Genomic DNA, 344,187 nt, shown 5'->3' on the forward strand with positions numbered 1-344,187 from the left:
TCTCCCGAATATTTGTCCCGTTTTTTTATGAAGCATGTAGGGATGACCCTATTTCAATATGTCAATGCCATCCGTCTGGAGAGATCTTTTCGAGTTCTCATGAATACGGATCATTCCATCATACAAATTGCGCTGGAGCATGGATTTCCGAACGAGAAGTCTTTTGCTAGGGTATTTAAAAAGGTTTATCAGGCAACACCGCATCAATATCGAAAACAGAACAAGAGGTATTCTGGAGCAAGGAGTCAGTAATTGACCTGAAATAGGCTAATAAAAGACAGGATACAAATAAAAAAATCATTAAAATAAATAATGTAAGCGTTTTATTAATGGACCCGGGAGGTAAGACATCATGTTTAAACGGTTTCAAAAGGCTGCTAAAACAACTATGTTATTCACTTTAGCTATCGGTACGACCCTTGCTTTCAATTCCGGTGCATGGGCCAAGGATGTAAAGATACAGTCCACCTCGTACCGGACGGTTGCGGAGGTTAAGGATTGGGGAGCAGCCATTACGAAGATCATTGTTAACCTGGATAAGCCAGTACCTAAAGATGCGATAACAAAGGATACATTTGAGGTGCATGTGGGAAGAAGCGACAATAGACTGGTAAATCCCTTTATTGAGAGTGGCAGCCGGAAAGTCACCAAGGCCTATGTATCGGACAAAAGTGGCAACCCTGTAAATAAAACCGGAAGCTACGTTGTATTAGAAATGGAAGTCGGCCCAGCCTTAACACTAAGCTCAGCTATTCATTATGATGCGGCAGGTTCCGGGTTTAACGCATGGAATGATAACAAATACACAATCACGCAGCAAAAAGCTATTAAAACCACATCAGGAACGATTTCCAGCTTGAAAATTGATACTTCCGCAGGTCAGATACGGAAGCTAGTTGATCAATTTGCAACCGGCAAAGCTACTTTTGACGGGATTACTTTAACCTATGCGGACTATGCACCGTCAAAAGACAAAGTGAAAAATCCCTTGGTGATCTGGCTGCATGGTATGGGTGAGGGAGGTACAGATCCGACGATTCCGATTTCCGGAAATAATGCAGCGAATTTTGCATCTAAAGATATTCAATCCTATTTTGAAGGGGCTTATGTGCTGGCACCTCAGACTCCAACCTACTGGATGGATGGTTTTACAGGCTTCGGAGACGGCACCTCCAAATACGAGCAAGCATTGATGTCCTTAATTAAGGAGTACGTGGCCAAGAACAAAGACATTGATACAAATCGAATTTACATTGGCGGAGACTCCAACGGCGGTTACATGACTATGCTGATGATCCGTGATTATAAAGACTATTTTGCAGCCGCTGTGGTGGCCTGTGAAGCCTTGAAGGACAGCCTTATAACCGATGAACAGATTAACGAAATGAAGGACCTGCCGATCTGGTTTGTGGCTGCCAAAACCGACACCGTGGTTCCGCCCAACGATTATACGGTTCCGACCTACAACCGTTTAGTGAATGCTGGAGCAAAGGATGTTCATATGTCGTTATTTGATAACGTAGTAGATACCTCTGGTTTGTACAAAAAGAGCGACCAAACACCGTATGAATACAATGGCCACTGGTCTTGGATTTACATTTATAACAACGAAGTATCGAAGGTGATTAACGGAAAGAAAATAACGATGATGCAATGGCTAGCCTCCAAAACATTGGACTGAAAGGTACAGCTAGCAAATGAAAATAGCAATATGATGTAATAGGCTTCTTTAAAGTTCAAGCCAGCTATACCGTACATTCTCTGAGCCATTCGTTAATAACACATTATCGCTCGGAGAATTATCAGTTCCTTATTAGGTTTTCGCAAAACCCTCATGTATAAAACTCCGTCAACAAATAATTGACGGAGTTTTATTCTCTTTTACTTATTCACTTCAATGAGCCCATCCGGTTTTTCCCGATTAGAGAGCAATTCGGATACCGTAACGAAGGTAAACCCTCTCTTCTTGAGCTCCGGTAAAATGATTTTCAGGGCTTCGACGGTTTGTGTACTTTGATGTACATAATCGTGCATCAGGACAATGTCGCCATTACGGGCGTTGCGAAGCACCCTATGAGCGATACGGTGTACACCTGGTTTTCGCCAGTCCAGGGTGTCCTGATGCCAGGACCATAAAATAATTTTGAACCCCTTTTCCTTGGAAAGCTTGACGAGCGAATCGGTGTAGGAGCCGCCGGGGGGTCTAAAAAGATGGGTTCCTGCACCAGTTGCTTGAACGATGCTCGCTTGGCCTTGATCCAATTCTGACAGAGCTTTGTTACGGGAAATATACTGAAAAGATGAATGATAAAAGGTATGATTGCCCACTTCATGCCCTTCTGCTCGTTCTCGTTTCACAATATCAGGAAGCTTTTCTACACGGCTGCCGACGACAAAAAAGGTTGCTTTAGCATTGTACTCTTTAAGCAAATCCAAAATGGCAGGCGTATTGCTTTCGTCCGGTCCGTCATCGAATGTGAGAGCGATAAGCTTACGATGGGTAGGAACTTCCCACACAATGTCGCCCCGTTCTTCGTAATAGGCCCTTCCCTTTGTAGGAGTGGGGGAGGCGTATGATGAGGCTTGTGCATTGGTAGATGGAGTGGGACAAGAGCTGATACACAGTAAAGAAACAGCAATTCCAGCGCACAGCAAACGGTTATATTTCATAAGGCTTCTTCTCCGTTCTAACGTATTCTCACATTAGCTTGCCAAGAAGAAGCGTATACCATTCCTCGTTTCTGAAATTCATCCATTCCAATCACTTAAAATTAGATATAATTGCTTCTTCAGCAATGCGCACATTACGAAGTTATGCTGAAAAAGAGTGATAGCTTGCTTGTTGATAACATCCTGTACCCATGTTAAGTTGTACATATCCATCCTTGGTTTCAATGTGCAGTTAAGGTAGGTCATTGTCCAGTTCGTGAGAGTCTTAATCTGACGAAAAATGAAGAGGTCGGCGGGACAAGCCGCAAAAGCTGGTCTGAGGTCAAGGAGCTGCGACTCGTTCCTGAACTTCGAACAGGAGATGAGACGGGATGCAAACAAATGAAAAAGAGTTGAGAGCTATTAGTCTGACGTTAGAAGCGGGCGAACACATCCGATCATGTATGGGGTGTACGTATGATTTGCAACAGAGCTCTCAGAAGATATCGCATCATGGAATGCTGGCAGTGACATCCCAACGAATCATCTTTTATTCCTGCACTATGGGTACTCCTTGGGTCAAGTTCATCAATTATCACCATATTTCACTGGCTAAGCTGGATAAGGGTTTGTCGGATTCTAGGGGGAACATCACGCTGATCAATCAGGGTGTGAACGAGGTGTTCACCCACCTGCCGAGTGGAGATTGTATAGAAAGGTTTATAGCTGTGCTAGAGCAAGAAGCAGGTATCTCTTGTGAGAACTAATGATTATGAAAAACAAATAACTAAAACCTCCAACTTCGTAATGTGCCAGGAAGGCCCCTTACAGAATTTGGAGGTTTTTTTGTCTTTTAATTAGAGAGATGTGGATCGAGCGTCAGCTCAACAGAGTTATAACCAATAAATTATATAACACCAACGGCAGAATGACATTGTTGTAGGCATAGGAGCGATCAGGCGTGGTGGTGCCTGGGAAGGGTGAGTGATATTGCTGAGGGACTCTCAGATACAAATGATCCGCATCGATGTGTACAATCGTTCCTTCATATACTTGATGATCCATCGTTTGCACCCTAACCGTGTGATTCATGTAGGGGCTTAATTGATAATGCAAATGATCGCGGATATTTTTGAGTTCGGCCTGTAATTCCGGTCTAGCTTGATATAACGTTTGCGGACTGACGGTGTTGTATGGCATTCGCCTCTAACCTCCATACCCTGTATTGATGCATTATATGTAGGAGTCTATGTCCTTGTGCTTATACCTATAGAGAGTTGCTTTTACAAAATGAAAAAACATTAACATTTTACTCCAGTCCACTTGACGTTCCCTTTACATCAAAACGATACACTTACTGAGGTTGGTTTGAAAAGAAAGGGGCGCTCCGTTTTGGGTGAGCTTAACAAATCTATGGGACTAGGGACGAGGAGTCAGCAACAGATTTCGTCTAAAGCCCGCATACGCACGGGTTCGCTAAAAATTCAAAGATTGCGCGAAAACGCGCTGGCGTATACCTTTTTGGCTCCATCGCTTATTTTGTTTGCTGTATTTATGTTTTACCCGATGATCAAGTCCGTATATCTCAGCTTGCATTCTACAGATCCCGCAGGAAACGTTGCAGCTTATGTGGGGTTAGATAATTTTACTACACTTTTCAGCTCGGGACTGTTTCTACAAGGAATTAAGGTCACACTCCTGTTTGCACTGTTAACAGTACCAGTAGGTATTTTATTGGCGCTGGTACTGGCTGCACTTACACACAGTAAATTGCGGGGAATGCGTATCTTCCAGTTTGCCTTTTCGCTGCCGATGGTGTTGTCGGTCGGTTCATCTGCGGTCATTTGGAAATTTCTTTTTCATCCGACACTGGGGATGTTCAACTATGTGCTTTCCCTGCTACATATCAATCCGGTTCCGTGGCTGACCAGCCCGGATTGGGCGTTGTTCTCAGTAGCCATGATGACCATCTGGATGAATCTTGGCTTCAATTACATTATCTTATCGAGCGGACTTCAAGGGATTCCAGATGACATGTATGAAAGTGCCAAAATGGACGGAGCTGGCCCGCTCGTCACGTTCTGGCGTATCTCCCTGCCACTGTTATCACCGACGATCTTTTTTGTAACAGTAGTCTCCATCATTGGAGCCTTCCAGTCTTTTGCTCAAATTAACATTTTGACCAAAGGAGGTCCGGTGAACAGTACGAATGTATTCGTGTATTCCATCTATCAGGAAGCTTTCGTTAATTTCCGGTTTGGAACGGGGAGTGCGCAGGCCATTGTCTTGTTTGCCGTCATTCTGCTGCTCACGATGATTCAGTTCAAATGGGTGGAAAGAAAGGTGCATTACCAATGAAACGACACCTGAATTCAACATTGCTGTATGTGCTGCTTACGATTGCAGCTGCTCTCATTTTGTATCCGGTTATATATACGTTTTTTATGGCAGTCATGTCGCCGGAGGAAGCAAGCGCTTATCCACCAAGCTTTCTTCCACATTCTTTTCATATGGCGAATTTCACTGAAGTGTTTGAAATTGTTCCGATTGCAGCCTTTATTGGAAATACATTTCTCATTTCCGGTCTGACGATGATTGGGCAGTTGATTACAGCGAGCTTGGCGGCCTACGCCTTTGCCAAAATGGAATTCAAGGGAAAAAACTTCATCTTCAGCATGTTTGTAGCGACGATGATGATCCCTTGGGAAGTGACCATTATTCCAAACTACCTGACGGTACGAAGCTGGAACTGGCTTGATACGTATCAAGGGTTGACGGTTCCTTTTCTGGCGACGGCATTCGGAACATTCCTGTTAAGACAATTTTTTCTCCAGCTTCCCAAGGAACTGTTTGAGGCGGCTCGTATGGATGGGTGCGGACATATCCGTTACTTTGTGTTCCATGTGCTTCCGTTATCGCGCCCTGCGCTCGGAACACTGGCTGTATATTCGTTCCTGAATATGTACAATTCGTATCTCTGGCCTTTACTGATCACCAATAGTGAGAATATGCGTACGGTACAGATCGGAATATCCATGCTCGAATTTCAGGAATCGACTTCATGGAATCTGGTGTTTGCGGGTACGGCACTTGTCATTTTACCGTCTCTGCTCTTGCTGATCTTTGGACTAAAGCAGTTGGTACGTGGAATGGCAGCGGGTGCGCTTAAAGGCTGATCACATATTTCAAATGAAAAGCAACACCTGCGCAAGCAGCCCATATACAGAGCTTCAACACACAAGAATATCGCAAGAGAATGCCAATTCAAGATCATTTAATCAAAGGGAGAGAAGAGAGATTATGAGATTTTTTCGTCTGAAAAGTACATTGACCCTGCTTATTCTGACTGCCATGGTGGTTGCAGCAGGTTGTAGCAATAATACTGCTGCAGAGAAGCCGAGTAATGGTAGTGATGGGGCAGCAGCGACTTCTCCAGTGAAGCTGACTTGGTGGCATTCGATGTCCGGTAACGGTGAAAAAGCAATCAAGCAGATCGCTGCTGACTTTAACGCCAGTCATAAGGACATTCAGGTAGAGCCAGTATATCAAGGCAAATATGATGACAGCTTGAACAAGCTGAAGGCATCACTTGGTTCCAACAGCGGCCCGGACATCATTCAAGTATACGAAATCGGTAGTAAATTCATGGTCGACTCCAAAATGATCACACCTGTACAACAATTTATTGATGCAGACAAGTTCGATCTGTCGCAGTTAGAGCCAAATATTACGCGTTACTACACGATTGATGGTAAATTAAACGCTATGCCGTTCAATACGTCAAACCCGATACTATACTATAACAAGGATGCATTCAAAGCCGCAGGACTTGACCCAGCTAATCCTCCGAAAACGTATGATGAGTTCGAAAAGGCTGCAAAAGCCTTGAGCAAGGATGGTAAATCCGGTGCTTCCATTGCCATCTACGGCTGGTTTATGGAGCAACTGTTTGCCAATCAGAACGCGGATTATGTGAATAATGGCAATGGTCGTGACCAAGCGGCAACGGAATCCATGCTGAATTCGGATGCCGGTGTAAAAACGCTGACGTGGTGGAAGAAAATGATCGATGAAAAGGTTGTATCCAATCTGGGACGTAACTCAGACGATACGGCAAAGGCTTTTTCCGCAGGACAAATTGCGATGACGCTGGATTCCACCGCTTCGCTGCGTAATATTGTGGAGCAGGTTGGCGATAAATTTGAAGTAGGCACAGGATTCCTGCCAAGAGCCAATGAAGCTAAAGAAGGCGGCGTGGTTGTAGGCGGCGCGAGTTTGTACATTATGAACAACAAGCCTGAAGCCCAACAGAAGGCAGCGTGGGAGTTCATTAAATTCGTCGCTTCCCCAGCTGTACAGGCACAATGGAGTGTAAATACCGGGTACTTCCCGATCACGAAAGCAGCCTATGACGAGAAGGTACTCAAAGACAATATGGTAAAATATCCGCAATTCCAGACGGCGGTTGACCAATTGCACGCATCGGCACAATCCACCGCTACACAGGGCGCAGTGATGGGCGTATTCCCAGAAGCGCGCCAAATCGTCGAGGGTGCAATCGAGGCCGTTCTGAGTGGCCAGCAACAGCCAAAACAGGCATTGGATCAAGCTACACAAGAAATTACAGGCAAAATTGCGCAATATAATCAAACGGTGAAAAAATAGTCGGCCTTCCCTTAAAATCGGTTGATAATCTGTAGAATGGCCCCCTTATCATCCGATTTTATGACATAGCGGATCGAATGAGTGACCCCCTCACTTATTCGATCCGTTTTTGCATTTTTATTTTTTAGAATAAGCGTTTAGACGAAATGTCTAAAATGAATTATTTTCATTTTTCCTATTGCTGGGTTACTAAAGATGGGCTTATAATAAATACATAATTTTTGTACTGGACGGTCAGTTCAAAAAGGAGGAAGCATGAAACAGCAAACGAAGGAAATTATTTTTAACGGCGCACTTAAAGCTTTTTCCGAACGAGGATTTAACGAAACAAACATGGAAGAAATTGCTAAGGTTTGTGGCATAGCCAAAGGAACCCTGTACTACAATTTTAAAAACAAGCAAGAATTGTACATTTACATTTTGAAGATGGGGATGGAGCGATTTGTGCAGGATATCCATGAAGCGATGGCTCAGGTTCCTATGGATCAGGTAGAACTGAGGGTTCACAAGCTGATCCAAGTACATATTGAGTTCATTGGGAGAGAGCCGGATTTCTGCCGTTTACTGGTTAGCAAGGGATGGGTCTCACAGGAACAGCATTTTAATATTAGGCAGGTGCTGGCAGACTATTTTGATTTTATGGAGGCGGAGATCGATTCCGGTAAGTTATATGGGAAAATTTCAAGTAAGCTGGATGCCAAAACAACAGCCAATTGCTTATTTGGGATTTACATTTTCGCTCCGATGCGGTCCATGGTTTGGGGTGAAACGATGAATCTGCAAGAGGTTCGAGAAAGTATTGAAGTATTTGTGTGTAATGCATTGGGCATGCAACATTAATAGACAGATGGAGTGATGAAAACATGAAAGCTAAAAAATATACGATTTACGTCGTACTTATTATTTTAATCGCGGTAGGAATTTATGCCTTGACTGCTTTCCCACGGGGTGGAAGCAGCTTGTCTGCGGATCAGTCTTCTTCCATACCTACGGCTTATGTGGAGTCGGATACCCTCAATGCCAGCTTTAAAATGGCAGGACGGATTGACCAGATGCTCGTCAAAGAAGGCGATCAGGTTAAAAAGGGGCAGGTGTTAGCCCATCTGGAAAGTCGCGAGTTGGAAGATAAGGTGAAGCAGGCACAGGCGGCGTTGCTGGCAGCTAAGAGTAATGTATCCAAAGCAAAAGCCAGTGTGTTGCAGGCTCAAGCAGGCGTAGGCCAGGCACAGGCTACTGTAAGCGCCGCTCAGGCCAAGAAGAGCCAAGGTACGACATCGGTCAGTGTGACCGCTGAGGCATCCTCCAGCCAGATCGAACAGGCCAAAGCGGCTGCGAACGCCGCCAAGGCAAAACTGGATGCGCTCAAGAGCGGGGCAAGACCGCAGGAGCTTGAGCAATTGCAAGTATCTGTGAAGATAGCCAAGGAAACGCTGGATCTGACCGTTAAAAACCTGGAGCGTGCCAAAAAGCTTCAAGAAGCCGGAGCAGCAACCCAGGCATCTTTGGATCAAGCGACATTGGAACATCAACAGGCAGTGGCCAAGTATAATGCAGAGTCGCAAAAATTGGATATGGCACGGGAGGGAAGCCGCAAGGAGGAAATTACGGCGGCTGAAGCTCAATACCGTCAAGCCTTGGCTGCGGTGAAGGAAGCACAGGCAGGAGCGGGCAAAGTTGCTGTGCAACAGGAAGATGTCAAAGCTGCTCAGGCTTCGGTAGAACAAGCGCAATCTGCTGTGAAGGCGGCGCAATCCACAGTTGAGCAGGCTCAATCTGCGGTTGCAGGTGCCAATGCTCAGGTAGCCCAAGCGGAAGCTGCGCTTCAAGAGGCTCAGACCTATTTGAGTTACACGACGCTATATGCGGCCGAAGATGGAATCGTAAAATCCAAGTCGCTTAGCTTAGGTGAAATGGCTAGCGCAGGATTCCCAGTCTATACCATTGAAACTTCGACACAACGTTGGGCTAAATTCTATGTACCTGAAACGTCTCTGAATGGCCTTCAAGCAGGGGATACCGTCCAAATTAAATTGCTGTCTGGCGGTAAGGAGCTGAAGGGTAAAGTCATTCTGTTAGAGTCGGCTGCTGACTTTGCCATTCAAAAACCGAGCCAAAGCTCCGGTGACAAGGATGTCCGTTCCTTCGGTGTTAAAGTAGCATTGCCGGACCTTGCTGCTTCGGTTCCAACAGGCTCCACGGTCCTGTTTACAGGCAAAGGGGCGCAGTAATATGCAGGATTCACAGGAAAGACTTCGTATCCGTGATGTGTTTCGCGAGGAATGGCTGAGCATCTTCCGGGACCGCCGCTTTATGGCTATTCTGCTGATTACGCCGATTGTGTATACGATACTATTCGGCTTCCTATATTCACATCAGCGGATTACCGAGATGCCTGTCACAGTGTACGATGGAGATAATTCACAGCTCAGTCGCCAGATCATTCAGGCGTTCGATTCGACCGACTCATTTGCCGTTACACGGCAAGCGACCAATCAGGAAGATGCTGTCCGTCAGGTAGAGACCGGGGAAGCTAAGGTCGGAATCGTCATTCCCGACAACTTTACGACTCGGCTTAAGCATGGGGAGAATCCACCCGTGCTCACGCTGATTGACGGCAGTAATATGATGTATTCCAATAGTGCCAGTCGGATTGCGAATCAGGTCATTAGCAGCGTGAGCGCTGGAGTATCGGTCAATTCCATGAAACAAAAGGGAATGAACGCCGATCAGGCTGCGTCGACGCTGACTACCATCCCGTTCCGATCCAGAGTGCTATTTAACCCGGTATATGATTATAAGCTTTTCATGCCACTAGGGGTTATCTCTGCGGCTCTCCAGCAGTGTTTGCTGCTTGGTATCGCGTTGTCCTGCACGCGTGATAAGGAAGCAGGGACTTGGGGAAGATTTGGTACATGGAGAAATACCCCTTGGCGGTTGGCTATTGCCAAACTGGCACCGTATTATGCAGCGGGAGCTTTCAATGTGCTGACTGTATTTAGTATCAGTGCTTTATGCTTTGATATTCCGTTTAGGGGACAGGTACTGCCGTTAATTTTGGTGTCGCTGGTCTTTAACTTTGCCTTGTGCGGATTAGGCTTCCTGTTCAGTCTCTTTTCCAAGACCAGAGTGGATGCGACTCAAACGCTGATGCTGATTGCTGTTCCTTCCTTTATGTTGTCAGGTTATACGTGGCCATTAGAGGCAATGCCCGGCTTCTTGCGGGGGCTTGCTGAAATATTGCCACTGACGTATTACCTGGACGCTGTACGGAACATCACGCTCAAAGGACTGGATATCACCTACATCTTCAAAGATATGATTGCTCTAGGCGTCATTGGTTGTGTGAGTCTGCTGGTGTCCTTTGTGATCTATCCGTTATTCTTTAGACAGCACCAGACGACAGGGCAGCATGCCGATGTGCCCGCTCAAGAAGGATTCACGCTAAAAGGCTGAGAGCAACTTTAAATCTGGATATCATAAAAAGGCAGATCAGGATTTACCCCTGATCTGCCTTTTGCTTATTCGTATGGTTTAAAAGCGGAAAAAATATTATTGCTGCGCTTTAAGATCCTCGATAGAATCAATCGGTACATAGGATGGAACGACAAGCCCGGACATAACGCCAGTCATGCTGGTTCCGATGTCATCCACCTTATCCTTGTATTGAGCCCAATAATCAGCATGCGTCAATGGAAGCCAAGCGGCAGCAGTAGCATCTACACTTCCGCCGGCCACGCCAGTCCACATCGGGCCGATTTCCACTTGCAGGGCTGTTACTTTATAGCCCAATTTTTGTTCCAATACATATTTCAATACGTTCGTACTGGCAATTTCAGAATCCCAAGCAGCGTAGCTCAGCTTCAAAGGATCACCGTTGACGGGCTGTAGGCCCTTGATCCATGCCTGTACCTTGTCAGGATGTTTATCAGCCCAGTTCTTGGCAGCCTGCTGTGGGGCAATACCGTCCTGAACCGCGATCATCACTTCACCCATATCTTCAGCAGTCCACTTAAAGCGGCTTAGAAATTCATAAGCCACAGGAGCATCCTGCTTTAAACCTTTGCGGGCGATTGTATGAATTTCTTCCTTATCACCGTACGCTTTTTTAGGATCTTTCAAGTATTTCAAATCATATTTGTTAAACATCCAGTGAGGAGTCCAACCTGTTACGACGATAGGCTGCTTGGCTTTGATAGCTTTATCCAGTGTAGCGGTCATAGCAGCTCCAGAGCTTTCAAGCAGCTTCCAGTCGGATAAGCCATAGTCATTAATAGCTTTAGCGGTCAGCTTCATTAGTCCGGCGCCAGGGTCGGTACCGACAATGCGGTAACCGACCTCTTTGCCAAAGTCCTCGGTTGTGGCGGAAGCCGGAGCCGCTTCGGCTCCGTTATCCTGCAAATCAGTAATCGATTTAACATCCATGTAAGCTGGAACGACCAATCCGGTTTTAACACCGCTCATATTAGCCCCAAGATCGTCGAGCTTATCCTTGTATTTAGCCCAGTAATCCGCATGTGTTAACGGCAGCCATGCAGCCGGTGAAGCATCTACATCACCACTAGCGACACCCGTCCACATAGGACCTGCTTCCACTTGAAGTGCGGTTACTTTGTAACCCAGTTTGTTCTCCAAAATATAACTTAGCAAATTCGTACTGGCAATTTCGGAATCCCAAGCGACATAACTCAGCTTGAACGTGTCGCCATTGACAGGTTGCAGTCCTTTAGTCCATTCCTGAACCTTATCGGCATGTTTCTCCGCCCAATCCTGGGCAGCTTGTTCAGGACTGGTTCCGGCTTGAATGGCAACCATCATTTCACCCATATCTTCCGGTGTCCATTTGAAACGTTTTAGAAACTCATAAGCGATAGGAGCATCCTGTTGCAAGCCTTTACGGGCAATCGTATGAATCCCCTCGGCTTCACCATAAGACTTCTTAGGGTCTTCCAAATATTTGAGATCATACTTGTTGAACATCCAGTGAGGAGTCCAACCTGTAATAATGATCGGTTTTTTCGCTTTAATGGCTTTGTCCAGTGTGGCCGTCATAGCTGCACCGGAACCTTCAACCAGCTTCCAATCAGACAAATTGTAGTCTTGAATTGCTTTGGCAGTCGATTTCATAATGCCTGCCCCGGCATCAATACCGATAATTTTGTAATCGACTTCTTCGCCAACCGGGTTGGCAGCAGCGTTACCTTTTCCAGATGCGGAATGATCTGTACCAACAAAATATTGGGAAGCACCAGCGATCAAAATGACAGCTGTAACTGCAGAAGTAATCCATACTTTTTGCTTGCTGGATACGCGGCTTTTGCCTTTTTGCGTAGGTTTAAACAGGTTTTGCGTAAAACGGTCAAGCACAATAGCCAGAACGACAACAGCTAAGCCGGCTTCAAAACCTTTACCGATTTGCAGCTGTGTCACAGCACGGTATACAACAGCACCGATGCCTTCTGCACCGATCATGGAAGCAATAACAACCATGGATAGTGACAGCATAATCGTCTGGTTAATACCAGCCATTAAGGTAGGCAATGCCAGTGGAAGCTGAACTTTGAACAGCTTTTGCGCAGAGGTTGAACCGAAAGCATCTGAGGCTTCGATGAGCTCACCTGATACTTGCATAATCCCCAAGTTAGTCATGCGAATGGTTGGGGGGATAGCAAAGATAACAGATGCGATAACACCAGGTACAACACCCAGGCTGAAAAAGGTAACCGCTGGGAGCAAGTACACGAACGCAGGCATCGTCTGCATAAAATCAAGTAAAGGCGTGATAATGCGGGATGCGGATTTACTGTATGCACACCAGATCCCGATGGGAATACCGATAACAATGGATACGAGCGCAGACGTGATGACTAGTCCGAGCGTATTCATTGTTTCACTCCAATAGCCGAGATTATCAATCAGCAGGAAGCCGATGACAGTAAACAGCGTAAGCTGAACCCGCCCGATCATAAAGGCGATAATCCCGATGATCACGATGAACACCAGAGGGTGCGGAAGCATGAACAGGCCTGAGAAAAAGCCTACTACAGCTTCTATAATAGAAGAAATAACATTAAACAATCCAGCCAGATGAATACCCATCCAGTCGACAATGGATTGAATCCACTCAGCGATTGGCAGTTTCGGTATCATGGGCATTCACCTCCTTTGTAGTGGTAACATCTCCACCAAGTGCGCCAAGCAATGCTCCACGGACGATAACGCCCAGCAGCTTTTGCTTGTCATCGACCACAGCCAGCGGCACCTTGGACGAGCTTGTAATTTCAAACAAATCATTAATGACAGTCTCGGCAGCAACCTGCGGTCCGTCAGTAATCAAAATATCTTCAATTTTCAAATTATTGCGCAGTGCATGAACAGCATCCTCAGCGTTAATAACACCCAGTAGCTTTTTAGTACGGTCAATGACGAACAAATTGGAAATCCCACGCTCCCGCATCAATTCCAGAGCCACACGCGGACCACGATCCATGGTGATGGTTTCTGGACGAAGCATGACATGAGCAGCCGTCAATACCTTGGACAGATCCACATCCTCGACGAAGCGGGCTACATAAGAGTTAGCCGGTTGGATCATAATTTCTTCCGGTGTACCGATTTGTACGACCGCACCGTCTCGCATCAATGCAATCCGGTCACCAATCCGCAACGCTTCATCCAGATCATGGGTGATAAACACAATTGTTTTCTTCATTTTATCTTGAAGTTCCAACAGCTCATCCTGCATGTCACGGCGAATGAGAGGGTCCAATGCACTGAACGCTTCATCCATCAGGAGCACTTCAGGGTCATTAGCCAGCGCCCGTGCCAGGCCGACACGCTGCTGCATACCGCCACTCAATTCATCGGGCATTTTATCGCCCCAGTTTTTAAGACCAACCAGTTCCAGCGCTTGTTGCGCCTTTTCCTGACGCTGTGCTTTTTCTACCTTTTGAATTTCAAGACCATATTCTACATTTTCTAATACAGTCCGATGTGGGAACAGGGCGAATTTTTGAAAAACCATGCTGATGGTTTTACGACGAACTTCGCGAAGTTGTTCTTTGTTCATCTTACGGAGATCTTTGCCGTGGACCAGAATTTCACCGGAGGTAGGCTCAATCAAGCGATTTAGCATTCGCACCAAAGTGGACTTGCCACTGCCCGATAGCCCCATAATTACGAAAATTTCACCTTGCCTAATTTCCATGTTGGCTTTATTGACACCAACAGTAATCTGCTTTTCTTTGGCCAACTTTTCCTTGCCCCAGCCTTGCTCCAGGAGCGGAACACCTTGCTCTGCGTGAGGACCAAAGAGTTTGCTGACATTTTTGACTTCCAAAATCGTCATACATACACCTCTTCTTTCTATACTTTGCTTGGTATTAACCCCTTGTTGCATTAAGGATTGAGTATAAAAATCATAATTCTGAACATCCTGAACGGTTAATGACAAAATTAATTGTAACAGAAGCACTGCTTACATTTCAAACAAAAAAACTGTTCATAAAGTACGTACAGAAAAAACTGTACAAAGTTTCCTTTGATATGCTCCTTCGTTCTATAGAATGCTCAAACATTCGGAACTTTACAACCGATAGTGCTTTTTTTAAAATAGACAATGAAATATAACCATAAGAAAAAGATTTATGTATATCCATAATTTTAAAAGTTTACTATCATTAGCAATTTTGCGAATTATGATTTTGAACGATCCATGCTGTTGTAATATAGACAGAAGCTTTGTTTTTGAAACATTTCATTTATTATTGAAAGATTTCATACATTGCGTCAAAGCTAATCTTTTACGGGTAAATCGTTCATACTAGGTTGTGCAAAATGCTCTAAAATTAGGAGGTTGCAAGCATGAGCTTGTACCAGTTAGGTGATGAGCAGCAGGCTTCGCTGCAAAAAATTCGCAAACGTGTTATAGAAGCTATAGGTAAAAACATGGACCTGTATGGGATCACTTTGTCTGCGGGGCATTTATACGGTTTGCTTTTCTTTGCGGATAAACCGATGACGCTGGACGAGATGGGCCGTGAAATGGAAATGAGCAAAACGAGCATGAGTACAGGAGTTCGAACATTACTGGATCTGAAAATGGTAAATAAGGTTTGGAGCAAGGGCTCACGCAAAGACTTGTATGAAGTCGAATATGACTGGCATCAAACCTTCACTGATTTCTTCGCTATTAAATGGAGAAAAGCGGTAGAAACAAATTTACTGGTGTTGCGCAAAGCCATTGATGAGCTGGACAGATTGATGAATCAGGGTGAAGAGTACGAGGAATTTAAGGCGATTCTTCAGCAAGATCGTATGAAAATGAAGCAGGCCGTCGCTTATTACAAGTGGCTAGACCGACTAATTGACTCTATGGAAAGCGAAGAAATTTACAAGTTGATTCCCAAAGAAGAAGTTCGGGATTAATCGCTATTTCCCTATCTTGTTTATAAAAATGCCGGAGCGCAAAAGTGCTTCCGGTATTTTTTGGTTTGGCCGTGTGCAAAGGGTATAATAGAGATATGTAAAGATTGATATTATACCGTTGTGTTGAAGATACGAAATAAAGGAGGCTTCATGATGGAGAGTATTACGGTACATACTCGTTTAGGTCAATTACGTGGGGAAACGGGGAATGGATATCATGTATGGAGAGGTATCCCATATGCACAGCCTCCTGTTGGAAAACTACGTTTTCATGCGCCCCAGCCTTTGGAGTCTTGGGAGGGTGTACGGGCTGCGACGAGTTTTGGGCCAATCTGTCCGCAACCTATGCCATCCGCTGAAAGTATGACTGGAAATCTGGTGGAACCGCCTGAGCAGTCAGAGGATTGCTTATACCTGAACATTTGGACACCTGCTTCGAAGGCTCCTGAGAAGGGACGTCCGGTGATGGTGTGGATTCATGGCGGTGCCTTTGTCACGGGGTCCGGGATTATACCTTTATATGACGGGGAACGCATGGCGAAGAATGGCGATGTTGTGGTTGTTACGATCAATTATCGATTGGGGCCGTTAGGATTTTTGCATCTGACTCCAAAGGGAGATGGCCTGACCTCTAATGCGGGACTGCTGGATCAGATCGCTGCGCTGGAATGGGTTAGGGATCACATCTCTGCCTTTGGCGGTAACCCGGACGAAGTAACGGTGTTCGGTGAATCGGCAGGCGCCATGAGTATTGCCGCTTTATTGGCGATGCCATCCGCTGAGGGACTGTTCCAGCGTGCGATTTTGCAGAGCGGTGCGTCGCAGGTATTGCCAACCTCACAGGCCGAACAAGTGACGGCTGTGTATCTGCAGCAGCTGGGTGTGGACACTCAGCATCCAGAACGGTTGTTTACGCTGCCGACAGATGCGCTGATGCTAGCTATGGCGAAGACGCATGAAGTCATCGGACCAGGGATGGCGATGATCTATCAACCCGTCGTGGACGGTGTGACCTTGCCAGATGAACCGCTGTCTGCAATCGCGCAAGGTTCAGCAAAGCAGGTATCCGTTTTGATTGGAACGAACTTGCATGAGGGGGCCTATTTCATCCGAAAAGAATCCCATCTAATGAACAAGTCAACAGCGAGTCAGGCATTGGAAATGATGACGGGCATGTCAGACATCGGCGACCTGATAGAACCATTTCCTGTTACGATTGAGGGACAGGCACAAATGTTGACTGATCTATTTTTTTGGCGTCCTGCATTGGCTCTTGCTGTTGCGCAGTCGGCGCATGCGCCTGTATGGATGTATCGTTTTGATTGGACATTGCCGGGACATCCTACCTTTGGACAAGCGGTTCACGGTGCCGAAATTGCGTTTGTTTTCGATAATCTGGAGCTGCTAGGTAAGCTTGGATTAGAGATTCAACCGTCGATGCAGAAGCTCGCTCAAGCTATGCAGCAGGCATGGGTTGCTTTTGCACGTGATGGGAAGCCTGTGCTGTCCGAGGAGGCTTGGCCGATGTACGACAGGGAAGAGCGGACTACAGTTATTTTCCATCAGGATATTAAAATGGAGCACGACCCCGAAGGAGATAGACGCCGTCAGTTAACCGGTCAGATGACCCTATAAGTAAACAAGAGAGATCACCCCAAATACTCACATGGAAAAAGCCTTCGCCCGTAATTTGTATACGGACGAAGGCTTTTGTTAGTCATTAGATGTACTGCCGCTCATTCTTACTTGCATGAAATTACAACGATACGATGTGTAACTTAAATCTTAAATCGCTTAACCAGCTGTTGCAAATCCTGCGCCATGTTGGACAACTCCTGAGACGAAGATGCGATTTCCTCCATGGCCGCCATTTGCTCCTGAGCGGCAGCAGAGGTTGTCTGCGAACTGTCCGCCGAATTGCGAGACAGACTTGCCAAATGGGTGACAGTAGCCGAAACTTCCTCTGTACTGGCTGAGATTTGTTCAGCCGCAGCGGACACACTTTGGATTTGTTCCACAATATGAGATGTAGAGCGTTCAATATTCGTAAATGCACCTTCTGCATCTTGGCTAATACGTAATCCTTCACCTACCTGGTTACGAACATTACCGTTCATGGTAGCGGTGGAGCGTTGAATCAAATCGAGCATCTGAGTAATGATCTGACTGATGGAATCTGCACTTTCCTTGGATTGCTCAGACAGCTTGCGTACCTCTATAGCGACTACGGCAAATCCACGCCCGGCTTCGCCAGCTCTGGAAGCTTCAATAGACGCGTTCAGAGACAACAAATTGGTTTGCTTGGCAATGGCGGCAATAGCTGTATTCATCTGCTTCGCATCGTCTGAGAGCTGGGATAGCTCATCCATCAGGCTAGCCGTTTGGCTTACAGCTTCCAGAATACGGTCCATTTGTGTCCGCACATGGCTGATCATTTGACTGCCTTGAGCTACATCATGCTCGGTTTGTCCTGCTGAATCCACGATGGAGCTTGCTGATTCGGCAATGGTGCTGACACCCTTGGCCATTTCTTCAACGGCATTAGCGGTTTGCTCGGATGCCTCGGCGCTGGTGGCTGCATTTTCTGCGGATTCCATAACCGTTTCCGCTACGTGTTGTACGGACTCCGTCGTTTGTTCTGTGCTTTCCTTGATCATCAGAGAAGAGGAAGCAAGTCGGGAGGACGTTTGATTGACCTCGGAAACCATCGTATGCAAGGAATGAGTCATCTGGTCAAAATTCTGTGCCAGTTCGCCGAACTCATCCTTGCTGAATAGGTTAACACGTTCGGTCAGATTTCCGTCACGGACGATGCGTGTTCCTGCCTGCAGCTTGCGCAGCGGAATTAAGAACGAGCGGACCATAAGCACAATGATGATCGCAGCGGCAAGTATGGAGATGACAATCACAATCAGGCTTTGCTTCAGAATCGGTTGGGCTGCATCACTGTAATCCTCCAGATCCGACAGTGCGACAATGCTCCAACCAGTGAGAGGGTCCTTAAGTGTAAAGGCCAGCATATCTCGATTCATAAATTGAATTTGCGACATGGAAGGAGTATCACTTTCGACGGTTGTCGCCACTTCGGGAAGTCCCTCTATGGCGTCAGCCGGTTTTTTGCCTGTCTTGTTAAAGGCTGTTCCAGTCCCAGATACAACTTTATGTTCAGAATCAACAATAATGAGTCCTCCGCGTTCACCAATCTTAACAGACTGCAGACTTTCACCCATCTTGTCCAGATTCAAAGCCAATGCAACAGCTCCTTCACCGTCCTCCAGCGTTCCCGATATATTAACGACTAAATTCCCTGTCGTGACGCTGGCAACTGGAACACCGACGAATACTTTGCCCTTTTCCAGCATCGCATTTTTGTACCATTTTCTCTCCCGGGGGTCATAATCGGCCTCCTGTTTTTTCGGTGAACGTATGTATTGCCCTTTCGCATTACCTAGAAGCGCGGCATCTAGCTCGGGATGAGCCTTAACGATGGCATCCAACTTTTTCTGAAGGGCCTCTTGGTTGGTACCAATGGAATCAGAATTGATTTCAGTGGTAAGCACGTCCAGGTCTTTCATAATGGGTGCTACATACTGATTGACATTGCTCCGGATCAGATACAAATTCGTGTATACGGAACCGCCCATTTGCTGACTGAGTTGTGTTGTAGCCCCCTGATAGGAAAAGTACCCGATAAGTACGCTCGGAATCAATAACACAGCCAAAAAAGATATTATTAATCTTGTCCTCATTAAATAAAACTGCTTGAGAAACCTGTTCCACCACGGAACTGTTTGTTTTGTTTTAGTCATAGTTCTTGCTCCTCTGTGTCTGATAATCACTACATTGTTTTATTCGACAGAAACCGACTAATTTTATAGATGTAATCTTTGAGAAACGAAGAATAATTACATGTTTTAGACACTTTTTCTGAAAGATGGGTCTAAAGAACTATATTTTATATGAATACGAATACATAAAAAAGCCAAATCGGAGATGCAAAAGCATCTTCACGATTTGGCTTGGGTGAGTCATGAAAGGGACGTTGAACTGTTAATTTTTTTGCTGACGTGAAATCATAAAGAGCGTAATCCAGATGAGCATAAAACCAGTCAATTGCGCTATAGTGACAATTTGCTGAAAGACGATCCAGTTAATCACGACACCAACCATGGGAAAGCTCAGTTCTGCCATCGTAGCATAAGACGCTTTGGTCGTACTTAAGCCTTTGTAATACAGCAGCAAGCTGAGAAGACCCGGAAGCAATGCCTGCAATAGCAGATTGATAATCACAGCTGCGCCCGCCCATGTACCGGCAGGCATATTCCATGGCGCATGCTCTACAGAGGTGAGGACAATCAGCAGAGGGAGCGCCACCATGAAGCGGAGGGAGGTTACTGTTTCATATTTCATTGAACGAAGCAAGTAACTTCCCATGACTGTCGAACCGCCCCACAGAACTGCTGCACCGAGTGCAAGCAGACTACCAACCTGAACAAAATCACGAACATGTCCGAAGGGGAGCGACCAACCGAAGGTCAGAAGATACGTCCCGAACAGAGCAACGACAATTAATACTCCAAAATGACGCGGCAACATTTCCTTCAAAATAATACGGGCTAGAACAATAGCGACCAAGGGTTGAAGCTTCTGGAGTAAGAGTACAGCATTCAAATCACCATTGCTGAGTGCCATAGTGAAAATCACGCTGGCCAGAGCCGAGCCGCCCCACGAGACGAATAAAATAGCGAAAACTTGACGAAGCCGTACCGCTTTGAGTTCCTCACGATGCTTCCACAGCATCGGTGTCAGAGCGAGGAAGAGCAGCACATGCTCCATAAGTACAATTTGTGTTGAAGTAAATGACTTTAGCAAAATAATACGAAAAAGCGGGTCTGCGCCCCACAAGGCTGCTCCAATTGCGACCAGCCAAAAACCGCTTTTCATGTGGGAGCTACGATCAAAACCTTTGGATGTTAGTACAGTAGAAGATTGACTCATACTCAATTAGCTCCTTGCGAATACAGGACCGGTGGCACAAAAACCCCCGTCCATGGCGAAAGGCCATGCAAGACGGGGGTTGATCAAATAAACTTGCCGCTTTATGCAAGTTAAATGAAGTTGCTGCAAAACTAATAACGCAGTATTCATCCACTTCGCGGCATGTTGATATTTCGATCTTCTTCCATCCGGACTTTACCGTCGGCTTTGGCATCTCACCAAATCAGTCCGTATCCTGTTGCCAGATACAGAGTCGCGGGCTTAGCTCCATGAGCCATACCGCCGGTTGGGAATCTCACCCTACCCCGAAGATCCTTATTCCGTTTTTAATTTCTCCTATAGGATATACCTGTTTTAGAATGAAGTCCAGTGAAAAATGTGTGTATATCTAACAATGATTTTCATCTTTTTTTTGAAAGCGCTCTACGAAATTACATATTACGAGGTAATATCCTTATACTCAATACGTCGAATCGCCGCATAAGCCACAAGCATTCCTAGTAGAGAGAAGCCAATTTGCACGGGGGCTATGGAACTAAGTGGAGCACCGTTATTATTGGAGAAAAGCAATGCTACAATCAGGATTGAGGTCACAATGGTGGTGGGTACAGAGTATCTTCGCATCCCCATATACAGCGGAACCAATCCCATAAAGCTGGCAGCAACGGCATTGATCAGCGTTCGTGCTGATTGTTGGCCCAGTATGGAAAGAGTAAGGTTATCCGGTACAATCAAGACAAACTGGTTGAGCAGATGAATAGCAGCCGTAATGATTATTTCCGAAATAATAATAGACAAGAATGTAAACAGCAGCACAACCAAGAGCTTGGCGATCATCAGCTTTTGACGGTGAATCGGGTACATGAACAAGATCGTAATCGATTTGGATTTAAATTCTCCGACGATAAAGCGGCATAGCAAAACGGAGGAAAATACAATAAATGTTGCTCTCACAAAATTGTCTATTAGATCCAAGAGTTGGGTGTATTGTGTGAATTCGGGTATTCCTTCACTTTGACTGTCCAGCGCGATAATACAGAGCAGCCCAAGAATGCATGCATTGGCGATCAGTGCTGAACGGATATAACCCGCGAGATGAAATTTTTTCAGCTCCAACTGCATCAATTTAAGCATGGAGATCACCTCCGTTTAACAGGCGCAAAAAGTAGTCTTCCAGCGTGCTGCTTTTCTGATGAATGGAATCCACCTCTATATCATTTAAAATGAGCGTTTTCGTAATTTGTTTCTGTGGTACATTTGAATCGTAAATACGTATACTCTGTTCATTTAGTACCTTTATATTATTCAGATTCAGATGATGGGAGAGGACGTAGGTCGCTTTTTTACAATCGTTGGTCGTAAATTCGATATATTCCGTATTGGTTTCCCGCACCTGCTCCATCGATACTTCCTCAATCAGTCGTCCGTGATTAATCACGCCTACCGTATCCGCAATCTGCTCTATTTCCGCTAAAATATGACTGGACACGAGCAGAGTCATCCCATATTCCTTGCATAGCATGTGGAATAATTGGCGGATTTCCTTGATACCCACGGGGTCCAGACCATTAATGGGTTCATCCAAAATGAGTAGCTCTGGCTTAGTTGCAATAGCGCGGGCAATCCCAAGACGTTGCTTCATTCCCAGCGAAAAATCCTTTACTGGCTTGTCATCCGCATTTCGCAAATTCACTAATTCTAGGGCATCCCGAACCGCCTGCTTATTATAGTAGCCCATGTATTCACAATGAAGTTCGAGATTTTGCTGTGCCGTCAGCCTGTCATAAAAAATCGGGTATTCAATAATCGAACCCATCCGTCCGAGCAGATGATACGATTTTGACGTTAATTTCTCACCGAATAATTCAATTTCACCCGAAGTCGGCTTGAGTAAATTCGTAATCATTTTCATCATCGTTGTCTTGCCTGCCCCGTTAGGGCCGAGAAAGCCATAGGTTTCTCCCTTGCGCACATTCATACTGACTCCCGCTACAATTTCATTGCCCTTCAGGGCCTTGGTCAACTGATGTGTACGTATTACGTAAGTCATGGATGTTCTCCCTTCGTATACTGCTGATAATTCAAGGATAAAGGGCGAAATGTTCATTTTTCTTTCGTGATTCTTACAAATTTATTAAGTTGAGCACAAATCGAATTATGCAAAATGCTGAGTTCGATTAATAGTTGATTTTCTTCAATGTAAAAGAGAAGACTGTCCGCTCATAAGGTCTACTAGTCAATTGAATTTCTCCGTTCATCGTTTCAACCAGGCGTTTGGCAATCGTAAGGCCCAGTCCGCTGCCTTGTACCGCCTTATTACGGGAGTCCTCCAGTGTGTACATGCGTTCAAAAACTTTATCTTGCTCAGATTCCTGTATGCCTTTGCCACGATCCCATACCTCTATACGCACTGTATCCTGCTGTTCCAATAGAGCCAGACCCAGCGTCCGTCCATCTGCCCCATAACGAATGGCATTCGAGATCAGATTGTTCAGCACCCGCCCAATCGCTCCTTCGTTCCCCAAGGCATGAATGGGGTGCTCCGGGATCTCAATATGCACAGTAAATCCCTGTGCGGTCAGCAGGTCATAAAACTCCAAAATGCTGCGTCTGCACAGTTCTCCCACTTCCAGTCGAGTCAACGGAATATTCGTATCATTAGCCTCCAGCTTCGCCAAGCTAAAAAAGCTGCCGATCAGCTCAATCGCTTCGCTTGTCTTTTGATGAATTTTGGATAGTAGCTTTATACGTTCTTCCGGCAAAATAGTCGGATCGCCATCCAGCATCTCGGCATATCCAAGCACAACCGTAAGCGGGGTCTTGAGATCGTGGGAAATGTTCGAAATCATTTTGCGCATGGCGATTTGGCTACGGTTGTAATCTGCAGACACTCTGAGATTCAAGTCCAGTAGTCGATTAATTTCCGTCATGAGTCGTTGCAGTTCAACGTCACCTGTGACATATAGCAGCTTTTCCGCATGATTCACCGTCACAATCCGCTCTAGTAGGGCTCGGATATCCTTTATTTTACGCTTATAGGCCATACGCTCCCGCCAAAGCCATACTATAACGACTGACATGATGAGGCCGACAATCCATTCAGAAATGTTTTCGATGTTCATATCAACCATTCTCCCATTTGTAGCCAATGCCCCATAGCGTTTTAATGTGGACAGGATGAGAGGGATCTTCTTCGATTTTCTCACGCAGGCGGCGAATATGGACGTTAATCACGTTCTCGTCGCCCATATAATCGTCTTTCCAAATAAATCCGTATAATTGTGCTTTTGTAAATACCCGATTCGGATTGGCTACAAACAGCTTCAAAATATCGGACTCTTTGGCTGTTAGCTGAATTTCATTTTCATTGCGTATGACTATAAAATGATCAAAATCAATGCGCAGACTGCCGTAGGTCAATACTTGTGCTTGCGGCTGTTCCTCCTGCTGTTGCTGACGGGCATATGTAGTAGATCTGCGGATCGCGGACTGAATACGAGCCGTCATTTCCAGCATTGAAAAAGGTTTGGCAACATAATCGTCTGCCCCAAAGCCCAGTCCAAGCGCTTTATCCACATCGCTGTCCTTGGCTGACATAATCAGAATAGGTACGGCGCTGTGGGTACGGATCCGGCGGATCACCTCCATACCGTCCACCTTCGGCATCATCAAATCCACCAGTACCAGATCATAGGTATGACGTTCAAAGGCAAGAAGCCCCTCTTCCCCGTCATAGGCGGTAGTTAAATTGTAGCCTTCCTTGCTGAGTGCTTTGAGTAGCATTTCGGCAATGGATAGATCGTCTTCAATTAGTAAAATATGTTGTGACATAGGTGTGGTACACCCCTAATTTTTAGATTAAGCTCGTGTGACGAACTGTACCTGAATTATATAGAGCAGTGGAGCGGATTTCCATAATAAATATCCAACGAATTTGAATAGGGAATTTTCGAAGGAGGGTTAAAGGGCTGTTTTTTCCTAACCTCTCAAACATGATGAAAAGTTGAAAAACCTAAGAGAAGCAAGGCATACAGCCATTTTTGTATATGACAGGTGGTGAGAAGTTGACTGCGGGTGGGCAAAAAATTCGAAACCCTGGTGGCTGTAATAAAAATTGCTAAAACTGAAAAGTTGATTCTAATAACCTTTAACTGCAATATGGAATGTATTGGTTTGTCTGAAAAGTGCTTGGTGTGAGTAATACTTTATAAATTTCGTAATGAATGTCTTCGACTACTACTCTTCTGGGCGAACTAATGATTTGATAAACTTTTTAGTTTCTTATATCTATAGTTCCTATAGCTGGTTCAATACCGCATTCACCCAAAATTATTCTTCTCAGAAGGCACAATCGGTGGCTGCCCATGAGCTAGGACATGTCTTAGGACTAGATGAAGACTTTAGTAAATGCTATGTATCCAACTACACCACAACGCTATGATAATTGGGGAATTTACACTCCACAGCCTAGCGAAGATGTGTTTGGTATTAATGATCTTTATTAATAAGGGAGGTAAGTTAAATGAAGAAATATATTATTACAACAATAGCTGCCGTGGCCATTGTGGGGGTGGTTGGGTATTTAGTAAAAAGTGATGTTCTCCAATCAACAACCAATAATGCACCAATCGTTGCAGACTCAAAACAAGCGACACCGAATAAATCTGAGCCTGAAAAAAGCGGAAAAACCAAAGTTATTACAAGCCTAAGCCTAAGTAAATCTTATGATACACTTGATGCTTTGACTAATGCTGTAGATTTGGTTGCACAGGTAAAAATAACAGGTATCCAGGGGACTTTACCAGAGGAGGATTCTACACGGTATAATGCAGAATTGACTGATGTGATTAAAGGAACAGAATCAGAAAAAAATATTGTTATTACCCAATTAGGAATAAAAACAGACGATATTGTTGAAAAAACAGACAATCCCTACCTTAAGCAAGGCGATGAACTCGTTTTATTTTTGAAAAAGGGCCAAGATCCTAAAATTAATCCAATTTACTTTGTGGCTGGTGAATATCAAGGTAAGTTTGACATTAAAAACGGAAACGTTTATGCGGTCAATCAGGCGTTAAAAGAGCAAGCTAGTCTTAATAGTATTGACGCAGAAAACAATCAATATATTGATGGGCAAAAACTAAGTACATTTAAAGAAAATATTAAAAGTATAGTTAGTAGACAAGAATAAAAAACTCTATTTAAACCGCAATCCATTTGTGAATAATCAGAAAAGGTCTTGGCCTAAATCGTAAAAAGCTGACTTCTTATCCCGAGAAGTCAGCTTTTTAATACAGATTTTCTTATGATTTTGGCTTAGAGCAGTTAATCTGATGATATGCGACTTAACTCTACTATATTCTTTACTCAGTTAGAATTAACTATTCTTTTTTAGATAAAAGAGAAAACCTTGTAGAGGCAAGGCTTTCTCAAAAATAACTATTAATATTCTCTAACATGTGCCGTTAAAAGTAATGAAATCAGTCTCAAATATAATCGATTACTCACACTTAGGTAATTGCTTTAACCACCTCATGAAATGATCTAAATATTCTTAACCTGAAGGCACTGTAGTAATTTCATCTCCACTCCTAACAGAAGATGTGATCAAATTACTGGCAACTGCTAGCCCCTATATTATACTGAAAGAGTTTATAATCCGATGTTTGAAATACGGTGTTATGATATCCGGGACATGCCTCATATGAGATATTAGGTATGTCGAATCACGCTGCGGTACAGGACCGTCAATAAAGGAGAGCAATGATGTTTGTCATACGAGGAACACAAAAACTGCTGAAGGAATGGGAGACTGAACCACTTCAAGTTGATATTTATCCGCTTTTGAATAGTTGGCATGCCAGCTTGTTTTTACTGAATCGAAGAAAAAATATAGTATTTATGCATGATATATCCCGCTTAAGCATCACGCTTTTTGGGATTAAAAAATCGCAGTACAAAAACTTGCCAGCTCTTTTTATGCAAGCCTTGAAGGAATTTATGATCAGCGAAGGCTTTGATGAACAGATCGTAAAGGCCTACACACAGGAAGGCGAGCAGATGCTGGCTACGACGACGAATAGTCATAGTGTAATGGGAACCTTGGAGGAGATTATTTTTATCATGAAGGAACTGGATATGGAGCATGGGTGCGAGCTGGAAAAAAACCAGTGGAATAACCGGATTGTTTTCAAAACAGTCGAATACAAGTACCCTGTTGATGTTTTTAAAGAAATGCTAGAAAAGCATTATAAACTAGAGAGTATTTGAGAATTTTATGATTTTACGAAATGAGTTCCATTTATTCCCTCTGTCCTATATAATCTAATATAGTTCTAAAAGACTATATAAAGAGAGGTAAGGGGTAAATGAAGATTAAATTGAGAAATAAAACTGGAATGATCAAGGAACGCAAAGTAGGTTTTTCATGGACTACGCTCTTTTTCGGTTTTTTCCCTGCGTTGTTTAGAGGGGATTGGAAGTGGGCTGTTATTATTTTTCTGGTATCGATCCTTACGAGTGGGGCGTCCAACTTTGTATTTTGCTTCATATATAACCGCTTACATATTAATGACCTGCTGACCCAAGGCTATGGTCCTGCTACTAAGAAATCCCAAGCTATCCTGATTTCTAAGGGATTTATTGCTGAAAATTACGCTGCTAACTTTGCAGGTTAATTTGAGAGCTGCTTGTTAAAACGAGACGTGTCAAAAGAGCATTCACCGAAGTCCATGCGGCCGGGGAATGCTCTTTTTTTATAACTCACATGATAGCAACGCTTGCGATGAAATGAATCATAGCGCAATAAGCGGCACACTTTGGTAAAATAAAACGATACAGGGTTTGACACCATCGGTCAGACTTATAAAACGGGGGGTACATAACGAAAGATGAAGAGGATTATTGATATAGCCAAGGAAGCAGGAATTGAAGAAGAACATCTGGAGACGTATGGAAAATATAAAGCGAAGCTGAATCCGTCCCTGTGGGAGCAGTTAAGGGATCGCCCGAATGGAAAGCTGGTGCTGGTTACGGCGATGAATCCCACGCCGGCGGGAGAAGGAAAAACGCTGACAACCATCGGGCTCTCACAGGCGCTGAATGCGCTGGGACATAAAACCGTTGCTGCATTGCGTGAGCCGTCCCTCGGCCCTTGCTTCGGCATGAAAGGAGGAGCAACCGGGGGAGGACAAGCCCAGATTGTTCCGGCAGAAGACATTAACCTGCATTTTACAGGTGATATTCACGCGATTTCGGCAGCGCATAATTTGCTGGCAGCGATGATCGATAACCATTTATTTCATGGAAATGCTTTGCGGTTGAAACCGGAGCGGATCGTGTGGAAACGCGCTGTTGATATGAACGACCGGAGTTTACGAAATATTGTGACCGGATTGGGGTCAGGTAATGGAGCAGTGAGAGAAGGTGGCTTCCTCATTACCTCGGCTTCAGAAGTGATGGCGGTATTATGTTTAAGTGAAGATATGGACGATCTTAAAGTGCGATTGGGTCGGATGGTGATTGGTTATAACGAAGATGGCGAAACGGTAACAGCTGAGGAACTACATGCGGTGGAAGGTATGGCTGTGCTGCTTCGGGAAGCATTGAAACCCAATCTGGTGCAAACGTTGGAGGGAACTCCAGTTATTGTGCATGGCGGACCTTTTGCGAATATTGCGCATGGATGCAGTAGTTTGATCGGTACGAAGCTGGCCCTGAAGCTGGGAGAGGTGGTCGTCACGGAGGCTGGATTCGGGGCCGAGCTGGGAGCGGAAAAGTTTTTTGACATCAAGTGCCGTCAATCCGGTTTGCAGCCAGATGCGGCCCTGTTGGTCGTAACCGCCAAAGCGCTGAAATATAACGGCGGTGTAGCTAAAAATGAGCTGGACGCAGAAAATCTGGAGCAATTGCAACTTGGATTAGTCAACATGAATCGGCATGTACGGAATTTGCAAAAGTTTGGCGTGCCAGTACTAGTAGCAGTCAACCATTTTGTAACAGATAGCGATGCCGAGCTGGAACTGATTTTCTCGGAATGCCGCAAGCTGGGTGTACCCGTAGAACTGTCACAGGTGTGGGCACAGGGAAGCCAAGGTGGAGAGAAGCTGGCCCAAAGCCTGCTCAACCTGCTTCAGGAGAACAAAGCCCATTTTGCACCATTGTATGAGCATACACTTGATTTGCAAGCGAAAATTAGTGTTATTGCGAAGGAGCTTTACGGTGCGGCAGAGGTAGCTTACACTCCTGCGGCCAAACGGGCGTTGGCCGGTATGGAGCAGCTTGGTTTTGGACAACTGCCTGTATGCATGGCCAAAACACCGTATTCTTTCTCAGATCAACCTTCTCAGCTAGGTGCACCGGAAGGCTTTACCATTCACGTAGCCAGCGTTTCTTTGTCCGCAGGGGCAGGCTTTGTGGTCGTGGAAACAGGCAATACCATGACGATGCCAGGATTGCCCAAATCCCCAGCAGCTGAGCATATGTCGCTGGAGGCAGATGGGAGTATTCAAGGTCTAATGTAGTATCTTTAGAAAATGGCAGCTTATCAGGATGAAGTGACGAGCAGTTTGGGCAGTGCAGTAAGCAGTTTTTGCCGGGTCATGGCATCGCTCCAGTTGAAGACGGAGGCCGTTTCTCCGGCTGTGATTTGCGTACCGAGCTGCTGCCACATTGCCAGATTACGGGCTGTGAAGGTAGACAACCAGCGTTCGGCCTCCCGCTCCTTACCGAGCCAGGTGCCAAGTGTACGCATCCGTTCCTCCAGCGTGGCGAAGGAGTTGAAGGTGACGGTGGGAGCGATACTGGCAATGCGCTCATATTCCTGTTCATCTGAATTAGCGATGATAATTAGATCAGGATCGAGAGCACTGGTCAAGCGGGTATCCAGTGGAAGGCCCACATCGGCGACATTTCACAAGACGATGTTTATAGACGCTGTATTCACTGAGTCGCAGACTTCCGCCGCTGGCTTTGGCCCCTAATGCCAATAGATCGCCCATCGTTTCTCCATGATAGATGATGCGGCTTGCTCGGCGCGGAATATGAATATGGTGACCCGTCCAATCCTTGACGCGCACAGAACCGGAGACAGAAAGCGCGTACTTGCCCGGGGGAATCCCGGTCAATTGCCTAAACCGCCGATTAAAATAATATTCGTCAGAGAATGTCCACCATACCTGTCCCACCGATGAACATAAGCAGACAGTGATATGAATTGGGACGTGATAATAATTCATCGGTAGGCTCACCAATCAACGCAATTTCTTTAAAATGAAAAAGCAGTGAACTGAACGGGGGAGGTTCTTTTTATTTCCTGTATGAATTTATTATCACTCTCCAAAAGATTTTATAGCATTACGCAAGGATACGCGCAAGCTTGTCATGCCAGTCTGCATAAATCGAACAAGTCCTTCATAGACATGTACTAATTCATTTAAAACATGTGCTGAAGGGGTTGATGACATGCGCCGGATTTCATGGATGCTTGCCATGGTCATGTGTGTAACGCTGCTGCTGGCCGGGTGCGGCAAGAAGAGCGCGGACGATGTGGTTAAAGATTTGAGTGACGTGGTGAGCGACCTGAACAGCTACCACGGTACAGCTTTGATGACGCTGCATACCGGCGACACGCCGCAGGAATACAAGGTGGATATTTCCTACCGCAAGCCGTCCTATTACCGAATTGCCATGACGAACGAGAAAAAGGATGTTACGCAAATCGTGCTTCGTAATGATGAGGGTGTATTTGTACTGACACCCAGCCTGAACAAAAGCTTCCGTTTCAAAAGCGACTGGCCAAACAATCAGGGTCAAGTATATTTATATGAAACGTTGGTTCGCAGCATTATCGGCGATGCCTCCCGTCAGTTGGCTACCGACGATAAATCCTATGTGTTTGATGTGGCAGCGAATTACAACAGCCATGCGCTGGTGAGACAAAAGATATGGCTGTCCAAAAATGACTATGCACCCACTCAGGTACAGGTGTCTGATGCGAATGCCAAGGTAGTTGTTGATCTAAAATTCGATCAATTTGCTTTTGATACGAAGTTTGACAAAGACTCTTTTGATATGGAGCGGAACATGGCTTCAGGTAAGACGAGTACGGGTAGCGAAGGGGCGCCATCTTCTGGAGCAGTGGAGCCCAGCGGTCAGCTTGATCCTTCCGGTGCGATGGATGGGACGACTGGCGTGACGTCTGGCGAACCCGGACAAGAGCAGGGAACAGCAGGGGATGCAGTCCAGCAGCCGTCAGGGGAAGCGAAGGTGGACGGTACTGCCACAAATGATACGTCCAAATCGGACGCAGCAGCCAACGCAGAGGCGCAGCAACAAACCCCGAGCACATCGGATGCCGCAAACGGAACGTCAGCGGGAACAGATGCGGCAGAAGCTGTGATGGGTGAGTTTGGCTTGATCGAACCATCCTACACGCCAGCCGGAGTACAGATCAAGGATACGCCGGAGCTGGAGGATAATGGTACACATGCCGTGATGCTGCGGTATAGTGGAACGTATAATTATACCATTGTGGAGGCGCGTCCAAAAGATCGGGCAGTCGCACTAGCCGCAGGCGAACTGGTTGATATTGGAGGAAGCTTTGCCGTTCTGACCGGAAGCGAACAGCAGACGATGACCTGGATGAATGACGGAATCGAGTTCAGAATCACCAGTGCTGACCTGCCTGTGAGCGAAATGATACAAATTGCCGCTTCTATACAGGATCAATCGGGTAAATAAAACTTTATAGACGGATGCAGACGGTCTAGAGTGTAAAAATGCTCTGCTGCCGCCCGTATCCGTCTTTTTATTCATTCGCAGTCTAAGATGTGCATCGCTTGTATATCCTGTTCTATTGTAGATATGGTAGAGGAGGCTGGCAAAGTCCCCCTGCCATTGACAGCCACGTTTTTGAACATTACCATTAACCTTTGGAAGCAAGAACTTTGCCACACTCCGAATGGTAGAAGGTTATGTTACAGGCTAACAATTGAAGAAGGTGACTGGATTTGCAAGCACAATACAGATCGACCCGGGCCGAAATCAACCTGGATCACCTTGGCGCCAACTATGAAGCTTTTCGCAAGGCATTGCCAGAGGATAAGCTGATGCTGGTCTGTGTCAAGGCTAATGCCTACGGACACGGTGCCGTGGAAATTTCAAAGGAATTGGAACGCCTTGGTGCGGATTATTTGAGCGTCGCTTTTCTGGATGAAGCGTTGGAGCTTCGTCATGCGGGGGTTCAGCTACCAATTCTAGTACTCGGTTATACCTCACCGGAAGCTGTACAAACGGCTTGGGAGCATGATATCTCATTGACAGTGTTCAGTGAGGAAGTGCTGGACGGTATCCGTAGACTGGACCGCCAAGGAAACGAACGCAAGTTGAAGGTGCACATCAAAATAGACAGCGGCATGGGAAGACTGGGTTTGCTGCCTGGAGAAGAGGCTATGGCTTTTGTCCGGCAGGCTTACGAATTAGAGCAAGTGCTGCTGGAAGGCATGTACACCCATTTTGCCCGCGCGGATGAAGAAGACAAAAGCTATACACTGCTACAATATGATCGGTTTCGGGGCGTGGCGGAAGCGCTAAGGGAACAAGGTATCACCATTCCCATTATACATACGGGCAACAGCGCCGCCACCATTGATACCCCTTCTCTTTCCCCCAATATGGTGCGGATTGGTATCAGTATATACGGTCTGTACCCGTCTGATGAGGTTAACCGGCAAGCTATTGAGCTGCTGCCTGTATTGTCATTGAAGACGGCGGTGGTTTATACCAAGACGCTTCCTCCCGGCTGGGGAGTTAGCTATGGCACCCGGTATGTAACCTCCACTGAAGAACGGATCGGTACATTGCCAATCGGCTATGCGGATGGATACTCCCGCATGCTGAGTGGGAAGATCGAAGTGTTGATACGCGGTCGCCGCGTCCCGGTACTCGGTACGATTTGCATGGACCAGTGTATGGTATCCTTACAATCTTTCGCAGAAGATGCGGAAGAAATCCAAACCGGCGAAGAGGTTGTTCTCATCGGCCAGCAGTCCGGCGAAACTATCGCGGCGGATGAGCTGGCATCCAAGCTTGGTACGATCCACTATGAGGTGATCTGCATGATCGCAGACAGAGTACCACGTGTATACACACGAGGTCATGTTCCTGTTGTTCGAGTGAACTCGCTTCTTCCAACCCGCTGGAATTAATTTCATAACGCAAATTACCGAATAAAAGCAGGAGTTTTCGCAGAACGTCCCGAAATATGTACAAAGGAAAGAAAAGAGCGCTATAACTGTCAAAAGACGCATTAGGCTCCGCTGACACTTGTATTTCGGGGATCAAACGCCTGTACGAAAACGAACTGCGTAGTTTATAATGGAATGCAGCATAGATGATATACGAATGTCATATACATTCTCTTGTATTCCGTTTGAATAAATTACCGGGAATAACGTTATAATGGTACAATGGCGACAAGGTTTTGGGGGTGGAAGAGAAGTTGGCCAATTTGCAGAACACCAAAAGAATAATGATCAGTTTGCCAGATCATCTCTTGCAGGAAGTGGACGGGATCGTAGCTATGGAAAATTCCAACCGCAGTGAATTTATCAGGCAGGCCATGAAGCTGTATGTAGGTGAACGAAAAAAACGTTACATTCGTGAAGCTATGCAGCGTGGATACATGGAAATGGCTAAAATTAACTTAACCATGGCATCCGAAGCCTTTCACGCGGAGGAAGATGCAAACAGCACCTTGGGCCGTACAGTTAGCGGGGTGTAATCCATATTGATCGTAAAGCGCGGCGACGTTTTTTTTGCAGACCTTTCACCCGTAGTCGGTTCCGAGCAAGGTGGCGTCAGACCTGTGCTGATCATTCAAAATGATATCGGCAACCGGTTTAGTCCTACTGTGATCGTAGCAGCCATCACCGCCCAGATTCAGAAGGCAAAGCTGCCTACACACGTGGAAATCGACGCGGCGACGCATGGCTTTGATCGTGATTCTGTTGTTCTTCTGGAGCAAATTCGGACGATCGACAAGCAGAGGCTTACCGACAAAATCACCCATTTAGACGAAGAAACCATGCGCAAAGTGAGCGATTCGCTACAAATCAGTCTCGGTTTGATTGATTTTTAGCGTGATGGAACGACGAGTGAAACGGGAAAAGGGCAGCGCTTGGGCGCTGTCCTTTTGCGTGTCCAATGAAAAATGCAGGTAGGGCTTGCTTTAACGTCACCTGCTGGCGCTTTGAATCATTTTTTGTGATAATGAAAGACATGGTGTAAGACAAGAGCTGTGAGGAAGAAGGGATAGGTTTGTCTAACGAGGAAACGAAGACGGAAATCCGGCAGGAGCCGAACGAAGCAGAACGCCAAGAGCGGATTGTCAAACAAGTGGCGAGAGAGCTGTCGCTGGCACTCAAGCAAATCCGGACAACGATCAGTTTGTTGGATGAAGGGAATACAATTCCTTTTATCGCGCGTTATCGTAAGGAAATGACAGGAGAGCTGGATGAAAATCAGCTACGTGAAATTGAAGATCGTGTGGTGTATTTGCGTAATCTGGAGGATCGTAAGGTAGAGGTCATCCGCATTATTGATGAGCAGGGCAAGCTGACGGAAGACCTGCAGGCTGCTATCACCTCTGCAATTAAACTTCAGGAAGTGGAGGATCTGTACCGTCCGTATCGGCAAAAGCGTAAAACCCGCGCCAGTGTAGCAAAGGAACGGGGACTGGAGCCGCTCTCCATCTGGATCTGGAGCCAGCCGAAGCAGGGCGATGCTTTGAAAGAAGCGGAATCCTATGTGAATGCTGAGCTGGGAGTTGAAAATCCCGAGGCGGCCATCCAAGGTGCCTTAGATATTTTAGCTGAAAATATAGCGGATGATGCGGCTATTCGCCAATGGGTACGCCGATATACGCTGGACCATGGTATGTTGACCTCCGAAGCGAAGGATGCGGAGCAAGAATCCGTGTATGAGAACTACTATAGCTATCGTGAACTTGCTAAGAAAATGCCACCTCACCGTATTCTGGCGATTAATCGCGGAGAGCGGGAGGGCATTCTTAAGGTTGGTCTGGAGGTAGTGCCAGATTCCATTTACAATTACGTGGCAGGTCAAGTGATTAAAGGATCATCAGTCGTGGAGGAACTGCTGCGCAGTGTCATTGAGGATGCGTATAAAAGACTTATCGCGCCATCTATCGAGCGTGAAGTACGCGCTGAAATGACAGAGAAGGGCGAGCAGCAGGCCATCTCCATCTTTGCAGGCAACTTGCGCAGTCTGTTGCTACAGGCTCCGATCAAGGGCCGACGTGTGCTCGGTGTCGATCCGGCCTATCGGACAGGCTGTAAGCTGGCGGTTGTCGATGACACAGGCAAGCTGCTGGAAGTGGCAGTGACGTATCCGACACCGCCGAACAACAAGAAGCGCGAGGCTGCTGAAAAGTTCAAGCAGTTGATTGCCCAATACGGGATCGAATTGATTGTCATTGGTAACGGAACCGCTTCGCGCGAGACAGAGCAATTCGTAGCGGAAGTCATCGCGGACATTGGTGACAGCAGTCTAGCGTATCTGATCGTCAATGAGGCGGGCGCGAGCGTATACTCTGCCTCCAAGCTGGCACAGGAGGAATTTCCCGATTTGGACGTGGCTGAGCGCAGTGCGGCTTCCATCGCACGTCGTGTGCAGGACCCTCTGGCTGAGCTGGTCAAAATTGAGCCGAAGGCTATTGGTGTAGGCCAATACCAGCATGATGTGTCGCAGAAACATCTGGATGAAAGCTTAAAGGACGTTGTCGAATCAGCCGTTAACCATGTCGGTGTGGATGTGAACACGGCTTCCTCTGCGCTGTTATCCTATGTAGCAGGGATCAATGCGACGATTGCCAAAAACATCGTTAAGTACCGTGAGGAAAACGGAAAATTCAGCAACCGTCGTCAATTGCAGAAGGTGCCGCGTCTTGGTGCAAAAACCTACGAGCAATCTGTAGGCTTTATCCGTATACCGGGTGGAGAAAATCCGCTGGACCGTACACCGATTCACCCTGAATCGTATGCTGTCGTAGACCGCCTGTTGGCGGAACTGAACATCAGCGCTCACGATCTGGGTACTAAGACTGCAATGGAAGCACTGAGGGTGTCCAACATTGACGAACTGGCCGCCAAGCTGGAAGTCGGCGTGCCGACACTGAAGGATATTCTGGACAGCCTCCAGCGTCCGGGCCGTGACCCACGTGACGAGCTGCCGTTGCCGGTATTCCGCAAGGATGTGCTGAAGATCGAGGATTTGGCACCGGGTATGGAACTTCAGGGAACCGTCCGCAATGTCATTGATTTCGGCGCGTTTGTCGATATCGGTATTAAAAGTGACGGGTTGGTTCATATTTCACAGCTGCGCAGTGGCTTTGTAAAGCATCCGATGGATGTCGTATCTGTCGGTGATAACGTAACGGTGTGGGTGTTGAATATTGATTTGAAAAAAGGCAGGGTTGGTCTGACGATGAAACCTCCTGCAGAGGCGCAATCGCAGGCATAATACTTTAAATAAAGCTGTACAACCTTCTTGTGAAGGTATAACAAAAGCCGGAATCTCCGAACTGTATCGGAGATTCCGGCTTTCATTTTTGGATGCCTTTAGCTTTTACCCGTTGTTGGCATCGAACTCCACGCCAGGTGCTTTATGATAAAAAAACCAACAATCGTTCAACAGTTTAATTTGACGCCGGTCCTTTTTGTAAAAGGCCCGCATGAGCTGGTTGCTGAGCCATTGAGGCAAGCCGATCTCCTCCTCTGCGTTACATCTGTATGTTTAGCATATGGGGTGGGTACCTAAAGTGTGCTTATGAATTGGGGGTTAGACTTCGGTCGTTATTTTATAATATGCTTGTCAGTAAGGAGCAAAGGAGGAGAGACCGTTAGGATGGAGTCCAAGTCCCTGAGCAATTCAATGAACCATTCAATGAACCATTCAATGAGCCGTTCTATGAGTAATGAAGAGCTTCAAGAATGGGTAGAGCGCATTTCGCTGGAGAGCTTCGGCGTGCCGTTTCGACATCAAGCCACCTTTAATGCGCGCTTGTCTTCCACAGGTGGTAGGTATTTTATGAAAAGTCATCATATTGAAATTAATCCACATCAACTCGCAGCTTACGGACGTTCTGAGGTGGAGAAAATTATTAAGCATGAGCTGTGCCATTATCATTTGCATTTGCGCGGGATGGGCTATCAGCATCGAGATGCTGACTTCAAAGCATGGCTGGCCCGTGTAGGAGGAAGCAGGCATTGTCAGACTCTGCCGGGAAGAACGGAACGTAAGCCTCAGCCTTATCGTTATAAGCTAGTATGCGTTTCCTGTAAACAGGAGTATATGCGCAAGCGTAAGATGAATCCTCAGCGGTATCGCTGTGGGAAATGTGGAGGGAAGCTTCGCCTGTTGGCACTTGACGGCACCCCCTGAATCATGGTAAATTAACCATACTGTAAGATAATTTACAGTAATGTTCCCTGATAGCTCAGTTGGTAGAGCACTCGACTGTTAATCGAGTTGTCACAGGTTCGAGTCCTGTTCGGGGAGCCATGGAGAGGTACCCAAGTGGCTATAAGGGGACCCTCTGCTAAGGGGTTAGGCTGCGAAAGCGGTGCGAGGGTTCGAATCCCTCTCTCTCCGTTGGTATTTTAAGTAGAAAAAGGACGCTCGTATGCATTGTAATGATGCTTGCGAGCGTCCTTTTCGTCTATATCTGCTTTGAGAATAACGGTGGACTGAAATCGTTTAAATGGAGAGGGGACGTGCTGCGTACAGCTTGAAGCGGCGTTAGCCTGTCTTGTACGCAGCCATGACTTCTATTTCACGGTGTCAGCCTCGACTGTCTTGAGTATGTTCAACAGAGCATGAGCGACGCCATCTTCCGCATTAGTCAGAGTCACTTGGGAGCAGACGGCCTTGATGTCGTCTTTTGCATTGCCCATGGCAATGCCTGTTCCTACCATCGTCAGCATGGAGATATCATTGTAGCTGTCCCCAATCGCTACGGCTTCCTGCATGGGAATGCTCAGATGATTCGCCAAATAACGCAATGCATTACCTTTAGACGCATCCCTATGCTCGACTTCAAAGTTGCGGTCTGAAGAGATGACCATGTTTAGGCCCTGAAAACCTCGGTAACGCTCACGGCCCCGCTCTAATTTGGCTTGATCAAAGGAGAAACAGAGCACGTTATAAATCTCTACATCCAGTGGAATGTCCTCATATGAAGCGATGCGGGTATGTCCGGTCTGTTCATATTGTTTTTCAGCTGCATGTAATAAAGTATCCAGCGAAATATCCGGGTTGGAGCTCAGCAAGCGGTCCATTTCAACAGCAAGCAGCTGATGTCCGTTTTGTGGAGAATAAATAGCGCGGTCTGTCATGACCTCATAGTAAAAGTCGTTGTCATGCAGCCAGCTCAGCACTTCAAACGTTTCACTGCGGCCCATAGGAGTAGAGGTTAACTGACGACGATGCACATCGTGTACGGTTGCGCCGTTTGCTCCAATGACGGGAGTTACAAGCTCTGCTTCCTCTAGCTTCGTCCAGGCGTCATAAGCGGCTCTACCAGTGGCAATTGTCACCTGAACGCCTTGCTGCTGTGCTTGGCGTATAGCCTCCGCGTTCACTTTGCTTATTTTTCCTTCCTCGTTCAGCAGTGTTCCATCCATATCAATCGCAAACAGTTTCATTTCTCTCCAACTCCTGTCTTTCGATATCTCTGTGATAAATCTTGAGTTCTAGCTAAGCAGTTTCATATTTTATGAGGGTACAACAACTTCAACATCATAATGTTGCAAAATTTCCAGCATCGCTGGTTCTGGCAATCTGTCGGTAATCACGATATTAACTTCAGACAGATCGGCAAAACGATATGGAAAATTGATTCCGAATTTCGAATGGTCCGCAAGGATGATCACCTGATCTGCCTGCTTCATCATCTGATGCTTCAGCATACCGTCTTCTTCATGAATTAGGCTTAGTCCGTGGGCAGATATACCACCAATCCCGATAAAGGCTTTGTCTACAAAATAGTGAGACAAAGTGGCGATCACGGAGGAGCCATATACATATCGGTGTTCTTTTTGCAGGCGGCCTCCCAACAGATGTATGGAGACACCGTCTTTTCGAGATAGCACGTCAGCCTGATTGATTGAATTGGTGATGACCGAACATTCCTGCACATTCAGTCTTTCTGCACACGCCTGTACGGTGGTAGAGGAATCCAATATAATACGATCCTTATCTCGTACCATGCTGGCAGCCAGCTGTCCGATCACTTGTTTCTCCTCGGATACAGTAAGCAGTCTTTCGTTATAATTTCCAATTGGATCGTGATGAAGTGTAGGGAGAAGAGCGCCACCGCGGGTGCGAATAATTTTTTGATGTTCTTCAAGTTTTACGAGGTCTCGACGGGCCGTATCTCGTGAAACATTAAAAAATTCACAAATATCATCCACCGAAATACGTTTATGAAGCTGTAAGTAATCAACGATTTTTAACATTCGTTCTTCCTGATACATAGAAAGCTCCTCTGATATATAATTATTTCGGTATCTTGTAAGTGATTATAAGTAAATACAAGTGATATTGCAATCATTTATCGCTATTTTCAGGATTTTAATGATTTGATATAAGGGATTGTAAGTTAATATGCATTTTGTACTTATAAAAACTGCTTTTTTTAAAATTTTAGAAATAAGTATTGCCATTCGTTATTCTATTTGATATACTCTTTCTTGTCGCCAAGTTGGCGCATAATAATAAGGCCCGTTGGTCAAGGGGTTAAGACACCTCCCTTTCACGGAGGTAACAGGGGTTCGAATCCCCTACGGGTCATTGTTGTCTTTATAGACTACATGTTGCATGCTTAAGGGAAATTCCTGAGGTCTGGTCTAATGGCGGACAGCTTGGATGAACAGCATGAGCCATTAGCTCAGTTGGTAGAGCACCTGACTTTTAATCAGGGTGTCGAAGGTTCGAGTCCTTCATGGCTCACCATTTATATTTTGTTATGCGGTCGTGGTGGAATGGCAGACACGCTATCTTGAGGGGGTAGTGAGCGTACGCTCGTGGAGGTTCGAGTCCTCTCGACCGCATCAATGGAATAAACGGAAAAGTCTCTCGCGGTAGAGGCTTTTTTTATTTGTGTAGTGATGTAATAAAGTAATGATTATGATGAAATAATGATTCCATAGTATAATATAATGCCATAATGTTATAGAATGATAAGTATAAACTTGTGAAGTGACGGTGAAAAATATGGACACTCAACTGTTAGGAAATATATCAGAAAATATTTTGGGCTTGTTTCCGATTGTGAAGAAGAAATTTTTCACCTACGGTCCGCTCGATTTCCCATTACATTTGTCGCCTAATAACTTTCAGGTATTACTGCTTCTGCGTGAGGTGCGCTTGTCTACGGTATCTGATTTATCCAAACAGCTCAATGTCTCACGTCCGAACATGACTCCTCTTCTGGACAAACTGGTGGAGCATGGGTTGGCTGACCGCCAGTCGTGTGATTCGGATCGCAGAGTCGTGAATGTGGCGATTACACAAGAAGGCGATGCTTTTTGTGAACAGGTATTTCATACCTTCTCCAATAAAATTCAAGAAAGACTGGTGTATCTGCCAGAAGAAGATTTATTGCATCTGAGTGAAACTTTGAATGAATTGAAGCATATCTTACTTAAAATCGACAACGCTGCTACGTGATTGGCGTAAGTGAACTGGCTTAAAGACCGCCCTTTCTTCGGAAAACAGGCGGTTTTTGTTGCGTGTTGTGGTATAATGGAAACCAACATACATAATTCGGTAATTTTAGCATACGTGATCTTTGAAATGGGAACAGAGAACATGATATCGTTATTTGAGAGCCTGCTAGGGAGGAAGGAACTTCTATGCAATCTATTTACCATCGCATTGAGGAACTCATCAAGGAACGGGGAATGACGAAAAAGGCGTTCTGCCAGCAGTTAGGCATTAGTACAGGGAACTTCGGGGATTGGAAAAGAGGAAAAACGACGCCGGGCACGAATAAACTCATTGAAATCGCTTCTTTTTTTGATGCCAGTCTGGATTGGATTATGCTGGGTCGAGATGTACAGGGTGAGGTGCTGAAGGAGTCGCAAGACCCTTATTTTTTTGACGCTTCAGGGCAACTGAATTGCCAGGGGGAACCGCTTAGTGAGACGGAAAGAAATTTTTTACTTGAGTATATTGAATTTACCCGCTTTCGTAAAGAGAAAAACCAGCGCAATTCTACTATGGGGTAATGGTTGCTTAGGATTTGATGAGGATTACTAATGAGTAAGGCTGAAAAATGAAAATTAATTCAGAAAAAGTTACTGTGTCGGAGGGGAAACATTTTGGGAGATCAAACTATTTATCAGCGGATTGAAGCTTTGATTAAGGATCGCGGAATGACCAAGAAGGCATTTTGTGAAAAACTTAAAATCAGTTCAGGGAATCTCGGTGATTGGAGAAGAGGTAAAACAACGCCGGGTACCGCCCATTTGATTCAGATTTCGGACTTTTTTAATGTATCGCTTGATTGGTTAATGAAAGGAATTAAGCCAGGGGAAGGCGTACTTCAGGAGCAGAAGGCTGCTTATTTTTTTGGAGTGATGGGGCCACTGAATTGCCAGGCAGAAGATCTTGAGACGGAAGAACAGAATTTTATTTTAGAATATGTTGAATTTGCGAAATACCGTAAGCAAAAAAGTGACAAGGATAAAACAAAGCCGGAATAATTTTTTGGCTAAAGATCGTCTGGGTTGAAAACCCGTAAACGAACTGGAGGGGTTCGCTTTACGGGTTTATTTGGTTTCTTGGTGATATGGAATGACCTATATGTAACTGGAATGCTTGTTGAATTTAGAGTGGCGGTGCCTCCTTATAATCGTTATCTTCGATGTTCAGAATTGCAGCAACTTGTTTTCTGTACCTTTGTGCTTTGCGGGTGCCGTGAATCAGATTGGACAAGCGTGAAGGCGGAATATTGTGTGTCTCACAAAATGTTTTCTGATCCAGTCGAAGTTCGACAAGCCGTTGTTTGATGGCCCACCCGAAGGAGGTGACAGGCATTTTGTTGTTCAAGAGAAATCGCCCCTTACGGATTCTTGCGGAATAATTGGTGTGTTATAATAATCATCAGTAAACATGTTAGAATTAACCATCTGAAACTATGATACACTTTTATACGTGTTTTTACAATCGTAAATACGTTATTTTGTTGAATTAATTACTTAATTAAGTGCTAGGTGGTTCTGATAACCCGTCTAGAGTCTACTAATAGTGTGAATTTCGATTATATGTGGATAAAAAACACTCTGCCACCTGAGGAAAGGGACAGAGTGTTTTTGGTGTTGCTGCCACATTAGCGAAACGACGCATCAGGGGGATGCTGGAAGGCGTTTGAATAGACCTGAGGAGGAAAACAGTCTAGGCTCATCCAATTGGCTATTATGGCTCATATAAAGCGGTAGAGTGATGTAGGAGCTGGACCAATGTCTGTGAAGAAGGCGACGCTGAAATGCAGTTGGCTCAGGTTTGTTAAGCTTCTTCCATGCGGAGAGCAGCTCGCTGGTCATACGCTCCATAAAAGGGTTCTTTTCCTCATAGGGAGGATTGAGTAGTTTGAAGGCATCTTCCACACAGAAGGACACCGCTGCGCCAAGATAGCCGTGAACGGTCTGTTCTACATCGTTTACGAGAAGGAAGTTAATCCAGGTGTGAACGGTAGCGAGTGTGCCAATTGCATTGTATTGAATGAGTATGGATTCCAACTGGTCAAATTCAAGCCAAGGATAAAGAGCCTTAGCGAGCTTAAGTAGACGCTGACCGGATAGACGCAACTCCTTCACATGCTGCAAGGAGGGACGTTGGGTATGCAGCATCTTATCAATGAGAGCGATCCGCCAACCGTCATTCTGCTGGATGGCGACATACAGACTTTTGATAGCCATGCCGTCAACGGTTGTAAATTGAGGATACAAATCATTCAGCATGTAATGTTCCAAGTCTTGTAGACTGTTCAAATGTCCGTTGCGGAATAGTTTCTCCAGTCCGTTAAAACGGGTGAAGCCACCAACAGGTAGGGAAGGGTCCAACAATAATGCATAGTTCAGCAAACGGTTGCCTTTATGCAGGGCGGTTCGCCTCCTCGAAGTGAATCCTTATGTTATATTATTTTACTCTTTACTTAGGGATAACGAAAAAATTCGAAATGTATGTAATATATATTTACATTTTAGTAGCCTTTTTGTCAAATTAAATATTATTATCGCTCATATATGTTAGATAAAATAACATATAAAATAATTATTATATTTGTGTTTACAAATAGTTGATGAGAGAGTATAATAAATCTGTTGCCTCAATACATTATGATTTGCGGTCGTGGTGGAATGGCAGACACGCTATCTTGAGGGGGTAGTGGGCGTACGCCCGTGGAGGTTCGAGTCCTCTCGACCGCATTATATGCAAGACCTAGTTAAAAAAAGCATCCTGACACGCTTTACGTGAAGGGATGCTTTTTTTGTTTTAATAACTGTGATAAAGAAGAATATCAGTTTTGCTGCAAAAGCTTCTCTATATCTCCCGCCAACTTATCTGGAGTGGTTTGCGGTGCATAGCGCTTAAATACGTTACCTTCTCGTGTAATTAAGAATTTAGTAAAATTCCATTTGATCGCTTTGGACCCTAATACCCCCGGAGCTGTTTGGGTCAGGTAGCGAAATAAGGGGTGCGCTTGATCGCCATTGACATCTGTCTTGGCGAACATCGGAAAGGTAACACCATAATTGATCTGGCAAAACTCGGAAATCTCCTCGCTGGACCCTGGCTCTTGTTTGGCGAATTGGTTGCTGGGAAATCCCAAAATTTCGAGCCCCAGTTCATGGTACTGGTCATATAGCTCTTGTAACGCTTTGTATTGGGGGGTTAACCCGCATTTGCTGGCTGTGTTCACAATAAGCAGAACATTCCCTTTATATGTGGATAACGGAATTGGTTTCCCTTGCAGGGTTTGCGCATCATATTCATAAACGGTCATAGTATCTCTCCTTATTCAATATTCAGCAATTAAATTGTAAGCAATTCAAAGTGAGGTTGCAAGTCTGGAAAAGCTGTATTAAGCCTTCTGCCGCTGTAAAATCGTATTTTGTTCAAAACAGTAAATCGCACCGCAAATGGAGCGAATTAAGGTGTTTCTTCTTATAAAAGCGGGTTCAATCGGTGCTTAGCTGGTACATATAGCGTATTTTCTTCTCTTTTTACAAAAAAAGGCCAAAAACGCTCTACCCTACGCCAATATTGACATGCTTGTCATTTTCAAAAAGGGATGAAAAACAGAGATTGAATGAGCTGTGAGAAGCATAGTTGCATTGTAAGCGTTATTATTAATCTTCTATGCTCTAAAGGCCGATTTATAACCCCGCAGTTGAGCTTTACAGTCTTCCATGCGCGGGTGTATGATTCAAGACGTAATTTCAAATTAACTTGAATGAAGCAACAACGAAATGTCTATAGCGCTGAATTTTGCAGTTGCAAAAGCGGGGGAACCAATCGAGACTGTACGGCTTGCCGTGTGTCTCATGGGGTGAATTTTCCGGTCAAGTGCCAGAAATAGGGCGACTCTCACGTCCGAATCCGACAGCTAACCTCGTAAGCGTACAGGGAGAGGCAACAAACCGCCGTGTGCAGCCATGGTTTATTTTATCATGGATATGTCAGAAGCCGGAGGAAAGCCTTTTTCCTTCGGCTTCTTTTTGTTGTCTTTTTATACCGGGAGAGGAGCTACTGATGGAAGGTCGGTTAATTATTGTCACTGCACCGAATGAAGCGGGCAGAAGTTTTGTGAAATTGCTTATTTACAAAAAATTGGCGTTTGCAGTTCTGACGAATAGCGCCCAGGAGGAACGACAGCTCAAAAAAATGGGTGTGGAGCACATTGTCCGCATCAATACCATGCAAGCGGGAAAATGGAATTTTCCAAAAAAAGAAATTGGTAGTGTGTATTTGTTTGAGAACAGCTTGAATCTGACTTGCCGTTTCCTGCAAATATGTCGGCCGCTAACATCGGAATCGATCTATGTTATTACACACGGCTGTAATCCACAAGGAATTTATCGGGGATTGGGAGCGGACCATGTGATCTACACATTGAACGGAGAGGTGGGTTTTCTGCTGAACGGATAAGCACTTATAACATAGTTGTTTTATGATTTTATGATGAAATAAGAATGGCGATCTGAAGACCGATACGGAGGGTATAAACATGATGGATATATACATGCTGCTCGTCATGGCTGTGAGTTATGGAGTGATACTGCTGTTTGTACGCTGGTGTGATGCGCAGACCTCTAAAGGAGGACGAAGAGGATGATCGTTATACTCGGGCTTACGGCTATTGTGTTTATGTATTTAATCTACGCACTCCTGAACCCTGAAAAGTTCTAGTCACTGGTAGGGATAGAGTGGGCGGGAACAACAGATCTGAACATTAAAGCATCATAGGTAGCAGGTTTTCGCAAACGTGTGCACACAATTGGTGCTCTGGAAGCAGGTCTGTTGTTCCAAACGCAGGAGCATTTTGAAGGAGGAATAAAGGATGGAGCTGCTTCAAATTGGAATTGTGATCGTTATATTGCTGCTCTTGGTAAAGCCAATGGGTACATATATGTATCATGTATTCTCGAATGAACCCAATCGGACGGATCGGATTTTTGGCAGAACAGAAAAGCTGATTTATAAGGTAGTAGGCTTGAAGAAAATGGAGAGCATGCGTTGGACTACGTATGTTATGAGTTTCATTGCTACGAACGCCGTGCTTGTGGCAATCAGCTACTTGCTGTTGCGTTTACAGGGAATGCTTCCCGGTAATCCGGCTGGAAACAGTAATATGGAAGCATCACTAGCTTTTAATACGGTAATCAGCTTTATGACGAATACGAATCTCCAACATTATAGCGGAGAAAGCGGGCTTACGTATCTGACGCAGATGGCGTTCGTCACGATGATGATGTTCACTTCGGCTGCTTCCGGTTTTGCGGTTGCTGCGGCTTTTATGAGAGGATTGACGCGGCGCGGTGAAGGAATGGGCAATTTCTTTCAAGATTTTATTAAAGCCATCATAAGAATTTTCCTGCCGCTGGCCTTTGTGCTTACGCTGGTGCTGGTTGGATTGAAGGTGCCCCAGACGCTACAGCCTACGGCGGATATTACGACGCTGAGCGGAACACAGCAGCAGATTTCTATGGGACCCATTGCTTCTCTGGAGTCCATCAAGCATTTGGGGACAAACGGGGGTGGTTATGCGGGAGCTAACTCTGCGCATCCTTTTGAAAATCCAAGTCCTTGGACGAACGTGCTGGAAATTTTGGCAATGTGGGTAATGCCGGCTTCGTTGCCGTATACCTTTGGATTGTTTGCCCGTAATCGTAAGCAGGGCTGGATTATTTTTAGCTCCATGATGGTATTGTTTCTTATTTTTCTATCCATTACGTATGTGTCTGAGAAGACAGGTAATCCGTTAATCCAGACACTGGGTGTGGATGCTTCTCAGGGAAGCATGGAAGGGAAAGAGGTTCGTTTCGGCATTGGACAATCGGCTTTATTCACTGCGGTCACAACAGCGGCAACGACAGGTTCAGTCAATAATATGCATGATACACTAACCCCACTGGGTGGCATGGCTGCTTTGGGAGAAATGATGCTAAACGTCATTTTTGGCGGCAAGGGTGTCGGACTGATGAATATGCTGATGTATGCGATTCTGGGTGTGTTTATATGCGGACTGATGGTCGGGAGAACTCCGGAATTTATGGGGAGGAAAATTGAAGGCAAGGAAATGAAGCTGATCGCGATTGCCATTTTGGTACATCCGTTTCTCATTCTCGCCCCAACTGCACTTGCATTTATGAGTCATTGGGGATACGATGCGGTCACGAACCCTGGCTATCACGGGTTGACTCAGGTGCTCTATGAATATGCGTCATCTGCCGCAAATAACGGTTCGGGATTTGAAGGTCTTTCGGATAACAATGTATTCTGGAACATGACGACGGGGATGGTTATGTTCTTCGGACGATATGTATCTATGATTGCATTGTTGGCTGTGGCGGCTTCGTTGAATGCCAAAGCACCGACTCCGGTGACGACGGGGACACTGCGCACGGACAACAAGTTATTTGGAGCCATTCTGATCGGGGTCGTGCTGCTGATTGGTGCGTTGACCTTTTTACCCGTCATCGTATTGGGACCTGTTGCTGAATTTTTGACCATGTAAAGAAGAAAATGAGAATGGATGAACGGGGTGTTTGATCATGAAGGAACAACGCAAACACATGCTGGACAGAGGCATCTTGAAGCATGCGATCAAGGATAGCTTTATAAAGTTAAATCCGATGATTATGATGAAAAATCCTGTCATGTTCGTCGTGGAGATCGGTACATTGGTCGTGCTGCTCATGTTACTGTTTCCCGGTTATTTTGGAACTGGCAAGGAAATGGGCTTTAACCTGGCCGTGTTTGTTATTCTGTTGTTTACGTTGCTTTTTGCTAATTTTGCCGAAGCACTCGCGGAGGGGCGGGGTAAGGCACAAGCTGCCTCTTTAAAAAAATCCAAGCAGGATACACAAGCTAACAAGCTCATCGGAAATGACATTCAGGTGGTTAGCTCAACCGAATTGCGTAAGGGGGACGTGGTTATTGTCTCCCAGGGCGAAATGATTCCAAGCGATGGTGAGGTCATTGAAGGTCTGGCTTCGGTGGATGAATCTGCAATTACGGGAGAATCGGCTCCGGTCATCAAGGAATCGGGTGGTGATTTTTGCTCGGTAACCGGCGGGACACGAGTAGTCAGTGACCGGATTAAGGTGCGAATTACGACAGAGCCAGGCGAGACATTTATTGATAAAATGATTTCGCTCGTGGAAGGCGCACAGCGGCAAAAGACGCCGAATGAGATTGCACTGAACACTTTGCTGATTAGCTTGACGATTATTTTTCTAATTGTGGTGGTTACGCTAGCGCCGATTGCCCGTCATTTTAACATTGATTTGCCTGTTCCTGTGCTGATTTCGTTGCTAGTCTGTCTGATTCCAACCACGATTGGAGGACTGCTGTCAGCTATCGGGATTGCTGGTATGGACCGGGTCACCCAGTTTAACGTACTGGCCATGTCAGGCAAGGCGGTAGAAGCTTCTGGGGATATCAACACGATGATTCTGGATAAAACAGGTACAATCACCTTCGGTAACCGAATGGCGAGTGAATTCGTGCCTGTGGAGGGCGTGGAGAAGGCAGAGTTAGTGAAGTGGGCAGCGATTAGCTCTATGAAGGATGAGACGCCAGAGGGCCGCTCGGTTCTCGAATTGATGCGCAAACAGGAGCATACGTTGGATGCATCCTTGGCAGCAGGTGGAACCTTTATCGAATTCAAGGCGGAGACACGGATGAGTGGTCTGGATCTGACCGATGGACGAAAGGTACGCAAGGGCGCGGTGGATTCTGTTCGGCAATGGATTGTATCGCAAAACGGCAGTATTCCAGCCGATCTGGAGGAAAAAGCCAATCAGGTAGCCTCTGAAGGAGGTACACCGCTGGCAGTCGCGCTGGATGATCAGATATACGGCATTATTTATTTGAAGGATACAGTGAAGCCAGGTATGAAGGAACGGTTTGATCAGCTCCGGGAAATGGGTATCCGTACGATCATGTGTACCGGAGATAATCCGCTGACAGCAGCTACAATTGCACGAGAAGCGGGTGTGGACGACTTTGTAGCTGAGAGCAAGCCGGAGGACAAAATCGCGGTTATCCGACGTGAGCAGGAACAGGGAAAGCTGGTTGCCATGACCGGAGACGGCACGAATGATGCACCTGCACTGGCGCAAGCGGATGTCGGTCTGGCCATGAATAGCGGCACAGTCGCGGCCAAAGAAGCAGCTAATATGGTGGACCTGGATTCCGATCCGTCCAAAATTATTGAGGTGGTTGCGATCGGCAAGCAGCTGCTTATGACGCGCGGAGCATTGACAACGTTCAGCATTGCGAACGATGTTGCCAAATATTTTGCTATCATCCCGGCGATGTTCATGCTGGCCATTCCACAAATGGGCGCTTTGAACGTCATGGGGCTTGGCTCCCCGCTGTCCGCTATTTTGTCGGCGCTGATCTTTAACGCGGTTATTATTCCGCTTCTGATTCCGCTGGCCATGAAGGGCGTGAAGTATAAGCCGATGAGCTCGGATCGCTTGCTGGGACGGAATTTGCTGATTTACGGTCTGGGCGGTATGGTCGTACCGTTTGTCGGTATTAAGGCCATTGATTTGCTGGTGCATTTGTGGATTTAGTGCAGAAAGGGTGAACGACATGAGTGGTTTTTATCGGATGATGTCTGGACGCAGATTTGCTGCGCACGAAAAAGCCGAATCTGGCGGGCAAGGTCATAACAAACGTACAGGGACCGGGACAGTGTCGGAAGGACAACCGGAGAGACAAGAGATGCGAGGAAGTACAGTTATTGGAGTAGCTTTGCGAACTTCGGTGCTGATGATTCTCTTGTGCGGTTTGGCATATCCGCTAGTCAGTACAGGAGTAGCGCAGGTTCTGTTTCCGCAGCAAGCAAACGGAAGTATGCTCCGTGACGCAGAGGGACGGGTGGTCGGCTCCGAACTGATTGGGCAGTCCTTTGCCGATTCGGCATTTTTCCAAGGTCGGGTATCGAGCGTTGATTACAATGGGGCTGGTTCAGGCTCAAGCAACTACGCGCCGTCGAATCCGGCCTTGATACAACGAGTCAAGGACTCAATTGCGGATTGGCAGAAGCATAACCCGGATGTACCCGTCAGTCAGGTTCCGGTGGACCTGATTACAAACTCCGGCTCCGGTCTGGACCCGCACATCTCGCCACAGGCGGCACGGGTGCAAATTCCGCGCATTAGCGGCTTGACGGGTATCCCGCAGGATCAACTGAGAGCACTGGTGCAGGAGCAGACAGAAGGCCGCAGCGCCGGGGTATTCGGCGAGCCGCGTGTGAACGTGCTCAAGCTGAATCTCGCGCTTGAGGCGCAAATAAAGGTAGAGCCTGCCAAGCGTTGAGTATTCTTTATGTATACAGGACAAATAAAATAGGATGAACAAAAAAAGGTATCTCGCTGCCATTGGGGCTAGTGAGATACCTATTTAATATATTCATATTTTGGCTACCGATTAACCTGAAATCGTTTGGATGATGAGCACTACATTCAAGATGATAATGACAGCGGTCACGATCCAGGTTAATACTTTTTGCCACATTTTATTTGCGAATTCACCCATAATCTTTTTGTCGCTGGTAAAGAGCAGTAATGGAATGATGGCAAAGGGAAGCTGGATGGATAGGATGACCTGGCTCAGCACAAGTAGTTCCTCCGCACCTTTTTCACCTGCGATAGCAGTGACGATAACCGCTGGAATGATCGCGATGAGGCGGGTCACCAGACGACGCAACCAAGGTGAAAGACGAAGATTCAAAAAGCCCTCCATCACGATTTGTCCAGCTAAAGTGCCTGTAACGGTTGAATTTTGACCTGAGGCGAGTAACGCAACCCCAAATAGTATGCTTGCCAGCGTGGTTCCCAGTAGTGGCGAAAGCAGATAATAGGCATCACTAATTTCGGCTACATCTGTTCTTCCTGCCGTATGGAATACAGCAGCTGCCACGATCAAGATGGCCGCATTAATAAATAAAGCGAACATCAGCGCTATACTGGAATCCCAAGTTGCAAATGTAATAGCTTCCCGTTTACCTGCTGAAGTCTGCTCAAATTTGCGAGTTTGTACAATAGAAGAATGCAGATACAGGTTATGCGGCATTACAGTAGCACCCATAATACCGATGGCAATATACAGCATGCTTGGATTCGTCAAAATTTGCGTGTCTGGTACAAAGCCGCCCAATACGCCGCCCCATTCCGGTTGTGCCAAAATGAGATTAATCCCAAAACAGCCGGCAATCGTCGCCATCAGCACAATGACAAGTGTTTCCAATGCCCGAAAACCTTTGTTTTGCAGCAGTAAAATAAGCATGACGTCAAATGCGGTAATGATGACTCCGTATAGTAACGGTAGACCAAACAGCAACTTCAGCGCAATGGCTGAACCGATGACCTCGGCCAAATCCATGGCTGCAATAGCAATTTCGCACAAGAGCCATAAGCCGATGGCGACAGGACGACTGTAAGCATCACGGCACATTTGAGCCAAGTCTTTACCTGTGGCAATGCCAAGCTTGCCAGATAAGGCTTGTAGCAGGATGGCCATCAGGTTGGAGATTAGAATGACACTAAGTAACGTGTAGCCGAATTTCGATCCGCCAGCGATGTCTGTGGCCCAGTTGCCGGGGTCCATATAGCCGACTGCGACCATATAGCCGGGTCCAGCAAAGGCAAGAAACTTCCGAAACCAGGTTCCGTCTTTCGGGACGCTCAAGGAACGATTCACTTCCGACAGTGAAGCGATTTCCGCGAAGTTACCCTTTGTATTTTTCATACGCTTCACCTTCTTTATTGATGTTGAAATATATTATTAGTGACATAACGATTGTGTTATCCCTATTGTACACTCACAATAGTTTTTGTCTAGTGCAACTTTTGTGTGGTCAAGCAAGTTAATCGTATTTTTGAAGCAATATGGCCATCCTATAAAGCTGAACACTAGAAAAAACCAAGCTATATCGCTCTGAGGGGAGCGGCTTGGTCGTTTTGGATTTTTTTAAATTGTTGTCCATCTTCCGGGTGAACGCTGCTCCATATTTTATCAATTTCCTTGTAGTTATTCGGACTGAAACGATAAATAGCCCGGTGAATCGGAAGCATTTTGGTCATTTTACGCCTGTAAGCTTTTCCAACGCTTTGGCATAGGCCATCACATGGACTCCACCCCGCACCAACAAGTAGCCTACGATCTCGCGTACGACAGGGTTGTCAGTCATGGAAGTCTGAGCAGATACAATAAAATGATGCGAGTGAGCCTTCAAGACATATGTTGACGGCCCATCAAGCTAGGGGCTTATAACATATAGTGTAAACAAGGTGAGGTGGAACTAAACGGTAAATGTACAGGTTAACAACCTTATTTCAAATGATTCATTTTGTGTAGTTCGTTTAAAGTACATACGAGAAGGAAATCATGTATTAACATGACGATAGATTCCTGCGGAAAACATATGATATAGAGAAGGAGAGATGAAATCATGGAAGCATTATACACAGCATCAGCAACGGTACATGGTGGAAGAGACGGTTCAGTCGCTTCATCCGATGGAGTTTTGAAGCATAAGCTCAGCACGCCGAAGGAACTGGGTGGCGCAGGCGGAGAAGCTACGAATCCGGAGCAATTGTTTGCGGCAGGCTATGGTGCCTGCTATGAGAGCGCATTGGCTAATGTGGCCCGGAAGGCTAAGGTGAAGGTAGACAATGTTGAGGTCACCAGCCACGTATCTATCGGCAAGGACCCAAGCGATGGCGGCTTCCAGCTGGCGGTACGTCTGGATGTGAAAATACCCGGTATTGAACGCGCCCAGGCCGAAGATCTGGCACGCCAAGCGCATGATTTTTGTCCGTATTCCAAAGCAACACGCGGTAACATTGATGTCGAGCTTAATGTCATTTGACTGCATTTCTATAACTTTTACACTCTGGCCGCCGATTTATCGGTGGCTTTTGCACATAGATCTTGATTCGCTGAGATTTGCGACCATTTGACATCATCGCCAAAATTCATTAAGATGGCTTAGGTGATTCTGGTCATCAGGTACGAAACAAATTTGAAAAATACGGGTGATATGATGTCTTACAGACCGAATATTGTTAATTTCACGCTGGCTGGCAGCAACGAAAAAGAAGGGCTTTATGAGTTTAAAATGAGTTTGGCCGATGGAACGGAGTGCCGCGTTTTTTCTCAACGTAATCCGGAGTGGACCTTGACGAATATTAGTCGACTGCTAACGACGCCTTGCCCGGTATGCCATAAGGATTTTATCTGCAAGTGTATGGATAAGTTCCATGAGGAGTTTTTAGAGCAAATTAATACGAAACAGCTGTTTGAGAAAGCATTGAGCTAGTTTTTCGAACAGGTAAAGACTATACATTTCTAAACAAGCGTCGGATACTTTCGGCGTTTTTTTGTTTATATTCATATGGTTGCGTTGCTGGTATTCATGCCGTTGATTTTCTTGGAGGTGAAATGCATTTATGAACCAGACTGATCATGCTCATTCAGATCATTCCATTGTGTTGGTGGATGGGGTATGCCACTTTTGTCAGGGAGCTGCCCGCTTTATTATCAAGCGTGACCCTAAGGGAACATTTCATTTTGGTTCCCTGCAATCCGAGGCAGGACAAGAACTATTACGTGCAGGAGGACTATCTACAGATCAGCTGGATACGTTCGTGCTGATTGAAGACGGTACGTATTATACAAGGTCCACTGCGGCTTTGCGAATTGCCAAACGTCTTCGTTTTCCATACCCGCTGGCCTATGTGTTCATCCTGGTTCCCCGCTTTGTGCGCAACGCTGTCTATAACTGGGTGGCGCGTAACCGATATCGTTGGTTTGGCAAGGATGAAGAGGATCAGTGTCAGATCCCCCCACCAGAAATCAGACAACGATTTTTTTAGTTGCTTTTTTAAGTTTCTTTTTTGGAGCGATGTCTACGAATTAGTAAGATCACAGCGATCACGATTAGTATCAGGCTCGTAACAGCTACATACACGATATGTCGTACATTGGGTACGTTAACAGACAATTTTAGCTCGTTAGATTCCAAAGGAGCAATGTCCCAATACAGTGTTTTTCCGTCTTCCGACACACGGTCCGCATTATTGGTAGCAGGTTGGATGGGTAAGGATAGGCTGAAGTTAAGATCCAGCTGCCGCTCCAGTAATTTGCGCGCAAACACATTCATTTGCTCAAATTTATCACTCAGTCCTTGAGCTTCTTCAGGAAGCATCCGTGGTAGATCGAGCTTCATGGTAAGATCAATATTCGTTGTGAAAAAATGTTGGCTCACAGCGCGCTTTATTTCTAATCCCTCAGGTAGATTTAATCCCTGACTGGGATTTTTTTTGTTTGTGCTCCAATCTCCTTGATAATGCCCCTTGATTTGATATCCCTTTCTTCCCTGTTCAGCTAGCGGCTGTACATCTACATTGTTGCTTTGAATACGCTTGACTAATCGATCTAGCAGCCCGGGATTGTCCAACATCATCAGTGTCTGGTTGTTTACACTGAACGTTGCATCCAGATCTACACTTTGATCGAGATGAACATCTACATGGATGTCACCTCGAGCACAGGAAGTTAGGGCAAGCAGACAGCACACCAGCATAAAAATAAGCAGTATTTTTCGTATCCGAACTTGCCGACGTTTGTTCCGATAAGGGCTGTATCCTGTTGGCTCCATGACCTGCACCTCTTTATATGTATTCTTTGGTTTAACGATTGGATATCTTCTATATATTACACATTGGGAGAACGAAAATCGAACGGTATAACGAAATACATAAGAATTATATTTTTTAAAAGTGTTTCCCTAGGTAAAAACTTTAGTGTATACTCTAAAATATAGTATTGATAAAAAATAATTGAATCAAGGAAATAGTTTGTCCCAAAACGAAGTTCAAAGGAGGATTTTAAAACATGAACAAGCAGTTTAAGAAGGCTTTGCCGCGATGGGTAACGACAGTTGGAGTATTGTCTCTAGCTCTGGTTTTAGCGACTGCATGTACCGATGCTAAGAAGAAGGAGCAGGGAACTGCGAGAGAAACAGGACAAAAAATAAAGGCTACGGCTACCATCGGTATGATCTCTGACATTGTCGGCAAGGTCGGCGGTAATCATGTAGAGGTCACGGGAATTATGAAGTCAGGCGTTGACCCGCATTTGTACAAGGCTTCTCAGGGAGATATGCGCAAGCTGGATCAGGCCGACGTTATTTTTTATAACGGGTTGCATCTGGAAGGAAAAATGCAGGACATTCTGGAGAAGATCAGCAAGCAAAAAACCGTCATACCCGTGTCCAAAAACATCGCACAGGATCAGTTGCGTGCAGGTAGCCCGGAAATGGAATCTGAGCATGATCCGCATATCTGGTTTAACGTACAGAATTGGATGTCTGCGGTAGAAACCGTCAGAGATGAATTGTCGGCGCTAGACGCTGTTCATGCGGAGGAATATAAGGCCAACGCAGAAGCCTATCTTACTGAGCTGCGAGAGCTGGATGATTACACGAGAGAGCAGATTGCCAGTATACCGGAAGCCCAGCGCGTGCTTGTCACGGCACATGATGCTTTCGGCTATTTCGGAGATGCCTACCACATTCAAGTGAGAGGACTTCAAGGTATGAGCACAGAATCAGAAGCGGGTTCTCAAGATGTGACCAAGCTGCGAGATTATCTGGTCGAACATAAAATCAAGGCTATATTCGTAGAATCTAGTGTTCCGAGAAAGGCCATAGATGCGGTTATTCAGGGGGCCGCTCAGCAAGGTCATACAATTAAGGTTGGTGGCGAGCTGTATTCGGATGCCATGGGTGAAGAAGGCACAGAAGATGGCACATATATTGGAATGGTCAAGCATAACGTTAATACGATTGTTAAAGCTCTAAAATAAGGAGGCAAAGATACATGGGGCATTCACCACTTGTCGTTCGTGATTTATCGGTAGCTTATCAAAAAAAGCCCGTTTTGTTCGATGTTTCCTTTGAGGTGCCGGAAGGCAAGCTGATTGGTATTATCGGCCCGAACGGGGCTGGGAAATCTACGTTGATCAAGGCAGCGCTTGGACTGATTCCAAAGCTTAGGGGCGAGGTGCTGGTCTACGGCAAGCCCTATAAACAACAGCTGCTCAAGGTTGGCTATGTACCACAGCGGGAGTCGGTGGATTGGGATTTTCCGACGAACGCGCTGGATGTGGTTATGATGGGACGGTATGGCAGATTGGGCTGGTTTAAGCGTCCGGGTGCAGCAGATCGTCAGGCTGCGATGGAGAGTTTGGACAAGGTTGGAATGAGCAAATATGCAGACAGGCAGATTAGTCAATTGTCTGGCGGTCAGCAACAACGTGTTTTTTTAGCCAGAGCACTCGCGCAGGATGCTCAGCTTTATTTTATGGATGAACCGTTTGTCGGTGTGGACGCTGCAACAGAAAAAGCCATTATTTCGCTGCTCAACGATCTGAAACAGCAGGGTAAAACCGTGCTTGTTGTTCATCATGATTTATCTACAGTCACGGATTATTTTGATCAGGTTATACTGTTGAACGGGCATCTTATGGCGTTTGGAGAGACGACAGATATTTTTACCGAGGAAAATCTGCAGCGTACGTATGGCGGGCGTCTGAGTATACTCAAAACAAGCCCGGATTCCGGTACGATACTCGGAGTGAGGTGAGCAGTATGACAAGCTTGGCAACGCTTTTGACCGACCCGAATATGCAGTGGATTTTGCTGGGCTGCATTTTGCTCGGTTTAAGCAGCGGAGTGATTGGCAGTTTTATGTATTTGCGCAAGCAGTCGCTCATGGGAGATGCTTTGGCACATGCGGCTTTGCCGGGGGTATGTGTGGCTTTTATGATCACAGGTACAAAATCCGTGTTTGGATTTATGATTGGGGCCGCCATTGCAGGAATTGTTGCGACCTTTGCCATCAGTGCGTTAACCCGGTATTCACGAATTAAAAGCGATTCCGCGATTGCAGCAGTGCTGTCGGTATTTTTTGGCTTCGGCATTATGTTGTTGACCGAAATTCAGCATAGTGGCGCAGGCAATCAAAGCGGACTGGATAAATTTCTATTTGGTCAAGCTGCGGCAATGGTATTGGCTGATGTCTATACGATGGCGGTAATTTCGGTGGTACTCATCGGAATATGTATATTATTTTTCAAGGAATTTAAGTTGCTCAGCTTTGATCCCGGCTTTGCCCGTGGACTTGGTTATCCAGCAGGGTTGCTGGATAAGTTTTTGATGCTATTGATTGTCATTGCGGTGGTTGCTGGCATTCAGGCCGTGGGAGTCATTATGATGGCTGCCCTGCTGATTACCCCGGCTGTGTCGGCAAGATACTGGACAGAGAAGCTGGGTGTCATGGTGTGCCTATCAGGCTTATTTGGTGCTATAGCGGGACTTGGCGGGACGGTCATTAGCTCTCTGGGGCAAAATCTGCCTACAGGACCGTTATGCGTGTTGTGTGCGACTGTGGTGTTTGGAGTGAGCTTGATTTTTGCGCCGCAGCGCGGGATGATCTCCAAGGCTATCGTTCGTTTGAACGCCAGAAAAAATCTGGTGCAGACAGTCGGAACACAGCCAAGGGAGGAGCGTGCCCTATGAGTTCATTTTATGTAATTTTGACGGGAATGTTAGTGGCAGGGGGATGTAGTATCGTTGGGTGCTTTCTCGTGCTTCGAAAAATGGCTATGATCGGTGATGCAATCAGTCATGCGGTATTGCCGGGGATTGTCATTGCCTTTCTCATCAGCGGATCGAGGGATTCGGTGTGGATGATGTTTGGTGCGGCTGTGCTGGGTCTTCTAACGGTGTACCTAATTCAGCTATTCCAACAAAGCGGTCTGCAAAGTGATGCTGCCATTGGCGTGGTGTTTACGACATTGTTTGCTATCGGTGTTTTGCTGATCAGTGTGTTTGCTTCCAATGCCCATCTGGATATGGATCACGTTTTATATGGGGAAATTGCTTATGTGCCATGGAATACGTTCGAGATTGCTGGCTTCGATGTCGGTCCGAGGGCTGTGTGGATTACGGGCGCGATGTTTTTGATCAATTTGCTCGTGATAGGGGGTTTTTTCAAGCAATTTAAAATCACTTCCTTCGACCCCGCCCTGGCAGCTTCATTAGGCATTCCAGTTGTTTTTTTTCATTATCTGCTGATGAGTCTCGTCTCGTTAACGACGGTGGCGTCATTTGAGAGCGTGGGTGCAATTCTGGTGGTTGGCATGCTCGTTGTACCGCCTCTTACCGCTTATCTGCTGACGGAGAAGTTGTCCCGTATGATTGTATACAGCGTCGGATTTGGAGCCATCAGTTCGGTCGTAGGCTTTTACACAGCAAGTGTATTGGATGCTTCTATTGCGGCATGTATGCTATGTGTATCGGGTGTGTTGCTGCTTTTGGCTTTTCTCTTTTCTCTTTTCCCCGTCTCACGGTGTGATATGGCAAAAGTTATTTCAACAACGGGGGATCGTTGGCGAAGATAGCAAGTGATTGTAGGAAGTGATCCCATATGAGTTACCTAAAATAGCGTGTATTCAGGCATAAGAGACCTGAATGCACGTTTTTTTGCGCTTATACTGCCCTGCGCGGCTTTTTTTGGAGCAAGCTTGATTGATCATCTTGAATTGATTGGGACACGGGAGTACATTCATTACAACCATATAAGAATGAACGGAATGAGCGGTTACGCTGGGGGAGGAACGAAAGTGGAGAGCTTCAAACGTAAATCACCAGAGGAAATACTGGATTCGATTAACAAACTGCATCGAGGCAGACTCAAAATTTACATGGGTGCGGTCAGTGGCTCGGGCAAGACGTATCATATGCTGCAGGAGGGACAATCGTTGCAGCATGAAGGTATTGATGTTGTGATTTGTGCGGTCTCAACCATGCAGCGGCCTGTGACCGTCGAACAGGTCGGCACGCTGGAGCGCGTGCCTAGTATTCATTGGATAAAAGATGGTGAGGAGCAAAAGGATCTGAATGTGGAAGCTTTGGTGACACGAAATCCCGAGGTGGTACTGGTGGATCATTTGGCACATCATAACCGGAAAGACGCCCCATTTCCAACACGGCTGGAGGATATTCGGTATTTGCTGGAGCAGGGAATTAGCGTCATTACGACGGTTAATGTTTATGAACTCGAAGGAATTACGGAGTGGGTATATCAGCTAACAGGCTTTGAAGCGGAATATACGGTTCCGGTTGATACACTGGAACTGGCGGATGAAATTCGTCTGATCGATGCCACCCCGGAGATGATTTTGGAACGGCTGGCGAAAGGCTACATGCATACGCCCAATCCTGAGATGTTTCACCGGGGAAATCTCGGTAAATTGCGTGAGCTTGCTCTGCGATTGGTAGCAGAGGATGTGAATGATTCGCTGGAACGACACCGGGAGGAGTTAGGCTTGCACGGGGCGTCAGGAGCGGCAGAGCGTATTTTGGTACCTGTTCAATATCATTGGAATGGGTCTATTTATGTACGTAGGGGAGAACAGGTCGCCAAGCGGTTGGGTGGAGATATGCTAGTGGTCTCCTTTGTCAGCTCGAAGCGCAGGCTGTCCAAGGAATCAGCAGCCTTCAAGCGTTCGATTGAGCAGTTGGCTGACAAGATCGGATCAACATTTGAAGAAATCCCGCTTTTTTCCCGCAGAAGGTTGCCTCGTCAACTGATTCATTATGCGGTGACGCACAATGTTACCCGAATTGTTATGGGGCATTCTCGGCAGACTCCGTGGCAGGAGCTGATGAAAGGATCGCTGGTGAACGGGATTTTAAAACGAATGAAAAATATGGATTTGCTGCTGATTGCGGACCGGGCCGAGCAGGAGGGTGAGCGAATCTTGCCAACAATGAGACAGGAAGAGGGAGATAATGATCCGTATCATCGTTTGAGCGTTGAGGAAGCACAGGCTGAGGCAGCCAAAATCCTGCGGGGCAAGCTCAAGGTATACATTGGCGCTGCTCCGGGGGTCGGCAAAACATACACGATGCTGAGAGAGGGGAATGATCTGCTGGAAAGCGGGATCGATGTAGTTATCGGACTGCTGGAAACGCATGGAAGAGCAGAAACATTGGCACAAGTAGGCTCTCTGGAGATGATTCCCCGTCAGTCCATTGAGCGTCATGGCGCACATTTGGAAGAGATGGACACCGAAGCCATTCTCAGGCGTAATCCCGAGGTGGTGCTTATTGATGAGCTTGCACATACCAACGTGCCCGGAAGTATGAGATCTAAGCGCTATGAGGATGTGCTTACCATTTTGGAACAAGGTATTTCTGTGATATCCACAATGAATGTACAGCATCTGGAGAGCTTAAATGATGCGGTAGAACAGATTACTGGCATACGTGTGAGAGAGACTGTTCCCGACCATATGATGCGTCTGGCCGATGAAGTGCAGCTTGTTGATGTGGCTCCCAAATCGTTGCAGCAGCGTATGCGTGAGGGCAAAATATACGATCCTGCGAAGGTGGAACAGGCACTTAGCCACTTTTTTAAACTGGGCAATCTGATTGCGTTGCGTGAACTTGCTTTGCGGGAATTGGCAGATGACGTAGATGAGCGGCTGGAATCCTGGGATCGAAACGAATCACTTCGGGGACCGTGGCGCAGGGAGGAAGTGATCTTCGTAGGCGTGACGCTAAGCGAAAATGCTGAAAGGTTGATCCGCCGTGGTTTTCGTATCGCCTTTCGGCTAAAGGCTGTGTGGATTGTGACGTATGCTCATGTCGGTGAGTGTATACCCGAGAGACTGAACCCTCGTCTGGAACAACTAAAGTTGCTGACCCACCGACTGGGGGGAACCTTTGAGATGAGGCTTGTTTCCAGCCGACGCGAGATTGCCGACATTTTGATTGCTCCGGTGGAAGGATATTCAGGTACGCAGCTCATCGTGGGGCAGTCTTCCCGAAGTAGCTGTTGGGGGAAGTCTGCGGTTGTGCCGAGGATTCTCCGTCAAGCACGTCATATGGATGTTCTCATTGTGGCGGATTATGATCCGGATATTAAGCTGGAGGTAGATCATTAATTCGCCCAGTAAATTCATAAATAGTCATATGCTGGTTACCGATGGTTCGCTGCTTCCATAGTATATTCTATCTCAAAGAAATGGAGGCGAATTTGAATGTATAAACATCGTAAGCATGATTGTCATTTTCCAAAGCCAAAAAAACGTGTCTTTAAGAAGATCATTAAGGTGACTGTCATTAAGTTTAAACCTAAATTTAAACGTGATCACTGGAAACATGAAGATTTTGATAAGAAATGTCATTGCCGGAAACGTCATCATCGCCATCATCGCCATCATGACTGTCATCGTCGTCACCACAAATTCTACTAAGATGAAGATGGTAGGAGGCGGGGCTAGACTGCCCGCCTTCTCCTAGTACGAGGATTTTGGAAGATGATACTTGCACAAAAAATACTTGCTCTAATATAAGCGCTATGCTATTCTACCAGTAAATAGATTGCACGTGACGGAAGCACCGTTCACCAACCGTATGTACTTACGGATGGATGAACGGTGCTTTTTTGCGTTGTTGTGTTAGGGAAAGGGATGAGCGTTATGGTTCCAGTGAAAGTGGTATTGGCTGTAGAAGGCCGGGATTATATTGAGCCGCTGCTGAATTATGTTCACGGAAGCGAGTACGCCAGAAGGCTGAGAATAACGGCTTTTTCGCAACCGGAGGCATTTCATCAATACATGATGGAAACCAGCGGAATGAAAAGACCGGACGTGGTGGTTGGTGAAGCGGCTTTTTTGAATCTATGGACAGATAGGGAAGCTGCTGATATTCCTTGTTTGGTATTGCATGAGGGAGAACAAGTGAGCGAATATGGACAGCCTTTATTAAAATATCAGCCCTTATCTGAGCTGGTCGGTTTTATTTTGGAAACGGCGAGACAGAAGTCGAACGGTCGGAAATGTGTAAACAGCCGGGAAGGTGGACTGATTATCGGCATGGTAGCAGCTTCCGGCGGACTGGGCAAGACAACGGCCGCGTTGAATATGTCCAAACAGCTGGGGAATGAGGGATATTCGGTATTCTACCTGAATCTGGAGACGGTGGATTCAAGCTCGTTGTTCACTGGTTCAGGAAGTGCTAGCGGAGCAGAAGGAGAGGGGCTATCCAGGCTGCTCTATGATCTCAAGGCGGAGGGGAATGAGGGCATTCCATTATCTGTGGCAGCCTATTGTGTTCGCCGCCCTGAAATTCAGGCGGATACTTTTCAGCCTGTCTATAATCGTAAGGAACTGACGGACATGACTTGTGATGAAGCGAAGGAACTGATTCGAACGGTTGCCGAAAGCGGACAGTATGATGTAGTGATCGTAGATGGCGATTCTGAAAAAGGTGACCGGGCTCAAGCTGTGCTTGAAGCTAGTCATAAGCTGATCTGGCTGCTGGCAGACGATTTAATGAGCATGCACAAGTGCGGATTATGGCTGGATGTTTTAGAAACCACGCAGCCTGAAGGGCTTGAAGATATGATATGCAAAACCAGCTTTGTGGTGAACCGCTATATGGGAACTATGATCAACTCGTTACCTCGTGACTTCATGGAGCTAAACGGAGCGTTACCCTATATACCTTCATGGAAGCAGATGCAGCACCGTGAGCTACTGCTTAGTTCACCGATTTATCAGCGGGAAATTCGTCATCTGTGCCACGAGCTGCTGAATGTGGACAATGTAACACATCCGCCCGCCGTTTGGTCTTAAAAGGGGCTGATGAACATGAATGAGGAACGGTTTAAGGCATTGCGAGCAGATATACGAAACGGGCTGGACGTAACGTCTTCGGTAAAGGATACCGATCTGGTTCGGCATATTGAAAATCGAATTTTACACGATGTAGAGCTGGCGGGCTTAACTTCCCGTGAGAAGCACGCACTTGTCCGCAAGATTTTTAACTCTTTCCGTGGGCTAGATGTACTCCAGCCATTGATTGACGACCCGACCGTTACGGAAATTATGATCAACAGTCACCGGGAAATCTTTGTGGAGCGGGCTGGTGAGGTGATGCAGGTACCCGATCAATTTGAGTCCCGCGAGCGACTGGAGGATTTAATCCAGACGATTGTAGCCGGGGTGAACCGAATTGTGAATGAGGCTTCCCCCATTGTGGATGCCCGGTTAAAGGATGGGTCACGCGTAAATATTGTGCTGCCTCCAGTTGCTCTCAAGGGTCCGACGATGACAATACGGAAGTTTCCCGAGCGTCCTATGACGATGGATGACTTGATACAAATGGGTGCGCTGGATGCAGAAACCGCTGCTATGCTCAAGGACTTGGTACGTAGCAAGTACAACATTTTTATCAGCGGGGGAACGGGTTCTGGTAAAACAACTTTTCTGAATGCATTATCCCAGTTTATCCCGTCGTCTGAACGGATTATTACTATTGAAGACTCAGCAGAGCTACAAATTGTGACGGTCCCTAATCTGGTTTCCATGGAAACAAGGAATGCGAACACCGAGGGAAAGGGAGAAATCACGATTCGTGATCTGATTCGTTCCTCCCTGCGTATGCGGCCTAATCGCATTGTGGTGGGTGAGGTCCGGGGAAGTGAGGCGCTGGATATGCTGCAAGCCATGAATACTGGCCATGATGGAAGTTTGTCAACTGGGCATGCGAATAATATCCGCGATATGGTCAGCCGGCTGGAAACGATGGTGCTCGCAGGGGCAGAGCTTCCGCTTGGAGTAGTACGGCAGCAGATCAGCTCGGCCATTGATATATTCGTTCATCTGTCACGGATGCGCGACAAATCCAGACGAGTGCTGGAAATTAGCGAAGTGATTGGTTTTGAAAATGGTGAGGTGACGCTTAATCCTCTTTATCGTTTTCAGGAACGAGGAGAGAGTAAGGGGCGAATCGTGGGAGGTCTGGAAAGTTGTGGCGAGGGTCTGCAACATACTTTGAAGCTGCAAATGGCTGGGATCAATCCGGAAAGCTGGCACAGGGGAGGAGTATCAGCGTGAAGTCAGGAAAAACGACTGCCAAGCAAGTATCACGTGAGGTCCCTTCTCTGCCAGATTATACGATATATACATTATCGACAGTACAAAAAAGTCTGTGCATATTGTTTAGTGGCGTGCTGTTTGCGATGATCGGCTATCTATTTTATCACCAATGGATATTATCATTGCTGTGCGCTGCCGGGGCTGTGGTGACGCCTCGTTATTTTAGGCAATTTTTGCTGCAACGACGCAGATCTGCTCTAAGCATCCAATTCAAGCAGGCTTTATATTCACTCTCATCTTCTCTTTCAGCGGGAAGGTCGGTGGAGAATGGTTTTCGTGAGGCTGTAGAGGATTTGAGATTGCTTAGTCCAGATGGAGATCACGACCTGATTTTTGAATTTAACATCATTACCGCCTGTCTCGAAATCGGACAGCCTGTAGAGGCTGCTTTGCAGGATTTGGCCCGTCGGGCGCAGATGGAGGACATTACGAATTTTGCGGACGTATTTGCGGCTTGCAAACGAACCGGAGGTGATCTGGTGGAAGTCGTACGACGAGCTTCAAATGTCATTGGTGAGAAGTTGGAAATTCAGCAGGAGATCGGTGTAATGATTGCGCAGAAACGTTTTGAATCGAGGGTTATGTTTGCGGCCCCTTTTTTGTTTGTATTGTTTATGACGATGACGGCGGGTGATTACATGATGCCCTTATACAGCGGTACAGGTATGATTTTATCAACCTTTTGTTTATTGGTGCTTGGTGGGTGTCTTGTGTGGATCAACCACATTATGAAGATTGAAGTGTAAGGAGAGATGGGTGTGGTGATGTTGGTTTGTCTGGTCATGCTGGTTCTGCAAGTGGGAGGTTGGGTGGTGCTGAACCAGATGCATAGTGCTAAGTATGCGCATTTTCGCCATATGAAGCTGGAGGGACTGCGGCTGCAAAGACTTTCAGTCCCATTTGTACACATGATTCATGCTTCACGTGCTACTCACCGGCTGCCTTTGCTGATGTTCAAGCTCCAGCGTTCGGTGCAGAAGCTGTATGGTATGCGCAACAGCGGAGAAAAAACGATGCTTTTTCTGGCAGAAATGTTGGGTTACGGATATATGATGGCTGCTGGTGGAGCTTTAATATCGCTTATGCTGGGCGGGGATGCGACTGGGCTGGTGCTCGGATTGGGACTTGGTATTCTGGTACCCATCGCGCTGATCAAGGATTTGCATGGGAAAGTACAGAAGCGGGATCAGCAAATTTTAATGGAACTGCCTGAACTGTTGAGTAAAATGATGCTTTTAGTAGGTGCAGGTGAGACGGTACAACGGGCATTGCTACATTGCGTGGAACGTAAAGGGGCGGATACGGAACATCCGTTGTATCGAGAACTGAGGCAGACGGTGGCGGAATGGGAAAGTGGTTTTTCCTTTCAACAGGCATTTGAGCACCTGAGCAAACGTTGTGGTATTCAGGAAATGACGGTATTTACGACGACAGTTTTGTTGAATATGAGGCGCGGCGGGAGCGATTTCGTGATGGCTTTACGTGAGTTATCCCAGACGTTATGGGGCAAGCGGACTTCAATTAGCCGCACAAGGGGGGAGCAGGCTTCATCTAAGCTAGTATTCCCGATGGCGCTGATTTTGCTAACGGTAATTGTGCTGGTGGGCGCTCCGGCTTTAATGATGATGAATATGTAGGAGGAATACAACGATGATGACATTAGTAACAGGCAGTATTCGTAAATTGTACAAGGATGAGGATGGCCTGGGTACGTTAGAAATGATCCTGATCATTGCCATTCTGATTGCGGTGGCAATTATTTTCAAGGATCAGATCAAGAAAATTGTAGAAGGGCTTTTGAAAAAGGCGGATAAGAAAAGTAACGATTTTATGGATTCATAATGCTGCGCAAATTGGCACAAAAAGAGGACGGGAGCTTCTCCTTGGAAGCTTCCCTCGTCTTTCCCATTCTACTGCTGGTCATTTTTGTGATGTTATTTTTTTGCCTGTACATATATCAAAAATCTATATTGGTGCAGGTCGCTGCTACTGCTTCGGAAAGGGCCGCTTACAGTTGGGATAACAGCTTCAAGGACCCGCGTACGGGAGCATTTACACAAGGGCAACGGGATTCTCTCTATTGGCGCTTGAAGGATGATGTTATGCTGGGAGCCCTGTTTGGCTGGACCGGAGCCAACAATCAGGAAAGTGTACAGGTGCCGGGCGGAAATGGGGGAGGCTCGTTACCTGCTCAAAAGCTGTCCAATGCAGAAAATAATATGCCTGCGGGCATGCAGGGGCAGATGACATATGAGAACAGTATGATTCACCGTAAGGTGACCACAAAGTTAAATAAGATAGTGAAGGTACCTTTGCTGAATCAGTTTTTAGATCAGACAGATTTGCAAGGGGAAATGAGTTCTGGCGTGGTCGAACCTGTAGAATGGATTCGTACGGTGGAGTTGGTCCGTTATTATGGTGCGAAGTTTATGGGCAGAGGATCAGGTGAAAAGGTAGATTCGGCAGTTGTAGGGAAAGTATTGATGCAATATGGTCAAAACGGTCAGTGAGAAGTAAGTAATGGGAATGTAACTAGAAAGGAGGAAGCGGGTGTTTGATAAGGGACACAATACAAAGGACGGGGAATCAGGTGCTGTCACGGTCTTTTTAATTCTGATTTTGGCGGTCATGTTCGGTTTTATTGCTGTATTTATTGATTACGCGAGAATTGCTGCACTGCATGTGCAGACCGAACGGCTGACCCATGCGGCGGTTCGTTCAGTGATGTCTGCTTATGATCCGACATTACAACAAGAGTACGGTTTGTTTGCTTATGGCGAAGGCGGCGGAGAACAAATTATGGTCAAAGTGCTCAATGACAGCGCGCGGCGTACGGCACGCGCAGAAACGCTACCGCTTATGAATATGAAGCTGGATTCTAGTTCCCTGCAAATGGAAAGGGAGCTTGGTAAATATGCCATATTTAACGAGCAGATCCGTGAAGAGATGAAGTATAAAGCACCTGTCGATTTTACGTTTGAAGTGCTCGAAAAGCTAAAGCCGCTCTCTCAAAATATGAAAGAGGCTTCTCATACGGTAGATTTGCTGAAACGGCTGCAAAAGCTGTACGACAGACGAGAGGCCAAACTAGATGACATGCTGGAGAAGCAGCGTAAGGCAGGAGCTTATATGGAAGAGGTACGTAAGCGGATTATTAAACAGAGGGGCACCTATATGCCCAATCAGTATATATGGGACCCGCTTGAGGTTGTAGCCGATATTGCCGCTCAATATAAGCATTACGTACATGTATATGAAGACAATAAGAAGAGTGTGGATGACGTTAAAATCATGCAGATGGAAAAATATGCACGTAGAGCGAGGGCAGCGCTTGATCGCCTGCGTCAGATCATGGCTCAGGCTGGAGAAGAACATGATAAGCTGCTTCTGGAAGCCAAGGAACCGTTAAATGAGGCCCGGCAGATTAATGAAGAGATGCGCAAAGTCATTGCCCAGTATAAGCAGAGGGCGGCCAATGCAGGCTACGATGAGGTTTCAGCAGCGCCTACTCCAAGCGGAGCAGGCTCCAGCGCAGATCCGTCGGTAGGAAGCGCACGGCAAAAAGCAGAGGATTTGTTGATTCCAGACAAGGAATTTGAGCAATGGGAAGCAGAAATTGAAAAGCAACGGACTTCTATAAATACTGCTAACAATAGAATAACGAGTATGATGCGCACATTATCTTTTTATACAGATCCATTTTTGAATGCAGACATGCTCAAGCAAGAAGTCGCTTCAACGCTCAAAGAGATAGATAAATACTTGAGTGCGTATGCTTGGACGGGACCTGCGAATGTACTCGACGGTGAAGCCAAAATGATGGATACGCGACGTGGACCGGACAAAGAACGCAAGAAAATGGAAAAAGAGGCGAAAAACAAGCTCAAACAAGCCTATCGGATCATTGAGGTTCTTTCCAAAGGTAAACAAAGTGCAGAACAATTCAGAAATCTGGAGCGGTATTACAATGAAAGTATTTCGTTTAACCAGTCTACATCCAGTCCAGCTGTATCCGCTGATTTGTCCTATGACACCTATGATGCAGCGGGAGCTTCCATGGATAGTATGGATGGTCTATACAGGTCGGCATCCAATTTACTGACTCAACTGGGAGACGAGTTTTACCAGAATGAATACGGGCTTTCTTACTTCCATCATGTGGATTTTAGCCGTTTTGGCAGTTTGGCCGGATCGGGTGGAAATGTGGGGAATGCTGCACAGATTTTGGGAGATCAGCTGGAGGTGAATAATCAGGAAGTTGAGTACATCCTGTATGGGTTCCATAATCCGACGGGTAATCTGGCATCCGCCTATGGAGAAATTTTTGCTATGAGACTTGCCATTCGAACAATGGAGGGATTGGTTAAAAACAGCTCAAAAGGTAATCCGCTGGTCGTTTTGGCGGCAGCTTTGTTATATGGAGTAGAAAAAGCGATAGAAGATATGATTATGCTGGCACAAAAGGGGGACGTGCCATTGTCTGATTTTCTAAAATTTCGAATGACATACAAAGATCATTTGCGATTGTTCCTGATGCTCCATAGCAATAATGAACGAAAAATGTCCCGTATGCTTGCTCTGATCCGCCTGAATACAGATGTCAATCCTGCTGAGCGGCAAACGTATGCAACGGGTGAGGTCAAGAATGGGATGAGGCTGTGGTTTCTACCTGGGGTAATGAAGATGCTCGGGACCGCCTCAAAAGAAGGCGAGAGTATTAAGGGAAGTGTGTACTATGTCACGAAAACAGCACATTTTTCCTATTAATCAGTATCTACGGCAGGTTAGTGGGCAGGAGCGGCGTGAACAAGGAAGTATTGTTTTAGAAGCGTCACTCGTGTTGCCAATGTTTCTGTTTTTTATTATTTTTCTCATTTATATGGTTCAGATGACGCTGGTATCCACAGCCTTGCAGACCACCGCTTCAGAAGTGGTTAAGCAGGTTTCGACTAAAATCTACCCAGTTTCTCTAGCCGTGGAGGCGGCGTCCGCGAAAATAGATGCAGTCCGTGAACCGCTGGATGAATTGCCCAAGTTATCTGTGAGTGAATATGCAAGCCAATTCGCTGCCCAGTTGCCACCTCCAATTGGTGATTGGGTAGAGAGCGCTGTTCAGGGCGGTCAAAAGCCGATGGAGGAGCTGCGGGGGCGATTTACGGAAGCTGCACTTGACCCTGTTCTGAAGCCGATGCTAAAGCCTTTTATGGAGGAAAACATTCTGGAGTATGACCGTATTCATATAACGAGCGTACATGTACCTGCTCTTACAGGAACTAAGGACCCTTATTTTAGAGTAGAGCTGTCGTATGAACTGCCGATGAAGGTCCCCTTTCTGTATCGTAGCATTGTGCTTCAGGCGGCGGCAGAGGAACGTCTTTGGATTGGCGACACAGGGGAAGGAGCAGGTACAGGAAATGCGACAGGAGATAAGGATGCGCAGCATTCCATACAGTTGCTCGTCAAGCCTGAACCTGCTGTGAAAGGTGTGTACAATTTGATCAAGGCCAAGGTTGAGCCTGGGACGACTGCTAACCTTTCTGTACTTTATAAGTCGGGTGAGAGCACAGCTCAGCACTTGGGCTGGACCTCTGCCAATGCGGACGGGATTATTGAATGGAACTGGTTTGTGGGAACGAATACAACACCCGGTCAATGGAGCTTTGTGATTGAAACGGAGGACGGTCAACGTATAGAAGTTCCGTTTACCGTGGAAAAGCCAGCTGATGGATAGGATGGATAAGACGTGTAAGGGATGGCTACGATGGAAAATGATTTGGTAGTCTGCTAGTTCTATTTTTTAAAGGGGGAAGATCGCATTGACGTGGATGTATATTGTATGCGGAGTACTACTCGCGATTGCGTTAGTTACGGATTTACGTAGCATGAAAATCCCTAATAAGCTTACATTGCCCGGTATAGTGGTAGGCTTGGTGTTCAATACTCTGTTTGGAGGGTGGCACGGTTTTTTATTTGCTGTTGCTGGACTGGGTACCGGATTTGGGTTCATGCTGATTTTGTACTGGATGGGAGCTGTTGGTGCAGGAGATGTAAAGCTGTTCGGCTTGATTGGAGCATGGACAGGTGCCGCTTTTGCATGGCAGTCAGCTTTATATTCGATTTTTTTTGCAGGTATTATTGGCATAGGAATTTTGCTATGGAAGAGGGAAACGATCATGAGACTGCGGCGCGTGGCTTTTAATTTAGGAGGATTTTTTCTATTTCGCAGCGGCAAAGCGCTGACCAGTGGAAATGAAGCGCACCTCAGGTTTCCTTTTATGACGGCAGTCATTCCGGGAGCGATCAGTGCTTATCTTTACTTCTTGCCATGACATGTCCGCTGGGGGAGATCATGCTACCTCACGGAGATAGGAAATTGTTAAGGAGGTCATGAATTGTTGGGTTTAAGCAGGGATTTTGCCCGGAACGGCGGGACATTTATGATTCTAAACAAGGAAGACGGGCTCAAGACCGATGATTTAAATTCCGTACAGACCGGAATGATGACAGGTAATCGGATTCCCGGTCTGCTGGAACTTAGAATAAAGGAAGTCGATTTTCAGATTGAGTTACATTACGACATTTCGGGGCAACGCATGCTTTCCCAGTTATGGAAAGGTGGGGGCGTGTCGACTTCTGATTTCTACCGGATTCTTTATGAAGTGGCAGATGCCCTCCATCGCAGCCCGCAATATATGTTAGATATCCGCCAGTTTATTTTGCATGAGGATTATATTTTTCTAAGTGGTTTAGGTACTAGGGAAACCGCCAGTTTAACCTATGTTCCTTTACGCAGTGTACAGTATGCAGGGCAAACAGGCAGTCAATTTAAGCAGATGGTTATTCGTTTAATGACTCGTGTGGCCCACTTTCAGGGAGAATATATACAACGCATACTGGATCTGTGTGATAGAAATGAATTTGAATTGGGATTGCTAAAGGAACTGTTATTACAAGGAATGAAGGCCGGTACAGAGAGTGCTAGCGTGCAGGGAGAAAGTATGGAGGGGCGAGCTTTTTCATCAGCCGACCCTATCATATCTGCTCATACCTCTCATGTCTCTCATACCTCACAGGGGAACTATACTGATCGTGGCGGAACATACGGGCAAGAGCATCGGGAGACTCTGCAGGAGATTCAGGAGCTTAAACGGATCAATCGGCTCAAACCGTCCATGAAACCAGAGGAGAATTCTGAGCTTGTAACAGAAAACGAAGTAGAAGATGTGGAGCCTGGATTGCAAAAATATAAAACGTACATTGCTCTTGGATGTCTGCTCGCTTCGGCCATCGTGTGGCGTTATATTTATCTGGATCATCCAGAGACGGTACCTTTGATCATTTCCGTGGTGCTGACCTTGGTACTTGTCGCCGTTGCTTATATAAGCTGGACGGGGAAATGGGAGCGCAATAGAACTTCATCTCATATGTACAGCGATTCAGTACCTGTATTGGATTCGGAATGGTTAGGAACTACTTCTTCCCCAGCGCAGCGGAAAAATGATCGTTATCAGGTAGATAAACTGACCGGATTTGTAGCGGGACAGCATCATCAAGACAAGCGATCTTCCGATTTGAGTGATCAAGGGCAGGAGAGCTGGAGATGGACTTTTCCAAACTCAGAATCTAAAAGCGTGGGAGACCGAGTTACGGAAGACAGGGAGAAAACTTCAGCAAATTTTGACTTACACGAGCCATCGTGGAAAGGTGCGGAGCGGGGAAATGAATTGGAAGCCAGTGATACCAGTGAGGCTTATTATAAGTCTCTCTCCGGGGTAACGGAGCTGCTAAATGCTGCATCTAAGCAGGAAACCATGCTGCTTCGTCCAGATCAAGAGATACAGATTTCACCTGTTCAGCAATCACCGATTGCTTGCCTGGATCGCAAGCCACCAGGTAGTGGAGGGACCGAGCGCATCCGGTTGCAGCCAGACCAATTCGTTGCAGGCAGCTTTATCATCGGGAGAGACCCGCAACTGGTCCAGTTTGTGGAGCATACGGATGGAGCCTCCCGTTCTCATATTGAGCTTTGTATAGTTACAGGAGAACATAGCCACATTGTTAAGGATTTATCCTCGACGAACGGAACTGTTCTGAATGGAGAGCCTATGGTGCCTTATAAGGAGTACACAATGAAGGATGGAGACACTTTTAAAATCGCCGGGGTATCTTATACTTATCGGTTGGACACTTTTAAATCCTCCAATGCATCATAAATAAAGGTTATATGGATATATGTCAAGAAGAGGCCTGTTATGTTCAGGGCTTCTTTCTTTGTAATAGGGGCTATTCATAGGAATAAAATGAGCATCTTAAAAACTTGCAGTCTGCTTGAGAGATTGTGTCGGACTAAAAAAGAACTCTAAGCTGGCAGTGACACTACCTACCGGCCTGGAGTTCCTCTTTTTAGATTCAATGCTGTTTTTGGGAAGAATGGAGTTCCTCTATAGCGTCCTTAAGTGAAGGATAGTTAAACTTAAATCCGTGCTCCAGCGCTTTGCGCGGTAGTACCTTTTGACCATCCAATACAAGCGTGCTCATCTCACCAACTAGCTTTGAAACGAGAATGCTGGGGACGGGAAACCAGTGCGGACGGTGATATACCGTAGCTACTGTCCTCCCAAACTGGTCGTTCGTCAAGGGATGTGGTGATGAAGCATTCACTGCCCCGACGATTTCTGTCGTATGGATGCAGTACGTGATCAGACGAACGATATCTTCAATATGAATCCAGCTCATCCATTGATGACCACTGCCTATTTTGCCGCCGAATCCGAAGCTATAAGGCATCTTCATGAGGGGGAATGCCCCTTTTTTTCTGTCCAGCACAAGGCTAATGCGTAACTTAATTAAACGGGCATCAGAAGGGTAGGCATTGGCGGCTTCCTCCCATTGCTCAACCACCTGAGACAGAAAATCTCCCGAACGACGTGGGCTCGTTTCATCGAATGTTTCGGTCAGGGAAGTACCATAGGCGGCAACAGCCGAAGCCTGAATGATAACTTTCGGCTTTTTTTGTAGAGCATTCAATGCTTGAGCCAACCGGGCAACAGATAGCAGTCGAGATTGAAGAATTCTTTGTTTGGATTTATCCGTCCAGCGCTGATTCAGCGTTTCGCCTGCTAAATTAACGACCGCATCGGTGCCTTCCAGTACTTCAGGCTTTTGTTTTAATTCGTTCCAACTCATATATTGCAAACGGGGGCTCGCTTCGTGTCCTACCAGTGGCTTGCGGGTAACGACTTTCACAGTGTATCCGTCGTCTAGCAAGCTTTTGACCAGTGCACTCCCCACCAATCCAGTTCCTCCACATACGATGATGTTCATGGAGCCAGCTCTCCTTCCGATTCACAAAAAAAATACATCTGTTATAGAATATAACCCTTTTCGAGAAAAAAACTTCATATGAATGTACCTTTATACGGTTAAGGATGTCAATCCATGATTTTATTTACCCTCGTATGACTAACATATATTCGGATGTGTACTTTATCTACGTGTTCCCTTAATAGAGTCATTTAAGAAAGCTGCCATAAAAGCTATGTTGTTTGATTTCAATAATCACGTTAAAATGATTAAATTAAAATAAGACAAGCATAACAGGATAAGGGGATGAATCAGAATCATGCTGAAAATTGGTTCTCATGTGTCCTTCTCGGACAAGGGTCTGCTCAGCGCTACAAAAGAAGCGTCTTCTTACGGGTCCAGCTCCTTTATGATATACACGGGAGCACCGCAAAACACGCGCCGTAAGCCGATGGAGTCCATGTATTTGGAGGAAGGCAAGCAGTTAATGGCTGAGAAGGGAATGGAAGATATCGTGGTGCATGCCCCGTATATCATCAACCTTGGCTCTTACAAAGAAAATACCTATGAGCTTGCGGTCAGCTTTCTTCAGGAGGAAATTCGACGCACACACGCGATTGGTGTGAAAAATATCGTGCTGCATCCAGGCGCTTTTACCGATAAGGATGCAGAATACGGAATTGGGCGTATTGCTGATGGTTTGAACGAGGTACTAAACGGTGTGAAGGAGACAGATGTTAACATTGCGCTTGAAACGATGGCAGGCAAAGGAACGGAAATGGGTCGTAGCTTTGAGGAGATTGCCTCCATTATAGATAAAGTAGAGCATAACGAGCGTCTTACAGTTTGTATGGACACCTGTCACATTCACGATGCGGGTTATGATATCGTAAATGATCTGGACGGTGTATTAGAGCAATTTGACCGCATTGTCGGCTTGAATCGCATCGCAGTTGTTCACATTAATGACAGTAAAAATCCAGTTGGCGCTCATAAAGACCGACATACTCCGATCGGATCAGGCTGGATTGGCTATCAGACGATTCATAATGTGGTGCATCATGAAGCACTTCAAGGACGTCCGTTTATTTTGGAGACGCCATGGATTGGGAAGGAAGCCAAAACTCAGCGTCCGATGTATGAGGTTGAAATTGCCCTGCTCCGAGGAAATGTAAAGGAGCGCTTTGGGGATGAGTTTTTGGGTCAGGTAGAGCAATTGCATTCGTTTTTCAAAAAACAGGATGTGGATGTCCGTAAATTTGTGCTGGACACCTGGACTCTGCTGAAAAATGATGCCAAAGCAAGAAAAGCCGATCCACGTGAGCCGTTGGAGCGTTTGTATGACATGATAACGGAAGCAGCACTATTTCCAGATTTGAGCGAAGAACACATTAATCAACGGTTGATTGCCTGGTTTGCCGGCAGTCATTTGCCAGTGACGGTATAAGCTAAGGGGGATTAATAGCCACATGGAAATTCACGTAAAACATCAGCCAAATAGCACTCTATCAGCCCATGAAAACCGCGCGCGTATGCTTGTATCTTGTCCAGACGGACCAGGTATTGTAGCGGCCGTGTCCCGTTTTTTGTATGAGCATGGGGCCAATATCGTTCAATCTGACCAATATACAATGGACCCGTCCGGCGGTATGTTTTTTATGCGGATTGAATTTGATCTGCCGAATTTGAGTGCAACCCAGCCACAGTTGGAGCAGGATTTTGCCGCTGTTGCTGAGCAATTCCGTATGGAGTGGACGATTTCTGCGGTCAGCCGCAAGAAAAAACTGGCTATTTTCGTTTCCAAAGAAGATCACTGTTTGGTAGAACTGCTGTGGCAATGGCAGGCAGGAGATCTGGACGCGGATATTTCATTGGTAGTTAGTAATCATCCGGATATGAAGGAGTATGTGGAATCATTTGGCATCCCGTATTACCATATTCCGGTAACCGCCGATACCAAACCGGAGGCGGAGCGCCGTCAACTAGAGGTCATTGGCGAAGACATTGACGTTATCATTTTGGCCCGTTACATGCAGATTATTTCTCCCAAGTTTATTGAGCATTATCGCAACCGAATTATCAATATCCATCATTCCTTTCTGCCTGCATTCGTGGGTGGGAAGCCATATGCCCAAGCCTATAATCGCGGTGTGAAAATTATTGGTGCTACTGCGCATTATGTAACTGAAGAATTGGACGGCGGCCCGATCATTGAGCAGGACGTGCAGCGGGTAAGTCATGGAGATGATGTAAATGAGCTAAAACGGATCGGTCGCACCATAGAGCGGGTCGTTTTGGCAAGAGCCGTGAAATGGCATGCAGAGGATCGTATTCTGGTGCATGAGAACAAAACGGTCGTTTTTAACTAATCTTAAAATTTTAGAAGAAAATTTGTGAATATATATTTTTTTGTTAAACAAAGCCCGCCGCATAACGGGCTTTGTTTTTTTATGTGAGTTATTTGCCTTATAAATGGTCAGTACATAATATTTTTTTGTGATTTTATAATTTTTTAAATGAGGTTAATACATTACGGGTATATTTATATGAGGACTCGGTACAACATTTCCACAATCATCTTTATAAACGATCTGGCAAACTTTCACGGCAAATGGTACAATACTTAAGAATGTATAAGTCATATTGAAACATTCAAGCAGATTCACTCACTTCAACAGACATCGTTTTTGTATCAGACGGTGATGTTGAAGAGTATGACCGAATGCAATTGACATACTTTTTACAATATGAGGAGGCTAACCATGACTGACCAGAACCAAGCGATCCAAAAGGATGAAAACTCCACGATCGACAATTTGTCCATCACAACTATTCGTACGTTGGCAATTGACGCCATCGAGAAAGCAAACTCGGGACATCCTGGTATGCCGATGGGCTCCGCGCCAATGGGATACCAACTTTTTGCTAAAACGATGAATCATAATCCCGATCAACCTACATGGGTTAACCGTGACCGTTTTGTATTGTCCGCAGGACACGGTTCCATGTTGCTATACAGCCTTCTGCACCTGACCGGCTATGATCTTCCTATGGAAGAACTGAAACAATTCCGTCAATGGGGAAGCCTTACACCGGGACACCCTGAGTTTGGCCACACTGCTGGTGTAGATGCTACAACCGGACCTCTGGGACAAGGTCTCGCAATGTCCGTTGGTATGGCAATGGCTGAAGCTCAACTGGGCGCAACATATAATAAAGACGAATTTAAAGTTGTAGATCACTTCACATATGCAATCTGCGGCGATGGCGATCTGATGGAAGGTATTTCTCACGAGGCTGCTTCGTTGGCTGGTCGCTTACAGCTGGGCAAGCTGATTGTATTGTTTGATTCCAATGATATTACACTGGACGGCAAGCTTAATCTGTCCTCTTCCGAGAGTGTTGCCAAACGTTTTGAAGCTTACAACTGGCAAGTACTGCGCGTAGAAGATGGTAACGACCTTCCAGCCATCCAAAAAGCCATTGAAGAAGCGCAAGTCGACTCGACACGCCCTACGCTGATTGAAGTGAAAACAGTTATCGGCTACGGAAGCCCGAACAAACAAGGTAAAGGCGGACACGGTGGTACTCATGGTTCCCCGCTGGGATCAGAAGAAGCTAAGCTGACTAAAGAATTCTACAAATGGGTATACGAAGAGGACTTCCACGTACCACAAGAGGTTCGCGAGCATTTTGCTAAAGTAAAAGAGCGCGGTATCGCGGCGAACAAAGCATGGGATGAACAGTTTGCGAAATACAAAGCAGCTCACCCTGATTTGGCAGCTCAGTTCGAAACAGCTGTAAACGGCGATCTTCCAGAAGGATGGGATCGTGATCTTCCGAAATACACGACTGGAGACAAAGCCGTTTCGACTCGTGTAGCTTCTGGTAATGCTCTGAATGGATTGGCTCCAAACGTACCTTTCCTGACAGGCGGATCTGCCGATCTGGAGAGCTCCACGATGACACATTTGAACAACCTGACGAACTTTACGCCAGAAGACTACGCCGGCCGTAACATCTATTTCGGTATCCGTGAATTTGGTATGGCTGCTGCGATGAACGGTATGGCGTTGCACCAAGGTGTAAAAGTATTCGGCGGTACATTCTTCGTATTTACAGACTATCTGCGTCCAGCCGTTCGTCTGGCAGCTCTGATGGGATTGCCTGTAACCTACGTTCTGACTCACGACAGTATTGCTGTAGGTGAAGATGGTCCGACTCATGAGCCGATCGAACAATTGGCTTCCCTGCGTATTATCCCGAACCTGACAGTAATTCGTCCGGCGGACGGTAATGAAACTTCTGCTGCTTGGGCTTATACATTGGAAAACAAGAAAAACCCGGTTGCTCTGGTATTGACTCGTCAAAACCTGCCAATCCTGGCTGCTAGTGCTGAGCATGCACGCGAAGGTATCAAACGTGGTGCTTATGTGGTTGCAGATGCAACAGACGGCAAACCGGTTGCTCAAATTCTGGCTACAGGCTCCGAAGTGCAATTGGCTGTTAAAGCTCAGGAAGCACTGGCAGAACAAGGTATTCAAGTACGTGTTGTCAGCTTCCCAAGCTGGGATCTGTTCGAAAAACAAGACAAAGCATACAAAGATTCCGTTCTGCTGCCAGAAGTGAAAGCTCGTTTGGCTGTCGAAATGGCGTATCCACTGGGCTGGGAAAAATATGTTGGCGATCAAGGCGACATTCTCGGTATCAGCACGTTCGGTGCATCCGCACCTGGCGACCGCGTAATTAAGGAATACGGTTTTACAGTAGAGAATGTTGTTAGCCGTGTGAAAGCTTTGTTGAAATAAAACACTGAGCATCTAAAACAGACAGTCGTAACCTGAGAAAGGCTTACGGCTGTTTGTTTCATACAGTTGATGCTTTGCAATGAAATCACTATTGAATTCCAATGTATAGGATACGGTGATACAGTGTGTATTTTCATACTGAAGCTGGAATCAAATCTATGTTATGATGCACCAATATTCATTCAACCATTGAGAGCAGATGAGGGGATAACGAATGACACAGTTCGATGGAGTAAGCGTAGTTAAAAAAGCAAACGTTTATTACGATGGTCAGGTTACAAGCCGTACAGTCATCCTGGGTGACGGCAGTAAGGTTACACTGGGTATTATGCTGCCAGGAACGTATGAGTTCGGCACGGATTCCCGTGAGATCATGGAGATTTTGGCAGGGGATTTGAGAGTGTTGCTTCCAGGTACTGAGGAATGGCTAGAAATACAAGGGACGGCAACCTTTCACGTACCTGCAAAGTCTTCATTCAAGCTGGAAGTACGAAGTGTAACTGATTATTGCTGTTCTTATCCCGAATAAAAGCTAAAAAGGGTAAGTACACTCAGCCTTCAAGCCAAGTGTGCTTACCCTAAAGCTATGCCATATGTACACAAGCACAGCCGTATGGTTACAAAGAAAGGTGCAGCTTATTCGAGAGGTTGACCACCAATGGTGTGGCCAATCCATGCTTCGTATGTCTTCACGACAGCGGATAGGTCTTCATCGCCGTAGCCTTGTGTTTGCCCGGCTTGAAACAGGCTTTTGGCAATGGATAACATAGGTGCAGGGATGGACAGGCTGTCTGTTAGTGAGGAAGCAAGCTTCAAGTCCTTAAGCATCAAGGCAAGTGAGAACTGGTTGCTAAAATCATGTTCAATGATTTTGCGCCCTTTCAGGTCAGCGGCCTTGCTGCCTGCCGATCCGAGTTGTACCAATTCAAGGAAGCTGTCTGCCGGGATGCCGGATTTAGCCGCGATAGCAAAGCCCTCAGCCAGAGCGAGGTTATGAATACCCACCATCGTATTATGAGCGAGCTTGGCTACGGCCCCGCTGCCATTAGGTCCCATATGAAGTACCTTTTTGCCCAGGGTATCAAAAACATCTGATTGTGCCGCAATGGCTTCTGCATTACCGCCAACCATGAACACAAGTGTACCGTCTACAGCAGCAGGCTTACTGCCTGTTACGGGTGCATCAATGAAAGAGCAACCCATCTTGTCCGCTTCGGCGGCCAGTTGCTTGACCAGTTCAGGTGAAATCGTACTGTTGTCCATCACGGTCATGCCAGCCGTAAGTCCGGCAAACACGCCGTCATCGCCGTAATAGATGTCACGAATGGAGTGATCATCGCTGACCATGGTAATGACCAAGTGCTGACCTTCAGCTGCTTCACGAGGAGTTGAAGCTGTACGTGCACCTTGCTCTGCCAGTGGTTCGCAGCGCGAAGCGGTACGATTATAAACTGTGACTCCGAATCCCTGCTTTAGCAGATTGGATGCCATCGGGGCGCCCATGGTGCCCAGTCCGATAAATCCGATATTTTTCATTGCTAATCACCTTTCTTGTTGGAAGTTGCCGTCCGATGCAGATTGCGAGTTCGGCTTGAAATGAATATAAAACAGGTTGATCTCAGTTAATTGTAGCATGGGCATGCTACCCTATCTACAGGAGGGGCTGTCAAGCACAGGATACACAGGTAACGCAAGCTTGTCAGGCCCCGCAAATTAAAGTATCCTATTCCTAAGTCCTTATGTTCGTATTCATGGTCTTAGTAATACCAAACAGGAGGTTCCAAACATGTCTAAAAAAGTTAATTTTGATTACACTAAAGCGCTCTCCTTTATAGGTCAGCACGAAATTGATTATTTTGCAGAGCCCATCAAGCTGGCTCATGAGCAACTGCACAACCAAACCGGTGTAGGGTCCGATTTCTTGGGTTGGATTGACCTGCCTACCAATTATGATAAAGAAGAGTTTGCGCGCATCCAAAAGGCTGCTGCTAAAATTCAAAGCGATTCCGAAGTATTGATCGTAATCGGTATCGGTGGTTCCTACCTTGGAGCACGTGCTGCGATCGAAATGCTGTCGCATTCTTTCTACAATGCGCTGCCTAAAGATCAACGTAAGGGTCCAGCTATCTATTTTGCTGGTAATAACATCAGCTCTACATATGTGAATCATCTGTTGGAACTGATTGAAGGTAAAGACTTCTCTGTGAACGTCATTTCCAAATCAGGTACGACAACAGAGCCAGCGATCGCATTCCGCGTATTCCGTGCAGCTCTGGAGAAAAAATACGGTAAAGAAGAAGCACGCAAGCGTATTTATGCAACGACGGATAAAGAACGTGGCGCTTTGAAAAAATTGGCTAACGAAGAAGGCTACGAATCCTTCATTATTCCTGATGACGTGGGTGGTCGTTACTCCGTGCTGACAGCAGTAGGCTTGTTGCCGATTGCTACTGCAGGCATTAACATCGAGGAAATGATGCAGGGGGCGGCAGACGCTTCCAAAGAGTACAGCAACCCGAATGTAGCTGAGAACGAAGCTTATCAATATGCAGCCGTTCGTAACGCTTTGTACCGCAAAGGTAAAGCAATTGAAATTCTCGTAAACTATGAGCCGTCTCTTCATTTTGTATCCGAGTGGTGGAAACAGTTGTACGGAGAAAGCGAAGGCAAGGATTACAAAGGCATTTATCCTGCTTCTGTTGATTTCTCGACAGATCTGCATTCCATGGGACAATTCATTCAGGAAGGCAGCCGCAACATTTTTGAAACGGTAATCCAAGTAGAAAATGTACCAAGTCACATCACCATCGAAGCAGATGAGGATGATCTGGACGGACTGAATTTCCTGGCAGGCAAAACTGTGGATTTTGTAAACAAAAAAGCATTCCAAGGTACATTGCTGGCTCACACAGACGGACAAGTACCGAACTTGATTGTAAATATTCCTGACTTAAGCCCTTACTCTTTCGGCTATCTTGCTTATTTCTTCGAAAAAGCTTGCGGCATCAGCGGCTACCTGTTGGGTGTAAATCCGTTCGATCAACCGGGCGTAGAAGCTTACAAGAAGAACATGTTTGCGCTGCTCGGCAAACCAGGCTTCGAAAAAGAAAAAGCTGAGCTTGAAGCGAGATTGTCTGAATAAGAGTGCTGTAATCTCTGATTCGAAACAGGATTTCGGTCAGAAGTGTTATAGTGTATAGCATCAATTAAAGTACAGGAAAGCAGTTCACCAGCTGCCAGAAGCGGGGGACTGCTTTCTTGTAAAATGAAGTAAGGAAGGTTATACGTGTATGTTGGAACAATACCGAACCGTACGCGGTGCCGGCAACAAGGAAATTGTGATCCGAAAATCCCGTTTTATCGGCCATATTCAGCCTGTTCAAACTGAGGAAGAAGCAGTTGCTTTCATAGAGCGCATCAAAAAAGAGCATTGGAATGCTACCCATAATTGTTCTGCTTACATGATTGGGGAAAGAGACGAAATCCAAAAGCAATCGGATGACGGAGAACCGAGTGGTACGGCTGGAAAGCCTATTTTGGAGGTGATCCGCAACCAGAAGCTAAAAAATGTCGCTATTGTTGTTACCCGTTACTTTGGTGGGATTTTGTTGGGAGCAGGCGGTCTGATTCGCGCGTATTCCGATGGTGCTGTTGCAGCAATCGAGGCAGGAGATGCAATTACACGTGTGCTGCATCGTGAAGTTTTTGTAGAATTGGATTATACCTGGTTGGGCAAAGTGGAAAATGAATTACGCAATCGCAGCATCCGCACTGGAGAAACAATGTTTACGGATAAAGTTACCTTAACCTGTCTGCCGCTGGCTGGTGATGCGGAATCCTTCAGCAACTGGATAACAGACTTGACGCAGGGGCAATCGCTTGTGTCGGAGGGAGAGCAGCTTTACTTTATTGAAGGGGAATAAATAATATGGCTAGAAGAGCAGTAGAACAGGAGTTGTCAAGAGGGCGGATTCTGGAAGCGGCCAGGCACTTGTTTATTACCAAGGGCTACCGTGCGATTTCAATGCGCAGCATTGGCCAGCATCTGGGTTACAGTCATGGTTCGTTATATTATCATTTTAAAGAGAAGGCTGAACTGTTCTATGCCATTGTAATTGAAGATTTTAATACATTGCGTGGGATTCTACTGCAAGCAGCAACAGGTACGCCTGATGATGGCTTGAGCAGGTTGGAGTACTTGATGCTGGAATTTATCCGTTTTGGTTTGGAAAATCCATATCAATACGAAATTATGTTCATGATGCACGATGAAGAACTATTTGCATACTGTCGCACAGAGCAAAACCGTTGTGTGGAACTATTTGCGTCCATGATCCGTCAAGAATTGAGTGGTCAGGGGCATTCGGAGGAATATTGCTCTAGGGTACCGAAAAGTCTGTTTTTATCCATGCATGGCTTTGTATCATTTTATATTCAGGACGGTTTAACATTTGAAGAAATTAGGCCCGCTGCTTTAGCACATGTAAAGCTGCTGTGCAGACACCTATGAGCGTACCTGCATTCACACACTTCAGCCATGAACATGTAGGGCGCTTTTCTGGGTGTATGCACTTCATGACGGTGACTTATCATTACGGTACTTTGCGAAAGCGACTGAGAATTTAACAGACGATGATGCATCCAGTAGGAAAACATCATGGTCTGTTTTTTTACCCGGTCCGTCAGCCCTTCATGATCTTTACATGGTATTGGCGTCTGCGTGGTCCGTCGAATTCACAAAAATAAAGTCCCTGCCATCGTCCGAGCAACAGCTTTCCATCATGGATGATGATCGTTTGTGAGGGGCCTGTCGTAATGGATTTTAGGTGGGAAGCTGTATTTCCCTCCATATGGCGATATTGAGGATGCTCCCACGGATAAACTTCATCTAGTCTTAATATCACATCATGTTTGACGTCTGGGTCTGCATTTTCATTAATGGCGATGCCGGCTGTCGTGTGTGGACAATAAACAAGTGCGGTTCCTTGTTGTACCCCGCTTTTTTTGATCAATGAAGCAACCTCTCGTGTAATATCGCGCATTTCATCTCGCCGTGTAGTGGATAATTCTAAAGTATGCAACAATAACTCCATCTCCTTTCTTCCTAATACTTTACCCTTTTAATTCCTAATATAATATATAGTTGACGAAAATTACTTTCCTTTGATAAAGTATCACATAAGAAAAAACATAGTATATACATTGGAATAATTAAATGATTTCAAATGAGGTACGTGCTTTGCGGGAAGCAAGGCTGCTGCTGTTCCTGAACAGGTCCAGAAGCGGAAAGGAAGTGTACGGATATGCATGTGGAAGTAAGAGGATTAAACAAGCATTTCGGTAATTTTCATGCAGTAAAGGACGTATCTTTTGATATTCAGGCAGGCCATCTTATTGGCTTACTCGGTCCAAGTGGTGGGGGGAAAACCTCCATTCTTCGCATTTTGGCGGGTCTGGAGCAACCGGATGCGGGAGAAATTCATTTTCATGGAAAAAGGGTAAACGAGCTGTCCCCGCAGGAACGTGGAATCGGATTTGTATTTCAAAACTATGCGTTGTTCAAGCACATGAGCGTCTACGACAATATTGCCTTTGGCCTGAAAGTGAAAAAAAGCTCCAAAACCCGCATCAAGGAACGGGTCACAGAGTTGGTCGAACTAACGGGGCTCAAAGGATTTGAGCATCGTTATCCGCATCAGTTGTCAGGTGGACAGCGACAGCGGGTTGCCTTTGCGCGTGCTTTGGCACCAGAGCCTCAATTGCTGCTGTTGGATGAGCCTTTTGCAGCTATTGATGCCAAGATTCGTCAGGAGCTGCGCACCTGGCTGCGAGAGTTGATTGAGCGGGTGGGTATTACTTCAATTTTTGTCACCCATGATCAGGATGAGGCGATTGAAGTAGCGGATGAAATTATGGTGATTAATCAGGGACGACTGGAGCAGAAGGGAACACCTTGGGATATTTATAAAAAACCGGGTACTCCGTTCGTGGCTTCCTTTATTGGGGAATCTACGGTGATTGAACAGGCAGGCAGTCTCAGAGGCTTCGAAGAAGCTGCTGGACTGGGAACACGTGCCTTGATCCGTCCAGAGTATATTGATGTCGGGCCAAGCGAGGAATTTACGCTTCTGTCGGCGACCGAGGAAGGCACAGTGAAGCATTTGCATTTTCGTGGAAGTGAGTGGATGGTTGAAGTACAGGTCGGGGATCATCGTCTCATGACATACCGCTCGCTGGAGAAGTCTACGCTGGAACCTGGTCAGCAGGTGCGAGTGTTGGTGCATCGAGCCTATCTCTATAATGACCAGTCCAGCTGGATGGTGGAAAACCGCCTGAAGGAAGATCCAATGCCTATCATCATTTGAAAATAAATACGATCACGCATGAGGGGATGTCTAGCCGGATTTCACGGCTTTGGGCATGCTCCTTTTGGCGTTGGACGCTGGAAGGATTTACGCAGATGATTTACGTAGAATCGGTCCGTTCGTTATAATAGTAGTAAAAAGACCCAGGTAGATAGGAGTTAAACCATGAATCGGCTTATTTTTCTTGGCACGGGGGATGCAATGGGGGTTCCGCGTGTATATTGTGATTGTCTCGTATGCACAGAAGCTCGCACGACAGGGGCGAATGTAAGATTGAGATCGTCTGTGCTGATCGAAAGCGAGACGGAGGACTTTATGATTGATTGTGGCCCGGACTGGCGCAGACAGCTAGAATTGCGCGGTCTGCGTTTTATCTCTACGATCCTTGTGACACATGCACATTTTGACCATATTGGAGGATTACCAGAATGGGCAGATGCCTGTCGCTGGACTGGGAACAGAGGTCGCTTGTACGCGCCACAGGAAGTGATCGACACGATCTTGCGTCAATTTTCCTGGCTCTCTGGAAACTTGGATCTTATTCCAGTAGACCAGGGAGCCCAACTTGGCGGGTGGAATATCCGGGGATGGCGTGTGAATCACGGGAAGAACGGATATGCCTACGCTTATCGTCTGGAAAAGGACGGTTTCTCGTTGGCTTACTGTTCGGATTCGATTGGATTGAATGAGACGGAAATTCTGCCCTTGCACAATCTGAATTTGCTCGTCCTGGGAACGAGTTTTTATCATGAGGAGGCCGAGTATGCCACCCGTTCCGTATATGACATGCTGGAGGCTCAGGAGCTTATAGGAAGGCTTAAACCCGAAAGCACAGTGTTTACACATATGTCCCATGATGTGGATGTCACACGCAACTATGGGCTTCTGGAAGGGATTAGCTTGGCACACACCGGCATGAGTTTGCCGTTAGAATAAAGGTGACCTTTACCTTTGCATCGTTTGACTGATACGTAGAAGTGTGGAGATTCCTTCTTTGATTTGTAGCTCGTTGGCGTATGAATAGGACAGCCGTACATGCGTTTTACCCTCTGCGCCGATGGGATCAAATACATTGCCGGGGACAAAGGATACAGACTCTTGTAAACTTTTGGCAAGTAATTCATTAGGTTTCAACGTAGAAGGCAGCTGGAGCCACAGGTTGAGTCCCCCTGCCGGGCTGGTCCACGTCCAACCGGAGTCGCGGAGACTGTCTTCCATCGTTTCCTTACGAATCTGGAGCGCGATACATAGCTTTTTAATATGCTGCTGCATACGTGGAGATTGAAAGTATTCTAAAAACAGCTTTTGATTCAGCAGTGGCGATCCATTGTCCACTAACGCTTTGACGTTCAGCAGGCTGTTCATGAGCTGTGGTCGGCAGGTCACGGCTGCGATTCGTAGACCGGGTGCGACATATTTACTGTAACTTCGAATGTAGACGACGCTTCCCGAAACATCATAGGCGAAAATCGGAGAAGGGGGCTTTTGCCCAAAGCTAATGTCATAGGTGCTGTCATCCTCAACAATGAGGCACCCATAGCGCTCGGCTAGTTCAGGCAGTCGTTTGCGCTGCTCATCGGGGACTGTAAAGCCCGTCGGGTTGTGGAATGTTGGATTCATATAAAAGAGGCGTGGTCTTTCCGTTTTCATGCACCACTCAATCTGGTCCAGATCATAACCTTCTGGTCGAATATCAGTCATAGTCAGACGTGCGCCGAGTCTACGGAATATTTCCATAGCGGGGCCATAGGCAGGGCGTTCGATCAATACACGGTCTCCTGTACGGAGCAGAGATCGGCCAATTAAATCAATGGCTTGCTGTGCTCCGGAGGTAATCAGCACTTCATCCGGTGATAAAGCAAAATGCTTATCCACGCTAAAATGCTGCGCCATGGCCTCCCGAAGCTCGGCATCACCCTGCACAGCGGAATAGGTGGCTGCTACTTTCGGATGCTTTTCAAATACCTGTATCATTAGCTCTCCCCAAAATCGATTGGGCAGGAGAGAGGGGTCAATCAGCGCTTTGGAAAACTGGAAATTCGTATTTACGGATTGAACGCGGCTAAGTCCATCCATTCCTCTCCAGGCTGAAACTGACGGATCATCTGCCGCATGGGCAGATTCGGAGTGAAACGTGAGGTCAATGGACGAATGTCCCGAGTAGCCAGCATATTTTGCATGCCCAGTCGCTTGGGAAGCATGAACGTAATATCCTGATTTGTCCTTTACATAGACCAGTCCCCGTTGCTTCATCTCCTGATATGCCCGGAAAACAGTTAGCCGATGTACACCCAGCTCCTGAGCCAAGCTTCGTACGGACGGCAGCTTCATGTCTGTTTGCCAATCCCCGCGATCAATCCGCACAGTTACATAATGGATAACCTGCTCATACAGCTTTAAGGCATGATCGGCTGCAAAGAGTAGTTCGCTGTTGTTCTTAACCATGCTATCCACGCTCCTTTCTGTGTATTGTACTATATAGCACTTCAAAAACGTATACAACTGTTCTGTAGTTATACATCTGTTCTGTTCGTCTCCCTGTATGCTTAAAAGCAACTGAAGGGAGAGGGACGTATCATGATAGGTATCGCGTTTACAGTAATGTGTCTTATTTTTGGCACAACGTTTTTGGCCATAAAAGTGGGAGTGGAAGCCGGACTTCCGCCATTCCTATCGGCAGGGGTACGTTTTTTCGCGGCAGGGGCGATATTGTTCATTGCTATGAAGCTGACCGGAAAAGTACGATGGTCGTTATTATGGCGGAAGGAAATGTTGCTAATTGGAGCAGGAACGACCTTCGGTACATTTTCAGCTTTGTATTGGGCAGAGCAATATGTCAGCTCCGGGATCGGAGCTATTTTGTCAGCTACCGGGCCGATGATGATCGTCATTTTGCAATCTGTACTGCTACGGCAAAAAACGTCACGGATTACGGTCGTTGGCTGCATGATCAGCTTTCTTGGTGTGGTGCTGGTTGTGCTGCCCGGATTGGCGGTTCAAATCAGTGGTCTGTGGCTGGCGGGATGCCTTGTCATTTTGCTGGGGGAGCTGTGTTATTCCGGGGGAGCTCTGTATTCCAAGCGAGTGATGGATGTATTTCGTGAAACGAACCCGATTGCCCTGAATGCGGCGCAAATGATCCATGGGGGATGGATGCTGCTGTTACTGTCTGCGAACACGGAACCGTGGAGTTCTGAGGGGTGGCAGTACCTTCCTGCCATGGGGTCTTTACTTTATCTGATCCTGTTTGGTTCGATGATTGCACATACACTGTTCTACTGGCTCATGGAGCGTACAAATCCCCTGTTTCCGACGACGTGGCTGTATATATCACCGCCGATTGCGGTGGGCTTGGGAGCGTTGTTGTATGGAGAGCATGTAAGCTGGTGGATGCTGGCTGGGGTGCTGCTCATTGTGACCGGATTAATCCTTATGAACAATGGAATCATACGTCTGGTGAACAGGCGTAAGGTACGTTCTGCTGCCTGATATTTTAAAGGGGGCAGGTTATTATATGATCTGACAGAAAAGGCCTCCAAACTGTCGTATGTTACTGGACATGCGACGTTTGGAGGCTTTGTTGTTGTACTACTTCATTTAAGTATTATGGGAACAGTCACTTTTTACTTTATTCAACGTTGAGTACGAATTTGTCGATGGCGTGCTTAACACCGTCTTCGTTATTGCTGCGAGTGATGTAATCAGCCAGCTTTTTCAAATCGGGAATGGCATTCTCCATCGCTATGCCGAGACCAGCGCATTCAAGCATCTCGTGGTCGTTCCAAGAGTCACCGATAGCAATTGTTTCCGACAGTTCACAGCCAAAATGATTTGCAAGGAAGGTAAGCGCATGGCCCTTAGTGCCTTCATGATGCATAATTTCCAGAAAATGAGGCTTGGATTTTGTAATGTGAACTTCATTGCCAAGCAGTTCGCGAAGTTCAGGAATTAATTCATCCAACACTTCAGGCTCGTCGATAATCAGCAATTTAGGAGCCGGCTGCTCTATAACTTTACTGAATACAGGCTCTACAAAATATTCCGTGTTGTTCAGCTCCGTGTAATCTTTGATTTTCTGATTATCTTCACGTGTGTACAATTTGTCATCAATATACGTTTGCAGATGCAGATTGCGTTCCACGCAGAATTCAAACAGACGACGTGCAGCCACGAGTGGAACATAACGCTCATACAGCACGTTTTCGTCCAGCAGGTTTTTAACCAAAGCTCCTTGGTACGTAATGATCGGCACGTTCAAACCCGTCTGGCGAGCAATTTTGTGTGCAGAGGCATAAGCTCGTCCAGTAGCGAGGGTAACCACCACACCTTTTGCTACAGCAGCTTCTAATGCCTGTTGTGTCGCTGGTGTGACTTCTTTCTGGTCGTTAATGAGTGTATCATCAATATCAATGGCAATTAATTTATACATATCGGTATTCTCTCCTTTATCTCTATCATGGGGCAATGCTAAAATTGTATCTTATAATATTCAAAATGACAATATCGCAATGAAAAGGGGACAGCTCATATAAGAGCCTGTCCCCTTATAACCACTGAAGTATTGGCTTGAAACGATGGGGAAAAGTAACGGTTAGTCTTCCAAAAATACAAGTCCAACAAAATCGTCCAGCTCAATATTACCAAAATAGTGCTTCAAATCGAGAGAGGATAAGGCTTGACGTACCTCACCTTCATCATAGCGCTTGCCGCGCAGGATATTTTCAATATCAGCAACGTCACCCACACCGAAGAAATCCCCATAGATTTTAATATCACGGATGTAGCCTTCCTTAAGATCCATGCGGATATCAATAATACCGACCGGAAATTTACGTGTGTGCTTGATATTGCTCTCGGGCGATAGACCGTAGTTCCAATCCCACGATTGGTAGCGTTCTTTGGAAATTTCATGGATTTTGGCCCAATCGGTATCGGTGAGCTTATATTGAGGTACCTGATCCAATTCTGAACCGAATACGAAACGCAGCAGTTCCTCACGAAATTGCTCTATGGTCATCTCACGGTCCATCAGTTCGCTGATGTTAGCCACGCGACTGCGGACGGATTTTGTGCTTTTGGATTTAAACTTTTCGGGATTGGCATGCAACGATGCAGCCACATTGTCCAGATTCAGGTTAAACATCAATGTACCGTGGCTGAACATACGTCCGCGTGTGGCAAATTGGGCGTTTCCTGAAATTTTACGTTCTCCGACCTGTAGATCGTTGCGGCCTGTCATTTCAGCTTCTACTCCCATTTGGCGCAGGGCATCAATCACAGGTTGCGTAAATTTGAGGAAATTATGAAAGGACTCCCCGTTATCCTTGGTAATAAAGCTGAAATTTAAATTACCGAGGTCATGATATACAGCACCGCCGCCGGACAGGCGACGAACGACTTGAATATTGTTGTCCCTAACAAACTCGGCGTTGATTTCTTCAATAGTGTTTTGATGCTTGCCTATAATAATAGAAGGCTGATTAATGTAAAACAGCAAATAGCTGTCGTCCAGCGGTAGATGCTTGAGCGCGTATTCCTCAATAGCAAGATTAATGGCTGGATCGTGTATCCCCTGGTTGTCGATGAACAGCATGTCCATTCCTCCGTATATAAACTGTGTAATTTATGTGTGCCTCCTTCTATTGTAACCCAAGTGAGCCATGTACAAAAGCTCATTTGCATTGACGGGACGCAAAAAGCAGCCTCATAATGGAGCTAAATGATTGGAAACGGGCGGAAAGGATGAGAGGCAATGATAGAGGTTTACGGTCATGGTGGAGACAGGGAAACAGCTGCCGCGACTTTTGGCGGAGCTGCTGCGGATTTTGTAGATTTTAGTGCAAATATTAATCCGCTTGGTCCACCGCCAGAGGTGCTTGAGGCGCTGCAACACTCATTTGACACTGTGATTCGCTATCCAGACCCTGGGCATCGGAATTTTAAAAATATGCTCGCACGGCGACTGCATGTTCCACCGGAGTCGCTAAGTATCGGAAACGGAGCGGCTGAAAGCATGGCGCTCCTACTATTGGGACTAGCTCCTAAGCGTGTGGGTACAGTGGAGCCGTGTTTTTCGGAATATGCCGAGCTGGCGGGCAAATTCGGAGCCGAGGTCAACCGGGTGTATGGGAAGGCCTCGCTTCAATGGAAGGCGGACGTGGAGGACATCCTTCAGCTCATGGAGCAGGTAGATGTTTTGTTCCTCGGACAGCCGAACAATCCAAATGGCGTGCAATATAGTGAGCAGGAGCTGTGCGAGCTGGCAGAGGCGGCTGGCACAACGGGTACCGTGCTGGTGGTGGATGAAGCATTCATTGATTTTATTCCGCTGGAACGGCGAATCTCACTGCTGCCTGTGCTGGATCGCTATCCTCATGTGATTTTGATCCGGTCAATGACCAAATTTTATGCCATTCCTGGCTTGCGATTGGGCTATGCGATTGCTCATCCGGACTATATCCGGCGAATGACGGCCAAACAGGTGACCTGGAGTGTGAATGGATTGGCGTTGCTGGCTGGGGAGGCGTGTTTGAGAAGTGGGCAAGCATATGAGCGCCAAACACAGGAGCTGATTGCTGCGGAGCGCAACCGCCTGTTGACCGCCTTGGCGGAATGGGGCTGCGGTGTCGTTCCCGGTGAAGCCAATTACGTGCTGGCAAGGGCGCCGGGTACGTGGAGCGCATCGGCTATTCAGCAGGCGCTTGGACAACGCGGAATTCTTATACGTAGCTGTGCTATGTATCCGGGACTGACGACGAGCCATTTTCGGATTGCGGTCAAGGACGCGGAAGCCAACGACAGGCTGCTGTCTGTATTGGGTGAAGTGCTGGAGGAGGAGCAGCGGCGTGACAGTTAGCTTGATTATCCTGGCAGCTTACCTTTTGGACAGGCTGATCGGTGATCCGAGGTGGTTGCCGCATCCAGTCATCGGTATGGGACATGCCATTTCAGCATTGGAAAAAGCGATTCGTCGCCAGGTCCGCAGTGATCGGGGGCTGAAACGTGCGGGTATACTGCTTCCGCTCATTGTGGCGGGAGGCTCCTTTGCGCTCGCCTGGGCGCTGTTGCACTTGCTTGCCTGGATTCATCCGTGGTTATCTGTCGGCGCAGAAATGGTGCTGATTGCGACCACGATTGCTTCCAAAGGACTAAAGGATGCAGGAATGGCAGTATATCGAGCGTTGCAGGCGGATGACCTGGCTGCGGCACGGCGGGAGCTAGGCATGATTGTCGGGCGGGATACGCAACAGCTTGATGAACCTGAGATTGTACGCGGTACGGTTGAAACGGTCGCTGAAAATATCGTGGATGCGATTATTTCCCCGCTTTTTTATGCCCTGATCGGGGGAGCACCCTTGGCGCTGGCTTATCGTGCTGTGAATACGCTAGATTCCATGGTTGGCTATAAAAATGAAAAGTATCTGCATTTAGGCTGGGCTTCAGCACGTCTGGATGATGTGGCTAACTACATTCCGGCACGCCTGACAGCGGCAATGCTTGTGGTAGCGGCGTGGATATACAAGCGAGATGCTGCTAGAAGCTGGCGCACAGTCAAGCGAGATGCTCGTCTGCACCCAAGCCCGAACAGTGGCTTCCCGGAATCAGCTGTTGCTGGAGCACTGGGGATTCGTCTTGGAGGCTATAATGTGTATCATGGCGTACGCTCTTTTCGTGCATACATGGGCGATTGGATACGACCGCTAGAGTCGAAAGATATACGGTATACAATCCAGCTGATGTTCGCCGTGTCCAGTATGTTCGTAGGATTGTGTTTGTTAGGAGCCGCAGGTTGTTTTGCCTTGGGATGGGTGCGGTGAGGGTGAGGCGTGACACACTGAATAATGATCGAGCAGGAAGTGACATGATCTTGAAACAAGATATAGCAGCAAAAAGGACGGTAGAATACGTACAAAGTCCGAACTCACAGGAGGATAAGGTGCCGTATGATGCTAAAGAAGATCTGCATTGGGACATGGAGCTCGTGTTAGTTCGTCACGGCACAACCTTATGGAATAAGGAACGTCGATATATGGGACACTCCGACTTAGGTTTGCTACCAGGAGCAGAACAAGAATTAAAGCCTTTGCAAGAAGAATTGCAGGGGCAGTCCTTTGCTCGAATCTATTGCAGCGATTTAATGCGATGTTGCCAGACCTTGCAGATCATTGTGCCGGAGTCAGAATTGACGTCTGGAGGTTCCCTATCCACTATGTCTCCTATGATGGAACCACGTCTGCGAGAGCTTCATTTTGGCGAGTGGGATGGAAAAACGTATGACATGCTCAAGGATGTGTCATTGTATCGCGCTTGGATTGATGAGCCGCAACGGATAACCCCTCCTGGAGGAGAGTCTTGGACAGATTTTGTGAATCGTTTGCGGAAATTTCTTGACTCTCTGTATGAATGGCGTGTTGCTATGGAAGTTCGACCCATGGATTTGACTGCTGGGCCGCTCTCTGTTTTGGTCGTTACGCATGGTGGCGTAATTCGTCAGTTAGCTTGTATGCTGATACCGGGCCATGATTTTTGGAGTCTGAATCCGAAGCCGGGAGAAGCATTTAGGATTCAATTGAGGCTGGCAGGACCGCACAATTACATAGCCGAAATGCTCCCTCATTAGGTTAGACACCAGTGGATAAAGAGGCTGTTTGGGTTGTAAGCCGCCTCATTTTAACCTATAATCATCAAGTAAAAGAACGGCTTGACTACCACTACATCAAATATCCAGCAGACGAGGTCGGCGCAGTGTGATGAAACTATGGTTTCCCTTGCCTGCGCTGTTAAAAGGGAAGTCGGTGTAAGTCCGGCGCGGTCCCGCCACTGTAAATGGAAGCATGCCCGTTAGTCCTGCTTTATGTGCTACTAAGCATATGAAGGAATTTCAGGACATGCATCTTACCATAAGTCAGGATACCTGCCCGTCCGCCTGTCACCATAATCCTTCGAGGAAAGGATGACGTGTTCGCAGTGACTGTCCGTGCGGAAAGAAGCTGCCGCCTGCGCACGATCTGCGCTAACGTGACCCCTGTGTCCTGATATAAGGATGCGGGGGTTTTTTGATAGGAAAAGAAGGCTGGATTTAGAAGATATCTGATGATGCTCAAGTAACGCTCTTAACGATTTTTTTATGAAGGGGTGCAAATCATGGCAGGAAAAAAAATAAAGGTTTGGACAACAGGTTTATTGGTTCTGATTTTGGCAGTTGTGCTGAGTGCATGTGGCGCTAATGGGAAAAATGCTGAAAATAAAGAGAATCAGACTTCTGCACAGCAGCCGGGAAAGACCGTAACCGCACAAGAGCCTCCGGGCAAAACAGTTTACCCACTCACAGTTAAGGATGCAACAGGACAGGAATTTACATTCAAAAAAGCGCCGGATAAAATCGTTTCCGTCTCCCCGGCAGAAACCGAGGCGCTGTTCGCCATCGGACTGGATAAGGAAATAGTTGGCGTCTCCGACTACTCTGATTACCCGGAAGCAGCTACGAAAAAGCCTAAAGTAGGCGGTATTATGAAACCGAACGAAGAGGCGATCATTGCTGCTAACTCGGAAGTCGTTTTTGCAGGGATATCACTTAGTGAACAGGCTACGACCAAGCTGCGCGACATGGGAATTATGATTTTTAAAACGGAACCGAAGACAGTTGAAGATGTCATAGCTAACATCGAATTGTATGGAAAAATCACCGATCATCAGAAAGAAGCGAGAGCGGTGACTGACAAGATGAGAGCAGATGTAGCGGAAGTGAAAGAAGGAGTTAAAAATATCGGTAAAGGGCAGAAGCTGCGGGTATACGTCGAGTTTTCACCAGGCTGGACAGTTGGTAAAGGCGAGTTTATGGACGAGCTGATTACGTTGGCGGGCGGCGAAAATGTAGGTGCCACGCAGAAGGGGTGGTACCAAATTAGTGAAGAAAATATTATTGCTGCGAACCCTGACGTGATTTTGTACAGCAAAAGTGTCAAGGACGACAAAACTGGCCAAACGCTCGGCGAAATCATTAAAGCTCGCAGTGGATGGGATCAAATATCGGCTGTTCGCCACAACCGGGTGTTTGCCGTGGATGATAATTTGATCAGTCGTCCGGGTCCACGCGTAACGGAAGGTCTCAAGGAAGTGGCCAAGGGCGTGTATCCTGAAATTTTCAAATGAACCGTAAACTGATCGGCTTTGGAGGGACAGGTCTTGTCCTGCTGTTGCTGACGCTGCTGCTCTGTCTTGGCATCGGCTCGGCCAAGCTTCCGGTCAGCCAGATCACGGGCATTCTGGTTAACCACCTTCCGTGGTTAGGCGATACGTTTACACCGGATTGGAATACATCCTCAGAGCAGATTATTTTGAAGGTCAGATTGCCACGAGTGTTACTGGGAATGTTGGTAGGAGCAGCGCTGGCGCTGGCGGGAGCCGGATTTCAGGGTGTGCTGCGTAATCCTTTGGCTGATCCGTATACACTGGGGGTATCCTCGGGGGCTTCGGTAGGAGCGGCAGTACTGATCTATTGGGGCCTTCAATTTTCATTTGTTGGCATATGGACGCTGCCGCTAGTGGCATTTACGACCGGAATGCTGACGCTGTGGATGGTGCTGACGTTGGCACGGGAAGGTGGAAAAATTCCGACACAAAGTCTCATTTTGTCGGGTGTGGTGATGCAATCCTTTCTGGGAGCGGTTGTTTCCTTTCTGACAGCCATGTCGAAGGAGACGGTCAATGAAATATTGTACTGGACGATGGGAAGTCTTAGTCTGCGCGGTTGGTCATATACAGGAATCCTTTTACCTTATGTGGTCATAGGACTGGTATTTCTATGGAACCGGGCACGGGTGCTGAATATTTTGGCTTTGGGTGAACGTCAGGCGGCTCACATGGGAGTTCATGTAGATGCGACGAAGCTATCTGTCCTGATCATTTCCACGCTGCTGACAGCTGCCGCTGTCTCGGTATGTGGAGTGATTGGCTTTGTGGGACTTGTTGTACCGCATATCATTCGTCTGGTGACAGGTCCTGATTACCGGATGATTGTTCCATTATCTGCGCTCGGTGGAGCCATTTTTATGGCTTGGGCAGATACGGCGGCTCGCACGTTGTTAGCCCCCACGGAAATTCCTCTGGGCGTGATGACGGCCTTTGTTGGGGCACCGTTCTTCGCATATCTCCTGTATCGGAACAAGAAGCTGCGCAGGGGGGAACTGCTGTGACAGAACAAAGTGAATCACAGAAAGTGCGTGATCGGGCATTAGAGGTAGCGGGTCTGACACGTGCCTATGGAGAGTTCCATGCGTTAAAGAATATAAGCTGGAGCGTCGACGAAGGAACTTGGTGGGGGATTATTGGTCCGAACGGCAGTGGAAAATCGACCTTGCTGCATCTGCTTTCGGGTGTAGATCAGCCAACTTCGGGAAACGTTCATATCTATGGCAAAAAGGTCGGTAGCTACAGCAGAAAAGAGCTTTCCCGACTCATAGCCGTACTCCAACAGGAAGGGCTTCCTCCGGTGGGATACACCGTCAGGGAAGTCGTAGAAATGGGACGTTTTCCTCATCAGGACTGGTTAGGCAGGGAAAAGGGTGTTGATGTGGAGGCGATCACAGATCGCGTGCTGGAGCGATTAGGTCTTACCACGTTGGCGGACAGAGCATTGGACCGCTTGAGTGGGGGACAGCGACAGCGTGTAGCTTTGGCAAAAGTAATGGTGCAGGAGCCACGAATATTGCTGCTGGACGAGCCTACGACCTATCTGGACTTGCGCTATCAGCTTGAATTTATGGAACTGCTGGCAGATTGGCGCCAAGAAACGGGTGTGACGATCATTGCGGTCTTGCATGATCTTAACTTGACAGCCCAATTTTGCGAAGATTTGCTTGTACTCAAGGATGGAATGGTTGAAGGATTGGGAGCTTCATCGAAGTTATTAACCGAGGATCGGATTCGACGAGTATACGGTGTTGAGCCTGTGATGCTTCCGCATCCTGATAGCGGTGTGCCGCAGCTCTTGCTGCGCAGAAGTGCTTCGGATACAGCAGATTAAATAAACGATGAAACACACTTAAAAAGAGCAGGGAGTGGAAGATATGAACAACAAGCTGCGTCAGCTGATCGATAGCATTGCCCAGCCGGATGGGGTGGCGGCCTCGGCAGCTTCAGCCCATTTGGACCAATTAACAAAGCCACCGGGAAGTCTTGGAAAGTTGGAAAGTGTGGCCATCAAGCTAGCAGGAATTACAGGAGTGGACAAGCCTGAATTTGATCTTAAAACGGTTATGGTCATGGCTGCGGATCACGGGGTGTGTGAAGAGGGAGTCAGTGCCTTTCCGGCTGAGGTTACACAGCAAATGCTGTATAACATGCTGTCAGGTGGCGCGGCAATTAATGTGCTGGCACGCCATGCGGGCGCAGATGTCAAGGTGGTAGATGTTGGCGTGAATGCGGATGTCGCTCACGCGAATCTGGTGGACCGTAAGGTACGCATGGGTACTTCGAATATAGCTAAAGGGCCAGCGATGCTACGTACGGAAGCGGAACAGGCGGTTTTGGCCGGAGCTGAAGCCGTAGCAGAAGCGGTCAAAGGTGGCACACGGCTATTCGTTACCGGAGAACTGGGCATCGGGAATACGACAGCCAGCGCTGCGGTCGTATGTGCTCTTACCGGGCTAGAGCCGGAAGTTATCGTAGGCCGGGGAACGGGTGTAGATATGGCTGGGCTTACCCGTAAAATATCGGTTGTCTGCCGCGCATTGGACGTAAACCAGCCAGATGCAAATGATGCGCTCGATGTGCTCACTAAGGTCGGCGGTCTGGAGATTGCCGCCTTGGCAGGAGTCATCCTCGGCGCAGCCGCACATCGCTGTCCAGTCGTGTTGGACGGCTTTATTTCAGGCGCAGCCGCCCTTGCAGCGCGTGCACTTGCGCCTGCTAGCGCTGCGTACATGCTCGCTTCGCACGCCTCGGACGAGCGCGGGCACGCGGCGGTGCTCCGCCAGCTCAAGCTGGAGCCCATGCTTTATTTGGACATGCGGCTCGGGGAGGGCACAGGCGGTGCGCTTAGCTTGCACCTGATTGATGCGGCGTGCCGCATCATGCGCGAAATGGCGACCTTTGCCGATGCAGGCGTATCGGACGGTCAGGGGGCCGCGCAGCGATGAAAGCGCTGGTGACCGGCGGGGCACGCAGCGGGAAAAGCGGCTTTGCCGAGCGATTATGCATGTCGCGCGCTTCGCGCGCCTGCTACATTGCAACGGCGCAAGCCTATGACATGGAGATGAAGGAGCGCATCGCCCTTCATCGGGTCCAGCGCGAGTCTGCTGGGTACGACTGGCAGACGCTGGAGGAAGCGCAGGCGCTGCCGGAGCTGCTGCAGCGGCTTGGTGGCGATCGAGCGTCGCAGCCCGCGCCTATGTTGCTGGTCGACTGCCTGACCCTGTGGCTGTCGAACGTACTGCTGGCCGCAGGCGAGGACGGCGAAGCTGCGTCCAGAGCTGCCATTAATGAACTGGCGGCAGCTGTGGAGCAGTATCCAGGGCAGCTCGTCATCGTAACCAACGAGGTTGGTGACGGTATTGTGCCCGAATATCCGCTGGGTCGGCTGTATCGGGATTTGAGTGGGGTTATGAATCAGCGGATTGCCCGTCTTTGTGATGAAGTATTTTTGGTGACGGCGGGGATTCCCGTAGAACTCAAACAGTTGGAATATAAGCTATGAGCCGCGAACGTCAGGCTGTTGCGGCGGCTTTTCAATTTTTAACGCGTCTTCCGGTGAAGGCGGAAATAGATTTTTCCCCGGATTTGCTTAAACGCAGTGCAAGTTATTATCCGCTGGTGGGAGTGGTTATTGGCATCATTGTCTGGGGCTTTGCGGCGCTTACTTCTATGGTGTTGCCGCCGTTGCCGTGTGCGATTCTTACGCTTGTTGTCTGGGTTTGGTTGACGGGCGGGTTGCATTTGGACGGGTGGATGGATGCGGCTGATGCCTTATTCAGCTACCGATCCCGTGAGCGGATGCTGGAGATTATGAAGGATAGCCGTGTAGGAGCAATGGGCGTTATTGCTTGTGTGCTGCTACTTATGCTCAAGGCTTCTTTGCTGTATACGGTGCTGGTTGAACGGAATGTGTCTGGCTTGCTACTGCTTCCGATGGTTTGGAGCCGCTGGTTTATGGTACATGCAATGAAACGCTGGCCTAAAGCCCGTAATGATGATGGGCTGGCTGCGCGTTTTGCTGATATGAGTGGTGGCCGCGTAGGGTTGGCCGTATTCTGGGCAGTATTAGTGACCCTAAGTGCTGCCGTAGGACAATATCTTCTGGCAGATTTGGCTACAGCAACAAGGGGGACTGGGAATCTGTCGTTGGCAGGATCCTACTTACAGACGTTCCTTTCATATTCTGAGAGCCTTCCAATCTCGCTAGGTTTTGTGTTGCTTCCGGTCTTGGCTTACGGTGTTGGAACCTTCACGGCAAACTGTATTAACCGCCGCTTGGGTGGACTTACAGGAGATATATACGGAACTTTAAACGAATTGCTGGAGGCTGTTTTATTGTTGTTTATTGTCATTTTGTACGGGTTGTGACCAGATTTGAAATGAATTCGTTAAAGGGGAAGAGGCAATTGTCAACTTTCGAACCGTCCTGCACGAACCCGGCAGCCGTATTAATGCTTCAAGGAACAGCGTCGGATGTGGGCAAAAGCGTGGTGACGACTGCGCTTTGCCGTATTTTTACGCAGGACGGATATCGTCCCGCACCGTTTAAGTCGCAAAATATGGCGTTAAACTCTTATGTTACCGAGGACGGCAAGGAAATTGGACGCGCTCAGGGGGTGCAGGCTGAGGCCTGCGGTATTGAGGCCACAACTGACATGAATCCGATTCTGATTAAGCCGGTCAAAGATATGCACTCACAGATTGTTGTACACGGTGTACCTTATGCCTATATGAGCGCTTCCGATTACCGGAAGGATTTTTTGCCAAAAGCCAAACAGACCGTTATGGATGCTCTGAATCGGTTGCGTGATACCTATGATATTGTCCTTATGGAAGGGGCAGGCAGCCCGGCAGAGATTAATTTGAAGGACCGCGATATCGTAAATATGAATCTGGCAGGTTGGGCGGATGCTCCAGTGTTGCTTATTTCAGATATCGACCGGGGTGGTGTTTTTGCCTCTCTCGTAGGAACTATCGAATTACTGGAACCCCATGAAGTACAGCGTATCCGCGGATTTATCATTAACAAATTCAGAGGCGATCTGTCTCTGCTTCAACCAGGATTAGACTGGCTGGAAGAACGGACAGGCATTCCTGTACTCGGTGTATTGCCCTATCTGCCAGACATTCGTATTGAAGCTGAGGATTCGGTAGTACTGGATAAGAAGCCCAAACAATCTGCAAAGGATAAAGAACTGGATATTGCGGTGATACGATATCCGCGGATTTCCAATTTTACAGACACGGATGCTCTGGCCGCAGAACCGGATGTGAGTGTTCGTTATGTCACAGAAGCCGGACAGTTGGGCGTACCGGACGCCATTATCTTACCGGGGACCAAAGACACCATTGGAGACCTGCTGGAATTGCGTGAGAGAGGTCTGGAGAAAGACATTCGGCAGGCTATGAATACCGGACGCACGCAGCTCGTTGGCATTTGTGGAGGTTATCAGATGCTGGGTACCGCACTATTTGATCCCGAAGCCGTCGAATCTGGGTTGCCGCAGCAGGCAGAAGGGTTAGGTTGGCTTGCTCTATCCACGACCTTTTTAAAGGAAAAGCAAACCGTACGCGTACAGGGAACCCTGTCTAATCATTGCCCGCTTTTGCTTAGCACTGCGACTGATTCAGGTTCTGCCTGCAAGCCAAGCATTGAAGGTTATGAAATACATATGGGCGTTACGGAGTATGTTACGGAACCATGCGCACCTACAGATAGAACTTTAAACCTAAGCGAAATGAAAAGGTTATTCTATATCCGGCGTGGCGAAGGAACAGCTTTTGAGGAAGGCTGGGGTACAACAGACGGTAAAGTATGGGGAACCTATTTGCACGGTGTGTTTGATAATGACCGTTTTCGCCGGTGCTGGCTGGATGGATTGCGACAAGCCAAGGGTTTGGCACCTTTAGAAAGCACTTTTACTGTACGTGAAGCCAAGGAACGAGAGTTTGACCGTGTCGCAGAGGTGGTCCGGGCTCATTTAGATATGGAGCAAATTTATCGTATTATGGGAATGGATTCATAAACTTCATGGATGATTATTAAAATCGCTTTTAAAAAATAAAGAGGTATCTCTACAGCCATTTTCAAGACTGTGAGATACCTCTTTGTATTGTATCGGCTTACGTAATTTTAAATTTTTGGACAGCCTTTTGTAGTTCGGTTGCTTGTTTGCTTAATTGGCGAACAACCTCGCTGTGGCTTTCCATTTCATTCAGTTGCTCATCGGCATTTAAACCGATTTCTTGAATCATATGCTGTGCATTGGCTGCGATGAGTGCTGTCTCTTCCACGGAAGCAGATACTTCCTCCGAGCTGGCAGATACCTGCTCTGTTGCTGCAGATACCGTTTGAATCGTAGCATTGATCTTTTGCATAAGCTCACTTAGCTGGTTAAAGGCTGAGCTCGCTTGTTGAACCATTTCCGTTCCCGAATGAATTTCACGGCTCACCTGGGTCACAGAGTCCACAGATTGTTGCGATACTTCTTGAATGGTAACCAAATAGTCGGAAATTTCTTGTGTGGCTTCTTTAGATTGCTCGGCAAGCTTACGTACTTCTCCGGCTACTACGGCAAAGCCCCGTCCATGTTCGCCCGCACGGGCAGCTTCAATGGAGGCATTCAGGGACAACATTTGAATTTGCTTCGTAATATCGAAAATAGCCGAAACGATACTGCCAATGGCTTCTGAGCGCTCATTCATACTATGGATGTATCGAAGCGATTCATCGGCAGCATGTCCTACCTGTGACATTTGAGCTACAGCCTTTTGAGCGAGCGTATTACCGTTAACCGTTTCTTTTGTCGCTTCACTGATTTGATCGGATACATCATTGGCAGAGGAGGCGATGTGCTGAACACCTTGAGCGATTTCCTCCATAGCCTGTGCATTTTCAGCAGCAGCTGTAGCTATGCTGGTACTGCCCTTTGCTACTTCCTCTGCGGCAACTGTAGAGTCCTGCACTTTTACACTGATAGCCTCAGTCCGACGAAGTAGCTCGTCCGATCCTTCAACAACCGCACCGGATGTAGAAAGTACATGGCCGATCATTTCTTTCAAGTTATGAGACATGGATTGGAAGCTGCGGGCAAGTTGGGCAATTTCATTAACTCCATGAACCTTCGCTTCTTGTGAAAGATCACCTTGAGCAATTTTTTCGCTATGACGAACCAATTCAGCAATGGGTTCTACAACTTTACGTATCACGAGGGTAGAAATAATTCCGCCCAGCAGGAGCGTTGCCACTGTAATACCTATGCAAATCCATAGAATTTGTTGGGATTTTTCCTGTACAAATCCGACGTCTTCGTTCACACCCAGAACTAGATTACTACCTGATATAGCAAAGAAGGCGGTTTTGTGTACTCCGTATGAATCGCTGTAAATTTCACTGATATTCATCTCGCCTTGTTTTGCTTTTTTAATATCCTCAACAGGAATGAGTGCATCCTTGACCTTGTATACTGATTTTACATTCCGTGCGACGACTTCGGCTTTATCATCCTTCACTACCGTGATATATGCCGATTCTAATTTGAGGGTATCGACCTTGTCCTGAAGATAGGATTCCATCTGTATAGCGGAGCCGGAATCAGAACCGCTTCCTTGCCCAGCCTGAACAGCTAAGGAAATATTGAGATCCTGATACACATTTTTAGCTCCAGTTTCTAGCAATTGGTCTACCTGAGGCATGACACTGTTATTAATGATACTCATGGATATTGCATAGAAACTGATGCTGAACAAAAGGGACGCAAAGAGCTGAATCAGCAAAAACATAATTCGTAATTTCGCGCCAATGGAACGATTAAAACGCTTCATGAAAAATCTCCTCTCACATGATGGTAATAAAATCAGACGAATTCCCTGCTTGAAGTAGGCCGCTTGTCCAATAGATACTTGACACGCCATGATCTACTTGTGTTCCTTTCCTTGCTTGAAGAAAAGACTGAAAATGTTCGGATTCTATGTATATTTCAGCTGAATTCAAGGGACAAGAATATGAAAGGGAAGTAATCCATGATTTACTAAAAAGTAGGTTAGACCTATTTTACATAATTAACAGACGGTTGAATAGTCATATTTGCCCAAAAACAAACAAAAAATATATAACTATGGTCTTAGGTGTTTAGATGTAAGTTAGATGTAAATTATCTGGTGCATAAAAACGAATAGATTACTCCTTCTTTAAAACTATTGTAAAAAAGAAGTAATATAAGTAGCATAAGGAATACGGCTTTTTTACAATATTCTTCTAAGCTTGGTTTGTAAGTTCGAAAGTGGTCTTCAATATACATATAAAAGGGGAAACGGTTGTTATGAATCGGGATTTACTTTCCAAAGAAGTGATTTCGCAGGTCAGAGGAGAAGATACACAGGAGCTGACTTCCGGCAGTTATAGAGCTGCCACAGGGAGAAATCCGATAAGTCGACTATTAGATTATGTATCAGGCGTATTTACTCCGATCTTGCCGGCAATGATTGGTGCGGGAATGGTTAAGGTAATTATATTAGTTTTAATATCCTTCGGTTTATTGTTGTTTGATCCGCAGGTATATACTATTTTAACGGCTATCAGCGATGGGATATTTTATTTTTTACCTATTTTCGTTGCGGCAAGTGCGGCAAGAAGGCTGCGCAGCAATGTGTTTGTTGCGGCAGCCATCGCAGCATCCGTATTCCATCCCCAATTAACAAGTTTACTCCAGTCTGGTGAGGAGGTACGTTTTGCCGGTCTGCCAGTTATAGACCCACAAGCTGCTTCATCTATAGTACTCATACTTGTTGTCGTCTGGATAGCATCGTATGTCGAAAAATGGTTAAACAGGTATATCCCTTATTCACTTAAATTAATGGTTGTCCCGACTTTGACACTGATGATCACTATACCTTTAATGGTGTTCGCTTTCGGGCCACTGTGGAGTTATCTCGGCCAACATGTATCCGATGGACTAGGCTGGTTGTTTGACAATGCAGAAGTATTTACAGGGTTGTTGCTCGGAGGCACGATGTCTTTGCTTATTATTGCAGGTATGCAATATATAATGCTACCGATTATGATCAGCTCGCTTACAACATTGGGTTATGATCACCTTTTTCCCGTGGTCATTGCAGCGGCTTTCGCTCAGGCTGGCGCAACATTTGGCGTATGTGTTAAATCCAAAAATGCCAAAGTCAAAACGCTGGCTGCGTCCACAGGTTTGTTGGCCATGCTGGGAATCATTGAACCGGCCATGTATTGTGTCAATATCCGTTTCAAAAAACCGTTAATAGCAGTTATGATCGGTGGAGCCGTTGGTGGGGCTTGTATGTGTCTGTTTGAAACGGAGCTTACTAGTATTGGTGTCTCTGCTGGGCTGCTCAGTTTGCCTTTATTTTCTGAACCCACGCTTGTGTACGGTATTGTGGGTATGCTGATTTCGTTTGTTACGGCTGGCGTAATTACGTATTTTGTGGGCTTTGTGGATGAAAAAGACGAGCATTCGCAAGGAGTATCTACATCTGGCATGAATGCTTCTCCGAACTCGGTTGTGGAAAAGAGCCCCGGCAGCTAAGTTGAATACATGTCGTTCTGTTCAGGACAAAAAAACAGCAAGCCCTCGAAAGATGAAGGCTTGCTGTTTGGCGTTTTCGATAAAATCCAAATTTGAAGCTGCTTAACTATTTTATTGTTAGAAAACCTACAAAAATAGTTGGTTTTGTGATATAGTATTCTTCGGATTGAAGGATCACCTTATAAAACATATTAAGTATAAGTTTGGAGGAAATAATACATGGATACCTTCTTTATTATTTTAAATGTAATCGTGCTGCTTTTGCTGCTAGGCGTATTGGTCTGGATGCAGAAAAAGCACATCTCCTTTACAAAAAGGGTATTTGCCGGACTTGGCTTCGGACTGATCTACGGGGCTATTCTACAATATGCTTATGGCGCAGGATCAGAGGTCATTACAAAATCGGTTGATTGGTTCAACCTCGCAGGTAACGGTTATGTCCGTTTGCTGCAAATGGTCGTTATTCCGCTTATCATGGTGTCGATTATTTCGGCTATTATGAATTTGAAGGGAAGACAGAACCTTGGCAAAATCAGCGTGTCCATTATTGCAGTACTACTGATTACAACGGCAATTGCTGCTTCAGTTAGTATTGTAACCAGCCTGTCGTTTGACCTAAAGGCAATTGAGATTCAAGGTGGGGAAAAGGAACAAGCACAGGGCTTGAAGATGGAAGAGCGCCTTGGAACAGTTCAGGACATGACCATTCCACAGCAGGTGCTGGAATTTATTCCTTCAAATCCTTTTGAGGATATGACGGGAGCACGTCGTACGTCGACGCTGGCGGTGGTTATTTTCTCGGCCTTTATCGGGGTGGCTGTGCTCGGATTGGATCGTAAAAAACCGGAACAGGCGCAAACCTTCCGTAAGGTGATTGATGCAGTGTACGCTGTAGTGATGCGGATTGTAACGCTGGTGCTGAGATTGACTCCTTACGGCATTTTAGCACTGATCACTAAAGTAGTAGCTACGACCAATCCAGATGAAATTTTGAAGCTAATCAAGTTTGTGCTCGCTTCTTATGTGGCTCTGTTGGTCATGTTTATCATTCATCTTATTTTGCTGGCCTTGTTCGGCTACAATCCGGTGACGTATGTGAAAAAGGTATTGCCTACACTGGTTTTTGCTTTTACTTCTCGTTCCAGTGCGGCGACCATTCCGTTAAATGTTGAAACACAAACGAAAAAGCTTGGTGTGTCCGACGGCATCGCGAATCTGTCTGCGACCTTGGGAGCGACTATTGGGCAAAACGGCTGTGCTGGTATTTATCCGGCAATGCTGGCGGTTATGATTGCTCCAACCGTGGGTATTGATCCAACGAGCTGGGATTTTATCCTCACGCTGATTCTGGTCGTTACGGTCAGCTCGTTCGGCGTGGCGGGTGTAGGCGGTGGTGCCACTTTCGCTTCCCTGATCGTGCTTTCCACCATGAATCTTCCAGTGGCATTGGCAGGATTGCTCATCTCAGTCGAACCGTTGATTGATATGGGACGCACAGCGTTAAATGTCAATGATTCTATTACTGCAGGTCTCATTTCAGGCAAGGTGCTCAAGGAGAACGATCAAGACGTATTCAATAATCATGGTATGGATTTGGATGCAACGGCACACTCTTAAGTAATGATAAATGAAGGGTGTACGATCAGTCTCATATCACATCTGTAGCCTATATAACACACGTACTGTATGTACGCTGTACAAAGAGCCGGCCATAAGGTCGGCTCTTTGTATTGAGTTTAGGGCAGTGTAAATTATGGCTGTTCACAAATCCTAATCTATGATACATTAAAATAATGTTTTTCCGGCTTGCTTCGGATGAACCGCGGTTCGCAACCATCCCGCGCTATCAAAACTAGGAGGATTTCATGTTTAATCTGTTATGGGGGGCAGCTTTTGTCCTCGTCAATTTTATGTTCTTTTTGTTATGTTTTCGGTTGTTCGGTAAAAAAGGGCTGTACGCCTGGATTGGTGTTGCTACTGTACTGGCCAACATTCAGGTAACCAAAACGATTGATCTGGTCGGCATTACCACGACATTGGGAAATACGATGTATGTTTCTATGTATATGGCCAGCGACTTACTGAATGAAAAATATGGGCCTAAAGAAGCGCGTAAAGCTGTGTGGTTCGGCTTTTTCACTCTGATTATGACGACGATAACGATGCAGATGGTGCTGCAGTTCCAGCCTACTGCAACGGATTTTGCCCAGACACCGATGCAACAGCTGTTCGGATTGTTGCCAAGACTTGCGCTTGCCAGCTTGACAGCCTATGCGGTCAGTCAATTGCTGGACGTGCGTCTGTACGCCTGGATTCGCAAGTTCTTCCCGGAACGTCATCAGCTCTGGATTCGCGGCAATGGCAGCACGATGATCAGCTCGTTTATAGATACGCTCATTTTCTGTACTATTGCCTTTTACGGTTATGCGTGGGGGATATGGCTCGAGATATTATTCACCACCTACATCTTAAAATTTGTACTGACCGCGGCGGGTACACCCATTTTGTACATCGCACGCAATTTCCGCTTTATAGAAGAGGAGGGGCAAACCCTCAAGCCATGATGGCTTGGGGTTGCCCCTCCTTTTTTTCATCCTTTTTTACATACCAATATAATGAATAGCGATGGGTTTATCCGAGCACTGTCAGTTCTTTTGGAAAAGAGGTAAGCACTTCAACACCATTAGAGGTGACCAAAACGTCATCTTCAATCCGCACACCGCCGAGGCCTGGCACATAGATGCCGGGTTCGATTGTGAACACGAAGCCTTCATGAAGCAGATCGCTATTGCCTCCGTGTACAGATGGATATTCGTGAACACTCATACCAAGGCCGTGTCCAACTCGATGGTTAAAGGCAGGGCCGTATCCAGCGGCTTCAACAACAGCCCGTGCTGCCTGATCTACGGATGCGCAGGAAACTCCCGGGCGAATGGCGGCAATTCCCGCTTCGTTCGAGCGAAGAACCGTATTATAAATCGTTTCCAGCTCAGCCGTCAGCTTTCCAAAAGCAAAAGTACGCGTAATATCCGAAGCATAGCCATCGGAATATACGCCCATATCAAACATGAGCAGATCACCAGGCTGTAGCTTGCGGGTGCCCGGAACACCATGAGGCAAGGCTGTTTTGGGTCCAGATAGCACTGTCGTGTCAAAGGACGGGCCATCTGCGCCGATTTTTTTCATCTGATATTCGATTTCGGCCACCAGCTCGACTTCCGTCACTCCTTCGCGCACATGGGTGAGGCCGTGGCGAAGAGCATCTTCCACCAAACGAGCTGCATGTTTCAGACGTTGTACTTCCTCAGGAGTTTTTCTCACACGCATTTCTTGAAGCACAGGACCCAGATCCACATATTGAGTCGCGCCAATAGCAGTATGTAACTGTTCATAACGGAGGACGGAGACGTGCTCCTTTTCCAGTGCGAATGTTTTCACTCCGGTGCCTGTACGTTGACGCAACAGATCATATGGATTGTCCGTATCGGTGTGGGTGGATATACGAGTCACAGAAGAAGCAGCTTGGGCGGCTTCTGCATCCAGAGCGGGTACGATCAGTTCTGGTTCTTGGTCTCGAAGCAGCACGAGACCAAGAAAACGCTCATGCGGATCACTGGCAAAGCCCGTCAGATAGTAAATATGTTTGGGATCGGTCACAAGCAGGCCATCCCAAGATTGTGATTTCAGTTCATCATATAATCTTGTAATTTTATCATTCATAGAGTCTCATTCCTTTCTGTCCATGTATTCATTATAGCTCTTATTACATCATAATTTATAGCTTTGAATGGCTTACTCTCTTGCCTGACTTAATGTTTGCAGACGTGCTTGTACGTTCTGATCATAGTAGCCGCCATGGTAGCAGATTACCTTTTCAACATCCAATACCGTCAGCTTTTCGAGGCTCTTCAGAGCCAATGGCATATCCGGCGTAGCCGACTCAGCAGGACCGACCAGTTCACCTTCGACTACCAGCAGTTCATCTGCTGCCAACAGTAGCTTTTGTGCGGGCACATACAAGCTGATATGCCCGGGCGTGTGACCGGGTGTATGAATAATCTGTATGCCCCCACCATAAGGCAGATGCTCACCGTCCTCAAGAATATGAGCAAAGCGCAAATCTGGCAGGCGGCGAATCATATCCTCTGCTTGCTGCTTGAGCACAGTATCCATTTGTTTAATCCGTTCCGACGTCAGCTTCACAAACGGTCGCTCTCCTGTCATGTAAGGAACGTCATCCTTATGGGCTAACAGGGCAGTATTCGGCAGCAGATCCAGCAGTGCATGAACATTTCCGATATGGTCAATATCCTGATGTGTTAAAATAATTCTTTTCACGCGGCTGATATCCTCACCCACATCTGAGATAGCCTTGCGTAATGGCTCAAATTGGCCGAGCATTCCCGTGTCAATCAGTGTAAGTCCATCCTCGTCCTTGAGCAGTACAGGATAAATAGTCGTTTTTCCAAAAAAAGATTCCATAGGTATTTCCAAAATCAAGAGTTGAGTTCCAATATTCATATTAAGCTGCTTCAGAATCCTTGACTCCGAAACATACCTCCCGTCTCATCGTGTTAAATCGTTTTCCCCGTTTTTATTTTTCCTTATCTTCAAGCTCTATTATAAAACCCTTTGGGACTAATCCGCAAAACAACTCGATATGGCTGATCGGGCGCTTGTCTTGTACAATAAATAAATCACACCATAGGAGGCGGATACGAATAATGAATCAGGACCAATCTTTTTCCATTGAATTTGCGTGCAGAGAGGATCTTCCCGATATTGTGGATATTTATAATTCTACGATTGCAGGACGAATGGTCACCGCAGATCTGGAACCGGTGACAGTGGAGAGCCGCATTCCATGGTTTGAGGCTCATCAGGAGAACCACCGCCCTTTGTGGGTTTTAAAGCAAAAGGGGACCATTGCCGGTTGGGCCAGCCTTCAGTCCTTTTATGGGCGTCCAGCTTATAACGGTACAGCAGAAATTAGCATTTACGTCCATGAGGATTCTCGTGGAACCGGAACAGGAAGTCGACTGGTACAGCATTTGCTAAATGAATGTCCGAGACTGGGGATTACAACGTTGTTGGGATTTGTTTTTGGTCATAATGAGCCAAGTATTGGGCTGCTGCGGAAGTTTGGTTTTGAGCAATGGGGGTACTATCCGCGTGTAGCTGTGCTGGACAGCATAGAGCGAGATTTGGCGATATTGGGCAAGCGAGTGGATGAATAATAGTTTATGACAGTTAAATATTTTTTTGTAATGTGTACAGAAAAAGGCTGTTTTCAAAATCGTCTCTACACTGCGGATGATTTTGGGAGCAGCCTCTTTTATTTTGCTATTTTCATCGCTTTTAACGCTGAGGTCTAAAACGTATGTTGTGAAAAATTTGATTAAGCACCTCAGAGAGCACCAAACCGACAGCAATAGCTCCTGCGATCATCAGCGTGCTCAGGGCCAGCTCCAGTGCCTGAGGATAATGTTGTTGTACGAACTGGCGCATGGCATTATAGGCCATTCCCCCTGGAACGAGCGGAATCATGCCTGCTACGCTGAAAATAATCACAGGCATTTTGTACAGCCGCGCAAAGCCTTGACTGACGATGCCGATGAGGATCGTTGCTAAAAGGCTGGCGCTCACAGGTCCCATGCTGTCCGTGGTTGAATAATAGACCAGCCAACCTAGCATACCAACAAAACCACATTGCAGCAGCGAGCGCCGGGGGGCGTGGAAAAGTATGCCGAAACCAGCGGTGGCAATAAAGCTTGTGAATAATTGTGCAAGCATAGACTTGAATCTCCTCCGAATCACATATAAGAAATGATAACCGCAACGCCAGCTCCAATGCCGAAAGACGTCAGGCAAGCATCGGCTCCCTTGGAAAGACCCGAAACAAGGTGCCCTGACATTAAATCACGAATGGCATTTGTAATTAACAAGCCTGGAACCAGTGGCATGACGGAGCCAATTATAATTTTATCCATCATCTGTCCCCAGCCTACTATCGTTAACAGAGCCGCCAGCAAGCCGATTAGAAAAGATGCAGAAAACTCTGAGAAAAACTTGACCTTAACGAGCCTGTGAAAATACTGTACGGCTGCAAATCCGATACCGCCGCATAACACAGCTGCGGGGAAGTCTCGCCAGACACCACCAAACATAATCATAAAGCAACCGCTGGCCAACGCAGCAGCCATCAGCTGTACACGGTTGGAATAGCGGAGGGGGCCACGCTCAATCTCCGCAAGCTCCTTGACGGCAGCGCGGGGAGACAAATCACCTGTGCTGATTTTACGTGAAATGGAATTGACCTCTGTCACCTTGTGCAAATCGGTGGTCCGCTCTACGATGCGGATGAGCTTGGCAGGCTCCGAATCATTAATGGCAAAAAAAATCCCAGTTGGTGTTACATAGCTATGGGACTGGGATATGCCATAGGCTGAAGCAATGCGGGACATCGTGTCTTCAACACGATAGGTTTCGGCTCCATTTTGCATCATCAGTTTGCCCGCCAACAGACAAACTTCAATGATTTCAGGAGTAGGATAGGAATGATTATTCATACTCGCTCTCTTTCATTCGTACCGGGCCGTTCGACCCTATTATTTTCATTTATTGTAGCACAAAAAGCCGCCTTTTCAGAGGCGGTTATGTTAGGGGGGATCGAAGTTTTCGTCAAGATTCTATCATATCGGGAATAACGGTATAGTAGGACTCTTCCAGATATGTTGCGGCCTCAGATAGGCCCATCAACTTAAGCTGTCCAGCTACAAAAGCACGAAGGGCAGAATGGGTGAACAGATGCCGTGTCTGGGCATCCCGAATAAAGGCCAGTCTGGCTTCACGCGAACCGTTATAGAACAATTCACGTACAGCTTCGCCTTGTTGTTCCCAAAGGAAAGGCTCCGTTACGGTCAAGAGGGTACTTTCCATAGAAGAGCTATGTTTCGCGGAAGAAGATACCTGAATGCCCAAGCCGTTCAGCGTAGGAGCTGCTTCATTGTGCTTCCGTTCTGCTCGCAAGCTGTCGATATAGGCAGCCATATCCTGAATCGGTTCGATACCAAATCGTTCCCGAAAGCATTCGCGTACAAACGCGGTGCGTTCATCTACAAGCTGAGGCAGTCGCTGACCTGCATGTCCAGAATAGTCGTCTCCGCTGGCGTAGTATCGTTTTAATGAACTGTTCTCTGTATAAACAACGCTTAAAAAATCCTGCAAATGACGGGCAACCACCCATACACCCGTCCAATCGACGGGAGATACGCATACGATAGGGGCCTGTGAAAGGTCCTTTTCAAGACCAAAATCCGTTAAAAAGCCATAATGTATTCCGTCCACTCCTGCGTGGGCAAAAGGAATAACATCTGGTGGTGTAGCCATATATCGTGGCGCGCGGCCCTGCTCCATAATCAATCCCAAATCAAAACTCAGAGAATGCCGGTTCGCTTCGAGCTCCTTTTCAAATTCTATAAGTGCCTCAATCAAAGGTGTAGCTGATCCATAGGCTAGGTTAGAACCGGAATCCATCGTGTATGCCTCCCTTATCCAATACATCCATTAAAGCGTTCATCCCTAAAAGGTACGTGATTTTACACGAAATGTAAACCTGTATGACGAATATTTTCAAAAATGTGACCTTTTACCCGTGTGTTGTCAAATAAAACGCTTTCGAGCAAAGCAGGACAAGATACCTATGTTAGCTCGGTAGAGAAGTAAAGTGGGTTTGCGAAAATGCGGTCTTTTCAGTGTATGTTAGCAACCGTGAAGTGTGATTGCAGGATGCGCGGTGTGAAGGACAAGGTGCAACGTAACAGGCCAACGGGTATAATATCAGGACAAGGTGAAAAGGAGCGTCATCCGAAGATTTAACAGAAAGAAGTGGGCATATGAACTTGCAAAAGAAGGCTGTTTTTTTTGATGTAGATGATACGATGTACGATCATTTGCACCCTACACGCGATGCATTGCGTACAGTATTAGGATTGAATGAGCGTTTTCCTTATGAGAAAGCCTACCATCGTATTCGCTATTACAGCGACGCACTATCGGCTAAAGGAGGACTATTGGAGGGGAAGGCAGGGCCGGATGAACTGGATGAGATGAGGGAAGGCCGTTTCATTCTGGCTTTACAAGAATTCGGGGTAGAAATCACCCGTGAGCAGGCAGTACATGTTCAGCAAGAATACTTGGATCGTCAGTACCGAATTGAGCCTTTTGAGGGGGCTACCTCGTTAATAAATGAATTGAGCTCGGCTGGCTTTTTAGTTGGATTAATTACAAACGGTCTTGAAGAACACCAGATGAGCAAGATCAAGGCGATGGCGTTGGAAAATCATGTTGCGGCAGAGCATATCTTTGTATCTGGGACTGTTGGCTATGCCAAGCCTGATCCGCGCATCTTCGAAGTAGTGAATGAGCGGACAGGAACGTTAGCAGAGCACTGCTGCTACATTGGGGATTCCTGGCGTAATGACGTGGCGGGAGCTATAGCTGCAAATTGGCAGGTGATCTGGTTCAATCACAGGAATGCTCCCCCGGAAACTGATGTGCTGGGGAACTATAAAACAGCAGCAAGCTATGCAGAGTTAAGAAGGTTGCTGCTGCCGGACGCTCGTTAGACACGGTACATACCGTATTTTTTAAAAGAATCAACCTATTTTGAAGCCATTCCAAAAGATAACCCGTAATACTATTTATCTGTTATAGAACTAACTTCATTGGTAAAGGTTTAGAACAGAGAAGGAGGGGATCGCGCATGGTAGAACAATGGAGGCAGGCAGAAGACATCATAAGTCAAGTGACCGTATACAGTACGGAGGATAATGATCCGGTTACCATTAAAACAGCCACTCAAGACGTCCGCTGTATTGGCATCGGGACAGATGCGGCCGTATTTACGCTCGATACGTTGCCAGGCTACGCGTTCAAGGTGTACTCAGACATGGCGATCGAGAAAAAAGATGCGGAGGCCGACGTATATGAGCGTTTGCGAGGGTCTGACTTTTTTCCTCATTATTACGGAAAAGGCGACAAGTATATTGTCATAAGTTATGAATCCGGTATTACGCTGCTGGATTGTTTGCTGCAAGGAATTCCTGTGCCAGAGCAGGTCATTCTGGATGTGGAAAAGGCGAGGGAATTTGTCCGGTCCAAGGGGCTGAATCCCCGTGATATTCACCTCAAGAATGTACTTATGCAAGATGGGCGTGCCAAGGTATTGGACGTATCGGAATACGTGAAGGAAGGCGATGACAAGCGCTGGGAGCATTTGGTGTGGGCGTATCATACGTTTTATTCCGGTATCTCGGAGGTTAAGGTGCCCTCATGGATTTTGGATACGATTAAAAAATGGTACTACAAGCTGGATAACTCCAACTTTAATCTGGAGGAGTTTGCTCAGCGTGCCAGTCAATTGTTCTCTAAATGGAGGTCATAACCGCTGTAAAGATAACGGATATGAAGCTTGATCTCTCGATAGCAAAAAGGATTGCACCCGCATTTAGGGGAGCAATCCTTTTCTTTTATCTGAAATCCCGAGGCACTCTTCTGGCTGTACCGCTCGCAATCGCGGCTTGAATTACCTTTTCACGTACCCGTTGAACCGCACTCTCGTTAAATACACCTGGGATAATATACAACTTGTTTAGTTCTTCAGGACGGATCGTGCCTGCGATGGCCTCTGCGGCCGCCAGCTTCATCTCTTCGTTGATTTCACGAGCACGGCAGTCGAGCGCCGCTCGAAAGATGCCAGGGAAACAAAGCACATTGTTAATTTGGTTAGGATAATCCGAACGTCCGGTGGCGATGACACCTGCAATGTCCTCGACGTCCTCTGGCGCAATTTCAGGAACCGGGTTAGCCATAGTGAACAGCACCGGGGCTTCTTTCATACGTTTCACGTCTTCTCGTTGCAGTATTCCACCTGCCGACAGACCGATAAACACGTCAGCGTCCTTCAGAACCTCGGACAGCGTGCCAGACAGCCGTTCAGGGTTGGTATGCTGCGCATACCAGTTCCACATCGGATGCTCGTATGTTTCATCAGCTGTAAGAGCCCCATGGCGGTCTACGCCAATGATGTTGACAGCCCCTGCAGATAGCAAAATTTTGGTGCAAGCCACACCCGCAGCCCCGATACCACAGACGACAATTTTGACGTCAGACAGGGCTTTGCCGACAACTTTGAGCGCATTGATCAGCCCTGCGTATAAAACGACAGCTGTGCCGTGCTGATCGTCATGAAAAACAGGTATGTCCAGCTCTTTACGTAACCGCTGTTCAATCTCAAAGCATCGTGGCGATGAAATATCCTCCAGATTAATACCGCCAAAAGCTGGGGCCATTTGCTTAATGGCCTTAATGATCTCTTCGGTGTCCTGCGTATCCAGACAGATTGGAAAGGCATCGACGGAGCCGAGCTGCTTGAACAGCATAGCTTTGCCTTCCATAACCGGCATGGCTGCATAGGGACCGATGTTACCTAGCCCGAGGACAGCGCTTCCGTCAGAGACGACAGCGACCGTGTTGCGCTTGATCGTCAAACGGAAAGCTTTGTCGGGTTCCTCGTGAATCGCCATGCATACGCGTGCCACATCGGGGGTATATACCCGGGATAAGTCATCGCGGTTTTGAATTGGGACTTTGGGCTGCATTTCAATTTTGCCCCCGAGGTGTAATAGGAAGGTACGATCAGAGATGGATAATACTTTAACACCTTGTGCTTTTTTAATTCGGGCAATCATACGGTCGATTTCTGCTGGATCGGCAATGGTCACCGTAATATCCCTCACGGTGACCTTCTCAGAGGTGCTAATGACGTCAATGGCAATCACATCTCCGCCATGTTCGTTTACCAGCGTAATCAATTGACCAAATTGGATGTGCCCGGTGGAAATTTCCAATCGTAAAATGATGTTTTTACCGCCAATACCGCCTTGCATACAAATTCCTCCTTTGTTTTCCATAACAAAATCATACGTAGGATCAATTGATTGCGCTTACAATAAGAAGCGGATGTAAAATCCATGCTGTTATTTTAAATTAGTGGTTTCTTCCCCTATCATAGTGAACAATCTCTCGCTTGTACAGATCAAGTTGAGTAATATCTATTATTTTGTATTTAACAAAGGACGAAAGCCCGGCTATATTCCAGTCCAAGCGATCATCCTTTTTTCAATGAAATGATCTATTTTATTTTTACGCATTCGATCTGTTACGTCATATTTTTACCGTAGTAAATTTCGTCCATTTCGATTTTGAGACGTGTTGATATATTTTGTTGCTCTTTTTCACTCAGGCTTTCCTTGGTGTAGCCGAACAGGTAATTGTCCAGATCGAATTGTTTTAGCTTACATTTGGTATGGAAAATATTTTCCTGATACACATTCACGTCGATCATGTCATACTGACTGCGCACTTCGTCCGGAATATAGTTTTGAATGGAGGCGATATCATGGTCGATGAAAAGCTTATGTCCATTCGTATCACGTGTGAAGCCGCGCACCCGATAATCAATCGTCATAATGTCGGTGTCGAAAGAATGAGTCAAATAGTGGAGTGCCTTGAGCGGGGAGATTTCCCCACAGGTAGAGACATCAATATCGGCTCGAAACGTACTGATCCCCTCGTCTGGATGATATTCCGGGTAGGTGTGAACCGTAATGTGGCTTTTATCCAGCTGTATCACGACAGATTCAGGTAGGGGGCCGGGTGACTCGGCATAAGATTCAGTCGGTACCTCCACAATGGGTCCTTCGGATATAAGTACGGTCACGCTGGCTCCTTGAGGTACATAATCCTGCTGGGCTACGTTGAGCACGTGGGCGCCGATAATGTCAGATACATTTTTTAAAATAGCTGTCAGTCGATCTGAGTTGTATTGTTCATCAATATATTCAATATACGCCTCGCGTTCTTCTTTGGTTTTGGTGTAACAAATATCGTACATGTTGAAGCTCAATGATTTGGTCAGGTTGTTAAATCCGTGCAGGGTAATCCGCTGTTCCGGTGTTATGGTCATAGGCTATTTCCCCTTATAGTCGCAGTATTCGTACATAATATTCCCAACACGCCTTTTCATATACCGATTCATAAAATCAGTTTTGTAACTGTTAGATTAAAGGCTTAAACAAGTATGTCTTACCCGTTTGGCATAATTAAAAACAGGTAGGGGAGGGGCTTTGTTTTTACATGTATGGAAATTTTAATGTATATATATTTTATTTCTTACTCAGCAATTTTTAAGTAACAGGACTTATAATGTGGACTATGCATACGAAGAAGGAACTGAATGGACAGAGGAGTCGTAGTAAGACATAAGAACCGGGTTAGTAATTCATTAATTCATTAATTCATTAATTTAATGTGTTTCACCTTCACAATGCCGAAAGCTTAACCGAATATGATTATAGACCAAAAAAAATAGTGATTTTGTATATTGCGAAAATCGAGAAAAGCAACTTCAGCTAATAATATGCGTATAATGAAATAAACGTAAGAAGCTGAGAATTATGAAGTTAAAATGAATTTTGATAGCAAAATTCATTTTATAAACCGATCGCATGTTACTATCAGGATTTTACAAAATTCGATTCCAGTCGCTCCGAATTTGTAAGTTATAGACGAACTAAACCATTTCGATCTATATCTTGTTCATTGGAGTTTGCTTATTGGATTTTTGCAAAATCCTCTACTGTAAGAAAAACGGTGGAAGGAGTATCAAGATGCTGGCTTTGTCCGATCCGGCCTGGACTCTGCTCCAAGGCCCCTACGGTTCCTCTCAATACGTCCCAAAAATGTTGAAACAGCTCCAAGCTGGATATGACGGCGAAATGGCTGACACCTTGTATTGGGAGGAACTGTATCACCAAAATACATTGTATACTTGCACATTTGCGGCTGTTCCTTACCTTGTAGACATTGCGTTAAAAAGTTCTGATATAAGGATTCGTGCAGATATCTATAACATTTGCGGAATATTCGAAGCGAAGAATAACAATCCCTTACATACCAAAGTTCCATTGGAATTTACAAGGGATCAGGTGAAAGTGGATTCTAGTGTGGCTGAATATATTTATGCGCAATATCGGTGTGCCATTGTCCGACTTGCAGAATTGACTGAAGAAATGGTGCTCTATGCGAAAGAACACGAAGGGGATGTAGGTAAACGCTATGTTCTGGCTGCGGGTGCCGCTTTTCAGGGATATCGCTGTATAGCTTATATGCTACAAAGCTTCGATACAGGTGACGAATATACGCTGGATTGTCCGCATTGCGGTACCCCGCTCTATATTTGGCCTGATGAACAGAATGACACCCTGGTTGTCTATGATAAGGACCCTGTAAATTCAGACAATCTGGTTCCCCATCCGATCCGCCCCCGTTCATTGGACCATAAAGGTGCTAATATACAGTGGTTACACGAATATGCCCAGAAAATTGAAGAGAACAAGCTTCTTGCTCAATTACCCTATTTAATCGGTTGGCTAGATTGTCCAGTGTGTAATACGCCCATATATATATGGGATGAGTTGATGAAAATGGCTGATGGTATTCGGAGGTATACCGCTTAATCAATCAAAAAAAGGGTGCTGTTTTCTACAGCCCCCTCATTTCCTCTTCTATTTTTCCACTTAATCTCCGTATGCTTTGCTCAATTCTACTCCCGAAACGGATTCAAAAAAGTTTTAGGAATATCGGATTCAAAACGCAGCAATACTCCGGTGACGGGATGAATAAATGACAATACCCTCGCATGTAGGCCAAGGCGCCCAATCGACTTGGATTTGGAACCGTATTTTTTATCTCCAACAATTGGATGACCGATATCCTCCATATGTACGCGGATTTGATTTTTGCGTCCGGTTTCCAAACGTACTTCCAGCAAAGAAAAATGACGATTGGCTTGAAGCAGCTTGTAATGAGTGACTGCGTGCTGTCCGTCATTCGGATAAGGACTGGAATACATTTTTAGCGTCTTGCTTTCTTTCAGCCATGAGGTGATTGTACCCTCAGCTTTTTTAACCTGTCCTTCTACAAGAGCAATGTATGTTCGTTCATACACAACTTCCTTCCACGCTTTTTGCATTTCCTGCTGTATGGCTTCGCTTTTTGCAAACATCATCACTCCTGATGTATCCCGATCCAAACGATGCAGTACAAAAATACGATTGTACGGATGTTCGCGCCTCACATGGGCCGTAAGCTGGCGATAGGCTGTTACTTCCTGCTCCTGCGCTGAAGCCACGGACAGCAACCCGGCATCCTTATGGATAACGATAATGGCTTCATCCTCATGCAAGATACGTAGCCCAGTCAGTGGTACGACGGGAGTTACTTTTTCTTTAGAAAGCGCGACAGTCTGACCTTGCTCCAGTGGAAAATTGTGCACGGTACGCGGAATGCCGTTGACGGACACCTGCCCACGAGCCAGTGCTGATTTAATGGAGTTACGACCCATGCCAGTCACATGCTCTACTAAAAAGCTTAACAGCTCGGCAGGCTCCTGGACGATGTATGTTTTGGCAGGGGCTTTATCAAAAGCATTCGTTCTCCGTTGAGCTTCCGGTCTATGGGAGCCAGATCTTCCGGCAGGTTTATGACTGCGTTTGGAATGGCTTGCGTTTGACGTAGATTTTGTATGATTTTTCCGTTGGGGTTTCCGATTGTTCATAGGTTCTTTCTCCTTCTTGGAACCGTGTCTCTTCATAATTATGGACAAATGTGCGGCACCGTGTTCACTATATCATGAGAAAACAGCGAACGCCATAAGGGACTAAACCAGATTGGCAGTCTTCTAGCGGTTGAACATTACCCTGAACCCCGGTAAACTAAAGGTAACGAAAGAAAAGCCGATATGCGTCAAGGACGCTAGAAATATGAGGAGTTTTGAAACTATGAGTGTACAAGCACCAACATTGGAACGGGCGCAGGACTTGCTGCAAAAATTTTATGGCTATCCCGATTTCCGGGAGGGACAAAAGAAAATTGTGGCCAGTATGCTGGAGGGCAACGATACGTTGGGCATCATGCCGACAGGGGGCGGAAAATCGATATGCTACCAGATCCCCGCGTTGTTGCATGAGGGGCTGACCATTGTCGTGTCACCGCTCATCTCGCTGATGAAGGACCAGGTGGATGCGCTGACCACCATGGGGATTGCTGCTGCCTACATCAATAGTACGTTGAGTGGTCGAGAAGTGAATGATCGCATACGAGCCGCACGGAATGGTGACTTGAAGTTACTATATGTCGCACCGGAACGACTGGAACTGGACTGGTTTCGCGATGAAATGGCTCAGTTGCCAATTTCCTGCGTTGCGGTAGATGAGGCTCACTGCGTATCCCAGTGGGGCCATGATTTCCGTACCAGCTACCTGGCTGTGGCTCCATTCGTGGACGGGCTGTATGAACGCCCAATCGTGGCGGCGTTTACGGCAACGGCGACACCGCAGGTCATGGATGATATCGTGCGCCTGCTTCGTCTGCGCTCACCGGAGACGTTCGTTACAGGCCTTGGACGGCCCAATTTGGCTTTCAGTGTGCTGCGTGGGGAAGACAAACGCAGCTTTTTACTGAATTATACCCGTGAGCATGAGGGTGAATCGGGCATTATTTATGCGGCGACACGTAAGGATGTGGACGATTTGTACCAACGGCTACGTGACGCAGGCATGGCGGCTGGACGCTATCATGCCGGGATGACAGATCAGGAACGTGCAGATAGCCAGGAAGGGTTTCTGTACGACGATATCCGGGTCATTGTAGCAACCAATGCCTTTGGCATGGGGATAGATAAATCGAACGTACGCTATGTCATTCACTACAACATGCCTAAAAATATGGAGGCTTACGTACAAGAGGCGGGGCGCGCAGGACGTGATGGCGACCCGAGTCAATGTATTTTACTGTTCGGACCGCAAGATATTGTGACGCAGAAGTTCCTGATTGAGCAAAATCCACAGGATGAAGACCGCAAGCGCAACGACTATCGCAAGCTCCAACAGATGGTTGATTATTGCTACACGACTCGTTGCCTACGTACGGCACAGCTTGAGTATTTTGGAGAAGCGGAGGAGCATGAAGCTTGCGGCATATGCAGTTCATGTACAGATGAGCGGGAATTGGTTGATATGACCATAGATGCGCAGAAGATTTTTTCGTGTATTCATCGCATGCGGGAACGTTATGGGGTCTCGATGGTCGCTTCGGTGTTGAAGGGATCGCGTAACAAAAAAGTGCTGCAATATGGTTTTGACAGCCTGCCAACCTATGGCGTGATGGGCAACCGAACGGAAAAAGAAATTGCCGAAATTATCAATGTTCTTGTTTCGGAAGGCTATCTAATGTTGTCCGAGGGACAATATCCAGTCGTACGCTTGCAGCAGCTTGCGGCTGAGGTGCTGAAAGGCCAGCGAGAAGTCATGCAGCGTGTGGTGCGACATGCCACGGCTTTTGCAGGTGGAGCAGGTTCACGCGGACGACAGGGACGCGATGCATACCCGGCTGCAGTCAACGAAACCGTGTTCGAGCAATTGCGCCTGATTCGCCGCGATCTGGCCGCTCAGGAGCATGTACCGTCTTATATCATTTTCAATGATGCAACGCTGCGTGAGATGAGCGTAGCGAGCCCGCAATCCGAGGCAGACATGTTGCGGATCAAGGGTGTCGGCGAAGTGAAGTTCCGCAAGTACGGCAAGCCGTTTCTTGATTTTTTTCAAAATCAGGGGAGTATCGGGGGAACGATAAGCGAGGACGAGATTTATGCAGACGATGTGTACGAGGATTTTGAATAGCTATACTAAGGTAAGGGGATATAACAGTTCATGCAAACTATAGAAGGTTGTGACCTATGAAAGTCATTTTATCAACGTTAAATGCAAAATATATTCATACCTCGCTGGCCATTCGATGCCTCAAAGCCTACAGTGAAAAGGACTTTGATATCGAGTTGGCGGAGTACACGATTAAGGACCCGGTGATGAACATCGTATCCGATTTGTTTCAACGCGGGGCAGATGTCATCGGCTTTTCTTGTTATATTTGGAACATTGAAGAGACGATCAAAGTCATTGATGTGTTGAAAAAGATTATGCCCGAGGTCAAAATTGTTCTGGGTGGTCCAGAGGTATCCTACGATACGGATCACTGGATGAAGCGCTTGGCGAATGTGGATTTTATCGTGGTTGGTGAAGGAGAGGAAACCTTCCATCAACTGCTGCAGGAGTTGGAAGGGGATGGCAAGTTCCATTTTGTGTATGGACTGGCTTACCGTAAGGGAGAAGAGGTTATTCAGATGCCCGGTCGCCCGAAAGCGGACTTGAACGAGCTACCGTCGCCCTATCGTTTTGCAGAGGATATACCGGAACTTGGGAAACGGGTTGTTTATTTTGAAACGAGCCGAGGCTGTCCGTTCAGTTGCCAGTTTTGTCTGTCGAGCATCGAAGTTGGGGTGCGCTATTACGATATCGAGCGTACAAAGTCGGATATTCTGTATCTGATCGACAATGGAGCCAACCTAATTAAGTTCGTGGATCGGACGTTTAACATTAAACGCGATTATGCGCTGGAAATGTTCAAATTTTTGATTGAAAATCACCGTGGTTGTGTCTTCCAGTTTGAGATTACGGCAGATATTATGCGTCCTGAAGTATTGGATTATTTGGCGGAAAACGCGCCGCCGGGCGTATTTCGTTTTGAAATCGGTGTCCAATCAACGAATGATCCTACCAATGAGTTGGTTAAGCGTCGCCAGAACTTTACCAAACTTTCCCGTACTGTTACCAAGGTCAAACAAAGTGGTAAAATCGACCAGCATTTGGATTTGATCGCCGGATTGCCCTTGGAGGACTACAACACATTCCGTAAAACGTTTAATGACGTTTTTGCGCTCGGCCCGGAAGAGCTTCAACTTGGCTTCCTCAAAATGCTGCGTGGCACCGGACTGCGTATCGACGCAGACAAGTATAACTATACGTATATGGATGTTGCGCCGTATGAAATGCTGAGCAATGACGTCCTTTCCTTTGCTGATATCGTCCGGCTCAAGCGCTTGGAAGATGTATTGGAAAAATACTGGAACTCTCATCGTATGGATCATACAGTTAACTATCTGATTGAGCGCGAATTCTCGTCCGCCTTTGATTTCTTTCAGGAATTCGGAGACTACTGGGAAGGACAGGGCTGGCAAAAAATCGGGCATCAGCTCGAAGACTTGTTCACGCGTCTCCAGTCCTTTCTAGAATCGCGTGGAACAAAGCGAATGGATATGGTGCTTGGACTGATGAAGCTTGATTATTTCCTTAACCATAAATACAAGCCGCGTAAAATTTGGTGGGAGCATACCTTGGAGAAGAATGATTGGTCCAGCTATATGAAAATGGTTCTCCAGCATCCGGATGCGCTGTTGTCACCTGCGGTTACAGATTTTGTGGCAGATGCGAGCAAGGAGAGTACAGGTGGGACGGATGTAGGCAGTCAACAGCCGCAGCCATACCGCGAGATTATTCCAGCCTTTGCTTCCTTGAAGCTGAGTGAAAAGGAACTGCAAAAGCACGCTGTGCTGGATGTACTGCCGTTCAGTCTGGATCATATCCTGAGCGGAGGAAGCCCATTGACAGCCGAAGGCCGCACCCTGCTGCTTGTAGTCTATCAGCAAAATGGACAGCAAAAACCGCTCTACTACACCATGCCGATCGGCAAAAATATCGCCGCCATTTAAATAAAAACGCCAGAGGGCATCGACTTTGATATACCAAGAGTCGGTGTCTTTTTTGTTTTATAAATAAATAGGCGCTCATTCCAAATTTTACATTCGCATAATCTATTGCTTTACGATGCTTTACAAAACAAATATATGATTACTTTATCATATATGAATATCAAATTTATTGGAGTGTGACCTTGTGAAAAAGCGTTCGATGAAAAAGAGTATCCTTGCTTTAGGTGCCATTACCGTTTTGAGTGCGCCATTGTTATCTGCTAATATCCCTAACGCTTTTGCAGCCTCATCTAATACCAAGTCTACTACCGCACAGGTATCCAAAGGACTGAAAACTTCGTCAGCGAAGGTCGATGCTCCTAAGAATGTCATTCTTTTTATCGGCGATGGTATGGGAGAAGCAAGTCGCAACGCGATTCGCTTGGCGACGGTAGGGAAATCGGGATTACTTGAAATGGATAACATGCCTGTAACCGGCCTGGTTAGTACAAGTTCAGGGGATAACCTGGTTACGGATTCTGCCGCGGCTGCAACTGCCATTGCAACAGGTGTGAAAACGTATAACGGCGCAATCGGAATGGATTTGAATAAAAAACCAGTGGCAACGATTATGGAGCTGGCTAAAAAAGCAGGCATGTCTACAGGTGTCGTGACGACAAGCCAAGTGACAGACGCAACGGGGGCCGCCTTTGGTGCGCATGTCGAAAAACGCTCCGCTCAAAGCGAGATTGCCAAGCAGTATCTGGAGAAAAGCAAGCTGGATGTTATTCTGGGCGGTGGTGAGGATTTCTGGTACCCTGCCGGAACAGTAGGCAAACATCCAGATGCTCCGGCAGAAGATCCTGAGGAAGCTAGTAAGGGAACTCAAGGGAATTTGGTAGAACAAGCGAAGAAGCTGGGTTATAGCTATGTGACGGATCAGGCAGGAATGAAAGCAGCCAAAGGTTCTAAGTTGCTAGGACTGTTCGCCAATGAAGAGATGTTTCAAGCTCACAACAAGCTGGGTAACTCTTACAACCCAACCGTTTCTCTACCGGATATGACGGCTAAAGCGATTGATGTTCTTTCCAAAAACCAAAAAGGTTTTTTCCTGATGGTAGAAGAAGAAGGAACGGATGAGATGGCGCATGACAATGAAGGGGAGTTAACGATTAAGGCTGGGCAACAACTTGATAAGGCCGTTAAAGTAGCTAAAGAGTATGCCAAAGCGCATCCAGATACATTAGTGTTGGTGACGGCAGATCATGAAACGGGCGGTTTGGCGATTGAAGGCGAAGATGCGGAGGATGAATCCGGTGAAGGCATTTCCAAAGAGGATGGTCCTTTTACTGTAAAAGGCTCCGATGAGAAGTTTTATATCGATTGGACCACGGGTGGACATACATCTGTTGATGTGGCGTTAACCGCGATGGGACCTGGGTCTTCTCAGTTTAGCGGGAATTATCCGAATACTGCCATTCATGACAAGTTAGTAAAGTTGCTTCAATTAAAGAAGTAACATGGTGTGAAAGGAAAGCCGCCCTTAAAAAGATTTTCCATATTGGCAATATGGTTTTTCCTGTGATAAACTAAAGCTAATAAGTATATACTGAAAAAGAGTAAGGATGCTGCCAACATCCTCACTCTTTTACAACAGCCGCTTATAAGGGCGGTGGCTGTAGGGTTGGATTAGTAAAATAGACCGCTAACCTTTTCCAGAGGGCGGTCTATTTCTTTTTGTTGAAGGAAAGAATCAAGATCACCAATGTCGCAAATTGAATCATCAACATCAATGTATCTTTAACCTCCACAGGCATCACCTCCTTTGCAGGAGACTAGCCGACCGCCCATCTAAGCGTTGTTAGTTTATAGTATATCATATGGATAGTATTGCTAAAAAGGACAAAAATGAAAACGCCTGTTTCTAGGCGTTTTTTGTTTTTTTAAAAGATATATTTTAAAAGTTGAAAATTATTATGTAGTTCTTACCCAGTATAGGTGTTACGTAACTCATCTAAAATTTGCATAGCATCTTTGAATCCCTGTAAATATATTTGGTTCTCTAGAATAGATTGTAGAGAGATTTGGGCATCTTCATATAAAAACAGGGTATGTTCGAGATGCTCGGGAACGGATTCACGGATTTGTTGAAAATACTGGTTGCTTTCCGTGGAAAATTGGTTGTATTCCGGGATGGTTTTAGAAAGATTGCTATACAATGTTTCTAATCGGTTTCTGATTATGGGTTCAACTAATATTTCTAAAGAATTAGACATGATTTGCAAACCTCCGGAGGGAAAATATTTTAATGTGTAATGACAAAATATCATGTAAATATTGTATCATTGCATAGCGATTTGGTATACCGAAAGGTGACATCATAGTGACGTCAAATCAATAGGAAATTTCAATAAATATCGAATATTTTGTGAACATTCTTGATTTTACTTAAAATGATAAGCAAAAAAGAAAGTGATTGAGTTTACACAATTGTTTCTTTCGTTTTCTTCTATTTCTATAAAATGATCTTGGATGTTGATGATTTATTCTTGGATGAAGAATACCGAAAACGAGGGATCTCCCAACTATTATTGACCGCAGCTCAGCAACATGTACACTGACAGGATTCAAGGGAATTGGGTATCGATAGGAAAGAATAATATTTCAGTACAAGAGAGTATGAATGAAATCAAAATATCAATGATGGGGGATTTTACCGTTATGAGCTGATCCTATAGCTCTGTCCTGTCATGTGAGGAAATGATAGTCTCTATAGGTTGAACTTAAAAAATGTACATGGAAAACGGAGTAGACGGAATGGTGCTGTACAAGCGAAGCGGTCGCTTTAAAAGCTTTCCGTAGGAAAGCTCACTTCGGAAGCATCACCTCCCCGGATTTCTACTGTTGAAGACTTTATTTCAGAAATCCGGGGGCGGTGGCGATGGGAAGCACCATCCGTCTGCGTATGTTCATAATATAAGCAAATTTAAAGGTTATCTTAGTGCCACTCGTGTTCTACCTTTACTCCTCTGTTGTTTTCTTCCCCCATACAAATTTCATTATAAGAAATATAATTGTCAGCATGATGAGAAGCAATACCATCTGCAAGCCATAACGATGGATTAGTTCTCCTACTGCTTGTACATGATCGCCAAAGATACGTCCGAGCAGAAAGAAGATCAGCGTCCAGATCAAACCCGTTGAATAAGAGAAGAGGGCATAGCGCTTGAAGCTCATTTTATTGATTCCGACAATATAAGGGATAATGTGACGGACGATCGGCAGCAAATAACTGATGCAAATAGTGAAGTTGCCATACTTATGTATCAATTTTTCCGAAAACGTAATGTACCTGTCCATTTTTTTCTTCCGACGCAAACGTTCTAGAATCGGTGTGCCCACGGTTCTCCCCAATACATAACCTAAGGACAAGCCTGATATAACCCCAAGATATACAATTAAAAAAGCGGGTAACGGGTGAAGTATGCCCATGCCTGTTACAGCCCCGCCAGTCATCACGATGACTTCATCCGGGATGGGCAGACCCACAATCCCCAGCCATAGAGAAAAGAATAATGCTGCATAGCCGTATTGTTCGATGATGGAAATTAAATATTCCACGTCCATACCCGTACTCCTTTCTTAGGTTTTCTTTCGGCATACATACACGAATGCGGGTGGAACATTCATTGGCACAAACTTGATTTCTTCAATATCAAACCATTCACCTAACTGCTGCTTCATCTGTTTAGAGTATTGAAAGGCCACAAACATTCCTCCATTCCTGAGTGATAGATGAATTTGTTCTACAATCTGATTTCGCATCGCTTGTGGAAAATTGAAAAATGGCAGCCCGCTGATTATGCAGTCAAGCTGTTCTATTTGGGCATTTTTCATAGCAAGCTGAAGCTCACGCGAGTCGGAATAGCACAGATAATTCGGGAATCTTCTTTTTAAACTCTGCTGCATGGTTTGGTCTTTCTCAAAGAGTAAAACCTTGGGTTGAAATTCAGCAGCAGACGGGATGTATTGGGTAATTGCCCCTGTTCCAGCACCAAGCTCGGCAACAGCATGAACTTCACTCCATGGAATGGATTCTATCATATTTTTAGCTAAAAATCTGGAACTTGGTGTTACACTACCCACGTATGCAGGCGAGTACAAAAATTTGACTAGGAACATAAGTCTCTCGTGAACCAAATGGCTAATACGGATCATACATCATTTCCCTACTTTCAATTTTTAAAATACGTTCATTTATTCTTTGCTAAGAGTAACAAATTATCCCTTTACTTACTCCTGTCTCAAGTAGGGTTGATCCCCCCGTCTTGCGGAGGGGATTTTCCCTGACTATGGTCTAGGAAATAATAAAAGGGTTACGGTATTAATGAGTCTGTATTTATTCAGTTATCATTCAGCATACCCTCAGGTTGCATTCAGTTTTGTTACCGATGAAAGGTAGGTGGGCAGCTAAAAACATTATGTACACTGAGAGGGGATCTACTTTGTCACTATCCATTAACAGGTATCTCATCACGACTTCCTATGATCAATCGAATATGGTGAAGTCAAATGAGAATGGACTAAATACCGCGGGTCATACCACACACAAGAAATCTAACGATTCACTTGAATTGAGTAAGGAATTCATGCAATACACGGGAGGAATGCAGGCTCCGCTTCCTACGGAAAACTACTGTAATGATTACAAGTACGATGACCAGGATACCATTGCACTAACTACAGACGAACAGAAAACGCTGTTGTCTGATCTGCAAAGTTACCTGATGTCTTCCAGTGCTTCCTCTGATACAGATGAACTCATTAATAGCAGGAAGAATTCGTTGGCTTCGGTTAGAGACTTATTAGCTGATGTGGATATTTCGACGGCAACAGATGAGGAAGTATCGGATCTATTCGATAAGATAGCAGAAACGATCCAAAATAATCGTCCTGCACCGACGCCTGAAGGTGACCCGTCCCATCCTGAAATGGATAGCAGTGGTCTGCCTCCTATGATGCAGGCAATGGGTGGAATTATGCCTCCATTCGCATGGAATATCCAAGAGACTTCCAATCAAGAGGATAACAGCACTACATCTGAAAAAGAGCTTACAGTAGATGGAAAAAGGTCCTTGCTGAGTGATTTGCAGAGCATTCTGAGTTCTAGTCTTATATCCGGGTCAACAGCTTCGGACAAAGATCAGGAAACAGATCTGCTTTCCGCATTAAAAGATGCATGGGGAAATACAGATGAATCGAATGCCATAGCTTAGAACCGGTTAGCCCACACGTGTAAAACTCATACTTTTATAAAGGGGAAATCTCGTATGAACATTTCATCCACATCCAGCAGTTCAATATCTATTGCAAGCACATCATCATCCAGTACCAACGATACAGCTAGTCTGGAAAAGCAAAAAGCTCAACTTGAAGCGGAGTACAACAAGGTACAGCAAAGTAAGGATAATAAAGATACAAAAGAAACAAAAATGAAGCAGCTTCAGCAACAAATTAAACAGATTGAAGCTCAAATTGCACAGCAAAGTTCGCAATCCAGCAGTACGTCAACTCCAAAAATGGAAAAGCCCGCTCCAAGTAACACAGAAACAACTCGTATCAACAGCGCTAACAGCAGCGATATTACGGGAGTTGGGAAATCACTGGATATTTCAATTTAATCATTCCATCTCTTCTCCTGTATGACAGACGATGTATAAACGATAGCAGGTTCTCCGTTTCATAGGGGCCTGCTTTTTTCGTTTACTAAATATTTTGCATGAATCCATAGAGCGACTTTAATCAGCGATATTTCGATTAGAATAATTCTGTCCATCTAAATTGAATCATGTGACTAAACATAGAAAAGTATATACAATATATAACAGTAGGAAGATGAAAGTATTTTAACCCTATTATTTTCTATATTTAAATCAGTAAGTGCTAGTAATCATTTCAAATTGGAGGATTTATGCCATGACGCTGGAACCTCAGATGAATCGAAGTAGTAGAGAGGAAGCGCGTTTAGTCAGGAACAAGTTGATTGAGTTTAATGCGAAACACGTCCCAGCAGATATTCGAACCCGATACGAAGAGATTAATCTTACGCTCAAAGATGAAGACGGTCAGGTCATGGGCGGTCTCCTAAGTGTACTATGTTGGAACTGGGTGGAGGTTGATATTTTGTGGGTAGATCAGCGTTACAGAGGAAAGGGCTACGGTTCACAACTGCTTGGTGAAATTGAACAGATTGCTAGAGATAAAGGGTGTAATTTTATACAACTTAATACGTTTACTTTTCAAGCGCCTAAATTCTATGAAAAGCATGGGTATGAAGTCGTTGGTGTCATTGACGATGCTCCGAGAGGCTTTAAACACTATTATTATAAGAAAAGTATCTACTGAGGACTCTATATATGCGTGTACAGATCAAGGAAATAAATAAAGATCAGCATATCATCATTCGTAGTATGGGCGAGGAAAAAGTATACGGCTACTGGACATATTTTTGGCATGAACTGACTTCCGGATATGCGTATGTTGTCCCGTATGAACAAAGCTTGAATAAGATGATTCCCGGTTGTGTAATTTCGGTCGAGACTTCTCAATCCAGTATAGAGGGGTTCAGAAGGCTTAAGTCTACTGAAGAGACAGGGATTTTTCGACCTCAACCAAAGCTAGGCGACTATTGGATTCAAGGAACGATACATCAAGTGATGCAGGGCGAAGCAGGCGAGATAGAATGTCTGGAGATTGTAGTAGGAGACACTACGTTTATTTTGGATTTTGAAGAAATAAATGGTGATGTCAACGTTAAAGCGGGCGACGGTGTCGCCATTGAAATCATAGGTCTGCAGTTGTTTGACGAGGGACTGTGATCGTTCTATGGCGATTGATTGGAAAAGAGGTGACACATGTCTAATGATTATAGTAAATCGAAAACGTTGGGAGCTTTTCTGAAATCACGTAGAAATCGACTTCAACCAGAGCAGGCAGGCCTTAGACTTTCACAGGGTCAGCGAAGAACACCGGGGCTTCGCCGAGAAGAAGTTGCTATGCTGGCAGGTGTCAGTGCGACGTATTACACATGGCTGGAACAAGGTAGAGAAGTAACAGCATCTAAGGAAGTTATCGAAAGTATAGGAGAAGCTCTACAATTAACTCATGATGAGAGAGCACATCTAATTCAATTGTGGAATCCCAATGAGACGGTTGCTATTTCGCCCATCCATACAACGCTGAATCCACAGTGGCAACATATTATTGATCAGTTGTCCTATCCTTCCTTCATCAGCAATGAGAAAGCGGAAGTGCTTGCTTGGAATAGCGCGGCGAATGAGGTCATTACCGATTTTTCTTCCCTGTCTATTTCTGAACGTGTCATGATTCGTTTATTGTTCGTGGATTCCGAATTACGTCGTCGAATGGTTAACTGGGAAGAATTTGCGTCCTATTCGGTAGCTGTTTTTAGAACCTATTATGACAAGTATTTAGGAGATCCTTGGTTTGAGGAGACGGTAGAACGGCTACGTGTGGAAAGTATGGAGTTTGACACCATGTGGAAGCTGCATCATATCCAGCTCAAAAAAGTGAATCGGGTTTCCTTTCAAATCCCTGGCGCTGTGGAGGCAGTTTCCTATGATATTAATTCTTTAGCAAGCATTACGGACCAACCGGGTCTGCACTTTTGTATCTACACGCCAGTAAGCCAATCCTCTGCCTGGTAATCTTGTTACTAGTATAAACGTACTGTGGTTGCCTCCATATGGGTCCATTAGAATGAGTACATGTTCATTCCATCCATTTACCCAAAGAAAAGAGGGAACCATGATATGCTGAAAAGGAAATTGGGACATGAAGGGCTGGAGGTATCAGCTCTGGGCCTTGGCACGATGATGATGCCGAACAACGAGGAGTCGGTGCGTACACTTCAGGGAGCGCTGGACCTTGGTGTAACGCTGTTTGATACAGCAGATCTTTATGGTGAGGAATACGCACAGCAGAAGTTCGGCGGCAATGAGAAGCTGGTTGGACGTGCGCTCAAGGGTCGTCGGGAGGAGGCCGTGATTGCCACTAAATTCGGAATCACGCACACTCAGGGGCCCAAAGGAGATCCGGCATATATTAAAAAATCCGTGGACGCCAGTCTATTTCATCTGGGGATTGATTATATCGACCTGTATTATCAGCATCGAGTCGATCCCAATACTCCGATTGAAGAGACCGTCGGAACGATGGCCGATTTGGTTAAGGAAGGGAAAATCCGTTATATCGGCTTGTCGGAAGCGTCGGCTGAACAGATCCGCCGCGCGCATGCGGTGCATCCAATTAGCGCGGTAGAAACCGAATATTCCTTGTGGAGCAGAGAAGTGGAAGATGATGTTCTTCCGCTACTGAACGAATTGGGAATCGGCTTCGTACCCTACAGTCCACTGGGTCGAGGTTTCCTCACGGGACAGATCAAGAAATTTGACGATCTGCCAGAGGATGATTACCGCCGTCATTTTCCACGCTTCCAAGGCGAGAATTTCCACAAAAATCTAGAAGTTGTCCTCCTGATCGAAAAACTGGCTGCCCAAAAAGGCTGTACTTCTGCTCAGTTGGGGCTGGCATGGCTGCTGGCGCAAGGCGACCATATCGTTCCGATTCCGGGAACGAAGAGACTGGAAAGAGTGCGTGAAAATCTTGGTGCTCTACAGATCTCCTTGTCGGAAGCAGAGCTTCAAGAGATTGAGCGCATTTCGCCTAAAGGCTTCGCAGCAGGTTCTCGTTATCCGGGGCGTGTCTAGAAAACTGATTATTGGCATGATGGATAAGACCGTTCCTTTCTGGAGTCGCTTGGTAGTACCAACGGCTTTGCAGAAAGGCGGTCTTTTTTTTACTGATTTTGACCGACTTAGGCATGAGTTTTCTAATCTAGTCTATGGTTAGAGTTATTGCGCTCTACAAAATAACGCGTTAAAGTATGGTGAATACCATATTTAACCACAATATGTCGGTGAGAAAGTTAAAAGCTAGATCATGAATCGTGAATAAAGAAAGGTATGATCGGATTGACAACAGAAGTGACACACAAAATATATACCATGTGTATGATTCAAGACGGAAGCAAGGTATTGCTTATGAATAGACCCAATCGAAAGGGGTTTCCGGGTTATATTGCTCCAGGAGGAAAAGTAGAGTTTCCAGAAAGCATTGTGAATGGGGCCATTCGTGAAGTAAAGGAAGAAACGGGCTTAACCGTGACGGAAATTGTATTTAAAGGAATCGACGAATATTGTGATCCAAGTCAAGGGCTGAGGTATATGGTCTTTAACTATTTGGCTACAGCCACTGAAGGTGAACTATTAAAAAATCCCCCCGAGGGGGAACTGCTGTGGGTCGATATGAAGGAAGCGCTAAATCTGCCGATGCAGGATTGGTTTAAGCGGAGATTTCCATTGTTTTTCGAGCCGGGAACGTTTGAGGTTAGTTTCGTTTGGCTGGCAGATACGGATGAAACCCTGGAAGCAACGATTAAGAGCTATGGTGTGTAGAGATGACGACGACCATTTATTTTTCGTCTAATCGGCTAGGTGAGGTAACAAATGACCAAATGCAAAGGATGCTGAATCGTTTTGATTTGGGACGTTTGCTGTCTTACGAAAAAACGGCAGAAGGTGTCCTAGGGCAAACCCTCTATGTTTCCTCAACGGCTGGGCAGTTTGTGCTGAAGGGGAACCCGCTTTTTCTAGGGCAATGGATAGAAGAAAAGTTTATGGTGGAGCAAATACAGACACGGACTTCAATTCCCGTGCCAACACCGTATCTTGTGGATCATACGGAGGACATTTTTGGCTGGAGCTATGCAGTTATGCCCCGTCTATACGGTCAGCATATACATACACCTGAGTTGCAAGCAAAGCTGACCTCGCTGGATAAACAGCAAATGGCTGAAATGCTTGCTAATGTTCTGTTGGAGCTTCATAGCTGGAAGCTTAAGAACAGTGGAGAGCTGGATACAACAACTCTAGCCATTCGTCCTTTTGAAGTTTCTTATCGAGTATGGTTGTATGGGCGAATTCGATATTGGCTAGAAGATGCCCAAAAATACTCGGACATTTCTGTACAGGATATGGAATGGGTAGAGGAAATATTGGAAGGCTCTCGTCAAGCATTCGATCAGCTGGAAGCTGCCACCTTTGTGATGGGGGATTTTAAACCGCAAAATTTTCTTGTACAGAATGGGGATAAGGGTTGGAGAGTCAGTGGTCTTTTTGATTTTACGACAGCCTATTTTGGGGATGGGATTGCCGACCTTCCGAAAATAACCACCATGTATCTGGAGAATGGCGAAGAAGAGTTGGCAAAAGGTTTTCTTACTGCTTACGCACAAGGAATGGAAGCTAAAGAAGGATTTACTGAGCGTTTCCGGGTGCATATGCTGCATCAGCAGGTTCTAAACTGGGGATGTGCCAAAGCGATGAAGCAAGTCACCTGGGATGATAAGCTCTCTTTTGCAGATTGGGCGCAAAAGTTCATAGATATTGAGGTATATAAGCAATAGCAGATGAATTGAACGTTTAAAGAGGAGGCCGTGAGTGGATGCAGACCGTCAGATTGGTAAAGCCGGATCAGGACTGGAAGGAGGCTTATCTTTCATTTTATGAGGAATGGAAAAAGAGTCAGGAGCATATGGTACCTTGTGTGATCTCTGTAGAGCCGTACGATTTTGAAGGTATGCTGACGTTTTTAAGTAATCAGGAAAATGGAATGAACCTGTCTGAAGGCTGGGTCAAAAGCTCAACATACTGGCTTGTGAATGCGAATGAACAGGTTGTGGGAGCAGTGAATATCAGACATGACCTTAACGAACACCTAATGAATGCCGGAGGTCATATTGGTTACGGTATCCGTCCTTCTGCACGAGGGAACAGGTACGCTGTAACTATGTTGGCCTTGGCATTGGAAAAAGCAAAAGAACTGGGGATTTCCCGAGCTCTGGTCGTATGTGACTCTGATAATATCAGCTCCAAAAGAACGATCCTGCGAAACGGCGGAACGCCGGACAAGGATTACATAGAGGAAGACGGAAACCGTGTAAACCGGTTTTGGATCGAACTGTGAGTGAGAAAGAGGGGAACGCGAGAAGCTCATGAAATTATGGCCTGAATATGCGCAAAACATTATTGTTGGTGTTATTTTTGAAGGGAAATGGAACTGGTATGTGACGGAAAGAGAGTATTGGTTTCTGACTATCGAAATGGAGGAACGGTTCGGTATCGCTATTTTGGATGAAACCACAGCGGGAGCATTTTTGGATCACATCTGTGAATATAAGGTGGCTACAGGGGAACTAACTTCAATGCTTCAGTTGCTGGATGAGGCTATTCAGCATCAGGATGAATTGTTGGAGTTCTGTCCTGCTCTGTATGTTAACTTTGACGAGAAAGTTCTCTATTCGCTATTTCCTGAGCCAGCTTCGTATGAACACTATGTCCCAGCGGGGTGGAAAGGGGAATATCAAGACTTTTTGAACGAGGTACCTTCATCTGAACGGTATTGGATGATCGATGGAAGTAATTTTTTTGAGAAATTCACTTGATAGGACGAAGGAGGAAATGAAAATATGGATTCTTCCATGCATGAGTAGCTTTATAAACCTATAAAATATAGTTCTAAGGTCACGAAAAACTCTGTAATGGTCATGTTTTTATTTCTTAATTGATATTGATAATTATTATCACTTATAATAGGAGCAGAGATATTACGCTATGATAGGGAGAGTTGCAGAGTGACAGTATCCTTGGAATTATATGATGTAACGATCATCGGCGGTGGTCCTGCCGGTATGTATACCGTATTTTACAGTGGAATGAGAGATATGAAGACCAAGCTGATCGAAGCCAAGCATGAGCTGGGCGGACGGATGCGCATATACCCAGAGAAGATGATATGGGATGTCGGGGGGGTTACCCCGGTTTTATGTGAAAAGCTGATTGATCAGCTGGAGCAGCAGGCGCGGACGTTCGAGCCTACCATTGTGCTGGGACAGCAGATCACTGGTTTGGATCGGCAAGAGGATGGCACGTTCCTGCTAACTTCTGCCACAGGGGAACAGCATTGGACACGCACGATCGTTCTGGCAGTAGGCTATGGTATTCTCAAAATGGCTAAGCTGGAGATTGAGGGGGCAGACCGCTATGAGGTTACGAACCTGCATTATACTGTACAAGAGCTGGAGCCATTCCGGGGCAAGCACGTCCTGATTTCCGGTGGGGGCGACTCAGCAGTGGATTGGGCGAATGAGCTGGAGTCTATTGCGGCGAGTGTGACCGTCGTACATCGTCGGGATCACTTTGGCGGACATGAGAAAAATGTAGCTCGTATGAAATCATCTTCGGTCCGTGTTCTCACACCATACGCGGTGAGTCAGCTACATAGCAACAATGGAGAGACGATTGAACAGGTGACGATCAGTCATGTAGATACGGACGAAATACAGGTGTTGAATGTCGATGCAGTCATCGTAAATCATGGACTAAAATCCGATTTCGGCCCGCTTCGGGATTGGGGGCTGGATATGGGTGAGTGGCATGCCCGAGTGAGCGAAAAACTGGAGACGAATCTACCAGGGATTTTCGCGGCAGGCGATTTTGTTGAGTACGGAAGCAAGTTGTATCTGATTGCCGGTGCGTTCACAGATGCCGCCCTTGCACTGAACAGCGCGAAGTTGCACATTGATCCAGCAGCTGACAAAGCGGCATATGTATCTTCTCATAACAGCCGCTTTAAGGAGAAGAACCGCGAGCTTGGTGTCGTGGAGTAGAGTAAGATACGGAATTAAGTTAAATAGGATCGGGTTTAGATAGACAAACGAAAAAGGACTTCCGCGACTACGATTGATGTGGTTTTGGAGGTTCTTTTTTTGTCACGTTACTGACTTCTCGTTCTAAAGGTTGGATGCCATACACCCTATAGAATAAAATGAAGAATGATTCGTAGTAAGCAAATGGACAAGCATTAAAAAATTAAACGAACCTACCATAGAAAGTATGGACGGGATTGAAAGGTGACATATGAAGAGACGAACGGAGCAACAGGAAGCGATGATGGCAGATATTATTCAAAAGGCGGAGCCGTATGTACAGCAACAGCTGGAGCATGACCACAGTGGTCACGATTGGTGGCATATAGACCGGGTGAGAAAGCTGTCCCTTAAAATTGCTGCCAAAGAGGGCGCAGATTCGTTTATTTGTGAGCTGGCAGCACTGCTGCATGATGTAGCGGATGAAAAATTAAATGATTCCAAACAAGCCGGACTAGATAAAGTAGAGCAGTGGCTGCGTCTGCATATCAGCGATCCGAATGTAATCACGCACGTGATGACCATTATTGCTACGATGTCCTACAATGGTGGACAAAACCCGCCTATGGAGACGCTGGAAGGTCAAGTAGTGCAGGATGCGGATCGGTTGGATGCTCTTGGAGCGATTGGGATTGCAAGAACCTTTATGTATGCAGGCTCAAAAGGCAGTATGATGCATCACCCGGATAAAGACTTTTCACAGCATGAGTATCGTGCCGCAGGTAAAAGTGCCATATACCATTTTTACGAAAAGCTACTCAAGCTCAAAGATTTAATGAATACCACTTATGCCCGAGAGCTGGCGGAGGTTCGGCATCAATGGATGGAGATGTACTTGGAGCAATTTTATAGAGAATGGAATGTGGATAATAAATAAAGTGTTTCAATAAGGCTGTTTCCTCTAACCGAGTATATCGGAGGGGAAACAGCCTTTATTTTTTTATAAATGTCATATTGATATTATTGAAAATGTGTGTTATTTTAATGTTAATAACAAAATGATAATAACATAATATTATAAACTATAAAGAAAGCGGGGAAACGGCTATGTTTGGATTTAATTTTGTTAAATTTCAGCCCAGTGAATATGTGATGAAGGTGAAAAACGGGAAGGTGGTTCGGGAGGGTGTTGGATTATCTTTTTATTATTACGCCCCGACCACCTCGGTCGTCGTCGTGCCCGTCTCTTCCATTGATGTACCGTTCATGTTTGAGGATATGACGAATGATTTTCAGGCGGTGACGGTGCAGGGGCAACTGACTTATCGAATTGTAGATTATCGGAGAACGACGCAGATTTTAAACTATACGTATGACTTGAAGGAACGACGCTACATTTCGGATGATCCGAGTAAGCTGGCCCAACGGGTGATTAACATCGCCAAAGTGCTCACCAAAAAGTATTTGGAGCGTGTCCCGCTCAAAGAAGCTGTTCAGTCCAGTGAACGTCTGGCCCAAAACATGACGAAGGATATTGCTCAGCATACGGAAATGGAAAAGCTCGGCATTGAGGTTATGGGGTTGTCGATTTTGGCGATTCTACCCAATAAGGAGACGATGAGAGCGCTGGAGGCTCAAGCGAGGGAAGAGATTCTTCGCAACGCGGATCACGCTTTGTATGAGCGTCGTAATGCATCTATTGAGCAAGAGCGGCGTGTGAAGGAAAACGAGCTGAACACCGAGATTGCAGTGGAGACGAAAAAGAAACAAATCCGCGAAACTCAACTTGATGCCGAGCGTTCTGTGAAGCAAAAGCAAAGCGAGATGAAAGAGGAGCAGCTACGATTTGACACGGCCTTGGAGGAGAAAAAGCGCGAGCTGATTGAGCTGACCGTAACGAATAAAAAGGCAGAAGCCGATGCCAAGGCCTACGAGCTGACAGCAGTCATGAAATCGTTGCAGGATGTTGAGCCGAACGTACTTCAAGCTATGGCCAACATGGATATGAGCCCGGATAAGCTAATTGCGATAGCATTCCAGGAGCTTGCAAAAAATGCAGGGAAAATCGGTCAGCTGAATATTACACCGGATCTGCTGCAAGGTCTCATGTCAGATACGGGAGCAAGCGGATCAGCAGGATCGAGAGGGTCTGGAGGAAGAACACGATGAGCAGCCGAATGACAGAGCAAAAGATCATTTTAGTGAAGCGTAAAACGCGACTGGAGGAACTGATTGTTCGATACAATACGGTGCAGCAGGCTCGCTTCTTTATGGAACGGCTGGGTGCGGATTTCAGTGATTATGTGCTGGAGGACGAAAATTACCGCAGGGCGGTGGCAACGGCTACGTCGGAGTTAACGGCCTTGGGTCGAGTTCAGATTGTGGAGCGGGAGCATGTGCCGAACTTTATTTTTGGGGAGCAGGATACAGTGGTGGTGCTGGGTCAGGATGGGCTGGTAGCCAACACGTTAAAATATTTGACCGAGCAGCCGCTTATCGGTGTGAATCCAGATCCATTGCGCTGGGACGGGGTATTGCTGCCGTTTACTGTATCCGACCTGCGCTGGGTGGTGCCGGATGTGTTCGTGCACAGACGGCCAATTAAGGAAGTTACGCTGGCTAAGGCCCAATTAAATGATGGCCAATCCTTGTATGCTGTAAATGATTTGTTCATTGGGCGCAAAACTCATGTCTCCGCGAGATATGAGCTAAGACTGGAGGATCAGGTAGAGCAGCAATCCTCCAGCGGCATTATCGTTTCAACCGGATTGGGAGCGACAGGCTGGCTGACCAGCGTGCTTGCTGGAGCGGCCGGGATTGTCGGCAGTGCTACACGGCATCCAATCTCGCTGACTCCAGGCCAGCTGATGCCAGGTGCAGCCTTCAGTCAGGAAGGGGCAGCAGACGGAACGAGTCAGGATCATCGTGCAACCTGGAGTTTGCCATCGCTTTATTTTACGGTGAGAGAACCCTTCCCCAGTCGAACGACTGCTGCGGATCTTGTGTTTGGTCAGGTAGCAGCCGAAAAGCCGTTACGGATTGCATCGCAGATGCCGGAAAATGGAGTTATTTTCAGCGATGGAGTGGAAAGCGACTTTCTGGAGTTTAATGCTGGCATTGAGGCAACCATTGAACCAGCGGAGAAAAAAGGGCATCTGGTCGTGTAGAGGTTTGTACAGGACGGCAATGGGTAATTATGAGTAAGGTACAACCATCAGATGAAATTAAAAAAGGAGGAATCAACATGAGCGATCACACTCAAGACGAAGCGAAAATCCGCAACAAGAAGGACGAGGACGGAGATTCCTTGATGGAGAAAACGAAGCTGGAAAATGGCGTGGATATCGAGCCTGAGGCGGATGAATGGATTGCGAAGCCCTCACCAGTATCATACGATGATACGAACTCCTCTTCGAAGAAATAAGGCTCTTGTGTCCAAATAGAGCAGTGAAGCAAAGACAGATGACCCCTAATTGGGTCATCTGTCTTTTTTACATAGGTTAGTTGAATCTGGAATATACCTTCCATACGAGCTCACGACGGCTGCTTACATCTGTTTTCAAGAAAATCGCTTTCAGATGATCCTGCACCGTGTAGGCAGTAATATGAAGTGCGCTGGCCAGCTCCTTGGTCGAAAAGCCTTGAACAATGAGCTGGACAATTTGTCTCTCTCGTTCGGACCATGAGTACACCTCGGTCATAAGCGGCAGCATGTCAGTTGCTTTAGCAGCCTCAAACCATACGGCTAGCTGTTTCTGGCCCGTATGCTCCTGTCCGCCTTGCAAAAGGGTGGCCCTGATGGTTACCCATGGGGTTCCTGCGTCTGCGGAAGGGATACATAATCGGGCTGGTGCAGTGGCAGTGGATAGCGCTCGCAAGCATACCGCCCGGACAGGAGCCGGAAGGCTGTCTTCATGGATTCCCTCCTGCTGCCGAAGCAGCTGTAGCCACTGCTCTGCTACTGTATTGGATGCGATCGGTTCTAGCTTATCAGAAAGTATGAGAACTCCTGGTTCAAGTTCATTTTCCGTAATCATGGCAGGGGCTGGAGATAGACCGACACTGGCCTGACGCAGATGGTAGGCTATGGACGGCGCTAACGCTTCAAGCAGTTGTTGCTCTTCCACGCTGAATACAGGCTTTCCATGATGACGGAACAACGTAAGAAATCCCCAACAGCTCCCTTTGTACATAAACGGAACACGTAGCTCGTCCCCGAATCCGGCGGGTTGCAAAACATCTCTATATCGTGTGCTCCGATCCGGTTGGCCTTGTGTAGACCCATGTAGCGTCGCTACAGACTGTCCTTCTCGCACCAACTGATCATACTTCATCATATCGTCGTGCAGATATTCGTATTCTAGCAGTTTGTTATGAATGTCCTCCACACCCGATTCTGTAAATGCCCCCGTGGAAAGCAGCGTACGCGGATCTACTGAGGTACAGCACGCCGCATCGAAAGCAACCTGAGTACGCAAGCGTTCGATTAGGGTGTGCTTGTACGTTAGGGATGAGGGGGCTTTTTTCCCCAGATCCATGATCTGCTGTCGAGCGTCCTTAAGTTGTGCAAATGGCGTGTAATGTGCGTTCATCATTTACTCCTATCGTGAAAGCTGGAGGTTCTCAAGCGCGATTATTAAATCCCACATTTATGGGATGGTGGATATTCGTATTGTCTTTATAATTGAGAATGATTCTTAATTAAATCAACAATAAACGAATGGTCTGAGAAGATCAAGGCTAAATGTTTGGAGGAAAGCACATATGAAACAAACCCCTATTGGAAATACGGACTCAAATCAACCGATGAGCTGGAATCATCCGAATGTGCATAAGTACGCGGATACGATTGCTTTAAAAATACCTGGATATGCTCATTTGTACGAGATGACAGACTGTTTGATAGCCGCACAACTTGGGGCACAAGCTCATATTCGAAATATAGATCCAAATGTGCTAATTGTCGGAGCTGGAGGCGGCCAGGAATTGATTACGCTCGGAGAGCGCCATGAAGCATGGTCCTTTACGGCAGTTGATCCCTCCGAGCATATGCTGGATTTGGCACGTAAGCGTGTGACACATGCGGGCATCAGTTCAACAATATCATTTGTTGCAGGTACGTTGGAAGAGTCATCCAGAGGACCGTCACTGGAGGATTGGGAACGATTCGCTGCTTCCATCGGTCGTGAGTCAAACCCGGTGTCCAATGCGGCAATACAGGAACTGTTGATAGATGCAGGCTTTACCCACATTACCCGGTATTATGGCGCTTTTTTAGTAAATGCATGGTTTGCGGTTAAAGAGGGAGAGACGACTTATGACAAAGGATAACATCATCATCATTGGCGGGTATGGCCATGTTGGAAAAATTATATGCACGGAGTTAAGTGAAATGTTTCCCGGCAAGGTATTTGCCGCAGGTCGTAGCCTGGAGCGGGCCACTGAATTTAGTAGACAATCGAATGGTAAGATACGGCCCTTGCAGCTAAATATTCATGAGCCGATGGACCCGTCGATATTAGAGCAAGCTAAATTGGTTATCATGTGTCTGGATCAGGACAATACGGCCTTGGTACGTGCCTGTCTTCAACATGGGGTGCATTACATGGATATTACAGCGAATGCGGCCTTTTTGAGTCAAGTGGAGCAGTGTCATCAAGAGGCCCGAGCTTATCAGGCCACAGCCCTGTTAAGTGTAGGATTAGCTCAGGGGCTGACCAATCTGTTGGCACTGCAAGCGACACAGCTCATGGATCAGACGGATGAGTTGAACATATCTTTGATGCTAGGCTTGGGAGATCAACACGGTCAGGCTGCCATTGAGTGGACAGTAGATCAGATTCATGCCGATTTGGAGGTTATAGAACAGGGACGCCTGGTGACTCGAAAAAGCTTTACTGACGGCATAGTGGCAGACTTTGGTGCAGGAGTGGGGCGCCATCGGGCGTATCGATTTCCTTTTTCGGATCAGCAGACACTTCCTCGTACGCTCAAAGTTCCTACCGTTAGCACACGCCTTTGCTTTGATTCGCGCTTGACCACCCGGCTTCTGGCAGGGCTTCGGACGATAGGAGTATCAGGTTTACTCCGACAGCAAACCGTGCGTGATGCAGTGGTTCGCAGCTTTGGCAAGGTACATATAGGAGGGAATGCTGTAGCGGTCAAGGTAGATGCCCGAGGAACGCTCAATGGCAAAGAGACGAAGGTTGAATGCCGGCTAAGGGGCCACCATCAGTCTGATTTAACCGCTAAGGCAGCCGTCTTTGCAGCGCTCGCCCTGTACCGTTCAGAACTTCCATACGGTGTATTTCACATGGAGCAGGTTTTTTCGTGGAATCGCATGCAGGCTTGGTTGGGGCAGCAAGTATCCGCAGATATTCAGGTGAACGGACAGCATGTATAGAAGTCATATTTTCAAATAAAGGACTCTCATATAATCCAAGCTTATTCAGCAACGCATTGCGGAGAGGTCTTGGATTTCTTTTCCTATTGAATTACACTAGAAAGGAGTACATATTTTTGGAAAAGACCTAAGGGGATGATATGAAATGTGAAACCCCTATGAAAATAGCAGACAGCATACGCAGGAACGAGGGGATATTTTATGGAAGGCTCGCGCCGTGTTGGTGAAGTTGAAGTTACAAGGCTGGTAGGCCTCTTGACCAATCCGGTCAACTAGCTAGCTGCTGAGGAGTCGATAAGAGATGGATATCGCTTATATCATAGATTTATTACGTAAACACGATGTGACCTTAGCTCCAGGCTTATCCATGCAAGAGGTTACCGATGTCGAAGGCAGGTATGATATTCATTTCCCGCCCGATTTGAGGGAGCTTCTGATGAGTGTTCTTCCCATCGGTAAAAGCATTATCCCTTGGAGAGATACGTCACCACAGCGGATGGGTGTAATTCGGCAAAGGTTGAATTGGCCGCTGGAAGGTATGATTTTTGATGTGGAGCAACATATATTCTGGCCTCCCGAATGGGGCGAAAAACCGACAGATTCGGCGGAAGCCGTTGATATATGTAAACGTGAGATTTTACGTGTGCCCAAGCTAATCCCGATCAACGGACATCGATATATCCCAGAGCAGCCATCTGAAGAAGGAAATCCGGTATTTTCAGTGTATCAAACGGATATTATCGTGTATGGGGAATGTTTGCAGGAGTATTTCAAGCTGGAATTTGGAGAGAAGCCTTATGAACAAATTGATTTTAATGCCGTAAAAAAGGTGCGATTTTGGAGCAACTTTTGTGAGTGAGTGTCAGGAAGATGAATAAGTCGAAACGAAGAAAGGGGAGCATGATGTGAAGGTGGAGCAGGATTTGGAAGAAATCAAAGAAAGGTTGACCCAGATCGAGACCAAACTGGAACAAAAGTCGACCTCCAAGAGAATCTTGAAGTACATGATCATCATTTTCTTGTCTATTTTTTTTCTTTTATTTCTAATAGGAATTATTCAATTTGTTTCAACCTAATCGGTGCAAGAGGATGAAGGAAGGGAGTTATTTATGTCCATAGAAGCGATTATTTTTGATCTGGATAATACTCTTATTCATCGTAAACAGGCGTTTGCGGCATATACAGAGCGCTTTATAGAACGATTTATTGTGGCAGAAGAACCTGCGATCCGCGCGGCTGTCGTTGAACGGATACGTTTGGCGGATCAGGACGGATATCGGGATAAGAGGGAACTGTATACCGAGCTGCACGCAGACTTGGAACTGAAAAATCCCGATACGTCAGTACAAGAGATGTTGGGCTTTTGGTATGGTGAATTTCATAAGTTTACGGTGTTGATGGACGGGGCCAAGGAAGTGCTGTCCGAACTGCGGTCGCGTGGCTTGAAGCTTGGTATTATTACCAACGGCTCACTCCGTACGCAGCAAGCGAAAATCGACCGAGTTATGCTGAGGGATTATGTGGATTCTATTATCGTATCGGGCGGCGTCAACATCCAGAAGCCTAATCCTCGAATTTTCGAGTTGGCTCTGAATGAGCTGGGCATTGTCGATCCCGGCCATGCCTGCTATGTAGGCGATCACCCGACAAATGATATTCGTGGTGCACAAAGTGCAGGATTGCATACCATCTGGCTGGAAGGCTTTATGACGTGGCAGGAAACGGGCATTGTACCGGACTATCAGATTGGGAGTTTGCGTGAAATCACAGGTTGGCTGGATCGTCGCAGTTATTCAACGAATAAGGAGGAGGGTGCATCATGAGTATGGAGCAGCAAACGAATCCCATTCTCTTATCGTTCCCTGACCAATTCCAGACGGAACGATTGACCATACGTGCCCCGCAGTGGGGGGATGGGGCGGCTGTCAATGAGGCGATGCGAGAGAGTGCGAATGAACTGCGGCCTTGGCTTCCGTTTGCAAGAAATCTTCCTACGGCAGAGGAATCTGAAATCCGTTCGCGCCAAGCCAGACTTAAATTTCTGGATCGGTCTGATATGATGTTGTATATATTTGATACGGTTTCGGGAGAATTTGTAGCCAGCAGCGGTCTGCATCGTATTGATTGGGATGCACGAAGATTTGAAATTGGGTATTGGCTCAGAACATCATGGACCGGAAAAGGCATTATCACAGAGGCCGTGCACGGTATTACGAATTTTGCCATACAGCATTTGAATGCCAATCGGGTGGAGATTCGTTGTGATTCCAGAAACACACGCAGCGCCAAGGTAGCGGAACGTGCAGGTTTTACACTGGAGGGGATTTTAAGAAACGTCGAGTATGATGAAGAGGGAAGCATGGCACACGAAATGGTTTTTGCCAAGGTGCGTGGTATTGAATTCTAGTATCCTCACATGAACAGTTTGGAAGTTGCTGATGGTTTGTACGATATTACGGAGGCTCATTATGATTAATTATATTATGAAAAATACAGACAAGTTAGTGTGCATACAATATGTCATCAGCAAAAGGTTCAGCAATCTTGCAAGCGCTATCCAAGAGAGGATGCTTTACGAATTTCCAGCAGCTTGGCGAAGATGTCCCAGCATTAGGACAGGTGATTTAGCATGAGGAGCGTTCGTAAGAGCATCATCAGGAAGGCCAATCGGGAAATAAAGGCGAAATTCCGCTGGAAGGCCCGCGCTGCGTACCTAATTGCTGTGCTGGTCACGATTTTGTTGGGTTTGGGAAGCCGGGTTTTCTCCTCCCAGTTGCCTGAATTCGTTGCTAATCACTTTGGGGATGCTTTGTGGGCGTGCATGATTTATTTTGGGCTGAGAATGTTGTGGGTGAATCGTCAATTGTCTGTAGCCCTGTGGGGCAGCTTGCTGTTTTGCTTCGCTATTGAGTTCAGCCAGATGTACCAGGCTCCCTGGATTAACCACATTCGGGCAACGACGCTGGGTGGCTTGGTGCTTGGGAAAGGGTTTCTGACCGCGGATCTGATCAGGTACACGGTTGGCATTGTGGTATCCTGGGCGCTGGATCAAGGCTGTCAAAAGCTGGCGGGGAGCAATACACGTAGAGACAATGACAAACCACTCAAATAACCTGAAAAGCGAGGGTTGCGCTTGAAACAAAAGGGAAAGCGTCACAGGTTGTTCGGTAAGATGATTGGATTATGCGCAGGATTCAGCTTGTTGTTTGCAACCATACTTATCCCAGGGCAGGCACTGGCCGAAAGACAGCTTGCGGCGCCTCTTCGTTTCGACTTTGGCCCAGGGAACGTAGCTGACGGCTACACCCAAGTGACTGCCAAGGATGTTTACACGCCTGAGCGAGGCTATGGATTTACCGATCTTTCCAAGGTGGATGAAGAGGATCGTGGTGGAAGTGATGCTATACGCTCAGATTTTGTTCGTGTTCAAGGATCATCATTTGTTGTCAATTTACCACCTGCGGATTACACGCTTTCCCTTATTGCCGGAGATACTGCCGGAAACACAGACATTACGGTTAAAGCCGAGTCCATTGTCAAGGTAGAACCTACTACCAAAACAGCAGGACAATTTGTCGAGGCTGGATTTGAACTTGCACTCATCGACGGTCAGCTCGAATTGTATTTCTCAGGTAATGAAGCGAAGATTAACGCTTTGGTTATTACTCCAAAGGATGCTCGAACGGCTGGAGAACGCCCTTCGGTATATCTTGCGGGAGATTCTACGGTTCAAACCTATAAATCCGCGATGAAGCCTCAAGCGGGCTGGGGGCAAATGATTGCTCCGTTCTTCACAGATGAGCCTATTTTTGTGAACCGTTCTATTGGTGGACGAAGCACGAAAACCTTTCTGGTACAAGGGCGATTAGATGATATTTTACGCAATATCCGACCAGGAGATTATCTGCTCATTCAGTTTGGACATAATGATGCCGCGATCAACAATCAAGAGCGTTATGTTTCACCCGCGGATTACAAAGTTTACTTAAAAACCTACATCCAAGGAGCCGTACAACGCGGTGCAACACCTGTGCTAATTACTCCTGTTGGCCGCCGGGATTATGATGCGGCAAGTGCCTCGTTTCGGATTAGTTTCCCGGAATATGTGCAGGCCATGAAGGAAACAGCATCGGAGACAAATGTTGCACTGGTCGATCTTAGCCGCTTGAGTGTAGCATACTATGATACACTTGGCCTCGAAGGAACACTCCCGTTATTTTTACATGTGGAGCCAGGGGTGTATCCTGCATTTCCTGATGGAGTGAAGGATGATACACATTTTCAGGAATACGGTGCGGAGCAAATAGCTCGGCTGGTAGCTCAGGGAATACGTGAGCTGAACATTCCTTTATCCTCTTATGTACAGGCGGAAGGTTCGCAATAAAACATTATTTCCATAGTCATGGTATACTTAGAAAATAAGCTGGCCCTACCCAAAGATAGCATTGCTTAGGCTTGGGTAGGGCTTTAATGTTCTGGATCTTAAGGAGGAAGCGAGAATGACAGTCGCTCAACTTCATAATCTTATTAACGGTCAACTCCTGTACAATCAGCATCGGAGTTTATTTTATATGCGCGAGGGTTCTGTTCTGTTAGGACCTTCAACAGAAATGACGTACTGGCTGACGCAGAGAAGCTCGGAGCTGATCCTCATGCTTCAAAGCTTGAAGCGCCAGCATACGTATAACGCTTTTGTGACGGATGTAGCGGCTAAAATACTGTCCCAGTTTGTAAATACCAATCAGTATCTACATTTTCACACAGATCATGCGAGGGAGCTTACGGAGCTGTATGATCGACTCTTCACTCGGATTGAAAAGTTGTTCCAGAAGAAATCTATAGATAGAGCAATCCTGGACTTGCTGCTTCAGCAGCATTACGGACATTTGAGAGATTTTTTAACTCGTACCAATGGACGTGAAATGTTTGCTAAGTATGCAGAGTGTGAGTATACCTTTTGGATACCTTGTGAGGAATATACGCCGGAGTTGCAAGCTAATCTACTAGGATTGGACATTGCTCGTTTACAAGAGCCTGTTCTAGATGTTGGTTGCGGATCTGAGGCACGGTTAATTACTTATTTACGTGCCTGTGGAATTGAGGCTTACGGAACAGATCGGCTGGCTGAAACAGAAGGTTGTGTCACTCGAGGAGATTGGTTAGAGACCACCTTTGGAGAAAGTGCATGGGGGACGATCATTTCACATATGGCATTCTCCAATCATTTTATACATCATCATCTGAAGGCAGATGGTAATATTCATGAGTACGCTCGCAAATATATGGAATTGCTCAGAGCCATTCGGCCAGGAGGGAGTTTTATTTACAGTCCGTGCCTTCCGTTTATGGAAGAGCTTTTGGATGCCCGAATGGGTTATCAAGTAGAGTATATCCAGTCATCTGAAGGATACAGGGCCACGAAAATAACGCGTGTACATTCATAAGCGCGAGTAGTAGTCCATTCATTTGTCAGATTCATTCTTGGAATGGTAGTATAAGGATAGATATTACTCTATTTGGGATTCTGTTAATGATAAAGATTCTCATGAAGCTAATTAGACACCATTAGAGGATGATCATTAGCTGTATGGCTGCACTGAATAATAATAATTAGCTTACGGATAACGGAATTTTCAGGAAAGATTAAATCATATTTTCCTAAAAGCCGATATATGGGAATGAGGCGAGAACATACTGTTATTATACCCGCCCGAAAATGGAAGTATATAATTTGGGTTAGGAGAGTAGAAGAAGTGTCAGATCTGTATACGAAAAAAGAAGTAGAAGATTATGTAACGAACGTGGTTTTCGAACGACCTTTAGGTGTAAGCATTTCAGCCATTTTATTGATCTTTAATGGGGCACTTCTGTTGGTGACCCAGCTATTGACGCTTAATGCATTAAATGAGGCTTCTACGTTAGTAGGCATTTGTAGGGGCATGTTTCAAGGATTTATCGCGTTACTCGGTTTGGCAGGGACGACTGCCGGTGTCGGTATGTTATTTGGCAAGAAGTGGGCTTGGTGGCTGGCAGTATTTTATTTTACATATGAGACCATGCGTTATACGTGTGCAATTCTGTTTATTCCGGATGTCCCTCCAACGTTGGGCGGTGTACAGCTAAACCCTGCTCTATACTACGTAAAATATGGTATGCGTATTATTTGGAATTTGTTGTTTACGTTGTTCATGTGTCGTAGTAAAGTCACAGGTTTTTTTCAAACAAGTGGAATCCACAAGTGGAGAGCATGTATTGTATTATTCTTCATAAATGGAGTGATGGTTGGGATTGGCTGGTGGCTGATAAGATAGGTTCTTCGATGTGAAGAAGGAGATGGATAATGTCAATGGAAACGTTTCCGATTTTAGAAACCGATAGGCTTCGTTTAAGGCAGCTTACAGTAGGGGATGCGGCGGATGTGTTCGGCTATTTTTCCAAGGATGAGGTCACACAATATTATGACTTGGAAAGCTTTACAGAGGTAGAGCAAGCCGAAAAATTTATTCGTTCGATGCTAACCAGATATGAGAAGCAAGAGGGCTTTCGTTGGGGGATTACGTTAAAAGAAGCTCCTGAGCGGATCGTGGGTACAATTGGATTCCATAACTGGCACAAGGAGCACTCCCGTATTGAAATTGGGTATGAGCTGGCACCGGAATATTGGCGGCAAGGTCTGATGACAGAAGCGATGAAGGTGGTCGTGAATTATGGCTTTCAATTGCCGCAGGTTCACCGTATAGAAGCCTTCATTGATCCAGATAACGAAGGCTCCAGACGGCTACTGCTCAAAAGTGGCTTTACTAAAGAAGGTCACCTGAGAGACTATTTTTATGAAAAAGGTCAGTTTGTCGACGCTGTTATTTTTGGCTACCTTCGGAAGGAGTTTTCCGTGGATCGGTAAGTTTACAAATATCCCTTGTCTCCGTATGGCTGGAGTCGATCAAGCCAGGTCTGCTCCAGCTTTATCAGTGCATCTTTGACATCAAAGAACGCTGAGTCCTTTTTCTTCAAAACGTCCAGCACTTCAAATTCAAACGAATCTTCGCCATACTCATTCCATTCCTGTTGCAGTTGTTTATTCTTAAATCCACCCATGTTCAGCTCAAAACGCCGTCCATTCAGCGACTTTAAATTCGGCGTGGAAGAGACGAAAATTTTCCCATTACGTGTATTGCGAATGCAATAGATTCCTGCCTCTGTCTTCATCTCCATGTACTGCTGCACCAATTCTTTTCTTCGATTCATTGTCGAATCCTCCTATTGTATAAACGTTGAGCTTCAAGATTCCTTCAACCAATATTCACTGCCATCCGGCTTACGATCCAATAGATTGTATTCAATCATATATCTTCGCACCGTGACATAATCGTCATATACTTCCTGTAAAATCGCATTGATATCTTTCTCATGATATATTTGTCCCTTTACAAAACGGCCCGCAATTTCACGCAGCACAATCAGCTTGTGCTTTTCTTGCATTTTAAAGGTCTTTAGGCGTCCGTCTGTCCCATTCGGAAAATACTTCGTGAGTACCTTTTGCCGCTCGTTTTCCGTAATGTTGTAGCGTTCGTCCACCATCCGTGCTTGTACTGGTACTTCTACAATGGCGGGAGCGTGACTGTCTTTCTCCTTTAGCAGCTCCATTAATGTGAGAAATACCTTGGCCTGTCGTTCTTTTTCTTTGAGACCAAAGCGATGATTACGTATGGTAGATGCGCTACCGATTCCAGTTTCCTTTTGAATATCCGCATCGCCCATGCCTTGATAAAATAACTGAAGCAACCGATTCTGATGATCCGTCAGTCCAGTCAGCTTTTTGTCCAGACCGATCAAATAGTCAAAGACCGAACCGTACGTCCGCTCAATATGAAGTCGCATGTACCTCTCCGCGTCATAAAATACCCCTTGATCCTGATATATGATGCCTTGCTCAAATCGCTGTCCGTCCAGCAGGCAAATTACCTGTTCTTCTTGGCGAATATATCCTCGCTTCAGTTCTTCAATTCCAGTATTCCAGAATAGTTCGGAATGATCCATTTTAGCAAACACCTCAATTAAATGATGATTATTTTATAGACAATATAACATTTTGTTTACTTTAAATCAATGAGTGGATATTTATTTAGGGTCTCAACAATGTTCGCTATATACAAAAGAGACATCGGATTGTTATCATATGTAAATTATTGAATTGCATTAAGGCTGGATAGTTGCTATATATTGTAATAAGGTGGGTTGGTAAACTATGAACAAAATGCGATTAGAAGAAGTCATAGAAAGTGGAGATTTAAAGGAAGCGGTAAGGATTATAGAGGAGATAGGTGAAAAGCTGGACCATACATTCACTCCAATATTATTGAGATATTTGGCAACGACAGATAGTGTATTGCTAAGAAATGTAATCGCCATTACGTTAGCTGATCTAGGAGACCGTGAAGCGGTGTTGCCTCTTATCGACTTGTTAAGAAATCCAAAGACCAAGGGGAATAGAGGAACACTGTTATATGCTTTAGAATTTTTTGACGTATCTACTCATGTTGTGGCGCTGGTAGATTTACTGGATGATACCTTTGAAGCGAGTAGACAATCTTATCAACTGATAAGTACCGTACAAGATAAAATTACTAAGGCGCAAAAGGACATATGTAGACAAAAGATAAGAAGAAAGCTAGCCGATTATAAAAACAAATATAAGCGTGACTTTTTGCTGGAATCTTTAGAGCTTTTTACATGATTCTTTTATTAGAGAGGTTTGGTTGGAGTGGTAAAAAAAACTGTTTTATTCGTGATCATCATTGTAATTGCATATACAGTTGTATCCATTACAACAGGAAGTCCGATAGAAAGAGTCCAATTTCGGAGTAACGTTACTGACTACCTACATAAAACGTACACTATGAACTGGAAAATTGATTCAGTTGATTATGATTTTAAGAATGATAAATTTATAGCAAATGTGATCTCTGACTCAGGAATTTCTTTTTTGGTGGAAGAAGACTATTATAGGCAAATGATGGATAACTATGCCTCTTCTGTGTGGAGGGATGAGCTAAAGACGGCAGTGGCCCAAAAAGTAAAGCAAGTTACAGGATCAGATGCAGAAGTCATCATAAATGTTTCTCATATGGGGCGGGATGCTTTAACCTACCATGACGAGGTTCCAAGCTATTCTAAGGTTAGTCAAAAACTCTCCTCAGAAGCTTCAATTTGTATTAAAGGTAACTTTTCAGCCACTCATTATCTTCAAGAGATGTTGGAAATAAAGCAGTGGATTGTTGAAAAGAAGTATGATGCTTCGTTAACGTTTAAGTCTGAGAAGGGGAAAATTTATTTTGCAATACCTGCAGAAGATCTAAAGAAAATAAAAAGTGTAGAGGATCTCAATCCTTATCGGCTTCAAAATAATTGGTTATTCTACCCAAGAAGCTAAAAGTGATGCCTTAAAATGCTACATTCCTTAAAATTATTGTGAGGAGGTATGATATAAAATGAGGCCGAGATTTGCTGTCATTGACGATGAAAGTGGGCTCACAGTTGGTTATTGTAGAGATGTGGTTGGTTTAGCGGGTGATATCATTGTCGAAACATATGAAAAGATCATTTTTGAGCAATTTGTATTTAACGAAGAATTCATAGAAAACATAACGAAGTTAAAACAATCTATATACAACTTGTACATTGCTATTTTAAATGATGAAGAAACAGTGATCTGCATCTAATCATTTTGCCAGACTGGATAAACGAGGAGAAGTCTACACCTTGGACGGTGAATACATATCTGATTTTACAACATTTTTCATAGCACTGGTGAAGCGATTAATGGGCCCGGAGGGTACTATGGATTTAGCTTGGACAGTATATCGGACTGTCTCTGTGGAGGTTTTGGGACAGTAGGACCGTTCACGATCCATTGGAAAAACGTACATTATTTCTTGGAAAGATTCGAGGAAGAATGGGATCAAGAAGAGAGAGGTTATAGATTTTTACCACAGCAATATTTTACGGAGCATCTAACGATCTTAGTATCAGGTGGTGTTACCGTGAATTTTTCTTCGAATTAAGATAGCAAAGCATGAAGGGAATTTTTAAAATGGAATATAAATTAATGCAACCACCTTTTGTCATGAAAGAATACTCTGAAATGAGTAAAAACGAAGCAAAAGAACATTTTAATTGGTTTAAACGACAAATACCTTCACGTTTAGAGCAACTTGGCGCATTTTCACAGATACATCTGGATTATAGTGATCGTTCGCTTATAGACATTTGGGAATGGTATCTAAGAAATGTACAGATTCAAAATAAAAGTGCTTCGGAATTAGAAGAGGAGCATTCAGAAACTGAAGAATGGTTGAAGGGCTATATATATGATAAAAAACTTGATACAAAGTCTCAAGCTTTTACACTGGATATTGCCATTTATCTAGGAGAGGTTGTAAAAAGTAATCATAGTGGATTGGACTGGGGAGTTGTTTTTAAACCTAAGTCGTATGTTAGCGTAAATCGTCCTGTTATCACTGGTTTGACTAGGCAAAAAGATATGGATGTGATCATGATCGTAACGAATAAAATGTTTGCAGTATTAAAGGGACAACGTAACCTTAATGCATTATTTGATATTTATCATCCATGGGAAGAGTTTATTTGAAATCGCTAATAGGAATGGTTTAACGATGATCGAAATCATTTGAATGGGAAGATCGGTAAAAAAGTATTTTGGAGATTATACAAAGAACAGAGGGCCGTAAGCATGTTAACGGCTCTCTTCGTCGTCTTCTGGCAAGTATTCGATCAGTTCACCAGGGAGTACGCCAAGGGTTCTACAAAGTGTGTTCAAGGTTGGAAAGTCAATTCGGGCGTTTGCGTTGGAGGCCAAAGCTTTAATCGTATTCCTATTAATTCCCGTAATAGAAACAATATCTTTCTGTTCGAGTCCACGGTCCTTCATAATTTTATCAAGAGAAAATCTAATCATAACAATTCCTCCAAAAAGTAATCAAGTAAACTAGTTGACATGTATGAAATATAAGTGTATATTTGTAATTAAGTAATCTAGTTAACAAGATTATAAGTAAACTAAGTTGATGCCTTCATAGTATCAAAATGCTTTAAATTTAGCAACAGTCACTATTTTGATAATCCTAAAACAATTAATGCGTGAGGAGGCTTAAAAATCGTATAGAAGTTTCCTTATAAAATTCATATAACAACGTTATATAATAATTTTGAGCGGTTTTTAAAATGGATAAATTGTAATACAGGTTAATATTTCATCGAACTAAGCTGTGATAAATGAACAAAGGAATGGAGCGAGGATGTATGACAGAATGGGTAATGGGATTGGAACGGGTATCCATGATTCAGGGGCCATATGATTTACCTCATATGTATGAGATATGCGAGGGGATTCTGTATGACCATCAATATTTCTTTTACCTCGAAAATGGCATACTGTGTTTGCGCCATGTGAAGAAGGTGGAGCAATCATATCATACGCATCTTTACCTAGATGGAGAGAGCGGAGGCTTGCAACTGGCAGAGGGTGTACAAGGGGAAGTTATGCAAGTTGTTACGGAGATCATCGAACGCTTACGCGCTAAGGATGGACTGACATTTTTATTCGATGAACTGCTGTGGCTACATGGGAGGGGCCCCATTGAATTAAACCTTTTCAATAAGAAGGATGAAGTGACCCCGAGTGGCAGACAACTTGCTACGAAATAAATGATTCTTATGCTCTATATCATGGAACTTGTAGAAAAAAAATTATGATTTCAGTGAATGTACCAGTTGTTGACTGATAAAAATGAGCGGATACCGAATCAATATGGTCAATTCCACTACAACAGCATCACCAGAGGGAGTAAATCCAAAATCACCTCCCAATAATATGTTTTGCTGCTGCTTTGATGAAGGAAATTCCGGTTCATCCAAGCCATATTGTTCTTTGATTCTCTCTTTCGTTTCATGATCTATGACAAGGTTATCCTGTGCAAAGGTATAGAAGATAGGAACACTTAACTGTATTAAAAGAAGTAATGCAACGGGTATAAGCACTTTTTTGCTTTGCATGGTTAGCTCCTATGATCTCTGTTTTTGACCTCTTAACTTTTGTATCTACCATAATGAAAACAACTTAAAAATGCAACGGAAGGATGAGAAAATAATCCCTTTACAGGATTTTATGACCAGAATATAATGGTAAATAACAGCATCGATCTACATACACTTGGTTATCGGGGTATAGCGCAGCTAGGTAGCGCGCACCCTTGGGGTGGGTGAGGTCGTGGGTTCGAATCCCGCTACTCCGATTTCAATCAAAATGTCCTGTTGATGCAGCTAATGCGTCTGCCGGGCGTTTTTTTTGAATATTACATACCCTATCGGTCTATGTATCTACTGGGTTGTGACGAGCTAGTCGTATGCAACCAACGTATGTACTTGTGGAGCATTTGAGAGGAGATATGATGAAGCCACCTCTGCACTGGATTCGGAGGCAGAAGTGGCAACTCAACAATGCTGGCGGAATGGTCTGCTGTTTGACTTTTTTATTTGACTATAAAGATTCCTGAAGGGTCTTGGAAGAAGTGCTGTAATCAGCATAACGGGGAAGCACAATAGTGTAGTATATTCCTACAATAACGGTACAGACCCCAACTAATAAAAACAAGAGCTCAATTGAAATAAATGAAGGAAAGCTTATAGCAATGAAACCTAATGTAAGAGATTGGGACAGCATCATTAACGGATTAATCAAGCCTTGCACACGTCCCATCATTTGAGGATCTACAATACGAGGAAGCCATCCTCCTATGCCAATGTTAATGAACGGAAGTATCAGTGCAATGACAAAGTTGATAATCAGAAAAGCGTAGATGTGGTCAACAAATCCTAGTATGCACATACCTATTCCGGCTACCAGAACTCCCGCTGCAATCATTTGGTGTAGCTTTAGCTTGGCGGAGATGAGAGAAGCGATTAGGGTACCAAGCAACACACCAGCTCCAAAAATAATACCTGTCCATACCATATAATGCTCATAGTTGCCTGGAGCTAGCTTATATTTAAGAATAAACATCGGTAAAACGCTAAAACCACCATTTAAAATACCGAACATAAAAAAGCCTGAAACCAACCAAAGCAATAGTCTGTTGCGTAATATGTAAAGAAACCCTTGTTTAAAATCGATCATGACAAGTTTGAATTTTAATTGTTTGAAATGATGTGCCCCGTTCGGAAGGCGTACTTCCTTTGGAATTTTGCAGGAACGAATAAGCAGAGCAGACACAATAAAAGAAATCGCATCAATTAGGATGGCTCCAGTAATTCCAAAGTGCCAGTAGACGACAGCCCCCAGAGTTCCTCCAAATAACATGAAAAGACTCCCCATCATTTGATTGAGGCCTGCGGCAATGGTGTAATCATCTTCGCTTAATATCCCCTGTATAATGGCACTTTCGGCTGGGAAGAAGAATTTGGAGGCAGCACTACGAATGAAGAGGAGGGCAAATATCAAAGGAATCGAATCGACCCAAATAAAAATAAGCAAACATAAGGATAAAAAAGCGCTGATCCAGTCACAATTAACAGCAATTTTTTGTCTGTCCATCCGATCTGCCAGCACTCCAACCACGAGAAATACTACCAGCATCGGGAGCGAATACATTAACTCGGCAAGCGTTGCATAGTATGGCTGATTTGTAAACCGCTTCAACAAATAAAACATGAATGCAGTAACCCCGATAATTCCTCCCATTTGTGAGGCGAAGGTTGCCAGAAAAAACCTGACATAATTCTTGTTTCTGAGTACTTGTTTTAATCCAGTCACAGTTCCATCCCTTTCGCTTTCAAAGCGGTTTTTAGATGCCTAATTAAAATAATAGTGAAAAGTAGGAATATTGTACAGAAAAGTGACTTTAATGTCACTTTAAGTTTGAATTTGCATCGTATCGGACCCTCTGCCTTTTAAATTCTGCTGTTAACGATAATCATAGTGAGGTGGACTGGGAAGTTATTTTCAAAATGGTTTGGCGTAGTATGAGGAGCAATATAAACTTAAATAACCAGCCGACGGTTGATATCCAACGGCTGGTTATTTAAGTTGCCAGGTGTTTGATTACAGATTAGCCCGATTCATCTCATTTACGCATGGATATGTTGAGAAAAAGGAAATGCTCCTAGCTAGAAAACTTTATACAATGGAAGAGGAATAAGAATTGTGAAATTCGACTTTTGATGAAGGATTTCATATAATGTGAGCATATTGTGAACAACTTAAATTGAAGACTTAATAAAAAATGAAAATGATTTCCGTCCAGCTATGAATTTCAAAATTTGACGGAGGGAACGAGATGACAATGGAAGAGAGCAGCAGACAGGTACCTTGGCAGGCGTATTATGGACCTAATCTAGGTTATGTGCAGGATCAGTATGAAAAGTATGTAGCGGACCCCGGAACGGTTGATCCGGCTTACCGCGAGCTGTTTGATCAATGGGGTGAGCCGCCACAATCCGAATATTCGGCTGCTTCCATGATAGACAACAAATTGCAAGGCCCCCCCACAAGTGCTTTGGGGCACCTTGATTCAAACACATTACAGAAAGCGGTTACAGCGGGGAAAATGGTGTGGAATATCCGTGAGTACGGACATTTAGCCGCCCAAATCGATCCGCTGGAACTGGATGCAGAGCAGGATACACGCTTGCTTAATCCAGCATCTTACGGTTTAACTGAACAAGACTTGAAGGCTTTTCCAGCCTCTTTAATATGGGATAACGCTCCTGCGGGAACACTTAACGGATGGGAAGCCATTCAACGGTTACGTGTAGCATACACAGGTCCGATTGCCTATGAATTTAGTCATATTCATAACGAGGAGGAACGCCGCTGGCTGAACAGCTATGCAGAATCTGGCTGGTCCTCCAAGCCACTTACAACACAGGAACGCAAGTCGTTGCTAGGCAGATTGGTAGAAGTAGAACAGTTCGAAGAGTTTTTGCATAAAACATTCGTCGGACAGAAACGTTTTTCCATCGAGGGTAATGATGTGCTTGTCCCTGTTCTCGACGAGATTATTCGTCTAACGACAAATGCAGGAGCAAGTCATGTCCTGATGGGTATGGCGCATCGCGGCCGTTTGAATGTACTGGCTCATGTGCTGGGCAAGCCTTACAGTAAAATTTTCTCTGAATTTCATCATTCGCCGAATAAGGATTTGATCCCGTCAGAAGGTTCCACAGGAATTAACTACGGCTGGACTGGCGATGTGAAATATCATCTGGGTGCTGATCGTTTTGTAAAAGATGGGGAAGCAGTGCAGGCCCGTCTGACATTGGCGAATAACCCGAGTCACCTGGAATATGTAAATCCGGTAGTACAAGGATTTTCACGAGCTGCACAGGAAGATCGCAGTGAGGCTGGTTATCCGAAGCTGGATGTGAGCAAGGCAGCTACAATTATTATGCATGGTGATGCGGCTTTCCCAGGTGAAGGTATCGTGGCAGAATCACTTAATTTCACAAATTTGCGTGGCTTCCGTAATGGCGGCACGGTCCATATTATTGTGAATAATCGTTTGGGTTTTACGACAGAGAGTGTCGATTCACGTTCGACCCGTTATGCCAGTGATTTGGCTAAAGGCTATGAAATTCCAATTGTACATGTGAACGCGGATAATCCTGAAGCCTGCATTGCAGCGGCACGTATGGCTGGTGAATATCGCAATCGTTTCAAGAAGGATTTTTTGATTGATCTGATTGGTTACCGTCGTTATGGTCACAATGAATCCGATGACCCGGAAACAACACAACCGCTGGTATACCGTAAGGTGAAGAATCATCCGACGGTGAGCAAATTATATGCTCAAAAGCTGATGAAGCAGGGTATAGTGGATGAAGCGTTTAGTGCCGGTCTCATTGAAAAGGTCCAAAACAGACTGAAGGAAGCGCATGAGCATGTGAAGAATCAACCGGAACAAGAGCCGGAAATGAGTCCTGTGAAGGCGAAAAAGAATCAGAATTCTATGGTACGTACTGCAGTGGAATTGAAAAAGCTGCGCCAAATCAATGAAAACTTACTCAAATGGCCACAGGCTTTTCATGTATATCCGAAGCTGGATCGAATTTTACAGCGTAGAAAAACCGCTCTGAACGAAGGGGAAAAGGTAGATTGGAGCTTGGCGGAGACGCTGGCTTTGGCCACCATTCTTGCAGACGGCAAGCCTATTCGTATGACAGGTCAGGATGCGGAGCGGGCTACATTTGCTCACCGTAACCTTGTGCTGCATGAGCCTGAAACAGGCCGTACACATTGCCCGTTGCATACATTGCCGGAAGCACGTGCTTCATTCAGTATTCATAACAGTCCATTGTCTGAGGCATCTGTCCTCGGCTTTGAATATGGCTATAACGTGTATTCTCCTGAAACGTTAGTGATTTGGGAAGCACAATTCGGCGATTTTGCTAACTGTGCACAGGTTATTTTTGACCAATTCATCTCCGCGGGCCGTGCCAAATGGAGACAGAAATCGAGTCTGGTGATGCTGTTACCGCATGGTAGCGAAGGACAAGGACCAGAGCATACAAGCGCACGTCTGGAGCGTTTTCTCCAGTTGTCCGCACAAAATAACTGGACTGTCGCTAATTTGAGCAGTGCCTCACAGTATTTCCATCTGCTACGCCGTCAGGCTGCATTAAGCGAAAGTGAGGAAGCCCGCCCGCTTGTGATGATGTCGCCGAAGAGCCTGATTCGTAATAATCGTGTCGCTTCGCCTGCTTCTGAATTCAGCGAAGGAGCATTCCGTCCTGTGTTGGAACAGCCTGGTCTGGGTGCACGTCCGGATCGTGTAGAGCGCATTGTACTGTGCAGTGGCAAGATTGCCATCGATCTCGAAGAAGCATTGGAAAAGGATAAGAATGAGGCAGAAGAGCGTCTGCATATTATTCGTGTGGAGCAGCTATACCCTTTCCCGGAAGAGGAAATTCGGAATATTTTCGGCCGCTTCCCGCATGTTAAGGAGTTCGTATGGGCTCAGGAAGAACCTAAAAATATGGGGGCGTGGAGTTACATTGAACCTCGTCTGCGGAATGTAGTGCCACAGGGAGCGGAAATTCGTTACGCAGGCAGACCAGATCGTTCAAGCCCGGCCAGCGGTTATCAGCAAGTACACAGCCTAGAACAACAGCGAATTATTCAATCGGCGTTGAAGCAGGATTCCAAAAACAATATTACACTTGGGAGGTAGCGGCTGTGAGCGATATTATAGTGCCAGCAATGGGAGAATCCATCACGGAAGGAACAATCTCCAAATGGCTTGTGAAGGAAGGGGATTCCGTAGGACAGGGAGATGTTCTACTGGAGCTGGAAACCGATAAGGTCAATCTGGAAATTAGTGCGGAAGAAGCAGGTGTGGTCCAGAAAATCCTTCGTCAGGAGGGAGATACTGTGGTCATCGGTGAAGCTGTTGGCTTGATCGGAAGCGGCAGTGGTGGTGCGGAATCAACCGGTGCTGGAGAAGTTGCAGCGACTCAAGCGCCTGAAGTACCGTCCGTAGCGACTTCACCGTCTTCCGTAGGAGGCGGCGTTAAAGCAGAAGAAAAGTCTGCACCGCCTATTTCATCGAATGGCGAAGGGAATGGCCAGACGGCATCACCATCCGCCCGGAAGTTGGCGCGTGAGCGCGGGATTGATCTTGAGCAGGTACAGGGAAAGGACCCGCTCGGACGTGTTTTCCAGGAGGACGTAAAAACGCATAACAGCTCTGAAGTGTCACGTGCAGCATCTGTACCTGCGTCTCCCGCTACTAGCAAGCCTGCGCCTCCGTCTCCAGCACAAACGGAGTACAGCAAGCCTGTGGAACGCCAGCGGATGTCTCGGCGCAGAGCGACGATCGCTAAGCGTCTTGTTGAAGCACAGCAAACAGCTGCCATGCTCACCACTTTTAATGAAGTGGATATGACCGCCATTCTCGATGTGCGTAAACGCCGTAAAGATAAGTTTAAGGAAAAACATGATGTAGGCTTGGGTTTTATGTCCTTCTTTACAAAGGCAGTGGTTGGTGCACTCAAGCGCTTCCCTACCGTGAATGCAGAGATTAATGGCGATGATATCGTACTGAAAAAATACTATGATATCGGGATCGCTGTATCTGCCAAGGAAGGTTTGGTCGTGCCAGTTGTACGAGATGCTGATCGTCTTGGCTTTGCTGAGATCGAGAAAAGTATTGCAGATTTGGCTGGCAAAGCACGCTCCAATTCGCTTTCTCTGGCCGACTTGCAAGGAGGAACGTTTACTATAACCAATGGAGGTATTTTCGGCTCCCTGCTGTCTACGCCAATTCTCAATACGCCGCAAGTGGGTATTTTGGGAATGCATAAGATCCAACTTCGCCCGATTGCCATCGACGAGGAACGCATGGAAAATCGTCCAATGATGTATATCGCGTTGTCCTACGATCACCGGATTATTGATGGTAGTGAGGCGGTTCGTTTTCTGGTAACGGTCAAAGAATTGCTGGAAGATCCGGAATCATTGTTACTCGAAGGATAAAATAAATCGGGCAAGTGTATCTCCTCTTTACGTGTATGACACAAGCAGACTCTTGCGAGTCTGCTTTTTTTCCTGCATAGTTATAACATAAGGCAACTGACATTACAGGCAGTAGATGTAGAGAAGGGCGGGAACTGTTTTGGACAAAGACTTGCGCTATCCGATAGGATCATTCGTTGTTCCAGATACCATTACAAAAGAACAGCTTATCGTATGGATTCACGACATTGCTGAATTGCCTGCACAGCTGCGTCAGGCGGTCGAAGGGCTGAATGAGCAGCAGCTCAATACGCCTTATCGCGAAGGGGGCTGGACGATTCGGCAGGTAGTTCATCATGTGGCAGATAGCCATATGAACAGCTATATCCGTTTTAAGCTGGCACTGACGGAGGATACGCCGACGATCAAGCCATATGATGAGGGGCGTTGGGCCGAAATACCAGACGCCAGGGAGCTTCCACTTGAACCTTCGTTGCAATTGCTGGAAGGACTGCATGAACGGTGGGTGACCGTGTTACGATCGTTGGGAGAGGATCAGCTACACCGAACATTTATTCATCCTGAATCGGGCCAGACGATCCGCCTGGAACGAAACATCGGCATCTATGCCTGGCATGGCAAGCATCACACAGCTCATATTACTTCCCTGAGAGAACGGAATGCATGGTGATTATTAAAACTATATCCAAATGAATATAAGGGAATAAAAAAGAAACCTTCAATCCCACTTTAATCGTGGTTTTAAAGGTTTCTTTTCTTATTTCTTCACAAGGTTGATGACTTGGGCGAGGTTGAATGTCCAGGTGCCTCGGAGTCTCCAGACAATGCGGAAACAGAGGTCACCCCTGTGTTAACATGACGGTCGAGCCAGTCCACGATGTCACTCATCACCTCGTCGCGGTTTGTTTCATGAAGCATCTCATGGCGACCGTCAGGATAGAGGCGATATTCGATGTCCTGAAGCTCTAGGCTTCGATACATTTCCACTAGTGATAACACACCTTTACCGAACAAACCCACTGGATCACGATCCCCGGCAAAAATATAGACTGGCAGTTTGGGATTGATGTGTTTCAGCGAGGAAGGCCAGTGGATTTCTTGTAATAGCCTGAAAAAATCCAGAAAAAAGCCTGTCGTACATATAGCTCCACATAATGGGTCGTGCACAAATTGATCTACTTCCTCAGGATCACGGGACAGCCAGTCGAACGCCGTACGCACCGGACGAAAGGCACGATTAAAGCCGCCAAAGACCATAGCGTTGAGCAGCATGCTGCGATGATCCATTCCTTGCAACTTGGCTTGCAGTAGAGCAACTTGCTCTCCGAGTTTTAGGAGACCACGTCGTCCGTTGGTTCCCGATAAAATAAACCCGTGATACGTTTGCCGATCATCATACATAATTTTCTGGGTTAAAAAGGACCCCATGCTGTGACCCAGCAAAAAACGAGACTGATCAGGGAATTCCTTAGCTGCAATTTCGCCTAGCTCCAGCATGCCGTTTGCCATTCGATTAAACGCATTAGCTCCCGGCATACCCAGCTTATCAGGATCACCAGCCGTGCGCCCGTGACCGATATGATCGTTGGCATAAACGCCATAACCGCAAGCAGTAAGTTTTTCGGCCAGTCGGATGTAGCGATAGGACGTCTCACACATACCATGCGAAATTTGGACAATCCCCTTAATGGGCAAATTCTGATCAGGCAGCCAGCGGTAGGCAAAAAGCTCTGTTCCGTCATTTTCAGCGATGGTGAAGGTGTATTCCCGCATAATTAGACATCACATCCTTTAAGCTTTAAGGAAGATAAGATCTAAGTACGGTCATTCCGTCATTCAGCGTGTAACCACTCAGGTTAGCGGGCAACAGGAAGCAATCTCCAGCTTTACAGGAAAGAGACTCGGTATTATTGTTCCATGTTATGGTCCCACTGCCTTCACAAATCACGAGAATGGTGAAGCTGTCTTCCGTTGTAGAAAGTGCCCAACTTCCATCTACGATACCCTTTTCCACAACAAAATACTCACAGGCTGCCAACTGGAGCCATTTACCAGGCTGTAAGCCGTCCGTTTTCATCGTTGTTGCGCCTGCACCTTCGTAGGAGGTTACATTGAGGGAATCCTCGATATGCAACTCACGAGGCTTGCCGTCCAGTCCGGGGCGATTGTAGTCATATAAGCGATAGGTAGTATCCGAATTTTGCTGGATTTCAGCAACGACAACGCCTGCACACAGTGCATGTACGGTTCCGGCGGGGATGAAGAACGTATCGCCTGCTTCGACTGGAACCTGGCGCAAACTGCCAAGGATATCCCCACTTTCAAGAGCTGAGCGCAGACTCTCGCGGGTTACACCTTCGGTCAGACCATAAATAATCTTGGCATCTGGCTTGGCATCAAGCACGTACCACATTTCAGTTTTTCCTAATTCTCCGGCTGGAAGTCCTGCGTAATCATCTGTCGGATGCACCTGAACGGATAAGTCATCATTACAATCCAGTAGTTTGATCAAAAGTGGGAATCGTCCGCCTTTTTCCGATACACCCTTGGCCCCGAGCCAATCCTGCCCGTAGGTCTCGCGGATTTCATCCAGTCCTTTGCCTGCCAGCTCACCATTGATAACCGTTGTTGTTCCGTTTGGATGATCGGCAATCATCCATCCTTCCCCGATATGTCCTTCTGGTGGGGTTAGACCAAATTGCTCTAAGGCCCGTCCTCCCCAAACTCTCTCTTTGAACTCAGGTTGAAATTGCAGCGGGTATGGCTTTAGCATAATTTCTCTCCTCCATATTGAGTAATGAGTGCGACTTAACAGAATAGGGAAATCAATAACGTGCCGCTGTGGCAATAAACTGGGATGAATAGTGCCCAAACGAGCTTGAAAAATAATATATGTAAGGCGGCTTAAAAAGCCGCTCATAACCTGAGTTTAAAATCCGACATTATTTCTTCTCAACCGCCACTACGAAAGGCGAAGCGGCTCGTTGTAATTGTCGATAAATAATGCTTTGACCACTGGAGACCGGGAGAGCAGAAGCCCATTGAAGAACGGCATCTGCTTCTTCACTGCCTCCGGCGTGTCCTGGATATAACACGGCAGTCAGAATGCCGCGTGGTCGCAGCAATTGTAAGGCAGCATCAAGTGCGACGAGCGTGCTGTCTGTATGGGTGATGACCGTAGGATCGGCGCCTTCGGAAGGCAAGTAGCCGAGGTTAAACATGACCGCAGCGACTTTGCCATGCAGCATGTCCGGAACGGCCTCCCGCATTTGCTCATGACCTTGTAGCAGTAGCGATACTTCTGCTAATGAAGGAGAAGCGTTTTCTTCCAGTCGACGACGGGCGCAATGCAGTGCTTCTTGTTGGATGTCGAAGCCATAGACACGGCCCCGTTTACCAGCAGCTTTTGCCAGAAACAACGTATCTGCTCCTGTGCCGACGGTGGCGTCTATAGCAGTATCGCCTGGCTGCACCCGCGCAGCCACCAATTGATGAGCGTAGCCCAGGACGGATAGGAAGCCCATTTAAGGTTGCCTCCAGTATTTTCCCTGCCACGTTTCACGTGACTTCAGTTCATGATCAATGGCATTAAGCACTTCCCATTTTTTAAGCGACCAAATGGGTCCCATTAGCAAATCGCGTGGGGCATCTCCGGTTAACCGATGAACGATCATTTCGGGAGGTAAAAACTCCAGCGTATCAACTATCAGCTTAACGTATTCGTCCTTTTCCAGAAAGCGTAGCAATCCCGCTTCATACTGCTTGACCATGGGCGTTTTGCGCATGAGATGCAGCAGGTGGATTTTGATGCCCTGCACATCCATAGCGGCTACCGCCCGTCCCGTATCGAGCATCATTTCATGCGTCTCTTGGGGCAGACCATAAATAATGTGGGCGCACACGCGGATATTCCGCTTGCGCAGCTTTTCCACCGCATCCAGATAGCATTGAGTATCATGAGCGCGGTTAATCAGCTCTGAGGTCGATTCATGGACAGTTTGCAGACCCATTTCGACCCATAGGTACGTGCGTTCGTTTAGCTCGGCAAGGTAATCCACTACATCGTCAGGCAGGCAATCAGGACGTGTAGCGATGGACAGACCGACAACACCGGGCTGCTCCAGAATAACCTCGAAGTATTCTCGCAGTTCCTCAACCGGGGCATACGTATTAGTATAGGCTTGAAAATAGCCAATATATTTGGCGTTTGGCCATTTTAGATGCTGCCGATCCCGAATCGTATTGAACTGGGTGACCAGATCATCACGACGACGCCCGGCAAAATCACCCGATCCGCGTGCGCTACAAAAGGTGCAACCCCCTTTAGCGATGGAGCCATCGCGATTCGGACAGGTAAAACCGGCATCCAGCATGACTTTGAACACTTTATTTTGAAATTGCTCACGCATTTCGTAATTCCAAGTATGGAACCGTTTATCTCCCCACAGGAGAGGAGCAGGCAATAAATCTGTTTTCATGGGTGTACTCCTTTTTTTACGATCACCCTATTGTAACAAAAATCAGTCTTCATTGGGAATCATTTGACCGAACTAGTCAATAAAATGTGCGTATTTTATGGCGTTGCGGATTGAAAAAGGTTACACAATGTGTTATATTGTAAGCGGTACCAGACATACAATAAAAGGACTGTTTTCGATCCTGAAGATAAAAGTTATCCGTTGCTAATGATTATTCTTCAGGGAGGCAGCTATGCTGTTTCTATCGCCTGTTTTAGGGTAAGTGCACGTCGGTTCCATCACAAATAACCCGTGAGGTGATCTTTTATGAATGCGCAGGATAAGACGCGTATGGATAAAGTTACTGTTGAGTTAACCTTTGATGAGGCGTTGGCATTGACTGGTGTCCGTTTTGGGCAGGATCGTCAGATTGGAACGACCGCACGTCAAAAAATCAGAGCGGCTTGCCAAAAGACAATTGATTTTTCACCTGCTGATGGGGTAGACTATGAACAATTAAATTAGTTGGACCCCAATCCAAATATATTGAAAAAGGAATTTCATTTCCGTATCTTCAAGCGGGGGTGAAATTCCTTTTTCCTTGATAACAGAGTATATGGAGGAGTAACATGCGTTTACGCGGAAGAAAAGGAATTCGGGAAAGTCTGGAAGAACAGCAGGACCTAGTCATCTTGGAGCCAGCACAGTATAAGGGGAAATGGCAGCAGCTTTTTGGTAATGATCGTCCCATTCATGTAGAGTTCGGTATGGGTAAAGGGCAATTTATAAGCCAAATGAGCTTCCGGAATCCGGAGGTTAACTATATTGGCTTTGATATGTATGATGAGCTGGTTCGCCGTGCAACAGAAAAGTCTCGTCTGGCCTGGAGTAATTCAGAGGTTGATACGCCGCCTAATATCAAATTGGCACTGGCAAACATCGAACAGATCGAAAATGTTTTTGAACCAGGAGAGATTGAACGCATTTATCTGAATTTTAGTGATCCCTGGCCTAAAGCCAAACATGCACGTCGTCGTTTGACGCATCCGCGTTTTTTGGACAAGTACCGTCAGCTTTTGAACAGCAAAGGACAAATTCATTTTAAGACCGATTCGGAGACACTGTTTGAGTTTTCTCTGAATTCGTTTGCCGATAGCGGTTTGCAGATGACGAATATTTCGTTAAACCTTCATCGTGAGGGGATTAACGAGGAGCATGTCATGACGGAATATGAACAAAAGTTTATGGGCAAAGGTATGAATATTCATCGAGTCGAGGTGCTGATCGGCAAAGATGCTTTGAAAGAGTACGAAAAAACACGCCTTGAAAAGTACGGGAAATAAAAACAGATCAAATGGATAAAATAAGACAGGGTGCTTCCTTATTAGGAAAGCACCCTGTTCGGTTCCAGTATATCCAAAATACTCTGTGCGCTCTGAAGAGGATAATATCGCGCTACATTATGGACGTGCTCCTGCCGCTTACGGACGATTTCTGGAAAATCGTGTAGCAGTCGGTTCATCCATTTAACGACAACATCCAGCGAAGTAATCGGTTCTCCGAAGCCTTGAGCCGTAAAGTATTGACAATTTTCCTCCTCCTGTCCAGGGAGAGGTTTGTGAAACAGCATCGGAATCCCTTTGGCCAATCCCTCGGTGCATGTCATTCCGCCGGGTTTGGTGATGAGCAGATTCGATACCTCCATTAATTTGTCGATTTCCCGTGTAAATCCGAAGATATGAATATTTGGATGATTAAACCTGGGATCCAACTGCATTTTACGACGAATTTTATCATTATGCCCCAAACAAAAAATAAATTGAATGTTATCTCTCCACTGAGTAAGCGAACGATGTATGACTTCGTCATTCATAAGGCCCCAGCCGCCACCCATAACGAGTACGGTCGGGATGGGTTTAAGTCCAAATTGTTCTCTAATTTCATCGTGCCCAGGATGTTCCCAAAAATTTGGATGAACTGGAATACCGGTCACCTGGATTTTCGAGACGGATACTCCGCGTGCGCGCAGCTTACGCATGACTTCAGGCGTAGATACAAAGTACCGGTCAACCTCGGGACTAATCCATGTTCCATGTGCATCGTAGTCTGTAATGACAGTACAAAGCGGAACATGTAAGCCTAAGCGCTTCAAACGTGAAATTACCGCGCTTGGGATGGGATGAGTACATACCACCAAATCGGGACGAAGCTGCCGGAGAATGTTTCGGGTCTGCGTGTAGAACAGACGGTGCAAAGCGAGCGTTGTAAGACGGTTTAATGATTTTTTGTACTGATGACGGTAAACCAATCCGACTAGACGAGGCTGCGATACAACAGTCTTCTTGTATGCTGTAATAATAAGCGGGGCCATTCTTGGATTCAAAAAACTCCCCAGCTCCAGCACTCTGGTCTGCACATTCGGAGAAAGCTTCCGCAAACTGCTTGAGAGCGCGTAGGCAGCTTGAGTATGTCCGGCACCGAAACCTTCCGATAATAATAACACTCGTTTTTTAGCCACTCTCATTTCACCTGTTCCTGCTGGGATGTTCTCAATCATACCATATCGGCTTTAAGGCCAGAATGCAACCGTTCCTATTGCTGCAGACGTTCCGATGACCGCTCCTGCGAGTACATCCGTTGGGTAGTGAAGACCCAGATAAATTCGAGAAAAACCAACAATTGTCGCTACAGGCAACAGCAGCAATGTTAGCATCGGTGACTGTAGCATGAAAGGCACGGTAGCTGAAAAAATAGCGGTCGTGTGCCCTGAGGGAAAAGAATGGTCCGACAAGGGGTTGCGGAATGTATTTGTACCTGGTAGCGCCAAATACGGGCGAATCCGCGGGTACAGCTTTTTAACGATAGCTACGGGGATGTGACTGACCCCGAGAGCGATGGCTCCCTTCATACCGGTATCTTTCCACGGATTCGGAGCGAGCCACCAAATAAGGAGTGTGGAGGCTATAGTAAAGGTAGCCCCGCCTAAATGTGTGAGATAATAAAGCCAGAAGTTCAAAAAACGGTTGTGTAAGCGTCCGTTGATCCATTTGAACAACTGCTGCTCCAGATTTACAAGTTTTACGACTAGACGTTGCATTTGGTTTCCTCCGGTTGCCGGTTCAGGTCAGTCGGCAAATATTTTGAGTCATTTTGACATAATCAGACCATAAGTAATTATTCTCTTGCTCTCATCATATTTTTAAACGCTGTTCATTTCAAGAATCACTAAAGATTCAAACTTACTTGGTTCAATTCTACACAAAAATGTTAATGGAATATAAGCCAAATTGTATAACTTTCTTTGCGTTCATCCGTCTAATAAGATAGAGTGTTTAGAAGTGGTTGCTAATTGGCCCACAAAAAGGAGGGACCAAAGAAATAAAAAGTTAGCAAATGGATGAAAATAAGACCTAAGCGTCATCAATGAGAAGACCAGCGCCGCATTCCCGGTTCAAACGGGAGTTTGTTGTGTTTTTTTGCTGCTGAGACCGGTTTAAGGGCTTTGACAAAAGATTGAAAACCAACGAAAATCGTAATGGCATTCCTGTGTCAGCCAAAAGGGGGCTGCGCACAGCCAATGAAGAAAGCAAGGGTCGGGTCAAAAACTACAGAAAAGGCGCGCAAAGCGCCGCAACTTGCGCTACACAGATAGAAAACAAACAAACGCAAGATTTTAAGGGGTATAAAAAGGGGGTAACAAGAGATCATGTTAGACGCTATTTTTGTGACGCTCCAGGTCATACTGGCGGTGATCGCAGTCTATCAGTTTGCATTCTCCTTGTTCGGATTGGTTCGCAAGAAAAGAAAAGAGCACGCGGCTCCAGAAAAATCATTTGCCATTTTAGTCGCTGCCCACAATGAAGAACAGGTTGTCGGAGCATTGATGGAAAATTTGAAGCAACTTGATTATCCGAAGGAACTTTACGATGTGTTCGTAATCTGTGATAACTGCACAGATAAGACTGCGGATATTGTTCGCGCTCACGGCATGAATGCTTGTGAACGTACGAATCCAAATCTGCGTGGTAAAGGCTACGCTATTGAGTGGATGCTCAAGGAATTATGGGCTATGCCGCGCCAATATGATGCCATTGTCATGTTTGATGCTGACAATTTGGCGCATACCAATTTCTTGAGTGAAATGAACAATGATCTGTGCACAGGTGCCCGTGTTATTCAGGGGTACATTGATACTAAGAATCCTGAGGATTCTTGGATTACAGCGGCATACGGGGTATCTTATTGGTACATCAACCGTTTGTGGCAGCTGTCACGTCACAATCTGAACATGGCTAATTTCCTCGGTGGTACAGGCATGTGCTTTGAAACAAATCTGCTTAAGGAAATGGGCTGGGGTGCAACAAGTCTCGTAGAGGATTTGGAATTCACCATGCGCTGCACACAACGCAACGTATATCCAAGATTTAATTACGATGCCAAGGTATATGATGAAAAGCCGTTGACATTCAAAGCTTCGTCCAGACAGCGTCTGCGCTGGATGCAAGGTCATTTCACGGTTGCTCGACGTTATTTCTTCCCGTTGCTGTGGCAAAGTATCAAGCATAGAAGCCTGATTAAATTCGATATGGCTCTTTATGGTCTAAACGTGTATATCGTACTGCTCACCTTCTTGATGACAGTAGCTATGTGGATAGATATAGCGTTATTTGGTGGACCTAATATCGAAAATATTTATGTACAATTCCCGGCTTGGACTGGTGTTATAGCTGTGGGTCTGAATATTACTACCTTTGTGATCGCGATGATTTTGGAAAAGGTCACGTTCAAAAAAGTATATCTGTACCTGCTGCTATTCCCGGTATATCTGGTCTCGTGGTATCCGATTACGTTCTATGCGTTCTTCACACAGAACAACAAGCAATGGAGCCATACCCAGCATACGCGTGTCGTTCGCCTGGAAGAGGTTCAGAGCAAACAAGGTTAATTGGACGGTGAAATAGGACTGAAGATCGGTGTCATTCATTTTTTCATTAAAGTGTTGACACCTCGATTGCACCGTGATAAGATATTCGAGTATGTTAATTGAAAAGTATGGATTAACAAGTAGAAGGTCCGACTTCTCACCTGCCCGGTATTGCCGGCTGGTCATGATCCAATGATTTGTGAATTGAACTTTCATGATGAATTGAGTATCAGACAGGGATGTCGGCTGTATAGTCGTCATCCCTTTTTTGTGCTTAAACACAATACAACAATAACAGGTTCTGGAGGTGGAGGGTTATTAGTAAGGAACATATGATCAATGATGAGATTCGGGTGAGAGAAGTACGTCTAGTTGGTGCGAATGGGGAACAAATCGGGATTACACCGACGCGTGAAGCTTTGCAAATGGCGATTGACGCAAACTTGGATCTCGTAAACGTGGCGCCTCAAGCGAAGCCGCCCGTGTGTCGGATTATGGATTACGGTAAATTCCGCTATGAGCAACAGAAGAAAGAAAAGGAAGCCCGTAAAAACCAGAAGATCGTTGACATCAAAGAGGTATGGTTCCGTTCCAACATCGAGGAACATGACTACCAAACCAAGTTTCGCAATGTGGTAAAGTTCCTGAATGAAGGGGACAAGGTGAAATGCTCCGTTCGTTTCCGCGGTCGTGAAATTACCCATGCTAATGTGGGTCAAAAAATTCTCGAACGTGTGAAATTGGAAGTTGCTGATCTTTGTACCGTGGAGCGCCAACCCAAGCTCGAAGGACGCAGCATGATTATGATATTGGCTCCAAAGAGTCAATGACAAATTAAGGAGGAAGTTCAATGCCTAAAATGAAAACACATAGCAGCCTTAAAGGCCGCTTCAAAATTACCGGTACTGGTAAAGTAATGCGTTACAAAGCTTACAAAAACCATTTGCTTTCCCACAAATCCAAACGTGCAAAACGCGTTCTGGGTACTAACCCTGAGATGGCACCTGGGGACGTTAAGCGTCTGAAACAAGGTCTTGCTAACCTGAAATAGCACTAGCACTGCAATGAATGAAGCATAAACATTATTTGGGAGGTCTATTGATATGGCAAGAGTAAAGGGCGGATTCGTCGTTCGTCGTCGTCATAAAAAAGTATTGAAGCTTGCTAAAGGTTATTTTGGTTCCAAACACCGCATTTTTAAAACAGCTAACGAGCAGGTAATGAAATCGCTTGTTTACGCATACCGTGACCGTCGTCAGACGAAACGTAACTTCCGCAGACTGTGGATCGTGCGTATCAACGCAGCAGCTCGTTTGAACGGTTTGTCTTACAGCAAATTGATGCACGGCCTGAAATTGGCTGGTGTGGACATTAACCGCAAAATCTTGGCTGATCTTGCAGTCAATGATATTAATGCATTCAACTCTTTGGCAACTGTTGCTAAAGGCAAAATCAACGCTTAATTATTAATAATGAAGGCGTGGAAACCGCGAAAGCGGTAAAAAGGTATCCCAAGCAGTACGCTGTGTAGGGATGCCTTTTTTTGTACATACTCAATGTTACGGAAAAGACTTCGTTTTCTCCAAAATACGAATAAATATGACGTGAGATGGAAGAATGTATGTTTTTTTTAACTTTGTAGCGCTTACATTGATGAGATTTCAAAAAAAATTGACCCAAGGTTATTAATTGTCTAGATTTTAGCCGATCATAATTGTATAATCTCTAAAGTAAGTCTTCTGTACGATCTGTCTCGTCAGTAAATGACATGCATGAGCATGTACATGTTCAAAGAAAAGAGACAGTCCAGGGATCTAACACTAAGGGGGAACAGTATCAGCATGAAGAAAATGTTCAGTATGTCTTTGGTTATGCTGCTGGCGATCTCGGTCATTCTCGCAGGCTGCGGTAACAAAAATCAAGGTGCGTCCAACGCAAATGGTGGAGACACAGGTGGTTCTGCCAAAACATCGAATGTCCAAATCGGCATGGTTACAGATGTGGGTGGAGTAAACGACAAATCGTTTAACCAATCTGCTTGGGAGGCACTACAAGCCACTGAGAAAGAATCGGGCGTTAAAGTTAAATACCTGCAAAGTAAATCCGATCAAGATTATATTCCTAACCTGAACCAATTTGTTAAGGGTGATTTTAACCTGACTTGGGGAATCGGTTTTAATCTGGCGAATGCGATTGGACAAGTAGCGAAAGACAACCCAAGCAAGAATTTGGCGATCATTGACAGTGTCGTGGATGCGCCTAACGTAAAATCGGTTGTTTTTGCTGAAAATGAAGGTTCCTTCTTGGTGGGGGTTGTAGCTGGTAAGCTTACCAAAACAAACAAAATTGGTTTTGTGGGTGGACAAGACAGCCCATTGATCAAACGTTTTGAAAAAGGATTCGAAGCAGGAATTAAAGCTGTAAATCCAAATGCAAAATTGGAAGTTAACTACACAGGTGCATTTGATAAGCCGGACCTGGGTAAAGCAGCAGCTGCGACGATCTATAACAGCGGTGCGGATATTATTTTCCATGCAGCTGGCGGATCTGGTACAGGTGTATTTAATGAAGCACTCGCACGTAAGCAACAAGGCCAGCAAGTATGGGTTATTGGCGTAGATAAAGACCAATCACTTGAGTTTGGTGACGACGTAACATTGACTTCGATGGTAAAACGTGTAGATGAAGCTGTAAAACGCGTATCTAAAGAAGTAATTGATGGTAAATTTAAGGGCGGTGTCGAGACACTGGCTCTGAAGGATAATGGTATTGGTTTGGCAGACACATCAACGAAAAACGTACCTAAAGACGTGCTTGATCTTGTAGAACAATACAAGCAAAAAATTATTAAGGGCGAAATTACAGTTCCTTCGAAATAAGTTTTGGCTTGAAGAACATAGAAGTAGCGACAAGGCTGGTTCATAAGACTAGCCTTGTTCTTACGTCTGGAGTTATATGGATTATAACGGGCAAAATCAGCTCATTGGAGCACATACTATAAAGTGTATAAGGGTGATCTCATGGATGCAGCGACCCCCGTCGTTGAGTTAAAGCAAATTACAAAACGATTCCCCGGCATCGTTGCCAACGACTCCATCAGCATCAAGCTGCATAAGGGAGAAATTCATGCCCTTTTGGGTGAGAATGGCGCGGGTAAATCTACGCTTATGAATATTCTTTTCGGACTGTATCAGCCGGATGAAGGGACAATTGAAATCGGAGGTAAACCCGTACAGATTGATAGTCCAAATAAGGCGATTGATCTGGGAATTGGCATGGTGCATCAGCATTTTAAACTCGTACAGCCGTTTACCGTTACCGAAAATATTGTCCTGGGCTCGGAGCCACGTAAAGGTCTGAAAATCAATTATAAAAAGGCTGCCGCAGAAGTACAGCGGTTGTCTGAGCAGTACGGTCTTCAGGTAAATCCGAATGCCAAAATTGAGGATATATCTGTTGGTATGCAGCAACGTGTAGAAATTATCAAAACGCTCTATCGCGGTGCAGATATTCTGATTTTCGATGAGCCTACAGCTGTACTGACACCGCAGGAGATCACTGAGTTGCTGGATATTATGAAGCGCTTGGTCGCTGAAGGCAAATCAATTATTCTTATTACTCATAAACTTAAAGAAATCATGCAAATTGCAGATACCGTTACGATCATTCGCCGAGGTCAGGTTATTGATACGGTCAAGACGTCTGAAACAACACCAAATGAGCTGGCTGAGAAAATGGTGGGCCGTCGCGTGTCCTTTAAAGTGGACAAGCAGCTTGCGCAACCAGGACAAACAGTACTGGAAATGAACAATGTAATTTCTAAAAACAAGGATGGCATTAATGTTCTAAATGAGTTGAACCTGCAGGTCAAGGCGGGCGAGATTTTGGGGATTGCCGGAGTAGATGGAAATGGACAGAGTGAGCTGATTGAAGCTTTGACAGGCTTACGCAAGGTGGATGGCGGAAGCATTCGTTTGCTCGGACAAGAGGTGGCCAATCAGCCACCGCGCAAAATTTCAGAGGCAGGCGTTTCCCATATACCAGAAGACCGTCATAAGCATGGGCTGGTGCTCGATTTTTCTATGAGTGAAAATATGGTACTGGAGACGTATTACCAGGCGCCTTACAGTAAAAATGGCTTCTTGAACAAAGATGCTATAGAGAAACAGGCCAAAAGTCTTATCGAAAAGTTTGATGTAAGAACACCGGATATTCACACGAAGGCAAGAGCATTATCTGGTGGGAACCAGCAGAAGGCTATCATTGCGCGTGAAATTGATAAAAATCCAGACCTTCTCATTGCAGCACAGCCTACACGCGGTCTGGATGTCGGAGCTATTGAATTTGTCCAGAAACAACTGATTGCCCAGCGGGACCAAGGTAAAGCTGTGTTGCTCATATCTTTTGAACTGGATGAGATTATGAATGTATCCGACCGAATTGCTGTCATCTATGAGGGCAAGATTGTCGGGGAAGTGCTGCCAGAAGAAACGAATGACCAGGAACTGGGACTGATGATGGCAGGAAGTGCAGTGAAGAAAGGAGTAGAGAATGGCTAATCTATTGAAAATATTCACAAAAGACTCCTTTGTACTGGCGCTGGTCTCTATTATTTTGGGTCTCCTTCTGGGTGCTATTGTGATGCTGATTGGCGGGTATGACCCTATTGTGGCCTATTCTGCTTTGTTTAGCCGTGTTTACGGAGATTCTTATAACTTTGGAGAGGCTATCCGTGAGATGACTCCGCTGGTTTTAACGGGGTTGGCATTTGCTTTTGCGGCCCGCGCCGGATTGTTTAATATTGGCGGCGAAGGTCAGTTTCTGGTAGGTATGACAGCTGCTTCGATTGTGGGCATTAAACTCCATGGGTTGCCAGCTATCATTCATGCACCGTTGGCTGTGATTGCAGGTGCAGTTTTCGGAGGTCTGTGGGCTGCGATTGCTGGCTATTTGAAGGCCAAACGAGGCGTGAATGAAGTTATTACATGTATTATGATGAACTGGATCGGTCTGTATTTGGCTAATTTGGTGATCAATCAGTTCGCACTTATGGAAGGTGAAAATCGTTCTGTGGATATTCAGCCTTCTGCTTCAATTTCCATCGAATGGCTGTCCCAGATGATGGGGAATGCTCGGGTACATTGGGGTACAGTTATTGCAGTGCTGGCGGCAGTCTTTTTCTACATTTTCATGTGGAAAACAAAGCAAGGTTATGAGCTTCGGGCTGTCGGATTTAATCAGGATGCATCCCGCTATGCAGGTATGAATGTAAATCGTAATATCATAAAAGCGATGTTTATTAGTGGAGTTTTTGCCGGATTGGCAGGCGCCTTTGAAGTACTAGGAGTATTCCATTATCAATCTGTCATGGCAGGATCACCGGGAACCGGCTTTGACGGTATCGCTGTAGCTCTGATTGGGATGAATAACCCATTCGGTGTGCTGCTCGGTTCTGTTTTGTTCGGAACGCTTACGTATGGTTCTGCGGGGATGAGCTTTAGCGCAGATGTACCGCCCGAAATTATCCGGGTTGTCATTGGCTCGATTATTTTCTTCATTGCGGCCCAAGGTATTGTACGTTGGGTTGTGAAGCCGCTCTACTCCAAGCGGAAGAAAGAGAAGGTGTTGTAAAATGAGTTGGTTAACACTTGGTGAATTAATCCATACAACGCTCGTTTTTGCGACGGCGATTATTTTTGCGTCTCTCGGCGGAGTTTTTTCAGAAAAATCCGGTGTAACGAACCTCGGGTTGGAAGGACTTATGGTATTTGGAGCGTTTGCAGCGGGTGTTGGCGGATTTTATGCCGAGCAAGCTGGACTAGGAGGCACCTCTGCGGCTTGGGTAGGTGTGCTGTCAGCTGCGGTGTTCGGTATTCTGGTTTCGCTAATTCATGCTGTAGCCTCTATTACGTTTAAAGCTGATCAGGTAATAAGTGGTATAGTTATCAACTTTTTGGCAGCAGGTAGTACACTGTACATGGTCAAGCTTTTATTTGAGGGTGATGGTGACACGGGTCGGATTCAGGGTTTCAACGAAATATCCATCCCTTACCTTGTGGATATCCCGATTGCAGGAAAAGCCTTTTTCCAAGCCTATCCAACGACATACTTAGCCATTCTATTAGTTATTATTGGCTATTTTACTTTGTATAAAACACCGTTTGGCTTGCGTTTGCGTTCCGTTGGGGAGCATCCAGGAGCGGCCGATACAGTGGGTATTAAAGTAAATCGTCTTCGGTATATTGGTGTTATGATCAGTGGGGCGTTGGCTGGGATTGGTGGAGCTACCATCACCCTGACTACAACCAACATGTTCTCGCACAATACAGTTTCGGGGCAGGGATATATAGCTATTGCCGCTATGATTTTCGGTAAATGGAATCCGCTCGGCGCTTTTGGCGCAGCAGTGTTTTTTGGTTTTTCACAAGCCATTCGCAACTATGTGCAGCTGTTCGCATGGTCCCAAAGTATTCCCCAGGAAATTATTTTTATGTTGCCATATCTCCTGACGATTATTGTACTGGTAGCGGCTGTCGGACGTTCGCGTGCTCCGGCCGCTTTGGGTCAACTTTATGATCCAAGCAAGCGTTAAAACTTATAAATAGCTGATGTGTATGTTTTGAAAATGTACATTGGTGTATAAAAAATCTGGTATCTGCATGTGCAGGTACCAGATTTTTTTATATTGTGCAGGCATTTAAACATACGCCACTGGCATGAATGGAATAGACTGTGCTATGCAGATTGGACGGGACGCTCGGCCCCTGTCAGCTCCGGTCTATTTTGTGGTGGTGATGAGCTATCAAGGAGCCGTTCAATCTGTCCATCCGTTGAGAAAGAAGGAGGAAATACGATGAAACAGGCAGTAACCAGAAAGCAGGTGGAGAAGCTTGTTGGCAAAGTCATCTTTGCTACTCGCAAGGATGGTTCCCAGGTCAGCGGCAAGCTGATTCGCATTTCGGGTAACCGACTGGTTCTTCAACCAAACCGCAAGAAAAAAGTAAACACGAAGGCGATTATTCCTCTGGTGCTGTTTGACTTGCTTGCCATCGGCACAGCTCCATACATTGGTGCCTATGGTGGGGGATATGGTGGCTACGGTTCAGGTTATGGAGGACCAGGATATGGTCCGCAGCCAGGCCCGTATACAGACGGGGGGTACCCCGGAGTAGGATATCCGTATTACCCTAATTTATTTTAGTCATACAAAATCTTGAGCTCGAAAAAGAAACTTTTTACAGTGACTTTTCGAGTTCGTGGCATCGGCTCAGAGCTACGTAGCGCAGCATTTGATATTGATGACGCAGATAAAAATGGATCCCCCTGATATTGTCTTCGTCCACCATAACTTTAGCCCGCTTGCAGCGACGCAGTCGTCCGTAGTGTTCGGCATGCTCCAGCAGTTTTTTTCCGTATCGCATACCTTGATGAGCCGAAGAGATTGCGATCAAATCAATGTATAATAGTTCGCCATGCAGCATAACATGAATGAAGCCAACAACCTGTGCATTATCCGGTCTGCAAGCTACAAAAGTGATGCCCCGGTTTAAGCGCCGGGGTAATTCTTTGCGTATTTGTTCCATTTCTTGGGCACTTAAATGCGATAGGGGGACAAGCTCTTGCTCGATGAGACGAAAGATAATGCTGTCATCTTGATAGCTGCGTTTTCGAATCATAAACGGGCCTCCTTTTCTACCCTTTTAACAAGATAAGACGTGGCTTTGGAGGAGTGCACTGTCTCACCGTGTGGTCTTTTTTATAATATGCGGGTACCTCTTACAAGCGTGCGACTCTGAGGTGCTTCAGAAAAGAAACATAAATTTTTATGAAATATGGGTATTGACTATCCCAGATGAGAGACATATAATGTGTCTAAACATTTGAAAGAATGACATGAACTCAACGGCAATGAAGAGGACGAAGTGATTAGGGCTCTTTTGTTCAGAGAGTGAGGCATTAGCTGCAAGCTTCACCAAAATCCCTTTTTAACGAGCTCACCTTGGAGCTGTTTTCCTGAAAAGTATTTGGGCCCGATGATATTAACGGTGCGCTGAATCACCTATTAGGGAAAATCGTACGGTCTACGTTACAGACGCCAGATATGGAGATCCTTTGTGATTTCTGTACCTGCCAAGGTTCGATATTGCGAAATATCGGGCAAACACGGGTGGTACCACGGAAGCTACAGCCTTTCGTCCCTCAGTAACAGCAAGTCTGTTCTAGGGATGAAAGGTTTTTTTGTTTTTACAAATGTCAGATGTATGTAAATTTTGTAAAGGAGGATGACCCATGAGTGCACAAATTCCTGAAGTTAGGTCAACCAATGAATTACGTGAAAAGTGGATGAAGCCTGAAGTGATTACAGGTTCGGAAATTTTACTCCGTAGCCTGTTGCTGGAGGGAGTAGATTGTGTCTTCGGATATCCTGGTGGTGCAGTGCTTTATATCTATGATGCCATGTATGGCTTTAAGGATTTCAAGCATGTCCTCACTCGTCACGAGCAAGGAGCTATTCATGCGGCAGATGGTTATGCACGGGCGAGCGGTAAAGTGGGTGTCTGTATCGCCACTTCCGGACCTGGAGCGACAAACCTGGTAACTGGTATTGCGACGGCTTTTATGGATTCGGTGCCGTTAGTGGTCATCACGGGTAACGTTATATCTTCCCTGATCGGTACGGATGCTTTCCAGGAAGCCGATATCACGGGAATTACAATGCCGATTACGAAGCACAGCTATCTGGTAAGAGATGTGGAGGATCTGCCGCGAATCATCCATGAGGCATTTCATATTGCCAACACAGGGCGCAAGGGACCGGTGCTGATTGATATTCCGAAGGATATTTCTGCAGCCCAGACGTTGTTTGTTCCACAAACGGAACCTGTGACCATGCGGGGTTATAACCCGAAAGTGATACCCAACAAAATTCAACTAGACAAGCTAACTCAAGCTATTTCCGAAGCAGAACGTCCATTCATTCTGGCTGGTGGAGGAGTTGTATACTCCGGTGGACATGAAGCACTTTACGAGTTTGTTCGTAAAACGGAAATTCCTATTACGACAACGTTGCTCGGATTGGGTGGTTTCCCAAGTGGACATGAACTGTGGACGGGGATGCCGGGGATGCATGGAACATACACCTCCAATCAAGCGATTCAACAGTCAGATCTGTTGATCTGTATCGGAGCCCGCTTCGATGATCGGGTAACAGGCAAGTTGGATGGGTTTGCTCCTCAAGCTAAAATCGTCCACATTGATATCGACCCTGCTGAAATTGGAAAAAATGTTGCAGCAGATATTCCTATCGTGGGTGACGTGAAGGCAGTGCTGGAATTGCTGAATCAGGATGTGAAACGTGCGGATCGAGCTGATGCATGGAGAGCGCAAATTCAGCATTGGAAGAAAGAGAAACCTTATTCATATAAGGATTCTGAAACGGTGCTTAAACCACAATGGGTTGTTGAGTTGTTGGATGAAACGACCAAGGGCGGCGCAATCGTAACGACGGACGTGGGACAGCATCAAATGTGGGCAGCACAGTATTACAAATTCAATCAGCCACGTTCATGGGTCACCTCTGGTGGACTCGGTACGATGGGATTTGGTTTCCCTTCTGCAATCGGTGCTCAGATGGCAAATCCCGACAGATTGGTAATATCGATTAACGGGGACGGCGGTATGCAGATGTGTTCGCAGGAATTAGCCATCTGTGCAATCAATAACATTCCGGTTAAAATCGTAATTATCAACAACCAGGTTCTTGGAATGGTTCGCCAATGGCAGGAATTGATCTATAACAATCGGTATAGTCACATTGACCTGGCTGGAAGTCCGGATTTTGTGAAACTTGCCGAAGCATACGGAGTCAAAGGACTGCGTGCTACGAATAAGGAAGAGGCACGTCGGGCTTGGCAGGAGGCGCTTGATACACCCGGACCGGTCGTTGTCGAGTTTGTAGTCAGCAAGGAAGAGAATGTATATCCGATGGTGACGCAAGGTTCGACAATTGATCAAATGCTGATGGGGGACGAGTAAAATGACAACAAAAAATACCATTGCTGTACTGGTAAATGATCAACCCGGCGTTTTGCAACGTGTGTCCGGCCTGTTCGGTCGCCGAGGCTTTAACATTGAGAGCATAACTGTGGGACAATCGGAAGAAGTTGGATTATCCCGTATGGTCATTGTGACTGTAGGGGATGAAAACAACTTGGAGCAGATTGAAAAGCAGCTTTACAAGCTGGTTGATGTGATCAAGGTCATCGATCTCAGTTCCAAGCCGATGGTAGCTCGGGAATTGGCGATGATAAAGGTAAAGGCAGAACCGCCTCAGCGACCAGAGATCATGGGTGTGGTAGAAACATTCAGAGCAGCTGTAATTGATGTTGGAACGACGAGCTTGATCGTACAGGTCATTGGCGATACAGAAAAAATTGATGCCATGATCGAGTTGTTGAAGCCTTACGGTATTCGGGAGTTGACTCGAACCGGGGTTACAGCTATGATACGTGGCAATGCTTAATATGGAACTTTAACGAATTACCGCTTATAGCTTATAGCGCATTAAATTAATAAAGAACCGCCCGCATAAGAGCGGGGGCTCGAAGAGATTTTTAGATACTGATCACGAGGGAAAGTCTCTTGGGGTACCCGCTCATTATGAAGGGTCCAATTAAAAGGAGGAAATTAACCATGGCAGTTACAACGTACTACGAAAAAGATGCAGAACTCAGCGTATTGAAAGGAAAGACAGTGGCCGTTATTGGTTACGGTAGCCAAGGACATGCTCAAGCACAAAACTTGCGTGACAGTGGTGTGAATGTTGTTATTGGTTTGCGTGAAGGCAAATCAGCTGATGTCGCAAGAAACGACGGTTTTGAAGTTCTGAACGTAGCTGATGCAACAAGCCGTGCAGATGTGGTTCAAATTTTGTTACCTGATGAAACTCAAGCTTCTGTGTACAAAAATGAAATTGAACCTAACCTGAAAAAAGGCGCAGCTCTTTTGTTCTCCCATGGTTTCAACGTTCATTTTGGACAAATCGTAGCTCCTAAAGATAGCGATGTATTGCTGGTTGCTCCAAAATCCCCAGGACATATGGTACGTCGTACCTATGTAGAAGGGTTTGGAGTACCGGGGTTGATCGCAATTGAGCAGGACGCAACGGGTCAAGCCAAAGAAATCGGTCTTGCATACGCAAAAGGCATTGGCTGTACACGTGCGGGCGTAATTGAAACCTCCTTCCGTGAAGAAACGGAGACGGATCTGTTCGGTGAGCAGGCGGTATTGTGTGGCGGCGTGAGCGCACTCGTAAAAGCGGGCTTTGAAACATTGACTGAAGCAGGTTATGCTCCTGAGATGGCATACTTTGAATGCTTGCATGAGCTTAAGCTGATCGTTGACTTGATGTATGAAGGTGGATTGGCAACGATGCGTGATTCCATCAGTAATACAGCGGAATATGGCGATTATGTAACTGGACCACGCGTGGTAACGGAAGATACGAAGAAAGCCATGAAGGATGTATTGACTGACATTCAACAAGGTAAATTTGCTCGTGACTTCATCCTTGAAAATCAATCTGGACGTGCATTCCTGACGGCTACTCGTCGTAATGAAGCTAACCATCCGATTGAAGTGGTGGGCGGACAATTGCGTGAAATGATGCATTGGATCAAAAAGTAATAATCTTTTGTACTATGAACTCGACAACATGAATTATTTATAAATATTAATTACAATGCGGCCCTGCTTATTGCGTGAGCCGCATTGTAATTTAAGGGTCCTAATCCTGAGGAGGTGCGTTAGGTTGCGCAAAATATATATATTTGACACAACGTTGAGAGACGGAGAACAGTCACCTGGCGTGAACTTGAATACTCGTGAGAAAGTGGAGATCGCTCATCAGTTGGAGAAGCTGGGAATCGATCGTATGGAGGCTGGGTTCCCGGCTGCTTCTCCGGGTGATCTGGCGGCTGTTAATGCAGTAGCAAAAGCTGTGAAAAATTCGACGGTTATTGGTCTTTCGCGTGCAAGGGAACAGGATATTGATGCGGTTCGCGAGGCACTCAAGGGAGCTCAGGACCCGTGTATCCATATCTTCTTGGCAACTTCTCCTATTCACCGTCAGCATAAGCTGCGGATGGAGAAGGCACAGGTCTTGGAAACTGCTCGTGCTGCCATACGCTATGGGTTGAAATATTTGCCTAAAGTGGAGTTTTCTTTGGAGGATGCAGGTCGTACAGAGCTTGATTTTGTGGTTGAAATGGTTACCATGGCTGTACAAGAAGGGGCTTCTGTCGTCAACATTCCAGATACGGTAGGTTACTTGACCCCCTACGAGTATGGAAATATATTCAAACACATTAAGGAAAATGTGGTCGATGTGGAGAAGATTCAATTGAGTGCACATTGCCACAATGACCTGGGAATGGCTACTGCTAATACACTCGCTGCCATCCTGAACGGCGCGGATCAGATCGAGGGAACCATCAACGGTATTGGTGAACGCGCTGGAAACACGGCCATTGAGGAAATCGCCATGGCACTGGAGACGAGACAAGAATTTTTTCAGGCCAAAACATCTCTGCAATTGTCTGAAATTGCGCGCACGAGCCGTTTGGTTAGCCGTTTGACGGGGATGGTAGTGCCGGGCAACAAGGCGATTGTTGGAGCCAATGCTTTTGCGCACGAATCAGGTATTCATCAAGACGGCATGCTGAAAGAGAAAACGACCTATGAAATCATGACACCAGAAAGCATCGGTCTAAAAGAAAGCAAGCTGGTACTTGGTAAGCACTCAGGTCGTCATGCTTTCCGTGAGCGTTTGATCGAGTTGGGCTACGAATTGAACGAAGAAGATCTGAATCGCGCTTTTGGGCAGTTCAAGGATCTGGCTGATAAGAAGAAGGAAGTTTCGGACGATGATATTTTGGCATTGCTGGAAGAAAAATTGGCCGATGCACCTGAAGTCTTCAAGCTGGAAACGATTTTTGTTACCTACGGGAACAAGGCTACGCCTTCCGCACAAGTACGTCTGGTTAACGATGAAGGTCAGGTTATCGAGACAGAAGCTGAAGGAAATGGTTCAGTCGATGCGATCTACAATGCGATTGACCAAGCCAGCAGCGAAAGCGTTGTACTTTCAGATTACTCCATCAAGTCAGTTACCCATGGTAAGGACGCCCTGGGTGAAGTCCATGTAGTGCTGACGCAAAACGGACTGTCTGTGCAGGGACGCGGGGTAAGTACCGATATTCTGGAAGCAAGTGCTCGGGCTTACGTAGATGCGCTAAATGGTTTGATCGACAAGCGTAAAAACTACAGTAATCGCGTAGATTATAAATCTTAATTTTATGCAGACTTAAGAGTTAGATATATACAGGATCGGATGTTTCCGGTCCTGTTTTCTTTTTCTCTGATGAAAAAATCAGCTTATAGGCTGTGCCTATTGAATTGATAGATTCTATATCTTGGTCAAAGTCCTGCCATGTATGTTACAAAGAAGGTATGAAAAATACGGTTGTATAGCTGTATAACAAGAGGAGTGTACGTGATGGCAGACGTTAAAAAGATTGCGGTAATAGCGGGAGATGGAATTGGACCTGAAGTGGTCGCAGAGGCAGAGAAAATTTTGAAACGTACGGAAGAAGTGTTCGGCCTTTCATTTGAAACGGAGCATGCGCTGTTCGGCGGGATTGCGATTGATAAGAAGGGCACACCATTGCCGGAAGAAACACTGGCAGTATGTCAATCTGCAGATGCCGTTCTGCTGGGAGCGGTAGGAGGACCACAATGGGACAACAATCCAAAGGAGCTTCGTCCTGAAACTGGACTGCTGGGCATTCGTAAAGAGCTCGGTCTGTTTTCGAATCTTCGTCCTGCTGTCGTCTTTGACTGTCTCAAGGACGCATCTACATTGAAACCGGAAGTGTTGGAAGGAACGGACCTGATCGTGGTGCGCGAACTGACGGGCGGCATTTATTTTGGTGAGAAGTTCAGACGAGAATGTCCTCAGGGTGAGGAAGCAGTCGATACTTGTGCATATAATGTAACAGAAGTAGAGCGTATAGTGCGCCAATCTTTCGAAATTGCACAAAAACGTCGCAAGAAACTTGCATCGGTGGATAAGGCTAATGTACTGGAAACCTCCCGTTTATGGCGTGAAGTCGTTAACCGGGTTGCTGTAGACTACCCGGATGTCGAGCTGGAGCATGTATTGGTTGATAACTGCGCCATGCAATTGCTGCGTCGTCCATCTAGCTTTGACGTCATCGTGACGGAAAATATGTTTGGTGACATTCTCAGTGATGAAGCGGCTATGCTGACCGGATCCATCGGCATGCTCTCCTCCGCATCACTTGGAGAAGGCAGCTTCGGCCTATACGAGCCGGTACATGGCTCGGCGCCTGACATTGCAGGTCAAGGGCTGGCGAATCCCATCGCAACGATTTTGTCCGTTGCTTTGATGTTCCGTCTCACCTTCGGGTACGAGAAGGCAGCTGATGCCATTGAGAAAGCGGTAGCTGAGGTATTGGATGCAGGGCACCGTACGGCGGATATTGCGGTGGATAAATCTCAAGCGATCTCGACAACTCAAATGGGAGATCTGATCGCAGCAGCTATTCGTTAAAAGCTCCGTAAATCACCTGTTCTGAAAAAAAGCTTCCTATTATATAGTAAGGTTATACAGTACAGCCTTTTCGACAAATGTTTAGCACAGTAGCTCCTGAGCAATCGGGAGCTACTTGTATATTCGAAAGTTCAAAATGTGAATAAAATGTGAATTTTTAAGCTAGTTTAAAATAATTATAAAAAAGTAATGGTTACAATGTTGACTTTGATTTCAGCGAATGATAACATTTATCAAGTAAGTTGTTCATTACAATACAGATGATTGAGAAAAACACATTCGGTGTTTTTCTTACATATTTTAAAGGAGGATTTCATTATTATGGCAGAAAGATTGGTAGGAAGACCCGCCCCTGATTTTGCATTGGAAACAGTGACTGGAGACGGTCAAGAATTTGGTTCGGTGAAGCTTTCCGATTACCGTGGCAAGTGGCTCGTATTTTTCTTCTATCCACTGGATTTCACTTTTGTGTGCCCTACGGAAATTACAGCGTTGAGCGATGCTGCTGACCAATTCAAAGAGCTGGATACTGAAATTCTGGGTATCAGTGTAGACTCCGTGCACAGCCACAAAGCATGGATCAACACAGCTAAAGAAAACAATGGTCTGGGCAAACTGAACTTCCCATTGGCTTCTGACATCACGAAAAAAACTGCGAGCGATTATGGCGTTCTGATCGAAGAAGAAGGCGTTGCATTGCGCGGCTTGTTCATCATTGATCCAGAAGGCGAATTGAAATATCAAGTGGTTAACCACAACGACGTAGGCCGCAGTGTGGAAGAAACTTTGCGTGTACTGCAAGCTTTGCAATCCGGTGGCTTGTGCCCAATGAACTGGAAACCAGGCGATCAAAATCTGTAATATAAGCTTCACAAGTTGAAATTAAACAAGCAAGCCCCCAACTAGCGGTTACTTTGCCGTTATTGGGGGCTTGCCTGCTCTGTGCAGCGCAAGATGTGAGGATGTCCTGTTTAAATGAGACAAATAGAGTGAAGTAACAAATAATTATGGAAATGTTGTTGTGTTCTGGAGGAATTTTGCCTGATGAAAGCGAATAAGGTATTGTAGAAGATAAACAAGGCAGAACAGGTTTTGTTCAGAGGAGGCTGAGCCCGGATGAGTTATTGCTGTGGAGCAAGCATGGTAGGAACCAAGGGAACGCTGAAGCATTACCGCACCCAAGTTCATAATGTTCCTTTGCTGTTTTGCCCGGTATGTCGTCGCATTGAAGTTCATTATAAAGTCGAAAATGAGTATGAAATTCTGGCTGAATATGCACATGGAGATGGGGCAACCGAGATTGATTTTCAGGATTATGTCATGGAAGACGATGATACGATATTTGAAAATTGTGTGAATCGTGAAAGTGAAGATGCCTTTGAAATTGTGAAGCGTCAAATTGACATATCTCTGGATTTATTGATGGTAGCCAAACAGATGAATGATGAAAAATGGCAGGGAGAGCTTAAGAGAAGACTGGCCGTTATGAGCCAAAGACGATCCCGACTTCAACATAATAAGAGCGGCAGTTGACATCCTACACACCAAAGAAGCTCTCAATTCTGGAGAGCTTCTTTGGTGTGTAGGGCGCTTGTTCCTAACGTAATCTTTCATTTTGGTAATGTTGCGCAGATATTATGACGAAAGAAAACAGGATAAAAATTTGGATTCGACACTTTTTCCGATTGACTGCGATCCTTAATCTTGTCTATCATAAAATAAGACTCGAATTGGAAAGAGATGGTCGGATTTCTGTGAAACTGTTTTCTACATCATTGAAGGGTAGTCGATAGATGCCTTTCTCTTCTTCAAGATTATTACGCGTCCGAAACGGCCAGTTTGTCATTCCGAAACAAGGGGGAAGCCTGGCATGATCAGTGAATTCCAAGAAGCCTTGCTTGATACCGTGGGAGCTTGTCCTTCCACACAGATCGCCAATAACAAGTATGAAAATGTGCTGGAGAACCTGGATAGTGGTATCATGCTGTTTGACAGTGACGGGGTACTGACCTTTATTAACGTGCAAATGGCGAAATTGCTGGAGCTACCACGGAGTTCGCTAGCAGGTCGCAATTTGATGCAAATTTTGCATCATCCTGAGTTAAGTCGGTTTAAGAAGAAGAAAATCATGCGGATTTATAAAGAAACTATCTTTCATAGAAAGCGCTATCATGAGTTGATTGATGAGTATGGTCGGCATTGGTTGATAACAGTGACCTATGGTGATCAGATGGATGGGGATTTTTTGTTTAGCGTCAAGGATGTGTCGGATTATAAGCAGATTGAGCAGACGGCGTATCAAAACGATAAGCTAGCGATGCTGGGACGCATCTCTGCCTCTATCGCCCATGAAATCCGTAATCCGCTTACCGCAATTCGGGGCTTTATTCAATTGCTTCGGCCACATTTGGTGGAGTTGGGCAGGGACGAGTATGCCCGCATTATATTAACAGAGATTGATCGTGCGAACGACATTATTTATGAGTTCTTAAATTCGTCCAAGCCTTCGGCTCCGCAAAAAACAGCTGTATCTGTGATGGGCTTGCTGAAAGAGGTAGTGATGCTGACAGAAAGCGAAGCATTAATGAAGGGGTGCCAGATTGCATTGGACGAAAATGATGAGCTCATGAAGGTTTCCATTGATGTGAAGCAAATTAAGCAGGTTATCCTCAATATGATTAAAAATGCGATGGATGCCATTGAAAGCATCAGTGGGGAACGAGAGGGCTGCATCGATATCCATACAGTGCTTGAGGGTAATTATGTCCACATTTGTATTGAAGATAACGGATTAGGTATGGATCACAATACATTGGCGCGTTTATTTGATCCTTTTTTTACAACAAAAGAAAGTGGAACCGGATTGGGATTGGCTGTGAGCTATCGAATTATCAAAAATCACGGAGGCTTCATACATGTAGACAGTAAACATGGAAGTGGCACACAATTCAAAATCACGCTTCCTGTAGTTTAATATGGGGAGGTTTTCGCAGAGGGGTCCTGTACATACTATTTCTTTTATGTTGTGCAGCGTTGGGGTATAGGTATCACCTTTTTAGAAAAGGTTGTCTGAAGCGCATAATCTGACAAGATGATGCGCTTTTTTGGTGCTGTAAGCTCGGTTATTTGCGTAAATGCGAAAATGAATTCATGAATTTAAGACAAAAAAATGATTCACCTTTCACAGATTAAATGCTATTATATACCAGAATACAACATTATTTTTGATACTATAGACTTAAACAACGGCTTCCAAAGCTGTCAAACGTCTTAGATGATCGGAATCTCCGATATGCAGGGGGCTGAAGAGGCTGAATGAGTATACGGTTGGAAGTAAAAAAAACGATAGGTATCGGCATTGCTTCAATAGTTTTGTTTGTCTTGGTTCAGTTATTTCACGTAACTTTGAATAAGATATACTCCCATAATGTTTTTTTCTTGTTATATCCGATTGTAGGATTTTCCTGTGCTGCGATTTGTTTTTCTATTTTTTATCAGTCCTGGTCCGTTTTACTGGAACAGTTATCCTTGCAGAGACTTCTTATTGCCCCGACGTTTTTGGTGGCTGGTCTGCTTTACCTTGTTCATATTGTTTCGTTTAGTTTCGTAAGCCTGACGGACTTTGCTTTGTCTCCGGGCATTTCGTTATGGCTGCTATTTGTAAATCGTGCCTTTACTTCTGTCTTGCTCTTATGTGTTTGTTTCCTCCCGTTTAGCAAGACGAAGTCTGAATACAAGACAGTGGCTTTGTGGGCAGGGATAGGCTGCACTTTGCTGATTCTAGGAGTTATTAAGACATTTGGTGCAGACTTACCGGATCTACGTATACGATACGAAATTGGCAACTTAGGCTGGACATTAAATCTGGCTGTCATGTTACTGCTTGTGCTCACTTTTATTTTCGGGGTGCGAAAATATCGGAAAGCCCGCCCGGCGGAGTTGGGCATGTTGCTTATTGTTCGTGGGATTGGGCTGTGTGTTGTGAGTCAGTTGTTCTATTTATTTTCTAAGCAAATGAGCGATATTAATCACCTTTTGGGACTTTTGACCAACGCGGTAGCATTTTATAATATGTTGAGCGGGCTGGTTCGGTTGATGGTTCTGGTTCCTTATCGTGAAAAGCAAGCAGCAGAATCTGAGTTTAATCACATTGCCTATAATGATGATATAACAGGACTCCCCAATCGTCGTCGCCTTTCCCAACGCTTAGATAAAATATTGCGCAAATCATTGAAATCGGATGAGACAGTAGCGCTTTTAGTGCTAAATATTGATCGTTTCAAGGCGATTAATGACTCGCTTGGACATATGGCAGGGAATTATTTGCTGTATGCGGTAGGCGAACGCTTGGGGCATTTTAGCCATGAAGGGGAAGCAGTCTTTAGCATGGGCGGAGATGAATTTGCCTTTCTTCTAACGGGATACGAAGATACAGATGCTATGAGAAATCGTATTGATGATATGGTGAAGCTGTTCGATCAGCCTTTCGATATTAATGGCGAATCTTATCATGTGATGGTGAGCGTTGGTATAGCTTTATACCCGTTGGATGCGAATCAGAGCGAACAACTTATTCAGCAGGCGGATACGGCTGTCCATAGTGCCAAAGAGCAGGGAGTGAATTTTCAGCGGTATGCTAGCGCGATGCAGATGCGAGCGCATGAAAGACTCCAGCTGGAAAATGATCTGCGGCGAGCACTTGAAAATGAGGAATTTTCATTGGTATATCAACCACGTGTCCACCTGCAAAGTGGCGAGCTAACGAGTTTGGAGGCGCTGGTGCGGTGGAATCATCCTCATCGTGGGATGGTGATGCCGGGCGATTTTATTCCGGTGGCTGAAGAAAGTGGTTTAATTGTGCCCTTGGGGGAATGGGTGTTAAGGGAGGCCTGTCTGCAAAATAAGCAATGGCAGGAGCTCGGGTACCCACCCATCCCAATTTCGGTCAATTTATCCATGCGCCAATTTCAGCAAAAAAAGCTGGTGGATGTCATTCGGGGCATTTTGACCTATACGGAACTTGAAGCACGCTATCTAGAGCTTGAGATTACCGAAAGTATGACCTTTGATAAGGATCGGGCCTTTGAACAGTTGAAAAAAATAAAGGCTATTGGTGTCGCAATCAGTATTGATGATTTTGGAACTGGCTATAGCTCATTGCATTATTTGAAGAATCTCCCGATTGATCGTCTAAAAATTGACCGTTCCTTTGTAAATGAGGTACTGGTCGACAGCAAAAATGCGGCAATTGTATCTACTATTGCCTCCATGGCTCACCATTTGAAGCTGAAGGTTACGGCTGAGGGAGTGGAAAATGAGGAGCAGCTTCATTTTTTGCAGGCACAGGATTGTCATGAGGGTCAGGGATATTACTTTAGTCGCCCCATTCCGGCAGAAGTCTTTGAAAAATTGTTTTTACGTAAACCTATGAATTGGCTGGCTCAGGATAGTATGTAGTATGCTTGCATTTTGCTGAAAGGTAAGTTATACTAAATAACATCCTGATTCAGCTGGTTGACGATAGGTTAAGCGTGTCATACATAAGAATCGAGATGTTATAAAATGCGGGTGTAGTTCAATGGTAGAACTTCAGCCTTCCAAGCTGATAGCGTGGGTTCGATTCCCATCACCCGCTTACTGTTTTAAGAAGTTCGGAACCCTTGCGACGCAGGGGTTTTTGTTTTGTTTGGAGCTAGATAAATGCATTATAGCCGGGGTGCCGACGGGGTATCACGGCTTTTTGCGTTCTTACGAACTATTTTTACATTGCTGCACAAAAATAAAATATAAAATATTTAGCTTAGATGCTATAAATAAACAGATAAAAAGAACTATTTACCAATTAATAAAAAATATGTATAGTCGGATTGTCGGGATTTAACTTAAAAAAGGATGGTGTAGCTGCAATGAGGAAAATTTCTTTTCTGTTTTTAGCATTAACTTTGATGCTGTTTACTTTTTCTGCAAGTTCTACGTTCGCCGCTGCTGATTTTCCAAATACGTCGACGAATGGAATGACTGGTTTTGCCGGACAGGCTAAAAGTGAAAATGGAGCTGCAAAGCCTGCCACAACGGGGGGAAAAGGCGGTCAGGTCATTTATATCAATAATCTAAACGATTTGAAAAACCAGTTAGGGGATTCAACTCCTAAAATTCTGGTAATCGAAAAAAATATTTCTGCCTCCTCTAAAACCGTGGTCAACATTGGTTCCAACAAATCACTCATTGGTTCTTACGCGCAACACAAGCTGGTTAACATTCATTTGAAAACAACAAATAATTCGGGAAATGTGATCTTTCAAAATTTAACTTTTGAGCACAGTGCCAACATTAACGGTAACGATGACATTCAACTTTATCTCACTGCAGGTACAAATTATTGGATTGATCATGTTACATTTGCAGGTCACAGTTATAATGCGAATGGCTCGGATCTGGACAAACTTTTGTACATAGGCCAATCGGCTGATTATGTAACCATTAGTAACTCCAAATTTGCTAATCATAAATATGGTCTCATTTTGGGATACCCTGATGATGGCAATAAAAATTATGATGGCATGCCCCATATCACGATCGCCAATAATTACTTTGAAAACTTACTTGTACGTGGCCCAGGGCTTATGAGATATGGATATTTTCATGTTAAAAATAATTATATTAATAATTTCCAGCTTGCTTACACCATTGCTACGAATGCAAGAATCTATTCTGAGTACAACTACTTTGGAAAAGGTAGTGAAAAGGGCGGTATTCTTGATGATAAAGCCAATGGCGAGTTTAAAGATGTGGGGAGTTTTCCCGCCATCAACAACCAAAAATCGCGTGTAACCAGCTGGAATCCAAGCAAAAACTATAGCTATCAGGTTCAGACTCCTGAATATACGAAAGAGTTTGTAACGAAATATGCAGGTTCGTCCAATACAACTTTGGTATTTGGAAAATAACGCGGGTTATTTGCAAATGCATTGTGATCTGCTATACTGACTGCAAGTAAGTATCCCATGAAAAGGAAGGTAACCATACGTCCGATGAAGTAAGCACACTGATTTTCCCACTTAACTGCACAGTTACTGGCAGGCGGCTGTAAGCTGCAACGGGAGAAGTGTGTCTGAAAATGAATGTAGGGACGTATGCGTATATTCCGGAACGGGATTTGGCTTATTCGTTTACGGTATTATTATTCATAAGCGTATGTTCTGAGACGATTCATAACAGTCATTCTATATTCCTTGTATGCAAGCCGCAGCCTTCTGCGGCTTTTTTTATTGCTTCCGGGGTCAAAAAACCGGACTGGGAAAGGATGAGCGGTATGAGAACGATTTTACGTATTCGCAATGTAGTAAAGGATTGGAACGGGACATCTTTATTTGAGAATGTGTCGTTGGATGTGATGGAAGGAGAACGGCTCGCACTGTTTGGAAGAAATGGAGCAGGTAAGACGACGCTATTGCGAATATTGCTGGGAGATGAAGCGCCAACCTCTGGTCAAGTAGAGCATGATTTGCCACTGGAAGAGCGGGGCTGGCTGAAGCAGCAGGATACGGTGGATTGGTCTCGAACCGCACTGGAGGCCGCACAGCAGGCCAGCCCTCGGCATTGGCTTCTCAAGCAAGCGTTGGGACAGCTGGAAGCTGACCTAGCCAATGCTGGGAAGGATATGGAGAATCATCTGGAGCGTTACGGCGAGCTGATGGATGAATACGAACGCCTGCAAGGCTTTGCCTGGGAGTCTGAGGTGGAAAAGGCGCTCACTCGAATGGGAATGCCTGTCCAGACGTGGTCCATTGCTTATGGTGACCTGAGTGGCGGACAGAAGACGAGAGTGCGATTAGCCGGACTCATGGTCAGACAGCCGAAGCTACTGGTGCTGGATGAGCCGACCAACCATTTGGATGCCGAAAGCTTGCTTTGGCTGGAGCAGTGGCTGTCCACGTATCCAGGAACACTGCTGTTTGTATCGCATGACAGAGCCTTTTTGGATCGGGTGGCTACGAGTATAGTTGAGCTCACATCGACAGGTATTGGGCGCTATAAAGGCGGCTATAAGGAATATAAAGCGCAAAAGGAGCGAGAACTGCGAGAGCAGGAAGCCAACTATCGGAAGCAGGAGCTGGCGAAACAGGCGCTGGAGGAAACGATTCGAAATTACAGGGAATGGTTTCATCAGGCGCATCGTGGCGCATCCAAGGTTGAGATGGCCGTTACGCAGAGCTTTTATAAGGCCAAGGCTAAAAAGAATATTTCCCGTTACCATGCGAAGGAGAAGGAACTGGAGCGACTGGAAGCCAATAGAGTAGAGCAACCGCGTGAGGCTGCGTCTTTGCACATGAAATTAAGTGACAGCGGGTTTCAGGCAAAATATTTGCTGCGTGCTGAGCAGGTTGACTTTAGCTACGACGACCGTAGCATTATGAAAAATCTAAATCTGATCGTTGCACGTGGAGACCGTCTGGCTGTTCGGGGGCCCAATGGAATTGGTAAAACCACGCTGCTTCGGTTATTAACAGGTCAACTGGAGCCGCAGACAGGAAAAATCACAACCAACCCACAGTTGAACATCGGGTATTTTTCACAGGAGCTGGAGCAGCTTCCGGAGGATCAAACGTTGCTGGACAGTCTGCTTGCACTCCCGACGATGACTCAAACAGAAGCGAGAACGGTGTTGGGATGCTTCCTTTTTGCGAAAGAGGACGTATTTAAAAGGATCGGGACACTCAGTATGGGAGAAAAATGCAGGGTAGCTTTTCTGCGTCTGTACTTTAGTGGAGCCAATCTGCTGGTGCTGGATGAACCCACGAATTATTTTGACATTGAAACCCGTGAAATTGTAGAGGATTCTTTGCGCAACTATGATGGAGCACTGGTGCTCGTCTCACATGATCGGGAGCTGGTGAGGTGCACGGCAACTCGGTTACTGGATATGAAGCCGGGGGGCGGATATGAAATCTATGAGGGGACAGCTGACGAAAAGCAAGAAGATGAGCGGAGCCGTCAACGGGAGCCAGAAGACCAGGAGCGGCGTGAGGAACGGCTTCGATTACAATTGCGTCTTACAGAGTTGATGGGAATGACGGGCACGAATGACGAAAATGAGAAGTTGTTGAGCGAAATCAGGCGCATTCGTGCAAATCTGGAACGGTTGGATGATCTCGATATCTAAAGAAATGAAACGTATGCCCTGCTTGCCAAAGCGCGGTAGTTTGCATATAATAATGAACAATAGTTCGAATTTTTGAAAATGTCTTGATGGAGAAGAGTAGACAGTGTCCGATTGAACAGGGAGGAAGCGCCGTAGGATTGAGAGCGTTTCTGCAAATACTGGGCTGTTGAAGTTCGCTCCGGAGCAGTTCCTTGAACCTCAGGCGCCATGTGAATGGCGAATGTGCAAGTAGGGGATACCGGTTCACGACCGTTACAACGTGTAGAGCGAGACGATGATGCATAGCATGAAAATCACCTGTAACTAGTTGCCGTAAGGCAGAATGCCGGGTGAGCTGAGCTTATTGTCTAACGAGGGTGGTACCACGGTCTTTTCGTCCCTTACCGGGAGAAAAGACCTTTTTTTGTTGTCTGAAAAGCTGGAAATGAAGAAAGGGGACTGAACAGGCGATGAGCGAAACCATCCAAATGAAGGAACATTTGCTGGCCTTGAAGGAAGAAGCACTGGAAGTATTGGAGAAGGTGGCAACACCCAAGGAGCTGGCTGATTTACGGGTAAAATATTCGGGGAAAAAGGGCGCATTGACTGAAATCTTGCGCGGTATGGGCAAGCTGAGCGCGGAAGAGCGTCCAGTAGTTGGACAGGTAGCCAATGAGGTGCGCGAGGCGATTGAAGAAGTCGTTAACCGTAAGCAGGACGAGTTCACGAAAGCAGAAACAAATGAGCGTTTGCAAGCGGAAAAGATCGACGTTACGCTGCCTGGACGCGCGTTGCCGCAAGGTGGACTGCACCCGCTCAACAAAGTGATTGAGCAAATCGAGGATATTTTTACAGGTATGGGCTATCGAGTGGCTGAAGGTCCACAGGCAGAGACGGATTATTATAACTTCGAAGCATTGAACCTGCCTAAAAATCACCCAGCACGGGATATGCAGGATTCATTTTACCTGACCGAGGATCTGTTGATGCGTACCCATACGTCACCGGTTCAGATTCGTGCAATGGAAGCGATGAAGGGCGAAACGCCTATTAAGGTTATCTGTCCGGGTACGGTTTTCCGACGTGATGATGACGATGCAACGCATTCTTTTCAATTCCACCAAATTGAAGGGCTTGTCATTGGAAAAGACATTCGTATGAGTGATTTGAAAGGAACCTTACTTCAATTTGCACGCGAAATGTTCGGAGAATCGACCGAAATCCGTTTGCGCCCAAGCTTCTTTCCGTTCACAGAGCCGAGCGCTGAAGTAGACGTGACTTTTGTGAAGAAAAATGGCGAACGTGTATGGATTGAAATTTTAGGCTGTGGCATGGTCCATCCGAAAGTGTTGGAGATGGGCGGTTTTGATCCCGAGGTTTACAGCGGCTTTGCATTCGGTATGGGTGTAGAGCGGATTGCTATATTGAAATACGGTATCGACGATATTCGTCATTTTTATAACAGTGACCTGTCGTTCCTGAAACAGTTTGCGCGTCAATAAACAACTATATCAAGGGAAGTGAACCCATATGAAAGTATCATTCGAGTGGCTGTCCGAATATGTATCGCTGGATCAGGTAAGCGCGGAGGATCTAGCAGAGAAAATCACCCGTTCGGGCATAGAAATTGATGAGGTCGAGCAGCGCAATCAAGGAATTACTGGTGTCGTTGTCGGCTATGTTAAAAGCAAGGAAAAGCATCCAGATGCTGATAAGCTGAATATATGTATTGTCGATGCAGGTCAAGAGGAAGATCTGCAAATCGTGTGTGGTGCCAAAAACGTGGATGCAGGTCAAAAGGTTCCTGTTGCAGTTGTAGGTGCAAAGTTGCCGGGAGATTTCCACATTAAAAAGGCCAAGCTACGTGGTGTTGTATCCATGGGCATGATCTGCTCGGCCAAAGAACTGGGCATGAATGACAAGCTCCTTCCAAAGGAATTGCAAGAAGGTATTTTGGTGCTGCCTGAGGATGCTGAAATTGGTATGCCAATTACGAAGCTGCTGGCGCTGGATGATCAGGTGCTGGATTTTGATCTGACACCCAACCGTTCGGATTGCCTGAGCATGCACGGAGCAGCATATGAAGTGAGTGCGATTCTGGGACGTAACATTTCGCTGGCTGACCCGGCTAAGGATTTGGTTGAAATTAGCGATGCAGCGGCAGATCATCTGTCTGTGAAGGTAGATACTCCTGAACTGTGTACGCACTATGCGGCCCGTTATATCACAGGAGTAAAAGTGGGGGCTTCCCCGTTATGGATTCAAAACCGTCTGATGGCGGCAGGTGTTCGTCCGATCAACAACATCGTAGATATTACGAACTACGTTATGCTGGAATACGGTCAGCCGTTGCATGCTTTTGATGCGGATAAGCTGGAAAATGGAAATATTGAAGTTCGACTCGCTCGTGCAGGCGAAACATTGATTACACTTGACGATCAGGAACGTAAGTTGGAGCCGCATATGCTGCTGATTACAGACGGTGTGAAACCCATTGCATTGGCAGGCGTGATGGGTGGAGCCAATTCCGAGGTTACGGATGCGACGGTCAGCATTGCGCTGGAATCTGCCAAGTTTGACGGCGGTACAGTTCGCAAAACATCCCGTCAACTTGGACTGCGTTCAGAAGCAAGTCTGCGTTTTGAAAAAGAGGTTGATCCAGGCGCTGTTGTGCCTGCTGTGAATCGTGCAGCTGCGCTGATTCAGCGTTATGCGGGAGGCACTGTACACCAGGGCATCGTAGAATCAGCGTCTGCAAAAGCTGAAAACCGCATTATCAAGCTGTCGCTAGATAAAATAAACCGATATTTGGGAACCCAACTGTCGCTGCTTGAGGTGAAAACGATTTTCGGTAGACTTCATTTCGGATGTGGCGACGCAGAGCAAGGTGTACTGGAAGTTCAAGTTCCTACACGCCGTGGAGATATTACCATTGACGTGGACTTAATCGAAGAGGTAGCTCGTCTGTATGGTTACGACAATATCCCGACCACGCCGATTGAAGGTCCTACAACTCCGGGAGCTTTGACAGCATCGCAATCATTGCGCCGCTCCCTGCGCAGATTGCTGGCTCATGGTGGTTGGCAGGAGACGATCAGCTACTCTTTTGTACATCCGCAGAGTACGGGGTTATTTAATGCCCTGACAGAAGGTAGCCATCCGGTACGTTTGGCTATGCCTATGAGCGAAGACCGTAGTGTTTTGCGTACTAGTATCATTCCACAGATGCTGGATACAGCGGTGTACAACATGAATCGCAAGCAAGACAATCTGGCGATTTTTGAGATGGGAACAGTATTTTATACAGAGGAACAAACATTAACCCGTCAGCCGCAGGAAATTCAAGTGCTTAGTCTACTGCTGACTGGAGTACGCCGTGAAAAACAATGGAATATTGGTGCTGAAAAGGTTGATTTCTTTGATATTAAAGGTGCGCTTGAAACGGTGTTTGACTATTTCGGATTGAGTGCCAGCATTCGTTATGTGGCTGACCAACCGCAAAGCTATCACCCGGGCCGTTCTGCTTCGGTATGGCTGGATGTGAATGGAAACTCTCAACGGATCGGTACCATTGGACAGATTCATCCGGAGCTTCAACAATCTTATGGGCTGAATGATACGTATGTAGCGGAAATTGCGTTGCAACAGGTCGTTGACCACGCCAACTCTCATATTCAGTTCAGAGAGCTGGCTCGCTTCCCATCCGTGGAACGTGACATTGCCCTCGTGGTAAATAAAGACGTTGAGGCAGGTGAACTGCTTCGTGTTATTCACGCTGCAGGCGGAGAGCTGTTGCAGGATGCACGAGTGTTTGATGTATTTACAGGCAGTAAGCTTGGTGAAGATAAGAAGAGCGTAGCTATCTCTCTGACCTATCGTCATTGGGAACATACGTTGACGGATGAAGAGATCAATGCGGCGCATACTCCTGTCGTTACGTCTCTGGAACAAACTTTTGGAGCGGAATTGAGAAAGTAGCAGGAAATGCGGGAAGCCGTATCGAATCTTAGTGACAGAGGTTCGATACGGCTTTTTGGCCTATCATCATAGAAGCTCTCTTACTCTGATATTTACCCGCTGCGGGGAAGCCGGACTAATAAGGTTGAACGCTTCACGGAAGGCGGGTTACCATAGTACCGGACACACCTTAGAATCAACATACAGTAGTATTGAAGGAGGGCATAATTGTGACTACACCAGATCGTACTCGCGTCACTGTAGAGATCTACGGTACTTCTTATAAACTCGTCGGCAGCAATACCGATTATATGAAGCAGGTTGCCAATTACGTGGATGAGCGTATGCACAGCATTTCTCAAGCTCATTCGCGTCTGGATATGCCCCGAATTGCCGTGCTGGCTGCGGTTCATATGGCAGAAGAAGCTGTACAAATCCAGGAGATTCAGAGTCATATGAACCGCTTAGCAGCGGAACGAGCAGAGCTCCGGGGAGATCTGGCGCAACTCCAGACGGCTCTAGGGGAACAGCAGCAAAAAAATACAGATCTGCATCAATCTTTTATTCAACTAAAGGAAGAAAAGGAAGCAACGCAGAAGAAGCTGATGGAAACCGAATCTGTATCAGCCAAAGAGATTGCCCAATTGAAGGCAAAGCTGGAACAGCAGGAGAAAAAAGCGACTGAACTTGAAAATGGACAAAAACAAGCTAAACGTGAATTGGAGGAGTCTCGTCAAGAAGCTTCTCGCAAGCTGAAAGAGCAGCAGGAGGCGGCTAATGTCCGTATCCGGCAAATAGAAGAGCAGATGAAGAAGGAAGTAGCTGAAGCGACTAAACAGGCTGAAGCCAAGCTGTCAGCTGCAGAGAAGACTCATCAGGAGCAAAAGCGTACAGAACTGGACAAGCTGCGATCTGCTTTACAGCAAGAGCATAGTAAGAAGGTAAGCGAATGGCAGACCAAGTGCTCAGGGCTGAATGAGCAGCTGGAGCAGGAACGTAAACAGGCTGAATTGGCGTTGAATGAAGAAAAGCTCCAGCATCAGGAAGCGCAGAAGCGAGCTGATGAAGCTGCATTGGAGCAGGAGATTCGGGTTGAGGAGCTTCAGGAACAATTAGAACAAGTACAAGCAGGCAGTACAGAGCTTGCTTCTCGTCTGGGAGAGGCTCAAGAACAAGCAAGAGTACTGAAGCAACAACAGTCCGAGCTGGAGTCTGTGCTGGAAACACAGCGACAGGCTGCGATAGAGCGAGAGCAGGCAGATACGCTTGCGCGTGAAGAACTGCAAAGCCGATATGATCAATTAGAAGCTGAAGCTAAGGCTACGCAGCAGCAGACGGCTAAGCTGGAGGAAGAACAGCGGCGGATGCAGAAGCTGCTGGAGCAAGCTCACGTATCTTCTCGCAAGCTGCAAAGTGAGCTGGCTACGCTAGCTGAAAGCGAGAAGTCATGGAAGAAGCTTGCAGAAGAACGCCAGTTGGCAGTTGATGAGCTGGAGCTCTCCCTGCTGGAAGCACGTGAACAGAAGGAAGCGATACAGGAGCAATTACAGCACGCAGAGGCTGAGCTCGAAGCTATTAATGATAAATTTGCTTCACAACAGCAACGGCTAGTTCAACTTGAAGCGAGAATCAAGGAGCTTTCACCTGAGCTGATTCGCGTTCAGGATGAGCTTGAGAAAGCCAAAGTCCGAGAGCAAGAGGGAGCTAAGGCATATCAATCGCTTCAGGAGCAATATGGAAGCATGAAGAGCCGAGCTGGACAGCTGGAGCAGAATATTAAGCAGCTTCAACAGGAAGATCACGAACGGCGGAGTAAACTGGAACGTGCTGAGGAAGAATCTTTAGAGTGGCAACTTAAATACGATCAGTTGAAGGCAGAAGCGGAACGTCTGGAAGCTGAAGATGCTGCCCGTAAGGAAGAATTTGCATCTTGGGAACGGGAAATAGCGGTAACCGTTGAACAAAAGGAACAGCTTCAGGAGGAGACTCGTTTGGCGGTTGAAGCTGCCAAAACAGCGAAAGCTGAACAGCAGTCCATAGAGCAGGAACGAATGGCCTTGCAGTCTGAATTGGACGAAGTGGGTCAAAAATATGAAATGGCGGCGCATCAGCTTCGTCTGTTACAAGTACAACAGGACGTAGATCGGGAAAATACGGAGAAGATTTCTACAGAATTACGTCAATTACAGGAAGAATACACTAAACTTCAAACGGAGTACAATGAATGGATTGAACTTATCGAACAGGATCAGTAGATATGGATTAAAAATGTAAGGCAATCCCCGGCTGCTCATCGCCGGGGATTGTTTGCTTATTGTATCCACTCAGAAGTTATATGACACAAAGCTGTCCTGTGGCAGACGAAATCTGCTTCGGGACAGCTTTGTCGGGAGTGTCTATTGAAGTTATTTCCCGTCTTTGCGACCGGCTTCAAACGGTGTCGATACCGGAATAAACAGGTCGATAATCCCGATAACCAATGCAGCGAGCAATGCGCCCAGAACGGAAACACTGACATTGGTCACCACATATTGAGCGATCCAGATCACCAGAGCGCTCACAAGAAAACCTACGATACCGCGTCCAAATGGAGAAACGCGTCGGCCGAACACTGCCTCGATAATGTAACCAACCAAGGCAATGACAATGGCAAGAATCAGCGCGCTCCAAAAGCCGCCTACACTAAATCCGGGAACGATCCAGCTTACGACCATCAGCACCAGAGCGGCAACGATGAAACGTACAATGTGCCCGAGAATGCTCACGGAATAACCTCCTTTGTTTTTTGAATTTACAGGGTTAGACAAAGGTTAGTGTGTGGCATGAAGAGCTTTCTTATGTGTAAAAGAGAGTTGGCAAATAGCGTAAGTTTGCTGCTTTCGGTATAATATAGATATATGTGAAAGGAGTAGTGAAGTTGGACTCTAAAATTTTTAAAACCCTTGAATATCAAAAAATTCTAAATAAACTAAGTCACTATGCTCAAACGGCAACGGGACAACAGACAGCCCTTCAACTACAGCCCAGCGATGATTTGGAGCATATCAAGAAAATGTTGAAAGGTACGGATGAGGCCTATGCTGCTGATCGACTCAAAGGAGTGCCTTCATTTAACGGAGTAGTGGATATCACTCCGGCAGTGAAGCGTGCCCGTATTGGCGGAACGTTAAGCCCGCAGGAGTTGCTTGGCATTCGGACAACAGTTCAGGCCGCACGCCGTATACAGGTATACGTGGCAAGTTTGCATGAGGAAAATCCTGTCGAAACATTGCTGTATTGGAGCGAGCAGCTTTCGGAGCAGAGAGGTTTAGAAAACTCCATTAAAGGCTGTATTGATGAAAATGCAGAGGTGCTGGATTCTGCCAGCACAGAGCTTTCTCAAATCCGTCGGGAGCTGCGCTCGGGAGAAGTGCGTATTCGTGAAAAGCTGGATTCCATGATTCGTTCCTCAACTGTATCCAAAATGCTTCAAGATCAGTTGATAACGATTCGTGGAGATCGGTTTGTGATCCCAGTTAAGGCCGAATACCGTTCTTATTTTGGCGGAATTGTTCATGATCAATCCGGGTCTGGTGCAACATTGTTTATCGAGCCTGAATCCATTGTAGCCATGAACAATAAGCTGAGGGAAACAAGGCTGAGAGAAGAGCGTGAAATTGAAGTCATTTTACAAAAGCTGACCGCACTTGTCGCAGAACAAGCAGATATGTTGCTGTATGATGTGGACATATTGGGTAATCTTGATTTTATTTTTGCAAAAGCGCGTCTCGCCCGTGAAATGAAGGCAACCTTGCCTTTAATGAATGACCGCGGATATTTGAAGCTGAAAAAGGGCAGACATCCTCTAATTCCGTTGGAGCAGGTTGTTCCCATTGATGTGGAGCTGGGCAATTCATACACCTCCATTATCGTTACCGGACCGAACACAGGGGGGAAAACCGTTACCCTGAAAACCATCGGCCTACTTAGTTTGATGGCGATGTCTGGACTGTTTGTACCTGTTGAGGATGAAAGCCAGCTGTGTGTATTTGATGCAATCTATGCCGATATTGGTGACGAGCAGAGCATTGAGCAAAACTTGAGTACATTTTCCAGTCACATGACCAATATCATTAGCATCCTGAAAAATATGACGCCCAAAAGTCTTGTATTGCTTGACGAAGTGGGGGCAGGAACGGACCCTGCGGAAGGTTCGGCTCTGGCTGTATCCATTTTGGAGCATATACATGCCATGGGTTGCCGCATGGTTGCCACGACTCACTATAGTGAATTGAAGGCGTATGCCTATGAGCGTAAAGGAATTATTAATGCAAGCATGGAGTTTGATGTCGCTACATTAAGCCCGACTTACCGCCTTCTGGTCGGTGTACCCGGACGAAGTAATGCATTTGCCATTGCCGAGCGATTGGGATTGCCAGGGCGTATTTTAGACTATGCCCGTGGTGAGGTGACGGAAGAAGACCAGCGCGTCGAGCACATGATCGCGTCACTGGAGCAGAACCGTTTAACCGCTGAGCAAGAACGGGAAAAAGCGGAGCAGCTGCGTAAGGAAATGGAAGCATTGCGTAGCCGTCATCAGACGGAGTTGGATAAGCTGGAGTCCCAACGGGACCGTATGCTGGAAAAAGCTGAGGACGAAGCAAGAGTTCTCGTGGATAAGGCTCGTAGTGAAGCAGAGAAAATCATTACTGATTTGCGTAAATTGGCTCAGGAAGAAGGGGCCTCTGTTAAGGAGCATAAGCTGATTGCAGCTCGCAGAGAATTGGATGAGGCTGAACCGAAGCAACGCAAGAAAAGTACCGTCAAACGCCCGGCCGCTACACGTACTCGTTCTATCATGGCTGGCGATGAAGTATCCGTTCACAGTCTGAATAAAAAAGGCCACGTGGTTGAACTGTCCGGTACCAAGGAAGCTGTGGTTCAACTGGGGATCATGAAGATGAAAGTCAGTCTGGATGATCTGGAACTACTGCAACCTGCCCAAGCAACGACTCCAAGAGTTCAAAAACCAGTGACTGGCGTTAAGCGGACACGGGATGATAACGTACGAAGTGAACTTGATCTTCGGGGGGCGAACGTCGAGGAAGCCTTGATGGAAGTGGACCGCTTCATGGATGAAGCGTTTCTGGCCAATCTGGGTCAGGTACACATTATTCATGGCAAAGGTACGGGTGTCCTGAGAACCGGTATTCAGGAGTACCTCCGCAAGCATAAACATGTGAAAAGCTACCGTATCGGTAATTACAATGAAGGCGGCACAGGCGTAACAGTTGCTGAATTGGAATAGCTATGGGTTGCCGGCTTTGCCCGGGAACGCTTGGTAGAACGGGAGGGACGAAGTGAAGATGGCGATTGATGAATTGCTGTCACATCCGTTGGGGATGATGCTGGGTTATTTCTCGGTGGCGGTGCTGGAGCTAATTGTATTTTTGTCGTGTTTTGAGCTGGTAACCCGCTATAAATGCTGGGAAGAGATCAAGCGCGGCAATGTTTCGGTAGCCATGGCTACGGGAGGGAAAATGTTCGGTATTTGCAACGTGCTCCGCTTTGCGATGGAAGCCAAATCTAGTGTGTATGATACGATGATTTGGTCGTTCGTTGGCTTTTTACTGCTACTTGCGGCGTACTTTCTTTTTGAGTTTCTAACACCGGTATTTTCTATCGATCAACAGATTAAAGAGGATAATCGTGCTGTCGGCTTGTTCTCCATGATTATTTCCATATCTTTATCTTATGTGATCGGTGCCAGTGTAACTTGACACATCTTGTATACTAGAGCCTGGTATACGCTTGGAACGGAAGGATGATAAAGCTTGGAAATGACTATTTGTCCATGGTGTAACATGGAAATTATTTGGGATGAAGAATTAGGACCTGAGGAAGAGTGTCCTTATTGCCATAATGATCTGAAAGGGTACTCTGACATCACCGATGATGAAGATGAGTCTGTTTCTCCACCTGTGCATAGACATGCTGGTGAGCATGGACATGAAGAGACGAAACATGATCATGTGGCTTCTGTAACCCCGGTGCCCCACCCTCATGGAAAAGAAGACCTGAAGGGTTATCGTACATTGAGTATTCAGCTCGGTGATGATGAGGAGCAGGATATTTTATATGAGGCAGAGGATGAAATCGTAGTTGAAAAACCGGTTGATGCACCGTTGTTGCAGGATAATGAGCTTCATAAGCTGCCTGTGCTGCATACTTTGCAAAAATTCGAAGAAAGTGGTGCGGATCTGATGGCTTATGAACATGGCGCTGAACAAATACTCGACAGACAAGATGAGGTTCTTGAATGTTCCCAATGTGGAGAGTACATGCTGCATGCGGGTTCGCAAACCGTAACCAGAGAAGGCTTTGAACCGTCGATGTCTCCAGCGCTTGGCAAGCCTGTTCTGGATTTGCCGTTCGTCTTGAATGTTTATGTGTGTGCTAGCTGCTTCCATGTACAGCAGACACTATCAGAGAATGACCGACTGCGGATGCTGGAGAAGCTCAGCGGTATTTCCAACAATTAAATAGCAATCCCCCGGATAGGCCCAAGCTCAATACGGGCATCTTAAATCGAATAAATCTTTGAACAAGCTGGCTTGAAATAAGCTGATTGGTGATTTTTCGGTTAGGGGGAACTGCATTGAAATCAAACCTGAACGGACAATCCATTCTGCTATTAAGCTTGAATGGATTGTTTGTGTTTGCAGCAGCATTGTCAGGCACATTTCTTAACGTGTATTTGTGGAAAAGCAGGCAGGATTACGCGATGATCGGCTGGTTTAATGTCAGTCAACAAATTGCACTGGGAATTATGGTCTGGGTGGCTGGAAAGTGGGTCAAGGAACATAATAAAATGAATGCCTTGCGCGTGGGGACCGCATTATCCGGCCTATTTTATCTGATCGTGTTATATACGGGACCGCAGGCTGTGAACTACATATGGCCGCTCGGGATGTTGCTGGGTGCAGCATTAGGTTTATTCTGGCTGGCGTTTAATGTGATTTTTTTCGAAGTCACGGATCAGGCAAGTCGTGATCATTTTAACGGTTGGGTGGGTCTGCTAGGCTCGTTTTCCGGTATAGTGGGACCTTGGCTGTCCGGTTGGATTATTGCCCGTATGGAGGATGACGCAGGTTACCGCGTGATATTCAGTATTTCCTTGGCCTTTTATGTCGTAGGAGTGGTGCTTAGTTTCTTTCTTCGCAAGCGTAAGCCGACAGGAAATTACAATTGGAAGGAGCCCAAGCAGCGATTGTCACAAAAAGGGAGTATGTGGCGTCCGTTGTCGTTATCACTTGTTGCCCAGGGCATCCGTGAAGGGGTATTTGCCTTCCTGATTACGCTGCTCGTGTATGTAGCTACTCAACAGGAATGGAAGCTGGCGCAGTTTTCACTTATTACATCGGCGGTTTCATTTTTCAGCTTTTGGGCTGTCGGAAAATGGCTCAAGCCACACTATCGTTCGGCGGGTATGCTTTTGGGTGCTGTGTTGTTAGTGATCGCGCTTTTACCGTTATTGTGGCGTATGGAGTATAGTACACTACTGATTATGGGGATCGGCACCGCTTTATTTATGCCCCTGTATTTAATTCCCATGATTTCTGCCAGCTTTGATTTAATGGGTACGAGTAAAGGAGACGCCAATCAGAGAGTGGAACTGGTTGTACTGCGCGAACTATGCTTAATGGTAGGCCGATTGACCGGAACACTCATTTTCTTGGGTGTCCTAAGTATCAGCAAGGCTCCTACGGCGATGATCTGGTTGTTGATTGGACTGGCATTGATGCCAGTGCTCGGATGGTTTTTTATGCGAAGTGTGCTGAAAATGGAACAAAAGACAAAGCAGAGCCAGTCTCATTCCCACGCACGACGCTTGCACAAGCAAACCGAATAGTCTGAAAATATATTTAAAAAGACCTCCAGACCCACTTAAAGGGAAAGGAGGTTCTTTTTTTGTTTCCACACGTTAAACCATCGGTTCCGTTGTTTCGGGCGAGGGTTTGGTAGTACGGGTCAGAGAATAAAGCTCCATTTCAGGTCGATGTGTGCCCGTCAGTTCATCAGCCAAAAGTTGTGCGGCCATCATACTCGTGACTGCTCCATTTCCCCCGTAACCTTCCAAAAAGTAGCAGTTGGGAAAACGCGGATGTGGACCAATATACGGCAAACCGTCTTGAGAGGAGCCGAATACAGCAGCCCATGCAAAGTCGATCTGAAATGGTATACCCGGAAAAAATTCCCGTAATGTTTGTAGCAGCTTTTGCTGTTGGTGCAGCAGCCTGACTTCACGTTGATTGGCGTCCAGTACAGGTTCGTCTAAACCACCAATAATAATGCGTCCTTCCGGTGTGGAGCGCATGTATAGATAAGGACGAGCGGTTTCCCAGATGAGACACTGTTCATGCCACAAGGGTGTATCTCCGATTGGATTGGTGGCGATAGCATATGAGCTTTCCAGAACGGCTCCACGGTCTGTTTTAATCTCTTGTGTTTCATAACCTGTTGCAAAAATGATTTTTTTCGCTCGGATAATTCCACCGTTGGTATGACAAACAACTTCATTTTCGTTAAATTCTAAATGCTTGGCTTCCGTATGCTCATATAAGCGAACACCAAGACGGCTGGCAGATCGCAGCAGTCCTTGGGCGAACAAAAATGGATTAACCTCGGCATCTTCGCGTGTATATAAGGCTGCTGGTTTTCGGAAAGGAAATCGGGCAGCAATCTGTTGATCATCCCAGTATTCGACGGGAAATCCAAACTGGGTTAGCTGTTTGTACTCTTCCTGAAGTGTCTGCACATCCTCCGATGTACTTGCATAGTACAGGCTACTTCGGCGTGAAAAAGACGGATCAATTTCCAGCGTGGTAGACAGTTTTTCCAACTGATCCAGAGCATCTTTACTCATACGGTAAAACAGTACACCGTTCATTTCACCAAACGTATTGATGAAGGAAGTTAAGGTCTTATCATTGCTATATTGCAGCAGTCCGTTATTGGCTGAAGAACTTCCATGTACTAGCTTGCGTTTGTCAATAACCACGGCGTCTACCTGTCGTTCTCCCAACAGTCGGGAGCAGATGGATCCACCCATGCCGCCACCTATGATCAATACATCACAATTTAAATCCTCTGCCAAAGGCGGGAAATCCAACATTTTCTCCAAGGTACTGGGCCAATATGTATTCCCGCTTATCAATTCCATATAAATAGCACTCCTCATAAGGTAATATGTAATATTTCTTAGGTGTACATAGTATTTCGCCAAACGGACAAGATAACCAGCGTGCAACAAAACATTCAAGGAGGCACAGAGATTATGCAATCTACGAACATGCAACCCTTGTCAGGCAAAGAGCTGGAGTACATCGTGGACTCCATTTCCAATGAAGAACTACTACTCAAACAAAGTGCGGCGACAGCGGCTTCTATTCAGCACCCAGCCATCCAACAAGCCTGTTTGCAACTGGCAAGAACTCATGAGCACCACTTGAATCTGCTTTCTAATGCTCTTCAACAGCATCAGCAGCTTGCCCCAATGCAACCGCAGCAGTAATTTGGATTTACAATAAAGGAGGTTTGACAGAATGTATTCACAAAACAATATGTCATTTATGCCCGAAGAAGATTTGCTCTATACTATTCTTGCTGATATGAAACGTACGGTGCGCGAGTACACAACGGCGACGACAGAATCCAATTGTCCGTCTGTGCGTCAGATGTTCACCGACCTTACGAATGATACATTGCGTCTGCAAGGTGATTTGTATCATCTGATGAGCCAAAACAATATGTATGCCACTCCGACTAAAGCACTGCGCATCGATTTGGACAAACAGATTCAAGAAGCTCGCAAGACCCAACAAGAATGCCAACAGTTCATTCAGCAAAAATCGGCATCCGCGGGAGTATATGGCCAATCTATGCACCAGCAAGGCCAGTCTACTCATCAAAACAACCCTTATTATATGTAAACGGGATTTTTCGTTTTTGAAGCAGATTCCCATAACAGCCGTCCATCTGCCGGGTTTACCGGAGTGGACGGTTTTTCTTTGCAGGTTTAAAGTGCGTATTGTATGATGTATAGTAATCTCTTTCGATGGAGGCCTTATGTAGAATGACAGAACTGAATGAATTGAAATTAAAAGTGCTGGAATTGTTAAAAGAAGATGCAAGAAGAACACCGACTCTATTAGCTACTATGCTGGGGGTTGACGAGCAGGATGTTCGCACCTCAATTAAAGAGCTCGAAGACCAACATGTGATCGTCAAATACGCCGCTGTAGTCAATTGGGACAAAGTCGACGACGAAAAGGTTACCGCTTTGATCGAAGTACAGATTACACCTGAGCGTGGAAGAGGCTTTGAAGGGATTGCAGAACGGATTTATTTGTATCCGCAAGTTAAATCGGTCTATCTCATGTCTGGAGCATACGATTTGCTGGTAGAGGTTGAAGGCCGCAATCTCCGTGAGGTTGCTAATTTTGTGTCGGAAAAACTGTCGCCTATTGATTCGGTCTTGTCTACCAAGACTAATTTTACGCTTAAAAAATACAAGCAGGACGGAATTATCTTTGAAGACCATCAGGAAGATAATCGTCTGATGATTTCGCCGTAAAGGAAGATCATGATGAATCTCAAAACAGAAGCATTTACCGACAGTAACAAAGCCATGAGTTCCTATTTGTCCCCGTTGGTGCGCGAGATCCCATCTTCGGGTATTCGTAAGTTTTTTGACTTGGTGGGTGGCAACAAGGATATTATTACCCTTGGTGTGGGCGAACCGGATTTTACAACCCCTTGGCATATGCGGGAAGCCTGTGTCTATTCATTGGAGCGAGGTTTTACCAGCTACACGTCTAATGCGGGAACGCCAGAACTGCGTGAAGCGATTAGTGATTATCTGAATGAGCAATTTGAAGTCCGTTATGATCCCAAAAATGAGATTATCGTGACCGTTGGGGGAAGCGAGGCGATTGATCTTGCTTTGCGTGCTTTAATTGTACCTGGCGACGAAATTCTCGTGCCCGAGCCATGCTACATTTCATATTCTCCAATCACTTCGATTGGAGGCGGGATTCCAGTAGGTATTGAAACATTTGCTAAGGATGAATTCAAGCTGACGGCTGAAGCACTGGAGGCAAAAATTACACCTAAATCCAAGGTGTTGATTTTATGCTATCCGAGCAATCCAACTGGGGCTACGATGACTTATGAGGATTGGCTTCCGATTGCCGAAGTCGTGGAAAAACATGATTTGATCGTCATTTCTGATGAAATTTATGCTGAATTGAATTATGGAGAAAAGCATGTCAGTTTTGCCGCTATGCCTGGTATGATGGATCGTACGATTCTCGTCAGTGGTTTTTCCAAAGCCTTCGCCATGACAGGCTGGCGTATTGGATATACATGCGGGCATCCAGATCTAATTGCCGCTATGCTCAAAATCCATCAGTACACCGTAATGTGTGCGCCTTCTATGGGTCAAGTTGCGGCACTGGAAGGCTTGCGGAATGGTTTGGGTGAGAAAGATCGTATGGTAGAAGCCTATAATCAGCGTCGCCGTCTGATGGTTGAAGGGTTCCGGGAAATCGGCCTGGAGTGCCATGAGCCAAGAGGGGCTTTTTACGTTTTCCCTAGTATTCAAAGCACGGGACTCAGCTCAGATGAATTTGCACAGCGTCTTTTGGCAGAGGCTAAAGTTGCGGCTGTACCGGGTAATGTGTTCGGTTTGGGAGGCGAAGGCTATCTTCGTTGCTCATACGCGACTTCTGTTGCTCAGCTGACGGAGGCACTGGATCGGATTGGTCATTTTGTAGAAAAAGTAAGAAAAGAAGGTTAAAATTATTTTTTTATGGGTAATTCATAAAAAATAGTCTTTTATTTCTAAATTTCTATGCTATAATTTGAAATCGGAAGCAGGAAGTTCAATTTTTCAATTGTAGGAGGAATGCTCATGTCATATGTTGGATATAATTCATCTAGTTCAATAGGATACGACATTTCCCTGGAAGATGAAATTTTGTTCCTGCGCAATGAGATGATGCGGACGTTTCAGGAAGAGCAGTCCTTCACCTCTGATCTTGTTATTCAGATCAGTTGCAAGCTCGATTTGAAAATCAATGAATATATGAAGCTGTATGGTACGGAATGCAAGGTTTAACCGTATGAAGTCAGCCAAATGTAAGAAGAAGGCCGTCGGGCCTTCTTTTTTTGCGTTCACAACTTATGATATATTAATGGCATGGAAGAGGGGGCGTACATATGAGAGCAGGGCTAAAAAGGCTATCGCCATGGATCATCGGAATGCTTGCACTTGTATTATTGGCTGGATGTGGGGGACGGGACAAGGACAGCTTCTCCATTTTTATTATGGATAAAGGGGATGCTTCAGTCATCCGTGAAGAGCTGGCACAAAAGCTTAAGGATAAGCTGGGCGAACAGGCTCCGACTATTGAGATTTCAGTCAGTCCGCTGTATAACCAGCAGAAGCTGGTTGTAGAATATGCGGCCGGGGAGCATGATCTGTTTCTTTTGCCGGAAGAGGACATGAAGCTGTATGGACAGAATGGCTCGAATCTGCCGTTAGATGATGCTTTTGACAAGAAGACGTACGCTCGGGGCGTGTTCGAGGGCGGCGTATTTAAGAAGAAGGGGCAGGAGGAAGAAGGATCAGATGTAAGCAAGGAAACTCATTTGTTCGGAATTCCGGTGGAGCAGATGAAGATGTTTAAGGAGCTAAAATATAACTCCAAAACATTATTTGCTACCGTGCCGCCTCGTACAAGCAATAAGGAAGAAGCCATCAAGGTGCTGAAAGCACTTACGGAATGATAAAGGAGATGGAATGAAATGGGCATATATACTAGAACAGGTGATGAAGGACAAACTTCTGTGATCGGCGGTCGAGTGTCCAAAGATGATGATCGTGTGGAGGCATACGGTACAATTGACGAGCTGAACAGCTTTGTAGGACAAGCGATCAGCTTTGCCGAAGGGAAAGAGTTTACGGATATTCGGACTCAATTGGAAGAAATACAGCAGGAGCTGTTTGATTGTGGTTCGGATTTGGCGTTTGTTAAAATTAGTGAAAGCAAATATAAGGTGAAAGACGAGCTGGCAGAGCGTCTGGAAGGCTGGATTGATGCATGTCAGGAGGAAAATCCGAAGGTGGAGCGTTTTATTATACCGGGTGGTAGCACATTATCCTCAACGCTTCATGTTTGCCGTACAGTTTGCCGACGCGCGGAACGCCGTGCTGTTACACTAGGTAAACATACGGACATTAATCCGGCGGTACGTCGGTATTTGAACCGCCTTTCTGATTATTTCTTTGCCGTCGCTCGCACGGCGAATGTCCGTCAAGGCGTGCCCGATGTCGAATATGTGCGCAGCAAAAAAGTGTTCCGCAAATAAGGAGGCAACCGGGAATTTGTGATGAGCTTGTATTATGAACCTATCGTATATACGATCCCTCCTGAGGAGGAGGGCATGCTGTTGAAGACTATTTTACAAAAACGTATGAACATTTCTCGAAAGTTAATATCCAAACTCAAGCTGACCGAGCAAGGCATTATGCTGAACGGGACACGTGTGTACATCAGCGTAAAGGTGAAGTCCGGGGATCGAGTAGAAATTCGTATGGAGCGCGAGCGTTCTGATGATATTTTACCTGAACCCATTCCTTTTGAGATATTGTTTGAGGATGAACATCTGTTAGTGGTGAACAAGGCGGCGGGCATGATTGTCCATCCGACTCACGGTCATTACACAGGAACGCTGGCTAATGGGGTTGTGCATTATTGGCAGGCCAAGGGAGAACTGTTCCGGTTTCGTCCTGTTCATCGTCTTGATCAGGAGACGACGGGTGTGCTGGTAGTAGCCAAAAATCCGTATGTACACCAGCATATTTCTGAGCAAATGATTGCGGGAACGGTGGATAAGCGCTATACAGCTCTGGTGCATGGACGGCCTGAGCTGCAGGAAGGAAAGGTAGACGGACCGATTGACCGCAACCCGGATGATCCGCATTTACGTATGGTGACCCCGGATGGTTATCCTGCCCTTACGCTGTATAAGCTGGAGGAAGTGTGGAACGGGGGAAGCCGTATCGGACTAAAGTTGGAATCCGGGCGTACGCACCAAATTCGAGTGCATATGACTTATATCGGTTGTCCGTTGATCGGAGATAAAATGTATCGGATTACACCCGATGACGCTGCGCAACGTGAGCGATATGATCAGCTTGATGCCAGGATGCCTCGACAGGCTCTGCATGCCTCAGAGCTATCCTTGGAGCATCCTGTTACCGGGGAGCGGCTGACGTTCTATGCTCCGCTGCCTGAAGATATGGCTGGAATGCAGGAGCTATTAAGAGCGCAATATCTTTCAGAATAAAATATAAATAAGCGATGAAAACCAAATGGAGGTTAATCTAGCGATGAGCCAACTGAAAGTATATCAGTATTCTAAATGCAGTACCTGTCGTAATGCAGTGAAATGGCTGCAAAACAAGGGACATGAGACGGAACTTATTCCTATTTTTGAACAACCGCCCGGCCCGGAGGAATTGGAAGACTTGATTCGCAAAAGCGGGCTGGAGCTGAAAAAGTTTTTCAATACAAGCGGTGAGGTGTACAAAGAGTTAAAGCTGAAAGATAAGCTTGGAGACATGAGCCGTGAAGAGCAAATTTCGCTTTTATCCTCGAATGGAAGATTAATCAAACGCCCGATTGTAACCGACGGTAACAAAGTAACGGTAGGATTCAAAGAGGAAACATTTGAGGGCACATGGGGAGCTCAATAACGCCCAATTTACCCCCACGATATGTTATACTGTGGGGGTTAAATATTATGATGAATGGGAGCAATACAATCTGTGACACAACGCAATGAACAATCCGTAATGCTGGTTGACGGCATGGCCCTGCTATTTCGCGCTTATTATGCAACCGCCGCAAACGGTTATATCCGTCGTACAAAAGCTGGAGTGCCAACGAACGCCATATATGGTTTTATTCGATATTTTTGGGATGCAGTCCAAACATTTAATCCTACACACGTCATTTGCTGCTGGGATATGGGCGGAACGACATTTCGTGGGGAACATTTTGCTGCGTATAAGGGAAACCGAGCCGACGCACCAGATGATTTGATTCCCCAATTTACATTGATTCGGGAAGTGACGGACAGCCTCGGCATTCCCAACATTGGAGCGGAAGGTTTTGAAGCCGATGATTGTATCGGTACGCTTGCACGCCATTATTCGCAAAATGAGGACATGGATGTAATGATTCTCTCGGGAGATCATGATTTACTTCAAATAGTGGATGATCGGACACGGGTCATTATTATGAAAAAAGGGCACGGCAATTATATGGTATACACCCCGGAGACCCTGCTGACTGAAAAAGGGCTTAAGCCACGCCAAGTGGTGGACCTTAAAGGCCTGATGGGGGATGCAAGCGATAATTATCCAGGAGTACGAGGTATTGGTGAGAAAACGGCACTCAAGCTGGTGCAGGAATACGACTCTATTGAAGGCATTCTGGAGAATTTGGATCAATTAACACCCTCGGTCCGTAAAAAAATCGAGAGTGATTTGGATATGCTGCATCTTTCACGCAAGCTTGCTGAAATTCACTGCGGTGTACCTGTAGCATGTGCTTTGGATAGTTGTCTGCTGACGCTGGATCACGTGCAAATTGTAGACAAGTTTGAGCAGCTTGAAATGAAAAGCTTGTGTACATTGATGGGTGTCGCAACCGGATCATAATGAAGCTGTTAGGCTTGATACGGACAATTACGGACAATTTAAGTGAAGTAAGTTTATAGGGATGCTGACGCTGGGTGCGTTAGTGTCCTTATTTTTATACCGTTATGTCAAGGGAGTTGTATAGTCATGTGAAGGATTATATACAATTGCGATAAGGGGATTGACCTCGGGCACATTTCAGGTGAATATAGTGGAGAGAGAACCGGATTATTGAAAGGGGACAACAGCAACTATGACAGTATTGGGAGCAATTGAGGCAGGCGGTACCAAATTTGTATGTGGAATTGGCAACGAACATGGGGAGGTACTGGAACGAGCAAGCTTTCCAACGGCCACCCCAGCAGAAACAATGGAGAATGTCATCGCATTTTTTGAAGGCAAGGGCATTGAAGCATTGGGTGTAGGCTCGTTCGGGCCGATTGATCCTATCGAAGGCAGTGATACATATGGCTATATTACAACAACGCCAAAGCCACATTGGGGAAATTACAATTTAATTGGCAAACTGAAACAGCATTTTGACGTGCCTATGGGGTTTGACACGGATGTGAATGGAGCAGCACTTGGTGAGTCTATTTGGGGTGCCGCCAAGGGATTGGACAACTGTCTGTATATTACGATAGGTACAGGCATCGGGGCAGGTGCTTTGGTTGGTGGAAAGCTGATACATGGATTATCCCACCCAGAAATGGGGCATATTCTGGTACGTCGTCACCCAGAAGATACTTACGAGGGGACATGTCCTTATCACGAAGATTGTTTGGAGGGACTGGCAGCAGGTCCTGCGCTCGAAAAAAGATGGAAGGTTAAAGGACATGAGCTTTCTGTCGATCACGCAGCCTGGGAAATGGAAGCGTACTATCTGGCACAGGCTTTAATGAGCTATGTATTAATCCTGTCACCGCAAAAAATTATTATGGGCGGGGGAGTGATGAAGCAGGACCAACTGTTCCCGCTCATTCGTACCAAGCTTCAAGAACTTTTGAACGGATACGTACAGCATTCGAGTCTGACAACAGATATTGAGCAATATATCGTATCTCCGGGATTGGGTGACAATGCTGGATTGTGCGGTGCTCTGGCATTGGCAAAGGAAAAGCTGAATCATTAGAATTTATGGTTGACGGCACTCCAAGGTACGGTTATTATATAGGCAACAGCATAGTACGGCTCAAAAAGGGAAGCACCTTTCTTGCGAATACGCAGGATAGGTGCTTTTTTTGCGTTTTTGTGTTGTGCGGGACTGTCTTTCAACGATATGAGGGAGGAAGAAATCATGGAGATTGTATTTTTAAATCGTTTGTCCAAACGGAATGAACAGGGCTATGAGGACTTTGCTCAGGTATGGATTGGGCAACATGAAGGGGGATGGAGTGCAGGCTGGAGCACACACCATGTCCCGGATGAAAGTATAGACGACCTTTGGTATGAGGGCAGCTTGTGGCAGGAATTACTGCATGTATACCGTCATGAGCTGGCGCTCAAAATGGCTGAGGGCTACAGGCCCTTAATCCATGGCGTATTTCATGAGCAAGAAGGATCATCAGGACGAGGACAAACGCTGCAAAAGCTGTATTGCTACAGTGATTTGTTTCCACGTGATGAAGTGTATGAGCAGTTGACAATGTGGAGACGGCAAAAAGCAGCAACGGAACGAAAAGCGCCTTATTTTATTGCTACGAATCGGCTGCTTCGGCTCATTAGCGTCTATCTTCCCCATACCGAAGAAGAATTGTTGGAGCTGCCTGGTATGGGACAGGGTAAGGTGTCGCAATATGGGACGGAGCTATTGGCTATTACGACACAAAATGACCGGACCACGCCATTTCCGTTGAACTGGGTAACAGAGACGCTGGAAGAAGAAGTTTTTTTGTCATGGCTATACAAGCAAAAAGAGAACCAATACAGGCAGGAGCTGAATAAATTCAGCCTAACTAGAACGATTATCGAAGGCATTTCGGACGGTCTTTCACTGGAGCATATCGGGATGAAGACAGGTTTGCATCGTAGAGAAATGATTGAAGCTGTGGAGCATTTGGACAGGGATGGCATTGATATGGAGAAGCTGATCCGCAAGGAATTGGTGAATGTATCTGAGGAGGAGCAGGCAGTCATCTGGTCTGCTTATGAAGAGTTGGGGGATACGTTGCTCAAGCCTGTCATGCTGAAAGTGTATGGGGAAGAAAAGGCGACAGAAACAGGATTGGATCAAATTTATGAGCGTCTGCGTCTGATCCGTATACGGTTTCGCCATCAGCAGGTACCCGACCGACATGTTGGATAATATAGAACTGATTGGATAAAGCTAAAGTATTAAAGTACATTCAGGGTCCAACATACTAAAAAGCAGCAGCCAGTTCCTCATAGGACACGGCTGCTGCTTTTTATGATCAAGCTTGAAAATCGAAATAGGTATCCAACTCCGTACTTTTTCCCCTTTTCTTTTTAAACCCAGTCTTTCTTGCGGAAAATACAGAACATACTGACACCTAGTGCCACCATAATACCAATGACGACAAAATAGCCATAACGTGTATGAAGTTCAGGCATATTATCGAAGTTCATCCCATATATTCCGGTAATGACCGTCAATGGCATAAATACGGTCGTTATTGCCGTAAACACACGCATAATTTCATTGGCACGATTGGCGATACTGGATTGATAAGCTTCTCGAAGGTTACCCATCAAATCGCGGTAAGTTTCAAAAGTCTCCGAAATTTTCACAGCATTTTCATAAATGTCGCTGAAATATTTTTGTAATTGATCGTCGATGAGTCGCAAATCCCGTTTGTTCAGGGTATTGATGACTTCCTTTTGCGGACCTAGCACTTTTTTCAGCCACAGAATCTCACTTCGTAAGCCGATGATTTCGTTCAAATGCGACTTTTTCGTATGCATTAGAATATCTTCTTCCAGCTTTTCAATGCGGACCTCAATCCGGTCACCAACCAGAAAATAGTTGTCAACAATCAAGTCGACCAACAGATACATAAAACGGTCAGGCTGGCTGACTTCTTGCTCCCACAGCATAGGCTTGAGGGTACGAAGCTCATTGATTTTCTGCTTGGTCACCGTAATGATAAAATGGCGGCCGAGAAAAATGTTCAAAGCTCGCAAAAATATTTCTTCATCATCAAAACGAATGCTATTTACAACGATAAAATAATGGCTTTCATAAATTTCGATCTTCGGACGCTGTTCTTCTTCACTCAAACAGTCTTCTACTGCAAGATCATGCATGGAAAATAAAGGTTGGAGCACTGCCAAATCATCGACATCAGCATCAATCCAATAAAAACCTTCTGCCGGTGCAGTAAGCGCCATTTCAATTTCTTCGACAGGGGTAAAAACCCCGTTGTTGACCAAACGGATTTTCATATATGTCACTCCTTATGCTCCGTCGTAACGGAAATACGTTTACCTTAAGCATAAGGAATGAACTCAGTTAGCCAGTTAGCCGGTGCGGGTAAGCGTGCATTCTCATCAAAAGCCGGAGGCTTTTGGAGCATGCAGAGCCTGGCGTCCCGTCTTTCGGCAAGCTGAAGTCATTCCTATGCTGTTGTTCAGGGATCGCCGCCTATTCGGACTCGGGTCGCCTTCCATTCCGGATTCACCTCTCAAATGTTCTTTTTTTGATTGCCACAGTATCGCAGGAAACACTCAAAGTCTGCACTACTGCTCCATATTTTTGCCTAATAGCACTTGTATAGTATAACGCTCGGCCTACGGCCTTTCAAGCGCAAAATCATGGGCTAAATCGACAGTAGTGGCAAGAGCTTCAGCGAAAGGAGGGATATGATTTAACCTATGGAAAAGGTAGACAAAATGTGATTGCAGGGCACAAATTTAAAAGTCCCATCTTGACGAAGCCCAGCCGATGCATTAAAGTGAACAACAAGAACTTTGTGAACCCAAAATGAATATAGCGAAATCTTATCAAGAGCAGGTGGAGGGACTAGCCCGATGATACCCGGCAACCGGCGATTTTAATCGCACGGTGCTAATTCTTGCAGGACGCGCGCTTTGTACAAAGAGCGTTGCCCTGACAGATGAGAGAGGCGCATATGGATACAAATATGACCTTTCTCTAACCAGAGAAAGGTCTTTTTATTATATGCCCGGCATCTCAGCAGGACGATTTTCGCAAAACTTACCGAACAAGGAGTGAGTTTACATGCCGATTAAAATCCCAGACACGCTACCTGCCAAGGAAGTGCTGGAGGGCGAAAATATTTTCGTAATGGATGAAAGCCTAGCTTATCATCAGGACATTCGTCCGTTGCGCATCGCCATTTTGAATTTGATGCCTACAAAGGAAACGACAGAAACCCAACTATTGCGCCTGGTCGGCAATACGCCGCTGCAAGTGGACGTCACGCTGGTACACATGAAGTCTCATGTATCCAAAAATACATCGCAAGAATATTTGAACATGTTCTATAAAACGTTTGACGAGATCAAGAACAGTCGTTTTGACGGCATGGTCATTACAGGAGCTCCGGTTGAACAGCTTGAGTTTGAGGATGTGAACTACTGGGAGGAGATCCGGCAAATCTTTGAGTGGACGAAAACGAATGTAACTTCGACCATGCACATTTGTTGGGCCTCACAGGCAGGTTTATACCATCATTTCAATGTCCCGAAATACGGGCTCGACTACAAATGCTTTGGCGTATTTCCACACACCGTGATTAAACCTAAAGTAAAATTGCTACGCGGCTTTGATGAACTGTTTTATGCCCCTCACTCCAGACATACGGAGGTTCGGCGGGAAGATATTGATCATATCGCCGAATTAGAAGTTTTATCCGAATCCGAGGAAGCCGGAGTGTACCTCGTAGCCACGCTTGACGGTAAACAAATTTTTGTAACTGGGCATTCTGAATATGACCCGCTTTCATTGAAATGGGAATACGACCGCGATGTGGCCAAAGGAATGGATATTGAAGTTCCCAAAAATTATTTTCCTAATGATGATCCTGAGCGCACACCGCCCTCAATCTGGCGGGCGCATGCCAATTTATTATTCTCGAATTGGCTGAACTATTATGTATACCAAGAGACACCTTACGATATCGGGCCCCAGATTTAAAAAAGGGGCTTGTAGTTTAACCTTGTACAGTACCACCTTGCAGTAGCGCAGCAGTATAGTCTTTGACATCCATTTTTGCAGGATTGGTTATAGAACCCACTATGGAAGTTAACAGGAGGATTCATATGAGTGAGAAACAGTGGAAAATCGAAAGTAGATTGGCACAAATCGGTTCAGTAGAGGAGCCAGTAACCGGGGCTGTTAATTACCCAATTTACCAATCTACGGCGTTCCGCCATCCCCGTCTGGGTCAAAGCACAGGATTTGATTATATTCGGACGATCAATCCCACGCGAAAGGTACTGGAAGAGGCTTCTGCTGCACTTGAATCTGGTGATGCAGGCTTTGCATGCAGCTCAGGTATGGCGGCGCTGCAAACGGTATTTGCATTGTTTGGACAGGGAGATCATCTCATAGTATCGCTGGATCTGTATGGCGGGACATATCGTTTGCTGGAGCGTATTTTATCTAAATTTGGTGTAACAGCCAGTTATGTGGATACGAACGATCTTGAAGCACTCGAACAGTCATGTCGACCGAATACCAAAGCTGTATTCATAGAAACACCTACAAATCCGTTAATGATGATTACTGATATTCAAGCGGTGGCTGAATGGGCATCACAACATCAGTTGCTTACCATTGTAGATAATACGCTGCTAACACCATACTTCCAGCGGCCATTGGAACTGGGCGCGGATATTGTGGTACATAGCGCAACCAAGTATTTGGGCGGACACAACGATGTGCTGGCAGGGTTAATCGTAACCAAAGGCAAAGAGCTATCAGCTGAAATTTCCTTTCTGCACAATTCCATAGGAGCCGTGCTTTCCCCGAGTGACTGCTATCAGTTGATGAAGGGGATGAAGACGTTAGCGCTGCGTATGGACCGACATGAGCATAATGCAACAGTGTTGTCTAACTATTTACTGACGCATCCGGCGGTGGCAGAAGTATTCTATCCAGCTCTCGAAGGCCACCCAGGTCGTGAGATTCAAAATAAACAATCCAGCGGAAATACAGGTATCTTCTCCTTTAAAGTAAAGGATGCTCGTTATGTGGAACCTTTGCTTCGTCACATTAAGCTCATTGCGTTTGCGGAAAGTCTCGGCGGTGTGGAATCGTTAATGACCTATCCCGCTGTGCAGACACATGCGGACATACCAGCAGAAATTCGGGATGCTGTCGGGGTAGATGACAGGCTATTGCGTTTCTCCGTAGGCATTGAGCATACAGACGACCTCATTGAAGATTTGCGTTCGGCGTTGGAAGCGGCACGTCAAGAAGTAGAAGGAGGAGAGCTGCAATGATAGAGGATGCGAGGAGGATCGGGCAGGATTTGAACAAAGAGCGGAAGTTCGCTACCAAGCTGCTGCATTTTGGTTCTGAAATTGACAGCGTTACGGGGGCCTCGAGCGTCCCGATCTATCAAGCTTCTACCTTTCACCATTATGATATTTTTAATCCTCCCCAGCATGACTATAGCCGTTCAGGTAATCCGACACGACAAGCTTTGGAGGATTATATCGCTTTATTAGAAGGGGGGGCGTGCGGCTTTGCCTTTGCGTCAGGTATGGCGGCCATCTCTACTACCTTTATGCTTTTATCCGCTGGAGATCATGTCATTGTTTCCGAGGATGTATATGGGGGAACATATCGACTGCTGACCTCCATTTTGAAACGGATGAATATCGAAACGACCTTCGTCGACATGACGGACCTTAACCTTGTGAAAGAGGCGTTACAGGAGAATACAAGGGCTGTATATATGGAAACCCCGTCCAATCCGACACTCAAAATTACCGATGTAGCAGGAATAACCTCTTGGGCACAGGATCACGGACTTTTAACTTTATTGGATAATACTTTTATGACACCTTATTATCAACGTCCGATTGAGCAGGGAGTCGATATTGTATTGCACAGTGCGACCAAGTTTCTGGGCGGACACAGCGATGTGCTGGCAGGACTTGCGGTAGCACGTACCGAATCGCTCGGGAGACAAATCAAGCAGCTCCAAAATGGACTGGGTACCGTGCTGGCTCCGCAGGAGTCATGGTTGCTCATGCGCGGTATGAAGACACTGGAGGCTCGTATGGCTCACAGCGAAAAGAGTGCAGCTAAGCTCGCTAACTGGCTGAACGAGCGCAACGACATTGAGGCAGTATACTACCCGGGTCTGGAAAATCATCCAGGGCGTGAAGTTCATGAGCGTCAATCCAGCGGTTATGGTGCAGTGATATCGTTTGATGTGGGTTCTGGTGAGCGTGCAAAAGAAGTCCTCAGTCGCGTACGTATTCCAATTGTAGCGGTGAGTCTGGGAGCTGTGGAAAGCATCTTGTCGTATCCGGCGATGATGTCACATGCGGCTATGCCCCATAGTGTACGATTGGAGCGCGGGATTACGGACGGACTACTTCGTTTCTCCGTAGGTTTGGAGGATATTGACGACCTGATCAGTGATCTGGATGAGGCGCTGCGCTAGAGCGTTAGCACATCCGCAGCATCTTTGTCGTTTTCACGCCGGGAACAAATATGTACAGCACTAAACAGCAAGTTTCCAGTATTTCAGGAGGCTTGCTGTTTTCTATAAGAATGACATGAAGGACAGTGTGAAAAAAGGCACTTTCAGTCCTGTTTTGTTATTTCTTGGCTATACGCAATGTTGAGATAAGCTTGGCAGTTGCCTGTTTTCCTAGGTGAAAAGCAGAAAGAAGCGGGAATAAGTATGGTTCCTTACCTAAAGATATGTTAGTATTATCATTAGGTTTTACTATGCTAAATAGCACAGACAACATACAAGGCCAGTCATGAACATACATTACGGCAGGGTTCGAACGCAGGTTTGTGAAAGCATTCTCGTTCATAAGTCCTGTCGTTCATTTCGTCGCCCTGTGACAGCGAAGGAGGATACACCATGAGTGTAATCGACCATATTTTAGATAAAGCCCTACGCGGCGAACGCCTGAATTTAGAGGATACCGTTGCTTTGTTCGAATCAGACGAGGTAGAAAAAATAGGTCACGCGGCGAATAAAGTCATGAATCGCATGCACCCCGATCCCATTAAAACCTTCGTCATCGGACGAAATATTAACTATACGAACGTATGTGACGTATACTGTCGCTTCTGCGCTTTTTACCGTAGACCGGGTTCCGATGAAGGTTATGTTTTGCCGGATGAGGTGATCTTTCAGAAGATCAAGGAAACGCAGGAGGTAGGTGGCACCGAAATTCTAATGCAAGGCGGTGTAAATCCCAATCTGCCGTTCAGTTATTATACGGATTTGCTGAAAGCTATTAAGGAGCGTTTTCCCGATATTACGATGCACTCCTTCTCGCCAGCTGAAATTCACAAAATGAAGGAAAAATCCGGTCTATCCATGGAAGACACGATTCGAGCCATTCATGAAGCTGGATTGGATTCGCTTCCGGGCGGAGGCGGAGAAATTTTGGATGACCGCACACGCCGCAAAATTAGCCGTCTCAAAGGCTCTTGGCGTGATTGGATGGATGTCATGCAAACGGCTCACAAGGTTGGGATGAACACAACCGCTACGATGGTTATCGGCTTCGGCGAGTTGATGGAGGAGCGTGCGCTGCATTTGTTGCGTGTTCGTGATGCTCAGGACGAATGCATTGAAAACAAATATAATTCTGAAGGATTTTTGGCCTTTATTCCTTGGACCTTCCAGCCAGACAATACCAATCTGAAGAAGGAACGCCAGACGCCAGAGGAATATCTGAAGACCGTTGCGATCAGTCGTCTTGTATTGGATAACATCAAGCATATTCAATCCTCATGGGTAACTATGGGACCTGAAATCGGTAAAAAATCGTTATACTATGGTTGCGATGATTTTGGTAGCACCATGATTGAGGAAAACGTAGTTTCCGCTGCAGGCGCAACGTATAAGGTAAACATCGAATCCATTTTACAGTTGATCCGCGAGACGGGTCACATTCCGGCACAGCGCAATACCCGTTATGATATTATTCGTACTTTTGACAGTGCCAGCAGTATTGAACATGATTTTATCATGCAAAATTAATATCCGTTAATATATTGTTAATTACAAAACGCTTATCCATCACTAATCTATGTATAAGGATTAGTGTAGATAAGCGTTTTTTGATGTGTTACTTTGCTATGTTTTCCATCGTTTCATATACATGATCTCAGCCTGCGGGTCAGCCATTTGGATGACTGCCTTAAAACGCTGCAAATCCAACAGTTGAACGTTGTAAACGATGACCATTTGTTCTTTTTTATCCTCAGATTCGCTTTTAATCTTACCCTCTATCTGTGCAGAGCCTCCAACAGGTGTGCTGTGTATACGCAGCCTGCGATATATGGCATCCTCGACGGTTTGCTGTTTCTTGCTGACAACACAAACCATACGCGTCAGACCGGTAAACATCAGCCGGGTCGTTTCATAGGCGGCGAGGCAGGATAAGGCTGAATAGAGAGCTGGCTCCCAGCCTAGCACAAAGCCGGCGATAATGAGCAGCAGACCATTACACAGCATAACAATCTGTATTAATGGAATCTTACGGTGTGTTAGCAACAATGTGGATGGACGGCCATCGTCAGATTCGTTAAGTCCTAGTGAATCGAGCAGACCACCATGACGAGCTGCCAGCCCTGCGCCAAGACCGATACAGATGCCGCCGCCCAAAGCGCATACGACCGGATGGCCACTCACTGCCGGAAAAGGCGAAAGAATAATGGCTGAGCCCGAAAAGGCGAACAAGCCGGGTAGTGCTCGATGCAGCATGGGTTTGTGAGTAGACAGAGAATACAGCAACATGAGTGGCAAGTTCAAAACGAATAGCAGTAACCCAAAATGCTCTTGTGTATAAAGCGACATGAGTCTGGAGATCCCCGTGACGCCTCCAGCGATCATATCATGCGGATGTAAAAACAATTCCAGACCGACGGATGCCGTAATTCCACCAATCACCGTATAAAAGACAGGGAACCTGCTCGCATCTCCTGAAGTGGGCTTTATAAGCCGCCTCATAGAGTTTCGGCATGTTTTACAGCGTGCGGCATAGCCTTCCCTCCTATGGATTGTCGTATCCAGCTTTTGCAGTTATGCCGAGTTACTTTCTTCCTTTCGTAGGCGGGGGTCCTTGAACTTAAATATTTTGTTTAACATATTAAAGATAGGTTTTGACTGCTTTGTCAGAAGTGGTCCAAGAATCGCCAGTATGAGTACATAGATAGCTGCAAAGGGTTGAACAATATCAAGCAAACCGCCTTCCTTGCCCAAGTTGGCCATGATAATCGAAAATTCACCCCGTGCCACAATGGTCAGACCGATATTTGCTGACGCTTTGGGAGATAAGAAGGCCGTACGCCCAGCCAGCATTCCTGCCCAAATGTTACCAAACAACGTGAGGACGACTGCTGCCAGCGCAAGCCATATCGCGTTTCCTCCCAGGGACAGTGGATCGATGGAAAGTCCAAAGCTGAAGAAAAACAGGGCACCAAAGAAATCGCGGAAAGGAACAATTAAATGCTCGATTCGTTTGGCATGTTCCGTTTCGGCCAGTACCAGACCGACCAACAGGGCGCCGATAGCTTCCGCCACATGAATCGTTTCCGAAAAACCAGCCACCAGAAACAGAGAGCCAAAAACAACAAGTCCGAATACCTCATTGGAGCGAATACGGAGAATCCGATTTAACAGAGGGACGGCCTTACGGCCGATAATAATGACTGCAAGCATAAAGCCAAGCGCGATTAGCGCTGATAGCAGCACACCCCCGAGCGAGGATGAATCACTAAGAACCAATCCGGAGAGGATGGAGATGTATACGGCGAGGAAAACATCCTCGAACATAATAATGCCCAAAATCATTTCTGTTTCTGCATTGGCAGTCCGCTTGAGATCTACCAGCACCTTCGCAGCAATAGCACTGGATGATATTGTTGTAATTCCGGCGATAACCAGTGTCTCTGCTACAGGAAAGCCGCTCAGGAAGCCAAGAGCCAGCCCCAGTGTAAAATTGATGCCAATATAAATGGTGCCGCCCACGGCAATGGAACGGCCTGATTTAATTAACCGACCTACTGAGAACTCGAGACCCAAGTAGAAGAGAAGAAACAGCACTCCGATTCTTCCCATAAAATCAATAAATGGGGCGCTTTCGATAAAGCGAAAATCAAAATGCCATAGCTCCATCGCATGCGGCCCAACTGCCATTCCGATCAGGATATAAAAAGGGATGACCGAGAAGCGCAGTTTGGAGGAAATAAGTCCAGCTGCAGCGATGAGAGCAATTGCCAATCCAACCTCAAATACCAGATGATCCATCCAATCACCCGCTTCCGTTCATAAGGATTTGTTTAAAGCGTTTTTGCTGATCGCGTTCCCCAACAACGACTACAGTGGCATCATCGTTAATAATCACTTCAGGACCAGGATTTACATATTTCATTCCTTTTTTCTCCACAATGGCAATAACAGTGGCTCCCGAATTTTGCCTTACATCCAGCTCACCGATGGATTTGCCGACACTTGCATAGTGGGATTCCACTCTATACCATTCGATAATAAAATCATCAAACGTCATTTCTACACTTTCAAGCTGTTTGGGCTTATATGTCATACCCCCGATGATGGAGGCTACCAATCGCGCTTCCTGATCATTCAGGGTTGTCATAGAAATACTTTGTTCCAGATCCTCGTAATCAAAGTGATACAACTCGCGCCTGCCATCATCATGAATAATAATGACAATTCGGTCGCCACTCTCTGCATCTATTCGATACTTAATCCCGATTCCTGGCAAAATAGACTCTCGAATATCCATTTATAAAGCCTCCTGTACGATACGTTATTTAAATGAATGGTATGGGAAATAAATCACATACTCTGGGAGTGACATGGAAACTTTCTTTTTGTATTAAATTTTATGAATTAACGTAAAAAACCTGATACATACACTTACGTATTACAGCTATTGGGAAATATTAACAAATAGACATGCGAATGTGGTGATCTGCATGCAAAGGGAGGTTAAGCCACATAACTAGAGGTGAATTTGATGGGGAACAAGTATAATTGCTTCTTTAGTTTGCAAATGACAGGAATAAAAGGCAGACGTAGTTTAGGGATGCTCAATAACAGCACAAGCGCTATCAAAATGACAAAGGGAAGTGATTTGGCCGCAGCGATCACCAGATGAAGTAAAGGGGAGGATTTGCGTATAGCTGGTTTGGAATGGTGTTCCAGACCGTGAGAATCTGTTTCTAACGAGGAAACATCAGCATGAGGCACGACAGAAGATCCCGCAGTAAACTGGAGGGATTGAGTGGTGTCTTCCGCATGAAACGTCACAGGAAGGGACAAAATCTGAACGAGGCTCAATATGACGATCATGAATGTACGCAGCATGTTCAGCATCGTTAACATCTTATCTCCTCCCTCTTGTGAAAAATTCATATTACTATAACCTTAACATACCCCACCCTAAATATTCAAACGTCTTTCGTTATTTCCTATATCACAGTAATTGTTTATAACACGCCAAACCAGCTTTTTGAAACTTGATCATCCTCTTTTGGATATGTCTTTCTGTTTCCAGTCGTTCACTTCGTATAACCCTTTAGAGGCCGCCATATACTGAAAGCAGTGATCGAAAGGAGTGAGCCAATGGAACTGTTTACAGTGTGGACCAATACAGACGGAGATCAGGAAACCAACCGGTTTTATGAAGTGGTCAAAAGTAGAACAAAGGGACTACATATGTCACGGCGCGGATTTCGATTCACTTTCAGACAGCTGGACAACAAAGTGGCATGGACCTGCAAGGGCACAGAAAGCAATTCGGCGTTTGAAAGCTTTCTCCCCTGTGTATACAGCATCATGTCTTCGGCAATAGCGGATTATATTATCGAAGTCAAGGAGTGGGGATTGCTCAATCTCATTCTCACCAAAGCCTGTTCGCTGCTGGAGAAAGAGGATACAGAGCAAATTCGCAGTATGATTCGTTCACTGTTAAACGATGATGGTCCGAGAGGCCGTTTGAAGCGTCATGGTAAGCTGACCACTCTTCTGGAGAAGGATTTTAAGGAGCTTCATGTGATCAATTTGGAAGGACTGATTCAATTTAGGCTCCATGCGTATAAAAAAGAGCTTGAAGAAATCGTCGACTATGCCATGGAAGAATTCTGGGCAGATCGGCAATACGAAGAATTTATGGGGCTGCTTAAATATTTTGTTTTTTTTCAGGAAAGCAAAGTTCCGCTCGTACACGTACTTCACCAAGGCGGACATAATTTTACGATTCTGGATAGTGCCATGGTGCCCATACCGACTCCTGATGCAGATGACATCATTGTCGAGATGCCAGGCATTGAACTAGAAATGGAGGTCGAAGATCGAATCGTAAGCACCCTTATTTCGATTTCTCCTGCTTCCATTATATTGCACACAGACGATGAGCACACCCCCATAGTGCGGACACTCCTGCATATTTTTGAAGATAAAGTGAAGCTGAGCAGACTTTATCCAGGTCAGGATGTTCAAAAATAATAATCTTTTCGTATAAAGCAATGGATTTCTGGAAAGCCTTTGCCTCAAGGGGAGGTTTTTTATGAGATCCATGTTGGTATGGAAACGGATTTTGGGAACCGTGTTAATTGCAACCTGTCTGGTATTGCCCGGCAATGAAGTTTACGGTCACAAAGAACCGGTCCAGCATAAAAAATGGCAGTCCACACCTGTTTTGGCTCCACGCGAGGAGCAGGTTATTACGACCATGACGGTCACGGCTACAGGATATACAGCAGGCTATGAATCGACTGGCAAACGGCCAAGTCATCCCGGCTACGGTATTACGTATTCCGGTGTAAAAGTGCGTCGTGACAAGAACACACTGTCTACGATTGCGGCTGATCCCAAAACGTTTCCTTTGGGAAGCATATTGTACATTCCAGGTTATGGATACGGGATTGTAGCAGATACAGGTTCTGCGATTAAGGGCAATAAAATTGATTTGTATTTTAAAACAACCCGGCAGGTGTATTCTGAATGGGGCAAGAAAGATGTGGATGTTCAAATTATAAAAAAAGGGAACGGAAAATGTACGGAAAAGATGGTAAAATCGCTCCAAAAGGCGATAGAAACGCATAAAACCATTCCGAGTGCGACACTGGATGCTTCCATATAATCCTTGAATATTGTTTTTTCCAACATCACATACTATGTTGCGGGATGAGCTTATCCCGCAAAACATACTGGGAGGTTGAGAATTATGCCAAATCAAGGCGGAAGTTCTTTCACGAACAAAGGCTTCAAGGCAAGCACAGGAAATCAGTTCAAAGCGGAATTTGCACAAGACAATACGGTAGGTGTCGTTTCACAAAAGGTAAAGCAGTCTGAACAAAATAAAATTCAAGACAACTTCCAGACACCAAATGAGAAGTATGATGAAGAATTTGCAACAGATCAAGGCGGTACAGGTGCAGTAGCGCAAAAAGTTCAAAACTCCAGCCGCAACAAAATTCAAAACAATGCTCAAACACCGAACGAAAAGTTCGACGAAAACTTTAACACGAAATAAAAAAGCATATACAATCGATAATGCTCCGGATTATATCCGGGGCATTTCGTTTTAAGTAAAAGTGATTAGGTACAATAGGTCTAAGGTTTTATCTCCTTTTTAATTTTTTTAAGGTGGAATTAAGGTTTAAAGTGCAAAATAAAGTCAGTTAAACAACACCACCTTGAAGCATAGGGTTTGGGAGGAGATATACAATGGACGAATTTAAAAATAATAACTCCGGACGCCGGAACGACAACGATCAGGTTGATACCGATAACGCAACTCGCCAAAACGATTCGAACGGTTCCTCATATTATTATTCTTACGGCCCTTTTTCTTCAGTTCAATCGGACGGACAACGTAAGGAAGGGCAGTCGTTGGAAAAGGATGTTGAGATTACGCCACCGCAGGCAGTGAGACCTCTTCCTCCCTCTTACCATCGGGCTATGCCTGAGCAGCAGGATGGTTCGGGTCGGAATGGCGGCAACTGGCAATTCAAACCGAATAAGCCCAAGTCGCAGGTAAAAACAATATTCTTATCTTTTTTGGCCGGGATGCTGGTCATTACGGTATTGATGTATACAGCTGACCGAACAAATATGTTCACACCCGAGACGGCGTTGACTTCGGCGGCAGCTGAAAGCGGAGAAACGACTAATTCAGGAACCACCAGCTCGACTCCAAGCGCAGTTCCGGCTGTGATGCCTTCAGGTACCGCTGATGTTCAATCTGTTGTGGCCAAGGCTGGACCGGCAGTCGTCAAAATCGAAACGCTTGCCAAACAAACCAGTGGTAGCAGTGGCAGACAAAGCAGCCCTTATTACAATGACCCGCTGTATCAATACTTTTTCGGTAATCAGTATGGTGACAGTGGCAGCAGCGGTAACAGTAATGAAAATGAAGGTAGCAACAGCGGGCAGCTGACTCCGCTTGGTATTGGTTCCGGCTTTATTTTTGATAAATCGGGTTACGTTCTAACCAACAACCATGTTGTTGAAGGCGCGAGTGTGGTTCAGGTTACAGTAGAGGGAACTAATAAGCCTTACGAAGCCAAAGTCTTGGGCAAAAATGCTGATCTTGATTTGGCGGTACTTAAAATTGAAGGCAAAAACAACTTTCCGACAGTAACTTTGGGTGACTCCGATAACGCTAAAGTCGGCGAATGGATGGTCGCAATCGGCAATCCTGAAGGCTTTGAACATTCGGTAACAGCCGGGGTGCTAAGTGCGAAAGAACGTACGATCACTATTAATAGTGAATCGACTGGAAAACCGACGCAATACAAGCATCTCATTCAGACGGATGCGTCCATTAACCCTGGTAACTCTGGCGGACCGCTGTTAAATCTGCAAGGGCAGGTTATCGGTATGAACGTAGCTGTTAGTGCAGACGCACAGGGAATCGGGTTTGCGATTCCGTCCAATACGATTTTGGAAGTCGTCGATAAGCTGAAAAATAACCAGCCTATTCCGAAAGAACCTGTACCTTTCATTGGTGCAAGTCTGTTAAATTTAAGTCCTGAAGTAGCCAAAGAACTGGGTACATCCCTGACCGAAGGCTCGGTTGTACGGGATATTATATACAAATCACCAGCTTATCAGGCCGATCTGCGTCCTTACGATGTGATTATCGGAGCGAATGGCACGCCTTATAGCACATCACAAGAGCTGATCCAGTTCATTCAAAAACAAAAAGTGGGTACAGCGCTGACACTTAACATCGAACGAGCTGGGCAGAAAAAAGATGTTCAGCTGAAAATTGGCAACAAAAATGACTTTAGCTCGACGCTTCAGCAATAAGATGAAAACTCTACAAAAATGAACAAGTGCACGTAAGAAACGGAAGGAAGATCCCTTCCGTTTCTTGCTATATGAAGCAGCCAGATGCTACACGCGTCTACTCCTGCTACAATAGAAGGAAAAGAAGAGATAAAGGAGTTCGATCGTGTATGCGTTCTACTATTCTAATCATTGATGACGATGAAAAAATTGTTTCCATGCTGCGCAGAGGGCTGGCATTTGAAGGTTATGAAGTGCTGACAGCCGCCAATGGAGCAGAAGGATTAAATAAAATGTTGACAGCTGAGCCTGATGTGGTCGTGCTGGATGTAATGATGCCGCAGGTCGATGGTTTTGAGGTATGCCGTCGTATGCGGGAGGGTGGAAGTACGGTACCTGTCCTGATGCTTACAGCCAAGGATGAGGTTGAGAATCGGGTTAAGGGGTTGGATCTAGGGGCCGATGATTATCTCGTTAAGCCGTTCGCTCTAGAGGAGCTACTGGCACGAGTGCGAGCGCTTTTGCGGCGTAAAACCGAACAACAGGACAATAACGGAAATCGGCTTACCTTCGAGGATTTACAACTGGATAACGAATCCCGTGAAGTGGTTCGTGGCGGCAAACGTTTGGAACTGACGGCCAAAGAATTTGAACTGCTCCATTTGTTCATGCAAAACCCGAAGCGTGTTCTGTCGCGTGATCTGATTATGGACAAAATTTGGGGCTATGACTATAGCGGAGAATCGAATGTGCTGGAAGTATACATTGCCATGCTACGACAAAAAACGGAGCAGGATGGCGGTAAACGACTCATTCGTACAATTCGGGGAGCTGGCTATATTTTAAGAGGTGATGTGTAATATGTCTATTCGGTGGCGGCTGACGGCCTGGTATTCGAGCATCTTGGCTATAGTACTAGTCATTTTTGGTCTGGTTACTTACGGACTAGTATATTACTACACATATAATGAAGTGAAAAGTCAGCTTATGACTCAGGCGCCACAGATTAACAAGCAATTACGCCTTATTATAAAAGGGGGATTGTTTGAAGTCCCCAACCTGGATTTGGGATTAGAGCAGGGACGTGGAATAGATGACTCACAGCTCTATGTACAAATTTACAATTATACGTCTGGTGTAACGAAAACGACCCAAAATATGAAAGACCTCAATATCACCTTCCCTGTCCCCTCCACAGCGGCAGGAGCAGTTCAAAATGAGGGAATTCGACGTGTGAACGTAAATGGGGATTCCTTTATGATTATTCAACAGCCGATCAAATCCGAGGAGTTGGGCTTGGTGGTCGGGCTGCTACAGGTAGGACAATTCACGGGCTCTCAGGACCGACTCATGAACAGGTTACAAAATGTGCTTGTATACGGCTCGTTGTTTGCATTACTCGCTGCTGCGACTTCAGGTCTCTTTCTGGCTCGAAAGTCTATGAAGCCGCTGGTCAAGGTCATTGAGGGGGCCAATCAGATTCAATCCAGTAATGATTTGAGTGTTCGGATTGAATATGACGGACCACCAGATGAAATTGGTCAATTAATCGGGACAGTTAACAACATGCTGGGGCGCACAGAGGTGTTTTACAAGGAGCTGGAAGATGCGTACGGTGCACAGCGCCGTTTTGTGGCTGATGCTTCCCATGAGCTTCGTACGCCGCTAACGACGATCCGTGGCAACGTTGATTTTTTACTCAAAATGTGGACTACCGAACCAGGAGAGCGACCGAATATGGATGAAGAGATGATTCGCGAGCTTTCTATGGAGGCATTAAATGACATGGCGGATGAAGGCAAACGGATGAGCCGTTTGGTGAGTGATATGTTGTCACTCGCGAGAGCGGACACAGGGAAAACGTTCGATAAGACTCCCGTTGCGCTGGAACCACTTGTAAGTGAGGTTGCCCGTCGTGCTCAGTTTTTAGAGCGAACGGCCGAATGGAATGTGGGAGATTTTTCGTTGCTGAATGGTATTTATATGGATGGCAGCAAGGATTATTTGCAGCAAATGCTATTCATTTTCATTGATAATGCATTCAAATACACGCCTGAGGGCACAGTCCGATTTGATGCCATTGTTTATCAAGGACAGGTGGGCCTACGGATCAGTGATACGGGCATTGGAATGGACAAGAGTGAGGTTCCCTTTATTTTTGACCGCTTTTACCGGGCAGATGAATCACGCGGGGTGACAGAGGGAATTGGGTTGGGGCTATCTATTGCCAAGTGGATTATTGATGAACATCACGGGTCTGTGGAAGTGGTTACGCGCCAAGGAGAAGGAACGACATTTGTCATCTGGCTTCCGGTCAGCTTTTCCGCGCCTTTGGAATAGGCTATAATAGGAAGGCAACTACATCATAGAATTGGCCGGTAAAGGCTAGGATGCCCACAGCTACCGAGTTATCGGAGCTGTATACTGTGTCGAAGAAAGCGGGGGCTCATTTTGGAAGTACTCAGAATTTCGCCCCGGGGTTACTGCTACGGCGTAGTCGATGCCATGGTATTGGCTCGTCAGGCAGCCAGAAATCTGGACTTACCCCGGCCTATTTATATATTGGGCATGATTGTGCATAACAGTCATGTCACCAATTCCTTTGAAGACGAAGGGATTATTACACTGGACGGCCCGAACCGTATGGAGATTTTAAGCCAGGTAGAGAGCGGCACTGTTATCTTCACTGCTCATGGCGTATCACCAGAGGTTCGCAAGCTGGCACGAGACAAGGGGCTGACTACGGTAGACGCGACTTGCCCTGACGTCACAAAGACGCATGATCTGATTCGGGAGAAGTCTGCCGAAGGCTATCAGATTGTTTATATTGGTAAAAAGAATCATCCAGAGCCAGAGGGAGCTATTGGTATTGCTCCTGACCATGTTCATCTGATTGAAAAGGAAGAAGAGATCGACAGTCTTACGTTACCAGCTGGCAAAATCCTTATCACGAATCAGACGACCATGAGCCAATGGGACATCAAGCACATTATGAAAAAGCTGCTGGAGAAGTTCCCGGGTGCTGAGATACACAATGAAATCTGTTTGGCGACGCAGGTACGTCAGGAAGCGGTAGCTGAGCAGGCTGGGCAGGCGGATCTGGTGATCGTTGTCGGTGATCCGCGCAGTAACAATTCAAACCGATTGGCTCAGGTTTCGGAGGAAATTGCTGGTACAACAGCTTATCGTATTTCTGATGTAACCGAGCTGAAGAGAGAGTGGCTTGAAGGCGTAGCCAAAGTGGCTGTGACTTCTGGGGCTTCAACCCCGACACTGATTACCAAAGAGGTTATTACGTATTTGGAGCAGTATGATGCGGCTAACCCGGATACGTGGGAGATTCAGCGAACCATAGATATGAAAAAACTACTGCCTCCTGTACGAGAGAAGTCAAAAACAACGAAATAGTATGTGATTGATTACAGCCGTTATTCGGATACAACCATCCGGATAGCGGCTTTTTAAATTGTTTTAATTTGTAGATATTTTCCGGTTAGCTTCACTAAGTTAGAATATTGAATAATTCGGGATAATTAAGCCTTGACGAGTATAGCTAAAACAAGTATAGTTGCTTTAACGAATAAAAGCTTAAAAGCGAACAAGCGTCTAAGTGTCATAATATTAACCTATAAGTTGGTTTATAAAATATGTTTCATAGAGAGGAAGAAAAAAATGATCGTTATCGCTGGTGTTCAAACACCTGAAGAGCATATTCAAGCTATTGTTGAAGTTATTGAGAAAGAAGGATTGCAGGCTCATGTATCAAGGGGATCGGATCGCACGATCATCGGACTGATCGGTAGCGTAGAGCCCAAGCTGGCTGAACATCTGCGTCAAATGAAAGGCGTAGAAAATGTGGTTAAAATATCGAAATCCTATAAATTGGCCAGCCGTGATTTTCATCCGGAAAATACGGTTATCTCTATTAAAGGTGTAAATATCGGCGGGGGCGAGCTTGTCATTATGGGTGGACCATGTGCTGTTGAGTCTGCTGCACAGATAGATGAAATTGCCGGATTGGTCAAAGCTGCAGGCGCGCAAGTTCTCCGTGGGGGTGCTTTTAAGCCGCGTACAGGGCCATACAGCTTCCAAGGAACGGGTGTAGAAGGTTTGATTATGATGGCTGAGGCGGGCCAAAAGCACAACCTCCTGACCATCACAGAGGTTATGACACCTGAATACGTAGACATTTGTGCGGAATATGCCGATATCCTGCAAGTAGGTACTCGTAATATGCAAAACTTCGATCTGCTGCGCAAGTTGGGTACTTGCGGCAAGCCAGTGTTGCTCAAACGCGGTTTTAGCTCGACTTATGACGAGTTCTTGAATGCTGCCGAGTACATCTTGGCAGGTGGCAATCCGAATGTTATGCTGTGTGAGCGCGGTATTCGTACATTCGAAACCTACACTAGAAATACGCTCGACTTGTCCGCGATCCCTGTTTTGCAACAGTTGAGCCATTTGCCGGTCATTTCTGATCCTAGCCATGGCACAGGTAGACGTGAACTGGTTGTTCCTATGACGAAGGCTTCGGTAGCTGCCGGAGCGGATGGTTTAATTATTGAGATGCATACAGACCCTGACAACTCGATGACGGGTGACGGCGTACAATCCCTGTTCCCAGATCAATTTTCAGATTTGCTAAAAGATTTGGAAATATTGGCTCCTGCTGTGGGGAAAACATTTCACACGCCTACTACCATTGCTTAAAACCAATGTTTAACATTAATGCATAAAAGTTTTGCCGCAACGCAGCAAGGAGATTTAAATTGCCTAAAAGCCCGATGTTTCGGGCTTTTTGTGCTATTCAAATGTTATCAAGGGCGTAAGCATATCTAACATTAGTTTAAAAAATACCTTACATAGCTATTGACCCGTGTCATGTTTGAGATTTATAATGACGACAGAAAAAAACATTCGATCATGAACATTTCAGGGTTGTATAAGACTTAATGTTCGGAAAAATTGGGAGGAAGAAGACATGTCCGTTGAAAACGTATTGAAAACAATTCAGGAAAATAATATTGAGTGGGTAGATTTTCGTTTTGTAGATTTGTCTGGTCGTGCTCACCATATTTCATTGCCAGCTTCCGAAGTAGATGAAGAGACATTTGTTAACGGTGTTGCTTTCGACGGTTCTTCCATTCCCGGCTATCGTGGCATTGAGGAATCCGACATGGTTATGCTGCCCGATCCAGAAGCGGTTTTTATCGACCCTTTCACTCAGCATCCTACACTGAATATCCTGTGTGACATTGCTACGCCAGACGGCGAAAAATACGACCGCGATCCTCGCGGCATCGCAAAAAAAGCTGAGGCATTTCTGCAATCGGCAGGAGTGGGCACAGCAGCATTTTTTGCACCTGAGTCCGAGTTTTTCATCTTTGATGATGTACGCTACGAAAGCGGCATGAACAGCTCCTCCTTCTTCGTAGATTCCGAGGAAGCAGCTTGGAACACGAACCGTAAGGAAGAAGGCGGCAACCTGGGCTTTAAAGTGGGGGTGAAGGGCGGATATGTACCTGTAGCGCCAGTAGACACCCAACAAGATATCCGTAGTGAAATGTGCCGTTTGCTTGAAGAAGCAGGTCTGAGAATTGAGCGCCATCACCATGAGGTAGCTACGGCAGGCCAAGCGGAAATCAACTTCCGTTTTGATACACTCAAGAAAACAGCAGACAACCTGCTCGTTTATAAATACATTGTACACAACACAGCTCGTCAATATGGTAAAGTGGCAACATTCATGCCGAAACCGATTTTTGGGGATAACGGAAGCGGTATGCACGTTCACCAATCTATTTTCGATGGCGACACTCCTTTGTTCTATGAAAAAGGTGGTTATGCTAATCTGAGCGAAATGGCTCTTCATTACATTGGTGGTATTCTGTACCACGCACCTGCGTTGATCGCTTTGACCAACCCAAGCACCAACTCGTTCAAACGTCTCGTTCCTGGCTACGAAGCACCAGTTAACCTGGTATTCTCCAAAGGTAACCGTTCTGCGGCTGTACGTATTCCAGTAGCAGCTGTTACTCCTAAAGGCTGTCGGATCGAGTTCCGTACACCGGACTCCACAGCTAACCCTTACCTTGCCTTCTCAGCAATGCTGATGGCGGGTCTGGATGGCATCAAGCGCAAACTGAACCCAATCGAATTGGGATATGGTCCACTTGACAGCAACATCTACGAGCTGTCTGATGCTGAAAAAGGTAAAATTCGTAGCGTACCTGGTTCATTGGATGAGGCTCTGGACGCTCTGGAAGCTGACTACGAATTCTTGACTGAAGGCGGCGTATTTACGAAGGACTTTATTGATAACTATGTAGAGCTCAAACGTTCTGAAGCTAAATCGGTGAACATCCGTGTTCATCCACACGAATACAGCCTGTATTTTGACTGCTAATAAGTCGATAGCATAGCTGCTTTGAATAACAAGCATTAGCTTACGGGTAACAGTTGTTATTCAAAATAGGTCTCCGGTCTTATGCCGGGGACCTTTTAATATTAAAGTGAAAATCACAGAATAAAGATGTTAAATATCTTAACATTCACAACTCTGTCACATCATAAATGAAATTGAAAACATTTTTATACAAGTCTTGAACGCATTTATGAATACTGCTATCATAGCGATAATATCCACACCAGAGTAGAGAAGGGATGGGAATTTGTTGAGTAAGAGAGCCTACAATTTTAATGCAGGACCAGCGGCATTGCCGCTCAAAGTACTAGAACGTGTACAAGCTGAATTCGTAGATTTCCAGGGAACAGGGATGTCGATCATGGAAATGTCTCACCGTGGAGCTGTGTATGAATCTGTTCATAATGAGGCGCAGGAACGCCTGTTATCTCTGCTGGGCAATCCACAAGGCTACAAGGTGTTATTCCTACAAGGTGGCGCAAGTACGCAGTTTGCGATGCTGCCTTTAAATTTCTTGAGTGAAGGACAGACTGGGAGCTATGTAATGACAGGTAGCTGGTCGGACAAGGCCTATAAAGAAGCCAAGCTACTGGGCAAGGCTCATGTTGCTGCATCCTCCGCTGATGAGAAGTACATGCGTCTTCCGAATGTGGATTCCTTGGACTTGCCTGAGAATACTGCTTATGTGCATATGACGTCCAACGAAACGATTGAAGGTACACAATTTAAGCAATTCCCGGATACGGGTTCCGTACCCTTGATTGTGGACATGTCCAGTGATATTTTATGCAAGCCTTTTGATGTTACTCAATTTGGATTGATTTATGCTGGCGCACAAAAAAATCTGGGGCCTTCTGGTGTGACGGTCGTGATTGCCCGTGAAGAGTTGCTGACTTCCTCACCGGACAATATTCCTACGATGTTGCGTTATAGCACATATGAAAAAAATAACTCTCTCTACAATACTCCCCCATCCTTTGCCATATACATGGTGAATGAAGTGCTGAAATGGATTCAGGAAGAAGGCGGTTTGGAAGGCATTGAGCGTGTGAACCAGCAGAAAGCTGCTTTGCTATACAACCGTATTGACAGTAGCGAAGGCTTCTATCGTGGTTGTGTGGACAGCGCTGATCGCTCTATCATGAATGTAACCTTCCGCCTCGCGAACGAGGATCTGGAAAAACAATTTATTAAGGAATCCGAACAGGCCGGGTTTATCGGTCTGAAGGGGCATCGCAGTGTAGGAGGGCTTCGAGCCTCGATCTACAATGCTGTTCCACTGGAGAACTGTCAAGCATTAGCCGAGTTTATGGACGGATTCAAGCAACGTAACAGTTGATTACACGGACATATATTTCGATACACGATATTTGAAATCGAAAATGTAAATGTAGAGCCTTCCCTGAATGTGTATAGGGGAAGGCTTTTAGTGGTGTGGGTTGAAGTTTTTGTCGTTTGATGTTCATTTCTGTCTGATTTTGTTAAAATAAAAGAATGTGTATGTTTTCAAGGTATACACTTTGGTTAAACTGTAGGTTATTTGTCTGATGAATTTAATGATGAAGGGAACGAAACGTGATGCCATTACATATTGTGCTTGTCGAGCCGGAAATCCCGGCTAACACAGGGAATATTGCTAGAACGTGTGCTGCAACCGGAACTCATCTACATCTGGTGAAGCCACTGGGCTTCCGTACCGACGATGCTACGTTAAAACGGGCCGGACTTGATTATTGGTATGCTGTCCACATTGAATATCATGAGTCTTTTGCTGAAGTGCAGGAGAAATATCAGGAAGGTCGCTTTTTTTATGCGACGACCAAAGCGAATCAGCGATATAGTGATATTGCATTTCAGGATGGAGACTTCTTGGTATTTGGTAAAGAAACGAAAGGTTTGCCGCCAGAGCTGCTAGCTGCTAATCCAAATACATGCATCAAGATGCCTATGTCAGATAAAGTAAGATCTCTAAACTTGTCGAATTCCGCTGCGATTATCGTATATGAAGCGTTGAGACAAATGGATTTTCCAGGTTTATCGTAAAGAACATCGAGTGAACAAGTATAAATGCGAATAAAGAACCAGGACCTTAGTTGGTAATAAAAGTTTCACCTATATTGCTCAAATCTACATGATAGTGGAACTAAATAAGGGTTGTATGGTCAAAAATTTGCGAAATTTCTCAGCGAGGGCTAATGATAATTGGCTTTCCGGTCGATAAAAATATTACAGACATTCTGTACCATACTTTGATATGGTTCATGATTTTATGAAAAAATGTAATAAAATTTCCTGTGATCAGCAGGATTCGACAAAAAGACAGCGAATACTACATAAAGAATAGTGTCTTTGTACCTAGTTTTTCGCATGGTAAGAAATTTGTAAGTTATTACTCAATAGGAGAGGTGTACGATCACGATGAAACCTGCCGGTGTGGTACGTAAAGTTGATCAGCTGGGGAGAATAGTTTTGCCTAAGTCACTGCGTAAAAGATATCAAATGAATGAGGGAGATCCTGTCGAAATTTTGGTTCAGGGTGACCACATTATTTTGGAGCGTTATCGTCCAAAATGTGTATTCTGCGGGTCAGTAGAACAAGTGAACGATTTCAAAGACCGTTATATTTGTGCTCAATGCCTGACAGAAATGACACAGTATTCCTCCTAAATGAGGCAAAAGCATCACGACATTCGTTCGTGATGCTTTTTTTCGGATTGAGCCGTACGTCGGCAAGCATATTTAATTTGTTAGCAGACTACACATAGCTATTTATAGAACAAAAAATGAGTAGGGACTGGACGCAAATTACCATCTGACGGTTTGTTTACGACTCGACCGTTAAGTATAAGCGACGAGGAACCGCCTCCGTCCAAATTATAGGCATCTTGAACACCTAGATTGTACATTTTTCCTTGCAGTTCTTCGAGCGTCGCGCCCGAACCCCCGCTTTCATTGTAGCCGTCTACGACAATAATGAGCAACTGATCATCTTTGTAGTTGCCAATGACCGTACGTGGGGCCCGCTTGGGGGAGACTTTCCATTTGTCAGGAATAGGCATTTTTTGTCCCCTTTGCAGCAGGACGGGAACGAAGGTAGCACCAAAGGCAGGCTTTAAGCTGTCAAGAGCACCTTGACTGTAAAATTTGCCACCGATAAGCTTGCCATCGTTACTCAGTCCGACGAAGGACAAATCCTTAAAACTGGACTGAAAGCCAGTAAGGTAGTGGCCGTTCAAGACAGTAGTGCTTAATGGATAGCGTTTGCCGTCTCCATCCGCAAAGCCGCCTGCATTGATGCCTGCAATAGCTCCGTGTCTCAAGACTGCACGCATGGTGGTTTCGGAGCCACCCAATTTGTCACTTCCCAAAGACATTTTCATAGCAGTAGGATCTTTAAGTTTGACCTTCATAGCGTAGCCATGATAAATTCCCGGGTTTACCTTAAATAATTCAATGGTAATCCGATTGCTATCTACCCGCTCATAGGGAACCCCCAGTTTGGCGGTGATGCGTCGATCATAGATAATCGCGGGCCGCTTGGACTGCGTAGAGGCAGTCACGACAAGCTGATTCATCGTTTGAGTCGTTTGCTTGTATAGCTCAGAAGTCCGGCGAATTGTAGACAAGGTGTATGTTGCCGTTTGCTTGGCTTCATCAAGCTGCTTGCCTACTGATTGCATTTGTAGAGTGGCTTCAGCTTTTTGCAAACTCAAAGAAGTAGACCCAGGAAAGCTCAATGAGGGATGCACTAACAAAATATACCCCAACAAGCCGATAAAAGGAGCAAGGGCCAACATAAAGAACCGGTTCACTTGTTTTGCGTCTACATTCATTTTAGCAAGTCCATTTTTTTCTGAAGTGTATTGAGCTGCTGCTTGACTTCGTTTAATTGGGTATACAGTTTGTTGCTGTTATCGGTCTTATTGTTTGCATTATCCTTCGTAAAGGTCAGTAGTTCATTGAAGGACTGGACTTTGCCCTGCAATCCGCTAACTTCCTTGGAAAGAGCAGTCAGTTGCTTTTCATAGTCAGATTTGAGTGCTTGAATCTGTTGGTCTGTATGGGTTTGCATCTCGTTTAGCATTTGCTGTTTCAAGTGATTGCTATACAGATAGGTTGCGAGAGCACCTAGTATAATAAGAATGAACCAAAATAGCAGAAAAGCCTTTACGGGTAACCCCTTTCTTGAATTGCTCCGCCGAGCTTCGGCAGGAGGACGTTCAGGTGAAGCTTGCATACGATTTTCAACTCCCGTGTAAAGTCAAATTTCCAGTCCTTTATTTGCAGTACCAATTCTATCATGGGCCTATTTATTTCGCAAAAGCGAAATAGTCGTATAAAAATATTGGAAAAAGAGATTGCATCGGAAGGAAGTCCTAGGATACAATTTCCTTAAACGTTTTTCGCTTCCTATACGTTCACATTCGCGCAATTTCTACATATGCAATCCCTAATTTTAGAATTATTTTCGCTACTAACTATGTATTTTTTTGTAAACTCAGGAGGTTTAGATATGAGAAAAGTATGGCAGGTGGTCATCATAGATATCCATCCTACAAGTATGCTGGGAACAAAGCTTATTTTGGAAGACCAGCAGGATTTGCTTGTCAGAGGGATGTCTTCCTCCGGAACGGAAGGCTTGGAGCTGGCTTGCTCCATTCGACCGGAAATCATTTTAATGGACTACAGGTTGCCTGAGGGAACGGCGGAACCATTTTTGACACAAATGCGGGCCTTGTCTCCGGACAGCCATATTGTTATTATGACGGATGAGGATAATATTACGTTGTTTCAGCAGCTAATTTCGCTTGGAGCAAATGGAATGTTATCCAAACAGGCATCACCGAGCCAGTTAATCCATCTGATCAACGGTTTGCGCGAAGGATTTGCTTCTTTACCGATGGATTGGATTCGATGTGGAAATTGGCCCTTTATGCCGTTAATGGCGTCCGAGCCTTTTGACGAATTGACACAAACCGAAGTGTTTATTATGGAACGTATTGTACAAGGAATTACATATGACAAAATTGCTATTGAGATCGAAGTTAGCCGGCGCTCCATTGATAATTATCTACGTAAAATTTATGCGAAATTAGGCGTGTCCAGCCGGGCGCAGGCGATTGAACGTTATGCCTTATATGCGCGTCAGATGAAGCAGCTATACGCCTGACGCGTCAGCCCGGAGATCATGACCTATTTTTCAGGAGAAGGAGGATGTTCATGCAATATTCCTTTGCTTCACGAACGGCTGCGATGTTGGCTTCTCCAGTGCGTCATATCCGGGAAAATGCGAGAAGACACTCCTTTATATCTCTGGCTGAAGAACTACCTGCACAAGAGCTGTTTCCGGTGAAGCTGCTGGAAGAGGCGGCCCATGATGTGTTTGGCTCCGGCCCTGACGCCCTCCAGTATGGTGAACCGGAGGGCTATTTCCCTTTGCGAGCATGGCTTGCGGGAGAGTGGGAACAGCGTAAAGGAGTAAGAGTACCACCAGGTCAAATCCTCCTCACGACAGGCAGTCAGCAGGCCATTGACCTGATCATAAGGCTGATGGTGGATGAGCGTGATCCGGTATTGGTCGAAAACCCTACGTCTCCTGGATGTTTACAAGTGCTATCTATGCAGGGTGCGCAGATCGTTCCTGTAGAATCAGATGGGGAAGGTGTCATTCCTGATAAGCTTGAAGCTTTAATGATCCGTTATCGACCCAAGCTTTTTTTTGCCACGCCGACGTTTACGAATCCGACGGGCTCCTTATGGAGCGCGGCTAGGCGGCAGGAAATTTTGGACCTGTGCAGGCATCATGAGGTGCTAGTAGTTGAGGATGATTCTTATGGTGAATTGCATTTGAAGCAAAAAAATGAGTTCCATGACAAGAGTCCACATGGTCAGAGTCGAAAATTTGCAGAGACTTACCCCTCTCTATTTGCGCTGGATCATGCGGGTCAGGGCGGCCAAGTGCTCTATATCGGTTCGTTCAATAAAACAGTTGCTCCTGCGCTGAGAACGGGTTGGGCTGCTGGTCCTGCACCGCTGATTGAAGGGATGTACGCCTTGAAGCAGCTGGCCGATATGCAATCCAGTACGATGAACCAACGGCTGCTGTTCCAATTGCTGACCAGCTCGCGTTTTCAATGGCATGAGCACTTAGCGATGCTGAACAAGGAATATTCGACTCGACTTCAATTAATCTTGGAGCTGCTCAAGCGCCCGTTTTGGAAAGACGTGACGTATCATATTCCGTCCGGTGGCATGTATGTATGGGTGCAGTTGCCCGATGGGCTGGACAGCGCATTGCTGCTAAAGGCGGCGTTACCCAAAGGCGTAGCCTTTATGCCAGGTGCGCTATGTGCGGTTGGCAGTGAAGGCGCGTCCCATATTCGCCTTAATTTTAGCCATCCGGGCCGTGAGCAATTGCTTATGGGCATGAATCTGATCGGTGAGACGATTAGCGAATTTACTGCGCGGAGCTAGCGAAAACCATCGCCCCATGTCAGTCATCCTCCGCTTCCACAACAACGGTGGAGTAAGTGATTGGCGCTTCCGCAATCTGGAGCTGTCCACTGTCCTCGTCAAGCTTTGCGGCCATTTCAGCGGCCGTTTTTATGCCATGCTCTTGCAGTACTGCCGCATACTCGTTCAGGGCAGCTTCGCCAAACGGAGTCAGTCGATAGCGGCCGCGGGATACGCGCTCAAACCAGCCGTAGTAGTTGTGCTGAAGTACGGCAGCAGCTGTGCTGACGGCTGCTATGCGAGCGAGCTGCGCCGGGGCAGCTTCCCCCAAGCCCTGCAAGGCTGCGGCTACGCGCAGCGCTTTTTCCCGGTAGGCAGTGACCAGCTTGCGTCGGGTGCTGCCGCCGGTATTGTGGTCACCGCTGCGTGCGTGAAATTCCCGCAGCAGCTTTTCCTTGCGCGAGCCGTGGCGTACCGTTGCTGCATTGTGGACATTGTCGCTATGCGCCGCAGGCTTACACAGTACCTCAACGAGCGGCGGCTTCGTTTTGAAATGGGTGACGGTGAGCAAGCCAAGTCCCAACTGGCGGCACAGTCCGACCAGCTCGTTCCAGCGTTGATTCACGGCCCCTTTTTTGGCACGATTTCGTTCTACAGCTACATATACATTGCTGCTTAGTTTCAAACGCTGCATGCCTTGCAGCACAAGCGCCAGGTTAAACGTCTTTTTGATCTCCACAATCAATGGTGTCTGTTGCCCTGGCTTGATACCCACCAAATCGCAGTTGCGCACCTCTCCTTTGACTTCATATCCCAAGTTCTCAAAAAAGGCTTTCACCGGAGCGTACAGCTCCGTCTCATGCCGAACCGCCATGACTTCTCCCGCTCCTTTATCCCATTATTCCGAGCTTATATTGTACCATATTGCGTCAGGTCCGCGTTGTTGTTGTATATTTTAGCACAGTGTATCCCTTGGTTTTTTTGAAAAAGCAGAGAGACCTGTCACAAAAAATAGGTCAATTCTGAAATCAATCTGCATAGGTATGTATTACACTTTTTTTAAGGGGATTGCATCATATCCTGAAAGGCGTGACGAGTGTAGCCATAATCATCAGGAGTGGAGGATAGTCATTACGCAGTCATGGGAGGAACCGAGCATGAATATTTTTGAACGCGTTGCGGAGTACCGGGCGGAAAACAACCGTCTGGCCTGGAGCGGCACTTTTAGAGAGTATATTGAGATACTCAAGAAAGACCCGACGCCGGCGATGACAGCTCATGCACGGGTTTACAAGATGATTGAATCTTTTGGTGTAGAAGAGGTTGGGGGACATAAGCGATACAAATTTTTTGAGCAGGAGATCTTTGGACTGGATCGAGCGCTAGAAAAGTTGGTGGAGGAATATTTCCATTCCTCAGCCAGGCGGCTTGATGTTCGCAAGCGTATCCTTCTTTTGATGGGACCCGTCAGTGGGGGGAAATCGACACTGGTCACGTTGCTAAAACGTGGTCTGGAGAAATTTTCAAGAACGGATCAGGGAGCCGTATACGCGATTGAAGGCTGCCCCATGCACGAGGACCCGCTTCATCTGATTCCCCATGAGCTGCGTCCCGATTTTGAAAAGGAGCTGGGTGTACGGATTGAAGGTAATCTCTGCCCATCCTGCCAGATGAGATTGCGCACGGAATTTGATGGTGATATTGAAAAGGTCCGCGTGGAGCGGGTATTTATATCTGAAGAAAACCGGATTGGTATTGGTACGTTCAGCCCTTCTGATCCGAAGTCACAGGATATTGCTGATTTGACGGGCAGCATCGACTTTTCCACGATTACAGAGTATGGTTCGGAATCTGATCCGCGTGCGTATCGGTTTGACGGAGAATTGAACAAAGCGAATCGTGGACTGATGGAGTTTCAGGAAATGCTGAAATGCGATGAGAAGTTTTTGTGGAATTTGCTTTCTCTGACCCAAGAGGGAAATTTTAAGGCTGGGCGGTTTGCGCTCATCAGTGCAGATGAACTGATCGTGGCTCACACCAATGAATCCGAGTATAAAAGCTTTATTGCAAACAAAAAGAACGAGGCGTTGCAATCACGGATGATTGTAATGCCGATTCCTTATAACCTGAAAGTATCTGAGGAAGAAAAGATTTACGCCAAGCTCATTGACCAAAGTGATATGAGACATATCCACATTGCGCCTCATGCGCTGCGAACGGCTGCCATTTTCTCCGTGCTTACCCGCTTGAAGGAGACGAAGAAACAGGGGATGGATCTGGTCAAAAAGATGCGCATGTATGACGGTGAAGAGGTCGAAGGATACAAGGAAGCCGATCTGAAAGAAATGCAAAGTGAGTTTCTGGAGGAAGGTATGTCCGGGGTAGACCCGCGGTACGTCATTAATCGTATTTCTAGTGCATTGATTAAGCAAAATGTGGAATCCATCAATGCCCTGGACATTTTACGAGCAATTAAGGATGGTCTGGATCAACATGCCTCCATCACAAAGGAAGAACGGGAGCGGTATCTGAATTTCATTTCCGTGGCTCGTAAGGAATATGACGAATTGGCGAAAAAAGAAGTGCAGAAGGCCTTTGTGTACTCTTTCGAGGAATCAGCCAAGACGCTGTTTGACAACTATTTGGATAACATCGAAGCTTTTTGCAATTGGGCGAAAATTCGCGATCCGCTCACAGATGAGGAACTCGACCCGGATGAGCGGCTCATGCGCTCTATTGAGGAGCAAATCGGGGTATCGGAAAATGCGAAAAAAGCGTTCCGTGAAGAAATATTAATCCGTATTTCCGCGTATTCTCGCAAGGGACGAAAGTTTGAGTATCATCATCATGATCGGCTGCGAGAAGCCATTGAGAAGAAGCTGTTTGCCGATTTGAAGGATATTGTGAAGATTACGACTTCGACCAAAACGCCTGACGCTAATCAGCTCAAACGGATGAATGAGGTGATTAAGCGACTGATTGAGGAGCACGGCTACACAGGAGCCAGCGCCAACGATCTGTTAAGGTATGTAGGTAGCCTCCTGAATCGGTAAGACGAATAATAAACAAGTACAGTATGGTGAAACCATGGGTTGATTTGGATGGTGTCATACGGTTGTGAGGTATCCGATGAACGTGTTTCGTAGAGGGAATTCGGCAAGCACAGGGGATTTCAGGTGCTGCCGGATTCTTTTTTTGTATCATTAAGCAGTTGAGTTTATATATATTTTTTCTGAAATTGCTATGAAAAAAATTATAATCAATCTTCTGCTTTTTTAACATTTTCTAAAAAGTTGCCGATAAATATGGTAATGTAAAATCTATGTAAACTATTATTTGGAGGAACTTATGATTCATGTCGCGGAGAGTAGATTAAAACAGATACAATATATTGGTATTACTGATGATGATTTGGCTTTATTGCATCATTATCAGGGACTATTCCAATCTATTGTGAATGAGGTGGTCGATCGGTTTTATGAGCATGTAGAAAAGGTTCCGCATCTCATGTCGATTATTTCCAAATGGTCGAATATTGAGCGACTAAAACAAACACAACGTGAATACTGGCTTTCTCTCGCAGATGGAAAAATAGATGATCAGTTTATCGAGCACCGTCTTTTTGTGGGGCAGGTACATTCCCGAATCGGACTGTCCTCCGATTATTATTTAGGCACTTACATTGCTTATCTTGATATTGCAGTCGACATTTTAAAGCGTTCGGGGATAGAGGATTGGTTTTCTATTGTGCATGCTCTTTCCAAAATGTTCAACCTGGATTCCCAGCTTGTACTGGAAGCTTATCAGGAAAAGGAAAAGGAACAAATCAACGAGCTGGCCGACGAACAAACGCAGGTGCTGACCGTTGTGTCCCGAATTGCGCAAAATTTGACCGGGATGATTGCTGAGCTTAGGGAAAATACGGATAATATCGCGGAGAGTGCCTGCAACACTGCTTCTTCGCAGGAACATACAGAGGAATTGGTACAGCATTTGAGTGACGAGATTAAGCATATTGAGCAGATGAGCGGTACGATCCGGGAACTGTCCGATCAGACTCATCTGCTGGGACTGAATGCGGCGATTGAGGCTGCCCATGCGCAGGAAGCAGGGCGCGGGTTTCAAATTGTGGCACAGGAGGTGCGAAAGCTTGCATCTAATTCGAAGCAAGCACAGGAGCAAATTCAGCGCAAGGTGCTGGATATTGCCCGTATGCTTGACAGTGTGCAATCCGAAACAGCTGTCACAACAGCCAGTGCCCGGCAACAGGCTTCCAGCTCAGAGGAATTGGCTTCGTTCACAAAGCTGATCGAAAACATGGTGAAGGAATTGGAAATGCTGCAGCACTCCTCGGAAATGCTAAAGGTGTAAGATGTGGCTTGAAGGCTATCCTTACGTTGGAGGCTTCACTACTGTAACGATTCAGTCATAGACTTTTTCCATTCAATATGAGCCGCAAGTACTCTTTTCCATAACTCGTCCCGTTCCTGGCGACTGTAGTTAACGAGCGGCTCGCCAAATACATCTGCCAACACTTCCAGCCACTGCGACTTCTTATCCAGTTCTATTTTTTCCAAACTGTGTAGCCCGCGTCTTTTCCAAATACATCCTCTGAGTTCATTCGCCTCTAATGCTTGCCTTTGCCGAATCAGAAACAGGTTAAACCATGGAGATTCCGCTGAGCGGCTATAAAAATGATGTTTCGGCATAAATTCTTCCAAATCCTGAACAACCGCAGGGGCAAAATCAACGCCAACAAATGAAGCAAGTGAGTCATGCTCTAAGCGCCAACCTTTTGTAACAACTCCGGATTCCATAACTTTATAATGAAGAGGGGTTTGTTCATAAGTCCCCATACGGAGTGGAAGAGGCTCATATGGCATATCGCCTAGCCCGACATCAACAATCCATACTTCATCTTCATGATGCTCATTTAGCAAGTTCACTGTTAGCCCAAGATGAAATGAATTAATGCGTGGTTCAGCTCCCAGAGGTTGTACCCCGGCACGATGCAGAGAGACTTTGTACCCTAGTGAATATAGTAGTGCACTAAAGGCACCATTCAGATGAAAACAATAACCACTTCTCCCATGTAGAATGAGTTGAATGGATTCTCGAAAACCAATGGCTGCCGGCTTCCTTGCAAAAATATCCAATGTTTGCCATGAAAGATGTTTTACATGAGCCTTATGCAGCTCAACTAAATAGGAAAGGGTAGGAGGCTGAATTTCGGGAATTCCGATTCTGTTTAAATAAGCTTTTATTTCTTCTATTGTCATGGTGTACATGTACCATCACCTCTATTGTTAGTTTCCCAAATTCTCTTCTCGAAACCATGGAGCATTGAGTCTTAGCATCATTGTAGAAGGGGGAAGTGCTGTTTACAATGCTATATATTTTTGGTTGTACCGGTACAGTCAGCAATTCGATTGGCTTTAGCGGCATGCGCTTTTCCTGTAGCTGGTTGTCAGAACACAAAAAAACAGACCGCTTCATCGGGTCTGTTTTTTTGTTTAGTTCCAAGCTGACAGATTATAAGAGCGATCTAAGTTCACGTCGGTATTTGTTCAAATGCGCGAACGACGGAATGACTCGCTTGGCAGAACGGAAGCCGCCTATTCTGATATTGCGGACCACATGATAGGGAGAGATCAATAGTGCGTGAAGCAGATGCAAATCATGGGTGCTCAATGGACGATATCGTTGATAGTAATCTATCGCGCGCAGCATCTTTGTCCCATTCCAAAGACAATTCCGATGAAGAAGATGGGAGAGATCTTTCATCCTTACATGTAGGGAGCAATTTTCAAAGTCGATCATATGGATTTTGAGCTGTTTGTCTTTAATCAGATTGGGATAATTATAGTCGCCGTGTATAAATGCGGCGGCTTTTTGCTCCTGAGCAATGGCTTCTCTAACTTTGGGCTGCTGTAGGCGATGGGACACTTCCTCACAAAGAGCTACGAGGTGTGCTGTGCCTCTGTATGGGATGAGGCGTTTTTTGTATCCAGCTATTTCATCGCTCAAGCCTTCATAACGGATTCTAGATGGCGGAGCTTCAGTGACAGGAAAGCCCACGGCACTGGAATGGAATTTGGCTAAAGTAGCAATTCCCTTTTTGAAGTCTATTCTTTTTGTGAATTCTGGTCTGAGTCCATGAACCCAATTGGTTAATGTATACGAAACACCTTCATAGGTCATGTAAGCCGCTCGTTGTACTGTTGGATAGACCTTTTGGCTGCGTGTAAACCCGCGCTCATCCAAGTAGGACAAGACACGTGTAATAAAACGGATCTCTTCTTCCGGGAATTTGTAGGGTTTTAAGCAATAAGTCGTATTAGCGGTCTCAATCTTGTGAATGTCCTTCATTTGACGGCTACGCTGAATTTTGATTCCGTACATCTGCTCAACGTTCGATAAAATCGACATTTTGCTCCTCACTTTCTTTTATGCATGAGCCCACTCCTGCAAAATATGGATGATTTGTAATCGAAGAGGCCACGACTGATCCCAATTGTCCAGGATTTCGCGATCTCTTGAACGATTCGGGTGTCGGGAAGCATGCCAGGCTTCTCGTGGTAGTTTATATAAAGCTGTAACAATCTTCCGTTCAGTACGGCTTAGCGGTTTGCGTTTTTGGTATGCCTTCAGCAAGGATTGCACAAATTCAGGGTTGAATTGAGTCGTATTCATAAGGGCCTTTGCCAAATCAGCATAGGCTGAGCCGATCTTAACCCGATCCCAATCAATGATTTTGAGATGACCGTCATCCGAAATAATGACATTCGGGGTAGTGATATCACTGTGTATCAAGGAGGGATGCCGATGTTCCATCCGAAGCAGCCTTATAATGGATGCATCCTGCAAATCCTTCCATGCTCGCCTGGATAAACGTTTGCAGTCTTCGCCGTGAGCATTGTACCAGTTGCGGTACGTTTTATCATGGCGACTGGTTTTTGTCATTTTTTTTTGAAAAAGACGATCCTGGTTTTTCCATATCCGCAATTGTTGAATGGTCGGAGGGGACTTTCCTTTATCTATCTGATGCAAGCCGGTGGAGGTGGCGTGAAGTGTAGCAAGTGCCCGCCCCAGTTTTTCGAAATCTTCAGCGGTCTCCAGTCCCCGTCCTTTGATCCACTGACTTACATAAAATGGCGTTCCCTGATACAGAGTCCATAACTTGCCGGAATGAGTGGGGAGCCATGCGGGCATGTAGGTATACTTTCTCTTTTTCAAAAGCCTGATATGGCTCGCAGCTCGTTCCATCTGTTGAATCGTATTTGAACGGACCATCTTTGTACGACTAAAGGGTTTTAATGCATAAGTTCCCTTTTTCGTTTTCACCTTGATCACTGCATTTTTTCGGTATAATGATGAGACTAAGCTTGATTTTAACGGGATCAGGCCGAAACGACGGGTGATTTTGCGAATCTGTGCTTTAGTATAGGATTTCGCCATAAGAACCTCACTTGACTTTGGATTGAAGAAAAAAGGTAATCCTCTGTTAGTTATCAGTCTATTCATGAAGAAATAATAGGTGCAGTTTTATGGAGCCATCTTCGTTCATTTCCTGTGTCACATTGGTCAAAAAAACGGAGCAGCGAAAGTTCGCTGCTCCGTTTTAATTAGCTCTGTACTTAGTTACCCTAATTATGACCTGGGTAATTAATATTCGTTGTCATCATCGTCGTCTGTATCCACGATTGCGCCAGATGATGCATGGATATCAAGCTCAACGGTTCCTTCGTTGGTGAGTACCTTTACCTCGTAGATGAATTGTCCATCTTCCTTATCCAATTTAGAAGACAAAAGGGTACTCCCGGGCACGTGCTTAAGCGCGATTTGTCCAGCCTGCTTTTCTGTCAGGGTGATGTGATTTGGTTTGTTAAGGGAGGACTCGTTATTAGAGTCATGATCAAGCTCAGAATGGGAACGGATGGTTTTCCCGGTATGAGCATCAATATCTATATCCCAATCTTTATCCCCTTGCTGGAGATCCACCTCATAGTAGACTTTTCCATTCTTGCGCTCTAGTTCGACATCTTCAACTTGTGCATTATTCCCCACAGCCTTCTTGGCAATGTTGGCAGCGGCGGTCGCTCCAATAAGGCCCGTAGGTTTAGCGGCCCATACGGCATTCGCTGAGACACCCGTAACCGTAACTCCAAGCAGAACCGTAGCTGCCATAATTCCAAATGTATAGTTTTTTTTCATTACATTGTTCCTCCTTGTGCTATAAGCATGAATACAGCTTATCTCTTGAACATGAGAGGAACATAATAGAATCATGAGAAAACCATGAGAAAACATGAGCTGAGATGATCATCAAGTCGTCATGATTCGTTGTGCTCCTGTTTTTCTTTTTCCCACGTTATAGAGTCGATAGAGCCCGATACTGCATTGACCTGTACCACTGCTTCACGCCCATTTTTCACCTCAACCTCAACCAGATAATAGAGGCCTTTGTCGTTGCGGTGAAGCTCAATATCATCGGATGTTCCGTTAACTGCTTTGGCAGCAAGCTTGGCTGCTTCTTTCTCTGTAATAACGAGAGAAACCGGGTCAGGTTTATTAGCTGGATTCGATGTGTCTCTGGTTGGTGAGTTACCGGAATTGTGGTCTTGGGGCTCCTGCTCCACATCTGTATAAGCTTGTGTCCGCTTAATGGAGTCGATGACACCGTCATAGGCATTGGCTTTTATATCATACTTCCCTTTGGCGCGTTCCAGCCTGATCAGATAAAAATCACCCAAGCGTTGGGATTCGAGCACCTCGCCGGGATACTGATGCAAAACGGATTGGATGACGGCCTTTTCTTCCAATGGAGAAGCTGCTAACGACCGTGCCCAAGGCCACTGTAAAAGACAAATTGTAATCAATACAGCCGCCAGCGTACCCCCAATTATCCACACATAGATGGCTTTCATCGTTATTCCCTCCTTTGGCTTATTATTTTGGAACGGTAGGGAGGATGATCGTTGCCGTTGTTCCGCTCCCCTCTACACTTTCTAGCCCAATTTGAGCATGTATAGCTTGTGCAATTCCTGTAGCCAATGATAAGCCTAGTCCAGTCCCACCTTCCTCGCGGCTTCTGGCTTCATCCACACGATAGAAGCGGTCGAATACTTTAGATAACTTTTCTTCCGGGATTCCAATTCCTTGATCTGTGATTCTTATGCAGGGTTGAGCTGTATCGCCTATCGTATCAATCATCAGGTGTATCGGCTCGTCACTGTATTTGCGTGCATTATCCAAAAAGATAAATAGGAGCTGCTTCAGCTTATTTTCATCGGTATAGCCAATGCAGTCTGCCTGTACATCCAGTTGAATTTGTCGGGCGAACGCATTTTCAAATGTAGCCTTTAATTCTGTCGCTATTCTGGTCAGGCGTACAGGCTCCAGCACGACATTCCACTGTTCTTCGTTTCTGGCCAACAAAAGAAGCTGCTCTGCCATGTCCTTCATTCGGATCGCCTCGGAATGGATCGCTTCAACGGATTCGGCAAAAATCTTGGGATGCTGCAACCCCCGCCGTTTGAGCAGGCTGGCATAACTTTCAATAATGGTGAGCGGTGTCTTCAATTCATGGGACGCATTAGATACAAATTGTTCTTGCCTGACGAAATTCCGCTCCAGCAGTTCAATCATGTCATTAAATGTTTCACCCATTTCGACCAGTTCGTCGCGTGATGATGAATGGAGTGGAAGACGTTTAAATTTCCCGCTGCGCTGAATTTCTTTCATCGTGCTAATCATAGATGTAATTGGACGTGTGATCAGTCTGCCGAGCAGTCTTCCCGATACCACGACAGGAATGAGCGCAATTCCAGTGACAGCAACAAGTACGATTCTGAGTACCTGTAGCGTCTGCATCGTCGGTTGCAGACTTTCGGTCACCTGGAGATTGACAACCTCGCCATTGGTCCAAATCATGGGGAGCGATACAAGAATGTAACGGTTGCTTTCATAGGTAATGATGCGAACCTGCCGTGTTTCATCAAAAACGCCCTTCATCAAGCTAAGAGATTGCTCGGAAGAAGAGGTGATAGGGGGAAGAAAGTCGCCTTCTGGTTTCATTAGCCGAAGCATGCCATCCAGCGGTACATAGGCTCGGAGAAGATCCTCAGCGGCTACGGATACCGGAGCACGTTGAATCCCACGAATCATGTTTTCTGCTGCGGCCTCTACCTGGCCTTTTCGACTGTCTATCGAAAGTTGGCTGAATAGGAAATAGACTGAGAAGTTAATGGCCACAAGTAAAATTCCGAATAATAACGAGGTATACGTATGGATTTTGTTTTGTAGCTTCATAAGGATTCCTTCAGAACATAACCAATTCCGCGTACAGTATGGATCAGCTCAGGGAGCTGGCGCGTAGGGTCGATTTTATTGCGCACGTAGCGAATATACACATCGACCACATTGGTATCGCCCATATAATCTATGCCCCATACATTCTCCAGTAATTGTTCACGGCTAAGTACCTGCCGCTGGTGTCTGAGTAAATGAACGAGCAAGTCAAACTCTCGCGGTGTAAGCTCAATGTTGTGCTCTCCCCGAAGAACTTCACGAGTACCTTCATGGAGACGTAAATCCCCGGCACTAAGCCATTTATCTACCACTTGTGGAGCCGTGTTTTTCGTTGCACCCACTCTGAGTGCGGCCCGTACACGTGCAAGCAGCTCTTCGATCACAAACGGTTTGGTAACATAATCATTGGCTCCCAAATCGAGTCCCTCGACCTTATCTGCAATGGAACTTTTAGCCGTCAGCAAAATGACAGGAACGTTCGCATCATGCTTACGAATCCTCCGAAGTAGCTCGATGCCATTGAGACCGGGAATCATAATATCCAACAACACTAGGTCCCAATTGCCTTTGCAATACGTCTCCAGCCCATCAATTCCGTTTTTTTCTTTACATACTTGATAGCCTTCAAATTGAAGTTCGATCTCTAGAAGCCGGGCAATCTTTTCTTCGTCTTCTACGATCAAAATAGATTGTTTCATGATCATGCCCTCCTGTAGGCGAATAGCCGATACGGAAGTATTTTAGCATATACGGACAGGTAAGACACTTCAAAGCGCAGGGCAGTGAGGGAAGAGATATTTATACTGCGTTATATTTTTTGACACTAAAAAGGGATAAAATGTAATAATGGCGCTATGATTTTGTTTTTTTATCCTTTATGCACAACAAATAAGCCTTTGTTTTGGTCAGAACGAACATTGTTTATGTTAGGAAAGTTGCAGTAACATAAGTTAAAACTATTCACCAGAACCGAAATAAGGGCAGACCGCGGGCTTGCCCTTTGTCGCCAGGAGCGTAAAATAAAATGAAGCGAAAGCAGGGGTTCAAAATGCATAAGCTTGGGATGATTACGATTGGGCAAGCCCCTCGGTCAGATGTGGCCCCTATCGTAGAAAGGGCGTTGGAAGGACGGGCAGAGCTGGTACAGGCTGGTGCGCTGGATGGGCTCTCATTGGACTATATACAACAGAATCTATCACCATCACCGGGAGAATATGTATTAACCTCGCGCTTGACGACCGGGGAGTCGGTGGTCATTTCACGCGAAAAAATCCAGCCGCTGCTCCAGGAAAAAATCACACGTTTGGAGCAGCAAGGCATACGTACGATTTTGCTACTCTGTACCGGTGTGTTTCCTGGATTGCATACCCGAAGCGCTTTTCTAATTGAGCCAGATCATGTGCTTCCTCCTGTACTAAAGGCTATGTCCAGCGGAAGAAGACTAGGCCTCATTGGACCGCTCGAAGAACAGAAGAACAACCTCAAGCTTAAATTCAGTCCATATGGATTGAATCCAGAGTTTGCGGCGGTCTCACCTTACAGTGGCAGTGAGGAAGAATTTTGCCGAGCAGCCGGACAGTTCAAGAATCAAGCCGATCTGATCGTGCTGGATTGCATGGGCTATACGGAAACGCATAGAGAGCTAGCGGCGCATTACTCGGGGGTTCCCGTTGTATTGTCCAATGCCTTGATAGGCAAACTGGTATCGGAAATGGTGTAAGGAGCTAAAAATTGGAGGTAAGAACTATGAGTCAACAACGTATTGAAATCAGTAAAAATGTATTGCAAAAATGTTTGGGACTTGCCGCTGGGGAGACGCTTCTGGTCGTAACCGACGATGATAAAAAAGAATTGGGCGAGTCCATATATGAGGCTGGCAAGGCACTGGGGGCAGAAGCAGCTATTTTGACGATGAAGGTTCGCTCCAAATCGGGCGAGGAGCCTCCAGTCCCTGTTGCCGAAGCCATGCTTCGTTCCAACGTTGTTGTATGTGTCACCCGGTATTCGCTGACACATACAAGTGCCCGTAAGCAGGCCGCAGCTGCTGGAGCACGCCTGGCGACCATGCCTGGCATGACAGACGATATGTTCATGAATGGAGCAATCGCTGCTGATTATCCGAAGGTCAAGGCGCTGACCGAAGAGGTAACCGCATTGCTGACTGCTGCCAAGCAGGTACGGATTGAAAAGGATGGATATAGCTTGAACTTTACCATAGAAGGGCGCAACGGCGTTCCCAGTACAGGTATGTATTTGAATCCTGGCGAATCGGGCAATCTGCCTTCCGGTGAAGCGTATATTGCTCCACTGGAAGGAACGGCACAGGGTCAGATTGTGGTGGACGGTTCTGTAGCAGGAATCGGTGCCTTACAAGAGCCGCTGCTGCTAACGGTGCAAAATGGCAGATTAATCGCCGCAGAAGGGGAAGCCGGACAGTCCCTGTTGGATATGCTCGGCGAAGGCGATGGTAGAATGCTGGCCGAATTTGGTATTGGAACGAATGATAAAGCCCGCATTACAGGTGTTGTGTTAGAGGACGAGAAAGTGTATGGCACGATTCATGTCGCTTTTGGCAGTAATAATACCTTCGGGGGAACTGTCGCTGCGGGTGTACATATTGACGGAGTCGTACAAAAACCGGATGTATATCTGGATGGTCGTCTGATGATGAAGGCTGGTCAGTTGCTAGAGAGATAAAAGGGAGGAAGTTATCATGCTTGGAATGATCAGAGTGCTTACCATGCAAGACAAAGCAGCTATCGACCTTCACGGCCGGGTCATTGAGCAGCGCTACGGGCTGCCTGTCACCAGTGTATGTATCCCTGATCAGCCGAAAGGAATCTACGATGATATCACAGACCGGGAAGCGGTGCCTAAAATTGTGCTTGCGGCGCAACAACTCGTTGAACAAGGCTGTACGTCTATCGGTATTAGCTGCGCGGCTGATCCGGCGCTAGAGGAAACTCGTCAAGCTGTATCTGTACCTGTATACGGGGCGGGGTCTTGTGCGGCACTCTTGGCTCTGACATCGGCCAGCCGTGTAGGCGTGTTGACCATTTTGGAGGAGGCTCCGCCGCTGATTCGCCACATTTTGGGCAATTCCTATATCGGTACAGAGCGTCCCATAGGTGTGCAGACGACACTGGACTTGAACACTGCACAAGGTAAAGAGGCGGCTATAGCAGCAGCGCTGCGGATTCAGGAGAAGGGAGCTGAGGTCATCGTACTTGCCTGCACAGGTTTTGTAACGATGAACTTTGCGCCAGAGCTGGAGCGTTCACTGGGTATTCGGGCTATTGATCCGATTGTGGCGTTGGGTGCAGCCGTGTCGGTACGCTAGCAGTTGCTTCGTGTGGAGAACAAGCAGGATAGTTCTTAAACTTCATTATAAATAGTTGAATATTAAAATAAACCGCCCTTTTCCAGAAAAGGGCGGTTTATTTAGGTTCCATTGAGCTCCTAAAGATAGGAATGGGCTGGTGTGGATAGACTTGACCAAGCGGTAAAAGGTTTTGTTTTGTACACTTTTTTGGTACACTATCCTGAAAATTAGATGAAGTAAGGATTTTGCAAAATAAATAGCAGGGTGGTCTGTCTTTATGAAAATACCGGGTGTAACAGTTCAAGAGCTCATGGCAATACCCGTGTTGAAGGAGGCGAAGGTATTAAGCGGAGAACAGGGGCTAAGCCGGGTTGTCCGGTTTATTGACATTATGGAAGTCCCTGACCTGAAAGGCTGGGTCCGGGAAGGTGTATTGTTGATGACAACGGCTTATTCGATCCGTCATGAGCCTGAGATATTGTGCCAAATTATTCAATTACTGCATCAGGGCGGAGCGGCGGCGCTTGTGATCAAGCCTACCCGCTTTCTCACGGGAATTCCCCACAGTGCGCTGGAAGAAAGCAATGCCTGCGGCCTTCCTGTGATTGAGATTCCAGCCGATATTCCCTATACGGATATTACGCAGCGTGTCATGGATATGGTGTTGAACCGACAGGCAGAGCTGCTGCGACGTTCGGAAGAAATCTATCGAACGTTAACGACGATGGTGCTGGAGAACAGTGGCATACAGGCTGTAAGCGATAATATAGCAGAGCTTTTTAAAGCTCCGGTTGCTTTGATTGATAATGGAGGTCAAGCCATTGTCACTTCACCACAAGAATGGGATTGGACGATGGTACAAGGTGCTCGTCATTTTCCCATTAGCGTAGATAAACGTACAGTTGCCAAGTTGGTCATTGCCCGCAATGAGCTGGATGATATGGAACAGGTCGGTATTGAGCAGGCACGGCTGGTGATGGCGTTGGAACTCATGCGTGAAAAGGCGGTAGAAGATACGGAAAGCCGACTACGGGGGAACTTTATAGATGAGCTAATGACACCTCCGTTGCCGTTGCGGCATGAGGTTGAGCGGAGAGGTCGTCAATTGGGATTTAACCCGGAATATGACTGGGAGGTGGCTGTACTGGAAAGTGCTGCGGCTCCGCCAGAAGAGATTCTTTCTGGGCTACTGAGTATGGAATCGACCCGACGGCGTGTGGTGTCTCATATTGAGTTTCGTTCAAATCGGGCGATATTATTTCTGCCAACTCTTCAGCAGAATGATCACCAGAATGTACCTGGCTCTGATCAGGAAATGTCCTGGAGTGATACGCTGAAAAACTGGTCGACTGAAAAGGCCTGGGGTACCGCCGATTATTATTTAGGCATCGGAAGTGCCAAAAAGTTATGGGAGCTGCTGCAAAGCTACAATGAAGCACGTCGTGCCATTACTGTAGCCCAGCGGCTGTATCCTGATCAACGTGTATGCAAATACAGCGATATAGAGATGCACTATATGCTTGGAGAAGCGATGGACAAAGAGGAATTTTCAAATGTATTTGAACGCAAGCTGGGGAGACTTCAGCAATATGATCGTTCACATGGCAGTGACTTACTCAAAACGTTATTTTATTATTTGGAAAACAGGGGCAGTCTGGTAGATACAGCCAATTATCTTTTTATACATCGTAACTCAGTAAAATACAGATTAGAACGGATACGCGACATGACAGATTTTGATCTTAACGATCCACGTGAGCAGTTTATATGTCATACATGTCTGATTCATTATTATTTGCGGGAACATAGGTAGCTGGAGCGGTTTTTTATGCAGGGAGGGCAGGACATGGATAAAAAAATACTGATAGCGGACGATGAGGCGAGCATTCGAAATGCGCTGGCTTATGCATTAAAGCGAGAGGGTTTTTTGGTGGAAACCGCCGTTGACGGGGAGGACGCCTTGGAAAAAGTGCGTTTGTTCCACCCGGATGTGCTCATACTGGATGTGATGATGCCCAAACTGGGTGGATATGAGGTGTGCCGCCGTTTGGAAAATCGGAAGGGCATCGGTATTTTACTGCTGACGGCCAAAAACGATATCGTTGATAAGGTACTCGGGCTGGAGCTGGGTGCGGACGATTTTATGAGCAAACCGTTTGACCTGAGGGAGTTGCTTGCTCGTATTAAAGCATTGGTACGGAGACTGGAGCGAGAAGGAGCGCCTGCCCCGGAAGGAACAGAAGTGGTCCTCGGCCCATTACGGGTACGTCCGTCCAGCCGAACAGCTGAACTTGGAGCCATAGCGCTGGATCTGACCCCCAAGGAGTTTGATGTGCTGGCGCTGTTGGTGTCTCATGCCGGGAAGGTATATACACGAGACGATCTGCTGGAGCAGGTATGGAGCTTCGATTATGTGGGCGGAACGCGGACGGTGGATATTCATATCCAGCGCTTGCGCAAGAAGCTTGAGCCACATCAAGCGATATTGCAGACTGTGTATGGTATCGGCTATAAGGCAGAGAAAATAACGTGAACGAACATCATTCACTCCATCAGCAAGGAAGCTTGCGGTCCACCGACCAACAGAAGCGCAAACGCAAACCTACAGGCTTGAGCCTGCGTTGGAAATTTCCGTTGGTACTGGCGGCTTTGCTGCTGTTTACTGTGGGTGTGCTGAGTTGGCTCGTGCTTACTGGTATTCGCGCTAACCAGACAGATCAAATGGAACGCAGCTTAAAGCGTCAGGCCGAAATTGTAGAAATGCGTGTAAAACAGTCTTACCTGTTGGGAGTGCGCCAATCACCGGAAGACTTTATGAAGAAGCAGGCACCTGGGCTCGCAGTGGAACTAGGGGTATCCAGTAATATGCGCGTTATTTTATATGATAGTCAGGGGCATGAGGTTGGCAATTCTCTATCGCTGGCTTTTAGAACAGATGTCAGCCAGGCGCTCTCCTATGCGATCCAAGGCAAAATTGCGTATATTACGGAAGGAAGCGCAATCACTTATTTGGCTCCGCTTCAAGGTCCAGACGGCTTACTGGGAGTGGTACAGCTTCACAGCTCAACAGAAGCACAGCAGCAGTTCTACCGGGCCATTGCCCACTTGTTTCTATGGACGGGGGGTGCGGTGCTGATATTGAGCTTTATTTTGGGTTTAGGCTATGTTAGTCGCCAGACGAGGGACATCGGACGACTGACTCGGGCTTCCGAACAGATATCGGCAGGGCATTATCCAAAAGCCAGACTGCTGCGGCGGCAGGATGAACTGGGAAGACTGGATGAAGGAATGCTCCAAATGAGTCATGTGATCCGGATGAGCATTACCGCGCTGGAAAACGAAAAGCTCCGGCTGGAAGAAGCGGTTCAGCGCTTGAGAGAGATAGAGCAGCAGCAAAAATCTTTTATTGGAAATATCAGCCATGAACTAAAGACCCCATTAACCTCTATTCAAGCTTATGCTGATTTACTGGATATGTATGGGGATGATCCTGAACTGGTGCGTGAAGCGAGAGAAAGCATCAGTAAGGAAACAAAACGGTTGTACGAGCTTGTCGAGGACTCGCTGCGGCTATCTGTGCTGGATAAATATGATTTTGAATTGCATACGGAGGCTGTGGAACTGCATTCGTTACTGGAAGATGCAGGGATCCGTATTCGAGGAAAAGCGGCAGCGCGTGGACTGAATTTTTCGATAGATACCGTTCCTGCCCAGGTGTGGGGAGACCCTAAGCATCTGATGCATATTATACTGAATTTGCTGGATAATGCAGTGAAGTACAATCGGGACGGTGGATGGATTACGTTATCGAATCGGGTAGAACAGGACACTGTGATGGTGTATATACGTAATTCCGGTCCATGGATTCCCAGGGAGCAATGGAACATGATTTTTGAGCCGTTCGCTACCTTGAGTCGTGATCGATCTCGTCAGGACAGCGGTACGGGACTCGGTCTTCCTCTGGCGCGCAGACTGGCGGAGCGCATGGGGGGAGAGTTGCAGCTTACAGCTTCAGATCATGGCGGGTTGGAAAATGGCAACGGCCATACGAATGTAAGTGGGAATGAATTTTCGCTTAGACTCCCCCTCTTGGTTCACGATGGCTCCCTGTAACCGGCCGATTGTTAGCACAGGGCTAGATAGAATGATGTCTTGTTTACAACTTGGAAACAATTCGATGTATTCATGAGATGTTCTGGCATTAAACTGGGGGTATCGTTAACAAGGAGGCCGTTGTACATGATAAAGAAAAACATAGACAGCTATAGGCATAAGAACGGCTTCTCTCATCGCGAAAATTCCCGTACCAGAGTTTTCAGACAGAAAGCCACGGGGGTGCTCATGACCGGCTTAATCGTCGGGGGATTGCTCAGTGGTTGCGGCATGAAGAGCGCAGGAGAGACAAATCCAGCATTCGGTATGAAACCGGGCCAACAGCTTACTGTGATTGACACGGATACAGCCCAGAAGCAAGTAACGGACGAGCTGGTGGTATCGTCTATCGGCAGGCTGGGGGATGTCTACGCGAGGTCTTGGCTGAGCGACGAAGAGTTGATTGTCGAGCGTAAAACCCAGCTGTGGATTCATAATGTAGAGACAAACAAGGAGCGGATTTTAACACCAGGTCGTAAGGCTCCACAGTTACTTGCTGTGGTATCACCGGATCAGCGCCATATCTTTTTTACTGAAGGTAGCACCAGCAGCAAATATGATATCCAGGGCTACATTTTGGAACTAAGCAGTGGTAAGGTTACACCGATTGGCAAGCTGGATATGACTAACGAAGTGAGCTGGAGCGATGAGAATGATCTCATTACAGGCACACCGGATGGTAAAATCCAGCTGATTGGTCTGGACGGCAAGGCTGAAGAATTGAGTTTTCAAGATCCGAATCGCTCTGAATTGATGTCTCATGTCGAAAAAGTGGGTAACGCCATATTTTATACAGGTAGTGATAAACAAGGGTATCCGGTGCTGAATCGGTTCACCCTCAATCATCCTCAGGCTGTGACCATTGCAGAGGGTGCCATGTCCTTTGCCGTGTCGCCTGACGGTAAGTCTATTGCCATTGAAAAGCGAAAATGGAATACATCCGAACCAGCCCGTATGATCATTTTGGATGAACAGGGCAAAGAGAAAGGAATCGTCGGTCAAGGTACTTTAATGAGTCGTGGAAGCTGGTCCAGCGACGGGTCCAAGCTTGCTTTTTCCATTTATGATGAGGATCAGCAAGGCATGAGAGGGCTGTATGTGTTTGACCAGTTCACGGGTAAAACCACTCCGGTTACGACCGATATCCAATCCTATGACAGCCCAACGGTATGGAGCCCATCCGCCCGGTTTTTATCCATGTACCAGAACATTTCGGAAGGTGGAAAACAGCTCAATCAAAGCTACATTGTCGAATTTAAGAGGAAGTAGTTTCTGGAAAAATATGTCCATCCAGTCCGTAAGAAATGGTGATTGCTTAGGGCTGTTATTAAGTAAGTAGTAAAAAGGCGCATATCCGTTTTTTCGGAATGCACCTTTTTAAATTAGGATGGCTATTGATTTTATATATCTATACAAACTTGCGATGATGTTTCTTACCGTCATATGAGAATAAGGCGAGCTTACCCTCAATCATGGTTTCCAAATGAACGGTGCGCCCCCACAGCTGATATACATACGGAAGTGTGCGCTCCATATATTTTAAATCCAGCTCAATGCCTTCGTACTGGTGCTTGAGCTTCAACTCGCCCGTATGCAGGTAATCTCCATCCTCGACGACGATATAAGGGGAGCCTCCATTCACACGTGAAAACACAAGCTGATCCCGTATGTTTTCCCAAGATTTATCAGTAATTTTCCAATCGGGTCCCCGTTTCTCAAACACGTACAGATCCAAATCCTCTGTCAGTTTCTTGGTCATGTAATTGCGTATAAAAGAGGTGTCCGAGTCGAATTCTCGCACCTCGAACATTTTAGCTCGACCCTCGCCCGGTTTGCGTCCTTGTCGCTCTTGTTCCTCACGGGTTGGGTTATCCCATCGTTTTTCAATATCCTCAAATATTTTCAGCCCCAAATAGTACGGGTTTAGGCTTTGCTTGGAAGGCTGTACGACAGAAGCGTTCAGCATCGCAAATTCAACGGTTTCCTCCCCGGTCAAATCCAGTTCCCTTACAATCCGCTGGTGCCAATAGGAGGCCCAGCCTTCATTCATGATTTTGGTCTCCATTTGGGGCCAGAAATACAGCATTTCGTCCCGTAGCATCGTCATAATATCCCGCTGCCAGTCCTCCAGCACCTCCGAGAATTCCTGAATAAACCAGACGATATCTTTTTCAGGTTCCGGTGGGAACTTGCGTACCTTGATGCCCTCGGTCTCGGCGGGATCATGCTGCTTCACTGTGTCCAGTGACCACAGATCATCGTAAGGCCCAGGGGGACGGTGGCGTTTTCCGGGTTCTTTCTGTTCCCGAATTTTGAGCTCCATGTAGCGCTGCTTATCCAGATGCCTTGGTTTGATGATCTGTGGATCCACATGCTCTTGTATCGCCAGTACAGAGTCAATGAAGGATTCCACAGCCTTTGAACCGTATTCCATTTCATAGCTGTTGATTCGATCTGCTGTGGCCGACATACTCTCCACCATATTGCGATTAGAAGCTGAAAAGCGGGCGTTGTGTTTGAAAAAATCACAGTGTGCCAGCACATGGGCGACAATTAGTTTATTCTGCACCAAAGAATTTCCTTCCAGCAGGAAGGCATAGCAGGGATTGGAGTTAATGACCAGCTCATAGATTTTGCTCAATCCAAAATCGTACTGCATTTTCATCTTGTGAAACGTTTTTCCAAAACTCCAGTGGCTGAAGCGTGTGGGCATACCATAGGCTCCGAACGTGTATACAATATCCGCCGGACAAATCTCATACCGCATCGGGTAGTAGTCGAGCCCGAATCCATCTGCAATCTCCATAATTTCTGATATCGCATATTCTAGCTCCTTCTGGTCGGTGCTCATCCCACCGTTCCCCCTTCCCGTTTGCGAAAAAAGGTACGTAAGGCTTGGTATACCTCACCTTTTTCCTTGATGACATAGTACATAAACTGATCCTTTTTAATATTCTTGTAGGCTGACATCAGCGTGCTGCTGCGATTATATTGATTCACTTCTCCATAGCCGAACATATTGCTTCGCTTTATAAGTTCCTCGATTAGCTTCACACACCGCTCATTGTCTGAGGTCAGGTTATCGCCATCCGAGAAATGGAAGGGATATATATTGTAGCTGGAAGGAGGATATCGTTTGTCGATAATCTCTAGTGCTTTCAGATAAGCCGAAGAGCAGATCGTGCCGCCACTTTCTCCGCGGGTAAAAAATTCTTCCTCCGTAACCTCTTTAGCCTCGGTATGATGCGCGAGAAAGACAATTTCCACCTTTTCATACTGACGGCGCAAAAAGCGGGTCATCCAGAAAAAGAAGCTGCGAGCGCAATATTTTTCAAAAGAGCCCATCGAGCCTGATGTGTCCATCATGGCTATAATCACCGCGTTGGATTGGGGAATGGTCTTCTCTTCCCATGTTTTGTAGCGAAGATCGTCCGGACTAATATGATGAATGCCCGGTTTCCCCTCACGGGCGTTGCGGCGCAGATTTTCGAGAATAGTTCGTTTCTTGTCAATGTTCGCTTGCATGCCTTTTTTACGTATATCATTGAACACGATAGATTCAACCTCAATTTGATCCTTGTCTTTTTGCTGTAAATTCGGTAATTCCATTTCCTCGAACAGCATATCTTCCAGTTCTTCTATGCTGACTTCCGTTTCCATAATATCGTGTCCCGGCTGGTCGCCGGCTTTCTCACCTTTACCAGGCTTCTGGGAGGCAGGATCACGTCCGATGACATCCCCCACCTGACTATCTCCATCCCCTTGGCCTACATGCTTTTGCTTTTGATAGTTATAAATGAAGCGATATTCATCCAGACTGCGAATCGGCACTTTGATAATCTGTTGACCGTCCGACATAATAATATTTTCTTCCGTTATCAGATCGGGTAGATTTTGCTTAATGACATCTTTGACCTTCTGCTGATGACGTTGCTGGTCCTGGTACCCTTTGCGATGCAGCGACCAATCTTCGCGGGATACGACGAATGAATATGGCTGGCGTGGTTCCGGCATTATTAGGCACCCCCCAAGTGGATACACGGCACAGTTTGGCCTTGTTGGTTATTAAGTATATTCACGGGGATGAACGATATGTGATGGAACTCGATTTAAATTCTGCCCGTTTGCTTTTATAATGAAAGTAAAAAATGTAAAAAAAGAATGGAGAACCTTGGGTTAATATTGATTGATTGTGCTTGAAGATATGCTTACTGGTAGTAGAGGTATGCGTCAGATGCGTCAATTTACGGATTGCCACATTCTTCGAGAACGTGGTTTTGAGGAAGAAGATCTGTCGCCCTCGTTAGTAAGGACGACAGGTGGATCATAAGAAAGGACAGATACCCTCCTATTTCAGGAGGGTATTTTTATCTTCACCACAATAGTCGAACTACAGCCATACTCACAATACCGACAACGACGGTAGCCAGCAGGTTTTTGCTCCACAAGGCGGTCACTAGCGTAGGAAAGACAGCCATAAGTACTTGCCGATTAAGAGTGACTGAGGATTCGGTTCGGACGAGCAGATTTTCCATCACGAGGGCTGTGAATATGCAGATGGGAATATAGGAAAGCCATTGTAGCACTGGCTTGGGAAGCGTCAGTCTTTGCAGCACGACAAAAGGAATGATCCTTGGGATCGCCGTGACAATCATGGCACCGATTATGATATACAGGACATTAGGATTAATGCTCATTTGTCGGTTAACACTCCAATCGTTGCGGTGATCATGGTTGCTACAATGACGGCGATATGTGATGGCACCCACCAGGACAAAAGGTACATCAGAACAGCCATACATAGCACAAGCAGCAGGCGATGCTTGAGTTTGGAGGTCTGGACACTTTGGAGCTGGGAAATAAGCAGGGCAAGGAACATCGCAGGCAAGGCAAAGTCCAGACCAAAAGCCTCCGGCCGGGAAATCCAGTTCCCGAGAACCCCTCCCGCCACACAGGATGCAATCCAAGCGAGATAAGCTGTAATATTAAGCCCGTTCATCCAGCGGTCACTGACCTGCCCGCCTTTAGCCAATTTATCCGACGCTACTCCAAAGGATTCGTCCGTCAAAAGTGCGCCGATGCCTATGTTTTTCCACAATGAGTATTTAGAAAAGTAAGGAGCCAGCGACGCACTTAACAGCAGATGACGAGCATTCACAATGAATGTCGTTAAAATAATGACGGATGGAGGACTGGATGCAGCCAGCATCGAGCACATAATAAACTGAGAGGCTCCGGCGTATACAAGCGCCGACATGAAGGCAATTTCCATGGTGCTAACCCCTGATGAGGCACCCACAATGCCTGCCGCGAACCCAATACATACATAACCAAGCAATGTAGGAATACAATCTTTAACCCCATGTAAAAAGCTGAGTGAATCGGGCTTCGTTTCGCTCAACTCCGAAGCTATGGACATTTTAACCTTACCCCCAGTGTATAAATTTATAATAGTATATAACGTAAGTTGTGAAGTATCAATATATTATACGTTTGTGCGTTATGTTGAATAATGTCTATAGCGAACACACAGGGAGAATGTTTATTTTATTGCTTTTTAGAACTTGACCCTAAGGATAGAGATGAATATGAACAGATGTAGAGGACAAGGACGTATACCTAATGGAATCCGCGCTGGTGCTTCAGCCCGGTAAGGAAGATAAAGAGCTTCAGCGAAAAAAGAGCATCAACAAAATTGAAACGTTTCCATCTTAGTGTTATTATAATTTTCATAAAGAGAGATAGGGGGGAGATGCCGATGCCAAGTATTAAAGATGTAGCTAGCTTAGCTGGCGTAGCTGTAGGAACTGTATCCCGAGTTATTAACAACTCGGGCTCTGTAAAACCAGATACACGCAGAAAAGTGGAGGAAGCTATACAAGAACTGAATTATTTTCCTAATGAAGTCGCTCGAAATTTCAAGATGAGGAAATCCAAGATGGTAGCCTTGCTGCTTCCAAGTATCTGGCATCCTTTTTTTTCTGAACTGGCTTATTACATTGAGGATGAGTTGGATCAGGAAGGCTTTAAGCTCATGTTGTGTAATAGCGGCGGCAAGCCCGAAAAAGAACTGTATTATCTGGATATGCTACGGCAAAACAAAGTGGCTGGTATTGTCGGCATTACTTACAATGATATAGAAAATAGCGTAAGCAATGACATTCCGATTGTAAGTATTGATAGGCACTTCAACAAAAAAATTACTTGTGTGACCTCCGATAATTATGAGGGAGGGCGTCTGGCTTTGAGGGAGCTTGTTAAAGTGGGGGCCCAGAAACCGGCTTTTATGGGAAGCGTCACTTCCATTTTCAGTGAAACCATGAATCGGAGAAAAGGTTTCATTCATGAGGCGCAAACATTGGGAGTCGATTATGTAATCTACGAGAAGCCCGACCCTATAGTGGACGACGATGCCTATTTTAACGAGTTCCTAAATGAGCATCGCGATGTGGACGGCATTTTTGCTATTACCGATATGTTAGCCGCCAACTATATAGAAAGAGCACGCAGGGAGGGCATTCGCGTTCCAGAGGATGTAAAGGTTATCGGCTACGACGGGATTCAGGACCATTCTTATTTTCATCCGATATTGTCTACAATCAGGCAGCCAGTGGAGGAGATGGCACGTATGACAATCAGACTGCTTTATAAGAAAATCGAAGGTGAAACTTTAGATCAGCAAGTGTATCGTCTCCCCGTTGTCTTCAAGCAAGGCGAAACTACATGATTTTATTGTAAAAATATTAGCTCATTCGGTCGATTCATAGTATGGATCTACTAACTGATGTTTTTCTCACAGCAAATTGGAAGCGTTTCAAAAGTGAAAACATCCTAGTTCAAGAAAGGAGGTGTAATGGTGAATTCAAGAACTAGCGAGTCGGATCATTCAGGATCAAGCCAAATCGAAAAATATGGAACCGGATCAAACGCGACTATTCCTTAAACATTCAAACTTCAAACTTTTTTCTTTTGGCAGAAGAAAGATATCTCAGTTCTTCCCGATATTTCGCCACGGTTCTGCGTGATAGATGCAAACCTTCCTTTCCCAGTAGGGTAGTAATAGCCTGATCCGATAACGGTTTTTGCTTGTCCTCATCATCTATCAAATTTTTGATACGCTTTTTTGCACTCTCCGATGAAGCAGCATCTCCGTCCGCTGACGTCAAGGAGGAAGTAAAGAAAAATTTGAGCTCGAACAATCCGCGAGGCGTCTGTATAAATTTATTACTGACCGCCCTGCTGACCGTGGATTCGTGTAAGCCCGTCTTATCGGCAATCTCCTTTTGGGTGATTGGTTTGAGGAAATACACGCCATGCTCAAAAAAATCCTGCTGCTTTTCCACAATGGCCTTGGCAACCCGTAGAAGGGTCAGCCGACGTTGCTTCAGGCTATTGACCAGCCATTTTGCCGTATTCATCTTCTCATGGATAAAACGTTTGGTTTCACTATTCGGTAGATCCTGCATCATTTGCCGGTAAAAAGGGTTAATCTCAACCCGCGGCGCACTAATGTCATTAATCAGGACAAGATATTCCCCGTTGGCTTTTTCGACCGTTATATCTGCTATGATGTATTGCTGCTCTTTATGAGCAAATGCTGCGCCCGGGCATGGATTTAGCTTGCGAATTCGATCGGCCATCTGTATAACCTCTTGCCTACCGATTTCAAGAGCATCCGCAATTTTTTGTATCCGATTGTTCGCCAGATCGGCCAGATGGTTGCTTACCATTCTGACTATGCATTCATCATCCATGCCAGCAAGCTGGAGCTGGAGAAGAAGACATTCTTCCAAGCTGTAAGAGGCGATCCCCGGTGGATCAAAACTCTGTATCACCAAGAGCATATCCTCAATTTCGGCTATGGGAACGTCCAATAGTGAGGCGACCGTTGGAACATCAAGTTCTAAATATCCCATTTCGTTCAAATTGCCAATGAGGTACCGTGCCACCATACGCTGTGAATTTGTAAGCCCACATACCAGTCCAAGCTGCCTGTTCAGATGTTCAAACAGGGTATCATTCGGATTGGGGACAAAATCCAGAAATGTAACGGGGTTTGCTCGCTGGACCGATGGATATTTTTCTCCGCCACGATAATGTTCAAGCAGATCTCCTTGATCTTTCTGTGAAAACCGCTCTGCTTCTTCTTTGATACTGCCTATGGACATATTAAACTCCGGCAAATCAATGACTGGATTATTGTTCGCCTGTTCATGCAGAAAGGATATTAAATCAGCCGAAGAATATTGCAAGATCGTGATTGCTTGTCGCAATTCGGGCGTCATAACCAGCTTGAATCCTTGTTCCTGTTGTAATCCATATCGTATCATTGACTTATTCAAACTCCTTTTCCATACATTTCCGGTACGAATTCACAGTCAGTCATTTATGAAAGATCTACTTCTCTAAGCCTATGCAATTCTCCTGCCTAGATGTTAACGTTACCGAGTAATTTTATCTGATAGAAACGATTCATAAACAAGCCAAAGCTTGTCGTAATAAGTAACAGTTATTATGTGTGTTGTATTTTTGGTTATATACACTATCTTTCTTGTATACTCATTCATTGAATAACAAAATACACTGGAGCTGGAGGAATCATTTATGGAAACTTATAAAATTGTCTGCATTGATATTGACGGGACGCTGCTTAACTCGGCGCATCAAATCACGGAAGCAACCAAAGAAACCATTCTCCAGGTTATAAATGATAAGCAGATTCCAGTGGTTCTTGTCTCTGCGCGAATGCCAAAAGCAATTATTCCATTGCAGAAGCATCTTGGTATTTCTGAGCCTCTCATATGCTACAGTGGGGCACTTGTTATAGATAAACACGGGAACAAGCTGAACACCCGTTATATAGATAAGAAAATGACACAGTGTTTGCTTGACAGCCTGGCTGAGTATGATCTTCACGTAAGCCTGTATAAGGATGATGAGTGGTATATTGAACAATTGGATGCATGGGCGCTTCAAGAACGTGACATCACCAATATCGAGCCTCGCATTTATAGTTTTTCTAAGCTTACCAGTGGTTGGAGGGAAGAGACTGATGGAACAAGTAAAATTTTGTGCATGGGTGATCCCGAAGAGATCAGACGCGTCCTTCAAGTATTGCGACCCCTATACGGCGAAGAAGTAAATCTCTACTTATCCAAGCCTACTTATCTGGAAATCATGTCAAAAAAGGCTTCCAAAACGGCAGCCATTCAAATTCTGCTAAAAGAGTACCAACTGAAACAAAGCGATTGTCTGGCTATGGGTGACAACTACAATGATATCGACATGCTGGCCTTTGCGGGACTTGGCATTGCCATGGAAAATGCTCCCCTTGAGGTCAAAGCTGCTGCCAACACCGTTACTCTCTCGAATGACGAGGATGGAGTAGCTCATGCGCTGAAAAACCATATTCTGTTCCCTAAATAAGCGGGTTGGAATCAATTTCCAATGACTGATTCAGGCTGGAGGAATACAGGTGAAAAGAATAGATAAGATTTTAGAGTATATTGCCGAAAGCACCAAGAAAATTTCCAAAGAGGCTTTATTTGCGGGGGAAGGGATTACGGCTGCGGAAATTGCTGATGATCAAAAGATGTTGAGAAACAATGTGAGCAAAGAGTTGAATAATCTGCTGCGTGACGATCTAATCCTTAAAATCAAAGGAAGACCGGTCAGATTTCTGCATAAGCAGATTATCGAGGACACCTTTCGGGTTCGGCTGAAAGAGAAACAAATTGAGGTCAAAAGCATCAAAGAGGTATTGCTGCCTGACGAACAGGTCGATCCGTTCCATGCCTTGATCGGTTTCAGGGGCAGCATGCGTAACCAGGTTGAGCAGGGGAAGGCAGCGATTCTGTATCCTCCTAGAGGTCTGCATACCCTGATAGTCGGGCAGACGGGTGTTGGAAAAACTATGTTTGCCAGGTTGATGTACCATTATGGCAAGTATATGAAGCGGTTTTCAGAGCATGCGCCATTTATCGTTTTTAACTGCGCTGATTATTTCAATAACCCCCACTTGTTACTTTCCCACATCTTTGGTCACGTTAAAGGGGCGTTTACAGGCGCTGATCATGAAAAAGCAGGGCTGGTGGAGAAAGCTGACGGAGGCATCCTGTTTTTGGATGAGATTCACCGTTTACCCCCAGAAGGCCAGGAAATGATTTTCTATTTCATGGATACTCACACCTATAACAAATTGGGCGAAACGGATCGAAAAAGAGATGCGAGTGTGTTATTGATTGGAGCTACGACGGAAGATCCCGGATCATCCATGCTGAAAACCTTCATTAGGCGCTTACCCATCACGATCAATATCCCTTCCCTTCAGGAACGTGCTATTGAGGAGCAAATGCTGATTTTGAAGCATTTGTTTGCTAACGAGGCCAATAGGGTAAACAAGCCGATTAGGATTGAACCAGAGGTAGTAAGAGCACTGATCGGCAGCGTCACCTACGGCAATATCGGCCAGTTAAAGTCGAACATCCAGCTGGTATGCGCTAAAGGTTTTTTAAACAGCATACATGAAAACAAAGAAGAAATAGGACTTGATTTTAAAAACCTGCCGGGAAATATCCGAGATGGTTTGTTTAATATTGATAAAACGCAATATAAGATGAAGGAAATCGGATGTATTTCCTCGTGCCTATACATTACTCCAGAAGGAAGAAAAGCTTTGGATGAAGAGGTTGTTTCCGAGCTGCCGTTTAACCTTTACAAACTAATTGAAGACAAGATTGGCATGCTGAAGGAAGAAGGGCTCGACGACGCCTACATCCACAGATTTATTGCTACGGATGTCAATATCCATATTAAAAGCTTTTATAACCGTTTTTATAACACCAAAGGGAGCAGGGAACGAATTCTGAAAATTGTGGACAAAGACATCCTTGAATTCTCCGAGCAGATTAAGGAAATGGCCAAAAAGGAACTAAACCGAATTTACAGCGAGAGATTCGTGTATGCTTTCAGTCTTCATTTAAGCGCCTTTTTCAAGCGCACCAGAGAGAAAAAATACGGTGATGCCCGAATCTATGAACCGATGAATGAACATGATGAAGAGTACAGACTGGCCCAGACTATCAAAAGTTTGATCGAGTCTAAGTTTGGTGTACATGTACCGGAGGCCGAAATAACTTATATGGCGATTCTTCTGAAATCTGTTGAGGAAGAACGACAGGGTAGTGTGGGAATTATTGTGGCAGCACACGGTACCAGTACAGCGAGCAGCATCGTCGGCGTCGTAGACAGCTTGCTGGGCAGTTCTAATCTTTGTGCTGTTGATATGCCCCTCGATGTCAGTCCTAGGGAAATTTTGGAGCTTATTATCGATAAAGTAAAGAGCATTGACCGTGGTAGAGGCGTGTTGCTGCTGGTTGATATGGGCTCTTTGCTCAATCTTGAAGAAACTATTATGGAACGTGTTGGAATCAATGTAAAGACTATTGATATGGTTTCAACTCCGCTCACGCTGGAGGCTGTCCGAAAGGCCAGTGTTTTTGACATGGGGATAGAGGAAATATACCAATCGCTAAAAGATTTCAGGGGATATAACAATAGCAGCGCCGCAGTGAAAGTAGTTTATAAGGCAATTGTGACGGTTTGCTCCTCTGGCAAAGGTGCAGCGGTCAAATTGAAAGAGTTTGTAGAGAAAATTGTCTGCGATTTGACGGATGAGGAAATACTGGTTGTCCCGGCAAACGTAAGAGAGTTGGATAAAGTGGTCCAGGATATGCGGTCTAAGCGAACCATTCTTGCCGTGATTGGAGTAAAACGGCCAAACGAGCCGGAAATCCCGTTTATTCCCTTGGAAAAGCTGATTGAAGCGAGCGGTGAGCAGACATTGAGAGAGCTACTGCTGAATAACAAACAGATCCCTGCTGTGGATCAAAGTGTAGTCGTCAGGGAGTTATGCGAGGAAAGTCTGAAAGAATTTATGACTTATTTGAATCCCCACAAAATTCTGGGAATGGTGATGAGATTTGTGCAAGAGCTGGAACTTGGATTAGAAGTCAAATTTGATTATGCAACAAAAGTCCAAATTTCTACTCACACAGCTTATGCGCTGGAACGTATGGTTATTCGCGATGGACTTGTTTATCAGGGGGAAGTGAAACAGCTCGACCAGCACATACTCGAGGTGGTAAACCGTTCATGCAGCATATTTGTTTCTGGTATGAATCTTATACTTTCTGAAGACGAAAAATATTATATTTGCGAAATGTTGAGCGAAGTATATAACTTTATTCCACAGTAATGGCCAAAGAGTATAAAACGCTTTCATATGTGTATGAAAGCAGTGGAGATTGATAAATAATGATCTGTTCAGACTGGAAAAAAACCTCCGACGCAACGGGGTTTTTTTTGTTGTTTACAAAATTTCCTCTGATCTATACAGAAGTTTGGCACAGAACTTGCATCATAGATATGTGGAGAGAAACAAAGGGGGTGAGACAGATGATCGGTGTAATTGTTGGGACACACGGGAAATTTTCTGAAGAAATACTGAGGTCAACAGAAATGGTTTTCGGCCAATTGGATAATGTGGCAGGTGTTACGTTTGAACCAGGTGAAAGTGTCAGCGGACTTGTAGAGAAATATAAGGCTGCGTTGGCATCGCTGGATTGGACGGACGGTGTTATCTTCCTTGTTGATCTATTCGGCGGCAGTCCTTATAATGCTGCCAGCCGAATTGCGGTTAACCATGAAAAAATGGATATTGTGACAGGAGTAAACCTGCCAATGATCGTTGACCTTCTTGCAAACAGAGGAATTGAACAAGTGGAGAATTTGGTAAATTTAGCGATCCATGCAGGGCACGATTCCATGATGTCTTTTCGTGCCATTCGAAACAGTCAATTAGAGGAGGAATTATAGAATGGAAATTGCATTAGTTCGTATTGATGACCGTCTGATTCACGGTCAGGTGGCGACCGTTTGGGTGAAAGAAGCGAAGTGCAATAAGATTATCGCCGTTAGCGATGATGTCGCAGCGGATACATTACGCAAAACCTTATTGCTTCAGGTGTCGCCGCCTGGAATTAAGGCGTATGTCGTAACGATTAATAAAGCGATAGAGGCTTATAATAACCCCAAATACAGTGATTTTAAAACATTGTTTCTCTTTACCAACCCTACGGATGTACTGCGGGTTGTGGAAGGGGGAATACCCATCCGCTCGGTGAATGTTGGAGGAATGTGTTTTAAGGAAGGAAAGACACAGATTACCGGGGCGGTATCCGTAAACCAACAGGATGTAGATGCATTTCGTAAGCTGCATGAAAAAGGCATTGAGCTGGAAATCAGAAAAGTAGCCAGTGATCCGAAAATCAACTTGATTACCAAACTGCAGGATATGTGATCGTAAATACCAGGCGGCAACTAGAGAGGAGTTATAGAAATGACTGTTTTTCAAATTGTGATGGTAACACTGGTAGCGGCCATATGTGGCATGGGTAGCGTTCTGGATGAAGGGCAAACCCATCGTCCTCTGATTGCGTGTACGTTGATTGGCCTTGTCCTCGGCGATCTCAAAACTGGCATTATACTTGGCGGTACTCTGGAATTAATGGCTTTGGGATGGATGAATGTAGGAGCATCCATGGCACCAGACGCTGCTCTAGCCAGCGTGGTTTCAACCATTTTGGTCATCGTCGGCCATCAATCGATCGGCGCCGGAATTGCCGTTGCGATTCCAATTGCAGCCGCCGGACAAGTGCTTACCATTTTTGTCAGGACAATTACTGTCTTCTTCCAGCATTTAGCCGATAAGTATGCGGAATCTGCAAATTTCAAAGGAATTGAGCTATGTCACTTTATTGCCTTGCTTTTGCAAGGTCTGCGCGTTGCTTTGCCCGCTGTTTTGGTGGCAGTTGCCGCAGAAACGGGCCTGGTGACTGCTATGCTTAACGCAATTCCGGAGGTTATCACCAGAGGACTACAAATTGCGGGCGGCTTTATCGTCGTCGTAGGGTATGCGATGGTCATTAATATGATGGCAGCCAAATACCTGATGCCATTCTTCTTTCTGGGCTTTGTCATTGCAGCTTTTACCAGCATTAATCTGGTTGGTTTTGGGGTCATTGGCGCGGTTCTGGCTCTGCTTTACATCCAGCTGAGCCCAAAATACAACCAGCGTAATGAGAAGATGGAAGAAATCGAAGAGTTATAGTAACTACCTGAAGGGAGAGGAGAGCACTATGAAAGAAAAGAAGCTGACTAAAAGTGATTTAAATAAGATGTTTGTCCGTTCATGCTTCCTGTTAGGCTCGTTCAATTTTGAGCGAATGCAGTCGATCGGTTTCTGTGTCACCTTGATCCCTGCGATTAAGCGGCTGTACAGCAAGAAAGAAGATCAAAAAGAGGCATTGAAAAGACATCTGGAATTTTTCAACACTCAACCGTTTATCTCGGCGCCTATTATGGGTGTAACGGCTGCGATGGAAGAGCAGAAAGCGAGCGGCCAGCCGATTGACAATGCCACCATAAGTGGAGTCAAAGTCGGTTTAATGGGACCTCTGGCGGGAGTGGGTGACCCCATTTACTGGGGGACTTTACGCCCGGTTCTGGCTGCTCTCGGAGCCTCAATCGCCTTATCCGGGAGCCTTGTCGGACCGGTTCTTTTCTTCCTTCTCTTTAACACTGCACGCTTGGCAACGAAATGGTACGGTCTGAAATACGGTTATCACAAAGGTACGGAGATTGTCTCCGATATGTCGGGAAACCGGTTGCAAAAACTCACGGAGTCAGCCTCCATACTGGGGCTTTTCGTTATGGGTGCACTTGTTTCCAAATGGACCACCCTGAATGTGCCGCTGGTGGTATCAAGTTATGTGGGAACGGATGGAAAAGAGGTTATTACAACCGTTCAGATGATTTTGGATCAATTGATGCCTGGACTTTTACCACTATTATTGACCTTTTTATGTATGAGGCTACTGAAAAAGAAAGTGAACGCAATCGCTCTGATTTTTGCTTTATTCGCAGTAGGCATTATTGGGTACGCATTTGGTGTTTTGGCTTAAAACGTGCCGGTCAGGGAGTTATCCTTGGCCGGACTTCGTCGGATTTTTGTGACCAAAGCAGCGTAAACATAAGATATTGAACTATAGAGTTAAATATAAACGCTTTGTCAAGAACATTACTTGGAGTTCAAAATATTAAAAGAGGATATGAAAGATGGTGAAGAGGAAGTTAAGTATGTTGCTTATTTGCAGTGGGCTATAACATCCCTTCTTCTTCCTGGGATTTGTCATTGCCGCTTTCACGAACATCAATCTAGTTGGTTTTGGGATCGTAGGAACTGTGCTGGCTCTGCTATACATCCAGCTCAGTTCGAAATACGGCGGAAATTGAAGAGCTATAAGAAAATATTTTATGAAAGAAGGGGAGTACATATGGAAGAAAAGATGATGACCAAAAACGACTCAAACAAAATATTTGTACGTTCTTGGTTCCTTAATTCCGACGATTAAGCGGCTGTACAGTAAGGTTACTACCGTTCTTACTGACCTTCCTTTGCATGAGACTGCTTAAAAAGAAAGTGAACGCCATGGCTCTCATTTTTGCGCTATTCGCAATTGGTATTATTGGATACGCTCTCGGTGTCTTGGCTTGAATAATTCTTAAAACTATTTGGTCAAGGAGTTATCCATCACCGGGGATAGGCTTTCATTATAAGGCGTTTTGAACTGATTTATAAAATTAGTTATAAAGGGAGTGAACAAGATGAGGAGTAAAAATATGAATCGGATTTGTTCTTTAGCACTTAGTATCATCTTATTATTATCTTTAACTTCATTCACGAAAGCGTTTGCATCAGATCCAGGATATTATCAGGAAACGTACCGCAATCAATTTCATTTTTCTCCCGAGGCCAACTGGTTGAACGATCCCAATGGAATGGTTTATTACAAGGGTGAATATCATTTATTTTACCAAAATTATCCATATGGAACGACATGGGGACCGATGCATTGGGGGCATGCTGTGAGTAGAGACCTTGTTCATTGGGAACATCTACCTGTTGCACTTTCTCCTGATATCCACGGACAGATTTTTTCCGGAAGCACTGTAATCGACTGGGGAAATACAGCCGGCTTTGGAAAGGAAGCAATGGTAGCCATCTTTACCCATTCAGGTGATAAGGGTCAGGTTCAAAGCATTGCTTACAGCTTGGATAAAGGGAGAACATGGAAAAAGTATGAAGGGAATCCGGTAATGCCTGAACCTCCCGCCGCCGATTGGCGCGATCCCAAAGTATTTTGGCATGAACAATCCAATCAGTGGGTGATGTCGTTAGTTGCTAACAATAAGGTGATGTTCTATACTTCTCCCAATTTAAAAAATTGGACTTATGCCAGTGAATTTGGTCCAGATGGTGGAATACAGGCCAATAGTCTGGATTCCACTTCTTACGCGATTTCCTCACAAGAAGGTGGATCATTCAACTATGAGGGCGACATTACCCTTAATGCAAAAAATGGCCGGGAAGGATCAGGAGGACTGGTTTTTCGGTCTGATAAGCGTGCGGCCAACGGCTATGTAGTCAATCTAGATGCCAAAAATGATCGCGTAACTTTAACCAAAAATAGGAATGGAGAAAGCATTGAACTTGGGGCCAGTTCTTTGCGCTTGGATACTTCATCTACCTATCATTTACAAATTGTAACGGATAGACATCACATTCAGGTTTTTATAAACAACCAATCGGTTATCGAACAAACGGATGATGAATTTGTATACGGCTACTATGGGTTAACCGCATGGAATTCAACAGCCTCTTTTCGAAATGTGAAATTCAATAATACATCAAACTTTGTGACCAATTTGTCAAAATGGACTGTTGTAAGCGGTTCCTGGGAAGACACCGTGAAAGGAATGACCGGGACTTCCGCGGCGAATTCATATATAATGAGCGGGCAAGCCGGAGAAAACTTTCGATATCAGGCGAACATTGAATTATCGGATGGCGGAGATGAAATCGGCTCACTTGTTTTTCGGGCAGATGCCGAGGTGAGAAATGGATATATGGCGAGCCTCGACGCTCACAACGATAAAATAAAATTGATGAAGCTTGAGGACGGGAAGCAATCAGTCCTAGCCGAGGCCACTGTATCTCTCGCTACGTATACGGATTACCCTTTAGAGGTGAGGACCTATGGAGAGAATATAAAAGTATATTTAGATGGTAAACTTACTCAGGATGTAAATGATTCTACCTTTTCCTCCGGCGTTTTCGGCTTGCATTTGGCGAATTCCTCTGTGCTCTTCCAGAATGTTCAGTTGGGCAAAAATATCATCACAGAGGAGAATGAAATACTTAACCATGATTTTGAAACAGGGGATCTGACTGGGTGGACCGGTGTACAAGGGGAAGCATTTACTAATGACCATGTAACAGATCGAAAGGATTGGTGGGGTGGAACTTTCGACCAGCAAGGCAAGTATCATCTATGGGGGTTTTCCGATAGTCACAAGGGGGATGATGCTACTGGAGAACTGCATTCATCCTATTTCAAACTGGGTGGCTCCGGAGAGATTAACCTGATGATGGGCGGAGGCAAAGACGTCAGCAACCGTTATTTATCGTTAGTCAGAGCTTCTGACGATCAGGAATTGCTTCGTCAAACAAATACGAAATCCGAAAAGGAAACGTATAGCAGATACGTATGGGATGCTTCCAATTATATTGGTGAAGTGCTATATATCAAAGCTGTAGACAATGCAACGGGACGTTGGGGGCATATCAACCTGGATGATATCAATGTTTATAATGACAAACCAATTCCGGAAGACGTTGACCAGGTTGCACAAGAGCCGGAAAAAGGCAATTTGCCACAAAGTGGCCTCATAACGGATTGGTCTGCCGTCTCAGGTTCGTGGATACCTTCTACAAACGGAAGTATAGGCGGCGTATGGGAATGTCCTGCATTAATTGAATTGCCTATTGATGGCGACCCTTCAAAAAAGAAATGGGTTCTGCAGGTAAGTATAAATCCGGGAGGACCTGCAGGCGGATCCGGAATGCAATATTTTGTAGGAAGCTTTGATGGGAAAACCTTCACCAATGAGAATTCTTCCGACCAAATATTATGGTCCGATTATGGAGCTGATTATTATGCCGGTGTGGAGTGGAGCGGAATTGAAGGGGAGAAGGGCGAGAAATACTGGCTTGGCTGGATGAGTAACTGGACTTATGCTCAAGATACACCTACTTCAACATGGAGAAGTTCCATGTCACTGCCGCGAATGATGGAACTGATCCAGACAGAGGAAGGGTTACGCTTAAAACAAACACCAATTTCTCTGGCCGGCATTCGTGCTGAAACAAAGGGAATTTCATATATAAATGAAAAGATTAAGGGAGAAAGCGACCTCCTATCCAACTTTTCTGACGATACATTTGAAATGATTGCAGAGTTTGATCTTTCCAACACCGAAGCAACTGAGTTTGGTTTTAAGGTTCGTAAAGGAACTGAGGAATATACAACGGTCGGGTATGATGTCTACAATGAAAAGCTGTTCGTTGACCGTACGAATTCCGGGAATTATGATTTCGGACCTGATATCACAAATAAACATGAGGGCCCGCTGAAGGCTTTAAACGGTACGGTGAAAATGCATATTTTTGTTGACCGGTCAGCGCTGGAGGTGTTCGGGAATAATGGAGAAACAGTGATAACTGACCAAATATTCCCCCATCCTTCGAGTAAAGGAATGCAAATCTACAGTAAGGGCGGGGATGTGGAATTAAAGTCTTTAAAAATATTTCCGTTAAAAAGTGTCTGGAAAACGCCCCCATCTAGTGTCTCCGTACTGTCAGATTGGACGACGATCAGCGGCAAATGGGCGGATACTATTAATGGAAAACAGGGGCAGGGCGTAGGGGATGCGTTTATTCTGGCAAGTAATTTCGGTGAGAACTTTATATATGAAGCGGACATTAAAGTGCCGGATACAGATTCGCATCCCGATGATCCTGAAAAAGATAACATAGAAAACCCCATCGGCGCAGGTGCCTTGGTCTTTCGTTCAGACCCTACGGCAAAAAATGCGTATGCAATTAATCTGGATGTAAAGAATAATGTAGTTAAGTTGATGAAATTTGTTAAAGGGACCGGTAGTGATCTTGCCATCTACAATAATGACGCGAAGCTGAAACTACGGACAAATCAGGATTATCACCTCAAAATTGTAGCTGTCGGGGATACCATAAAGGCTTATTTGGACGGACAACTGGTGATTGATACCAAAGACCAAAGTTACACACGAGGATACTTTGGGTTAAATGTAAGGGATACAACAGCATTCTTTAATAGTGTTCGAATAATATCAAGTTCCAATTCCGGCCATTCCGGTGGCAATTCTCAGAACAACAAGGGTAGCGACAGCCAGGCGGTAAAGCTGCCAGTCAAGGCATCTATTCCGGCTTCCGCCACTTCAGGAATACTGGAGTATGCTCCGGGTATTACACAAAAGGCTGATGGCAGGAAAGAAGCCGCAGTGGTCGTGGATGATCTTACTTTGCTTAAAGCTTTGCCGGTAAGAAAAGGTTCTGCACTAACTTTGCATGTGAAAGCTGCTGGGGCTGACGTGGTTATCGTTGAGCTGACCAGCATGGCCAATAAGCTTTGGAGCGAGCATCGAACTCTGGATCTTCAGTTAATTACAGAACTGGGGACGTACACCCTTCCAGCCAGCAGGGTGAATAGAAATACCTCACCTTCCAATAGCGTGCCAGGGCTGCGAATTACGTTATCCAAGGCAACAATGCAGCAAAATGCGGCTATTCAAGAAGCGGCTGTAAAAGCGGGCGCAACCGTGGAAACGACTCCTATAGACTTCAAGGCTGAAGCAGTAACAGGCAGTACAACAACCGCTCTTGATTTCGGTGATACCTATGTGAGCCGGACACTTCCGCTTTCATCAGCGATGGACCCAAATCGTTCCACCGCAGTTTGCTACGACGAAGCCAGAAGGAAACTTATCTTTGTACCGAGCATTTTTCGGGCTGGGGATGATGGAGCCTCCGTTGAAATAAAGCATAATTCCAATGGTGTATATACCGTTGTCAACAGCAGCCCAACCTTCGATGATTTACCAGCTGGGTACTGGGGCAAAGCCGACATAGAGCTGCTTGCCGCAAAAGGAATTGTTGTCGGTTCGATAAAAGGAATATTTGAGCCATCCAGGCCTGTTACCCGCGCCGAATTTGCCGCTATGCTTGTTCATGCACTTGGGCTTAAAGAACGGGCGACTCCAGCCTTTAGGGATGTAGTCAAGGGTTCATGGTACGGCGGATATCTCAGCGCAGCCTATTCAGCTGGGCTGGTCAAAGGTTATGAAGACGGTGCTTTTCGTCCTGAATCGGGAATTAGCCGCCAGGAGATGGCTCTACTTGTCCATCAAGCATTACAATATACCGGGTATGTCTCAGTCAACAGCAAAAACGGGCAATCGCTAGATGGATATGCCGACCGCTCGTCTATCGCGGTTTGGGCGCAAAATGCAGTAGCCGCTGTTACAGCTCAGGGCATCGCACAAGGTATGGACACTGGACACTATGAGCCACATGCAACAACTACCCGCGCCGAGGCGGCAGTTATGATAAAACGTTTGCTTCAAAAGATTGAATTTATCAATAAATAGGCAAAATGAATAAAGTCCCCGGACTCTTAATGCAATATGCATGCGGACCGGGGACTTGCTATGTGAAATACACAATATAAGCAATTTGCTTATCTTTATAAAAATACTTAAAAACACTTAACAAAAAGCGTCTAATCGCTTATAGTGAATATAGGGATAGGGGGGCTTTATATTTACCAAGAGGAACGACTTTTAAAAATTTTGGAGTATCTCCAAAGCCGTAACCAATTATCAAATTCTGAAATTTGTAATTTATTGAACATCTCGAGAGATACGGCAAGAAGGGATATTATTAAGCTTGTTCACGAAGGGGGAGTTATCAGAACCCATGGAGGTATTGCCTTGCCCTTATTAAAAGAAGAAATAAGAGCCTACAAGGAACGTGTAACTTCAGCAACAAAGCAAAAGATGCTCATTGCAAAAGCAGCTTCCGCGCACATCGCTGACGGAGATGTTTGTTTCATGGATGTATCGACTACCATTCAACTGCTCTGTGGGCAATTGGACAAGAATCTCACGGTTTATACACACTCGTTGGATAATGCAGAAGCTTTATCAGCAAAAAGTGAAATTAACATAAACTTGCTCGGGGGCAAATTTAATCATGAAAACCGTTTTTTTTATGACCACTACACGGCTATGCAGTTGAACGATGTTTTTTTTGACAAAGCTTTTTTAGGAGCTGCCGCCATCATGGAAGACGGAGTGTATTTTGCAAACCGTGATGATGCTTTAGTTAAAAAGCTGGTATCGGGACGTGCCAGAGAAGTATTTTTACTTGCTGATTACAAAAAATTTAATTTAACAAGCCCGTTTAAAGGCCTGAATTTTTCCGAAATTGATATTCTAATTACAAATCAGGATGCACCGGAGCACTCATTGCTGATGTTGCAGGATAGCGGAGTAGAAATTATCAAGGCGCTTGAGGAAGAATCGTGATAAATAATCGCAAGGGAGCCATCGGCCATGATACAAGCAATCTTTAGCGATATTGACGGGACGTTGTTAAATTCAAAACATCAAATTACGTCCGACACCAAAAATACAATCCAAAAAGTTGTGGGAAGAAATATCCCTTTTGTACTTGTTTCAGCGAGAATGCCAAGCGGCATTTTTCCTCTTCAGCAAGAGCTCAATATTCACGCTCCCATCATTTGTTATAGCGGTGCTCTAATATTGGGCGGCAACGGGGAAATCCTTCATAGTATCTGTTTATCGAAAAAGAGCATTAAACGAATATACGATATTGTAATGGATCATTATCCTTCTATCAGTTTTAACTTGTATGAACATGACCAGTGGATCGTTGGCAACATTCAAAATCCTTGGGTAATTCAGGAAGCGGAAATTATTAATGGCTCCCCCATACAGAGGTTACTCCCCTCATATATAGAAGAAGATCATGATATTCACAAAATTTTATGCATGGGAGATCCCGAAGACATTGAGCGGCTTGTACAACAAATCAATAAAGAAGTTACTGGTATCAGTGTTTATAAATCCAAGGGAACTTATCTGGAAATTATGGATGAGATGGTGTCCAAATCGTATGCCATTCAGGAGCTCGAGGGGATATTTAATATTACTTATCGTGAATCGATGGCCATTGGAGACAACTATAATGACATGGATATGATTTTGTACGCAGGCCTTGGGATTGCAATGGGAAATGCGCCGGAGGAAGTTAAGAAAATTGCCGACAGGGTCACATCGAGCAATGATGAAGACGGTTTGAAAATAGGCTTGGAGGAATACATTTTGTCCGTTTGAAATGATCCAGTGACATTGGATATCCAAACACCAAAAGACGGTAGGCATTGGAAATAGAAGAGAGGGGTTAACTAGTTACTTATTTCGAATAGCAGGAGGCAACCTGACAACAGAGTATTATGGATTTTCTTCTAGACCTATTATGCCTATCGCAGCTAAAATGCTATTTTCCAAAGAAGTGCTAAAAGAGGATGCACGCCTCATCCAACAACTAAAAGTATCGAAGGATGATATCAGGATACTAAAACTCTATAATATGATGGCAGTAACTTAACAATGTTTTGTTTTAATTAGGTTAATTAGGCAAGAGCTTTCTCGTTCTGTCCACTGTCATTGTTTACAATGCCTGAATAGTTGATCGAATTATCATTTTACTCATAGATGTATCATCAGGATCATTTATTGCATTAGCAATAGCTTTGCAATCCGATCAGGATAAATGCTAAGTCTGCAATATGAATTATAATGGTTTATGAGAATATCTGAGTTAATTAAAGATGAAAAGTTTTTGGCAATCGAAAAAAATCCTGGCCTGCCTTATATAAAAGAAAACGACTACGTAGGATAAGTACTCGTTTTCTTTTGATTAAACTCCCTCGATATGATTTAGTTTCCTCACTTCTCCTTCCAAAGAATAACTAAAAAGGTGTCCAGCGACCTTAGAGATCGTCGGACACCTTTTGCTGTTCTTACGCTTCGTTTCTTGATTCAACCTTGCGCTACGAAACGATTAACTTCTTCTAACGACGGCAAGGCTGCAATCGCTCCAACTTTAGTGCACACGATGGCGCCGACTTGATTGGCAAGTGTCACAAATTCCTGCTGCTGCTTCGCGTTGGAGGTAAATGCCTTAGGCTGACTCAGCTGGCTGATTTGATACAGCATTGCTCCGACGAAGGCATCTCCGGCACCAGTAGAGTCGATCGATTTGACAGCGATACTGCCGATTAACGAACGGGAGGCACCACTTGAGATGAGGGTTCCTTCTTTCCCTAAGGTAACCGCCACCGTCTTGGCTCCCAACCCATGTAAAAGATCCAATGAAGCATCGCGGTCAGCCAGCCCTGTAATGATGTTTAATTCCTCTTCGCTTACCTTTACCAAATCCGCATTGTGTATTCCTCTTCTGGACAGTGTGATAAATTCCTCCTGCCTGTCTTTCCAGAGGTCCCCCCGGTAATTGGGATCAAAGGAGGTGAATTGCCCATTGGCCTTCGCTCCATCCAATAAAGACAAATACGCTTCTCGGAAAGGATCGGCGAGCAAGGCCGTTGCCGAGCCAAAATGCAGAATGGCAGCCTGCCGGGTCCATTCTCTATCAATATCCTGCAGAGACAGTTGACGGTCAGCTCCGCGGTTGAACACGAAATCCCGTTCGCCGTTAGCGGCAAGGGAAACAAAGGCCAGTGTAGTCGGCGTTGACGGATCAAAAAGGAGCATGGACGTATCCACATGCTGCTCATCCAACGTTTGCTTCAGGTACATGCCAAAGGGATCAGCCCCAACTTTCCCCAAGAATGACGCTTTTCCTCCGAGCTTGGCTACGGCTGCGCTTACATTTGCCGGAGCGCCGCCGGCCTGCTTGGAGAAATGCTGGCCCTTGGCAAGATTAACATCAATATCCGTGCAGAAAAAATCAATGAGCAACTCGCCCACACAAAGAACCGTTCTGTCATTTTTCACTTTAATTCACCTCTTGGTAGATTTAGTTTAGAACAGGGGTCGAGTCCCGGTATACGATATCCGTTGCGACATGAGTCACTCGGTATGGCATGGTATTGTCTTTGATTCTGGACAATAACATTTCGGCTGAAATAATACCCATCTGACTACTATAAATATGCACGGTTGTAAGATGAGGCTCGACAACCCGGGATTCCGAAGCATCATCGAACCCGCAAACAGCAACATCTTCCGGGACTTTAATCCCTTTGTTTTTCAAAGATTTGATCACGCTGATGGCAATGAAATCATTGGCGCAAATAAAGACGGAGGGACACTTCCTCAGGGCATCCAACTGCTGTTCCATCCAGTTCTCCTCTATAAAGAAGTTGCGGTCAGGCGCTACAATGCTAAGGGCAGGATCTACGGCGATTCCTGCTTCTGCTAAGGCCTTATTAAATCCGGCCCAGCGTTCATTGAAGCTTTTGCAATGATTGTAATCGCCTACAAAACCGAAGCTTTCATAGCCATGATCGATCAATTTCCGGGTAACACAGTATGTGCTGTGTTCATTTTCCATTAATACCAGATCCGCCTTCAATTCTGGATACATCATATCCGCAGCGCAATCAATAAAAATGGTTGGGATGCCAAGATCTGTGATCAGCTTGCTGTATTCCTTGCTGAACATTTCGATGCAGAAGATGCCAGCCACATTCGAAGGTTCAAAATTGCCGGGTAGAGTCATTGAATTGATATCATTCTCACGAACAAAATAAATAGATAAAGTATAGCCCTGTTTGCTGATTTCCTTCTCCAGTCCGCTGATCAACAAAGATCCAAAGTGTGAGCTATTAGGAAGATTACAGGTCAAAAGTGCGATATTGCCCTGTTTTTCAGAAGCTGTTTCCATATAAGAAAATTGTTTGTATTTAAGCTCCATTGCTTTTTTGACCACCTTGTCCCTAGTAACGGCGGGAATACTCTCCACTCCATTAAGCGCCTTGGAGGCAGTGTTTCTGGAAATCCCCAAGGCATCAGCGATATCTTGTATCGTAACCTTTGACTTTCTCGTCATATTGTTCACCTTATTCTCCGAATTAAGATTCTTCATATTTCTAAATATATAGTATTTTCATGTTTTTAACAATGTATTTATTCAAATGAATAATAAAAGTTTACGTTTGTTTATTTATATTGTGCAATTTTGATAGATTTTTGCTGAAAACATTACAATTATCTTGAAATACGCTTTTTAAATGAATTTTTCACCCGAAATATATTGACTAATTAAATGTGCATCTGATAAATTGTAAGAGTAAAATATGTTCAAATGTAAATTGTAAGCCCATTCATTTTGGGAATGTGTAAAATTCTCGTTCTGTTGGAGGTGTGGATATTACAAGCAAGTATTTGAAAAACATCTTGGTTAATTATGTCAGAGAGATGACATAACATGGCTTATATTTTGTGTCGTATAACAAGCCGTGAACAGTAGGAGGGAAAATATTGGCAAATTCGATCGTTCAAAAAAGGGGACTAAAGGCTTCAGAAACAAAAAAAAGAAACCATTGGTTAAGCTATATGCTTCGAAATTATATACTGTATTTGTTTCTGCTTCCGTCCATAATTCTTACCGTCATTTTCAAGTATGTTCCCATGTACGGCTCGATCATTGCGTTTAAAAATTTCAGCCCAAGAAAAGGCATCCTCGGCAGTGAATGGGTTGGATTTGAACATTTTCAGCGGTTTCTTTCATCACCAAATTTTTATGACATTTTAATGAATACGCTTAAATTAAGCGCTTACGGTCTTATTCTCGGTTTCCCAGTACCAATCATTCTGGCCTTAATGCTAAATCTGGTCAGAGGAGCGAAGTTCAAGAAGAATATTCAGCTTATTGTATACGCACCTAACTTCATCTCGGTTGTTGTTGTTGCCGGTATGCTGTTTGTTTTTCTATCGCCAGCTGGAATAGTGAACGCTTTGGTAACAACCTTCACCGGCAAGCCGATTGCTTTTATGACTGATCCTGCCTATTTCCGAACGGTATATATTTTGTCCGGTATATGGCAAACAGCGGGCTGGTCCTCTATCATTTATGTGGCCACCTTAGCCAATGTGGACCCGCAGTTGCATGACGCTGCAACAATTGATGGCGCTTCATTGATGAAGAGAATCTTCCACATTGATCTGCCAGCTCTTAAACCCGTCATGGCCGTCCTGTTCATTCTCGCTGCAGGAGGTATTATGTCGATCGGCTATGAAAAGGCTTACCTGATGCAGACGGCTTTGAACACACCTACCTCGGAAATCATCGCGACTTACGTATACAAGGTGGGGTTGCAATCCGGCGATTATGCTTATTCTACGGCAATCGGGTTGTTCAATTCCGTAATTAATGTATTCCTATTGATTTTCGTAAATACCGTCGTCAAGAAGCTGAACGAAGGAGAAGGGCTGTATTAAAGAAGGAGGTATTTATGGATATTCATTACACCGGGAAGGACCGGATTCTGCTCATCATCAATTATATTCTACTTGGTTTGTTTGTTCTCGCTATTCTGTTACCGCTGGTTTATGTGGTGCTTTCGTCCTTTTTAACTCCAAATACCCTGATTACCAAAGGGTTTGCCATTACATCATCAGACTGGACACTCACGGGATATGCCAAAATCCTAAGCAACAGTGCCATGATCCGCGGTTTTTTTAATGCTATTTTTTATTCAGCAGCCTTTGCGTTCGCAACCGTATTATTTTCCGTCTTCGCGGCTTATCCGCTTGCGATTGAAGAGTTGGTAGGGAAACGGTCCATTATGATCTTTTTCCTGATAACGATGTTTTTCGGTGGCGGTCTGATTCCTACCTATCTGGTGATTAAGGATTTAGGCATGTTGAATACGGTCTGGGCCATTATTCTGCCCGGCTCGATCAGCGTATTCAATATTATTCTGGCAAAGACTTATTTCCAGGGACTTCCGAAAGAACTGTTCCAGGCGGCGAGTATAGACGGAGCTTCCGAGCTCAGTATTTTCTTTAAAATCGTCCTGCCGCTTTCCAAGCCTATTATTTTTGTTCTAGCTTTATACGCTTTTGTCGGACAGTGGAATTCTTATTTCGACGCCATGATTTATCTGGATGATCCGAAGCTGTTTCCGCTTCAACTGGTACTGCGCTCCATTTTGATACAGAATCAGGTTCAGCCCGGCATGATTGCCGATGCGATGGCACAAGCGGAGCTTAAGAAATTGTCTGAAATGATTAAGTACTCTGCCATTGTTATATCAAGTTTGCCTTTGATTGTCATGTATCCATTCTTCCAAAAGTATTTCGAAAAGGGTGTCATGGTAGGTTCGATCAAATAACAAATCGGGGGAATAGAGATGAAAAAAACATTACTAACCTTGTCTGTGTTGGCACTTTCTACTTCACTGCTTGCCGGATGTGGCGGTTCAGGCAATAATTCTGCGGCATCCGAAGATTACAAGCTGGAAAATGTTAATCTGCCGCTTAAAGAGAAAGTTACTTTGCATTTTATGACTCAAAGCTCGCCGCTGGCACCTTCTGATCCAAATGAAAAGTTGATTTATAAAAGACTGGAAGAAAAAACAGGGGTGCATATCGATTTTACCAACTTCACCTCCGATTCCTTCATTGAAAAAAGAAACCTTGCTGTTGCCAGTGGAGATCTTCCAGATGCCATACTGGATGCCGGATATTCCGATTACGATTTATTAAATCTCGGAAAGGATGGAACTATTATCCCTTTAGAGGATTTGATTCAAAAATATATGCCGAATCTGCAGAAGGTATTGAAGGAAGCACCTGAGTACAGATCCATGATAACCGCACAGGACGGGCACATTTATGCCTTTCCTTGGATTGAAGAACTGGGTTCTGAGAAGGAGAGCATTCATTCTGTAAACGACATGCCATGGATCAATGTGGAGTGGCTGAAAAAGCTGGGACTTAAAATGCCAAAAACCACCGAGGATTTAAAAAAAGTTCTGCTCGCATTTAAAAATGGCGACCCTAACGGAAATGGCCAAGCGGATGAAATCCCGCTGTCCTTTATGCTCAATAACGGCAATGAGGACCTGAATTTTCTGTTCGGATCATTCGGTCTTGGGGACAACGGCGATCATACGGTAGTGACCAATGAGGGGAAAGTGGTCTTCACTGCCGATCAGGATGGTTATAAAGAGGGGATTAAATATCTTAATGAGCTGTATAAGCTGAACCTGATCGACGAAGAGTCATTCGAGCAGGATTACAATACGTATCTGGCCAAAGGCCAGAATGAAAAATATGGTCTCTACTTTCAATGGGATAAGGCGAACATCTCAGGAGATAACGATAAATATGAATTGATGAATCCGCTCGCCGGGCCAAGCGGTGAAGTCAATGTGACCCGCACGAACAATCTCGGCTTTGACCGGGGGAGAATGGTGATTACCAGTGACAACAAAAATCTTGAGCTTACGGCAAAATGGATTGACCAACTGTATGATCCTATCCAGTCCGTACAGGACAACTGGGGCACCTACGGCGACAAAACTCAGCAGAACATTTTTGAATACGATGAAGCGAGTCATATGCTGAAGCATCTTCCGCTTAAGGGAACGGCCCCTGTCGAGCTGCGGCAAAAAACGAATATCGGCGGTCCATTGGCAATTCTTGACGAGTATTACGGAAAAGTAACGACCAAGCCCGATGATGCAGTGGGACGGCTTAAGCTCATGAAGGAAAGACTCGTTCCTTATATGAAGGCTGACCATAATTTCCCGAAAGTCTTCTTCTCGCTGGAGGATCAGAAGCAGATCTCCACATTGGAAACCGATTTGTTTGCTTACGTTAACCGCAAGCGGGCGGAATGGATCAAGACGGGTAAAGTGGAAGAAGAATGGGCCGAATATAAAGCCGAGCTGTCCAGACTGGGGCTAGATAAATGGCTGGAAATCAAACAAAAAGGCTATGACAGATATCTTAAAGATCAAGGCTGAAACATTTAAATGGTAGTATCTCAAATTCATTTGCAAACGAGCAAACTCAAATTATTATGTTAAATACCTTATCAACAATTAAAAGGAGAGCGGATACTATGAAAGAATTAAAAAGTAACTATAGTGAAACGTACAGGCCTCAATTTCATTATTCACCGGAGAAAAATTGGATGAACGATCCCAACGGCTTGGTTTACTTTGAAGGAGAGTACCACCTGTTCTACCAGCATACCCCCCATGATACGCAACCTGATTTTGGCAACATGCATTGGGGTCATGCGGTAAGCAAGGATCTAGTGCATTGGACTGAGCTTCCACCGGCAATTCCACCTGGGGAGGACGGAGCGATCTTCTCGGGGAGTGCGGTGGTGGATAAGAACAATACCAGCGGATTTTTCGACGAGGAAGGATCAGGATTGGTTGCCATTTATACGAATGAGGGCAACAAGTCTCAGCCTGGAAAGCCGCAGGTGCAAAGCATTGCTTACAGCAAGGATAAGGGTCGAACCTGGACAAAATATGAAGGTAACCCGGTTTTATTTCCAACGGACACGCTAGACTTTCGTGATCCGAAGGTGATTTGGCATGATGAATCATCAATGTGGATCATGGTTCTTGCCGTAAGGGACCGTGTAGAATTTTACACATCTCCAAACCTGAAAGAATGGTCTTTTGCAAGCGAATTCGGTTCCGACATTCCGCATATCCACCGAGGGATATTTGAATGTCCTGATATATTTCGAATCCAAGTGGATGAGGATTTTAATACCACGAAGTGGATTCTGATGCTAAGCGTCGGGGATAGAAATGGTGTGAATCCAGACGATCCGGAACCACCGGCAGGCGGTTCTGGCATGATGTATTTCGTAGGCAGCTTTGACGGTAAGTCGTTCACGCCAGATGAAGCGTTGGAATCTATCGATACTATCAAATGGGTAGACTATGGATCAGACTTTTACGCGGCCGTGTCCTGGAATGGCATTTCGAACGAAGACGGACGGAAAATTTGGATCGGCTGGATGAATAATTGGCGTTATGCTACCACGCTTCCTTCAAAGGAATGGCGTGGCAAGACATCAATTCCCCGGGAGCTACAGCTAAGGACTTACCCGGAGGGGCTTCGCCTAATCCAAACACCCATAAATGAATTAAGTCAGCTAAGAAAACCGATTTTGTCTCTGCAAGATTTGACGATTAAGCCAGGTATGAACGTGTTGTCTGATATTTCCGCAGCCAAGGCAGAAATTATTGCAGAATTTGAAATCGGTACTGCCGTGGAATTCGGGTTTAAAGTACGAAAGTCCGCCAATCAGGAGACGATCATCGGATATAATATCTCGAATGAGGAATTGTTCGTCGATCGGACGAAGTCGAGCGCCACTGATTTTCATTCCGATTTCACAGCAATACACAAGGCCACTATGAAGCCAGAGCATGAGAGGATACAGATGAGCATTTATCTGGATTGGTCAAGTGTCGAAGTGTTCGGCAATCATGGAAAAACAATCATTTCAGACATGATTTTCCCGGACTTCGAAAGTAAGGGTCTAGAACTCTACGCCATTGGTGGAGAACTAAGGATCGTGTCGCTTCAGATCAATGATCTGGTAAGCATTTGGGGAAATGAGAATGTTTAGACGTTAACTATTGATATCATTCAAATTTTAATTATCTCACGAAGGAACTCATTGAGTAGCGAGTGTCAAATTGATTTTTCAATTTGACACTTTTTTATATTGGATAAGATAATGAGTTTGTGTAAGCTAAATAGCAATAAGTCTGTTAAGACTTAGTTGTAGATTCATTTTCGAATGAACCTCTCTCGGGTAAATTGTGTATTCTTCTTATATAGACTTTTGGATACAAGGAGGCAACGTCCGTGGATTCAATGCAGCATATTATTGGCTCTAATTTGGCTCAAATCAGGAAGACTAGAGGATTAAGTTTGGATAAGGTGGCTGAACTGACAGGGGTCAGCAAAGGGATGCTGGCTCAGATTGAGAAGGGGAAATCCAATCCTACGGTAACAACCCTTTGGAAAATTGCAAACGGTTTGCATGTATCCTTCTCCACCTTTCTCAAAGAAGACCCGCCGCAAATCACGAAGATTCGGAGGGAAGACCTGCATCCGGTTATTGATGAGGACGGTAACTATTTTGTTTACCCTGTATTCCCGTATCACGCTGAAAAGAAGTTTGAGGTGTTCACGGTAAGTCTGAAGCCAGGCTTTACACACCAGGCAGAGAAGCATCTGGGTGAGGAAACGATTCTCATGATCCGTGGGGAGATGTACTTTGAAATGCAGGGGCAACAGCTCAAGCTGAGTGCAGGGGATGCTGTGCAATTTCAAGTATCTGACATACATACCTACCGCAATGATTCGGAAGATGATGCCGATTTTTATGTATTGATTTATTATGCGGATTAGTGGGATGATTAGCATAGTCTAAAACAGGCTTCCACAACAGGATTTTGCAAAATCCAGAGATATAAAAAGAGAGCAACGAGGAAAAGAGAGGAAAGAACCCATGGAAAGCAAGTACATCCGAGAAACCTACTGCTTCAAGACGTCCCGAGTATTTCCCAACGATATCAACAATCATAACACGCTCTTCGGCGGCCGATTGATGTCGTATATCGACGATATCGCATCTATTGCAGCTGCTAAGTTGTGTCGTACGAACACAGTTACAGCCTCTACGGATTCGGTGGATTTTTTGCTACCTATCCATCCGAGTGATTCTGTCACGCTGGAAGCGTTCGTAACCTGGACAGGCCGTAGCTCGATGGAGGTGTTCGTAAAGGTAATTCGTGAAGGACTGATGACTGGCGACCGAAAAATCGCAGCCACAGCCTTCCTGACCTTTGTGGCATTAGACGAGAACAACCGTAAAGTGACCGTGCCGCAGGTGATTCCAGAAACAGAAGAGCAGTTACAATTGCACCAGACGGCTCCATCACGCGCAGCCATACGGCGTCAGCGGAGGGAAGAAAGCAAGCAGCTGGCTAGTTTTCTGACAACAGATTATCCGTGGGAACTGTAACGTACTAGAGATTATCAATTTCATCGTTTTACGTAAAAAGGAGCCGTCTTTTCCGTTAGCAGTCTACCATGATCTGCTTGGAATACGGCTCCTTTTGAAAATAACTTGAGCTATTCTACTTTAACTACACGGAAATGCTGATTTGTCCCACCGTTATCGCCCCATTGGATGGCTTTAGCTCCATCGGCGGTGGCGCCTTCAGAAATATCGATCAGCTTGCCAGTTGCCCGATTTTTCAGCTTGTAATAACCACCGGTTACGGATACTAATTGCCAATGCTGACTGGACCAGCCTCCGTCGCTCCACTGCTCAATAACTGTACCGTCTGTTGTCGTACCGCTTTCAACACCAATTAGCTTTCCGCTGTTGCGGTTCATAATTTTATAATATCCGCTGCCTGCATCTTTGAGCTGCCATTGCTGGTTTGCTGCCCCGGAATTTGCACGCTGCTCCAGATCTGCGCCGTCCGTCGTTGCATTGCCAATAATGCTTAGTGGCTTATTGCTCTTGCGATTCACTAGCTGATAATAGGCATCTGGATCAATGGCAATTGGCGTCGTTATCCCCTCGACCACACCACTGGCGGTGTCAATATGAATGCTGTCGAACCAATCCATGGCTAATGAAGTCGCTGTTGGAAAACGCAGTGGCAACCATACATATTGAGAATCCTGCACAGGACCGCTCCACGCACCCGCCCAACGGTCGCCCAAATACAGGTATGAAGTTGTCTGGGCACCTTCAACAGGGATCACGTAAGCCGACTGTGAACCATATGTCGTACCGTCCCCGAAGTTTATCGTATTACTCCAGGTTCCTTCAATGCTGGATGCAGTAGCATACTTGGCCTGATTGGGATTCCAGCCGGTTGCCCCGGATGTAATCAGGAAGTAGACGTCTCCTTTTTTGAACATCGCCGGAGCTTCACGATATTGTCCAGGCCAAAGTGTAGTCACCAGCGATTCAACTTGCAGAAAATCCGGTGTCAGTCGATAAATGTTCAGATCTGCGTTTACCTGGGTAGCCGAAATGAGGTAAGCTGTACCGTTATCGTTGTATACGGTCATATCGCGCGAATCGTAATCCAGAGGACGGAAGCTGCCCTGATACGTGTAATCGCCGTCCACCGTATCGGAAGAGGCGACAGCCACTCGGGCCTCGTTGTAATTAACCCCATTCTCCTTGTGCATCCATAATACGTATTTACGTGTTTTTTCATTATAAATCACTTTCGGACGTTCAATATTCGAAACATTCAGCTCTACGGCGGAGCTGCTGGTCAGTACGTTTTTACGAAACTCCCAGTTTTTTAAATCAGAGGAACGGTAGGCGGATATCGCCTTGAACGTGCCGTTGGGATTACGATTTTCACCAAACCAATAATAGTAACCGTCTACTTTAATCATACCACCCCCATGGGCATGGACCACGTTTCCATCTGTATCTTTAAACTGAATGCCATTCACGACATTCGCTGAAGCGGCTGAAGCGATCTTAGGTGAAAACATCTGAAAAATGCTCAACGTCAGCAAAATAGAGAGCATAATACACAGCAAGCGGGCAAAATCATATTTCATTGTTTCGTCCTCCTCTGTATGTGTTATTTTAAAGCGCTTTCATTAATGGACTCTATGAAGTAGTTTTAATAGAGCTACTTATCCCAATTGTATCCATATTGAATTGAAAGTGCTAGAGTAGTATATTGACCATGTACACGGCACACGCCATCCATATCTAACAGACTTCCATCGAACGGTGAGTGTTACAAACTGGCTGATATTCATTAGGTATACAGGAGGCAACCATGAAAATATACGCGATTGATACGAGCAAGCCGGAGGCTGAGGAGCATTACGAATCACTGGTAAATCAGGTTTCGCTGGAAAAGCAGCAGAAGTTAGATCGTTTTTTACATCGGGAAGATGCTTTGAGGGGGTTATATGCCGATGTGCTGCTAAGATGGTTGGCCTGCCGGCAATTGAAGGTATCTAATGCCAGTCTTCAATTTACATACAATGCATTCGGTAAGCCTTCCTTGATTAATGCACCCGCATTCCATTTTAATGTTTCTCACTCGGGAAAATGGGTGGTATGCGCTATTGATGATCACCCGCTTGGAATTGACATTGAGCAGCTCCGTCCTATTGATTTGGAGGTAGGTAGAGTGTGCTTTTCGGACACAGAGTATGATGCGTTAATGCGTCAGGACGCAGACAGCCGCTTATCGTATTTTTACGATCTATGGACGCTTAAGGAAAGCTTTGTCAAGGCCGAGGGGCAGGGACTAACCCTACCGTTGAAGTCTTTTTCATTTGAGCTAAAGGCACAACCATTCATAGGCTTCACGACAGAGGGCTTTACCACCGAGTATTGTCATTTTAAGCAGTATGAGCTGGATCAGGATTATAAAATGGCTGTCTGTGCAGCTCATGACCAATTTGCCCAGCAGGTGCAGCAGATAGATATAAATACACTACGCTTGGAAGTGGCAACATAGGCGTAATATGAAGTGGATATGCGTATAGTTGAAAAAAAGGAGATGAGTGGCGTTGACATTCGTTTTGTTCAAGCACGGCCGGTTGTATGGGGAGTGGGCTTTCAAAGGAGAATCTATCGTTGTACAGCATGGACGGATACAGGCCATCGGGTATGCTCGGGAGCTTGAATTACAGTTGTCCGGTAAGGAATATGAAACTGTGGATTGGGAAGACGCTTATGTACTGCCAGGCTTAACCGATTCACATATGCATTTGTCTATGCATGGTATGAAGCTGGCTATGCTGGATTTAACATCAGCTACCTCCAAGGAAGAGATGCTGGCTATGCTGCGCAAACGGGTCGCTGTAACACCGCCGGGAGAATGGATTTTAGGACTCAACTGGAATGAAAATGCGTTTATTCCTGTTGAAATACCGGATATAGCCGAGCTGGATGCCATTACAGATCAGCATCCGGTATATCTCACTCGTACGTGCTTTCATACGTTCTTGGCCAATTCAGAGGCATTTCGACGTGCGGGTATTAACGAGGACACCCCTGACCCGGCTTCGGGAGCCTATGGGCGAGATGCAGATGGACGGTTGAACGGATTGATTTATGAGGAAGCATCCTTTGCCTTTACTAGTGTGCAGCCAGAGCCGGATTATTCGGTTAAGAAGGATACGATTCGGCGGGCTTGTATGGATGCGCTAAGGCTTGGTTTGACTGCTGCGCACACAGAGGATTTACGTTTTTTGGGCAGCGTGGAGACGATGCAGCAAATTTACAGGGAGCTGAGGGAAGAAGGTCTTCCTTTTCGCACACACCAGCTCATCTATCATCCATTTTTGGAAGAAGCGAAAGTGCAAGGGCTGCGTTCAGGTACCGGAAATGAGTGGTTTAAAATCGGTGCGATAAAAATGTTTGCCGATGGCGCTATTGGTGGAAGAACGGCTTTATTATCCGAACCTTACAGTGATGCTCCACATACCTGTGGAATGGCGATCCAACCGCAGCCAGAGCTGAATCAGATGGTGGCTGCTGTCAGAGCAGCAGGCTATCCGGTGGCTGTGCATGCCATAGGGGATGGGGCGGCGCACATGATTTTGACAGCGATGGAGGCTCATGCGCTCACGGAGGAAAGCGGTTTGCCAGACCGCCTGATCCATGGACAGGTGCTTAGGGGTGATTTGGTCAAGAGAATGGCGAAGCTGCCGCTGATCGCGGACATCCAGCCCCGTTTTGTCGCAAGTGACTTCCCTTGGGTACTGGGTCGGGTGGGGAAAGAACGGACTGAATATTTATATGCCTGGAAAAAGCTACTGGAAGCAGGCATTCCATGTGCTGGAGGTAGTGACGCGCCGATTGAGCCGTTAAACCCTTTTCTTGGTATTCATGCGGCAGTGACTCGTGCCAAGCCGGAAGAAATGCATGAGGGCTATCTTCCCGCTGAAAAGCTGGATGTACATGAAGCCATTCATTTGTTTACCACGGGAAGCGCAGTAGCAGCCGGTGAGGCTGATGAAAGAGGGACGATAGCTGAAGGGAAAGCCGCTGACTTTACAGTCATTGACCGTGATGTATCGGAAAGCCCGCAAGCTTTACTTGATGTTAAGGTACGAATGACAGTTGTAAACGGGAAAGTTGCATATCGGTCATAGGCTGGGAATAAGTATATATGTCAAAAGCCTTCAACTTCACTTTTCATGTGAGGTTGAAGGCTTCGTATTTTATAAACCACGCTGTATAAATCGGTCTGCGTTTTTTACACTGGACCACAGATCAGAGCTGGCTCCGCCCGGATACCAGTAGGCGAAGCCAGCAAACCCAGCATCCTGTCCCAAGCGATACTTACGAGTGAAGGATCGTCCTTCCTCGAGCCACAGCTTATGAAGCTGCGTGTCTTTGTAAGACACGGCATACTGCTGAATATCCTCATTCCAGATTGGTTTGGAGCCGGAACGAGATACTAGCTGGTTTTGCTGATCTAATGAAATATCAGAGGAAGCGATTGATTGCCCGCTAGCGTTAAGCGTCCAGTTCCGTGTAAATAATGGCAACGCCAAGATCGCTTTCTCCGGATCGGTGGTTTGTACAAAACGCCGCACGCTTTCACGGAGCCATGGCAGTGAGGACACAGAGCCGGGGATCGAGCTACCTCCCCAATGCTCGTCATATCCCATCAGGATCAGATAGTCTGCCGCACCGCCAAGCTGTTTATAATCAAACGCGGCAGTCCAGTCCGTTCCGTAATCAGGAGATACACAAATCGCCAGTACCGTATTCTGACTCTTCAACTTAGCTTTTAATTGTTGGACGAACAATGTTAAATTGGCACGATCCTGACCATCTACATTTTCAAAATCAATGACAAGTCCGTTCAAACCGTACACTGATACGGCATTAGCAAGCTGAGTTATGGTTGTATTTCGTAGAACCTCACTGGACAGAATTTGGTGCGTCAGTGCCAGGTTGGAACGGTTGCCTACCATCGCCCAGATATTTTTATGATGCTGTTTGGACCAGGCAAGCAGCGACGAATTGGTATAATCGCTGATAATACCTGTTTCATTTAGAAAAAACCAACGTGGTGATAGGGTGTTGATGTTGGATTGGAGCACCGTATTTTCAAACTGCTGAACGGTTTGATCATATTGCCAGCCTATTCGGATGGAAGAAGCGGTGGAAGCAGTTTGGTTAGCATGCTTTGTTGAATACGTTAGCAGTCGTTCCAGCAATACAGCTGTTTCTTCACGGGTCAGAGAGGATGCAGGGCGGAAATAGTTACTTTCACCTTTCATAAAGCCGTAACGATTTACGGTGGTTACCGCATCAAGGGCCCAATCTGCAATTTCGCCAGTATCTGTGAAGGAGGAAGTAGCATCTCCTGATCCGCCCGAAGAGCGGATGAGACGTGCGATCATCAAGGCCGCTTCTTGACGGGTTATAGGACTATTAGGTTGGAATGTGGCAGACGTTCCCCCCTGAACGATATTGAGTTGAGAAGCTGCTTCAATCCATCCATAGTACCACGTCTTTTTGGCAACATCTCGGTAGGAGGAAACGGCCGCTTGTACAGGCTCCAGACCGAGTGTACGGTCCAGTGCGGTAACCCATTCGGCTCTGGTAACAGCCTTTTTAGGAGAGAAGTAACCAGGTTGTGTACCATTCAAAATTCCTTTAGCGTGCAGGGAAATAATAGACTGATAGGCATAGCTGTGTGCAATATCTTGGAACGTAGCGCCGGATGCTGCTGCTGGAGCAGCTAAGTACGAAGTGAATGTTGTGAATATTGTGATGGCTGCAGTTGCTGAAAGCGTGAGCCTGGTTAACCAACGTGATCGTTTGGAACTCATACCAAATAACCTTCTTTTTTATGATAGATTGTAGACTCATATATCGTTACTCGACGAATAATACTATCAAAAAGAGGAAAGTTATTCATTGCTAAATTGCTGGAAAAACACCAAAAAACCCGCCACCTATGCGGCAACGGGTTTGATATTGGATAAACTATGCTTTTTTGGCATACATAATACCGATGGTCTGTGGACCACAATGACTGGAAATGACACAGCCTGCTGTAGTTAGCAGTACCTCTTGTGCGTTCGTTTCTTCTTTCAAGCGAGCTTGCAGCATCAGCGCGTCTTCCTCGGCCAAAGCGTGCACGACAATAATGATATCGTTATCCATCTGATCTCGTTGATTCAGTGCATTTTGCAGCATCTGATCCAAAGCTTTTTCACGTTTGCCGCGGACTTTGTAGGCAGGCGTCATTTTTCCGTCAATCACTTTGATCACCGGACGAATTTTGAGCAGACTGCCGATCAGGTTTTGCATGCCTGAACATCTTCCGCCTTTATACAGGTATTCAAGTGTATCAATGACAAATTCCGTGTCTATGAGCGGCCTGGTTTTCGTCAACATGTCTACAATCTGCTCTATCGTATTGCCGTTGGCTGCCGCACGAGCAGCTTTCATCACAAGCAGGCCAAATCCGCACGATAAATTCAAGGAATCAAAAACCGTAACGCGGCCTTCCGGAAATTCAGAGGCAGCGAGTAGCGCATTCTGGTACGTCGATGATAGCTCGGAAGACAGACTGATATATAAAATGTCGTCCCCTTGTTCTATGTAGGGCGCAAAGGCTTGAATAAAATCCGACGGAGAAGGTGCGGCGGTACGTGGTAAATGTCCCTCGCGGCTTACACGTTGAAATAATTGTTCCGGGTGAATGTTCACCCCATCCTGCAATGCCTCATCACCAAATACTGTATACAATGGCACAATGCTAATCTCGTACTGTTGACGCCAGTGAGCAGGAACATCACTGGTACTGTCGGCAAAAATTTTAATTTTGTTCATACATTGAATCCTCTCTGTGTGATGCAGAAAAATTATAAAGATTGCACGGAGGAAGGATAGATATCCGCTGTGCTATTCGGAACGGAAAGACCGATGGCCAGAAGAGCAATAAAGCCTACAATAATAAGTGCATTAATGATTAAGCCTGTAATAGCAAAGGTTTTCTTACGGTTTTTTAACGCAATTCCAATGATACCGACCACAAGTCCGCTACAATTCAGCAACAGGCTGCCTAAAAAAATAAAAGGAAGCAGTACCGTTCCGGTTTGCTGCAGAGCGACTTCCGGGTTCAACGTTTGGTATTGGCTGAAATGAGCCAGCAGATTAATAACCATAATAGCCAGAATAATATATCCGATCAGGCTGACAAGCGACATAATAAAAGAAGCAATTCCGGGACCGGAATGTTTGAGCTTGACCGGAGGCTGAAACACAGGAGCTTCTGAAAAAACAGGGTGCTCCTCAGACGCAGCAGGTTTTTGCAAATTAGGATCTTGGTAACTCATTTTTTCCACTCCTTGAACATAGTCCGAACAGGTACTAATTTTCCACAAAATAAACAAAAAAGCAAGCCATCTTACACATTACCCTTCAAAAGACAGGGTCTAATCATCCAATTCTGTATGCGGTCTGTTCACACACGCTGGCTGGTAAACTTCATACGGTTTCGATAAAATAAGAAGAACATTCGGCTAAAAGGATGAGATGAAAAGGAGTACACAAACATGCAACGAAAATGGATATTTGTGGGATCTATAATGATGATGTTGGCGGTAGCCATTGGAGCGTTCGGGGCACATATTGTGAAAGCCCGGATCGACGCGGATGCTTTGGCCGTGTATGAAACAGGTGTGAAATATCATATGATTCACGCTGTCGGTTTGCTGATCATTGCGTTGGCTGCCGGACAGTGGGGTCCTTCCAACCGTTTAAGATGGGCGGCGCGTCTGTTATTGACGGGTATCATTTTGTTTTCTGGTAGCTTGTATGTGCTAAGTTTGACCGGAATCCGTGTGCTGGGGGCTATTACCCCTCTAGGAGGCGTGTGTTTTATTGCAGGATGGGTATTGTTGGCATGGGCTGCCATGGGTCTGAAGAAAGAGAATTAGAGTTCTTTTCGGATAATGCAAAAAAAGAGAATGGACAAGAAAGACGTCATGTTTTTCCTGCCCGTTCTCTTTTTTCATGCTTCGTTTTTTTGTGAAGTATTTACATTTACGATGTGATTTCATCGATCTCATTCATTTTAAAGGAGTACACTTGCTTCTCATCTACATGATACACACTCAGCAGGCTATTATCATGATCCAGGTTGAGGATGCGGCAAGGAATGCTGCGCTGTCCGCCATAGCGGTTCACGATTAACCGTACAAGCGTATTATCATGTATATAGCGTTTGATCCATTCATACGTACTAAGGTCTTGTTGTGTTGCAGGCTTTGGCTGTACCTGGGATTGTTTGATTTCTTGAACGACTGGTGGCTTGTTCGTAATTGCGGCTGATTTCTTTTTAGAGAATTTTTCCGCGAGCGTAGCGGCTGCATCAGATGGGCTATTCACGGCTGACTGTTTTTTTAGGTACAGTGCAGCTTCAATTAAATTGCCAAGTTCGATACCGGATTGAATCCGGCTATCCGCAATTTGCTCATTTTGGCTCAAGAGATTAAGCAGGAACTGAAGGGCCTCTACGTTCGAACGACCTTTAACTAATACATCTACATTAAATAAATAACTGGTTTCGTCTTGATTTGATTCCTTTTTCATACATCCTCCAGCCCAAGCCATGGGTAATTAGTCTTTTATAGTACCTATCAATATATCATTAAAACGTAATCTATCATAGTGCCTAAGGCCCTGTTGTTGGATATTAACAAAAATAAAATCTATATAAAGCCCTATGCGTAAAATTTTCACAGATAAGCAAAGCCAGAGTTACATATACAGAGAATAAAGGAGGTAGGGGGTGAAATCAAGTAGTTTAAATTTTAAATATATTACAGTGGGGAAATATAATATAACGAAGCAGTATCATCCATCCAGAAGAAAAGTAAGATCCCCCTTAACGAAAGGGGGAGGGGGCATATCAAAAACATGATATATTATAGTAAGCGTAATTAAAGTAAATTTTATTTTCGATCAAAAGGGGATTCGTTGTGATCGAATAAGGTAATCATGTTCGACTGCCCAACTCACAAGACCACTCCAGAAATCTTCACAGGCTGAAATGATCTTCGCTGGTTCAGCTAAATCTCCGGACATCACCAACTTAACTACATCATCAAATCCTTCTGGACGACTCGGCAGTTCCAAGGCCTCCGGTAGAACCATTGAACCCGTTGAGAAAAGCTTCTGATTGTGCAACCCAACTAACATAGCCCCATACTGGGCAAACTGCATTACCAAGTACGGCAAGTAGGTATGAGGGCCATTTACACGGACATTTCTCAGCTTTCCTATAAACTCGTACATTTCACCTACAAGCACTTCGTTGATGGCATGCCTGAAATCTTCCTTTGTTGGGGATTCGGCCGCTTCTTTTAATATAGAAAAAAAGTCTTTAGGATCATATAGACGAAGTGGGGAAAAGAAGGGTCCATGTGTCAACGGCCAATCGCCCTCAACAGTAGAGGCAATTTTAAGAAGAATGTCTGAACTACAGACGTTTACCTCAGCTTTCCAGGGCCCTGCCGACCATTCATGGCTAAATTCTACGGGGCCGTTTGGTTCACTCAGTACGCAAAACATTTCAATGTCCGAAAAAGGGCCGTCAGTACCTTTGGCAACAGATCCATAGACCCCTATAGCCAGAATTTTGTCTCTGTATACTTCATGTAACCTCGCAGCTATTTCGTGGCAAGTCTGAAGTCTCTCACTTCGAGAAATGTTGACAGGTCCATTCATGTCCATTAGTGACCTCCCTCTGTTTCCTACGGTCTAAGTGACTTGTCCAATTTACGGATTCGCCATTCAGCGCGGGTTTAATTTCACTTGCGAGCCCTTGCCGCCCGTCTGGATTCCAGTTTCCTTCACCCCTGCTTCCTTCAGATCGACCAGTAGCCGCTCTAGTACCGCTTTGGCGACGGGGGCTTCTTTTGCTCCAGACGCTTTAACGACCAACTGCACCGGTTTGCCGGAACGCAGATGTTTGTCTGCCTGACGCAGCTTCGTGTCGTAATCATGCTCCTCAATATGAGCAGTGAAGCGAAGCTCCTTGACCTTTTCTTTGCCGCTGTTTCTTGCGGCTCGGCCGACATTTTTGCTTGCTGCGGTTTCTTTTTGCGCCAGCGCTTTTCCTTTGCCCTTTGCCACCAAGCTACAGGGCGGTGGACTGCTCATGAGTGAGGTACATACCAGGTCCACCCCTTGGGATCGGGCCATAGCCAAGGCTTCTGACTTGGAGACAACGCCGAGCTTCTCTCCCGCGAGTCCAGTGAGTACCACTTCGTCAGCTTTAATTTGCTCGTTGATTAATACTGCCACGTAAATGTAGCCTCCCTTAAACAATGATAAAGCTATCATATACGGAACCTGTTTGTGATTCAATTTTAGATTTATCCGTATTGACAAAAGTCACTAACCCCTATAATCTTTTACTGATAATGATTATCATTTTCCAATGCAATATACATACAGGGGTGATTGAGAGAAATGAAAAAGATGTTGAATAGCCTATTATTATTTGTAGTTTTTACTATTGTATTGGCGGGCTGCGGTGCAGCTGGGGATAGCTCGAAGACGGAAGGTACTGCAGGGTCTGAGCAGACATCCACAACGGCTGGTCCGGTTACGGTTAAGGACGACCACGGGGAAGTCAAACTGGACAAGCCAGCGGAACGTGTCGTGGTACTCGAATGGACGTTTACCGAGGACCTCATTGCACTTGGCGTACAGCCGGTCGGCAATGCAGACAATGAAAACTACAAGCTGTGGGTAACACCGGAGGCGAAGCTGGCTGATACCGTAACTGATATCGGCACACGGGGCGAACCGAATCTAGAAGCGATTGCGGCGCTCAAGCCGGATCTTATTATCTCTAACGCCGATAACAATGCAGCGATCTATGCGCAGCTTAAAGGAATTGCACCAACGATAGAATTCGATCCTTACAAGGGGAACGGCTATGATTACGACCGTATGGTTGAAATCTTTAAGCAAGTGGCTGTAGCTACCGGTAAAACGGAACAGGCTGATAAGGTCCTAAGCGAACTTGACCAGCACTATGTAGATGCAAAGGCTACATTGGAGAAGGCGGGCAAAGCAGACTTTCACTATGCGCTGACACAGGCCTTTACAGCTCAAAATGCTGCCAGTCTACGAATGTTCAAAGAAAATTCGGTTGTAGTGGGAACGCTTGCGAAAATCGGCATGGTGAACGACTGGAAGTCGGACAAGACCGAGAAATACGGGTTTAGCACCGTTGGCATTGAAGCTCTTCCAGCTGTACAGGACAGCAATTTTATCTATATTACACAAAAGACGGACGATGTATTTGGAGCCGCGATGAAGAACAACTCGGTATGGAACGGACTGAACTTTGTCAAAGAAAAACGTACCTATCCGCTGGACGGTACAACATGGACATTCGGTGGTCCTATCTCATCCAAAGTACTGGTTGATCAAGTAGTTGGAGCTCTGACGAAATGACCCGAACAGACACAACGGGTTTATCGAAGACTTGGCGTGTAGGAAGCATCTTTGGGGGCGGATTGATCGTCCTCATCGTGCTTTTTTTTGTAAGCTTGTGTTATGGAGAGGCTTCAATCCCGCTGCATACAGTAATTGAGGCGTTGACCCAGCGTCAGAATACGCTTGATCATAACATGGTGTGGGATCTCCGAATGCCGCGTACGGTCATCGGAATCCTAGCAGGTGGTGCGCTGGCCATCGCCGGTGCTCTGCTCCAGGCCATCACCAAAAATCCGCTGGCGGCTTCTGATACACTAGGAATTAACGCTGGTGCCTACTTTGTGGTCGTCCTTGGCGCGGTGATGTTTCCCGGATTGCTGCATCAGGCGCCGTTTCTATTTGCCGCTGTCGGCGGCCTGCTTGCAGCGGTACTCGCTTACTTCATGGGCGGGGGACGAGCTGGAAGTCCGATTCGGTTGGCGCTTGCCGGCTTGATTGTATCCATGGTTCTCGGTTCGTTTACCGGAGCTTTGCATATCTTTTATTCATTTGAAACCCAGGGACTGTTTCTCTGGGGTTCTGGCTCGCTTGTGCAAAACGACTGGAGCGGAACAACTTACGCCTGGCCCTGGGTCGTAGGGCTCTCGGTCACTGCCGTTCTGCTGTCAAGGCAGTTTGATGTCCTGGATCTGGATGAGTCCACATCCACGTCCCTCGGGCAAAAGGTTAGCTTGACCCGGGCGGTGGGAATTGTATTGGCTGTCCTGCTGTCGACCATTACAGTCAGCGTCATTGGACCCATTGGTTTTGTGGGTTTGGTAGCTCCGCATTTGGTGCGCTTAAGCGGTCTAAAAATGCATCGATGGGTGCTGCCCGGTTCCTTCCTCTGGGGGGCATTGCTGTTGACGGGCGCTGACGTGCTGGCGAAAATGGTCCATCAATCAAGCATGGACCTGCCGACCGGAGCCGTGATGGCCTTGATCGGTGCTCCTTGGTTAATTTGGCTGATTCTGTGGAAAATGAAGCTGCCTTCTGGTATTAGCGGGCAGTCTTCCATGAACATAGGTGTGCGCTCTCGGAAATTACCGTATGGCAGGCTGGTCACGTTATTTGGATGCGGTGCCGTGCTGTTGACTGTATTCAGCCTGATGTTTGGAGGGATGCGAATTCCTGTCGGCGATCTATTGTCCGGCCTGTTCGGCGGTGAGAACGCAAATTCGGCCTTGCTGCAGTTTAGAATTCCGCGCACGCTGGTGGCAGCCGGGGCTGGTATCGCGCTTGCGGTCAGCGGTGTCTTGATCCAATTAGCCGTTCGTAATCCCTTAGCGGATGCCTCGATCATTGGTGTTTCTTCAGGGGCTGGCTTTGGTGCGCTTGCAGTGATTATCGTTTGGCCTGGGCTACCTGTTTATATGCTGCCCATCGCGGCGATTGCCGGAGCGACGGTGTCGGCGGCGGTGATCTTCTTTTTATCATGGAACAAGCACCTAAACCCGTCTGTGGTCATCCTACTTGGGATTGCTGTATCAGCGATCGGAGCAGCCGGCATTCAGGTACTGATTATCCAAGGCTCGCTTTGGGGCAGCACAGGCTATATTTGGCTGACGGGTAGTACCTACGCTCGAAACTGGGGGCAGGTGGCGACGATTCTGGCCTTTCTGCTCGTGTTGTTGCCAATAGCCTGGTGGCTAGCTCGCCGCTTCGATCTTTTGGTGTTTGACGATAGCAGCGCTATGGGACTGGGACTTCCGGTGCGCCGCACCCGGCTGCTGGCCATGGCAGTGGGTGTGCTGCTGGCGGGTGGAGCGGTAGCCTGTGTGGGGACAATTGGCTTCATCGGGCTGATTGCTCCGCATATCGTGCGTACGTTGATTGGGCACCATGTACGCCGCTCCATTGTTCTGTCGAGCCTCTTGGGAGCAGTAATGCTGGTGCTGGCTGATACGATTGGCCGGACAGTGCTTGCGCCGACCGAAATTCCTTCCGGATTGCTGATCGCACTGATTGGTGCACCGTATTTCCTGTACTTGATGTATCGCTCCAATAAGAGTAAGTCAGTGTAGTTAAATATGTACTTGAACAGGCTGTTTCCCAGCGGATTTTCCGTGGGGAAGCAGCCTTTATTATTTATTTTTCTACGTAATCATTGGACTTTATATTTACAAATCTAATAAAATAGATATAATGTTTTATATGGAACCGTCATTGATTTATAAAGCATTGTCAAACGAAACTCGTCGTCTAATTATGCTGTGGTTAAAAAAACCAGAAGAGTTTTTTGATGAACAGGCTTATCTAAAACAAGGGCTTAATTTTCAAATTGGTGTATGTGTGGGAGATATTCAGGCTAAATCGGGACTTGCGCAGTCTGTGATTTCAAGTTATTTATTAACAATGCAAAAATCCGGTTTGTTAGAGTCTGAGCGTATTGGGAAGTGGACGTACTATCGTCGGAATGAAAAAACAATCCGGGAATTTGCCGAGTACGTTCAAAAAGAACTATAAACTGAAAGGAGGTTTTTTTTCACATAACATATCTAGAAATCTATATATATAATTAAATTGGAGGCTTATACTTAAAATGAAAAAGGTTAACCCGTTACTTATTATCATTCTGGCTTTAGGCGTATTCGGCATTATTACAACGGAAATGGGGATTATAGGCGTTCTCCCTCAAGTAACTCAAAAATTCAATGTATCAGCTGCCCAGGCTGGTTGGCTCGTCAGTATTTTTTCTTTAGTTGTTGCCATTTCAGGTCCGTTCTTGACCTTACTCGTTTCCGGCATGAATCGTAAAGTCATTCTATTAACCGCTGTATTCAGTTTTGTCATTTCTAATATTGTCTATGCCTATACCACTCATTTTGAGGTCATGCTCATTTTTCGTGTTCTTCCTGCTATTTTTCATCCTGTCTTTTTTTCGGTCGCTCTCGTGACTGCATCTCATCTTGTCCCCCCTGAAAAGAGTAGTAAAGCCGTCACCAAGGTTTTCGCTGGAATTACAGTAGGATTTGCGTTTGGCGTGCCTTTGACTTCCTATCTTGCTGAAAAGATATCGTTAGAAGCTGCTTTCTTGTTTGGAGCTGTCGTAAGCATGATTGCATTTGTGGGAATACTCGTATGGCTTCCTTCCCTGCCCGTTCAGGAAAAGATGTCTTATGGCAAACAGCTTGGTATATTACGTAAACCTCAATTGTGGTTCAACATTGTGACTGTTATTTTTATCTTTGCAGCTATGTTTTCGGTGTATAGCTACTTTGCCGAATATCTTGGAGAAGTAACTCTTATGAACGGGTCATGGATCAGTATGATGTTGATGGTCTTTGGAATCGTCATGATTTTTGGAAACTTTTTATTTGGAGGATTATTACATAAAAATCTGACAAAGACCGTCATCATGTTCCCATTGCTATATATGGTCATTTACGTATTCACTTATGCTCTAGGAGCTTCTTTCCTACCGATGGTTGTGGTTGTACTCATTTGGGGGGCCGTGCATTCCGGGGGGCTAATTATTAGTCAAACATGGTTAACCACTGAAGCGAAAGAAGCTCCAGAGTTTGGTAACAGTCTGTTTGTCTCATTTTCTAATCTGGGTATTACGATAGGGGCTGCTATGGGCGGGTGGTTTATCTCTCACTTGGGAATACACCAGCTCATCTGGAGCGGATTGATGTTTGCACTGCTAGCGTTTTTATCTATGATTATAAAAATAAAATTGTTCAATTCGAATGCAACGGAAGTCAACGTGCGTTAAAATATGGAGAGATATTAGAAGAGTACTCTAGAAGATGATGACCATAAATTGATGCATGGGGTGATGTTGATTGAATTTCGTATGGACTTCGATCTTAATGACATTCGTAATCGTTATCGGGATTTTGGCGTTGCTCATCTGGGGAGTGATATCCTTAATTAAGCGTTTTCGCTAATCGCAATGAAGGGGTAGGCATCTCTATGTACAGGTGTAACCTTGCATCAATACGTTCAAATTCTCAATTATAACGGGCATACTCAGCGGTCAGTAGAGCTTTTAAATGAGGAGATTTTAGATTTGGAAGGTACAGGGTACCGGATTATACATGCTTGATTGGAAGTGCAAGAGCATTTCGGGACCAGCCCAAGCTTTATCAAGAAATGGCGAAAAGTAAATCTCTGGATGAACAGGATATACTACTTCAATTTGCGGCGTTGGATGTGAACGCCAAACTTCTAAGCGATTTAGAGGATAATCAATAACCAATGTAATGGTCCTATACAATCCTAGATAAAATGCCAATTTGGATACGTACAGATAATGGGCTTATCAATTATTTATGAGGAGGACGATTGCATTGAAATTAAAAGAAGTGCTCTTAGGCACACACAGTTTCGAAGCGATGAAAGCTTTTTACGGCTCTCTCCTGGATTTGCAGGTTGTAGAGGAGGGGCCTTCGCGGTTGTCGTTTCAAGTAGGGGAATCGGTTCTTGCCTTTCAGGAATCCTCCCACATGAAAAATGAGTTTTACCATATTGCCTTTACGATTCCAACAAATAAATTCATAGAGGCAAAACAGTGGGCCATCGACCGTGGGATTTCATTGATTTCAAAACTCCAAGAAGAAGATGAGTTTTTTTTCGAAAACTGGAATGCAACAGCGCTTTATTTCTATGATCCAGATCATAACCTTGTTGAATTCATTGCCCACCATACACTCGATAATGCAGTCGCTGAAGCTTTCGGACCCAACTCTATACTTCGTATAAGCGAGATTGGTCTTCCGGTCGATGATGTTCCAGAGGTATCTAGAATAATTACCGAAACGTTCCAACTTAATTCATGGGGAGGGGCTGGACAGAAATTCGCGCCGCTAGGGGATGTAGAAGGATCATTTATAGTCATAGACAAGCAACGGCCTTGGTTTCCTGATGATAGGCTTCCGACCGTGTGCAGCATCAGTGTCTTGTTTGAAGGTCCACACTCTGCTAGTCTTTCACTGCATAATGGTTTGTATCAATTGAGATCAGACGGATAGTGCTTCCCATCTCCACCACCCCCGGATTTCTGGAATAAAGCTTACGATGGGGTGGAAATCCGGGGATCATAATACATACAGGAGAGAATATATGAATATTAGACTACTTCATTCAAATGAAAAATATCCAATAGAGCTTTTGTTACTAGCTGATCCATCGCACCAACTTGTTGAGGAATATTTAAAAAGAGGGGAGTGTTATGTAGCAGAGATTGACCATCATATTGTAGGGGTCTATGTTCTTTTACCTACAAGACCTGAAACAGTTGAGTTAGTGAATATAGCAGTGTCAGAAGGTATGCATGGTAAAGGAATAGGCAGACAATTAGTAACACATGCAATTGAAACAGCCAGGGCTGAAGGTTATAAAACGATGGAAATGGGTACAGGAAACTCTAGCATTGGGCAGTTAGCTCTCTACCAAAAATGTGGGTTCAGAATTGTTGGTGTAGATCTAGATTTCTTTGTCAGACACAACTATCTAGAAGAAATTTATGAGAATGGCATACAGTGTAGAGATATGATTCGTATGTCTCAGGATTTATAGAGCTTAAATTCTTTGCAAGCCCATCAAAGGTATCTTAAGTAAGGTTCTGAAAGGTATATGATATTGTGCCAAAAGATGGTACAATAAATTGCGGAAAGGCTATACAATCATTGGATTGCAATAGTCCTTTTTTAATAAGTTGATATCCTACTAAGTTCCTGATAAGGGGTGGTTACTTTGTACAACACAACAACCACGATACTCACAGAGATAGCAAAACATATGAGAGATAATGATTTAATCCTAAGTGATTTAGCTAGAGCAGCGGAAATGAATCCGGGCACTATGAGCAGTATTATTAATGGGAACCGCACACTTTCAGTGGATCAGTTAGATCGAATTACACAAGCGATGGGCTACCCTGTTGGTTACTACTATGAACGCTATGTGTCTGAGTATTTAGCAGAGGCTAATCCGAACTGGCGTCGTATGAGTCCTTTCATACATAATTGTGCAAAATTGAATAAACTGGACTGTATTCATGAAGTTGTTAATTTATTGATGGATAAGTTGGGCTATTCAGAATCCTTATTTGAGCTTGCTGAAGAATTATTTCATGAAAAGATGTACCAAGCGGCAGCCATACTTTATGAAAATGTAGCTTTAAGTGAGAAAAAACAATACTCAGAACGCCTCGCTATGTGTCAGTATCGCTTGTTCCATACGAGGCAAGGAGACAATCAAGAGAAAAATTATGAGGCGGCAGTTCAATTTGAAATATATGTTGAACGACTAGATGAGATAGATCAGTTAGAAGCGTTAAAAGATTTGGCGAATACATACCGTTCGTTACGTAAATGGGACAAAGTAGAACTGTTCGCTAAAGCTTTGGGAGACAAAGCTAAAATTCAATACAAACTGGAACAACAGCGGCATCATATGAAAAAAGAAAATTCAAAGAAACCAAGTTTTCCTCTGTTTGCTTATTGGGCATTCTCACATTTACTTCGTACACAAGCCTGTGGTGAAAGAAAAGATTATGAACGGGCGTCTTATCATATCAAAAAATATGCTGATTTAAGTTGGGTTAAGGCTAGTGATGAAGAAACAATGAATTGGAAAAATAAGTATGAGGATTGGGCGGTAGTAAATACGCACGTAAATAAGCTTCTTTCAGGCGAAGAGAGCGTACTTCCCGAGTATGTAGCTTATATTTCTTCAAGAAAAGATGAGGTTCTTCCCGCACTTGATAATATCCTTGAGGCAGCTAATCGATACCATTTTGATGTAGATGATATTCTAGAGCAATTCGAGGAGGATATTTTATCTTATTTGGAACAACAAAAAATCGAAGGCTTTTATACTCAACGATTCATAACAGAGCGTTTTATACATTTCTCTAAGGAATTATCGGTCTACTTTTTGAGCAAAGGAAGATTTTCTGATGGCTTTAAATTTTTATTAAGTTGTTTGGGAAAATCTAAATTAAGCAATAATAAATCGTATATAATTAAATGTATGCGGCTGTATGAGTCTTATCGAGAGTATGCATCAATTGAGATAAAGACAGCATACAGAAATTTGATTGTTGAGGTGGATGAGAATGAAATGTAAAATAATTCTAACCTTTTTAACAACCAGCTTTATGTTAGTGGCGATAGCGACTGCTTCCTTACAATTTTATGATCAAGGGCCTAGTTATCAACCAACATATCATGGCGAAATGTAATTCTTTCTAACAGGAAAAGATACTTGATATTTAATTCAATTAAATGGGGCGGAATATTAAACCAAATGGATAATGGAACAGGTTAGATGGAATGATCCGTCTAGCCTTTTTATTTCCTGTTTTGTTGTATTTAAGCAATATGAGGAAATCTTATTTTGAGAAATTTATGTAAAAGGTGCAAAAATGTAATGTGTGCTGTTGTAAACAACTAAAGGGTATATGGCTTTGTTCTAAAAGACGGTACAATTATGGGTGAAAAAGTATTTTTTCCAACTGTTTCTCTATTACATGGTTTAACTATGTATCATATGCGAGTCGACGTTGAAAGGGTGGTTTATTCATGGAAATCACACTTACGATTGCAGCAGAATTAAAGGAATACCTAATACAAAAAGGCTTGAGTATGACCGAGTTTGGACATATCATTGATTTGAATGTAGGCACGGTTAGCAGTATTGTTACTGGAAATCGTATTTTATCCGTTAATCAATTGGATCGCATTACTACCGGGATGGAATTACCATCAGACTATTTTTATGAACGTTACATTAAAGAATGTATTGAGGAAGAACCGCTCAACTGGCGAAGAATTAGTCCTTTTTTGTTCCGATGTGTGGAGCTTGACCGAGTCGATTGCTTGCAGCGCGTTGTATTCCTGTTGCTGGATAATCCAATCTATCCTCCATTACTCTTTGAAGTAGCCGAGAATATTTACAGAGATGGTTACAAGGAAGCAGCGGCCTTCCTTTATGAAAATGTGGCCGAGAGTGAAAGGCATCAGCATTCAGAACGATTGGCGGTTTGCCAGTATCGATTGTTTATGCTTCGTGTTGGAGACGATCAAGAGAAAAACTATGATGCAGCCGTTCAATTTGAGCCTTACGTTGAACGGTTAGATGAGGTAGATCAGTTAGAGGCATTAAAAGACTTGGCGAATACATACCGCTCGTTACGAAAATGGGACAAATTAGAATTATTCGCTAAAGCTCTTGGAGATAAGGCTAAAATTCAATACAATTTGGAACAAAAACGGCATCATAAGAATAAAGACAATTCGAAGAAACCCAAATTTCCTTTGTTTGCGTATTGGGCATTCTCGCATTTACTTCGGGCAGAAGCTTGTGAAGGAAGGAAAGACTACGAGCAAGCACTTCAGCATACTTATGCTTACGCCGATTTGAGTTGGGTGAATGCTATAGATGAAACTGCTTTGAAGTGGAAGAGGCAATATGAAGACTGGGCAGTAGTAAATACGTATGCAAATAAGCTTCTTTCTGGTGATAAGGGCGTTCTTCTCAATTATGTAAATTATATTTCTTCAAGAAAAGAGGAAGTTCTTCCCGCACTTGATAATATGCTTGAAGCGGCAAATCGATATCATTTTGATGTAGATGATATTTTAATACAATTTGAAGGAGAAATTATCTCCTTTCTGGAGCGAAAAAAAGTGGAAGGGTTGTATACTAAACGCTTCATAACGGAGCGATATACTGATTTCTCAAGAGAATTAGCAATCTATCTTTTGCGTAAAGGGAAGTTTTTAGACGGTTTTACATTTTTGTTCAGTTGTTTGGAAAGGTCCGCTGAAGTTAATAATAAAATACAAGCAATTAGATGTATGAGGTTGTTTACACATTTTAAAGAACATGCATCTGCTCACACGAAGGAAGTCTATGGAAATCTGATTAAAGCGGTTAATGAAGATGAAGAGTAGGTTGATTCCACCCTCCTAGTATCCAGTTTTATGTCAGTAGCATTAGTGATTATGATCCAACTGGACAATATAGACGAATGTTGGAATAAAATAGTCTCAATTATAAGATCACAATAGACCTAGAAAATTAACTATGATCAAGAGGTTAGATGGAATTATCCGTCTAGCCTTTTTCATATCGTTTGTTTTGCTCTACATAAATAAGCTTCTAGAAGTGACTTAGCTTGGACTTTTATCTGTAAAATGTTTATTCGATCATTGGAAGGTTATATAATGTGGAAAGTAGTATTTAAATAACAAGACATATTGCCTATTCCCTTCATTTCCCTTATGATAATTGCACTACTGCCAAAGAAGGAGATACATATGAAGAAAGCTATTCTGCTATTATTGATGTTTGCTATTTTAATTCCATCACAAGTATTGGCAGCAACATCTACAAAAGCAATGTCAACAAGTGAAATCGAAAAAATATACTTTGAGAATTACAAAGATCGTGTAAAAGAAATTAAAGTTGCACAAAAAAAACTTAATGCTGTTCTGGGGGCAGAAGTTCGTGAGCTAACTCAGAGATTAAGTCAAGCATCAGCGCGCTATAAAAACGAAGTGAAAAATAAATCTAGTAAAGTGGTGATAGCTCAAGCCAAGGCTGATTGTGATAAATTAAAGAAGCAGCTCGGCGTGGCTAAGGTGGAACTAAATAAAACAGTTAAAAATTACAAAAAAGAAAGCGAACAAGCATTAAAGGATATTGCAAATCAGAAAGCAGACCTTATAAAATTCATTAAGAATCACACAGCAGGAAAAGATAAACTTACAGAGTCTCAATTTAGCAAGCAAGTTAATGGAGGTATTATATCGATTGACGGCTCATTTACTGGCATTTTAAAAATGTTGACGGAAGCTGAATAATGGTGAGTAAAGGCAGCAGGTATCACCTGTTGTCTTTTTAATTTAGGCTTAGAATGGAAGTTATTGTTGGAGACTTTGGATTGCTGTGAAATGGGGACAAAGAGGATATATGGATATGGATGAAATAAATTTGTTCGTTTTTATATAATGAAGTACGATTAACGAGGAGAAAAATGTATGAATCGTAAGTTTTTTATCATGGCTTTAATAAAAGGTATTTTCGGGTATTTCCCTTGTGGGCTGGGAGTTGCAGTATTATTGGAGGCTTATAGCAGATATAGTCTAAGAGGTTTTTTAATTGGAGCTACATTTTTCCTTATCGGGGGATTAGTGCTTTACTTCACAAGACGCTATGAATCATCAGATTGGTTACTTTAGATAAAGCAAATATTACATTAGAAGGAGTATATGATGTTATCACCAAAACAAGAAGAGAGCCTTAGTAAATTTATGAGTAAAATTCTTAGGCATACACCAGAACAGTTTGGAATTAAGTTGGACCATGAAGGTTATTGCCACGTGCAAGACTTAATTTCAGCAATTAAATCAGAGAATAGATGGTCGGATATAGGAGAAGCAGGGATTGATCAAGTCGTAACTAATTGTCCAAAGAAGCGGTACCACATGGTAAATGGATACATACGAGCGAACTACGGGCACAGTGCAGGAAGATTAGATTACAAAGAATTCATTCCGCCAACTGCTCTTTATCACGGAACAAATAGCAAAGTAGTTGATAAAATTATTACCGAGGGAATTAAACCAATGGGGAGAAAATATGTTCATCTATCTGAGACACTTGAATTTGCAACATTGGCAGGTAAGAGACGTGGTGAATTAGTCATTCTTGAAGTCGATACAGTAAAAGCGCTGGATAATAATGTGAAGTTCTATATCGCTAACAATGGTGTTTGGCTTGCCGATTTTGTGCCTCCACAATATTTTAAAAAAATTTAACACTGATATTTTCGTTTATATTAAAAAGTCAGTTGCATTACTTGAATCTGTTAGTGAATCTATTATTTCTATAAAATTGGATGCTATCAAAAGAGTGAAGTCAAATAATTTACTTTGCAAGGCATTTATACAATACTTATGACATAGTAAATCCGTTTATATCAGTTCATTTGTCACATAATATAAAAGGAAATTTCAGGATAACAGGTGGATATCCCTAAACATCTCCTTCTGATAAGATTATTTCCATCTAAATTAAAATGGACGTGATCAATTGGGGAGAATATTGGTTCCACCTGATAAGCTAATGGAAGTGGCTGACCAGTTCTTGCATGGTAAACACGAAATGGAACGTATGTTGAATTTACTGAATGGAAGAATTGATTTTGTCCAACAAGGTTGGTCTGGTGCTACCCGAGAGAGGTTTTTCCAAGATTTTCAGGTCTCTAGACAATCCATGGGCGTGACACTTGAACGACTTTCTACGGTTGCACAAGAACTCATTTTTATTTCAAAAAACTTCACACAGGTAGATGGAGAAAAAGTTGTACTGGATGTGCCAGGGAATGGTGTGCCTGTTAAAACGGCATCAAGCGGCGAAGGTTGGCTACATAAAATTTTTGAACAGATCGGAAAAGCGGAGATCACCAAGGCTGAAGCCCAGATGGAAGCTAGCAAGCTTCAAGGAGAAATTCTGTGGGATACTGCTCAGGGAGCGAAAGGTGCTATTCAGGAAGATTTAACCTTGGGGATGCTGCCTGACAAAGACCGTGACTATGATCATCCAATGGCAGCTAAAGTAGGTGAAATTCTTGGTCACGTAGCTACAACATTGCAGGGAGCTGGTGAGGTAATCGTTGGAACAGGTGGAGAAGGATTATCAGTTGCTGTTTCATCCACGGGAGTTGGTAGTATTATCGGAATACCTGGATTGATTGGCTCAGCAGCTTTAGCGGCACATGGAGGTACAACCGCAGTTAAAGGCGCAAGCGGAATAGGGAAGAGCTCAGCGGAATTGTGGCAGATGGCGAAAGGAGAAGGTGGAGGTTCAGCTAAACAGACACTTACTTCCAACAAGGGAACGTCGATAGATGTTACTCCTTCATCAAATCATACAAGTACGACAACGAATCCACATCCAGCTAAAGGTGAACCTAACTCATCAATTGATATTCTGGATAAAAATACAGGTGAGATAAAAACAAGAAGATATTATGATGAAAATGGAAGGGCTACACGCGATGTAGACTACACGAATCATGGAAATTCAAAGCAGCATCCAGAGTGGCCTCATGAACATGTTTTTGAATGGAAAGAAGATGGGACATTTAAAAGAGTTAACAAGAAGTAGGAGGGACTGTTTTGGAATACAATGAATTGGTGGAACGTTTTGAAATGGGAGAAGAGTTTCAGTTCTACTATAAAAATGATAGCTATTGGATTAGCCAGAATGAAGAAGAGTACTTTCTTACTCGTGAAAGGGACAGTTTTTCGCAATCATTTGAATCAGCAAGAGAGTTGTTCATTAATGGGAAGATTGATGATAAGACTATTCTAGAGTTGTGGGATAGCATAGAGATTTAAAAAAGTACAATTTGAGCCTGCTCCTTAACAATAAAAACGGGAGTGGGCCTTTCTACATAGTTAGCCAATCTGACTAAAGGAGGATGAAATTTACAACCACCTTGCTTCAAACGAAGGTGCGTCAAATTCAAATTACCATGCCCCAATATCAAACATTACAAGTTGTTGAGCTAGGATAAGGGAATCAAGCAGATGAACAAAATGCCCATCTAAAAGATATTACCGATATTGTTAAGGAACTCGGTATCACGAAACAACAGCTACATAACTATAAAAACTCCTAAAGTTGATTCCTGAGTTACAGGATATGTTTGAAGATCAGGAGTTGAAAGCGATGACTACAAGCTTGTGGTCATAGGTATAAAGTTATCTTATTTCACATAACAATTAGGAATTAAGTTCGTTTTCCATAAATCGGAATAATGTTACTATGTCTTAACGAACTCAAACAGAGGTATATTATAACAACAATTAAAGTGACACCTGAGCAGCTTATGACTGTCTCCAAACAGTTAGAGTTAGCACAGCAAACGGCAACTCAAATGAATAGTAATTTAGTACAACAAATTTCATCTATGGGGCAATTGTGGGAAGGACTAACTAAAGAGCACTTATACTATTCCTTCCAAACCTCTCAGAATAATATGAATGACTTTGTTACCTTGACGGATTCTATTGCTAGGGAATTACGTCACCATGCAGATAAATTCAGATTAGCAGATCTGATGGAAGCAGGTAACATTGACGCAAGTTGTTTACCACCTCCACCGAATTCATGTGCTGTTCCTGCTCCAGATACACGGAATGCGTTCCAAAAATCAGTAGATAGCTTAACTGAACTAGGCCAGGATTTTGTAGACGCTAACTCAGTACGCTATGAGAAAAAGTTTGATTCAGTCTGGAGCTTTCTAGATTATATGTCATATGGTATTCCAAAAGGAATATACCAAGGGTACATGGAACGGGCAGCTAAACAAAACGATTCATGGAATGACATGCTCAATTTCGGTACATTTGGAGTAACAGGTATGATTCAAGGCGCATTTAATCCAAACAATGCCTGGTCAAAGGAACACTGGGCTAATATGATCGGTACAGCTGGATTATTTGGAGGAGTTAGTTCAGTAATCAAGCCTAAAATGGGTTGAAATCATCTATTAAGTATGAGATTCCGAAGAATAATACGAATTCGAAATTGCGTAATTCAATAGAATCTGAACCTAAAACAGAAGTACAAACAGGTGGAAGAAACGATCTTTCAATTGATGAATATTTTCGTAGAGAAGCTGAAGCAGATGAGATGTATGATCAAATCAGAGCGTCTGATAGTGATGTAAGAGCAATAGCTGAAAATTCTGGAATGAAGGAAAGTAGAGTTCAAAGAATCAAAGAACACGTTTTCATAAATGAACATATAAAGTCGAGTGGTTATGGCAGATTTCATTCTGATTACGAAATAGCTCAAGCATGGGATAGATTACAAAAAGGATTACAAACAGAAAAAGATATGGATTTGCTTAATCATGAATTGTTTGAATCCAGATTTGAGGGTATATTTAAAACAGACTATGAGACTGCTCATAAAGCTGCGGTAAGGTCGGGTCGTCCATGGGAAATAGAATAGAGGAGTTTTATAATGGGAGCATTTGTTTTACTTTTTAAAGAGCATGAGGATGAGAATGTAGTTATTTATAGATATGGCCCAAATGAACACATTATGGGGAAAATTCAATTGAACAAAGAGACTAAGCTATTCTCTGAAATTGAACCTTTACCAGATCCGAGTCATTCAAATAAATTTTATTTTGATAGGGCTTCACAGCGGATGGCACGTTGCTTCGTTAAAGAAGGTGGTATATTTCCCGAAAAGTTGACATTTGAATCATAAAGTAGCTTCAATAATACGAACCGAGCTTGCTCCTTTAACAGTAAAATGGGAGCAAGCTTTTTTCATAGTAATTTATCTGATAAAGAAGATAATTTGCATGCACCTAAGAATTAAGAGGCGGGTTTAAACAGGAGAGTCTTCAATCAGGCTACTAACTTAGCGATATGGGTAAAGTATACGGAAGGTGCGTGAATGTTATGAAGTATGATACATTCTTAAAATTATGGGAAGAACAAAATAGTCTAATGAGACTATTGTTCTGTGAAAATAAAGTGTTAGACTGAAAAACAAAGCATTAGACCATGAAAAATAAAGTTGTAGAATGGCAGCCGGCATTAGCCAACGGGCAGGATAACGCAACCATTAGATGGACTTATGGTTCTCATATAATACAATTTATCCCAGAAGTATCTTCGCGGGTTCATGAAAAGCAGCGGTGATGAACTAATAGGAGACCAACACAAAAAAGTGGTAGTTTTATGGATATGCAATAGTTTACTATAGGGTCTTATTCCTCGGTTCGTCTAACCGATTGTAACGGAGACTTCATGAAGTGCCTGGAGAGATGAAAATAAAAGTGTTGCCTGACAATGGACATAGCGGGACTGGAAGAGCGGAAGTGACAAAGCCCATAAGCGTAGGTCACAGCTCATAATACGAACGGAGAACTATTGCTTAACCAAGATATTACTGGAAAGTGCGGAGGATAATTTGGATCGCAATTCGCTGGAATCGAGTGGAGATTCACTTCGCAGACAACTGGTGGCACTACGCGCCGAATGGAACTTGGTACTAAAAGGAGGGGCAGGACACATGCAAGAAGAACAGGAAATATTCGCGGGCGACGGATATAACAGGTCGTACGCAATGGCTACGGGTATGCCGATTCTGAATCTTAGGGGTAGCATACCGCGTGAAAGTAACGGCCAACTACCGTTTCCGTGGGTGACAACGGGCATCAGGATTGATAAAGAACAGATGTTGGAAACCGTTATGAAGCAAAAGACACTCGAGTATTTATTTAATATGCAATTCAGTAAGGAGGAAATGACCGACCGCAATTTGGTTGTAGGCTGTTATGAATACAGGAATCCAAATGACAAGGAACAAATAATGCTATATGCGCTGGTTTCGTTGAAGGAATTTCTCGCGAGATACGGCGATGAACGGGCATTGGAGATTCTGATGCGAGTTGGCTGCACATACGAGAAGATTATGGAGGAATGTGATGAAGCCATTAAAGAACACTTTGCAGTGTTGCGCCGGTCACTTCATTTAAAGAATTTGAGGGACAAATATGATGTCGTTTACGAGTGGAGTGAAGAGGAAGGGGTAAAGACGTACATAATCAGATACACCAAATCGAGTTATACGAAGATTAAAGCTAAATCATTCGAAGAGTTGACCAAACTCTATGATGAGCAACGGAAGAAGGATGCGAAGAAGACGTTCGCGACTCTGGAACCGTTAGAAGCATTTATGCAAGCCTAAGAAAACTGCCCCTTTACGGGGCGATTATTCAACATTTCATCGAACAAGATTCGAGGAATATCCAGCGATAGAGAGGATTCTCGACAGTCGCATCGGAAAGTGCTGACCCGTACGCCAGATATGGTCGAATGGGGACTGATGGAAGACGTTGATCCAGCCGATTATTTCGGCAAAACCATAGAGGTAGAACGATTTAAGGCGATTGGAAGCCTAGCGATTCAGGGAGAATTTATCGCCTCGGTGTGTTTCTTACTGACGGCAATCCGATCGGCAGCACCGAAACGGTTGTAGATATCAACGGGGATGGCATGTTCTCGCTCCCCAGTGGCAAGCTGCTGCAGAGTATAAGTGGCAATTCCTTCGAGGCGTGGCAGTGCGACTGGCTGGATCGGTACGGCGGATGACAAGAACCTCATCTTGTATCAAATAAACTTTATCAAAACAGCTAGTCTTATCACATGAAATAATTTTGCACCACTTGTTACGCTAACAGAGAACGTTAGTTCAATAAACGAGCGGCAGTCTAGGACTTTATTTTCAGGTCCTTGACTGCCGCTCGTTTTATATTTGGGTCAGTCTAAATCTTTATTTTCATCGGACAACTATTAGAGAGGAGGGATTTAAGAATCAGAAATTTTTTATCATGGATTTGATAAGAGGTATTTTCGGTTATTTTCATTGTGGGCTGGGACTTGCAAAAATATTGAGGCTTATAACAGATACAGTCTAAGAGGTTTTTTTTAATTGGAGCTACATCTTTCCTTGTCGGAGGTTTGGGACTTTACTTCACAAGGCGCTATGAATCATCGGATAGGTTATTATAGATAGACAAATATTTTATTAAAGGAGTATACAATGTTAACACCAAAACAAGAAGAGAGCCTCAGTAAGTTTATGAGTAAGATTCTGAGACATACACCAGAACAGTTTGGTTTGAGCTAGACCATGAGGGTTATTGTGACATCCAAGACCTGATTCAAGGGATAAGATCAGAGAATAGATGGGCCGATGTTAGTGAGTTGGGTATCAAGCAAGTAGTAAACCATTGTGGTACATAAGAGCTAATTATGGTCACAGTACAGACAGGTTAGATTATAAAGAGGCTACTCCACCAACCATTCTCTATCATGGTACAAACACAAAGGTAATCCATAATATTTTCAATGAAGGAATTAAGCCAATGGGTAGAAAGTGTGTACATCTGTCGGAATCCCTTGAGTTTGCAATTTTAGCAGGCAAAAGACGTGGGGAACTAGTGATCCTCGAAGTAGACACAGAAAAGGCATTAGCCAATCAAGTAAAGTTTTATAAAGCCAATCATGATGTTTGGCTTGCCGACCTTATATCCCCACAGTACTTAAAGAAGCTTGAATAAAGTGTAAACCTAGAACATTAACGATGATAAAGGGACTAGATGGAATGATTCGTCTAGTCTTTTTGATATAGCATGTTTGCTATACATAAATAATCCTCCTAAAATTTTGAACGTATCCACGGGCGTCCACACTTACCCGAAAATGCTGCATAAAATATCCCGGGTGAACAAAGAGGAGGTGCATGTAATAACCATGATACACATGGAACCCGTACAAGTGGGTGAGCATACATTTATCGGAGTCGAAGTCAAACTGCCTAAAACAACGCTGCTGACTATCTCCAACTCCCGTGGTTACATCATGTGTGGTGCGTCTAAGGTGTATCGAATTTGAGGTAGTAAAATTTTCCGCTGTTTAAGCCGTAAAGTCAAACGGGACAAGCTTTCATAGCAATTTTCAATTTACTGATCTGTACTGATTTATTCTATTAAAATCTTATAAATGACGGAATTTTGTGACCGCATTTGTGACCTTTTGGAGAAGGACAAGCATGTGACTGTGCATTGCATTTCCGTTATAATCCTTCAAAGAATAATTATACGCCCCATCATCTACTCCTTTTAATGAGGCTTGGCTATACTGAATAATTTTATCTTGCTCTTTAAAAATACCTTGCATTGGTTTCGTCCTTAAAAACAACTTGTGTACTAACTAAGGGAGCTTTACCTATTTAAGTTTTAACTGAATAAATTTCAGATGGTTTGTATCCTTGAATTTTTACAAGATAATCGAAAACTTTGTTTTGAGTATCACTTTTAGTGTAACTACTAAGCATCCAAACACTTGCGAATATCTTACTATAAAGATTGCTATTCCATATTTTCTCATAACTATCTCCTTTGTTGGAGCAAGCTAAAGTGGCGCTACCAATGACGAAATATTTGCTTCGAACCGTCACTTAAGAAAAGGAGCCATTGCGATTTGGACAGCTTCTTTTGCTTTGGAGTTATTCAAAGAATCTACTTATTTCCTCTTATACATAAAAAAGTAATTGTATACACCACTCCAGCAAAGAGGCTTAGTAGAAACGAGGTTGATAATGTTCTGAAAATAAAAGTAGAAGTGGGTACCGTATAAAATTCAAACATACCGTTGATCGGAGTACTCGTTGTTGTTGGCCCTTTAATAAAGGAATAGTATATTCCTACAAAAAAACCGTAAGACAAATACTTAATTAGATTTTTTTCAAATTTACTCATTTGTTAGCCTCCAATAATATTTTTGGAAAAGAAGAATTCTTGTACTATGAAGCCATTCAAAGTAATGTAGGAAAAGTCTAGAAATATAGCGATCTTAAAAATCTTTGGTAAGGATGTTTATTGATATTATGTCAATTATATTGTTTTAAATCAATAAAAAGGAATAATGATGTAATCATCATTACTCAATCTTTGGTGTTAGCCCTATGGATAAAACCCCTGAAACTCTAGGTACACAGCGTCTAACATTAACATTACGTTAAATCCAGTCATATCAAGGCTTATGACAGTTTGTCAAAAGTATAAGGAAAAGAAAACTTCTTATAATCAGGAATTTTATTCTTTTTTCTTCGTGATTCACTAAACCTGGAATGATCAATAAAATGTACAACATATAAACTTAAAAAATTGGTCTAGGCTCTGTGCATGTCTATGTGAAGCAAAGGTTACAAAGAGGAAGGCAAAACAAGAAGGAATGTGTATACAGGAGTCAAGAAGAGTTATCCCCCATGAATATGAAGCTATTCGCCTAGCAATAGACGTTTCTTTGTTAACAATTTACTATACTTATCCAAAATATATGGTAAATTATCCCTATATGTTGTATTATAAGATAGTGTGAAAAAGAGCCAAAGTAGCTAAGGAGGAACATTATTGTCTATATTTGTGATAGTGTGTGTCGTTGTTTTATTGATTGCTTTGGTGTTGCTACGCTTATTTAAGAAGCCTAGAGTTCAGGAACCGTATAAAGTAACGCAGAATATTGACCCTTATAAAATTGGCATTAACGAAATAGACCGTATGGAGGATGGCAAGGACTTTGAAATGTATCTGTTCAGGCTGTTCCAGTGTTTAGGCTATGGTGATGCGTATAAAACACAAGACAGTAGAGATTTTGGAACAGATTTGGTATTTACGGACAGAGAGGGCTGCCGTAATGTCATTCAGGCTAAACGGTATGCAATAAGCAATCCTGTTGGTTTGAGCGCAGTTCAGGAAGTGTATAGTTCTATGCGATTTTACAGAGCTAAGAAATCTATTGTCATTACTTCAAGCAAATACACAACTTCGTGTGAACAGTTAGCCAGTTATAATGGAGTAAAGCTGTTGGATCGCAACGATTTAATTAAAATGATTGAGCTATTCAAAGAACAACAGCACAGCAAGGTAAAAGATATAATTGAAGCAGAGCCATACTTGAGTTTGGATTCATGGGATGATTATAGGAATAACAGTAAAGTGATTAAAATGGATCGCAAGGCTGAAAAGCTTATCGCTTCAGGTAACTAGATACTGGAGACTCCTGTAGTAAAACGATGATTTTATATTTAACGAAGAAATTTTAAAATTCCTGTCTCAAAAGGGGCAAATGATGTGAAAATTTCTCAGGTAGATAAGCGTGAGTGGTACAATAACTTGTGGGTTCGATTACTTGTTTTATTTGCTGTTATTTTTATCGTAGATTTGGTCAGTAAAAAAGATAAGCCTGATGCTACTAAACCAGTTCAAACTGAGGTGAAGCAAGTAACATCTAAAACTGAAGATATCCCCAAAGATGCTAAGGTAACAGCAGACCCTTTATCAACATTACCAGCAGATGAAACAGTGTTTAAAGAATATATATCTTACGCTACTGGAAACCCATTTATAAAGAGTGTTTCAATTAAAGACAATAATGTTTTGATTTTATACTATGGCAGTTATTCAGATTATAAAGAGGATAAGCCTGATAGTTTGGTGAAGAACGAAGATTACAGTAATCACCTTGGGACAGAAAATGCAATTCAAAAAATATTAGTTGGTGAAAGTGCTAGGTTATTACGCCAGTTTCACGATTTAAATGCTGTCTCAATGATCTTGCCATTCGATGGGAAAACATATTCAATTGATGTGGATAGAAATAGCCTGAATAAATTCTTGGGATATAAAATTGAAAGCTTGAGTATAAAAGATGGGACTTGGAACGATAAATTTTCTGATCCATACATCTATGATAAATCCAATCGGCAGAAATTCTTTGACACATTCGTTAAAATTAATTAATTGTAAGGGCGTGGGCAACCACGTCTTTTTTGTTTTCTATTTATAGTATAATGAACATTATAAGATAGATTAAAGGAGTAGCTTCATATATGAATCAAAACCAGCATCACACAATGACCTACACGTTAAATAGCGGTATTAAAGGAACAATCCAACTATCCACTAAACAAATACAAGACTGGATAGAATCATATCGTGTAGGAAGTAAGTATGTGACTACAGTGGGTAAACAATATTTTGGTTTAAACCCTGAGTTGGTAGCAGATTTTAAGGTACATAATGAATACTCAGAGCAAAGAGAACATATAGCAGTGATACAGCAATTTACAGTAGCAAGTAAAGCCAGTGAACAGTTAGCAGATGCATACAGTCAGTATAGAACATTAATTAAGGTAGAATGTAAATGTGGAGCTTCTTATGTTGAGGAGTCAGCGTACAAGAGGAACAAATGGGGCTGTAAAGAGTGTGGCGAGATTGTATTCTTGGATATCAAGAAGCGTATGGTGGATACGATTAAGGGGAAAGCGTGGTATATGACCAACAGGTATTTTGTTGAGCAACTGACATGTGTCGGTTGCTCTTTTTATATTAACCCAAATAAGGAACATAGACTAATTGACTAATAATAAGTGCGTATATGTCTATTTATTCTTTAAAATTAACATATAAGGTTTTAAATAGATTTTTAATGTTGATAAAAAGGGGAAAATAGGTAATATTATCTCGTGTAACATTTTCAAAAAAATTCATATCAAGAAAGGGATTGAAGAGGATAGAGTTGGAAACCAAAAGCTAGGTTTAAATAAAAATGTGTCGGAAAGTGTTTATGATAATGCAATTTATGATTACACTATTATAGCCGAAGATTATGTTTACAAATATGAAGAGGCTCCCGATAAAGCTCCAGAACTTACTATTGAAAAGCCAGATGTTAAATACTTAACTGAAGGTCAAAACGACAGAATCAATACTTTAGCTTATAATATTGGGGATGGTATTGGGGGTAGACAGAATATAGTCGAAAATGGAAGCTACCTATCTACTTTGTTAAGACTTCCACTTGATTCACAAGTTGGTGAAGAGACAGCTGCCTATAACTATTCTGGATTCTCTTCAGGTGCATACGAAGCAGACATGGGACTAGTCTATGATTCTAGTGTTGGTTTAGGTTTAGCTGAAAAGGGATGGAAACCAACTATGGTTGTGGAAAAAAGGTAAAGTAGGCAGTCCTGCTAAACTTATTGCAGGCTATGCAGATGTACAAGGTGCAAATGCATACTTACCAAATTCCGATGTGAATTTGTATATATGGTATAACGATGGTGGTAAAGTAAGGATGAAGATTAATGGTACAGCAACTTGTTTAAATCAGTCCTGTAGTAGCAGTAAAGAGACTCCCTTAATTTCTATTATGGAAACTAATGATAGTCTCGGCCTTAATAGCGTCGATCAATGGAAGCTTCTATCAACGGTTGTTTCAAAAGATGATAGAGGACGGAATAAAGCTACCTATTCAAGTATTAAAGTAGACGGTGCCTCAGTCCCAAGTAGTGCCTTTAGTGCTCCGCTTACTGATTTTGCTAACATCCAACGCGATGGTAATAACACTGTCACTATAACTGTAAAAGGAAGTAATTACTAATGAAAAGGAATCTTTTTATAATGTTTTTAATTCTATTAATAGCAGGAGTTTTTTCTGGAGGGATTTATGCTGAAGAGGTATCCAAACTTAAAGTATACGTTAATAATGAGAAACTTGATTCTGAAACTTTTATTTCCTATTCTGGAGTGGCAATGGTTCCATTTCGTGATATCTTCGCAAGATATGATATGGAAGTGAAATGGGATAACGCACAAAAAACAGTAACGGCCTCAAGTAAGGACGGTTCCAATGTAATAAAATTGACTCAGGATAGTAATGATGGTTATGTGAATAATAAAAAGTATAATTTGACGCAATCCCCGGCTTTAGTTAATGGAGTTTTATATGTGAACCTTAGGTTCATTAGTGAATCGATAGGTGCGAAAGTGAATTATGATAAACCATCACTTTCTATACACATAACTCTCCCTAAAGCTGCAAAAGAATAGAGACTTTGCCCCGGTAAATATATTCCGGGGGTATTTTTTGTTTTAAACTAATATAAAGAAATAAACAGTTATAAACAAATAGCTGGACAGTCAGTGTTTGAGATTGGACGACGATTGAAACATGTTAAGGAAAATGTTCTAGCGCATGGCGAGTTTGGAAAATGGCTTAAAGATTCAGTAGATATAACTTGGCAGACAGCAGACAGATATATTCGCTCATATAATCAATTTGGAAATTACACGACATCGTTCAATCTGCCGATAGGTAAAATGTTCGAAATGTTATCTTTACCCGATTCCATTGATCGTTTGGAGTTTGTTGAGCAGAAGCATACTGTCCCATCGACAGGTGAGACGAAAACCTTGAAGAAATGACTGTGCGAGAGGTTAGAGAGGTTAAGCTGAGTTTCTTCTATTATGTAGAACCAACTTGATAGAGTTAAAAAACATGAAAATATGTCATCCACTCCGCGATTCTTGTTACGTTTCACGATACGATTGAGCTACGATACGAAATGCAGATAAATAAAGTGTTTTCTAATTTTTGGTTTTAAACAATTTAATTTATAAAAATACAATAATCCCTTAATCCATCAAGTTTTTTTGAACATTTTCCTCCGATACATACGATTGAAATCACGATGTTGATCATATTTACCCAAAGTCCTTATCCCATCTACATTTTGCTATATTTTGATACGGCAACGATGTAAATATATTATGGTACAATTTTGAACCACAATGACTCAAAAAATCATATAGAATATAGTATTTATGCACATATTATCAATTTTGACGATTGAGCTTTTGATAAGGGGGTAGTTACAGGCTATCTCTACAGTGCCTCCAAAGTTGGTGATACCCTCATATGCTTGACACAGCGTCAACTTCCTATCCTCTTTACTGAGAACATCAAAATATTACTTTCAAACTATGATTACAAATGTGTTAAAAAAAGATTGAGCAATTTGACTTTTGTAGAATTCATACATATAATTTGAATATATTGGTTAGGGAATTTTATCTAATAATATGAAATCAAAACCATATTTAATTAAATAGAGAGATTTTAGTTACATATAATTAATTAGAATCCATTTTAAACCTACATGTTATATTCATATGCTTGAAATTTTCGTTAGTTACTTTTTTTGTCAACAACTAGCGCAAAAAAAGTTTCTATCCAGTTTATTTGCTAATTGGCAATCCCACTGGAAAAGATGGAGATGGATATCAAATTCAAATTTCTGGAAATGTTTATACAAGTTAATTTAATGGAGGGTGAGGACAGAAGTGAAGGCTAAATTAAAATTTTTGGGGTTGGCTGCCCTTACTGTTACGTTTGCTGTAGTTATTAGTAATAATGTTTTTGCTAGTGATGATACTTCAGAAGAAATGGAGAGCGTTACAAAAGCAGTAGTCCCTGATAGTGTACTAGAAGGACTTAATCACCCTGATAAAATTTATACTAAAGATGGATTATTTATAAAAAAACTGCAATCTATCCATGATGAAGATAAGTTCAGTCAAGATGAAGTAGTCTACGATGGTTCAAAGACTACGAACAAAACAAAAGCGATCATTCAATATGATGCTACTTATATCAAGGAAGAAGACAGTAAATAGGTTTGTGTACTAAAGCATTTGAAAAGTTAAGTTATATAATTGGAATATCTAGGGCGACTTCGGTTGCCTTTTTATTATGCTCAATTTAGCCAAGGTCTTTTCCAAAACTATGTCATAAAGTATACCTTTTGCAATAATGGTCTGAGGCATGTCAAAAGTATTTATGATACATGTCAAATAGTATGCATATAATTTCGAAATATTTCATATGTAAATATATACATTTTGACATAGTTAATCAATGACATAGTAAAGGATGATCCATATGAGCGAGATTAGACACTATGGTTACATAAGAGTATCGACGAAAGATATTACGCACGAGATAGGCGCACACATTGTTATTCTTGATATGCCTATCTTTGATACTAGACAATACCATAATGGCTTGGAGAAAGTTATATCCAGTATTGTGCTTGAATTACTCAGCTACATGGCAGAACGTGAACGTGAGAAGATAAACGGTAGACAATCTGAAGGTATAGCAGCAGCAAAAAATAATGGTGTGGTATTTGGTCGGCCTAAACAGGCTATAAGTGATGCCTTCATTGCGGTTTATAAGGAATGGAAGGACGGCAGCATAACAGCAGTTGAAGCAATGAAGCGTGTAGAAATGAAGCCTAACACATTCTATCGTAGAGTTAAAGAATATGAGCAACAGAAACAAGTAGGATAAATTGTTCATGTGTATGGAGCCAGGATGATTATGTCTAGGTTTCTTTGTTATGTCTGCTGATCAAATACTAGCAGGTACAATAAAAAGGACGGGGGGGGATTTTACATCATAAACGTCTATTTAATTTCTAAAATTGCCCCTAGCACATTCACTTTCACACTCAAGTTATTTTTTGACTCGATACCGTCCCTAATATCATTAAAGTTGCTTGTATGTCATACATCCAATCTAGGCTCAATTCATAGATTAAAACACAAGGGAATGCGAACCTGGCTATTAATCTGGTAACTTTGTATTGGATGAGTTGTGTTCTAATTTTTCAAATAAACTATACATCAACATAAAGACGATATCCTTAATCATGAAATCATCGCAACTATCCCAAAAGGTATCTTGAGTACTATATGAAAGGTATATGATTTTATACCAAAAGATGGTACAATCAAGATCGCTAGAACATTTTACTACTTGTTTCACAACTACATAATAATTTTAACTATTCATCGTATTGTTAGTCTACGTTGAAAGGGTGGTTTATAGATGAAAATTACACCCACGATTAGAGCAGAATTGGAACAATTTCTACAACAAGAAGGCTTAACATTATCGCAATTTGGACAAATCGCAGGGATGAATAGGGGAATAATAAGTAGCATTGTCACAGGTAATAAGTCTATGTCTATTAATCAGCTTGATCGAATTACTGAAGCTATGGGCTTACCAGAAGGTCACTTTTATGATCTATTTATAGAAAATTACATTATTGACCATCCTCCTAATATGAGGCGAATTGAACCGTTTTTATATCGCTGTGCGGAGTTGGAAAAGTTGGATGCGATCCGTCGAGTGGTGGGAGCCATCATGGACAATCTACTCTATTCGCCCAAGCTATTCGAAATTGCAGAAGGATTATTGGCACAGGGACGGCATGGGGCTGCATTGATATTATATGAGGGAGTAGCTGAAGCGGAGAAATATCAACATTCTGAGCGTCTAGCCATCTGCCAATATCGCATATTTAAGATTCAGATTGGAAATGACCAAGAAAAGAATTTTCAATCAGCGCTCCAATTTGAGCCATTTGTCAAACGTCTTGATGCTATAGACCAGTTAGATGCCATTGTAGATTTGGCTAATGTATACCGATCTTTGCGTAAATGGGAACGGGTTGAGGAAGTTGCTAAAGACTTAAGAGCTTTAGGCAAAGCGCAATATTCTATAGCACAGTCTCTTAAAAGAGAACAAATTAAGAAGCCTTTGCGACCGTTATTTTTTTATATAGCATTCAGTAGTTCACTTATTGGTGGGGCTAACTATGAGCAAGGAAACTATGAGTTAGCACTGCAAGCAGCCTATGAATCTGTTGATTTAGAATGGGTGAAAGAAACTGATAAAGAAACAAAACACTGGAAAAACTTATTTCAGGAGTGGGGTGAGACTAATGTGTGCCTGAGCAAGCTCATGGCTGGAAATAGAGAGGTACTTCCTGCATATGCTGATCTCATTACAAGAACGAAAGATGAGATTCTCCCGGGTCTATGGAACATTATGATCGCAGCCAATCGCTATAGCATGGACGTAGATGATATTCTGAATCGATTTGAGTGTGAAATTTCAAACTTACATGATCATACAAGAATACAAACCAATGATCAGCAAAATATTAATAATCAGCTAGTTGGCGTATTGAGTGAATTGGCTGAATATTGTTTATCCAGAGGCCAGTACGAAAAGGGAGTTCGGTTCTTATTAGATGGTATGAGGAAATCAATTATAATTAATGATGAACGCTCAATCCTTCGTTACAGGATAATTGTCGAACGTTATCAGAAATTTGTCCTAGCTGAAGCCAAGACGGAGTATCATAATTTAGAAAGCTATGCACGACGACTTTCTTATTAGTATTAGTTATAAGTACACAAACAACGAGTAGTCAAGTTAACTATACCATCGGCAGCTCAAAGTGGTTGGTTTCAAGTTTAGGGCTGGCATATAGGAAGTTAGCACGTTTGTATAAATAGTATGGAGCGTTTGTTCGAAAGAAGAATATTAAGTCACAATTAAGGGTTAGACGGGATTGCCCGTTTAGCCTTTTTTGTATGTTAGGGAATGATTGGGGGGTGAAAATACGAGGAATTGAAATTATTTACTTGGGGTTCGTCTCTAAGTTGTAGAAAAACACCGGTGCCGATAATGACAAAACTTAGTAATTGTTTGGCACCACTGCGTATTAAGATCTAAGTAAGGTTAGATTTTGAACTGGTTATCTACCATAACTAAATGTGAAGCCTTGGCTAATTGCTTTTCTCATATGGTTATTAACTCCTAGATTATAGCCCAAGACCGCCAGAGAAACTCCACCGGATTGTGTTTCTACAGTATCAACCACAGCAGTTCCAGTAATTTGGACCCTTTGAGTAGGGAATTTACCAGTTGTAGAAATGGTATTAGCATGTGTATTCTCCAAACTCCAAGAACCATCACTAACTGGTGCCCAATATGTTTCCAGAAAATTCGAAATCTCACCAAATGAACCACTACTATATACTGATATTACCGAATATAATCCATAAATTACAAATAAATCCTGATATACAGTACGTGTTTCGTAGCCGTTTGTAGTAATATCCTGTGGTTTAATCGTTTTACTTTCTTTCAACTCGCCTACAGTGTAAATCACATTCCCTGACTCTTTTCAGTAACATTTATTTCTACTTCTTTTTCATTTTCCCTTCTTTGAATATCATATTTATCAGAACTGTAAGGTAGATCAACATAAAGAGTATTGATCTGAATATACTGTGTAGGTGCCTCGCTTGCTTTCGCTTGTTCTCCTAGTATTCCAGAGAAACATGCTAAAAAACAATAAAACTCATTAGAACTGCGGGTAATGCCTTTTTAGATTTTAATATTTTAAATTAATTCCAGAAAATAGAATTTATTAACGACCTCGTTATAGCACTATATGAAATAATTGTAAACAAATAATAAAAATGATATGTTATTGTAAACAATTGACTGGAGGTGTGCTGGATGGATATAGGTGAATTAGTACAGTATTTAAATCGGATGAGTTCTAGCATTAGTGAAATAGGGGATAAAACTAGTTCAGGTTTACAGGACATTGAAACTAGATTGAGCAACTTAGATAGCACTCTTACTATGACTAATGTTTTACTCATCGTACTAATTATTGTTATTGCCATAAATACATTTCTAAAATGGAAAAATTCGGATAATTAATTATCAGCTCATTAAATATGTTCATACATGAATGCTCCTATACATGCCAGAAAGTTGCGGCGATCTGGTTAGGGGCATATTCTTATGGATTGAGTATAGAAGCTACTAGTACATGAAAAAGAATACGAGCCTAAAACACAATTAAGTATTGCTCAAGAAATTAGCACAACCAAGCAACAACTACATAATTATAAAAACTTCTAACACTCATTTCTGAGTTTTAGGATATGGTTTTCGTTACAACTATAAGGCCTTTAGACGTAGGTAGAAAGGTTAATCCTTCACATAACAATTAGGAATTAAAATGGTTTTCCATAAATTTGAATAGTGTTATTATGTCATAACGAACTCAAACTAGAGGTATATTATGACAACCATTAAAGTGACACCAGAACAGCTTATGTCTGTCTCCAAGCAGTTTGAGTTAGCACAGCAAACGGCAACTCAAATGAATAGTAACTTAGTACAACAAATTTCATCTATGGGGCAATTGTGGGAAGGACTGACTAAAGAGCACTTTTACTATTCCTTCCAAACCTCTCAGAAGAATATGAATGACTTTGTTACCTTGACGGATTCTATTGCTAGGGAATTACGTCACCATGCAGATAAATTCAGATTAGCAGATTTGATGGAAGCAGGTAACATTGACGCAAGTTGTTTACCACCTCCACCGAATTCATGTGCTGTTCCTGCTCCAGATACACGAAATGCATTCCAGAAATCAGTAGATAGCTTAACTGAACTAGGTCAGGATTTTGTAGACGCTAATTCAGTGCGCTATGAGAAAAAGTTTGATTCAGTTTGGAGCTTCTTAGATTATATGTCCTATGGTATTCCAAAAGGAATGTATCAAGGATACATGGAACGGGCAGCTAAACAAAACGATTCATGGAATGACATGCTCAATTTCGGTACATTTGGAGTAACGGGTATGATTCAGGGAGCATTTAATCCTACCAATGCGTGGTCAAAGGAACACTGGGCTAATATGATCGGTACTGCTGGATTACTTGGAGGAGTTAGTTCAGTAATTAAACCTAAAATTGGGTTATCGGGGTCTGTAAAATATACTCCGTTAAAAGATGGAACTACCCGAATAATAGAAGGTGCGGACAATACAAGAAAAATTATAGATACTAATGGCCTGCGTAATGAAGTGCCTTTAACTGAAGCACAAATTGGAAGTTTAACTCAGTATGCAAAAAAATAGGAATGCCAGAAGAAAATATCCGTGTAGCGGGGCCTAATGATACTTCTCCTACAGGATTATTATTCGATACGATTCTTAATATAAATAATGATGTACTTCCTTCTAATGCCACAGGTAAATTAGCAGCTAATAGCCGGATTACTGGTCATGGAACAATAGCTCATGAAGTTGTCGGGCATTATGAAGCAGGACTAGCCGGAAAATCCTTTCAAGTTATGGATGATGAATTTAATGTTATAACTAGGAACTTTGCACTTGACGAAGCTCAAGCAAGTATCCGAGCTGCAAGATTTGCTCCTGACTTGACTCAATTAGAAAGAATCATGCTTTTAAGAGATGGAATTACTAGATTAAAAAACGAAGGTATCAAAATTAGGGAAGTTAAAGATATACTGTTCATACATGAACGTTAGTTAGAATGGAGATGTTCTTTTGGAGATTATGAAGTTAGACGATATCATTAAAACACCCAATAAAGGAATTATTTTAGTTGGAACAAATATTGAATTAGATAAGCCGGATTATACCAATTTGAAAAGTTTGATAGGTTCAAAAATACAAGTAGATAAGTTAGATGGGACGAAATGTGAACTGGACGTATTGGATATTAGCATTTCTTTTTCCATTGCTAACCTTCCACTCATTGGTATTAGTGTAAAGGATTCGGAAAATATTAAAGATATAAAAAAGGGGACAAAAGTAGTGCAATTACTGTAGATTTATAATGTATTGCGATTTTCATAAAATAAATTAAGGCATCTGAAAAAGTGGAGTATGCGAATCGCATACTCCTATCTTTATTTATAGTGTTGTAAATATAAACAATGAACTTACGCCTACAAAATATTTAAACAACTAAACGAAAAGAACATTGTACTGAATTTTGCCCAAAGTTAGGAGGCCCCCTCGAGTTATAGTTATTCACCATGATATTTTGAACGTATCCACGAGCGTCCACACTTACCCGGAAATGCTGCATAAAATATCCCGGGTGAACAAAGAGGAGGTGCATGTAATAACCATGATACACATGGAAACCGTACAAGTGGGTGAGCATACATTTATCGGAGTCGAAGTCAAACTGCCTAAAACAACGCTGCTGACTATCTCCAACTCCCGTGGTTACATCATGTGTGGTGCACTGGATGTTGGACTGCTCAATGAGCGGCTGGCGGATCGGAAAATTCTTGCCGCACGAGCTGTAGGGGTAAAAACGCTGAAAGAATTGTTGGAAGCGCCGATGGAATCGGTGACGACAGAAGCGGAGCAGCTGGGGATTAAGCCGGGGATGCCAGGCTACGAAGCATTATTGAAACTGGTGTAATGAAGCCTATGTGCATATGTTGCATAAAAGTAGAGGAACAAGAACCGAAAAAAACCGGACTTTTTGGCTCCGGTTTTTTTCTATGAAAAGTTCTATTCTATCGAGAAGAATTTTTTGAATTATATACGAACTATATGATCTGTAAGAACAATTATTCGGCAAACAAATTGGTCAGGCTCTCGCTAAAGGGTGCTTGCACAATTCCTTTTTCGGTAATGATGGCGGTAATGTACTCATGAGGTGTAACGTCGAAAGCTGGGTTGTAGACTTTGATGCCCTGCGGGGCGGTCCTTTTACCAAAGCTTTCGGTAACTTCCTCCGCAGAACGCTCCTCGATCGGAATATCTGCGCCTGTTGCGGTCTGCAAATCAATGGTAGATAGTGGGGAAGCGACATAAAAAGGAATGCCATGCGCCTTCGCTAGCACAGCTAGACTGTAGGTGCCGATTTTGTTGGCCACATCTCCATTAGCAGCGACTCTATCTGTGCCGACAATAACGGCCTGTACCCATCCTTTGGACATCACCATGCCCGCCATATTGTCACAGAGCAGGGTGACATCAATGCCTGCCTGCTGAAGCTCGAAAGCGGTCAGCCGCGCACCTTGCAGCACAGGGCGGGTTTCGTCGGCAAATACTTTGAGGTGGATGCCGTTCTCCTGCGCAAGGTACATCGGCGCGAGCGCTGTTCCGTATTTGGCTGTCGCCAATCCGCCTGCATTGCAGTGAGTGAGTACGCCCATCCCGTCCTCGAACAGAGGTAAAGCATGGATGCCGATCTGGTGACATACTTCTTCATCCTCTGCCTGAATGGCTATGGCTTCACGCTCCAGCCCGGCATTCCAGTCTTCGACCTGGCCTCCGCCAGCTTCAACGATGAGTTCCCCGGCCCGCTTCTTCATGCGGTCCAGAGCCCAGAACAGGTTCACGGCTGTCGGCCGTGAGGTAGCCAAATGTCCGCACACGGCATGTACATGCTCCAGCCACCCAGCAGCGTCGGTGCCGTCGTAGGCGGTAGCTCCCAGCACAACGCCGTAGGCCGCAGCCATCCCGATGGCGGGCGCACCGCGTACCTTCATGGTATGTATGCCATCCCATACTTCATCGACCGTGAATAAATCCAGCATGACAATCGTTTCGGGTAGCAGGCGCTGATCCAGCATGGACAAATGGTTACCTTTCCACACCAGCGAAGATAGAGCCTGCCTGGACACTGCAGCTTTCCCGGAGGTTACGGGTGCCGAATCTTTTTTTTCACTCATATTCATTAAGCTCCTTTAGTTTGGGCAGCTGTTGCTGTCCGAACAATGTCTCCCAGTTCCCGAATCGAATGAAGCTCGCGATTGCGAAGAACCAAGGATTTACCGATAGATAACGCCAGACGTTCCGCAGCTTCCTTGATAGCAGGATCGGCAATGGTGTCGATATCTGCCACATGCGACAGGCTGATGATACGGCGAATCACTTTGCACCCTGCAAAACCAATCGTATCTTGCAGCACTTTCTGGAGATACAAGTCCTGATATCCAGCTGTACGTGCCATATGGTCGGTGACATGCTCGTCCCACAGTTTACGGAACCTACCCTCAAACTGCTCCCATACCTGAATGGCAGTCTCTAGAAGCCAGTCACGTCTTTCCTTTAGAGCTTTCTCGCCAGAGGTCCATCCGGGCTGAGCTGCGTAGTTCAACAGCAGATTGGCGATCACCGCTCCGATATCAAAGCCCATGGGTCCGTAGTAGGCAAATTCAGGGTCAATGACTTTAGTCGATTCGGTCGTTACGAAAATGCTGCCAGTATGAAGGTCACCGTGCAGAAGCGCTTCTGTCCGCGTCAAAAACTTTTCTCGCAGCAATGCCACTTCCAGGTGAAGCACTTGATCTGTACGTAATGCCTCTGCTTCGTCTTCGATGTAGGCACCATAGTTGTTATTGTCTGAGAACCGATACGGTTCATCCAGAATCAGATCTTCAGTTATTTTGCAGAGATCTGGGTTGATAAAGCGCTTAACCAGATCTTTTTTGTCCTGCTGATTCATGCCCAAATCTGAGGTGAAGAAGAGCGTGCGTGCTAGAAACTCCCCAATATGATTAGCGAAATATGGATAGGTGTTTCCTTCTATTAGTCCCTTGCGCATGATGGTGTGTGAGCTAAGATCCTCCATCACGGTCAACGCAAGCTCATCGTCATACGCCAGTACCGCAGGAACCAATTTGGGGCAAATATGGTGTTCCTGCTGAAGTGCCTCGCGTTCAATACGGGCACGATCCAGTGAAAGCGGCCAGGATTCACCCACAATTTTTACATAGGGAAGTGCCTGCTTGGCAATGATACTCTTGTTAGATTCAGAATCCGTAATGTGAAAAACCAGATTTAAGTTACCATCACCGATTTCTCGGCATTCCAGACGGGCATCCTGACTAAAAAATCCGGGGATGTTCTTCACGAATTCGATTGCTTCTTCGGTCGTTAAAGGATGATATTGGGACAACGAAGTCACCTCCATAAATTGTGCGCATGTAAATAGTTCAAAAAATATCACAAGATTAAACCAAGTATTTTGATAGGATAGAGAAAGTATAACGAAAATCATTGAAGTTTTGTACATTTTTTTTATGGGGATTGAAAGAGGAAGAAAGGAGTACTCTTCTTTTTGTTTCGACTCCGTATAGAGAGGGTAAATATGAGACAGACGTCCGGCAGGTGATATTAGGATGCCCGCTGGCGTCTTACCGTCAGCAATGACGGTGATGGATACGTAAACGTTCCTGAAAATCAATTTGATGAAAAAGGAAGGGATTTATGATGGCTAAAACAACAAGTAACTCGAAAAATACGCAAACCAAATCGGTGGAAGAACTTTTAAACCGTCAAGTCGCTAACCTCAATGTGTTATATGTAAAAATTCATAACTATCACTGGTATGTGAAAGGCTCCAGTTTCTACACACTCCATGTTAAATTTGAAGAGTTATACAATGAAGTGACATTGAAAATGGATGAGATCGCGGAGCGTTTGCTCGCGTTGAAAGGTTCTCCTTCCGCAACGTTGAAGGAATACCTGGAGCTGTCGTCGATTCAGGAAGCAAACGGCAACGAAGATGCTCCCAAGATGGTACAAACCTTGATCGAGGATTTTGCAACTGTATGCGAGGAGTTTCAGGAAGGTATCGAACTGGCGGAAAGCAATTCCGACCAGCCAACTGCAGATTTGCTGATCGGTTATAAAGCGGATCTGGAGAAACATATGTGGATGCTTCGCTCTTATTTGGGCTAATTGTCAGAATTTCGATTCATCACTTATGTCTAGTTCGGTGAATTTAATTCCACTCCATAGTGATGGGGTTACGCGCTGAAATAAACCCTTTACATGTAAAACGCTACTGACGTCATGCTGTCAGTAGCGTTTTTATGGCTGAAAAGAGATCATGCATCTCATGTTTTTAGTACAAATTTATAATAATATGGCCATTCGTAGGATATATTTTGCCATTTGTGTGCTTGGTAGGGTGAACATTTTATGAAGAAAGTTGGATAACGTGTGTCTGTTGGTTGCACCCTTCAAGATATTTATTATAAAATAGCTTGAGAATCATTGAGAATCAGTTTAGAATGATTATAAATAAATTTTTAAATATTATGTTTGCTTGAAATCAGGGGGCTCCCCTGTTTAAATATACTTTCTGATTTCGACACCACACTACATTTTTTGGAGGGTATTGCGAATATGGCTACAAACTTTAAGATTGAAGGTCTCAAAGCGACCATTGAAGGCAAGGAAATTTTGAAAGGTATTAACCTTGAAATGAAGGGCGGAGAAATCCATGCCATCATGGGTCCTAATGGTACGGGTAAAAGTACACTGGCGTCTGCTTTGATGGGTCATCCTAAATATGAAGTCACAGATGGTAAAGTAACTTTGGATGGAGAAGACGTGCTGGATATGGAAGTGGATGAGCGTGCACGTGCAGGATTGTTCTTGGCGATGCAGTATCCGAGTGAAATTGCAGGGGTAACGAACTCCGACTTTTTGCGTAGTGCGATTAACGCACGTCGTGAAGAAGGACAAGAGATTTCCCTGATCAAGTTTATCCGTCAAATGGAAAGCAAAATGAAGGAGCTTGAAATGAATCCTGAGTTTGCTCACCGTTACCTGAACGAAGGCTTTTCTGGTGGTGAGAAAAAACGGAATGAAATTTTGCAAATGATGATGATTGATCCGAAAATTGTCATTCTTGACGAAATCGACTCCGGTCTGGACATCGATGCTTTGAGAATCGTGGCTAACGGTGTGAACGCCATGCGTTCCGAAGATCGTGGCTTCCTCGTGATTACTCACTACCAACGTCTGTTAAACTACGTTAAACCAGATTATGTACATGTGATGATGCAAGGACGTATCGTTAAATCCGGTGGTCCTGAGCTTGCTGAGCGTCTGGAAGCAGACGGTTACGACTGGATTAAGGAAGAGCTGGGTATCGTTGATGAAACTGTAGGACAAGAGGCGTAAGCCGGAAGCGAGGAGGAAAACTGATGACTACACAAACAATCCTTCCGGTAGATTCCGAGCAACTGCGTGTTCTGTCCGAACGTAACGGCGAGCCGTCTTGGCTGGCCGAAGACAGACAAAAAGCACTTGAGCTTGCAGGCAAACTGGAGCTTCCGGTATTTGAAAAAACAAAAATCGAACGTTGGAATTTAAACGATTACGGTCAACATAAACAGAGCGAGGCCATTGCATCGCTAGAGCAGGTTCCTGCAGCCATTGCTGATCTGGTCAAAGAGCAGCAGGAGGGCGGTCTGATTATTCAGCGCAACTCCGGCGCGGTATACGTGAAGCTGAGCGAGGAACTGGCGGCGCAAGGCGTTATTTTCACGGATTTGCAAACGGCGGTTAAGGAACATGCAGATTTGGTTAAAGCTCATTTGAACACAGTCATTAAGGCTGAAGAAAATTCATTGTCTGCATTGCATGCAGCACTTTGGAACGGTGGAGTATTTGCTTATGTGCCTAAAAACGTAGAGCTGAACGTTCCGCTTCAGGCTGTTTTCCTGACGGATGATGCGACTGCAACGTTTGCGCCGCATGTGCTGCTTATTGCCGAAAGCCATAGTTCCGTGACGTACGTAGACAACTATGTATCTGCGGATTTGGCGGCACCTGTTCTTCATAACGGTGCGGTAGAAGTTGTTGCAAATGCAGGAGCTAAAGTACGTTATGCGACAGTTCATCAGTTTGGGGAGCAAGTAACGGATATTTCGATTCGTCGTGCCACGTTGGGAAATGACGCAGCTATCGAATGGATTGTGGGCGAAATGAACAACGGTAATACAGCAAGCAATACCATGTCCGTGCTCAAAGGCAATGGCTCCAATTCGGATGCCAAGATCATTGCTGTAGGTTCTGGCTCACAAAAACTGAACTATACGACACAAGCACAGCATTTTGGTAAAAATTCCGCCAGTCAGATGATTACGCGCGCAGTAATGCGTGAAGAAGCGTCTTCCATCATTAACGGAATTACAAAAATTGAAAAAGGTGCTACTAAAGCAGACGGTCAGCAAACGGAACGTGTTCTGATGCTCAGCCCGAAAGCGCGTGGTGACGCTAATCCGATCCTGCTGATTGATGAAGATGATGTAACGGCAGGTCACGCAGCATCGGTTGGTCAGGTAAACCGTGAACAAGTGTATTACTTGATGTCCCGCGGGATTAGCCGTGCAGAAGCTGAACGTCTGATTATTTATGGCTTCTTGGCACCTGTCGTATCTGAAATTCCGCTTGAAGGACTTCAACATCAGCTGCAAAGCCTTGTTGAAAGGAAGTTAGGCCAATGAATACTGCATTGATCCGTGAACAGTTCCCGATTTTACATCAGGAGATTAACGGTCATCCGCTGGTTTATTTGGATAATGCGGCCACTTCGCAAAAACCGCTGGCGGTCATCGAGGCGATCAAGCACTACTACGAATATGATAATTCAAATGTTCACCGTGGTGTGCATACCTTGGGTAGCCGCGCAACGGATGCTTATGAAGGTGCGCGGGAGAAGGTAGCCCGCTTTCTGAATGCAAAGCGCAGTCAGGAAATTATTTTTACAAGAGGAACAACAACGGCGCTGAATCTGGTCGCTTCTTCCTATGGCAGGGCTAATTGCCAGGCAGGTGATGAAATTGTCATCACACAAATGGAGCATCACAGTAATCTGATTCCGTGGCAACAGGTAGCCAAAGCCACAGGCGCGACTTTGAAATATATTCCACTTCAAGAGGATGGTAGCGTTGATCTTGCTGATGTGGAGAATACGATTACAGAGAACACTAAAATTGTAGCGATTGCGCATGTCTCCAATGTGCTTGGTGTTGTGAACCCTATCAAAGAGATTGCAGCTATTGCGCATCGCAAAGGCGCAGTCATCGTTATAGATGGTGCACAAAGCACACCACATATGAAAGTAGACGTGCAAGACATCGACGCTGACTTTTATGCCTTTTCGGGTCACAAAATGTGTGCTCCTACTGGGATCGGAGCACTGTACGGCAAGAAGGCGCTGCTGGAAAACATGGAGCCCATTGAGTTCGGCGGTGAAATGATCGACGATGTGGGATTGTATGAATCCACATGGAAGGAGCTGCCTTGGAAATTCGAAGGTGGAACCCCGATTATTGCCGGAGCCGTTGGCTTGGGAGCTGCCATTGATTTTCTGGAAAGCATCGGACTGGACGCCATTGCGCAGCATGAAAGCCGTCTGTCCAACTATGCCCTCAAACGTCTCCGTGAAGTGGAGGGGTTGACTATTTACGGACCTGCAGAACGTCATGTCGGGCTCGTAACCTTTAACCTGGATGATGTGCATCCGCATGATGTAGCTACTGTACTGGATAGCAAAGGGGTGGCTGTACGTGCAGGCCATCATTGCTGCCAGCCATTGATGCGCTGGTTGAAAGCCAGTGCGACTGCACGTGCCAGCTTTTACCTCTATAACACGGAAGAGGAAGTCGACGCTTTGGTCAGCGCCTTAATCCAAACAAAGGAGTATTTTGGCGATGCAACTTGATGACTTGTACCGACGCGTGATTATGGATCATTATAAAAATCCGCGCAATCGCGGACGTTTTGAGGAAGATGCCGTTACGGTGGATTTGAATAATCCTACGTGTGGTGACCGGATTTCTCTTCAACTCAAAACGAAAGACGGCGTGGTCGAAGATGCCCGTTTTACTGGCGAAGGCTGCTCGATTAGTATGTCCTCAGCTTCGATGATGACAGAAGCGGTCAAAGGAAAAACGATTGATCAGGCACTGGATATGGCGAGCCGCTTCTCTTCTTTAATGAAGGGAGAAGCCGTCGAATTCGATGATTATGAAGAATTGGAAGCTTTGTCAGGCGTTAATAAGTTCCCGGCCCGCATCAAATGTGCAACACTGGCTTGGAACGCGCTGCGCAAAGGGATTGATGAAGATAAATAATTTAAATAGAACAGAGGAGGTTTGAGAAACATGGCCAAGAAAGCACCGGAAATGGAAGAGTATAAATATGGCTTTCGTGACGAGCACAAGTCCATTTTCCAAACAGGTAAGGGTCTCACTCCGGAAATTGTAAAGGAAATCTCCAAAATTAAGGATGAGCCAGAATGGATGCTGGAGTTCCGTCTGAAAGCACTGAAACAGTTTGAAAAAATGCCAATGCCAAACTGGGGCGGAGATATGGATGAACTGGATTTCAACGATATCCAGTACTATGTAAGACCTTCCGAGAAACAAGGGAAGACATGGGAAGAAGTTCCGACGGAAATTAAAGAAACCTTTGATAAACTGGGTATTCCTGAGGCGGAGCAAAAGTTTTTGGCTGGTGTATCTGCACAGTATGAATCCGAGGTTGTCTACCACAGTATGCAAAAGGAACTGGAAGATCAGGGCGTTATTTTCATGGATACCGATACGGCGTTGCGTGAGCATCCTGAGATTCTAAAAGAGTATTTTGCAACAGTTGTACCTCCTGCGGACAATAAGTTTGCAGCACTGAACAGTGCGGTATGGTCAGGCGGGAGCTTCATCTATGTACCAAAAGGTGTGAAATGTGAAGTTCCATTGCAGGCTTACTTCCGTATCAACTCGGAAAACATGGGTCAATTTGAGCGTACGCTCATTATTGCCGACGAAGACAGCTTTGTGCATTATGTAGAAGGCTGTACGGCTCCAATTTACAGCACGAACTCGCTGCATAGTGCGGTGGTCGAAATTATTTGTAAGAAGAACGCACGTGTTCGTTATACAACGATCCAGAACTGGGCACCAAACATCTATAACCTGGTAACCAAACGTGCGGTTGCGGAAGAAAATGCAACGATGGAATGGGTCGATGGTAACATCGGTTCCAAGTTGACGATGAAGTATCCAGCCGTTGTATTGAAAGGCCGTGGAGCGAAAGGGATGGTCCTGTCCATCGCTGTTGCAGGCAAAGGCCAGCATCAGGATGCAGGTGCGAAAATGATCCACTTGGCACCAGACACCACCTCCACAATTGTATCCAAGTCGATCAGTAAGCACGGCGGTAAAGTAACGTATCGCGGATTAGCTTCATTCGGTCGTCAGGCTCAAGGTGCAAAATCAAATATCAAGTGTGATACGTTGATTTTGGATAATCAATCAACTTCAGATACTATTCCTTATAATGAAATTATGAATGACGACATCACGCTTGAGCACGAAGCAACAGTTTCCAAGGTATCGGAAGATCAGCTGTTCTATCTGATGAGCCGTGGTTTGACTGAAGCAGAGGCAACGCAAATGATCGTTATGGGCTTTATTGAGCCGTTCACCAAAGAACTGCCGATGGAATATGCGGTAGAGATGAATCGTTTGATCAAGTTTGAAATGGAAGGTTCCATCGGTTAAAACGCAGTACCCTTGGTGTGATAAGGTTCTTAAGGTAATCTAAAGCTGTTAAATTGGAGTCGTGCCGATTTATGCTGACTCGGATTTTCTCTAGTATAGAAGGCGAACTTTTTAAGTTCGTCTTCTTTTATTTTTTCTGTGATGCCTAAGTCCATAAGCCTTTTTTCTACTACATAAAAAAATTTATGCTTAGGACCGCAGATACTTGCCTAGCACTTATGTATGTTTGCTTAATAGGATGTTGTGAGTGACATAAACATAAGGAGGCATACCAACAGATGCAGAAGAATAAAACTGGAGTGGAGAAGAAAAACCTCTCTTCTAAACAGACACAGAGGCATGTACATGAATTTGAAGGTAGTACCAAACTGGCTGAAGAAGGCGCAGACCGACATAACCACCGCTTTGCAGGTGTTACTGGGCAAGCGATTCGAGTTGGAAGAAGTCATGTCCATGAAATCGATCTTACAAAAACTGATTTCGTGAACCACTTTCATAATCTGAAAAAAATTAGAACAGGACCAGCTATTCCAGTCGGAAATGGAAAACACGTACATTTTGTTACGGGCCAAACTACATTAAATGATGGTCATGTACACCAGTTTAATTTTGCAACATTAATTCAGGCACCTCTTATTTAATGACGGTGGTTTGACCGAAGCTGAGGTAATGATTGTTATAAACAGCTGCTCATAAAGAATGAGAGCATCGTCTTCGATTTTTCGGTGATGTGTAAATTACTCGAAATAAATCAAAAAGCTCTGCTAACCATAAATGGGAACTGACCCCATAACGTGAGACAAATCAAAACACCTTCAAGAGAATCAAGCCATGTCGTAAGATATGGAGATAACCTTGGAGGTGTTTTTACGTTGGCAACGAGAGTTAGCTATCCAGTAGAAGT

At 45.0% G+C, this 344,187-nt stretch carries 324 protein-coding genes, 8 tRNA genes, 7 pseudogenes and 4 riboswitches (1 of these 343 running past the window's edge); of the genes and pseudogenes, 251 read left to right on the forward strand and 88 right to left on the reverse strand.

Annotated elements, in window-relative coordinates; genetic code table 11:
* Together WA407_RS10720 and WA407_RS10725 are read left to right on the forward strand one after the other, a co-directional pair.
* Nucleotides 1–252, forward strand: partial view of an AraC family transcriptional regulator gene (locus WA407_RS10720; RefSeq protein ID WP_336077343.1) — the 3' end only. It extends 630 nt beyond the left edge of the window; 252 of the gene's 882 nt are visible here — the last part of the coding sequence; its start codon lies beyond the left edge, outside the window; it ends in the stop codon at nucleotides 250–252.
* 100 nt (nucleotides 253–352) lie between these two features.
* Complete coding sequence (locus WA407_RS10725; RefSeq protein ID WP_336077344.1) at nucleotides 353–1,681, forward strand: prolyl oligopeptidase family serine peptidase; 1,329 nt, start codon at nucleotides 353–355, stop codon at nucleotides 1,679–1,681.
* Between the two features lie 200 nt (nucleotides 1,682–1,881).
* Here WA407_RS10725 and WA407_RS10730 read toward each other — a convergent pair whose 3' ends face one another.
* Nucleotides 1,882–2,670, reverse strand: coding sequence for a polysaccharide deacetylase family protein (locus WA407_RS10730; protein WP_336077345.1), 789 nt, complete (start codon nucleotides 2,668–2,670; stop codon nucleotides 1,882–1,884).
* 371 nt (nucleotides 2,671–3,041) lie between these two features.
* On the opposite strand from WA407_RS10730, the gene WA407_RS10735 reads away from it, so the two are divergent.
* On the forward strand, nucleotides 3,042–3,416 hold the full coding sequence (locus WA407_RS10735; RefSeq protein ID WP_165176370.1) for a PH domain-containing protein: 375 nt from the start codon (nucleotides 3,042–3,044) through the stop codon (nucleotides 3,414–3,416).
* Between the two features lie 112 nt (nucleotides 3,417–3,528).
* On the opposite strand, the gene WA407_RS10740 is transcribed toward WA407_RS10735, so the two are convergent.
* Complete coding sequence (locus WA407_RS10740; RefSeq protein WP_254329297.1) at nucleotides 3,529–3,849, reverse strand: hypothetical protein; 321 nt, start codon at nucleotides 3,847–3,849, stop codon at nucleotides 3,529–3,531.
* A gap of 192 nt (nucleotides 3,850–4,041) precedes the next feature.
* On the opposite strand from WA407_RS10740, the gene WA407_RS10745 reads away from it, so the two are divergent.
* The 6 genes from WA407_RS10745 to WA407_RS10770 all read left to right on the forward strand — a co-directional run bounded on the left by WA407_RS10745 (nucleotide 4,042) and on the right by WA407_RS10770 (nucleotide 10,767).
* Entirely contained in the window at nucleotides 4,042–5,007 is a 966-nt protein-coding gene (locus tag WA407_RS10745; protein WP_069291360.1) for a carbohydrate ABC transporter permease, read from the forward strand.
* Complete coding sequence (locus WA407_RS10750; protein ID WP_209949644.1) at nucleotides 5,004–5,825, forward strand: carbohydrate ABC transporter permease; 822 nt, start codon at nucleotides 5,004–5,006, stop codon at nucleotides 5,823–5,825. Before WA407_RS10745 ends, WA407_RS10750 begins: the two co-directional genes overlap by 4 nt.
* Nucleotides 5,826–5,949: 124 nt before the next feature.
* Nucleotides 5,950–7,314 carry an ABC transporter substrate-binding protein gene (locus WA407_RS10755; RefSeq protein ID WP_254329295.1) on the forward strand — a complete coding sequence of 455 codons (1,365 nt, stop codon included), beginning with the start codon at nucleotides 5,950–5,952 and terminating at the stop codon, nucleotides 7,312–7,314.
* A gap of 255 nt (nucleotides 7,315–7,569) precedes the next feature.
* The gene (locus WA407_RS10760; RefSeq protein ID WP_250267730.1) at nucleotides 7,570–8,154 is read left to right on the forward strand and encodes a TetR/AcrR family transcriptional regulator; all 585 of its coding nucleotides are present in this window, start codon (nucleotides 7,570–7,572) and stop codon (nucleotides 8,152–8,154) included.
* 23 nt (nucleotides 8,155–8,177) lie between these two features.
* Nucleotides 8,178–9,542, forward strand: coding sequence for an HlyD family secretion protein (locus WA407_RS10765; RefSeq protein WP_235307717.1), 1,365 nt, complete (start codon nucleotides 8,178–8,180; stop codon nucleotides 9,540–9,542).
* 1 nt (nucleotide 9,543) lies between these two features.
* Nucleotides 9,544–10,767, forward strand: coding sequence for an ABC transporter permease (locus tag WA407_RS10770; RefSeq protein ID WP_336077346.1), 1,224 nt, complete (start codon nucleotides 9,544–9,546; stop codon nucleotides 10,765–10,767).
* A 96-nt stretch (nucleotides 10,768–10,863) separates the two neighbouring features.
* Here the strand turns inward: WA407_RS10770 and WA407_RS10775 are convergent, their stop codons facing one another.
* Nucleotides 10,864–13,461: a glycine betaine ABC transporter substrate-binding protein gene (locus WA407_RS10775; protein WP_336077347.1), complete on the reverse strand. Its 2,598-nt coding sequence runs from the start codon at nucleotides 13,459–13,461 to the stop codon at nucleotides 10,864–10,866.
* Complete coding sequence (locus tag WA407_RS10780) at nucleotides 13,436–14,659, reverse strand: quaternary amine ABC transporter ATP-binding protein (protein WP_254329292.1); 1,224 nt, start codon at nucleotides 14,657–14,659, stop codon at nucleotides 13,436–13,438. The genes WA407_RS10775 and WA407_RS10780 overlap by 26 nt, the downstream gene beginning before the upstream one ends.
* 515 nt (nucleotides 14,660–15,174) lie before the next feature.
* Between WA407_RS10780 and WA407_RS10785 the strand changes: the two genes are divergently transcribed.
* The gene (locus WA407_RS10785; protein ID WP_028543060.1) at nucleotides 15,175–15,738 is read left to right on the forward strand and encodes a GbsR/MarR family transcriptional regulator; all 564 of its coding nucleotides are present in this window, start codon (nucleotides 15,175–15,177) and stop codon (nucleotides 15,736–15,738) included.
* A 153-nt stretch (nucleotides 15,739–15,891) separates the two neighbouring features.
* Nucleotides 15,892–17,373, forward strand: a complete 1,482-nt coding sequence (locus WA407_RS10790) for a carboxylesterase/lipase family protein (protein ID WP_336077348.1) — start codon at nucleotides 15,892–15,894, stop codon at nucleotides 17,371–17,373.
* 143 nt (nucleotides 17,374–17,516) lie between these two features.
* Here the strand turns inward: WA407_RS10790 and WA407_RS10795 are convergent, their stop codons facing one another.
* The 6 genes from WA407_RS10795 to WA407_RS10820 all read right to left on the reverse strand — a co-directional run bounded on the left by WA407_RS10795 (nucleotide 17,517) and on the right by WA407_RS10820 (nucleotide 24,567).
* Nucleotides 17,517–19,547, reverse strand: coding sequence for a methyl-accepting chemotaxis protein (locus WA407_RS10795; protein WP_336077349.1), 2,031 nt, complete (start codon nucleotides 19,545–19,547; stop codon nucleotides 17,517–17,519).
* Between the two features lie 241 nt (nucleotides 19,548–19,788).
* Nucleotides 19,789–20,736, reverse strand: a complete 948-nt coding sequence (locus WA407_RS10800) for a DMT family transporter (RefSeq protein WP_336077350.1) — start codon at nucleotides 20,734–20,736, stop codon at nucleotides 19,789–19,791.
* Nucleotides 20,737–20,908: 172 nt separating this feature from the next.
* Nucleotides 20,909–21,053, reverse strand: a riboswitch (FMN riboswitch).
* A gap of 121 nt (nucleotides 21,054–21,174) precedes the next feature.
* Nucleotides 21,175–21,870, reverse strand: a complete 696-nt coding sequence (locus tag WA407_RS10805) for a hypothetical protein (RefSeq protein ID WP_069291366.1) — start codon at nucleotides 21,868–21,870, stop codon at nucleotides 21,175–21,177.
* The gene (locus WA407_RS10810; RefSeq protein ID WP_336077351.1) at nucleotides 21,863–22,786 is read right to left on the reverse strand and encodes an ABC transporter ATP-binding protein; all 924 of its coding nucleotides are present in this window, start codon (nucleotides 22,784–22,786) and stop codon (nucleotides 21,863–21,865) included. Before WA407_RS10810 ends, WA407_RS10805 begins: the two co-directional genes overlap by 8 nt.
* A gap of 127 nt (nucleotides 22,787–22,913) precedes the next feature.
* A complete protein-coding gene (locus WA407_RS10815; RefSeq protein ID WP_336077352.1) occupies nucleotides 22,914–23,858 on the reverse strand; it encodes a sensor histidine kinase in 945 nt (314 codons plus the stop codon).
* A gap of 1 nt (nucleotide 23,859) precedes the next feature.
* Entirely contained in the window at nucleotides 23,860–24,567 is a 708-nt protein-coding gene (locus tag WA407_RS10820; RefSeq protein ID WP_235307721.1) for a response regulator transcription factor, read from the reverse strand.
* Nucleotides 24,568–25,258: 691 nt separating this feature from the next.
* On the opposite strand from WA407_RS10820, the gene WA407_RS10825 reads away from it, so the two are divergent.
* From WA407_RS10825 to WA407_RS10840, 4 genes are all read left to right on the forward strand, one after another.
* The gene (locus tag WA407_RS10825; protein ID WP_336077353.1) at nucleotides 25,259–25,927 is read left to right on the forward strand and encodes a hypothetical protein; all 669 of its coding nucleotides are present in this window, start codon (nucleotides 25,259–25,261) and stop codon (nucleotides 25,925–25,927) included.
* Nucleotides 25,928–26,502: 575 nt separating this feature from the next.
* A complete protein-coding gene (locus WA407_RS10830) occupies nucleotides 26,503–27,006 on the forward strand; it encodes a DUF6933 domain-containing protein (RefSeq protein ID WP_069291370.1) in 504 nt (167 codons plus the stop codon).
* Nucleotides 27,007–27,104: 98 nt separating this feature from the next.
* On the forward strand, nucleotides 27,105–27,413 hold the full coding sequence (locus WA407_RS10835; RefSeq protein ID WP_025722058.1) for a hypothetical protein: 309 nt from the start codon (nucleotides 27,105–27,107) through the stop codon (nucleotides 27,411–27,413).
* A 213-nt stretch (nucleotides 27,414–27,626) separates the two neighbouring features.
* Nucleotides 27,627–29,258 (forward strand): formate--tetrahydrofolate ligase, encoded by a 1,632-nt coding sequence (locus WA407_RS10840; RefSeq protein WP_235307723.1) that lies wholly within the window; start codon nucleotides 27,627–27,629, stop codon nucleotides 29,256–29,258.
* 23 nt (nucleotides 29,259–29,281) lie between these two features.
* Here WA407_RS10840 and WA407_RS10845 read toward each other — a convergent pair whose 3' ends face one another.
* Nucleotides 29,282–29,611, reverse strand: coding sequence for an ABC transporter substrate-binding protein (locus WA407_RS10845; RefSeq protein ID WP_235307724.1), 330 nt, complete (start codon nucleotides 29,609–29,611; stop codon nucleotides 29,282–29,284).
* Nucleotides 29,589–29,972, reverse strand: a complete 384-nt coding sequence (locus WA407_RS10850; RefSeq protein ID WP_235307725.1) for a hypothetical protein — start codon at nucleotides 29,970–29,972, stop codon at nucleotides 29,589–29,591. The genes WA407_RS10845 and WA407_RS10850 overlap by 23 nt, the downstream gene beginning before the upstream one ends.
* 226 nt (nucleotides 29,973–30,198) lie before the next feature.
* On the opposite strand from WA407_RS10850, the gene WA407_RS10855 reads away from it, so the two are divergent.
* The 5 genes from WA407_RS10855 to WA407_RS10875 all read left to right on the forward strand — a co-directional run bounded on the left by WA407_RS10855 (nucleotide 30,199) and on the right by WA407_RS10875 (nucleotide 36,276).
* Nucleotides 30,199–31,476, forward strand: coding sequence for an outer membrane lipoprotein-sorting protein (locus tag WA407_RS10855; RefSeq protein ID WP_235307726.1), 1,278 nt, complete (start codon nucleotides 30,199–30,201; stop codon nucleotides 31,474–31,476).
* A gap of 269 nt (nucleotides 31,477–31,745) precedes the next feature.
* Nucleotides 31,746–32,942: an alanine racemase gene (gene alr / locus WA407_RS10860; protein ID WP_336077354.1), complete on the forward strand. Its 1,197-nt coding sequence runs from the start codon at nucleotides 31,746–31,748 to the stop codon at nucleotides 32,940–32,942.
* A 293-nt stretch (nucleotides 32,943–33,235) separates the two neighbouring features.
* On the forward strand, nucleotides 33,236–33,517 hold the full coding sequence (locus WA407_RS10865) for a CopG family ribbon-helix-helix protein (protein ID WP_007429334.1): 282 nt from the start codon (nucleotides 33,236–33,238) through the stop codon (nucleotides 33,515–33,517).
* A 6-nt stretch (nucleotides 33,518–33,523) separates the two neighbouring features.
* Entirely contained in the window at nucleotides 33,524–33,874 is a 351-nt protein-coding gene (locus tag WA407_RS10870; protein WP_007429335.1) for a type II toxin-antitoxin system PemK/MazF family toxin, read from the forward strand.
* A 179-nt stretch (nucleotides 33,875–34,053) separates the two neighbouring features.
* Entirely contained in the window at nucleotides 34,054–36,276 is a 2,223-nt protein-coding gene (locus tag WA407_RS10875) for a Tex family protein (RefSeq protein WP_336077355.1), read from the forward strand.
* A gap of 105 nt (nucleotides 36,277–36,381) precedes the next feature.
* Here WA407_RS10875 and cmpA read toward each other — a convergent pair whose 3' ends face one another.
* The gene (gene cmpA, locus WA407_RS10880; RefSeq protein ID WP_007429337.1) at nucleotides 36,382–36,516 is read right to left on the reverse strand and encodes a cortex morphogenetic protein CmpA; all 135 of its coding nucleotides are present in this window, start codon (nucleotides 36,514–36,516) and stop codon (nucleotides 36,382–36,384) included.
* A gap of 144 nt (nucleotides 36,517–36,660) precedes the next feature.
* Between cmpA and WA407_RS10885 the strand changes: the two genes are divergently transcribed.
* The 3 genes from WA407_RS10885 to WA407_RS10895 all read left to right on the forward strand — a co-directional run bounded on the left by WA407_RS10885 (nucleotide 36,661) and on the right by WA407_RS10895 (nucleotide 37,407).
* Nucleotides 36,661–37,197 (forward strand): SprT family protein, encoded by a 537-nt coding sequence (locus WA407_RS10885; RefSeq protein ID WP_336077356.1) that lies wholly within the window; start codon nucleotides 36,661–36,663, stop codon nucleotides 37,195–37,197.
* 44 nt (nucleotides 37,198–37,241) lie between these two features.
* A tRNA-Asn gene (locus tag WA407_RS10890) sits at nucleotides 37,242–37,317 on the forward strand.
* A 1-nt stretch (nucleotide 37,318) separates the two neighbouring features.
* Nucleotides 37,319–37,407, forward strand: a tRNA-Ser gene (locus tag WA407_RS10895).
* 176 nt (nucleotides 37,408–37,583) lie between these two features.
* On the opposite strand, the gene WA407_RS10900 is transcribed toward WA407_RS10895, so the two are convergent.
* Both WA407_RS10900 and WA407_RS10905 read right to left on the reverse strand, forming a co-directional pair.
* The gene (locus tag WA407_RS10900) at nucleotides 37,584–38,459 is read right to left on the reverse strand and encodes a Cof-type HAD-IIB family hydrolase (protein WP_336077357.1); all 876 of its coding nucleotides are present in this window, start codon (nucleotides 38,457–38,459) and stop codon (nucleotides 37,584–37,586) included.
* A gap of 69 nt (nucleotides 38,460–38,528) precedes the next feature.
* Nucleotides 38,529–39,290 carry a DeoR/GlpR family DNA-binding transcription regulator gene (locus tag WA407_RS10905; RefSeq protein WP_254327626.1) on the reverse strand — a complete coding sequence of 254 codons (762 nt, stop codon included), beginning with the start codon at nucleotides 39,288–39,290 and terminating at the stop codon, nucleotides 38,529–38,531.
* Nucleotides 39,291–39,534: 244 nt separating this feature from the next.
* Here WA407_RS10905 and WA407_RS10910 point away from each other — a divergent pair.
* The 6 genes from WA407_RS10910 to WA407_RS10935 all read left to right on the forward strand — a co-directional run bounded on the left by WA407_RS10910 (nucleotide 39,535) and on the right by WA407_RS10935 (nucleotide 41,522).
* Nucleotides 39,535–39,606 (forward strand) — tRNA-Glu (locus WA407_RS10910).
* 86 nt (nucleotides 39,607–39,692) lie between these two features.
* Nucleotides 39,693–39,768 (forward strand) — tRNA-Lys (locus WA407_RS10915).
* A gap of 15 nt (nucleotides 39,769–39,783) precedes the next feature.
* Nucleotides 39,784–39,866, forward strand: a tRNA-Leu gene (locus WA407_RS10920).
* 163 nt (nucleotides 39,867–40,029) lie between these two features.
* Nucleotides 40,030–40,485, forward strand: coding sequence for a MarR family winged helix-turn-helix transcriptional regulator (locus tag WA407_RS10925; RefSeq protein WP_061829577.1), 456 nt, complete (start codon nucleotides 40,030–40,032; stop codon nucleotides 40,483–40,485).
* A gap of 185 nt (nucleotides 40,486–40,670) precedes the next feature.
* Entirely contained in the window at nucleotides 40,671–41,045 is a 375-nt protein-coding gene (locus tag WA407_RS10930) for a helix-turn-helix domain-containing protein (protein ID WP_254327627.1), read from the forward strand.
* 93 nt (nucleotides 41,046–41,138) lie between these two features.
* A complete protein-coding gene (locus tag WA407_RS10935; protein WP_254327628.1) occupies nucleotides 41,139–41,522 on the forward strand; it encodes a helix-turn-helix domain-containing protein in 384 nt (127 codons plus the stop codon).
* 124 nt (nucleotides 41,523–41,646) lie between these two features.
* Here WA407_RS10935 and WA407_RS10940 read toward each other — a convergent pair whose 3' ends face one another.
* Nucleotides 41,647–41,868: an XRE family transcriptional regulator gene (locus WA407_RS10940; RefSeq protein ID WP_336077358.1), complete on the reverse strand. Its 222-nt coding sequence runs from the start codon at nucleotides 41,866–41,868 to the stop codon at nucleotides 41,647–41,649.
* A gap of 296 nt (nucleotides 41,869–42,164) precedes the next feature.
* Nucleotides 42,165–42,902 (reverse strand): urease accessory protein UreF, encoded by a 738-nt coding sequence (locus WA407_RS10945; protein ID WP_336077359.1) that lies wholly within the window; start codon nucleotides 42,900–42,902, stop codon nucleotides 42,165–42,167.
* 262 nt (nucleotides 42,903–43,164) lie between these two features.
* Between WA407_RS10945 and WA407_RS10950 the strand changes: the two genes are divergently transcribed.
* Nucleotides 43,165–43,247: transfer RNA gene (locus WA407_RS10950), tRNA-Leu, on the forward strand.
* A gap of 92 nt (nucleotides 43,248–43,339) precedes the next feature.
* Here WA407_RS10950 and WA407_RS10955 read toward each other — a convergent pair.
* A complete protein-coding gene (locus tag WA407_RS10955; protein WP_235307732.1) occupies nucleotides 43,340–43,825 on the reverse strand; it encodes a glutathione peroxidase in 486 nt (161 codons plus the stop codon).
* A 466-nt stretch (nucleotides 43,826–44,291) separates the two neighbouring features.
* Nucleotides 44,292–44,459, forward strand: a riboswitch (cyclic di-AMP (ydaO/yuaA leader).
* Nucleotides 44,460–44,574: 115 nt separating this feature from the next.
* On the opposite strand from WA407_RS10955, the gene WA407_RS10960 reads away from it, so the two are divergent.
* The 5 genes from WA407_RS10960 (at nucleotide 44,575) to kdpC (ending at nucleotide 49,875) form a co-directional block, all read left to right on the forward strand.
* Complete coding sequence (locus WA407_RS10960) at nucleotides 44,575–44,970, forward strand: hypothetical protein (RefSeq protein WP_165176324.1); 396 nt, start codon at nucleotides 44,575–44,577, stop codon at nucleotides 44,968–44,970.
* Nucleotides 44,971–45,153: 183 nt separating this feature from the next.
* Nucleotides 45,154–45,231 (forward strand): potassium-transporting ATPase subunit F, encoded by a 78-nt coding sequence (locus WA407_RS26740; protein ID WP_071559652.1) that lies wholly within the window; start codon nucleotides 45,154–45,156, stop codon nucleotides 45,229–45,231.
* Nucleotides 45,232–45,382: 151 nt separating this feature from the next.
* On the forward strand, nucleotides 45,383–47,059 hold the full coding sequence (kdpA, locus tag WA407_RS10965) for a potassium-transporting ATPase subunit KdpA (protein ID WP_336077360.1): 1,677 nt from the start codon (nucleotides 45,383–45,385) through the stop codon (nucleotides 47,057–47,059).
* A gap of 37 nt (nucleotides 47,060–47,096) precedes the next feature.
* A complete protein-coding gene (gene kdpB / locus WA407_RS10970; RefSeq protein ID WP_336077361.1) occupies nucleotides 47,097–49,127 on the forward strand; it encodes a potassium-transporting ATPase subunit KdpB in 2,031 nt (676 codons plus the stop codon).
* 19 nt (nucleotides 49,128–49,146) lie between these two features.
* Nucleotides 49,147–49,875 carry a potassium-transporting ATPase subunit KdpC gene (gene kdpC, locus WA407_RS10975; RefSeq protein WP_061829573.1) on the forward strand — a complete coding sequence of 243 codons (729 nt, stop codon included), beginning with the start codon at nucleotides 49,147–49,149 and terminating at the stop codon, nucleotides 49,873–49,875.
* A 111-nt stretch (nucleotides 49,876–49,986) separates the two neighbouring features.
* Here the strand turns inward: kdpC and WA407_RS10980 are convergent, their stop codons facing one another.
* Together WA407_RS10980 and WA407_RS10985 are read right to left on the reverse strand one after the other, a co-directional pair.
* Nucleotides 49,987–51,306, reverse strand: a complete 1,320-nt coding sequence (locus WA407_RS10980) for an Nramp family divalent metal transporter (protein WP_235307735.1) — start codon at nucleotides 51,304–51,306, stop codon at nucleotides 49,987–49,989.
* Between the two features lie 212 nt (nucleotides 51,307–51,518).
* Nucleotides 51,519–51,748, reverse strand: a pseudogene (locus WA407_RS10985) (manganese catalase family protein); the annotation flags it as partial.
* A 261-nt stretch (nucleotides 51,749–52,009) separates the two neighbouring features.
* Here WA407_RS10985 and WA407_RS10990 point away from each other — a divergent pair.
* From WA407_RS10990 to WA407_RS11000, 3 genes are all read left to right on the forward strand, one after another.
* Complete coding sequence (locus WA407_RS10990; RefSeq protein WP_013309264.1) at nucleotides 52,010–52,429, forward strand: organic hydroperoxide resistance protein; 420 nt, start codon at nucleotides 52,010–52,012, stop codon at nucleotides 52,427–52,429.
* A gap of 123 nt (nucleotides 52,430–52,552) precedes the next feature.
* Nucleotides 52,553–52,879: a hypothetical protein gene (locus tag WA407_RS10995; protein WP_025722703.1), complete on the forward strand. Its 327-nt coding sequence runs from the start codon at nucleotides 52,553–52,555 to the stop codon at nucleotides 52,877–52,879.
* Between the two features lie 130 nt (nucleotides 52,880–53,009).
* Nucleotides 53,010–53,435, forward strand: coding sequence for a thiol-disulfide oxidoreductase DCC family protein (locus WA407_RS11000; protein ID WP_061829569.1), 426 nt, complete (start codon nucleotides 53,010–53,012; stop codon nucleotides 53,433–53,435).
* Between the two features lie 8 nt (nucleotides 53,436–53,443).
* Here the strand turns inward: WA407_RS11000 and WA407_RS11005 are convergent, their stop codons facing one another.
* Nucleotides 53,444–54,220 carry a DUF3153 domain-containing protein gene (locus WA407_RS11005; protein ID WP_061829568.1) on the reverse strand — a complete coding sequence of 259 codons (777 nt, stop codon included), beginning with the start codon at nucleotides 54,218–54,220 and terminating at the stop codon, nucleotides 53,444–53,446.
* 236 nt (nucleotides 54,221–54,456) lie between these two features.
* On the opposite strand from WA407_RS11005, the gene WA407_RS11010 reads away from it, so the two are divergent.
* The 16 genes and pseudogenes from WA407_RS11010 (at nucleotide 54,457) to WA407_RS11085 (ending at nucleotide 71,789) form a co-directional block, all read left to right on the forward strand.
* Nucleotides 54,457–55,428, forward strand: a complete 972-nt coding sequence (locus tag WA407_RS11010; RefSeq protein WP_336077362.1) for a metal ABC transporter solute-binding protein, Zn/Mn family — start codon at nucleotides 54,457–54,459, stop codon at nucleotides 55,426–55,428.
* A 14-nt stretch (nucleotides 55,429–55,442) separates the two neighbouring features.
* Nucleotides 55,443–56,207, forward strand: coding sequence for a metal ABC transporter ATP-binding protein (locus tag WA407_RS11015; RefSeq protein ID WP_336077363.1), 765 nt, complete (start codon nucleotides 55,443–55,445; stop codon nucleotides 56,205–56,207).
* Between the two features lie 5 nt (nucleotides 56,208–56,212).
* Entirely contained in the window at nucleotides 56,213–57,142 is a 930-nt protein-coding gene (locus WA407_RS11020; RefSeq protein ID WP_336077364.1) for a metal ABC transporter permease, read from the forward strand.
* Nucleotides 57,139–58,033, forward strand: a pseudogene (locus WA407_RS11025) (metal ABC transporter permease). Before WA407_RS11020 ends, WA407_RS11025 begins: the two are co-directional and overlap by 4 nt.
* Nucleotides 58,034–58,248: 215 nt before the next feature.
* Nucleotides 58,249–60,576: a histidine kinase gene (locus tag WA407_RS11030; RefSeq protein WP_254327981.1), complete on the forward strand. Its 2,328-nt coding sequence runs from the start codon at nucleotides 58,249–58,251 to the stop codon at nucleotides 60,574–60,576.
* A gap of 217 nt (nucleotides 60,577–60,793) precedes the next feature.
* On the forward strand, nucleotides 60,794–60,934 hold the full coding sequence (locus tag WA407_RS11035; protein ID WP_203055912.1) for a hypothetical protein: 141 nt from the start codon (nucleotides 60,794–60,796) through the stop codon (nucleotides 60,932–60,934).
* Between the two features lie 179 nt (nucleotides 60,935–61,113).
* Nucleotides 61,114–62,271, forward strand: a complete 1,158-nt coding sequence (locus WA407_RS11040) for a ParA family protein (RefSeq protein WP_254327636.1) — start codon at nucleotides 61,114–61,116, stop codon at nucleotides 62,269–62,271.
* 15 nt (nucleotides 62,272–62,286) lie between these two features.
* Nucleotides 62,287–63,534, forward strand: coding sequence for a CpaF family protein (locus WA407_RS11045; RefSeq protein WP_336077365.1), 1,248 nt, complete (start codon nucleotides 62,287–62,289; stop codon nucleotides 63,532–63,534).
* Nucleotides 63,531–64,322: a type II secretion system F family protein gene (locus tag WA407_RS11050; RefSeq protein ID WP_254327637.1), complete on the forward strand. Its 792-nt coding sequence runs from the start codon at nucleotides 63,531–63,533 to the stop codon at nucleotides 64,320–64,322. Before WA407_RS11045 ends, WA407_RS11050 begins: the two co-directional genes overlap by 4 nt.
* 6 nt (nucleotides 64,323–64,328) lie before the next feature.
* A complete protein-coding gene (locus tag WA407_RS11055; RefSeq protein WP_080942820.1) occupies nucleotides 64,329–65,213 on the forward strand; it encodes a type II secretion system F family protein in 885 nt (294 codons plus the stop codon).
* 13 nt (nucleotides 65,214–65,226) lie between these two features.
* Nucleotides 65,227–65,418, forward strand: coding sequence for a Flp1 family type IVb pilin (locus WA407_RS11060; protein ID WP_013309278.1), 192 nt, complete (start codon nucleotides 65,227–65,229; stop codon nucleotides 65,416–65,418).
* The gene (locus WA407_RS11065; RefSeq protein WP_165176294.1) at nucleotides 65,418–66,086 is read left to right on the forward strand and encodes a TadE family protein; all 669 of its coding nucleotides are present in this window, start codon (nucleotides 65,418–65,420) and stop codon (nucleotides 66,084–66,086) included. The genes WA407_RS11060 and WA407_RS11065 overlap by 1 nt, the downstream gene beginning before the upstream one ends.
* A 40-nt stretch (nucleotides 66,087–66,126) precedes the next feature.
* Nucleotides 66,127–68,343, forward strand: coding sequence for a hypothetical protein (locus tag WA407_RS11070; protein ID WP_336077366.1), 2,217 nt, complete (start codon nucleotides 66,127–66,129; stop codon nucleotides 68,341–68,343).
* Nucleotides 68,312–69,307 (forward strand): TadE/TadG family type IV pilus assembly protein, encoded by a 996-nt coding sequence (locus tag WA407_RS11075; RefSeq protein WP_336077367.1) that lies wholly within the window; start codon nucleotides 68,312–68,314, stop codon nucleotides 69,305–69,307. The genes WA407_RS11070 and WA407_RS11075 overlap by 32 nt, the downstream gene beginning before the upstream one ends.
* An 85-nt stretch (nucleotides 69,308–69,392) precedes the next feature.
* On the forward strand, nucleotides 69,393–69,905 hold the full coding sequence (locus tag WA407_RS11080; RefSeq protein WP_025722689.1) for an A24 family peptidase: 513 nt from the start codon (nucleotides 69,393–69,395) through the stop codon (nucleotides 69,903–69,905).
* Between the two features lie 63 nt (nucleotides 69,906–69,968).
* A complete protein-coding gene (locus tag WA407_RS11085; protein ID WP_336077368.1) occupies nucleotides 69,969–71,789 on the forward strand; it encodes a DUF6382 domain-containing protein in 1,821 nt (606 codons plus the stop codon).
* Between the two features lie 196 nt (nucleotides 71,790–71,985).
* Here the strand turns inward: WA407_RS11085 and WA407_RS11090 are convergent, their stop codons facing one another.
* Nucleotides 71,986–72,900, reverse strand: a complete 915-nt coding sequence (locus WA407_RS11090; RefSeq protein ID WP_336077369.1) for a TIGR01777 family oxidoreductase — start codon at nucleotides 72,898–72,900, stop codon at nucleotides 71,986–71,988.
* 298 nt (nucleotides 72,901–73,198) lie between these two features.
* On the opposite strand from WA407_RS11090, the gene WA407_RS11095 reads away from it, so the two are divergent.
* The 4 genes from WA407_RS11095 (at nucleotide 73,199) to ppnP (ending at nucleotide 78,216) form a co-directional block, all read left to right on the forward strand.
* Nucleotides 73,199–74,326, forward strand: a complete 1,128-nt coding sequence (locus tag WA407_RS11095) for a deoxyribonuclease IV (RefSeq protein ID WP_235307806.1) — start codon at nucleotides 73,199–73,201, stop codon at nucleotides 74,324–74,326.
* A 22-nt stretch (nucleotides 74,327–74,348) separates the two neighbouring features.
* Nucleotides 74,349–75,248 (forward strand): formyltetrahydrofolate deformylase, encoded by a 900-nt coding sequence (purU, locus tag WA407_RS11100; protein WP_336077370.1) that lies wholly within the window; start codon nucleotides 74,349–74,351, stop codon nucleotides 75,246–75,248.
* Nucleotides 75,249–75,641: 393 nt separating this feature from the next.
* Nucleotides 75,642–77,687, forward strand: coding sequence for a transketolase (tkt, locus tag WA407_RS11105; protein ID WP_336077371.1), 2,046 nt, complete (start codon nucleotides 75,642–75,644; stop codon nucleotides 77,685–77,687).
* Between the two features lie 214 nt (nucleotides 77,688–77,901).
* Entirely contained in the window at nucleotides 77,902–78,216 is a 315-nt protein-coding gene (ppnP, locus tag WA407_RS11110; RefSeq protein ID WP_013309288.1) for a pyrimidine/purine nucleoside phosphorylase, read from the forward strand.
* A 107-nt stretch (nucleotides 78,217–78,323) separates the two neighbouring features.
* Here ppnP and WA407_RS11115 read toward each other — a convergent pair whose 3' ends face one another.
* Nucleotides 78,324–79,223: an NAD(P)-dependent oxidoreductase gene (locus tag WA407_RS11115; RefSeq protein WP_336077372.1), complete on the reverse strand. Its 900-nt coding sequence runs from the start codon at nucleotides 79,221–79,223 to the stop codon at nucleotides 78,324–78,326.
* 250 nt (nucleotides 79,224–79,473) lie between these two features.
* Between WA407_RS11115 and WA407_RS11120 the strand changes: the two genes are divergently transcribed.
* The 3 genes from WA407_RS11120 to WA407_RS11130 all read left to right on the forward strand — a co-directional run bounded on the left by WA407_RS11120 (nucleotide 79,474) and on the right by WA407_RS11130 (nucleotide 82,197).
* Nucleotides 79,474–80,829, forward strand: a complete 1,356-nt coding sequence (locus tag WA407_RS11120) for a glucose-6-phosphate isomerase (protein ID WP_235307810.1) — start codon at nucleotides 79,474–79,476, stop codon at nucleotides 80,827–80,829.
* Between the two features lie 148 nt (nucleotides 80,830–80,977).
* A complete protein-coding gene (locus tag WA407_RS11125; protein ID WP_029516377.1) occupies nucleotides 80,978–81,610 on the forward strand; it encodes a YigZ family protein in 633 nt (210 codons plus the stop codon).
* A 5-nt stretch (nucleotides 81,611–81,615) separates the two neighbouring features.
* Nucleotides 81,616–82,197: a TetR/AcrR family transcriptional regulator gene (locus WA407_RS11130; protein ID WP_061829550.1), complete on the forward strand. Its 582-nt coding sequence runs from the start codon at nucleotides 81,616–81,618 to the stop codon at nucleotides 82,195–82,197.
* A gap of 172 nt (nucleotides 82,198–82,369) precedes the next feature.
* Here WA407_RS11130 and WA407_RS11135 read toward each other — a convergent pair whose 3' ends face one another.
* The gene (locus WA407_RS11135) at nucleotides 82,370–82,771 is read right to left on the reverse strand and encodes a secondary thiamine-phosphate synthase enzyme YjbQ (RefSeq protein WP_336077469.1); all 402 of its coding nucleotides are present in this window, start codon (nucleotides 82,769–82,771) and stop codon (nucleotides 82,370–82,372) included.
* Between the two features lie 219 nt (nucleotides 82,772–82,990).
* Here WA407_RS11135 and WA407_RS11140 point away from each other — a divergent pair, with 219 nt between their 5' ends.
* Both WA407_RS11140 and WA407_RS11145 read left to right on the forward strand, forming a co-directional pair.
* Nucleotides 82,991–84,052, forward strand: a complete 1,062-nt coding sequence (locus WA407_RS11140; RefSeq protein ID WP_103047598.1) for a sulfate/molybdate ABC transporter ATP-binding protein — start codon at nucleotides 82,991–82,993, stop codon at nucleotides 84,050–84,052.
* Nucleotides 84,053–84,217: 165 nt separating this feature from the next.
* Nucleotides 84,218–84,988 carry an MBL fold metallo-hydrolase gene (locus tag WA407_RS11145; protein ID WP_336077373.1) on the forward strand — a complete coding sequence of 257 codons (771 nt, stop codon included), beginning with the start codon at nucleotides 84,218–84,220 and terminating at the stop codon, nucleotides 84,986–84,988.
* 9 nt (nucleotides 84,989–84,997) lie between these two features.
* On the opposite strand, the gene WA407_RS11150 is transcribed toward WA407_RS11145, so the two are convergent.
* Nucleotides 84,998–86,497: an aminotransferase-like domain-containing protein gene (locus WA407_RS11150; RefSeq protein WP_336077374.1), complete on the reverse strand. Its 1,500-nt coding sequence runs from the start codon at nucleotides 86,495–86,497 to the stop codon at nucleotides 84,998–85,000.
* A gap of 132 nt (nucleotides 86,498–86,629) precedes the next feature.
* Between WA407_RS11150 and WA407_RS11155 the strand changes: the two genes are divergently transcribed.
* A complete protein-coding gene (locus WA407_RS11155) occupies nucleotides 86,630–87,541 on the forward strand; it encodes a DMT family transporter (protein ID WP_061829547.1) in 912 nt (303 codons plus the stop codon).
* Between the two features lie 139 nt (nucleotides 87,542–87,680).
* Here WA407_RS11155 and WA407_RS11160 read toward each other — a convergent pair whose 3' ends face one another.
* Nucleotides 87,681–88,481 carry a Cof-type HAD-IIB family hydrolase gene (locus WA407_RS11160; protein ID WP_061829546.1) on the reverse strand — a complete coding sequence of 267 codons (801 nt, stop codon included), beginning with the start codon at nucleotides 88,479–88,481 and terminating at the stop codon, nucleotides 87,681–87,683.
* A gap of 162 nt (nucleotides 88,482–88,643) precedes the next feature.
* On the reverse strand, nucleotides 88,644–89,645 hold the full coding sequence (locus tag WA407_RS11165; protein WP_061829624.1) for a lipoate--protein ligase: 1,002 nt from the start codon (nucleotides 89,643–89,645) through the stop codon (nucleotides 88,644–88,646).
* A 159-nt stretch (nucleotides 89,646–89,804) separates the two neighbouring features.
* Here WA407_RS11165 and cobD point away from each other — a divergent pair, with 159 nt between their 5' ends.
* The 10 genes from cobD to WA407_RS11215 all read left to right on the forward strand — a co-directional run bounded on the left by cobD (nucleotide 89,805) and on the right by WA407_RS11215 (nucleotide 100,272).
* Nucleotides 89,805–90,908: a threonine-phosphate decarboxylase CobD gene (gene cobD / locus WA407_RS11170; protein ID WP_069291415.1), complete on the forward strand. Its 1,104-nt coding sequence runs from the start codon at nucleotides 89,805–89,807 to the stop codon at nucleotides 90,906–90,908.
* A complete protein-coding gene (gene cbiB, locus WA407_RS11175; protein WP_336077375.1) occupies nucleotides 90,898–91,869 on the forward strand; it encodes an adenosylcobinamide-phosphate synthase CbiB in 972 nt (323 codons plus the stop codon). The genes cobD and cbiB overlap by 11 nt, the downstream gene beginning before the upstream one ends.
* Nucleotides 91,870–91,913: 44 nt before the next feature.
* Nucleotides 91,914–92,672: a histidine phosphatase family protein gene (locus WA407_RS11180; protein WP_336077376.1), complete on the forward strand. Its 759-nt coding sequence runs from the start codon at nucleotides 91,914–91,916 to the stop codon at nucleotides 92,670–92,672.
* A 122-nt stretch (nucleotides 92,673–92,794) separates the two neighbouring features.
* Nucleotides 92,795–92,988, forward strand: a riboswitch (cobalamin riboswitch).
* Between the two features lie 208 nt (nucleotides 92,989–93,196).
* A complete protein-coding gene (locus WA407_RS11185; protein ID WP_336077377.1) occupies nucleotides 93,197–94,204 on the forward strand; it encodes an ABC transporter substrate-binding protein in 1,008 nt (335 codons plus the stop codon).
* Entirely contained in the window at nucleotides 94,201–95,247 is a 1,047-nt protein-coding gene (locus tag WA407_RS11190; RefSeq protein WP_103047604.1) for a FecCD family ABC transporter permease, read from the forward strand. The genes WA407_RS11185 and WA407_RS11190 overlap by 4 nt, the downstream gene beginning before the upstream one ends.
* Nucleotides 95,244–96,077 (forward strand): ABC transporter ATP-binding protein, encoded by an 834-nt coding sequence (locus WA407_RS11195; protein WP_053324912.1) that lies wholly within the window; start codon nucleotides 95,244–95,246, stop codon nucleotides 96,075–96,077. Before WA407_RS11190 ends, WA407_RS11195 begins: the two co-directional genes overlap by 4 nt.
* A 43-nt stretch (nucleotides 96,078–96,120) precedes the next feature.
* Entirely contained in the window at nucleotides 96,121–97,191 is a 1,071-nt protein-coding gene (gene cobT / locus WA407_RS11200) for a nicotinate-nucleotide--dimethylbenzimidazole phosphoribosyltransferase (protein WP_336077379.1), read from the forward strand.
* Entirely contained in the window at nucleotides 97,188–97,748 is a 561-nt protein-coding gene (cobU, locus tag WA407_RS11205) for a bifunctional adenosylcobinamide kinase/adenosylcobinamide-phosphate guanylyltransferase (protein ID WP_336077380.1), read from the forward strand. The genes cobT and cobU overlap by 4 nt, the downstream gene beginning before the upstream one ends.
* Nucleotides 97,745–98,614, forward strand: a complete 870-nt coding sequence (cobS, locus tag WA407_RS11210; RefSeq protein ID WP_336077381.1) for an adenosylcobinamide-GDP ribazoletransferase — start codon at nucleotides 97,745–97,747, stop codon at nucleotides 98,612–98,614. Before cobU ends, cobS begins: the two co-directional genes overlap by 4 nt.
* A 38-nt stretch (nucleotides 98,615–98,652) precedes the next feature.
* A complete protein-coding gene (locus WA407_RS11215) occupies nucleotides 98,653–100,272 on the forward strand; it encodes a cobyric acid synthase (protein ID WP_336077382.1) in 1,620 nt (539 codons plus the stop codon).
* A 97-nt stretch (nucleotides 100,273–100,369) separates the two neighbouring features.
* Here WA407_RS11215 and WA407_RS11220 read toward each other — a convergent pair whose 3' ends face one another.
* Nucleotides 100,370–102,070: a methyl-accepting chemotaxis protein gene (locus tag WA407_RS11220; RefSeq protein WP_235307825.1), complete on the reverse strand. Its 1,701-nt coding sequence runs from the start codon at nucleotides 102,068–102,070 to the stop codon at nucleotides 100,370–100,372.
* A gap of 497 nt (nucleotides 102,071–102,567) precedes the next feature.
* Between WA407_RS11220 and WA407_RS11225 the strand changes: the two genes are divergently transcribed.
* The 3 genes from WA407_RS11225 to WA407_RS11235 all read left to right on the forward strand — a co-directional run bounded on the left by WA407_RS11225 (nucleotide 102,568) and on the right by WA407_RS11235 (nucleotide 106,367).
* Nucleotides 102,568–103,803, forward strand: coding sequence for a PTS transporter subunit EIIC (locus tag WA407_RS11225; protein WP_254327655.1), 1,236 nt, complete (start codon nucleotides 102,568–102,570; stop codon nucleotides 103,801–103,803).
* Nucleotides 103,804–104,022: 219 nt separating this feature from the next.
* Nucleotides 104,023–105,420, forward strand: coding sequence for an L-cystine transporter (locus WA407_RS11230; protein ID WP_061829066.1), 1,398 nt, complete (start codon nucleotides 104,023–104,025; stop codon nucleotides 105,418–105,420).
* 248 nt (nucleotides 105,421–105,668) lie between these two features.
* Complete coding sequence (locus WA407_RS11235) at nucleotides 105,669–106,367, forward strand: queuosine precursor transporter (RefSeq protein WP_069291426.1); 699 nt, start codon at nucleotides 105,669–105,671, stop codon at nucleotides 106,365–106,367.
* Nucleotides 106,368–106,434: 67 nt separating this feature from the next.
* On the opposite strand, the gene WA407_RS11240 is transcribed toward WA407_RS11235, so the two are convergent.
* Nucleotides 106,435–107,523, reverse strand: a complete 1,089-nt coding sequence (locus tag WA407_RS11240; protein ID WP_336077383.1) for a M24 family metallopeptidase — start codon at nucleotides 107,521–107,523, stop codon at nucleotides 106,435–106,437.
* Between the two features lie 72 nt (nucleotides 107,524–107,595).
* On the reverse strand, nucleotides 107,596–108,324 hold the full coding sequence (locus WA407_RS11245) for an MBL fold metallo-hydrolase (protein WP_336077384.1): 729 nt from the start codon (nucleotides 108,322–108,324) through the stop codon (nucleotides 107,596–107,598).
* 203 nt (nucleotides 108,325–108,527) lie between these two features.
* On the opposite strand from WA407_RS11245, the gene WA407_RS11250 reads away from it, so the two are divergent.
* Nucleotides 108,528–109,040 carry a GNAT family N-acetyltransferase gene (locus tag WA407_RS11250; RefSeq protein WP_061829070.1) on the forward strand — a complete coding sequence of 171 codons (513 nt, stop codon included), beginning with the start codon at nucleotides 108,528–108,530 and terminating at the stop codon, nucleotides 109,038–109,040.
* A gap of 121 nt (nucleotides 109,041–109,161) precedes the next feature.
* On the opposite strand, the gene WA407_RS11255 is transcribed toward WA407_RS11250, so the two are convergent.
* From WA407_RS11255 to WA407_RS11265, 3 genes are all read right to left on the reverse strand, one after another.
* Nucleotides 109,162–109,596: a threonine/serine exporter family protein gene (locus tag WA407_RS11255; protein WP_061829071.1), complete on the reverse strand. Its 435-nt coding sequence runs from the start codon at nucleotides 109,594–109,596 to the stop codon at nucleotides 109,162–109,164.
* Nucleotides 109,597–109,616: 20 nt separating this feature from the next.
* A complete protein-coding gene (locus WA407_RS11260) occupies nucleotides 109,617–110,372 on the reverse strand; it encodes a threonine/serine exporter family protein (RefSeq protein ID WP_061829072.1) in 756 nt (251 codons plus the stop codon).
* Between the two features lie 112 nt (nucleotides 110,373–110,484).
* Nucleotides 110,485–111,339 (reverse strand): hypothetical protein, encoded by an 855-nt coding sequence (locus WA407_RS11265; protein ID WP_250262103.1) that lies wholly within the window; start codon nucleotides 111,337–111,339, stop codon nucleotides 110,485–110,487.
* A 359-nt stretch (nucleotides 111,340–111,698) separates the two neighbouring features.
* On the opposite strand from WA407_RS11265, the gene WA407_RS11270 reads away from it, so the two are divergent.
* Nucleotides 111,699–112,430, forward strand: a complete 732-nt coding sequence (locus tag WA407_RS11270; protein WP_336077385.1) for an HAD family hydrolase — start codon at nucleotides 111,699–111,701, stop codon at nucleotides 112,428–112,430.
* A 137-nt stretch (nucleotides 112,431–112,567) separates the two neighbouring features.
* Nucleotides 112,568–113,248, forward strand: a complete 681-nt coding sequence (locus WA407_RS11275; protein WP_069291431.1) for a serine/threonine protein kinase — start codon at nucleotides 112,568–112,570, stop codon at nucleotides 113,246–113,248.
* A gap of 85 nt (nucleotides 113,249–113,333) precedes the next feature.
* On the opposite strand, the gene WA407_RS11280 is transcribed toward WA407_RS11275, so the two are convergent.
* Entirely contained in the window at nucleotides 113,334–114,752 is a 1,419-nt protein-coding gene (locus WA407_RS11280; RefSeq protein WP_134903719.1) for an NAD-dependent malic enzyme, read from the reverse strand.
* 272 nt (nucleotides 114,753–115,024) lie between these two features.
* A complete protein-coding gene (speD, locus tag WA407_RS11285; RefSeq protein ID WP_013309324.1) occupies nucleotides 115,025–115,831 on the reverse strand; it encodes an adenosylmethionine decarboxylase in 807 nt (268 codons plus the stop codon).
* 703 nt (nucleotides 115,832–116,534) lie between these two features.
* Here speD and WA407_RS11290 point away from each other — a divergent pair.
* Nucleotides 116,535–117,383 (forward strand): hypothetical protein, encoded by an 849-nt coding sequence (locus tag WA407_RS11290; RefSeq protein ID WP_235307833.1) that lies wholly within the window; start codon nucleotides 116,535–116,537, stop codon nucleotides 117,381–117,383.
* A gap of 86 nt (nucleotides 117,384–117,469) precedes the next feature.
* Here WA407_RS11290 and WA407_RS11295 read toward each other — a convergent pair whose 3' ends face one another.
* Entirely contained in the window at nucleotides 117,470–118,483 is a 1,014-nt protein-coding gene (locus WA407_RS11295) for an RluA family pseudouridine synthase (protein WP_061829078.1), read from the reverse strand.
* A gap of 223 nt (nucleotides 118,484–118,706) precedes the next feature.
* On the opposite strand from WA407_RS11295, the gene recQ reads away from it, so the two are divergent.
* The 3 genes from recQ to WA407_RS11310 all read left to right on the forward strand — a co-directional run bounded on the left by recQ (nucleotide 118,707) and on the right by WA407_RS11310 (nucleotide 124,028).
* On the forward strand, nucleotides 118,707–120,605 hold the full coding sequence (gene recQ / locus WA407_RS11300; RefSeq protein WP_336077386.1) for a DNA helicase RecQ: 1,899 nt from the start codon (nucleotides 118,707–118,709) through the stop codon (nucleotides 120,603–120,605).
* A gap of 56 nt (nucleotides 120,606–120,661) precedes the next feature.
* Nucleotides 120,662–122,530: a B12-binding domain-containing radical SAM protein gene (locus WA407_RS11305; protein ID WP_061829080.1), complete on the forward strand. Its 1,869-nt coding sequence runs from the start codon at nucleotides 120,662–120,664 to the stop codon at nucleotides 122,528–122,530.
* A gap of 184 nt (nucleotides 122,531–122,714) precedes the next feature.
* Entirely contained in the window at nucleotides 122,715–124,028 is a 1,314-nt protein-coding gene (locus WA407_RS11310; protein WP_254327660.1) for an alkaline phosphatase, read from the forward strand.
* A gap of 208 nt (nucleotides 124,029–124,236) precedes the next feature.
* Here WA407_RS11310 and WA407_RS26745 read toward each other — a convergent pair whose 3' ends face one another.
* From WA407_RS26745 to WA407_RS11325, 4 genes are all read right to left on the reverse strand, one after another.
* Nucleotides 124,237–124,326, reverse strand: coding sequence for a putative holin-like toxin (locus tag WA407_RS26745; RefSeq protein WP_367988533.1), 90 nt, complete (start codon nucleotides 124,324–124,326; stop codon nucleotides 124,237–124,239).
* Nucleotides 124,327–124,494: 168 nt separating this feature from the next.
* Nucleotides 124,495–124,785: a hypothetical protein gene (locus WA407_RS11315; RefSeq protein WP_235307835.1), complete on the reverse strand. Its 291-nt coding sequence runs from the start codon at nucleotides 124,783–124,785 to the stop codon at nucleotides 124,495–124,497.
* Between the two features lie 745 nt (nucleotides 124,786–125,530).
* Nucleotides 125,531–126,136, reverse strand: a complete 606-nt coding sequence (locus WA407_RS11320) for a DedA family protein (protein WP_250267834.1) — start codon at nucleotides 126,134–126,136, stop codon at nucleotides 125,531–125,533.
* Between the two features lie 15 nt (nucleotides 126,137–126,151).
* The gene (locus WA407_RS11325) at nucleotides 126,152–126,727 is read right to left on the reverse strand and encodes a class I SAM-dependent methyltransferase (RefSeq protein WP_336077387.1); all 576 of its coding nucleotides are present in this window, start codon (nucleotides 126,725–126,727) and stop codon (nucleotides 126,152–126,154) included.
* Nucleotides 126,728–127,014: 287 nt separating this feature from the next.
* Here WA407_RS11325 and WA407_RS11330 point away from each other — a divergent pair, with 287 nt between their 5' ends.
* The 15 genes from WA407_RS11330 (at nucleotide 127,015) to WA407_RS11400 (ending at nucleotide 138,720) form a co-directional block, all read left to right on the forward strand.
* Entirely contained in the window at nucleotides 127,015–127,785 is a 771-nt protein-coding gene (locus WA407_RS11330) for a hypothetical protein (RefSeq protein WP_336077388.1), read from the forward strand.
* 54 nt (nucleotides 127,786–127,839) lie between these two features.
* Nucleotides 127,840–128,190 (forward strand): FlxA-like family protein, encoded by a 351-nt coding sequence (locus WA407_RS11335; protein ID WP_235307839.1) that lies wholly within the window; start codon nucleotides 127,840–127,842, stop codon nucleotides 128,188–128,190.
* A 295-nt stretch (nucleotides 128,191–128,485) separates the two neighbouring features.
* Complete coding sequence (locus WA407_RS11340) at nucleotides 128,486–128,914, forward strand: GNAT family N-acetyltransferase (RefSeq protein WP_250267838.1); 429 nt, start codon at nucleotides 128,486–128,488, stop codon at nucleotides 128,912–128,914.
* A gap of 11 nt (nucleotides 128,915–128,925) precedes the next feature.
* Nucleotides 128,926–129,387, forward strand: coding sequence for a hypothetical protein (locus WA407_RS11345; RefSeq protein ID WP_250267839.1), 462 nt, complete (start codon nucleotides 128,926–128,928; stop codon nucleotides 129,385–129,387).
* 36 nt (nucleotides 129,388–129,423) lie between these two features.
* A complete protein-coding gene (locus tag WA407_RS11350) occupies nucleotides 129,424–130,236 on the forward strand; it encodes a helix-turn-helix transcriptional regulator (protein WP_061829088.1) in 813 nt (270 codons plus the stop codon).
* Nucleotides 130,237–130,341: 105 nt separating this feature from the next.
* Complete coding sequence (locus tag WA407_RS11355; RefSeq protein ID WP_336077389.1) at nucleotides 130,342–131,298, forward strand: aldo/keto reductase; 957 nt, start codon at nucleotides 130,342–130,344, stop codon at nucleotides 131,296–131,298.
* Nucleotides 131,299–131,553: 255 nt separating this feature from the next.
* Nucleotides 131,554–132,045, forward strand: a complete 492-nt coding sequence (locus WA407_RS11360) for an 8-oxo-dGTP diphosphatase (protein WP_028542993.1) — start codon at nucleotides 131,554–131,556, stop codon at nucleotides 132,043–132,045.
* 2 nt (nucleotides 132,046–132,047) lie between these two features.
* Entirely contained in the window at nucleotides 132,048–133,055 is a 1,008-nt protein-coding gene (locus WA407_RS11365; protein ID WP_254326463.1) for a phosphotransferase family protein, read from the forward strand.
* Nucleotides 133,056–133,093: 38 nt separating this feature from the next.
* On the forward strand, nucleotides 133,094–133,615 hold the full coding sequence (locus tag WA407_RS11370) for a GNAT family N-acetyltransferase (protein ID WP_336077390.1): 522 nt from the start codon (nucleotides 133,094–133,096) through the stop codon (nucleotides 133,613–133,615).
* Nucleotides 133,616–133,643: 28 nt separating this feature from the next.
* On the forward strand, nucleotides 133,644–134,093 hold the full coding sequence (locus tag WA407_RS11375) for a hypothetical protein (protein ID WP_336077391.1): 450 nt from the start codon (nucleotides 133,644–133,646) through the stop codon (nucleotides 134,091–134,093).
* A 189-nt stretch (nucleotides 134,094–134,282) separates the two neighbouring features.
* Entirely contained in the window at nucleotides 134,283–135,317 is a 1,035-nt protein-coding gene (locus tag WA407_RS11380) for an NAD(P)/FAD-dependent oxidoreductase (protein WP_336077392.1), read from the forward strand.
* Nucleotides 135,318–135,567: 250 nt separating this feature from the next.
* Nucleotides 135,568–136,233, forward strand: a complete 666-nt coding sequence (locus WA407_RS11385) for an HD domain-containing protein (RefSeq protein ID WP_336077393.1) — start codon at nucleotides 135,568–135,570, stop codon at nucleotides 136,231–136,233.
* A gap of 170 nt (nucleotides 136,234–136,403) precedes the next feature.
* Nucleotides 136,404–137,465: an SPFH domain-containing protein gene (locus WA407_RS11390; protein WP_235307848.1), complete on the forward strand. Its 1,062-nt coding sequence runs from the start codon at nucleotides 136,404–136,406 to the stop codon at nucleotides 137,463–137,465.
* A complete protein-coding gene (locus WA407_RS11395) occupies nucleotides 137,462–138,463 on the forward strand; it encodes a sugar kinase (RefSeq protein WP_235307849.1) in 1,002 nt (333 codons plus the stop codon). The genes WA407_RS11390 and WA407_RS11395 overlap by 4 nt, the downstream gene beginning before the upstream one ends.
* 77 nt (nucleotides 138,464–138,540) lie before the next feature.
* Entirely contained in the window at nucleotides 138,541–138,720 is a 180-nt protein-coding gene (locus tag WA407_RS11400; protein WP_013309345.1) for a hypothetical protein, read from the forward strand.
* Nucleotides 138,721–138,796: 76 nt separating this feature from the next.
* On the opposite strand, the gene WA407_RS11405 is transcribed toward WA407_RS11400, so the two are convergent.
* Nucleotides 138,797–139,888 (reverse strand): LuxR C-terminal-related transcriptional regulator, encoded by a 1,092-nt coding sequence (locus WA407_RS11405; RefSeq protein ID WP_336077394.1) that lies wholly within the window; start codon nucleotides 139,886–139,888, stop codon nucleotides 138,797–138,799.
* A gap of 172 nt (nucleotides 139,889–140,060) precedes the next feature.
* Between WA407_RS11405 and WA407_RS11410 the strand changes: the two genes are divergently transcribed.
* From WA407_RS11410 to WA407_RS11455, 10 genes are all read left to right on the forward strand, one after another.
* Nucleotides 140,061–140,627 carry a class I SAM-dependent methyltransferase gene (locus WA407_RS11410; protein WP_254327671.1) on the forward strand — a complete coding sequence of 189 codons (567 nt, stop codon included), beginning with the start codon at nucleotides 140,061–140,063 and terminating at the stop codon, nucleotides 140,625–140,627.
* Nucleotides 140,614–141,699, forward strand: a complete 1,086-nt coding sequence (locus WA407_RS11415) for a saccharopine dehydrogenase family protein (RefSeq protein ID WP_336077395.1) — start codon at nucleotides 140,614–140,616, stop codon at nucleotides 141,697–141,699. The genes WA407_RS11410 and WA407_RS11415 overlap by 14 nt, the downstream gene beginning before the upstream one ends.
* A gap of 301 nt (nucleotides 141,700–142,000) precedes the next feature.
* Complete coding sequence (locus tag WA407_RS11420; RefSeq protein WP_336077396.1) at nucleotides 142,001–142,558, forward strand: SMI1/KNR4 family protein; 558 nt, start codon at nucleotides 142,001–142,003, stop codon at nucleotides 142,556–142,558.
* Between the two features lie 250 nt (nucleotides 142,559–142,808).
* Entirely contained in the window at nucleotides 142,809–143,522 is a 714-nt protein-coding gene (locus WA407_RS11425; protein ID WP_254327673.1) for an HAD family hydrolase, read from the forward strand.
* Nucleotides 143,519–144,106, forward strand: coding sequence for a GNAT family N-acetyltransferase (locus tag WA407_RS11430; protein WP_254327674.1), 588 nt, complete (start codon nucleotides 143,519–143,521; stop codon nucleotides 144,104–144,106). The genes WA407_RS11425 and WA407_RS11430 overlap by 4 nt, the downstream gene beginning before the upstream one ends.
* A gap of 222 nt (nucleotides 144,107–144,328) precedes the next feature.
* The gene (locus WA407_RS11435) at nucleotides 144,329–144,811 is read left to right on the forward strand and encodes a ribosomal maturation YjgA family protein (RefSeq protein WP_165176205.1); all 483 of its coding nucleotides are present in this window, start codon (nucleotides 144,329–144,331) and stop codon (nucleotides 144,809–144,811) included.
* 60 nt (nucleotides 144,812–144,871) lie between these two features.
* Nucleotides 144,872–146,083 carry a rhamnogalacturonan acetylesterase gene (locus WA407_RS11440; RefSeq protein ID WP_254327982.1) on the forward strand — a complete coding sequence of 404 codons (1,212 nt, stop codon included), beginning with the start codon at nucleotides 144,872–144,874 and terminating at the stop codon, nucleotides 146,081–146,083.
* Between the two features lie 115 nt (nucleotides 146,084–146,198).
* Nucleotides 146,199–147,143, forward strand: coding sequence for a class I SAM-dependent methyltransferase (locus WA407_RS11445; protein ID WP_250261989.1), 945 nt, complete (start codon nucleotides 146,199–146,201; stop codon nucleotides 147,141–147,143).
* A 309-nt stretch (nucleotides 147,144–147,452) separates the two neighbouring features.
* A complete protein-coding gene (locus WA407_RS11450; RefSeq protein ID WP_250261988.1) occupies nucleotides 147,453–148,010 on the forward strand; it encodes a hypothetical protein in 558 nt (185 codons plus the stop codon).
* Nucleotides 148,011–148,039: 29 nt separating this feature from the next.
* Complete coding sequence (locus tag WA407_RS11455) at nucleotides 148,040–148,600, forward strand: GNAT family N-acetyltransferase (RefSeq protein WP_254327677.1); 561 nt, start codon at nucleotides 148,040–148,042, stop codon at nucleotides 148,598–148,600.
* Nucleotides 148,601–148,602: 2 nt separating this feature from the next.
* On the opposite strand, the gene WA407_RS11460 is transcribed toward WA407_RS11455, so the two are convergent.
* Together WA407_RS11460 and WA407_RS11465 are read right to left on the reverse strand one after the other, a co-directional pair.
* Nucleotides 148,603–148,944, reverse strand: a complete 342-nt coding sequence (locus WA407_RS11460) for a GIY-YIG nuclease family protein (RefSeq protein ID WP_254327678.1) — start codon at nucleotides 148,942–148,944, stop codon at nucleotides 148,603–148,605.
* 33 nt (nucleotides 148,945–148,977) lie between these two features.
* A complete protein-coding gene (locus tag WA407_RS11465; protein WP_336077397.1) occupies nucleotides 148,978–149,736 on the reverse strand; it encodes a DUF2087 domain-containing protein in 759 nt (252 codons plus the stop codon).
* Nucleotides 149,737–149,944: 208 nt separating this feature from the next.
* Here WA407_RS11465 and WA407_RS11470 point away from each other — a divergent pair, with 208 nt between their 5' ends.
* From WA407_RS11470 to WA407_RS11485, 5 genes are all read left to right on the forward strand, one after another.
* The gene (locus WA407_RS11470) at nucleotides 149,945–150,433 is read left to right on the forward strand and encodes a HEAT repeat domain-containing protein (RefSeq protein ID WP_336077398.1); all 489 of its coding nucleotides are present in this window, start codon (nucleotides 149,945–149,947) and stop codon (nucleotides 150,431–150,433) included.
* Between the two features lie 162 nt (nucleotides 150,434–150,595).
* Nucleotides 150,596–151,129, forward strand: coding sequence for a hypothetical protein (locus tag WA407_RS11475; protein WP_336077399.1), 534 nt, complete (start codon nucleotides 150,596–150,598; stop codon nucleotides 151,127–151,129).
* A gap of 58 nt (nucleotides 151,130–151,187) precedes the next feature.
* Complete coding sequence (locus WA407_RS11480) at nucleotides 151,188–151,418, forward strand: hypothetical protein (protein ID WP_235307861.1); 231 nt, start codon at nucleotides 151,188–151,190, stop codon at nucleotides 151,416–151,418.
* Between the two features lie 129 nt (nucleotides 151,419–151,547).
* Nucleotides 151,548–151,760 carry a hypothetical protein gene (locus WA407_RS26750; RefSeq protein ID WP_235307862.1) on the forward strand — a complete coding sequence of 71 codons (213 nt, stop codon included), beginning with the start codon at nucleotides 151,548–151,550 and terminating at the stop codon, nucleotides 151,758–151,760.
* A 29-nt stretch (nucleotides 151,761–151,789) separates the two neighbouring features.
* Nucleotides 151,790–152,347, forward strand: coding sequence for a hypothetical protein (locus tag WA407_RS11485; protein ID WP_235307863.1), 558 nt, complete (start codon nucleotides 151,790–151,792; stop codon nucleotides 152,345–152,347).
* Nucleotides 152,348–152,452: 105 nt separating this feature from the next.
* On the opposite strand, the gene WA407_RS11490 is transcribed toward WA407_RS11485, so the two are convergent.
* On the reverse strand, nucleotides 152,453–152,674 hold the full coding sequence (locus WA407_RS11490; protein WP_235307864.1) for a helix-turn-helix domain-containing protein: 222 nt from the start codon (nucleotides 152,672–152,674) through the stop codon (nucleotides 152,453–152,455).
* 344 nt (nucleotides 152,675–153,018) lie between these two features.
* Between WA407_RS11490 and WA407_RS11495 the strand changes: the two genes are divergently transcribed.
* The gene (locus WA407_RS11495) at nucleotides 153,019–153,423 is read left to right on the forward strand and encodes a hypothetical protein (RefSeq protein ID WP_235307865.1); all 405 of its coding nucleotides are present in this window, start codon (nucleotides 153,019–153,021) and stop codon (nucleotides 153,421–153,423) included.
* A 42-nt stretch (nucleotides 153,424–153,465) separates the two neighbouring features.
* On the opposite strand, the gene WA407_RS11500 is transcribed toward WA407_RS11495, so the two are convergent.
* Nucleotides 153,466–153,771, reverse strand: coding sequence for a hypothetical protein (locus WA407_RS11500; RefSeq protein ID WP_076158061.1), 306 nt, complete (start codon nucleotides 153,769–153,771; stop codon nucleotides 153,466–153,468).
* A 165-nt stretch (nucleotides 153,772–153,936) separates the two neighbouring features.
* Here WA407_RS11500 and WA407_RS11505 point away from each other — a divergent pair.
* Nucleotides 153,937–154,010: transfer RNA gene (locus tag WA407_RS11505), tRNA-Pro, on the forward strand.
* 245 nt (nucleotides 154,011–154,255) lie between these two features.
* On the opposite strand, the gene WA407_RS11510 is transcribed toward WA407_RS11505, so the two are convergent.
* Nucleotides 154,256–155,527 carry an MFS transporter gene (locus tag WA407_RS11510; RefSeq protein ID WP_235307866.1) on the reverse strand — a complete coding sequence of 424 codons (1,272 nt, stop codon included), beginning with the start codon at nucleotides 155,525–155,527 and terminating at the stop codon, nucleotides 154,256–154,258.
* A gap of 523 nt (nucleotides 155,528–156,050) precedes the next feature.
* Between WA407_RS11510 and WA407_RS11515 the strand changes: the two genes are divergently transcribed.
* The 3 genes from WA407_RS11515 to WA407_RS11525 all read left to right on the forward strand — a co-directional run bounded on the left by WA407_RS11515 (nucleotide 156,051) and on the right by WA407_RS11525 (nucleotide 160,916).
* Nucleotides 156,051–158,942 carry a 2-oxoglutarate dehydrogenase E1 component gene (locus tag WA407_RS11515; RefSeq protein ID WP_250267858.1) on the forward strand — a complete coding sequence of 964 codons (2,892 nt, stop codon included), beginning with the start codon at nucleotides 156,051–156,053 and terminating at the stop codon, nucleotides 158,940–158,942.
* 5 nt (nucleotides 158,943–158,947) lie between these two features.
* Complete coding sequence (odhB, locus tag WA407_RS11520) at nucleotides 158,948–160,246, forward strand: 2-oxoglutarate dehydrogenase complex dihydrolipoyllysine-residue succinyltransferase (protein ID WP_235307869.1); 1,299 nt, start codon at nucleotides 158,948–158,950, stop codon at nucleotides 160,244–160,246.
* 139 nt (nucleotides 160,247–160,385) lie between these two features.
* Nucleotides 160,386–160,916 carry a YfiT family bacillithiol transferase gene (locus WA407_RS11525; RefSeq protein WP_336077400.1) on the forward strand — a complete coding sequence of 177 codons (531 nt, stop codon included), beginning with the start codon at nucleotides 160,386–160,388 and terminating at the stop codon, nucleotides 160,914–160,916.
* Between the two features lie 95 nt (nucleotides 160,917–161,011).
* Here the strand turns inward: WA407_RS11525 and WA407_RS11530 are convergent, their stop codons facing one another.
* From WA407_RS11530 to WA407_RS11545, 4 genes are all read right to left on the reverse strand, one after another.
* Nucleotides 161,012–162,019 (reverse strand): alpha/beta fold hydrolase, encoded by a 1,008-nt coding sequence (locus WA407_RS11530; RefSeq protein WP_235307870.1) that lies wholly within the window; start codon nucleotides 162,017–162,019, stop codon nucleotides 161,012–161,014.
* A 25-nt stretch (nucleotides 162,020–162,044) separates the two neighbouring features.
* Nucleotides 162,045–163,019, reverse strand: a complete 975-nt coding sequence (locus tag WA407_RS11535; RefSeq protein ID WP_254351390.1) for a type I phosphomannose isomerase catalytic subunit — start codon at nucleotides 163,017–163,019, stop codon at nucleotides 162,045–162,047.
* A gap of 169 nt (nucleotides 163,020–163,188) precedes the next feature.
* Entirely contained in the window at nucleotides 163,189–163,770 is a 582-nt protein-coding gene (locus WA407_RS11540; protein WP_250267863.1) for a class I SAM-dependent methyltransferase, read from the reverse strand.
* A complete protein-coding gene (locus WA407_RS11545) occupies nucleotides 163,771–164,724 on the reverse strand; it encodes a TIGR01212 family radical SAM protein (RefSeq protein ID WP_250267864.1) in 954 nt (317 codons plus the stop codon).
* Nucleotides 164,725–165,030: 306 nt separating this feature from the next.
* Between WA407_RS11545 and WA407_RS11550 the strand changes: the two genes are divergently transcribed.
* Both WA407_RS11550 and trmB read left to right on the forward strand, forming a co-directional pair.
* Nucleotides 165,031–165,228 (forward strand): hypothetical protein, encoded by a 198-nt coding sequence (locus WA407_RS11550; RefSeq protein ID WP_013309373.1) that lies wholly within the window; start codon nucleotides 165,031–165,033, stop codon nucleotides 165,226–165,228.
* A gap of 104 nt (nucleotides 165,229–165,332) precedes the next feature.
* Complete coding sequence (gene trmB, locus WA407_RS11555) at nucleotides 165,333–166,046, forward strand: tRNA (guanosine(46)-N7)-methyltransferase TrmB (RefSeq protein ID WP_250267865.1); 714 nt, start codon at nucleotides 165,333–165,335, stop codon at nucleotides 166,044–166,046.
* A gap of 41 nt (nucleotides 166,047–166,087) precedes the next feature.
* Here trmB and WA407_RS11560 read toward each other — a convergent pair whose 3' ends face one another.
* Both WA407_RS11560 and WA407_RS11565 read right to left on the reverse strand, forming a co-directional pair.
* Complete coding sequence (locus WA407_RS11560; protein WP_414126425.1) at nucleotides 166,088–167,221, reverse strand: MGDG synthase family glycosyltransferase; 1,134 nt, start codon at nucleotides 167,219–167,221, stop codon at nucleotides 166,088–166,090.
* A gap of 51 nt (nucleotides 167,222–167,272) precedes the next feature.
* A complete protein-coding gene (locus WA407_RS11565) occupies nucleotides 167,273–167,800 on the reverse strand; it encodes a phosphatase PAP2 family protein (protein ID WP_061829122.1) in 528 nt (175 codons plus the stop codon).
* 609 nt (nucleotides 167,801–168,409) lie between these two features.
* Between WA407_RS11565 and WA407_RS11570 the strand changes: the two genes are divergently transcribed.
* The 9 genes from WA407_RS11570 (at nucleotide 168,410) to WA407_RS11610 (ending at nucleotide 176,828) form a co-directional block, all read left to right on the forward strand.
* Entirely contained in the window at nucleotides 168,410–169,648 is a 1,239-nt protein-coding gene (locus WA407_RS11570) for a glycosyltransferase family 2 protein (protein WP_069291469.1), read from the forward strand.
* Between the two features lie 311 nt (nucleotides 169,649–169,959).
* Nucleotides 169,960–170,457, forward strand: a complete 498-nt coding sequence (gene infC, locus WA407_RS11575) for a translation initiation factor IF-3 (protein WP_013309378.1) — start codon at nucleotides 169,960–169,962, stop codon at nucleotides 170,455–170,457.
* Between the two features lie 20 nt (nucleotides 170,458–170,477).
* Nucleotides 170,478–170,678 (forward strand): 50S ribosomal protein L35, encoded by a 201-nt coding sequence (gene rpmI, locus WA407_RS11580; protein ID WP_013309379.1) that lies wholly within the window; start codon nucleotides 170,478–170,480, stop codon nucleotides 170,676–170,678.
* A gap of 52 nt (nucleotides 170,679–170,730) precedes the next feature.
* Nucleotides 170,731–171,090, forward strand: coding sequence for a 50S ribosomal protein L20 (gene rplT / locus WA407_RS11585; protein WP_007429517.1), 360 nt, complete (start codon nucleotides 170,731–170,733; stop codon nucleotides 171,088–171,090).
* A gap of 378 nt (nucleotides 171,091–171,468) precedes the next feature.
* Nucleotides 171,469–172,506 carry a BMP family lipoprotein gene (locus WA407_RS11590; protein ID WP_061829124.1) on the forward strand — a complete coding sequence of 346 codons (1,038 nt, stop codon included), beginning with the start codon at nucleotides 171,469–171,471 and terminating at the stop codon, nucleotides 172,504–172,506.
* A 141-nt stretch (nucleotides 172,507–172,647) separates the two neighbouring features.
* Entirely contained in the window at nucleotides 172,648–174,186 is a 1,539-nt protein-coding gene (locus WA407_RS11595) for an ABC transporter ATP-binding protein (RefSeq protein WP_023987756.1), read from the forward strand.
* The gene (locus tag WA407_RS11600) at nucleotides 174,179–175,258 is read left to right on the forward strand and encodes an ABC transporter permease (protein ID WP_069291470.1); all 1,080 of its coding nucleotides are present in this window, start codon (nucleotides 174,179–174,181) and stop codon (nucleotides 175,256–175,258) included. The genes WA407_RS11595 and WA407_RS11600 overlap by 8 nt, the downstream gene beginning before the upstream one ends.
* Before the next feature lies 1 nt (nucleotide 175,259).
* Nucleotides 175,260–176,219 carry an ABC transporter permease gene (locus tag WA407_RS11605; RefSeq protein WP_010349245.1) on the forward strand — a complete coding sequence of 320 codons (960 nt, stop codon included), beginning with the start codon at nucleotides 175,260–175,262 and terminating at the stop codon, nucleotides 176,217–176,219.
* Nucleotides 176,220–176,480: 261 nt separating this feature from the next.
* Complete coding sequence (locus WA407_RS11610; RefSeq protein ID WP_336077401.1) at nucleotides 176,481–176,828, forward strand: hypothetical protein; 348 nt, start codon at nucleotides 176,481–176,483, stop codon at nucleotides 176,826–176,828.
* A gap of 34 nt (nucleotides 176,829–176,862) precedes the next feature.
* Here WA407_RS11610 and WA407_RS11615 read toward each other — a convergent pair whose 3' ends face one another.
* Complete coding sequence (locus WA407_RS11615; RefSeq protein WP_061829125.1) at nucleotides 176,863–177,303, reverse strand: GNAT family N-acetyltransferase; 441 nt, start codon at nucleotides 177,301–177,303, stop codon at nucleotides 176,863–176,865.
* A gap of 613 nt (nucleotides 177,304–177,916) precedes the next feature.
* On the opposite strand from WA407_RS11615, the gene ilvB reads away from it, so the two are divergent.
* The 15 genes from ilvB to WA407_RS11690 all read left to right on the forward strand — a co-directional run bounded on the left by ilvB (nucleotide 177,917) and on the right by WA407_RS11690 (nucleotide 199,613).
* A complete protein-coding gene (ilvB, locus tag WA407_RS11620; RefSeq protein WP_061829126.1) occupies nucleotides 177,917–179,662 on the forward strand; it encodes a biosynthetic-type acetolactate synthase large subunit in 1,746 nt (581 codons plus the stop codon).
* A 1-nt stretch (nucleotide 179,663) separates the two neighbouring features.
* Entirely contained in the window at nucleotides 179,664–180,149 is a 486-nt protein-coding gene (gene ilvN / locus WA407_RS11625; protein ID WP_023987760.1) for an acetolactate synthase small subunit, read from the forward strand.
* 170 nt (nucleotides 180,150–180,319) lie between these two features.
* Complete coding sequence (ilvC, locus tag WA407_RS11630) at nucleotides 180,320–181,312, forward strand: ketol-acid reductoisomerase (protein ID WP_013309387.1); 993 nt, start codon at nucleotides 180,320–180,322, stop codon at nucleotides 181,310–181,312.
* Nucleotides 181,313–181,436: 124 nt separating this feature from the next.
* Complete coding sequence (locus WA407_RS11635) at nucleotides 181,437–182,978, forward strand: 2-isopropylmalate synthase (protein WP_025724101.1); 1,542 nt, start codon at nucleotides 181,437–181,439, stop codon at nucleotides 182,976–182,978.
* Between the two features lie 204 nt (nucleotides 182,979–183,182).
* On the forward strand, nucleotides 183,183–184,259 hold the full coding sequence (gene leuB / locus WA407_RS11640) for a 3-isopropylmalate dehydrogenase (protein ID WP_336077402.1): 1,077 nt from the start codon (nucleotides 183,183–183,185) through the stop codon (nucleotides 184,257–184,259).
* Nucleotides 184,260–184,580: 321 nt separating this feature from the next.
* Complete coding sequence (locus tag WA407_RS11645; protein ID WP_023987763.1) at nucleotides 184,581–185,120, forward strand: peroxiredoxin; 540 nt, start codon at nucleotides 184,581–184,583, stop codon at nucleotides 185,118–185,120.
* 255 nt (nucleotides 185,121–185,375) lie between these two features.
* Entirely contained in the window at nucleotides 185,376–185,792 is a 417-nt protein-coding gene (locus tag WA407_RS11650; RefSeq protein WP_013309391.1) for a hypothetical protein, read from the forward strand.
* A 337-nt stretch (nucleotides 185,793–186,129) separates the two neighbouring features.
* Entirely contained in the window at nucleotides 186,130–187,233 is a 1,104-nt protein-coding gene (locus tag WA407_RS11655) for an ATP-binding protein (protein WP_165176165.1), read from the forward strand.
* Nucleotides 187,234–187,574: 341 nt separating this feature from the next.
* The gene (locus WA407_RS11660) at nucleotides 187,575–189,716 is read left to right on the forward strand and encodes a bifunctional diguanylate cyclase/phosphodiesterase (RefSeq protein WP_336077403.1); all 2,142 of its coding nucleotides are present in this window, start codon (nucleotides 187,575–187,577) and stop codon (nucleotides 189,714–189,716) included.
* A gap of 107 nt (nucleotides 189,717–189,823) precedes the next feature.
* A tRNA-Gly gene (locus WA407_RS11665) sits at nucleotides 189,824–189,894 on the forward strand.
* 310 nt (nucleotides 189,895–190,204) lie between these two features.
* Entirely contained in the window at nucleotides 190,205–191,206 is a 1,002-nt protein-coding gene (locus tag WA407_RS11670) for a polysaccharide lyase family 1 protein (protein ID WP_231109407.1), read from the forward strand.
* A gap of 365 nt (nucleotides 191,207–191,571) precedes the next feature.
* The gene (abc-f, locus tag WA407_RS11675) at nucleotides 191,572–193,422 is read left to right on the forward strand and encodes a ribosomal protection-like ABC-F family protein (protein WP_336077470.1); all 1,851 of its coding nucleotides are present in this window, start codon (nucleotides 191,572–191,574) and stop codon (nucleotides 193,420–193,422) included.
* Between the two features lie 449 nt (nucleotides 193,423–193,871).
* Nucleotides 193,872–194,903, forward strand: coding sequence for a phenylalanine--tRNA ligase subunit alpha (gene pheS, locus WA407_RS11680; protein ID WP_269321413.1), 1,032 nt, complete (start codon nucleotides 193,872–193,874; stop codon nucleotides 194,901–194,903).
* Between the two features lie 28 nt (nucleotides 194,904–194,931).
* Nucleotides 194,932–197,379, forward strand: coding sequence for a phenylalanine--tRNA ligase subunit beta (gene pheT, locus WA407_RS11685; protein ID WP_336077404.1), 2,448 nt, complete (start codon nucleotides 194,932–194,934; stop codon nucleotides 197,377–197,379).
* 209 nt (nucleotides 197,380–197,588) lie between these two features.
* A complete protein-coding gene (locus WA407_RS11690) occupies nucleotides 197,589–199,613 on the forward strand; it encodes a DNA repair protein (protein ID WP_336077405.1) in 2,025 nt (674 codons plus the stop codon).
* Nucleotides 199,614–199,763: 150 nt separating this feature from the next.
* On the opposite strand, the gene WA407_RS11695 is transcribed toward WA407_RS11690, so the two are convergent.
* The gene (locus WA407_RS11695) at nucleotides 199,764–200,123 is read right to left on the reverse strand and encodes a phage holin family protein (RefSeq protein WP_023987773.1); all 360 of its coding nucleotides are present in this window, start codon (nucleotides 200,121–200,123) and stop codon (nucleotides 199,764–199,766) included.
* A gap of 152 nt (nucleotides 200,124–200,275) precedes the next feature.
* On the opposite strand from WA407_RS11695, the gene WA407_RS11700 reads away from it, so the two are divergent.
* From WA407_RS11700 to WA407_RS11715, 4 genes are all read left to right on the forward strand, one after another.
* On the forward strand, nucleotides 200,276–202,645 hold the full coding sequence (locus WA407_RS11700) for an endonuclease MutS2 (protein ID WP_336077406.1): 2,370 nt from the start codon (nucleotides 200,276–200,278) through the stop codon (nucleotides 202,643–202,645).
* A 58-nt stretch (nucleotides 202,646–202,703) separates the two neighbouring features.
* Entirely contained in the window at nucleotides 202,704–203,117 is a 414-nt protein-coding gene (locus WA407_RS11705; protein WP_013309402.1) for a DUF350 domain-containing protein, read from the forward strand.
* 54 nt (nucleotides 203,118–203,171) lie between these two features.
* On the forward strand, nucleotides 203,172–203,879 hold the full coding sequence (locus WA407_RS11710; RefSeq protein ID WP_336077407.1) for a hypothetical protein: 708 nt from the start codon (nucleotides 203,172–203,174) through the stop codon (nucleotides 203,877–203,879).
* A gap of 116 nt (nucleotides 203,880–203,995) precedes the next feature.
* Nucleotides 203,996–205,249 (forward strand): MFS transporter, encoded by a 1,254-nt coding sequence (locus tag WA407_RS11715; RefSeq protein ID WP_254327703.1) that lies wholly within the window; start codon nucleotides 203,996–203,998, stop codon nucleotides 205,247–205,249.
* 72 nt (nucleotides 205,250–205,321) lie between these two features.
* On the opposite strand, the gene WA407_RS11720 is transcribed toward WA407_RS11715, so the two are convergent.
* Nucleotides 205,322–206,560, reverse strand: coding sequence for an NAD(P)/FAD-dependent oxidoreductase (locus WA407_RS11720; protein WP_336077408.1), 1,239 nt, complete (start codon nucleotides 206,558–206,560; stop codon nucleotides 205,322–205,324).
* A gap of 114 nt (nucleotides 206,561–206,674) precedes the next feature.
* Here WA407_RS11720 and WA407_RS11725 point away from each other — a divergent pair, with 114 nt between their 5' ends.
* The 12 genes from WA407_RS11725 (at nucleotide 206,675) to WA407_RS11780 (ending at nucleotide 215,414) form a co-directional block, all read left to right on the forward strand.
* A complete protein-coding gene (locus WA407_RS11725) occupies nucleotides 206,675–206,911 on the forward strand; it encodes a hypothetical protein (RefSeq protein WP_061829136.1) in 237 nt (78 codons plus the stop codon).
* A 31-nt stretch (nucleotides 206,912–206,942) separates the two neighbouring features.
* Nucleotides 206,943–207,329, forward strand: coding sequence for a spore coat protein (locus tag WA407_RS11730; protein ID WP_029516490.1), 387 nt, complete (start codon nucleotides 206,943–206,945; stop codon nucleotides 207,327–207,329).
* Between the two features lie 143 nt (nucleotides 207,330–207,472).
* Nucleotides 207,473–207,973: an Lrp/AsnC family transcriptional regulator gene (locus tag WA407_RS11735; RefSeq protein ID WP_013370105.1), complete on the forward strand. Its 501-nt coding sequence runs from the start codon at nucleotides 207,473–207,475 to the stop codon at nucleotides 207,971–207,973.
* A gap of 12 nt (nucleotides 207,974–207,985) precedes the next feature.
* Complete coding sequence (locus tag WA407_RS11740; RefSeq protein WP_061829137.1) at nucleotides 207,986–209,197, forward strand: aminotransferase class I/II-fold pyridoxal phosphate-dependent enzyme; 1,212 nt, start codon at nucleotides 207,986–207,988, stop codon at nucleotides 209,195–209,197.
* 114 nt (nucleotides 209,198–209,311) lie between these two features.
* On the forward strand, nucleotides 209,312–209,518 hold the full coding sequence (locus WA407_RS11745; RefSeq protein ID WP_061829138.1) for an aspartyl-phosphate phosphatase Spo0E family protein: 207 nt from the start codon (nucleotides 209,312–209,314) through the stop codon (nucleotides 209,516–209,518).
* Between the two features lie 101 nt (nucleotides 209,519–209,619).
* Nucleotides 209,620–210,189, forward strand: coding sequence for a hypothetical protein (locus WA407_RS11750; protein WP_069291480.1), 570 nt, complete (start codon nucleotides 209,620–209,622; stop codon nucleotides 210,187–210,189).
* 18 nt (nucleotides 210,190–210,207) lie between these two features.
* Nucleotides 210,208–210,771 carry a cob(I)yrinic acid a,c-diamide adenosyltransferase gene (locus tag WA407_RS11755; protein WP_336077409.1) on the forward strand — a complete coding sequence of 188 codons (564 nt, stop codon included), beginning with the start codon at nucleotides 210,208–210,210 and terminating at the stop codon, nucleotides 210,769–210,771.
* 21 nt (nucleotides 210,772–210,792) lie between these two features.
* The gene (locus WA407_RS11760; protein ID WP_336077471.1) at nucleotides 210,793–211,752 is read left to right on the forward strand and encodes an RluA family pseudouridine synthase; all 960 of its coding nucleotides are present in this window, start codon (nucleotides 210,793–210,795) and stop codon (nucleotides 211,750–211,752) included.
* A gap of 43 nt (nucleotides 211,753–211,795) precedes the next feature.
* The gene (locus tag WA407_RS11765) at nucleotides 211,796–212,161 is read left to right on the forward strand and encodes an arsenate reductase family protein (protein WP_069291482.1); all 366 of its coding nucleotides are present in this window, start codon (nucleotides 211,796–211,798) and stop codon (nucleotides 212,159–212,161) included.
* A 72-nt stretch (nucleotides 212,162–212,233) separates the two neighbouring features.
* Entirely contained in the window at nucleotides 212,234–213,130 is an 897-nt protein-coding gene (locus WA407_RS11770) for a 5'-3' exonuclease (RefSeq protein WP_336077410.1), read from the forward strand.
* Between the two features lie 232 nt (nucleotides 213,131–213,362).
* On the forward strand, nucleotides 213,363–214,241 hold the full coding sequence (locus tag WA407_RS11775; RefSeq protein ID WP_336077411.1) for an ROK family protein: 879 nt from the start codon (nucleotides 213,363–213,365) through the stop codon (nucleotides 214,239–214,241).
* Between the two features lie 165 nt (nucleotides 214,242–214,406).
* Complete coding sequence (locus WA407_RS11780; RefSeq protein WP_254327708.1) at nucleotides 214,407–215,414, forward strand: HRDC domain-containing protein; 1,008 nt, start codon at nucleotides 214,407–214,409, stop codon at nucleotides 215,412–215,414.
* 161 nt (nucleotides 215,415–215,575) lie between these two features.
* Here the strand turns inward: WA407_RS11780 and corA are convergent, their stop codons facing one another.
* A complete protein-coding gene (corA, locus tag WA407_RS11785) occupies nucleotides 215,576–216,511 on the reverse strand; it encodes a magnesium/cobalt transporter CorA (protein ID WP_023987788.1) in 936 nt (311 codons plus the stop codon).
* Nucleotides 216,512–217,063: 552 nt separating this feature from the next.
* A riboswitch (SAM riboswitch) is annotated at nucleotides 217,064–217,189 on the forward strand.
* A gap of 118 nt (nucleotides 217,190–217,307) precedes the next feature.
* Between corA and metA the strand changes: the two genes are divergently transcribed.
* The 4 genes from metA to mqnC all read left to right on the forward strand — a co-directional run bounded on the left by metA (nucleotide 217,308) and on the right by mqnC (nucleotide 222,276).
* Entirely contained in the window at nucleotides 217,308–218,225 is a 918-nt protein-coding gene (metA, locus tag WA407_RS11790) for a homoserine O-acetyltransferase MetA (protein ID WP_061829145.1), read from the forward strand.
* Nucleotides 218,226–218,350: 125 nt separating this feature from the next.
* Nucleotides 218,351–219,535 carry a PLP-dependent transferase gene (locus tag WA407_RS11795; RefSeq protein ID WP_254351380.1) on the forward strand — a complete coding sequence of 395 codons (1,185 nt, stop codon included), beginning with the start codon at nucleotides 218,351–218,353 and terminating at the stop codon, nucleotides 219,533–219,535.
* The gene (locus WA407_RS11800; protein ID WP_336077412.1) at nucleotides 219,532–220,710 is read left to right on the forward strand and encodes an aminotransferase class I/II-fold pyridoxal phosphate-dependent enzyme; all 1,179 of its coding nucleotides are present in this window, start codon (nucleotides 219,532–219,534) and stop codon (nucleotides 220,708–220,710) included. The genes WA407_RS11795 and WA407_RS11800 overlap by 4 nt, the downstream gene beginning before the upstream one ends.
* A 432-nt stretch (nucleotides 220,711–221,142) precedes the next feature.
* Nucleotides 221,143–222,276, forward strand: coding sequence for a cyclic dehypoxanthinyl futalosine synthase (gene mqnC, locus WA407_RS11805; protein ID WP_061829148.1), 1,134 nt, complete (start codon nucleotides 221,143–221,145; stop codon nucleotides 222,274–222,276).
* 96 nt (nucleotides 222,277–222,372) lie between these two features.
* On the opposite strand, the gene WA407_RS11810 is transcribed toward mqnC, so the two are convergent.
* The 4 genes from WA407_RS11810 to WA407_RS11825 all read right to left on the reverse strand — a co-directional run bounded on the left by WA407_RS11810 (nucleotide 222,373) and on the right by WA407_RS11825 (nucleotide 225,648).
* Complete coding sequence (locus tag WA407_RS11810; protein ID WP_336077472.1) at nucleotides 222,373–223,236, reverse strand: YitT family protein; 864 nt, start codon at nucleotides 223,234–223,236, stop codon at nucleotides 222,373–222,375.
* An 84-nt stretch (nucleotides 223,237–223,320) separates the two neighbouring features.
* Complete coding sequence (locus tag WA407_RS11815) at nucleotides 223,321–224,547, reverse strand: cation:proton antiporter (protein WP_336077413.1); 1,227 nt, start codon at nucleotides 224,545–224,547, stop codon at nucleotides 223,321–223,323.
* A 4-nt stretch (nucleotides 224,548–224,551) separates the two neighbouring features.
* Nucleotides 224,552–225,046 carry a cation:proton antiporter regulatory subunit gene (locus tag WA407_RS11820; RefSeq protein ID WP_013309426.1) on the reverse strand — a complete coding sequence of 165 codons (495 nt, stop codon included), beginning with the start codon at nucleotides 225,044–225,046 and terminating at the stop codon, nucleotides 224,552–224,554.
* Nucleotides 225,047–225,252: 206 nt separating this feature from the next.
* Nucleotides 225,253–225,648, reverse strand: coding sequence for a hypothetical protein (locus tag WA407_RS11825; protein WP_069291487.1), 396 nt, complete (start codon nucleotides 225,646–225,648; stop codon nucleotides 225,253–225,255).
* A 240-nt stretch (nucleotides 225,649–225,888) separates the two neighbouring features.
* Here WA407_RS11825 and WA407_RS11830 point away from each other — a divergent pair, with 240 nt between their 5' ends.
* The 12 genes from WA407_RS11830 to WA407_RS11885 all read left to right on the forward strand — a co-directional run bounded on the left by WA407_RS11830 (nucleotide 225,889) and on the right by WA407_RS11885 (nucleotide 238,651).
* The gene (locus WA407_RS11830; RefSeq protein WP_336077414.1) at nucleotides 225,889–226,770 is read left to right on the forward strand and encodes a putative sporulation protein YtxC; all 882 of its coding nucleotides are present in this window, start codon (nucleotides 225,889–225,891) and stop codon (nucleotides 226,768–226,770) included.
* Nucleotides 226,771–226,831: 61 nt separating this feature from the next.
* Nucleotides 226,832–227,407: a 3D domain-containing protein gene (locus WA407_RS11835; protein ID WP_069291488.1), complete on the forward strand. Its 576-nt coding sequence runs from the start codon at nucleotides 226,832–226,834 to the stop codon at nucleotides 227,405–227,407.
* 84 nt (nucleotides 227,408–227,491) lie between these two features.
* Nucleotides 227,492–227,800 carry a hypothetical protein gene (locus WA407_RS11840; RefSeq protein WP_069291489.1) on the forward strand — a complete coding sequence of 103 codons (309 nt, stop codon included), beginning with the start codon at nucleotides 227,492–227,494 and terminating at the stop codon, nucleotides 227,798–227,800.
* A gap of 194 nt (nucleotides 227,801–227,994) precedes the next feature.
* A complete protein-coding gene (locus WA407_RS11845; protein WP_336077415.1) occupies nucleotides 227,995–229,581 on the forward strand; it encodes a S1C family serine protease in 1,587 nt (528 codons plus the stop codon).
* Nucleotides 229,582–229,730: 149 nt separating this feature from the next.
* Nucleotides 229,731–230,420 (forward strand): response regulator transcription factor, encoded by a 690-nt coding sequence (locus WA407_RS11850; RefSeq protein WP_013309432.1) that lies wholly within the window; start codon nucleotides 229,731–229,733, stop codon nucleotides 230,418–230,420.
* A gap of 1 nt (nucleotide 230,421) precedes the next feature.
* Nucleotides 230,422–231,900 (forward strand): sensor histidine kinase, encoded by a 1,479-nt coding sequence (locus WA407_RS11855; protein WP_061829156.1) that lies wholly within the window; start codon nucleotides 230,422–230,424, stop codon nucleotides 231,898–231,900.
* Between the two features lie 111 nt (nucleotides 231,901–232,011).
* Nucleotides 232,012–232,968 carry a 4-hydroxy-3-methylbut-2-enyl diphosphate reductase gene (locus tag WA407_RS11860; protein WP_013309434.1) on the forward strand — a complete coding sequence of 319 codons (957 nt, stop codon included), beginning with the start codon at nucleotides 232,012–232,014 and terminating at the stop codon, nucleotides 232,966–232,968.
* Between the two features lie 264 nt (nucleotides 232,969–233,232).
* Complete coding sequence (gene aroF, locus WA407_RS11865; RefSeq protein WP_336077416.1) at nucleotides 233,233–234,270, forward strand: 3-deoxy-7-phosphoheptulonate synthase; 1,038 nt, start codon at nucleotides 233,233–233,235, stop codon at nucleotides 234,268–234,270.
* A gap of 271 nt (nucleotides 234,271–234,541) precedes the next feature.
* Nucleotides 234,542–235,966, forward strand: coding sequence for a type I glutamate--ammonia ligase (glnA, locus tag WA407_RS11870; RefSeq protein WP_061829159.1), 1,425 nt, complete (start codon nucleotides 234,542–234,544; stop codon nucleotides 235,964–235,966).
* 265 nt (nucleotides 235,967–236,231) lie between these two features.
* A complete protein-coding gene (serC, locus tag WA407_RS11875) occupies nucleotides 236,232–237,323 on the forward strand; it encodes a 3-phosphoserine/phosphohydroxythreonine transaminase (RefSeq protein ID WP_336077417.1) in 1,092 nt (363 codons plus the stop codon).
* 239 nt (nucleotides 237,324–237,562) lie between these two features.
* Nucleotides 237,563–238,027: a tRNA (uridine(34)/cytosine(34)/5-carboxymethylaminomethyluridine(34)-2'-O)-methyltransferase TrmL gene (gene trmL / locus WA407_RS11880; protein WP_061829161.1), complete on the forward strand. Its 465-nt coding sequence runs from the start codon at nucleotides 237,563–237,565 to the stop codon at nucleotides 238,025–238,027.
* Nucleotides 238,028–238,402: 375 nt separating this feature from the next.
* Nucleotides 238,403–238,651 (forward strand): AbrB/MazE/SpoVT family DNA-binding domain-containing protein, encoded by a 249-nt coding sequence (locus WA407_RS11885; protein ID WP_013309439.1) that lies wholly within the window; start codon nucleotides 238,403–238,405, stop codon nucleotides 238,649–238,651.
* 98 nt (nucleotides 238,652–238,749) lie between these two features.
* On the opposite strand, the gene WA407_RS11890 is transcribed toward WA407_RS11885, so the two are convergent.
* Entirely contained in the window at nucleotides 238,750–239,817 is a 1,068-nt protein-coding gene (locus WA407_RS11890) for a phosphodiester glycosidase family protein (RefSeq protein ID WP_235307888.1), read from the reverse strand.
* Complete coding sequence (locus WA407_RS11895; protein WP_013309441.1) at nucleotides 239,814–240,221, reverse strand: hypothetical protein; 408 nt, start codon at nucleotides 240,219–240,221, stop codon at nucleotides 239,814–239,816. The genes WA407_RS11890 and WA407_RS11895 overlap by 4 nt, the downstream gene beginning before the upstream one ends.
* A 276-nt stretch (nucleotides 240,222–240,497) precedes the next feature.
* Between WA407_RS11895 and WA407_RS11900 the strand changes: the two genes are divergently transcribed.
* Both WA407_RS11900 and WA407_RS11905 read left to right on the forward strand, forming a co-directional pair.
* Entirely contained in the window at nucleotides 240,498–241,154 is a 657-nt protein-coding gene (locus WA407_RS11900) for a response regulator transcription factor (RefSeq protein WP_023987808.1), read from the forward strand.
* A 50-nt stretch (nucleotides 241,155–241,204) separates the two neighbouring features.
* Nucleotides 241,205–242,458 carry an aminotransferase-like domain-containing protein gene (locus tag WA407_RS11905; protein ID WP_061829165.1) on the forward strand — a complete coding sequence of 418 codons (1,254 nt, stop codon included), beginning with the start codon at nucleotides 241,205–241,207 and terminating at the stop codon, nucleotides 242,456–242,458.
* 19 nt (nucleotides 242,459–242,477) lie between these two features.
* Here WA407_RS11905 and WA407_RS11910 read toward each other — a convergent pair whose 3' ends face one another.
* On the reverse strand, nucleotides 242,478–243,311 hold the full coding sequence (locus WA407_RS11910) for a DUF2161 domain-containing phosphodiesterase (RefSeq protein WP_254327713.1): 834 nt from the start codon (nucleotides 243,309–243,311) through the stop codon (nucleotides 242,478–242,480).
* Nucleotides 243,312–243,594: 283 nt separating this feature from the next.
* Between WA407_RS11910 and WA407_RS11915 the strand changes: the two genes are divergently transcribed.
* Nucleotides 243,595–245,490, forward strand: coding sequence for a PrkA family serine protein kinase (locus WA407_RS11915; RefSeq protein WP_165176125.1), 1,896 nt, complete (start codon nucleotides 243,595–243,597; stop codon nucleotides 245,488–245,490).
* 295 nt (nucleotides 245,491–245,785) lie between these two features.
* On the forward strand, nucleotides 245,786–246,808 hold the full coding sequence (locus WA407_RS11920; RefSeq protein ID WP_061831409.1) for a globin-coupled sensor protein: 1,023 nt from the start codon (nucleotides 245,786–245,788) through the stop codon (nucleotides 246,806–246,808).
* A gap of 38 nt (nucleotides 246,809–246,846) precedes the next feature.
* On the opposite strand, the gene WA407_RS11925 is transcribed toward WA407_RS11920, so the two are convergent.
* From WA407_RS11925 to WA407_RS11955, 7 genes are all read right to left on the reverse strand, one after another.
* Nucleotides 246,847–247,725, reverse strand: a complete 879-nt coding sequence (locus WA407_RS11925) for an arylamine N-acetyltransferase family protein (RefSeq protein ID WP_336077418.1) — start codon at nucleotides 247,723–247,725, stop codon at nucleotides 246,847–246,849.
* Between the two features lie 244 nt (nucleotides 247,726–247,969).
* Nucleotides 247,970–248,866, reverse strand: a complete 897-nt coding sequence (locus WA407_RS11930) for a phosphotransferase (RefSeq protein ID WP_235307890.1) — start codon at nucleotides 248,864–248,866, stop codon at nucleotides 247,970–247,972.
* A gap of 18 nt (nucleotides 248,867–248,884) precedes the next feature.
* On the reverse strand, nucleotides 248,885–249,895 hold the full coding sequence (locus WA407_RS11935) for an aminoglycoside phosphotransferase family protein (RefSeq protein ID WP_336077419.1): 1,011 nt from the start codon (nucleotides 249,893–249,895) through the stop codon (nucleotides 248,885–248,887).
* Nucleotides 249,896–250,102: 207 nt separating this feature from the next.
* Nucleotides 250,103–250,651, reverse strand: coding sequence for a PepSY domain-containing protein (locus WA407_RS11940; RefSeq protein WP_336077420.1), 549 nt, complete (start codon nucleotides 250,649–250,651; stop codon nucleotides 250,103–250,105).
* A gap of 119 nt (nucleotides 250,652–250,770) precedes the next feature.
* The gene (locus tag WA407_RS11945; protein ID WP_235307893.1) at nucleotides 250,771–251,364 is read right to left on the reverse strand and encodes a PepSY domain-containing protein; all 594 of its coding nucleotides are present in this window, start codon (nucleotides 251,362–251,364) and stop codon (nucleotides 250,771–250,773) included.
* A 22-nt stretch (nucleotides 251,365–251,386) separates the two neighbouring features.
* Nucleotides 251,387–252,748 (reverse strand): sensor histidine kinase, encoded by a 1,362-nt coding sequence (locus WA407_RS11950; RefSeq protein ID WP_336077421.1) that lies wholly within the window; start codon nucleotides 252,746–252,748, stop codon nucleotides 251,387–251,389.
* On the reverse strand, nucleotides 252,745–253,446 hold the full coding sequence (locus WA407_RS11955) for a response regulator transcription factor (protein ID WP_336077422.1): 702 nt from the start codon (nucleotides 253,444–253,446) through the stop codon (nucleotides 252,745–252,747). The genes WA407_RS11950 and WA407_RS11955 overlap by 4 nt, the downstream gene beginning before the upstream one ends.
* A 326-nt stretch (nucleotides 253,447–253,772) precedes the next feature.
* Here WA407_RS11955 and WA407_RS11960 point away from each other — a divergent pair, with 326 nt between their 5' ends.
* From WA407_RS11960 to WA407_RS11990, 7 genes are all read left to right on the forward strand, one after another.
* Nucleotides 253,773–254,468: an AroM family protein gene (locus WA407_RS11960; protein WP_336077423.1), complete on the forward strand. Its 696-nt coding sequence runs from the start codon at nucleotides 253,773–253,775 to the stop codon at nucleotides 254,466–254,468.
* A 26-nt stretch (nucleotides 254,469–254,494) separates the two neighbouring features.
* The gene (locus WA407_RS11965) at nucleotides 254,495–255,445 is read left to right on the forward strand and encodes an aminopeptidase (RefSeq protein WP_336077424.1); all 951 of its coding nucleotides are present in this window, start codon (nucleotides 254,495–254,497) and stop codon (nucleotides 255,443–255,445) included.
* A 16-nt stretch (nucleotides 255,446–255,461) separates the two neighbouring features.
* Nucleotides 255,462–256,088 carry an aspartate/glutamate racemase family protein gene (locus WA407_RS11970; protein WP_336077425.1) on the forward strand — a complete coding sequence of 209 codons (627 nt, stop codon included), beginning with the start codon at nucleotides 255,462–255,464 and terminating at the stop codon, nucleotides 256,086–256,088.
* 259 nt (nucleotides 256,089–256,347) lie between these two features.
* On the forward strand, nucleotides 256,348–257,883 hold the full coding sequence (locus WA407_RS11975; RefSeq protein ID WP_336077426.1) for a PucR family transcriptional regulator: 1,536 nt from the start codon (nucleotides 256,348–256,350) through the stop codon (nucleotides 257,881–257,883).
* Nucleotides 257,884–257,916: 33 nt separating this feature from the next.
* Nucleotides 257,917–258,603, forward strand: a complete 687-nt coding sequence (locus WA407_RS11980) for a response regulator transcription factor (protein ID WP_254327723.1) — start codon at nucleotides 257,917–257,919, stop codon at nucleotides 258,601–258,603.
* A complete protein-coding gene (locus WA407_RS11985; RefSeq protein ID WP_336077427.1) occupies nucleotides 258,600–260,183 on the forward strand; it encodes a sensor histidine kinase in 1,584 nt (527 codons plus the stop codon). Before WA407_RS11980 ends, WA407_RS11985 begins: the two co-directional genes overlap by 4 nt.
* 126 nt (nucleotides 260,184–260,309) lie before the next feature.
* Nucleotides 260,310–261,491, forward strand: coding sequence for a WD40 repeat domain-containing protein (locus WA407_RS11990; protein WP_336077428.1), 1,182 nt, complete (start codon nucleotides 260,310–260,312; stop codon nucleotides 261,489–261,491).
* A gap of 139 nt (nucleotides 261,492–261,630) precedes the next feature.
* Here WA407_RS11990 and WA407_RS11995 read toward each other — a convergent pair whose 3' ends face one another.
* From WA407_RS11995 to WA407_RS12010, 4 genes are all read right to left on the reverse strand, one after another.
* Nucleotides 261,631–263,073: a SpoVR family protein gene (locus WA407_RS11995; protein ID WP_254351890.1), complete on the reverse strand. Its 1,443-nt coding sequence runs from the start codon at nucleotides 263,071–263,073 to the stop codon at nucleotides 261,631–261,633.
* Entirely contained in the window at nucleotides 263,070–264,236 is a 1,167-nt protein-coding gene (gene yhbH / locus WA407_RS12000; protein WP_025723949.1) for a sporulation protein YhbH, read from the reverse strand. Before yhbH ends, WA407_RS11995 begins: the two co-directional genes overlap by 4 nt.
* 359 nt (nucleotides 264,237–264,595) lie before the next feature.
* Nucleotides 264,596–264,919, reverse strand: a complete 324-nt coding sequence (locus WA407_RS12005) for an AzlD domain-containing protein (RefSeq protein WP_336077429.1) — start codon at nucleotides 264,917–264,919, stop codon at nucleotides 264,596–264,598.
* The gene (locus tag WA407_RS12010; RefSeq protein WP_235307904.1) at nucleotides 264,916–265,641 is read right to left on the reverse strand and encodes an AzlC family ABC transporter permease; all 726 of its coding nucleotides are present in this window, start codon (nucleotides 265,639–265,641) and stop codon (nucleotides 264,916–264,918) included. The genes WA407_RS12005 and WA407_RS12010 overlap by 4 nt, the downstream gene beginning before the upstream one ends.
* A 339-nt stretch (nucleotides 265,642–265,980) precedes the next feature.
* Here WA407_RS12010 and WA407_RS12015 point away from each other — a divergent pair, with 339 nt between their 5' ends.
* Entirely contained in the window at nucleotides 265,981–266,949 is a 969-nt protein-coding gene (locus tag WA407_RS12015; RefSeq protein ID WP_336077430.1) for a LacI family DNA-binding transcriptional regulator, read from the forward strand.
* 220 nt (nucleotides 266,950–267,169) lie between these two features.
* Here the strand turns inward: WA407_RS12015 and rpoN are convergent, their stop codons facing one another.
* Nucleotides 267,170–268,552, reverse strand: coding sequence for an RNA polymerase factor sigma-54 (rpoN, locus tag WA407_RS12020; RefSeq protein WP_254327728.1), 1,383 nt, complete (start codon nucleotides 268,550–268,552; stop codon nucleotides 267,170–267,172).
* 274 nt (nucleotides 268,553–268,826) lie between these two features.
* Here rpoN and WA407_RS12025 point away from each other — a divergent pair, with 274 nt between their 5' ends.
* The 12 genes and pseudogenes from WA407_RS12025 to WA407_RS12080 all read left to right on the forward strand — a co-directional run bounded on the left by WA407_RS12025 (nucleotide 268,827) and on the right by WA407_RS12080 (nucleotide 282,641).
* Entirely contained in the window at nucleotides 268,827–269,648 is an 822-nt protein-coding gene (locus WA407_RS12025; RefSeq protein WP_235307906.1) for a Cof-type HAD-IIB family hydrolase, read from the forward strand.
* Nucleotides 269,649–269,697: 49 nt separating this feature from the next.
* Complete coding sequence (locus tag WA407_RS12030; protein ID WP_336077431.1) at nucleotides 269,698–272,478, forward strand: sigma-54-dependent transcriptional regulator; 2,781 nt, start codon at nucleotides 269,698–269,700, stop codon at nucleotides 272,476–272,478.
* Between the two features lie 200 nt (nucleotides 272,479–272,678).
* Nucleotides 272,679–273,098: a PTS sugar transporter subunit IIA gene (locus WA407_RS12035; RefSeq protein ID WP_013309476.1), complete on the forward strand. Its 420-nt coding sequence runs from the start codon at nucleotides 272,679–272,681 to the stop codon at nucleotides 273,096–273,098.
* Between the two features lies 1 nt (nucleotide 273,099).
* A complete protein-coding gene (locus WA407_RS12040; protein WP_336077432.1) occupies nucleotides 273,100–273,582 on the forward strand; it encodes a mannose/fructose/sorbose PTS transporter subunit IIB in 483 nt (160 codons plus the stop codon).
* A gap of 39 nt (nucleotides 273,583–273,621) precedes the next feature.
* Nucleotides 273,622–274,392: a PTS mannose/fructose/sorbose transporter subunit IIC gene (locus WA407_RS12045; protein ID WP_023988666.1), complete on the forward strand. Its 771-nt coding sequence runs from the start codon at nucleotides 273,622–273,624 to the stop codon at nucleotides 274,390–274,392.
* 28 nt (nucleotides 274,393–274,420) lie between these two features.
* On the forward strand, nucleotides 274,421–275,245 hold the full coding sequence (gene manZ / locus WA407_RS12050; RefSeq protein ID WP_165176079.1) for a PTS mannose transporter subunit IID: 825 nt from the start codon (nucleotides 274,421–274,423) through the stop codon (nucleotides 275,243–275,245).
* Nucleotides 275,246–275,450: 205 nt separating this feature from the next.
* A pseudogene (locus WA407_RS12055) lies at nucleotides 275,451–275,576 on the forward strand (PTS mannose/fructose/sorbose transporter subunit IIC); the annotation flags it as partial.
* Between the two features lie 139 nt (nucleotides 275,577–275,715).
* Nucleotides 275,716–275,838, forward strand: a pseudogene (locus WA407_RS12060) (PTS system mannose/fructose/sorbose family transporter subunit IID); the annotation flags it as partial.
* 125 nt (nucleotides 275,839–275,963) lie between these two features.
* A pseudogene (locus WA407_RS12065) lies at nucleotides 275,964–277,010 on the forward strand (glycoside hydrolase family 32 protein); the annotation flags it as partial.
* Nucleotides 277,011–277,772: 762 nt separating this feature from the next.
* Nucleotides 277,773–280,871, forward strand: coding sequence for a GH32 C-terminal domain-containing protein (locus tag WA407_RS12070; protein WP_336077473.1), 3,099 nt, complete (start codon nucleotides 277,773–277,775; stop codon nucleotides 280,869–280,871).
* Between the two features lie 144 nt (nucleotides 280,872–281,015).
* Entirely contained in the window at nucleotides 281,016–281,810 is a 795-nt protein-coding gene (locus WA407_RS12075) for a DeoR/GlpR family DNA-binding transcription regulator (protein WP_250261909.1), read from the forward strand.
* Nucleotides 281,811–281,837: 27 nt separating this feature from the next.
* The gene (locus WA407_RS12080; RefSeq protein ID WP_336077433.1) at nucleotides 281,838–282,641 is read left to right on the forward strand and encodes a Cof-type HAD-IIB family hydrolase; all 804 of its coding nucleotides are present in this window, start codon (nucleotides 281,838–281,840) and stop codon (nucleotides 282,639–282,641) included.
* 708 nt (nucleotides 282,642–283,349) lie between these two features.
* Here the strand turns inward: WA407_RS12080 and WA407_RS12085 are convergent.
* On the reverse strand, nucleotides 283,350–284,324 hold the full coding sequence (locus WA407_RS12085) for a PfkB family carbohydrate kinase (RefSeq protein ID WP_235307910.1): 975 nt from the start codon (nucleotides 284,322–284,324) through the stop codon (nucleotides 283,350–283,352).
* Nucleotides 284,325–284,346: 22 nt separating this feature from the next.
* The gene (locus tag WA407_RS12090) at nucleotides 284,347–285,381 is read right to left on the reverse strand and encodes a LacI family DNA-binding transcriptional regulator (RefSeq protein ID WP_336077434.1); all 1,035 of its coding nucleotides are present in this window, start codon (nucleotides 285,379–285,381) and stop codon (nucleotides 284,347–284,349) included.
* Between the two features lie 506 nt (nucleotides 285,382–285,887).
* On the opposite strand from WA407_RS12090, the gene WA407_RS12095 reads away from it, so the two are divergent.
* From WA407_RS12095 to WA407_RS12120, 6 genes are all read left to right on the forward strand, one after another.
* Complete coding sequence (locus tag WA407_RS12095) at nucleotides 285,888–286,772, forward strand: ABC transporter permease (RefSeq protein WP_230584986.1); 885 nt, start codon at nucleotides 285,888–285,890, stop codon at nucleotides 286,770–286,772.
* A gap of 14 nt (nucleotides 286,773–286,786) precedes the next feature.
* The gene (locus WA407_RS12100; RefSeq protein ID WP_013309484.1) at nucleotides 286,787–287,668 is read left to right on the forward strand and encodes a carbohydrate ABC transporter permease; all 882 of its coding nucleotides are present in this window, start codon (nucleotides 286,787–286,789) and stop codon (nucleotides 287,666–287,668) included.
* Nucleotides 287,669–287,686: 18 nt separating this feature from the next.
* Nucleotides 287,687–289,306 carry an ABC transporter substrate-binding protein gene (locus WA407_RS12105; RefSeq protein ID WP_235307912.1) on the forward strand — a complete coding sequence of 540 codons (1,620 nt, stop codon included), beginning with the start codon at nucleotides 287,687–287,689 and terminating at the stop codon, nucleotides 289,304–289,306.
* A 98-nt stretch (nucleotides 289,307–289,404) separates the two neighbouring features.
* Nucleotides 289,405–290,943, forward strand: coding sequence for a glycoside hydrolase family 32 protein (locus tag WA407_RS12110; RefSeq protein ID WP_336077435.1), 1,539 nt, complete (start codon nucleotides 289,405–289,407; stop codon nucleotides 290,941–290,943).
* A 242-nt stretch (nucleotides 290,944–291,185) separates the two neighbouring features.
* Complete coding sequence (locus WA407_RS12115; RefSeq protein ID WP_336077436.1) at nucleotides 291,186–291,734, forward strand: helix-turn-helix domain-containing protein; 549 nt, start codon at nucleotides 291,186–291,188, stop codon at nucleotides 291,732–291,734.
* Between the two features lie 100 nt (nucleotides 291,735–291,834).
* A complete protein-coding gene (locus tag WA407_RS12120; RefSeq protein WP_013309488.1) occupies nucleotides 291,835–292,350 on the forward strand; it encodes an acyl-CoA thioesterase in 516 nt (171 codons plus the stop codon).
* Nucleotides 292,351–292,460: 110 nt separating this feature from the next.
* Here WA407_RS12120 and WA407_RS12125 read toward each other — a convergent pair whose 3' ends face one another.
* On the reverse strand, nucleotides 292,461–293,927 hold the full coding sequence (locus WA407_RS12125) for an RICIN domain-containing protein (RefSeq protein WP_336077437.1): 1,467 nt from the start codon (nucleotides 293,925–293,927) through the stop codon (nucleotides 292,461–292,463).
* Between the two features lie 227 nt (nucleotides 293,928–294,154).
* Here WA407_RS12125 and WA407_RS12130 point away from each other — a divergent pair, with 227 nt between their 5' ends.
* Both WA407_RS12130 and WA407_RS12135 read left to right on the forward strand, forming a co-directional pair.
* A complete protein-coding gene (locus WA407_RS12130) occupies nucleotides 294,155–294,847 on the forward strand; it encodes a 4'-phosphopantetheinyl transferase family protein (RefSeq protein ID WP_254326023.1) in 693 nt (230 codons plus the stop codon).
* A gap of 52 nt (nucleotides 294,848–294,899) precedes the next feature.
* On the forward strand, nucleotides 294,900–296,489 hold the full coding sequence (locus WA407_RS12135) for an amidohydrolase (protein ID WP_336077438.1): 1,590 nt from the start codon (nucleotides 294,900–294,902) through the stop codon (nucleotides 296,487–296,489).
* 69 nt (nucleotides 296,490–296,558) lie between these two features.
* On the opposite strand, the gene WA407_RS12140 is transcribed toward WA407_RS12135, so the two are convergent.
* From WA407_RS12140 to WA407_RS12150, 3 genes are all read right to left on the reverse strand, one after another.
* Entirely contained in the window at nucleotides 296,559–298,184 is a 1,626-nt protein-coding gene (locus WA407_RS12140) for an S-layer homology domain-containing protein (RefSeq protein WP_235307917.1), read from the reverse strand.
* A gap of 157 nt (nucleotides 298,185–298,341) precedes the next feature.
* Nucleotides 298,342–299,193, reverse strand: a complete 852-nt coding sequence (locus tag WA407_RS12145; RefSeq protein WP_336077439.1) for a DegV family protein — start codon at nucleotides 299,191–299,193, stop codon at nucleotides 298,342–298,344.
* A gap of 32 nt (nucleotides 299,194–299,225) precedes the next feature.
* Nucleotides 299,226–299,699 (reverse strand): hypothetical protein, encoded by a 474-nt coding sequence (locus WA407_RS12150; protein ID WP_069291559.1) that lies wholly within the window; start codon nucleotides 299,697–299,699, stop codon nucleotides 299,226–299,228.
* 219 nt (nucleotides 299,700–299,918) lie between these two features.
* Between WA407_RS12150 and WA407_RS12155 the strand changes: the two genes are divergently transcribed.
* Nucleotides 299,919–300,302 carry a DUF423 domain-containing protein gene (locus WA407_RS12155; RefSeq protein WP_235307919.1) on the forward strand — a complete coding sequence of 128 codons (384 nt, stop codon included), beginning with the start codon at nucleotides 299,919–299,921 and terminating at the stop codon, nucleotides 300,300–300,302.
* 106 nt (nucleotides 300,303–300,408) lie between these two features.
* Here the strand turns inward: WA407_RS12155 and WA407_RS12160 are convergent, their stop codons facing one another.
* The 3 genes from WA407_RS12160 to infC (WA407_RS12170) all read right to left on the reverse strand — a co-directional run bounded on the left by WA407_RS12160 (nucleotide 300,409) and on the right by infC (WA407_RS12170) (nucleotide 302,673).
* Entirely contained in the window at nucleotides 300,409–300,957 is a 549-nt protein-coding gene (locus tag WA407_RS12160) for a hypothetical protein (RefSeq protein ID WP_235307920.1), read from the reverse strand.
* Between the two features lie 372 nt (nucleotides 300,958–301,329).
* On the reverse strand, nucleotides 301,330–302,100 hold the full coding sequence (locus tag WA407_RS12165) for an ANT(4')-I family aminoglycoside nucleotidyltransferase (RefSeq protein ID WP_336077440.1): 771 nt from the start codon (nucleotides 302,098–302,100) through the stop codon (nucleotides 301,330–301,332).
* A gap of 60 nt (nucleotides 302,101–302,160) precedes the next feature.
* The gene (gene infC, locus WA407_RS12170) at nucleotides 302,161–302,673 is read right to left on the reverse strand and encodes a translation initiation factor IF-3 (RefSeq protein ID WP_069291562.1); all 513 of its coding nucleotides are present in this window, start codon (nucleotides 302,671–302,673) and stop codon (nucleotides 302,161–302,163) included.
* A gap of 168 nt (nucleotides 302,674–302,841) precedes the next feature.
* Between infC (WA407_RS12170) and WA407_RS12175 the strand changes: the two genes are divergently transcribed.
* From WA407_RS12175 to WA407_RS12270, 20 genes and pseudogenes are all read left to right on the forward strand, one after another.
* Nucleotides 302,842–303,837, forward strand: a complete 996-nt coding sequence (locus WA407_RS12175) for an ABC transporter substrate-binding protein (RefSeq protein ID WP_023987856.1) — start codon at nucleotides 302,842–302,844, stop codon at nucleotides 303,835–303,837.
* Nucleotides 303,834–305,882, forward strand: coding sequence for an iron ABC transporter permease (locus WA407_RS12180; RefSeq protein WP_235307921.1), 2,049 nt, complete (start codon nucleotides 303,834–303,836; stop codon nucleotides 305,880–305,882). Before WA407_RS12175 ends, WA407_RS12180 begins: the two co-directional genes overlap by 4 nt.
* Nucleotides 305,883–306,012: 130 nt before the next feature.
* Complete coding sequence (locus tag WA407_RS12185; RefSeq protein ID WP_061831898.1) at nucleotides 306,013–306,324, forward strand: ArsR/SmtB family transcription factor; 312 nt, start codon at nucleotides 306,013–306,015, stop codon at nucleotides 306,322–306,324.
* A gap of 76 nt (nucleotides 306,325–306,400) precedes the next feature.
* Nucleotides 306,401–307,576, forward strand: coding sequence for an MFS transporter (locus WA407_RS12190; RefSeq protein ID WP_254327740.1), 1,176 nt, complete (start codon nucleotides 306,401–306,403; stop codon nucleotides 307,574–307,576).
* 577 nt (nucleotides 307,577–308,153) lie between these two features.
* Nucleotides 308,154–308,834 carry a VOC family protein gene (locus tag WA407_RS12195; RefSeq protein WP_336077441.1) on the forward strand — a complete coding sequence of 227 codons (681 nt, stop codon included), beginning with the start codon at nucleotides 308,154–308,156 and terminating at the stop codon, nucleotides 308,832–308,834.
* 91 nt (nucleotides 308,835–308,925) lie between these two features.
* Nucleotides 308,926–309,381 (forward strand): GNAT family N-acetyltransferase, encoded by a 456-nt coding sequence (locus WA407_RS12200; RefSeq protein ID WP_336077442.1) that lies wholly within the window; start codon nucleotides 308,926–308,928, stop codon nucleotides 309,379–309,381.
* Between the two features lie 222 nt (nucleotides 309,382–309,603).
* Entirely contained in the window at nucleotides 309,604–310,935 is a 1,332-nt protein-coding gene (locus WA407_RS12205) for a transcriptional regulator (RefSeq protein WP_336077474.1), read from the forward strand.
* Between the two features lie 455 nt (nucleotides 310,936–311,390).
* On the forward strand, nucleotides 311,391–312,764 hold the full coding sequence (locus WA407_RS12210; RefSeq protein ID WP_336077443.1) for a helix-turn-helix transcriptional regulator: 1,374 nt from the start codon (nucleotides 311,391–311,393) through the stop codon (nucleotides 312,762–312,764).
* A 366-nt stretch (nucleotides 312,765–313,130) separates the two neighbouring features.
* Entirely contained in the window at nucleotides 313,131–313,676 is a 546-nt protein-coding gene (locus WA407_RS12215; RefSeq protein WP_336077444.1) for a hypothetical protein, read from the forward strand.
* A 177-nt stretch (nucleotides 313,677–313,853) separates the two neighbouring features.
* Nucleotides 313,854–314,054 (forward strand): hypothetical protein, encoded by a 201-nt coding sequence (locus WA407_RS12220; RefSeq protein WP_254349340.1) that lies wholly within the window; start codon nucleotides 313,854–313,856, stop codon nucleotides 314,052–314,054.
* Nucleotides 314,055–314,087: 33 nt separating this feature from the next.
* Entirely contained in the window at nucleotides 314,088–314,633 is a 546-nt protein-coding gene (locus WA407_RS12225; RefSeq protein ID WP_336077445.1) for an RNA 2'-phosphotransferase, read from the forward strand.
* A 307-nt stretch (nucleotides 314,634–314,940) separates the two neighbouring features.
* On the forward strand, nucleotides 314,941–315,984 hold the full coding sequence (locus WA407_RS12230; RefSeq protein ID WP_416145805.1) for a WXG100 family type VII secretion target: 1,044 nt from the start codon (nucleotides 314,941–314,943) through the stop codon (nucleotides 315,982–315,984).
* Nucleotides 315,985–315,995: 11 nt separating this feature from the next.
* Complete coding sequence (locus WA407_RS12235) at nucleotides 315,996–316,217, forward strand: hypothetical protein (RefSeq protein ID WP_076292481.1); 222 nt, start codon at nucleotides 315,996–315,998, stop codon at nucleotides 316,215–316,217.
* Nucleotides 316,218–316,693: 476 nt separating this feature from the next.
* Complete coding sequence (locus WA407_RS12240; RefSeq protein ID WP_336077446.1) at nucleotides 316,694–317,365, forward strand: WXG100 family type VII secretion target; 672 nt, start codon at nucleotides 316,694–316,696, stop codon at nucleotides 317,363–317,365.
* On the forward strand, nucleotides 317,362–317,841 hold the full coding sequence (locus tag WA407_RS12245; RefSeq protein ID WP_336077447.1) for a hypothetical protein: 480 nt from the start codon (nucleotides 317,362–317,364) through the stop codon (nucleotides 317,839–317,841). Before WA407_RS12240 ends, WA407_RS12245 begins: the two co-directional genes overlap by 4 nt.
* Nucleotides 317,842–317,853: 12 nt before the next feature.
* A complete protein-coding gene (locus WA407_RS12250; protein WP_235307932.1) occupies nucleotides 317,854–318,105 on the forward strand; it encodes a hypothetical protein in 252 nt (83 codons plus the stop codon).
* A gap of 711 nt (nucleotides 318,106–318,816) precedes the next feature.
* Complete coding sequence (locus tag WA407_RS12255; protein WP_230584964.1) at nucleotides 318,817–319,596, forward strand: hypothetical protein; 780 nt, start codon at nucleotides 318,817–318,819, stop codon at nucleotides 319,594–319,596.
* A 99-nt stretch (nucleotides 319,597–319,695) separates the two neighbouring features.
* Complete coding sequence (locus WA407_RS12260; RefSeq protein ID WP_155729773.1) at nucleotides 319,696–319,887, forward strand: hypothetical protein; 192 nt, start codon at nucleotides 319,696–319,698, stop codon at nucleotides 319,885–319,887.
* Between the two features lie 564 nt (nucleotides 319,888–320,451).
* Nucleotides 320,452–320,971, forward strand: a pseudogene (locus WA407_RS12265) (RNA 2'-phosphotransferase).
* 202 nt (nucleotides 320,972–321,173) lie between these two features.
* A complete protein-coding gene (locus WA407_RS12270) occupies nucleotides 321,174–321,305 on the forward strand; it encodes a hypothetical protein (RefSeq protein ID WP_268819845.1) in 132 nt (43 codons plus the stop codon).
* A gap of 102 nt (nucleotides 321,306–321,407) precedes the next feature.
* On the opposite strand, the gene WA407_RS12275 is transcribed toward WA407_RS12270, so the two are convergent.
* On the reverse strand, nucleotides 321,408–321,590 hold the full coding sequence (locus WA407_RS12275) for a hypothetical protein (RefSeq protein ID WP_336077448.1): 183 nt from the start codon (nucleotides 321,588–321,590) through the stop codon (nucleotides 321,408–321,410).
* 1,235 nt (nucleotides 321,591–322,825) lie between these two features.
* Between WA407_RS12275 and WA407_RS12280 the strand changes: the two genes are divergently transcribed.
* The 10 genes from WA407_RS12280 (at nucleotide 322,826) to WA407_RS12325 (ending at nucleotide 330,509) form a co-directional block, all read left to right on the forward strand.
* Entirely contained in the window at nucleotides 322,826–323,461 is a 636-nt protein-coding gene (locus tag WA407_RS12280) for a restriction endonuclease (RefSeq protein ID WP_336077449.1), read from the forward strand.
* 84 nt (nucleotides 323,462–323,545) lie between these two features.
* Nucleotides 323,546–324,214 carry a hypothetical protein gene (locus WA407_RS12285; protein ID WP_322176118.1) on the forward strand — a complete coding sequence of 223 codons (669 nt, stop codon included), beginning with the start codon at nucleotides 323,546–323,548 and terminating at the stop codon, nucleotides 324,212–324,214.
* A gap of 89 nt (nucleotides 324,215–324,303) precedes the next feature.
* Complete coding sequence (locus WA407_RS12290) at nucleotides 324,304–324,837, forward strand: hypothetical protein (protein ID WP_336077450.1); 534 nt, start codon at nucleotides 324,304–324,306, stop codon at nucleotides 324,835–324,837.
* 187 nt (nucleotides 324,838–325,024) lie between these two features.
* On the forward strand, nucleotides 325,025–325,432 hold the full coding sequence (locus WA407_RS12295) for a YrpD family protein (RefSeq protein WP_336077451.1): 408 nt from the start codon (nucleotides 325,025–325,027) through the stop codon (nucleotides 325,430–325,432).
* Nucleotides 325,416–325,856 carry a YrpD family protein gene (locus WA407_RS12300; protein ID WP_336077452.1) on the forward strand — a complete coding sequence of 147 codons (441 nt, stop codon included), beginning with the start codon at nucleotides 325,416–325,418 and terminating at the stop codon, nucleotides 325,854–325,856. Before WA407_RS12295 ends, WA407_RS12300 begins: the two co-directional genes overlap by 17 nt.
* Nucleotides 325,856–326,305 carry a copper amine oxidase N-terminal domain-containing protein gene (locus tag WA407_RS12305; RefSeq protein ID WP_336077453.1) on the forward strand — a complete coding sequence of 150 codons (450 nt, stop codon included), beginning with the start codon at nucleotides 325,856–325,858 and terminating at the stop codon, nucleotides 326,303–326,305. Before WA407_RS12300 ends, WA407_RS12305 begins: the two co-directional genes overlap by 1 nt.
* A gap of 93 nt (nucleotides 326,306–326,398) precedes the next feature.
* Nucleotides 326,399–326,680 (forward strand): DUF3102 domain-containing protein, encoded by a 282-nt coding sequence (locus WA407_RS12310; protein WP_336077454.1) that lies wholly within the window; start codon nucleotides 326,399–326,401, stop codon nucleotides 326,678–326,680.
* A 918-nt stretch (nucleotides 326,681–327,598) separates the two neighbouring features.
* Nucleotides 327,599–327,931 carry a hypothetical protein gene (locus WA407_RS12315; protein WP_336077455.1) on the forward strand — a complete coding sequence of 111 codons (333 nt, stop codon included), beginning with the start codon at nucleotides 327,599–327,601 and terminating at the stop codon, nucleotides 327,929–327,931.
* A gap of 265 nt (nucleotides 327,932–328,196) precedes the next feature.
* Entirely contained in the window at nucleotides 328,197–328,607 is a 411-nt protein-coding gene (locus WA407_RS12320; RefSeq protein WP_336077456.1) for a recombinase, read from the forward strand.
* A 540-nt stretch (nucleotides 328,608–329,147) separates the two neighbouring features.
* Nucleotides 329,148–330,509 (forward strand): transcriptional regulator, encoded by a 1,362-nt coding sequence (locus tag WA407_RS12325; protein ID WP_235307942.1) that lies wholly within the window; start codon nucleotides 329,148–329,150, stop codon nucleotides 330,507–330,509.
* Between the two features lie 361 nt (nucleotides 330,510–330,870).
* On the opposite strand, the gene WA407_RS12330 is transcribed toward WA407_RS12325, so the two are convergent.
* Nucleotides 330,871–331,266, reverse strand: coding sequence for a hypothetical protein (locus WA407_RS12330; protein ID WP_336077457.1), 396 nt, complete (start codon nucleotides 331,264–331,266; stop codon nucleotides 330,871–330,873).
* A gap of 374 nt (nucleotides 331,267–331,640) precedes the next feature.
* Between WA407_RS12330 and WA407_RS12335 the strand changes: the two genes are divergently transcribed.
* The 4 genes and pseudogenes from WA407_RS12335 (at nucleotide 331,641) to WA407_RS12350 (ending at nucleotide 334,387) form a co-directional block, all read left to right on the forward strand.
* Entirely contained in the window at nucleotides 331,641–331,850 is a 210-nt protein-coding gene (locus tag WA407_RS12335) for a hypothetical protein (RefSeq protein ID WP_336077458.1), read from the forward strand.
* A gap of 367 nt (nucleotides 331,851–332,217) precedes the next feature.
* Nucleotides 332,218–333,476: pseudogene (locus WA407_RS12340) on the forward strand (WXG100 family type VII secretion target).
* Nucleotides 333,477–333,495: 19 nt separating this feature from the next.
* The gene (locus WA407_RS12345) at nucleotides 333,496–333,780 is read left to right on the forward strand and encodes a hypothetical protein (protein ID WP_336077459.1); all 285 of its coding nucleotides are present in this window, start codon (nucleotides 333,496–333,498) and stop codon (nucleotides 333,778–333,780) included.
* Nucleotides 333,781–334,084: 304 nt separating this feature from the next.
* Nucleotides 334,085–334,387: a YunC family protein gene (locus WA407_RS12350; RefSeq protein ID WP_235307946.1), complete on the forward strand. Its 303-nt coding sequence runs from the start codon at nucleotides 334,085–334,087 to the stop codon at nucleotides 334,385–334,387.
* A 151-nt stretch (nucleotides 334,388–334,538) separates the two neighbouring features.
* Here the strand turns inward: WA407_RS12350 and mtnA are convergent, their stop codons facing one another.
* Both mtnA and mtnK read right to left on the reverse strand, forming a co-directional pair.
* Nucleotides 334,539–335,648, reverse strand: coding sequence for an S-methyl-5-thioribose-1-phosphate isomerase (mtnA, locus tag WA407_RS12355; protein WP_336077460.1), 1,110 nt, complete (start codon nucleotides 335,646–335,648; stop codon nucleotides 334,539–334,541).
* Nucleotides 335,649–335,653: 5 nt separating this feature from the next.
* Complete coding sequence (gene mtnK, locus WA407_RS12360; RefSeq protein WP_235307947.1) at nucleotides 335,654–336,877, reverse strand: S-methyl-5-thioribose kinase; 1,224 nt, start codon at nucleotides 336,875–336,877, stop codon at nucleotides 335,654–335,656.
* A gap of 314 nt (nucleotides 336,878–337,191) precedes the next feature.
* Between mtnK and WA407_RS12365 the strand changes: the two genes are divergently transcribed.
* The 7 genes from WA407_RS12365 (at nucleotide 337,192) to WA407_RS12395 (ending at nucleotide 343,924) form a co-directional block, all read left to right on the forward strand.
* A complete protein-coding gene (locus WA407_RS12365; protein ID WP_069291579.1) occupies nucleotides 337,192–337,662 on the forward strand; it encodes a Dps family protein in 471 nt (156 codons plus the stop codon).
* Nucleotides 337,663–338,112: 450 nt separating this feature from the next.
* Nucleotides 338,113–338,895 (forward strand): Fe-S cluster assembly ATPase SufC, encoded by a 783-nt coding sequence (gene sufC, locus WA407_RS12370; RefSeq protein WP_029516585.1) that lies wholly within the window; start codon nucleotides 338,113–338,115, stop codon nucleotides 338,893–338,895.
* Nucleotides 338,896–338,918: 23 nt separating this feature from the next.
* Nucleotides 338,919–340,223, forward strand: coding sequence for a Fe-S cluster assembly protein SufD (sufD, locus tag WA407_RS12375; RefSeq protein WP_235307948.1), 1,305 nt, complete (start codon nucleotides 338,919–338,921; stop codon nucleotides 340,221–340,223).
* A complete protein-coding gene (locus WA407_RS12380; protein ID WP_235307949.1) occupies nucleotides 340,220–341,443 on the forward strand; it encodes a cysteine desulfurase in 1,224 nt (407 codons plus the stop codon). Before sufD ends, WA407_RS12380 begins: the two co-directional genes overlap by 4 nt.
* A complete protein-coding gene (sufU, locus tag WA407_RS12385; protein ID WP_235307950.1) occupies nucleotides 341,433–341,855 on the forward strand; it encodes a Fe-S cluster assembly sulfur transfer protein SufU in 423 nt (140 codons plus the stop codon). Before WA407_RS12380 ends, sufU begins: the two co-directional genes overlap by 11 nt.
* Nucleotides 341,856–341,885: 30 nt before the next feature.
* The gene (gene sufB, locus WA407_RS12390) at nucleotides 341,886–343,283 is read left to right on the forward strand and encodes a Fe-S cluster assembly protein SufB (RefSeq protein WP_013309556.1); all 1,398 of its coding nucleotides are present in this window, start codon (nucleotides 341,886–341,888) and stop codon (nucleotides 343,281–343,283) included.
* A 278-nt stretch (nucleotides 343,284–343,561) separates the two neighbouring features.
* Nucleotides 343,562–343,924 carry a YmaF family protein gene (locus tag WA407_RS12395; RefSeq protein ID WP_235307951.1) on the forward strand — a complete coding sequence of 121 codons (363 nt, stop codon included), beginning with the start codon at nucleotides 343,562–343,564 and terminating at the stop codon, nucleotides 343,922–343,924.
* Nucleotides 343,925–344,187: the final 263 nt, after the last annotated feature.

It is taken from the genome of Paenibacillus sp. 203, assembly GCF_037027525.1.
GTDB lineage: Bacteria > Bacillota > Bacilli > Paenibacillales > Paenibacillaceae > Paenibacillus > Paenibacillus polymyxa_B.

Excerpts from the sequence above, each read along its gene's own strand:
- kdpC (WP_061829573.1), top strand. The coding sequence starts at position 49,147 with ATGAGTGGTTTTTATCGGATGATGTCTGGACGCAGATTTGCTGCGCAC.
- WA407_RS11995 (WP_254351890.1), bottom strand. The coding sequence starts at position 263,073 with ATGAGCACCGACCAGAAGGAGCTAGAATATGCGATATCAGAAATTATG.
- WA407_RS10820 (WP_235307721.1), bottom strand. The coding sequence starts at position 24,567 with ATGTCACAACATATTTTACTAATTGAAGACGATCTATCCATTGCCGAA.
- WA407_RS11600 (WP_069291470.1), top strand. The coding sequence starts at position 174,179 with ATGGCTAATCTATTGAAAATATTCACAAAAGACTCCTTTGTACTGGCG.
- WA407_RS11055 (WP_080942820.1), top strand. The coding sequence starts at position 64,329 with ATGGGTGTGGTGATGTTGGTTTGTCTGGTCATGCTGGTTCTGCAAGTG.
- WA407_RS10800 (WP_336077350.1), bottom strand. The coding sequence starts at position 20,736 with ATGAGTCAATCTTCTACTGTACTAACATCCAAAGGTTTTGATCGTAGC.
- WA407_RS10825 (WP_336077353.1), top strand. The coding sequence starts at position 25,259 with ATGAAGAAATATATTATTACAACAATAGCTGCCGTGGCCATTGTGGGG.
- WA407_RS11900 (WP_023987808.1), top strand. The coding sequence starts at position 240,498 with ATGAGAAAAGTATGGCAGGTGGTCATCATAGATATCCATCCTACAAGT.
- WA407_RS10840 (WP_235307723.1), top strand. The coding sequence starts at position 27,627 with ATGAAGAGGATTATTGATATAGCCAAGGAAGCAGGAATTGAAGAAGAA.
- WA407_RS11935 (WP_336077419.1), bottom strand. The coding sequence starts at position 249,895 with ATGGCGAAATCCTATACTAAAGCACAGATTCGCAAAATCACCCGTCGT.
- WA407_RS11355 (WP_336077389.1), top strand. The coding sequence starts at position 130,342 with ATGCTGAAAAGGAAATTGGGACATGAAGGGCTGGAGGTATCAGCTCTG.
- WA407_RS10855 (WP_235307726.1), top strand. The coding sequence starts at position 30,199 with ATGCGCCGGATTTCATGGATGCTTGCCATGGTCATGTGTGTAACGCTG.
- WA407_RS11320 (WP_250267834.1), bottom strand. The coding sequence starts at position 126,136 with ATGGACGTGGAATATTTAATTTCCATCATCGAACAATACGGCTATGCA.
- WA407_RS11835 (WP_069291488.1), top strand. The coding sequence starts at position 226,832 with ATGAGATCCATGTTGGTATGGAAACGGATTTTGGGAACCGTGTTAATT.
- WA407_RS11335 (WP_235307839.1), top strand. The coding sequence starts at position 127,840 with ATGAACATTTCATCCACATCCAGCAGTTCAATATCTATTGCAAGCACA.
- WA407_RS10815 (WP_336077352.1), bottom strand. The coding sequence starts at position 23,858 with ATGAACATCGAAAACATTTCTGAATGGATTGTCGGCCTCATCATGTCA.
- WA407_RS11720 (WP_336077408.1), bottom strand. The coding sequence starts at position 206,560 with ATGGAATTGATAAGCGGGAATACATATTGGCCCAGTACCTTGGAGAAA.
- WA407_RS11415 (WP_336077395.1), top strand. The coding sequence starts at position 140,614 with ATGACAAAGGATAACATCATCATCATTGGCGGGTATGGCCATGTTGGA.
- WA407_RS11815 (WP_336077413.1), bottom strand. The coding sequence starts at position 224,547 with ATGGATCATCTGGTATTTGAGGTTGGATTGGCAATTGCTCTCATCGCT.
- WA407_RS11005 (WP_061829568.1), bottom strand. The coding sequence starts at position 54,220 with ATGGAGCCAACAGGATACAGCCCTTATCGGAACAAACGTCGGCAAGTT.
- WA407_RS12185 (WP_061831898.1), top strand. The coding sequence starts at position 306,013 with ATGGAACCGTCATTGATTTATAAAGCATTGTCAAACGAAACTCGTCGT.
- WA407_RS11045 (WP_336077365.1), top strand. The coding sequence starts at position 62,287 with ATGAATGAGGAACGGTTTAAGGCATTGCGAGCAGATATACGAAACGGG.
- WA407_RS11910 (WP_254327713.1), bottom strand. The coding sequence starts at position 243,311 with ATGGCGGTTCGGCATGAGACGGAGCTGTACGCTCCGGTGAAAGCCTTT.
- kdpA (WP_336077360.1), top strand. The coding sequence starts at position 45,383 with ATGGAGCTGCTTCAAATTGGAATTGTGATCGTTATATTGCTGCTCTTG.
- pheT (WP_336077404.1), top strand. The coding sequence starts at position 194,932 with ATGAAAGTATCATTCGAGTGGCTGTCCGAATATGTATCGCTGGATCAG.
- WA407_RS11565 (WP_061829122.1), bottom strand. The coding sequence starts at position 167,800 with ATGCAACGTCTAGTCGTAAAACTTGTAAATCTGGAGCAGCAGTTGTTC.
- manZ (WP_165176079.1), top strand. The coding sequence starts at position 274,421 with ATGAAAGAAAAGAAGCTGACTAAAAGTGATTTAAATAAGATGTTTGTC.
- WA407_RS11965 (WP_336077424.1), top strand. The coding sequence starts at position 254,495 with ATGAGTCAACAACGTATTGAAATCAGTAAAAATGTATTGCAAAAATGT.
- WA407_RS11940 (WP_336077420.1), bottom strand. The coding sequence starts at position 250,651 with ATGAAAAAAAACTATACATTTGGAATTATGGCAGCTACGGTTCTGCTT.
- WA407_RS26745 (WP_367988533.1), bottom strand. The coding sequence starts at position 124,326 with ATGCCTGTGGAGGTTAAAGATACATTGATGTTGATGATTCAATTTGCG.
- WA407_RS11650 (WP_013309391.1), top strand. The coding sequence starts at position 185,376 with ATGAGTTATTGCTGTGGAGCAAGCATGGTAGGAACCAAGGGAACGCTG.
- WA407_RS11155 (WP_061829547.1), top strand. The coding sequence starts at position 86,630 with ATGATAGGTATCGCGTTTACAGTAATGTGTCTTATTTTTGGCACAACG.
- WA407_RS12080 (WP_336077433.1), top strand. The coding sequence starts at position 281,838 with ATGATACAAGCAATCTTTAGCGATATTGACGGGACGTTGTTAAATTCA.
- WA407_RS12105 (WP_235307912.1), top strand. The coding sequence starts at position 287,687 with ATGAAAAAAACATTACTAACCTTGTCTGTGTTGGCACTTTCTACTTCA.
- WA407_RS11230 (WP_061829066.1), top strand. The coding sequence starts at position 104,023 with ATGGATACCTTCTTTATTATTTTAAATGTAATCGTGCTGCTTTTGCTG.
- WA407_RS11385 (WP_336077393.1), top strand. The coding sequence starts at position 135,568 with ATGAAGAGACGAACGGAGCAACAGGAAGCGATGATGGCAGATATTATT.
- WA407_RS11535 (WP_254351390.1), bottom strand. The coding sequence starts at position 163,019 with ATGCTAAAGCCATACCCGCTGCAATTTCAACCTGAGTTCAAAGAGAGA.
- WA407_RS12095 (WP_230584986.1), top strand. The coding sequence starts at position 285,888 with ATGCTTCGAAATTATATACTGTATTTGTTTCTGCTTCCGTCCATAATT.
- WA407_RS12250 (WP_235307932.1), top strand. The coding sequence starts at position 317,854 with ATGGGAGCATTTGTTTTACTTTTTAAAGAGCATGAGGATGAGAATGTA.
- WA407_RS12125 (WP_336077437.1), bottom strand. The coding sequence starts at position 293,927 with ATGAAATATGATTTTGCCCGCTTGCTGTGTATTATGCTCTCTATTTTG.
- WA407_RS11405 (WP_336077394.1), bottom strand. The coding sequence starts at position 139,888 with ATGAACGCACATTACACGCCATTTGCACAACTTAAGGACGCTCGACAG.
- WA407_RS11655 (WP_165176165.1), top strand. The coding sequence starts at position 186,130 with ATGATCAGTGAATTCCAAGAAGCCTTGCTTGATACCGTGGGAGCTTGT.
- rpoN (WP_254327728.1), bottom strand. The coding sequence starts at position 268,552 with ATGATACGATATGGATTACAACAGGAACAAGGATTCAAGCTGGTTATG.
- WA407_RS11270 (WP_336077385.1), top strand. The coding sequence starts at position 111,699 with ATGAACTTGCAAAAGAAGGCTGTTTTTTTTGATGTAGATGATACGATG.
- WA407_RS11740 (WP_061829137.1), top strand. The coding sequence starts at position 207,986 with ATGAATCTCAAAACAGAAGCATTTACCGACAGTAACAAAGCCATGAGT.
- WA407_RS10830 (WP_069291370.1), top strand. The coding sequence starts at position 26,503 with ATGTTTGTCATACGAGGAACACAAAAACTGCTGAAGGAATGGGAGACT.
- WA407_RS11260 (WP_061829072.1), bottom strand. The coding sequence starts at position 110,372 with ATGAATAATCATTCCTATCCTACTCCTGAAATCATTGAAGTTTGTCTG.
- WA407_RS10930 (WP_254327627.1), top strand. The coding sequence starts at position 40,671 with ATGCAATCTATTTACCATCGCATTGAGGAACTCATCAAGGAACGGGGA.
- ilvC (WP_013309387.1), top strand. The coding sequence starts at position 180,320 with ATGGCAGTTACAACGTACTACGAAAAAGATGCAGAACTCAGCGTATTG.
- WA407_RS11490 (WP_235307864.1), bottom strand. The coding sequence starts at position 152,674 with ATGATTAGATTTTCTCTTGATAAAATTATGAAGGACCGTGGACTCGAA.
- WA407_RS12335 (WP_336077458.1), top strand. The coding sequence starts at position 331,641 with ATGGATATAGGTGAATTAGTACAGTATTTAAATCGGATGAGTTCTAGC.
- WA407_RS11730 (WP_029516490.1), top strand. The coding sequence starts at position 206,943 with ATGTATTCACAAAACAATATGTCATTTATGCCCGAAGAAGATTTGCTC.
- WA407_RS11315 (WP_235307835.1), bottom strand. The coding sequence starts at position 124,785 with ATGTCTAATTCTTTAGAAATATTAGTTGAACCCATAATCAGAAACCGA.
- WA407_RS11225 (WP_254327655.1), top strand. The coding sequence starts at position 102,568 with ATGAATCGGGATTTACTTTCCAAAGAAGTGATTTCGCAGGTCAGAGGA.
- WA407_RS11345 (WP_250267839.1), top strand. The coding sequence starts at position 128,926 with ATGCGTGTACAGATCAAGGAAATAAATAAAGATCAGCATATCATCATT.
- WA407_RS10770 (WP_336077346.1), top strand. The coding sequence starts at position 9,544 with ATGCAGGATTCACAGGAAAGACTTCGTATCCGTGATGTGTTTCGCGAG.
- WA407_RS11820 (WP_013309426.1), bottom strand. The coding sequence starts at position 225,046 with ATGGATATTCGAGAGTCTATTTTGCCAGGAATCGGGATTAAGTATCGA.
- WA407_RS11040 (WP_254327636.1), top strand. The coding sequence starts at position 61,114 with ATGGTTCCAGTGAAAGTGGTATTGGCTGTAGAAGGCCGGGATTATATT.
- WA407_RS11160 (WP_061829546.1), bottom strand. The coding sequence starts at position 88,481 with ATGTATAAATTAATTGCCATTGATATTGATGATACACTCATTAACGAC.
- WA407_RS11825 (WP_069291487.1), bottom strand. The coding sequence starts at position 225,648 with ATGTTAACGATGCTGAACATGCTGCGTACATTCATGATCGTCATATTG.
- WA407_RS11445 (WP_250261989.1), top strand. The coding sequence starts at position 146,199 with ATGACAGTCGCTCAACTTCATAATCTTATTAACGGTCAACTCCTGTAC.
- WA407_RS11020 (WP_336077364.1), top strand. The coding sequence starts at position 56,213 with ATGACAAGCTTGGCAACGCTTTTGACCGACCCGAATATGCAGTGGATT.
- WA407_RS11475 (WP_336077399.1), top strand. The coding sequence starts at position 150,596 with ATGAACTGGAAAATTGATTCAGTTGATTATGATTTTAAGAATGATAAA.
- WA407_RS11610 (WP_336077401.1), top strand. The coding sequence starts at position 176,481 with ATGAAACAGGCAGTAACCAGAAAGCAGGTGGAGAAGCTTGTTGGCAAA.
- WA407_RS10725 (WP_336077344.1), top strand. The coding sequence starts at position 353 with ATGTTTAAACGGTTTCAAAAGGCTGCTAAAACAACTATGTTATTCACT.
- WA407_RS11140 (WP_103047598.1), top strand. The coding sequence starts at position 82,991 with ATGCATGTGGAAGTAAGAGGATTAAACAAGCATTTCGGTAATTTTCAT.
- WA407_RS12005 (WP_336077429.1), bottom strand. The coding sequence starts at position 264,919 with ATGAGCATTAATCCTAATGTCCTGTATATCATAATCGGTGCCATGATT.
- WA407_RS11220 (WP_235307825.1), bottom strand. The coding sequence starts at position 102,070 with ATGAAGCGTTTTAATCGTTCCATTGGCGCGAAATTACGAATTATGTTT.
- WA407_RS11250 (WP_061829070.1), top strand. The coding sequence starts at position 108,528 with ATGAATCAGGACCAATCTTTTTCCATTGAATTTGCGTGCAGAGAGGAT.
- WA407_RS10735 (WP_165176370.1), top strand. The coding sequence starts at position 3,042 with ATGCAAACAAATGAAAAAGAGTTGAGAGCTATTAGTCTGACGTTAGAA.
- WA407_RS10730 (WP_336077345.1), bottom strand. The coding sequence starts at position 2,670 with ATGAAATATAACCGTTTGCTGTGCGCTGGAATTGCTGTTTCTTTACTG.
- WA407_RS11605 (WP_010349245.1), top strand. The coding sequence starts at position 175,260 with ATGAGTTGGTTAACACTTGGTGAATTAATCCATACAACGCTCGTTTTT.
- WA407_RS12220 (WP_254349340.1), top strand. The coding sequence starts at position 313,854 with ATGAATCGTAAGTTTTTTATCATGGCTTTAATAAAAGGTATTTTCGGG.
- WA407_RS11765 (WP_069291482.1), top strand. The coding sequence starts at position 211,796 with ATGAGCCAACTGAAAGTATATCAGTATTCTAAATGCAGTACCTGTCGT.
- WA407_RS11755 (WP_336077409.1), top strand. The coding sequence starts at position 210,208 with ATGGGCATATATACTAGAACAGGTGATGAAGGACAAACTTCTGTGATC.
- WA407_RS11365 (WP_254326463.1), top strand. The coding sequence starts at position 132,048 with ATGACGACGACCATTTATTTTTCGTCTAATCGGCTAGGTGAGGTAACA.
- WA407_RS12200 (WP_336077442.1), top strand. The coding sequence starts at position 308,926 with ATGAATATTAGACTACTTCATTCAAATGAAAAATATCCAATAGAGCTT.
- WA407_RS10885 (WP_336077356.1), top strand. The coding sequence starts at position 36,661 with ATGGAGTCCAAGTCCCTGAGCAATTCAATGAACCATTCAATGAACCAT.
- WA407_RS11420 (WP_336077396.1), top strand. The coding sequence starts at position 142,001 with ATGGATATCGCTTATATCATAGATTTATTACGTAAACACGATGTGACC.
- WA407_RS11780 (WP_254327708.1), top strand. The coding sequence starts at position 214,407 with ATGGAGATTGTATTTTTAAATCGTTTGTCCAAACGGAATGAACAGGGC.
- WA407_RS12290 (WP_336077450.1), top strand. The coding sequence starts at position 324,304 with ATGAATCAAAACCAGCATCACACAATGACCTACACGTTAAATAGCGGT.
- WA407_RS12175 (WP_023987856.1), top strand. The coding sequence starts at position 302,842 with ATGAAAAAGATGTTGAATAGCCTATTATTATTTGTAGTTTTTACTATT.
- ilvN (WP_023987760.1), top strand. The coding sequence starts at position 179,664 with ATGACAACAAAAAATACCATTGCTGTACTGGTAAATGATCAACCCGGC.
- WA407_RS12140 (WP_235307917.1), bottom strand. The coding sequence starts at position 298,184 with ATGAGTTCCAAACGATCACGTTGGTTAACCAGGCTCACGCTTTCAGCA.
- infC (WP_013309378.1), top strand. The coding sequence starts at position 169,960 with ATGATCAATGATGAGATTCGGGTGAGAGAAGTACGTCTAGTTGGTGCG.
- WA407_RS11500 (WP_076158061.1), bottom strand. The coding sequence starts at position 153,771 with ATGCAAAGCAAAAAAGTGCTTATACCCGTTGCATTACTTCTTTTAATA.
- metA (WP_061829145.1), top strand. The coding sequence starts at position 217,308 with ATGCCGATTAAAATCCCAGACACGCTACCTGCCAAGGAAGTGCTGGAG.
- WA407_RS11180 (WP_336077376.1), top strand. The coding sequence starts at position 91,914 with ATGATCTTGAAACAAGATATAGCAGCAAAAAGGACGGTAGAATACGTA.
- WA407_RS11125 (WP_029516377.1), top strand. The coding sequence starts at position 80,978 with ATGTTGGAACAATACCGAACCGTACGCGGTGCCGGCAACAAGGAAATT.
- WA407_RS12320 (WP_336077456.1), top strand. The coding sequence starts at position 328,197 with ATGAGCGAGATTAGACACTATGGTTACATAAGAGTATCGACGAAAGAT.
- cobD (WP_069291415.1), top strand. The coding sequence starts at position 89,805 with ATGATAGAGGTTTACGGTCATGGTGGAGACAGGGAAACAGCTGCCGCG.
- WA407_RS10850 (WP_235307725.1), bottom strand. The coding sequence starts at position 29,972 with ATGAATTATTATCACGTCCCAATTCATATCACTGTCTGCTTATGTTCA.
- WA407_RS11645 (WP_023987763.1), top strand. The coding sequence starts at position 184,581 with ATGGCAGAAAGATTGGTAGGAAGACCCGCCCCTGATTTTGCATTGGAA.
- WA407_RS11190 (WP_103047604.1), top strand. The coding sequence starts at position 94,201 with ATGAACCGTAAACTGATCGGCTTTGGAGGGACAGGTCTTGTCCTGCTG.
- WA407_RS12190 (WP_254327740.1), top strand. The coding sequence starts at position 306,401 with ATGAAAAAGGTTAACCCGTTACTTATTATCATTCTGGCTTTAGGCGTA.
- WA407_RS11590 (WP_061829124.1), top strand. The coding sequence starts at position 171,469 with ATGAAGAAAATGTTCAGTATGTCTTTGGTTATGCTGCTGGCGATCTCG.
- trmB (WP_250267865.1), top strand. The coding sequence starts at position 165,333 with ATGCGTTTACGCGGAAGAAAAGGAATTCGGGAAAGTCTGGAAGAACAG.
- WA407_RS11115 (WP_336077372.1), bottom strand. The coding sequence starts at position 79,223 with ATGAAAAATATCGGATTTATCGGACTGGGCACCATGGGCGCCCCGATG.
- WA407_RS11150 (WP_336077374.1), bottom strand. The coding sequence starts at position 86,497 with ATGGTTAAGAACAACAGCGAACTACTCTTTGCAGCCGATCATGCCTTA.
- WA407_RS12350 (WP_235307946.1), top strand. The coding sequence starts at position 334,085 with ATGATACACATGGAAACCGTACAAGTGGGTGAGCATACATTTATCGGA.
- WA407_RS12025 (WP_235307906.1), top strand. The coding sequence starts at position 268,827 with ATGGAAACTTATAAAATTGTCTGCATTGATATTGACGGGACGCTGCTT.
- WA407_RS11095 (WP_235307806.1), top strand. The coding sequence starts at position 73,199 with ATGCTGAAAATTGGTTCTCATGTGTCCTTCTCGGACAAGGGTCTGCTC.
- WA407_RS10960 (WP_165176324.1), top strand. The coding sequence starts at position 44,575 with ATGGAAGGTCGGTTAATTATTGTCACTGCACCGAATGAAGCGGGCAGA.
- kdpB (WP_336077361.1), top strand. The coding sequence starts at position 47,097 with ATGAAGGAACAACGCAAACACATGCTGGACAGAGGCATCTTGAAGCAT.
- sufU (WP_235307950.1), top strand. The coding sequence starts at position 341,433 with ATGCAACTTGATGACTTGTACCGACGCGTGATTATGGATCATTATAAA.
- sufC (WP_029516585.1), top strand. The coding sequence starts at position 338,113 with ATGGCTACAAACTTTAAGATTGAAGGTCTCAAAGCGACCATTGAAGGC.
- WA407_RS12045 (WP_023988666.1), top strand. The coding sequence starts at position 273,622 with ATGACTGTTTTTCAAATTGTGATGGTAACACTGGTAGCGGCCATATGT.
- WA407_RS11425 (WP_254327673.1), top strand. The coding sequence starts at position 142,809 with ATGTCCATAGAAGCGATTATTTTTGATCTGGATAATACTCTTATTCAT.
- WA407_RS11950 (WP_336077421.1), bottom strand. The coding sequence starts at position 252,748 with ATGAAGCTACAAAACAAAATCCATACGTATACCTCGTTATTATTCGGA.
- WA407_RS11485 (WP_235307863.1), top strand. The coding sequence starts at position 151,790 with ATGGAATATAAATTAATGCAACCACCTTTTGTCATGAAAGAATACTCT.
- WA407_RS11455 (WP_254327677.1), top strand. The coding sequence starts at position 148,040 with ATGTCAATGGAAACGTTTCCGATTTTAGAAACCGATAGGCTTCGTTTA.
- purU (WP_336077370.1), top strand. The coding sequence starts at position 74,349 with ATGGAAATTCACGTAAAACATCAGCCAAATAGCACTCTATCAGCCCAT.
- WA407_RS11750 (WP_069291480.1), top strand. The coding sequence starts at position 209,620 with ATGAGAGCAGGGCTAAAAAGGCTATCGCCATGGATCATCGGAATGCTT.
- WA407_RS11265 (WP_250262103.1), bottom strand. The coding sequence starts at position 111,339 with ATGGATTCCGGTTCTAACCTAGCCTATGGATCAGCTACACCTTTGATT.
- WA407_RS11185 (WP_336077377.1), top strand. The coding sequence starts at position 93,197 with ATGGCAGGAAAAAAAATAAAGGTTTGGACAACAGGTTTATTGGTTCTG.
- WA407_RS11065 (WP_165176294.1), top strand. The coding sequence starts at position 65,418 with ATGCTGCGCAAATTGGCACAAAAAGAGGACGGGAGCTTCTCCTTGGAA.
- WA407_RS11460 (WP_254327678.1), bottom strand. The coding sequence starts at position 148,944 with ATGAATCGAAGAAAAGAATTGGTGCAGCAGTACATGGAGATGAAGACA.
- WA407_RS12155 (WP_235307919.1), top strand. The coding sequence starts at position 299,919 with ATGCAACGAAAATGGATATTTGTGGGATCTATAATGATGATGTTGGCG.
- WA407_RS12325 (WP_235307942.1), top strand. The coding sequence starts at position 329,148 with ATGAAAATTACACCCACGATTAGAGCAGAATTGGAACAATTTCTACAA.
- WA407_RS12090 (WP_336077434.1), bottom strand. The coding sequence starts at position 285,381 with ATGACGAGAAAGTCAAAGGTTACGATACAAGATATCGCTGATGCCTTG.
- WA407_RS11340 (WP_250267838.1), top strand. The coding sequence starts at position 128,486 with ATGACGCTGGAACCTCAGATGAATCGAAGTAGTAGAGAGGAAGCGCGT.
- WA407_RS10740 (WP_254329297.1), bottom strand. The coding sequence starts at position 3,849 with ATGCCATACAACACCGTCAGTCCGCAAACGTTATATCAAGCTAGACCG.
- WA407_RS11855 (WP_061829156.1), top strand. The coding sequence starts at position 230,422 with ATGTCTATTCGGTGGCGGCTGACGGCCTGGTATTCGAGCATCTTGGCT.
- WA407_RS11280 (WP_134903719.1), bottom strand. The coding sequence starts at position 114,752 with ATGCAAGGCGGTATTGGCGGTAAAAACATCATTTTACGATTGGAAATT.
- WA407_RS12130 (WP_254326023.1), top strand. The coding sequence starts at position 294,155 with ATGAAAATATACGCGATTGATACGAGCAAGCCGGAGGCTGAGGAGCAT.
- WA407_RS12110 (WP_336077435.1), top strand. The coding sequence starts at position 289,405 with ATGAAAGAATTAAAAAGTAACTATAGTGAAACGTACAGGCCTCAATTT.
- WA407_RS12305 (WP_336077453.1), top strand. The coding sequence starts at position 325,856 with ATGAAAAGGAATCTTTTTATAATGTTTTTAATTCTATTAATAGCAGGA.
- WA407_RS11470 (WP_336077398.1), top strand. The coding sequence starts at position 149,945 with ATGAACAAAATGCGATTAGAAGAAGTCATAGAAAGTGGAGATTTAAAG.
- WA407_RS11945 (WP_235307893.1), bottom strand. The coding sequence starts at position 251,364 with ATGAAAGCCATCTATGTGTGGATAATTGGGGGTACGCTGGCGGCTGTA.
- WA407_RS11060 (WP_013309278.1), top strand. The coding sequence starts at position 65,227 with ATGATGACATTAGTAACAGGCAGTATTCGTAAATTGTACAAGGATGAG.
- WA407_RS11980 (WP_254327723.1), top strand. The coding sequence starts at position 257,917 with ATGGATAAAAAAATACTGATAGCGGACGATGAGGCGAGCATTCGAAAT.
- WA407_RS12365 (WP_069291579.1), top strand. The coding sequence starts at position 337,192 with ATGGCTAAAACAACAAGTAACTCGAAAAATACGCAAACCAAATCGGTG.
- WA407_RS12120 (WP_013309488.1), top strand. The coding sequence starts at position 291,835 with ATGGAAAGCAAGTACATCCGAGAAACCTACTGCTTCAAGACGTCCCGA.
- WA407_RS10765 (WP_235307717.1), top strand. The coding sequence starts at position 8,178 with ATGAAAGCTAAAAAATATACGATTTACGTCGTACTTATTATTTTAATC.
- aroF (WP_336077416.1), top strand. The coding sequence starts at position 233,233 with ATGATCGTTATCGCTGGTGTTCAAACACCTGAAGAGCATATTCAAGCT.
- WA407_RS12015 (WP_336077430.1), top strand. The coding sequence starts at position 265,981 with ATGCCAAGTATTAAAGATGTAGCTAGCTTAGCTGGCGTAGCTGTAGGA.
- WA407_RS11410 (WP_254327671.1), top strand. The coding sequence starts at position 140,061 with ATGAAACAAACCCCTATTGGAAATACGGACTCAAATCAACCGATGAGC.
- WA407_RS11465 (WP_336077397.1), bottom strand. The coding sequence starts at position 149,736 with ATGGATCATTCCGAACTATTCTGGAATACTGGAATTGAAGAACTGAAG.
- WA407_RS12160 (WP_235307920.1), bottom strand. The coding sequence starts at position 300,957 with ATGAAAAAGGAATCAAATCAAGACGAAACCAGTTATTTATTTAATGTA.
- WA407_RS11400 (WP_013309345.1), top strand. The coding sequence starts at position 138,541 with ATGAGCGATCACACTCAAGACGAAGCGAAAATCCGCAACAAGAAGGAC.
- WA407_RS10835 (WP_025722058.1), top strand. The coding sequence starts at position 27,105 with ATGAAGATTAAATTGAGAAATAAAACTGGAATGATCAAGGAACGCAAA.
- WA407_RS11240 (WP_336077383.1), bottom strand. The coding sequence starts at position 107,523 with ATGAATGATAAAATTACAAGATTATATGATGAACTGAAATCACAATCT.
- corA (WP_023987788.1), bottom strand. The coding sequence starts at position 216,511 with ATGAAAATCCGTTTGGTCAACAACGGGGTTTTTACCCCTGTCGAAGAA.
- WA407_RS12040 (WP_336077432.1), top strand. The coding sequence starts at position 273,100 with ATGGAAATTGCATTAGTTCGTATTGATGACCGTCTGATTCACGGTCAG.
- WA407_RS11615 (WP_061829125.1), bottom strand. The coding sequence starts at position 177,303 with ATGATTCGAAAACGCAGCTATCAAGATGACAGCATTATCTTTCGTCTC.
- WA407_RS11845 (WP_336077415.1), top strand. The coding sequence starts at position 227,995 with ATGGACGAATTTAAAAATAATAACTCCGGACGCCGGAACGACAACGAT.
- WA407_RS11705 (WP_013309402.1), top strand. The coding sequence starts at position 202,704 with ATGGCGATTGATGAATTGCTGTCACATCCGTTGGGGATGATGCTGGGT.
- WA407_RS10750 (WP_209949644.1), top strand. The coding sequence starts at position 5,004 with ATGAAACGACACCTGAATTCAACATTGCTGTATGTGCTGCTTACGATT.
- WA407_RS11430 (WP_254327674.1), top strand. The coding sequence starts at position 143,519 with ATGAGTATGGAGCAGCAAACGAATCCCATTCTCTTATCGTTCCCTGAC.
- WA407_RS12100 (WP_013309484.1), top strand. The coding sequence starts at position 286,787 with ATGGATATTCATTACACCGGGAAGGACCGGATTCTGCTCATCATCAAT.
- abc-f (WP_336077470.1), top strand. The coding sequence starts at position 191,572 with ATGAGAACGATTTTACGTATTCGCAATGTAGTAAAGGATTGGAACGGG.
- WA407_RS10925 (WP_061829577.1), top strand. The coding sequence starts at position 40,030 with ATGGACACTCAACTGTTAGGAAATATATCAGAAAATATTTTGGGCTTG.
- WA407_RS10790 (WP_336077348.1), top strand. The coding sequence starts at position 15,892 with ATGGAGAGTATTACGGTACATACTCGTTTAGGTCAATTACGTGGGGAA.
- WA407_RS11000 (WP_061829569.1), top strand. The coding sequence starts at position 53,010 with ATGAACCAGACTGATCATGCTCATTCAGATCATTCCATTGTGTTGGTG.
- WA407_RS10980 (WP_235307735.1), bottom strand. The coding sequence starts at position 51,306 with ATGAAAAATACAAAGGGTAACTTCGCGGAAATCGCTTCACTGTCGGAA.
- WA407_RS11960 (WP_336077423.1), top strand. The coding sequence starts at position 253,773 with ATGAAGCGAAAGCAGGGGTTCAAAATGCATAAGCTTGGGATGATTACG.
- WA407_RS11435 (WP_165176205.1), top strand. The coding sequence starts at position 144,329 with ATGAGGAGCGTTCGTAAGAGCATCATCAGGAAGGCCAATCGGGAAATA.
- WA407_RS11890 (WP_235307888.1), bottom strand. The coding sequence starts at position 239,817 with ATGAATGTAGACGCAAAACAAGTGAACCGGTTCTTTATGTTGGCCCTT.
- WA407_RS11930 (WP_235307890.1), bottom strand. The coding sequence starts at position 248,866 with ATGTCGATTTTATCGAACGTTGAGCAGATGTACGGAATCAAAATTCAG.
- WA407_RS12165 (WP_336077440.1), bottom strand. The coding sequence starts at position 302,100 with ATGGACATGAATGGACCTGTCAACATTTCTCGAAGTGAGAGACTTCAG.
- WA407_RS11440 (WP_254327982.1), top strand. The coding sequence starts at position 144,872 with ATGATTGGATTATGCGCAGGATTCAGCTTGTTGTTTGCAACCATACTT.
- WA407_RS11165 (WP_061829624.1), bottom strand. The coding sequence starts at position 89,645 with ATGCTGTTCATCGACAACCAGGGGATACACGATCCAGCCATTAATCTT.
- WA407_RS11775 (WP_336077411.1), top strand. The coding sequence starts at position 213,363 with ATGACAGTATTGGGAGCAATTGAGGCAGGCGGTACCAAATTTGTATGT.
- WA407_RS11010 (WP_336077362.1), top strand. The coding sequence starts at position 54,457 with ATGAACAAGCAGTTTAAGAAGGCTTTGCCGCGATGGGTAACGACAGTT.
- trmL (WP_061829161.1), top strand. The coding sequence starts at position 237,563 with ATGCCATTACATATTGTGCTTGTCGAGCCGGAAATCCCGGCTAACACA.
- rpmI (WP_013309379.1), top strand. The coding sequence starts at position 170,478 with ATGCCTAAAATGAAAACACATAGCAGCCTTAAAGGCCGCTTCAAAATT.
- WA407_RS10900 (WP_336077357.1), bottom strand. The coding sequence starts at position 38,459 with ATGAAACTGTTTGCGATTGATATGGATGGAACACTGCTGAACGAGGAA.
- WA407_RS11915 (WP_165176125.1), top strand. The coding sequence starts at position 243,595 with ATGAATATTTTTGAACGCGTTGCGGAGTACCGGGCGGAAAACAACCGT.
- mqnC (WP_061829148.1), top strand. The coding sequence starts at position 221,143 with ATGAGTGTAATCGACCATATTTTAGATAAAGCCCTACGCGGCGAACGC.
- WA407_RS11395 (WP_235307849.1), top strand. The coding sequence starts at position 137,462 with ATGAGCAGCCGAATGACAGAGCAAAAGATCATTTTAGTGAAGCGTAAA.
- WA407_RS11840 (WP_069291489.1), top strand. The coding sequence starts at position 227,492 with ATGCCAAATCAAGGCGGAAGTTCTTTCACGAACAAAGGCTTCAAGGCA.
- WA407_RS11830 (WP_336077414.1), top strand. The coding sequence starts at position 225,889 with ATGGAACTGTTTACAGTGTGGACCAATACAGACGGAGATCAGGAAACC.
- WA407_RS12395 (WP_235307951.1), top strand. The coding sequence starts at position 343,562 with ATGCAGAAGAATAAAACTGGAGTGGAGAAGAAAAACCTCTCTTCTAAA.
- WA407_RS10780 (WP_254329292.1), bottom strand. The coding sequence starts at position 14,659 with ATGACGATTTTGGAAGTCAAAAATGTCAGCAAACTCTTTGGTCCTCAC.
- tkt (WP_336077371.1), top strand. The coding sequence starts at position 75,642 with ATGACTGACCAGAACCAAGCGATCCAAAAGGATGAAAACTCCACGATC.
- WA407_RS11295 (WP_061829078.1), bottom strand. The coding sequence starts at position 118,483 with ATGAACAATCGGAAACCCCAACGGAAAAATCATACAAAATCTACGTCA.
- WA407_RS11670 (WP_231109407.1), top strand. The coding sequence starts at position 190,205 with ATGCTGTTTACTTTTTCTGCAAGTTCTACGTTCGCCGCTGCTGATTTT.
- WA407_RS11290 (WP_235307833.1), top strand. The coding sequence starts at position 116,535 with ATGCTGGCTTTGTCCGATCCGGCCTGGACTCTGCTCCAAGGCCCCTAC.
- WA407_RS11540 (WP_250267863.1), bottom strand. The coding sequence starts at position 163,770 with ATGGGCTTCCTATCCGTCCTGGGCTACGCTCATCAATTGGTGGCTGCG.
- WA407_RS11035 (WP_203055912.1), top strand. The coding sequence starts at position 60,794 with ATGAAGATTTTGATAAGAAATGTCATTGCCGGAAACGTCATCATCGCC.
- WA407_RS11120 (WP_235307810.1), top strand. The coding sequence starts at position 79,474 with ATGTCTAAAAAAGTTAATTTTGATTACACTAAAGCGCTCTCCTTTATA.
- WA407_RS11905 (WP_061829165.1), top strand. The coding sequence starts at position 241,205 with ATGCAATATTCCTTTGCTTCACGAACGGCTGCGATGTTGGCTTCTCCA.
- cobT (WP_336077379.1), top strand. The coding sequence starts at position 96,121 with ATGAACAACAAGCTGCGTCAGCTGATCGATAGCATTGCCCAGCCGGAT.
- WA407_RS11885 (WP_013309439.1), top strand. The coding sequence starts at position 238,403 with ATGAAACCTGCCGGTGTGGTACGTAAAGTTGATCAGCTGGGGAGAATA.
- WA407_RS10955 (WP_235307732.1), bottom strand. The coding sequence starts at position 43,825 with ATGACCGTTTATGAATATGATGCGCAAACCCTGCAAGGGAAACCAATT.
- WA407_RS10990 (WP_013309264.1), top strand. The coding sequence starts at position 52,010 with ATGGAAGCATTATACACAGCATCAGCAACGGTACATGGTGGAAGAGAC.
- WA407_RS11255 (WP_061829071.1), bottom strand. The coding sequence starts at position 109,596 with ATGCTTGCACAATTATTCACAAGCTTTATTGCCACCGCTGGTTTCGGC.
- WA407_RS12180 (WP_235307921.1), top strand. The coding sequence starts at position 303,834 with ATGACCCGAACAGACACAACGGGTTTATCGAAGACTTGGCGTGTAGGA.
- WA407_RS11975 (WP_336077426.1), top strand. The coding sequence starts at position 256,348 with ATGAAAATACCGGGTGTAACAGTTCAAGAGCTCATGGCAATACCCGTG.
- WA407_RS11795 (WP_254351380.1), top strand. The coding sequence starts at position 218,351 with ATGAGTGAGAAACAGTGGAAAATCGAAAGTAGATTGGCACAAATCGGT.
- WA407_RS11925 (WP_336077418.1), bottom strand. The coding sequence starts at position 247,725 with ATGTACACCATGACAATAGAAGAAATAAAAGCTTATTTAAACAGAATC.
- WA407_RS11375 (WP_336077391.1), top strand. The coding sequence starts at position 133,644 with ATGAAATTATGGCCTGAATATGCGCAAAACATTATTGTTGGTGTTATT.
- WA407_RS11235 (WP_069291426.1), top strand. The coding sequence starts at position 105,669 with ATGTTTAATCTGTTATGGGGGGCAGCTTTTGTCCTCGTCAATTTTATG.
- WA407_RS11245 (WP_336077384.1), bottom strand. The coding sequence starts at position 108,324 with ATGAATATTGGAACTCAACTCTTGATTTTGGAAATACCTATGGAATCT.
- WA407_RS12010 (WP_235307904.1), bottom strand. The coding sequence starts at position 265,641 with ATGTCCATAGCTTCGGAGTTGAGCGAAACGAAGCCCGATTCACTCAGC.
- WA407_RS10755 (WP_254329295.1), top strand. The coding sequence starts at position 5,950 with ATGAGATTTTTTCGTCTGAAAAGTACATTGACCCTGCTTATTCTGACT.
- WA407_RS11970 (WP_336077425.1), top strand. The coding sequence starts at position 255,462 with ATGCTTGGAATGATCAGAGTGCTTACCATGCAAGACAAAGCAGCTATC.
- WA407_RS11550 (WP_013309373.1), top strand. The coding sequence starts at position 165,031 with ATGAATGCGCAGGATAAGACGCGTATGGATAAAGTTACTGTTGAGTTA.
- WA407_RS12380 (WP_235307949.1), top strand. The coding sequence starts at position 340,220 with ATGAATACTGCATTGATCCGTGAACAGTTCCCGATTTTACATCAGGAG.
- WA407_RS11530 (WP_235307870.1), bottom strand. The coding sequence starts at position 162,019 with ATGCGGGAATACACCTTCACCATCGCTGAAAATGACGGAACAGAGCTT.
- WA407_RS12035 (WP_013309476.1), top strand. The coding sequence starts at position 272,679 with ATGATCGGTGTAATTGTTGGGACACACGGGAAATTTTCTGAAGAAATA.
- WA407_RS11760 (WP_336077471.1), top strand. The coding sequence starts at position 210,793 with ATGAGCTTGTATTATGAACCTATCGTATATACGATCCCTCCTGAGGAG.
- WA407_RS11920 (WP_061831409.1), top strand. The coding sequence starts at position 245,786 with ATGATTCATGTCGCGGAGAGTAGATTAAAACAGATACAATATATTGGT.
- yhbH (WP_025723949.1), bottom strand. The coding sequence starts at position 264,236 with ATGCCGGAACCACGCCAGCCATATTCATTCGTCGTATCCCGCGAAGAT.
- WA407_RS11745 (WP_061829138.1), top strand. The coding sequence starts at position 209,312 with ATGTCATATGTTGGATATAATTCATCTAGTTCAATAGGATACGACATT.
- WA407_RS12270 (WP_268819845.1), top strand. The coding sequence starts at position 321,174 with ATGGAACCCGTACAAGTGGGTGAGCATACATTTATCGGAGTCGAAGTC.
- glnA (WP_061829159.1), top strand. The coding sequence starts at position 234,542 with ATGTCCGTTGAAAACGTATTGAAAACAATTCAGGAAAATAATATTGAG.
- WA407_RS11850 (WP_013309432.1), top strand. The coding sequence starts at position 229,731 with ATGCGTTCTACTATTCTAATCATTGATGACGATGAAAAAATTGTTTCC.
- WA407_RS11725 (WP_061829136.1), top strand. The coding sequence starts at position 206,675 with ATGCAATCTACGAACATGCAACCCTTGTCAGGCAAAGAGCTGGAGTAC.
- WA407_RS11145 (WP_336077373.1), top strand. The coding sequence starts at position 84,218 with ATGAATCGGCTTATTTTTCTTGGCACGGGGGATGCAATGGGGGTTCCG.
- recQ (WP_336077386.1), top strand. The coding sequence starts at position 118,707 with ATGAGTGTACAAGCACCAACATTGGAACGGGCGCAGGACTTGCTGCAA.
- WA407_RS11075 (WP_336077367.1), top strand. The coding sequence starts at position 68,312 with ATGTCACGAAAACAGCACATTTTTCCTATTAATCAGTATCTACGGCAG.
- WA407_RS11570 (WP_069291469.1), top strand. The coding sequence starts at position 168,410 with ATGTTAGACGCTATTTTTGTGACGCTCCAGGTCATACTGGCGGTGATC.
- WA407_RS12230 (WP_416145805.1), top strand. The coding sequence starts at position 314,941 with ATGGAAGTGGCTGACCAGTTCTTGCATGGTAAACACGAAATGGAACGT.
- WA407_RS11390 (WP_235307848.1), top strand. The coding sequence starts at position 136,404 with ATGTTTGGATTTAATTTTGTTAAATTTCAGCCCAGTGAATATGTGATG.
- cobS (WP_336077381.1), top strand. The coding sequence starts at position 97,745 with ATGAGCCGCGAACGTCAGGCTGTTGCGGCGGCTTTTCAATTTTTAACG.
- WA407_RS11895 (WP_013309441.1), bottom strand. The coding sequence starts at position 240,221 with ATGCAAGCTTCACCTGAACGTCCTCCTGCCGAAGCTCGGCGGAGCAAT.
- WA407_RS12150 (WP_069291559.1), bottom strand. The coding sequence starts at position 299,699 with ATGAGTTACCAAGATCCTAATTTGCAAAAACCTGCTGCGTCTGAGGAG.
- WA407_RS11735 (WP_013370105.1), top strand. The coding sequence starts at position 207,473 with ATGACAGAACTGAATGAATTGAAATTAAAAGTGCTGGAATTGTTAAAA.
- WA407_RS12145 (WP_336077439.1), bottom strand. The coding sequence starts at position 299,193 with ATGAACAAAATTAAAATTTTTGCCGACAGTACCAGTGATGTTCCTGCT.
- WA407_RS12205 (WP_336077474.1), top strand. The coding sequence starts at position 309,604 with ATGAGAGATAATGATTTAATCCTAAGTGATTTAGCTAGAGCAGCGGAA.
- WA407_RS11305 (WP_061829080.1), top strand. The coding sequence starts at position 120,662 with ATGAAAGTCATTTTATCAACGTTAAATGCAAAATATATTCATACCTCG.
- WA407_RS12225 (WP_336077445.1), top strand. The coding sequence starts at position 314,088 with ATGTTATCACCAAAACAAGAAGAGAGCCTTAGTAAATTTATGAGTAAA.
- speD (WP_013309324.1), bottom strand. The coding sequence starts at position 115,831 with ATGACCATAACACCGGAACAGCGGATTACCCTGCACGGATTTAACAAC.
- WA407_RS10760 (WP_250267730.1), top strand. The coding sequence starts at position 7,570 with ATGAAACAGCAAACGAAGGAAATTATTTTTAACGGCGCACTTAAAGCT.
- ilvB (WP_061829126.1), top strand. The coding sequence starts at position 177,917 with ATGAGTGCACAAATTCCTGAAGTTAGGTCAACCAATGAATTACGTGAA.
- WA407_RS10775 (WP_336077347.1), bottom strand. The coding sequence starts at position 13,461 with ATGATACCGAAACTGCCAATCGCTGAGTGGATTCAATCCATTGTCGAC.
- WA407_RS10905 (WP_254327626.1), bottom strand. The coding sequence starts at position 39,290 with ATGTATCAGGAAGAACGAATGTTAAAAATCGTTGATTACTTACAGCTT.
- WA407_RS11480 (WP_235307861.1), top strand. The coding sequence starts at position 151,188 with ATGAGGCCGAGATTTGCTGTCATTGACGATGAAAGTGGGCTCACAGTT.
- cobU (WP_336077380.1), top strand. The coding sequence starts at position 97,188 with ATGAAAGCGCTGGTGACCGGCGGGGCACGCAGCGGGAAAAGCGGCTTT.
- WA407_RS11360 (WP_028542993.1), top strand. The coding sequence starts at position 131,554 with ATGATCGGATTGACAACAGAAGTGACACACAAAATATATACCATGTGT.
- pheS (WP_269321413.1), top strand. The coding sequence starts at position 193,872 with ATGAGCGAAACCATCCAAATGAAGGAACATTTGCTGGCCTTGAAGGAA.
- WA407_RS12275 (WP_336077448.1), bottom strand. The coding sequence starts at position 321,590 with ATGCAAGGTATTTTTAAAGAGCAAGATAAAATTATTCAGTATAGCCAA.
- WA407_RS10810 (WP_336077351.1), bottom strand. The coding sequence starts at position 22,786 with ATGACTTACGTAATACGTACACATCAGTTGACCAAGGCCCTGAAGGGC.
- WA407_RS12210 (WP_336077443.1), top strand. The coding sequence starts at position 311,391 with ATGGAAATCACACTTACGATTGCAGCAGAATTAAAGGAATACCTAATA.
- ppnP (WP_013309288.1), top strand. The coding sequence starts at position 77,902 with ATGACACAGTTCGATGGAGTAAGCGTAGTTAAAAAAGCAAACGTTTAT.
- WA407_RS11660 (WP_336077403.1), top strand. The coding sequence starts at position 187,575 with ATGAGTATACGGTTGGAAGTAAAAAAAACGATAGGTATCGGCATTGCT.
- WA407_RS11495 (WP_235307865.1), top strand. The coding sequence starts at position 153,019 with ATGACAGAATGGGTAATGGGATTGGAACGGGTATCCATGATTCAGGGG.
- WA407_RS11325 (WP_336077387.1), bottom strand. The coding sequence starts at position 126,727 with ATGATCCGTATTAGCCATTTGGTTCACGAGAGACTTATGTTCCTAGTC.
- WA407_RS12215 (WP_336077444.1), top strand. The coding sequence starts at position 313,131 with ATGAAGAAAGCTATTCTGCTATTATTGATGTTTGCTATTTTAATTCCA.
- WA407_RS11015 (WP_336077363.1), top strand. The coding sequence starts at position 55,443 with ATGGGGCATTCACCACTTGTCGTTCGTGATTTATCGGTAGCTTATCAA.
- WA407_RS11800 (WP_336077412.1), top strand. The coding sequence starts at position 219,532 with ATGATAGAGGATGCGAGGAGGATCGGGCAGGATTTGAACAAAGAGCGG.
- WA407_RS11370 (WP_336077390.1), top strand. The coding sequence starts at position 133,094 with ATGCAGACCGTCAGATTGGTAAAGCCGGATCAGGACTGGAAGGAGGCT.
- WA407_RS11990 (WP_336077428.1), top strand. The coding sequence starts at position 260,310 with ATGATAAAGAAAAACATAGACAGCTATAGGCATAAGAACGGCTTCTCT.
- WA407_RS11955 (WP_336077422.1), bottom strand. The coding sequence starts at position 253,446 with ATGAAACAATCTATTTTGATCGTAGAAGACGAAGAAAAGATTGCCCGG.
- WA407_RS11350 (WP_061829088.1), top strand. The coding sequence starts at position 129,424 with ATGTCTAATGATTATAGTAAATCGAAAACGTTGGGAGCTTTTCTGAAA.
- sufD (WP_235307948.1), top strand. The coding sequence starts at position 338,919 with ATGACTACACAAACAATCCTTCCGGTAGATTCCGAGCAACTGCGTGTT.
- WA407_RS26740 (WP_071559652.1), top strand. The coding sequence starts at position 45,154 with ATGATCGTTATACTCGGGCTTACGGCTATTGTGTTTATGTATTTAATC.
- WA407_RS11275 (WP_069291431.1), top strand. The coding sequence starts at position 112,568 with ATGGTAGAACAATGGAGGCAGGCAGAAGACATCATAAGTCAAGTGACC.
- mtnA (WP_336077460.1), bottom strand. The coding sequence starts at position 335,648 with ATGAGTGAAAAAAAAGATTCGGCACCCGTAACCTCCGGGAAAGCTGCA.
- leuB (WP_336077402.1), top strand. The coding sequence starts at position 183,183 with ATGGCAGACGTTAAAAAGATTGCGGTAATAGCGGGAGATGGAATTGGA.
- sufB (WP_013309556.1), top strand. The coding sequence starts at position 341,886 with ATGGCCAAGAAAGCACCGGAAATGGAAGAGTATAAATATGGCTTTCGT.
- WA407_RS12070 (WP_336077473.1), top strand. The coding sequence starts at position 277,773 with ATGGGCGGAGGCAAAGACGTCAGCAACCGTTATTTATCGTTAGTCAGA.
- rplT (WP_007429517.1), top strand. The coding sequence starts at position 170,731 with ATGGCAAGAGTAAAGGGCGGATTCGTCGTTCGTCGTCGTCATAAAAAA.
- WA407_RS10785 (WP_028543060.1), top strand. The coding sequence starts at position 15,175 with ATGAGCTTGTACCAGTTAGGTGATGAGCAGCAGGCTTCGCTGCAAAAA.
- WA407_RS10795 (WP_336077349.1), bottom strand. The coding sequence starts at position 19,547 with ATGACTAAAACAAAACAAACAGTTCCGTGGTGGAACAGGTTTCTCAAG.
- WA407_RS11515 (WP_250267858.1), top strand. The coding sequence starts at position 156,051 with ATGACAATGGAAGAGAGCAGCAGACAGGTACCTTGGCAGGCGTATTAT.
- WA407_RS11130 (WP_061829550.1), top strand. The coding sequence starts at position 81,616 with ATGGCTAGAAGAGCAGTAGAACAGGAGTTGTCAAGAGGGCGGATTCTG.
- WA407_RS11595 (WP_023987756.1), top strand. The coding sequence starts at position 172,648 with ATGGATGCAGCGACCCCCGTCGTTGAGTTAAAGCAAATTACAAAACGA.
- WA407_RS10805 (WP_069291366.1), bottom strand. The coding sequence starts at position 21,870 with ATGCTTAAATTGATGCAGTTGGAGCTGAAAAAATTTCATCTCGCGGGT.
- WA407_RS11090 (WP_336077369.1), bottom strand. The coding sequence starts at position 72,900 with ATGAACATCATCGTATGTGGAGGAACTGGATTGGTGGGGAGTGCACTG.
- WA407_RS11545 (WP_250267864.1), bottom strand. The coding sequence starts at position 164,724 with ATGAAAACAGATTTATTGCCTGCTCCTCTCCTGTGGGGAGATAAACGG.